406 protein-coding genes, 15 tRNA genes, 1 other RNA gene, 6 pseudogenes, 2 riboswitches and 1 other annotated feature (1 of these 431 running past the window's edge) are annotated in these 451,267 nt (G+C 66.3%); of the genes and pseudogenes, 174 read left to right on the top strand and 254 right to left on the bottom strand.

Translation table 11 applies throughout. The features are described from left to right. The 5 genes from QFZ42_RS11545 to arsB form a co-directional block, all read left to right on the top strand. On the top strand, positions 1-164 hold the 3' end of the coding sequence (locus QFZ42_RS11545) for a hypothetical protein (protein WP_307701082.1). Its footprint begins 256 nt before the window's first position; the window shows 164 of its 420 coding nt (coding positions 257-420); its start codon lies beyond the left edge, outside the window; it ends in the stop codon at positions 162-164. A 150-nt stretch (positions 165-314) separates the two neighbouring features. Continuing rightward, positions 315-641, top strand: a complete 327-nt coding sequence (locus QFZ42_RS11540; protein ID WP_307701081.1) for an ArsR/SmtB family transcription factor — start codon at positions 315-317, stop codon at positions 639-641. Between the two features lie 12 nt (positions 642-653). After that, on the top strand, positions 654-1,121 hold the full coding sequence (locus QFZ42_RS11535) for an ArsI/CadI family heavy metal resistance metalloenzyme (protein WP_307701080.1): 468 nt from the start codon (positions 654-656) through the stop codon (positions 1,119-1,121). Positions 1,122-1,213: 92 nt separating this feature from the next. Further along, complete coding sequence (locus tag QFZ42_RS11530) at positions 1,214-1,711, top strand: arsenate reductase ArsC (RefSeq protein ID WP_307701079.1); 498 nt, start codon at positions 1,214-1,216, stop codon at positions 1,709-1,711. 9 nt (positions 1,712-1,720) lie between these two features. Further along, positions 1,721-2,779, top strand: coding sequence for an ACR3 family arsenite efflux transporter (gene arsB / locus QFZ42_RS11525; protein ID WP_307701078.1), 1,059 nt, complete (start codon positions 1,721-1,723; stop codon positions 2,777-2,779). A gap of 251 nt (positions 2,780-3,030) precedes the next feature. Here arsB and QFZ42_RS11520 read toward each other — a convergent pair whose 3' ends face one another. The 10 genes from QFZ42_RS11520 to QFZ42_RS11475 all read right to left on the bottom strand — a co-directional run bounded on the left by QFZ42_RS11520 (position 3,031) and on the right by QFZ42_RS11475 (position 15,878). Next, positions 3,031-4,764, bottom strand: coding sequence for a bifunctional protein-serine/threonine kinase/phosphatase (locus tag QFZ42_RS11520; RefSeq protein ID WP_307701077.1), 1,734 nt, complete (start codon positions 4,762-4,764; stop codon positions 3,031-3,033). 25 nt (positions 4,765-4,789) lie between these two features. Then, entirely contained in the window at positions 4,790-5,602 is an 813-nt protein-coding gene (locus QFZ42_RS11515) for a formate/nitrite transporter family protein (protein WP_307701076.1), read from the bottom strand. Positions 5,603-5,664: 62 nt separating this feature from the next. Next, on the bottom strand, positions 5,665-6,444 hold the full coding sequence (gene cobA / locus QFZ42_RS11510) for a uroporphyrinogen-III C-methyltransferase (RefSeq protein WP_307704216.1): 780 nt from the start codon (positions 6,442-6,444) through the stop codon (positions 5,665-5,667). Positions 6,445-6,508: 64 nt separating this feature from the next. Next, complete coding sequence (nirD, locus tag QFZ42_RS11505) at positions 6,509-6,925, bottom strand: nitrite reductase small subunit NirD (RefSeq protein ID WP_307701075.1); 417 nt, start codon at positions 6,923-6,925, stop codon at positions 6,509-6,511. An 18-nt stretch (positions 6,926-6,943) separates the two neighbouring features. Further along, on the bottom strand, positions 6,944-9,412 hold the full coding sequence (gene nirB / locus QFZ42_RS11500; RefSeq protein ID WP_307701074.1) for a nitrite reductase large subunit NirB: 2,469 nt from the start codon (positions 9,410-9,412) through the stop codon (positions 6,944-6,946). Positions 9,413-9,771: 359 nt separating this feature from the next. Further along, positions 9,772-11,100, bottom strand: a complete 1,329-nt coding sequence (locus QFZ42_RS11495; protein WP_307701073.1) for a four-carbon acid sugar kinase family protein — start codon at positions 11,098-11,100, stop codon at positions 9,772-9,774. After that, the gene (locus tag QFZ42_RS11490) at positions 11,097-12,365 is read right to left on the bottom strand and encodes a ribulose-bisphosphate carboxylase large subunit family protein (protein ID WP_307704215.1); all 1,269 of its coding nucleotides are present in this window, start codon (positions 12,363-12,365) and stop codon (positions 11,097-11,099) included. Before QFZ42_RS11490 ends, QFZ42_RS11495 begins: the two co-directional genes overlap by 4 nt. A 2-nt stretch (positions 12,366-12,367) precedes the next feature. After that, entirely contained in the window at positions 12,368-12,907 is a 540-nt protein-coding gene (locus QFZ42_RS11485) for a VOC family protein (RefSeq protein ID WP_101490957.1), read from the bottom strand. A gap of 37 nt (positions 12,908-12,944) precedes the next feature. Next, positions 12,945-14,852: a TRAP transporter large permease gene (locus tag QFZ42_RS11480; RefSeq protein ID WP_307701072.1), complete on the bottom strand. Its 1,908-nt coding sequence runs from the start codon at positions 14,850-14,852 to the stop codon at positions 12,945-12,947. Between the two features lie 6 nt (positions 14,853-14,858). Then, complete coding sequence (locus QFZ42_RS11475; protein ID WP_307701071.1) at positions 14,859-15,878, bottom strand: TRAP transporter substrate-binding protein; 1,020 nt, start codon at positions 15,876-15,878, stop codon at positions 14,859-14,861. Positions 15,879-16,001: 123 nt separating this feature from the next. Between QFZ42_RS11475 and QFZ42_RS11470 the strand changes: the two genes are divergently transcribed. Next, positions 16,002-17,075, top strand: coding sequence for a LacI family DNA-binding transcriptional regulator (locus QFZ42_RS11470; protein WP_307701070.1), 1,074 nt, complete (start codon positions 16,002-16,004; stop codon positions 17,073-17,075). Positions 17,076-17,105: 30 nt separating this feature from the next. Here QFZ42_RS11470 and QFZ42_RS11465 read toward each other — a convergent pair whose 3' ends face one another. The 15 genes from QFZ42_RS11465 to QFZ42_RS11395 form a co-directional block, all read right to left on the bottom strand. Then, positions 17,106-17,912, bottom strand: a complete 807-nt coding sequence (locus tag QFZ42_RS11465) for an enoyl-CoA hydratase/isomerase family protein (RefSeq protein WP_307701069.1) — start codon at positions 17,910-17,912, stop codon at positions 17,106-17,108. A 28-nt stretch (positions 17,913-17,940) separates the two neighbouring features. Next, the gene (locus QFZ42_RS11460; RefSeq protein ID WP_307701068.1) at positions 17,941-18,777 is read right to left on the bottom strand and encodes an SDR family oxidoreductase; all 837 of its coding nucleotides are present in this window, start codon (positions 18,775-18,777) and stop codon (positions 17,941-17,943) included. Between the two features lie 35 nt (positions 18,778-18,812). Then, positions 18,813-19,268 (bottom strand): PaaI family thioesterase, encoded by a 456-nt coding sequence (locus QFZ42_RS11455; RefSeq protein WP_307701067.1) that lies wholly within the window; start codon positions 19,266-19,268, stop codon positions 18,813-18,815. A 1-nt stretch (position 19,269) separates the two neighbouring features. Further along, positions 19,270-20,823 (bottom strand): class I adenylate-forming enzyme family protein, encoded by a 1,554-nt coding sequence (locus tag QFZ42_RS11450; RefSeq protein WP_307701066.1) that lies wholly within the window; start codon positions 20,821-20,823, stop codon positions 19,270-19,272. A gap of 22 nt (positions 20,824-20,845) precedes the next feature. Continuing rightward, complete coding sequence (locus tag QFZ42_RS11445) at positions 20,846-21,310, bottom strand: PaaI family thioesterase (protein WP_307701065.1); 465 nt, start codon at positions 21,308-21,310, stop codon at positions 20,846-20,848. Positions 21,311-21,321: 11 nt separating this feature from the next. Continuing rightward, positions 21,322-22,329, bottom strand: coding sequence for a tripartite tricarboxylate transporter substrate binding protein (locus QFZ42_RS11440; RefSeq protein ID WP_307701064.1), 1,008 nt, complete (start codon positions 22,327-22,329; stop codon positions 21,322-21,324). Positions 22,330-22,346: 17 nt separating this feature from the next. Beyond that, positions 22,347-24,035 carry a long-chain-fatty-acid--CoA ligase gene (locus tag QFZ42_RS11435; protein WP_307701063.1) on the bottom strand — a complete coding sequence of 563 codons (1,689 nt, stop codon included), beginning with the start codon at positions 24,033-24,035 and terminating at the stop codon, positions 22,347-22,349. 37 nt (positions 24,036-24,072) lie between these two features. Continuing rightward, positions 24,073-25,233, bottom strand: a complete 1,161-nt coding sequence (locus QFZ42_RS11430) for an acyl-CoA dehydrogenase family protein (RefSeq protein ID WP_307701062.1) — start codon at positions 25,231-25,233, stop codon at positions 24,073-24,075. 16 nt (positions 25,234-25,249) lie between these two features. Further along, entirely contained in the window at positions 25,250-26,083 is an 834-nt protein-coding gene (locus QFZ42_RS11425; RefSeq protein ID WP_307701061.1) for an SDR family NAD(P)-dependent oxidoreductase, read from the bottom strand. A gap of 31 nt (positions 26,084-26,114) precedes the next feature. Then, positions 26,115-26,549, bottom strand: coding sequence for a MaoC family dehydratase (locus QFZ42_RS11420; protein WP_307701060.1), 435 nt, complete (start codon positions 26,547-26,549; stop codon positions 26,115-26,117). Positions 26,550-26,569: 20 nt separating this feature from the next. Further along, complete coding sequence (locus QFZ42_RS11415; protein WP_307701059.1) at positions 26,570-27,013, bottom strand: MaoC family dehydratase N-terminal domain-containing protein; 444 nt, start codon at positions 27,011-27,013, stop codon at positions 26,570-26,572. A gap of 11 nt (positions 27,014-27,024) precedes the next feature. After that, the gene (locus QFZ42_RS11410; RefSeq protein WP_307701058.1) at positions 27,025-28,209 is read right to left on the bottom strand and encodes a lipid-transfer protein; all 1,185 of its coding nucleotides are present in this window, start codon (positions 28,207-28,209) and stop codon (positions 27,025-27,027) included. A 45-nt stretch (positions 28,210-28,254) separates the two neighbouring features. Beyond that, a complete protein-coding gene (locus tag QFZ42_RS11405) occupies positions 28,255-29,241 on the bottom strand; it encodes a tripartite tricarboxylate transporter substrate binding protein (protein WP_307701057.1) in 987 nt (328 codons plus the stop codon). A 191-nt stretch (positions 29,242-29,432) separates the two neighbouring features. Continuing rightward, positions 29,433-30,470, bottom strand: a complete 1,038-nt coding sequence (locus QFZ42_RS11400) for an AraC family transcriptional regulator (protein WP_307701056.1) — start codon at positions 30,468-30,470, stop codon at positions 29,433-29,435. Between the two features lie 84 nt (positions 30,471-30,554). Next, a complete protein-coding gene (locus tag QFZ42_RS11395) occupies positions 30,555-31,724 on the bottom strand; it encodes a CaiB/BaiF CoA transferase family protein (RefSeq protein ID WP_307701055.1) in 1,170 nt (389 codons plus the stop codon). 233 nt (positions 31,725-31,957) lie between these two features. Here QFZ42_RS11395 and QFZ42_RS11390 point away from each other — a divergent pair, with 233 nt between their 5' ends. Next, entirely contained in the window at positions 31,958-32,371 is a 414-nt protein-coding gene (locus QFZ42_RS11390) for a Zn-ribbon domain-containing OB-fold protein (protein ID WP_307701054.1), read from the top strand. Further along, the gene (locus QFZ42_RS11385) at positions 32,368-33,543 is read left to right on the top strand and encodes a thiolase (protein ID WP_307701053.1); all 1,176 of its coding nucleotides are present in this window, start codon (positions 32,368-32,370) and stop codon (positions 33,541-33,543) included. Before QFZ42_RS11390 ends, QFZ42_RS11385 begins: the two co-directional genes overlap by 4 nt. Positions 33,544-33,562: 19 nt before the next feature. Here QFZ42_RS11385 and QFZ42_RS11380 read toward each other — a convergent pair whose 3' ends face one another. The 5 genes and pseudogenes from QFZ42_RS11380 to QFZ42_RS11360 all read right to left on the bottom strand — a co-directional run bounded on the left by QFZ42_RS11380 (position 33,563) and on the right by QFZ42_RS11360 (position 37,815). Beyond that, on the bottom strand, positions 33,563-33,802 hold the full coding sequence (locus tag QFZ42_RS11380; RefSeq protein WP_307701052.1) for a hypothetical protein: 240 nt from the start codon (positions 33,800-33,802) through the stop codon (positions 33,563-33,565). A 146-nt stretch (positions 33,803-33,948) separates the two neighbouring features. Beyond that, a pseudogene (locus QFZ42_RS11375) lies at positions 33,949-35,116 on the bottom strand (mandelate racemase/muconate lactonizing enzyme family protein). A gap of 32 nt (positions 35,117-35,148) precedes the next feature. Next, positions 35,149-35,850 (bottom strand): SDR family NAD(P)-dependent oxidoreductase, encoded by a 702-nt coding sequence (locus QFZ42_RS11370; protein WP_307701051.1) that lies wholly within the window; start codon positions 35,848-35,850, stop codon positions 35,149-35,151. Next, on the bottom strand, positions 35,840-36,811 hold the full coding sequence (locus QFZ42_RS11365; RefSeq protein WP_307701050.1) for a Bug family tripartite tricarboxylate transporter substrate binding protein: 972 nt from the start codon (positions 36,809-36,811) through the stop codon (positions 35,840-35,842). Before QFZ42_RS11365 ends, QFZ42_RS11370 begins: the two co-directional genes overlap by 11 nt. A gap of 65 nt (positions 36,812-36,876) precedes the next feature. Next, a complete protein-coding gene (locus QFZ42_RS11360; RefSeq protein WP_307701049.1) occupies positions 36,877-37,815 on the bottom strand; it encodes a dihydrodipicolinate synthase family protein in 939 nt (312 codons plus the stop codon). A 112-nt stretch (positions 37,816-37,927) separates the two neighbouring features. On the opposite strand from QFZ42_RS11360, the gene QFZ42_RS11355 reads away from it, so the two are divergent. From QFZ42_RS11355 to QFZ42_RS11345, 3 genes are all read left to right on the top strand, one after another. After that, positions 37,928-38,866 (top strand): LysR family transcriptional regulator, encoded by a 939-nt coding sequence (locus QFZ42_RS11355; protein ID WP_307701048.1) that lies wholly within the window; start codon positions 37,928-37,930, stop codon positions 38,864-38,866. A gap of 257 nt (positions 38,867-39,123) precedes the next feature. After that, positions 39,124-39,276 carry a hypothetical protein gene (locus tag QFZ42_RS11350; protein ID WP_307701047.1) on the top strand — a complete coding sequence of 51 codons (153 nt, stop codon included), beginning with the start codon at positions 39,124-39,126 and terminating at the stop codon, positions 39,274-39,276. Positions 39,277-39,289: 13 nt separating this feature from the next. After that, entirely contained in the window at positions 39,290-39,808 is a 519-nt protein-coding gene (locus QFZ42_RS11345) for an allene oxide cyclase barrel-like domain-containing protein (RefSeq protein WP_307701046.1), read from the top strand. Between the two features lie 40 nt (positions 39,809-39,848). Here QFZ42_RS11345 and QFZ42_RS11340 read toward each other — a convergent pair whose 3' ends face one another. Further along, the gene (locus QFZ42_RS11340) at positions 39,849-41,693 is read right to left on the bottom strand and encodes a pectate lyase (protein WP_307701045.1); all 1,845 of its coding nucleotides are present in this window, start codon (positions 41,691-41,693) and stop codon (positions 39,849-39,851) included. A 359-nt stretch (positions 41,694-42,052) separates the two neighbouring features. Here QFZ42_RS11340 and fusA point away from each other — a divergent pair, with 359 nt between their 5' ends. Beyond that, positions 42,053-44,113 carry an elongation factor G gene (gene fusA / locus QFZ42_RS11335; RefSeq protein WP_307701044.1) on the top strand — a complete coding sequence of 687 codons (2,061 nt, stop codon included), beginning with the start codon at positions 42,053-42,055 and terminating at the stop codon, positions 44,111-44,113. Positions 44,114-44,204: 91 nt separating this feature from the next. On the opposite strand, the gene QFZ42_RS11330 is transcribed toward fusA, so the two are convergent. Together QFZ42_RS11330 and QFZ42_RS11325 are read right to left on the bottom strand one after the other, a co-directional pair. Next, complete coding sequence (locus QFZ42_RS11330) at positions 44,205-44,705, bottom strand: glutaredoxin family protein (protein WP_307701043.1); 501 nt, start codon at positions 44,703-44,705, stop codon at positions 44,205-44,207. Between the two features lie 114 nt (positions 44,706-44,819). Then, on the bottom strand, positions 44,820-45,533 hold the full coding sequence (locus QFZ42_RS11325; protein WP_307701042.1) for a FadR/GntR family transcriptional regulator: 714 nt from the start codon (positions 45,531-45,533) through the stop codon (positions 44,820-44,822). 208 nt (positions 45,534-45,741) lie between these two features. Between QFZ42_RS11325 and QFZ42_RS11320 the strand changes: the two genes are divergently transcribed. The 9 genes from QFZ42_RS11320 (at position 45,742) to QFZ42_RS11280 (ending at position 55,390) form a co-directional block, all read left to right on the top strand. Further along, on the top strand, positions 45,742-46,806 hold the full coding sequence (locus QFZ42_RS11320) for a porin (RefSeq protein WP_307701041.1): 1,065 nt from the start codon (positions 45,742-45,744) through the stop codon (positions 46,804-46,806). A gap of 97 nt (positions 46,807-46,903) precedes the next feature. Next, complete coding sequence (locus QFZ42_RS11315; protein WP_307704214.1) at positions 46,904-47,779, top strand: amidohydrolase family protein; 876 nt, start codon at positions 46,904-46,906, stop codon at positions 47,777-47,779. 6 nt (positions 47,780-47,785) lie between these two features. Continuing rightward, positions 47,786-49,297, top strand: a complete 1,512-nt coding sequence (locus QFZ42_RS11310) for a sugar ABC transporter ATP-binding protein (RefSeq protein ID WP_307701040.1) — start codon at positions 47,786-47,788, stop codon at positions 49,295-49,297. A 17-nt stretch (positions 49,298-49,314) separates the two neighbouring features. Further along, on the top strand, positions 49,315-50,349 hold the full coding sequence (locus QFZ42_RS11305) for an ABC transporter permease (RefSeq protein WP_307701039.1): 1,035 nt from the start codon (positions 49,315-49,317) through the stop codon (positions 50,347-50,349). 34 nt (positions 50,350-50,383) lie between these two features. After that, positions 50,384-51,337: an ABC transporter substrate-binding protein gene (locus QFZ42_RS11300; protein WP_307701038.1), complete on the top strand. Its 954-nt coding sequence runs from the start codon at positions 50,384-50,386 to the stop codon at positions 51,335-51,337. Between the two features lie 24 nt (positions 51,338-51,361). Further along, complete coding sequence (locus QFZ42_RS11295) at positions 51,362-52,642, top strand: L-fuconate dehydratase (protein ID WP_307701037.1); 1,281 nt, start codon at positions 51,362-51,364, stop codon at positions 52,640-52,642. A 36-nt stretch (positions 52,643-52,678) separates the two neighbouring features. After that, entirely contained in the window at positions 52,679-53,455 is a 777-nt protein-coding gene (locus QFZ42_RS11290) for an SDR family oxidoreductase (protein WP_307701036.1), read from the top strand. Between the two features lie 46 nt (positions 53,456-53,501). Then, positions 53,502-53,831, top strand: a complete 330-nt coding sequence (locus QFZ42_RS11285; protein ID WP_307701035.1) for an L-rhamnose mutarotase — start codon at positions 53,502-53,504, stop codon at positions 53,829-53,831. A 308-nt stretch (positions 53,832-54,139) separates the two neighbouring features. Continuing rightward, complete coding sequence (locus tag QFZ42_RS11280; protein WP_307701034.1) at positions 54,140-55,390, top strand: hypothetical protein; 1,251 nt, start codon at positions 54,140-54,142, stop codon at positions 55,388-55,390. Positions 55,391-55,398: 8 nt separating this feature from the next. Here the strand turns inward: QFZ42_RS11280 and QFZ42_RS11275 are convergent, their stop codons facing one another. Next, positions 55,399-56,637, bottom strand: coding sequence for an SMP-30/gluconolactonase/LRE family protein (locus QFZ42_RS11275; protein ID WP_373423328.1), 1,239 nt, complete (start codon positions 56,635-56,637; stop codon positions 55,399-55,401). Positions 56,638-56,816: 179 nt separating this feature from the next. On the opposite strand from QFZ42_RS11275, the gene QFZ42_RS11270 reads away from it, so the two are divergent. Beyond that, positions 56,817-57,494: a glutathione S-transferase family protein gene (locus QFZ42_RS11270; protein WP_307701033.1), complete on the top strand. Its 678-nt coding sequence runs from the start codon at positions 56,817-56,819 to the stop codon at positions 57,492-57,494. Positions 57,495-57,572: 78 nt separating this feature from the next. Here the strand turns inward: QFZ42_RS11270 and QFZ42_RS11265 are convergent, their stop codons facing one another. Both QFZ42_RS11265 and QFZ42_RS11260 read right to left on the bottom strand, forming a co-directional pair. Then, positions 57,573-58,553 carry a tripartite tricarboxylate transporter substrate-binding protein gene (locus QFZ42_RS11265; RefSeq protein ID WP_307701032.1) on the bottom strand — a complete coding sequence of 327 codons (981 nt, stop codon included), beginning with the start codon at positions 58,551-58,553 and terminating at the stop codon, positions 57,573-57,575. 36 nt (positions 58,554-58,589) lie between these two features. Then, complete coding sequence (locus QFZ42_RS11260) at positions 58,590-59,756, bottom strand: mandelate racemase/muconate lactonizing enzyme family protein (protein WP_307701031.1); 1,167 nt, start codon at positions 59,754-59,756, stop codon at positions 58,590-58,592. 103 nt (positions 59,757-59,859) lie between these two features. Between QFZ42_RS11260 and QFZ42_RS11255 the strand changes: the two genes are divergently transcribed. Then, a complete protein-coding gene (locus QFZ42_RS11255; RefSeq protein WP_307701030.1) occupies positions 59,860-60,759 on the top strand; it encodes a LysR substrate-binding domain-containing protein in 900 nt (299 codons plus the stop codon). Continuing rightward, positions 60,756-63,152 carry a DNA polymerase II gene (locus tag QFZ42_RS11250; RefSeq protein WP_307701029.1) on the top strand — a complete coding sequence of 799 codons (2,397 nt, stop codon included), beginning with the start codon at positions 60,756-60,758 and terminating at the stop codon, positions 63,150-63,152. The genes QFZ42_RS11255 and QFZ42_RS11250 overlap by 4 nt, the downstream gene beginning before the upstream one ends. A gap of 64 nt (positions 63,153-63,216) precedes the next feature. Here QFZ42_RS11250 and QFZ42_RS11245 read toward each other — a convergent pair whose 3' ends face one another. Continuing rightward, positions 63,217-64,116 (bottom strand): LysR family transcriptional regulator, encoded by a 900-nt coding sequence (locus QFZ42_RS11245; protein ID WP_307701028.1) that lies wholly within the window; start codon positions 64,114-64,116, stop codon positions 63,217-63,219. A gap of 114 nt (positions 64,117-64,230) precedes the next feature. Here QFZ42_RS11245 and QFZ42_RS11240 point away from each other — a divergent pair, with 114 nt between their 5' ends. After that, positions 64,231-65,109 carry an aldo/keto reductase family oxidoreductase gene (locus QFZ42_RS11240; RefSeq protein ID WP_307701027.1) on the top strand — a complete coding sequence of 293 codons (879 nt, stop codon included), beginning with the start codon at positions 64,231-64,233 and terminating at the stop codon, positions 65,107-65,109. Positions 65,110-65,135: 26 nt separating this feature from the next. Here the strand turns inward: QFZ42_RS11240 and QFZ42_RS11235 are convergent, their stop codons facing one another. Genes QFZ42_RS11235 through QFZ42_RS11210 form a run of 6 tightly spaced genes read right to left on the bottom strand, consistent with a single transcriptional unit; the run spans position 65,136 to position 71,498 of the window. Next, entirely contained in the window at positions 65,136-66,143 is a 1,008-nt protein-coding gene (locus QFZ42_RS11235; RefSeq protein ID WP_307701026.1) for a Gfo/Idh/MocA family protein, read from the bottom strand. Further along, positions 66,140-67,258: an ABC transporter ATP-binding protein gene (locus tag QFZ42_RS11230; RefSeq protein WP_307701025.1), complete on the bottom strand. Its 1,119-nt coding sequence runs from the start codon at positions 67,256-67,258 to the stop codon at positions 66,140-66,142. The genes QFZ42_RS11235 and QFZ42_RS11230 overlap by 4 nt, the downstream gene beginning before the upstream one ends. 45 nt (positions 67,259-67,303) lie before the next feature. Then, complete coding sequence (locus QFZ42_RS11225; protein ID WP_307701024.1) at positions 67,304-68,194, bottom strand: carbohydrate ABC transporter permease; 891 nt, start codon at positions 68,192-68,194, stop codon at positions 67,304-67,306. Positions 68,195-68,198: 4 nt separating this feature from the next. Beyond that, positions 68,199-69,161 (bottom strand): carbohydrate ABC transporter permease, encoded by a 963-nt coding sequence (locus tag QFZ42_RS11220; protein ID WP_307701023.1) that lies wholly within the window; start codon positions 69,159-69,161, stop codon positions 68,199-68,201. 24 nt (positions 69,162-69,185) lie between these two features. Next, positions 69,186-70,517 (bottom strand): ABC transporter substrate-binding protein, encoded by a 1,332-nt coding sequence (locus QFZ42_RS11215; RefSeq protein ID WP_307701022.1) that lies wholly within the window; start codon positions 70,515-70,517, stop codon positions 69,186-69,188. A gap of 60 nt (positions 70,518-70,577) precedes the next feature. Further along, positions 70,578-71,498, bottom strand: coding sequence for a dihydrodipicolinate synthase family protein (locus QFZ42_RS11210; RefSeq protein ID WP_307701021.1), 921 nt, complete (start codon positions 71,496-71,498; stop codon positions 70,578-70,580). Positions 71,499-71,669: 171 nt separating this feature from the next. Between QFZ42_RS11210 and QFZ42_RS11205 the strand changes: the two genes are divergently transcribed. Continuing rightward, complete coding sequence (locus tag QFZ42_RS11205) at positions 71,670-72,548, top strand: LysR family transcriptional regulator (RefSeq protein WP_307701020.1); 879 nt, start codon at positions 71,670-71,672, stop codon at positions 72,546-72,548. On the opposite strand, the gene QFZ42_RS11200 is transcribed toward QFZ42_RS11205, so the two are convergent. The 17 genes from QFZ42_RS11200 to QFZ42_RS11120 form a co-directional block, all read right to left on the bottom strand. Further along, positions 72,536-73,408 (bottom strand): amidohydrolase family protein, encoded by an 873-nt coding sequence (locus tag QFZ42_RS11200; RefSeq protein ID WP_307701019.1) that lies wholly within the window; start codon positions 73,406-73,408, stop codon positions 72,536-72,538. The genes QFZ42_RS11205 and QFZ42_RS11200 overlap by 13 nt on opposite strands. A 1-nt stretch (position 73,409) precedes the next feature. Continuing rightward, positions 73,410-75,164, bottom strand: coding sequence for an IlvD/Edd family dehydratase (locus tag QFZ42_RS11195; protein WP_307701018.1), 1,755 nt, complete (start codon positions 75,162-75,164; stop codon positions 73,410-73,412). Between the two features lie 40 nt (positions 75,165-75,204). Further along, positions 75,205-76,203, bottom strand: a complete 999-nt coding sequence (locus QFZ42_RS11190; protein WP_307701017.1) for a Bug family tripartite tricarboxylate transporter substrate binding protein — start codon at positions 76,201-76,203, stop codon at positions 75,205-75,207. A gap of 181 nt (positions 76,204-76,384) precedes the next feature. After that, positions 76,385-76,948, bottom strand: coding sequence for an HNH endonuclease (locus tag QFZ42_RS11185; protein WP_307701016.1), 564 nt, complete (start codon positions 76,946-76,948; stop codon positions 76,385-76,387). A gap of 47 nt (positions 76,949-76,995) precedes the next feature. After that, a tRNA-His gene (locus QFZ42_RS11180) sits at positions 76,996-77,069 on the bottom strand. Between the two features lie 8 nt (positions 77,070-77,077). Further along, a tRNA-Ile gene (locus QFZ42_RS11175) sits at positions 77,078-77,152 on the bottom strand. Positions 77,153-77,161: 9 nt separating this feature from the next. Next, a tRNA-Asn gene (locus QFZ42_RS11170) sits at positions 77,162-77,238 on the bottom strand. 78 nt (positions 77,239-77,316) lie between these two features. Then, a tRNA-Arg gene (locus QFZ42_RS11165) sits at positions 77,317-77,392 on the bottom strand. A 21-nt stretch (positions 77,393-77,413) separates the two neighbouring features. Beyond that, positions 77,414-77,491 (bottom strand) — tRNA-Arg (locus QFZ42_RS11160). Between the two features lie 13 nt (positions 77,492-77,504). After that, a tRNA-Asp gene (locus QFZ42_RS11155) sits at positions 77,505-77,580 on the bottom strand. Between the two features lie 166 nt (positions 77,581-77,746). Then, positions 77,747-77,822, bottom strand: a tRNA-Pro gene (locus QFZ42_RS11150). A gap of 77 nt (positions 77,823-77,899) precedes the next feature. Continuing rightward, positions 77,900-79,131 (bottom strand): IS3 family transposase gene (locus QFZ42_RS11145; RefSeq protein ID WP_307701015.1). Its coding sequence is split into 2 segments (ribosomal slippage): positions 77,900-78,843 and positions 78,843-79,131, totalling 1,233 coding nucleotides; the frame shifts between segments, so codons are not numbered across the junction. Next, positions 78,737-78,853: a sequence feature (AL1L pseudoknot), on the bottom strand. Its footprint overlaps the gene before it by 117 nt. Positions 79,132-79,212: 81 nt before the next feature. After that, positions 79,213-79,289 (bottom strand) — tRNA-Glu (locus QFZ42_RS11140). 13 nt (positions 79,290-79,302) lie between these two features. Then, positions 79,303-79,379: transfer RNA gene (locus tag QFZ42_RS11135), tRNA-Thr, on the bottom strand. 31 nt (positions 79,380-79,410) lie between these two features. Beyond that, a tRNA-Trp gene (locus QFZ42_RS11130) sits at positions 79,411-79,486 on the bottom strand. Positions 79,487-79,491: 5 nt separating this feature from the next. Then, positions 79,492-79,576 (bottom strand) — tRNA-Leu (locus QFZ42_RS11125). A gap of 156 nt (positions 79,577-79,732) precedes the next feature. Further along, positions 79,733-79,810: transfer RNA gene (locus QFZ42_RS11120), tRNA-Gly, on the bottom strand. 640 nt (positions 79,811-80,450) lie between these two features. Here QFZ42_RS11120 and QFZ42_RS11115 point away from each other — a divergent pair. Next, positions 80,451-80,822, top strand: a complete 372-nt coding sequence (locus QFZ42_RS11115) for a hypothetical protein (RefSeq protein WP_307701014.1) — start codon at positions 80,451-80,453, stop codon at positions 80,820-80,822. 147 nt (positions 80,823-80,969) lie between these two features. Next, positions 80,970-81,263, top strand: a complete 294-nt coding sequence (locus QFZ42_RS11110; protein WP_307701013.1) for a hypothetical protein — start codon at positions 80,970-80,972, stop codon at positions 81,261-81,263. 28 nt (positions 81,264-81,291) lie between these two features. Here QFZ42_RS11110 and QFZ42_RS11105 read toward each other — a convergent pair whose 3' ends face one another. The 6 genes from QFZ42_RS11105 to QFZ42_RS11080 all read right to left on the bottom strand — a co-directional run bounded on the left by QFZ42_RS11105 (position 81,292) and on the right by QFZ42_RS11080 (position 86,845). Next, the gene (locus tag QFZ42_RS11105) at positions 81,292-81,720 is read right to left on the bottom strand and encodes a cupin domain-containing protein (RefSeq protein WP_307701012.1); all 429 of its coding nucleotides are present in this window, start codon (positions 81,718-81,720) and stop codon (positions 81,292-81,294) included. 87 nt (positions 81,721-81,807) lie between these two features. After that, positions 81,808-82,827 carry a Gfo/Idh/MocA family protein gene (locus tag QFZ42_RS11100; protein WP_307701011.1) on the bottom strand — a complete coding sequence of 340 codons (1,020 nt, stop codon included), beginning with the start codon at positions 82,825-82,827 and terminating at the stop codon, positions 81,808-81,810. 140 nt (positions 82,828-82,967) lie between these two features. After that, the gene (locus QFZ42_RS11095) at positions 82,968-83,762 is read right to left on the bottom strand and encodes a shikimate dehydrogenase family protein (protein ID WP_307701010.1); all 795 of its coding nucleotides are present in this window, start codon (positions 83,760-83,762) and stop codon (positions 82,968-82,970) included. Beyond that, positions 83,759-85,081, bottom strand: a complete 1,323-nt coding sequence (locus QFZ42_RS11090; protein ID WP_307701009.1) for an extracellular solute-binding protein — start codon at positions 85,079-85,081, stop codon at positions 83,759-83,761. Before QFZ42_RS11090 ends, QFZ42_RS11095 begins: the two co-directional genes overlap by 4 nt. Before the next feature lie 49 nt (positions 85,082-85,130). Further along, positions 85,131-85,940 carry a carbohydrate ABC transporter permease gene (locus QFZ42_RS11085; RefSeq protein ID WP_307701008.1) on the bottom strand — a complete coding sequence of 270 codons (810 nt, stop codon included), beginning with the start codon at positions 85,938-85,940 and terminating at the stop codon, positions 85,131-85,133. Between the two features lie 29 nt (positions 85,941-85,969). Then, positions 85,970-86,845 carry a carbohydrate ABC transporter permease gene (locus tag QFZ42_RS11080; RefSeq protein WP_307701007.1) on the bottom strand — a complete coding sequence of 292 codons (876 nt, stop codon included), beginning with the start codon at positions 86,843-86,845 and terminating at the stop codon, positions 85,970-85,972. A 168-nt stretch (positions 86,846-87,013) separates the two neighbouring features. Between QFZ42_RS11080 and QFZ42_RS11075 the strand changes: the two genes are divergently transcribed. The 6 genes from QFZ42_RS11075 (at position 87,014) to QFZ42_RS11050 (ending at position 91,757) form a co-directional block, all read left to right on the top strand. Continuing rightward, on the top strand, positions 87,014-87,835 hold the full coding sequence (locus QFZ42_RS11075) for an IclR family transcriptional regulator (RefSeq protein WP_307701006.1): 822 nt from the start codon (positions 87,014-87,016) through the stop codon (positions 87,833-87,835). Between the two features lie 188 nt (positions 87,836-88,023). Then, a complete protein-coding gene (locus QFZ42_RS11070) occupies positions 88,024-88,701 on the top strand; it encodes a hypothetical protein (protein WP_307701005.1) in 678 nt (225 codons plus the stop codon). Between the two features lie 95 nt (positions 88,702-88,796). After that, the gene (locus QFZ42_RS11065) at positions 88,797-89,858 is read left to right on the top strand and encodes an ABC transporter ATP-binding protein (RefSeq protein ID WP_307701004.1); all 1,062 of its coding nucleotides are present in this window, start codon (positions 88,797-88,799) and stop codon (positions 89,856-89,858) included. 40 nt (positions 89,859-89,898) lie between these two features. Further along, the gene (locus QFZ42_RS11060) at positions 89,899-90,039 is read left to right on the top strand and encodes a hypothetical protein (RefSeq protein WP_307701003.1); all 141 of its coding nucleotides are present in this window, start codon (positions 89,899-89,901) and stop codon (positions 90,037-90,039) included. Between the two features lie 5 nt (positions 90,040-90,044). After that, a complete protein-coding gene (locus tag QFZ42_RS11055) occupies positions 90,045-90,815 on the top strand; it encodes a hydratase (protein ID WP_307701002.1) in 771 nt (256 codons plus the stop codon). A 51-nt stretch (positions 90,816-90,866) separates the two neighbouring features. Then, positions 90,867-91,757: a fumarylacetoacetate hydrolase family protein gene (locus tag QFZ42_RS11050; protein WP_307701001.1), complete on the top strand. Its 891-nt coding sequence runs from the start codon at positions 90,867-90,869 to the stop codon at positions 91,755-91,757. Positions 91,758-91,892: 135 nt separating this feature from the next. Here QFZ42_RS11050 and QFZ42_RS11045 read toward each other — a convergent pair whose 3' ends face one another. Both QFZ42_RS11045 and QFZ42_RS11040 read right to left on the bottom strand, forming a co-directional pair. After that, the gene (locus QFZ42_RS11045; protein ID WP_307701000.1) at positions 91,893-92,819 is read right to left on the bottom strand and encodes an alpha/beta fold hydrolase; all 927 of its coding nucleotides are present in this window, start codon (positions 92,817-92,819) and stop codon (positions 91,893-91,895) included. 56 nt (positions 92,820-92,875) lie between these two features. Next, positions 92,876-93,676, bottom strand: a complete 801-nt coding sequence (locus QFZ42_RS11040) for an SDR family NAD(P)-dependent oxidoreductase (protein ID WP_307700999.1) — start codon at positions 93,674-93,676, stop codon at positions 92,876-92,878. A gap of 110 nt (positions 93,677-93,786) precedes the next feature. On the opposite strand from QFZ42_RS11040, the gene QFZ42_RS11035 reads away from it, so the two are divergent. Both QFZ42_RS11035 and QFZ42_RS11030 read left to right on the top strand, forming a co-directional pair. Next, positions 93,787-94,734 carry a GlxA family transcriptional regulator gene (locus QFZ42_RS11035; protein WP_307700998.1) on the top strand — a complete coding sequence of 316 codons (948 nt, stop codon included), beginning with the start codon at positions 93,787-93,789 and terminating at the stop codon, positions 94,732-94,734. Between the two features lie 391 nt (positions 94,735-95,125). Further along, the gene (locus QFZ42_RS11030; RefSeq protein ID WP_307700997.1) at positions 95,126-96,502 is read left to right on the top strand and encodes an Ig-like domain-containing protein; all 1,377 of its coding nucleotides are present in this window, start codon (positions 95,126-95,128) and stop codon (positions 96,500-96,502) included. Positions 96,503-96,797: 295 nt separating this feature from the next. Here the strand turns inward: QFZ42_RS11030 and QFZ42_RS11025 are convergent, their stop codons facing one another. From QFZ42_RS11025 to mltG, 11 genes and pseudogenes are all read right to left on the bottom strand, one after another. Beyond that, on the bottom strand, positions 96,798-97,691 hold the full coding sequence (locus tag QFZ42_RS11025; protein ID WP_307700996.1) for an OmpA family protein: 894 nt from the start codon (positions 97,689-97,691) through the stop codon (positions 96,798-96,800). Positions 97,692-97,726: 35 nt separating this feature from the next. Further along, positions 97,727-98,254: pseudogene (locus QFZ42_RS28350) on the bottom strand (YadA-like family protein); the annotation flags it as partial. Between the two features lie 243 nt (positions 98,255-98,497). Then, positions 98,498-101,029, bottom strand: a pseudogene (locus QFZ42_RS28345) (beta strand repeat-containing protein); the annotation flags it as partial. Then, positions 101,030-102,349, bottom strand: a pseudogene (locus QFZ42_RS28340) (ESPR-type extended signal peptide-containing protein); the annotation flags it as partial. It lies immediately after the preceding pseudogene. 666 nt (positions 102,350-103,015) lie between these two features. Continuing rightward, a complete protein-coding gene (locus QFZ42_RS11015; RefSeq protein ID WP_307700994.1) occupies positions 103,016-103,501 on the bottom strand; it encodes a DUF2726 domain-containing protein in 486 nt (161 codons plus the stop codon). A gap of 121 nt (positions 103,502-103,622) precedes the next feature. After that, a complete protein-coding gene (locus QFZ42_RS11010; protein WP_307700993.1) occupies positions 103,623-104,300 on the bottom strand; it encodes an ankyrin repeat domain-containing protein in 678 nt (225 codons plus the stop codon). Continuing rightward, positions 104,297-105,106 (bottom strand): TatD family hydrolase, encoded by an 810-nt coding sequence (locus QFZ42_RS11005; RefSeq protein ID WP_307700992.1) that lies wholly within the window; start codon positions 105,104-105,106, stop codon positions 104,297-104,299. The genes QFZ42_RS11010 and QFZ42_RS11005 overlap by 4 nt, the downstream gene beginning before the upstream one ends. 146 nt (positions 105,107-105,252) lie before the next feature. Further along, positions 105,253-105,630, bottom strand: coding sequence for a PilZ domain-containing protein (locus QFZ42_RS11000; RefSeq protein WP_307700991.1), 378 nt, complete (start codon positions 105,628-105,630; stop codon positions 105,253-105,255). Next, positions 105,627-106,649 (bottom strand): DNA polymerase III subunit delta', encoded by a 1,023-nt coding sequence (locus QFZ42_RS10995; protein WP_307700990.1) that lies wholly within the window; start codon positions 106,647-106,649, stop codon positions 105,627-105,629. Before QFZ42_RS10995 ends, QFZ42_RS11000 begins: the two co-directional genes overlap by 4 nt. Continuing rightward, on the bottom strand, positions 106,646-107,314 hold the full coding sequence (gene tmk, locus QFZ42_RS10990; RefSeq protein WP_307700989.1) for a dTMP kinase: 669 nt from the start codon (positions 107,312-107,314) through the stop codon (positions 106,646-106,648). The genes QFZ42_RS10995 and tmk overlap by 4 nt, the downstream gene beginning before the upstream one ends. Beyond that, complete coding sequence (gene mltG, locus QFZ42_RS10985) at positions 107,311-108,339, bottom strand: endolytic transglycosylase MltG (protein ID WP_307700988.1); 1,029 nt, start codon at positions 108,337-108,339, stop codon at positions 107,311-107,313. The genes tmk and mltG overlap by 4 nt, the downstream gene beginning before the upstream one ends. Before the next feature lie 153 nt (positions 108,340-108,492). Between mltG and ygfZ the strand changes: the two genes are divergently transcribed. Next, complete coding sequence (gene ygfZ / locus QFZ42_RS10980; protein WP_307700987.1) at positions 108,493-109,419, top strand: CAF17-like 4Fe-4S cluster assembly/insertion protein YgfZ; 927 nt, start codon at positions 108,493-108,495, stop codon at positions 109,417-109,419. A gap of 152 nt (positions 109,420-109,571) precedes the next feature. Next, positions 109,572-110,528, top strand: coding sequence for a hypothetical protein (locus QFZ42_RS10975; protein ID WP_307700986.1), 957 nt, complete (start codon positions 109,572-109,574; stop codon positions 110,526-110,528). A gap of 1 nt (position 110,529) precedes the next feature. Here QFZ42_RS10975 and QFZ42_RS10970 read toward each other — a convergent pair whose 3' ends face one another. Then, a complete protein-coding gene (locus QFZ42_RS10970; protein ID WP_307700985.1) occupies positions 110,530-111,411 on the bottom strand; it encodes a YbgC/FadM family acyl-CoA thioesterase in 882 nt (293 codons plus the stop codon). After that, on the bottom strand, positions 111,408-112,382 hold the full coding sequence (locus QFZ42_RS10965) for an alpha/beta hydrolase (RefSeq protein ID WP_307700984.1): 975 nt from the start codon (positions 112,380-112,382) through the stop codon (positions 111,408-111,410). The genes QFZ42_RS10970 and QFZ42_RS10965 overlap by 4 nt, the downstream gene beginning before the upstream one ends. Positions 112,383-112,451: 69 nt before the next feature. On the opposite strand from QFZ42_RS10965, the gene QFZ42_RS10960 reads away from it, so the two are divergent. From QFZ42_RS10960 to QFZ42_RS10930, 7 genes are all read left to right on the top strand, one after another. Then, positions 112,452-113,588 (top strand): iron-containing alcohol dehydrogenase, encoded by a 1,137-nt coding sequence (locus QFZ42_RS10960; RefSeq protein WP_307700983.1) that lies wholly within the window; start codon positions 112,452-112,454, stop codon positions 113,586-113,588. Between the two features lie 437 nt (positions 113,589-114,025). After that, positions 114,026-116,368, top strand: coding sequence for a type VI secretion system Vgr family protein (locus QFZ42_RS10955; protein WP_307700982.1), 2,343 nt, complete (start codon positions 114,026-114,028; stop codon positions 116,366-116,368). A 12-nt stretch (positions 116,369-116,380) separates the two neighbouring features. Beyond that, positions 116,381-116,818 carry a hypothetical protein gene (locus QFZ42_RS10950; protein WP_307700981.1) on the top strand — a complete coding sequence of 146 codons (438 nt, stop codon included), beginning with the start codon at positions 116,381-116,383 and terminating at the stop codon, positions 116,816-116,818. Positions 116,819-116,845: 27 nt separating this feature from the next. Then, the gene (locus QFZ42_RS10945) at positions 116,846-119,482 is read left to right on the top strand and encodes a DUF2169 family type VI secretion system accessory protein (protein WP_307700980.1); all 2,637 of its coding nucleotides are present in this window, start codon (positions 116,846-116,848) and stop codon (positions 119,480-119,482) included. Positions 119,483-119,547: 65 nt separating this feature from the next. Further along, on the top strand, positions 119,548-120,615 hold the full coding sequence (locus QFZ42_RS10940; protein WP_307700979.1) for a pentapeptide repeat-containing protein: 1,068 nt from the start codon (positions 119,548-119,550) through the stop codon (positions 120,613-120,615). Beyond that, a complete protein-coding gene (locus tag QFZ42_RS10935) occupies positions 120,612-121,367 on the top strand; it encodes a DUF3540 domain-containing protein (protein ID WP_307700978.1) in 756 nt (251 codons plus the stop codon). Before QFZ42_RS10940 ends, QFZ42_RS10935 begins: the two co-directional genes overlap by 4 nt. A 17-nt stretch (positions 121,368-121,384) precedes the next feature. Next, positions 121,385-121,771 (top strand): DUF4150 domain-containing protein, encoded by a 387-nt coding sequence (locus QFZ42_RS10930; protein WP_307700977.1) that lies wholly within the window; start codon positions 121,385-121,387, stop codon positions 121,769-121,771. Between the two features lie 12 nt (positions 121,772-121,783). Here QFZ42_RS10930 and QFZ42_RS10925 read toward each other — a convergent pair whose 3' ends face one another. From QFZ42_RS10925 to QFZ42_RS10915, 3 genes are all read right to left on the bottom strand, one after another. Next, positions 121,784-122,767, bottom strand: coding sequence for a tripartite tricarboxylate transporter substrate binding protein (locus QFZ42_RS10925; RefSeq protein ID WP_307700976.1), 984 nt, complete (start codon positions 122,765-122,767; stop codon positions 121,784-121,786). Positions 122,768-122,855: 88 nt separating this feature from the next. Next, a complete protein-coding gene (locus QFZ42_RS10920) occupies positions 122,856-123,929 on the bottom strand; it encodes a patatin-like phospholipase family protein (RefSeq protein WP_307700975.1) in 1,074 nt (357 codons plus the stop codon). A 37-nt stretch (positions 123,930-123,966) separates the two neighbouring features. Further along, entirely contained in the window at positions 123,967-126,342 is a 2,376-nt protein-coding gene (locus QFZ42_RS10915; protein WP_307700974.1) for a Tex family protein, read from the bottom strand. 214 nt (positions 126,343-126,556) lie between these two features. Here QFZ42_RS10915 and QFZ42_RS10910 point away from each other — a divergent pair, with 214 nt between their 5' ends. From QFZ42_RS10910 to QFZ42_RS10890, 5 genes are all read left to right on the top strand, one after another. Further along, complete coding sequence (locus QFZ42_RS10910; RefSeq protein WP_373423386.1) at positions 126,557-127,024, top strand: hypothetical protein; 468 nt, start codon at positions 126,557-126,559, stop codon at positions 127,022-127,024. 55 nt (positions 127,025-127,079) lie between these two features. Then, positions 127,080-127,442, top strand: coding sequence for a GIY-YIG nuclease family protein (locus QFZ42_RS10905; protein WP_307700972.1), 363 nt, complete (start codon positions 127,080-127,082; stop codon positions 127,440-127,442). Further along, a complete protein-coding gene (locus QFZ42_RS10900) occupies positions 127,439-127,885 on the top strand; it encodes a MarR family winged helix-turn-helix transcriptional regulator (protein ID WP_307700971.1) in 447 nt (148 codons plus the stop codon). Before QFZ42_RS10905 ends, QFZ42_RS10900 begins: the two co-directional genes overlap by 4 nt. Before the next feature lie 61 nt (positions 127,886-127,946). Continuing rightward, positions 127,947-128,522, top strand: a complete 576-nt coding sequence (locus tag QFZ42_RS10895) for a DUF2239 family protein (RefSeq protein ID WP_307700970.1) — start codon at positions 127,947-127,949, stop codon at positions 128,520-128,522. Further along, on the top strand, positions 128,519-129,934 hold the full coding sequence (locus QFZ42_RS10890; protein ID WP_307700969.1) for an MATE family efflux transporter: 1,416 nt from the start codon (positions 128,519-128,521) through the stop codon (positions 129,932-129,934). The genes QFZ42_RS10895 and QFZ42_RS10890 overlap by 4 nt, the downstream gene beginning before the upstream one ends. 18 nt (positions 129,935-129,952) lie before the next feature. Here the strand turns inward: QFZ42_RS10890 and QFZ42_RS10885 are convergent, their stop codons facing one another. The 3 genes from QFZ42_RS10885 to QFZ42_RS10875 form a co-directional block, all read right to left on the bottom strand. Further along, the gene (locus QFZ42_RS10885) at positions 129,953-130,429 is read right to left on the bottom strand and encodes a VOC family protein (protein ID WP_307700968.1); all 477 of its coding nucleotides are present in this window, start codon (positions 130,427-130,429) and stop codon (positions 129,953-129,955) included. A 65-nt stretch (positions 130,430-130,494) separates the two neighbouring features. After that, positions 130,495-131,865 carry a sensor histidine kinase gene (locus QFZ42_RS10880; protein ID WP_307700967.1) on the bottom strand — a complete coding sequence of 457 codons (1,371 nt, stop codon included), beginning with the start codon at positions 131,863-131,865 and terminating at the stop codon, positions 130,495-130,497. Continuing rightward, the gene (locus tag QFZ42_RS10875; protein WP_307700966.1) at positions 131,865-132,521 is read right to left on the bottom strand and encodes a response regulator; all 657 of its coding nucleotides are present in this window, start codon (positions 132,519-132,521) and stop codon (positions 131,865-131,867) included. Before QFZ42_RS10875 ends, QFZ42_RS10880 begins: the two co-directional genes overlap by 1 nt. Positions 132,522-132,627: 106 nt before the next feature. On the opposite strand from QFZ42_RS10875, the gene QFZ42_RS10870 reads away from it, so the two are divergent. Beyond that, positions 132,628-134,694, top strand: coding sequence for a S9 family peptidase (locus tag QFZ42_RS10870; RefSeq protein WP_307700965.1), 2,067 nt, complete (start codon positions 132,628-132,630; stop codon positions 134,692-134,694). Between the two features lie 29 nt (positions 134,695-134,723). Here QFZ42_RS10870 and QFZ42_RS10865 read toward each other — a convergent pair whose 3' ends face one another. The 7 genes from QFZ42_RS10865 to QFZ42_RS10835 all read right to left on the bottom strand — a co-directional run bounded on the left by QFZ42_RS10865 (position 134,724) and on the right by QFZ42_RS10835 (position 142,734). Next, positions 134,724-136,325, bottom strand: coding sequence for an MFS transporter (locus tag QFZ42_RS10865; RefSeq protein WP_307700964.1), 1,602 nt, complete (start codon positions 136,323-136,325; stop codon positions 134,724-134,726). A gap of 90 nt (positions 136,326-136,415) precedes the next feature. Beyond that, positions 136,416-137,060, bottom strand: coding sequence for a PqiC family protein (locus tag QFZ42_RS10860; protein WP_307700963.1), 645 nt, complete (start codon positions 137,058-137,060; stop codon positions 136,416-136,418). Further along, positions 137,057-138,700: a PqiB family protein gene (locus tag QFZ42_RS10855; RefSeq protein WP_307700962.1), complete on the bottom strand. Its 1,644-nt coding sequence runs from the start codon at positions 138,698-138,700 to the stop codon at positions 137,057-137,059. Before QFZ42_RS10855 ends, QFZ42_RS10860 begins: the two co-directional genes overlap by 4 nt. Continuing rightward, positions 138,697-139,410 (bottom strand): paraquat-inducible protein A, encoded by a 714-nt coding sequence (locus QFZ42_RS10850; protein ID WP_307700961.1) that lies wholly within the window; start codon positions 139,408-139,410, stop codon positions 138,697-138,699. Before QFZ42_RS10850 ends, QFZ42_RS10855 begins: the two co-directional genes overlap by 4 nt. After that, positions 139,407-140,039, bottom strand: a complete 633-nt coding sequence (locus QFZ42_RS10845; RefSeq protein ID WP_307700960.1) for a paraquat-inducible protein A — start codon at positions 140,037-140,039, stop codon at positions 139,407-139,409. The genes QFZ42_RS10850 and QFZ42_RS10845 overlap by 4 nt, the downstream gene beginning before the upstream one ends. Before the next feature lie 20 nt (positions 140,040-140,059). Beyond that, a complete protein-coding gene (locus QFZ42_RS10840; protein ID WP_373423385.1) occupies positions 140,060-141,415 on the bottom strand; it encodes an MFS transporter in 1,356 nt (451 codons plus the stop codon). 95 nt (positions 141,416-141,510) lie between these two features. Then, complete coding sequence (locus tag QFZ42_RS10835; RefSeq protein ID WP_307700958.1) at positions 141,511-142,734, bottom strand: multidrug effflux MFS transporter; 1,224 nt, start codon at positions 142,732-142,734, stop codon at positions 141,511-141,513. A 212-nt stretch (positions 142,735-142,946) separates the two neighbouring features. Here QFZ42_RS10835 and QFZ42_RS10830 point away from each other — a divergent pair, with 212 nt between their 5' ends. From QFZ42_RS10830 to QFZ42_RS10820, 3 genes are read left to right on the top strand one after another with little or no spacing between them, the layout of a single operon-like run. Continuing rightward, positions 142,947-144,812, top strand: a complete 1,866-nt coding sequence (locus QFZ42_RS10830) for a M48 family metallopeptidase (RefSeq protein ID WP_307700957.1) — start codon at positions 142,947-142,949, stop codon at positions 144,810-144,812. Between the two features lie 15 nt (positions 144,813-144,827). Further along, positions 144,828-145,247, top strand: a complete 420-nt coding sequence (locus tag QFZ42_RS10825) for a nucleotidyltransferase family protein (RefSeq protein ID WP_307700956.1) — start codon at positions 144,828-144,830, stop codon at positions 145,245-145,247. Continuing rightward, a complete protein-coding gene (locus QFZ42_RS10820; RefSeq protein ID WP_307700955.1) occupies positions 145,238-145,414 on the top strand; it encodes a nucleotidyltransferase family protein in 177 nt (58 codons plus the stop codon). Before QFZ42_RS10825 ends, QFZ42_RS10820 begins: the two co-directional genes overlap by 10 nt. A gap of 69 nt (positions 145,415-145,483) precedes the next feature. Here QFZ42_RS10820 and QFZ42_RS10815 read toward each other — a convergent pair whose 3' ends face one another. Genes QFZ42_RS10815 through QFZ42_RS10800 form a run of 4 tightly spaced genes read right to left on the bottom strand, consistent with a single transcriptional unit; the run spans position 145,484 to position 148,209 of the window. Next, positions 145,484-145,891, bottom strand: a complete 408-nt coding sequence (locus QFZ42_RS10815) for a VOC family protein (RefSeq protein WP_307700954.1) — start codon at positions 145,889-145,891, stop codon at positions 145,484-145,486. Then, positions 145,888-146,379, bottom strand: coding sequence for a helix-turn-helix domain-containing protein (locus tag QFZ42_RS10810; protein ID WP_307700953.1), 492 nt, complete (start codon positions 146,377-146,379; stop codon positions 145,888-145,890). The genes QFZ42_RS10815 and QFZ42_RS10810 overlap by 4 nt, the downstream gene beginning before the upstream one ends. 49 nt (positions 146,380-146,428) lie before the next feature. Continuing rightward, entirely contained in the window at positions 146,429-147,043 is a 615-nt protein-coding gene (locus QFZ42_RS10805) for a pyridoxamine 5'-phosphate oxidase family protein (RefSeq protein ID WP_307700952.1), read from the bottom strand. Beyond that, positions 147,040-148,209: an MFS transporter gene (locus tag QFZ42_RS10800; protein WP_307700951.1), complete on the bottom strand. Its 1,170-nt coding sequence runs from the start codon at positions 148,207-148,209 to the stop codon at positions 147,040-147,042. Before QFZ42_RS10800 ends, QFZ42_RS10805 begins: the two co-directional genes overlap by 4 nt. Before the next feature lie 78 nt (positions 148,210-148,287). On the opposite strand from QFZ42_RS10800, the gene QFZ42_RS10795 reads away from it, so the two are divergent. Further along, positions 148,288-149,172, top strand: a complete 885-nt coding sequence (locus QFZ42_RS10795; RefSeq protein WP_307700950.1) for a LysR substrate-binding domain-containing protein — start codon at positions 148,288-148,290, stop codon at positions 149,170-149,172. Here the strand turns inward: QFZ42_RS10795 and QFZ42_RS10790 are convergent. The 3 genes from QFZ42_RS10790 to QFZ42_RS10780 are packed head-to-tail and all read right to left on the bottom strand — an operon-like array spanning position 149,169 to position 153,546. Next, positions 149,169-149,738 carry a methylated-DNA--[protein]-cysteine S-methyltransferase gene (locus tag QFZ42_RS10790; protein ID WP_307700949.1) on the bottom strand — a complete coding sequence of 190 codons (570 nt, stop codon included), beginning with the start codon at positions 149,736-149,738 and terminating at the stop codon, positions 149,169-149,171. The two genes, QFZ42_RS10795 and QFZ42_RS10790, sit on opposite strands and share 4 nt — an antisense overlap. A gap of 4 nt (positions 149,739-149,742) precedes the next feature. Continuing rightward, positions 149,743-152,838: an FAD-binding and (Fe-S)-binding domain-containing protein gene (locus QFZ42_RS10785; RefSeq protein WP_307700948.1), complete on the bottom strand. Its 3,096-nt coding sequence runs from the start codon at positions 152,836-152,838 to the stop codon at positions 149,743-149,745. A 9-nt stretch (positions 152,839-152,847) separates the two neighbouring features. Then, positions 152,848-153,546, bottom strand: coding sequence for a GntR family transcriptional regulator (locus tag QFZ42_RS10780; protein ID WP_307700947.1), 699 nt, complete (start codon positions 153,544-153,546; stop codon positions 152,848-152,850). Positions 153,547-153,667: 121 nt separating this feature from the next. Here QFZ42_RS10780 and QFZ42_RS10775 point away from each other — a divergent pair, with 121 nt between their 5' ends. The 3 genes from QFZ42_RS10775 to QFZ42_RS10765 all read left to right on the top strand — a co-directional run bounded on the left by QFZ42_RS10775 (position 153,668) and on the right by QFZ42_RS10765 (position 156,869). Further along, positions 153,668-154,912, top strand: a complete 1,245-nt coding sequence (locus QFZ42_RS10775; protein ID WP_307700946.1) for a pyridoxal-phosphate-dependent aminotransferase family protein — start codon at positions 153,668-153,670, stop codon at positions 154,910-154,912. A gap of 115 nt (positions 154,913-155,027) precedes the next feature. Beyond that, positions 155,028-156,005, top strand: coding sequence for a Bug family tripartite tricarboxylate transporter substrate binding protein (locus QFZ42_RS10770; protein WP_307704212.1), 978 nt, complete (start codon positions 155,028-155,030; stop codon positions 156,003-156,005). 93 nt (positions 156,006-156,098) lie between these two features. Further along, entirely contained in the window at positions 156,099-156,869 is a 771-nt protein-coding gene (locus QFZ42_RS10765) for a fumarylacetoacetate hydrolase family protein (protein ID WP_307700945.1), read from the top strand. Here the strand turns inward: QFZ42_RS10765 and QFZ42_RS10760 are convergent. Next, positions 156,818-157,780, bottom strand: coding sequence for a LysR substrate-binding domain-containing protein (locus tag QFZ42_RS10760; RefSeq protein WP_307700944.1), 963 nt, complete (start codon positions 157,778-157,780; stop codon positions 156,818-156,820). The genes QFZ42_RS10765 and QFZ42_RS10760 overlap by 52 nt on opposite strands. Positions 157,781-157,880: 100 nt before the next feature. On the opposite strand from QFZ42_RS10760, the gene QFZ42_RS10755 reads away from it, so the two are divergent. Then, positions 157,881-159,077, top strand: coding sequence for an MFS transporter (locus QFZ42_RS10755; protein ID WP_307700943.1), 1,197 nt, complete (start codon positions 157,881-157,883; stop codon positions 159,075-159,077). Positions 159,078-159,118: 41 nt separating this feature from the next. Next, positions 159,119-160,156 (top strand): aldo/keto reductase, encoded by a 1,038-nt coding sequence (locus QFZ42_RS10750; RefSeq protein ID WP_307700942.1) that lies wholly within the window; start codon positions 159,119-159,121, stop codon positions 160,154-160,156. Here QFZ42_RS10750 and QFZ42_RS10745 read toward each other — a convergent pair. Further along, positions 160,153-161,121: a helix-turn-helix transcriptional regulator gene (locus QFZ42_RS10745; protein WP_307700941.1), complete on the bottom strand. Its 969-nt coding sequence runs from the start codon at positions 161,119-161,121 to the stop codon at positions 160,153-160,155. The two genes, QFZ42_RS10750 and QFZ42_RS10745, sit on opposite strands and share 4 nt — an antisense overlap. 285 nt (positions 161,122-161,406) lie before the next feature. On the opposite strand from QFZ42_RS10745, the gene QFZ42_RS10740 reads away from it, so the two are divergent. Beyond that, entirely contained in the window at positions 161,407-162,294 is an 888-nt protein-coding gene (locus QFZ42_RS10740; protein ID WP_307704211.1) for a helix-turn-helix domain-containing protein, read from the top strand. A 4-nt stretch (positions 162,295-162,298) separates the two neighbouring features. On the opposite strand, the gene QFZ42_RS10735 is transcribed toward QFZ42_RS10740, so the two are convergent. The 15 genes from QFZ42_RS10735 to sctV form a co-directional block, all read right to left on the bottom strand. Then, positions 162,299-163,288, bottom strand: coding sequence for a helix-turn-helix transcriptional regulator (locus QFZ42_RS10735; RefSeq protein ID WP_307700940.1), 990 nt, complete (start codon positions 163,286-163,288; stop codon positions 162,299-162,301). Positions 163,289-163,410: 122 nt separating this feature from the next. Beyond that, positions 163,411-177,090: a glutamate cyclase domain-containing protein gene (locus QFZ42_RS10730; protein ID WP_307700939.1), complete on the bottom strand. Its 13,680-nt coding sequence runs from the start codon at positions 177,088-177,090 to the stop codon at positions 163,411-163,413. Between the two features lie 34 nt (positions 177,091-177,124). Next, the gene (locus QFZ42_RS10725) at positions 177,125-178,156 is read right to left on the bottom strand and encodes an EscU/YscU/HrcU family type III secretion system export apparatus switch protein (RefSeq protein WP_307700938.1); all 1,032 of its coding nucleotides are present in this window, start codon (positions 178,154-178,156) and stop codon (positions 177,125-177,127) included. A 10-nt stretch (positions 178,157-178,166) separates the two neighbouring features. Then, positions 178,167-178,946, bottom strand: a complete 780-nt coding sequence (sctT, locus tag QFZ42_RS10720) for a type III secretion system export apparatus subunit SctT (protein ID WP_307700937.1) — start codon at positions 178,944-178,946, stop codon at positions 178,167-178,169. Between the two features lie 13 nt (positions 178,947-178,959). Continuing rightward, positions 178,960-179,445 carry a serine kinase gene (locus tag QFZ42_RS10715; protein WP_307700936.1) on the bottom strand — a complete coding sequence of 162 codons (486 nt, stop codon included), beginning with the start codon at positions 179,443-179,445 and terminating at the stop codon, positions 178,960-178,962. Beyond that, positions 179,442-180,788, bottom strand: coding sequence for a FliI/YscN family ATPase (locus tag QFZ42_RS10710; RefSeq protein WP_307700935.1), 1,347 nt, complete (start codon positions 180,786-180,788; stop codon positions 179,442-179,444). Before QFZ42_RS10710 ends, QFZ42_RS10715 begins: the two co-directional genes overlap by 4 nt. Positions 180,789-180,802: 14 nt before the next feature. Then, a complete protein-coding gene (sctL, locus tag QFZ42_RS10705; RefSeq protein ID WP_307700934.1) occupies positions 180,803-181,441 on the bottom strand; it encodes a type III secretion system stator protein SctL in 639 nt (212 codons plus the stop codon). After that, entirely contained in the window at positions 181,423-182,169 is a 747-nt protein-coding gene (locus tag QFZ42_RS10700; protein WP_307700933.1) for a type III secretion system protein, read from the bottom strand. Before QFZ42_RS10700 ends, sctL begins: the two co-directional genes overlap by 19 nt. A 13-nt stretch (positions 182,170-182,182) precedes the next feature. Beyond that, complete coding sequence (gene sctJ / locus QFZ42_RS10695) at positions 182,183-182,959, bottom strand: type III secretion system inner membrane ring lipoprotein SctJ (RefSeq protein ID WP_307700932.1); 777 nt, start codon at positions 182,957-182,959, stop codon at positions 182,183-182,185. Beyond that, positions 182,956-183,384 carry a hypothetical protein gene (locus QFZ42_RS10690; protein WP_307700931.1) on the bottom strand — a complete coding sequence of 143 codons (429 nt, stop codon included), beginning with the start codon at positions 183,382-183,384 and terminating at the stop codon, positions 182,956-182,958. The genes sctJ and QFZ42_RS10690 overlap by 4 nt, the downstream gene beginning before the upstream one ends. A 67-nt stretch (positions 183,385-183,451) precedes the next feature. Continuing rightward, positions 183,452-183,655, bottom strand: coding sequence for a hypothetical protein (locus QFZ42_RS10685; RefSeq protein WP_007834711.1), 204 nt, complete (start codon positions 183,653-183,655; stop codon positions 183,452-183,454). Positions 183,656-183,807: 152 nt separating this feature from the next. Then, a complete protein-coding gene (locus QFZ42_RS10680; protein ID WP_307700930.1) occupies positions 183,808-184,986 on the bottom strand; it encodes an FHA domain-containing protein in 1,179 nt (392 codons plus the stop codon). A gap of 2 nt (positions 184,987-184,988) precedes the next feature. Then, positions 184,989-186,755, bottom strand: a complete 1,767-nt coding sequence (gene sctC / locus QFZ42_RS10675; RefSeq protein WP_307700929.1) for a type III secretion system outer membrane ring subunit SctC — start codon at positions 186,753-186,755, stop codon at positions 184,989-184,991. 8 nt (positions 186,756-186,763) lie between these two features. Next, positions 186,764-187,030: a type III secretion system export apparatus subunit SctS gene (gene sctS, locus QFZ42_RS10670; RefSeq protein WP_307700928.1), complete on the bottom strand. Its 267-nt coding sequence runs from the start codon at positions 187,028-187,030 to the stop codon at positions 186,764-186,766. Positions 187,031-187,075: 45 nt separating this feature from the next. Continuing rightward, positions 187,076-189,148 (bottom strand): type III secretion system export apparatus subunit SctV, encoded by a 2,073-nt coding sequence (sctV, locus tag QFZ42_RS10665; protein WP_373423384.1) that lies wholly within the window; start codon positions 189,146-189,148, stop codon positions 187,076-187,078. Positions 189,149-189,448: 300 nt separating this feature from the next. On the opposite strand from sctV, the gene sctQ reads away from it, so the two are divergent. Both sctQ and sctR read left to right on the top strand, forming a co-directional pair. After that, positions 189,449-190,579, top strand: a complete 1,131-nt coding sequence (gene sctQ, locus QFZ42_RS10660; protein WP_307700926.1) for a type III secretion system cytoplasmic ring protein SctQ — start codon at positions 189,449-189,451, stop codon at positions 190,577-190,579. Positions 190,580-190,588: 9 nt separating this feature from the next. Then, a complete protein-coding gene (sctR, locus tag QFZ42_RS10655; protein WP_307700925.1) occupies positions 190,589-191,248 on the top strand; it encodes a type III secretion system export apparatus subunit SctR in 660 nt (219 codons plus the stop codon). Here the strand turns inward: sctR and QFZ42_RS10650 are convergent. Then, complete coding sequence (locus tag QFZ42_RS10650; RefSeq protein WP_373423327.1) at positions 191,175-191,909, bottom strand: FMN-dependent NADH-azoreductase; 735 nt, start codon at positions 191,907-191,909, stop codon at positions 191,175-191,177. The genes sctR and QFZ42_RS10650 overlap by 74 nt on opposite strands. A gap of 109 nt (positions 191,910-192,018) precedes the next feature. On the opposite strand from QFZ42_RS10650, the gene QFZ42_RS10645 reads away from it, so the two are divergent. Further along, on the top strand, positions 192,019-192,945 hold the full coding sequence (locus QFZ42_RS10645) for a LysR substrate-binding domain-containing protein (RefSeq protein ID WP_307700923.1): 927 nt from the start codon (positions 192,019-192,021) through the stop codon (positions 192,943-192,945). On the opposite strand, the gene QFZ42_RS10640 is transcribed toward QFZ42_RS10645, so the two are convergent. The 18 genes from QFZ42_RS10640 to QFZ42_RS10555 all read right to left on the bottom strand — a co-directional run bounded on the left by QFZ42_RS10640 (position 192,946) and on the right by QFZ42_RS10555 (position 214,511). After that, on the bottom strand, positions 192,946-193,851 hold the full coding sequence (locus QFZ42_RS10640) for an SDR family oxidoreductase (RefSeq protein ID WP_307700922.1): 906 nt from the start codon (positions 193,849-193,851) through the stop codon (positions 192,946-192,948). 103 nt (positions 193,852-193,954) lie between these two features. Further along, positions 193,955-194,893 (bottom strand): glutathione S-transferase family protein, encoded by a 939-nt coding sequence (locus QFZ42_RS10635; RefSeq protein WP_307700921.1) that lies wholly within the window; start codon positions 194,891-194,893, stop codon positions 193,955-193,957. Positions 194,894-194,937: 44 nt separating this feature from the next. After that, positions 194,938-196,590: an isovaleryl-CoA dehydrogenase gene (locus tag QFZ42_RS10630; RefSeq protein WP_307700920.1), complete on the bottom strand. Its 1,653-nt coding sequence runs from the start codon at positions 196,588-196,590 to the stop codon at positions 194,938-194,940. 98 nt (positions 196,591-196,688) lie between these two features. Continuing rightward, positions 196,689-197,705, bottom strand: a complete 1,017-nt coding sequence (locus QFZ42_RS10625) for an NADP-dependent oxidoreductase (RefSeq protein ID WP_307700919.1) — start codon at positions 197,703-197,705, stop codon at positions 196,689-196,691. 22 nt (positions 197,706-197,727) lie between these two features. Next, a complete protein-coding gene (locus QFZ42_RS10620) occupies positions 197,728-198,189 on the bottom strand; it encodes a PaaI family thioesterase (RefSeq protein WP_307700918.1) in 462 nt (153 codons plus the stop codon). Positions 198,190-198,201: 12 nt separating this feature from the next. Continuing rightward, positions 198,202-198,996: an SDR family oxidoreductase gene (locus QFZ42_RS10615; protein ID WP_307700917.1), complete on the bottom strand. Its 795-nt coding sequence runs from the start codon at positions 198,994-198,996 to the stop codon at positions 198,202-198,204. 40 nt (positions 198,997-199,036) lie between these two features. Beyond that, positions 199,037-199,276: a hypothetical protein gene (locus QFZ42_RS10610; protein ID WP_307700916.1), complete on the bottom strand. Its 240-nt coding sequence runs from the start codon at positions 199,274-199,276 to the stop codon at positions 199,037-199,039. A 2-nt stretch (positions 199,277-199,278) separates the two neighbouring features. Continuing rightward, the gene (locus QFZ42_RS10605; RefSeq protein ID WP_307700915.1) at positions 199,279-201,132 is read right to left on the bottom strand and encodes an acyl-CoA dehydrogenase; all 1,854 of its coding nucleotides are present in this window, start codon (positions 201,130-201,132) and stop codon (positions 199,279-199,281) included. Between the two features lie 139 nt (positions 201,133-201,271). Continuing rightward, positions 201,272-202,447, bottom strand: coding sequence for an acetyl-CoA C-acyltransferase (locus QFZ42_RS10600; RefSeq protein ID WP_307700914.1), 1,176 nt, complete (start codon positions 202,445-202,447; stop codon positions 201,272-201,274). Between the two features lie 43 nt (positions 202,448-202,490). Continuing rightward, positions 202,491-203,966 (bottom strand): M20 family peptidase, encoded by a 1,476-nt coding sequence (locus QFZ42_RS10595; protein WP_307700913.1) that lies wholly within the window; start codon positions 203,964-203,966, stop codon positions 202,491-202,493. Positions 203,967-203,986: 20 nt separating this feature from the next. Next, positions 203,987-206,089, bottom strand: a complete 2,103-nt coding sequence (locus tag QFZ42_RS10590; RefSeq protein ID WP_307700912.1) for a 3-hydroxyacyl-CoA dehydrogenase NAD-binding domain-containing protein — start codon at positions 206,087-206,089, stop codon at positions 203,987-203,989. A 148-nt stretch (positions 206,090-206,237) separates the two neighbouring features. Continuing rightward, entirely contained in the window at positions 206,238-206,933 is a 696-nt protein-coding gene (locus QFZ42_RS10585) for an ABC transporter ATP-binding protein (protein ID WP_307700911.1), read from the bottom strand. Positions 206,934-206,937: 4 nt separating this feature from the next. Next, positions 206,938-207,714 (bottom strand): ABC transporter ATP-binding protein, encoded by a 777-nt coding sequence (locus tag QFZ42_RS10580; protein WP_307700910.1) that lies wholly within the window; start codon positions 207,712-207,714, stop codon positions 206,938-206,940. After that, entirely contained in the window at positions 207,714-209,030 is a 1,317-nt protein-coding gene (locus tag QFZ42_RS10575) for a branched-chain amino acid ABC transporter permease (RefSeq protein WP_307700909.1), read from the bottom strand. The genes QFZ42_RS10580 and QFZ42_RS10575 overlap by 1 nt, the downstream gene beginning before the upstream one ends. A gap of 4 nt (positions 209,031-209,034) precedes the next feature. Further along, on the bottom strand, positions 209,035-209,988 hold the full coding sequence (locus tag QFZ42_RS10570; RefSeq protein ID WP_307700908.1) for a branched-chain amino acid ABC transporter permease: 954 nt from the start codon (positions 209,986-209,988) through the stop codon (positions 209,035-209,037). Between the two features lie 79 nt (positions 209,989-210,067). Continuing rightward, positions 210,068-211,306: a branched-chain amino acid ABC transporter substrate-binding protein gene (locus tag QFZ42_RS10565; protein WP_307700907.1), complete on the bottom strand. Its 1,239-nt coding sequence runs from the start codon at positions 211,304-211,306 to the stop codon at positions 210,068-210,070. A gap of 201 nt (positions 211,307-211,507) precedes the next feature. Continuing rightward, positions 211,508-212,737 (bottom strand): branched-chain amino acid ABC transporter substrate-binding protein, encoded by a 1,230-nt coding sequence (locus tag QFZ42_RS10560; protein WP_307700906.1) that lies wholly within the window; start codon positions 212,735-212,737, stop codon positions 211,508-211,510. Between the two features lie 130 nt (positions 212,738-212,867). Next, positions 212,868-214,511, bottom strand: coding sequence for a 3-(methylthio)propionyl-CoA ligase (locus QFZ42_RS10555; protein WP_307700905.1), 1,644 nt, complete (start codon positions 214,509-214,511; stop codon positions 212,868-212,870). Positions 214,512-214,664: 153 nt separating this feature from the next. On the opposite strand from QFZ42_RS10555, the gene QFZ42_RS10550 reads away from it, so the two are divergent. The 5 genes from QFZ42_RS10550 to QFZ42_RS10530 all read left to right on the top strand — a co-directional run bounded on the left by QFZ42_RS10550 (position 214,665) and on the right by QFZ42_RS10530 (position 218,350). Next, the gene (locus tag QFZ42_RS10550) at positions 214,665-216,155 is read left to right on the top strand and encodes a protein adenylyltransferase SelO (RefSeq protein ID WP_307700904.1); all 1,491 of its coding nucleotides are present in this window, start codon (positions 214,665-214,667) and stop codon (positions 216,153-216,155) included. Continuing rightward, the gene (gene msrB / locus QFZ42_RS10545) at positions 216,152-216,562 is read left to right on the top strand and encodes a peptide-methionine (R)-S-oxide reductase MsrB (RefSeq protein WP_307700903.1); all 411 of its coding nucleotides are present in this window, start codon (positions 216,152-216,154) and stop codon (positions 216,560-216,562) included. Before QFZ42_RS10550 ends, msrB begins: the two co-directional genes overlap by 4 nt. A gap of 24 nt (positions 216,563-216,586) precedes the next feature. Beyond that, positions 216,587-217,129, top strand: a complete 543-nt coding sequence (locus tag QFZ42_RS10540; protein WP_307700902.1) for a septation protein A — start codon at positions 216,587-216,589, stop codon at positions 217,127-217,129. After that, entirely contained in the window at positions 217,129-217,410 is a 282-nt protein-coding gene (locus QFZ42_RS10535; RefSeq protein ID WP_307700901.1) for a BolA family protein, read from the top strand. The genes QFZ42_RS10540 and QFZ42_RS10535 overlap by 1 nt, the downstream gene beginning before the upstream one ends. A gap of 154 nt (positions 217,411-217,564) precedes the next feature. Then, positions 217,565-218,350, top strand: a complete 786-nt coding sequence (locus QFZ42_RS10530) for a peptidylprolyl isomerase (protein ID WP_307700900.1) — start codon at positions 217,565-217,567, stop codon at positions 218,348-218,350. Positions 218,351-218,433: 83 nt separating this feature from the next. Here QFZ42_RS10530 and purL read toward each other — a convergent pair whose 3' ends face one another. After that, the gene (gene purL, locus QFZ42_RS10525) at positions 218,434-222,468 is read right to left on the bottom strand and encodes a phosphoribosylformylglycinamidine synthase (RefSeq protein ID WP_307700899.1); all 4,035 of its coding nucleotides are present in this window, start codon (positions 222,466-222,468) and stop codon (positions 218,434-218,436) included. A 197-nt stretch (positions 222,469-222,665) separates the two neighbouring features. On the opposite strand from purL, the gene map reads away from it, so the two are divergent. The 3 genes from map to pgm all read left to right on the top strand — a co-directional run bounded on the left by map (position 222,666) and on the right by pgm (position 227,871). Then, positions 222,666-223,490 carry a type I methionyl aminopeptidase gene (gene map, locus QFZ42_RS10520; RefSeq protein ID WP_307700898.1) on the top strand — a complete coding sequence of 275 codons (825 nt, stop codon included), beginning with the start codon at positions 222,666-222,668 and terminating at the stop codon, positions 223,488-223,490. A 34-nt stretch (positions 223,491-223,524) separates the two neighbouring features. Further along, positions 223,525-226,131: a [protein-PII] uridylyltransferase gene (locus tag QFZ42_RS10515; protein WP_307700897.1), complete on the top strand. Its 2,607-nt coding sequence runs from the start codon at positions 223,525-223,527 to the stop codon at positions 226,129-226,131. An 84-nt stretch (positions 226,132-226,215) separates the two neighbouring features. Further along, positions 226,216-227,871, top strand: coding sequence for a phosphoglucomutase (alpha-D-glucose-1,6-bisphosphate-dependent) (pgm, locus tag QFZ42_RS10510; protein ID WP_307700896.1), 1,656 nt, complete (start codon positions 226,216-226,218; stop codon positions 227,869-227,871). A 22-nt stretch (positions 227,872-227,893) separates the two neighbouring features. On the opposite strand, the gene QFZ42_RS10505 is transcribed toward pgm, so the two are convergent. Genes QFZ42_RS10505 through QFZ42_RS10495 form a run of 3 tightly spaced genes read right to left on the bottom strand, consistent with a single transcriptional unit; the run spans position 227,894 to position 230,978 of the window. Continuing rightward, positions 227,894-228,952 (bottom strand): amino acid ABC transporter permease, encoded by a 1,059-nt coding sequence (locus QFZ42_RS10505; protein ID WP_307700895.1) that lies wholly within the window; start codon positions 228,950-228,952, stop codon positions 227,894-227,896. Next, positions 228,949-229,947, bottom strand: a complete 999-nt coding sequence (locus QFZ42_RS10500) for an amino acid ABC transporter permease (protein ID WP_307700894.1) — start codon at positions 229,945-229,947, stop codon at positions 228,949-228,951. The genes QFZ42_RS10505 and QFZ42_RS10500 overlap by 4 nt, the downstream gene beginning before the upstream one ends. Further along, positions 229,944-230,978, bottom strand: a complete 1,035-nt coding sequence (locus QFZ42_RS10495) for an amino acid ABC transporter substrate-binding protein (protein WP_307700893.1) — start codon at positions 230,976-230,978, stop codon at positions 229,944-229,946. The genes QFZ42_RS10500 and QFZ42_RS10495 overlap by 4 nt, the downstream gene beginning before the upstream one ends. A 173-nt stretch (positions 230,979-231,151) precedes the next feature. Here QFZ42_RS10495 and QFZ42_RS10490 point away from each other — a divergent pair, with 173 nt between their 5' ends. Beyond that, positions 231,152-231,547 (top strand): DoxX family protein, encoded by a 396-nt coding sequence (locus QFZ42_RS10490; RefSeq protein ID WP_307700892.1) that lies wholly within the window; start codon positions 231,152-231,154, stop codon positions 231,545-231,547. 41 nt (positions 231,548-231,588) lie between these two features. Here QFZ42_RS10490 and def read toward each other — a convergent pair whose 3' ends face one another. The 5 genes from def to smc all read right to left on the bottom strand — a co-directional run bounded on the left by def (position 231,589) and on the right by smc (position 239,495). Beyond that, positions 231,589-232,128 (bottom strand): peptide deformylase, encoded by a 540-nt coding sequence (def, locus tag QFZ42_RS10485; RefSeq protein WP_307700891.1) that lies wholly within the window; start codon positions 232,126-232,128, stop codon positions 231,589-231,591. A 65-nt stretch (positions 232,129-232,193) separates the two neighbouring features. Then, on the bottom strand, positions 232,194-232,646 hold the full coding sequence (locus QFZ42_RS10480; protein ID WP_307700890.1) for a hypothetical protein: 453 nt from the start codon (positions 232,644-232,646) through the stop codon (positions 232,194-232,196). Positions 232,647-232,747: 101 nt separating this feature from the next. Beyond that, positions 232,748-234,838, bottom strand: coding sequence for an NAD-dependent DNA ligase LigA (ligA, locus tag QFZ42_RS10475; RefSeq protein WP_307700889.1), 2,091 nt, complete (start codon positions 234,836-234,838; stop codon positions 232,748-232,750). 22 nt (positions 234,839-234,860) lie between these two features. Continuing rightward, complete coding sequence (locus tag QFZ42_RS10470; protein WP_307700888.1) at positions 234,861-235,967, bottom strand: cell division protein ZipA C-terminal FtsZ-binding domain-containing protein; 1,107 nt, start codon at positions 235,965-235,967, stop codon at positions 234,861-234,863. Positions 235,968-235,979: 12 nt separating this feature from the next. After that, positions 235,980-239,495 carry a chromosome segregation protein SMC gene (gene smc / locus QFZ42_RS10465; protein ID WP_307700887.1) on the bottom strand — a complete coding sequence of 1,172 codons (3,516 nt, stop codon included), beginning with the start codon at positions 239,493-239,495 and terminating at the stop codon, positions 235,980-235,982. 113 nt (positions 239,496-239,608) lie between these two features. Here smc and QFZ42_RS10460 point away from each other — a divergent pair, with 113 nt between their 5' ends. The 4 genes from QFZ42_RS10460 to QFZ42_RS10445 all read left to right on the top strand — a co-directional run bounded on the left by QFZ42_RS10460 (position 239,609) and on the right by QFZ42_RS10445 (position 242,802). Beyond that, the gene (locus QFZ42_RS10460) at positions 239,609-240,367 is read left to right on the top strand and encodes a hypothetical protein (protein ID WP_307700886.1); all 759 of its coding nucleotides are present in this window, start codon (positions 239,609-239,611) and stop codon (positions 240,365-240,367) included. A gap of 59 nt (positions 240,368-240,426) precedes the next feature. Continuing rightward, positions 240,427-240,744 (top strand): helix-turn-helix domain-containing protein, encoded by a 318-nt coding sequence (locus QFZ42_RS10455; RefSeq protein ID WP_307700885.1) that lies wholly within the window; start codon positions 240,427-240,429, stop codon positions 240,742-240,744. Beyond that, positions 240,741-242,039 (top strand): type II toxin-antitoxin system HipA family toxin, encoded by a 1,299-nt coding sequence (locus tag QFZ42_RS10450; RefSeq protein ID WP_307700884.1) that lies wholly within the window; start codon positions 240,741-240,743, stop codon positions 242,037-242,039. The genes QFZ42_RS10455 and QFZ42_RS10450 overlap by 4 nt, the downstream gene beginning before the upstream one ends. A gap of 70 nt (positions 242,040-242,109) precedes the next feature. Further along, complete coding sequence (locus tag QFZ42_RS10445) at positions 242,110-242,802, top strand: mobilization protein (RefSeq protein WP_307700883.1); 693 nt, start codon at positions 242,110-242,112, stop codon at positions 242,800-242,802. Positions 242,803-242,811: 9 nt separating this feature from the next. Here QFZ42_RS10445 and QFZ42_RS10440 read toward each other — a convergent pair whose 3' ends face one another. From QFZ42_RS10440 to QFZ42_RS10405, 8 genes are all read right to left on the bottom strand, one after another. Continuing rightward, positions 242,812-243,318: a disulfide bond formation protein B gene (locus QFZ42_RS10440; RefSeq protein WP_307700882.1), complete on the bottom strand. Its 507-nt coding sequence runs from the start codon at positions 243,316-243,318 to the stop codon at positions 242,812-242,814. Next, positions 243,315-244,412, bottom strand: coding sequence for a sulfate/molybdate ABC transporter ATP-binding protein (locus QFZ42_RS10435; protein ID WP_126746404.1), 1,098 nt, complete (start codon positions 244,410-244,412; stop codon positions 243,315-243,317). Before QFZ42_RS10435 ends, QFZ42_RS10440 begins: the two co-directional genes overlap by 4 nt. A 90-nt stretch (positions 244,413-244,502) precedes the next feature. Next, positions 244,503-245,396, bottom strand: a complete 894-nt coding sequence (gene cysW, locus QFZ42_RS10430) for a sulfate ABC transporter permease subunit CysW (RefSeq protein ID WP_307700881.1) — start codon at positions 245,394-245,396, stop codon at positions 244,503-244,505. A 1-nt stretch (position 245,397) separates the two neighbouring features. After that, positions 245,398-246,285 (bottom strand): sulfate ABC transporter permease subunit CysT, encoded by an 888-nt coding sequence (cysT, locus tag QFZ42_RS10425; protein WP_307700880.1) that lies wholly within the window; start codon positions 246,283-246,285, stop codon positions 245,398-245,400. Next, positions 246,286-247,311: a sulfate ABC transporter substrate-binding protein gene (locus tag QFZ42_RS10420; RefSeq protein WP_307700879.1), complete on the bottom strand. Its 1,026-nt coding sequence runs from the start codon at positions 247,309-247,311 to the stop codon at positions 246,286-246,288. It abuts the gene before it with no gap. After that, the gene (locus QFZ42_RS10415) at positions 247,308-247,883 is read right to left on the bottom strand and encodes an RBBP9/YdeN family alpha/beta hydrolase (RefSeq protein WP_307700878.1); all 576 of its coding nucleotides are present in this window, start codon (positions 247,881-247,883) and stop codon (positions 247,308-247,310) included. Before QFZ42_RS10415 ends, QFZ42_RS10420 begins: the two co-directional genes overlap by 4 nt. A 24-nt stretch (positions 247,884-247,907) precedes the next feature. Next, a complete protein-coding gene (locus QFZ42_RS10410; RefSeq protein ID WP_258506056.1) occupies positions 247,908-248,549 on the bottom strand; it encodes a peroxiredoxin in 642 nt (213 codons plus the stop codon). Between the two features lie 124 nt (positions 248,550-248,673). Beyond that, positions 248,674-249,588, bottom strand: a complete 915-nt coding sequence (locus QFZ42_RS10405; protein ID WP_307700877.1) for a LysR family transcriptional regulator — start codon at positions 249,586-249,588, stop codon at positions 248,674-248,676. Positions 249,589-249,719: 131 nt separating this feature from the next. Between QFZ42_RS10405 and QFZ42_RS10400 the strand changes: the two genes are divergently transcribed. After that, positions 249,720-250,367 (top strand): FMN-dependent NADH-azoreductase, encoded by a 648-nt coding sequence (locus QFZ42_RS10400; RefSeq protein ID WP_307700876.1) that lies wholly within the window; start codon positions 249,720-249,722, stop codon positions 250,365-250,367. Between the two features lie 101 nt (positions 250,368-250,468). On the opposite strand, the gene QFZ42_RS10395 is transcribed toward QFZ42_RS10400, so the two are convergent. Further along, complete coding sequence (locus tag QFZ42_RS10395; protein ID WP_307700875.1) at positions 250,469-251,026, bottom strand: NADPH-dependent FMN reductase; 558 nt, start codon at positions 251,024-251,026, stop codon at positions 250,469-250,471. 183 nt (positions 251,027-251,209) lie between these two features. Here QFZ42_RS10395 and panE point away from each other — a divergent pair, with 183 nt between their 5' ends. After that, entirely contained in the window at positions 251,210-252,142 is a 933-nt protein-coding gene (gene panE, locus QFZ42_RS10390; protein ID WP_307700874.1) for a 2-dehydropantoate 2-reductase, read from the top strand. Positions 252,143-252,151: 9 nt separating this feature from the next. Beyond that, entirely contained in the window at positions 252,152-252,847 is a 696-nt protein-coding gene (locus QFZ42_RS10385; protein WP_307700873.1) for an Asp/Glu/hydantoin racemase, read from the top strand. On the opposite strand, the gene QFZ42_RS10380 is transcribed toward QFZ42_RS10385, so the two are convergent. The 18 genes from QFZ42_RS10380 to QFZ42_RS10295 all read right to left on the bottom strand — a co-directional run bounded on the left by QFZ42_RS10380 (position 252,834) and on the right by QFZ42_RS10295 (position 268,324). Continuing rightward, positions 252,834-254,201: an NAD(P)/FAD-dependent oxidoreductase gene (locus QFZ42_RS10380; RefSeq protein WP_307700872.1), complete on the bottom strand. Its 1,368-nt coding sequence runs from the start codon at positions 254,199-254,201 to the stop codon at positions 252,834-252,836. The genes QFZ42_RS10385 and QFZ42_RS10380 overlap by 14 nt on opposite strands. A gap of 86 nt (positions 254,202-254,287) precedes the next feature. Then, positions 254,288-256,264: a family 2A encapsulin nanocompartment cargo protein cysteine desulfurase gene (locus QFZ42_RS10375; RefSeq protein WP_373423383.1), complete on the bottom strand. Its 1,977-nt coding sequence runs from the start codon at positions 256,262-256,264 to the stop codon at positions 254,288-254,290. Between the two features lie 63 nt (positions 256,265-256,327). Continuing rightward, the gene (locus QFZ42_RS10370; RefSeq protein ID WP_013541112.1) at positions 256,328-257,260 is read right to left on the bottom strand and encodes a family 2A encapsulin nanocompartment shell protein; all 933 of its coding nucleotides are present in this window, start codon (positions 257,258-257,260) and stop codon (positions 256,328-256,330) included. A 63-nt stretch (positions 257,261-257,323) separates the two neighbouring features. Further along, complete coding sequence (locus QFZ42_RS10365; protein WP_307700870.1) at positions 257,324-257,593, bottom strand: helix-turn-helix domain-containing protein; 270 nt, start codon at positions 257,591-257,593, stop codon at positions 257,324-257,326. Beyond that, entirely contained in the window at positions 257,590-258,504 is a 915-nt protein-coding gene (gene epsC / locus QFZ42_RS10360) for a serine O-acetyltransferase EpsC (protein WP_307700869.1), read from the bottom strand. Before epsC ends, QFZ42_RS10365 begins: the two co-directional genes overlap by 4 nt. Before the next feature lie 41 nt (positions 258,505-258,545). Continuing rightward, complete coding sequence (locus tag QFZ42_RS10355) at positions 258,546-259,025, bottom strand: rhodanese-like domain-containing protein (RefSeq protein ID WP_307700868.1); 480 nt, start codon at positions 259,023-259,025, stop codon at positions 258,546-258,548. Between the two features lie 191 nt (positions 259,026-259,216). Next, positions 259,217-259,432 (bottom strand): TOBE domain-containing protein, encoded by a 216-nt coding sequence (locus QFZ42_RS10350; RefSeq protein ID WP_007829250.1) that lies wholly within the window; start codon positions 259,430-259,432, stop codon positions 259,217-259,219. Positions 259,433-259,497: 65 nt separating this feature from the next. Then, positions 259,498-260,094 carry a malonic semialdehyde reductase gene (locus tag QFZ42_RS10345; protein ID WP_307700867.1) on the bottom strand — a complete coding sequence of 199 codons (597 nt, stop codon included), beginning with the start codon at positions 260,092-260,094 and terminating at the stop codon, positions 259,498-259,500. 20 nt (positions 260,095-260,114) lie between these two features. After that, a complete protein-coding gene (locus tag QFZ42_RS10340) occupies positions 260,115-261,401 on the bottom strand; it encodes an O-acetylhomoserine aminocarboxypropyltransferase/cysteine synthase family protein (protein WP_307700866.1) in 1,287 nt (428 codons plus the stop codon). 34 nt (positions 261,402-261,435) lie between these two features. Beyond that, a complete protein-coding gene (locus tag QFZ42_RS10335) occupies positions 261,436-262,266 on the bottom strand; it encodes an ATP-binding cassette domain-containing protein (RefSeq protein WP_307700865.1) in 831 nt (276 codons plus the stop codon). Further along, entirely contained in the window at positions 262,263-263,237 is a 975-nt protein-coding gene (locus QFZ42_RS10330; RefSeq protein ID WP_307700864.1) for an aliphatic sulfonate ABC transporter substrate-binding protein, read from the bottom strand. Before QFZ42_RS10330 ends, QFZ42_RS10335 begins: the two co-directional genes overlap by 4 nt. Before the next feature lie 11 nt (positions 263,238-263,248). Continuing rightward, complete coding sequence (gene ssuC, locus QFZ42_RS10325) at positions 263,249-264,100, bottom strand: aliphatic sulfonate ABC transporter permease SsuC (protein WP_307700863.1); 852 nt, start codon at positions 264,098-264,100, stop codon at positions 263,249-263,251. Between the two features lie 8 nt (positions 264,101-264,108). Next, positions 264,109-265,278 (bottom strand): FMNH2-dependent alkanesulfonate monooxygenase, encoded by a 1,170-nt coding sequence (gene ssuD / locus QFZ42_RS10320; RefSeq protein ID WP_307700862.1) that lies wholly within the window; start codon positions 265,276-265,278, stop codon positions 264,109-264,111. 29 nt (positions 265,279-265,307) lie between these two features. Next, positions 265,308-265,466 (bottom strand): hypothetical protein, encoded by a 159-nt coding sequence (locus QFZ42_RS10315; RefSeq protein ID WP_307700861.1) that lies wholly within the window; start codon positions 265,464-265,466, stop codon positions 265,308-265,310. Then, positions 265,463-266,419, bottom strand: coding sequence for a sulfonate ABC transporter substrate-binding protein (locus QFZ42_RS10310; RefSeq protein WP_307700860.1), 957 nt, complete (start codon positions 266,417-266,419; stop codon positions 265,463-265,465). The genes QFZ42_RS10315 and QFZ42_RS10310 overlap by 4 nt, the downstream gene beginning before the upstream one ends. A gap of 37 nt (positions 266,420-266,456) precedes the next feature. Next, positions 266,457-266,591 carry a hypothetical protein gene (locus QFZ42_RS10305; protein ID WP_307700859.1) on the bottom strand — a complete coding sequence of 45 codons (135 nt, stop codon included), beginning with the start codon at positions 266,589-266,591 and terminating at the stop codon, positions 266,457-266,459. Between the two features lie 103 nt (positions 266,592-266,694). Continuing rightward, on the bottom strand, positions 266,695-267,279 hold the full coding sequence (ssuE, locus tag QFZ42_RS10300) for an NADPH-dependent FMN reductase (protein ID WP_307700858.1): 585 nt from the start codon (positions 267,277-267,279) through the stop codon (positions 266,695-266,697). 19 nt (positions 267,280-267,298) lie between these two features. Further along, a complete protein-coding gene (locus QFZ42_RS10295; RefSeq protein WP_307700857.1) occupies positions 267,299-268,324 on the bottom strand; it encodes a sulfate ABC transporter substrate-binding protein in 1,026 nt (341 codons plus the stop codon). Positions 268,325-268,461: 137 nt separating this feature from the next. Between QFZ42_RS10295 and QFZ42_RS10290 the strand changes: the two genes are divergently transcribed. After that, positions 268,462-268,737 (top strand): oxidative damage protection protein, encoded by a 276-nt coding sequence (locus QFZ42_RS10290; protein ID WP_187110284.1) that lies wholly within the window; start codon positions 268,462-268,464, stop codon positions 268,735-268,737. A gap of 15 nt (positions 268,738-268,752) precedes the next feature. Next, positions 268,753-270,600 (top strand): FAD-dependent 5-carboxymethylaminomethyl-2-thiouridine(34) oxidoreductase MnmC, encoded by a 1,848-nt coding sequence (gene mnmC, locus QFZ42_RS10285; protein ID WP_307700856.1) that lies wholly within the window; start codon positions 268,753-268,755, stop codon positions 270,598-270,600. Here the strand turns inward: mnmC and QFZ42_RS10280 are convergent. Further along, positions 270,597-270,932 carry an antibiotic biosynthesis monooxygenase family protein gene (locus tag QFZ42_RS10280; RefSeq protein WP_307700855.1) on the bottom strand — a complete coding sequence of 112 codons (336 nt, stop codon included), beginning with the start codon at positions 270,930-270,932 and terminating at the stop codon, positions 270,597-270,599. The two genes, mnmC and QFZ42_RS10280, sit on opposite strands and share 4 nt — an antisense overlap. Before the next feature lie 112 nt (positions 270,933-271,044). On the opposite strand from QFZ42_RS10280, the gene QFZ42_RS10275 reads away from it, so the two are divergent. The 4 genes from QFZ42_RS10275 (at position 271,045) to msrA (ending at position 274,992) form a co-directional block, all read left to right on the top strand. Next, positions 271,045-271,944 carry a transglutaminase family protein gene (locus tag QFZ42_RS10275; RefSeq protein WP_373423326.1) on the top strand — a complete coding sequence of 300 codons (900 nt, stop codon included), beginning with the start codon at positions 271,045-271,047 and terminating at the stop codon, positions 271,942-271,944. A gap of 197 nt (positions 271,945-272,141) precedes the next feature. Further along, positions 272,142-273,659 (top strand): alpha/beta hydrolase family protein, encoded by a 1,518-nt coding sequence (locus QFZ42_RS10270; protein ID WP_307700854.1) that lies wholly within the window; start codon positions 272,142-272,144, stop codon positions 273,657-273,659. A gap of 112 nt (positions 273,660-273,771) precedes the next feature. Beyond that, entirely contained in the window at positions 273,772-274,260 is a 489-nt protein-coding gene (locus QFZ42_RS10265; RefSeq protein WP_307700853.1) for a YcxB family protein, read from the top strand. 30 nt (positions 274,261-274,290) lie between these two features. Beyond that, positions 274,291-274,992 (top strand): peptide-methionine (S)-S-oxide reductase MsrA, encoded by a 702-nt coding sequence (gene msrA / locus QFZ42_RS10260; RefSeq protein WP_307700852.1) that lies wholly within the window; start codon positions 274,291-274,293, stop codon positions 274,990-274,992. Between the two features lie 51 nt (positions 274,993-275,043). Here the strand turns inward: msrA and QFZ42_RS10255 are convergent, their stop codons facing one another. Then, positions 275,044-276,075 carry a class I fructose-bisphosphate aldolase gene (locus QFZ42_RS10255; RefSeq protein WP_307700851.1) on the bottom strand — a complete coding sequence of 344 codons (1,032 nt, stop codon included), beginning with the start codon at positions 276,073-276,075 and terminating at the stop codon, positions 275,044-275,046. A gap of 52 nt (positions 276,076-276,127) precedes the next feature. Continuing rightward, positions 276,128-277,300, bottom strand: coding sequence for an NAD(P)/FAD-dependent oxidoreductase (locus tag QFZ42_RS10250; protein ID WP_307700850.1), 1,173 nt, complete (start codon positions 277,298-277,300; stop codon positions 276,128-276,130). Positions 277,301-277,385: 85 nt separating this feature from the next. Here QFZ42_RS10250 and QFZ42_RS10245 point away from each other — a divergent pair, with 85 nt between their 5' ends. The 18 genes from QFZ42_RS10245 to QFZ42_RS10160 all read left to right on the top strand — a co-directional run bounded on the left by QFZ42_RS10245 (position 277,386) and on the right by QFZ42_RS10160 (position 296,779). Then, on the top strand, positions 277,386-278,279 hold the full coding sequence (locus tag QFZ42_RS10245; RefSeq protein ID WP_307700849.1) for a LysR substrate-binding domain-containing protein: 894 nt from the start codon (positions 277,386-277,388) through the stop codon (positions 278,277-278,279). 49 nt (positions 278,280-278,328) lie between these two features. Continuing rightward, the gene (locus QFZ42_RS10240) at positions 278,329-278,781 is read left to right on the top strand and encodes a GNAT family N-acetyltransferase (protein ID WP_307700848.1); all 453 of its coding nucleotides are present in this window, start codon (positions 278,329-278,331) and stop codon (positions 278,779-278,781) included. A gap of 151 nt (positions 278,782-278,932) precedes the next feature. After that, positions 278,933-279,898 carry a MurR/RpiR family transcriptional regulator gene (locus tag QFZ42_RS10235; protein ID WP_307700847.1) on the top strand — a complete coding sequence of 322 codons (966 nt, stop codon included), beginning with the start codon at positions 278,933-278,935 and terminating at the stop codon, positions 279,896-279,898. Next, the gene (locus tag QFZ42_RS10230; protein ID WP_307700846.1) at positions 279,895-280,854 is read left to right on the top strand and encodes an isoaspartyl peptidase/L-asparaginase family protein; all 960 of its coding nucleotides are present in this window, start codon (positions 279,895-279,897) and stop codon (positions 280,852-280,854) included. Before QFZ42_RS10235 ends, QFZ42_RS10230 begins: the two co-directional genes overlap by 4 nt. A 33-nt stretch (positions 280,855-280,887) precedes the next feature. Then, positions 280,888-282,765 carry a dipeptide ABC transporter ATP-binding protein gene (locus QFZ42_RS10225; RefSeq protein WP_307700845.1) on the top strand — a complete coding sequence of 626 codons (1,878 nt, stop codon included), beginning with the start codon at positions 280,888-280,890 and terminating at the stop codon, positions 282,763-282,765. 83 nt (positions 282,766-282,848) lie between these two features. After that, positions 282,849-284,399 carry a glutathione ABC transporter substrate-binding protein GsiB gene (gsiB, locus tag QFZ42_RS10220; protein ID WP_307700844.1) on the top strand — a complete coding sequence of 517 codons (1,551 nt, stop codon included), beginning with the start codon at positions 282,849-282,851 and terminating at the stop codon, positions 284,397-284,399. 135 nt (positions 284,400-284,534) lie between these two features. Continuing rightward, positions 284,535-285,455, top strand: coding sequence for a glutathione ABC transporter permease GsiC (gene gsiC / locus QFZ42_RS10215; RefSeq protein ID WP_307700843.1), 921 nt, complete (start codon positions 284,535-284,537; stop codon positions 285,453-285,455). Between the two features lie 10 nt (positions 285,456-285,465). After that, complete coding sequence (gsiD, locus tag QFZ42_RS10210; protein ID WP_307700842.1) at positions 285,466-286,386, top strand: glutathione ABC transporter permease GsiD; 921 nt, start codon at positions 285,466-285,468, stop codon at positions 286,384-286,386. 13 nt (positions 286,387-286,399) lie between these two features. Continuing rightward, positions 286,400-287,482 (top strand): DmpA family aminopeptidase, encoded by a 1,083-nt coding sequence (locus tag QFZ42_RS10205; protein WP_307700841.1) that lies wholly within the window; start codon positions 286,400-286,402, stop codon positions 287,480-287,482. Beyond that, a complete protein-coding gene (locus QFZ42_RS10200) occupies positions 287,479-288,297 on the top strand; it encodes a M55 family metallopeptidase (RefSeq protein ID WP_307700840.1) in 819 nt (272 codons plus the stop codon). The genes QFZ42_RS10205 and QFZ42_RS10200 overlap by 4 nt, the downstream gene beginning before the upstream one ends. A gap of 279 nt (positions 288,298-288,576) precedes the next feature. Further along, positions 288,577-290,355, top strand: coding sequence for a nitrite/sulfite reductase (locus QFZ42_RS10195; protein ID WP_307700839.1), 1,779 nt, complete (start codon positions 288,577-288,579; stop codon positions 290,353-290,355). Continuing rightward, positions 290,352-290,750 carry a DUF934 domain-containing protein gene (locus tag QFZ42_RS10190; RefSeq protein ID WP_307700838.1) on the top strand — a complete coding sequence of 133 codons (399 nt, stop codon included), beginning with the start codon at positions 290,352-290,354 and terminating at the stop codon, positions 290,748-290,750. Before QFZ42_RS10195 ends, QFZ42_RS10190 begins: the two co-directional genes overlap by 4 nt. A 21-nt stretch (positions 290,751-290,771) precedes the next feature. Beyond that, positions 290,772-291,404, top strand: a complete 633-nt coding sequence (locus QFZ42_RS10185; RefSeq protein WP_307700837.1) for a phosphoadenosine phosphosulfate reductase family protein — start codon at positions 290,772-290,774, stop codon at positions 291,402-291,404. Positions 291,405-291,447: 43 nt separating this feature from the next. After that, positions 291,448-292,401: a sulfate adenylyltransferase subunit CysD gene (gene cysD / locus QFZ42_RS10180; RefSeq protein WP_307700836.1), complete on the top strand. Its 954-nt coding sequence runs from the start codon at positions 291,448-291,450 to the stop codon at positions 292,399-292,401. Continuing rightward, positions 292,401-293,738, top strand: coding sequence for a sulfate adenylyltransferase subunit 1 (locus tag QFZ42_RS10175; RefSeq protein ID WP_307700835.1), 1,338 nt, complete (start codon positions 292,401-292,403; stop codon positions 293,736-293,738). The genes cysD and QFZ42_RS10175 overlap by 1 nt, the downstream gene beginning before the upstream one ends. 44 nt (positions 293,739-293,782) lie before the next feature. Beyond that, positions 293,783-294,112 carry a ferredoxin FdxA gene (fdxA, locus tag QFZ42_RS10170; RefSeq protein ID WP_307700834.1) on the top strand — a complete coding sequence of 110 codons (330 nt, stop codon included), beginning with the start codon at positions 293,783-293,785 and terminating at the stop codon, positions 294,110-294,112. Further along, a complete protein-coding gene (locus QFZ42_RS10165; RefSeq protein ID WP_307700833.1) occupies positions 294,109-295,146 on the top strand; it encodes an NAD(P)/FAD-dependent oxidoreductase in 1,038 nt (345 codons plus the stop codon). The genes fdxA and QFZ42_RS10165 overlap by 4 nt, the downstream gene beginning before the upstream one ends. Before the next feature lie 99 nt (positions 295,147-295,245). Further along, a riboswitch (TPP riboswitch) is annotated at positions 295,246-295,353 on the top strand. Between the two features lie 76 nt (positions 295,354-295,429). Next, the gene (locus QFZ42_RS10160; protein WP_307700832.1) at positions 295,430-296,779 is read left to right on the top strand and encodes a purine-cytosine permease family protein; all 1,350 of its coding nucleotides are present in this window, start codon (positions 295,430-295,432) and stop codon (positions 296,777-296,779) included. Here QFZ42_RS10160 and thiD read toward each other — a convergent pair. Next, positions 296,733-297,590, bottom strand: coding sequence for a bifunctional hydroxymethylpyrimidine kinase/phosphomethylpyrimidine kinase (thiD, locus tag QFZ42_RS10155; protein ID WP_307700831.1), 858 nt, complete (start codon positions 297,588-297,590; stop codon positions 296,733-296,735). The two genes, QFZ42_RS10160 and thiD, sit on opposite strands and share 47 nt — an antisense overlap. A gap of 140 nt (positions 297,591-297,730) precedes the next feature. On the opposite strand from thiD, the gene QFZ42_RS10150 reads away from it, so the two are divergent. The 7 genes and pseudogenes from QFZ42_RS10150 (at position 297,731) to QFZ42_RS10115 (ending at position 303,534) form a co-directional block, all read left to right on the top strand. Further along, positions 297,731-298,822, top strand: coding sequence for an FAD-dependent oxidoreductase (locus QFZ42_RS10150; protein ID WP_307700830.1), 1,092 nt, complete (start codon positions 297,731-297,733; stop codon positions 298,820-298,822). Beyond that, positions 298,819-299,022 (top strand): sulfur carrier protein ThiS, encoded by a 204-nt coding sequence (gene thiS / locus QFZ42_RS10145; RefSeq protein WP_145743690.1) that lies wholly within the window; start codon positions 298,819-298,821, stop codon positions 299,020-299,022. Before QFZ42_RS10150 ends, thiS begins: the two co-directional genes overlap by 4 nt. 35 nt (positions 299,023-299,057) lie before the next feature. Then, a complete protein-coding gene (locus QFZ42_RS10140; protein WP_373423325.1) occupies positions 299,058-299,879 on the top strand; it encodes a thiazole synthase in 822 nt (273 codons plus the stop codon). Next, positions 299,876-300,808, top strand: a complete 933-nt coding sequence (thiE, locus tag QFZ42_RS10135; protein WP_307700829.1) for a thiamine phosphate synthase — start codon at positions 299,876-299,878, stop codon at positions 300,806-300,808. The genes QFZ42_RS10140 and thiE overlap by 4 nt, the downstream gene beginning before the upstream one ends. Positions 300,809-300,818: 10 nt before the next feature. Continuing rightward, positions 300,819-302,982, top strand: a pseudogene (locus QFZ42_RS10130) (TonB-dependent siderophore receptor). 90 nt (positions 302,983-303,072) lie between these two features. Then, a tRNA-Asn gene (locus QFZ42_RS10120) sits at positions 303,073-303,148 on the top strand. A gap of 188 nt (positions 303,149-303,336) precedes the next feature. Beyond that, positions 303,337-303,534, top strand: coding sequence for a hypothetical protein (locus QFZ42_RS10115; protein WP_307700828.1), 198 nt, complete (start codon positions 303,337-303,339; stop codon positions 303,532-303,534). Positions 303,535-303,606: 72 nt separating this feature from the next. Here QFZ42_RS10115 and QFZ42_RS10110 read toward each other — a convergent pair whose 3' ends face one another. Further along, a complete protein-coding gene (locus QFZ42_RS10110; protein WP_307700827.1) occupies positions 303,607-303,816 on the bottom strand; it encodes a hypothetical protein in 210 nt (69 codons plus the stop codon). A gap of 510 nt (positions 303,817-304,326) precedes the next feature. Between QFZ42_RS10110 and QFZ42_RS10105 the strand changes: the two genes are divergently transcribed. After that, the gene (locus tag QFZ42_RS10105) at positions 304,327-304,542 is read left to right on the top strand and encodes a hypothetical protein (protein WP_307700826.1); all 216 of its coding nucleotides are present in this window, start codon (positions 304,327-304,329) and stop codon (positions 304,540-304,542) included. Between the two features lie 15 nt (positions 304,543-304,557). On the opposite strand, the gene QFZ42_RS10100 is transcribed toward QFZ42_RS10105, so the two are convergent. Further along, entirely contained in the window at positions 304,558-304,962 is a 405-nt protein-coding gene (locus tag QFZ42_RS10100) for a GFA family protein (protein WP_307700825.1), read from the bottom strand. An 87-nt stretch (positions 304,963-305,049) separates the two neighbouring features. Here QFZ42_RS10100 and QFZ42_RS10095 point away from each other — a divergent pair, with 87 nt between their 5' ends. After that, positions 305,050-306,006, top strand: a complete 957-nt coding sequence (locus tag QFZ42_RS10095) for a helix-turn-helix transcriptional regulator (RefSeq protein ID WP_307700824.1) — start codon at positions 305,050-305,052, stop codon at positions 306,004-306,006. A 25-nt stretch (positions 306,007-306,031) separates the two neighbouring features. Here QFZ42_RS10095 and QFZ42_RS10090 read toward each other — a convergent pair whose 3' ends face one another. The 5 genes from QFZ42_RS10090 to QFZ42_RS10070 all read right to left on the bottom strand — a co-directional run bounded on the left by QFZ42_RS10090 (position 306,032) and on the right by QFZ42_RS10070 (position 310,884). After that, positions 306,032-306,334 carry a hypothetical protein gene (locus QFZ42_RS10090; protein WP_307700823.1) on the bottom strand — a complete coding sequence of 101 codons (303 nt, stop codon included), beginning with the start codon at positions 306,332-306,334 and terminating at the stop codon, positions 306,032-306,034. A gap of 28 nt (positions 306,335-306,362) precedes the next feature. Beyond that, entirely contained in the window at positions 306,363-307,838 is a 1,476-nt protein-coding gene (locus tag QFZ42_RS10085) for a DegQ family serine endoprotease (RefSeq protein ID WP_307700822.1), read from the bottom strand. Positions 307,839-308,045: 207 nt separating this feature from the next. Next, positions 308,046-309,392 carry an ATP-binding protein gene (locus QFZ42_RS10080; protein ID WP_307700821.1) on the bottom strand — a complete coding sequence of 449 codons (1,347 nt, stop codon included), beginning with the start codon at positions 309,390-309,392 and terminating at the stop codon, positions 308,046-308,048. Next, positions 309,389-310,048 carry a response regulator gene (locus QFZ42_RS10075; protein ID WP_307700820.1) on the bottom strand — a complete coding sequence of 220 codons (660 nt, stop codon included), beginning with the start codon at positions 310,046-310,048 and terminating at the stop codon, positions 309,389-309,391. Before QFZ42_RS10075 ends, QFZ42_RS10080 begins: the two co-directional genes overlap by 4 nt. Before the next feature lie 65 nt (positions 310,049-310,113). Beyond that, positions 310,114-310,884 carry an IclR family transcriptional regulator domain-containing protein gene (locus QFZ42_RS10070; RefSeq protein WP_307700819.1) on the bottom strand — a complete coding sequence of 257 codons (771 nt, stop codon included), beginning with the start codon at positions 310,882-310,884 and terminating at the stop codon, positions 310,114-310,116. A 130-nt stretch (positions 310,885-311,014) separates the two neighbouring features. Here QFZ42_RS10070 and pobA point away from each other — a divergent pair, with 130 nt between their 5' ends. Beyond that, the gene (pobA, locus tag QFZ42_RS10065; RefSeq protein ID WP_307700818.1) at positions 311,015-312,196 is read left to right on the top strand and encodes a 4-hydroxybenzoate 3-monooxygenase; all 1,182 of its coding nucleotides are present in this window, start codon (positions 311,015-311,017) and stop codon (positions 312,194-312,196) included. On the opposite strand, the gene QFZ42_RS10060 is transcribed toward pobA, so the two are convergent. The 3 genes from QFZ42_RS10060 to QFZ42_RS10050 are packed head-to-tail and all read right to left on the bottom strand — an operon-like array spanning position 312,193 to position 315,867. Beyond that, positions 312,193-312,612 carry an SRPBCC family protein gene (locus QFZ42_RS10060; RefSeq protein ID WP_307700817.1) on the bottom strand — a complete coding sequence of 140 codons (420 nt, stop codon included), beginning with the start codon at positions 312,610-312,612 and terminating at the stop codon, positions 312,193-312,195. The genes pobA and QFZ42_RS10060 overlap by 4 nt on opposite strands. Positions 312,613-312,626: 14 nt before the next feature. After that, positions 312,627-313,499, bottom strand: coding sequence for a helix-turn-helix domain-containing protein (locus tag QFZ42_RS10055; protein WP_307700816.1), 873 nt, complete (start codon positions 313,497-313,499; stop codon positions 312,627-312,629). Between the two features lie 37 nt (positions 313,500-313,536). After that, the gene (locus QFZ42_RS10050) at positions 313,537-315,867 is read right to left on the bottom strand and encodes a xanthine dehydrogenase family protein molybdopterin-binding subunit (RefSeq protein ID WP_307700815.1); all 2,331 of its coding nucleotides are present in this window, start codon (positions 315,865-315,867) and stop codon (positions 313,537-313,539) included. A gap of 225 nt (positions 315,868-316,092) precedes the next feature. Between QFZ42_RS10050 and aat the strand changes: the two genes are divergently transcribed. From aat to QFZ42_RS10035, 3 genes are read left to right on the top strand one after another with little or no spacing between them, the layout of a single operon-like run. Next, positions 316,093-316,848 (top strand): leucyl/phenylalanyl-tRNA--protein transferase, encoded by a 756-nt coding sequence (gene aat / locus QFZ42_RS10045; RefSeq protein WP_307700814.1) that lies wholly within the window; start codon positions 316,093-316,095, stop codon positions 316,846-316,848. After that, positions 316,845-317,594: an arginyltransferase gene (locus QFZ42_RS10040; protein WP_307700813.1), complete on the top strand. Its 750-nt coding sequence runs from the start codon at positions 316,845-316,847 to the stop codon at positions 317,592-317,594. Before aat ends, QFZ42_RS10040 begins: the two co-directional genes overlap by 4 nt. A gap of 30 nt (positions 317,595-317,624) precedes the next feature. After that, positions 317,625-318,461: an IclR family transcriptional regulator gene (locus QFZ42_RS10035; protein WP_307700812.1), complete on the top strand. Its 837-nt coding sequence runs from the start codon at positions 317,625-317,627 to the stop codon at positions 318,459-318,461. Between the two features lie 49 nt (positions 318,462-318,510). On the opposite strand, the gene QFZ42_RS10030 is transcribed toward QFZ42_RS10035, so the two are convergent. From QFZ42_RS10030 to QFZ42_RS10000, 7 genes are all read right to left on the bottom strand, one after another. Further along, positions 318,511-319,695 carry a serine hydrolase gene (locus tag QFZ42_RS10030; RefSeq protein ID WP_307700811.1) on the bottom strand — a complete coding sequence of 395 codons (1,185 nt, stop codon included), beginning with the start codon at positions 319,693-319,695 and terminating at the stop codon, positions 318,511-318,513. Between the two features lie 115 nt (positions 319,696-319,810). Beyond that, complete coding sequence (locus QFZ42_RS10025) at positions 319,811-321,349, bottom strand: 2-isopropylmalate synthase (protein WP_307700810.1); 1,539 nt, start codon at positions 321,347-321,349, stop codon at positions 319,811-319,813. A 124-nt stretch (positions 321,350-321,473) separates the two neighbouring features. Further along, positions 321,474-323,177: a 2-isopropylmalate synthase gene (leuA, locus tag QFZ42_RS10020; RefSeq protein WP_307700809.1), complete on the bottom strand. Its 1,704-nt coding sequence runs from the start codon at positions 323,175-323,177 to the stop codon at positions 321,474-321,476. A 183-nt stretch (positions 323,178-323,360) separates the two neighbouring features. Next, positions 323,361-324,185 (bottom strand): CDP-diacylglycerol--serine O-phosphatidyltransferase, encoded by an 825-nt coding sequence (gene pssA / locus QFZ42_RS10015; RefSeq protein WP_307700808.1) that lies wholly within the window; start codon positions 324,183-324,185, stop codon positions 323,361-323,363. 180 nt (positions 324,186-324,365) lie between these two features. Beyond that, positions 324,366-325,382 carry a ketol-acid reductoisomerase gene (ilvC, locus tag QFZ42_RS10010; protein WP_307700807.1) on the bottom strand — a complete coding sequence of 339 codons (1,017 nt, stop codon included), beginning with the start codon at positions 325,380-325,382 and terminating at the stop codon, positions 324,366-324,368. Positions 325,383-325,571: 189 nt separating this feature from the next. Then, on the bottom strand, positions 325,572-326,063 hold the full coding sequence (gene ilvN / locus QFZ42_RS10005; RefSeq protein WP_215247057.1) for an acetolactate synthase small subunit: 492 nt from the start codon (positions 326,061-326,063) through the stop codon (positions 325,572-325,574). A 132-nt stretch (positions 326,064-326,195) separates the two neighbouring features. Next, positions 326,196-327,980: an acetolactate synthase 3 catalytic subunit gene (locus QFZ42_RS10000; RefSeq protein WP_307700806.1), complete on the bottom strand. Its 1,785-nt coding sequence runs from the start codon at positions 327,978-327,980 to the stop codon at positions 326,196-326,198. Positions 327,981-328,263: 283 nt separating this feature from the next. Between QFZ42_RS10000 and QFZ42_RS09995 the strand changes: the two genes are divergently transcribed. From QFZ42_RS09995 to QFZ42_RS09970, 6 genes are read left to right on the top strand one after another with little or no spacing between them, the layout of a single operon-like run. Further along, the gene (locus tag QFZ42_RS09995; protein ID WP_307700805.1) at positions 328,264-328,830 is read left to right on the top strand and encodes an RNA polymerase sigma factor; all 567 of its coding nucleotides are present in this window, start codon (positions 328,264-328,266) and stop codon (positions 328,828-328,830) included. Continuing rightward, a complete protein-coding gene (locus QFZ42_RS09990; RefSeq protein ID WP_307700804.1) occupies positions 328,827-329,249 on the top strand; it encodes a DUF3619 family protein in 423 nt (140 codons plus the stop codon). Before QFZ42_RS09995 ends, QFZ42_RS09990 begins: the two co-directional genes overlap by 4 nt. Positions 329,250-329,309: 60 nt before the next feature. Next, entirely contained in the window at positions 329,310-330,104 is a 795-nt protein-coding gene (locus QFZ42_RS09985; RefSeq protein ID WP_307700803.1) for a DUF3106 domain-containing protein, read from the top strand. Positions 330,105-330,115: 11 nt separating this feature from the next. Continuing rightward, positions 330,116-330,682, top strand: coding sequence for an RDD family protein (locus QFZ42_RS09980; RefSeq protein ID WP_307700802.1), 567 nt, complete (start codon positions 330,116-330,118; stop codon positions 330,680-330,682). After that, the gene (locus tag QFZ42_RS09975) at positions 330,679-331,086 is read left to right on the top strand and encodes a diacylglycerol kinase (RefSeq protein WP_307700801.1); all 408 of its coding nucleotides are present in this window, start codon (positions 330,679-330,681) and stop codon (positions 331,084-331,086) included. The genes QFZ42_RS09980 and QFZ42_RS09975 overlap by 4 nt, the downstream gene beginning before the upstream one ends. Before the next feature lie 31 nt (positions 331,087-331,117). After that, entirely contained in the window at positions 331,118-331,708 is a 591-nt protein-coding gene (locus QFZ42_RS09970; RefSeq protein WP_307700800.1) for an LOG family protein, read from the top strand. 26 nt (positions 331,709-331,734) lie between these two features. Here QFZ42_RS09970 and QFZ42_RS09965 read toward each other — a convergent pair whose 3' ends face one another. After that, a complete protein-coding gene (locus QFZ42_RS09965) occupies positions 331,735-332,073 on the bottom strand; it encodes a P-II family nitrogen regulator (RefSeq protein WP_307700799.1) in 339 nt (112 codons plus the stop codon). Beyond that, positions 332,070-333,773, bottom strand: a complete 1,704-nt coding sequence (locus QFZ42_RS09960; RefSeq protein ID WP_307700798.1) for an NAD+ synthase — start codon at positions 333,771-333,773, stop codon at positions 332,070-332,072. The genes QFZ42_RS09965 and QFZ42_RS09960 overlap by 4 nt, the downstream gene beginning before the upstream one ends. A 19-nt stretch (positions 333,774-333,792) precedes the next feature. Between QFZ42_RS09960 and QFZ42_RS09955 the strand changes: the two genes are divergently transcribed. After that, positions 333,793-334,974, top strand: coding sequence for a GNAT family N-acetyltransferase (locus QFZ42_RS09955; protein WP_307700797.1), 1,182 nt, complete (start codon positions 333,793-333,795; stop codon positions 334,972-334,974). A gap of 81 nt (positions 334,975-335,055) precedes the next feature. After that, positions 335,056-335,808: a hypothetical protein gene (locus QFZ42_RS09950; protein WP_307700796.1), complete on the top strand. Its 753-nt coding sequence runs from the start codon at positions 335,056-335,058 to the stop codon at positions 335,806-335,808. Positions 335,809-335,857: 49 nt separating this feature from the next. On the opposite strand, the gene ppa is transcribed toward QFZ42_RS09950, so the two are convergent. Next, positions 335,858-336,385, bottom strand: coding sequence for an inorganic diphosphatase (gene ppa / locus QFZ42_RS09945; RefSeq protein WP_042576736.1), 528 nt, complete (start codon positions 336,383-336,385; stop codon positions 335,858-335,860). 254 nt (positions 336,386-336,639) lie between these two features. On the opposite strand from ppa, the gene QFZ42_RS09940 reads away from it, so the two are divergent. Together QFZ42_RS09940 and QFZ42_RS09935 are read left to right on the top strand one after the other, a co-directional pair. Continuing rightward, on the top strand, positions 336,640-338,850 hold the full coding sequence (locus QFZ42_RS09940; RefSeq protein ID WP_307700795.1) for a sodium-translocating pyrophosphatase: 2,211 nt from the start codon (positions 336,640-336,642) through the stop codon (positions 338,848-338,850). A gap of 13 nt (positions 338,851-338,863) precedes the next feature. Next, positions 338,864-339,232, top strand: coding sequence for a nuclear transport factor 2 family protein (locus QFZ42_RS09935; protein WP_307700794.1), 369 nt, complete (start codon positions 338,864-338,866; stop codon positions 339,230-339,232). A gap of 92 nt (positions 339,233-339,324) precedes the next feature. Here the strand turns inward: QFZ42_RS09935 and QFZ42_RS09930 are convergent, their stop codons facing one another. The 8 genes from QFZ42_RS09930 to QFZ42_RS09895 all read right to left on the bottom strand — a co-directional run bounded on the left by QFZ42_RS09930 (position 339,325) and on the right by QFZ42_RS09895 (position 346,900). After that, on the bottom strand, positions 339,325-339,906 hold the full coding sequence (locus QFZ42_RS09930) for a hypothetical protein (protein WP_307700793.1): 582 nt from the start codon (positions 339,904-339,906) through the stop codon (positions 339,325-339,327). A 220-nt stretch (positions 339,907-340,126) separates the two neighbouring features. Beyond that, positions 340,127-340,357 carry a hypothetical protein gene (locus QFZ42_RS09925; RefSeq protein WP_055800144.1) on the bottom strand — a complete coding sequence of 77 codons (231 nt, stop codon included), beginning with the start codon at positions 340,355-340,357 and terminating at the stop codon, positions 340,127-340,129. Beyond that, positions 340,344-340,703 (bottom strand): hypothetical protein, encoded by a 360-nt coding sequence (locus QFZ42_RS09920; protein ID WP_307700792.1) that lies wholly within the window; start codon positions 340,701-340,703, stop codon positions 340,344-340,346. The genes QFZ42_RS09925 and QFZ42_RS09920 overlap by 14 nt, the downstream gene beginning before the upstream one ends. Before the next feature lie 27 nt (positions 340,704-340,730). Further along, on the bottom strand, positions 340,731-341,654 hold the full coding sequence (locus QFZ42_RS09915) for a DUF6999 family protein (RefSeq protein ID WP_307700791.1): 924 nt from the start codon (positions 341,652-341,654) through the stop codon (positions 340,731-340,733). Next, entirely contained in the window at positions 341,638-343,581 is a 1,944-nt protein-coding gene (locus QFZ42_RS09910) for a beta-ketoacyl-ACP synthase III (RefSeq protein ID WP_307700790.1), read from the bottom strand. Before QFZ42_RS09910 ends, QFZ42_RS09915 begins: the two co-directional genes overlap by 17 nt. A gap of 3 nt (positions 343,582-343,584) precedes the next feature. Continuing rightward, the gene (locus QFZ42_RS09905) at positions 343,585-344,544 is read right to left on the bottom strand and encodes a fatty acid desaturase (protein ID WP_307700789.1); all 960 of its coding nucleotides are present in this window, start codon (positions 344,542-344,544) and stop codon (positions 343,585-343,587) included. Next, positions 344,528-345,316 (bottom strand): sterol desaturase family protein, encoded by a 789-nt coding sequence (locus QFZ42_RS09900; protein ID WP_307700788.1) that lies wholly within the window; start codon positions 345,314-345,316, stop codon positions 344,528-344,530. The genes QFZ42_RS09905 and QFZ42_RS09900 overlap by 17 nt, the downstream gene beginning before the upstream one ends. 9 nt (positions 345,317-345,325) lie before the next feature. Beyond that, a complete protein-coding gene (locus tag QFZ42_RS09895; protein WP_307700787.1) occupies positions 345,326-346,900 on the bottom strand; it encodes a phospholipase D family protein in 1,575 nt (524 codons plus the stop codon). Positions 346,901-347,050: 150 nt separating this feature from the next. Between QFZ42_RS09895 and QFZ42_RS09890 the strand changes: the two genes are divergently transcribed. From QFZ42_RS09890 to moeA, 6 genes are all read left to right on the top strand, one after another. Beyond that, the gene (locus tag QFZ42_RS09890; protein ID WP_307700786.1) at positions 347,051-347,605 is read left to right on the top strand and encodes a peroxiredoxin; all 555 of its coding nucleotides are present in this window, start codon (positions 347,051-347,053) and stop codon (positions 347,603-347,605) included. A gap of 48 nt (positions 347,606-347,653) precedes the next feature. Continuing rightward, positions 347,654-349,087, top strand: a complete 1,434-nt coding sequence (locus QFZ42_RS09885) for an aldehyde dehydrogenase family protein (RefSeq protein ID WP_307700785.1) — start codon at positions 347,654-347,656, stop codon at positions 349,085-349,087. A 62-nt stretch (positions 349,088-349,149) separates the two neighbouring features. Then, positions 349,150-349,911 carry an SDR family oxidoreductase gene (locus tag QFZ42_RS09880; protein ID WP_281150632.1) on the top strand — a complete coding sequence of 254 codons (762 nt, stop codon included), beginning with the start codon at positions 349,150-349,152 and terminating at the stop codon, positions 349,909-349,911. A gap of 88 nt (positions 349,912-349,999) precedes the next feature. Further along, a complete protein-coding gene (gene moaA / locus QFZ42_RS09875) occupies positions 350,000-351,151 on the top strand; it encodes a GTP 3',8-cyclase MoaA (protein WP_307700784.1) in 1,152 nt (383 codons plus the stop codon). Beyond that, entirely contained in the window at positions 351,148-351,795 is a 648-nt protein-coding gene (mobA, locus tag QFZ42_RS09870; protein WP_307700783.1) for a molybdenum cofactor guanylyltransferase MobA, read from the top strand. Before moaA ends, mobA begins: the two co-directional genes overlap by 4 nt. Beyond that, a complete protein-coding gene (gene moeA / locus QFZ42_RS09865; protein WP_307700782.1) occupies positions 351,792-353,114 on the top strand; it encodes a molybdopterin molybdotransferase MoeA in 1,323 nt (440 codons plus the stop codon). Before mobA ends, moeA begins: the two co-directional genes overlap by 4 nt. Before the next feature lie 30 nt (positions 353,115-353,144). On the opposite strand, the gene rnhA is transcribed toward moeA, so the two are convergent. Together rnhA and QFZ42_RS09855 are read right to left on the bottom strand one after the other, a co-directional pair. Next, positions 353,145-353,594, bottom strand: a complete 450-nt coding sequence (gene rnhA / locus QFZ42_RS09860; protein WP_307700781.1) for a ribonuclease HI — start codon at positions 353,592-353,594, stop codon at positions 353,145-353,147. Between the two features lie 44 nt (positions 353,595-353,638). Then, on the bottom strand, positions 353,639-354,409 hold the full coding sequence (locus tag QFZ42_RS09855; protein ID WP_307700780.1) for a class I SAM-dependent methyltransferase: 771 nt from the start codon (positions 354,407-354,409) through the stop codon (positions 353,639-353,641). On the opposite strand from QFZ42_RS09855, the gene gloB reads away from it, so the two are divergent. Beyond that, entirely contained in the window at positions 354,408-355,187 is a 780-nt protein-coding gene (gene gloB, locus QFZ42_RS09850) for a hydroxyacylglutathione hydrolase (RefSeq protein ID WP_307700779.1), read from the top strand. The two genes, QFZ42_RS09855 and gloB, sit on opposite strands and share 2 nt — an antisense overlap. Further along, positions 355,184-356,800 carry a transglycosylase SLT domain-containing protein gene (locus QFZ42_RS09845; protein WP_307700778.1) on the top strand — a complete coding sequence of 539 codons (1,617 nt, stop codon included), beginning with the start codon at positions 355,184-355,186 and terminating at the stop codon, positions 356,798-356,800. Before gloB ends, QFZ42_RS09845 begins: the two co-directional genes overlap by 4 nt. A 69-nt stretch (positions 356,801-356,869) precedes the next feature. Here the strand turns inward: QFZ42_RS09845 and QFZ42_RS09840 are convergent, their stop codons facing one another. From QFZ42_RS09840 to dnaX, 7 genes are all read right to left on the bottom strand, one after another. Further along, complete coding sequence (locus tag QFZ42_RS09840; RefSeq protein WP_307700777.1) at positions 356,870-357,703, bottom strand: ABC transporter permease; 834 nt, start codon at positions 357,701-357,703, stop codon at positions 356,870-356,872. 1 nt (position 357,704) lies between these two features. Beyond that, the gene (locus tag QFZ42_RS09835; protein WP_307700776.1) at positions 357,705-358,520 is read right to left on the bottom strand and encodes an ABC transporter ATP-binding protein; all 816 of its coding nucleotides are present in this window, start codon (positions 358,518-358,520) and stop codon (positions 357,705-357,707) included. A gap of 75 nt (positions 358,521-358,595) precedes the next feature. Then, the gene (locus QFZ42_RS09830; RefSeq protein ID WP_307700775.1) at positions 358,596-359,630 is read right to left on the bottom strand and encodes an ABC transporter substrate-binding protein; all 1,035 of its coding nucleotides are present in this window, start codon (positions 359,628-359,630) and stop codon (positions 358,596-358,598) included. Positions 359,631-359,780: 150 nt separating this feature from the next. Continuing rightward, positions 359,781-360,173 (bottom strand): MAPEG family protein, encoded by a 393-nt coding sequence (locus tag QFZ42_RS09825; protein WP_307700774.1) that lies wholly within the window; start codon positions 360,171-360,173, stop codon positions 359,781-359,783. 60 nt (positions 360,174-360,233) lie between these two features. Next, the gene (gene recR / locus QFZ42_RS09820; protein ID WP_307700773.1) at positions 360,234-360,824 is read right to left on the bottom strand and encodes a recombination mediator RecR; all 591 of its coding nucleotides are present in this window, start codon (positions 360,822-360,824) and stop codon (positions 360,234-360,236) included. A 7-nt stretch (positions 360,825-360,831) separates the two neighbouring features. Further along, positions 360,832-361,164: a YbaB/EbfC family nucleoid-associated protein gene (locus tag QFZ42_RS09815; RefSeq protein ID WP_012747441.1), complete on the bottom strand. Its 333-nt coding sequence runs from the start codon at positions 361,162-361,164 to the stop codon at positions 360,832-360,834. Between the two features lie 50 nt (positions 361,165-361,214). Continuing rightward, positions 361,215-363,080 carry a DNA polymerase III subunit gamma/tau gene (gene dnaX, locus QFZ42_RS09810; protein WP_307700772.1) on the bottom strand — a complete coding sequence of 622 codons (1,866 nt, stop codon included), beginning with the start codon at positions 363,078-363,080 and terminating at the stop codon, positions 361,215-361,217. 123 nt (positions 363,081-363,203) lie between these two features. Between dnaX and ffs the strand changes: the two genes are divergently transcribed. Continuing rightward, an RNA gene (gene ffs / locus QFZ42_RS09805) (signal recognition particle sRNA small type) lies at positions 363,204-363,300 on the top strand. Between the two features lie 71 nt (positions 363,301-363,371). Here the strand turns inward: ffs and QFZ42_RS09800 are convergent. The 6 genes from QFZ42_RS09800 to QFZ42_RS09775 all read right to left on the bottom strand — a co-directional run bounded on the left by QFZ42_RS09800 (position 363,372) and on the right by QFZ42_RS09775 (position 373,561). Next, positions 363,372-363,989 (bottom strand): SCO family protein, encoded by a 618-nt coding sequence (locus QFZ42_RS09800; RefSeq protein ID WP_307700771.1) that lies wholly within the window; start codon positions 363,987-363,989, stop codon positions 363,372-363,374. Then, on the bottom strand, positions 363,986-364,432 hold the full coding sequence (locus tag QFZ42_RS09795) for a hypothetical protein (RefSeq protein WP_307700770.1): 447 nt from the start codon (positions 364,430-364,432) through the stop codon (positions 363,986-363,988). Before QFZ42_RS09795 ends, QFZ42_RS09800 begins: the two co-directional genes overlap by 4 nt. Positions 364,433-364,465: 33 nt before the next feature. After that, complete coding sequence (locus QFZ42_RS09790; protein ID WP_307700769.1) at positions 364,466-366,379, bottom strand: galactose oxidase-like domain-containing protein; 1,914 nt, start codon at positions 366,377-366,379, stop codon at positions 364,466-364,468. Positions 366,380-366,459: 80 nt separating this feature from the next. Continuing rightward, on the bottom strand, positions 366,460-367,704 hold the full coding sequence (locus QFZ42_RS09785; protein WP_307700768.1) for a TIGR03862 family flavoprotein: 1,245 nt from the start codon (positions 367,702-367,704) through the stop codon (positions 366,460-366,462). Next, the gene (locus QFZ42_RS09780; protein WP_307700767.1) at positions 367,701-370,964 is read right to left on the bottom strand and encodes a UvrD-helicase domain-containing protein; all 3,264 of its coding nucleotides are present in this window, start codon (positions 370,962-370,964) and stop codon (positions 367,701-367,703) included. The genes QFZ42_RS09785 and QFZ42_RS09780 overlap by 4 nt, the downstream gene beginning before the upstream one ends. Beyond that, on the bottom strand, positions 370,961-373,561 hold the full coding sequence (locus QFZ42_RS09775) for a PD-(D/E)XK nuclease family protein (protein WP_307700766.1): 2,601 nt from the start codon (positions 373,559-373,561) through the stop codon (positions 370,961-370,963). The genes QFZ42_RS09780 and QFZ42_RS09775 overlap by 4 nt, the downstream gene beginning before the upstream one ends. Before the next feature lie 157 nt (positions 373,562-373,718). Here QFZ42_RS09775 and trxA point away from each other — a divergent pair, with 157 nt between their 5' ends. Beyond that, positions 373,719-374,051, top strand: coding sequence for a thioredoxin TrxA (gene trxA, locus QFZ42_RS09770; RefSeq protein WP_012747433.1), 333 nt, complete (start codon positions 373,719-373,721; stop codon positions 374,049-374,051). Positions 374,052-374,231: 180 nt separating this feature from the next. Beyond that, complete coding sequence (gene rho / locus QFZ42_RS09765) at positions 374,232-375,497, top strand: transcription termination factor Rho (protein ID WP_021007063.1); 1,266 nt, start codon at positions 374,232-374,234, stop codon at positions 375,495-375,497. 54 nt (positions 375,498-375,551) lie between these two features. On the opposite strand, the gene QFZ42_RS09760 is transcribed toward rho, so the two are convergent. Further along, positions 375,552-376,619 (bottom strand): oxidoreductase, encoded by a 1,068-nt coding sequence (locus QFZ42_RS09760; protein ID WP_307700765.1) that lies wholly within the window; start codon positions 376,617-376,619, stop codon positions 375,552-375,554. 182 nt (positions 376,620-376,801) lie between these two features. Between QFZ42_RS09760 and QFZ42_RS09755 the strand changes: the two genes are divergently transcribed. The 3 genes from QFZ42_RS09755 to QFZ42_RS09745 all read left to right on the top strand — a co-directional run bounded on the left by QFZ42_RS09755 (position 376,802) and on the right by QFZ42_RS09745 (position 380,239). Next, the gene (locus QFZ42_RS09755) at positions 376,802-377,071 is read left to right on the top strand and encodes a type B 50S ribosomal protein L31 (protein WP_007836661.1); all 270 of its coding nucleotides are present in this window, start codon (positions 376,802-376,804) and stop codon (positions 377,069-377,071) included. Positions 377,072-377,152: 81 nt separating this feature from the next. Continuing rightward, positions 377,153-378,892 (top strand): hypothetical protein, encoded by a 1,740-nt coding sequence (locus QFZ42_RS09750; protein ID WP_307700764.1) that lies wholly within the window; start codon positions 377,153-377,155, stop codon positions 378,890-378,892. Between the two features lie 3 nt (positions 378,893-378,895). Beyond that, positions 378,896-380,239 (top strand): MATE family efflux transporter, encoded by a 1,344-nt coding sequence (locus tag QFZ42_RS09745; protein WP_307700763.1) that lies wholly within the window; start codon positions 378,896-378,898, stop codon positions 380,237-380,239. Here QFZ42_RS09745 and phoR read toward each other — a convergent pair. The 7 genes from phoR to pstS are packed head-to-tail and all read right to left on the bottom strand — an operon-like array spanning position 380,228 to position 386,887. Then, positions 380,228-381,565 (bottom strand): phosphate regulon sensor histidine kinase PhoR, encoded by a 1,338-nt coding sequence (gene phoR, locus QFZ42_RS09740; protein ID WP_307700762.1) that lies wholly within the window; start codon positions 381,563-381,565, stop codon positions 380,228-380,230. The genes QFZ42_RS09745 and phoR overlap by 12 nt on opposite strands. 44 nt (positions 381,566-381,609) lie before the next feature. Next, positions 381,610-382,302: a phosphate regulon transcriptional regulator PhoB gene (gene phoB, locus QFZ42_RS09735; RefSeq protein WP_307700761.1), complete on the bottom strand. Its 693-nt coding sequence runs from the start codon at positions 382,300-382,302 to the stop codon at positions 381,610-381,612. 28 nt (positions 382,303-382,330) lie between these two features. Then, positions 382,331-383,032 carry a phosphate signaling complex protein PhoU gene (gene phoU / locus QFZ42_RS09730; protein WP_307700760.1) on the bottom strand — a complete coding sequence of 234 codons (702 nt, stop codon included), beginning with the start codon at positions 383,030-383,032 and terminating at the stop codon, positions 382,331-382,333. Between the two features lie 16 nt (positions 383,033-383,048). Continuing rightward, positions 383,049-383,828 (bottom strand): phosphate ABC transporter ATP-binding protein PstB, encoded by a 780-nt coding sequence (gene pstB, locus QFZ42_RS09725; RefSeq protein ID WP_013540926.1) that lies wholly within the window; start codon positions 383,826-383,828, stop codon positions 383,049-383,051. A 20-nt stretch (positions 383,829-383,848) separates the two neighbouring features. After that, positions 383,849-384,739, bottom strand: a complete 891-nt coding sequence (pstA, locus tag QFZ42_RS09720; RefSeq protein WP_307700759.1) for a phosphate ABC transporter permease PstA — start codon at positions 384,737-384,739, stop codon at positions 383,849-383,851. Continuing rightward, positions 384,736-385,818, bottom strand: a complete 1,083-nt coding sequence (gene pstC / locus QFZ42_RS09715; protein WP_307700758.1) for a phosphate ABC transporter permease subunit PstC — start codon at positions 385,816-385,818, stop codon at positions 384,736-384,738. Before pstC ends, pstA begins: the two co-directional genes overlap by 4 nt. A 31-nt stretch (positions 385,819-385,849) precedes the next feature. Continuing rightward, positions 385,850-386,887, bottom strand: a complete 1,038-nt coding sequence (gene pstS / locus QFZ42_RS09710) for a phosphate ABC transporter substrate-binding protein PstS (RefSeq protein WP_307700757.1) — start codon at positions 386,885-386,887, stop codon at positions 385,850-385,852. 265 nt (positions 386,888-387,152) lie between these two features. Between pstS and QFZ42_RS09705 the strand changes: the two genes are divergently transcribed. Continuing rightward, the gene (locus tag QFZ42_RS09705; RefSeq protein ID WP_307700756.1) at positions 387,153-388,673 is read left to right on the top strand and encodes a Ppx/GppA phosphatase family protein; all 1,521 of its coding nucleotides are present in this window, start codon (positions 387,153-387,155) and stop codon (positions 388,671-388,673) included. Positions 388,674-388,682: 9 nt separating this feature from the next. On the opposite strand, the gene QFZ42_RS09700 is transcribed toward QFZ42_RS09705, so the two are convergent. The 4 genes from QFZ42_RS09700 to QFZ42_RS09685 form a co-directional block, all read right to left on the bottom strand. Beyond that, positions 388,683-389,471, bottom strand: a complete 789-nt coding sequence (locus tag QFZ42_RS09700; RefSeq protein ID WP_307700755.1) for a hypothetical protein — start codon at positions 389,469-389,471, stop codon at positions 388,683-388,685. 230 nt (positions 389,472-389,701) lie between these two features. Further along, a complete protein-coding gene (locus QFZ42_RS09695) occupies positions 389,702-390,163 on the bottom strand; it encodes a SixA phosphatase family protein (RefSeq protein ID WP_307700754.1) in 462 nt (153 codons plus the stop codon). A 22-nt stretch (positions 390,164-390,185) separates the two neighbouring features. After that, a complete protein-coding gene (gene ppk1, locus QFZ42_RS09690; protein ID WP_307700753.1) occupies positions 390,186-392,324 on the bottom strand; it encodes a polyphosphate kinase 1 in 2,139 nt (712 codons plus the stop codon). 176 nt (positions 392,325-392,500) lie between these two features. Then, positions 392,501-393,373, bottom strand: coding sequence for a GNAT family N-acetyltransferase (locus QFZ42_RS09685; RefSeq protein ID WP_307700752.1), 873 nt, complete (start codon positions 393,371-393,373; stop codon positions 392,501-392,503). Positions 393,374-393,544: 171 nt separating this feature from the next. Between QFZ42_RS09685 and QFZ42_RS09680 the strand changes: the two genes are divergently transcribed. The 3 genes from QFZ42_RS09680 to QFZ42_RS09670 all read left to right on the top strand — a co-directional run bounded on the left by QFZ42_RS09680 (position 393,545) and on the right by QFZ42_RS09670 (position 396,157). Then, a complete protein-coding gene (locus QFZ42_RS09680) occupies positions 393,545-395,224 on the top strand; it encodes an FAD-dependent oxidoreductase (protein WP_307700751.1) in 1,680 nt (559 codons plus the stop codon). A gap of 117 nt (positions 395,225-395,341) precedes the next feature. Then, complete coding sequence (locus QFZ42_RS09675; protein WP_307700750.1) at positions 395,342-396,046, top strand: glutathione binding-like protein; 705 nt, start codon at positions 395,342-395,344, stop codon at positions 396,044-396,046. A 34-nt stretch (positions 396,047-396,080) separates the two neighbouring features. After that, positions 396,081-396,157: transfer RNA gene (locus QFZ42_RS09670), tRNA-Pro, on the top strand. A gap of 176 nt (positions 396,158-396,333) precedes the next feature. On the opposite strand, the gene QFZ42_RS09665 is transcribed toward QFZ42_RS09670, so the two are convergent. The 5 genes from QFZ42_RS09665 to QFZ42_RS09645 form a co-directional block, all read right to left on the bottom strand. Continuing rightward, entirely contained in the window at positions 396,334-397,038 is a 705-nt protein-coding gene (locus QFZ42_RS09665) for an SDR family oxidoreductase (RefSeq protein ID WP_307704207.1), read from the bottom strand. Positions 397,039-397,078: 40 nt separating this feature from the next. Beyond that, a complete protein-coding gene (locus tag QFZ42_RS09660) occupies positions 397,079-398,080 on the bottom strand; it encodes an NADP-dependent oxidoreductase (RefSeq protein ID WP_307700749.1) in 1,002 nt (333 codons plus the stop codon). Between the two features lie 106 nt (positions 398,081-398,186). Beyond that, positions 398,187-398,792: a TetR/AcrR family transcriptional regulator gene (locus QFZ42_RS09655; protein ID WP_307700748.1), complete on the bottom strand. Its 606-nt coding sequence runs from the start codon at positions 398,790-398,792 to the stop codon at positions 398,187-398,189. Positions 398,793-398,925: 133 nt separating this feature from the next. Further along, positions 398,926-399,078: a hypothetical protein gene (locus QFZ42_RS09650; RefSeq protein WP_307700747.1), complete on the bottom strand. Its 153-nt coding sequence runs from the start codon at positions 399,076-399,078 to the stop codon at positions 398,926-398,928. A gap of 213 nt (positions 399,079-399,291) precedes the next feature. Continuing rightward, complete coding sequence (locus QFZ42_RS09645; protein ID WP_307700746.1) at positions 399,292-399,693, bottom strand: hypothetical protein; 402 nt, start codon at positions 399,691-399,693, stop codon at positions 399,292-399,294. A 283-nt stretch (positions 399,694-399,976) separates the two neighbouring features. Here QFZ42_RS09645 and QFZ42_RS09640 point away from each other — a divergent pair, with 283 nt between their 5' ends. Continuing rightward, a complete protein-coding gene (locus tag QFZ42_RS09640) occupies positions 399,977-402,772 on the top strand; it encodes an autotransporter outer membrane beta-barrel domain-containing protein (RefSeq protein WP_307700745.1) in 2,796 nt (931 codons plus the stop codon). Positions 402,773-402,876: 104 nt separating this feature from the next. Here the strand turns inward: QFZ42_RS09640 and QFZ42_RS09635 are convergent, their stop codons facing one another. The 4 genes from QFZ42_RS09635 to QFZ42_RS09620 form a co-directional block, all read right to left on the bottom strand. After that, positions 402,877-403,152 carry a hypothetical protein gene (locus tag QFZ42_RS09635; RefSeq protein ID WP_307700744.1) on the bottom strand — a complete coding sequence of 92 codons (276 nt, stop codon included), beginning with the start codon at positions 403,150-403,152 and terminating at the stop codon, positions 402,877-402,879. A 202-nt stretch (positions 403,153-403,354) separates the two neighbouring features. Next, complete coding sequence (locus tag QFZ42_RS09630) at positions 403,355-404,311, bottom strand: Bug family tripartite tricarboxylate transporter substrate binding protein (protein ID WP_307700743.1); 957 nt, start codon at positions 404,309-404,311, stop codon at positions 403,355-403,357. An 87-nt stretch (positions 404,312-404,398) separates the two neighbouring features. Further along, the gene (locus tag QFZ42_RS09625; RefSeq protein ID WP_307700742.1) at positions 404,399-406,069 is read right to left on the bottom strand and encodes an FAD-dependent oxidoreductase; all 1,671 of its coding nucleotides are present in this window, start codon (positions 406,067-406,069) and stop codon (positions 404,399-404,401) included. A 28-nt stretch (positions 406,070-406,097) separates the two neighbouring features. After that, positions 406,098-407,057 carry an MBL fold metallo-hydrolase gene (locus QFZ42_RS09620; RefSeq protein WP_307700741.1) on the bottom strand — a complete coding sequence of 320 codons (960 nt, stop codon included), beginning with the start codon at positions 407,055-407,057 and terminating at the stop codon, positions 406,098-406,100. 225 nt (positions 407,058-407,282) lie between these two features. Between QFZ42_RS09620 and QFZ42_RS09615 the strand changes: the two genes are divergently transcribed. The 3 genes from QFZ42_RS09615 to QFZ42_RS09605 all read left to right on the top strand — a co-directional run bounded on the left by QFZ42_RS09615 (position 407,283) and on the right by QFZ42_RS09605 (position 409,718). After that, positions 407,283-408,083: an IclR family transcriptional regulator gene (locus QFZ42_RS09615; RefSeq protein WP_307700740.1), complete on the top strand. Its 801-nt coding sequence runs from the start codon at positions 407,283-407,285 to the stop codon at positions 408,081-408,083. A 138-nt stretch (positions 408,084-408,221) separates the two neighbouring features. Further along, positions 408,222-408,298, top strand: a tRNA-Arg gene (locus tag QFZ42_RS09610). Between the two features lie 181 nt (positions 408,299-408,479). Further along, entirely contained in the window at positions 408,480-409,718 is a 1,239-nt protein-coding gene (locus tag QFZ42_RS09605; RefSeq protein WP_307704206.1) for a tyrosine-type recombinase/integrase, read from the top strand. A gap of 137 nt (positions 409,719-409,855) precedes the next feature. Here the strand turns inward: QFZ42_RS09605 and QFZ42_RS09600 are convergent, their stop codons facing one another. Then, entirely contained in the window at positions 409,856-410,050 is a 195-nt protein-coding gene (locus tag QFZ42_RS09600; RefSeq protein ID WP_307704205.1) for a helix-turn-helix transcriptional regulator, read from the bottom strand. A gap of 1,116 nt (positions 410,051-411,166) precedes the next feature. On the opposite strand from QFZ42_RS09600, the gene pabB reads away from it, so the two are divergent. The 3 genes from pabB (at position 411,167) to QFZ42_RS09585 (ending at position 414,950) form a co-directional block, all read left to right on the top strand. Further along, positions 411,167-413,350: an aminodeoxychorismate synthase component I gene (pabB, locus tag QFZ42_RS09595; RefSeq protein ID WP_307700739.1), complete on the top strand. Its 2,184-nt coding sequence runs from the start codon at positions 411,167-411,169 to the stop codon at positions 413,348-413,350. Beyond that, complete coding sequence (locus QFZ42_RS09590) at positions 413,343-414,206, top strand: DMT family transporter (RefSeq protein ID WP_307700738.1); 864 nt, start codon at positions 413,343-413,345, stop codon at positions 414,204-414,206. Before pabB ends, QFZ42_RS09590 begins: the two co-directional genes overlap by 8 nt. A 147-nt stretch (positions 414,207-414,353) precedes the next feature. Then, a complete protein-coding gene (locus QFZ42_RS09585) occupies positions 414,354-414,950 on the top strand; it encodes an acyl-homoserine-lactone synthase (RefSeq protein ID WP_307700737.1) in 597 nt (198 codons plus the stop codon). Positions 414,951-414,992: 42 nt separating this feature from the next. Here the strand turns inward: QFZ42_RS09585 and QFZ42_RS09580 are convergent, their stop codons facing one another. Next, positions 414,993-415,703, bottom strand: a complete 711-nt coding sequence (locus QFZ42_RS09580) for an autoinducer binding domain-containing protein (RefSeq protein ID WP_307700736.1) — start codon at positions 415,701-415,703, stop codon at positions 414,993-414,995. A gap of 320 nt (positions 415,704-416,023) precedes the next feature. On the opposite strand from QFZ42_RS09580, the gene QFZ42_RS09575 reads away from it, so the two are divergent. Further along, entirely contained in the window at positions 416,024-417,004 is a 981-nt protein-coding gene (locus QFZ42_RS09575; protein ID WP_307700735.1) for a helix-turn-helix domain-containing protein, read from the top strand. A gap of 108 nt (positions 417,005-417,112) precedes the next feature. On the opposite strand, the gene QFZ42_RS09570 is transcribed toward QFZ42_RS09575, so the two are convergent. Continuing rightward, entirely contained in the window at positions 417,113-418,012 is a 900-nt protein-coding gene (locus tag QFZ42_RS09570) for a ParB/RepB/Spo0J family partition protein (RefSeq protein WP_307700734.1), read from the bottom strand. Beyond that, entirely contained in the window at positions 418,009-418,797 is a 789-nt protein-coding gene (locus tag QFZ42_RS09565; protein WP_307700733.1) for a ParA family protein, read from the bottom strand. Before QFZ42_RS09565 ends, QFZ42_RS09570 begins: the two co-directional genes overlap by 4 nt. A 322-nt stretch (positions 418,798-419,119) precedes the next feature. Between QFZ42_RS09565 and QFZ42_RS09560 the strand changes: the two genes are divergently transcribed. The 13 genes from QFZ42_RS09560 to QFZ42_RS09500 all read left to right on the top strand — a co-directional run bounded on the left by QFZ42_RS09560 (position 419,120) and on the right by QFZ42_RS09500 (position 432,984). Next, positions 419,120-419,602 (top strand): hypothetical protein, encoded by a 483-nt coding sequence (locus tag QFZ42_RS09560; RefSeq protein ID WP_307700732.1) that lies wholly within the window; start codon positions 419,120-419,122, stop codon positions 419,600-419,602. Next, entirely contained in the window at positions 419,599-419,931 is a 333-nt protein-coding gene (locus QFZ42_RS09555) for a TrbC/VirB2 family protein (protein WP_307700731.1), read from the top strand. The genes QFZ42_RS09560 and QFZ42_RS09555 overlap by 4 nt, the downstream gene beginning before the upstream one ends. A 13-nt stretch (positions 419,932-419,944) precedes the next feature. After that, entirely contained in the window at positions 419,945-420,313 is a 369-nt protein-coding gene (locus QFZ42_RS09550; protein WP_307700730.1) for a type IV secretion system protein VirB3, read from the top strand. 12 nt (positions 420,314-420,325) lie between these two features. After that, complete coding sequence (locus QFZ42_RS09545) at positions 420,326-422,833, top strand: VirB4 family type IV secretion/conjugal transfer ATPase (protein WP_307700729.1); 2,508 nt, start codon at positions 420,326-420,328, stop codon at positions 422,831-422,833. Continuing rightward, the gene (locus tag QFZ42_RS09540; protein ID WP_307700728.1) at positions 422,826-423,557 is read left to right on the top strand and encodes a type IV secretion system protein; all 732 of its coding nucleotides are present in this window, start codon (positions 422,826-422,828) and stop codon (positions 423,555-423,557) included. Before QFZ42_RS09545 ends, QFZ42_RS09540 begins: the two co-directional genes overlap by 8 nt. A 235-nt stretch (positions 423,558-423,792) precedes the next feature. Then, positions 423,793-424,842: a type IV secretion system protein gene (locus tag QFZ42_RS09535; protein ID WP_307700727.1), complete on the top strand. Its 1,050-nt coding sequence runs from the start codon at positions 423,793-423,795 to the stop codon at positions 424,840-424,842. Positions 424,843-424,995: 153 nt separating this feature from the next. Continuing rightward, positions 424,996-425,718, top strand: a complete 723-nt coding sequence (locus QFZ42_RS09530; RefSeq protein ID WP_307700726.1) for a virB8 family protein — start codon at positions 424,996-424,998, stop codon at positions 425,716-425,718. Further along, on the top strand, positions 425,715-426,557 hold the full coding sequence (locus tag QFZ42_RS09525; protein WP_307700725.1) for a TrbG/VirB9 family P-type conjugative transfer protein: 843 nt from the start codon (positions 425,715-425,717) through the stop codon (positions 426,555-426,557). The genes QFZ42_RS09530 and QFZ42_RS09525 overlap by 4 nt, the downstream gene beginning before the upstream one ends. Beyond that, complete coding sequence (virB10, locus tag QFZ42_RS09520; RefSeq protein WP_307700724.1) at positions 426,554-427,885, top strand: type IV secretion system protein VirB10; 1,332 nt, start codon at positions 426,554-426,556, stop codon at positions 427,883-427,885. Before QFZ42_RS09525 ends, virB10 begins: the two co-directional genes overlap by 4 nt. Then, positions 427,854-429,002, top strand: a complete 1,149-nt coding sequence (virB11, locus tag QFZ42_RS09515; protein WP_307700723.1) for a P-type DNA transfer ATPase VirB11 — start codon at positions 427,854-427,856, stop codon at positions 429,000-429,002. Before virB10 ends, virB11 begins: the two co-directional genes overlap by 32 nt. Next, complete coding sequence (locus QFZ42_RS09510; protein ID WP_307700722.1) at positions 428,995-430,923, top strand: type IV secretory system conjugative DNA transfer family protein; 1,929 nt, start codon at positions 428,995-428,997, stop codon at positions 430,921-430,923. Before virB11 ends, QFZ42_RS09510 begins: the two co-directional genes overlap by 8 nt. A gap of 62 nt (positions 430,924-430,985) precedes the next feature. Continuing rightward, complete coding sequence (locus tag QFZ42_RS09505; RefSeq protein ID WP_307700721.1) at positions 430,986-432,200, top strand: LPD7 domain-containing protein; 1,215 nt, start codon at positions 430,986-430,988, stop codon at positions 432,198-432,200. Between the two features lie 91 nt (positions 432,201-432,291). Then, a complete protein-coding gene (locus QFZ42_RS09500) occupies positions 432,292-432,984 on the top strand; it encodes a TraX family protein (protein WP_307700720.1) in 693 nt (230 codons plus the stop codon). A gap of 168 nt (positions 432,985-433,152) precedes the next feature. Here QFZ42_RS09500 and QFZ42_RS09495 read toward each other — a convergent pair whose 3' ends face one another. Next, complete coding sequence (locus QFZ42_RS09495; RefSeq protein ID WP_307704333.1) at positions 433,153-433,332, bottom strand: hypothetical protein; 180 nt, start codon at positions 433,330-433,332, stop codon at positions 433,153-433,155. A gap of 388 nt (positions 433,333-433,720) precedes the next feature. Here QFZ42_RS09495 and QFZ42_RS09490 point away from each other — a divergent pair, with 388 nt between their 5' ends. The 5 genes and pseudogenes from QFZ42_RS09490 (at position 433,721) to QFZ42_RS09475 (ending at position 439,992) form a co-directional block, all read left to right on the top strand. Continuing rightward, the gene (locus tag QFZ42_RS09490; protein ID WP_307700719.1) at positions 433,721-434,071 is read left to right on the top strand and encodes a hypothetical protein; all 351 of its coding nucleotides are present in this window, start codon (positions 433,721-433,723) and stop codon (positions 434,069-434,071) included. Between the two features lie 171 nt (positions 434,072-434,242). Beyond that, positions 434,243-434,929, top strand: coding sequence for a hypothetical protein (locus QFZ42_RS09485; RefSeq protein ID WP_307700718.1), 687 nt, complete (start codon positions 434,243-434,245; stop codon positions 434,927-434,929). Between the two features lie 931 nt (positions 434,930-435,860). Continuing rightward, a pseudogene (locus QFZ42_RS28315) lies at positions 435,861-435,980 on the top strand (ESPR domain-containing protein); the annotation flags it as partial. Between the two features lie 18 nt (positions 435,981-435,998). Beyond that, positions 435,999-439,112 (top strand): YadA-like family protein, encoded by a 3,114-nt coding sequence (locus QFZ42_RS09480; RefSeq protein WP_307700717.1) that lies wholly within the window; start codon positions 435,999-436,001, stop codon positions 439,110-439,112. Between the two features lie 31 nt (positions 439,113-439,143). Continuing rightward, the gene (locus QFZ42_RS09475) at positions 439,144-439,992 is read left to right on the top strand and encodes an OmpA family protein (protein ID WP_307700716.1); all 849 of its coding nucleotides are present in this window, start codon (positions 439,144-439,146) and stop codon (positions 439,990-439,992) included. A 60-nt stretch (positions 439,993-440,052) separates the two neighbouring features. Here the strand turns inward: QFZ42_RS09475 and QFZ42_RS09470 are convergent, their stop codons facing one another. After that, positions 440,053-440,238 carry a hypothetical protein gene (locus QFZ42_RS09470; protein ID WP_307700715.1) on the bottom strand — a complete coding sequence of 62 codons (186 nt, stop codon included), beginning with the start codon at positions 440,236-440,238 and terminating at the stop codon, positions 440,053-440,055. A gap of 1,096 nt (positions 440,239-441,334) precedes the next feature. Between QFZ42_RS09470 and QFZ42_RS09465 the strand changes: the two genes are divergently transcribed. Next, positions 441,335-441,733, top strand: coding sequence for a hypothetical protein (locus QFZ42_RS09465; RefSeq protein ID WP_307700714.1), 399 nt, complete (start codon positions 441,335-441,337; stop codon positions 441,731-441,733). A gap of 227 nt (positions 441,734-441,960) precedes the next feature. Here QFZ42_RS09465 and QFZ42_RS09460 read toward each other — a convergent pair whose 3' ends face one another. Both QFZ42_RS09460 and QFZ42_RS09455 read right to left on the bottom strand, forming a co-directional pair. Continuing rightward, positions 441,961-442,575: a Crp/Fnr family transcriptional regulator gene (locus QFZ42_RS09460; protein ID WP_307700713.1), complete on the bottom strand. Its 615-nt coding sequence runs from the start codon at positions 442,573-442,575 to the stop codon at positions 441,961-441,963. Between the two features lie 235 nt (positions 442,576-442,810). Then, positions 442,811-443,551 (bottom strand): Crp/Fnr family transcriptional regulator, encoded by a 741-nt coding sequence (locus QFZ42_RS09455; RefSeq protein WP_307700712.1) that lies wholly within the window; start codon positions 443,549-443,551, stop codon positions 442,811-442,813. Between the two features lie 179 nt (positions 443,552-443,730). On the opposite strand from QFZ42_RS09455, the gene QFZ42_RS09450 reads away from it, so the two are divergent. Further along, positions 443,731-443,922, top strand: coding sequence for a hypothetical protein (locus tag QFZ42_RS09450; protein WP_307700711.1), 192 nt, complete (start codon positions 443,731-443,733; stop codon positions 443,920-443,922). Positions 443,923-444,005: 83 nt separating this feature from the next. Continuing rightward, a protein-coding gene (locus QFZ42_RS09445; RefSeq protein ID WP_307704204.1) for an IS3 family transposase occupies positions 444,006-445,249 on the top strand; the annotation gives its coding sequence in 2 pieces (ribosomal slippage) (positions 444,006-444,303 and positions 444,303-445,249; 1,245 coding nt in all). Positions 445,250-445,828: 579 nt separating this feature from the next. Here the strand turns inward: QFZ42_RS09445 and QFZ42_RS09440 are convergent. The 5 genes from QFZ42_RS09440 to QFZ42_RS09420 form a co-directional block, all read right to left on the bottom strand. Continuing rightward, complete coding sequence (locus tag QFZ42_RS09440) at positions 445,829-446,455, bottom strand: Csu type fimbrial protein (RefSeq protein WP_307704203.1); 627 nt, start codon at positions 446,453-446,455, stop codon at positions 445,829-445,831. A gap of 105 nt (positions 446,456-446,560) precedes the next feature. Further along, positions 446,561-446,652: riboswitch (cyclic di-GMP riboswitch) on the bottom strand. 396 nt (positions 446,653-447,048) lie between these two features. Beyond that, positions 447,049-447,507, bottom strand: coding sequence for a Csu type fimbrial protein (locus tag QFZ42_RS09435; protein ID WP_307700710.1), 459 nt, complete (start codon positions 447,505-447,507; stop codon positions 447,049-447,051). Further along, positions 447,504-449,864, bottom strand: coding sequence for a fimbria/pilus outer membrane usher protein (locus QFZ42_RS09430; RefSeq protein ID WP_307700709.1), 2,361 nt, complete (start codon positions 449,862-449,864; stop codon positions 447,504-447,506). The genes QFZ42_RS09435 and QFZ42_RS09430 overlap by 4 nt, the downstream gene beginning before the upstream one ends. Then, positions 449,848-450,570, bottom strand: coding sequence for a fimbrial biogenesis chaperone (locus tag QFZ42_RS09425; protein ID WP_307700708.1), 723 nt, complete (start codon positions 450,568-450,570; stop codon positions 449,848-449,850). Before QFZ42_RS09425 ends, QFZ42_RS09430 begins: the two co-directional genes overlap by 17 nt. After that, positions 450,570-450,698 (bottom strand): hypothetical protein, encoded by a 129-nt coding sequence (locus QFZ42_RS09420; protein WP_307700707.1) that lies wholly within the window; start codon positions 450,696-450,698, stop codon positions 450,570-450,572. Before QFZ42_RS09420 ends, QFZ42_RS09425 begins: the two co-directional genes overlap by 1 nt. Between the last annotated feature and the right edge of the window lie 569 nt (positions 450,699-451,267).

The raw sequence follows: 451,267 nt of genomic DNA, 5'->3' as shown, positions 1-451,267 counted from the left end.
TGCGCCGATGGATCATCATCCCGCGAATGGACGTCCTGCGTCACACGATCCCGGCCATCGACGCGTCGATCTTCCAGTTCCGCCGGCTTCACATCGCCGGGATGATGCTCAACGTGGCACAGCTGGGTGCTGTGGCCTGGGCCTTGACGCAGTTGGCCCTATGACTCGCACAGCAGGTGGCGTTGCGCGAGGTCGCGACGCCAGTCGCCTGACAAACGAGAACCGCCACTTGGGGCCGTTGAACGAAGTCTCCAGCGGCAACAAGACCAGCTGCCGCTCTTGCATTTCTTCGATTATTCGAATATTGTCGAATCATGGAAGAAAACGACGTTGTCCGATCCCTTGCTGCGCTGGCGCAGCCCGTCCGACTGCAGGTCTTTCGCTGCCTGGTCGTCGCCGGGCCTGGTGGATTGACGCCCGGCGCCCTCGTCGACGCAATCGGCGTGCCCGCCACCAGCCTGTCGTTCCACCTGAAGGAGCTGACGCATGCGGGCCTGGTCTCGCAGGAGCGGCAGGGGCGCAATCTGATTTACCGCGCCGCCTTCGACCAAATGAACGCACTGCTCGGCTACCTCACTGAAAACTGCTGCCAGGGCGAGGCCTGCCTCACCGCCAATGGCGCCAAGGTTTGTTCACCCTGAAGGAGATCACCCATGAAGCGCTTTCACGTTCACCTGCATGTTGACGACCTCTCCAAGAGCGTCGATTTCTATTCCAAGCTCTTCGACGCGGAGCCCGCTCGGCTCGAGCCCGACTATGCGAAATGGATGCTGGAAGATCCCCGCGTCAACTTTGCAATTTCCACCGTCAGCCGAGGCAAAGGGGTTGATCACCTCGGCTTCCAGGCCGAGAGCGAGGAAGAGCTGGCCGACCTGAAGCGCCGCGCCAGCGCGGCTGACAGCACTCTATTTGACGAGGGGGACACGGTCTGCTGCTACGCCAAGAGCGAGAAGCACTGGGTCACTGATCCGCAAGGCCTGGCTTGGGAGCACTACAGAACAATGGATGCATCCAGGATCTTCGGCCAGCGACGCGACCAGGTCAGCCAGCAGGTTCAAGGCCTGGCCACGAAAGCTGCCGAACAGCTGGGCCTCTCGAAGAACGCTTGCTGCGCCCGCTGAGCTCGCCAGCCAGCTTCCGCATCTTCCCTGCCAATGTCCAAGCTGGAGCGTATGGCCATCCAGCACAAAGCTCGCGAGATCGAAAAGCCCAAGTGACGACGAACATCCTCATTCTCTGCACCCACAACTCGGCGCGCAGCGTGCTCTCCGAGGGCATGTTGAACCACTGGGCGAAAAAGCTCGGCAAGGACGTCAGGGCCTTCAGCGCCGGCAGCAGCCCGAGCGGACGCATCAACCCCTTCGCGATCGAAGCGCTGCACGCGGCCGGCGTCGACATCTCCAGCTACCGCAGCAAGAGCTGGGACGAGTTCGCAGTGGCAGACGCGCCTCCAATGCGGGCCGTCATCACGGTGTGCGACAGCGCCGCTCAGGAGGTCTGCCCCTACTGGCCGGGTACCCCAGTCAAAGTGCACTGGGGATACCCGGATCCTTCCAATGCACCCGGCGGTGAAGAGGCAAAGCGGCAGGCCTTCGAGTTGACGCGCCAGGCCCTTGCCTACCGCATGCTCCAGCTGGTCCAGCTCGACGGCTTGGAAGAGATGAGCAACGACGCGCTGCAGGCTCATCTGCAGCGCATTTCCTCGAACTGAAAAAACTCCATGAGCGCCGTGATCGACAGCAAGCCTGCACGCGTGGCTTCCATGAGCGTCTTCGAGCGCTATCTGACCGTCTGGGTGTTCCTGTGCATCGGGATCGGCATCGCGCTCGGGCAGCTGCTGCCCGGCGTGTTTCAGGCGGTCGGCCGGCTCGAGGTCGCCCGGGTCAACATTCCCGTCGGCGTGCTCATCTGGGTGATGATCATCCCGATGCTGTTGCGGGTCGACTTCGCAGCTCTCGCGAACGTCAAGAACCATTGGCGTGGGATCGGCGTCACGCTCTTCATCAACTGGGCCGTGAAGCCTTTCTCGATGGCGCTCCTGGCGTGGCTCTTCGTGCGCCAGGTCTTTGCAGGTTACCTGCCTGCCGAGCAGCTGGACAGCTACGTCGCCGGGCTCATCCTGCTGGCGGCCGCGCCATGCACCGCCATGGTCTTTGTCTGGAGCCGGCTGACCGGCGGCGACCCTGTGTTCACGCTGTCCCAGGTGGCCCTGAACGACACCATCATGGTGTTTGCCTTCGCGCCGATCGTGGCCTTGCTGCTTGGCATGTCCGCGATCACCGTGCCCTGGGACACGCTCATCACCTCGGTGGTGCTCTACATCGTCCTGCCGGTGATCTTCGCGCAGCTCTGGCGCCGGCAGCTGCTGAGGGCGGGTCCTGCCGCCTTCGAGCGCGTGATGCACCGCATCGGCCCGTGGTCGATCGCAGCGCTGCTGTTGACGCTCGTGCTGCTCTTTGCATTCCAGGGAAAAGCCGTCATCGATCAGCCGCTTGTCATCGCCATGCTGGGCGTGCCGATCCTGATTCAGGTGGTCTTCAACTCGGGCTTGGCCTACTGGCTCAACCGCAAGGTGGGCGAGAAGCACAGCATTGCGTGCCCCTCTGCGCTGATCGGCGCTTCCAACTTCTTCGAGCTGGCCGTGGCTGCCGCCATCAGTCTCTTCGGCTTCCACTCGGGCGCCGCGCTGGCGACCGTCGTGGGCGTGCTCATCGAAGTCCCGGTCATGTTGGCGGTTGTGAAGGTGGTGAATGCATCGCGCGGTTGGTATGAATCCTGAGCTTCCAAACGTCGACCAGACCACTTTTCCAGGTTCCCGCTGCTGACAAACTTCTGCCGGCGCAGACGCACCGGAGAGCCATCCGAAGGTCCAGGACCTGCCTGGCGAAGGCGTTTCTTGGATTCGACGAGCAGGGCGGCATGAAGCCTTCGCCGTTCTACGACCGTTCACGGTGAAAACGTTTCAAGGAAATTGGACCGGAAGGCCCGTTTGTCCAAAGGGACGCGGGCTCAATCCTTCTGAATCGACACTCAGCCTCGCCGGCTGAGCAAGCCAAGCAGCACAAGCACCGCGATGCCCAGCAGCAAGGTCGTGCACTTCCAGAAAATCACCGGGTTCTTCTCGACCAGCGGTGTGCCGCGGCTGTTCAAAAAATCCGGGTGGGGCTGCCTCAGGTCTTGCACGAACTCCGACAGCACCTCGTAGCGCTTGAGCGGGTTAGGGTGCAACGCCTTCCTCAGCACTTCGTCGATCCACGCCGGAATGGTGGTTTGCGTGTCCAGCGCGGACCTGTACTGCAGGTTCCGCTGGTCGGCCCGCGTCCTGATGCGTGCCGCCTGCGCGCCGTAGGGCAGGCGTCCGGTCAGCATCTGGTAGACGATGACGGCCAGCGAGAACAGGTCGGACCTTGCCGAGCCGCCTTCGCCCACGAAGTATTCGGGCGCCGTGTACTGCACCGTGCCCAGTATCTGCTCCCGCCCTGCCAGCGTGCTGTCGTCCAGGCCGGCCACCCAGGCCGAGCCGAAGTCGATGATGCGCACCGTGCCCGTGCGGTCGATCATGATGTTTTCGGGCCGCAAGTCCTGGTGCAGCATTTCCAGGCGATGGAAAGCCTGCAGGCCTTTCGCAAGCTGCTCGACGATGCCGCGCACCGATTCGAGGCTCGGCCGCGGGTTGTCGACCATCCACTGCGACAGCGTTTGCCCCTCGACGAATTCCATCGCCACGTAGAGATGGTTGCGCTTGCGATGGGTGGCGTGCGGCTTGAGCACGTGCGCACTGTCGATGCGCCGCGCCACCCATTCTTCGAGCAGAAAGCGGTCCAGGTGGGCTTCGTCGTTCTGCAGATCGACCGAAGGGGTCTTGAGCACCACGCGTTGGCCTGTGTCGTCGTCGGTCGCCAGGTAGATGTGGCTGCGGTGGCTGTGGTGCAGGTCGCGCACGATGGTGTAGCCGTCGAAGCGCATGCGCGCCTCGAGAATCGGCGGCAGCTGCAGCGCGGCGCGCTGTGCTTGCAGTTCGTTGATGTCGCCCTCGGGCAGCGCATCGATCCGGACGATCTGCACCGTCAGGTTGTCGGGGCTGCCGCGGCCGTAGGCTTCCTCGGCAATGCTGCGAGCCGCGGCGTCGAGGTCGCGGGGGTTTGCATCCAGCGCCGCCTTTATCGCGGCAGCGTCGACATGCTCATGAACGCCATCCGAGGTCAGCAGGAAGACATCGCCGGGCTCGATGGGAATGGCGCGGTAGTCGATCTCCACATGCGGACCGATGCCCAGCGCGCGGCCAAGGTAGCTTTGTCCGCCGCCCACCGAAACCCGGTGGTCTTCGGTCAGCTGCTCGAGTGCGCCTGCATGCCAGCGGTAGACGCGGGTGTCGCCCACATGAAAGACATGCGCGGTGGTCGACCTGACGACCAGCGCGCTGAAGGTGCAGACGTAGCCGCGGTCCTTGTCGAATCGGCCGCCGCCGTTTTGCGTTTGCGCATGCAGCCAGGCGTTGGCGGCCGTGAGCACCCGCTGTGCCGAGCGGCTCACGCTCCATGCGTCCGAGGTGCAGTAGTAGTCGGTCAGAAAGCTCCGGACCGCCGACTCGCTGGCCACATGGCTGACGTCGCTGCTGCTGATGCCGTCGGCAATGGCAATTGCCACGCCCTTGGCACTGCGGACCTGCCCCTCCGGCAGGGCGGCGCCGTGGAAATCCTGGTTGGTTTCCTTGCGCCCCTTGTCGGAGTGCTGGCCGATCGAGACCGCGAGTGCGGAGCGCATCGTCACGCGGCGCAAAAAGGCTTGTTTAGCGGGGGACGCGCTTGGGTGCCGTTTTCACGTGCGTCGCGTACAGCGTCAGGCCGGTGAACGACAGGCCGCCGATGAGGTTGCCCAGCACCGTGGGGATCTCGTTCCAGATGATGTAGTCCATGATCGAAAAGTTGCCGCCCATGAGCAGCGCCGACGGAAACAGGAACATGTTGACCACCGAGTGCTCGAACACCATGAAGAAGAACACCATGATCGGCATCCACATGGCAATCACCTTGCCGGAGACCGAGGTCGAGATCATCGCACCCACCACGCCCGTAGACACCATCCAGTTGCACAGCATGCCGCGCACGAAGAGCGTCAGCATGCCCGCCGCGCCGTGGTTGGAATAGCCCAGCGTGCGCGCCTCGCCGATGGTGGCGATCACCTGGCCGACCTTGTCGGGCGGGCTCGTGAAGCCGAAGGTGAAGACGATGGCCATGAGCACGGCCACGGTGAACGCACCGAGAAAGTTGCCGACGAACACCAGGCCCCAGTTGCGCAGCACGCCGCCGATGGTGACGCCGGGGCGCTTGTCGATGAGCGCGAGCGGCGTCAGCACGAACACACCGGTCAGCAGGTCGAAGCCGAGCAGGTAAAGAATGCAGAAGCCGACCGGGAACAGGATCGCGCCGATGATCGAATAGCCGGTCTGCACGTTGATGGTCACCGCGAACACGGCCGCCAGCGCCAGGATCGCACCCGCCATGAAGGCGCGGATGAGCGTGTCTCGGGTGGACATGAAGATCTTGGATTCACCGGCGTCGACCATCTTGGTGACGAATTCGGAAGGCTGCAAATAGGCCATGCGTTGCTTTGGTTCGATGAAAAAATAGAGGAAGAAAAAAGAGGCGAGGGGAGGCCGAGGCCTCAGGCGGCCTTCTCGAGCGCAAGAGGTGCGGAACACGCCGCGGCGGCCAGTCCTTGCAGGACATCGCCCACCACGATGATCGAAGGGCTGCACAGGCCGTTGCCGGCAATGGTCTGCTCCAGCGTCGCGAGTGTTCCCACCGCGTGCCGCTGGGTCGGCAGGCTGGCGCTCTGGACCACGACGATCGGCGTCGAAGGCGGCAGGCCGCTCAGCAACTCTTCCTGGATGCGGCCCGCGCCCGACACGCCCATGTAGATGACCAGCGTGAGCCGCGCGGCATGCGCCGTGGCGGCCAGCGCGTGCCAGTCGGTGCCCGGCGCACCAGGCTTTGCATGCCCCGTGATAAAGACGACGCCCTGTGCATGGTCGCGGTGCGTCAGCGGCACGCCGAGCGAGGTCAAACCGGCAAGGCCGGACGTGATGCCGTTCACCACCTCGACATGGATGCCGGCCTGCGCCAGGTGCTCGACCTCTTCGCCGCCGCGGCCGAAGATGAAAGGGTCGCCGCCCTTGAGCCGCACGACGTGCTCGCCTTCGCGCACGGCCATGATCATCAGCCGCTCGATGAAGCTCTGCGGCGTGCTCTTGCAGCCGCCGCGCTTGCCGACGTGGATCACGCGTGCACCGGGCTGTGCCATGGCGACGATCTCATCGCTGACCAGGTCGTCGACGAGCAGCACCGTGGCCGACTGGATGGCCTTGAGCGCCTTGATCGTGAGCAGTTCGGGATCGCCCGGGCCGGCACCGACCAGCGTGCAGCGGCCGTGCGCGGGCGGCATGCCCGGGTTGCGGTCGTCGCTGCGCGACGAGGACCTGAGAGTGAGGCTCATGGTGTTCGTTGTGTCAGACGGCAGAGTCTTCGGTCTCGAGACGGGCGCGGTTGGCCGGCCCCGCGACCGGGCGATCGAGCTCCACCGCATGCGTGGCGAGCTCTTTCGAATTCAGGTGCACCACGCCTTCAGCCACCTTCACCGCGAACTTCGGCGTGCAGCCTTCATCGGGCGACTTGGCGCATCCATCGTCCAGGCCGATGGCCCAGTTGTGCAGCGGGCATGCCACGCTGGTACCGAACACGATGCCCTGGCTCAAGGGGCCGCCCTTGTGCGGGCAACGGTCCAGCAGCGCGAAGACCTGGTCCTCGGCATTGCGGAACACCGCCACATCCACGCCCACCGGGCGCGCCACGCGGCGGGCGCCCAGCACCGGAATGTCCTCGACGCGGCAGATCACTTTCCACTCGTTGGTGTTGCTGTTGTTCATTGCTTTGTTCCTTCTCGTTCAGGCCGCTTGCGTTGCCTCGTCCACCACGGCAACCGGCGTGAACTGCCGCACATCCACAGACGCCTGGCTCGACTCGAACCAGGGATCGGGCTCCCCATCCAGCGCGAACTGCAGCCGCTCCCACAATGCCTTGCGCCCGGCCTCGTCCTCCAGGATCTTCTTCTTCACATAGTCCAGCCCCACCCGACCGATGTAGTGCACCGTGCGCTCCAGGTACCAGCCTTCCTCGCGGTACAGCTGCAGGAAGGCACCCGAGTACTCCATCACCTCGGCGGCCGTCTTCACCTTCACCAGGAACTGCGCCACCTCGGTCTTGATGCCGCCGTTGCCGCCCACGTACAGCTCCCAGCCCGAGTCCACCCCGATCACCCCCACGTCCTTGATCCCCGCCTCGGCGCAGTTGCGCGGGCAGCCGGATACAGCCAGCTTGACCTTGTGCGGCGAATACATCGCCCACAGCGCCCGCTCCAGGTCCTTGCCCATCTGGGTGCTGTCTTGCGTGCCGAAGCGGCACCACTCGCTGCCCACGCAGGTCTTCACCGTGCGCAGGCTCTTGGCATACGCAAAGCCCGAGGGCATGCCGATGTCCTTCCAGACCCCTTCCAGGTCTTCCTTCTTGACCCCCAGCAGGTCGATGCGCTGGCCGCCCGTCACCTTGACCGTCGGGATCTTGTACTTGTCGGCCGCATCCGCGATGCGCCGCAGCTCGTCCGGCGTGGTGTGGCCGCCCCACATGCGCGGAATGACCGAGTAGGTGCCGTCCTTCTGGATGTTGGCGTGGCTGCGCTCGTTGATGAAGCGGCTCTGCGGATCGTCCTTGGCCTCCTTGGGCCAGGTCGAGATCAGGTAGTAGTTGATCGCCGGGCGGCAGGTCGCGCAGCCGTTGGGCGTGCGCCAGCCCAGGCCGCGGTACACCGCGTCGTGGCTGAGCCAGTGTTCCTTCTTGATGGCTTCGCGCACATCCTGGTGGCTCGCATCGGTGCAGCCGCACACCGCCTTCTTCTTGGGCGTGGCCGAATAGTCGCCGCCGGCGGTGAACATCAGGATCTGCTCCACCAGGCCGGTGCACGAGCCGCAGCTGGCGCTGGCCTTGGTGTGCTTCTTGACCTCGTCCAGCGTGAACAGGCCCTTGTCCTTGATCGCCTTGCAGATGGTGCCCTTGGTCACGCCGTTGCAGCCGCACACCTCGGCCTCGTCGGGCATGCTGGCGGCCTTGTTGTGGCCCTCGTGGCCGGTGTCGCCGATGTTGGATTCGCCGAACATCAGCTTGTCGCGGATGTCGTGCACGCTGCGCCCGTCGCGCAGGAGCTTGAAGTACCAGCTGCCGTCCACCGTGTCGCCGTAGAGGCACGCGCCCACCAGCTTGTCGTCCTTGATGACCAGTTTCTTGTAGACCCCGCCGAAGGGGTCGCTCATGACGATCTCCTCGGTGCCTTCGCCGCCCATGAACTCGCCGGCCGAGAACAGGTCGATGCCCGTGACCTTGAGCTTGGTGGAGGTGAGCGAGCCCAGGTAGCGGCCGATGCCGAACTGGGCCAGGTGGTTGGCCGCGACCTTGGCCTGCTCGAAGAGAGGGGCGACCAGGCCGTAGGCGATGCCGCGGTGGGCGGCGCATTCGCCCACCGAGTAGATGCGCGCATCGGTCACGGTCTGCATGGTGTCGTTGACCACGATGCCGCGGTTGCAGTGCAGGCGCATCTTCTCGGCCAGCTCCACGTTGGGGCGGATGCCGACGGCCATGACGACCAGGTCGGCGGCCACTTCGGTGCCGTCCTTGAAGCGGATGGCCTTGACCCGGCCATCATCGCCACCGACGAGCTCCTGGGTCTGGGCGCCGATGAGGAACTTCAGGCCCCGGTCTTCCAGGGACTTCTGCAACAGCTTGCCGGCCACGTCGTCCAGCTGGCGCTCCATGAGCCAGGGCATGACGTGCACCACGGTGACGCTCATGCCGCGCAGCATCAGGCCGTTGGCCGCCTCCAGGCCCAAGAGGCCGCCGCCGATGACCACCGCGTGCTTGTGGGTCTTGGCGGTCTCGATCATGTAGTCGGTGTCGGCGATGTCGCGGTAGGCGATGACGCCCTTGAGGTCCTTGCCGGGCACCGGGAGCATGAAGGGGTTGGAGCCGGTGCACATCAGGAGGCGGTCGTAGGCGGCCTCGGTGACGGCGCCTTGCGCATCCACGGCGCGCACGATGCGCTTGACGCGGTCGACCTCGACGACTTTCTTGCCGGCGTGCAGGGTGATGTGGTTGTCGGTGTACCACTCCCAGCTGTTGAGCACGATCTCGTCCACGGTCTGCTCGCCGGCGAGCACGGGCGACAGGAGGATGCGGTTGTAGTTGGGGTGCGGCTCGGCACCGAAGACGGTGATGTCGTACAGGTCCGGGGCGAGCTTCAGGAGCTCTTCCAGCGTGCGTACGCCGGCCATGCCGTTGCCGACCATCACGAGCTTGAGTTTCTTCATGGGGTGGGGCCTTTCAAATGCAAATGCCGCAACGCAGCCTGGCGGGCTGCATTGACGGACGGGGTTGGGGGGAGGGTTGCCCGCAGAGTGCGGGCTGAAGGTGCTGGCGCTTCCTGCGCCGGGTATTCGCAAGACCGCGAAAACCACACCAAAGCGGTGCTTCGTTACACCGTGATCTCCTGGTCATGCAAAGACCGTGCCTGCGCACGCGATCGCGGTTTTGCCGTGAGACGCACCTGACGCGGCCGCCAAAGCGGGCGCTCCAGCGCAGCCCGCGCTCGGAACTGGTGCGGCGGCGCACAAGGCCGGACACGCACGCCAGGCGAGCGAGCCGGCCCCCGCTGGCTGCGTGAAGGGCTCTAGGCGATGCCGTGCACCAGGCGCTCGAACACGTCGGCCGAGCCCATCTGGCCGCCCTTCAACATGATCTCCATGCCGTCGAGCGCGGGGTGGTCGCTGTGCACTTGGCACAGCGAGGCGCCGGCCCCCATGTCCGCCACATAGGACAGCCCCCACGCATCGAGCGCCTGCACGCCGTGGCTCGAGGTGTCGCCGCCGGCGATGCCGACGCGTTGCAGCGGCACCATCGCCAGCACCCTGGCGAGCAGGTCGCCACCGGCGCGCGCGAGCGCCTGCGCATCGAATCCGGCGACGGGCGGCATCTGCGCCTCTGCGGGCCGCGTGCAGGCCAGCACGTTGCGGCCGCGGGAGAGCTCGTTCACGATGTCCCGGGCGTGGCGCGCCAGCGTGGCGGCATCCCGCTGCGCGAGCATCGGTGCGTCGAGCCACACGGTGTCGAAAGACTGCGCCGCCGCCACCTGCCGCGCCGTCACAGGCGAGAGGCTTCCGGCCAGCACCAGCACGGGGCCGCGTGCGGGGGCCACCCGCGGCCGCTCTGCCGGTGCATCGGCATGCTTTGGTCCGAGCGCCGTGGCCAGTGCGTCGACCACGCTGCTCGGCCCCACCGCAAGCAGCGTGGCACGGCTGGCCTGTGCCCACAGCACCTCGCCGATGGTTGCGAGCTGCGCTGCGTCGGCCACGTCGAACAGCACGGCGCCGGTGCCGGAAAAGGGCTGCTGCAACGTGCGCTGCAGCGCCTCGCCGAGCGCATCCGTGCCCTGCGACGCGGCGGTGAACGGTATGGAGCGCACATCGGCCAGCCCCTGCCTGGCGAGGTGAAGCCGCAGGTCCGCCTCATCCATCGGCGTGACGGGGTGACGGCTCATCGTCGGATGCCGGTCGATGCGGAACACCTCGCCGCCGGCGCCCGCCGCGGCGAACAGGTGGCCGAACAGGCAATGCCGGCCGAGGTTGGGCTGGCCGCCGACGATGGCCGTCCACGGTTGCTCGACGGCGGTGCGCAGCGCGCGCACGGCGGCGCCGATGGAGCCGATGTGCGGTGCGCTGTCGAAGGTCGAGCAGGTCTTGTAGTGCAGCACGCGCGCGCCGAGCGAACGGAACAGCGCGGCGACGGGGCCCAGTTCGGCCTGCATCGCCTCGGGGGTCATCGCACGCGCCGCGCCCGCGATGCCCAGCACGTGGAGCGGGCCGGCGTGTTCGAGCCGCGCGGCATCGGGCGTCTCCAGGAACAGCAGGGCACGCAGGCCCGCGCGCGCCGCGGTGCCGAGCGTGTCGGTGGCGCCGGTGAAATCGTCGCCGTAATAGACGACGGTCGGAGCGGAGGTCATGGCCTGCCGAAGAAGGCGAGGGCGCGTGCGAGTTCGGGTGCGTGTTTCGCCGCATCCGCCAGCGCGGTGCCCGCTCGGGCAGCCGACCAGGCCTGACGGATGCTGGTCACGCCGGCTTCCGCGCCGTCCGGGTGCGCAAGGATGCCGCCGCCGGCCATGAAGAGCAGGTCGTCGCTGCCGATGGCCGCCCAGGTGGCGGGCACCGTGCCCGCCCATTGGCCGGACGAGAAGGCGGGCATCACGCGGTCGTCCGCCGCATCGGTGAGCGGCGTGAAGCAGTCGCGGGTCGATTCGATGACTTCGCTGTCGGGCTGCGAGAACTTGCCTTGCAGGCCGTGCACGTGCATGTGGTCCACGCCCGCGAGGCGCCAGAGCGTCTGGTAGGCCTGGAACGAAATACCGAGCAGCGGGTGCCGCGACAGTGCACCGTAGCCGTTGCGGTGCCCGTGCAGCGCCAGGCCCGTGTGGCGCCGCAGCGTCTGGATGCCCGAGTGGCCGCACCAGTTGAGGCTCGCCATGACGCACGAGCCGCCTTCGCGCTCGACGAGATCGGCATGCCGCTTCATCGCATCGGTTTCGTCGGTGATGTTGAAGGCCACCATCACGTGCTTGCCGGTGCGTTCCTGGTGCGCGCGCACGGCGGCCATCACGGCCGGGACGCGCTCGGCGAGCGGCGCATGCGCGGGGTCGGCACAGACCTCGTCGTCCTTGATGAAATCGACGCCCGCGGCGCAGAGCCGTGCGACCAGCGCCGCCGTCTCCACGGCCGACAGCCCCACGTTCGGCTTGATGATCGTACCGACCAGCGCACCGCTCGCCACGCCCGTGGCGCGCCGCGTGCCGGCGATGCCGACACGCGGCATCTCGAACCGCGCGCGGTAGGCGGCCGGCACCTGCAGCGATTCGAGCCGCAGGCCCGTCACTTCGCCGAGGTCGTACAGGTTGCCCGACACCGTGGCCGCGAGCGTCGGCAGGTTGGCACCGATGTTCGCCACGGGAAACGAGATGTCGACATGCGCACGCCGCCACGGGCCGCGCGTGCCCTTGCGTTCGAGCAGTGCGTTCGGCAGGCTCGGCGAAGAGGCCGGTTCCAGCTCGGTGATCGCCTCGACCGTCGCGCGCGCGCGTTCGCGCAGCGCATCGGTTTCGCCCTCCACGCGTGTGAAGGTGCCGCACGATTGCTCGCCGGCCATCACCTCGGCCACGGCGGCCGGGTCCACCGGCGTCTCGATCAGGTAGCGCGCGCGGATGCGTTCAGGCGCCATCGTCACAGCTTGCTCAGGTCGGGAAAGGGCCGCACCGGCTCGCTGCCGTCCCAGCCCTCGGAGGCGCTGCGGATCAGGTCGAACATCTTGCCCTTCGGCCCTGCCACTTCGGAAAGCTCGATGACGGTGCCCGGGTGGTACTCGGTGTCGAAGTAGATGAAGCGCCCGCGCTCGCCAACTTCGCCGCTCATCACCGGCTTGAAACCCTGTGCGGTGAGGCGCGCCAGGTCGGCGTCGTAGTCGGCCGTCCAGTAGGCGACGTGCTGCAGGCCGGTGCGGCCGGCCTGAAGGAAGTCGCGGTACATCGATGGCACGTCGTTGCGCGTCTGGATCAGTTCGACCTGCACGTAGCCCGAATTGGCGAGCGCCACCGAGTTGTGCGGCTCGTGCGCCTCGCCGTTGTAGCGGTAGTTCTTGATGGGCACCTTGGGGTTGTAGAACCATGGGCCCACGCCCAGCGTGGTGCTCCAGTAGTCCATGGCGGCTTCGATGTCGTGCACGACATAGCCCAGCTGGCGGATCTCGCCGAGGAATCGACTCATTGCGGTTGGCTCCGGTGATGTGAGTGTGTTGTTGTGATCAGAATTTCAGGAAGCCGGTCGAGAACCACGGGAAGGCGGCCACGATCACCAGGCCCACCAGCATTGCCGCGATGTAGCCCCAGATGTGCTTGATGCCTTCGTCGGGGTTGACCTTGCTCACCGCGCATGCGCCGTAGTAGCCGACGCCGAAGGGCGGTGCGAAGAGGCCGATGCCCATCGAGAAGATCACAACCATCGCGTAGTGCACCTCGTGCACGCCCGCGGCCTTGGCAATGGGAAACAGCAAGGGGCCGAACAGCACGATGGCCGGAATGCCCTCGAGCACGCTGCCCAGCACGATGAAGGCGACGATGGATACGGCCAGGAAGCCGTAGGCGCCGCCCGGCAGCGCGCCCATGACGCGGGCCAGGTCCTGCGAGAAGCCCGACTGCGTGAGGCCCCAGGCCATGGCTGTGGCGCAGCCGACAATGAAGATGATCGCGCCCGAGAGCGAGGCCGTGTCGACCAGCATCGGCTTGAGCCGCTTCCAGTCGAACTGCCGGTACACGAAGAGCCCGACCAGCGCCGAGTACACGATGCCGATGGTCGATACCTCGGTGGCCGTGGCCACGCCTTCGACCACGGCGGCGCGGATCACGAAGGGCAGCAGCACCGCGGGCAGCGCGACCATCAGCAGCTTGCCGATTTCGCGCTTGCTGTAGCGCTGCACGCCGCCCAGGTCTTCGCGGCGGTAGCGCCACCACACGACCACGCACAGCGCCGCGCCCAGCACCACGGCCGGCAGCAGCCCGCCCGTGAACAGCGCGGCAATCGAAATGCCCGTGACCGAGCCGATGGTGATCAGCACGATCGATGGCGGAATCGTTTCGGTCTGGGCACCGGTGGCCGAGAGCAGCGCCACCAGGTCGCCGGGCTTGGCGCCGCGCTTGACCATCTCGGGGAACAGCACGGGCGCAATGGCCGCCATGTCGGCGATCTTGGAGCCCGAAATGCCAGACACCAGGTACATCGCGCCGATCAGCACATACGAGAGGCCGCCGCGCACATGGCCCAGCAGGCTCGCGAGGAACTGGATCATGGCGCGTGCCATGCCCGTCATCTCGATCAGCGCGCCCAGGAAAATGAAGAGCGGCACCGCGAGCAGGATCAGGTGCGACATGCCTTCGTCGAGCCGCCCCACCATTACCAGCAGCGGCGTGCGCGTGGTGAGCGCCAGGTAGCCGAAGGTGGCGAGCGCGAACGAGAACGCGATGGGCACGCCCGAAAGCACCGTGGCCGCCACCACGACCACGAAGAAGACAACCAGGTTGAACTTGCCGAGCGTTGCGAACAGTGGCGCGGCGAGCCAGAAGGCGGCCACCAGCGCGGCCATGCCGAGCACCGCGACTGCTATCTGCCTTCCTGTGCACACGCGCATCAGCCGCAGCAGCGCCATCACCAGCATGATGCCGATGCCGGCCGGAATGGCCGCGGCGCGCCAGGCGTTGCTGATTTCCAGCGCGGGCGTGACGATGAACGACTCTTCGTGCGCGTAGTCGATCGAGGGCCAGACGATGAGCACCAGGAACGTGATCGAAGCCGCGATGGCGAATGCGTCGAGCATGGCGCGCGTCGAGGGCGCCACCTTCTGCAGCAGCGCCGTCATGCGCATGTGCTCGCCACGCCGCAGCGCCACCACGGCCCCGAGCATCGAGAGCCACAGGAACAGGATCGACGCGAGTTCGTCCGACCACACCAGCGGCGCGTGGAACACGTAGCGCGACACCACGCCCGCGAACAGCACGCAGATCTCGGCCAGCACCAGCAGCGCGGCCACGGCCTCGACGGCGCCGCCGAGCACGCGGTCGGCGCGCGCGGCCATGCCGCTCAGCGCATTGGCCGAAGGGCCGGCGCCCACGTCCTCGTCCAGGAGGGTCGCCGCCTCGAAAGTGGATTCATGCACCATGGCCGCTCAGGCCAGCTTGCCGACGGTGCCTTCGAGCAGCGCCCACGCCTGGGGGCCGAAGCGGCCTTTCCATTCGCCGTAGAAACCCGACTCGCGCAGCTTGGCGCGGAAGCTGTCGGCGGTCGGGCGGTTGATGGTGAGGCCCTTGGCCTGCAGGTCGCCGACCACCGATTCGTTGAGCTTTTTGATGTCTTCGCGCTGCTGCATGCCGGCGTCGTTGATGGCGCGCGCCACGATGGTCTTGAGGTCGTCGGGCAGCGCCTCCCAGGCGCGGCCGTTGGCAATGAACCAGTAGCCGTCCCAGATGTGGTTGGTGAGCGAGCAGAACTTCTGCACCTCGAACAGCTTGGCCACCTGGATGATCGGCAGCGGGTTTTCCTGCGCATCGACGATCTTCGTCTGCAGGGCCGAGTAGACCTCGCTGAACTGCAGGCTCGCGGGCGCGGCGCCCAGGCCCTTGAACATGGAGATCGACAGTGGGCTCACGGGCACGCGGATCTTCAGGCCGTCCATGTCCTTGGCATTCGAGACGGCGGCCTTGCTGCTCGTGGTCTGGCGAAAGCCGTTGTCCCACATCTTCTCGAAGGCATAGAGGCGCGACTTGGCGATGGCGCCGCGCACGTGGGCGCCGAGCTTGCCGTCCATGGCGCCCCACACCTGGGCGTAGTCGTTGAAGGCGAAGCCCACCGCGTTGATGGCGGCCACCGGCACCAGCGTGGCAATGACGAGTGCAGACGGCGTGAAGAACTCGATGCCGCCCGAACGCACCTGCGCGAGCATGTCGGTGTCGCCACCGAGCTGGTTGTTCGGAAAGATCTTGATCTCGACCCGGCCGTTGGTTTCCTTGGCGATGCGGTCGGCAGCCTCTTGCGCGCGCACGTTCAGCGGATGGCTGAGCGGCAGGTTGTTGCCGTACTTGTACGAGAACTCCGCGGCGCGCGCGATGCGCGGCACGGCCGACACGATGCCGGCGGCGGGAAGGGCGGAAAGGGTGCGCAAAGCACTGCGGCGGGTCAGCGATGTCATGTTTTGTCTCCTGGATCTTCGGAATGCGGTTGATGCAATCTGATGCACCATTCAATTCGAGCCACAGCGAAGATAAAAGGATGCATCATCCAGGTCAAACTCGACCCTGATGGTTTTTGATGTATGCGGGATAACCCTTCACCTCCGTTGCCGACCTCGATGCCGACCGATGCGCGCCGCGCGCGCGTGGTCGACATCGCGCGTGCGGCTCAGGTGTCGACCGCGACTGTCGACCGCGTGCTCAACCGCCGCCCCGGCGTGCGCGACGCCACGGTGCAGCGCGTGCTCAAGGCCGCGGGCGAGCTCGACTACCTGCCGGGCCCCGAGCTCTACGCGGCGCTCACGCCGCCGCCGCTTCGGCTGGTGTTCCTGCTGCCCGCCGGCACCAACCGTTTCATCCGCATGCTGGGCGACATGGTGGGCTATTCGCAGGAGCACTGGGCGCCGTTCAACGTGCAGTGCCGCACGGTGTTCATCGAGAGCTTCAATCCGCAGGAGCTGGCGGACGCGCTGCGGCGCCACGGCCAGCGCTGCGACGGCATCGCGATGATGGCGCTGGAGCACCCCGCGGTGCGCGAGGCGGTCGCGGCGCTGGCCGCGCGCGGGCTGCCGGTGGTCACGCTGATCTCTGATCTGTCGAACTCGGAGCGGGCCGCGTTCGTGGGGCTGGACAACCGCGCGGCCGGGCGCACCGCGGGCTACCTCATCGGCCGCTTCATCGGTGCGCGCGCCGCCAAGGTCGCGCTCATCGCGGGCAGCCTGAGCTACAAGGCCCACGAAGAGCGCGAAGCCGGCTTCCTGCACGTGATCGACGAGATGTTTCCGCGGCTCGAGGTGGTGGGCCTGCGCGAAGGGCAGGACGACGCCGGCAAGAACTACCGCCAGACCCGCGCGCTGCTGGAGCAGTATCCCGACATGGGCGGCATCTACAACATCGGCGGTGCATCCGACGGCGTGGCGCGGGCGCTGAAAGAGGCCGGACGCGAGCAGAAGGTGGTCTTCATCGGGCACGGGCTCACGCCCGACACGCGCACGCTGCTGATCGACGGCAGCATGGACGCGGTGATTACGCAAAGCCCGCACACGACGCTGATGAACTGCGTGCGCATCTTCGCCAATTTGCGCGACGGGCGCGAAGCGCTCGGGGGTGTGGAAGCCACCCGCAGCCAGGTGATTTTTCGCGAGAACCTGCCGTAGCCGCGGGTTCGTTGCGAGGGCGCCGGCCGTTCAGCCGCCCGGCCACTGGAAGCGCGGCGCACGCTTGGCGAGGAAATCCGCCACGGCATCGCGATGGCCGGCGGTTCCCATGGCCAGCGCCTGCGCATTGGCCTCCAGTTCGAGCCGGGTGTCGAGGTCGTCCGCGGCAGCCAGGGTGCGCTTGATAAGGCTCACCGCCGAGGGCGAGGCGCCGGCGAAGCTGTCGGCCAGTGCGCGTGCGCGGGGAAGCAGCTGCTCGGGCGCCTGCAGCTCCATGGCCAGACCGAGGCGCAGTGCCTCTTCGCCGTCGACCTCTCGCGCCGAGAGCATCAGTTCCTTGGCGCGCTGCGCGCCGACGATGCGGGGCAAGGTATAGAAGGTGCCGCAATCGGGCACGAGCCCGATCTTGACGAAGGACACGCAGAGGCGCGCGCGCGGCGTGGCGATCACGAAGTCGGCCGCCATGGCCAGCCCGAATCCTGCGCCGAAGGCGGCGCCGTCGACCGCGGCGATCACCGGGCGGTCAAGCGTGATCAGGTCGCGCAGCCAGCCATGCAGGTCGTGCAGGCGTTCTCGCCAGCCCTGGTTGTCCAGGCCCGCGCTCGCGATGCTGCGCAGGTCGCCGCCGGAGCAGAAGTGCCCGCCGGCGCCGGTGATGACCAGGGCGCGCACACCGCGGTCGTGCCGCACGCGCCGCACCGCGTCGGCCACTTCTTCGCGCATGGCCGGACCGAGCGCGTTGCGGGTCGCGGGGTCGTCGAGCGTCAGTACCGCCGTCGTGCCATCGGTTTCGAAGCGGATGCGCTCGTAGGTTCGGGAAGCTTCGGATGTGGTCATTGATGTTTTTGAAAGAGCGTAGGCGGAGTCAGGGGGCCGGCTTCAGCGCTGAGCCCAGATCGCGCCCGCCGGCCAGCGAACTGCCGCCGTCCACCGGAATGACGGCCCCCGTGACGAAGCTCGACCACGGCGAACTCAGCATCAGCGCCATCAGCGCGACGTCTTCGGTGCGGCCGAAGCGCCCCAGGGGAATGGACGCCGCCATGGCCGCGAGCGCTTCCGGGCTGGGCGCCAGCCGGCGCACGCCTTCGGTGTCGCCGATCGGGCCCGGGACGATCGAGTTGACGCGCACGCCATCGGCGCCCCATTCCATGGCCAGCACGCGCGTGAGCATGTCGACACCGGCCTTGGCGGCGCACACATGCGCCTGGTAGGGCGTGGGGTTGGCGGCCTGCGGTGCCGAGATGTTGATGACCGATGCGCCCGGCCGCCGCAAGAATTCATGCGCCGAGCGCAGCACATTGAAGGTGCCCACCAGGTCGATGTCGATGACTGTGCGAAAGCCCTTGCTCGACATGCCGAGTGCCGGCGCCACGAAGTTGCCGGCGGCCCCCGACACCAGCACGTCGATGGGGCCGAAGGCTTCGTGCGCCGCGGCCAGCGCGGCGCCGATGCTGTCCGCATCGCGCACGTCGGCGCTCCAGCCCTCGGCCCGTCCGCCGTGGCTGCGCAGGCGCTCGACGGCGGCGGCGACGCGTTCGGGCGAGCGGCTGGCGATGCCGACGCGGGCGCCGCGCCGGGCGAAAGCCTCGGCGATCGACAGATTGATGCCGCTGCTTCCGCCGGCGACGAAAACCGTGCGGCCCTGGAAGTCGAAGGCCACCTCGGGCGACGGGGCGAGAGAAGCTTCTGCGTGTTCGGTCATGGGCGATGTATGAATGAAGAAAGGCGCCGCCGCGCTCAGGATTCCGACGGCGGAAGTGGCAGGTAGCGAAACGACCCGAGCGCGTTGGCCACCAGCTCGCCGCTGGCGTCACGCGCCTCGGCGGAGCACGAAACGACGCCGTCGTGGGTCTCCAGCGCCAAGCCGTCTGCCACGATGCAGCCGAGGCCGGGCCGCAGGAAGCTGGTATTCAGGTTCAGCGTGACAGCCGTCTTGGTGAAGTCGACCAGCGAAACCGCCGCGCTCGCCATCACCACGTCGAGCATGGTGAGGATCACGCCGCCGTGCACGGCGCCGATCACGTTCTGCAGTTCGGGCCGCGCATCGATCAGGAGCCGTGCCCGGCCGCCTTCCGAATAGGCACGCTGCACGCCCATCATCCGCGTGAACGGTACGCGGGCGTAGGCGCCGCGGCGGGCTTCCGCCGCGCTGTGCTCCGCGGTGGTCATCTCAGCGGCCATCACGTCGGGCATCTCATCGGCCATACGCGGCGCGCAGAGCGGTCTTGAGCACCTTGCCGGCGGCGCTCATCGGCAGGTTGTCGGCAAAGGCGATGCTGCGCGGGCACTTGTAGCCGGCCAGTTCGCGGCGGCACCAGACCGTGAGCTCGGCGACGAGTTCGGCCGCGACGGCATCGCTTGCCGAACCATTCACCGCATCGGCCGCCGGATGCCCCGCGCGCACCACGACCACCGCATGCACCGCTTCGCCCCATCGTGCATCCGGCACGCCGATCACCGCGGCGTCGGACACCGCCGGATGGCTGCGCAGCGCCGCCTCGACCTCGCCGGAATAGACGTTTTCGCCGCCCGAAATGATCATGTCCTTGAGCCGGTCGGCAATGAAGATGTAGCCGTCTTCGTCCATGCGCGCGGCGTCGCCGGTGCGAAACCAGCCGTCCCGGAATGCTTGCCGGGTGACCTCCGGCAGGTTCCAGTAGCCGCGCGTGACCATGGGGCCGCGCACCACGATTTCTCCGACCGCTCCACGCGGCAGGTCGGCGCCCGATTCGTCGACGATGCGGATCTCGGCGCCGAGGCCGGCTCGGCCCACCGAGCGCCACCGGTCCGCAAGGCGTGCCGCGCCGCGGTGATTCTCTGGCGGATTGATGCAGACGGCGCCTGCGGTTTCGGTCAGGCCGTAGGCCTGGAAGAACTCGGCCTCGGGCCAGGCCTGAAGGGCGCGGTCCAGCAGGTCGGGCGGCATGGGCGCGGCGCCGAATGCGATGCGGTTCAGCGACTGCGCGCGCGCCGGGTCGAAGCCTGACCAGTCGAGCACGCTCTGCAGCATGCTCGGCACCATCACGGTGTCGGTGATGCCGTGGCGCTCGATGGCCGCGAGCACCGGCTCCGGCCTGAAGTTCGGCATCGTGAGGCAGGTGCCGCCGACGATCGACTGGCCCACCAGCCGGCCGAGCCCGGCCACGTGGAACAGCGGCGCCACCAGCAAAGACACGCTGTCGGGCGAGTTCGGCAGTTCGGCGGCGCGCGTCATCGAGGCCGTCCAAAAATTGGCGTGCGAGAGCATCACGCCCTTCGAGCGGCCCGTGGTGCCGCCGGTGTAGAGCAGGGTGCACAGCGCGTCGCCGCCGGTGCGGCTGTCGGGCAACACGGCGCAACCCGCCGCCTCGCCGGCCAGCCTGCTGAACGACAGCACCGGTGCCAGGTCGCCCAACGCTGCACCGGCCTCGCTCATCGCATCGTCGGTCACCAGCAGGAGGGCGCCCGCGTCGGCCAGCGCATGGCGGAACTCGGGCACGCTCCATCGCGTGTTCAGCGGGCACGCCACCGCGCCGAGCCACCAGCAGGCCCACAGCCCCACGATGAGCCGGTCGCTGTTGGGCGCCAGCAGCGCCACGCGGTCACCGGGCCGTATGCCCCGTGCCTGCAGCGCGGCCGCATGGCGCGCCACCGCGTCCAGGAGTTCGGCGAAGTCGAGCGATCGTTCAGAGTCTTCCGCGACATGGCGCAATGCCGTCTTGTTCGGATGGCGCTGCACCGCGCGGTGCAGGCCCTGTGTCAGGTACATGTGAGTCTCCGGCTCCGTGGATTCAGTTGCGGCAAGACGCATCGACGGCGGCTTTTGCATCGGCCGGCGCGCGGTAGCGGAAGGTGCCCATCGCCTTGGCCACCACGGTTCCGCCGCCGTCGATCAGCTCGGCTTCGCAAAAACACACCGAGCGCCCACCGCCCGTCGCGCGGCCGGTGGCCACGAGGCGGCCTGCCGCGGGGCGCATGAAGCCGATGTGCATGTCGATGGTCACCACTTCGCGGCTGTAGCCGATGCGGCTGAGCGCGGCATGCGCCATGGCGCTGTCGAGCAGCGTCATGACGACGCCGCCATGGCCGCCGCCGTGGTTGTTGCACAGCTCGGGCCGCAGGTCGAGCGAGACCACCGCCTTGCCGTCGGCGGCAAAGTCGCGGCTGGCGGCGAGCAGTTCGAGAAAGGGCACGTGGCGATCGGGTCCCGCGACGGGGCGCGCCATCGATTCGGCTTCGGTGAGGGTTTCGTTCATCTGCACGAGATTCATTCGGGCTTGAAGCCGACCTCGTCGAGCATCTGCTTCTCGCGTGTGTACTGGGCCAGCGCGTAGGCGCGGAATGCGGTGCCGTCCATCGGCCAAGCGGCAAGGTCGAAATCGCTCAGGAGGCGCTGGTAGGTCGCGTCTTCCATGCCCTTGCGCAGCGCCGTCTGCAAGCGCGCGGAAATCTTCGGATCGAGATTCTTCGGGGCCACCAGTCCGAACGGCGACTGGATCACGAGGTTGTAACCCTGTTCCCTGACCGTCGGCACGTCGGGCCAGCGCTTCAGGCGCTCTTCGGTGAACGTGGCCAGCACGCGCACCTTGCCGCCTGTTGCCATCGCGCCGAAACCCGGGTCGCCCGACACGTCGAGGTGGCGGCCGATGAGGGCGGTGAGCTGCTCGTTGCCGCCCTTGAACGGAATGAAGTTGAACTTGACGCCTGCCGCGCGCGCCAGCCGCTCGGCATAGATGCGGTTGATGCTGGTGCTGCCGACGTTGCCCCAGCTGATCTCGCCCGGGCGCTTCCTGGCATCGGCCAGCAGGTCCGCGAGGTTTTTCCATGGCGCATCGGCCGCCACCGCAATGCCGGTGGCCAGGCCGGCCATGCCGATCACGTAGCTGAAGTCGGTCCGCGGGTCCCACGGCACCTTGATCATGTGCGGCTGGCGGATGACGGTGTTGTGCATCACGGCCAGCGTGTAGCCGTCGGCGTCACCCATGGTCGTGAGGCTGGCCGTGCCCGTGACGCCGCCCGCTCCCGCCCTGTGCGTCAGCACGAAGGGCTGGCCGATTTCCTGCGAGGCCGCGTCGAGCATGGCGCGCACCACCGCGTCGAGCATGCCGCCCGCCGGAAACGGGAGGATGACGGTGATGGGCTTGGACGGAAACTCGGCCGCCAGCGCCGTGCCGTGCCGACCGAGCGCCGCCATGCCGATTACGGCGAGCGCACCGGCACCGAGGGCCCGGCGTGTCAGCGCCGGATGGGCGGAAGGAAAAGATGAGGTCTGCATGCTTGTCTCCTTGATCGTCAGTGCACGGCGCGTTCGACTTCGGCCATGGCTTCTTCCTGCAGCAGCCGCCACCGCACCTTGCCGGTTTCCGATTTGGGCAGCGCACTGCGGAACACCACGCTGCGCGGCACCTTGTAGGCCGAAAGCCGCTCGCGGCACCACGCGGCAATGCCTTCCACATCGACCTGCGCGCCCGGCCTGCACACCACCAGCGCGCGTACGGACTCACCCTGGCGGGCGTCCGGCACGGCCACCACGCAGGCCTCGTGCACGGCCGGGTGCTGGTGAAGAAGGTCTTCCACCTCGGCCGGCCACACCTTGAAGCCGCTGACATTGATCATGCGTTTGAGCCGGTCGCGCATGAAGAAGAAGCCGTCGGCATCGCGGCACGCAAGGTCGCCGGTGCGAAAGAAGCGCTTGCCGTCCCGCTCGAAGAAGGCGGCCGCGTCGGCTTCGGGGTTGTTCCAGTAGCCGAGCATGAGCTGCTCGCCATGCGTGACGAGTTCGCCGACTTCGCCGTCGGGCAGCGGCGCCAGCGTGACCGGGTCGACGATGCGTGAATCGACGCCGAAAGCCGGCAGGCCGAGCGACAGCGTCTTGCCGTTGCCCGGCGGGTTGCCGTGCAGGAACGAGGCCGTCTCGGTGAGCCCATAGCCTTCCACATACGAAATACCGAAGCGCTCCCGCAGCAGAGCGGCAACCGCCTGCGGCATCGGGGCGCCGCCGCCGTTGAGCATGCTGAGGCTGCGCAGGTCGCGCTGCACGGTTTCGGGGTGCGCGAAGAAGTCGTTCAGCATCGCGGGCGGCGCGGCCCAGGTGGTGACACGGTAGCGCTCGATGGCGCGGCCCGCGGCCACCACATCCCAGCGCGGCAGCATCACGACGGTGGCGCCTTGCGAAATCGGCATCAGCATGGCGTTCTGCAGCCCGAGCATGTGAAAGAGCGGCGCCACCGCGAGCACCACCGCCTCGGCATGCAGGCCGCGCCACAGGGCGGCGCCGTACGTCGAAGCCAGCACGGTGCGGTGCGTGTGCATGCAGCCCTTGGGATGGCCCGTGGTGCCCGAGGTGTAGGGCAGCAGGCACAGGTCGGTGGGCTGCGTGTCCACGTCATGCGGCGGCGGCGCGTCGGCCAACGCCGCCTGCCACGCCACCGCGCGGGGCAGGTCGAGCGGCATGCGCGCCGCTGTCACGCTGTCGGGCACCGGCTGCGTGGGCGGGTGCCCCAATGCATCGGAGTAGGTGTGCACGACGGCATGTGCGAGCCGCCCGTCTTGCAGCGCAGGTGCCACCGCCGCGAGCAGTTCCTGCGCCACGCAAGCCACGCGGGCGCCGCTGTCGGCCAGGTAGTGCGACACCTCGGCCGCGGTGCTCATGGCATTGATCGGAACCACCACGCCGCCCGCGCGCACGATGGCATGAAACGCGACCACGAACTGCGGGCAGTTCTGGCTCAGCAGCAGCACGCGGTCGCCGCGGTTCACGCCGTGCTGCTGCAGGTGGCCGGCCAGCCGCACGGCCTGGCCGTGCAACGCGGCATAGGTGACGGCGTTCTCGCAGAAGAAGATAGCGGGCTTGTCGGGAAAGCGCAGCGCCGCCGATTCGAGCTGCTGCCACAGCGTGATGCGCGGCACGTGAATGCGTGCGGGCAGCCCGCGCGGCCAGTGCGATGGCGGGGTCTCGGCGAGGGCGGAGCGGTCGGTCATGGGCGGCGGAACCGGTTCTTGCTGGATGGGATCGAGGTCAGGGTTCGATCGCGCGAGCGATGATTTCCTTCATCACCTCGGTCGAACCGCCGTAGATGCGGCCGACGCGTGCGTCGGCCCAGATGCGCGCAATCGGGTATTCGCTCATGTAGCCGTAGCCCCCGTGGATCTGCACGCACTCGTCGGCCACGCGGCACAGTGCGTCGGTGCTCCACCACTTGGCCATGGCAGCGGTGGCGGCGTCCAGCTCGCCGCGCAGCAGGCGGGCCATGCAGTCGTCGACGAAGCTACGTGCAATGGTCGCCTGCGTCTGGCATTCAGCGAGGCGGAAGCGCGTGTTCTGCAGGCTCATCAGGGTGTCGCCGAAGATCTGGCGTTGCGCGGCGTAGGCCACGGTGTCGTCCACCGCGCGCTGCATCGTGGCGGCGGCGCCCACTGCAATGAGCAACCGCTCGCGCGGCAGCTGCTGCATGAGCTGCACGAAGCCGCGGCCTTCGGTGTCGCCGAGCAGGTTCCAAGCCGGCACGCGCACCTCGTCGAAGAACAGTTCGACCGTGTCCTGGCCGCGCTGTCCCACCTTCTCGAGCAGCTTGCCGCGCCGGAAGCCCGGCAGGTCGACGGTTTCCACCATCAGCAGCGAAATGCCCTTGGCGCCCTGTGCAGGGTCGGTCTTCACCGCGACGCACACCAGGTCGGCATGCAGGCCGTTGGTGATGAAGGTCTTGGCACCGTCCAGAACGTAGTGGTTGCCGTCCAGCCGCGCCGAGGTCTTGATGCGCTGAAGGTCGGTGCCCGCCCCGGGTTCGGTCATGGCAATGGCGCCGACCATGTCCCCGCTGGCCATCTTCGGCAGCCAGCGCAGCTTTTGCTCTTCAGAGCCGTAGCCCAGCAGGTAATGCGCGAGGATGCCGCTGTGCACGTTGAGGCTGAAGCTGTTGACCAGCGCGCGGCCTTGCTCTTCGCAGATCACCGCCTCATGCAGCACGCCGCCGCCACCGCCGCCGTAGGCTTCCGGAATGCCCGGGCACAGCAGGCCGAGCTCGCCCGCGCGGCGCCAGATGGCGCGATCGGGGTGGTGCTGGCGCGCCCATTCTTCCTGGCGCGGCACGCACTCCGTTTCGAAGAAGCGGCGTGCGGTGTCGGCCAGCATGGACAGCTCGGCGTCCATCCAGGGGCGTGCAGCGGTGGGCAAGGGCATTGCTCGCGGCTCCGGCTCAGGGACGGCCGCCGCCGCAGACCAGCACCTGTCCGCTGACGTAGTCCGACTCGGGAATGCAGAACAGGTAGACGGCGCCCGCCGCTTCTTCGGCCGTGCCGCCACGGCCCAGCGGTATCAGCGATTCGGCGTTCTTGAGTATCTGCGGGTTCACGCCGACCTTGATCTGGCGGCCGTCGATGTCGATGCTGGCATCGGCGTTGGCGTCCGCCTCGGTCAACCGCGTCCTGATGAGGCCGAAGGCCACGCTGTTCACGTTGACCTTGTAGCGGCCCCATTCCTTTGCAAGCGCCTTGGTCAGCCCATTGATGCCCGACTTGGCCGCCGCGTAGTTGGCTTGGCCCGCGTTGCCGTAGACGCCCGAGGTCGAGGAGATGTTCACCACCTTGCGCAGCACCGGCGTGCCGGCCTCGGCCTCGCGCTTGGACGCTTCGCGGATGAAGCCGGCCGCGGCCCGCAGGATGCGAAAGGGCGCGGTCAGGTGCACGGCGAGGATGTCTTCCCATTGCTCGTCGCTCATCTTCTGGATCACGTTGTCCCAGGTGTAGCCGGCGTTGTTGACGATGATGTCCAGCCCGCCATAGGTTTCGATCGCGGTGCCGACGAAGCGCGCGCCGAAGTCGGGCTGCGTCACGCTTCCGATGCAGGCCACGGCCTGGCCGCCGGCCTCGCGGATGGCCGCCACGGTTTCGGCGGCCGGTGCCTCGTCGAGGTCGTTGACCACCACGCGCGCGCCTTCGCTCGCAAGCTTGAGTGCGATGCTGCGGCCGATGCCGCGCCCCGAGCCCGACACCAGGGCCACCTTGTCGTGCAACTTGTTCAGCTTGTTCATGGATTGGAATGCGTTGGGGAAGATGAAGAGATCAAGGCAGGGCCACCACGGCATCGCCCGTGAGCTTGACCTGGCCGTTCTGATCGATGGTGGAGAGCTCGAGCCGCATGCGGCGCTCGCCGCCCACTTCGAATTTCTCGGCCACGCGGCCTTCGCAACGCACCCGGTCGCCCACGTGCGTGATGGCCGCAAAGCGCACGCCGTAGCTGCGCAGCGCCGAGGGCGGCGCCCAGTTCGTCAGCAGCCGGCCGAGCCAGGCCATCGACAGCATGCCGTGGGCGAACACGTCGGCCTGCCCGGCGCTGCGTGCGAAGTCGATGTCGACGTGAATCGGGTTGTGGTCGCCCGATGCGCCGCAGTACAGCGCGAGCATCAGGCGCGAAACGGGTTCGAGTTCGAGCGCGGGCAGCGTATCGCCGACCTGCAGGTCGGCGAAGCGGAGAATGTGCGAAGTTGTCGAGGTCATGGTGGTGCGTTCAGAACCGTTCAGGCATTGCGCAGCACGGTCACGGCGCGCAGTTCGGCTACGCGCGCATCGCGCTGGTTGCGTACCTGCGTGCGGCGCACCACGAACTCCAGCGCGCCGCCTTTCTTGTCGTAGATGTCCTCGATGCGTTGCTCGAAGCGCAGCGTGTCGCCGGCGTGCGCCGGGGCGTGATACGTGAACTGCTGCTCGCCGTGCAGCAGCCTGCGGTAGTCCATGCCCAGCAGGTTGCGGATGGCGGCGGGGTCGGGCGCATCCATCTCCAGGCAGAACAGGAATGTGGGCGGCACGAGCAACCCGGGCAGGCCGGCTGCGCGAGCCGCTTCTTCATCCACGTACAGCGGATCGGTCTGGCCCGTGGCCTTGGCGAAGAAGCGCAGCCGGCCGGCCTCCACGCGCACATCGAAGGCGGGGAGGGCGTGGCCGATGAAGCGGCGGTCGATCATCCCGCTGCCCCTCAAGCGCGCTGGTAGAGCGTGACCACGCAGGCGCCGCCCAGCCCAAGGTTGTGCTGCAGCGCGAGGCGCGCGCCCTCCACCTGCCGCTGTTCGGCCTGGCCGCGCAGCTGCCAGGTGAGTTCGGCACATTGGGCCAACCCGGTCGCACCGAGGGGATGGCCCTTGGAAAGCAGCCCGCCGGACGGATTGGTGACCACGCGGCCGCCATAAGTGTTGTCGCCTTCGAGAATGAATTTTTCCGCCGTGCCTTCGGGCGTGAGGCCGAGCCCTTCGTAGGTGATGAGCTCATTGGCGGTGAAGCAGTCGTGCAGCTCCACCACGTCGATGTCTTCGGGGCCGATGCCGGCCGCCTCGTACACCTGCCGGGCGGCGGCCACCGTCATGTCGTAGCCGACCACCTTGCGCATGTCGTGGGCGTCGAAGGTGCTGGGCCTGTCGGTCGTCATGGCTTGCGCGGCAATCGAAACCGTGGTGTCGATGCCGTGGCGCCGCGCGAAGTCTTCCGAGCACACCACGGCCGCGGCGGCGCCGCAGGTGGGCGGGCAGCACTGCAGCCGCGTCATCGGCTCGAACACCGTCGGCGCGGCCATCACCTCGTCGAGCGTGACGGTGTCGCGGAACACGGCCATCGGGTTGCGCGCCGCATGCTGGCGCGCCTTGACCGAGATGCGGCCGAAGGTGTCGGCGCGGATGCCGTATTCCTTCATGTAGTCGCGCCCGGCGCCGCCGAAGAATTGCGCAGCGCGCGGTGCGGCGGGGTCGAAGCCCTGCAGGGCGGTCATTTCTTCGGCGAAGCGCGCCATCGGCGAGGGGCGGTCGTCGTACGCGCCCTTCAGCGCGCCCGGCACCATCTGCTCGAAGCCCAGCGCCAGCGCGCATTCGACCATGCCGCTCTCGACGGCCTGCCGCGCGAGGAAGAGCGCGCTCGATCCGCTGGAGCAGTTGTTGTTGAGGTTGAACACCGGCACGCCGGTGAGGCCGACACGGTAGATGGCGGCCTGGCCGGCGGTCGAGTCGCCATACACATAGCTCACGCAGGCCTGCTGCACTTCGGCATAGGGCACGCGTGCATCGTCGAGCGCAAGGCGCGCGGCACGCTCGCCCATCACGAGGTAAGGGTCGCTCTTGCCGGGTTTGCTGAAGGGAATCATGCCGACGCCGGCAACGATGACTTTGCGTTTCATGGTCTTTCCTGGGTCACGGAATGGAAGAAGAAAAGGCGACGCGGCCTACTGCAGCTTGATGCCGAGCTGTTCGATGAAGATCTTTTCGCGCGCCGTCTGCTCGGCGGCGTATTGCTGGTACGCCGCGCTCGACATGTAGAGGTCGGGCTGGTCGTAGAGCTCCAGCGCACGCTGGTACGCCGGGTCTTTCATCGCGCGGTGGAATGCGTCGTGCAGCGTCTTCACCAGCGCCGGGTCCATGCCCTTGGGACCGACGATGCCGACCGGCGAATTGACGGTGATGTCGTGGCCCATTTCCTTCAGCGTGGGCACCTGCGGCCAGCGCTTCAGGCGCTTGTCGCCCAGGGTGGCGAGCACGCGGGCCTTGCCGCTCTCGACCAGCGCGCCCCAACCGGGGTCGGAGATGACGTCGATATGCCCGCCGAGCAGCGCGCTGGTTTCCTCGGCCATGCCCTTGAACGGAATGAAGTTGAACTTCAGGCCCGTGGCGCGCGACAGGCGTTCCATTGCAATGTGGCCGCCGCTGCCCACGCCGGTCGAGCTGTAGCTGATCTGTCCCGGACGGCGCTTGGCGTCGTCGAGCAGGTCTTGCAGCGTCTTCCAAGGTGCGTCGTCGCGCACGACAAAGCCGTTGGTGAAGCCCGTGAGATTGATGATGTAGGTGAAGTCGGTCACCGGGTCGTAGCTCACCTTCTGCAGATGCAGCAGGCGAAACAGCGTGGCCGGAGCGACGGAGATGGTGTAGCCGTCGGGTGCCGCGTTGCGCGCCATGGCCGCCGGCGCCAGCGTGCCGGCCAGGCCCGCCTGGTTGACCACCACAACCGTCTGGCCGATTTCCTTGCCCAGCGCCAATGCAATGGCACGCATCTGCGCATCGCTGGCACCCCCCGCGGGAAAGGGCAGGATCAGCGTCACGGGCTTGTGCGGATAGGCGGGCGGCTGGGCCAGGACCGCCGGCGCGGCGGCAAGGCACGCGGCCGATGCGGCAAGTGCGCCAAGGGCCTGGCGGCGGGAAAGAGCGCGATACGTCATCTCTGTCTCCTGTCTTTTTCGGCCGCTGTGTCGCTGCCTGTGGGCGATCGCCGGCGGTGGCCGGTGTCATGTCGAACCTTGCGAATTTCGCAGGACCGATGACGAAAGTTTAGGGAGACGGTGCCGTGCGGCCCATGGCCGAACCGATGATTCGGATTGGCACGATCGATCAGCCTGCCGCTGCGGCGGGCTCAGTGCTCGCGCAGCCGCGTGGTTCGGTATTCGCCCGGGGCCACGCCGGTCCAGTGCTTGAAGGCGCGGTGAAAAGTGCTGGCTTCGGAGAAGCCGAGCCGCTGCGCGATTTCGACCAGGTTCAGCTCGGGCCGCGCCAGGTACTCGATGGCGGCATCGCGCCGCAGGTCGTCCTTGATGGCACGGTAGCCTTGGCCTTCTTCGGCCAGGCGGCGGCGCAATGTCTGCGGCGTGACGGCCAGCTGTTTGCCGACCGCTTCGAGAGAAGGCAGTTCATCGGCCAACTGACGACGCAAGATTCGGCGGATGCGCTCGGTCATGCTGGTCTGGTCGCGGTACTTCACCAGCAGGCTCGCCGGTGCCTGACGCAAAAATTCTTCGAGGCTTTGCTCGTTCTGCACCACCGGCAGTTCGAGCCAGCGCGCCTCGAAGCACCAGCCGGTGCAGCCCGTGCCAAAACGCACCGGTGCCTGGAACAACGCGGGCGCATCGCTGGCGCGCTCGTCCTGGTGCGGGTAGTCCACCTGCAGCAGCGGTACGCGCCGCGCGACGAGCCACGACACCAGTCCATAGGCAAGAAAAGAGAACGCCCGCTGGGCGTACGCCACCGAAGCCGTGAGCGGCACGCGCGGCACCAGCGCGAACGTGGCCTCGCCTTGCTGCACATGCAGGCGCGGCACGAAATCGCTGAGCAGCAAACGGTAGTGGCGCAGTCCCAGCGTCAGGGCCTCTCCGAGCGTGCGGCAGCGGATCAGGAGGCGCGTGGCCTGCGCAAAGCTCCCGGTCGGTACCGGCTGGCTGCACAGGCCCCACAGCTCATCGCGCAACCGGTGGCGAAGCGCAAAGATGAGGGCCGCGAACTGGTCCTGTGTGACCCGCGAAAGCGGCGCATCGAGCAGCGCCGCCGAGATGCCCGCACGCTGCAGCAGCGCATCCACATCGGCGCCCCGCGCACGCGCGCCGATCAGGATCTGATCGACGTGCTGGATGCCGATGGTGTGACGCGTGCTGTGTGTCGGTGTCTGCCTGGGGGCCATGAACGTTCCGGATGCGGCAGCGCCCCGTTCGGCGCACGCATGGCGGGATTCTAGGAGCAGCTGCACCGGGCGGCGTCGTGCTGCTCAGCCCACCACGCCGCGCCGGCGCAGGTCGGCGCGCGTGGCTTCGTCGTGCCCCAGCGCGGTGAGCACCTCGTCGGTGTCCTGGCCCGGCGAGGGCGCCGGCCGCTCGATCGAAAACTCGAAGCCGGTCATCCTCACGGGGCAGGCCAGCTGCGGCGCGCCGCCTTCGGCGGCCGGCGGATGCACCATGCCGCGCGCGATGAAGTTCTCGTGCACCAGCGCCTCTTCGAGCCGCAGCACGGGCGTGACGCAGCACTGCCGGCCATGGAACACGTCGGCCCAGTACGCGAGCGGCCGTGCCTCGATAAGAGCCGCCACGTCGGCGCGAACCCGCTCGGCGGTGGCGCGGTCGGGCGGCATGTGCATCGGCTTCAGGTCGGGCCGGCCGAGCACGTCGCAGAAGCGCTCCCAAAACTTGTATTCGAGCGCGCCGACCGAAAGGTGCCGCCCGTCCTGCGTGCGGTACATGGCATAGCAGGGCAGCGCGCCGCTGAGCTTGTCGAGGCCCGCGCGGCGCGTGGCGCCCTGCGTGGCCAGCGTGACCAGCGGCACCAGCGCATGCGCCAGCACGCCGTCGGCCATGGAGATGTCCACATGGCGGCCGGTGCCGGTGCGCGCCGCATCGAACAAGGCGGCAAGAATGCCCATCACTGCGTTCATCGAGCCGCCGAGCAAATCGGCGATGGGCAGGTTGGAGAGGGCGGGGCCCGCGTCGTCGCGGCCGATCTGGTCGCTGACGCCGCTGAGCGCGCAGTAGTTCAGGTCGTGCCCCGGCTCGTCGCGGTAAGGCCCGGTCTGCCCAAAGCCGGTAATGCTGCAATAGACCAGGCGCGGGTTCACCGCGGAAAGGGCGGCATAGCCCACGCCCAGCCGGTCCATCACGCCCGGCCTGAAGCCTTCGACCAGCACGTCGGCGGTTTCGGCCAGGCGGTGCAGCAGCGCCACGCCGTCGGCTTGCTTCAGGTCGAGCCGCATGCCTTTCTTGTTGCGCTGGACCATGGCGCGCAGGGCCGGCGCGGCGTAGTCGCCAAGGCCCGTGTCCTCGATCTTGAGCACCTCGGCGCCAAGGTCGGCCAGGTGCAGCGTGCAGACCGGCCCAGGCAGCAAGCGGGTCAGGTCGAGTACGCGAATGCCGGCCAGCGGCGGGCGCGATGCGCCGGTTGTCTCCATCGAATTTTTCCTGGGTGAATTTGGAACGGGCGCGTTGCAGTCTAAAAATGGGCGCCTCGCGCGCCCATGGCACAAAGCCTGAAAGCCGTTGGCAGAAAGAATCATTTGCGCAGACCGTCTGGTCGGTTCGGCCACGCCGAGGGGGCCCTTCGGCAATCGCGAATGGCGCGGACGGGGCATAGCCGGCATGCTCGACGCAACCCGTGCCGGACTCCGGCGATTTCAATGACTCAATGACGAATTCATCGACGACATCACAAGCTACCGCCACCGGCGTGCTGGCGCGCCACCAGGCCGAGCTGGACGCGGGCCGCTTTCTCATCCAGCGCTGCGGCGCCTGCCAGCGCGCGGTGTACTTTCCGCGGGCGCTGTGCCCGCATTGCGGCGCGGGGGAACCCGCGATGGTGGCGCCCGCCGGCACCGGCGCCGTGTATGCCGTCACCACGGTGCGCCGCAAGCCCGAGGCCGGCGGCGACTACAACGTGTGCATCGTCGAGCTCGACGAAGGCGTGCGCCTGATGAGCCGGGTCGAAGGCATGCCGTTGGCCGACGTGCGCATCGGCCTGCGGGTGCGGGCGCGCGTGGTGGTGCCGCCGGGCGGCAGCGGCATGGTGGTTTTCGGCGCCGCCACGGGAGACGCCGCATGACCACGCTGAAGCAACTGCGCGGCAGCGCCGCCATCGCGGGCGTGGCCACCTACGGCTGCGGCGAGGCCCCCGGCCACACCGACATGGAACTGCTGGCCGAAGCCGCGCGCCGCGCCGTCGCCGACGCCGGACTGGCCATGAAGGACATCGACGGACTCTGCACCGCCAGCGCAAGCGCAACGATGTGGGCCATGCCGGTCATCGAGTACCTCGGCCTCCGCCCGAGCTACATCGACAGCACGATGCTCGGCGGCTCCAGCTTCATCGCGCACCTGCTGCCGGCCATGCAGGCCCTGGCCAGCGGCCAGTGCAATGCGGTGCTCGTCTGCTACGGAAGCGCGCAGCGCACGGCCACCTTCGGGCGCAAGGAAGTGGTGGCCAGCCGGCGCTTCCTCGACCCGCAGCCCTACGAAACGCCGTATGAACCGATGCAGCCGCTCTCGGCCTACGCGCTGGCCGCATCGCGCCACATGCATGAGTTCGGCACCACGCGGCGCGACCTGGCCGAGGTGGCGGTGGCCGCGCGCGCCTGGGCGCGGCTCAACCCCGAGGCATTCATGCGCGGCCCGCTGTCGATCGACGACGTGCTTGGTGCGCGCATGGTCTGCGACCCGCTGAGCGTGCGCGACAGTTGCCTCGTGACCGACGGCGCGGGCGCCTTCGTGCTGGTGCGTGCCGACCACGCGCGGGACTTGCCGCGCGAACCGGTGCATGTGCTGGGCACCGGCACGGCCGTGTGGAACCGGCAGATTTCGTCGATGCATGACCTGACGATGACGGCAGCCCGCGACAGCGGCCGGGCGGCGTTCGGCATGGCGGGCCTCGCGCCGCGCGACATCGACGTGGTGCAGCTCTACGACGCGTTCACGATCAACGTGCTGCTGTTTCTTGAAGACCTGGGCTTCTGCGCCAAGGGCGAGGGGGGGGCCTTCGTGCGCGACGGCGCCATCGCGCCCGGTGGCCGGCTGCCGGTCAACACCAACGGCGGCGGGCTCTCTTGCGTTCATCCGGGCATGTATGGAATCTTCGCGTTGATCGAGGCGGTGCGGCAGCTTCGCGGAGAAGGCGGCGAGCGGCAGGTGGCCGGCGCTGTCACGGCGCTGGCGCACGGCAACGGCGGCACGCTGTCGAGCCAGGCCACGGCCGTGCTTGGACTGGCGCAGGCGCTGTGAAGCGGTGCTCGACGGTACGCTAACCGTACTCCGCTGCGAGTTCAGTTCGCCCCGCCGGCGTGATCTGCCTGACCACCGCGGACTCGTAGTCTTCGAACGAGCTGCAGAGATCGAGAGGCGGAGAGATTTCCGCCTCGATGCAGCCGATCGCCTTCAGAACCGCAATGGCCTGGATCACCTCCCGGTCCCGGATGTGGACCGGGAAGCTGGCGTGCTCGAGTTCGAGCAGGTATTCGATGGGTCTGGGTGTTGCTGGCACTGTAAAGAAATACTAGCCCAACAACTTCGGCTTGTGCTCAGGGTGGCACCCCAGTCACCGTGCGGAACACGCTACAAGAGGTGTCGGAAAATTCGCACCACTTTCGACTCCATGACGTTCGGCATGGGTGCATTGGTATTAGCAGTTCAGCTTGCGAGCGCGCGCATCTCGGCGATGAGATCGGCCTTGCCTTCGAAGCCGATGCCCGGCAGGGGCGGCAAGGTGACGTACCCGTTCTGCACCTTCACGCCATCGGGAAAGCCACCATACGGCTGGAACAGGTCGGGGTAGCTCTCGTTCCCGCCGAGGCCCAGGCCTGCTGCAATGGCCAATGACATCTGGTGGCCGCCATGCGGAATGCAGCGCGAGGGCGACCAGCCGTTGGCCTTCAGCATGTCGAGCGTGCGCAGGTACTCGACCAGGCCGTAGCTCAGCGCGCAATCGAACTGCAGCCAGTCGCGGTCGGGCCGCATGCCGCCGTGGCGGATCAGGTTGCGCGCATCCTGCATCGAGAACAGGTTCTCGCCCGTGGCCATGGGGCCGGCGTACACCTCGCCGAGCCTGGCTTGCAGTTCGTAGTCGAGCGGGTCGCCGGCTTCCTCGTACCAGAAGAGCGGGTACTGCGAGAGCGCGCGGCCGTAGTCGACGGCGGTCTTCAGGTCGAAGCGGCCGTTGGCATCCACGGCCAGCTGCTGGCCGGGGCCAAGAATCTTGAGCACCGACTCGATGCGTTCGCAGTCTTCGGCCAGCGTGGCGCCGCCGATCTTCATCTTGACCACCGAGTAGCCGCGTTCCAGATAGCTGGTCATCTCGCGCTGCAGGCCTTCGACGCCCTTGCCGGGATAGTAGTAGCCGCCCGCGGCGTAGACGAACACGCGCGGGTCGGGCGTGCCGCTGCCATAGCGCTCGGCCAGCAGCTGGTACAGCGGCTTGCCGGCAATCTTGGCGACGGCATCCCACACGGCCATGTCGATGGTGCCCACGGCCACACGAGCGCTCGCCGTGGCCGCCGGGCTTCTCGTTGATCATCATGCGGGCCCAGATCTTGTGCGGATCGAGGTTGTCGCCGGTCTCGTCGACGAGCGATGCCGGCTCGGCTTCGAGCAGGCGCGGCAGGAAGCGCTCGCGGATCAGGCCGCCCTGGCCGTAGCGGCCGTTGGAATTGAAGCCGTAGCCCACCACCGGCTTGCCGTCGCGGATCACGTCGGTGACCACCGCCACGAGGCTCAGGGTCATCTTCGAGAAGTCGATGTAGGCGTTGCGGATGTCCGACTTGATGGGCCGCGTGGACTCGAGGATGTTGACGATTTTCATGTCTGTTGCGTGATGGGAGAGGGAGGAGAAATTCAGCGGTGCAGCGACGCACCGCCGCAGATGGCGATGTCCTGGCCGGTGATGGCCGCGGCCGGAGCCGAGAGAAGAAAGGCGACCAGCGCGGCGATTTCCTCGGGCTGGATCAGCCGGCCGATCGGCGGCAGGCGCGGCGCGCTGCCGGCGCGTGCGGGGTCTTGCAGCATCGAGGTCTGCGTTGCGCCGGGTGACACCACGTTGACGGTCACACCCTGCGCCGCGACCTCCGCCGCCCAGCTGCGCGCGAGCGCGATCAGCGCCGCCTTGGTGGCGGCGTACTGGCCGCGGCCGGGCATGCCTTGCGCGACACGGCTGCCGACGAACACCACGCGGCCGCTTCCGCGAGCGGCCATCGCGGGCACGAGAGCGTCGGCCAGCCGCGTGGCGGCGTCGACATGCAGGCGCCACATCAGCTCGCCGCCGGCATGGTCGAGCTGGCCCAGCGGGCCGACGCGCAGCACGCCGGCCGCATGCACCAGCGCATCGACATCCTGCAAGGCCGTGGTGGCGCGCGCGATGTCTTCGGCTTTCGACAGGTCCACCGTCGCATGGGCGAAGGCGGCATGTGTCAGTGTGGGGGCTGCCAAGTCAAGTCCGCTCACGCGCCAGCCCTGGTCCAGCAGATGCGACGCAATGGCGCGGCCGATGCCGCTGCTGCTGCCCGTGACCACCGCATGCGGCGCAGCCTTATTCGACACGGATGTTGCCCTCGGTGATGATCTTCTTCGAGCGCTCCATGTCGGCCTGCTGGAACTTGGCGAAGTCGTCGACACTGCCCGGCGTGAGCAGCAGCCCCTGCGCGTTGAGCGTCTCGCGCATGTCGGTGCCGAGCGCCTTGTTCACTTCGGCATTGAGCCGCTGTGTGATCGCCGGCGGCAGCTTGGCCGGACCCCACAGGCCGTACCAGCTGTAGAACTCGTAGCCCGGAATACTTTCGCCCACCGTGGGCACGTTCGGCAGGCTGGTGGCGCGGGCCGCCGAAGTGACGGCCACCACGCGCAGCATGCCGCTCTTGTGGTACTGCAGCGAACCGAGGATCGGGTCGATGAAGCCGTCGATCTGGCCGCCGATCAGGTCCTGGAAGGCCGGCGCCGTGCCCTTGTACGGCACGATGAGGTAGTCGAGCCCGCCCGCGCGCTTGAGCAGCTCGGTCGACAGGTGGCCGGCCGACCCGATCGAGCCGACGGCAAACGTCATCTTGCCCGGATGGGCCTTGGCGTACGAGATGAGCGACTTGACGTCGGTGATCGGCAGGTTCTTGTTGATGGCCACCGACAGCGGTGCCTTGGCGACCAGCGCCACCGGCGTGAAGTCGCGCACGACCTCGTAGGGCACGGATTTCATCGTCATCGGCGCCGTGGTGAAGGTCGAGGCATTGAACAGCAGCGTGTAGCCGTCGGCCGGCGCCTTCGACACCACGTCGGCGCCGATCACGCCATTGCCGCCGGGGCGGTTCTCGACGATGAAGGGCTGTCCCATCTGGTCGCCGAGCTTCTGCGCGAGCAGGCGGCCGACGGTGTCGAGCGTGCCGCCGGGCGGAAACGGAATCACCATGCGCACCGGGCGGGTGGGCCATGCTGGGGTCTGCGCGAAGCCGGAGGATGCCGCGGCAAGCGCGAGGGCCGCGAAGGTCGCGCGCAGGAAATGGTTGCGTTGCATGTCTCTTGTCTCCTTCTGGTTTTCTGGGGAAGGGCGCGGCGGTGCCGGCCCCGGGGGGCGTGCGTTCAGCGCTTGGACAAGCCGGCCTGCTCGACGGCGGCGCGCAGCGCATCCATTTCGCGCGCATTGGGCGCCTCGGTCGGCGGGCGCACGGTGGCGTTGCCGAGCACGCCGGCCAGGTACATGCCGCCCTTCATGCGCGCATGCGCTTCGCCGGTCGGCTCGCCGCCGCCGTACACGGCGTCTTTCAGCGGCGTGATGAGCGCCTGCACCGCCATGGCCTTCTTCAGGTCGCCGGCCTTCACCGCGTTCCACAGGTCGATGATCAGTTGCGGAATGAAGGTGGCGAAGCCGACCAGCGCGCCGTCCACGCCTTGCACCATCGAGGCCAGCAGGTACTCGTCATGGCAGGTGAGGATGGCCTTGGAGGCATCGGCCTCGCGAATCGCCTGGATGTCGCGGGCGTACTTGTTCATGTCGCGCTGGCCGACCTTGAAGGCCTGCAGGTAGGGCAGGCGGGCCAACTCGGCCAGCAGTTGCGACGAGTAGGAGGCGCGTGTCCAGGCCGGATACACGTGGCAGACCAGGTCCAGTTCCGGGGCGGCGCGGTGAATGGCCTCGAAGTACTGCAGCGCATGGCCCGGCGTGAAGCCGAAGCGCAGCCAGTGGTGGGGCGGCATCACGTCGAGCGCCACGGCGCCGGCGGCCTGCGCTGCGCGTGCATGCTCGGCGGCTTCGGCCAGGCCTTCGCACACGATGGACGAAATCACCGGCGTGCGGCCGCGCAGCTCGTCGGCGACGATGCGGGTCACCTCGGCGCGTTCGGCGGGGGTGAGCGAGAACACCTCGCCGGTGTGGCCGTTGGTCATGATCGCGACGACGCCCTCATGCCCCGCAAGCCACGAGGCCAGCTTGCGCAGCGCCGGCTCGTCGATGCGGTGGTCGGCCGTGAAAGGACAGGAAATGGCGGGAATGATCCCGCGATAATTCGCGATGGAAGGCATGCTGTGTCTCCGTTGTGGTTCAAGGTGCAGGAATGGGTGCATCTTTGGCCAGCGGGGCATGCGCCGTCCAATACTCGAATCGCATACAACTATTCAACCGATTGCGCAGCACATGGGCCCCGGCAACCGCCCCCTCGACCTCGAATGGCTGGAAGACTTCATTGCCCTGGCCGAGACCGGCAATTTCTCGCGCGCGGCGCAGGTGCGCTCCATCGCCCAGCCGGCGTTCAGCCGGCACATTCGCGCGCTGGAAGAGTGGGTGGGTGTGGACCTGTTCGACCGCAGTGCGCATCCCGCGGCACTGACCGCGGCGGGCAAGCGCTTTGAGCCGCTGCTGAAGGAGCTGCTGGCCGGCCTGGAAGCCGCCCGCATCAAGGCGCGCGCGGCACACGACGTGGCCGCGGCAAGCCTGAGATTTGCCGCCACGCATGTGCTGTCGCTGACCTTCTTTCCGCGCTGGCTGGGCAGCGTGGAAAGCCGGCTGAGCCTCGGGCCGATCCAGACGATTTCAGACAGTTCGCAAGCCTGCGAAGACCTGATGCTGCAGCGCCGCGTGCAGTTCGTGCTGTGCCACGGCCATGCCGGCGCACCAGGGCGGCTCGACGAAGGGCAGTACCCGGTTCTGCGGCTGAGCGAAGACGTGCTGGTTCCGGTGTCGGCACCCGATGCCCAGGGCGTGCCGCTGCATGCGCTTGGCACCGCGCAAGCGCCTTCGGTGCTGGCGTACAGCGACGCCTCGGGCCTGGGGCGGATCATGCGGGCGATCCAGGACAGCGAGTTCGGCAAGGACTTCACGTCGTCGCTGTCGGTGGTTTTCACGGCCCACCACGCCGCGCTGCTCAGAACCATGGCGCTCGAAGGACGCGGGCTCGCGTGGCTGCCCATGAGCCTGGTCGCCGACGACCTGCGCAGCGGCGCGCTGACGGATGCGGGCAAAGGCGCCTGGCGGGTACCGGTGGACATCCGGTTGTACCGCCAGGCTGCAAGCATGGCCCCCGTGGCCGAGGCGCTGTGGCAGCTCGTGAGCGGCGGGGCACTCGCCAGCACGTGATTTGCCGGATCGGAAGCCCAGAGCTTACGGGTCTGCAAACTTAAAAAGGAATCTGCTCAGCGCGGATCGGCAACGGCTGTTAAGAAGTTTTCGTCGGCTTTGCTCGAGACATCGACTTATGTCACGGATGCCAAGGGAACACACAGCGTCTCTTCAGGTGCAATGGCGTCACCCATGGAGGACGTCATGAAAATTTCCGCTTGCAGCCACCGGCAATGGCAGTTCCCAGATAGCGCCCGCCGCCGCGGTTCGAGAACATGCGCGCCGCGCTCTATCAGATCCGCGCCAGCCGGCAGAGCGCCTCGGTCTTGAGTGCGTTCGATGTGCTGCGCATGCACACGCTGGGCAGTGCGGAAGTGCTGGGTGTCGGCACGCAGCGTGCGATGCGGCCGCTGCCTGACATTTTCTGAAGGGAGTTGAGTCATGAAAAAACAAGCGATCACGGGAATCGGCGCACTGCTTGCCATAGGGGCATTGCAGGGATGCGGAGGAGGGGGAGGGGAAGGCGGGGGCAGCTTCTTCTCTGCGGCAGCGGCGTCGAGCATGCCGGCGGCGCCACCGCATCGGCAAGAACTGCAGATGACCACGATGGCCGATGGCACCCGGGGCAACAAGGGCGGCGTCGATCTGGGGGCCTCGGGGCCATCCCAGGGCGACATGTTCGTGTTCGATCAGCCCTTGATGGACAAGGACCGCAAGGACATCGGCACCAACAGCGGCTATTGCATCGCCACCCGCGCGGGAGCCTATGGCCAGTGCCAATGGACCCTGACGATGGACGACGGAGCTGTGGTCGTGGCCGGCCAGGAGGCCGAGAAGGGACCGTCTGTCCTGGCGGTGATCGGCGCTACCGGCAGATACGGCGGTTTCACGGGTGAAATGACATCCGTACCCAACGGAGATGGAACGTTCACGCAGGAACTCAAACTGCATCGGCCCTAGCGTCAAATTTTCCGCCGCCGCGCGCATCGCCGGGGCGCGCTCAGGCCACCGGCGAAATGAACGAGATCAACCGTCCCATGCGGGCGATGAAGTTCGACGTGATGATGAACTGCGGTTTTTCGCGCTTCACATACGGCTCGATCTCCGGCGGCGCATCGGCCGGATAGGGCGAGGTGTCGTAGATGTCGCCCACGTGGCGGCTGCGGTAGGCCGTGCCGGTGTACGGCGTCGTCGGCCCGTTGCCGCGGTACGGGTTCACGATCTCGGGCACGGGCGCGGTCCAGTAGTTGCCGTCCACCAGCGCGGCCACGATCGTCTGCACTTCCGATTCGGGCACCACCGGCGTCTTCAGCACCGCGCCTTCGAACAGGTCCGGGAAATCCACCTCGCGCACGGCGGCAAAGTACTTCGGCAAAGCCCGCGCGGTGGTGGCCCGCAGCGGCGACTTGGCGACCATGGCATCGATCTGCGGCTGCGTCATCGCATTGAGTTCGTCCAGGCGCTTTTGCAGCGCGGCGGCATTCACCGAGCGGCCCGACGAATAGTGGCTGATCGTGTTGGTGATGTCCTTGTCGAAGAAGTACGCGCCGTTGTGGATGTTGGAGCCGTAGCGGTGGATGTAGAGCGGCTCGTTCGTATCGAGCTCGATGAACGTGGCCACGTTGCGGCCGGCGAGCAGCGGATTGAGGGTCGCGACATCGGCGGGCAACTGGATCGAGGGCGACTTCAGCCAGTCGATCGCCTTTTGCAGCTGCGACAGGTACTTCTTGTCGCCGGTCAGCGTGAAGTAGCCGAACAGCTGCTGGATGTTGGTCTGCGTGGTGTGCGTGGCGAGCGAACGCGGCTCGTAAGAGCGCGCACCGGCCGGAGCGCCCGCCGGGCGGCCGTTCGTTTCGCGCGACAGGTGCTGAAGGCTCCAGCCCGACTGCAGCGGCAGCGCCCCAGAGGTCCACTGCATGCGCTGCATGCAATCCATCGCCCGCGTGATGTTGGCCACCAGGTCGGTGCGGCCCAGCGCCATCACGCACATGGTCAGGAACTTGATGTTCTCGCCCATGACGTCGTCGTTGAAGGTCACGTGCAGCGTGTAGTCGCTGTCTTCCATGCCCGCGCGCGCGCCTGCCGGCAACTGCTGCGGATTGGGCAGAGGCATCGAAGTGATGGCGTTCGGGTTGTGCGGAAAGCGCTGCGGCCAACCTCCGTCGGCGATGCCGAACTGAGCGCCGAACTGCGCATCGGTGATGAACTGGATGGCCTTGTCGGTCGCGGCCTGGTAGACCGGGTCCTTCTTTTCGAGGTACATGCGCAGCATCAGCTGCGAGGCCACGGCGGTGGTGGCGTCGTCGAAGGTCGCGTTGCCGTAGTAGTGCTGGAACTCCTCGAGGCGCCAGCCGTTCATGCCCACCGTCTCGTACCAGTGCTGCAGCGACGCTTCGCCGGCGAAGTCGTAGATGTAGTTCCATCCACCGGAGCTGTGCTGGGCCGCCGCGACGGCCTTGGCGGTGCGGTCGGCCGCCTGGTAGAAGCGTTCGTCACCGGTTGCGTGATAGGCGTCCAGGTAGATATGGCCGATGGACGAGGTGCCCGGCGGCTGCAGCCACAGCATGGTGCGCTTGGCCTCCATTTCTCCGAATGTCTGCATGAGGTCGGGCGAGTACGACCACACATAGCCGCCCTTGTAGGAGACCACTTCGTCCATGTAGCTTGCCGCGCGCTTGAGCGCTGCGGAAGCGGTGGCCTGCGGAGTCGGGGCGGGAGGGGGAGCGGGAGGGGGCGGCGGCGGCGCGGGGATCGGAGGAAAGTTCGGCCCGTCGTTTCCGCCGCCGCCACAGGCGGCCAGCGCGACGGGAGACAGGACCGAAATTGCAAACTGTCTGCGTTTCATGGCGTTTCCCTTTGTTGATTGAATGTCCGGGGCAATCGGGCCGCGTCGTCAGATGTCGTACAACATCAGTTGTCGTACGACGCAGCGGGCGGATTATTCGGGCAGTCTTCGGGCTACGTCAATCAAAGAATGCAAAGAAAATCGCCTCAAAGTATCGGCAGTAATGCCATAGTTGTAGGACAACGTATGAGTCTGTAACGCGCGCGATGAATTTGTCGCCGAAGGCGCAGCGAGCCCGGGCCTGCGGCGGCGGAGTTGCGTCGGCACGATCAATCCCGTACGCTGGCCCCGCGTCCACGCGCAACACCCGAGCCCTCGGAGGCGTCGGCCGGTCCTCCGGACGCCAAGGAGTGCATGCCATGCCAAGCCGATCGAGCGGCCCTACGGCCGAAGTGGAAGCAGTGCGAACGCTGGCGCTCGTCGGCGCCGCGGCCGCCGGCAAGAGTTCCCTCGCCGAGGCCTTGCTGTACAAGGCGGGCGCCATCGCCGCGTGCGGCAGCATCGAGCGAGGCAGCACCGTCAGCGACCACGACCCGCTGGAGCGCCGCATGCTGCACTCGCTCAACGCATCGGTGATGCACCTCACGCATGCCGGCACGCGCATCCACTTCATCGACACGCCCGGCGGCCCCGACTTCCTGGGCCAGAGCCTGCCGGCGCTGGAGGCGGTCGAGACGGCGGCGGTGGTCATCAATGCCGCCACCGGCATCGAGCCGATGACGGTGCGCATGATGGAGTACGCGGCCTCGCGCCGCCTCGCCCGCATGATCATCGTCAACAAGATCGACTCGCAGGGCGTCTCGCTGGCGGGCCTGCTGGCCGACATCCAGGCGACCTTCGGCCGCGAATGCCTGCCGCTGAACCTGCCCGACGGCGTCGGCAGACAGGTGGTGGACTGCTTCTTCAACCGCTTCGGACGGTCCGACTTCGGCCCCGTCGAAGCGGCGCATCGCGCGCTGGTGGAGCAGGTGGTCGAAGTCGATGCGGCCTTCGTCGAGCGCTACCTCGAGGAGGGCGACGTGGACCCGGCCGAGCTGCACGCGCCGCTCGAGCAGGCGCTGCGCGAAGGCCACCTGATCCCGGTGTGCTTCGTCTCTTCGCGCAGCGGCGCCGGCGTGGCCGAGCTGCTGGACGTGATCGTCAAGCTGCTGCCCGACCCGACCGAGGCCAACCCGCCGGACTTCATCGTCGGCGAGGGCGCCGAGGCCAAGCCCATGCAAGCCAGGCCCGACCCGTCGCTGCACGTGCTGGGGCACGTGTTCAAGGTCACGGTCGATCCGTATGTCGGCAAGATGGGCATCTTCCGCGTGCACCAGGGCACGATCACGCGCGACAGCCAGCTCTACATCGGCGACGGGCGCAAGCCGTTCAAGGTGGGGCACCTGTTCATGCTCCAGGGCAAGGACCATGTGGAGGTGTCGCATGCGGTGCCGGGAGACATCGTGGCGGTGGCCAAGGTCGAGGAGATCCATTTCGATGCCGTGCTGCACGACGCGGCCGAAGACAGCCACGTGCATCTCGCACCGCTCGCGTTTCCCGTGCCGGTGCACGGCCTGGCCGTGGAGCCCAAGCGCCATGGCGACGAGCAACGCGCCTGGGAAATCCTCGGCAAGCTCGTGGCCGAGGATCCGTGCCTGCGCATAGAGCATGTGGCCGCAACCAACGAGACGGTCCTCTACGGGCTCGGCGAGCTACACCTGCGCATCGTGCTCGAACGCTTGCGCGAGGTGTACCGCTTCGAGGTCCTGACGCGGCCGCCGCGCATTGCGTACCGAGAGACCGTGACCGCAACGGCCGAGGGCCACCACCGCCACAAGAAGCAGACCGGCGGCGCCGGCCAGTTCGGCGAGGTCTTCCTGCGCATCGAGCCGCTGGCGCGCGGTGCCGGCTTTCAATTCGCCGACGAGGTCAGGGGCGGCGCGATTCCGGGCCAGTTCATCCCCGCGGTGGAGAAGGGCGTGCGCGAGGTGCTGGCGAGCGGGGCGATCGCCGGCTACCCCGTGGTCGATGTGCGCGTCGTGGTGCACGACGGCAAGCACCACAGCGTCGACAGCAAGGACGTCGCCTTCGCGACGGCCGGCCGCAAGGCCTTCATGGCCGCGGTGCGCGAAGCCCGGCCGGTCGTGCTCGAGCCGATTGTCCGGATCGAGATCGCCGTGCCCGAGCATTCGGTCGGCGATGTCACGAGCGACCTGTCGGCGCGGCGCGGCCTGGTCACCGGTACCTCGGCCCTGGGCGGTGGCACCGTGGCCGTCGGCGGGCAGGTGCCCATGGCCGAACTGGCCAACTACCAGTCGCGGCTCAATGCAATGACCAGCGGCCAGGGCCGCTACACCACCGCGCTGTCGCACTACGAAGCCGTGCCGCCGGGGGTTCAGCAGACGCTGACGGGGCAGTACCGGGTGCGCGAAGAGGAGTAAAAAAGAAACCCGGATCAGGTCCTGATTTCAGGACGCACGCTGTCAGCCGGGGCTGAGCGGGCGCATGAAACGACGCGCGGCTTGTCGCGTGCTATTTGCGGGCCTGCAAGAACACGTCATAGGCGGCAGCGCTGAAGCCTGTAATGCCTCGGCCATTCACGAAAAGCTGTGGCACGCCGCTATTGCCTCCGAGTTGCGCGTAGGCCGACTTGCCTTCCGCGGTATCGATGTCCACCTCGCGGTAGCCGATGCTCTTGGCGGCCAGATAGGCTTTCGCCTGTCTGCAATAGCCGCACCACTTGGCGGAGAAAAGCACCGTGTCACGAGGCGGTGGAGCGGATGCTCCGGCGTTCGAAGACTTGCGCAGCTGTTCGATGTACGCAAGGGTTTCACTCGACAAGGAACTGGCCGGCAGGTTCTTGAACGTCAATGTCTTGGAGTCGCGCGCCTGTGGTTGTGGCGTGTCGCTATAGATCGTTCTTCCATCGGGGCCGGTGGACTTGTAGAGCGTTGTCGTCGTCGCGGTGGGCCCATCGGCGGCAGACACTGCGCTTGCACAAAGGAGCACGACTGCTACGGGCTTGAAGCGCATCCGGACCGCCTGAAGTTTGATGGGCCTGAAGAATAGCATCGGCCTTCAGACCTGCCGGCCAGCGCCGTGTTCACGGCCGAACGCGTGGCCGAGATCCGCAAGGCACTGGCCCGATCAGTCGGCCGCAGGCGACGCAGGTTCCTCCGTCCACCGTGCATGCGACGCGCTCAGGTGATGCAGCATGGCGGCCACGGCGGCCTGCGGATCCCGCGCCTCCAGCGCCCGGTAGATCGCCTCGTGCTCGGCGAACGCGGCCTTCCATGCATGCGGACTCTCGGCGCGCTCGCTCATGCGCGACGAGATCGGACTGTGCCGCCCGTCGAACAGTTCGCCGACCAGCCGCACGAGAACCGAGTTGCCCGTCATCTCGGCAATGGCGATGTGAAAACGCCGGTCGTTGTCGATCTGCGTGCGGCCGTTGAGGCCGTCGCGGCGCATGCTTTCCAGCGATGCCTTCACGCGCTCCAGATGCTGCGGCGTGACGCGGGCCGAGGCCAGCGTGACCACCGAGCCTTCGAGCATGGCGCGCGCCTGGATCATCTCCGATGGACTTTCGCCGACCGCGGGGGTTGCGTGCTCCGGCGCGTCCTGCGAGGCGCAGACATAGACGCCCGAACCCATCCTGATCTCGATGCGCCCGTCGATCTCGAGGGCGATCAGCGCCTCGCGCAATGAAGGTCGCGAGACACCCAGCTGCAAGGCCAGCTCCCGCTCAGGGGGCAAGCGCGCCCCGGCGGGCAGGTTGCCGTCCCGGATGAAAGCCCGGATCTGGTCCGCGATCTGTTGGTAGAGCCGGCGGGTGTCGGTGGGCTTAGGGGGAGGAAGCATGGAAATCGGTGCAGGGGCGGGCGGTGAATTGGTCATGCCAGTTTGACAGCCTCTGCGGCTGATTTCTCTTAAAACCTTCCACTTACGGGGGAGGAAAACCCTCAAAGGGTTTGCTCTGGTCAGGCCAATTTAACATTCTGGCAAAGTGGCCAAGCCAAATTGGTAAGGCCAGATGGTCCAGAGTCATAGAACAACAGGAGACAAGACGATGAATTTCCGATCCCTCGCCATGGCGGGCGCTGCTTGCGGTTGCCTCGGCTTCGGCGCAGCGAGTGTCCAGGCCCAGAGCAGCGTGACCCTCTACGGCCGCGCCGTTGCCGGGGCCGACTACCAGAACAACATCGCCAACGATTCGGGCCAGGGCGGGGGACGCCTGTGGCGCCATGCCGGCAATCAATGGGGCACCAGCATGCTGGGCGTGAAAGGCACCGAGGACCTGGGCGGTGGCATGGTCGCCCTGTTCGTGCTCGAGGGCGGCTTCGACCTGCCCGCGGCCAAGCCCAACGGCGCCGACCTGCTGCTCAACCGGCGTTCCTATGTCGGCCTGCAGGACTACTGGGGCAAGCTGGTGCTGGGCAAGAACCTGTCGATCGCCAACGATGTCTGGTATCTCGACCCCACGGGCCAGCAGTTCATCGGCACCGCCACGCTGGTGCGCGGGCGCAACTGGCAGGGCAACGACAACGGCGTCGAGTACACGACACCGACCTGGGGCGGCTTCAGCGCCACCGTGCAGACAGGCCTGGGCGAGCAGGCCGATGGCTTCACGAAGCTGCGCAAGGACGGCGTCTCGCTGTCGTACATCGCGCCCTCGTTCGAAGTGCGGGCCATCTACGACGTGGCGCGCGACAAGAACGGCAGGTATTCGGATCTGTTCAATACCTCGAAGGAGCTCACGCTCGGCGGCACCGCGAGCTTGTTCGACGATCTCAAGATGTTCGTCGGCTACCAGCGGCTGTCGGCGCCCGATGCACCGCTCACCGCGCCGAGCAAGGCCAACCACTACTGGGTCGGCGCCAACTACAAGCTCACGCCCTGGCTGACGCTGATCGGCTCGGTGTTCCGCGTCGCGCAGAACCGAAACGCCGGCAGCGCCAACCTGTACATGCTGGGCGCCAACTATGCGTTGTCGAAACGCACGCTGCTCTATGCATCGGTGGGCAAGGTCTACAACAGCGCGACGGCCAATTTCTCGGTGGAAGCCACCAACAACAATCCGCCCGCGGGCGGCCGGCAATCGGGAACGTACTTCGGCATCAGCCATTCGTTCTGACACCGATCGGGTTCGTGATGGTTGACGCTGGTGCCACGATCTGAATGAATAGGCCCCCGCCATGGACCGAAACCCGGGCGGCGACGATTTGAAACGCATGACGACACGCATCGACTCGCATCAGCATTTCTGGCGGCCCGCCCGCGGCGACTACACGTGGCTGCGCGCCGACGTGCCCGCCCTGGCGCCGCTGGTGCGCGACTTTCTTCCCGCGGATCTCGCGCCGCTCCTGCACGCGCATGGCGTGGAGCAGACCGTGCTGGTGCAGGCGGCCGACTCGGAAGCCGAAACGGACTTCATGCTCGAGCTGGCCGCCGCGCACGACGTGGTCGGCGGTGTGGTCGGCTGGGTCGACCTGGGCAGCCCCGATGCCATGGCTTCGCTCGAGCGCATGGCGCGGCATCCGAAGTTCAAGGGCGTGCGGCCGATGCTCCAAGACCTGCCCGACGACGACTGGATCGCGCGCGTGCCGCGCCCCGACGCCATCCAGGCGCTCGTTCGCCTGGGCTTGCGCTTCGATGCGCTGGTGAAGCCGCGGCATTTGCCTTCGCTGATGCGCTTTTTGAAGGACTGGCCGCAGCTGCCGGTGGTGATCGACCACGCCGCCAAGCCGCCGGTGGGCGCGTACGGCGGCGAGGCCTTCGCGGCCTGGCGCAAGGACATGGCCGGGCTCGCCGCGCTGCCTCAGGTGTGCTGCAAATTCTCCGGCCTCTGGGGCGAAGCGCCGCCATCGACCCACGGCGATGCCGATGCGGCGGTGCGCGCCGTGCGCCCGGTGTGGGAGCACCTGCTCGAAAGCTTCGGAGCCGACCGCCTCATGTGGGGCAGCGACTGGCCGGTGCTCACGCTGGCGGGCGACTACGCGGGCTGGATCGAGGTCAGCGAGGCCTGCATCGGCGGCTTGTCGGCCGGCGAGCAGTCGCACATCTGGCGCGGCACCGCGCAGCGCTTCTACGCCATCTCGACGGACTGAATACGCATGCAACCCATCGTCACCATCCGCGACCTCTGCAAGTCCTTCGCCGGCGTGCGCGCGCTCGACAAGGCGCAGTTCGATCTGCTGCCCGGCGAGGTGCACGCGCTGATGGGCGAAAACGGCGCCGGCAAGTCCACGCTCATGAAGGTGCTGGCCGGCGTCTACAGCAAGGACTCCGGCGAAGTGACGTTCGATGGCCAGTCTGTCGATATTGCAAGCCCGCGCGCCGCGCAGGCGCTGGGCATCGGGATCATTCATCAGGAGCTGAACCTGATGAACCACCTGAGCGCCGCGCAGAACATCTTCATCGGCCGCGAGCCGCGCGGACGCTTCGGCGTCTTCATCGACGAAGACGCCATGCGCGCCGAAACGGAGCGCATCTTCGAGCGCATGAACCTGCGGATCGACCCGCACACCCCGGTCGGCGAACTTACCGTGGCGAAGCAGCAGATGGTCGAGATCGCGAAGGCGCTCTCGTTCGACTCGCGCGTGCTCATCATGGACGAGCCCACCGCCGCGCTCAACAACGAAGAGGTGGCCGACCTGTTCCGCATCATCGGCCAGCTCAGGTCGCAGGGCGTGGCCATCGTCTACATCTCGCACAAGATGGACGAGCTCAAGCGCATTGCCGACCGCGTGACGGTGATGCGGGACGGCCAGTACATCGCCACCGTCTCGATGGCCGAGACGCCGATGGACTCGCTCATCGCCATGATGGTGGGGCGCCAGCTCATCGAGGTGGAGAACGATTTTCCCGACACGTCGGGCAACGAGATCGTGCTCGAGGCGCGCGGCATCACGCGCGGCGCGATGGTGCGCAATGCGAGCTTCGTGCTGCGCAAGGGCGAGATCCTGGGCTTCGCGGGGCTCATGGGCGCGGGCCGCACCGAGCTCGCACGGGCGGTGTTCGGCGCCGACCCGATCGACGCGGGCGAGGTCTTCGTGCGCGGCAAGAAAGTGTCGATCCGGTCGCCCGAGGATGCGGTGGCGCACGGCATCGGCTATCTCTCCGAAGACCGCAAGCACTTCGGCCTGGCCACGGGCATGGACGTGGAAACCAACATCGCGCTGCCGAGCATGAAGCAGTTCGTCTCGATGGGCGTCTTCATCGACCAGGCCGCCATCGGGGCGGCGGGCGAGCGCTACGTGAAACAGCTCAACATCAAGACGCCTTCGGTGCGCCAGCAGGTGCGGCTGCTCTCGGGCGGCAACCAGCAGAAGATCGTGATTGCCAAGTGGCTGCTGCGCGACTGCAGCGTGCTCTTCTTCGACGAACCCACGCGCGGCATCGACGTGGGCGCCAAGGCCGAAATCTACCGCCTGCTGAATGCACTGGCCGAGCAGGGCAAGGCCATCGTGATCATCTCGTCGGAGCTGCCCGAGATATTGCGCGTGAGCCACCGCGTGCTGGTGATGTGCGAAGGCCGCATCACCGGCGAACTGGCGGGGCGCGAAGCCTCGCAGGAAAAGATCATGCAGCTCGCCACCCGGCGTGAAGCTGCCGCCACCGCATGACGACTGGAGACAACACTTTGACGACCCCCACCGCCACCACCGCCGCCGGCACTGCTGTACCCGGCTTCTCACTGAAGGCGCGGCTCTTTCGCCCCGCCACGCGGCAGAAGCTCTTGGCCTTTGCCAGCCTCATCGTGCTGATGGTGTTCTTCAGCTTCGCGTCGCCGCAGTTCCTGCAGACCGACAACCTCGTGAGCATCCTGCAGTCGACCGCGGTGAACGGCGTGCTGGCCATTGCCTGCACCTTCGTCATCATCACCGCGGGCATCGATCTGTCGGTGGGCACGCTGATGACCTTCTGCGCCGTCATGGCCGGCGTGGTGCTCACCTACATGGGCATGCCGCTTGCACTCGGCATTGCAGCCGCCATCTTCTTCGGCGCGCTGGCCGGGTTCGTCTCGGGCGTGCTGATCGCCAAGCTCAAGATCCCGCCCTTCATCGCGACGCTGGGCATGATGATGCTGCTCAAGGGCCTGTCGCTCGTGATCTCGGGCACCAAGCCGATCTACTTCAACGACACGCCGGACTTTTCGGCGATCTCGCAGGACTCGCTGATCGGCTACTTCATTCCGGCGCTGCCGATTCCGAACGCGGTGCTGATCCTGTTCCTGGTGGCGGTGGCCGCGAGCATCGTGCTCAACAAGACCATCCTGGGGCGCTACACCTTCGCGCTCGGCAGCAACGAAGAGGCGGTGCGCCTCTCGGGCGTGAACACCGATTTCTGGAAGGTCGTGGTCTACACGGTGAGCGGCGGCATCTGCGGCATTGCGGGCCTCCTGATCGCCTCGCGCCTGAACTCCGCGCAGCCCGCGCTCGGGCAAGGCTACGAGCTCGATGCGATTGCGGCGGTGGTCATCGGCGGCACCTCGCTCAGCGGCGGCACCGGCACCATCGTCGGCACGATCATCGGCGCCTTCATCATGAGCGTGCTGACCAACGGCCTGCGCATTCTCTCGGTCGCGCAGGAATGGCAGACGGTGGTCACGGGCGTGATCATCATCCTGGCCGTGTACGCCGACATCCTGCGCCGCCGCAGCGGCAGCACGCAGTGACCCACTCCATTTCTACAACCACAGGAGACTTTGCATGATTCAAAGAAGAGCAGTCACGTACACCTTGGGCGCGGCCCTCATCGGCCTGTCAGGGCTGGCGCAGGCGCAACAGGCGCAGGAGATCTACATTCCGCTCGTGTCCAAGGGCTTCCAGCACCAGTTCTGGCAAGCCGTGAAGTCGGGCGCCGAGCAGGCCGCGAAGGACCTGAAGGTGAAGGTCACTTTCGAAGGCCCGGAGACCGAAGCGATGGTCGACAAGCAGATCGACATGCTCTCCGCCGCGCTCGCGAAGAAGCCGCAGGCCGTCGGCTTTGCCGCGCTCGACAGCCAGGCCGCCATTCCGCTGCTGAAGAAGGCGCAGGCCGCGAAGATCCCCGTGGTGGCGTTCGACTCGGGCGTGGACAGCGACATTCCCGTGACCACCACCACGACCGACAACAAGGCCGCCGCCGCCATGGCCGCCGACAAGATGGCCGAGCTGATCGGCAAGTCGGGCGAGGTCGCGCTGGTGGTGCACGACCAGACCAGCCGCACCGGCGTGGACCGGCGCGACGGCTTCGTCAACCGCATCAAGTCGACCTACCCGAACATCAAGATCGTGAGCGTTCAGTACGGCGGCGGCGACCAGCTGAAGTCGACCGAGATCACCAAGTCCATATTGCAGGCCTCGCCGAACATCAAGGGCATCTTCGGCGCCAACGAGGGCTCCGCCATTGGCGTGGTCAATGGCGTGAAGGAGATGAAGCGCAACGGCAAGGTCGTGATCATCGGCTACGACTCCGGCAAGCAGCAGAAGAACGCGATCATGGACGGCAGCATGGCCGGCGCCATCACGCAGAACCCGGTGGGCATGGGCTACAAGACCGTGGAAATGGCGGTGAAAGCGATCAAGGGCGAGAAGCTGCCCAAGGTGGTCGATACCGGGTTCTTCTGGTACGACAAGACCAACATCGCCGATCCGAAGATCGCCGCCGTTCTGTACGACTGATCCTTTTCCGCGAAGGCTCCGTTCATGACCATCGTCCGATCCATGCGCGTACTGGACGTGCGCTTTCCGACTTCGCAGCAGCTCGACGGCTCCGACGCGATGAACCCCGACCCGGATTACTCCGCGGCGTATGTCGTGTTGGAGACGGACCAGCCCGGGCTCGAAGGCCACGGCCTGACCTTCACCATCGGCCGCGGCAACGAGATCTGCTGCGCGGCCATCGAGGCGATGCGTCACCTGGTCGTCGGGCTCGACCTGCAGTGGGTGGCCGAGGACATGGGCCGCTTCTGGCGGCACATCACCTCCGACAGCCAGTTGCGCTGGATCGGCCCCGACAAGGGCGCGATTCACCTCGCGACCGGCGCGGTGGTCAATGCGATGTGGGACCTGTGGGCCAAGTCCGAAGGCAAGCCGGTGTGGCAGCTGGTGGCGGACATGAGCCCCGAGGAACTGGTGCGCTGCATCGACTTTCGCTACATCACCGACTGCATCACGCGCGATGAGGCGCTGGCGTTGCTGCGTGATGCGGCGGCCGGCAAGGCCGAGCGCGTGACCACGCTACAGGCCGAGGGCTACCCGTGCTACACCACGTCGGCCGGATGGCTCGGCTACTCCGACGAGAAGCTGCGGCATCTGGCGCAGGAGGCGGTCGACGCGGGCTTCAACCACGTCAAGCTGAAAGTGGGGCGCGACCTGCAGGACGACATCCGCCGCCTGAGAGTGGCGCGCGAAGTGCTCGGGCCCGACCGGCACCTGATGATCGATGCCAACCAGGTGTGGGAGGTCGACCAGGCCATCGACTGGGTGCGGCAGCTCGCGTTCGCCAAGCCCTGGTTCATCGAGGAGCCGACGAGTCCCGATGACGTGGAAGGCCATCGCAAGATCCGCGAAGGCATCGCGCCGGTGGTGAGGGTGGCCACGGGCGAGATGTGCCAGAACCGCATCATGTTCAAGCAGTTCATCATGCGCGGGGCCATCGACGTGGTGCAGATCGATGCGTGCCGGCTCGGCGGCGTGAACGAGATTCTCGCGGTGATGCTGATGGCCGCGAAGTACAAGCTGCCCGTGTGCCCGCATGCGGGTGGCGTGGGGCTGTGCGAGTACGTGCAGCATCTTTCGATGATCGACTACCTGTGCATTGCCGGAACGCGCGAGGGTAGGGTGGTCGAGTACGTGGACCACCTGCATGAGCACTTCGTCGAGCCTTGCGTGATTCGCAACGCCGCGTACATGCCGCCGACAGGCGCGGGATTCTCGATCACCATGAAGCCAGAGTCGCTCGAGCGCTACCGTTTTCGCGGATGAATGGAAGAAGGAAGAAAAGAAAGGCATCGCACATCCATGGACCTGCATCTGAAAGACAAGGTGGTGATCGTCACCGGCGGCGGCAGCGGTATCGGCGCGGCCATTTCGCTCACGCTCGCGCGCGAAGGGGCGGTGCCGGTGATCTGCGGCAAGAACCCGCTCGAGGCGCCGTTCGAAGAAGAGCTGCGCGCACTGCAACCACGCGCGCGGTTCATCCAGTTCGAGTTGATGGAAGAAGCGGCTTGCGCCAAGGCCGTCGAAACCACCGCGGCCGAATTCGGCCGCATCGACGGGCTGGTCAACAACGCGGGCGTGAACGACAGCGTAGGTCTCGAAGCGGGCCGCGAGGCTTTTGTCGCTTCGCTGGAGCGCAACCTCGTGCACTGCTACGTGATGGCGCATTTCAGCCTGCCGCACCTGAAGGCCAGCAAAGGCGCCATCGTCAACATCTCGTCGAAGACCGCGATGACGGGGCAGGGCAACACCAGCGGCTATACGGCGGCCAAGGGCGGGCAGCTGTCGCTGACGCGCGAGTGGGCCGCATCGCTGCTGGAGGACGGCGTGCGCGTCAATGCCGTGATTCCCGCCGAGGTGATGACGCCGCTGTACCAGCGCTGGATATCGGCCTTCGACGAACCCGACCGCAAGCTCGCCACGATCACCGACAAGATACCCCTCGGCCGGCGCATGACCACGCCGCAGGAAATTGCGAACACCGTGGTGTTCCTGCTGTCGGAGCAGGCGTCGCACACGACGGGGCAGTGGGTGTTCGTGGATGGCGGGTACACGCATCTGGACCGGGCGCTGACCTGATCGCATCCGGCTTTTTCTTTCATCGACGACCCGGATCGAACGACCCATGCGCCACTGCCTTGCCCTTGACCTCAAAGACGACCCGGCGCTGATCGCCGAGTACGAGGCCTATCACCGCGACATCTGGCCAGAGGTGCGCGCGCATCTGCGTGCGCACGGCGTGACCGGAATGGAGATCTACCGGCTCGGCACGCGCATGGTCATGCTGATGGAAACGGATGATGCAAGCTACGACGCCGAAGCGATGGCGGCTGCGACGCGGAACGATCCGAAGATCCGGGCGTGGGAAGAGCTGATGTGGAGGTTTCAGGCGCCTACGCCCTGGACGCCTGAAGGGGAAAAGTGGGTGGGGATGGATCGGATCTTCAAGCTATAGGCGATTGCGGAGTTCGGTTCCGGCGATCTCCGACCCTTCTTGCGCGCAGCCGCAAATACCAGCTGCCGCGGCCGCCCCGGTGTTCCAATTTTGTCGGTCTTGGCTTGAAAGGCGAGCCACAACTGTCGAACGCCGGGTCCGAAGCGACGCTGCGTGTCACTTTTTGGAACGAAACTGGCGTTTCCAGCCCTGGCCGGAACGTGGGCATGGATCGTGCGCTTTGTGCCGCGGCTACGTGGCCGATTTCTTCCAATCAGAAAAGCGCTCTTTGCATGATCATTTTTTCTCGACGGTGCGTTTCTGCACTGATGTTTTCGGTGCTCCTGTTCGGCTGCGGTGGCGGCGGCGGTGGTAGTCAAGGCGGCTCGGCCGGCCTGATCGGCTTTGCGGGCAACAGCAGCGGCCAAGGCGGCAGTGGCCAGAGTGGAGGCACCGCCAGCGGAGGCACTGCAACAGGTGGAGGCACTGCAGGTGGCGGCACCACGGGTGGCGACCCTTCGCCCATCCCGTCGACCACCGCATTGGTCACCCGGCTCGGCAAGCCCGCTCGCGTGCTGCTCGGACTCGGCGCAGGCAATCCTCTCGATCAGATGAAAAGCCAGGACATTCACCCCGACATCGTGGATACCTACCTCGTGGGCGTTGGCGCGGGCGCCTGGCCCACCTGGAACAGCCCCGACGGGGCGTACATCACCTACACCGCGCAGGCCATCCAGGCTTACGGCGCGGTTCCGATGTTCACGCTCTACCAGATGGCGACGACCGGCGAGGGCAACATGAGTGCCGTCAACGACACGGCCTTCATGACGGGCTACTGGGCGCAGGTGCGGCTGATGTACCAGCGCATGGCAGCCCTCGGAACGCCCGTCCTGGTCAACCTGGAGCCGGACTTCTGGGGCTTCGTTGCGGCGCAGGCGCCGAATCGCGATGCGGCGCAAATAGCGGCGATCGTGAGCAGCCAGCCCGAATGTTCGGCGTTGCCGAACACCGCCGCAGGTCTCGGCCAATGCCTGGTGCAGATGGGCAGGCAGATCGCGCCCAAGGCGCTGCTGGGGTTCCCGCCCGCGTTCTGGAGCGGTACGCCTGCCGAAATCGCCGCGCAGATGCGGGCGGTCGGGGCGCATCAGGCGGACTTCATCGTTGCCCAGACCACCGACCGCGACGCGGGCTGCAGGGAAGTCCCGTCGCCTCCGGCGGAATGCACAGGGCGAACAGGTCCGTTCTATTGGGATGAAAGCAACCAGACCAGCCCGAACTTCCATGAGTCCCAAAGCCAGATCTCGGCCTATCGCGCGGCGCTCGGCAATGGACTGCCGATTTTGTGGTGGCAGACCCCGATGGGCGTGCCGTCCACCACGCCTGGCGGCACCGATCTGCACTACCGCGACAACCATGTCGACTACATGCTGCGCAACGCGCAGGAGTATGGCGACACGCACACGTTCGCGATCGTCTTCAGTACCGGGGGACAGTTTCAGACGTCGATCACCACCGATGGCGGCCAATTCGCCCGCCTGTCGAGTCAGTACCTCGCGCGCGGCGGCGCCACTTTGAAGTAGCCGTTCTTCTAGCCGGGCGCCGCGCCCTGGGTCGCCGTGTAGACGGCATACAGAGACTGGCTGGCCGCCATGAACAGGCGGTTGCGCTTGGGGCCGCCGAAGCAGATGTTGCCACAGACCTCCGGCAGCCGGATGCGTCCGATGAGCCGGCCTTGCGGCGTCCATACCGTGACGCCGCTGTAGCCGACGCTGCGGCCCGCATTGCTGGAGCACCACAGGTTGCCGTCGACGTCGGCGCGCACGCCGTCGGGCCCGCATTTCACGCCGTCGACCATGAAGCTGCTGAAGAGCTTGCCGTTGCTGAGCTTGTTGTCCGCGCCCACATCGAACACATACATGTCGCCCTTGCCGCCGGCGATGGTGTCGCCCGGCCCCTGGCCGGTGCTGACGACATAGAGCTTCTTGAAATCGGGCGAGAAGCACAGGCCGTTCGGGTCGGGCACCAGGTCTTCGCCGGCGACCTGCGTGAGCGTTCCGCTCTTGTCCAGGCGGTAGACCGCGGTCGGCAGTTCGCGCTTGAACGAGCCGATCTCGGGCGGCTGCCCGAGCCTCGGATTCAGCCGCCCCGACTTGTTCGCGGGCCCGCCCGGGGCATCGACCGCGCCTTCGTAGAGCTGGGCGCCGTAGGGCGGATCGGTGAACCAGTAGCTGCCATCGGGATGCGGGACGATGTCGTTGGGCGAGTTGAGTTGCTTGCCGTTGAAGCTGGAGGCGAGGATGGTCACCGATCCGTCGAGCTCGTAGCGCACCACGCGCCGCGTCAGATGCTCGCAGGACAGCTGCCTTCCCTGGTAGTCGAAGGAGTTGCCGTTGCTGTTGTTGGAAGGCGAGCGGAACACGCTGACGTGGCCGTCGTCCTCGCTCCAGCGCATCTGTCGATTGTTCGGGATGTCGCTCCACACCAGGAAGCGGCCGACCGAATTCCACGCCGGCCCTTCGGACCACAGCGCGCCGGTCCACAACCGCTGGATCGGCGCGTTGGGCTGGCGCAGGCCGTCGAAAGCCGGATCGACGGTGAGCACGTCGGGATCGGTGAAGTAGGTGGTCGGAGCCCCGCCTGGACCGAAGTCGCGCGGCGGCTGGGTGATGGTGCTCGGCGGCGCAACCGGTTTGCCGGAGGCCGCTTGCGCGTGCGTCCATCGCGGAAAGACGATGGAGGCGCCTACCGCGGCTCCCACGCCGCCAAGAAGCTTGCGGCGTAGTACCGAAGCATCATCCAGGTTCGAACCGATTTTTTCTTGGGCCATGACTCACTCCATGAAAACGATGGAAGAAGCGTGGAGAACGCGAGATCGCAAAACCGGTCGCATGCTACGCGCTTGTCGGACGCGGCACCAGAGTGTGCGGTGGAGCTCGGCGTTGCAGCAACCCGCTAGCATTGCGCTGAACACCCGACTCCTCACGCGGCGAGCCAAGCCGCCAGAACATGATCACCCTTCACCACTGCGTCAGCGCACGCTCGTTCCGGCCTCTCTGGATGCTCGAAGAAATCGGGCTTTCCTACGAGCTCCAGATGTTGCCGTTTCCACCGCGCGTGCTGTCCCGGTCGTACCTGGAACTCAACCCGCTCGGCACGGTGCCGATGCTGTCCGACGGCGCCATGCGAATGACCGAATCGGCCGCGATCTGCCAGTACCTGGCCGCGCGATTCTCGGCCGGCCAGCTGGATGTCGGTTGCAACGAGCCGGACTTCGGGCCGTACCTCAACTACCTTCATTTCGGCGAGGCCACCTTGACCTTTCCGCAGACGCTCGTGTTGCGGTACGCGCATTTCGAGTTGGGGGAGCGAAAGCAGCCGCAGGTGGCCGACGACTACGCCAAGTGGTTCCTTGCGCGGCTGCGAACGCTGGAGCCGCTGCTCGCCGGGCGCGACCACCTTTGCGCGGGCCGCTTCACCGCGGCGGACGTGTCCGTCGGCTATGCGTTGCTGCTGGCCGAGCACCTGGGCTTGGCAGAGCGCTTCACACCCTCGGTGGCGGCCTACTGGGCGCGTCTGCAGGCACGACCCGGCTTCAAGGCCGCGATGGCCGCGCAATCACGCGCCGCCGAGGCGCAGGGGGTCTCGTCGACCCCGGCACCCGACATCAGGGCCGATCGTCCTTGATGAGCAACCCCAAGGGGTCCGCCACTGCTGCCGGAGCGTAGAGGGCGCGTGCTCTGTCGGCTCGCTGCCTCCTTCACGTCAGTCGGCGTATTCGCCCGCGTCCTGGATCACCTTCGACCAGCGGGCCTTTTCAGCGATCAGGAATTTCTTGTGGCCTGCGGGATCGAGTCTGTCGTCGGCGACGACTGTGAGACCCAGCGCCTCCTCGCGCTTGATCAGTTCGGCATCCTTAAGCGCCGTCCGCAATGCGGCGTTGAGTTTGGCGAGCACCTCGGGCGGCGTGCCGCGGGGCGCATACAGGCCATGCCAGACCTGGACGTTGAAGTCCTTCAGCCCCGACTCGGACAAGGTCGCGGTGTCCTTGAGCGCCGGAAGCGGGAGCCGCTGCAAACTGGTGATGCCGTAGACCTTGACCTTCTTGCCTTCGATCTGCGGCACGGCGTTGGTGGCTTGCTCGCACATCAAGTCGACTTGCCCGCCGATGAGGTCCGTCATCGCCGGTGCAGTGCCCTTGTAAGGCACCGGCGTCATGTTGGTCTTCAACGCGCTCTGGAACATCAACCCGCACAGGTGTGATGCGGAGCCGAGTCCCGCGTTGGCCAGGTTCACCTTGCCGCCATTGGACGCGATCCACTGGCGCAGCTCCGCGAAGCTGTTGGCCGCCAGGGTGGGCTTGCCGATCAGAACGGACGGCGCTTCGTTGATCAGGCCCAGAGGTTCGAAGTCTTCCGGCACCTTGTAGCCGAGCTTGCGGTAGAGCGCCGGCGCGGTCGCCATGCCGATGTGGTGCACCAGCAGCGTGTAGCCATCCGGCGTGGCGCGGGCCACCTTCGCCGAGCCAATCGTGCCGCCTGCGCCAGCTGCGTTTTCGATGATGACGGTCTGCCCAAGAGGCTTGCGCAGCGCCTCGGCGAGATCGCGTGCAATCTTGTCGCTGGGACCGCCCGCGGCGAACGGGACGACCAGCGTGACCGGCTTTTCGGGGAAGTCCGCGCAAGCCAGGGTGGCGGAGCCGGCGAGGGCGAGGCCGGCGACGCAGCGCCAAACGGTGTTGTTCATTTCTTTGTCTCCTTCTTGGATTGGTGCGTACGGGAGTCAGGCCGAGAGCGCCTGCATCTCGCGATACAGGTCCGCCTTGCCTTCAAAGCCGATGCCGGGCAGGTCGGGCAGGGTGACGAAGCTGTTCTCGACCTTCACGCCATCGGGGAAGCCGCCGAAAGGCTGGAACAGGTCCGGATAGGACTCGTTGCCGCCCAGGCCCAGGCCCGCCGCGATGTTCAGCGACATCTGGTGGCCGCCGTGCGGGATGCAGCGGCTCGCCGACCATCCATGTTCCTTGAGCATGTCCAGGGTGCGCAGGTACTCGACCAGGCCGTAGCTGAGCGCACAGTCGAACTGCAGCCAGTCGCGGTCCGGGCGCATGCCGCCGTAGCGGATCAGGTTGCGCGCGTCCTGCATCGAGAACAGGTCCTCGCCCGTGGCCATCGGGTTCTTGTAGAAGTTGCGCAGGGCGGCTTGCAGTTCGAAGTCCAGCGGGTCGCCCGGCTCTTCGTACCAGAAGAGGTCGTATTGCGAAAGCGCCTTGGCGTAGGCGATGGCCGTCTCCAGGTCGAAGCGCCCGTTCGCGTCGACGCAGAGCTTCTGGCCGTCCTGCAGGACTTCCATGATCGAGTCGATCCGGCGCAGATCCTCGTCGAGCGAGGCGCCGCCGATCTTCTTCTTGACCACGGTGTAGCCGCGGTCGATGTAGCTGCGCATCTCGTCCTGCAGCTTCTTGTGGTCCTGCCCGGGGTAGTAGTAGCCGCCGGCCGCGTAGACAAAAATCTTGCGGTTCGGCGTGCCGTTGCCATAGCGGTCGGCAAGCAGTTGAAACAGGGGCTTGCCCTCGATCTTTGCCACCGCGTCCCACACCGCCATATCGATGGTGCCGATGGCCACCGAGCGCTCGCCGTGGCCTCCGGGCTTCTCGTTGGTGAACATCGTGTTCCAGATCTTGTGCGCATCGAGGTTGTCGCCGGTGGCGTCCACCAGCGAGGCCGGTTCGGCTTCCAGGATGCGGGGGATGAAACGCTCGCGCATCAGCTTGCCCTGGCCATAGCGGCCGTTCGAGTTGAAGCCATAGCCAACCACCGGCTTGCCGCCCTGAACCACGTCAGTGATCACGGCGACCAGGCTCAGGGTCATCTTGCTAAAGTCGATATAGGCGTTGCGGATGGGCGAGCTGATGGGGATGGTCTTCTCGCGGATTTCTACGATCTTCACGGTGCTCTCCAGGCGGTTTTGGATGGGAGGCTGAATGGTCGGCCACGCCGGCTGTTTCGGCCAATGTTCAATTTCTCAACTTCTATGTGCTGGACGAACCGCAATGAATCTGATCTGGCTGGATGACTTTCTGGCGCTCGCGGCGACGGGGAATTTCTCGCGTGCGGCAGACGATCGGCACAGCTCGCAGCCCGCCTTCAGCCGTCGCATTCGCGCGCTGGAAGAGTGGATCGGGGCTGACCTGTTCGACCGCAGTTCGCAGCCCGCAACGCTGACCGAGGTGGGTGAGTGGTTCGCGGGCGTGGCGCAGGAATTGAACGCCAGGGTGGCGCGGGTGCCCGGCGACGCCAGGAAGATCGCCGAGGCAAGCTCGGTCACTTTGCGCATCGCGTCCACGCACGCTCTCTCTTTCACCTTCCTGCCGCGGTGGTTGCGAAGCCTCGAATCGCACACGACGCTCGGCCCGGTGCAGCTGATGTCCGATGTGCTCGAGCGTTGCGAAGCACTGATGCTGCAGAGCAAGGTCCAGTTCGTGCTGAGTCACGCGCACAGCAAGGCACAAGGCGCGCTGGACGTGGAGCCGTACGGCTCGGTTCGGATTGGCGAGGATGTGCTGGTCGCCGTGTCGGCGCCAAAAGAAGGAGGCGGCGCGCGCCACCCACTGCGGATCGGCGGCGGTTCGGTTCCCGTGCTCCAGTACACAGAGCAATCGGGATTGGGGCGCATCATGCGCGCCGTTCTGGGGCGCAGGCTGGAATCACTGCCGGTTCAAGTCGTCTTCACCGCGCACCTCGCCTCGGTTCTGCGGACGATGGCGCTCGATGGCAGGGGCATCGCGTGGCTGCCGCGGACACTTGTAGAGGACGACATGAGCGAGGGGCGCCTGGTCGCTGCAGCGGGCAGCGAGTGGGCCGTCCCGCTGGAAATCAGGCTCTACCGCGACAGCGAGCTTTTGGGGAGGGCCGCCAATGCGTTCTGGGATACGGCGGTCGGCGGCTCGTGACGTCCACAGAACTCAAGGGCTTCATCCTCACGCGCCACTGGCGGGATGCACCTGCCGGCACGGAGATCGAGTACTGGCTGGCAACCGACGCGGGGCCGAGGAAGGTGGTGCTGACCTCCCGCAGCAGCGTCGCATTCGTCGCCACCCGGCACCGGGCCGCGGTTGAAGCCCATCTCGCGGCCATGCCGGGCGTGCAGCTGCGTGAGCTTGCGCTCAAGACTTTCCAACAGGAAGCGGTCCTCGGCGTCTATGCGAAGCACTTCCGCCAACTCGGTCGGTTGGCGCGCACCCTCCAGGCGGAGGGCATTCCCTTGCTCGAGGCCGACGTGCGCCCGCATGACCGCTACCTGATGGAGCGCTTCATCACCGCCGGCGTGCGGGTGGAAGGAGGGCGGGCAGAGGACGCCACCATCGTCGACTGCAAACTCAAGCCCGCGCCCGAATACCGGCCCGTGCTGAAGGTCGTCTCGCTCGACATCGAGACGAGCCAGAACGAGGCGCTCTATTCGATTGCGCTGGACGGCACGCCGGAGCGTGTCGTCTTCATGCTCGGCGAGCCGCCACCAGAGCCGCTATCGGACGCGCCATCCGGATCGGATGAGCCCATGGCCTTCTCGCTCATCTATTGCGCGTCCCGCAAGGTGATGCTCGAGAAGCTCAACGACTGGTTCGAGCGGAACGACCCCGACGTTCTCATCGGCTGGAACGTCATCCAGTTCGACCTGCGTGTGCTTCAGAAAACAGCCAACGACTGTGGCGTGCAGCTCCTTCTGGGACGGGAGCGCCGCCCCATCGAATGGCGAACCCATCCGGGCAAGCAGGGCTACCTGTTTGCACCCACACCGGGCCGGGTCGTCATCGACGGCATCGACGCACTCAAGGCCGCGGTGTGGAGCTTCCCGTCGTTCAGCCTCGAGACCGTCTCGCAAGCGCTGCTCGGTGAAGGCAAGGCCATCGGCGACGAGTACGACAAGATGGCAGAGATCGAGCGGCGCTACCAGCAAGACAAGCCTGCGCTCGCGCTCTACAACATCCGGGACTGCGAGCTGGTCCTGCGGATCTTCGACAAGGCCAAGCTGCTGCAGTTCGTGATGGAGCGGGCCCAGGCCACCGGCCTTCAGGCCGACCACTTCGGCGGCTCCATCGCCGCGTTCAGCCACCATTACTTGCCGCGGATGCACCGCCTGGGCTACGTGGCGCCGAATGTGGGCGAGATTCCGAGCAAGGCCTATCCCGGCGGGTACGTGATGGACTCGAAACCGGGGTTCTATGACTCCGTCGTGGTGCTGGACTACAAGAGCCTCTACCCGTCGATCATCCGGACCTTCCTGGTCGACCCGGTGGGCCTCGTCGAGGGATCGAACGCCGGCGACCCGGCCATGAGCGTCAAGGGACCCGAGGGGACAGTCTTTTCGCGCGACAAGCACTGCCTGCCCGAGATCGTGACCACGCTCTGGCGCGCCCGGGACGAGGCCAAGAAAGCGAAGAACGAGCCGCTGTCGCAAGCGCTGAAGCTGCTCATGAACTCCTTCGCCGGCGTGCTGGGTGCGGCCGAGTGCCGATTCTTCAACCCCGCGCTGGTGTCCGCCGTGACCCTGCGCGGGCACGAGATGATGAAGCTCACGCGAGAGTTCGTGGAGAAGCGGGGCTACGAGGCCATCTATGGCGATACCGACTCCATCTTCATCTGGCTCAAGCGCACTCATACCAACGACGAGGCGCATGCCGTCGCGGCAACTCTGGCAGCCGACATCAACGACTGGTGGACGCGCATGCTCAGCGAGGAGCAGGGCCTGGAGAGCTTTCTCGAAATCGAGGTCGACACGCACTACAGGAAATTCTTCATGCCCACCATCCGCGGCTCGGAGGTCGGCAGCAAGAAGCGCTACGCGGGTCTCAGCGCCGATGCCTCGGGCAAGGAGGAGATGGTGTACCGCGGACTGGAGATGGCGCGCAGCGACTGGACTCCGTTGGCGCGCCAGTTTCAGCAGGGTCTGCTGTCACGGATCTTTCAGGGCGAGCCCTACAAGGAGTTCGTGACCGACTATGCGAAGTCGACGCTGGCCGGTGCCAAGGACGACCTGCTCATCTATAGAAAGCGCCTGCGCCATCGGCTCGACGCCTACCTGGTCAACGTGCCGCCGCAGGTCCGCGCCGCTCGCATTGCCGACGAGCACAACAGCCGGGTCGGCCGCCCCATGCAGTATCAGAAAGGCGGCTGGATCCAATACGTCATGACGCAGAACGGGCCGGAGCCGCTGGAAACCCGCCATTCGCGCATCGACTACGAACACTACCTCACCAGGCAACTCCAGCCGATTGCCGACGCCATTCTTCAGCCTATCGGAGAAAGCTTCATGGCTTTGACGACTGCGCAGCGGGGGCTTTTCTAGTCGAGGTCGAGCACCGCCAACGGCACCGAAGACGCGAGGCGCTGATGCGGCGGATGTGCCGCAGCTAGGACGCCCTTTGGATGAAATCCACAAAAGCCCGTAACGGCGCCGGCAGCAGCCGGCGGCCGGGGTAGTAGAGGAAGGGCCCGGAGAAACGCGGCCACCAGGGCTCGAGGACGGGTTCGAGCGCACCGCTGTCGAGGTGCGGCCGCAGCCAGTCTTCGAACAGGTAGACCACGCCGGCACCGGCCAGCGCCGCATCGACCGAGAGATCTGCCGCTGCACCGATTCGCACGGTCAGTTGGCCGGTCACTTCGATGCGCAAGATTTCGCCGTCGCGCTCGAACTCCCACGGAGGCATCGACCCGCTGGCAAAACGTCCGCGCAAGCAGTTGTGGCCCAGCAGATCGCGCGGATGTTCGGGCCGGCCATGCCGATCGAGGTAGGAGGGAGCTGCCGCTACGGCAAAGCGTTGCAAGCGCGGGCCGATCGGCACGGCCACCATGTCCTGCTCGAGCCGCTCGTCGTAGCGAATGCCGGCATCGCAACCGGCGGCCAGCACATCGACGAAGCCGTCCTCCGCAATCACTTCAAGGGAGATATCGGGGTAGGCCGCAAGAAAGCGCGGCACGATCGATGGCAGCACGAGCCGCGCGGCGCTGATCGGCACGTTCAGCTTGAGCGTGCCGGCCGGCCGGTCGCGAAAGCCGTTCACCACGTCGAGCGCCGCTTCGACTTCGGTGAGCGCGGGCCTCAGCCGCTCGAGCAGGCGTTCTCCTGCTTCCGTCGGCCGCACGCTGCGCGTCGTGCGGTGGAGCAACCGTACGCCGAGTTGAGCTTCGAGCCGGCGCACCGCCTCGCTCAAGCCCGACGCGCTGCCGCCGCTCAGGCGCGCGCCGTCGCGAAAGCCCTTGGCGCCTGCCACGGCGACGAAGGCGTTGAGATCCCCGAGATCGACATTCATTGTTCTGAATCCTGCACAGCCCGTGCAGATTATGGCGGCTTATCAAACAGGGGCGAGCTGCCTAGACTGGGCTTCACTACCCCGTTCATCTCTTCAGATCCCAGGAAAAACACCATGTCCACCACGCAGACCCTCAGCACCTTCACCCTCGGCGACCGCGCGGTCCGTCGGCTCGGCTACGGCGCCATGCAGCTCGCCGGCCCCGGCGTGTTCGGCCCGCCGAAAGATCGCGAGGCCGCGCTGGCCGTGCTGCGCGAAGCGGTGGCCAGCGGTGTCGATCACATCGACACGAGCGACTTCTACGGCCCGCACATCACCAACCAGATCATCCGCGAGGCTCTCGCCCCCTACGGGAAGGACCTTGTCATCGTCACCAAGATCGGGGCGCGGCGCTCCGAAACGGGCGGCTGGCTGCCGGCGTTCTCGCCCGAGGAACTGACACAGGCGGTGCACGACAACTTGCGCAACCTCGGGCTCGACGTGCTGGAGGTGGTGAACCTGCGCATCATGTTCGACGTGCACGGTCCGGCCGAAGGGTCGATCGAGGCGCAGCTCGCGGCACTGGCCGAGCTGCAGCACCGGGGCCTCGTACGCCACATCGGCCTGAGCAACGTGACGCCCGCCCAGGTCGCAGAGGGGCGCCGCATCTGCCGCATTGCCTGCGTGCAGAACCAGTACAACCTCGTACACCGCAACGACGATGCGCTGATCGACGACCTGGCGCATGGCGGCATCCCGTACGTTCCTTTTTTCCCGCTCGGTGGCTTCACCCCGCTGCAGTCCTCAGCGCTTTCCGACGTGGCGCAACGCCTGGACGCCACGCCGATGCAGGTGGCGCTGGCCTGGCTGCTGCGACGCTCGCCCAACATCCTGCTGATTCCCGGCACCTCATCGGTCGGGCATCTGCGCGAAAACCTGGCCGCAGGGAAGCTGGAGTTGCCGGCGGATGCGGTCGAGGCGCTGGATCGCGTGGCTGCTCCGGTTATCGGGTGATGGCTTTCTTGAGCAATCGCACCTGGTCATCGGTGGCTCGCGATTCCTCCCTGCTGGTACACGGCTTCGACCAGCGCGAGCGTGCGCAGGTTGTCGGCGGGTTCGGTTTCGAAGGGGCGAGCGTCGCGCAGGCTCTGGACGAAATGCGCGATCGTCGCGGCGTAGGAGGCGAGATAGCAGGCGGGCAGGTCGTAGCGCTTCTCGGCAGGGCGTGCGCCGATGCAGCGCAGCGTGTCTTCCTCGAGCTCGATCGTCCCTTCGGTCCCGACCAGCGTCAGCCGGTCGGGCGGGGCCGGCAGGCGGCCGTGCACCGATAGATTCGCCATCAATGCCACCGGGGCACGGGTGGCGGTCTCGAAGGACAGGAAGGCGCGGTCTTCGCCGCGCATCGACGGGCTCCCGCGCCCGAGTCGCGCATGGACCAGCGTCAGCTCGCCCAGCAGGAAGCGCAGCGTGTCGATGTGGTGGATCAGGATCTCCATCACGAGCGCCCGGTCGAGGCCGGCGATGAAGGGCTGGCGCTCGAGCGCGGGCAGCCGGCCGGTCTCGTCGGGCAGCAGCCCCGAGGTCCACAGCGTCATGTGCGCCTGGACCACTTCGCCGATGCGGCCCTCCGCGAGCCATCCCGCGAGGTCGCGGTAGCACGCGCGAAAGCGCCAGTTCTCGTGGACCATGAGCCGGCACCGGGGCGCCACTTCGTCGGCCAGCGCGCGGGCCTCGGCGAGCGTCGGCGCCAGCGGCTTCTGGCACAGCACGGCCAGGCCGCGCCGGGCCGCGGCGCGCACGATCGCCGCATGGAATTCGCGTGGCGCCGCGACGTCGACGGCATCGAGCGCCATCGCATCGAACATTTCCTCCGCACTCGCGAACACGCGGGGGATGCCGAATTCGCGCGCGCGCGCCTGGGCGTTCGCGGTGTTCGGGTCGGCGATGGCCACGACCGTGGCCTGTTCCGCGAGGGCCCGCCAGCCCGCGAGATGGTGCGCGGTGACCCAGCCCGCCCCGATGAGGCCCACGCGCAACGGTGCCGTCATGCCACGCCCACGTCGGCCGCGGGGATCGCCTTTTCCGTGCCGGCATCGAAGAGGTAGAGCGCGCCGCTCGGAATGCTGAGCCCGACGCGGTCGCCGATGCGGCCCTGGACGTCGCGGTGCAGGCGCGCCATGACATCGCCGGCATTGCCGTCGAGCGAGACCATGAGCAGTGTCTCGGCACCGAGGGGCTCGACGGCCGAGACCGTGCCGCACAGCGTGCCACGGTCTTCGCGCGGCTCGTGCAGCTGCAGTTCCTCGGGCCGCACGCCGACCAGCAGTTCACCGGCCGCCGGCAGCGCGGCCCGCGCCCAGCGCGCGAGCGACAGTTCGCCGCCCGCGAGCGCCGCCACCGGCGAGGGCTGGCCCTGGGCGATGCGGGCCCGCAGGATGTTCATCGGCGGGTTGCCGAGGAAGCGGGCGACGAACGCATCGGCCGGCGCGCGGTAGACGTCCAGCGGGCGGCCGACCTGCGCGACCTTGCCCTTGTTCATGACGCAGATCCGCTGGCCCATGGTCATGGCCTCGACCTGGTCGTGCGTCACGTAGATCATGGTCGCGCCGAGCCGCTGGTGCAGCCGCACCAGTTCGTTGCGGGTGTTCACGCGCAGCGCGGCGTCGAGGTTCGAGAGCGGCTCGTCGAACAGGAAGACCTTGGGTTCGCGCACGATCGCGCGGCCCAGCGCGACGCGCTGCCGCTGGCCGCCCGACAGCGCCGCGGGCTTGCGCGCCAGCAGTTCGTTCAGGCCCAGGATGTCGGCCGCCGATTTGACGCGCGCTGCAATCTGCCGGCCGTCGATCTTGCGCCGGCGCAGGCCGAACGACAGGTTGTCGGCGACAGTCATGTGCGGGTAGAGCGCATAGGACTGGAACACCATGGCGATGTCGCGGTCCTTCGCGGGCACCTCGTTGACTTGGCGGGCGTCGATGACCAGCGAACCGTCGCTGATCGCCTCCAGCCCCGCGATCATGCGCAGCGTGGTCGACTTTCCGCAGCCCGAGGGGCCGAGCAGGACCATGAACTCGCCGTCCTGCACGGACAGCGACACGTCGTCGACGGCGGGCTGCGCGGTGCCCTTGTAGCGCTTGAAGATGTTTTCGAGATGGACGGCTGCCACGGTGGTTTCCGGTCGTTGGGATTGAAGAGGCGGCGAGCCTGGGGCTCACTTGACGGCACCCGCCGTCATGCCCTGGATGAGCTTCTCGGAGAAGAAGGCGTACAGCACCACGACCGGGATGACCGCGATCATCATGCCGGTGGCGATCATTCCGATGTCCTGGAAGTAGTCGCCCATGTAGGCGCGGATGCCGATCGGGAGCGTGCGCGCGCCCTGGTCGCTCAGCAGCACCACCGCGAAGAGGAACTCGTTCCACAGCTGGATGAAGTTCAGGATGATGGTGGTCGCGATCGCCGGCATGCCCACCGGCAGCACGATGCGCCAGAAGATCTCGAAGTCGGAATACCCGTCCATCTTGGCGGCATCGAACAGGTCCTGCGGAATGCGCGCGAAGAAGCCTTCGAGCAGGTACACCGTCAGCGGCAGCTGCAGGCTCACGTAGACGATCATCAGGCCAAGCCGGGAGTTGTAGAGGTCGTACTCCACGAGCACCTGGAACAGCGAGATCAGGATGATCTGCGGCGGGAAGACGATCGAGCTGAACAGGATGAAATAGACCAGCCGGTTGCCGCGGAAGTTGTAGCGCGCCAGGCAGTGCGCCGCCGCCGCGCCCAGCAGCGTGACGATGGCCACCGCCGAGACGACCACGATCGTGCTGTTCCAGAAGTACTGCGCGAAGTTCGAGTCCACCCATGCGATGCGGAACTTCTCCCAATGGAAGGTTTCGGGCCATGCGAAGTGGTTGGCGCTGATCTCGGCGGTGGTGCGCACCGACATCGTGCCGATCCACAGGAAGGGCAGCGCGGCGTAGAGCGTGTAGAGCACCACGGCAGCCATGAGCCCGCCGTTGCGCAGCATGCGCGAAAGCGTGGTCGAGAGCGAGTCGCGATGATCGGCCGCGAAGGGCGGTTTGAGGGCAGGGGAGGCGGAGGTCATGGGATCAGTACTCCATGCGCTCGCGGCGACGGAACAGGACGTTGAAGAAGACGACGAAGCCGACCACCACGAAGAACCAGACGACCGCAATTGCCGACGGATAGCCGAGGTCGAAGGTGTTCCAGTTGAAGGCCCGCTTGTAGACGTAGGTCGACACGGTCTCGGTCGACCACACCGGGCCGCCCTCGGTCATGATCCAGACCAGGTCGAAGACCTTCATCTTCCCGATGAAGGCGAGGATGTAGAGGTTGAGCAAGGTGGGCCAGAGCATGGGCACGATGACGTCGGTGAGCTTGTGCCACCAGCCGCAGTTGTCGAGCTCGGCGGCCTCGAGCACCTCGGAGGGCAGCGAATGCAGCGCGGCGAGGCAGACGACCATGTTGAAGCCCGCCCACTTCCAGGCGTGGGTCACGATCAGCGAGCCGAGCGCGAAGCGCGGGTCGCCGAGCCAGGCCTGAGACCAGGCCTGCAGCCCGACTGCGCGCAGCAAGCCATTGACGACGCCCCAGTCGTAGTTGTAGATCCAGACCCACATGATTCCCACCACCACATAGGACAGCAGTACCGGGGTGAACCAGGCGACGCGCAGGAAGCGCGAGAACGGCACGCCGGCGTACAGGCACAGCGCGAGCAGCAGGCCGGCCACCACGTCGAGGACGGGTCCGATGACCGACCAGATGGCGGTGTTGCGCACGGCCGCCCAGAACGTCTTGTCCTTGAACACCTCGGCATAGTGAGTCCAGCCGACGAACTCCGACGAAGCCAGGTCGGCCACGTTGAAGAAGCTGTTGTAGAAGGTGCGCAGCACCGGGTACGCCGTCAGCGCCGCGTACACGAGCAGTGCAGGCGCGAGGAACAGCATCACGGTGGGCAGGGACGCGCGCCGGGAGTCGGCCTCCGGCGCTGACAACCAGGACGCGAGCGTGCGGCGCAGGGCCGCGGCGGCGCCGGAAGAAGGATCACTCATGTCGATTGCTCCGGGCCGGCCGAATCAGCCCGCGGCCTTGCAGGCCGCGTCCATCTGCGCCGCGGCGTCGTTCACGCTGACCAGGCCGCCGGGGAACGCCCGGTTGAGCACCTGAGCGAAGGTGTCGCCGCACTTGCCGCTCATGTAGTGCAGCGGCGTGCCGATGAAGTACCTGGCGCCGGCTCCGCGTTCCTGCAGTTCCTTGAAGTAGGGCGCGTAGATGCTGGTGATGCGGGAAGGGTCCGTGCGGACTCCCGTCTGCAGCAGCACGCTCTCCATCCACTTGTTGCCGTTCTCCACGGTGGCGAGCGAGGAGAGCATCTTGCCCGCGCATTCCTTGTTCTTGCTTCGCGCGTACATCACGTAGCTGCCGCCGACGGCCAGCGTCTTGCACTCGGGACACTTGCTGCCGTCCATGGCCGGGTACTTCATCAGGCCGAGTGCGAAGTCCTTGGGCTGCCCGCCCTTCTCCGGCGCCACGAAGGCGCGCCCGGTGTACCAGCTCGCAATCGGGAACATCAGCGCGCCGGGGTTGGTGTGGAAGTAGTAGTGCGACTCGCCCAGCTTCATGGTCGCCATGCTGCGGGGGAACATGCCGGCGTCGACAAGCTGCTTGACCCATGTCATGGCCTCGATCACGCGCGGGTCCTGGAACGGCAGCTTGCCGGTCAGGAGCTTCTCGTAGTCTTCGGTGCCCAGCTTGCGCAGCAGGATCTCCTGCAGGAAATACGCGCCCGGATAGGGCCGGTCGCCCACGCCGGTGGCGGTCGGCGTGATGCCGGCCGCGACCGAGCGCTTGACCATCTCGGTGAACTGGGCCTGCGTCATCTGCATGCCCGCCGGCGGCGTCACGCCGATCTTCTTCATCAGGTCGCGGTTGTAGTAGAGCTCGACCGAGTAGGCCTCCTGCGGCATCGCGTAGACCTTGCCGTTCCAGGTCCACGCGCGCTTGGCCCAGTCCTCGAGGTTGGCCAGGTCGATGTACTTGTCGAGCGGTTCGAGGTAGCCGCTCTTGGCGAAGGCAATCTCGTCGGGCTCGAGCCAGAAGATGTCCGGTGCCTGGCCGGTGCGCACCGAGGTCTTCACGGAGGTGTAGAGGTCGGCCTTCTGGACGAACTGCAGGTTGACCTTGCACTGGGGCGTGGCCGCTTCGAACTGCTTCACGCGCTCTTCGATGAAGCTGCGTTTGGAAGCCTCGTCGGGCCAGTGGCTCCACATCGTGAGCGTCTGCGGCTGCGCCATGGCGGGCGTCCCGGGGAGGGCCAGCAAGGCCGCGGCGAGGGCGATTGCCGCCGCTGCGCTTCGGCGGGCGGCGGCGCGGCCGGATCCGGCGGGGGAACGAGGGAAGGGCGTCATGGGGTGTGTCTCCTGTGGATGAACCGGATCGGCAGGTGCGGTCTTCGCCGCTCAGTGGCATCAGGCGCGCGGATAACCCGGCATGCTGAAATCGATGGCCCGCAACCGCGCGTCGAGGCTTTCGCGCAGGGCCGCGTCCAGCGGCACGAGCGGCGGCCGCACGGTGCGCCATGGCGCATCGGTGGCGTACGTGGCCACCGCGTGCTTCATCGCGGGGATCATGGCGCCGCCCTGGAACACCTGGCGCACCGCATCGGCGCTGGCCTGCAGCTCGCCGGCCTGATCGCCGCGCCATCCTTCGAAGAGGCGATGGATGCCCGCGGGATTCATGTTCACCGTCGCGCTGATGCAGCCGGCGGCGCCCAGGGGCAGCGCCTTTGAGAGCAGGGATTCGCTGGCGGGAAACACGTCGAAGCCGTCGGCGGCGAAGTGGTCGAGCATGGCCTGGGTGTTCGCCCAGTCCCCCGAAGAGTCCTTGGCGCCGGCGATGACGGTGGGGTAGCGCTTGCGGAGCCGCTCGATCAGGCCCAGGGTGATCGGCACCTGGGTGAACTGGGGGATGTGGTACAGGTAGATCGGCGCGCAGCCCGGTCCGACCTGTTCGATGATTTCCGCGTAATACGCGAACACGCCGTCGTCGGAGACGCCCTTGAAGAAGAACGGCGGCAGCACCAGCAGGCCGGCCACGCCGAGCTGCGACGCATGCCGCGAAAGCTCGACCGCGTCGGGGAGGGCGCAGGCGCCGGTCCCGGGCATCATCCGCGCGGCGGGAATGCCCGCTTCCAGCAGCGCTTCGGTCAGCGACTTCCGCTCGGCCACGGAGATCGACGCGGCCTCCGAATTGGTGCCGAAGAGGGCCAGGCCCGCGTGGTTGTCGATGAGCCACCTGCAATGCGCGATGAGCCGTCCGACGTCGGGCGCCAGCTTGGCGTCGAAGGGTGTCAGGACCGGCGCAAGGACGCCGCGGAGTCTGGTGGTCATGCTGTTGTGTCTGCTCAGGGGTGGATCGATCGGTCGGCGGATACGGCAGGGGCTGTGGTTGCCGCGGGGCTGAGTTTGAAAGCACGACCCTTTCGGAAAAAGCGGCGGCGGCACCGTCAGACCCAAATATTTTTTGGTTCCCGCGCGGAAAGCGCCGCTACATTCGTCCGCATGGACACCCGCTACCTTCAGAGCTTCGTCGCCGTGGTCGAACTGGGCTCGATGGCCGAGGCAGCGCGCCACCTGGACCTGACGCCCGCAGCGATCGCCGCGCGCGTCAAGGCGCTGGAGGAGGACATGGGGCTGACGCTGGTGCAGCGCGCGGGCCGCTCGGTCCGCCCGACCGCCGCCGGCCTCCAGATGCTCGAGCGCGCGCGCACCGTGCTGCGGGAAATCCGCGACCTCCGGGCCGCCGCGGGCGACGGCGCCGCGCTCGGCGAGCTGAAGCTCGGCGTGTTCGGCTCGGCGCTCACGGGCGTGCTGCCGCCGCTGCTCAAGCGCCTCTACGAGCGCTACCCCGAACTGTCGGTGTTCGTCGCCCCCGGCAACTCGGTCGAGCTCTGCCGCCAGGTGACCCTCGGCGCGCTGGACGCCGCGATCGTGGTCGAACCCCAGTTCGCGGTCGGCAAGGGCTGCGCATGGCAGGCACTGCTGGAGGAAGGGCTCGTGGTGGTGGCGCCGGCGGGCCTGGCCGACCGATCCGCACACCAGTTGCTGGAGACGGAACCGTTCATCCGCTACGACCGCTCCGTGCTCGGCGGCCAGCTCGCCGACCGCTACCTGCGCGACCACGGCCTGGTGGTGCGGCAAAGGCTGGAAATCGACAATCTGATGGCGATTGCGGCGCTGGTCGGACAAGGCCTTGGGGTGGCGCTGCTGCCCGACTGGTCGCCCATGTGGCACGTCGGCTACGGCATCGTCCCCGTGCCGCTGCCGTCCCGTGCGCCGGTGCGGCGCGTCGGCGTGGTGTGGGCGACGCACGGACCGCGCGCGACCCTGTCGCAGGCGCTGCTGAACGAAGCGCAGGCGATGTACGGTCAGGAGAACTGATACAGCCTGGCCGGGTTGTCGACCAGGACCTGCGTGCGCGCGGCCTCGCCCGGCACCGCTGCGGCGAAGGCATCCAGCAGATCCGCATCGTCCGGAATCCTGTCGGGCTGCTCCGTCGGATGCGGCCAGTCGCTGCCCCAGAGCACCTGCTGCGACGCCTCGCGCGCGTAGGCGGCCGCCACCTGCACGGCATCGGCGTAGCCCGGCGCGCCGAGCAACGATTCGTTGTAGAACCCGGACAGCTTGACGTAGGCCTTGCCCTGCTGGAGCAGGCTGCGAACCATCAGAAAGGCCGGATGCTGCGTCGCGTTCGGTTGAGGCACACGCGCCAGGTGGTCGAAGACGACCGGCACCGGAAGGTCGGCCCAGATCGCACGGGCCTCGAGGAGCAAGGCCGCGGGCGCGTTGACCTGCACATGCCATCCAAGGGGCGCTATCCGCGCTGCGAGCGGCTTGACCATGGCCAGCGTGGTCGTACCCGGTGGCGCGAGATTGAACCGGATTCCGCGGACACCTGCGCTGTGCAGTTCGCGCAGCCGGGCGTCCGTGACTGCGGTGTCGACGACGGCGATGCCGCGCGCTTTCCCGCCGAAGTGGCCGATCGACTCGAGCAGCAGCCGATTGTCGGTGCCGTAGCTCGAAGGCTGCACGATCACATTGCGCGTGGTGCCGATCCGCTTCTGCAAGGCCTTGTAGTCGGCAATCGATGCATCGCCGGGCCGCAGCGCCGCTTCCGCGGCAAACGGGTAGCGCGCATCGTAGATGTGGTGATGGCAATCGCAGGCATCGGCTGGAACGCGCGTGTTCGGCTGATCCATGCCTGCGGACCACTTCACCGCCTGGGCAGGCCGGCGGTCCATGCTAGCGCGGCACCTTGCCGGTCATCGTGGCGGCCCGCAGAAAATCGAAATCCACGCCTTGGTCGGCCTGCGTCACGCTCTGCAGGAACAGCTTGCAGTAGCCGCGCTCGGCCGTCGGTACCACGACCGGAGACGCCTGCGCGCGTCGGGCGAGCTCTTCGGCAGACACCAGCAATGCGATCTCCCGGCGCTCGACGCTCAGCCGGATTCGGTCGCCATTGTGAACATGGGCCAGGGGACCGCCGACCGCCGATTCGGGGGTGACATGGAGCACGATGGTGCCGAAGGCGGTGCCGCTCATGCGGCCGTCGGAGATGCGCACGATGTCCTTGACGCCGGCGCGGGCCAGCTTGCGCGGAATCGGGATGTAGCCGGCTTCGGGCATGCCCGGCGCGCCCTTGGGGCCGATGTTCTTGAGCACGAGCACGTCGTCGGCCGTGACGTCGAGTGCGTCGCTGTCGATGCGCGCGACGAGGTCCTCGATGCCCTCGAAGACGACGGCCCGGCCCTCGTGCTCCATGAGCTGCGGGTCGGCCGCCGACTGCTTGATGATGGCGCCGCCCGGCGCGAGGTTGCCCCGCAGCACGGCGATGCCCCCTTGCGGGTAGACCGGGTTGCCGCGCGAGCGCACCACCTCCTGGGGAAAGCCGGGGCCGGTCCGCTCCATCTCTTCGCCGAGCGTGCGGCCGGTGACGGTCATCGCCTCGAGCCGCAGCAGCGGCTTGAGCTCGCGCAGCAGGGTGGCCATGCCGCCCGCATGGTGGAAGTCCTCCATGTACCACCGGCCCGACGGTTTCAGGTCGAGCAGCACCGGCGTTTCCCGGCCCATGCGGTCGAGCGCCGCGAGGTCGATCTCCAGCCCCATGCGCCCGGCGATCGCCGCGAGATGCACGATGCCGTTGGTCGAACCCCCGATCGCCAGCAGCACGCGCATCGCGTTCTCGAAGGCCGCGGGCGTCAGGATCTTGTCGATCGTCAGGCCGGAGCGCGCCATGCGGACCGCCTCGGCCCCGGTCTGCTCGGCGATGCGAATGCGGTCGGCGGTCACGGCGGGCGGCGATGCGCCGCCGGGCACCGTCATGCCCAACGCCTCGGCGATGCACGCCATGGTGCTGGCCGTGCCCATCACCGAGCAGGTGCCCACGCTCGCGACCAGCTGGTCGTTCGCGTCGGCGATCTCCTGCGCATCGATCTCGGCTGCGCGGTACTTGCCCCAATAGCGCCGGCAGTCGGTGCAGGCGCCCACGCGTTCGCCGCGGTGGCTGCCGGTGAGCATCGAACCGGTGACGAGCTGGATCGATGGAATGCCGGCCGAAGCCGCTCCCATCAGCTGGGCCGGCACGGTCTTGTCGCAGCCACCGATGAGGACCACGGCGTCCATGGGCTGGGCGCGCACCATCTCCTCGGTGTCCATCGACATGAGGTTGCGCAGGTACATGCTGGTCGGTGCGGCAAAGCTCTCATGGATCGAGATCGTCGGAAAGTCCATCGGCAGGCCGCCGGCCAGCATCACGCCGCGCTTGACGGCCTCGATGAGCTGCGGCGCGTTGCCGTGGCACGGGTTGTAGGAACTCCCGGTGTTGGCGATGCCGATCACGGGCCGGTCGAGCGCCGCGTCGGTAAAGCCTGCGCCCTTGATGAAGGCCTTGCGCAGGAAGAGCGAGAAACCCTGGTCGCCGTAGCTGGTGAGGCCCTTTCGCATGCCGGCGCCGTCGGCGGCGGGATCGGGCTCGAAAGGAGATTTCTCGTCGGTCATGCGCGCGTTTCCTTGGTTTCGTGCTTCGGGACGGCGGGCGTCATTCGTCCGCCTTGATGTGGGCCGTGGTGATCAGTTTCTCCCAGCGGGCGATCTCCAGCGCAATGCGCTGGGCCGTCTGCGCCGGCGTCATGGGCTCTGCCGCATAGACGCCCTGCTTCAGCAGCATGTCCTGGACCTCGGGCGCCCGCACCAGCCGGCGCAGGGCTTCGTTCAGCCGGCCCACGATGGCCTCCGGCGTGCCGGCAGGCGCGAGCACGCCGAAGGTCGATGCGATGTCGAGCGCCGGCATGCCGGCCTCGGCCGCGGACGGTACTTGTGGCAGCATCGAGATGCGCTGTGGCATGGTCACGGCGAGCGCGCGCAGCTTGCCCGAGACGATGAACGGCAGCGCCGCGGGAACCGTCTCGACCATCATGTTCACCTGCCCGCCGACCAGGTCCGTCATGGCGGGACCGCTGCCCTTGTAGGCGATGTGCGTCATCCGGATGTTCGCCTCGCTGCGGATGATCTCGGCGGCCAGGCGCTGCGGGGCGCCGGCGCCCGACGATGCGTAGTTCAGCTTTTCGGGGTGGACCTTTCCGTAGGCGACCAGTTCCCCGAGATTCTTCACGGGAAGCCCGGGGTTCACGACCACCACCAGCGGCACCGAGCCCACCAGCATGACGGGCGCGAAGTCCTGGGTAAGGCTGTAGCGGAGCTTTCCCTTCTCGAGCGTGGCCATGGTGGCATGCGAGGTGAGCGCGCCCATCAGCAGGGTGTAGCCGTCCGGCACCGCCCGGGCCGCGACTTCGGCGCCGATGTTGCCGCCGGCACCGCCCCGGTTGTCGACGACCACCTGCTGTCCCAGCTCGTCGCCCAGCTTGAGCGCGACGATCCGGCCGATCACGTCGGTCGCGCCGCCGGGCGGGTAGGGCACGATCAGCCGGATCGCCTTGTCGGGGTACGCCGCCAGCGCGAGCGTGGTGCCCAACGACAGGAGGGCCGACACGCCGGCCTGGCAGAGGCGGCGGCGCAGGGGCGGATGCGCAGGGAACATGGGCGGTCTCCAGGGAGGGGCGAGGGCGGGGCGGCCGGACGCGCGTTTCGAATGCGCTAGTGTTGCCACGCCCTTCGGTGCGTTGAAGCGCCGCGCGCACCGACAGACCATAAAAACTTTTGGGTCCGCGCGCCCTCCAACGGAAAAAGGGGCGCTCCTTGTGGGAGCGCCCCTTCGTCTGTCAGTTGAGCCTGGAGCCTTTCGGGAGCCGGCTCGCCAGCCATTCGTGCACGTCGGCTCGCACGTTCCGTCCCTCCAGAAGGAAATCCTCCCATCGGCTCGGAACATACGGAAGGTAGACCAGCTTCATGCCGGCTTCTTCCGGGGTCCGGTCCGCTTTGTCGGCGTTGCACGCGCGGCACGCGGCCACCAGGTTCATCCAGTCCCAGGGACCGCCGCGGCTTTCGGGCAGGATGTGCTCGCAGGTGAGATCCTGCTCGCGAAACCGCTGGGCGCAGTAGGCGCAGATGAAGCGATCGCGCACAAAGAGCTTGCGCCGGCCGAAGGCCGGGGTGTGATCGAACAGGTTGACTTTCGCGCAGCCCTTGAGCGCGATGATGGGCGAAATCACAAGCCGCGAATCCACGCCGCGCGCCACGTTGAAGCCGCCGCGCATGGTGGCCAGCGGGCCTTCTCCGTCTTCCCAGACGACGGCGCCCGTGGCGTAGTGCGATGCCGCCTGCTCGAGCGAAATCCATGCCTGAGGCGTGCCCTGGACATCGAGCTGAAGTACTTGGGGTTTCATGATGACGGCCTCCTTTCATGGCCGAGCGCTGAAGTCCTTGAAGCGAGTGGGGTGCACGAACGGGATCGAACCGTCGTCAGCTGGACCACAACCAGCGGCTCTGCCATTGAGCTACGCGCACCGTTGAACTGGTAGCCGCAGATGGGAACGATCCATCGACCCCCGCCTTATCAAGACGGTGCTCTGCCACTGAGCTATGCGGCTGGAAGATGTTGGCTCCTCGACCTGGGCTCGAACCAGGGACATCCGCATTAACAGTGCGGTGCTTCTACCAACTGAGCTACCGAGGAAAAGAATGAATACCGCGCGGATATCGGCAGTCGCGGCGAAATGTTCGAGTCGCGCAGGGCGCCGCATCGGCGAAAAGATGGCGCCCCGCGGGCCACTCGAAGGCCCACCTGCCGCTTAGAAGGCGGCCGCTCTGTCCAGTTGAGCTAGCAGGGCAGGTCTCGCACTCCAGGTGTATGGTCCCGCGCACACGATTCGAACGTGCAACCCCCGGCTTCGTAGGCCAGTGCTCTGATCCAGTTGAGCTAACGCGGGAAGGAAAAGGTTGTGGCGATCCGTAAGGGAGTTGAACCCTTGGCTTCCTCCTGGACAGGGAGGCACTCTGGCCGCTGAGTTAACGGATCACTGATGGTGGTGGAGAAGAACGGCTTCGAACCGTTGACCGTCTGCTTGCCTTGGACCTCTCGGCCAATGCTCCAATGCTGTCCGGTTACGAGTTCCGGCGACGCCCAATTCTTGCGTCCGGTTTCCACGAGAGAACGATCTGCATCGCCCTGTCTCGCTCTTGTGTGGTCGGGGCGGCAGAAATCGAATCTGCGACCTGATGCTCCCAAAGCAACCGCGCTGCCAACTGCGCTACGCCCCGTATTGGGTATGTTCCTGGCAGGCCGTGCACGATTCGAATGAATCGCCCCGGCTTTCGTGGAGGCCGGTTGGTTTAAGTCATACCGCCGCCGTGGCGGCCTGACTGGCGAGTTGCCGATAGTAGTTTGCCTCAGCCTCTGCAGGCGGGATGTAGCCGATCGGTTCGAGCAGACGATGGTGGTTGAACCAGGACACCCATTCGAGCGTCGCGAACTCCACCGCCTCCTTGGTCTTCCACGGTGCTCGGCGATGGATCAACTCGGCCTTGTAGAGGCCGTTGATCGTCTCGGCCAAGGCGTTGTCATAGGAGTCGCCCTTGCTGCCTACTGACGGCTCGATGCCAGCCTCGCCCAGTCGTTCGGTGTACCGGATGCTGACGTATTGCGAGCCGCGATCCGAGTGGCAGATCAAGCTGCCGTCACGCTCGGGTTGACGGTCGTACAGCGCCTGCTCCAACGCATCGAGCACGAAGTCCGTGCGCATCGAGCTGCTGACCCGCCAGCCCACAATGCGCCGGGCGAACACGTCGATCACGAAGGCCACGTAGAGCCAGCCCTGCCAGGTCGACACGTACGTGAAGTCCGAGACCCACAGCTGGTTCGGACGCTGCGCGCGGAACTGCCGGTTGACCCGGTCCAGCGGGCATGGCGCCCTGGCATCGCTGATCGTGGTCTTCACCACCTTGCCGCGCATCACGCCGCGCAGCCCCAGGCGCCGCATCAGCCGCTCGACCGTGCAGCGCGCCACCGCAGTGCCCTCGCGTGCCAGTTGCCTCCAGACCTTGTCGGCCCCATAGACCTGCATGTTGGCCTGCCAGACGCGTTGTATCGCCGGAATGAGGACATCGTCGCGGCGTGCTCGGGCGCAGCGCTTGTGCGGCTCGCGCAGCAGTGCTGCGTGTCGCCGGTAGCCCGACGGGGCAACCTGCAAGACCTTGCAGATCGGCTCGACCCCGAAGGTGGCGCGATGCTTGTCGATGAAATCCCTCAGGACTTCAGCCGGCGGTCGAGCTCCGCCTGGGCGAAAAACGCGCTCGCCAGCTTCAGGATCTCGTTGGCCCTGCGCAGCTCCTTGACCTCGCGCTCGAGTTCCTTCAACCGCTGCGCCTCGCTGGTCGTGACGCCTTCGCGCACGCCGTTGTCGACCTCGTCACGCTTGACCCATTCGTTCAGCGTCTGCGGCACGCAGCCGATCTTCGGTGCAATCGATTCGATCGCGGCCCACAACGACGGGTACTCCCCACGGTGCTCTTGCACCATCCTCACCGCGCGTTCACGCACCTCGGGTGAGAACTTGTTCGACTTCTTCATGGCTCAATCCTCTCAGAGTGTTGAGCCTCCACGAAATCCGGGGCGATTCACGAACGTGCGATTGCCTGAGTCAAAGAATGATGGAGTCGTATGCGGGATTCGAACCCGCGTCTACAAGGATGAAAACCTTGTGTCCTGAGCCACTAGACGAATACGACGTGAATCTGCGAATGGAGCCCGCAGTCCGGATCGAACGGACGACCTCTCGCTTACAAGGCGAGCGCTGCTACCAGCTGAGCTATGCGGGCAAGCTGTGCAGCTTGCTTGCTTGCTATGACGTGGCGGGCATCGCAGGCCTCGAACCTGCAACCTCCGGTTTTGGAGACCGGCGTTCTGCCAATTGAACTAGACACCCAATATTGGTCCCCCAAGCAAGCCTCGAACTTGCATGACTTTCGTCGCCGGATTCTGAATCCGGTGCGTCTACCTATTCCGCCATCGGGGGGTGTTTTCCATTTCGGTTGTGTCTTCGCGCGATTCGAGCGCTTGCGCGCCCACGTCGACATCGCTGCACATGGCTGGGTCCAGACCGTGCACATCCCTCCAGGCCGCCGACGCGGTTGGCCTCTGGAGGTGCTGCAAAGGCACACCCGAAATGGAATGGAGCAGCACGGAGGGCTTCGATCCCTCGGCCTCAACGTTGGCGACGTTGCGCTCTACCTGGCTGAGCTACGGCTGCATTTTTTTGCGAATCGTTGGCTCCACCAGTGAGGAGCGCGACCCGCGGCAAATTTTTAAGGATCACCCACCGGCGCCACTCGGCGGGTGAGTTCACGGCAGCGCGATCACTGCCGTGGCGTCCGGCACCAGGTGCCATTCGCGGTTGTGTGCGAATCGAGATCCGCCAGGTGAAAAACAAAAAGGCCCGGAATCCATTTCGGAATCCGGGCCTCTGGTGAGAGAGCTTGGAAGGTGCGCGCTTACGCGCTACCTCCACCCGGGTGCGGCTGATCCTCGTACTGCTGTCCAAGCCACAAGCTGGCCGGGATCGCGGGGAGGGAGTTCAGCTGCAAATGCATCTTGGATGTCGTCAGTCTGCGAGCACCGCAAAACGAGACGCGCACGAACGCCCGGCCCGATGCGGGTCGAATATTCAGTGAGCTCAGGTTTGCTTTCACGGGGGTTCCAGTCGGTGGCGAGTTCTCGATGAATCGAAGTTGGTTGCGGAAGAAACGGGACGAAGCAATTTCGTCGATGGATGTAATGTAAACTCGGTTTACTGCGCCGCGCAACCTTTTTTTTGGGCGTTGTGTTTTTTTCTCGCTACACGTCGGCTCCCGTCCATCGCGGCGCCGACATTCAGCTCTGTCGCTTCAAGCATGTCCCTTCCTGCCATTCGCCGCAACAATGTCCTGATCCTTTTCGGAGACTTCGTGGCGGAGCATGCCGCCAACGGCGCAGAGCCGTTGGGCCTCGCGGCCAAGTTCGCAGAGAAGCTGCAGATCTCGGCAAGCATGTGGAGCCAGATCAAGAAGGATCGCGTCATCTCGGACAAGCTGGCCCGGCAGATCGAAAGTCGTTGCGGAAGGGAGCCACTCTGGCTCGACGCGCCTCGAAGCGCTGAGCCGCTGCCGGACCCTGGGGAGGAGCGCTTTATCGAGCTGGCTCGCCAAGCCTATAGAGCTCAGAACGCGCGCGGCAAGCGCGCTCTGAGAACCATCTTGCTGGAGCACGGGGCGCCGCAGAAGTAACGCGTCCCTCCGATCACGACGCCGCCTCGACCCGTTGGTTTGGGCGCAACTCCTACAGCGGCAGCCCCGATTGGCCCACAGAGCGCCACTGCGCCGCAGCGAGCATTGATCTTTGGCATCTTTGCCCGAACGACGAAAGGAGTAGGCATGCCCAAGCGAGCACAAGATCCTGGCGATGAGGCGGGGCGTCTCGACCCGATCGGCCCTCACGGCCCCAATCCGCCGTCGCGCGGCCGCGTGAGCGGTGGTGACGCCGGCGCGGAAGCGGAAGTCAATTTTGACGACGACGAGATCTACTCTGGCACCGGCAACAACGCCCGGCGTGGCGGGACTTCAAAAAGCACGGGCGCCGACAGTGGCGAACTCGGCCCGCCATCGGAGCAGTTGTCGGACAGCAATCAACCGCGCGAGAAGACCCCGAGCGCGACCCGCCGGGGCTGAAGCCGAGGCGGAATCCAACAGCGGCTGCTCAGGGAGGACATTCGACCGTCACATAGTCCGCGGGCGTGTTGATCTCTATCAGCTCGAGGTTGTCGGACTGGCGAATGACGTTGTGCGCCACGCCGGCGGGCTGGCTGAGGCAGGAGCCGGCAACGACGGTCACCGGTTCGGGCATGCCGTCAAATCGGAATTCGACCCAGCCTTTCAGCACGTACACGAAGTGCGCCGTCATGTCGTGCCAATGCCAACCAGTCTCCTTGCCGAACGGCTGGACAGCGCGGATGTGCTTGGCGCTGATGCGGCCCCCCGAGGCCTCGGCCATTCCGAGATCCCGATACTCGACATTCGAGCGAGGACCATCCCGATGAAAGCGGGTGTCCTCGAGGGGCGTGAGAACAAACTTGGATTTCGCCTGGTCAAGCGGCAGTGGACCCTGGTATCGCGCAGTCTTGCTCATTGGATTTCCTTTCAGCTGATTGGCCAGCGAGTGCTGTCAAGATGCACGGCGCTGGCGCAGGTGGCGATGGATGGGCGGTTGGTCGGATCACGCAACAATCGGCGCAAGCGTCTGGAGCGCGCCGCCTTGCCGAGCCGAAGCGTAGGCCGCGTCCATGACCTGCATCATTGCCTCGGCGTCGCGCAATGACGCGATCGGCTTCGCACCCGTGCGACATTCGGCAAGGACCCGCTTGACGAACAAGGGGTAGTAGGCGTCGGTGTCCAGTTCGAGACGCAGACTCCGGGTGCCGGCGGCGAGATTGGTTCGGTCTCGGATCTCGATCCGGTCGGGGCCCGATTTCGCGTACATGCGATCGGATGCAAGGGTGAACGAGAACTCGCGCTGCTCGTCAGGGGTACTGGGGAAGCTGTAGCCGGTCTCCACGAGACCGATCACGCCATCTTCGGTTTGCATCGTCAGCAACGAATAGTCTTCAACCTCACGCCGGTGCGTCCTGGCGTTCATGGTCGCCGAGACGCGTGTGACTTCCTTGCCGGTCAGCAATCTGAAGAGGTCGATGAAGTGCGTCGCGACATTGATCGTGGAACCGCCGCCGGAAAACGCGGGGTCGAGCGCCCAGCCTGCGCCTGCAGCTTCGTAGCGGCCGGGCGGACCGACGATGAACCGGAAGGACATGTAGTTGAAGTCCGACGGGACACGGCCCTCGGCACCGTTGACTGCGTTGAGCAGGTCGCTCATGCGAAAGATGAGCGGGACCGCGCAATAAAGATCGGCTTCCTCGGTCAGTTTCCGCAGCCGGCTCACCTGCGACATGTTGACGCCGCAGGGCTTCTCCAGCGCAAATGGAATTCGCCGCGCAATCACCGCTTCGGCGAGCGTCGGCATTTCGGAATGCCGACCGAACACAAACGCGAAATCGACTTCCTCGCGCTCTAGCAGTTCATAGGCCGACGAATACAGCGTACAGCCGAATCGCGCGGCAATCGACTCTCCCTTGACGTGCTCCGCATCCGAGACGGCGACCACCTCGATCCCGGGCGCCTCGAGCGCATCAAGATAGAGCGGGACATGCCAATGGCTGGCTTCCAGCAATGCAACTTTCATGCGTATTCTCCCCTCGTGCAGCCAGCCGCACCGAATGCTGCGGCAACCCTGGAAACCCTATTCATGACATCTTCCTTTCATTCAGATGGCCACAACTGCGTGGTTTCGGACCCGTCCGGTAGTGACTTCCCGTCAGGTCGCTAGTCGAATCCAAGAAAGCGCAGGGCATGCAGAGCCTGCCCTTCATGCATCGGGCGTCCGCCTTGCGTACGGCAACCGCGCGCGTGGGCGGCGCGGCAAAGCGGCGTCGGCTCGGGCGCATTGATGATGTCTACGACGACGCTGCCGAGCGCGAGCCGTTCGGGGTCCACGGGCATGGCGTCTGTCGCGTTCATGCCCAGCGGCGTGGCATTGATGACGATCTCGAATCCGTGTGGATCGGGTGGGCCGGAATGTGTGGTGCAACCGGTCGCGGCGGCGACGGATCTGGCGAGGTCGTCCGCACGATGCCCGTCGACATCGGAGATGGTCAATGTCCGGGCGCCTGCGGCTGCGACCGCGAACGCGATCGCTCTTCCGGCACCGCCGGCGCCGACCAGAAGAACGGACTTGTTCGCCGGGTGGTTGCCCTCCCACTGCATGCCAAGCACGCAACCGAGGCCATCGAATATGGCACCGACCCAGCGCCCATCCTTGTCGCAACGGATGACGTTGAGTGCGCCGACCTGGCGAGCCGTCGGATGCAGTTCGTCGACAAAGGCCAGCATCCGTTGCTTGTGAGGCATCGTGACCAGCACGCCGGAGAGATTGGCCAACGCCCGTGCGCCGGTGACGAATGCGGGCAGGTCATCACCCTTGACCACGAACGGGATGCACACTGCGTCTGCGCGCTTGTCGACAAAGAGCCGGTTCAATAATTCGGGCGACTTGGCTGTCGTCAGCGGATCGCCCACCAGCCCGTAGAGCCGGGTCGATCCTGTGACATGCGGCATCATGCTTTGGCCAGGGCTTCGGTATAGCGGGTGCGCACCTCGAGCGCCACGGCTGCAGGCGCCAAGTCCTTCAGGATCATGCGCTGGAAGGCTTCGCCGCAGATCTGGTTGAATGTCGACTGGATGACGGAGTAGTTCACCATGCGGCCGCGTTTTTCCACCAGCGCCTTCCAGCCCAGTTGGTCCTCGGCTTCCGGCGTCTTGAAGTAGGGGTCCTTGTAGGCACTGGCGCGCGCCACCACTTCGCCGCCCCGCGCGGCGATCGCCTGGGCGGCCGGGCTGGCCATGAACTTGACGAACTCCCATGCACCGCCCTGGCGCGGCGAATGGCGGTTGATGCACATCTGGAAACCGTACACCGCGTGCTTGTCGTCAGGCTCCACCGAAGGGGCCGGTGCCCAAGCCAGGTCGTCGGCCACGGCGGCCTTCAGGCCACGGTAGCGGTACAGCCCGAAGGTGGCGGAGGCCACCGTGCCCGCCCGCATCCCATCCTGGAGTTCGTTGTACGCGAACTGCAGGCTCACGGGTGTCGCCGCTTTCTTCTGGAACAGGTCCTTGACGATGGTGGCGGCCAGCAGCAGCCGCTTCTCGCTGAAGCCGATCTCGCGGCCGTTGGGCGCGAAGAACGGGTCGCTGTTGCCAGCAACGATGGAGCTCACGATGAACTCCATGAACGCCTGCGCGCCGCCGATCCCGCCACTCAGGCCGATAGGGACGCCGTAGGCCATCTGGTTCTGCCTGGTCAGCAGCGGGCCGAGCGCGCTCACTTCCCCGTACGTGCGCGGCGGTGTCGCAATCTTCGCCTCGTCGAACTTGCTCTTGCGGTAGACGAAGATCGGAATGCGATAGTCCTGCTGCAGGCCCCAGATCTTGCCGTTGACGCGCGTCTGGTCCATGCCGATCAGCCAGTCCGTGGTGTCTACCTTGTCGCGCGCGATCAGCTCGTCGATGGCCAGCACGGAGCCTGTGGACACGAACTCGGGCATCTGGAAGTTGTTCACGCGGATGACGTCGGGGCTGTCCGACTTGGCGCGCGCCGCGCGCACGCCGTTTTGCCCGGCGGGGTCCACCACCACGCGCACCTTCACGCGCGGCTGACTGGCCTCGAAGGCCGCGATCATCTGCGTCTGCGCCGCCGCACGCGGGTCTTTGGCGTTGGCCGGGTCGAGAAAGGTGTCGTAGGCGATGGTCTCGGTGGTCTGCGCGAAGGCCCGGCCCGCGGGTGCGCCCAGCACGGCGGCCATGCCACCCAGGAAGATGCGCCGGCTCGTACGGGGCGCGGGTTTGTCTTCGTTCATGCCTGCTGGTTTCTGCTCGTTCATGTGGGTCTCCTGGTTTGAGTGCGCATGTTGGAAGTGCGCGCGGGGTGGACTAGCCTTTGACGGCGCCGGCGGTCAGGCCGCTGATGAACCATCGCTGCGCCAGCACGAAGATGGCGACGATGGGAAGGGAGGACACCACGGCGTAGGCCATGACGTAGGACCAGGTGATGCCGATGCTGTCGAACACCTGGTTGACCAGGGCCACCTGCAGCGTGCGGTGCGCGACCTCGGGCGCGAACGCGGCCACGGTGATGTAGTCGTTCCAGGTCGTGACCATGCCGATGACCGCGCTTGCGGCGATACCGGGCCGCACCAGCGGCAGGATGACCTTGGTGAAGGTTTGCCAGTGATTGGCGCCGTCCACCTGGGTGGCCTCGTCCAGTTCGCGCGGCACGGCGTCCACGAAGTTCTGCATGAACCACACCGTCTGCGGCACCAGGCGCGCGGCCTGCACCACGATGATGACCGCGGCGTTGTTCAACAGGCCCAGCGCGTCCAGCAGGAAGTAGGTCGGCACCAGCAGCGCAACGCCGGGGATCATGGACGTGGACAGGATCAGCAGCATCACGGTGCGCTTGCCGCGGAATTCGAAGCGTGAAGCCGCGTAGCCGGCGGGCGCGGACAGCACTACCGCCAGCGCGACCGCGCCGACCGCGTACAGCACCGAGTTGAACAGGTCGGAGCCGAAGGTCTCGTTGCGGAACACCGCCTTGTACGCCGAGAGGCTGGGCTCGGTAGGGAAGAAGGTGGGCGGGTAGGCCATGACGCTGGCCTCGCTCTTGAGGGAGGTGAGCACCGCCCAGGACAGCGGGATCAGCACGACCAGTACCAAGGCCGTCAGCACGGCCCAGGACAGCATTTTTTCGGAACGGCGGATATGCATGATGTTCAGCCCGAGACGCGGCCGGTGAGCCGCGTGTAAAGGTAGCCAAGGAAGAGATTGACAGCGAGCACCACGACGGAGATGACCGACGAAGGCGACAGGTCCACCGAGCGGAAAGCGCTGGAGAACACTTCGAAGCTCCAGGTGGCGGTCGAGCCCAGCGGCCCGCCGCCGGTGAGCACCAGGATCAGCGTGATGAGCGTGAGATAGAGGATGCCCAGCGCCAGCGCGGTACTGCCCAGCGTGGGCGCGATGTGCGGCCACACGGCATGGCGCAGGCGCGCGCGCAGGCCGCCCCCGTCGATGTCGATCGCCTCGTACAGCTCCGCCGGGATGCTTTGCAGCGAGGCGCTCATCATCACCATCACGTAGGGGAAGGACCACCACGCGGTGACCAGGATGACGAGCACGAGCGCCAGCGAAGGGTCGCCCAGCATCAGGCCGGGCTCCATGCCCAGGGACCGCATCAGATAGCTCATGGGCCCGTACGAGGGATTGAGCAGCCACAGCCAGAAGCAGCCCACCACACCCATGGAGAGCGTCCAGGGCAGCAACAGCAGGGTGCGCACATATGCAGCGCCGCGCGCAATGTTCTGCAGCGCAAGGGCGCTGGCCAGACCCAGAGGCAGCACCACGGCCAGCGCGCCGAACACGTACAGCAGGGAGTTCAGGCTGAGTTCGAGGAAGGCGGGAGAGGTGATCACCGAGACATAGTTCGCCAGGCCCACGCCTTCCACCACTTCATAGAGACGCGTGCGGTGGACGCTCAGCCACAGCACCACGCCTGTGGGGTAGAGCGTGACGGCGAGCAGCACGGCGACGGCTGGCGCAAACCAGGCGAAAAGCGCCCAGAAGCCCGACGGCCGAGGGTCGGCCTGCATCACTGTCACTGTAGCCGGGTGAGGAATGGCATTCATAAAAGGCGACCTCATCTAGAACATCGTTCCACTGTATTTGCTTATTTGGCGCCTGTAACGAGGAAAACCCTTGGTTCGAGGCCCGAATAGCGTGATAAATTGGAACCACGTTCTAGCTTTAGGAGATTTTCCGTGGCCACTGGCGACATGATCGAGCGCGTTCTGGACATCCTCACGCTGCTGGCCGATCACCCCCAAGGCTTGCCGATCAGCGATATCTCGCGGCGGCTGGATCTGCCCAAGAGCGCCGTGCACCGGTTGCTCTCCGTCCTGGTAGGGCGCGGGCTGGCAGTGCAGGACGAGTACAGCCAGCGCTACCGCATGACCGTGAAGCTGGCCGCCATCGGCTTTCGCTTCCTCGCGGCCTCGGGCATCACGGAGATTTGCCAGCCCTCCCTGGACCGGCTCGCCGCGCGTACCGGCGAACTGGTGCGCCTGGCGTTGGTGGAAGACGATGCGCTGATCTGGATCGCCAAGGCCCAAGGTGCGCTGTCCGGCCTGCGTTACGACCCCGACATGGGCCAGCCCGTGGTGCTGCACGCCACGTCGACCGGCAAGGCCTGGCTCGCAACGCTGGACGACGCACAGGCGGTGGCACTGGTGAAGGCGCGCGGCTTCGTCGTGCCTTCCCGGTTCGGCAGGCCCATCGTGCGCGACGAGGCGAGCCTGCTGGCCGAACTTGCGCTGACGCGCGAACGCGGCTACGGCACGTCCATCGAGGAAGGGGAGCCTGGCACGTGCGCGGTGGGCTGCGCCATCGTGGATCCGCAAAGCCGCCGCGCGATCGGCACCGTCAGCGTGGCCGGTCCCGTGGCGCGACTTCCGCCGGAGCGCATCGCCGCCATCGCGCCCGACGTGCAAGCCACCGCGGCGGAGATCGCCGACCTGTGGCCCAGCCGCAAGGTGATGGAAGCCATGATGGGGATGACGCCGCTGAAAGTCTCCAATGGCTGAAGGCCTTCCCCGTCGGAAGCTCGCCGGAGCCGAGGTGCCATGCGCGCGCCCCGCTCCAGGCGTCGTTCTCGTTCACAGGAGTCCATCGCGCGCGGCCGGCCGAGCGGCTGCGCTGTGTTTCCGAAGGGTCGGCCAAGTCGCGCTCAACCTGCGCGCGGCCGTGCCCACCACATTCAAGGAGCAAAACCATGCTGGCAGGTGAAGGTGCAGTGGCTATCTGGAACGACATCGCCGAGGTCGGGCGCGCAGAGTTTTACGCTTGGCATCTGCACGAGCACATGCCCGAACGCGTCGGCATTCCCGGCTTCGTGCGGGGCCGTCGCTATCGCGCTGCCGATGCAGCGACGCAGCCGGAGTTCTTCACCCTGTATGAAACCGCGAGCTTTCAGGTCATCCAGGGCAGCGACTATCTGTCGCGCTTGAACGAGCCTACGGAGTGGACGCGTGCGACCACCGCCCATTTCCAGACGACCACGCGATCACTCACGCGCGTGGTGGCCAGCCACGGTGTGGGCTCGGGTGGCGCGATGCTGACCGTGCGCTTCGACATCGCGGACGGCACGGTGCGCGAGGCGGTGCCGCGTCTCAGCTCGGCGCTGGAAGCCGCTGCGCGGCTGCCGCGCATCAGCGGTGCGCACCTGCTGGGCTCGGACATCGGCACGTCGGGCCAGCGCACCGCCGAAAGCAAGGACCGCAAGGACCTGCAGGCCCCGGCCCGCTGGGTGCTGTTGCTGGAGGCCTGTGATCCCGGCGCCTTTGACGCGGCCCTTGCGCTGTTGCAACAGGCCGCCGAACTGCGTGACGCTGCCGTGGGCCGCTATCTGCATGAATACACGCGGTTGAAAACCGCATGGCAAGCGGGATGAGCGATCACGAGCTCCTTCGACCCGGAGTGCGCTCGGCGGCACGCGGCCGGCTGTGCGCGACACCGGTTTCACTTTTTGAATGAGGAGACACCAAGATGGCAACAGTTGAGATCCAGGACGTAGCCAAGTCCTTTGGCAGCACGCAGATCATCCGCGGCGTGAGCATCGACATCCTCGACGGCGAATTCGTCGTGCTGGTCGGCCCGTCGGGCTGCGGCAAGTCCACGCTGTTGCGCATGGTCGCGGGCCTGGAAGGCATTGATGGCGGCGAGATCCGCATCGGCGGGCGCCGCGTGAACGGCCTGCTGCCGAAGGATCGCGACATTGCCATGGTGTTCCAGAACTATGCGCTGTACCCGCATCTCACGGTGGCGGACAACCTCGCGTTCTCGCTGAAGCTGCGCCATGCGCCGCAGAAGGAGATCGAAGAGCGCGTGGCCCGGGCCGCCAAGATCCTGGGGCTGGAGCCACTGCTCGCACGGCTGCCCAAGCAGCTCTCCGGCGGGCAGCGCCAGCGCGTCGCGATGGGCCGAGCCATCGTGCGCGACCCGCAGGTCTTCCTGTTCGACGAGCCGCTGTCCAACCTGGACGCCAAGCTGCGTGTGGCCATGCGTGCAGAGATTCGCGAGCTTCACCAGCGCCTGAAGGCCACCACCGTCTATGTCACGCACGACCAGATCGAGGCCATGACGATGGCAGACAAGATCGTGGCCATGCACGATGGCATCGTGGAACAGGTAGGCACGCCGCTCGACTTGTTCGACCGGCCGCGGAACGTCTTCGTCGCGGCCTTCATCGGCTCGCCGTCGATGAACCTGCTGCCGGTCAAGGCGAACGGGGAGGGGGTTGTGGACAACGCGGGCAATCACTGGACCGTGCCCGGCGTGCCGGCCGCAAGCGGACAGGCCCTCACGCTGGGCGTGCGGCCTGAGCACCTGCGGCTGGACGCCAAGGGCGTGGAGGCGCGCGTGCTGGTGGTGGAGTCCACCGGCTCGGAGACGCACCTCATCGTCGATGCGGGCGGTACCAAGCTCACCTGCGTGCTGCGCGAACGTGTGGGTGTGCGCCCCGGCGACCAGGTGCGCCTGGGTGCGGACAGCGCGTATGTTCATCTTTTCCGCGCCGATTCCGGCGAACGGCTCGAGCCGTTGCACTGATCCAGACAGGCAATTTCAGTCGACACAAGGAAACAGGCAAATGAACGGGATCGAGACCGAGGGCCTCAAAAGCACGACCGGCGCCTCTTCGACTGGCGACGAGATCAACGAGATCTTTTTCAGCCAAGGCGTGCTGCGCCGCTCCGACAACGCGGCAGCGCCCGTGGGGCCGGCCGCATGACCCGCATGGAGCCGAGCGCCATCGAGGCCGCCGCACGCTACCTGCACGCACTTCAGACGTCGGGTCGCTCCGGTGCAAGGTTGAAAGCCGGCTTGCGCCCGGCCACTCCGGAAGACGGATGGCGCATCCAGCGGCGAATCAGCGAACTGCGCGGCAGCCCCGCCATCGGCTGGAAATGCGGATTGCCTCCGGGCGATCGGTGGGTCGCCGCCGCGCTGCATGATGCAAGGCCATCGGGTGGTGTGGCTGCCGCGCGTGCCGGACCGACAGGCGCAGCACGCATCGAACCCGAACTGGCATTCGAGTTCAAACAAAGCCTGCCGCCGCGGGCCACCCCCTACACCCGCGCCGATGTCAACGCCGCCATCGGCAGCGTGCGGCTGGCGGTCGAGGTGCTCGGTTGTCGCTATGACGATGCGGCAGACGCCAGCGGCCCTGAACTGATGGCCGACAGCCTGTGGCACCAAAGCGTGGTGTTGGGGCCAACCGTCAACGTGGACTTTGCGCAGGAGCCATTTCCTGGTCCCTTCGAGATTGCACTCTCGGTACAGGGCCAGGACGACATCGCATTGGCAGCCAGCCACCCCAGTGGCGACCCGCGCTTGCCTCTTTATTGGCTTGCCGAGTTTCTGCGCAGCCAGGGCACGGGTCTGGAGGCGGGGCAGGCCGTCATCACCGGCTCGTTTGCGGGGGCGATTGACCTGCCGTTCAAGCGTCCGGCCGTGCTTCGCTATGGCAACTTCGGCGAGCTTGCGCTGACGCTCGAGCAGCTTTGACGACGCGGCCTCGAACCTCGATACATACTTCAAAAGCCAAAAGGATTTCCCATGCGTCTCGTTCGATACGGCCCCCCTGGCTCTGAAAAACCCGGCCTCGTTGATGCACAGGGCACCTTGCGCGACTTGTCTTCCGTCGTGAGCGACATTCACGGGCCAACACTTTCACCCGAGAGCCTTGCAAGGCTGCGCGCCCTCGATACCTCCAGCTTGCCCGCCGTGCCCGCCGATACACGGCTCGGCCCCTGCGTGGGCCAGGTTCCGAATGTGGTTTGCATCGGCCTCAACTATTCCGACCATGCGGCCGAGACCAACACGCCGATTCCCACGCAGCCGATCGTCTTCAACAAGCACACCAGCGCGCTGGCTGGTCCCAACGACCCGGTCGTCGTCGCGCCCGGCTCGGGCAAGCTTGATTGGGAGGTCGAACTCGCTATCGTGATCGGTCGTCCGGCCTGGCATGTCAGCGAAGCAGAAGCGTTGCAATATGTGGCCGGCTACTGCCTTTGCAACGATGTGTCAGAGCGTGCCTGGCAGATCGAAATGGAAGGCCAGTGGACCAAAGGCAAAAGCTACCTTGGCTATGCGCCGATAGGCCCCTGGTTGCTGACGGCTGACGAAGTGCCGGACCCGCAGAACATCGACCTCTGGCTCGACGTGAACGGAACCCGCCGGCAGACCGGCAACACCCGCACGCAGATTTTCGGCGTTGCAACCATCGTCTCTTATCTCAGCCGCTTTATGGCGCTTCGGCCCGGCGACGTGATTCCAACCGGTACACCGCCGGGTGTCGGCCTCGGCCAGAAACCGCCTGTGTTCCTGAAGGAGGGTGATGTGATGACCTTGGGCAGTGACCTGCTCGGCACGCAGCGCCAGCAAACCATTGCCTACAGCGACGCCATGGGCGCCGCCTGGCGCGCTGGTCAATTGCCTGCGCTTTAAGGCGACAGCAAAAGGCGACAGCAAAAGGCGAGTTCTACGGGCGCATGTCGATGTCCATGTCGATGAACTGCCCGAGGCCGAGTGTCGAGCAAGTTGCGCCTCGGGCCGGGGAGGGGGATTTCGCGTCGAGCGGCATCAGGCTGCGGCCTTCGGAACGCCCTCGAGTCGCATCGCGTCGTTCAACACCTTGGCGGGCACGTCCGGCCGCTCGAGAACAATGAAGTGACCGGCGCCAGGCACCTGAACAAACTCGGCCGCGGGCAGGAGTTGCTTGTTGGCTTGTCGGTCGGAAGGTCGTGACCAATCCTTCTCTCCGTAGATGAGATGAACCGGTGCGCTAACCTCGGGGTAGCGGGCGCGTGCCGCGATGAGGCTGGGCAGGTTGCCGTACACCGCGCGGGCGACGACCGGATAGCCGGGGCGGCGTCCGACCTTCAACAGTTCATCGAGGTAGTCCTCTCGCAGGGCGGCCGTGTCGCCGAGGCCCCCACGGAGCACGGCGCGCACGATCGGCTTTGGTTGGACGCCCGCGATGGTCTGGCCGATACCCGGCGCCAGCGCGCCGGTCACGACGAACCGGGCCAGCAGGCTGGACCGCGAAATGCCGCCCGCGTAGTCATAGGCATTGATCGCCACGACACGCCGCACTCTCTCGGACAGATCGGCCGCGGTGGCGAGGGCGAGCGTCGCGCCCATCGACTCGCCGAGCAGCGTGACGTCGCGCAGGTCGAGTCGAGTGATGAGGCTCTTGACCGCCTCGCGCATGGCCGGCTCCTCATAGGACGCGCCCGGCACGATCTGCGAGTAGCCCATGCCTGGGAGATCGAGCGCATACACCGTGTACCGCTCCCGGACCAGCGGGATGAGGTGACGGAAGTGCTCGGCCTGGGTGCGCACGGTGTGCAGCAGCACCAATGGTGGCCCCATTCCGCCCGAGAGATAGCGCAATCGCCCCGGGCTTCCCCCGTTTGATCCGGGCAGATCCAGAAAGTGTTCCCCGGTTCCGGGAATCCTGATGGCGGAGGAAAGTGGATCGTTGCTGGTCAGCGGCACGGTGGGCACGGTGGGATTTCCTTGATTCAGGGGAGCGGGGCGCGGTTCGAATGCGATACGGCCACTCAGCGCAAGGGCTGATAGCGCGATGCCGCTTCGTTGCTGGAGAGGTGGGGCGCCATCGCCTTGCGCGCGCCTTCGTAGGCGTCCCAGAGGGCCACGTCGTGCAGCGAAGGAAGCGTCACCGGCTCGCCGCGCTCGAAACCCTGCAAGGCGGCATCCACCAGGTCTTCGGCCCGCATCACGATCTGCGCCGGCAGGTGCTCCACGGGAAGGCCGCCGCGTGCCCAGAATTCGGTGGCCGTCGCACCCGGCAGCACGGCTTGCACCCGCACGCCCTTGCCGGCCAGCTCGTGCTGCAGCGATTGACTGAAAGCCAGCACGAAAGCCTTGCTGCCGCCATACACGCCATTCAAGGTTTCCGGCGAAACGGCCACGATGGAGGCGATGTTGATCAACGCACCTCTGCCGCGTGCCACGAAGCCTGGCACCGCCGCGTACGTCAGGCGGGTGAGCGCCGTCACGTTGAGGTCGATCATGCGCACCATCTGATCCACGTCGCTCTCCAGCAGCGAGGTGTGTGTGCCGATGCCGGCGTTGTTGACCAGCAGGGTGATGCTCGCATCGTGCTTGAGCTTGTTTTCCACGCTGCGCAGCGCCATGGGATTGTTCAGGTCGGCCGGAAAGACCTCCACCGCGCGGCCGTGGCGGCTAGTGATGTCGTCGGCCAACGGATTCAAACGCTCGCGGTTGCGGGCGACCAGGATCAGGTCGTAGCCGCGGCTCGCCAGGCGGTCGGCGTAGAGGGCGCCGATGCCGGAGGAGGCTCCGGTGATGAGGGCGGTGCCCAGGTTCGTCTGCGTCATGGTGGTGCTCCGTTGAAGGGGGTTGCGATTGAGCGTATGTTGTGCCTTCTGGCGTTTGGCGTAAATGACGCTTATAGTCATGTTTTAGGTCATCGACTCCGAAAACACACATGCACAGAATCGGCTACGTCCTGCCGGCCGGCTTCCAGGTGATGGCGCTGGCCACTCAGGCGGTCTTCGAGTTCGCCAACGTCGTGGCGGGCGAGCCCTTCTACGAGGTGACTTGCCACTCGATGCCCGGCGGCAGCGTGAAGGCTTCGCTGGGCATGGCCCTGCAGACGAGGCCCTTCACCGCACGCAGCACGGCCGACACCTGGATGGTGGTGGGCGTGCTCGACCCGTCGGCCACCCCCTCGTCACCCGAGCTGCTGCATGCGTTGCGAAAGTGCAGCGCTCGTGCGCGTCGGACCGTGGGGCTGTGTACCGGAGCTTTCGTTTTGGCCGACGCCGGTTTGCTGGCAGGGCGACGCGCCACGACGCACTGGGCTTATGCGGACGTACTGCAACGGCGGCATCCCGACGTCCAGGTCGAGCCGGACCGCATCTTCATCGCCGATGACCCCATCTGGACCTCGGCCGGCATGACGGCGGAACTGGACCTGGCGCTCGGCCTCGTCGAAAAGGACCTCGGTGACGACGTCGCGCGATCGGTGGCACACAGGCTGGTCATGCATCAGCGCCGGTCGGGCGGCCAGTCGCAGCATTCGGAGATCCTGAACCTCACGCCGCGCTCGGACCGCATTGCGCGGGCGCTGGAGCATGCTCGCGGCCACCTGGCGCAGTCGCTGGGCGTGGAAGAACTCGCTGCGGCCGCGAACCTCAGCCCGCGCCAGTTCAGCCGTGTCTTTACCGCTGAGACCGGGCAGTCGCCGGCCAAGGCGGTAGAGCGTCTGCGCGTGGAGGCGGCCCGCTTGATGATCGAGCGAAGCAGCCACCCGCTGGAGGTGGTTGCACGCGAAACGGGCTTCCGCGACCGGCGCCATCTTCGCGAGGCGTTCATGCGGGGTTTCAACAAGCCGCCTCAGTCACTCAGGCGCGACGCCCGCCTGGGGTCCTGAAGCGTCGTGTCGAGAGGAGGGTGACAGTAGTCTTGCTATGCGTCGATCGTCGACATCGGCACGGAGCGAGGAGGGCGCCCAGCGCCTGCACCCCCTCAACACCTTCGCCTTGTCTCGCTACCGTCCTACAGCGACCCAGCCGGTAGGGGCCGCACTATCTACTCAGCAGTAATGAAGCCAAACCAAAGTAGGCTTCTTCTTGAACCCCACTCGCCGCCTGCTCCGGCGACATCTATTGGCACCCGCACGACATGACTCTTGATGGCGATACCAGCGCCATCGGGTATGTCGCAGCCTATTGAAAGCCTCGCCTCGCCGATTGGCGAGACCGTTTTCTACCCATCAACTTGCTCCGGGCCCACATCGCCGCCCGTAGAGCCAGGAGTCCGCCTTGACATCGACCACTTCCCTTTTTCGACGCACCGTCTCGACAGCTCATCTGCGCAGCCCAGTTGCGGCAGTGATGATGCTGTTGCCCGCCACTTTCGTGATGACCGCATTGCCCGCCAGCGCGCTCGCGCAGCCCGCTGCCGTTGAAATCCGATCACTCGACGTGAGAACCGATGGCGACCTCGGGCCGGGTTCACGCCTGAGCTTCAGGGCGGTCGCGACCCCGCGCGGAAAGGTCGCGGTGCGCATCCGGGGCATCAGGGAAAGAATCGCGCTGCGCGAAGTCTCGCCCGGCGTCTATGTCGGCCGCTACACCATCAAGCGCGGCGACGTGGTGCAGGACGATCGCGACGTTCGCGTCCTGCTCAGTCAGGGCAATCGCACGGCTGCAGCCGACTACGCCCTGGCTGAACTCATGGCCGGGCCGCGCGTCGCCAATGTTCCACCGCCAGCAGCGGTTCCGCCATCGGGGCCGTTGCGCATCGAGCGCTTCGGCGTAACGCCGATCGAACGCATCGAACCGGGCGCGGAATTGCGCTTCGCGCTCGACGGCCCGCCCGGTGGCTCGGTGACGATCGATTTGCCGGGGGTCTCCAATGATGTGGTGCTGCGAGAGATTCGTCCCGGGCACTATGAAGGCGGCTACACGCTGCGGCGAGCAGACAACTTGAATTCGTCCCTGCCCATCGTGGCGACGCTTCGGGTCGGTGACCGAGTGGTCACCGCCAACTTGGCCGTGTCGCAGGTTCAGCCGCAGGTGGTCGACAATCGGCCGCCCCAAGTCGTGAACATCAGTCCGCGCGAGGGCGACGCCGTCCCGAGCGGCCCCCCCGTCCAGATTTCCGCGAACTTCGAGGATCGCGGCGGCAGTGGAGTGGACCCCGCCAGCGTGCGGGTCCTGATCTCCGGCCGCAACGTCACGCCCGAGGCCCAGGTTACGCCGAATTCGTTCAACTACCGAGCCAACCTCCCGCCGGGCCGCTACACCGTAGACGTCACTGCGCGCGACCGGGCAGGCAACCCGGTGCGGCGGGACTGGAGTTTTGACGTGGGGGCGGTAGCGCCCGTGAACGTTCCGCTGCAGATCCTGAACCACGGCAACAACGGCGCGGTGGAAGGCGGGACCACCGTCGTGCAGGGCCGAACGGCCTCGTTCGCAACGGTGGAAGTCAAGGTCGATGCCAGCACACAGGCGCCAGGCGGCTTCAGCGTTTCGCAGCACGTCTACTCGCAAACGCTGCAGGCCGACGCGAACGGAAACTTCTCGTTCAGCTTCTCGCCGAGGTTCCCGATTCCCGGCACACGCTATGAGGTGTCTCTTGTATCCACCAAGGCCGGGGTGGCGAGCGACTCCCGACTGACCCTTTACCAGCGCTAGGCAAAGGAACATACGAGCGCGCAGCGCGCAACATGGGGCGAGGCGGCCGACCGGCGCTACCAGTGTTCAGGAACAGATGACAGGCCGGGATGCAGAATCGCAGCGGACCGGCTGAGGCGCCGAGCAAGTGGCCGGCTGGCCTCAAAACCCTGAAGCGCAGGGCCATCGACTTGATCGGCCTTGAGCCATCGGCACAAGTCATTTAACATAATGCACATTGTATTATTTCCAGGGTCTGCATTCCACCCGTCCCAAACGAACGGGCTCGCCGTTTAGGCAAGGCCCGTTCCTGAGTTCATCGCTCCGCGAACACCTCGATCTCCACCCGGCGGTTCGGCGCAAGGCAGTCGATCAGTGCTGCACGGCTGGTCTGCGTGCATTGAACCTTCGGCTCCGATTCACCCTTGCCTTGTACCTGCACGGTCTGCGCCGATATTCCGGACTGCACAAGGTAGTCGCGCACGGTATTGGCGCGCGCCAGCGACAGCGCCTGGTTGTAGGTGGCGGTGCCAAGCCGGTCGGTATGGCCCGTGACCCTGATCGCGTTCACCGACTTCGTGCTGCTCTTGATGTCGCTGGCCAGAGCGTCGAGCTTGCGCCGGCCTTCGGGCAGCAAGTCGGCCAGCGAACGGCCGTCGAAGCGAAACAGGCCATCGGCGCCCAGTGTCGTCCGTGCAGGAACAACCGCCGGCTGAACGGCTGCCACGGGCTTCGCCCCCACGGGCGGCGGCTTGAGCAGATCCGCGCAGCCCGGTCCCTTCCAGTACATGCCGTTGGTCAGCACGTCCGCATTGAAGCGGACCATGTATTGGCAGGTGATGTACTCCGGGCCGGTGCCGGTGCGAAAGTGGAAGATGTAGTTCCACTCGCGCACGCCGCCGAGGCCTTCACGAAAGTGCGGATGGCCCAGCAGGTTGCGCACCTGGTCCTTGCCCAGGCCGGTGCGCATGGCGCGCAATGCCTCCAGGCTCGGGAAAGCGCCCTGCTCCCATTTGGCCGAATTCAGCGCGGGAAAGTCTTCGTCCTTTGGCGGTGCGGGGTTCTCCGATGCGGCCCTGGCGTGCATCTCCGGCGTGATGGTGTGGCTCGGGCTGGCGCAGCCGCCGGCCACCAGTGCCGCGAGGCAAAGCGCGGCGAGCGGCACGGCGCGACCCGTGAAAGAGGTCTTGGCTTGAAAGAGCTTGTTCATGATGTTGGAGTTCGTCCAGTTCGTCTGTATGGCGATCAGTTGAAGACCCATTCCGCGCCCACGGTGGCGCCCACCCCGGCACGGCTGGTGGCCACGCCGCCGGTGAGGCTCCAGGCGTTGTTTTCGGAGGTGCGCCGGAAACTGATGCCCACCGCGCTCTGGCCCTTGAAGGAACCCGCGCCGATCCGCATGACCGTCTTGCCCGGAACGTAGACCCCGGGCATCTGCAGCGCCATGGCCGCGGCCACACCGGCATAGGCGTTCTTCTCGACCCCATCGATGCGGTTGTTGACCGCATCGATACGGTTGTTCAGGCCGCCGCTGACCGTGTTGAGCTGGTTGACGTTGACGGCGTCGGTGCCCGCCACGCCCGGTGCCACGTTGTGCACCGCCACCGGGCCGGTCGCATTGCCGCCGCCCATGGTCACGCTGTTGTAGTTGACCGTGCCATCGGGGTTCGAGTCGTACTTGACCGTCGACTGGTCGATCACCGCGACCACGCCCTGCACCCCGCGCAGCTGCGAAACGTTGACCGCGTCGCTGTCCGCCGTGCCCGCGGCCACGCCGGTGATCTGCCGGAACTGGCCGCTGGCGGCATTGCCCACCGATACGGCCGCCAGCGTGCTGGTGGTCGCGCCGATGGCGATGCGCTGCGCATCCGTGGCCGTGGGCGGCACGTAGCCGGCGACCCCCGCGGAGGTGGAAGCCACCGAGCCCGAGCCCAGGGCCACGCCCCCGGCCTGCGTCACGTTGCTGCCCGCGCCGAGTGCGACACCCTGGACGGCCGCGGCCGAAGAGCCAGTGCCCACCGCAATGGAATCGGCCAGGTGCGAGGTTGCGCCCTGCCCGATCGCCACGCCGCCCGGCGCGCTTTGCTGCACCACGGCGCCGTTGCCGATGCCCACGCCGTTGTTGCCGTTGACCACCGTCTGCGGGCCCACGGCCACCGATTCGGCGCCGATGGCCAGCGAATCCGCCGCTGTGGAGTTGGCGTGGAAATACTGTGTCGGCGTGACCGCAAAAGACTGCAGCGCACCGGACAGCTGCCGTACCGTGACCGCGTCCTGCAACTGCGTACCGTCGGCCACGTTGGTGATCTGGCGGTAGGTGGTCGCGCTGCCGACAGAAAGGGCCCCAAGCAGCGTGCGGTCGGTCGTGTTGTATTCGATCAGGCTGCTGCCGGCGGGAATGCTGCCGGTGGTGGGCGCGATCACGCGGTCGGTGACCGAGCCTGCGCCGAGAGCAATCGATCCGTCGATGGTGGCGCTGGCATTCTTGCCCGATGCGATGGCATCGGCCCCTGTGGCTCCGAGGTTGTCTTCGTTGGTGCCGCCGGTGGAGTTGACGCTGTAGTACTTCGTCTTGTTCGCGGTGACCGTGGTGCTGAGATTCTCGATCGACTGGTTGGTCGCGAACAGCTGCGAGCCGTTGATCGCGTCCGTAGAGCCTCCGGAGATCCTGCCGGCCGCCACGTTGGTGATCGTGCGCTCGGCGCCCACCGCCCCCACGCTGACCGTGCTCACCGGCGTGGTGCCGGCAAAGTTGTACGTCGTGCCGTTGATCACGGTGCTGGCCGTGCCGACCGCCGTGTCCGTCACAGAGCCGGAGCCCAGCGCCACGTCGCTGGTGTTCTTGGCCACGGCATTCGGTCCGATGGCGACGGAGTTCGTCCCCACGGCCTGCGAATCGGGCAGAACCGAGTTGGCGTGGAAGTACTTGATGCCCGCGCCGTTGTTGATATTGCCGACCGTGTTGTTCAGGTTGCTGATCTCGGTCGTGTTCAGCGTCACCTGCTGATTGGTGGCGAACAGTTGCGAGCCGTTGATCGCATCGGTGGAGCTACCGGAAATCCTGCCGGCCGCCACGTTGGTGATGGTGCGTTCAGCCCCCACCGCGCCCACGCTCACAGTGTTGGTCGGCGTGGCGCCGGCAAACACGTAGGGGTTGCCTCCGATCACGGTGCCGCCCGTCTGGACTGTTGCGGTGGTTACCGAACCCGAGCCCAGCGCCACGTCGCCAGCATTGTTGGCCACTGCGTTTGGACCGATGGCGACGGAATCCGTTCCCAGGGCTTGCGAATCGGGCAGGCTCGAAGTGGCGTGGAAGTACTTGATGCCCGCGCCGTTATTGATGCCGCCGACCACGTTGTTGAGGTTGGTGATCTGGTTCGAGTTCACCGTCACCTGCTGGTTCGTGCCGAACAGCTGTGAGCCGTTGATGGCATCGGTCGAGTCGATCGCGATACGACCAGCCGCCACATTGGTGATAGTTCGCTCTGCACCAGGGGCGCCGACGCTGACCGTGCTTGCGGGCGCGATGCCTTTGAAGTTGTAAGTCGTGCCGCCGATCACAGCGTTGGGCGTACCGACCGCCGCGGCGGTCACCGAGCCCGAGCCCAGCGCCACGTCGCCCGCGCTCGTGCTCGCTGTCGCGCCGTCGCCGATCGCCACGCTGCCCGCCTTGCCGATTGCGCCCGCGACGGAGCCGTTGCCCAGCGCCACACTGCCCTGCCCGATCGCTTTGTTGTTATTGCCGATCGCCACCGCGCCGTTGGCCTGGTTGGCGGCGGTCGCTGTCGTTGTTCCATCGCTATTGGCAATGTTGTCCGCGCCGCCTACGAACGCGCCGGTGCCGCTCGCGTAGCTCGGGTCGCCGATCGCCACGGCGCCGTTACCGTAGGCCGTGTTGCCGGCCCCGATGGAAACCGCCTTGCCACCTGTGGCCCGCGCACCAGTGCCGATTGCCACGGCATCGCCAGAGTCCGCGACCGCGGTATTGCCCATGGCGATCGCGTTGGTCGCGCTCGCTTTCGCGTTCCGGCCGATCGACGTCGTCGCGTTGGCCGCGACGCCAATACCTGCGTTGGTGCCGATGGCGACATTGTCGTTGCCGCTGACCAGGTTGCCTGCCGAAGCCTTCAAGGTGCCGTCGTAGGCGACCGAGCCATCGCCGGTTCCGAAGGCGACGTTGCGCGTTCCCGTGACGCCCGAACCCGCGCCCCGCATCACGCTTGCAGTGCCTCCCCCCACGGCGGTGTTCAGCGCGCCGCTGACCAGCGTTCCGGCAGCAATGCCCATTGCGACCGAACCCGTATTGGCGATCGTCGAGCCCGCGCCGGCACCCTGGCCGACCGCAACTGTGCTGGTTCCGATGGCGAGCGCTTGTGCACCGAGCGCAAGCGAGCTATCCCCTTGCGCCTGAGCGGCGTTCCCGACGGCTGTGGCTGCCGCGTTGGTCGCCGTTGCCAGATGTCCCAACGCGACAGCATCCGACGCGGACGCGCTCGCCTCACGTCCCAATGCTGTACTGCGGTCTCCGCTTGCGACGGACTTCCAGCCGCCAGCAAATGCAGTAATGCCACTGGCCGTGGAACTGACACCAAGCGCCGTGGAATTCCCTCCCGAGGCATTGGCGAAGGTGCCCAACGCGCTGTCGCCAGCTCCGGTGGCAGTGGCGGAAGCTCCCAGCGCGACCGTATTGACGTTGCTTGAGACCGTGCCGGTACCTACCGCCACTGCTGATATCGCGGTCGCATTCGCGTTCAAGCCGATCGACGTCGTCCCCGCGGCCGCGACGCCGATGCCTGCGTTGGTGCCGATGGCGATATTGTCGTTGCCGCTGACCAGGCTGCCTGCCGCAGCCTGCAAGGTGCCATCGTAGGTTTTCGAGCCATCGCCCGCGCCGAAGGCGATGTTGCGCGTTCCCGTGACGCCCGAACCCGCGCCTCGCATCTTGCTCGGGATGCCACCGCCCATGGCTGTGTTCTGCGCGCCGGAGACAAATTGTCCCGAGGCAACGCCCATTGCGACCGAACCCGTATTGGCGCTCGTCGAGCCCGAACCGGCCCCGTTGCCGACTGCAACTGTGTTGTCCCCGATCGCCCCGGCTTGGAAGCCAACCGCAAGGGCATACTTCCCACTAGAAGTTACGTCTGTTCCGATTCCAATGGAGCTCTCGACCAGCGCGCCGGTCCCTGCAGCGGTGCGAGCGCCGAGATAAATCGAGTTGACTCCGGCGGCAATGGCTCCGGCGCCAAGAGACACGCCATTGAATCCCGAACTCGTGGCACCGCTGCCCACTGCGACCACGCCCTCCGCTGTGCCAACGGCTTGCACTCCCAAGGCAATGCCGTATTTTCCAGTTACCCGCGACTGCAGGCCGATGCCGACGGACGATAAGCCGCTGGAGGTTACGTCTGTGCCGATGGCAATGGTGCCGTCGGCCAATGCGCCCGTCCCGGCAGCGCTGCGCGCACCCAGGTAAAGGGAATTGGTCCCGGAGGCAATGGCTTGGTAGCCGAGAGTCGTGGCATTCAGCCCTGTACTTTGGGCGTTATAGCCTATGGCAGTGGCGCCGCCGGCAGTCGCTTGGGCCTGAAAACCCGCGCACGTCGCGCTGCCGCTGTAGTCGTTGAACGGCGCTGGAGTGCAGTTCGCCTGCGCCTGCGCCAACGAGGCCCATCCCATCCCCCCCATCGCTATCAGCGCAGTCATGATCCCCGCCCGCAGGCGACCCGGCGGACGAGATGCCCGCGCGCCGGATGCGCTCGCGGCCGTCACGCAGCTTCCGCTTCGCTTGCCGCGGGCGCAAGTGATCTCCGACGCCGCAACCCAGGCGCCTAGGGATTCGTTCCAAAGCGAGCGGTAAGTTGTATTCATGTGCTCCATCCGTCTGTTTTAAGAGGTAGTGAATAGTTGTAAATCTATTCATGCGACTGCAATCTTTGAAATTGTTCGCAAACAAATCTTAAGAGCGAGAGAGGGAGCTGCAACTCGATATGTCGCATTTTGGAGTCATTGTGTCGAATTGATTTAAATTCTCAATTGATACTTTGCATCCAATAGTAATACAAAGATACCAAAATGGTCGTCTTCCTACCACATTCGAAAATTCGCGCCATCATGGTTTTTAATCCTAATAATTGGCTCGATAGCAGTGGTGCGCGGTGCCGGATGCTCGCCATGAATGCACTATTCACGGGCGAGTGCACTAAATGAGAGCGCGGCGCCGTCCCTCGTGTGCACGAATTGCGGGATTCGATGACCGACCGGCGCCAGGCAGCACGGGTTTTGGCGGGAACGGTTAAGTCGAATTGATGAAGGCAGCGATTGGCTGCCGATTTCATCGCAGGCCGCACGGGCGCGCAAAAAAACACCAGTTAGGAGAATTCAATTGGCTGTGCAATTAGTGCACAAATCCGAGTCGAGTTACTACCGGTTACGCCGAGCGGTGCGGATTCTCAATTGGAGATATGGCAGGCAGTGCCTGCCGCAACTGGCCTGATGCCAATTGCGAAAAGCCGGGCGGCCGGCGTCGGGTGGCCGTCAGGAGCCCATCGGGCTTACCGAAGCCAACGTCGGGTCGAAATCGGCCTCCACGCGCCCCACATCGGGAAGCCGGGGATAGCGCAGCACGCGGTAGCCGGCCTCCACAAGCAGCGCATCCCGGTCCAGGTCGCGTTGCGACTTGCCCTTGTTGCTCTTGTCGCCGCCGAACGTGACCACGGCCACGACCTTGAACGAGCGGTCGCACACGACGAAGTCGGCGATCTTCCGGCTGAACGAGCTTCGCGCCGCGCGCGTGCGGGCCGTGAGCAATGCGCCGAAACTGACTTGTGGCAGCACGACGAGATCCGGCAGCGTTTGCACCAGGCGGTTGTACATCGCTTGCTCGCGCGCGGTAAGCGGCGGCCGTGCCTTGGGCTTGTCGACAAAGCCGCTCTTGCTTTGTGTCGACCTTTTTCTGGCCACTGCCGCGAAAACCAGCAATCCGATGGCCAACAAAAAGACCATGAATAGGAATGTATTCATCTCTGCTTCTCCTTCTGCGCAGAGTCTCGCATGACTGCGCAGGCGCCCTTTTCAGGGCTTATCCGGCCTGCGCCGCGCGGCTGCTTTCGCCCCTATGGTGCGGGGCGGCCCGCCGCTGGTTTCACCATTTGCCGTCCTTGGGCAGGGGCTTGGGGCCAGCCTTCACATTGGCAGCCGCAGCAATCAGCTGCGCGGCTTCCGACCGGTTCGCCTTGGTGGCGAAGTCCACGGCGGTCATGCCGAGCTGGTTCTTCATCGTGGTGTCGGCGCCTTCGGCCAGCAGGAGCTTCACGGCCTCGTTGGAGCCGTACATCGCGGCCATCATGAGCGGCGTGGTGCCGTTGGGCGATTGCGCATCGATGAAGGCGTAGTTGTCGAGCAGCACCTTCATGATGCTCAGCTGGCCGCTGCTGGCGGCGTAGTGCAGCGGCGTCCAGCCGGTCTTGTTGACGGCGGCGTCGCGCTTGAGCAATTGGGTGACCACGTCTTGCTGGCCCTTGATGGCCGCCAGCATCAGCGGGGTTTCGTCCTTGGCGTTGGCAATGTCGACATCGGTTTGCGGCGACTCGAGCAGCACCTGGACGACCTTGGGCGACGGCTCGCGCAGCGCGATGATCAGGCCCGTCTGGCCATGTTCATCGCGCGTGTTGGGGTCGAAGCCGCGTTGCAGCAGGGTGCGCACACCGCTGGCGTTGTCTCCGCGAACGGCCCGGAAAAAGTCTTCGAAGGAGCCCGCATGAGCAGCAAAAGTTGCTGCTGCGACAGCCAGATACAAGAACTTTTTGATGTATTTCTTCATGTTGTTTTGACTCCCTTGAACAGCGTTTCGAAGTTGTCGCTGGTGGCCTCTGCCACTGCTTCGACGGGCAGCTTGCGCAGTTCGGCGATCTGCTTGGCGACATAGGGCACGTACGACGGATTGTTGGTCTTGCCGCGGTACGGCACGGGGGCCAGGTAGGGGCTGTCGGTTTCGATCAGCATCCGGTCGAGCGGCACGAAGGCCGCCACGTCGCGCAGGTCTTGCGCCTTCTTGAAGGTCAGGATGCCCGAAAACGAAATGTAGAAGCCCAGGTCGAGCGCCGCGCGCGCGACTTCGGCGGTTTCGGTAAAGCAATGGAACACGCCGCCCGCGGCATTACCGGCGCCGTCTTCGCCCTCCTCCTTGAGGATGGCCAGCGTGTCGGCCGAGGCTTCGCGGGTGTGAATGACGAGCGGCAGGCGGGTTTGCTGTGCGGCGCGAATGTGCACGCGAAAGCGGTCGCGCTGCCATTCCATGTCGGAAATGCTGCGCCCGCCCTTGCGTTCTTCCATCTGGTAATAGTCGAGGCCGGTTTCACCGATGGCCACCACGCGGGGCAGCGCGGCACGGCGCACCAGGTCGTCCACCGTGGGCTCGGCGATGTCCTCGTTGTCGGGGTGCACGCCCACGCTGGCCCAGAAGTTGTCGTAGCGGGCGGCCAGCGCCTGCACGTCGTCGAACTCTTCGAGCTTGGTGCAGATGCACAAGGCCCGGTCGACCTGCGCCTCGGCCATGGCGGCGCGGATTTGCGGCATCTGGTCCGCGAACTCGGGAAATGTCAGGTGGCAGTGGGAATCGGTAAACATGGCGTATCAGGGGAGCGGCGGCGGTTGGCCCCATTCCAGAAATACCGCGGAACCGGCTCTGCCGGGCCGCTGGTATTGCCCCCGGTAGGGGGTGGGCGTAGCGACACGAAGTGCGCGCAGCCTGGGGGCGAGCCTAGCCTTCGAGCCTAGATAGTTTGTGTCGGGCGGTCGGAAGCCATCGAGCCGCCGAGCGCCGCTTCGATGCGTGCCTTGAGCTGACGCGATTTTTCGTCGGACGGGAAACGGATGCCCACGCCCGGCGCGCGGTTGCCCGCGGCGCGCTGCGGCGTGATCCAGGCGACCTTGCCGGCCACCGGGTAGCGCTGCGGGTCTTCGGGCAGCGTGAGCAGCACGTAGACGTCGTCGCCCAGCCGGTATTCGCGCGCGGTCGGAATGAAGATGCCGCCTTCGGCAAACAGCGGAATGTAGGCGGCATAGAGCGCGCCCTTTTCCTTGATGGCGAGCTGGATGACGCTCGGCCGTTGAGGTGCGGCGGCGGGGGCTGGGGCGGCGGGTTGGTTCATGGTCGGCGAGGAGCAGAGTTTAGGGTGGTTCGCGCTTCGCTCACAAGCGCTTCCAGCATGAGGCCCGCATTGAAGGGGTGTTCGGCGGTTCTGGCGGCGCTGGCCAGCGACTTCGACCAGCGCGCCAGCGCCAGGTGAGAAGGCACGGCGGCCGGCAGATCGGCGGCATCGAAAAACCGTGGCGCGGCGCCGCTGCCGACGGCCATCAGGTCGTGGCAAAGCTTTTGGAGCGTTCCGATGGCCTGCGAAGGCGCCTGGTCCGCCAGCGCCGCGACATCGCCGCGCAACACGGCCTTGGGCAGCAGCGCCCAGGCCTTGGGCGACTGGCCGGAGCGCGCGAGCCGCAGGGCATCGCTGGGCCGGCCGCCGGCCGCGCGCAGCAAGGCGGTGGCGTCGGCGGCGGGCACATCGTGTGCGCCGAGCCAGGCTTCGGCTTCGGCTGTTGCGGGCCACGGCAGGGTGAAGCCGAGGCAGCGGCTGCGAATGGTCGGCAGCAATTGCCACGCCGCTTCGCTGGCCAGCACAAAGCGGACGTCGCCGACCGGCTCTTCGAGCGTCTTGAGCAGCGCGTTGGCGGTGATGGTGTTCATGCGCTCGGCCGGGTACACCAGCACCACCTTGCCGCGGCCGCGGGCGCTGGTGCGCTGGGCAAAGCCGACCGCGTCGCGCATGGCCTCGACGCGGATCTCACGGCTCGGTTTGCGCTTCTTGTCGTCGATGTCGGCTTGGGCCTTCTCGTCGAGCGGCCAGCCCAGTTCCAGCATGGCGACCTCGGGCATCAGCACGCACAGGTCGGCATGGGTTCGAACGTCGATGGCGTGGCAGCTCGGGCAATGGCCGCAGGCGGCGCCGCCCTCTTCCGCCTTCGGCTGTTCGCACAGCCAGGCGGCGGCCAGTGCCAATGCGAGTTCGTATTGGCCCAGGCCCGAAGGGCCCTGCAGCAGCCAGGCATGGCCGCGCTGGCGCAACAGTTCGCCGAGCGGCCGGTGCAGCCAGGGCGAAAGCGCCGGGGTGCTCATGGCAAAGCTCCGCTCGAAGCGGCCAACGCGCCGCGTGCGACGAGCGCCGTTTGGACCTGCTGCCAGACCTGGTCGCGGGTCTGGCTGGCGTCGATGCGCACGAAGCGCTGCGCATCGGCGGCCGCGCGTGCCGCGTAGCCCGCCGCAACGCGCCGGAAGAATTCGACCGGCTGGGATTCGAACTTGTCGGGTACGCGGGCGCCGGCCAGCCGCTGGGCGGCCACCTCGGGCGCAAGGTCGAACCACAGGGTGATGTGGGGCTGCAACAGTCGGATCGCATCGGCGGAATCCGCCCTGCCCTGCACCCATCGCTCCAGCGTCGACAGCACCTGCGCATCGAAGCCGCGGCCCGTGCCCTGATAGGCAAAGGTGGCGTCGGTGAAACGGTCGCACAGCACCACGTCGCCGCGTGCCAGCGCCGGCTCGATCACCCGCGCGACGTGGTCCCGCCGGGCCGCGAACACCAAAAGCGATTCGGTCAGCGGATCCATCGGCTGTTCGAGGATGAGGCCGCGCAGGGTTTCGGCCAGCGGCGTGCCGCCGGGCTCGCGCGTGCGCACCACCGCGCGGCCCTGCGCCTTGAAGAGCGCTTCCATCGCATCGAGGTGGCTGGACTTGCCGGCACCATCGATGCCCTCGAGCGTCAGAAACAAGCCTTCACTCATTGCGCGACTTTCGGTTTGGGTTCGCCGTTGCCGCCGCCGCGCTGGTAGCGGTTGACCGCGCGGTTATGGTCGTCGAGCGAACTGCTGAATTGGCTGGTGCCGTCGCCGCGCGAAACGAAGTACAGCGACTTGCTCTGCGCCGGCTGCACCGCCGCCAGCAGCGCCGCCTTGCCGGGCATGGCAATGGGCGTGGGCGGCAGGCCGCCGCGCGTGTAGGTGTTCCAGGGCGTGTCGGCTTGCAGGTCTTTCTTGCGCAGGTTGCCGTCGAAGGTGGTGCCCATGCCGTAGATCACGGTGGGGTCGGTTTGCAGCGGCATGCCGGTGCGCAGCCGGTTGACGAACACGGCGGCAATCTCGGCGCGGTCCTTGGCTTTTCCTGTCTCTTTTTCGACAATGCTGGCCAAAATAAGCGCCTCATCGGCCGTTTTGATCGGCAGGTCGGCCGCTCGGGCCGCCCACGCGGCTTCGAGCTTCTTGTCCATGGCCCGCATGGCGCGCTGCAGCAGCGCGGTGTCGGTCGAGCCCTTCGAATAGGTGTACGTGTCAGGGAAAAAGCGCCCCTCGGGGTGCACGCCGGGCCTGCCCAGCTTGGCCATCAGGGCGTCGTCGGGCATGCCGATGGTTTCGGGCTTGAGCTGCTCGGCCTTGGCGAGCGCGGCCCGCATCTGGCGGAAGTTCCAGCCTTCGACCAGCACCAGGCTACGGGTGGCCTCTTCGCCGCGCACCAGCACGTTGAGCAGCATCTTGGGTGTGATGCCGCGCTCCAGCTCGTAGCTGCCGGCGCGAATCTGCCGGTCTTGTCCGGAAATGCGGAACCAGAAATAGAGCAGTTGCGGCTGCACATCGGCGCCGGCATCGGCCACCGCCTGGGCCACGCCGCGCGGCGTGGTGCCGGGTTCCACCGAAAGATCGAGGCTGGGCGCGGGCAGCTTGAGCGGCTGGTGCACCCACCAGAGTCCGGCGGCGCCGAGGCCGAGCGCACCCAGGGCGGCGAGCAGGAAAAGCGTAAGGAAGAAGCGGCGCACGGGTCCGATGGAAATGGCGGAGAAAAAGAAAACGAATCGAGGTGAATCGAGCGAACCGGAGTATTTGGGGGCGAAAGCCCGGTGTCCCTGCGGGAACTACGGCGAGATTCCCTGCAGACCGGACGGAACGGCTTCGACCATGATAATTCAGCGATGACTACTGTCGTTCTCAATGGTGTTACCGCCCTCTCCCATCTTGGCGTGATTCGCGCCGAAGGACCGGATGCCGCCAGCTTCCTGCACGGCCAGCTGACCCAGGATTTCTCGTTGCTCGGTGCCACCGAGGCCCGCCTGGCCGCGCTTTGCACGGCCAAGGGCCGCGTGATCGCGAGCTTTATCGGCATTCGGCCGCAGCCCGACCTGGTGCTGCTGGTCTGCAGCCGCGACATCCTGGCCGCCACGCTCAAGCGCCTGTCGATGTATGTGCTGCGCGCCAAGGCCAAGCTCACCGACGCCACGGAGCAGTTCGCGCTGTACGGCCTCGCCGGTACCGCGTTGGCCGCCAATGGGCTCGACGCCGCGGCGCTGCCCGGCCAGCGCACGGCCATCGGCGAAGACATCAGCTCGGTGTCGCTCTACCCGGCGGACGGCGTGCCGCGCGCCCTGTGGATTGCGCCCGCCGGCAGCCCGGTGCCTGTGGGACCGTCGCTCGACGCGGAGCTCTGGCAGTGGAGCGAGATTCGAAGCGGCGTCGTGACGGTGACCACGCCGGTGGTCGAGGCCTTCGTGCCGCAGATGATCAACTATGAATCCGTGGGTGGCGTGAACTTCAAGAAGGGTTGCTACCCGGGCCAGGAAGTCGTGGCGCGCAGCCAGTTTCGCGGCACCCTGAAGCGCCGCACCTACCTGGTGAAGGCCGGTGCGCCGGTGAGCGCGGGCCAGGAAGTGTTCGCCGCCGCCGACGCCGAGCAGCCAGTTGGCACGGTGGCGCAGGCCGCGCCAGCGCCGGGCGGCGGCTGGGCCGCGCTGATCTCGATCCAGATCTCGGCGCTCGAAACCGGCGGGCTGCATGCCGGCAGCGCCGACGGGCCGGCGCTCACGGTGGAGCCGCTGCCGTATCCGTTGCTCGAAGACATCTAGCCTTTTCCTCCGAATCCCCCAGCGTCCGAAGATCCGGACGCTTGGCGCCACCCCGAAAGAGGCGGCGCCATTTTTTTTGCGCGCGTTTAACCCTGCCTCCGGTGCTGCCCCGTAGAAGCCGTACCGATTCACTCCTGGCAAGGAAAACCCCCATGAAGCGCAGACTCATCTTTTCGACCGTCCTCGCATTGACCGCCCTCTCGGCCTGCGCTGAAAGCCCGATACGGCCGCCTTCTCCGCCCTCGCCGCCTTCGACATACAACCGCATCGGCTCGCTCATGCAGGTCAGCGTGGTCGACCGCACCACCGGCCGCGAACTGCCCCTCTACCGCCACCGCGGCGAATATTGGGTGGCGGGCCGGCCCGGCGCGCGCTACGCGATTCGCGCGCGCAATGCGATGGGCGAACGCGTCATGGCCGTGATGTCGGTGGACGGCGTCAACGTGGTCACCGGCGAAACCGCGGGCGTGCTGCAGAACGGCTACGTGTTCTCGGGCGGCGAGCGCAGCGACATCACGGGGTGGCGCAAGAGCGATTCGCAGATCGCGGCCTTCGAATTCACCTCCATGGCCAATTCTTACGCGAGCCGCACCGGCCGGCCCGACGACGTGGGCGTGATCGGTGTCGCGATGTTCCGCGAACGGGCGGCCATGCCACCGCCTCCGCCGCCCATCACGTTTCCGCATCGCGACGACAGCAGCAGCAACAAGAGCAGCCGCGAGATGGAGCGCCGCAGCGAGGCGCCATCGGCCGTCGCGGAGGCCGCACCGGCTGCACCCGCTGCACAGGGCCGCGCCGCCGACAGTGCCTTGGGCGCCGAGTCCGCCGCATCGGCCAAGGGCGGGCTGGCCCGGCAATCACCACCGAGTCCGAGCTTGGGGACCGGCCACGGTCGGCGAGAGACATCGCACATCGGCCACACGACCTTCGAGCGCGCGCAATCCACGCCCGACGAACTGGTTCGCATCCGCTACGACAGCCGCGAGAACCTCATTGCCGCCGGCGTGATTCCCGTGCCGCCTTCGCCGCGCTGGCCGCGCCCGGAAGGCCCGTCCGCCTTCCCTGGCTCGGAGATGGGCTACGTGCCCGATCCGCCCGTCCGCTATTGAGCTACTGATTCAGCGCGCGCCGCATCTCGATGTGCGGGATGCCGGCTTCCTCGAAAGGCTCGCCGTGCACCGTGTAGCCCAGCCGCGCGTAGAAGCGCTCCGCGCTGCGCTGCGCATGCAGGCCGATCTCGCGATCGCCGCGCGCCCGGGCCGTCGCCTCGAGCGCCTGCATCACCGCAGCGCCGTGCCCGCCGCTGCGCAATGCGCGGTGCACGGCCATGCGGCCGAGCATGGCCGTGCCGTCCACCGCATTCAGCAGCCGGCCGGTCGCAATCGCCTGGCCGAGCCGGTTGCGGACCACCGCATGCAACACCACCGCATCGTGCGCGTCCCATTCCAGTTCCTTGGGAATGTTCTGCTCCTCGATGAAGACGGCTCGGCGCAAGGCGCTGGCGCCTTCGCCCAGGGTTTTCCAGTCACCGGTTTCCACGGTGCGCATCGGCTCGCCGGCCTCGAAGCCTGTGAGAATTTCGCGCAGCACGGGTGGCACCGGCTTCGAGGTCTGCGTGGCCGGGTCGGCAAACACATAGACGAGTTCGCAGCCCACCAGGTACTGGTCCTGCCGGAACAGCGCGCCTTGAAAGACCATGGACGAATTGCCGATGCGCGCGCACTTCATGGCCACATCGATCACGTCGTCCATCCGCGCCGAGGCGCGAAAGTCCACCGTCGCCTTGCGCACGTACAGATCGCCGCCCAGCGAATGCATGGCCTCCTCGTAGGGCAGCGCGAGCGCGCGCCAGTAGTCGGCGATGGCGGTGTCGAAATACATCAGGTAGTGCGCGTTGAACACGATCTTCTGCATGTCGACTTCGGCCCAGCGCACGCGCAGGCGGTGGAAAAAACGGAAGTCTTTTCTCTGGGGAACGGTTTCGTCGGTCATGGTTTCAGTGCTTCTTTGAGTGCGCGCGCCGCGTCGTCCTGCGCCTGCAGCGCCTCGGGAATGGCGCGGCCCATTTTCAGGAATTCGTGGATCACGCCGCGGTAGATTTCGAGATCGACCGCCACGCCCGCCGCGCGCAGCTTGTCGGCGTAGGCAATGCCTTCGTCCACCACCGGGTCGCATTCGGCCAGCCCGATCCAGGCCGGCGCGACGCCCTCGACATCGTCCGCCAGCAAGGGTGCAAAGCGCCAGTCGTCGCGGTCGGCCGGCGTGCGCACGTACTGGCCGAAGAAATAATCGATCAGCGCCTTGGTCAGGAGCGGGCCGTTGGCGAAGCGCTGGTGCGAGGCCGTGTCCTGGTGCGCCGCGGTGCCGGGATAGATCAGCATCTGCAATGCGAGCGGCAGGCCCGCGTCGCGCGCGAGGATGGCGCACACCGCGGCGAGCGTGCCGCCTGCGCTGTCGCCGCCCACCGCGAGACGGCTGGTGTCGAGGCCGAGGCGCGCACCTTCGTTTGCAATGAAGGCGAACGCATCCCACGCATCGTCAGAGGCGGTCGGAAACTTGTGCGCGGGCGCCAGCCGGTAATCGACCGACACCACCGCGCAACCGCTCTTCAGGCTCAGCACCCGGCACAGCGTGTCGTGCGTGCGGATGTTGCCGACCGTGAAGCCGCCGCCATGAAAATACACCAGCACTGGCAGCTTCGCCAATGACGGGGCATAGAGCCGCGCCGGCATCTCGAAGCCGTCGCGCGCGGCAATGCTGAAGTCTTCGATGCGCGCGAGGTCGGGCTTCGGCACTTCGAGCACGCCGGCTCCTTTTTCGTAGGACGCCTTGGCCTCCTCGGGCGTGAGCTGGTCGAGCGAGGGATGGCCGGCCCGCGCCATCCGCTCGACCACGCTGGCCATCTTCGCGGTGAGCGGAGGCTGCCATGTGCCGGGCGCGACAGCGGCAAGGGTTTTGTTCATGTGCAAGACTGTTCCTGCTTGTTAGATTTGGGTGGTCTGCAATCGTACTGCCCCAGGCAAACCCACCTCATGGCCCTCATCCAATACCTCACCCAGATCCAGTTCGAGTTCGGCGCCATCCAGCTGCTGTCCAGCGAATGCGCACGCATCGGCATCACCCGCCCGCTGATCGTCACCGATGCGGGCGTGCGCGCGGCGGGCGTACTGCAGAAGGCGCTCGATGCCGTCGCCGATCTCGAGGTGGCGGTGTTCGACCAGACGCCTTCCAACCCCACCGAAGCCGCCGTGCGCTCGGCTGTCGAGCTGTACCGCAGCGCACGCTGCGACGGACTCATTGCCGTGGGCGGCGGTTCCGCCATCGACTGCGCCAAGGGCGTGGCCATTGCGGCCACGCATGAAGGCCCGCTCAAGACCTACGCCACGATCGAAGGCGGCTCGCCGAAGATCACCGACCGCGTGGTGCCGATCATTGCCGTACCCACCACCAGCGGCACCGGGAGCGAGGTGGCGCGCGGCGCGATCGTCATCGTCGACGACCACCGCAAGCTCGGCTTCCACAGCTGGTTTCTCATGCCCAAGGCCGCGATCTGCGACCCCGAACTCACGCTCGGCCTGCCGCCGCGCCTCACGGCCGCCACCGGCATGGACGCGATCGCGCATTGCATGGAAACCTTCATGTCGGCCGCCTTCAACCCGCCGGCCGACGGCATCGCGCTCGACGGCCTGGAGCGCGCTTGGCTGCATATCGAGCGAGCCACCAAGGACGGCAGCGACCGCGAGGCGCGCCTGAACCTCATGAGCGCCTCGATGCAGGGCGCGATGGCCTTCCAGAAGGGCCTGGGCTGCGTGCACTCGCTGAGCCACAGCCTCGGCGGCGTCGATCCACGACTGCACCACGGCACCCTTAACGCCCTCTTCCTGCCGGCAGTGATCCACTTCAACGCCGGCGCGGAGTCTGTGCAGAAGGAGCAGCGGCTGCAGCGCATGGCGCAGGCCATGCACCTCGACTCGGCCGGCGATCTCGGCGAAGCGATCCGCGACATGAATGCGCGCCTCGGCATGCCCAAGGGCCTGGCCGAGGTGGGCGTAACGCCCGACCTGTTCGAGAAGATCATCGACGGCGCCATGGCCGACCATTGCCACAAGACCAATCCGCGGCTGGCTTCGCGGGACGACTACAAGGCGATGCTCGAAGCGTCGATGTAGGAGCTGCCTGTTTGTTTGGGGCGCTGCTGTTCAGGGCGGCGCTCCCGCCGACGGGGTACCTTGCTCCGCGAATGTCCTCCGGCCTGCGGCCTCCCCCTTGATTTCGCTGCGCAAGGCACCCCATCGACGGGAGCGTTGTTCAGAGCAGTTATTGAACAGCCAGCACAAGCGCAGCGCCCGGTGTGCACAGGGCATCGGGTGCTCCTCGCAGCGAAATCAAGGAGGAGGCGAAGCCGGGGGACATTCGCGGAGGGGAGTACCCGGTGGCCTGTGCACGCGCCCTGAACCAGAGCGCCCACATCAAGAGCGCTCCTGAACAACAGCTCCCGGAAACAACAGCGCACAACCTGCACGTCATGCATATGACATAAGGAATTTCTAGACTGCCACCCGAAGGCTTCGCATCCGCAGAAGCCCCAAGGGTCAGGGAATTTCGAATGACGCGCACCGTCCAGGTTCACACGGTACTGAACGCCGAGCAGCTCAAGTTCCGCGCGATGCGGGGCCGGGAAGCACTGTCGCAGTTGTTCGAGTTCGAGGTCGACATGGTCAGCCCGAGCTTCAACCTCGACCTGAAGAAGCTGCTCGGCACCTCCTTGACGCTCGAATTGACGGACGGCAGCGCGCCTCGCTTTCTCAACGGCACCGTGGTGCGCTTCGAACTCGTGGGCCGGGCCAACGAAACCGGCCGCCACTATGTGTACCGTGCGCTGGTGCAGCCCTGGCTTTGGTACCTCACGCGCACCACCGACTGCCGCATTTTCCAGAACAAGAGCGTGCCCGAGGTGCTCGACGACGTGCTGGGCAAGTATGGCTTCGAGTTCGAGAAGCGCCTCACGGGCAGCTATCGCCCCTGGGAATATTGCGTGCAATACCAGGAGAGCGACTTTGCTTTCGTGAGCCGCCTCATGGAACACGAAGGCATCGCCTATCACTTCGAGCACACCCATGGTTCGCATCTGCTGGTGCTGGCCGACGACACCGGCGGCTACGGCGAGCTGCCGGGCTACGCCGCCATTCCGTACCGCCCGCGCGATCGCGTGCTTCATGCGATGGAGCCCTGCATCGACCAGTGGCGCGTGGCCGAGCAGATCACTTCGGGCCGCGTGATGCTCGACGACTTCGACTTCAAGAAATCGCGCGCCTCGCTGCAGAGCGTGCGCCAGGACCCCAAGGGCCACGACCATTCCACGTACGAGGTGTATGAATGGCTGGGCGGCTACAGCGAGCACCAGCAGGGCGACACCTACGCGAAGATTCGCCTGCAAGAGCTGCAGTGCGCGCACGAGCTCGCGGCGGGCCACACCAACGTCGTCGGCATGGCGCCGGGCTACCTGTTCGAGATGACGTATTGCCCGCGCGAGTCGGACAACCGCGAATACCTGGTCACCGAAACCCGCTACGACCTGCAGGAGTCCGAATACGCCACGGGCGGCAGCATGGAATCGGTCTGCCGGTTCGACTTCACGGTGCTGCCTTCGAACGTGCCCTACCGCCCTGCGCGCAAGACGCCCAAGCCGCGCACCAACGGCCCGCAAACCGCCACCGTCGTCGGGCCCGAGGAAATCTGGACAGACCGCTTCGGCCGTGTGAAGCTGCAGTTCCGCTGGGACCGCTACGGCCAGTCGGATGAAAACAGCTCGTGCTGGGTGCGCGTGTCGAGCAACTGGGCCGGCGCCAACTACGGCACCATGCACATGCCGCGCGTGGGCCAGGAAGTGATTGTCGATTTCATCGGTGGCGAGCCCGACCGCCCCATCATCACCGGCCGCGTCTACAACAATGACCAGATGCCGCCGTGGGAGTTGCCCGCAAACGCCACGGCCAGCGGCATCCTCACGCGATCGAGCAGCGGCGGCGCGGCCAACCAGGCCAACATGCTGCGCTTCGAAGACCGCAGCGGCGCCGAGCAGATCCTGCTGCACGCCGAGCGCAACCTCGATGTGGAGGTGGAAGCCGACGAAACGCACACCACCGACGGCACGCGCACCACGGTCATCGGCGGGCATGAATCGTCGACCTACAAAAACGGCGAAACGCGCGACATCACCGCGGGCGCGAAAGAAACCATTACCGGAGGCGATACCCGGGATGTGGCCGGCGGCTTCAGCGAAACAGTGACGGGTGGCGTCAGGCAGACCATTTCGGGCGGCAAGAAGCGCACGCTCAGCGGCGGGCTGAACGACACCATCAGCGGCGGCGTCAACCTGGCGATCACGGGCGGCTTTCACGGCACCATCGATGGGCAGGAGATCCGCTTCGTGAGCGGCGGGCGCAACGACACCATCGACACCATCAACAACGTGAAGGTGAACGGCCCGTCGAACACGGTGGTAACCGGGCCCACGGTGCATACCTCGCCCGACGTGACCTTCAACACCACCAACCATATCCACAACACGACGCAGCACGTCATCAACACGAACGTCTACGCCACCACATCGAACGTCTACAGCAACCTGGCGGTCAACTACACGAACAACTCGCAGACCTACACCAACAACTACGCCAAGAGCAGCGACTGGCGCCTGACGCGCTCGGGTGGCGCGGGTTTCCGCTTCGGTGCCGTGGGCATGTCGCTGGACTTCTGGGGTGTTCGCCAGCAGTTCTACGGCATCAACTCCCAGTATGCGGTGCTCAAAGTCGATCTGCTGACCTACAAGATTGCCAACAAGGGCATCGACATCACCAACGAAGCGGTGCAGGTCGGCAAGGCGGCGATGCGCTTTTTCGTGGACGGCATGGCGGCCTATGCGCAGGCCATGCATCTTGTCATGTGACACCGCCGAGCCATGCCTGAGTGGGAGACGCTTCTCTGGATTTTGTTCGGCATCGTGATGACTGCGGTCGTCATCGGGGGCGTGGGTGCCGTGGGCTACATGCGCAAGGAGAACCGGCACTACTCCGCCGAGGAGAAGCTCTGGCCTGTGCTGGCGCAGGCCGGGCAGTCCGCCGACGGCGTGGTCCGCAATGTGCGGATGCACCCCAACAACATGACGCGCGGTGGCTCCGATGGGCAAACCGTCCGGGCCCTGGTGCTCGACATCGACTACACAGACAGTGCCGGCGTGGCCCGTGCCGCATCGATTCCCACCTTCGTCGAAGACGCGCTGGTGCCGCATTTCCTCGAGCCGCACAAGGCCGTCCACCTGCGCTATGACGCGAGTAATCCGGCATTGGTGGCCATTGACCGCGAGCGCACGCCGCTGGAGCTGCCCCGTGCGCGCTGAGCGCCGGGGCCCGCGGATGCCGCGCCCATGAAAACCGTCAAACCGCTTCGGTTGAGCGTGACGACCCGTCCGTTCCTGCGCCAGGGCGATCAGCGCCTTGCCGTGACCACGCTGTGCATGGTGCCGATGAGCGGCAAGCCCGTGCTCACGCCGGAGGCCGAGTTCTGGAAGACGCTGTCCGAAGAGCTGGGTCCGACGACGGCCATCGACCTGGGCATTCCGAAGGTGCGTGCCGAAATACTCGCCACCGGCTTCGCACACACCGCGCACCAGGACCAAAAGACAATCTGCGCCGCGAGGCTGCAGGTTGCAGGACTATCGAAGGACCTGACCGTGTTCGGCGACCGCTTCTGGGTGGACGGCCGCCCCACTCCGCCGCAGCCGTTCGAGGCAATGCGCATCGACTGGACGCGTGCCTATGGCGGCCCCGACTTTGCGGACAACCCGCTGGGCCGCGGCCATGGGCTGGAGGTGGTCGATGGCCTCGAAGTGCAGCGCCTGCCCAACATCGAAGATCCGGCACATCGCCTGCGCCATCCGCGCGACCAGCCCGAGCCTGCCGGCTTCGGCCCCATCGACATTGCTTCGCCGCGGCGCATGCGCCTCATGGGCAGGCAGTACGACGCCAACTGGCGCGCCCATCTCTTTCCGGGCTTTGCCAGTGACATGGACTGGCAGCTCTTCAACGCCGCCCCGCCCGACCAGCGCTTTCTTCAGATGGAGATTCCGCCCGGCGCTCCCTACGCCATCTGGAACATGCACCCTCTGGTGCCGCTTCAGCAGGGCCGCGTACCCGACTGGCGCGCCCTTGCCGTTGTTGCGCGGCATCGCTTGCCCGGGCACGTCGAGGAAGTCGCCCAGCGCTTGACGACGGCCTGGTTCTTTCCGCATCTGGACCGCGTCGCGTTCGTCTTCCATGGCGAAACGCGCATCGACGAGGACGATGCATCGGATGTTTCCCATGTGATGCCCGCGATCGAGATGTGCGACGCACCGCGCGGCCTGGCGCACTACGCCGCCGTGCTGCAGCAGCGATGCGATCCGGAAAAAGGCGCGCTCTACATGTTTCGCGACAACGAGCTCGTACCCGAAGAAGCCATCGGTCCGCAGCCCGATGGGGCCGACAACCCGGAATCGGCATTGGTGCGCAACATGCGCGAGCGCGGCGCGCAGGGCTGCGAAGAGTTGAAGCAGATGGCGATTGCGGCGGGGCACAAGGCACGCCATTTCAACGACCGCCGGCTTCCCGCCCCGTTTACCCGAATGCCGACGCTGCGCGAACTGCCCGAGTTCGTGGAGCAAGCCGAGCGCTATGCCAGCGCGCAGCGCGAGCACGGAGCCGTCGAACGCGAGCGGCTCCAGCGCGAAGCCGATGCCAACGCCAGCGAGTCGAGAAAAGTTGGCTTCGATACCGGCAAGCTGGTGCGCGAGCACGACCGCACGCAGTTGAAAGGCCCGCCAAGCGTCAAAGGCGCGGCCATGGTGCGCGGGTTCGAAGGCATCTCCTCGGCGACCGGTTCCGCGCCGCTGCCCGCAAGCCAGATCGACGCCATGCGCAAGCTGGCGGAGAACGGCGAACGCGGATTGCTGGCGTTGTATCGCAGCTCCGCGCAGCACCAGGCGCCCGTCGACCCCCTGCCCGCCGATCGCATGGCGGCGTTGGGCATGCAGATCGCCTCGGTTCTTGCGGGCAACCGCGACTTCACCGACATGGACCTGACCGGCGCCGACCTGTCGGGCCTCGATCTGCGTGGCGCGTGCTTTCGGCGTGCGCTGCTCGAAGGAGCCGACCTGGCCCGCGCCAGGTGCGACGACGCCGACTTCAGCGACGCGGTGCTGGTGCGGGCCCGGCTCTCCGGCGCCGGCTTTGCCCGCGCTGTCTTCCGCAACGCCAACCTCGCAGGAATCGATTGCAGCCAGGCCGATTTCTCGCATGCGATCTTCGAAGGAACGACGTTGGAAAAGTTGAAGTTCGAGCAGTGCGATTTCTCCTCGGCCCGCATGCATCACCTGCACATCATCGAATCGCAGCTGTTGCGCTGCACCTTCGACGGAATGGATGCAGCCTACATCGGCTTCCTTTCGGACACGGCCATCCTGGACTGCAGCTTTCGGAACGCACGCCTGGAAAAAGCCGGATTCATGGCCTGCCGGCTCGCCGGACTGGACTTTTCAGGCGCTGAACTCGAAGCCTGCATGTGGACCCACACCAACGGCGATGACCGCATCGGGTTCCAGCGCGCCCTGCTGCGCACCTCCTGCTTTGTCGGCCGCAGCAGCCTGCGCAGTGCAAACTTCGAGGAAGCCACGCTGGTGCAATGCAGCTTTCGGGAGATACCCATGGAGGGCGCACGCCTCGCCCGCGCCACGCTCGACACCTGCGACTTTTCTTCCTGCAACCTGACTGGCGCCGACCTTGGCGCGGTACAGGCACCCGAGAGCCTTTTCATCCGCAGCAAGCTGACGCGCGCTTCCCTGCGCACGGCCAATCTCATGACCGCCAACTTCAACAAGGCCCGCCTGCTCTCGGCCGACCTTCGCGAGACCAACCTGTTTCGCGCCGACATGTCCCAGATTCAGATCGACACCGTCACCGAGACGCACGGCGCCTACCTCGAGCAGACCAAGACCGTGCCGGCTCCGCAGGCCACACGCGCCGAATGAGCCCGCAGGAGCTGGTGTCCAAGGTTCGCAACGGAGTGCAATTGCAGGGAGAAGACTTCACAGGCATGCCACTGAACGACCTGGACCTGTCGGGCGGGCTGTTCAGCGAATGCAGCTTTAGGCAGGCCGGGCTCGAGCGCGTGCGCTTGAACGATTCGGTGTTCGAGCGCTGCCGCTTCGACGGCGCGGCGCTGGCCGGCATTCACCTGGAGGGCGCGTCTCTCCTGCGCTGCAGCCTGCAAGACATGCAGGCGCCCGCCAGCCGATGGATTGGCACCGTCGTGGCCGATTCGGACCTGCGCGGCACGCACGCGGAAGGCGCCGAACTGAAGGAAGCCGCCTTCCAGGATTGCGAGTTCCAGGGCGTCAGCTTCGAGCGGGCCACAGTCACCAAGACGATCTTCAACCAGAGCCGGCTGGGCAACGCCGACTTTGCCGGCGCCGAGCTCGCGACCGCCGTGTTCTTTCGATCAGACCTGCGCGAGGCCGGATTCCGCGGCGCCAGCTTCCACAACGCCATCTTCTCTGAGGCCGACCTCCGGGGACAGTCGTTTGCCGGCCAGTCGTTCGTGCATTGCCAGTTCGTGGACGCGCGCATGTCGAACTGCGTGTTCGACGAGGCAAAGCTCGTGCAATGCAATTTCAAGGGTGCCGCCCTCGACGGCGCGCGCATGCACCGCGTGCATGCACCGCAATCGCTGTTTCCGCAAGCCAGCATGCGCAACGCGGACTGCCGCGCGGGCGTGTTCGACCAGTCGCTGTGGATCGATGCGTTGCTGTGCGGCGCCGATTTTTCGGATGCCAGCCTCGAGCAGTGCGTGTTCCATCGCGCGCGGTGCGAGCGCGCCTCGTTTGCGGGAAGCCGCCTCACGTACGCCGACTTCTCGTATGCGGACTTGCGCAACGCCGGCTTCGAGAAAGCCCGATGCCATCGCACCCAGCTGCACCGCGCCCACCAGGAAGGGTCCCGATGGAGTGACCGCATCGGCGTGCTCGATGCCGACCCCGAGCTGTTCGAAGCCGAGCGGGCCGCCTGGCAACGCTCTCCGCGCGCGGTTCGGCTCGACCGTGATGCACGGGGCCTCATGCGGCTTGGCGACTATCCACAACCCGACGCAGAGGACACCGCATGACGATGGCGGCCCACCCTTCTTCCAGCGCTGCGCCTGCGGCACCGCTAGCTTCCCGGCCCACGAGCGAGCTGGAACCGTTGCTGCGAAAGAACGCGCCGGCGCAGCGCCAACCGGCACCCGCGGTGGCCGGCATATCGATGGCCACCGTCGTCGCATGCGACCCCGACAGCGACTTCTGCGACCTGCAGCTTGCCGACGGCCAGCCCCCCTTGCGCTGCCGACGCGCTGCCAGTTGCCTGCTGGTTCCCGCACCCGGCGATACGGTCATGGTTGCGGGCCCGAGCGACGGCGCGCTCTATGTGATTGCCGTGGTGGCCCAGGCCGACAAGCGACAGGCAACGCTCTCGGTCGATGGCGATCTGCGCTTGCAGTCGAAGCGCGGGGCCATAGCGATCCGCAGCGCGGGCACGCTCGACCTCCACTCGGATACCGCCATGGCCACGAGCGCGCCGGAATGGAAGCTCACGGCGGAGCGCGGCCAGTGCAATGTCTCGGAACTCGATTACCGCGGCGCGGAGCTGCGCTTCAGCGTGCTCGTCACGCGGTTTCTGGGGCGCGCTTGCGAAGTCGTGCTCGACCGGTTTCACCTGCTCACGCGCTCGAGCTTCCGCGTTGTCGAGGAGGCCGAGCACGTGCGTGCCGGGCACATCGACATCCAGGCCTCGCAGACGCTGCGGCTTCATGCGAAGAACACGCTCGTCACCAGCAAGGAACTGGTCAAGGTCGATGCCGAGCAGATCCACATGGGTTGATTGAAGGAGCCTTACGCATGTTTGCCAACGCACAGATGATGGGCATGGACCTCGCGTTTCCCGATGTCTGCAAGACACCGCCCGCGATTCCCGTTCCGTATCCCAACTTCGCGCTCGGGCCCACGGCCATTCCCAATGCCTGGAACATCCTCTACGGCGGCACGCCGGCCCACAACCTTGCAACCACCACGCCCATCACCAACGGCGACAACGCGGGCGTGCTGATGGGCGTGGTGTCTCAGACGGTGATGGGGCCTTCGCGCCACATCACCGGGGCATTCACGGTGCTGCTGAAGGGCTCGCCCTGCACGCGCATGACCAGCCTGTCGGTCCAGAACCGCAACAACATTGTCGGCATGCGCATCGTGCCCAGCCAGTTCAAGGTGCTGGTGCTCGCGGCCTGAGGCTTCCTGTTCTTACTCCGCCTTGACGCCCGCCGTGCGGATCACCTTGCCCCACTTGGTGGTCTCGGCCTTGATGAAGGCGTCGAATTCCTCCGGCGTGCTGCCGGCCGGGAAGGTGCCCATGGCGTCGAGCCGGGCGCGCGTTTCGTCGCTCTTGATGATGCGCGCGACCTCTTCCGACATGCGCTTGACGATGTCCCGCGGCGTGCCCGCCGGCGCCAGCATGCCGGCCCAGGTGCTGCCGGTGAAACCCGCGAAGCCCTGCTCGATGAAGGTCGGCACCTCGGGCACGGCGGGCAGCCGCTTGTCGCCCGCCACACCGATCAGCCGCACCTTGCCGGCCTTGGCCTGGTTGATGAGGCCGGTCGGCGCATCGAAGAACAGCTGGATCTGGCCGCCCATCAGGTCCGTCAGCGCGGGCACCGCGCCGCGGTACGGAATGTGGATCATGTAGGTCTGCGTGAGCGACTTCCACAGCTCGGTCGTCAGGTGCGCGGCCGAGCCGTTGCCCGACGAGCCGAAGCTCACCTTGCCGGGGTTGGCGCGCGCATAGTCGATGAGTTCGCGCGCGGTCTTGAACGGCGCATCGATGTTCACCGCGGCCAGCAGCGGCGACACGCCCATCAGCGAAACACCCGTCAGGTCTTTCTGCGGGTCGTAGGGCAGCTTGGGATACAGCGTGGTGTTGGCCGCATAGGCCGCGATGACGACGCCGAAGGTGCTGCCGTCCGGCGCGGCCTTGGCAATGGCATCGACACCGATCAGGCTGTTGGCGCCGGGCTTGTTGTCGACCACCACGGGCTGGCCGAGCCGCGCTTGCAAGCCGACCTGCACCAGCCGCGCCATCTGGTCGGTGAACCCGCCCGGCGTGTACGGCACGACGATGCGGATCGGCTTGTTCGGCCAGGCACCTTGCGCCAACGTGGGCATCGGGATCGTCGCGGCCGCAGCGGCGGCAAGGGTGAACCGGCGGCGTGAAATTCGGGCCTGCTGCATGGGTGGCGGCTTTCTCTGAAAGAGTGAGCCGGCCATTCTCGAAGGCCTGCGTGCGCACCCCGTCAGGGTTTGCCCGGCGGCGTCGTGTTCAGAGCGGCAGGATGTCGCGCGTGCGACCTGTCCCGAGCCACGCCTCGAACTCGTCCGACAGCCGCTCTGCCTCGCGCGTGGCCCTGCTCCACGCGCTGATGCGGGCCTGCGCGTCGTTCGCGAAATGGATGAAGTCCTTGCGGTCGGGCAGCTTGCCATTGGGCAGCGACCGCACCCAGTCGGCATCGGGCGCGAGCACCACCATGCGGTCGAGAAAGCCGGTGGACTTGTGGCGCCAGCGCAGGCCCTTGTCGAGCCAGCCCGGCACCACCGCGCGCTGGAAATGCGGGTACAGCACGATGCCCTCGTCGGCCGGCTGGTAGTCGAGGTGCAGGTGATAGTCCGTAATGCCGCCGTCCCAGTAAGCGCCGCGCGGCGCGCCCGGAATGTCGTGCACCGCGGCGAGCAGGAACGGAATCGAGCACGAGGCCTGCAGCACCAGGTTGAAGTTCTCTTCGCTCAGCGCGTGCTGGCGTGTTCGAAAGTCTTTCGTGCCGAAAGGCAAGGCCGCGCCTGGCGTGGAGAAAACGCAGCGCTCCAGCCACGCGCCCAGGCTCTTGCGGTGCAGGCTGTTGGTGGCAAAGGCACCCAGGTAGCCGAAAGGCGTGCGCGCCCTGCCTTCGCGCCCGAGGATGTGGCGGCCGCGCGAGGTCACCACATGAAGGCGGTAGCGCGAGTGGCTCAGCACCTCGCCGATGCGCCCGCCATAGAAGTCGAGCAGGCTTTCGGCAAAGCGTTCGCTGAGCTGGCGCGGGCTGAGCCGCTTCTGGCCCGGTGGCACTTCGAACTGCTGGCGCACGTAGTCGTGCTCGAAGCGCTCGAAGGCCTTTTGTGGATCGGCCAGGCAGGCCGTTGCAAGCCGCCATGCACCGATCGACGCGCCCACCAGGTGAACCGGCTGGCTGGCCTGCGTGAGCCAGCGGCCGAAGATGAAACGGTCGAGCGGCCCGAGGATCAGCCCCTTGGGGCCGCCCGCCGCGCCGGGAACGGTGCGCACGTCCTGCGGACGCAGGCCGTGTTCTTCGATGTGCTCGCGGGCCGCGGGACCGGCGTAGATGCGCAGTGCTTTCATGAGGCCGGTTGCATCAGCAGGAACGGTGCGGCACGGCTTACTTGCGCAGCCCCTGCAGCTTGGCGAACGCGCTGGCCATCTGCCCTGCGGGCTGCGGCGAGTTGTCGCGGCGCGGCTGCTGTTGCTGGCCGCGTCCCGCGCCCTCGAAACGGTTGTCGCGCGGTCCGTCGCGGCGCGCGGGCGCTGCATCCAGCTTCATCGACAGGCCGATGCGCTTGCGCGCCACGTCCACTTCCATCACCTTGACCTTGACGATGTCGCCGGTCTTCACCACTTCGCGCGCGTCGTTCACGAACTTGTGGCTCAGCTGGCTCACATGCACCAAGCCGTCCTGGTGCACGCCCAGGTCGATGAAGGCGCCGAACTGCGCCACGTTGCTGACCGTGCCTTCGAGGATCATGCCCTCGACCAGGTCCTTGATGTCGTCCACGCCGTCGTTGAAGCGCGCCACCTTGAAGTCGGGGCGCGGGTCGCGGCCGGGTTTTTCGAGTTCGCCCAGGATGTCCTTCACCGTGATGACGCCGAACTTTTCGTTCGCGAACAGCTCGGGCTTCAGGGTCTTGAGCATCTCGGCGCGGCCCATCAGCTCGGCAATCGGCTTGCCGGTCTTGACGATGATCTGCTCCACCAGCGGATAGGTTTCGGGGTGCACGCCGGTGATGTCGAGCGGGTCGGCGCCATCGCGGATGCGCAAGAAGCCCGCGCTCTGCTCGAAGGCCTTGGGGCCGAAGCCGGTCACGTCGAGCAGCTGCTTACGGGTGGAAAACGCACCGTTCGATTCGCGCCAGCGCACCACGGCCTTGGCCACGCTGGCCGAGAGGCCGGACACGCGCGACAGCAAAGGCACGCTCGCGGTGTTCAGGTCCACGCCCACCGAGTTCACGCAGTCTTCGACCACGGCCTGCAGCGTGCGCGCGAGTTCGCTCTGGTTCACGTCGTGCTGGTACTGGCCCACGCCGATGCTCTTGGGATCGATCTTCACGAGCTCGGCCAGCGGGTCCTGCAGGCGGCGCGCAATGGAGGCGGCACCGCGCAGGCTCACGTCCACGTCGGGCATTTCCTGCGAGGCGAATTCGCTGGCCGAATACACCGAAGCGCCGGCTTCGCTGACCACGACCTTGTCGACCTTCATCTCGGGCGCGCCGGCCTGTGCAGCCATCTTCTCGAGCAGCTTGATGAGGTCGGCGGCGAGCTTGTCGGTCTCGCGGCTCGCGGTGCCGTTGCCGATGGCGATCAGGTTCACGCCGTGCTTGGCGCAGAGCTTGCCGAGCGTGTGCAGCGAGCCTTCCCAGTCCTTGCGCGGCTCGTGCGGGAACACGGTGGCGGTTTCGACCAGCTTGCCGGTCGCATCGACCACGGCCACCTTCACGCCGGTGCGAATGCCGGGGTCCAGGCCCATCACGACGCGCGGGCCGGCCGGTGCGGCCAAGAGCAGGTCGCGCAGGTTGTCGGCAAACACCTTGATCGCGACCTTCTCGGCTTCTTCGCGCAGGCGTGTGAACAGGTCGCGCTCGGTGGAAAGCGCCAGCTTCACGCGCCAGGTCCAGGCCACGCACTTGCGCAGCAGGTCGTCGGCCGGGCGGCCCGCGTGGCTCCAGCCCAGGTGCAGCGCGATCTTGCCTTCCGCGATGCTGGGCTTGCCCGGCTCGGGCTCGACGGGCAGCACCAGCTTGGCGTCGAGGATGTCGAGCGCGCGGCCGCGGAACACGGCCAGCGCGCGGTGCGAGGGCACGCGGCCGATGGGTTCGTCGTAGTCGAAGTAGTCGCGGAACTTGGCAACGTCGGCGTTGTTCTCGTCCTTGCCGGCCATCAGCGTGGACTTGAGCAGGCCTTCGGCCCACAGCCATTCGCGCAGGCGCTGCACGAGCGCGGCATCTTCGGCCCAGCGCTCGGAAAGAATATCGCGCACGCCGTCGAGCACGGCCGCCGCGGTGGAGAAATCGGGGCCCGGCTTGCCGTCGTCCAGCGTGGTGGCCGGCTGCAGGAAAGCCTTGGCTTCCACGGCCGGGTCGAGCGTCGGGTCGGCCAGCAGCTTGTCGGCCAGCGGCTCGATGCCGAATTCGCGCGCAATCTGGCCCTTGGTGCGGCGCTTCTGCTTGAACGGCAGGTACAGGTCTTCGAGCTCCTGCTTGGTCGGCGCGAATTCGATCGCAGCGCGAAGCTGGGGAGTGAGCTTGCCCTGCTCGTCGATGCTCTTGAGCACCGCGACGCGGCGGTCTTCGAGCTCGCGCAGGTACGAGAGACGCGCTTCGAGCTCGCGCAGCTGGATGTCGTCGAGGCCGTCGGTCACTTCCTTGCGGTAACGCGCAATGAACGGAACCGTGGCGCCGCCATCGAGCAGTTCGATGGCCGCCTTCACCTGGTGCTCGCCTACCTTGATCTCGGCGGCGAGCTGGCGAATGATTTTCTGCATTTCTGAATGACGTCCCTGTCACGCACGGCCGGCAAGGCCGACGGTGCTTGGCGAATAAAGCGTCGAAGTTTGCCATAGGGCTGGAGGCGGCCACCCCGGGGCAACCTGCACAATCGATGCGGTGCAAACCCCTCTTCCTCCGCCTCCCTCCTCCCCACCCCCTTCGCCCGGCCGCCCTCCCGCCTCGGGACTGCGAAGACTGCTGCGCGGGCTGATGGCCGTGCTGCTGGTGCCGGTGCTGCTGTTCGAGGAATGGGGTTGGGTGCCGTTGGCCGCCCTGGCCGCCCGGCTGGCCCGCCTGCCGCTCTGGGCCCGTGCGGAGAACTGGCTGCGCAGTCTGCCGCCGTGGGGCGGGCTGCTGGCATTTTTTCTGCCGGTGGTTCTGCTGCTGCCGGTGAAGGTGCTCGCGCTCTTTCTCTTCGGCCGCGGCCATGCCGCAAGCGGGGTGACGGTGTTGATCGTCGCCAAGCTGATCGGCACCGCCTTCGTCGCGCGCATCTTCCAGCTGGTCGAGCCGGCGCTCATGCGTATTCCGCTGTTCGCCCGCTGGTATCCGCGCTGGAAAGCCTGGAAGGACCACGTGCTGACGCTGGTTCGCGAGAGCCGCCCATGGCGCGTGGTGCGCGCCTTCAACCGGCGCATGCACCGCCTCTGGCGCCGGCTGCGGGGCGAGGTGTCTTGAGTATTTTTACCCGGGTATATTGCGCATTCTATTTTGCCCGGGTAATATTCGACACATGAACCTGCCGCAAGAGACGAGGCGCGCCCTCGTCAGGAAATACAAGGAAACCGTGCTCCCCGCGGGCGTCTTCGCCATACGCAACACGCTGAGCGGCCGCATCTATGTGGCCGGAAGTCTCGATGTCGGAGGCGCGATGAACCGGGCGCGCTTCGAACTCGGCCTGCGCTCGCACCGCAACAAGGCCCTGGTGCGCGACTGGGCCGCGCACGGCGCCGAGCACTTCAGCTTCGAGGTGATCGACCGGGTCAAGGAACGCGACGACCCAGCCTTCGACCGCGCCGACGAGCTGGAGAAACTCCTCGCGCTTTGGCGCGAGGAACTCCAGTGCGATGGCGACAAGGGCTACAACACGCCATGACAACCGTCGATGCGCTGGGCTTGTGCCTCAACGTCAGCCGCGCCCACGCCAGCCTGAACCTGAAGCTGAACGAAGATCTGGGCGCCTTCCACGGCCTGGCCTACGAAGACTTCACGCTGCTCTATCTGCTCCTCTGCGCCGAAAGCGGCCGCATGGTGATGGCCGACCTTTCGCGCGCCCTGGGGTTGCCGATGTCGGCGCTGATTCGCAAAATGGTCCTGCTCGAAAAAACAGGACTGGCCGAACGCACGGCCGGCTCGAACGAAGACGACCGCCGCCATGCGACCATCCGCCCCGGCGGCAAGAAATTGATGCGGGCTGCGGTCACGACGGTTGAAGTCCTCTGCGCCGATGCGGTGAAATCGCTGGCACCGCAAAGCCTGCCGCAACTCAACGCCGCGCTCCTTGCGCTTTGCCACCACGACACCTCGCCGAGCGCCTGAGCCGGTCAACGGGTAGATTCCGCAGCTCGTTTCGACGGACCAGAAAAACAACGAATCCGACATGCCATCCGATACGCCACCCATCTCCCTGATTGTTTTCGCCGGCTCCAAGCGCATCGCGCAGGGAAGCACGGCCGACGTGCTCGCGCAGCTGCAGGAACGCAAGGACGACACGCCCTACCTCGTGTTCGACGAACAGACGGGCGAGCCGCTCGACTTCGACGTGCACAACCGGGCCGGCGTCCCGACGCCGACCGCCAGCACCGAGGCCCACGGCGAAACCCCGCGCGGCGTGGGCCGTCCGAAATTGGGTGTCGTGGCGCGCGAAGTCACGCTGCTTCCGCGCCACTGGGACTGGCTCAACCGCCAACCGGGCGGCGCGTCGGTCGCGCTGCGGCGTCTGGTGCAGGAGGCGAGCCGCGTCAACGCCGACCGCGACGCGGTGCGCGCATCGCGTGAAGCCGCCTACCGGTTCATGACCGCCATCGCGGGCGACCTGCCCGGCTTCGAGGAGGCCACGCGCGCGTTGTTCGCGGGCGAGCGCGAGCGCTTCGAGGCACTGATCGGCGCCTGGCCCGCGGACCTGCGCACCCATCTTCAAAAACTGTCCGCCGCCGGCTGGAGCACCACTGCATGAGAGCGACCCCCGAGAACGCAAGCACCGGCCGAAGCGGCCTTGAAGGCGCGCCGGTCGCGCCCGTGGGTGCGCCGCGCGCGCTGTGGAAGACCTTTCTGTTCTTTCTTGCGCCGATGCTGCTCAGCAACATCCTGCAGTCGCTGTCCGGCACCATCAACAACATCTACATCGGGCAGATGATCGGCGTCGGCGCCCTGGCTGCCGTCTCGAGCTTCTTTCCGGTGATGTTCTTCTTCATCGCCTTCGTCATCGGCCTGGGTGCCGGGGCCTCGGTGCTCATCGGCCAGGCCTGGGGTGCGCGCGACGCCGCGAAGGTCAAGGCCGTGGCGGGCACCACGCTGTCGGTCGGCATGCTGCTCGGGCTCGCGGTGGCCGTGTTCGGCGGCGCCTTCACCACGCCCCTGCTCGCATCGCTCGGCACACCGCCCGACGTACTGGCCGACTCCACGCGCTACGCCCGCATCATGCTGATCGCGATGCCGGGGCTGTTCGTGTTCCTGCTGTCCACCGCCATGCTGCGCGGCGTCGGCGACACGGTCACGCCGCTGCTCACGCTGATCATCTCCACGGTGACCGGCCTCATCGTCACGCCCGCGCTCATCCGCGGCTGGGGCGGCCTGCCGCAGCTCGGCGTTGCGAGCGGCGCCTGGGCCACGGTGGTGGCGTTCGTTGTCGCGACGCTGTGGCTGGCTTGGCGCCTTCATCGCCGCGGCAGCCCGCTGGCGCCCGACAGGGAATTCATTCGCCACATGCGCATCGACCCCCAGCTGCTGAAAGCCGTGCTCAAGGTCGGCGTGCCCACCGGCGTGCAGATGATCGTCGTGGCGCTGGCCGAAATCGCCCTGCTCTCGCTGGTGAACGGCTATGGCTCCAGCGCCACCGCGGCCTACGGCGCGGTGAACCAGGTGGTGGCCTACGTGCAGTTTCCGGCCATCTCGATCGCGATCACGGCGTCGATCCTCGGCGCGCAGGCCATCGGCGCGGGCCGTGCCGACCGGCTGGGCGCCATTGCCAAGACCGCGCTGCTGATGAACCTCGTGCTCACGGGCGGGCTGGTGCTGCTGGGCTATTTGTTCTCGCGCCATCTCATGGGCTTTTTCATCACCAGCGCGCCGGTCATCGAAATTGCACAGACGCTGCTGCACGTCATGCTGTGGAGCATGGTCATTTTCGGCATGGCCTCGGCCATCTCGGGGATCATGCGGGCCAGCGGCTCGGTGCTGGTGCCCACGGCCATCACCATCCTCTGCCTGATCGGCGTCGAGGTGCCGGTGGCCTGGTTCATGAGCCACCGCATCGGGCTCAACGGCATCTGGTATGCCTACCCCGTGACCTTCGGCGCCATGCTGCTGCTGCAGACCGCCTACTACCGGCTGGTGTGGCGCAAGAAGGCCATCCGCCGGCTGGTGTAGCCCGCGCGGCGCGGCGAATCACTCGCCGTCGAAGGCCTTCTTCACCTCGGCGAGGTCGAGCTTGATCATCTTCATCATCGCCTGCATCGCGCGGGCGGCCTTGGCCGGGTCCTTGTCCTGGAACATGCGCAGGATGGCCATGGGCGCGACCTGCCACGACACGCCGTAGCGGTCGGTGAGCCAACCGCACTGCACCGGCTGGCCGCCGCCTTCGAGCAGCCTGTCCCAGTAGTGGTCGACCTCGGCCTGCGTATCGCACTTCACGAGCATCGAGATGGCCGGGGTGAACTTGTACTGCGGCCCGCCGTTGAGCACCATGAACTCCTGCCCCTGGAGCTCGAAAGTCGCGGTGAGCAGCGAACCCTTCAGGCTGGGGTTTTCGTCGCCCCAGAGCTGCTTGTCGGTCATGCACGAGTTCGGGAAGATGGCGGTGTAGAACTTCAGCGCGTCTTCGCCGTTGCCGTCGAACCAGAGGCAGGGAACGATCTTCTGCATGGGAATCTCCTGAGTCTTTGATAATGAACCTTGAGGTTCAGTATCGAGGCGGCGCGAGGTGCTTGTCAACCCCTCGGGCCCACCGGCAGTACGACGCGGAAGCCCACGCCCTTCTTCGCCAGGCCTTCGGTCACTTCCACCCTGCCTTCCATGCGGGCGGCCGCCTGGCGGACGATGGCGAGGCCCAGGCCCGAGCCGCTCGCCTCGTGACCGGCTCCGCGATAGAAACGCTCGAACACCCGTTCACGCTCGGCCTGCAGAATCCCGGGGCCATCGTCGGCCACGGTGAGCACCAGGGTTTTGTTTTCTTCGCGCAGCATCACGGCCACTTGCGCGCCCTGCTGCACATAGCGAATCGCATTGTTGAGCAGGTTCTCCAGAATCGACTGGAACGCCGGCACGTCGATGGGCGCGGTCAGGCCGTCCGGCGCCTCGAACGTCAGCTCGATGCCGCGTGCCATGGCCCCGGGCGCCGCCTGCGCGAGGATCTCGCGGGCTAGTTGCGCAACGTCCACGCGCTTCGCCGCCGCGGGCAGGCCATCGTCGAGCAACGCGAGATCGAGCAACTGCTGCGTCAGGTGCGAGGCCCGCGCAATCGCCTGCTCCAGGTGGGCCTGGGCGCGGCCCCGGCTCTCGCTGCTGTCCGCGCCGGCCAGCGCATGCGCCTGTGCCGCAATCACCGCCATCGGCGTTCGCAGTTCGTGGGCGGCGTCATGCACGAAGGCGCGCTCGCGCTCCACCTTGTCGCGCAGCTGCTGCAGCATGCGCTCGAGCGCGGAGGTCAGCGGCCTGAGTTCCGCATAGGGCGGATCGACGCCAAGCGGCGAAAGGTCGGACGCCTTCCGGTGGCCGATGCCGTCGGCCAGGCGGCGCAACGGCCGCAAGCCGTGCTTCACCGCGAACCACACCGGCAGCAGAACGATGGGGAACGCAAGCAGCAGGTACGGCAACATGTTGCGCGTGTTGTTGGAGAGCACCTTGGCGAACGTGCGCTCCGGCTCCGCCATGCGCAGCGACCAGCGCGGGGTTTCGTCCTGGTAAACCCAATAAGGCTCGCCGTCGACACGCTGCGTCGTCACCTGGCGCACCGGTCCCGCAAGAACATCACCTCGCAGTTCCGGCGACGAATGAATCAGCTTGCCCTCGCGGCTCCACAGCTGGAACCGGAGGGTTCCCGCCGCGTTGCCGCTGATCCGCATGGTCTTGTAGATCGTTTCGGCCGAGGCGACGACGGCACGCGCGCGCGCTTCGTCGTCGAGCTGCCCGATTGCTTGCGCCAACGACCTGCCAAGCTTGCTCAGCCCCTGGTCGACGGCCAGCGACTGCCGGAAACTGACGTACATGTAGGCCTGCAACGCCAGCAGCACGAAGACGAAGGCCAGCAGCACCGCGAGAAAAACGCGCTGCACGAGCGTCGCCCGCCACAGTGTCCTCATCACGCTGCGAGCATGTAGCCCACCCCGCGCACGGTGTGCACCATGGTGCCGCCGATCTTGCGCCGCAGGTTGGACACATGCACCTCCACCGCGGCGAAATCCACCGGCTCGCCCAGCGGCTCCAGCTTTTGCGCGAGCACGCCCTTGGCGACCACGGCCCCCGGTTCACGCGCCAGCTCGAGCAAAAGCCGGAACTCGCGCGGCGACAGTTCCAGCGGCTTGCCATTCAGCGACGCCGCATGCCGGCGCGGCTCGATTGCCAAGGGCCCCAACGTCCAGACCTCGCCAGCCTGCCGCGCCGAGCGGCGCAGCACGGCGCGAATGCGCGAGATCAGCTCGGCGGTGGCAAAGGGCTTGATGACGAAGTCGTCCGCGCCGCCGTCGAGCCCGGCCAGCCGGTCTTCCACCGCGGAACGGGCGGTGATCACGATCACGGGCAGGCTGCTTCCTTCGCGCCGCCAGCGCGCGAGCAGTTCGAGGCCGTTGCCATCGGGCAGCGACAGGTCGAGCAGCACGCAATCGAAGGCCGTGCCTTCCAGTGTGCGCGGCGCATCGGCGGCCCGCCGGCGCCATTCACTGCTCAAGCCGTCGACCTTCAGCGCGGCCTGCAAGGCGCGGCCAAGGTCGAGGTCGTCTTCGATCAGCAGGATGTGCACCCGGCCATTGTGCGCGAGCGAACCTTTGGCAAAGCCAAAGGTTGCGGCCCGCAGAATCCAGGCGCGGACAAGCCGCACACCAGAACATTCAAGAGGGAAAGAAAGAATGAAAACCATCGGAACTCCAGGACGCTGGCCCGCCACTATGGCTGCGCTGTGCGGCACCCTGGCGCTGCTTGCCGGCTGCGCCACCGGCCCGACGCACCCCGCGCTCGTTGCCGCGCGGCAGGACAACACGCTCCCGCCTCTCGTGCCGATGCGGCGCTTCGTGGCGAACATCGACGCGGTCAATGGCCACGTGCTCTCGCCGGATGGCCAGCAGCTCGTCTGGGTGCAGGCGGTCGGCACCGATGTCGGCCTTGGCGTGCGCAAGACAGCCGATGCCGCCGAGGTCAACAGCGCCAGCACCCGCACCTTCGCGACCGGCACGCTCGCGCGGCCCTTCGTGTCCGGGCCCACCTACCTGTGGCTGCCCGACAGCCGCCACCTCGCTTACCTGAAGGATTTCACGGGCGACGAGAACACGCAGATCTTCGTGCTCGACACCGAAGCGCCGGGCGCCAAGCCCTGGGCCGTCACGCCATGGCCCGGCGTGCGCTCGGCCATGCTGGGATGGGGCGCGCCCGGCAGCGCCACCTTCTTCTTCGCGAACAACCAGCGGGACCGCTCCAGCATGGACCTGTTCGAAGGCGATGCCCGCACGCGTACCGTGCGCGAAATTGCGCGCAGCGAGCCCGACAGCCGCGTGCTCGCCTGGTTCATCGATACCCGGCGTGAACTCGCGGGCCGCATGCGCCAGCTCGGCAGCGTCGACGGCTCCGACTCGCAGCTGGAGCTGCGCCAACCCGACGGCAGCTGGCGCGCCTTCAAGACGGTGAAGGCCTTCAACTCCTTCTGGCCCCAGCGCATCGACCGCGAGGCGGGGCGGCTCTGGGCATTGACCAATGCGGAGCGCGACAAGGTCGTGCTGGTCGAGGCCGATCTGGCCACCGGCGCGGAGAAGCTGGTGGCGGAAGATGCGGCCGTCGACCTCGACTACGGCGTGTTCCCGCCGCAGCAGGGGGCGCCGCTGGCCTACGTCTCCGAACCTGGCCGCCCTCGCATCGCCTACCTCGACACCGCGCTGGGCGGCGAAGTGGCCGGCGCCGTGAAAGTGGCCAGGGAACGCGGCTGGCTGAATGCCGAGCCCGTCATCACGCGGCCCGCGAGCATGACCACCGACCAGCGCCGCATGGTGCTGCGCTCGACCACCGAAAACGAAAGCGTGGAGCTGCTGCTCGACCGCAACAGCGGCCAGGTTGCGCGGCTCACCCCGCCGCGTGAGCCGACCGCCGACCTCTTTTCGCCGATGGAACCCTATTCCTTCAAGGCGTCCGATGGCTTGGTGGTCCATGGTTACCTCGTGCGGCCGCGCGGGGTGCAAGGGCCGGCGCCGCTGGTGGTCAACATTCATGGCGGCCCCTGGGTTCGAGACTCATGGCAGTCCGCCAGCTTCACGCCAACGCAGATGCTGGCGAACCGGGGCTACGCGGTGCTCCAGGTGAACTACCGAGGCTCCGGCGGCTACGGACGTGCCTTCATGATGGCCGGCGCACGAGAGACCAGCGGACGGCTGCAGCGCGACATCGCAGAGGCCGTGCAATGGGCCATCGACCAGGGCGTGGCCGACCCGAAACGCATGGCCGTGCTCGGCGGCAGCTTCGGCGGTTTCTCGGTGCTCGCCCAGCTCATTCAGAAGCCGCACGACTACCGCTGCGGCGTCGACCTGGTGGGCGTTGCCAACTGGCCCCGCGTGATCGAGAACTGGCCGCCCTTCTGGCGCAACCGCCATTACTTCGCAGCATTCTTCGGCGACGTGAACAAGCCGGAAGAACGCGCGCGCATGCTGCAGGATTCGCCCATCTCGCAGATCGACCGCATCACCGCGCCGCTGCTCGTGATTCATGGCGCCAACGACGTGCGCGTGCTGCGGGAGGACTCGGACGAGGTCGTGGCCACGCTCCAGAAGCTCGGCCGGCCCGTCGAGTACATGAGCTTTCCCGACGAAGGCCACAGCGTGCGCAAGTGGCGCAACCGGCTCGCGCAATGGCGAAAGATCGAAGACACCCTGGCGGTGTGTCTCGGCGGGCGCAGCAACGGGTTCGACTTCTACGAGCTGATGCCCCGGTCATAGCCGCCGGACGATGGGCCGGCACGGCTTTGTCAGCCGTCGCTCTTGCGCTCCTTCGCGGGCCCGCCGCCAATCATGAGCCAGGCGCTCAACGCGCTGAGCACGGCCAACCCGGCGCTCAGCAGCATCACCCATCGAAAGCCGGCCACGAAAGATTCGGCCACGGCGCGCTTGACGGCCGAAGCCGTTGCGGCATCGACGCCCGGCGGCAGCGCGGCGCCGGCCAGCTTGCTGCGCTCGCCTTCGAGAAACGCCGACACTTCCGCCGAAGCTCCCATGCCGCGCAGGCTCTCGGCCAACGCGCCATCGAAGGCCCACGCCATGACCACGCCGAACACCGCAATCGCCAGCACGGCGGCCGCGCGCGACACCGCATTGTTGACGCCCGACGCCACGCCGGCCTGCTCCGGCCCGACCGCGTTCATCACGGTGGTGGTGAGCGGCGCCACGGTCACGGTCATGCCGAAGCCCAGCACCACCACGGCGGGAAAGAAGCCGCGCCAGTAGCTCGCTTCCACGCCGGGCACCGCGAACAAGGCAAAGCCCACGGCGGCCATCGCGGGACCGATCACCAGCGGCAGCCGCGGGCCGAAGCGGTCGACCAGTTGGCCGGCCCAGCCCGAGAGCGCGAACATGATGAAGATGAACGGCAGCAGCGCCGCGCCCGCCACGGTGGCCGAGTAGCCCTGCACCTGGATCAGGTTGAGCGGGAAGAAATACAGCCCGCCGCCGAGCGCCGCATACAGCAGCAAGGTCAGCAGGTTGGCGCCGCTGAAGTTGCCGATGCGCAGCAGCGCCAGCGGCAGCATCGGCGTGCGCGCCTTGCGCTCCACGGCAATGAAGCCTGCGCTGGCCGCGATGCCGATGGCCATGGCGGCCAGAACCGCGGGCGAATTCCAGTGCTGCGTCGGTGCCTCGATGAAGGCGTAGACGATGCCGCCAAGGCCGGCGGTTGCCAGCAGCGCGCCGAAGAAGTCGAGCCCGCCGCTGGCCGACGAGCCGCGGCTTTCAGGCACGTGCCGCCACACGATCCACAACACCAGCAGCGCCATCGGCACGTTGATGAGAAAGGCCCAGGCCCATGAGAAATGATCGACCAGAAAACCGCCGAGCACCGGCCCCGCGGCCGCCGTGATGCCGCTGAAGCCCGACCAGATGCCGATGGCCTTGCCGCGCTCTTTCTCGGGAAACGACGCGCTGATGAGCGCCAGGCTGCCGGGCACCAGCAACGCGGCGCCGACGCCCTGCACCGCGCGTGCGGCAATCAGCTGCTGCACGTTGCCGGCAAGCCCGCAGGCCACCGAAGCGACGGCGAAGATGCCGACGCCGATCGCAAAGATGCGGCGCCGCCCGAAATGGTCGCCGAGCGCGCCGCCCACCAGCAGCAGCGCCGCCAGCAGCAAGGCATAGGACTCGACCACCCACTGCGCCTGGAACGCGGTGGCCCGCAGATCGGACTGAATGGCCGGCAGCGCGACGTTGACGACCGTGCCGTCGATGAAGGCCATGCTCGAGCCGACGATGGCGGCGGCCAGCACCCACGGTTTGGAGGCTTCGGGACAGGCGCCCTCTTGCGTCTTGGCGCCATGCAGGATCAGCGTGTTGTCGCAGGGTGCCTTGCCGATCTGTGCCATGGTGGTCTCCGATTATTCGATTCGGGTCTTGCTCCTTCCCCCTCCGGGGAAGGTTGGGATGGGGGCAGCCGCCAACTGAGGGAGAAAGAATCAGAGCGTGCACGCGGTCGCCGCGGGGTTCGCCCGCGCCGCGCTCACGCTGCGCGCAATCGCCGCGGCCGCGGCCGCGGTCACGCGCTGCGCGCCTTGCGCCACCGCGTCGATACCGCCCCCAACCGCTTCGCCAACATTCAGTTGGCACACCACCGTGCGGGCTTCATCGGAGCGACGCAGCGTCCAGTTGAAGCCCGCGTCCACGCGGCCGCCATCGACAGCGTCGAACTGGCGCACCTGCACTGCGATGCGCCACACGGGCTGCGATGTTTGCCGACCGCCCTTGGTGACGTCGAGCGCGCCGAGCCGCGCCGCGATGCCGCTGGCCAGCGCATCCTGCAATTCGTTTTCGAACGACGCGGCCCAGCGGTGCTGTTCGAGCACGTCGACCTGCACGCTGCCGGTTTGCCGGCCCACCACCATCTGCGGCCGCGCGAGCCGTTCGGGCACGGCCACCGGCGCGAGCTCGATGTGGAGCGGCGCGGCGGTGCCGAGGGTCGATGGCGCGGCGTCCGCGGCTGCCACCGGGCTTGCCAGCGTGTAGTAGTTGTCGGGCTTGCTCGCGCAGCCTGCAAGCACCATCAGCCCGGCGGCCACTGCGGCGGCAGCGAGCGGGAACGCTTGTTGTTGTTTCTTCTTCATTTCTTGTCGTCCGGTTTGCCGCGCAGCAGCGACTCGGGGTGCCGCTCGAGGTAGTCGGTCAGCACGCGCACCGAGCCCGCGGCGCGGGTCAGTTCGCGCAGCGTCTGGCGCATGTCCTGCTGCAGCGGCGAATCGTCGGCCAGCGTGCGCTCGGCGTTGTTGACCGTCTTGCGCACGTCCTTCATGGCGGCCGCGAGCTCGGGCGTCACGTCGGTGTTGATGCGGGTCACCGCCTGCTCGGTGCTGGCGAGCGTCTTGTTGAGCGCGGTGAGCGTGGTGCGCAGGTCTGCCGCAATCTGCTCGTAGGGCACCTTGTTGAGCTTGCTTGCAATTTCCTGCACCTGCGACTGGATCTCGTCGAGGCTGTTGGCCACGGTAGGCAGCTCGATCGGGTTTTTCGCCACGTCGATCTTGACGGGCGGCGCCTTCGGGAAGAAGTCGAGCGCCACGTACACCTGCCCCGTCAGCAGGTTGCCGCTGCGCAGCTGGGCGCGCAAGCCTTTCTCGGTCAGGAAGCGCAAGCGCTCCTGCTGCGTGGCGCGCGATTCGACGCCGGTTTCGCCGGCGCGGCGGCGCAGCCGGTCGGGGTAGACCTGCACCAGCACGGGCATGCGGAACTCGCGCTCGGCGCGGTCGAACTCCACGCCGATGGACTTGACCTCGCCGATCACCACGCCGCGGAAGTCGACCGGCGCGCCCGGCGTGAGGCCGCGCAGCGACTGGTTGAAATACATCAGCAGCGTTTGCGGCGGGCCGTCGGGTTCCTTCATGGCCGTGGTTTCGTCTTCGGCCAGCGTGAACGCCGTGTTCTCCTTGGCCAGAGGCCCCATGGCATCGTCCGGTGCCTTGAAGGCGATGCCGCCGAGCAGGATGGTGGCGAGCGACTGCGTGCGCAGCGTGAACCCGCTGGCGCTCAGTTGGGCGTCGATGCCGCTGGCCTGCCAGAACCGCGTGTTGACGCCCACGAACTTGTCGTACGGCGCGTTGACGAAAATGCGCATCGTCACGCCGCGGCCGTCGCCGTCCAGTTCGTAGGCCGCCACCTGTCCCACCTTGATGCGCCGGAAGTACACCGGCGAGCCCACGTCGAGCGAGCCGACGTCGGTGGCGCGCAGCAAAAACTGCTGGCCCGAGGCATCGCGCGTGACGATGGGCGGCACCTCCAGCCCCTTGAACTCGCTCGCGGTTTCCGTCGACACGCCCGCATCGGCGCCGATGTAGGCACCCGACAGCAAGGTGCCCAGGCCTGAGATGCCCGAGGTGTCGAGCCGCGGCCGCACCACCCAGAAGCGCGAGTCTTCGGCGGTGAAGCTCTTGGCCTCGTTGCTGAGCTGCACCGTCACCCGCACGTGCGACCGGTCGCGCGCCAGCCGCAGGCTCTGCACGGTACCGATCTGCACGTCCTTGTACTTGACGGCCGTCTTGTTGGCCTCCAGGCCCTCGGCGGTATTGAAGGTCAGCACGATCTCGGGCCCGCGCTCCATCAGGATCTTGACCACCAGCATCACGCCGACCAGCGCGGCGACGATGGGAATCAGCCAGATCAGCGAAGGCAGCCATTCGCGCCGGCGCACCACGCGCGGCGGAGGCAAGCCCGGCGGGGCCTGGTTGTCGTTCGGTTTGAGGTCTTCATCACTCATGCTGGCTTTTCTTCCCTGTTGTCACGTGCCGGTTCGTTGCGTTCCCGTTCGGCTTCCTGCTGCTGCCTGCTGTCCCATGTGAGCCTGGGGTCGAAGCTCAGCGAGGCCAGCATGGTCAGCACCACCACCGAGCCGAACGCCGCAATGCCCACGCCCGCGTTGATGACCGCAAAGCCCTGGATCTGAACCAGCCCGGTGAGGAGCGACACCACGAACACGTCGAGCATCGACCAGCGGCCGATGATCTCGACGATGTGATAGAGCCTCGCCCGCTCGGGCCGTCGCCAGCCGCTGCCGCGCTGCGCCAGCAGGGCGAGCAGGATCAGCACCGTGAGCTTGAAGAGCGGCACCAGAAAGCTGGCAATGAAGATGATGGCCGCGAGCCCATAGGCGCCCGACACCCAGAAATAGATCACGCCACTCAGGATGGTGTCGTATTGCGCCCCGAACAGCGTGCGCGTGATCATCACCGGCAGCAGGTTGGCCGGTATGTACATGATGCAGGCCGCAATCAGGAAGGCCCAGGTGCGGTTCAGGCTGTAGGGCTTGCGCGTGTACAGGTGCGTGCCGCAGCGGCCGCAGGGTTCGCCCTCGGCGGCATCGCGCCAGACGGCATCGCAATGCGGGCAGGCCAGCAGCCCGAGCGAGGCGGCTGTCGCGGCCGGGGTCTCGTCTTCGTCGTCTTCGAGGTGGCGGAAGGGGCCGTTCACGCCGGCTCCTGCTCGGGCTCGCCGGGCGGGCGAAAGGTCATTTCCCAGAAGGCGTTGGGATTGAACGAGAGCACGGCGGTGAGCATGACCGTGAGCGCCATGAAGGCCCAGAGCGCCGGCCCGGCCACCACGGTGGCCATGCTCGATAGCTTGACGATCGCCACCAGCACGCCGAGCAGGAACACCTCGACCATTCCCCAGGGCCGCAGCATCTGCATCGCGCGCACCAGAATGGCAAAGCCGGGCGGCCTGTGCTCGCGCCTGAGCGGCACCAGCAGATAGGCCAGGATGCACAGCTGCAGCAAAGGAAAAAGAAGCGTCGTCGCCAGCACCAGCAACGCCACCGGCGACATGCCTTCGGTGCTCAGCACCAGCACGGCGCCGGCCAGCGTGGTCTGGCTGCGCAGGCCCTTGATCTCGATCTCGACGATCGGAAACAGGTTGGCAATGGCGAACATGATCAGCGACGCCACCGTGAGCGGCAGGATGCGGCGCTGCTGGTCGCCCGGGTGGCGGTACAGCTCGGTGCCGCAACGGGCGCAGCGCGATACCTCTCGCGGCTTCAGGGGCGCGCGGCTGAAGACCGCATCGCAGCCCGGGCACACCACGGTTTCAGGTACTTCCGTCATAGGGCCGTACCCTAACCTATTCAGCCGTGGTGCCCTGTCGTCTTCAGCCGCAGGCTGCTGAAGACCGCCGCGACGCCGGCGCAACAGGCGGCCAGCACCAGCGCCACCACCGGCCCGTGGCCGCCGTGCGGGCTCCAGACGCTGAACACGCCCGCCAACACCACGGCGCCGAGCGTCTGGCCTGTGAGCCGCGCCGTCCCGAGCATGCCGCTGGCTGCGCCGCTGCGGTGGGCCGGCGGCGCGGTCACGATGGTGTGGTTGTTCGGCGACTGGAACAGCCCGAAGCCCAGGCCGCACAGCGCCATGCGCCAGGCAATGTCGGCATTGGCCGGATGCTCCGGCAGCAAAGCCAGCAGGGCCAACCCGATGGCGAGCAGGCCCAGCCCGATGCCGCCCAAGAGCCCGTCGGGGTAGCGCCCGATGAGCCGGCCCGCGATGGGCGCCATGACCACGATGGCCAACGGCCAGGCGGTGATGAGCAAGCCCGCTTCGATGTGGCTGCGGCCGTACACGTCGAGCAGCAGGAACGGCAGCCCGATGTAGGCCAGCATCTGGGCGCAGAACGCAGCCACCGATGTGCCCATGGAGAGCGCGAACACCGGAATGCGCAGCAGGTCGATCGGAAAGAGCGGCACCGCCAGCTTGCGCTGCCGCCGGATGTAGACGAAGCCCACCGCCAGCCCGGCCAGCAGGATGAGCCAGGCGGTCGATTGCGAACCACCACCGGCCGCACTCCCCTCGCGCACGCCCAGGCGGTCGACGCCCAGGAACACCAGCGAGAACATCAGCACGTTCAGCGCCACGTCGATGGGCGAAAAGCGCAACCCCGCCGCCGGCGCCACGCGGTTGAACGGCAGCGCCTTCATGCCCAGCGTGAAGACGAGCAGCCCGAGCGGCACGTTGATGGCGAACAGCCACGGCCACGATGCCACCGACAGGATGGCCGCGGCCACCGAAGGCCCCGCCACCGACGACGTGGCCACCACCATCGAGTTGATGGCCATGCCGCGGCCCAGCAACGCCGAGGGAAAGGTCAGCCGCACCAGCGCCGCATTCACGCTCATGATGCCGGCCGCGCCCAGGCCCTGGAACGCGCGCGCGGCGATCAGGGTGGCCAGCGAATCGGCAAAAGTGGCGCCGATGGAAGACACGGTGAACACCGCCATGCCCACCAGGTAGACGCGCCGGTAGCCGACCAGGTCGCCGAGCGATGCGAGCGGCAGCAGCATGACCAGCGTGGCGATCTGGTAGGCGTTGACCACCCAGATGGCGTGCGACGGACTGGCCTGCAGTTCGCGCGCGATGCCCGGCAGCGCGAGGTTGACGATGGTGCCGTCGAGCACGGCCACCATGATGCCGAGAATGATCACCAGCATCGCGCGCTGGCGCGCGGGCTGGTCCAGGCCGTCGATGGGCTGCGCGGGGTTGATGTCTTCGGACGCTCGGGCTTCGGCGCCTGCGCGTGTCGTGTTCAAGCCTCTTGCGCCTCTTGTGCCCTGCGGGTGGGTGCCGACCGCACGTGGCCCAGCGTGAGCCAGGTCAGCACCAGCGCGATCAGCGCGCCGCCGGCCATGCCGGTCACCATCGGCAGCGGGCGCCCGTCGCTGAACAGGCCCACCACGCCCATGGCCAGCGCGCCGGTCAGCATCTGCAGCGTGCCGAGCAATGCCGAGGCCGTGCCGGCAATGGCGCCGTGCATCTCCAGCGCCAGCACGCCGGTGGTCGGAATCACCAGGCCCATGAAACCCGAGGCGATGAAGTACAGCACGATCAGCACCCAGAGGCTGTCGCCGCCCGTGGCGAAGTACGCGAACATGGCCAGCATGGCCGCGCTCGAGGCCGCCACGCCGAACTTGACGAGGCCCACCAGCCCGAAGCGCTCGCCGAGCGAGCCCGTGAGCTGCGAGGCGCCGATGAAAGCCGCCGCGTTCACGCCGAAGGCCACGCTGTACAGCGTCGGCGACAGGCCGTAGTGGTCGATCATCACGAACGACGAATTCGCCAGGTAAGTGAAAAAGCCCGCCAGTGCGAAGCTGCCGATGAACACCAGCCCGAGATAGTGCCAGTCGCGCAGCAGCAGCCAGTACGCCGACAAGGCGCTGCCGAGGCTGCTTTCCACGCGCTCGGACGGAGGCCGCGTTTCCTGCAGCTGCGTGACCATCATCGCGAGGCCGGCCACGGCGGCGATGGTCACGGCCCAGAACACGCCGCGCCAGCCCGCCACCGCAATCACGGCGCTGCCCGCCAGCGGCGCGAGGATCGGCGACACGCTGAACACCAGCATCAGCAGCGACATGAGCCGCGCCGCATCGGTGCCGGTGTGCAGGTCGCGCACCACCGCGCGCGGAATCGCCATGCCGGCGGCCGCGCCCAGGCCTTGCACGAAGCGCAGCACGATCAGCGTCTGGATGTCGGTGGCCAGCGCGCAGCCCACGCTCGCGAGCGCGAACAGCGCCAGCCCGGCATAGAGCGGCGGCTTGCGCCCGACCATGTCCGAGATCGGTCCGTACAGCAGCTGGCCCGCGCCCAGCGAGAGAAAGAACGCCGTGAGGCTCATCTGCACCGCGCCGATGTCGGCCCGCAGCGTCTGGCCGATGGCCGGCAGCGCCGGCAGGTACATGTCGATGGCGAACGGGCCGATGGCGGAGAGCAGGCCCAGCAACAGGGCCATCTTGAAGAAGGGAGAAGAACGCATTCGACCGATTGTCGCCAAGCGCGGGCAACGATGCAGGCGTGGGGTCGGCATCGCGCCGTTGCTAATTCTGGACAAAGAGTACGAACTTGGTATTCACGTCCTTTGCATGCGCGCTGTCCGATATTCGCAAGACAGCAAACCGCAGCTACGCTATCGGCTTCCCGGAATTTTTACAACGATTCACAACAACAGTCTCCTGGAGGGAGTTACCCATGGCCGTCGCGCGCACGATCCACAAAGACCTTTTTCGCGTGTTTTTACTGACCCTGGTGTCGCTTTTCGCCATTCCGGCGGCGACGCTGGTTTTTACCGAATACGCGCTGCGTTCGCAGGACACCGAATTCCTGCAGGCAATCGAAGCCCGCATCGCATCCGACACCCGGCTGTCCGCGAGCGACAAGGCACAGACCGCCGAGTTCTATCGCAGCCACCCGCTGTCCAAGGCCTGCGATGCCACCGCACCCGAGGACAAGGACTTTCACGATCAGGTGTGCAGTCCTTATTCGATGCAATGGCAGTTCCATTGGGCCGACCGCGCAGCCCTCTGGACGCTGGCGCTCGGTGCAGCGCTGCTGGCAGCCGCCCTGGTGCTGGGCGCCCTCGCCTTCGCCAACCGCGGCTTGCGCTATGCCAGCTTCGTCGCGGGCTGGCGGCTCATGACGGTGTCGAGCGCGGTCGAGGTCGTGCTGCAGAGCGCGATGCTGGTGTGGCTGTCGTTCTGGCTCACTGCGTACTTCATGGAGCGCTATTACGTCAAGCTGATCGCCATCGCGGGCATTGCAGCGGCGGTGGCCGTGTTCTATGCGATCTACACGCTCTTCAAGAAGCTGCCTTCGGGCAACGAGATCGAGGGTGAAGTGGTGGCCGAGGCCGATGCGCCTCGCCTGTGGGACCGCATCCGCGAACTGGCCACGCGCGTGAAGACCGCGCCGCCCGACCAGATCGTGGCCGGCATCGACACCAACTTCTTCGTGACCGAGGCGCCCTGCGAAGTTCGCGGCCGCGCGCTGCACGGCCGCACGCTGTTCGTGAGCATTCCGCTGCTGCGCGTGCTCGACCAGACCGAAGCCGACGCGGTGCTCGCGCACGAGCTGGCCCACCTGGGCGGTGGCGACACCCGCAGCAGCGCCGCGCTCGGCCCCAAGCTGCTGCAGTTCGATCAGTACACCTGGGACATGCGCAGCGGCGGGCTGACCATCGTGGCGCACTTTCTGCTGCGCCTGTACCGCATGATCTTCTCGTTCGCCCTGGCGCGCGACAGCCGCGAACGCGAATTCATGGCCGACCGTGTTTCCGCCGGCCTCACGGCACCGAACGCCATCGTGCAATCGCTCATCAAGATTTCGGCCTACGCGAGCTATCGCAACGACGTCGAACGAAAGCTGTTCGAGCAGAACCGCCAGCATGACGGCGCGCTCGGCATTGCGGGCTTCGTGGCCGCCGGCCTGCCGCCGTATGCCGGCTCGGATGCGTTCATCGAGACGATGAAGACCGCCGACGTGCCGCATCCCTACGACACCCACCCGCCGCTCCTGGAACGCATGCGCAACGTCGGGCATCACGTGCCCGAAAGCGCTTACGGCGCCATTGTCTCGACCGCGCCGGAGGCCTCGTGGGCCGACGAGATCGAGACTGCGGCCGACATCGAGGCGCGGCTCTGGAGCGACTACGAGCAGCGCTTCGTCCAGAACCACGAACTGAGCCTTGCCTACCGCTACGAACCGGCCACGGAAGAAGAACGCGTCGTGGTGCTGCGCCACTTTCCGCCGGTCGAATTTGCGCTGAAGAACAACGAACGCGTGCAGGTGAGCCATGAGGGGCTGCACCAGAGCGTCGAGGGCGGCTCGACGATCGGATGGGACGAGGTCAAGGACCTGACCTTCCAGGACAACACCTTCGGCGACGTGCTGATCGTCACGCACCACGACAAGGGCATGCTGGGCGCGCGCACCACCAAGGTGAAGGTGGGCGGCCTCGGCAAGCAGAAGGAGAACTTCAAGGGTGTGGTCGGGCGCTACTGGCAGCGGCACCAGATCATGAGGGCGCAGCAGCAAGAGCCGCAAGAACAGGCGTCATAGCCGCGCCCGGCCAAAATGAATTCGAGCGCCGAGACGCAACTGGCTCAGAGGCTGGTTGCCATCGTCCACGCATCCGACGCGTTGATGGAGGCGCTGCGAACCGTCCGCTCGCTCGGACTCCCCTCCTGGTGCATCGGCGCCGGCGCCGTCCGGTCATTGGTATGGGATGTCCTGCATGGCTTCGACCAGCGTTCGCCGGTGGAAGACATGGACGTCGTCTACTTCGACGCGAAGGCGGCGCCAACGCAGGATGCCGAGCTCGAGGGCCGGCTTCATGCGGCCATGCCCCACCTTCGCTGGGAGGTCACGAACCAGGCGGGCGTGCATCGCTGGTTCGCCGCCGCGCTGGGCCAGGTGGTGCCGCCTCTCGCATCGCTCTCGAAGAAGGTGTCGCGACATGGCCGGAATTTGCGACCTGCGTCGGCGTGTACCTGAACGAGAACGGTTCGGTGGGCGTCGTCGCACCGCATGGACTCGGCGACCTGTTCGAATTGCGTGTTCGGCACAACCCGCTCCGGGCCACCGCCGCGACCTACCTGCAGCGCGTCGAGTCGAAGCGATTCGGCGAGCGGTGGCCGCGGCTTTCGATCGGCATGGCCTGAACGCAGGGTCGGCTGCGAACGGCCGGTCCGGGACCGCCGTTTTCTCCTTCCCGGTTCAGGGCGGCTTTCTCAGCCGCGCGCCTGGATCATCTTCCATCCGTTCCCCGACGGGTCGCGAAAGCCGGCATCCACGGTGCCGTAGCGATCCACCGGCTCCTGCGTGAACTCCACTCCCAGGCCCAGCATCCGGTCGAAGGCAGCGCGGCAGTTGTCCACCGTCAGCACGAGCGGGGGCATGGCACCCTTGGCCACCAACTCGCGCACCGTCTGTGCCGTCGCGGCATCGAGCACCGGCGGCCCGGGCCTGAACAGGCCGAGCTGGAACAACGGCTGTTCGGGGTGCTGCACCGTGAGCCATCGATAGTCGCCGTTTCCCACGTCGGTGTGCACGCGGAAACCGAGCTTCTCCACATAAAACGCAAGCGCCTCGTCTTGATCGCGCACGTACAAACCGACGACTTCAATCCCTGGCTTCATGGACTCTCCTGTTGTTGAGGCTCGTTTGTACCGTCCGCCGTTCGGCGCCGCTTCTCCGAAACTGCGGTCGTGAGGTCGGGCCGCTGCGCTGCACTGGCGATGCACAGCGGCACGCGGCCGAGCTCGTGCGCGGTCGCCCTTCCGCGCGAGCGGATCGCGCTGGGGCTGTCGCCGGTGACGTCGCGGAACGTGCGCCCGAAGGTGCCCAGGCTCGCCCAGCCCGTGTCGAAGGCGATGTCGGTGATGGGCCGATCGGTTTCGCGCAGCAGCGCCATCGCCCGCTCGATGCGCCGCGTGAGCAGGTACCGGTGCGGCGGGATGCCGAAAGCCTGCTTGAACGATCGCGCAAAGTGAGCCTCCGAGACGCCGCTCACCTGCGCCAGCCGGCCCACGGGCCACTCCTCGTGCGATGCGGCGTCCATCCGGTCTTTTGCGCGCAGCAGCCGACGCAGCAGCGCCGGGTCCTGGCTTGCGGGAGGCTCGCTCATGCCGCTGTCGGCTGCACGTTGAAAAGTGGTTTCCTTTGCTTCCGACATCTCAGTACAGCGTCGCCCGCTGCCTCGCCGGCAGTTCCCGGTCATACGCCGCGCCATCGAAGGCCGCATCGGTGAGCGCGGAAAGAATGGCCCCGGCCGTCGGCACTTCGGGCTTGGCATTCGCCGCCCGCGGGGTCCAGAGCTTCGATCGCTGGATCGCGCGGGCGCACTGGAAGTACACCGACTCGACCCGGATCTCGATCACGCACTGCGGCGGCTTGCCCTCGACCGCGAAGCGTGCCATGAGGTCCGGGGCGACCGTGATGCGCGCCCTTCCGTTCACGCGCAATGTCTCGCCCACCCCAGGTATCAGGAACAGCAGCGCCACGCGCGGATCGGCCACGATGTTGCGCAAGCTGTCGATGCGGTTGTTGCCGCGCCGTTCGGGCAGCAGCAGCGTCTTCTCGTCCTGCACCGCGACGAAACCCGGCGGGTCGCCGCGCGGCGATGCGTCGAGGCCGCCCGGTCCCGTGGTGGCGAGCACCGCAAGCGGCGACGCGGCAATCAGCGCTTGGTAGCTCGGGTGCAGGTACGGCACTTCCTTCTTGAGCGAAGCTTCGCCGGGCTGGCCGAACAGCGCTTCGAGCTGCTCGACGGTGTCGATGGCATGGGTCACGGGGTCGCTCCTTGTTTTTTGTCTACCGGGGCTGACGGGTTTTTACCGCACGCCAGCGCCGCCGCGGCCAGCAGCAGCGCGCAACTGCCGTAGAGCCACGACGATGCCACAACCGGCAACAGGAGCCCGGCCAGCAGCGGCCCGATGCCAGCGCCGATGTCGCGCCACACCGCACGCGCGGCCAGCGCATGCATGCGCTCCGGCCCCGGCGTGCGGCGCGCCACGATGGGCGGCAGCAAGGGCAGCTGCAAGGCGCGCAGCACCACGATCGATGCCGCGCAGCTCCATAGCCAGCCAAGGCCGAAGCCGGCCAGTGCAATCGCCGTCACGAGCGACAGGCTCACCAGCAGCCGCTCGGCACCGAAGCGCTCCGCCATGCGGCCGCCGACCGGGCTCAGCAGAATTTCCGCCAGGTAGCGCAGCGCCATCAGCGAACCGGCCATGACCACCGCGCCGCCCGGCATCAGGTCCTTGCCCAGATAGGACAGGCCGACGATGAAGAGCCCGTCGAGCGTCAGCCCTTCCATGAACGACCAGGCATCGAGGCTGTTGGGCCACTTGAAGCGCCGTGCCCGTTGTGGTCCGGTGCCATGCGGCACAGAAGGCAGCCGCCTCGCAGCAAGCACCGCCAACAGCGAGAACACGGCAAGAATGCCGAAGATGATGCGCGGGCCGGCCCACTGCGCCAGCAGCGCACCCAGCGGCAGCGCCAGCACCGGCCCCATCGCGATGAGCGCGCGCGAACGCCCGCTGCGGCGCGCCGCACCCAACTGCTCGGCGGTGGCCAGCGATTGCGTCGACAGATTGAGCGCGGCAAAACACAGGCCCCACACGAGCCGCAATGGAAGCAGCGCCCAGAAACCCGACAGCGTGGCGTAGCCGAGTCCGCAGAACGCAGCCGCGACGACCGCGATGCTGCATGTGAGCCGGTCGCCGTTGCGCGCATAGAAGCGCGCCACCGCGCCGTAGCCTGCAATGCGCACGAGCCGATTGGCCGCAAGCAGCATGCCGGCTTCCGCCAGCGTCACGCCGAACTGCCCGGCATACATCGGCAGCAGCAGGTAGAGCACCACGTCGGCGGGCAGCGAAAGCCCGAGCGCGATGGCCGCGTGGCGCGAGTTCAGGTCGATGGCAGTGGGAGCGGGAGCGGGGGTGGTGCGAAACATCGAGCGCGCATGGTGCGCCTTGGGGTGGCATGCCGACAAACGACATTAACGCCCGCCATGCGTGAGAAAATTGCACGCATGCCGCTTCGCGAACCGCCTCTCAATGCCGTGCGCGCTTTCGTCGCCGCGGCCCGCCACCAGAGTTTCACGCGGGCGGCCATCGAGCTTCATGTGACGCACAGTGCGGTGAGCCGGCAGATCAAGAGCCTGGAGGAATGCCTGGGCGTTGCGCTGTTCGAACGCCGCGTCCGCCAGGTCGCGTTGACCGCGGAAGGACAGCAGTTCTTTGCCGAGGCAGGCCCGGCCATCGCGCAGATCCATGCGGCGGCGCGCGCGCTGCAGGCGCAGGGGCCGGCCCGTGCCGTCAGGATCAACGTGCGGCCCTCCTTCGCAGTGCGGTGGCTCATTCCGCGCCTGCCTTCGTTCGTCGAGCGCTACCCCGAGATCGAACCGCAGGTGGTCACGAGCACGGTCATGCCCGAGCAGGCCGCGGGCAGCTTCGACATCGCGGTGCGACGCGGGCTCGAGGGCTGGCCGCCCTCCATCGAGGTGCGCCCGTTCCTCGAAGACGAGGTGCTGGTGGTCGGTGCGCCGGCGCTGTTCAAGGCGCATCCGCTCGCGGACTTGCGCGCGCTGGCCTCGCACGTGCAGCTGTCGGCCCGCACGCGCAAGGAAGACTGGGACGACTGGAAGAAGCACGTCGGCGCACCGCGTACCAAACCGGCGGGCCGGCTCCAGTTCGACCACCTGCACTTCGTGCTGCAGGCCGCGGTCGACGGGCTGGGCATCGCGCTGGCACCGACCTCTCTCGTGGCGCACGACCTGGCCTCGGGCCGGCTGCAGTCGCCGCTCCCCGCACTGCGCATGACGCTGAACCGCTACTACTACGGCCTGGCGCCCGATGCCGCACCCGAAGCGGTGTACGTCGCGCAATGGTTCGAGGAGATGATGGGCCCGCGCTAGAACAGCGAAGCCATCCCGTTCGGCCGCGCGCCTTCGATATCGAGCATGCGCAGTTTCGTCAGCGCGCCGCCGCCCGCCGAAAAGCCGCCGGGCTTGTTGCCCGCGGCCAGCACGCGGTGGCACGGCACCACCGGCGCGAACGGGTTGTGGCCCATGGCCTGGCCCACCGCGCGCGACAGGCCCTTGTCGCCCAACTCGGCCGCAATCTCGCCATAGGTGCGCGTCTGGCCTGGCGGAATGCGCCGTGCAATCGCATAGATGCGTTGATGGAATTCCGACACCTGGCTCATGTCGAGAACGATGTGCCTCAGGTCGTCGGCCGCGCCTTGCAGCAAGGCCTGGATGGCCGCGACAGCCTGCTGTGCGCTCCCGGTCGGTTCCGATTCGGGCAGCTCGGGGAAGCGGCGCCGCATGCGTGCGCGGGTGGCGGCTTCGCCGTTGTCTTCAGGCAGTTGCACACCCACGAGCCCGCGCGGCCCCCAGGCCAGCGCGCAAATGCCGATGGCGGTGTCGAACAGCGCGAAGCCGGGCTCGATGATGTCGCTGCCGATGGATGCTGCGTTCATCGCGTCATTTTGTGCCACTCCGCTCACCCGGCTCGGCCGCCCGGGTGGGCGGCAGCAGATGCCGCTCCAGCAACACGGCCACGTGCACGGCCTCGCGCTGCGCGCCGTCTCCGATCTGGTGGCGGCAGCTGGTGCCGTCGGCCACCACGATGGCGTTCGGAACCGCGCGAATCGCCGGCAGCAGGCTGGCCTCGGCCATCTGCATCGACACATCGATGTGGCGCGCCTCGTAGCCGAAGCTGCCCGCCATGCCGCAGCATGAGCTTTCGATCAGTTCGGGCTCGGCGCCGGGAATGAGCCGCAGCACGTCGAGCACCGGGCTGACCGCGCCGAAGGCCTTCTGGTGGCAATGGCCGTGCAGCAAGATCGGCGCCGTGGCGGGCGTGAGGGCAAGCTCGAAGCGGCCCGCCCTCAGCTCGCGCGCGATGAACTCTTCGAACAGCAGGGCCTGCTTGGCCACGGTTTCGGCCTTCTTGCCGAAACCCATCACCAGGGTTTCGTCGCGCAGCGTGAGCAGGCAGGAAGGCTCGAGCCCGACGACGGGAATGCCCGCCTCCGCAAAGGGCCGCAGCGCATCGATCAGCGCCTCGGCGCGGCGCTTGGCCTCGGCCACCATGCCGCTGGCCAGGAAGGTGCGACCGCAGCAATGGTGCCCGCCGCTCTTCTCGACCGTGTGCAGCGTGTAGCCCGCGGCCTTGAGCACGCGCGCCGCCGCCAGCGCATTCTCGCTTTCGAAGGTGCCGTTGAAGGTGTCGACGAAAAGCACCGCGGCCTTGCCGCCGCTCGCCCGCACCGACAACACCGCCTCGCGGCTGGCGAACATGCCATGCATGTCGGCCTTGGCGCGCCAGAACGTGTCGGAGCGCCATTCGGGCAGCGACCGGCGAGCGGAAAAGCCCAGCAGCTTTTCGCCGAGCCAGGCCGCGCCGGGCAAGGTGTTGCGAAGATTCATGAGCCACGGCACGCGGCTCGCCTTGTGCGCGTAGTCGGGCATGTAGGCCACCAGCCTGTCCTTGAGCGTATGGCCGTGGCGCTTCTTGTAGTGGTCGAGAAACTCGATCTTCATCTTCGCCATGTCGACACCGGTCGGGCAGTCGCGCTTGCAGCCCTTGCAGCCGACGCACAGGTCCATGGTCTCGTGCATCTGTTCGCTGGTGAACGCATCGGGGCCGAGCTGGCCCGAGAGCGCGAGCCGCAGCGTGTTGGCGCGTCCGCGCGTCAGGTGCTGCTCGTCGCGCGTCACGCGGTAGCTCGGGCACATGGTGCCGGCGTCGAACTTTCTGCAGTGGCCGTTGTTGTTGCACATCTCCACGGCCTTGGCGAGGCCGCCGGTGCTGTCGCCGCCGGTACCGGGCGCGGTGGTCTTCTCGGTCACCGGGTCGGCATTGACGTTCCAGGCCGACCAGTCGAGCACCGGCTTGAGTTCGATGCGCCGGTACGGCTTGGGCGCCGTGGGCGGCGCAAAGCGGAACAGCGCACCGTCGTCCATGCGCGGCGTGTCGACGATCTTGCCGGGGTTGAAGAGGTTGGCCGGATCGAGCTTCTGCTTGATGGCGCGAAAGGCCTCGTTGACGGCTGGTCCGAACTGCCATTCGATCCACTCGCCGCGGCACAGGCCGTCGCCGTGCTCGCCGCTGAACGCGCCCTTGTACTTGCGCACCAGCGCCGCGGCTTCTTCGGCAATGGCGCGCATCTTGGCGCCGCCGTCGGCGCGCATGTCGAGAATCGGCCGCACGTGCAGCGTGCCGACCGAGGCATGCGCGTACCAGGTGCCGCGGCTGCCGTACCTGGCAAACACTTCGGTGAGCGCATCGGTGTATTCGGCCAGGTGCTCGAGCGGCACGGCGCAGTCTTCGATGAAGCTCACCGGCTTGCCGTCGCCCTTCAGGCTCATCATGATGTTGAGGCCGGCCTTGCGCACTTCCCACAGGTTTTTTTGGCGCGCCTCGTCGGGCATTTCGACCACGCTGCCGGGCAGGCCGAGGTCGCCCATCAGCTCGACCAGTTGCCTGAGTTGCGGCAGCAGCGCGGCCTTCTCGGTGCCGGCAAACTCGACCAGCAAAATGGCCGCCGGCTTGCCGATGAGCGCCGTTTCCACGGTCGGCTTGAAGGCCGGATTGGCAAGGCTGAGCTCGATCATCGTGCGGTCGACCAGCTCCACCGCCGTGGGGCCCAGCTTCACGATGTGCTGCGCCGCGTCCATGGCCGCATGAAAGGTCGGGAAGTTCACGATGCCCAGCACCTTGGCGCTGGGCAATGGCGCCAACTTGAGCTTCAGGCTCCTGGTGTAGGCCAGCGTGCCTTCGGCACCGATCAAGAGGTGCGCGAGGTTCACGCTGCCGTCCGCGGTGTAAGGCTTCTCGCTCTGGTTGTCGAAGATGTCGAGGTTGTAGCCGGCCACGCGGCGCAGCACCTTGGGCCAGTGGGCATGGATCTGCTCGCGGTGTTCCCGTGCCAGCCCGTGCACGAACTGCGCAATGCCGGCCGCGCGCGCGCCCAGCGTGGCCTCGGGCCCGAATTCCACCAGCTCGCCGTTCGAGAGCCAGGCGGTCGCCCCCAGCACGTTGTGCACCATGTTGCCGTACGCGATGGAGCGCGAGCCGCAGGAGTTGTTGCCCGCCATGCCGCCCAGCGTGGCCTGCGCGCTGGTCGACACATCGACCGGATACCAGAGCCTGTGGGCCCGGAGCTGCGCGTTCAGATGGTCCAGCACCAGGCCGGGTTCGACGGTGGCGGTGCCCTCTTCCACGTTCACGTCGAGCACGCGGCGGAAGTGCTTGCTGTTGTCGATGACCAGCGCGGCGCCGGTGGTCTGTCCGCACTGGCTGGTGCCGCCGCCGCGCGCGAGCACCGGCACCTTCAGGTCTCGAGCGATGTCGATGGCGGTGGCAATGTCGCGCTCGTTGGTCGGCACGAAAGCGCCGACCGGCGTGATCTGGTAGATCGACGCGTCGGTGGCGTAGCGCCCGCGCGAGCCGCTGTCGAACAGCACCTCGCCCTCGGTCTCGGCACGCAGCCGGCGTTCGAGCAGTTCGCAGGTGTCGTTGGGTGGAAGAACCGTTCCGGCGGGCTGGATCTGGCTGGCGGGATCGATGCGCATGATGTGGGCTCAGCTCGCCTTGTTGTGGGCCTGGGGATAGATTTCGCCGGCGCGCATCAGCTCCAGCACCGTGTCTCGCTTGCGCATCAAATGCGCGACAAGCACCTTGCGCATGGCGGCGGCGTCGCGCGCAGCCAGCGCATCGATCATCTGCTCGTGCTCTTCGACCGCGTGCTTCCACTTGACCTCGTTCTGGTTGGTTCTGAAGCGCAGCGACTGCACGCGGGCGTTGATCGAGCGATAGGTACTGGCAAGCACCGGGTTGCCCGCGGCCTCGTTGATGGCCGTGTGAATGCGTGCGTTGAGCCGGTAGTAGCCCGAGAGATCGCGCCGCGCGAAGCAGGCCATCATCTCGTAGTGCAGCGCGCGCAACTCGGCCAGTTCTTCGTCGGTGATGCGCTTGGCCGCCAGCTCGCCCGACATGCCTTCGAGCATCGCCAGCACCTCGAAGGTGTTGAGCACGTCGGCCTCGGTGAGCTTCACCGCCACGGCGCCGCGATTGGGCAACAGGTCGACCAGCCCTTCGGCCCCGAGCAGCTTGATGGCTTCGCGCAGCGGCGTGCGCGACACGCGCAGCTGAAGGCACAACTCGCGTTCGTTGAGCTTGGCGCCCGGGGCAATGTGCCCTTCGACCAGCATCGTGCGCAGGCGCGCGGCCACCTGGTCGTGCAGCGCGAGGCGTGAGATTTCGATGATGTCTGCGGTCATGTCTGTTGTCCTTCAATGCATTTTGAATGCAAAAAACCACCGCCGCAATTCTGAGAATTAGGCGTAAACCCTCATGCTCAAATCAATTTTGAATGCAAAACTGAAAGCGAAAGGACAGTCCATGCTGCAACTCGACATCCATCCCACGGGGCGCCACTTCCTCCAGATTCCGGGCCCGAGCCCGGTGCCCGACCGCATCCTGCGGGCCATGAGCCTGCCCACCATCGACCACCGCGGACCCGAGTTCGGCACGCTGGGGCTCAAGGTGCTCGGCGGCATCAAGCAGATCTTCAAGACGAAGCACCCGGTCGCCATCTATCCCGCTTCCGGCACCGGCGCATGGGAGGCCGCGCTCGCCAACACGCTGAGCCCGGGCGACCACGTGCTGATGTACGAGACCGGCCACTTCGCGTCGCTGTGGCAGAAGATGGCCACGCGGCTGGGGCTTTCCACCGAGTTCCTCGCCTGGACCGGCAAGGACGAGCAACTGCCCGCCGCGCCGGGCTGGCGCCGCGGCGTGCAGGCCGACCTGATCGAAGCGCGCCTCCGCAAAGACACCGAAAAGAAGATCAAGGCCGTGTGCGTAGTGCACAACGAGACCTCCACCGGCGTCACCTCCGACATCGCCTCGGTGCGCAAGGCCATCGATGCGGCGGGCCACCCCGCGCTGCTGATGGTCGACAGCATCTCGGGTTTGGCGAGCGCCGATTTCCGGCACGACGAATGGGGTGTGGACGTCACCATCAGCGGCTCGCAAAAGGGCCTGATGCTGCCGCCGGGCATCAGCTTCAACGCACTCTCGCCGCGCGCGCTCGAAGCCTCCAAGAGCGCAAAGCTGCCGCGCGCATTCTGGGCCTGGGACGAAATCGTGGAGATGAACAAGGACGGCTACTGGCCTTACACGCCCAACACCAACCTGCTTTACGGCCTCTCGGAATCGCTCGACATGCTGCTCGGCGAAGGGCTGGACAACGTCTTCGCGCGCCACCAGCGCTGGGCGGCGGGCGTCCGCGCCGCGGTCAATGCCTGGGGCCTGCCGATCCAGTGCGCCGACCCGGCCGTGTATTCGCCCGTGCTCACCGGCGTGATCACGCCCGAAGGCGTCGACGCCGATGCGCTGCGCCGCCTCATCCACCAGCGCTTCGATCTTTCGCTGGGCACCGGCCTCGGCAAGCTCAAGGGCCGCATGTTCCGCATGGGCCACCTGGGCGACAGCAACGACCTGACGCTGGTCGCCATGGTGGCGGGCGTCGAGATGGGCATGAAGCTTTCCGGCATCAAGCTGGCGGGCAGCGGCGTGCAGGCGACCATGGACCATTTCGCGAGCCACGCCGCGGCGCCTGCCAGTCTGCAGAAGGCGGCGTAGCAGCAAGCAACACACGGGCCGCAGCGCACCGCTTAAGCAGGGCAGCGATCCACCACCTTGCCAGGCTTTCGGGCCCGGCACGCATCGGACCCACCACGCACTGGAGACAAAGATGATGCAGAGACGTTCGCTGATTCAAGCCGCGGGTGCCGCGGCCGCCACGCTGGGCGTGCCCCGCCTCTTCGCGCAGGAGTGGCCTTCGGGGCCGGTGCGCATCGTGGTGGGTTTTCCCCCAGGCGGCGGCACCGATGCGCTCGCGCGGGTGGTGGCCCAGAAGCTCACGGTGATGTGGAACCAGCAGGTCATCGTCGAGAACAAGGGCGGCGTGGCGGGCGTGCTGGCGGCCGAATACGTGTCGCAGCAGCCCAGCGACGGCAGCACACTGCTCATGGCGCACATCAACAGCCACGCGCTCGCGCCCAGCCTGCAGCCCAAGCTGCGCTACAGCGTGGAGCGCGACTTCGTGCCGATCGTGCTCGTGGGCGTCACGCCCAACCTGCTGATCGCCAGCCCGGCGCAAAAGGCGCTCACGACAAAAGACATCGTGGCCGCATGCAAGGCGGCGCCCGGCACGGTGAGCTTCGGCTCCGCGGGCGCGGGTTCGGCACAGCACCTGGCGCTGGAGATGTTCAAGCTGCAGGCCGGCGTCGACGCGCTGCATGTCCCGTACAAGGGCAGCGGCCCGTTGCTGGCCGACCTGATGGGCGGCCAGATCCAGTACAGCTTCGAGACGATGACCGCGGCCACGCCGCACGTGAAGAGCGGCCGCGTACTGGCCGTGGCGCAAACGCGCGCCAAGCGCGCCAAGGGCCATCCGAACGTGCCGACCATGCAGGAACAGGGCTTCGCGGGTTTCGAGGCCACCACCTGGTACGGCCTTGCGGGGCCGGGCAAACTGCCGCAGGGCATTGCCGACAAGGTCAACCGCGACGTCAACGCGGCGCTCGCGATGCCCGACGTCCAGGAGAAGCTCGACACCTATGGCGCCGAGGATGGCGGCGGCTCGCAGGACAAGTTCAAGCAGTTCATTTCCACCGAGATCGCCAAGTGGGCGAAGGTGGTGAAGGACGGCAAGGTGCATGTGGACACTTGAGTGCGGTGCGGCTGTTCAGGGCGCGCTCCCGCCGACGGGGTATCCGGTGGCCTGTGCACGCGCCCCGAAAACGGCAACTGAGAAAATCTCCAAATGAACCCGCAAACGACAGCCCTCGCCGACGCCCTGATCGCCGCGCGCCGCAGCAACTGCACCCTCGACGCCGCGCCCTGGACCGATGCGCTGCAAGACGCAACCCAGGCCTATGAAGTGCAGGACGCCGTGGCTTCCGCACTCGGCTGGTTCGAAACCGGCGCGGTGCCGGGCTGCTGGAAATCCGGCGGCGGCTCGCGAAGCGCCACGCTCACGCATGCGCCGCTGCCTCCGGCCGGCGTGCGCCAGAGTCCAGCCGACTTCAATGACCTCGCGTTCCACGCAGCCGGCATCGAGGCCGAAATCGCACTGCGGCTCGGCCAGGACGTGACACCCGCCATGGCCGCGAAGCTCGACCACGGCAACGCGGCTTCGCTCATCGATGCCATGGCCGTTTCGGTCGAGATCGTCGACTCGCGTTGGCAGGACCTGGCCGCCACGCCCGCATTGCTTCGCCTTGCCGATTCGCAAGTGCACGGCGCCTTGGTGCTCGGCGAATGGCAACCGTATGCGGCTGTCGACTGGGCTTCGCAGCGCTGCGAGACAAAAATCGGCGATGCGGAAGCCGTGGTGCGCGAAGGCACGCATCCGCTGGCCGACCCGGCGTGGCTGCTGCCGACCTGGCTGCGCCACGTCACGCGGCACGGGCAGACTGCGCCGGCCGGCACGGTCGTTACCACCGGCTCGTGGGTCGGCGTGCTGCCCTGCCGCCGCGGCGATCAGGTGACCGCGGAATTCCCCGGCATCGGCGCGGTTCGCTTGATCGTGTAGCGCCCTCCCCCCACGCCCGAGTACGCCACCAGAAAGTCGAGCACCGCGCGCACGCGCGCCGGCAAGGTGCCGGCCTTGCCGATGTACACCGCGTGAATCGGCTCCACCTCGCCTGGGTTGAATTCCTCGAGCAACGGCACGAGCCGGCCCGCATCGACGTCGTGCTGGATGTGGTACAGCGACAGCCTCGCCACGCCCGCGCCGGCAATGGCCAGCTGGCGCAAGGTTTCGCCGTCACCGGCGCGCACCGGCCCGGCCACGGGCAACGAGATCATCCGCCCATCCACGCGCAACGGCCAGTCGGGCGTATTGCGCCGGTAGCTCCAGCCCAGGCGGTTGTGGGCTTCCAGCTCCTGCGGCGTGCGCGGCGTGCCGTACTTCGCAAGGTAATCGGGCGAGGCCACGATGGCCTGGCTGGTTTCGCCCAAACGGCGCGCGACCAGGTCGGACGGCGGCAGCTGGCCCCAGCGGATTGCGATGTCGGCGCGCTCGTCCATCAGGTCGACGATGCGATCGGTCAGCGCAATGTCGAGCGTGATCTGCGGATGCAGCTCGAGCAGGCGCGGCACCAGCGGCACCAGCTTGTGGTGCCCGAAGGACACGCTCGCGTTGATGCTCACACGCCCGCGCGGCGCGGCACCCGCTGCGGCGCAGCGCTCGGCCTCGTCCATGTCGGCCAGCACGCGCGTGCTGCGCTCGTAGAAATGCAGGCCCTCGGGCGTGAGCTGCAGCTTGCGCGTGGAGCGGTGCACCAGCTGGATGCCCAGCCGAAGCTCGAGCCGTGCAACGAGCTTGCTCACCGCCGAAGGCGTCATGTCGAGCAGGCGCGCCGCGGCCGAGAAACCGCCGGACTCGACCACCTGCACGAAGGCTTCCATTTCGCCGGAGCGGTTGACGTCGATGCGCGGCATGATGGCTCCTTGTATCCGTTTATTGTGACTTCAACTCACAAGTCTATGTCCAAGCGGCATTCTAGTCATCGATGGAGATAACCCGCACAGTAGAGGCATCATGCCAATTGCTCTACTCGCCCTTACCGCCGGTGCCTTCGGAATAGGCACCACCGAATTCGTCATCATGGGCCTGCTGATGCAGGTCTCGGCGGATCTCCATGTCTCCATCACCGCGGCCGGACTGTTGATTTCGGGCTATGCGCTCGGCGTCGCAGTCGGCGCGCCATTGCTCACCATTGCCACCCGCAAGCTGCCGCGCAAGACCGTGCTGCTCGCGCTGATGGCGATCTTCACGCTCGGCAACCTGGCTTGTGCACTCGCGCCCAACTACGAGCTGCTGATGGCCGCGCGCGTGGTCACCTCGCTGGCGCACGGCACCTTCTTCGGCGTGGGCTCCGTGGTGGCGACCGGGCTCGTGGCGCCGGAACGCCGCGCCTCGGCCATTGCCATCATGTTCACCGGCCTCACGGCCGCCACGCTGCTGGGCGTGCCAACCGGTGCCTGGCTCGGGCTGCAGTACGGCTGGCGCGCCACCTTCTGGGCCGTGACGCTGATTGGCGTGCTGGCCTTCGCCGTGCTCGCGCTGTTCGTGCCCCGCGTCAAGGGCGAAGCCAAGCCGGCGCCGCTGCGCGACGAACTCGCGGTGCTCGCGCGGCCGCAGGTGCTCCTGGGTCTGGCGATGACGGTGCTCGGCTTTGCGGGCGTCTTCGTGGTGTTCACTTATATCCAGCCCTTGCTGACGCAAGTCACCGGGCTGCCCGAATCGGCCGTGTCGCCGATCCTGCTGGTGTTCGGCGGCGGCCTTGCCGTGGGCAACATCCTGGGCGGCAAGCTGGCCGACAAGTCGACCATGCCCGCCGTGCTCGGCACGCTGGTGGCATTGGCCGCGGTGCTCGGCGCCATGCAGTTCACCATCGGAACGCCGTTCACGGCCGTGGTGTTCGTCGGCCTGCTCGGCATCGCTTCGTTCGCGACGGTGGCGCCGATGCAGCTGCGCGTGCTCGAGAAGGCTTCGGGCGCCGGCCAGAACCTGGCTTCGAGCCTCAACATCGCAGCCTTCAACCTGGGCAATGCGCTTGGCGCATGGGCAGGCGGCGCGGTCATCGACCATGGCCCGGGCCTGCGCGCACTCGGCTGGGTGGCGGCGTTGCTCACGCTGGCGGGGCTGGCGATTGCGCTCTGGAGCCGTTCGATCGATCGGCGTGAAAACAGCAATGGCGCTCCGGCAGATTGCGCATCATCCGCGCAAGCCTGAACCCGCACTCAACGACAACAACAAAGCAAGGACACATCATCATGGAACAACGCTTTCTCGGCCGCTCCGGCTTCAAGGTCCCCGCACTCGGCTTCGGCGCCGGCACCTTCGGCGGACAGGGCCCGCTCTTCAGCGCCTGGGGCAACACCGATGTCGAAGGCGCGCGCAGCATCGTCGATCTGGCGCTCGATGCCGGCGTGACGCTGTTCGACACGGCCGACGTCTATTCGAACGGCGCCTCGGAATCGATTCTTGGCGCTGCCCTCAAGGGCCGCCGCGACAAGGCCATCATCTCGACCAAGCTCTCGCTGCGTGCCGGCGAGGGGCCGAACGATGTCGGCGCGTCGCGCCACCACCTGATCGCCGCGACCGATGCCGCGCTCAAGCGCCTGGGCACCGACTACATCGACATTCTTCAGCTGCACGCCTTCGATGCGATGACGCCGGTCGAGGTGGTGCTCGACACGCTCGACGACCTGGTGCGCGCGGGCAAGGTGCGGCTGATCGGTGCATCGAACTTCTCAGGCTGGCAACTGATGAAGTCGCTTTCGGCCTCCGAGCGGCTCGGCCTGCAGCGCTTCGTGGCCAACCAGACGTATTACTCGCTGATCGGCCGCAACTACGAATTCGAACTGATGCCGCTGGGCATCGACCAGGGCCTCGGCGCCATCGTGTGGAGCCCGCTCGGTTGGGGCCGCCTCACCGGAAAGGTGCGCCGCGGCCAGCCGCTGCCCGCCGGAAGCCGGCTGCACGAAACCGCCGGCTTCGCGCCACCGGTGGACGACGAGCGCCTGTACCGCGTGGTCGATGCCATGGACCAGGTCGCCGAGGAAACCGGCAAGACGCTGCCGCAGATTGCGCTCAACTGGCTGCTGCAGCGGCCCACCGTGTCGAGCGTGCTCATCGGTGCGCGCAACGAAGAGCAGCTGAAACAGAACCTCGGCGCGCTAGGGTGGCAACTCAGCGCCGACCAGATCAAGCGGCTCGACGCGGCCAGCGCGGTAACACCGCCCTACCCTTACTACCCGTACTGGAACGGCCAGTTCGCCGAACGCAGTCCGGTGGCGGTACTCGCCTAGAGATCGCCCAGATCGCTGAGCACGCCGAAATCGCTGTCGCCCTGCTGCACCGCGTTCACCAGCTGCACGCGGTTGCGCGCGGCAAAGCGGCGGCGCAGCTGGCGCATGTGGTAGTCCACGGTGTGGGCCGACAGGTCGAGACGGTTGGCTATCTCCTTGTCGCTGCGCCCCTGCAGCAGGTGCTGAAGAATGTACTGCTGCGTCGGCGAGATCTCGATGCGCGCCGCCGCGCCCGCTTCGCTCGGCATGCGCGAATGGCGCAGCACGTACTCGTGCAAGCTCAGGCCCAGCGTCAGGGCCTGGCCGACAACCTCGTCGGTGATCCAGCGGCGGCCCGGCTCGCTCGACTGCAGGCTGATCACGGTGTGCTGGTTGACCTGCGCCGGCAATGCCAGGCGAAACATCAATCCGCTGCGAATGCCGCTCGCGCGCAGATCGTCGACAAAGCGCTGCCGCCGTCCGGCGACGTCCTCGGTTGCGGATGTGGCCGCGGCCAGAGGCGCAGCCTCGATCTGCTCGACATCCCACACCAGCGGCAAACTGGAAGCCGGCACGCCCGGCTGCCGCAAGTCCATTTCGTAGAGGCGATGCGAAAAGTAGCGCTGCGTCCACTCGGGGTTTGCATGCGCGGTGAAGAAGCTCAACGGCCACCAGCGCCCGCGCAGGAAAGTGATCGTGCCGTAGCCGAGCCAATCGAAGCCGAGCGCATTCAGCATGGCCTCGATGAGATCGCGGCGCTCCTTGGTGCCGGAAGCATTCAACAGATCGCCGACGACGCCCGGCACGCCTTCCGCATGCCGGTCCGCGGATGGGGGCAGATAGAGCTGCTCTTCCGAGTAAAGCTGCGGAAACGGAGCGTCGAGCGGTGGCTCGGCCGCCTCGGCCGGCTGCATTGCCGGGTCGAAACCGCGCGCGTCCGGCAACGATGCCGCCGCATCACGTGGCAACAAATTGAAAGGAATCATGAGGGGCCTGATGGAGATGCCGCATGCACCGGTCGGCGTTGCGGGCTTGCAGCCAAACTACCAAAGGGCGATGGCGCCGCCTTGTAGATTCTTAGCGTCGGACGCATCGGCAGCGGCGAAGGCACGCCATCGCATCCTGCATCCGCGTGCAATTGAATACCTTTGCATGAACTGCGCACCCAGTCCACTCCGTCACGCATGATGGACACTTGCAGGAGTGCCGCCCACACTGGCATGCGGCTTGCTGCCTTCAACAAGAACGACATTCGAGGGACCCCGCCTTTGATGGAACTCCAGGCTTCCCGCTACTGGCGAGATGCTGACCTCACAGGTCTTCAACTGACCGCCAACACCTTGCTGCATCGCGAGATTCGGCCGCACAGGCACGTCGGATTCACGCTCTCGGTGTCCGACACCGAACTGCACGTGCGCACCGGCAACCGCGTGACGGTCGTCCCCCCCGGCACGCTGCTGCGCATCGCGCCGCAGGTCTGGCACGCGGTGCAGGCGCGCAGCGCGCCATGGCACGAAGACGCGATGTACTGCAGCTCGGCCGTCGCGCGCTGCATCAGCGCCGCCCACGAAAGCACGCAGTTGGCGCGCGCGGAAGACGATGTCGGCGTCTCGGTCTTCCTCGATGCTTCGGCGGCCGCCGAATTCATCGAGTGCCACCGCCTGCTGCGGGAGTCCACCGGCACTGGCACGGGCATCGGCAACGAAGAAGACAGCGCGGTGGGCCGCGCCTTGCTGCGCCAACGCCTGGCCCGATGGATTCCGTTGTGCGCACCGCCCGCGCGCGCCGTGGGCAGCAGCGACGACCGCATGAACAGGCTGTATGAGCTGATCGTGTCCGGCTTTCATCAGCGCATGACGCTCGACAGCCTGGCCGATGCGGCGGGCCTGCATCCGGTGCACGTGCAGCGCCGCTTCAAGGGCGCGATGGGATTCACGCCGCATGAAATGCTGGTGGGGCACCGCATCGAGTACGCGCGCGACCTCATCGCGGGTGGCGCCCGCGTCACCTATGCGGCGCATGCCGCCGGCTTCACCGACCAGAGCCATTTGCACAAGACCTTTCTCGGCACCTATGCGGTGCTGCCTGGCGACTACCGCAGGCTCTCGGCGCTCGACGCCCTGCAGCCGGCCTCGGCGCGGAACGGCATCGTCGGTTGAGCCCTCAGGGCTGCCAGTCCGCCGCGGCGCTCACCAGCTGCACCCTGTTGCGCGCGCCGAAGCGGCGCCTGAGCTGGCGCATGTGATAGTCCACCGCATGGCTCGACAGGCCCAGCGCGTAGGCGATCTCCTTGTCGCTGAGCCCGCGCAGCAAGGATTCGAGAATCGATTGCTGCGTGGCCGACATCGGCGTCCTGGCAGGCAACAGACCGTCCAAGTCGAGCGCGGCGCCGGGCTTCTGGACATGGCGCGATACATGCTCATGCACGCTGAGGCCGAGCACCAGCGCGCGGCCCACCGCACCGTCGAGAATCCATCGCCGGCCAGGCGTGCCCGACAACAGGCTGATGAAGGTGAACTCGTGCGTCTGACCCGGCGACGCGAGGCGGAAGAAGATGCCGCTGCGAATGCCGGCGGCCTCCAGGCCGTCGAGCAGCATCCGTTGCCGCGCGGCAATGCCGACGGCCTCGGCTTCGGCCTGCATCGGCTGCCGGCATTGCGATTGCGCGAGCGATTCCAGGTCCCACACCAGCGGCAGGCCCGAGACCGGCGCATCCTTGAAGCGCGTGTCGACCTGGTGCCAACGCTGCGAGAAGTAGCGCCGCGCCCAGGCTTCATGCGCATGGCTCGTGAGGAAGCTCACGGGCCGCAGAACGCCCTGCCGTGTTTCCATCGTCGCGTAGCCCAGCCATTCGAAGCCGATCGAGCGCAACTGCGCCTTCACGAGCGCCTGGCGCGCCGCGGGCTCGCGCGCCTCGCGCAGCGCCGCGACGAGCCCGGTCGCATGCCGCTGCGAATCGGCGGTGGCCGGCGGTGCCGGCTTGTCGTCGGGATAGAAGAGAGGGAGTGCCCCGGCCGGATCGTCGCCGCCGCCGGGCGGCACCATGGGCGCCGCCCCCCTGCGCGCTGCCACCGCCGGAGCAGCACCGCGGCGCCGCGCGAACAGTAACGGCGGGATCGCGGCGGAGCCGATCAGGGTCGCAAATGCGTTCATTGCAACCAGTCTAGGAGCGGCCGCACTGCCGCACCAATGGCAATTGCGGTATGCGCCATAACGCAAATGCATGGCCGGCTCGGCGCTACAACTTTCGGCTCACAGCGGCGCAGCTGCGCGGATCAGATGTGCAAATTCCAGGTCTCGCGCGCGTAGTTCTCCAGGCCCTCGATGCTCTGCGGCAGCACGGTCGATTCCGAAGCCACGCTGCCGCCGCGCACCGGAATGTGCCGCACCACGATCTGTCCGGCCTCGGCGGCGTTCGGATCGCTCGCGGGGAAGCTGCCGTCGTTGTCGTTCATCCTGTCGTCGGTCAGGCCGTGCATCACGCGCACCCATTCGTCGGCCGGAATGCCGTGCGGCCCATCCTTGGCGAGACGGTCGCGCAGCAGTGCCATGCCCTCGTCCACCGTCTTGCCCTGCGACTTCATCAAGGCATTCCACGCCACCATCGGCGACACGCCTTCGTGCGTGCAGTCGAGCATGGCCCTGGCCTGCGCATCGCTGAAGCCGCGGTCGACCAGCGCGTTGCGCAGCGCCGGATCGCGCTGTGCTTCGCGGGCATCGACTTGGTCGTAGTGATGGGCGATGTTGTAGAACTGCTTGATGCCGGTGAACACCGCCACGCCCAGGCCGCCGATGGTGGCAACCTCGCCCGGGATCGCGAGCAGCGCGCCCAGCTCGACCGCGCCCGCCCGCGTGAGGGCCATGCCGGTCACGTTGACCAGCCCGACGCCGCCGTCCACGACACCGCCGACCCCCATGCCGATGTTGGTGTAGGTCACCCAGGTCGGCACCGTCTTCGCCTGCCCCACGGCCAGCGAGAGGTCGGCCACGCCCACGCCCGCCGTGCCGAGGCCGAACACGTACTTCCAGGCCATCTTGCCCTCGACGTCGGCCGCCGCGCCGTCGATCACGCGATTGCCGGCCAGCGAGCGCTCGGCCATCAGCGTGGTGTAGGGCTTGGCCATGAAGAAGGCCTGCGTCGGCACATAGATGCGGTGGTACCACTGCGCGTAGTCCTGCACGCCGTTGGCCAGGGGCCGCAGGTTGGTGAGTTCGGTGCTCACGTTGTGTGTCACGAAGCCGGCATTGGCGACCCAGCGCAGCGCCTGCCCGAAGGCGGTGTTGGCGTTGGTGGCGTTGTTGATGGTCTTCGCGCCGACCCCCAGCAACTTACCCAGCTTGCCGTCGAGTTCGCCGCCCAGGCGCGCGTACTCGTTGATGCGCGCCGCATCGGACAAGCCCGGGTCCACTTTCCCGATCAAGCCCACGTACTCGTCGACCAGCGCGGTGCCCTGGCGCACCTCGTTCGCGTTCAGGCCCAGCACGTTCGCCATCTTCTCGGTCTTGAGCTTGAAAGCTTTCCAGCGCTCGGCATATTTCACGGGCTCGGCCATCATGCCGTTGAACTGCGCGTCGGCCACCATCGACCACACCATGCGCGTGGTGCCCGACACGTGGCGCGTGACGAACATGACCGGGTTGATCAGGTACTCGGTCATGGTGCGCGGATCGGCCACGCCCTGCCTGGCGCGGCTCAACAGCGTCTGCCGCAGCTGCGGGCTCTGGCTGATCGCGAGCTTGACGTCGTCGCTGTCGTACACGTTCTTGAGCGTGCCTTCAAGGCCCTGCTCCGCCTCGCTGGGCTTGGCCCCCACGCGGAGGCCGTGCAGGCTTTCGTGCGTCTGCTCGAGCGTGCGGCCCCATTCGCCGACCACGCGCGTGGCATCGTCCACCCTGGCGGCCGCGTCGGGGTTCACGCGCCGGTACTGCGCCATCGCGTTGGCCACGCCCTGCGGCGTGCCGTCGGAGAAGTTCGCCACGTAGAAGGCCATGGAAGCGCCGGTGGCGTTGTAGCCGGCGGTACCGCGCAGGTTGCCGATGGCTTCGCCCAGGTGCTGCTTCTGCGCCTGCACGCCCTTGTCGATGCCCCCGAGCACGCTGTCGCGCAGATCTCCGCGGCCTTGCCGCTCGAGCGCATTTGCGAGCTCGACCGGCAGCTTCGCGCCGCCCTGCACGACCGCGCCCTCCACCGCGCGCGGAAGGCTGGCGGCGAACTCGGGCCGGGCGGCGAAACGGTCCTTCAGCAGCTCGGTGGCAAAGCGCTCCGACCATGCCGAGGTCGGCGAACGCGCATCGGCGGCATCGGCCACGATGGCGAGCCCTTCGACGAACTTTTCGAACTGCGCCATGCTGGCGAGGTCGTCGCTCGCACGCGGCAGGTTCCGGTGCATCAGGTCGAGCGCGCCCTGAGCCACCGGTTCGCCGACTTCGGGTGGCGCGTCGCGGTACTGCGCGAGATAGTCCCCCACGTCATGCATCTGCATGTCGTCGAGTTGCCCCATCGCGCGCGTGCGCTCGGCGTCGAACAGCGGTCGCAGGCCGGCGGCGGCCTTGTCGCGCTCGGCCGCGTCGCGGCTGGCATCGAGCCGCTGCCGTGCCTCTTTCGCGGCGCCGGCCACGTCGCCCTCGGCCAGGCGTTCCTTCACCACGCCTTCCGAATACAGCCGGCCCAGCATGGAGGCGTTGTTCTCGACCAACGACTGGTAGGCACGGCCATCGGGCCCGATCTCGATCAGCGTCGCGGTCGCGAATGCGGCCGGGTCCTGGCGCGCCAGCTCGCGGCTCTTGTCCGTGGCCAGCGCGGGATGCTCCGCCACGAGTTGCGCATAGTCCATCTGCGCCTCGACGTCCGCCGTGGTCCCTTTGAGCAGGCCCGAATCCCGCAGCGCATCGCGCACCGCAATGTCGCTGCGTGCGTCGAACTTGCCGAGCGCGACGAGTTGCGCCCGCTGCCGGTTCGCCGAGGCGACGGGATTCGCGCCGCGCTGCGCATCGCTGCGGATGGCCTTGAGCATCTCCGCCGAGAAAGCACCCCAGTGGCCGTCGGCCTTGGCCTGCAGCGCGCGCACGTCGGCAGGGTCGGCCCCGGGTTGCCTGGCCAGTGCATCGGCCTCGTGCTGCTGGTGCAGCGCCAGGCCGAGCGTCACTTCGGCCGGTACCGAGAAGGCTTCGGGCGCGGCCCGGAAGCCGGGCTCGCCATGGCTGTGGGGCGCGGTCGCGGAAATCGGATTGCGCGGCAGCCCGACCACGCCGCTCGGCACGTCATGGCCGGTGTCGATCGGGCTGATGGCATTGGCCGTGGTGATGCCCACCGCGGCCACCAGGCCCAGCGTGATCTGCCGCTTGATCACCTTGCTGACGCTCCAGCCCGTGGGCAGCGTGGCCTTCTTCTCGACGCTCGGCAGCGTGAAGCTGCTGTCGCCGCGCGTCACACCGCGCAGGCCGTTGGCGGCATCGATTCGCGTGGGCGACTGGTTCGACACGATGAACCAGTCGTCGGTCGACTGCGGCAGCGCCTCGCGCGGCGGCCGCACCTTGCTGGAACGGATCAGCAGGTTCGGGTCCTGCCGCTGCTCGGTCGTGGGCTTCTCCGTCTGGCGCGTGATCTCTCCCGTCTCGCGGTTCTTGACGCGGTAGACGGTTTCCTTGGCCTCCTTCGGTTCCAGGCCGAACTTGGCACCCATCTCGCGGCGCGGCATCAGCCCGCCGACGCCCTTGCCGGGCGTGCTGTTGCCGTACCAGCGCACCGTATCCGTACCCTTGGCCGCTCGGCCCTGGCCGGCGATCTGCTGCAGCGGAAGGTCTACCGCGGCGGCCTGGTCGCCATACAGGTCGGGCTGGCCCTTCACGCGGTAAACGTAGATGTTGTCGTTGCCGAAGCCCCCGCTCGTGAGCCTGGCATGCACTTCGGGCCATTCGTCGCCGCGGAAAGCGGCGCTCTGCGGCTCGGCCGGGCCGGGACCCCCGGGCTTCGGCCCCGCGCCCTTCGGCGGCGCCGCGCCGCCTTCGGGATCCGGGCCGCCGTCGGCCTTGACCTGCAGCGCCGCCTGCCGATAGAGCTCGGTCACGCCCACGTGCACCGTCGGCTCGTAGCCGGCGGCATGGTCGATGCCGGTGCGCGACTGGCTGTCCACGCCGCCTTCGCGCGTGATGGCGCGCATCACGCGCCGCACCTCGTCGGCCGTGGGCAGCAGGTCGCTGCGGTTGTGGTGCACCTCGAGCGCGGCCAGGGTCGCGTCCGCACCCCAGCTGCCGACGCCCGCTGTCACCAGCTGGTCCACCGTGACTTCGGAAGCAATGCGCTGGCCGTCCGGTGCGCGGCGCACGCGCTTGTCGACGTTGCCGCCGCCGACCTCGTTGCCCACGTCGAGGATTGCGAGCTGCTTGATCTTCGCAGCGCCGCTGCGGCCCTCGTTGATCGTTCGCGCCGCATAGAAGAATTCATCGAGCGCGGCCACGTGGTCGGTCACGCGCTCGCCCGTGGAGCTCCAGTACTGGCCCTTGGCATCGCGCCCGGGCGCCTCCACGCTGATGATCGCGTCGGGGTTGAGACGCTGCAGCATCCGCAGGGCTTCGCCTTCGGCGTGCGGGCCGATCTTCAGGCCGAAGGCCCGCACCTCGATGTCGCCCCGCCCGAGCACCGCGAGCGCGGCCTTCAGCGGCTTGACGTTGGCGGGAATGGTGATGCAGACCGTGTCCTTGCCGAGCTTGGCCAGCCCGGCGGCCAGCACCGCCGCACCCTTGGTGCTGTCCGACTCGGGCGCCACGCGGCCGGCGGCGGTGCGGATCGGAAAGCCCGCCACCACCGCGACCTTGCCGGCGTCGCCGAGCATCTTTGCCGCGGCATAGGCGCCGCCCGGCACGTGGATCGGAAACCCGCGGCCCGACGGATCGAAGGCCTGCAGCGCATCGATGGGATCGCCGGCCTCGTCCTGGTCGAGCAGGCGCTGGGCCTCCCCGACGTCGACGTCTGCGCCAAGCTTCTTCAGCGGCACCAGCGTGACGTCGTCGCGCTGGAGTGCGATGCGCAGCGTCTGCAGCACCTCGCTCTGCTGCACGGTGGCCTTGCCTGGATCGGTGCCGGTGCGGATGGCCTCGGCCTTGTCGGCCACCGCCGTGGTGATGCCGATGGCCCGGCTTGGGCCCGTGCCGGTGCCCGGCGGCAGATGCTCGGCCACTTCGATGGCCCGCATGGCTTGGTGGGCCATCGGATTGATCATCTTCACATCCGAGCGGCCGCGGTCCTGCAGCGACTTGGTGAAGAACGGCTCGAGCTCGGGATAGTGCGTGCAGCACCACGAGACGGTCGTGACATCGGACTTCGCAGCCAGGATCTTGTCGGCATAGTGGTCGGCCGCGCCCTGCATGCGCGCCCGCATGTCGGCGTTCATCGGATCGGCCATGTACTGGTTCACGATCGATGCCACGTCGAAGCCGTCGTCGGTGCCGCCGACCGGCAGCACATCCTTGTCGCGGTAGACGCCAATCAGGTCCGTGCCGGGCAGCGGCAGCGTCGCGCTCGCCTCGGTGGAGAACGCGACCACGCGTTCCCCCCGGTCCACGAGGCCCTTGTGGAAGGAGCGCGTGCTGTCGATCAGGTCGATGACCGGCGCGTTGATGCCGCGTGCGTACTCGCCCTTGCCCGAGGTGCACGCGGTGTTGCACGCCATCACGATCAGGTCTACGCCGAGCTTGTCGAGCGTCTCGAGGCCAGCGCGCGTGTGGTCGGCAATTTCGGTCTTGGTCTTGGGGCCGTAGGTGCCCGCCCCGTGGTCGCCCACCATCACCAGGTCGACGCGCGCGCCCGTGGTCTCTTCGACCACGCGCTTGATCTCGGCCGCGGCAATGATGCCGCCCGAGCCCGAATCGAACACGCCCAGCCGTAGCCGCACGCCGCGCAGGTCGATGGCCGGCGCCATGTGGATCTTCTCGGCGCGTATGCGCAGCATCGCGGCCACCGCGGCCTCGACGTCGGGCGACATGCCGCCCACGCCCGAGGTTCGCCCCCGCGAATCGGTCGAAAACGGCACGCGGCTGCGCGTCTCGCTGTCCACGCCGCCGGCCTTCATCATGTCCATGACCATGCTGCGGATGGCGCGCTCGTCCGGCACGGCACTCAAGGCGCCGGCGCGCCGCAGCACCTCGGTGCCGAAGGCATAGCCGACCCAGTTGGTGCGCCCGCCCGTCATCGCCACGTCGGCCGTGACGATCGAGGCGATGGGAGTGCCGTTCGGCGCGGGCTGCACGCGCGTGTGCACGTCGGGATGGCCGCCGCCCACCTCGTTGCCAAGGTCGAAGCCGGCCACGGTGGTGATGCGGTCGTTGCGCGTTGCATCGATGAAGAGCTGGTCGCGCGCGGCGGTGTGGTAGCCGATCGCCTGGCCATGGCTGTTGTGGTATTCGCCCTTCTCGGTGCGGCCGGGCACGTCGAAGCCCATCAGCAGGTCGGGCTGGTGGCGCCTGAGCAGGCTGGCGGAGCGCCACTCGGCGAGCCTGCCGCGCGCGTTGAAGCTCACGATCTCGTAGTGCTCGCCCTTGCGCTCGCCAAGCGCCTCGAGCGCGGCCTCGAGCACCTTGCGCTGCCGGCGGCCCGCGGCCACGTAGGTGACCTGCGCATCCACGCCATGCATCTGGCCCGAGTACAGGCGCGCCGCCTTGCCGGCCACTGCCGCACCGCCGGGGCCGCTGGTCTCGGCGCGGCCGTTCTCGATCGTGTAGCCCGCCGCGATCATCACGCGCGGCGCACGGCCCTCGGCCACTGCGCGGTCGATGGCCGCGGTCGCTGCATCGGCGCCCTCCTCGATGCCGCCCTGGCGGAAGATGCCTTCGGCCGGACGGCCGACAGGCATGGTGAGCGTTGCGTTGTAGACGTGCGGCTTGCCTTCCGGGGCTGCCGCCGTGAGGTCCCAGCGGTCGAACTGCGGGTTGGCAATGCCGACGGGGAAGACGCTCTTGTCGTTGCCGACGTAGAAAGCGCCGAGGATGTTGTGCGAGCGCGCCTTGCCGACGCGGGTCATCTCGCCGATGCCGCCTTCGGGCGCGACGCGATAGACCCATGCGCCGCCGCTGCGCTTGGAAACCGCTTGCTGCACCTTCTCGATGGTGTCGAAGACCTCCTTGCGCTTGGCGCGCACGTCGTCCCCGCTGAAGATGCCCTTGCTCGGGGGGCGGGTCGACACCACGAAGCACTCCTGCGACTCGGGGGTCGGGTTCTTCATGAGCGCCTGCGTCACGGCCTTGTCGGCGTCGGACAGGATCATGCCGGGCGGCAGCTTGCCAGGCTGGCCGGCCTCGCGCTGCTGCGCGATCGTGTCCTCGAGATGCAGCGCGGCGGCCATCCAGTCGCCATCGGTGCCGAAGGCCGATGGCTTGAGCGGCATTCCGTCGTCGCCGGCGCTCGCGGCGCGCTGCACGGGGCGGCTGTTCAGCACCACCGGGCCCTGTGCATCCGGGGGCGCCGCGCCCTCGGCGGGGCGCATGGGTATTGGGCCGCCGCGCTGCACGGCGTTGTACAGGTCGCTGGCCCACTGCTGGTGCGCCGGTGACGACAAGTCCTCGGCGCCGGCATAGAAGGCGTCGAACTTGCGGCCAAGAACCTCCTGCAGTTCCTGGTGTGCGGCATTGGAGAAGCGCGCGCGTTCCATGAGGGCTTCGAGCCCAGGGGTCATGCGCAGCATCGCATCGAGCGTCACGGCGGTGTATGCGCCGTGGTCGGCGCTGTCGACGCCCGGTCTCTGGTAGCGGGAGAGTTGGCCGGTGTAGCTGTCGTCAACGGACCTCGGCCCATAGGTTGCTTCGTCGAACTGCTGCGCCATCCGCTCGGCATCGCCCTCCTCGATCGCCCGGCCCGAGTAGCGGCCGGACTCGGGATCGAAACGCAGCAGGCCGCTCACCGGCTCGATGTCGAAGGTCGGCCTCAACGTGTCGCCGTCCTGCGCGTCGCGCAGCACGAAGACCTCGCGCTTTCCCTCGTGGCCATGTCCGCTCTCGTGCGCGACCCGACGCTGCACCGGCCGCGCACCCGCCTCGCGCTCCAGGGCCGGATTGCGCGCGACGATCGCCACGCCCTCGCTCTGGAAGTAGCGCCCCTCCATGCCCGGCATCTCCTCCGGGTTCAGCACGCGCAGGTCGACCGGCTTCATGCCCGCCTGCTCGCGCCAGGCCTGCACAGCGTCGAGGCCGAGGCCCTGCTCGCGGCTCGGCAGGCGCAACAATTCGGCGCGCGAGCGGTGCGCCCGTTCGAGCGCCTGCGCCACTCGCGGATCATTGGCCGAAATCTGCGTGACGCGCTTCGACCTGTCCATGTAGTAGACGGTGGCGTCGTCCGGCACATGCAGGAAGTTGTCGCGCGCGGCGCTGCCCGGCAGGATGAGCCCCGACGCCGCGCGGGTGGCGGCTTGCACGACCGGATAGCTCACCCGCAGCGCCACGGTCTCGGCGATGTCGCTGTGCGGATTCGGGCTCACGTCGCGCAGCGTCGCGGGGCCTTCGCCGGTCTTGTCGATGTGGACCGTGGCCAGCACCGCCTCCGGCGGCACCCGGCCGTCCGCGCCGAGCTTGGGCTCGTAGACAAGGGCGATGTTGTCGTGCCCGCGATCGCCGTTGCCGGCCTGCGCGGCATTCATCGCCTCCTTGAGCGTGGTGTAGCGCGCGGGCGGCAGCGCGGCCAGCGCCTCGGGGCTGTCCGCGCTGGCATACGCGGCCTTGCGCTGCGCGGGCGTTTCGCCGTCCACCGCCCGCGGCAGGCCGCTGTCGGTGGCATTGAGCGCCAAGCCGGTGTTCTCGTCGTAAGGCGTGGCGTGCAGGTAGAACGCGGTGTCGCGCAGCGTGCCTCCCGATTGCAGGATGGCCCTGAGCGTGCCGCTCCAGCTGACCGTGTGCAGGCTGCTGCCGGGTGGGGGCAGCGCGTAGTCGGAAGCGTCGTTGTTGTTGTTCGGTCCGTCGACGCCGTTGTTGCTGCCATCCAGGGCATCGGCCGTGTTGGACGGGTCCTGCCCCTCGGGTTCGGTCGGCACCGTGCGCGAGAGCAGCGGCACCACGCCGTCGGTCTGGATTTCGCCGCCTTCCTTGATGGCATGCACGATGAAGCCCGGCTGGCCGGCTTCGGCATCGGGGTTGCGTTCGATGCGGATCTGCTCGAAGCCCGCGCTGCGCAGCCGCTCGTGGATCGCCGCCGCCTGGTCGGGATCGATGTCCGGGGCTTCGCCGTTGCGGGGCAACGGACCTCCCGGATCATCGGCGGCGACGTGCAGCTCGACCCGCCCGCCCGGCGCCATTGCCTCCGACAACTGCGCGGGCACCAGGCTGTCTTCGTTCGCCAGGTGCGGCATCGCGAGGCCGGGCAGCACGAGCTCGTCGTGCAGCGTGCGGGAGGGGGCCGCGTTCTGCGCGGCCTGTGCCTGGCTACGTGCGCGTGCGGCCATGGCCGGGTGCAGCGCCACGTTGTTGAGCGTGCCCGGAATCACCTGCAGCGAGGCCGCGATGAACTCGCCGCGGTTCATGTGGCGGCCCTCGTTCGCGAGCGCGATCAGGTCACCGGTACCCAAGCCCGCCACGCCATCGTTCACGAACTGCGCACCGAGCCCGAAGTAGGCCAGCTGCTGCTTGGCGGGAATGCCGCCGGCCTGCGCCTGGGCCTGCGCGGCCGGCGAAACCGCCTTCCACAGCGGAATGGCGCCCGACACGCCGCCCGTGAGCGGCGCTGTGACCAGGCCCGCCGCCGAACTGACGAAGGTGGCGCCGATGCGCTTGTTGCCCTCTTCCGTGCCGAGCTTGCCGTCGAGGCCGACGCGTCCGGTTTCCACCAGGACGCGGCCGGTGCCGTCGAAGGCCTGCGAGGTCACGCCCGCGCGCGCGCCGACCACCGCGCGGCCCGCGATGTTCAGCGTGCCTTTGCTGCCGACCATCGTGCCGTTGGCCAGCAGCTTGGCGCTGACCGAAGCGCTGGTCTTGATGCCTGCACCCACGCCGGTGGCGGTGACGGCATTGGTGGCCGCGTCGACAAGCTCGTCCTTGAACGTGAACTTGACGTCGTCCCAGCTCGCGTTGCCGGTCAGCGCCTTGGCTTCGAGCGTCCACAGCGACGTGTGGCCATCGGCATAGATGTCGCGCCCCTGCGCGGCGGCGACGATGTCGCCCGTGGTGTCCCACAGCGCACTCACCGCCATCGCCGTGCCGAAGCCCACGGCCACGTTGCCGCCCGAGGCAATGGTGGCTGCAATGCCCGCAGCCGCCGTGACGGTCATGCGCACCGCATCGTCGACCACGCTCCAGGTGCCGTCGCTGTCGCGCACCCGGTCGGCCATCTTGTCGGACTGGACGTCGTAGGCGTCCATGAACTCGTTCTCGCGGCGCGCGTACTCCGAGGCCGAGATCCTTCCCGCGCGGAGGTCGTCGCGCAGGTCGCGCAGCCCATCCCGCTGCTTCTCCGTGTAGTTCTTGGCGTCTTCGGCGGAGTCGCCGGCCATGCTGCCCCAGACGTCACGCACCCAGGTGTGCCCTTCGATGCCCTTCTCGATGCCCTCGAGGTCCTTCTCGAGGCGGTCGTCGTCCTTGTCCCCGATCTTCAGCCACTGGTCTGTGAGCGAATAGCGCAGGTTGATCGCCGCCTGGAGCTCCTTGCCCTGGTCGGACGCGGACAGGAGCTTGTGGATTTGCCCGCTGCGATATTCGGCCGCGCGCAGGCTGCGCTGATCCTGGTCGGTGCCCAGCGCGTCCAGCTCTTTCTGGATCTCGGGATTGCGTTTGCCCCACTCGGCGATGTAGTCGTCCACCGAACGCGTCTTGTCGCGCAGGGGCCGCTCCGAAATGTCCTTGATCTGGCCGTTGAGCTTGGTGGTGGCTTCCTGGTTGTCCTCGGTGTATTTGTCCTCGGCTTTCTTGAGTGCCTCGGGATCGGCGCGGTCGGCGGCGGACACCGTCTTCAGGTACTCCGAATGTTTCTTGTTCTCTCCGATCTTCAGGTCGCTGATCTTGCCGTCCGCCACGTTCTTGATGAGTTCATCGAGCTTCTCCTGGCCCTTGAACTTCTCCGGCAAGACCGTCGGGTTGGCTTTCGTCCACGCGTCCTTCTTTTGCTGCAGCCGGTCGACCTCGCCCTGCGTCAGGTGGGTATTGGCCGCGCCGCTCGCGATGGAAGCCTGGTCGTAGCGGATGCCGGAGTCGAGCGCCGCATCGCTGGCCTTGTTGCGGTTCAGCCAGGCATCGCGCGCGGGCCGCCCCGCATCGGTGAGGTATTTCTCACCATGGTCGTCCATCATCTCCTGCTGCAGGACGAAATCCTTCCAGGCCGCCTTGTTCTCTTCCTCGTCGTTGCGGTACATCGGGCCTGGGGGACTTGCGCCCTGGGCCTCGCGCTTCTGGATTTCCTTCTCGTCGAGGCCACTCCAGCGCCAGGTGCGCTTCCATTTCTGGAATTCCGCCTCCAGGTCGGCGTCGGCCTGCACCTTGGCATCCTGCGTCTTCACCTGGTCGAACCCGGCCTCGGCCAGGTCCACGTCCTTGTTGGCGACGTCGACGATCCGGTCGACGTGGTCCAGCAATTCGAGGCGGTCGCTCAGCGCCTTGGCGGCTTCTGCCTGGTCCTTGCTGCCGGGCCGCGCATACGCGAGGTTCTGGTAGGCCACGCGCGCCTGCTCGTCGATCGTCACCCGCTGCTGCTTGGTGAGGGCCGAGGTGGCCTTGGCGTTGGCGATGGTGGCCTCGCCGCGCGCATCGGTCTGCTGCGACACCAGCTGCTTGCGCCGGTCGACCAGGTCGTCCACCGGTTCGCCCATGCGCCTGTAGAGGCGAATCGTCTTGTCGAGATTGCCGATCTGCTCGCCGTAGCTGTCGGCGTACTTGGCCTTGTCCTCGGCCTGGTGCTGCAGGTAGCCGAGGCCGCCGCTGGCCTCGACGCGCTCGGACTTGCCGGTTTCCGGGTTCTTCTGCGTGACCGTGTACTTGGTCTTGTCGTCGATGTCCTCGCGGCTGCCGCCGCCATGGTTCCAGTCGTTCCTCTCGACCACCAGCCGGTTGGTGGCGGGATCGTAGATCGTGCGGGTCTCGATGTAGCTGTTGTCGGCGCTGGCCTTGCTTACATCGACGGTACCTTCGGGCAGAGCCGCGAGCACTTCGTCTTCCGTCATGCCCATCGCCTTGGCGGTTTCGGCCACGGACTTCTTGTCGTCGAAGATCGACTTGCGCGCCGCCTCGCCGGGGCCGTTCTTGGCGTCGGGTTCGCCCATCAGCACCGTGCGGCGGCCGCTCGCGCTCGTGGCCACCACCTGCAGCGTGCCATCGCTCGCGGTGGTCTTCTCGAGCATCGAGCCGTCCTTGTTGAAAGTCTTCACCGTGGTCGGCACGCCGGCCACCACCAGTTCCTGGCCCGGCTTGAGCGCCTTGCCGTAGTCGACGTCGGGATTCAGCGCCAGCAGCTGCTCGGGCGTCAGGTCCGCGGCCTTGGCCACTTCGAGATAGCCTTCGTAGTCGTCCACCGCACGCGTGACCTGCCCCCCGGTCAGCGAGGTCGTGGTGTCGGTGCGCAGGCCTTTCTTGTCCACCACACTGACCGTGCGGGTGCCGGCGCGGCTGTCGATGGTGGTGGTGGTCGTGTCGCCGGTCTTAGCGTCTTTCGTGGTCTGGCTGTAGCGCCCGTTGCCGTCCTCCTTCGCGTCGACGGCCTCCTGGCCGCACGGTGCCTTCGGGTCCGGGAGATTGCCCTTGACCGCCAGGGTGTCATGCTTCGCGTCACGGCTGTAGGTGAGCGAGGCATCGCCGCGCTCGATGGTGGTGGCCTGCACGCCGTCCTTCGGCGCGGCCGTGGTGATCTGGACGCCCGCCGCGTTGGCCTCCGACAGCACCTGGTCGACGCGCATCTTGCGGTCGCTCGCGATCTGCTCCACGCTCTTGCCGTCCGCGATGCCAGTGAGCGTTTTCTTCACCTCTGGCGTGACGACCGGCTCGGGCGTCTTGAGAAAGGTGGTGAATGGCGAGGTCGCGTTCGTGCCGGTGCCGGACGACACGGTCGACGGCGGCAAGAGCAGGCTGCTGCTGGTGGTTCCCGCGGTGCCGGAGGTCAGCGTCGGGGTGAACACCAGGCCGTTGTTGGCGGCCGGGTTGGTGGTGGTCTTCGGCGAGACTTGAAGCAGCTGGGTGAGCGGCGTTTGCAGCGGATCGTCGGTGGCCTTGGCGGGCGGCCCCGCCGTGGTGGCGGGGGCCGGCGGACTGCCCCAGAACTCGGTGTTGGCCTCTTCACCGACGGCGCTGCCGAACTTCTTCGTCGCGGCATCGGCCTCGCCGCGCAGCTTCTGCGCCTTGTCTTCGGCCTTGGTGAGCGCCGTGCGCTCCTTCTCGGTGATGGTGGCCGACGGACGGCCCGGCGTCGGCGTCAGCTCGACCACCTTGGCCTCGGCGTCCTGCGCCTTGCTCTCCTTCTCTTGCGAGTCGAGATAGAGCTTCGAGAAGTCGCTGGTCTTCTGCGCGTCGTTGCGGTCGGCCTTCGCGTCCTGCACCTTCTTGTCGGTGGCCGCGGAGGCCTTGGCGTCGGGGGCTTTCGTTTCTTCCCGCTTCTGCTTGACTTCGGCCTTGAGCAGCGCGGCGTTCTTGTCTTTCAGGTCGGCGTCGGCGGTTGCATTCTTGGCGCGCGCATCTTCCAGCTTGGCGTCCTGCTGCGCCTTCTTGGCCTTGTTGGCGTCGGCCAGTTGCTTGGTCTTCTCTGCCTGGGCCTCCATGGCCTCGGCATGCTTCCTGGCTTCGCGGGCCTTGCGCTGCGCCTCGATGGCGCGCTTGCGGGCTTCTTCGGCTTGGCGCTGCATTTCGCGCAGCTTCTCGAGCAGCGCCTCCAGCTGGCGTTGCAGTTCCCGCGCGCGCGCCGCGGCGTCCGACTCGGCCGAACTCGCAGGCTGCTTTGCCGTGTTCACGGGGTTGGGTACGTTCACCGGCACGCGAGCGCTGCCGCCTCCATCCGCAATCAACATGGTTCATTCCTTTCGGTCGTCGGTTTCTCAAGATTCATTCGCTGCCCTGCGCCCAGCGCAGAAGCTTGGCGACGGGCGCATAGAGCGCGCGGGGAATCGGCTGGTCCTCGGGCACGTCCTCGTAGATGCGCTCGGCCAGCGCGGGCTCGAATTCGGTCGGAATCAATCCTTCGCTGGCAAAGCGCCGGATCTGCGCGGCCACCTCGCCCTCGCCGCGCGCGATCACGCGCGGCAGGTCGGTTTCGCCGAGGTATTGCAGGGCGACCGCAATGCGCGGCGAATGGATCACGGCCGACGCCGCGCGCACCCGGTCGTTGAGGCTCGCGTACACCGCCTCGAAGTGGGCCGAACGCCGGCGCGAGCGGTTGATCGGGTCGCCTTCCATCTCCTTGTATTCCTGGCGGATCTCTTCGATGGACATGCGCTGCTGCTTCATGAACTCGTGGCGTTCGTGCACGTAGTCGACTGCGGCCATCACCGCGTAGATCACCACCGCCCAGCCGAAGGCAACCAGCACCATATGCGCCGCGGCCGTCATGATTCCCTCGGGCCGCGCATAGCCCAGCTTGAGCGCGGTATCGACAAAGCCGCGCACCACCACGAACATCAGCAAGGCCAGCAGCGCAGTCTTGGTGCACATCTTCAGCAGGTTGATAAGGCTGCGCGTCGAGAAGATGCGCGTCAGCCCCTCGGCCGGGTTCATGCGGTTGACGTCGGGCTTCAGCCGCTCCCAGGCCGCCACGCCACCCACCTGGAACAGCGAACCCACGATCCCGGCCGCGGCCGCAATGGCCATGACCGGCAGCGTTCCCCACACCAGGGTTTCGCCCGTGTGCAGCAGCAGTTCGACAAACCGGTCGTCGGGCGCCGTGAGCAAGGTGGTGCTGGTGGCATGCAGCCACAGCTCGCGCAGCAGGCTGTAGATGAGCTGGCCGCCGAGCCACAGCGACAGCACGACCACGACGAACACCACCGTGGAAGCCACGTCGGTGCTGAACACCACCTCGCCGCGCTTGCGCGCATCGCGCAGCCGCTTGGCGGTGGGGGCCTGGTCTTTCTCTGCCATGCCTTGCCCGCTACAGCGTGGACCTCAGGAAATCGAGAACCCCGTTCTCGGGCCGCAAGAACTCCTGCAGCGACTCGTACACGAAGAACAGGAACAGCAGCATCATCAAGTGGGCCAGCAGGCTCTTGAGCGGCTGCGCGAAAACGAACACGTTGAGCTGCGGCGCCACCCGGCCCACCAGGCCCACGCCCAATTCCACCAGCAGCAGCACCACGATGACCGGCGACGCGAGCTTCACGATCCAGAGAAACAGCGTGTCCCCCTGGCGGATGGCGAACTGTTCGAGCACCAGACCGAGGTTGGGAAAGAACGACCCCACCGGCCAGATGCGGTAGGAGTCGACGATCACGCCGAGCATCGCGAGCAGGCCGCCCGCCGAGACGAACAAGGTGATGACCATCCAGCCCAGGAACTCGCTGGTCGCGCCGTTCTCGTGGCCAGCCACCGGATCGAAGAACGAGGCGTTGCTGGAGCCGGTCTGGAAGTCGATCAGGTCGCCCACGCTCTGGATGGCCCAGATGAAAATGCCGAAGCCCAGGCCCAGCATCACGCCGATCAGCGCCTCCTTGCCGGCAATGAACACCCAGGTGGCCATCGATGCGGCCGGCACCTCGCCCGCCACCGGCGACATGAAGATGGCGAGCATCAGCAAAATGCCGTTGCGCACCGTGCCGGTGATCATGCCGCCCGAGAGAAAGGGCACGACCGCGAAGATCGCGAACAGCCGCGGCAGCGTGAGCACCACCGCCGAGAAAAACTGCTCCATGTGGCCGAGTTCGAAGCTTTCCATGATGGCTCCGTGCCTAGGCGGGCCGGCGCATGGCCCAGGCCTGCGCGGTGCTCTCTTCGTTGGCGTCTGCCAGCCGCAGCTCCTGCAGGTGCACGCGCTCGGCGCGCGCGCGCTGCTGCATCTGTTGGGCCTTTTCGAGCTCGCCGTAGGCGGCGCGCAACTGGCGGCGGCTTTCTTCCAGCACCTGTTCGCGCTCGGTATGCGCCCGCGCGGCTTGCGCGGTGGCTTGGCCGGCCTCGGCGATCTGCGCATCGAGCGCGCCGCTCCAGGCGCCTGCATTGCGGAACTCCGCCATGCTGACCTGGCCGCCCGACAGCGCGCCGCGGGTCGCCTCCCAATGCCGCAGCTTGTTCTGCACTTGTTGCTGCTGCGCGGCCTCGGCCTGCCGCAATTGCACCTGGCTCTCGTCGGCCGCCGCGCGGTCGCGCGCGACCACGCCCATTGCGGCGGTTTTCTGCCGCTCGCGCACGTCGGAAAGAAGCTTCCAGTCGACGCTCATCTTCGGTGCTCCGTGCGGGGTGCGTGGCGCGCGTGATGCAGCAGTGCCGCCACCGATTGCTCGAACGGCTGGCTGCTCCGGGGCGGCTGCGAGAGAAAGTCGAGCATCGCGGGCCGCGCGTGGATCGCCTCGTCGGCCAGCGCATCGCTGCCCGGGCGGTACTCGCCGATCTGCACCAGCAGCTCCATCTCCTGGTACTTGGCCAACAGGCTGCGGAAGTGCGCCGCGGCCGCCCCGTGTTCGCGCGAGGTCACCAGCGGCATCACGCGGCTGATGCTGGCCAGCACGTCGATGGCCGGGTAGCGGTTGGCCGCCGCGATCTTGCGGGACAGCACGATGTGGCCGTCGAGAATGGAACGCACCTCTTCGGCGATGGGGTCGTTCTCTTCGTCGCCCTCGGTCAGCACCGAATACACCGCGGTGATGGAGCCGGTCTTGCCCTGCCCCGCGCGTTCCAGCAGCTGGGGCAGCATCGAGAAGATCGACGGCGGATAGCTGCGCCGCGTCGGCGGCTCGCCGCTCGCCAGGCCGATCTCGCGCTGCGCGCGCGCGAAGCGGGTGAGCGAATCGACCAGCAGCAGCACCTTCTTGCCCTGGTCGCGAAAATGCTCCGCGATGGTGGTCGCCACGTAGGCCGACTTGATGCGCTCCATCGGCGGCCGGTCGGAGGTCGAGACCACCATCACGGTCTTGGCCAAGCCCTCCGGCCCGAGGTTGTGTTCGAGGAACTCCTTCACCTCGCGCCCTCGCTCGCCGATCAGCGCAATCACGTTGACCTCGGCCGTCGAGCCGCGCGCCAGCATGCCCAGCAAGGTGCTTTTGCCGACCCCGGGCGGCGCGAACACGCCGATGCGCTGGCCCTCGCCCACCGTCAGGAGTGCATCCACGGCGCGGATGCCCGTGGCGATCGGCGCATCGATCATGCGGCGCGCGAGCGGGCTCACCGGCTCGCGGTGCACCGGCACCCGCGTGTGCGTGGCGAGCGGACCGAGTTCGTCGATAGGCTGGCCGAGCGCATCGAGCACGCGGCCCAGCAATTGCACCCCCACGGGGCACACATGCCCGCGTCCGGTCGGCACCACCTCGGTCAGCGCGGAAATGCCGGTGATCGAGCCCAGTGGCGTGAGGATGGCCGTGTTGCCGCGGAAACCCACCACTTCGGCAAGCAGCGGCGGCTCGCCGGGCGTGACGAGTTCGCACAACTCGCCCACGTGGGCCTGGATGCCCGTAGCGTCGATCAGCATGCCGACCGCCTTGCTGACGCGGCCGCGCATGGCCACGGGCGTGACATGCGCGAAGGCCGCCTCGAGCTCGGCCACGATGCCGAGCGCGGCGTCGGACATCCCGCCCTGCGGGTTCACACGCCTCTCCCGGAAGGCGCCAGCATGCCGCCCTGTTCGACCGCACGGCGAAAGGCCTCGAGCTGCGCGTCCACACCGATCTCGAGCACGCCGGTCGAGGTTTGCACCATGCAGGCGCCGGCCGGCAGGTCGGGATCGGGCGTGATGGTCATGGCCATGTTCCAGTTGGCATCGCTGCGCAGCCGGTGCAGGGTCTCGCGCATGTGGGCCTCCTGCGCCGGCGCCACGCGCACCGTGATGAACGACTCCGCGCGCAGCAGCGCCTCGACGCGAACGAGCGCCGAACGGAACAGCACCGCGGGATCGGCGTCTGCCAGGAACTGGCCCACCGCCTTGACGACGATCTGCGCCATCGACGTGCGCAGCGCATGCAGCTGCCGTTCGAGGGCGATGCTCTCCGAGACGAGCTGCGTCGCATATTCGGCCCTGGCCCGCGCCAGCCCTTCCTCGTAGCCCTTGCGGCGGCTCGCCTCGGCGCCGTCCTCGGCGTGCTGCGTGATGCGCACGGCCTCGCGGCGCGCGGTGTCCACCACGGCCGATGCGTCGAGCAGCGCCGCATATTCGTTTTCCTTCAACACCTTGCGCTCGCTCAGGAGCTGCAGGTTGTCGGTGGTGATCAGAAAAGCCAGTCCCATTGCGGCAGTCTTTCGGGAACGATGCAGGAGAGCATCAGTTCATTGAGTTGCAAGGCCTGGCGTGGCTCGAAGGCCGGCACGCTCAAGGCGGAGATGCGGCGGGGCAGCTTGTGCTTCAGGCGGCCCTGCACAAGCGCTCCCTCGGACGAGGCTGTGCCCAGCAGCAGGCGGTAGCCGCGGTCGAGCACCACGCGGCCCGTACTCATGGGACGCTGCTGCACCACGGTGCTGTCCATGCGCAGTTCGGTGAGCTGCGGCACGCGGTCGAGCACGAAGTCGACGGCGTCGCGATCGAAGCGGCGCGCCTGGCGGCGGATCTGCAGGCCCGCACCGCCGCGCAGCTTGAAGAGCGGCAGGTGTGCGCAGAAGCCGAGGTAGGCCGCCAGGCGGCGCAGGGAGGCGGCATCGAGCAATGCCAGCCGCTTGAGCCGGGAGTCGAAGTTGTAGTCGGCCGCTGTATGCGGCTGTGCAGGCGGCTGTGCAAGCGACGGTGCAGGCGGCTGCGAATGGCCCGGCACCTGTTCGCGCCGCAGCATGTCGGCCAGCACGGCGCGGCCCGCGGACCCCATGCGTGCCACCGAGCGATGCCGCGCCGGCCAGTTGGCCGGAAGCCAGCTCGGATGCAGGTCGGCTTCGGGGTGCAGGTTGAAGCGCATCACCAGGCGCAGCAGGTCCATCGGGCCGGGCATGGCCGCAGGCGCAACGGGAGCGGTGTTCGGCATCTGCATGAATGCTGCGTGGTCAGCGCTTGAACACCTGGCGGCGCATCCAGGTGCGCCAGTCCTGGCCCTGCCGGCGCAGCAGCGTGGGCAGCACCATGAGGCAGATAGCAGCGAGCAGCAGCAGGCCGAGCAGCACCATGGCGGTCTGTGTCGAGAAAAGGCCGAGCACCATCGGCTCGCCGGCCGCGTTGCCCGCGGGTGCGGCGCCGGTCGCGCGGCGCGCCTCGAAGAGCGACAGCGACACCTGGTCGTGCGTGAGCCCTTCGATGCTGTGGGCGACCATGTCCTTCACTGCCGGCGCCAGCAGGCGCAGGTCGACATCGGGCCGGTGCTTGATGAACACCGCCGCGGACGAAGGCCGGATCTTCTCGCTCAGCGGATCGTTGGCCGGAATGACCACGTGAACGCGCGCGGACACCACGCCGTCGACGTTGCGCAAGGTCTGCGAAAGCTCCTGCGAGATGGCGTAGATGTAGCGCATGCGTTCCTCCGAAGGCGTGGACACCAGGCCCTGCTTCTGGAACACCTCGCCCATGCTGACGTAGCGCTCGGCCGGCAAGCCCTGCACCCGCAGCACGTCCAGTGCCTGGCTCAGGCGGTCTTCCTCCACCTCGACCTGCCAGTTGCTGCCTTCCAGCTTGCTCTTGGCCGCGCCGATGCCTTCGGCCGACAGCGCGGCGAGGATCTCGTTGGCCTCCTGCTCCTTGAGGTTGGAATAGAGCGCGACCTTGCAACCGGCCAGCGCCAGCAGCAGCACGAGCGCGGCAAGCCAGCGCGGGCGTAGCGGCGTCTTCATTGCTGGTTCTTCAGCAGGCTGCCGAACAGGCTGGTCGCGGCGCTGGCCAGCCCGGTGGAAATATGCATTCGCGCGAACATCATGTTGGCTTCCATGGCGTGATCGGTCATCACGAACATGGTCTTGATGGGGTCCGCGAAATCGATGGACTCGAGCATGCTCTTGCGCATGTCCTCGATGGAGCGCACGTTGCCCGAGAGCTGTGCGGCGAGCGACTTGGCCGCGTCGCCGATCGCGCTGGGCGCGCTCGTTCCGCCCTGCGCCTGCACGCCCTGCATCATGTTGGCGAACATGCGCGTCTCGCCCGGCTCGAAACGCGACGGGCTCACGGCCTGCTGCGCCGGTCCGGTGTTGGCGGACGCAGTGGATGCGGCGACTTCCGGCGGCGGCGCGCTGAGCGCGGCGGAGGCAATGGGATCGGTCATGGTTCACTCTCCTCGGAAAGAAAAAAGGGCCGCGCGAAAGCCCGTCGGCTTCGCGCGGGCCTCCCCGTCAGTTCTGCTTGGCGGACTGGCGGATGTCGTTGCCAGTGGACTTCGCCACTTCGGTGCCGGCGGCGTTGGCGCCGTTCACCGTCTGCGCCGTGGCGGCGGCCCCCGAGATGGTGGCGCCCGCAGCCATGCTGACGCTCATCAGGCGAGCCTGGTCGGCCGCGGCTTGTTGCATTTGCTGGATCGAGGTGTCGACTGCGCTCATAGGAAACTCCTGTCAAAGGGTTGAGGTTTTTTTACTTGCGGAGAAAGCTCCGTGCCCCGCGGGGACGAAGCCATTCCATGCGGCGAAGCCGGCAGCGCCGACGCATGAAATCGGGGAACGCGAACAGGGAGCGGCATGGCCATGCATGTCGGCTACCTCGCGGGTTTCTTGTTGGGCACACCGCCGCTCAGGACCAGCCCGTCGGCGTCGATGCGCTTGAGCTCGGCGCCGGAACGCAGCACCGAGCCTTCGTAGTAGCGGTTGCCGTTCGAGAGCTGGATGTGGCGCAGGCCTTCGCCGTCTTCGGTGATGCTCACCATGCGGGCCGGCAGCACGCTCTGCCAGCTGTCCCACTGGGCGCGCATGTCGTCGTCCTTGTTCTCGGTCTTGGGCTTTTCGCGGTACTGCACCTTGTCCGAAACCAGCACCGAGGGATGCAGGTCTTCGCTGAGGCGGCGGATCTTCTGCCGCACGGCCGCGTCTTCCACCGTGCCGGTCAGCGCCAACCGGCCCTGCCCCGTGTAGGTCACGGCCACGCCGGGGTCGTCGACATAGCGGCGCGCCTGCTCCACCATGTCCTCGGCCGAGTGCACGTTGACGCTGACCTTGCTGCCGAAGCGCGCCATGGCCTCTTCCAGCGTCTTGCGGCGCTGCTTCGATTCCACATAGCCCTTGACGCCGAACTGCCCGCCCGGCGCCGCGATGACCTCGACCTCGGGAAATGGCACCAGCGCCTTTTCCACCTCTGCCAGGTTGACGCTGCCGCCGCTCATCGCGCCGCCGCGGCCGCCGCCGAGCGACATGGCCGCAAGGCCGAGCACGGCCAGCAATGCCACCACGCCGCCGACCCACAGGCCCAGGCGCTGCGCCCCCGACGCCGGTTGCCGCGCCATCGCTTCGCCTTCGGGCAGTGCGCCATGCACCGGTGCGAACATCCGGTCTTCCTGCGCGCTCGCCGGATAGGTGCGGTCGAGCTGAAAATCGATCTGGCCGACGCTCACGATGTCGCCCGCCACCACGCTCTTGCGCGGCTGCTGTATCTCCTCGCCGTTGAGGCGCGCCGAGGCGGTTCCCAGGCGCTGCATCGACACCACCAGCTCGCCGACAGTGAACGCCAGGTGGCGCGGCAGCACGTCGCCGCCCGGCAGCATCACCTCGCATTCGCCGCCCGAGCCCAGCACGTTGATGCCGGGCTTGAGCACGATGGTGCGGCCTTTCACCGCGCCGCTCAGGAAGCGCAGGCACCAGCCGGCAGCCTGCGCGTGCAGGCCCTGCGGCGCCGGCGGCTCGGCGTGGGCGTGGTCGTCGAACGGAACTTCTTCGCGATCCATGCTCAACCTCCGGGCTCGGGCAGAGGCAGCATCGGCACCGAGGCCGTGGAGCCGGGCGTCACGAGGCGCGGCGTGAGCAGGTAGAAGCGCTCCATGTTGGCCTGCTTCTTGTCGGTGTACCTGAAGAGGCCGCCCACGCCGGGAATGTCCTTCAGCAACGGAACGCCGGTGACCGCATTGCTCTTCTCTTCCGACGAATAGCCGGCAATCAGCAGGCTCGCGCCCTCGTCGACCAGCGCCTGCGTGTTGACCGTGCGGCGGCGCACGATCGGAATCTTGTCGACGGATTGCGGGCTCAGGTCGCCGTCGACGATGTCGATCGACATCATCACGCCGCGCCCGGTCTTCTCGTCGATGATGAGCGGCGTCACGCGCACGGCGGTGCCGGCCGTGATGCTGAAAAGGCCGGCGTCCTGGAAGCCGTCCACGCGCACGTAGAACTCGCTCAGGTTCTCGAGCACCGCCTCGGTGTTGTCCAGCGTCATCACCTTCGGGCGGGCCACGAAGTTGGCGCTGCCGTTGGTGGCCAGCGCCGTCACGCGGGCCAGCAGGTAGTTGCGCGCGCTGTTGCCGATGGCGGCGGTGAACATGCCGCCCAGCGGCGTCAGCGGATTGCCCGTGGAGTCGAAGCTTCCGATCTGGCCGGCCTCGCTGCCGGTGCCGCCCCAGGTCAGCGGCCCGCGGTCGCCGCGGCCGGTCTGGAAGTCGGCATGCCGGCCGTGCAGGCGCCAGTCGATGCCCAGGCTGCTCAGCGTGTCGGAGCTGATGTCCATGATGGTCACTTCGATTTCCACCAGCCGGGGGCGCGTGTCCATCGATTCGATCAGCCGCGCGTACTGTGCCATCTTGTCGGGCATGTCGCGCACCAGCACCGCGTTCATGCGCGTGTCGGCCTGGAACTGCGGCAGCTCGTTGCCGGTGATGCCCGACAGGCCGCCGAGCGTGGCGCTGTCGCCGCCCTGGCCCGCGCCTGCAATATCGATCTTGGGCGCGTTGATGGTTTCGCCGCTGCGCAGCTTGATCTGCCGGTTCGGCCCCACCGAAAGCGGCCCACTGGTTCCGCGTCCGCCCGCACCGCCGCTGGAAGACTGGTTGCCGGCGCGGCCGTACAGGCTGCGCAGCACGTTGGCCACACCCGGAATCACCGTCTCCTTGCCCGAGCGGTTGATGCGGAAGTCGGAGGCCCAGGCGTACTTGAGCGGGAACAGCCGGATTTCGGCGCCTTCGGCCATCGCGGTTTTCTGGTCCGCAAGCTTCACTGCCTGGCGCACCATTTCCACGTATCGGCGCGGGCCGGTCACGTAGACGCTCGCGTCGCGCTCGCTGATGCTGAGCGGATAGCGCTCGTCGGAAATGTGCAGCCGCACCAGCGTTTCGGCGATGCGGCCGGCGTTCTCCGCGGCGATCGGCAGCACCTCGCTCTTCGCGTCGGCGGCCAGGTCCACGAACAGAAAGGCGCCGTCGAAATACCAGGTGAGCCCGTTGACCGAGCACACGCTGTTCAGGATGTTCTTGGCCGACCCGTCGAACTTGCCGCTGATGACGCCGTTGACCTTGGGATCGATCACCGCCGTGATGCCTTGCGAAGACGCCAGCTCGCGCAGGAAGTCGGCGAGCGGCTTCTCGTTGGCCACGATCTGGAAGGGCTTGTTCTGCCAGCGGAACTCCGCCGCCATGCCGTGCTGCACGAGCAGCAGCATGAGCACGGCGCCGCAAAGCTGCATGACGGCCCGGTGCCGGGCGAGAAGAAGGCGCGCAACGATCGTCATCGCGGCATTCATGACAGCGAAGTGAGCGACAGGAACGCCCGCTCCGCGAAGCGCATCACGTCGCGGCCCAGCCAGCCGGCCGTGACGATGATCGCCACCATCACCGCGATGAGCCGCACCGACTGGCCGATGCTCTGGTCCTGCACCTGCGTTACCGCCTGCAGCACCGCCACCACGAGCGATGACAGCGTGGCCACCACCACCACCGGCAGCGAAATCCAGAGCACGAGCAGCAGGCCCTCGCGCGTGATGTCCAGAATGTTCTGCGGTGTCATGGTCGGCTTGGGCTCCCTCGGAAAACAGGTCGTTGTTGTCGTTCATCAATGCGCTTGGGGGTTGGTGATCCAGCCCACGGGTTGCAGGGCCACGTCGTCGTCGATCTCCTGATAGGACAGCACGGCCATGTGCGGCGCCACCGGTTCGATCAGGTTCTTGATGTAGCGGCGCACGTCCGACGACGCGATGGCCACCACCCGGTTGGCCGTGGAACCGAGAATCCTGCGCAACTGCTCGCGAATGTCCTGCGTGACCGCCGGGCTCAGCAGCAGCAGGTTGCCGCGCGGCGAACGCTCGATGGCGTTCTGCACGCGGTCGAGCAGGCTCGACTCGAACAGGATCGCCTCGAGCTGCCGGTTCGCGCCGACGTAGCGGCTCGTGATGTAGCGCCCCAGATGGATGCGCACCAGCTCGGTCAGCGCAATGCCGTCCTGCTCCTTGGCGGCCCACATGGTCAGGCTCTCGAAAATGGCGTGAAGGTTGCGAATCGGAATGCCTTCCTGCAGCAGCCGGCGCAGCACCTCGGCAATACGCTGGGCCGAGGTCACGCGCAGCACCTCGGCCGCAAGCTCGGGCGCATCGCGCTGCACCGAGTGCAAGAGCCGCTGCACCTCCTGCAGGCCGATCAGGTCCTTCACGTGGCGACGCACGGTGTGGTCGACGTGCAGGCCCACGACTTCTGCGCCGGTCCACGCCGTCATGCCGGGCTCGGGGCCTGGAACCCAGACGACGCGCGCGAAGGGATCGAAGGGCTCGGCAACTTCCGCGCCGGGCGGCATGGCCACCGCCTGCGCCGGGTCGAGCAGCAGCCACCCGGGCTTGAGCCTGCCGTGCGCCACCGCCACGTCGTGCACCAGCACCTGGTATTCGTTGTCGGCCATGCCGTCCGCGTAGTTCAGCTGCAGCCGCGGAAAGATCGGACCGAGATCCGATTCGACCGAGTTCTTGACCAGCGACAGGTGCTGGTCCAGCACGAAGCGGTCGACCGAAGCGCGCAGGCCCGAAGACAGCCGCACCGCCAGCGGCGCGGCAATGGCGTGGTCGGTGTCGGTTTCCTCGGACGCGACGCCGTCGCCATGGGAGATCCAGCCCGGCGTGTTGCGCTGCCGGCGCAGCATGCGCATGGCCAGGCCCAGGCCGATCAGGAGCGCGGCCAGCAGGCCGAACACCCACTTCGGAAAACCGGGCACCACGAGAAAGCTGGCCACCGCGAGACCGGCAATGATGAGCGCGCGCGGGTGCGCCATCATCTGCTCGCCGATCTGCTGCGCGAGCTGCGAATCGCGGCGGTCGCCGGTGCTCACGCGCGTGATGACGATGCCCGCCGCAATCGACACCAGCAGCGACGGAATCTGCGACACCATGCCGTCGCCCACCGTCAGGATGGCGTAGCGTTGCAGCGCACCGCCCAGCGTCATGTCATGCATCAACGTGCCGATGGCGATGCCGGCAAGAATGTTGACCAGCGCAATCACGATGCTGGCGATGGCATCGCCCTTCACGAACTTCATCGCGCCGTCCATGGCGCCGTGCAGCTGGCATTCCTGCTCCAGCAACTGGCGCCGCTTCTGCGCCTTGGCGGAAGAAAGGACACCGGCGCGCACGTCGGCGTCGATGCTCATCTGCTTGCCCGGCATCGCATCGAGCGCAAAGCGCGCCGCAACCTCGGCCACGCGCTCGGAGCCTTTGGCGATGACGATGAACTGCACGATGGCGATGATCAGGAACACCACGCCGCCCACCACCACGTTGTTGCCGACGATCAGCTTGCCGAAGGTGTCGATGATGTGGCCGGCGTCGGCGTGAAGCAGGATCAGCTTGGTGGATGCGATGTTGAGCGCAAGGCGGAACAACGTGGTGAACAGGAGCAGCGACGGAAAGGTCGACAGCGACAACGCCGAGGGCACATACATCGCGACGATCAGCAGCACCAGGCTGATGGCCAGGTTGCTCGCAATCAGCAGGTCGAGCAGCGGCGTGGGCAGCGGCAGCACGAACAGCGCCACCACCACCACCAGCAGGCCGGCGAGCAGAAGATCGTTGTAGCGGCCGGCATTGCCCAGCAGGTCGCGGAAGCTGCCGCGGTACTGTTGAAGAGATCGCGAGGGACTCGCCATGACGTCCTTGCTCAAGTGAAATCTTGGAGTTGTTGTTGGACGCGCATCGCCTTGCGCTGCACGTCGGACGTGAAGGAGCTCACGTCGCGTTGGACTCTAAGCGGCGCCCTCCGATCACGGCAACCACGAGTTCTCGTAAGTACGAAGGACTTGTGGCGCGCGCGGCACTACGCGTTTGCGTACTACCTGCGCCCTGCCCCTTTCGCTAAGCTGCGTCGACCCCGAACCCGAAGGTCTTTGCGTTGCTTGAAAGTATGTAGACAGTGACAAGACGTAGCAGTTGTTCGAACGAAAGCATGCATGCCGCCCCGGTCCGCTGAAGCGGTGACCGAGCTCGGAGAGGCTCGCACGTTGCCTCGCGCCGATGCAGCGAATGTGCGTGCGCTCAATCGCCTGTATGCGGCGGCGCCGTTCCAAGGCGTGGCGGCGAAGGGCGCGAGCTACCGGATCGGGTGGCATCACGACGAGGCCTTGGCCCACACATCGCGCGAGAGCTACAGCTTCAGGCTCGGCGCGCACACCGGCCATCTCGCGATGGATGCACCGAGCATGCAGGCCCTGCTCGGCGAACGCCGCATCGACCTGCTGCCGCGCGACCTGCGCTACATCCTGCTGGCCGATGCGCTCCACCCGCTGATCGATGCGCTCGAAAAAACGCTGCGCCTGCACTTCGAATGGCAACCCTCCGATGCCGACGCGCACCGGTTCCGCGACCGGCATGGTGCCCGTGAATCGAGCGAGCCGCAGCCGCTGCTGCATTGCGACCCCGAGCGCGCCGCCTTCTTCGTTGCCACGCCGAACGACGGCGGCGCGATGCTGCGCGGCTGCGTGCAGTTCGACGACGCCGCCACGTTCGACGCCCTCGTGCCCGCGGCCACCGGCCCTCGCCATGCCGCGCGGAGCAGCGAATCCTTTCATGCGTTGCGGCTGCCGGTGAGCTTCCGGCTCGGCAGCACGCCGATCCGGCTTCGCGAGATCGGCAGCATCCGCCCCGGCGACATCGTCGGCATCGAGCAATGGAGTTCTTCGGGTGCCGGGATCGTCGTCACCGCGGAGTTGGGAGGCGCCGCCGGGCTGCATCTCTCGGCCGTTGCCGAAGGCTCGCGCATCACCGTTCAGCAATCGAGAGACAGTGCCATGAAGCCAGACACGCCCGCCGACTCCGCGACCGCCGCGGACAATGTCAACCTGCCGCTCGACCGGCTCGATGCGCTGGAGGTGACGCTGCGCTTCGAGGTGGGCGAACTCTCGCTGTCGCTCGGCGAACTGAAGAGTATTCGCGCCGGCCATGTGTTCGACCTGGGCGAGCCGCTCAATCGCTGCCCGGTTCGCATCCTTGCGCACGGCAACGTGCTGGGCAAGGGCTACCTGGTGGCCGTGGGCGACCGCCTGGGCGTACGGGTGTCGGAGTTCGCTCCCGGCGAAGTCTGAGCGGTTCCCATGCAAGGCGGAATACCGGAGCCTCTCACACTTGTCGCGGTGATGGTCGCGTTCGGCTTCGCGACTTTCGCGGCGCTGATGGTCACGAGCTACACCAAGCTGGTCATCGTGTTCGGCCTTCTGCGCACGGCGCTGGGCCTGCAGCAGACGCCGCCGAACATGGTGCTGAACGGCATTGCGGTCATCCTGACGGTCTACATCATGGCGCCGGTCGGCATGGACATCGGCGACACGCTGCGCAACCGCAACTTCGGCAACAAGGGCGAGAGCATGGGCGACATCATGGCGGTGATCGATGCCGCCAAGGTGCCGGTGAAAGAGTTTCTGCAGAAGCACACGCACGAACGCGAGCGGCAGTTCTTCCTGAAGTCGGCCTCCAACATCTGGCCCAAGGCCCGCGCCGAGCAATTGAGGGACGACGACTTCATGGTGCTGGTGCCGAGCTTCACGCTCAGCGAGCTCACGCGCGCCTTCCAGATCGGCTTCATCATCTATCTGGTGTTCGTGGTGGTGGACTTGATCGTCGCCACGGTGCTGCTGGCACTCGGCATGTCGATGATCGCGCCCACCACCATCTCGCTGCCGTTCAAGCTGTTGCTGTTCGTGATGCTGGATGGGTGGACGCGATTGGTGCACGGACTGGTGCTGTCGTACCGCTGAGGTCGTCGACGAGCCGATCGACCGCGGCTTCGGCCTTTTGCATCGACTGCGCGAGCTGCTCGCCGCCGAACTCGTCGCATTCCACCGCCGCCTCGAACACGTCGGTGATGCCGATGTAGCCGAACACCGAGCGAACGCTGCGCTCCGCGTGGTTCAGGTGCGCAATGCGCCCGCCGGGGTCGTAGCCGTGGTCGCCGCGTGCGCCGAGCAGCACCATGCGCTTGCCCGCATCCGCGAGCATCGGCCAGTACGGCACAGCGCCGCGTGCACGGTCGAAGCCGAAGGTACGCCCCACGCGCACGATGTTGTCGATGTAGGCCTTGAACTGCGCGGGCACGCTGAAGTTGTACATCGGCAAGCCCACCACGATCAGGTCGGCGGCAACGAGCTGGTCGACGAGCCGATCGCTCTCGGCCAATGCCTCGGCCATCCAGGGCTCACGCTCGGCGGGCGGGGTGAAGGCGGCGTGGATCCAGCGTCCGTCGACGTGCGCCGGCGGATGCTGGCCGACGTCGAGGTAGTCGATGCGGTCGTCGGGCCGGGTCTTGCGCCAGCGCTCGACGAAGCGCGCGGAGAGCCGGCGCGTGTGCGAGCCGTGGGCGTCGGTGTCGGAGCGTCCTGGGCGGGCACTGCTGTCGATATGAAGGAGGTTCAGGTTCATGGTCTTCATGGGTGAGTTGATCTGTTCTGTATTGCGCTGCCACAATGGCCTGGCACGTCTCGAATCTAGAGATGCAACCCGCTGACGACAAACGATCATTTCTCCACCGATGAACGAATCTGGCTCATCCGTAAGGCGACCGCGCCGCCTGCCGCCCCTGCTTTCGCTGCGCGCGTTCGAAGCGGCTGCCGCGCATCTGAGCTTTCAGCGCGCCGCGATCGAGCTGTCGGTCACGCCCTCGGCCATCAGCCACCAGGTGCGTGCGCTCGAGGACACGCTGGGCCGGCCGCTGTTTCGGCGGCTCACGCGGCAGCTGGCGCTGACGCCGGCAGGCCAGCGGCTCTTCGACGATCTGCGCGCGGGCTTCGATGCGCTCGAGGCGGGCATCGAGAGGCTGCGCCAACCGCCAGCCTCGCACGCTGTCACGCTCACCACCAACACCGCTTTCGCGGCCCGTTGGGTGCTGCCGCGCATGGCCGGCTTCCGCAAGGCGTGCCCTGGCATCGAACTGCGGCTGCATGCCAGCGACACACTGGTCGACCTCGCGCGCGGCGACGCCGACATTGCCGTGCGCTCCGGCAGCGGCAACTGGCCCGGCCTCGCAGTGAGCGAATTGGTGCCCGAGCAATACGCACCGCTGTGCAGCCCGATGCTGGGACTGAAGCGCGTGAGCGACCTGCCGAAGCACCAATTGATCCATGCCGACTGGCAGCCGGGCGCGCTCGCGCCCGCAACGTGGCCGCGATGGTTCCGCGAAGCCGGCCTGGCTGTGCCCAGGGGTCGATCGATGAAGGCCGCGGGCCTGTCGTTCTCCGACGAAACCCACGCCATCCTCGCCGCGCTCGCGGGCCACGGCGTGGCGTTGCTCAGCCTCACGCTCGCGGCCGAAGAACTGCGCAGCGGCGCGCTGGTGCAGCCCTTCGGGCCCGCGCTCGATACCGGGAGCTACTTTCTTGCGACGGCGAGCGGGCGGGAGCACGAACCCGCGATTCGCACCGTGTGGAAGTGGATTGCCTCGCAGGCCAAGGCCGGCTGATCAAGCCGCCCGCAACTGCTCCCGCAGTTTCAGCCCGATCTCAGGCCGCTCGAGAAACGGATCGGCAGGATTCGTGCCCAGCACGATGTTCTCCATGCGGGCCCTTACATTGCCCAGCGCCTTCGGGTGGCTGAACACGTAGAACTGGTTGTCCGTGATTGCGTCGAACACCTTCACCGCCACTTCGGTTGCCGTGATCTTGCCGCTGCTCACGGCCTTGTTGCTCATGGCCTGGCCGATGAGCTGGCTCTTTGTGAGTTCGGTTTCCTTGGGTGCGTTCGGCCGGTTGCGCTCGCTGCTCGTGATGCCGGTCGGCACGAAGTACGGGCACAGCAGGCTCGCGCCGATCTGGTCGGTCACGAGGTTCAGGTCCTGGTAGAGCGTTTCGGTCAGGCTCACCACCGCCGCCTTGGCGGCGTTGTAGATGCCCATGTTGGGCGGCGTGAGCAGGCCGGCCATGCTGGCCGTGTTCGTGATGTGGCCGCGGTAGCCCGGGTCCTTGGCGGCCGCTTCGAGCATCATCGGCGTGAACAGGCGAACGCCGTGAATCACGCCCCACAGGTCGACGCCGAGCACCCATTCCCAGTCGGCCACGGTGTTTTCCCACACCAGGCCGCCCGCTCCCACACCGGCGTTGTTGAACACGAAATGCGGCGCGCCGAAGCGCTCCTTCACCGCAAGGGCCAGCGCTTCCATCTGCGCGGCATCGGACACATCGACCTTGCGGGCCAGCACCTGCACGCCGGCGGCTTCCATCTCGGCCCGGGCCTTGTCGAGCGCGTCCTGCTGCACATCGACCAGCACGAGGTTCATGCCCCGCGCGGCCCCGATGCGTGCGCACTCGAGCCCGAAGCCCGAACCCGCGCCGGTGAGTACGGCCGTCTTGCCCTTGAAGTCCTGAATCATTTGCCGGTGTCCTTCTTGCGTTGAATGTCTCTGACCTTGGAGGCGCTATTGAAATACGGAAAGCGCTCCGGCGCAGTCACGAAGGTGCCCCGCTCAACGGTCTTCAGGCTTCCGCTTTCTTCAGCACGTAGCCGATGCGCGGGAAATGCACGTGCACCGTGCCCACGCGCTCGTGGCTGCGCTCCAGCGTGTAGTGCGTGCGCGTGGCGGCCACCAGCGTGCCGGGGGTTTCCTCGAGGCCGAAGCTCTCGGCGCGGACCGTCACGGCGCTGCCGAGCGGAATGCCGTGGTCGTCCTGGAAGGTGCTGTCGGTCAGCAGCGTGTGCGGCGTTGCGGCCTTTGCAGCGGCAATGGCTTCGTCCGAGCTCGACTTCTCGAGCACGCCATGGCCGATGGCGGCCATGCGGTCCATCCAGTCGAGCACCGCCGGTGTGAGGTCGAGGATGCCCCGCACCGAGTCGATGCGGCGCGTGTACCAGAGCGGGTGGTACACCGAGAAATCGGCAATGGACGGCACTTCGCCCAGCAGGTAGGGCTTGTCGTCGAGCATGTCGGACAGCCGGCGCAGGTACGACTTGTAGGCGCTGGTGGCGTCGGCCGAGCGCAGCCGCGCCATGTTGCCCGCGCTCATCTTCGCGCGGTCTTCGCCGAAGGCCTTGGCCACTTCGGGCGGCGCCTTGGCGAACAGCTCGGCCGCGCCGCGGGGCTGCATGCTCCAGGCCATGGCGGCCCAGAACAGCGTGGTGTCGGCCCACTGCGCGAGGATGCGCGACATGCCTTTTTCGGGCTCGGGGTACAGCGTGGGTTCGAACTGGAGGTGCTCGAGCACGTCGGCGATGAGCGCGCTGTCGCAATACATGTCGGCGCCGATCTGCAGGAACGGCGTCTTGCGGTAGCCGCCGGTGAGCACTTCCACATCGGGCTTGGGCATGATGGCCGGGATGAGAACGGACTTCCACGGCAGCTTCTTGGCGCCGAGGATGAGCCGCACTTTCTCCGAGAACGGCGAGGTGTTGTAGTGGTGAAGAATGAGTTCGGCCATCGGGGTCCTTGTGGTCTTTTTCTTTGAAGGTTCGGGAAATGTGCTCAACGAGGGCTGGCGCGCTCGATGATCGAATCGAAATCGGTGCCCGCGCCCAGCGTGCCGAAGGCGCTGCCCCAATCACCGCCAAGGCGCGATGTGCAAAACGCGCCCACCACAGCCGGCGGGGCGGTTTGTGCGAGCAACGCAGCTTGCACCGCCAGGGCCACGTCCTGTGCCAGACGGCGCGCCTCGGTTTCGGAGGCCATGGCCTCGATGCGCGCCGGCAGTGCGTCGGCCAGGCGGTCGAGCGCGGCGTGCTGGCCGCGCGCCGGCGCCAGCTCCTTGGCGAGCGCGGCCACGGCATCGCCCTTGCGCAGCCCGCGCAAGAGATCGAGCGCCATGATGTTGCCCGCGCCTTCCCAGATCGAGTTGAGCGGCATCTCACGGTAGATGCGCGCCATCGTGCCTTCGCCACCCTCTTCCACATAGCCGTTGCCGCCCAAGCACTCCATGGCTTCCTGCGCGAAATGGCTGCCGCGCTTGCAGATCCAGAACTTGGCGACCGGCGTGAGCAGGCGCGCCATCAGGCGCTCGTGTTCGTCGCCCGGGTGGTCGAAGGCGCGGGCCAGGCGAATCGCCAGCGCGGTCGCGGCTTCGCTTTCGAGCGCCAGGTCGGCCAGCACGTTCTTCATGAGCGGCTGTTCGACCAGCGGCTTGCCGAAGGCGTTGCGCTGCGTGGTGTGATGGATGGCCAGGCTCAGCGCCTGGCGCATCAGCGCGCTGGTGCCTAGCGCGCAGTCGAGCCGCGTCATCGTGCCCATCTCGAGGATCTGCGGAATGCCGCGGCCTTCTTCGCCCACGCGCCACGCGCTGGCGCCATGGAACTCGACCTCGGAGCTCGCATTGGCCTTGTTGCCGAGCTTGTCCTTCAGGCGCTGGATGTGAATGGCATTGCGTGCTCCCTCGCCCATCCAATCCGGCAGCACGCGCGGCAGGAAGAAGCAACTCAGCCCTGCGGGCGCCTGCGCCAGCACCAGGAAGGCATCGCACATCGGCGCCGAGAAGAACCACTTGTGGCCGGTGATCGCATAGCGCTCGCCCCATGCGTCGCTGCCTTCGCGCACGGCGCGGGTGGTGTTGGCCCGCACGTCCGAGCCACCCTGCTTCTCGGTCATGCCCATGCCCATGGTGACGCCGGGCTTGTCCTTGAAGGATTTGAGTGCGGGGTCATACCAGAGGCTGCCGAGCTTTGGGCCCCAGTCGGCATACACGGCCTCATTGCCGCGCAGCGCGGGTGTGGCGGCATAGGTCATGGAGATCGGGCAAAGGACCGACGACTCCAGCTCGGTGAAGAGCATGAAGCCGGCGGCGCGCTGCACGTGCGGGGATGCCGATGTGCCGGTCCAGGGCGTGCCATGCAGGCCCGCGCCGACCGCTGCCTTCATCAGCACGTGGTAGCTCGGATGGAACTCCACCTCGTCGATGCGCCGCCCGAAGCGGTCGTGCGTGTGCAGTTCGGGCGTGTGCGTGTTGGCGAGCCGCGCATGCGTCTGCATCTCGGCGGAGCCGACGGTGCCGCCCAGTTCGTTCAACTGCGCCAGCTGAAGCGATGGCGCGTTGAACTTCAACGCATCGCGCAGGGGCCGGTTGGTTTCGAACAGGTTGTAGCCCACCAGCGGTTCGGGCTGGTTGAACACCTCGTGCGTCGAATTCATTCGAATACCTCCGTGCTTCGCAGTGCGGTGCACGCTTGCTTGGGGCGGCCGGCGCGGCGCGCACGACCGGCCTTTTTTGCCGTGCGTTCAGTTCATCATCAGATCAGTTTGACGAGTTGCTTGCCAAAATTCCTGCCCTTGAGCAAACCCAGGAAGGCCTCAGGGGCAGACTCGATGCCTTGTGCAATCGACTCGCGCGGCTTGAGCTTGCCGGTGGCCACCAGCGTACCGAGCTCGGTCAAGGCCTCGGGCCACACGTCCATGTGCTCGCTGACGATGAAACCTTCGATCTTCATGCGGTTGATGAGAATGAGCGCCGGGTTCGCAAGCGGCAGCGGCTGGCCGTCGTAGCCCGCGATCATTCCGCACAGCGCAACGCGCGAGAAGGCATTCACGCGCAGCAGCACGGCGTCGAAAATGTAGCCGCCCACGTTCTCGAAGTAGCCGTCGATGCCGTTCGGGCAGGCTTCCTTGAGGGCGGCGCTCATGCTCTTCACGTCGGGATGCTGGCGGTAGTCGATGCAGGCGTCGAAGCCGAGCTCTTCGGTCACGTACTTGCACTTGTCCGGGCCGCCCGCGATGCCGACGACGCGGCAGCCGCGCGCCTTGGCCAGCGCGCCGAATGCGCTGCCCACCGCGCCACTGGCGGCCGTGACGACCATCGTCTCGCCGGCCTTCGGGGCAATGATCTTCACGAGGCCATACCAGGCGGTGACGCCCGGCATGCCAACCGCGCCCAGGTAGTGCGACAGCGGCACGTGCGTGGTGTCGACCTTCTTCAGCGCGCCGGGCTGCGAGGCGTCGACCACGCTGTATTCCTGCCAGCCGCCGAAGCCCACCACCTTGTCGCCGACAGCGAACTTGGGGTGCTTGCTTTCCACCACTTCGCCCGCGGCGCCGCCCTGCATCACTTGGCCCAGCGGTTGCGGCTGGGCATAGCTTTTGGAATCGTTCATGCGGCCGCGCATGTAGGGGTCGAGGCTCATGTAGTGGTGGCGTACCAGCACCTGGTTGTCGGCCAGCGCGGGCGTCTCGGCGGTCACGAGCTTGAAGTTGCTGGCAACGGCTTCGCCGTCGGGGCGGTTGTCGAGGTGGATCTGTTTGTTGGTGGGCATGAAAGTCTCCGGAGAAAGGCCGTTAATCGGTAGAAGGCGGACGCATCGCGTTGGCGCTGGCGGGGCCCGTGGGCAGGCGGCGCTTCACGTACTTGAAGGTGCCGGTGGCATGCGCGCACACGCGCTCCTGCTCGTCGTAGATCTTGGCTTCGGTAAAAGCCAGCGTCGCGGTGCGGTGGATGAGCGTGCCGCGCGCATGCAGCGGGCCGACCGAGGGCTGCATGAAGCTGGTCTTCATCTCGATGGTGACCACGCCGGTCTCAGGCGCCACGCTGCGCGCAGCTGCCGCCATGGTGATGTCGAGCAGCGTCATGCAGGCGCCGCCGTGCGTCACGTCGAAGGTGTTCAGGTGCTCGGGCTTGGCGGTGTAGAGGATTTCCGACTCGCCGCCCTCGAACTTCGTGAGCTCGAAACCCAGGTGGCGCGCGAACGGAATCTGGCTCGTGTACGAGCGGATGTTGATGTCGTTGGATTCTTCAGCCATTGCGTACCAAGGTTAGGCGCCAAGCACGACGCTGACACCGCCATCCACCGCCAGCCACTGACCCGTGATGTGCTTGCCGGCATCGCTTGCGTACAGCAGGGTCAGGCCCTTCAGGTCTTCCTCGTCGCCGAGGCGGCCGAGCGGTGCGTGGGAGGCCATCTTTTCCTCGCCCAGCGACTTGATCAGGCCGGCGGCCATCTTCGTCATGAAGAAGCCCGGGCAGATCGCGTTCACGTTGATGCTGTACTTGCCCCATTCGGCAGCCAGCGTGCGCGTGAAGCCGATCACCGCGGTCTTCGAGGTGTTGTAGGCCAGCGTCTGCATCTCGGGCGGGTTGCCGTTCAGGCCCGCAATCGAGGCGATGTTGATGATGCGGCCCGTTTTCTTCGGGATCATGTAGCCGTTGGCGATGTGCTGCGACAGGATGAAGTAGCCGCGCACGTTGAGGTTCATCACCTTGTCCCAGGCCTCCACCGGATGGCTCTCGGCCGGAGCGCCCCAGCTGGCGCCGGCGTTGTTCACGAGGATGTCGACCGCGCCCAAGCGCTGCAGCGTTTCGTCGGCCAGGCGGCGGGTGTCTTCTTCCTTCGAGCAGTCGGCGGCGATCCAGCGCGCGTCGATGCCGGCGGACTGCAGTTCGGCCGCGGCCTGCTCCAGGTCTTCGGCCTTGCGCGAACTCAGCATGATCTTCGCGCCGGCTTCACCGAGCGCATGGGCCATCTGCAGGCCCAGGCCGCGCGAGCCGCCGGTGATGAGGGCGGTCTTGCCGGTCAGGTCGAACAGCTGCTTGGTGGTGCGAGGGGTCATGGGTGTCTCCGGCTTTCAGAATATTCAGATCGGGCGATTGCTATTTGTCGCCCAGGCGCGAGCGCACATAGATGAGCACGACGCCCACAAGGGCGATCACCGCGCCGGGCACGGCCATCGACCAGCCGAACGCCGGCTCGGCGCGGCCCGTGGCAATGCCCAGGATCACGAGGAACAAGCCGCCATAGATCAGGATCCAGATCCACTTCTCGAGCCGCGCATGCGGCTTCGGCGGCTTGACGGGGGTGGGCGGGGTGTTGTTGGGGGCGGCGTTGGCCATTGTCAGAAAGCGTCCTCGGGCAAAGCGATACAGGTCGGATCACGGCTCTCGACCACGTTGAGCCAGGCACCGATTTTCGGTAGCTCGTAGTGGAAGAAGTAGTCCGTGGCGCCTATCTTGCCAGCTGTTACCGCCCTTGCCTTTTCCGCGTCGATTTCCAATGCGCGCCGCGCCACGTCCAGCCAGATCCAGGCCAGCACGGCGTGGCCGAAGGCCTGCATGTAGGGCACGGCGTTGGCGAGCGCATCGGCCGGGTCGCCGGTGGACCAGGCCGCCTCGGTCGCGCTGCCGATGCGCTGCAAGGCGACCTTCAGTGTCCTGGCATGCGCGGCCAGCGCCGGCACCTCGGTCGCGCGGCCGATGGTGTCGGTGATGCGTCCGGCCAGCAGCTGCAACCCCCGGCCTTTCTCCATCAGCACCTTGCGGCCCAGCAGGTCGGCCGCCTGGATGCCGTGCGTGCCCTCGTGGATCATGTTCAGGCGGTTGTCGCGCCAGTACTGCTCCACCGGAAAATCGCGCGTGTAGCCGTAGCCGCCGTGCACCTGAATGGCCAGCGAATTGGCTTCGAGGCACCATTCGCTGGGCCAGCTCTTGGCGAGGGGCGTGAGCACCTCGAGCAGCAGGCGGGCGTCGTCCGCGGCCTGCGCGCCGCCGGTCTTCTGCTCGTCGACCAGGCGGGCGCAGTACAGCTCCAGCGCCAGCGCACCTTCGCAGTACGCCTTCTGCGCGAGCAGCATGCGGCGCACGTCCGCGTGCTCGATGATGCGCACCTGCGGGCTGGCCGAGTCTTTCGCGACTGCCGTGCCGGGCTGCTCCGCCTTCTTCACGAGCCGGCCCTGCGGCCGGGTCTTCGCGTAGTCGAGCGAGGCGTAGTAGCCGGCCATGCCCAGCATGGTGGCGGCCGTGCCGACGCCGATGCGCGCCTCGTTCATCATGTGGAACATGCAGTGCAGGCCCTTGCCCGGCTCGCCCACGAGGTAGCCCACGGCACCCGCCTTGCCATCGACGGGGTACTTGCCTTCGCCGAAATTCAGCAGCGTGTTGGTGGTGCCGCGCCAGCCGAGCTTGTGATTGAGGCCCGCGAGGGCGACGTCGTTGCGCTCGCCGGTCAGCTCGCCTTTTGTGTTCACCATGCGCTTGGGCACGATGAACAGCGAGATACCGCGCGTGCCGGGCACCAGCTTTCCGTTGGCATCCGGAATCTTGGCAAGCACGATGTGCACGATGTTCTCGGTCAGCTCGTGGTCGCCGGCCGAGATCCACATCTTGTTGCCCGTGAGTCGATAGCGCGGCCCGAGCGGGTCGTTTTGAGAGTCGGCGCCGTCGGGCACCGCGCGCGTGGCCACGTCGCTCAGCGAAGAGCCCGCCTGCGGCTCCGAGAGGCACATGGTGCCCGCCCAGCGGCCGGAAAATTCGTTCTTCGCGAACACCTCTTTCTGCATCTCGGTGCCGTGCACCATCAGCAGGTTGGCGTTGCCGCTGGTCAACATGTTGGAGCCGATGCTCACCGACGCCATGGCGAAGAAGCTGTTGGCCGCGGCATGCAGCGTGTAGGGCAGCTGCATGCCGCCGATGTCGTAGTCCTGCGCCGCGCTCATCATTCCGGATTCGACAAACGCCTTGTGCGCGTCGTGCGTCGCCTGCGGCAACACGACCTTCTCGCCATCGAAATGAGGCTCCTGCGTGTCGACGATGCGATTGGCCGGTGCGTACTTTTCGCGTGCGATGCGCTCGCAGGTATCGAGCACCGCGTCGAAGGTTTCGCGCGAATGGTCGGCAAAGCGCTCGCGCTGGCTCAGCGATTCCGCGTCGAGCCAGTCGTAGAGCAGGAAGTCGAGGGTGGGACGCAGGCTCATGATCGATCTCGGTGTGAATGGATGCGCGGGTTCTGCGCCAGGAACACCGCAGAGGCGGCTCAGCCGGCCCGCCGGTGTCGCCCCGGGAAAGGGGCTGGCGAAGGCGGCGACGCGCTATGCGCCGCCGGCCGGGGAAGAGTCAAAGAACTTCAAAGACGCCCGCGGCACCCATGCCGCCGCCGATGCACATCGTGACCAGCACCTTCTTCGCGCCGCGGCGCTTGCCTTCGATGAGTGCGTGGCCGGTCAGCCGCTGGCCGCTCACGCCGTAAGGGTGGCCGACAGCGATGGCGCCGCCGTCCACGTTCAGGCGGTCGCCCGGAATGCCGAGCTTGTCGCGGCAGTAGATCACCTGCACCGCGAAGGCTTCGTTCAGCTCCCACAGGTCGATGTCGTTGACCGTGAGGCCCAGGCGCTTGAGCACCTTCGGAATTGCGAAGACCGGGCCGATGCCCATTTCGTCGGGCTCGCAGCCGGCCACGGCAAAGCCGAGGAAACGGCCGAGCGGCTTCAGGCCCTTTTGCTGCGCGTACTTCTCGTCGACCACCACGCAGGCGCCGCCGCCGTCGGAGAACTGGCTGGCGTTGCCGGCAGAGATCAGGCCACCGGGCATGGCCGAACGGATGCCGCTGATGCCTTCCTTGGTGGTGCCGGCGCGGATGCCTTCGTCATGCTCGACGGTGACTTCCTTGGTGCGCAGGCCCAACACGGGGTCGGCCACGCCGGCCAGTACGGTGATCGGTGCGATCTCTTCCTTGAAACGGCCGGCCTCGAGTGCGGCGGTGGCCTTCTGCTGGCTCGCGGCGCCGTACTCGTCCATGGCGTCGCGGCCGATGTTGTAGCGCTTGGCGACCTGCTCGGCCGTCTGCAGCATGTTCCAGTAGATCTCGGGCTTGTGCTTCACGAGCCAGGGGTCGGCCAGCATGTGCTTGTTGGCTTCGTTCTGCACGCACGAGATGCTCTCGACGCCGCCGGCCACGTACACGTCGCCTTCGCCCGCAATGATGCGTTGCGCGGCGGTGGCAATGGTCTGCAGGCCCGAGGAGCAGAAGCGGTTGATCGTCATGCCCGAGGTGGTGACCGGGCAGCCGGCGCGCAGCGCGATCTGGCGCGCGATGTTGGAGCCCGTGGCGCCTTCGGGCGTGGCGCAACCCATGATCACGTCATCGACTTCGGCGGCTTCGATGCCGGCGCGCGAGATGGCGTGCTGCACCGCGTGGCCGCCGAGCGTGGCGCCGTGCGTCATGTTGAAGGCACCCTTCCAGCTCTTCGCGAGCGGCGTGCGGGCGGTGGAAACAATGACGGCGCTGGTCATGATGAGGTCCTTTGAAGATGGAAGGGAAAGAGGGTTGTGGTCGTCATTGCGCCGGCGCAGCGTGGGTGTTGCGCAGGAGCTGGTGATAGAAGCCGATCATCTCGCCGTAGTTGGCGATGGCGATGCGCTCGTTGTTGCCGTGGAAGCGCGCCAGGTCTTCGCTCTTCATGCGGAACGGCGAGAAGCGGTAGACGGCGTCGCTCACCAGGCTGAAGTGGCGCGAGTCGGTGGCGGCGGTCATCAGGCCGGGGGCGACCAGCACGTCTGGAAACGACTGGCGCACCGCCTGCTGGATCGCGCGGTAGCCGGTGCTGTCGGTCGGCGACACGGGCGAAGGCTCGGAGTTGCCGGGATAGCGCTTGATCTTGATGTCGTCGTTGGCCAGCGTCTTGCGCAGATGTGCCTCCACGCTGTCGATGCTGTCGCCCGGCAATATGCGGAAGTTGACAGCCGCCTCGGCGCGGCCGGGCAGCACGTTGTCCTTGTTGCCGGCGCGCACGATGGTCAATGCGGTGGTCGTGCGCAGCATCGCGTTGCTGCTCGGGCTTTTTTCGAGCTGGCCGCGCACCAGCGGCTCGGTGAGCCACAGGTTGGAGAGCATCACGCGGTTGACGCCGCCCATCTCGGGTGCCAGCGCGCCGAACATCTGGGCGGCCACGCCCTGGATGCCGCCGGGCATCGGGTTGGCTTCGAGCCGTGCGAGCGCCGCGCTCATGCTGCCGATGGCGCTGCGCTGCGGTGGCATCGACGAGTGGCCGGGAGCGGTGTCGAGCGAAAGAAAAAAGGTGCCGTAGCCTTTCTCGGCCAGGCCGATGAGCGCAGCGGGCTTCGACAGGCCGGGCAGCACGCCGTCGAGGATCAAGAGGCCTTCGTCGAGCACCCACTCGAGCCGCACATTGCGCGACTTGAGCAGTTCGGCAATGGGCAGTGCGCCGCGCAGGCCGCTCACTTCTTCGTCGTCGCCCATCACCAGGTAGACGGTCTGCTTCGGCTGAAAGCCGCTGCCGAGCAGCAGCTCGATGGCTTCCATCTGCGCGAACAGGTTGCTCTTGTTGTCGAGCGTGCCGCGGCCCCAGACGAAGCCGTCCTTGATCTCGCCGCTGAAGGGCTCGACCGTCCAGGCCTTCTCGGTGCCGGGCGCGATGGGCACCATGTCCTGGTGCGCCATCAGCGCGATGGGCTTGGCCTGCGGGTCGGCGCCGGTCCATGTGTAGAGCAGCGCCCTGCTGCCCACGACTTCCTTCTTCAGGGTGGCGTGGACCTTCGGAAACTGCTGTTCGAGGTAGGTATGCAGCTTGTCGAACTCGGCCAGGTTCGCGGCCGGATCGTCGAGGCTGGACACCGTGCGGATCGGAATCGCACCCGAGAGCCGCTTGGCGGCGGCCTGCAGGTCGATCTCGAGCTTGGGTGCGGGCGCCACCGCCAGTTGCTGCGATGGCGTGGTCCAGGTCTTGACCGCCACGGCCGCCACCAGCGCGAGGAGCGCCAGCAGCAGCCCGAGAAAGATGCGTTTCAACATGGGCGGTCAGGGTTCCCGGATCAGCTGAAGGACTTGCCTTCGGCCACGAGCTTCTGGATCAGCGGGGCCGGCTGCCAGAACTCGGCGTCGTCGCGCGGATTCTTCGCAAAGCGCTTCATCGTCTCGGCCACGTTGTACAGGCCGACCTGCGATGCGTAGTGCATCGGACCGCCGCGCCAGATGGGGAAGCCATAGCCGGTGAGGTACACCATGTCGATGTCGCCGGACTTCGAGGCAATGCCGTCTTCCAGGATGTGCGCGCCTTCGTTGACCAATGCGTACACCAGGCGCTGAACGATTTCCTCGTCGGAGATCTTGCGCGGCGTGATGCCGAGTTCCTTGCGGTGGTCCTCGATCATCTTGTTGACGAGGTCCGACGGAATCGCATCGCGCTTGCCGGCCTGGTAGTCGTACCACCCTGCCCCGGTCTTCTGGCCGAAGCGGCCCAGTTCGCAAAGCTTGTCGGCCGTGCGGCTGTACTTCATGTCGGCGCGTTCGGTGGCGCGGCGCTTGCGAATGGCCCAGCCGATGTCGTTACCGGCCAGGTCGCCCATGCGGAACGGGCCCATGGCAAAGCCGAACTTCTCGACGGCCTTGTCGACCTGCTGCGGCGTGGCGCCTTCGTCGAGCAGGAAGCCCGCCTGGCGCGAGTACTGCTCGATCATGCGGTTGCCGATGAAGCCGTCGCACACGCCCGAGACCACGGCCGTCTTCTTGATCTTCTTGCCAATGTCCATGACGGTGGCCAGAACGTCTTTCGCGGTGGCCTTGCCGCGCACTACTTCGAGCAGCTTCATCACGTTGGCCGGGCTGAAGAAGTGCATGCCGACCACGTCCTGCGGACGGTCGGTGAACGCGGCAATCTTGTCGACGTCGAGCGTCGAGGTGTTCGAAGCCAGGATCGCGCCCTTCTTGGCCACGCGGTCGAGCTCCTTGAACACCTTCTCTTTCACGCCGAATTCCTCGAACACGGCTTCGATGATCAGGTCGGCGTCCTTCAGGTCGTCGTAGCTGAGCGTGGTGCTCAGGAGCGCCATGCGCTGCTCGTACTTGTCCTGCTTGAGCTTGCCCTTCTTGACCTGGGCTTCGTAGTTCTTCTTGATGGTGGCAATGCCGCGATCGATCGCTTCCTGCTTCATCTCGAGAATCTTGACGGGGATGCCCGCATTCAGGAAGTTCATCGAAATGCCGCCGCCCATGGTGCCGGCGCCGATCACGCCGACCGACTTGACCTCTCGCTTGGGCGTGTCTTCGGCCACGTCGGGAATCTTGGAAGCCGCGCGCTCGGCCATGAACAGGTGGCGCAGCGCCAGCGATTCGGGCGTGAACATGAGCGCGGTGAACAAGCGGCGCTCTTCGGCCATGCCCTCGTCGAACTTGAGCTTGGTGGCCGCCTGCACCGCATCGACGCATTTGAGCGGCGCCGGATAGTTCTTCGACATGCCGCCGACCATGTTCTTGGCGAACTGGAAGTAGGCATCGCCCTGCGGATGCCTGCACGGCAGGTTGCGCACCAGCGGCAACTCGCCTCCCTTGCCCGCGACGGATTTCGCGAAGGCCACAGCCTCCTCGAACACCGATTCGGCCGAGGCCGCGAGCCGGTCGAACAACTTTTGGCCCGGCAGCGAAGCGAGCAGCTCGCTCTTGACCGGCTCGCCGCTCACGATCATGTTGAGCGCGGTTTCCACGCCCAGCACGCGCGGCAGGCGCTGCGTGCCGCCGGCGCCCGGCAGGAGGCCGAGCTTGACTTCAGGCAGTGCGACGCTGGTGCCGGGAGCCGCCACACGGTAGTGGCAGCCGAGCGCCAGTTCGAGGCCGCCGCCCATGCACACGGAGTGAATGGCTGCGACGATGGGCTTGGGAGAGGCTTCGAGCGAGAGGATTACGCTCAGCAGGTTGGGCTCTTGCAGCGCCTTGGGCGTGCCGAATTCCTTGATGTCCGCACCGCCCGAGAACGCCTTGCCGGCGCCCGTGATGACGATGGCCTTGACGGCGTCGTCGGCATTGGCCTTCGACAGCCCATCGGTAATGCCGATGCGGGTCGAAAAACCGAGACCGTTGACCGGCGGGTTGGTCAGTGTGATCACGGCGACATCGCCGAGCACTTTGTATTCAGCCGTCATGCTGCGTTCCTTGGTGGGTGAAGAAAAAGAAGAAAAAGCACGAGTGTTCTTTTTCGAGGATTCTAGGCTTTTGTCGCGACGCAACAATGGCACGCAGTCGCTGCCGAGACAAGAGGGATCCGGGGCGCGGCCCCGAATCCCGGAAGTATCAAACTTCCAACCACTCTTTGCGGGTGGTGGCATCGGCCCTGAGGCTGTCCGGTGTGCCGTCGAACACGATGCTGCCGTGACCCATCACCAGCGCGCGGTCGGAGATCTGCATTGCAATGGTCAGCTTCTGCTCGATCAGCAGCACCGAGATGCCCTTGTCCTTGAGCGTCTTCAGGTATTGACCCACCAGTTCGACGATTTTCGGCGCCAGGCCTTCGGTGGGCTCGTCGATGATGATCAGGTCGGGGTCGCCCATGAGCGTGCGGCATAGCGTGAGCATCTGCTGCTCGCCGCCCGAGAGCACGCCGGCTTCAGTGTGCTGGCGCTCCTTCAGGCGCGGGAACATGCCGTACATGTCGTCGAAGGACCAGCGGCTGCCCTTGCCCGAACCCTTCTGCCCCAAGAGCAGGTTCTGGTGCACCGTGAGCTTGGGGAAGATGTCGCGGTTCTCGGGCACGTAGCCGATGCCCAGGTGGGCGATTTCGTAGGCCTTCCTGCGCAGGATGTCCTGGTCTTTCCAGCGTAGCGTGCCTTCGGCATGCACCAGGCCCATGATGGCCTTGGCGGTGGTCGAGCGGCCCGAGCCGTTGCGGCCCAGCAGCGCGACGATTTCGCCGGCGCCGACGCTGAACGAAACGCCATGCAGCACATGGCTCTTGCCGTAGTAGGCGTGAATGTCGTGAAGCTTCAGCATGGTGTCAGTGTCCCTGGCTCTGTGCGTCGGCGACGGAGGAGCCCAGATAAGCTTCCTGCACCCGCGCATTGGCGCGAACGGCGGCCGGTGTGTCGAAGGCGATGACCTCGCCGTACACCACCACCGCGATCTTGTCGGCCAGCCCGAAGACCACGCCCATGTCGTGCTCCACCGTGAGCAGCGTCTTGCCGACCGTCACGTGCTTGATGAGCGAGATGAAATGCGCCGTCTCGGTCTTGCTCATGCCGGCCGTGGGCTCGTCGAGCAAGATCACGCCGGCTCCACCCGCGATGGTCACGCCGATTTCGAGCGCGCGCTGCTCCGCATAGGTGAGGTTCACCGCGTGCACATCGCGCTTGCGTTCCAGCCCGATCTGCTTGATGAGTTCTTCGGTGCGCGCATTGGCATCGTCGAGGTTCGAGAGAAAGCGCAGGAAGGTGTAGCGGTAGCCCAGGCTCCACAACACGCCGCAGCGCAGGTTCTCGAACACGCTGAGCTTCGGAAAGATGTTGGTGATCTGGAAGCTGCGCGACAGGCCCAGCCGGTTGATCTCGTAGGGCTTCTTGCCGTCGATGCGCTGGCCGCTCAGCAGCACCTCGCCGCTGGTGGGCGTGAGGCGTCCGCTGATCAGGTTGAACAGCGTCGACTTGCCCGCCCCGTTCGGGCCGATGATGGCCACGCGCTCGCCGGCGTTCACCGCCAGGTCCACGCCGCGGATGATCTCGGTCTTGCCGAAATTCTTGCGCAGCGCCTTCAGTTCCAGTGCGTATTGCGCGCTCATTACGCCGCCTCCCGACGTTTGATTTCTGCTTCGATTTCTTCTTGCGCCTGGCCCCAGACACGCACGAAGCGGCGTCGCGCCACTTCCAGCGCGGCCAGTCCCACGGCCAGGATCGCGGCGGCGCCGATCCAGCTCGCCGTGCCCGAGGTGTCGAGCGTCACGCCGAAGAAGTTCAGGTTGGGCCCGAGCGCCGAGTTCAGCTGGATGTGATAGATCATCTCGATGAGGGCGGCGGCACCGATGATGACCGGCACCAGCGCCACCGCGAGTGCGATGTACAGCAGCCAGAAGCGGTCGAACTTGCCGAACTTGGCGACGCGCAGGTTCATCATGATCAGGCTCGCGATGCCGCCGGGCGCAAACATCACCATGAACACGAACACCAGGCCGAAGTAGAGCTGCCAGGCCTTGGAAAGCTCCGACAGCAGGATCGACGCGAACACCAGCAGCACCGCGCCGATGATCGGCCCGAAGAAGAACACCGCCCCACCCAGGAAGGTGAACAGCAGGTAGCCGCCCGATCGGATGGCGCTCAGGCTGTCGGCCGCGTTCACGATCTCGAAGTTGATCGACGCCAGGCCGCCGCCGATGCCGGCGAAGAAGCCCGCGATGATGAACGCGAAGTAGCGCACGCGCTGCGTGTTGTAGCCGATGAACTCCACGCGCTCCGGGTTGTCGCGCACCGCATTCAGGATGCGGCCGAGCGGCGTGCCGGTGAAGGCGTACATGAGCGCGGTGCAGATGAAGCAATACACGGCGATCAGGTAATACACCTGGATCTGGGAGCCGAAGTTGAAGCCGAAGAAGGTCGGGCCGTACACGCGGTCGGTGGTGATGCCGCCCTCGCCGCCGAAGAAGCTCGGGAACATCAGCGCCATGGAGGCCACGAGCTCGCCGATGCCCATGGTGATCATCGCGAAGGTGGTGCCCGATTTCTTCGTGGTGACGAAGCCCAGCAGGATGGCGAAGAACATGCCGGCCAGACCGCCTACCAGTGGAATGAGCACCAGCGGAATCTGCACGCCGCCCTTGCTGCCCATGTTCATCGCATGAATGGCCAGGAAGGAGCCGAGCCCGACATACACGGCGTGGCCGAAGCTCAGCATGCCGCCCTGCCCCAGCAGGATGTTGTAGCTCAGGCAGATGATGATCAGGTAGCCCATCTGCGAGAGCATGGTGAGCGCCAGGCTGCTCTTGAACAGCAGCGGCGAGACGATCAGCGCGATGGCGAACAGCGTCCAGATCAGGAAGCGCCCGATGTTCCAGGGCTTGAAGCGGTAGTACCGGGTCGGGCTTGTCATGGTGGTCGTGGTCATGGCGTCAGTCCTCCCGGGTACCCAGAAGACCCTTGGGCCGGAAAATGAGGATCAGCACCAGGAACAGGTACGGCAGGATCGGCGCAACCTGCGAGATCGTGAGCTTGAGCAGTTCGTAGCCGAAGGTCTGGTCGGTGACGGTAAAGCCCAGCATCTGCAGGCCGCCGGCAAACGATTGGTCCATGGCCACCGCAAAAGTCTGGATGATGCCGATCAGCAGCGACGCCAGGAATGCGCCGGCCAGCGAGCCCATGCCGCCGACCACGACCACCACGAAGATGATCGAGCCGACCGAAGCCGCCATGGCGGGCTCGGTGACGTAGGTGTTGCCGCCCACCACGCCCGCCAGGCCCGCGAGCGCGGCGCCGCCGCCGAACACCAGCATGAAGACGCGCGGCACGTTGTGGCCCAGCGCCTCGACCATATCGGGGTGCTTGAGCGCCGCCTGGATCACCAGGCCGATGCGCGTGCGCGTGAGCAGCAGCCACACCGAGATGAGCATCAGCACCGCCACCAGCATGATGAACGAGCGCGACTTCGGAAACTGCGTGCCGTAGAGCGAGAACAGCGGCCCCTGGAGCTGGGTCGGCAAGCCGTAGGGCACCGTCGACCGGCCCCAGGCCAGCTGCACCAGTTCCAGAATCAGGTATGAAAGGCCGAAGGTCACCAGCAGTTCGGGCACGTGGCCGAACTTGTGCACCCGGCGCAAGCTGTAGCGCTCGAAGGCGGCACCCAGCAGGCCCACCAGCAGCGGCGCGATGAAGAGCGCGGGCCAGAAGCCGATGATGTTCGACAGCGTGTAGGCGATGTAGGCGCCGAGCATGTAGAAGCTGGCGTGCGCGAAATTGAGCACGCCCATCATGCTGAAGATCAGCGTAAGGCCAGAGCTCAGCATGAACAGCAGCAGCCCATAGCTGACGCCGTTGAGCAGCGAGATGACGAAGAATTCGACGTTCATCGGTCTTTCGGGTACGTGGAAAAGAAAAAGGCCCGAGTGGTGAAGTCGGGCCTCGACCGGTCAGCGCGCGATCAGGCGATCACGAGTTGTTGGGCCGCTTCATCTGGCACGACGTGGGCGTGCTCGCAACGTAGGCTTCGTAGAACTTGACGGGCGCCAGCGTGTAGCCGGTGTTCTCCGGGCTGTACGGGTTCTTGGCGTCGGCCTTCTGCCAGCGCGTGATCCACAGGCCTTGCTGCAGCTGGTGGTCGGACTTGCGCATCTCGACGTCGCCGTTGAAGCTCTTGAACTTCATGCCTTCCAGCGCGGCCGCCACCTTGACGGGCTCGGTCGACTTGGTGCGCACGAAGGCCTCGCTGAGCATGGCGTACACCGTGTAGATGTCGGTGGTGTACATGTCGTCGTTGAAGCGCTTCTTGTACTCGCCCATCAGCGGCTGGACCGGGCCCGGCGCGTTGTAGTGGCTGTAGCCCACCTGGTACACCTTGCCGTCCGAGGCCGCGCCCATGGCGGTGGGCGTGCCGGTCGTCACCGCGTAGTAGGTGTAGAACTTGACATTCAGGCCCGAGTCGTTGGCCGACTTGATGAGCAGCGCAAGGTCGGAGCCCCAGTTGCCGGTAATGACCGAATCGGCGCCCGAAGCCTTGATCTTGGCGATGTAGGGCGAGAAGTCGCGCACCTGGGCCAGCGGGTGCAGGTCGTCGCCGACGATCTCGACGTCGGGCCGCTTGTCCTTGAGGTTCTGCTTGGCGAACTTGGAGACCTGCTGGCCGTGCGAGTAGTTCTGGTTGATCAGGTAGACCTTCTTGATGTCGGTCTGCTCTTTCATGAAGGCGGTCAGCGCTTCCATCTTCATGGAAGTGTCGGCGTCGAGGCGGAAGTGCCAGTAGCTGCACTTGCTGTTGGTGAGGTCGGGATCGACGGCCGCATAGTTGACGTAGAGCACTTCCTTGCCCGGATTGCGGGCGTTGTGCTTTTCGAGCGCGTCGATGATGGCGAGCGCGGGACCGGAACCGTTGCCCTGCACCACGTAGCGAGCGCCCTGGTCCATGGCCGAGCGCAGCGCGCTGGTGGTTTCCTGCGGGCTGAGCTTGTTGTCGATGGCAATGACCTCGAACTTCACGCCGGCCGCGTTCTTCTTGTTGAACTCTTCGGCCAGGAACTGGAAGGTCTTGAGCTGGTTGGTGCCGACGGCCGCCATCAGCCCCGACAGCGGGTCGAGCCAGGCGATCTTCACGGTCTCACCCTTCTGGGCCAGAGCGCCGGTGGCGGCTGCGGCAAGGATGGCTGCGGTAGCGATTTTCAGAGTGAACTTCACGATCTATTTCTCCTGGTCAAACCGAATCAAAAAGCCTCGCACGAGCGTACAAGCGTTCGCAGCCCCTCCCCTCAGGGAATGCCCGGAGGGGGCGGCCGCAAAGGCCCGTTTCTATCGCGCAGGCGACAGCGCATTTCTCCTATTCCTACCCATGGGTAGACAGCTTCTACCCACGGGTAGGAAATGCGTTCACAAGGGCGCCTAGGGGCGCTTCATCTGGCAGGTCGTCGGCGTGCTGGCCACATACGACTCGTAGTACTTCACTGGAACGTTGGTGTAGCCGGTGTTCTCGGCGTCATAGGGGAACTTGGCGCTGGCTTTCTCCCAGCGCGAGATGTAGAGGCCCTGCTGCAGCTGGTGGTCGGCCTTGCGCATCTCTACCTCGCCGTTGAAGCTCTTGATCTTCATGCCTTCGAGCGCCGCCGCCACCTTGACCGGATCGGTCGACTTGGCCTGCACGAAGGCGGCGTCGAGCAGCGCGAACGTGTGATAGATCGACGATTGCGTCAGGTCGTCGTTCATCTTCTTCTTGTAGCCGGCAAGCAGTTTCTGGATCTCGCCACCCATGTTGTAGTGGCCATACGCCACCGTGTAGATCTTGCCGACGGAGGTGGCGCCCATGGCCGTCGGAGTGCCGGTGCCGAACGAGTAGTAGGTGAGGAACTTGACGTCCAGGCCCGAATCGTTCGCCGCCTTGATGAGCAGCGACAGGTCGGAGCCCCAGTTGCCGGTAATGACGGTGTCCGCGCCCGAGGCCTTGATCTTGGCGATATAGGGCGAGAAGTCGCGCACCTGCGCGAGCGGGTGCAGGTCGTCGCCCACGATCTGGATGTCGGGGCGCTTGATCTTCAGGTCTTCCTTGGCGAACTTCGACACCTGAACGCCGTGCGCATAGTTCTGGCCAAGGATGTACACCTTCTTGATGTCGGGCTGGTCCTTCATCCAGGTGGTCAGCGCTTCCATCTTCATGGAGGTGTCGGCGTCGAGGCGAAAGTGCCAGTAGCTGCACTTGCTGTTGGTGAGGTCGGGGTCGACGGCCGCGTAGTTCAGGTAGAGCAGTTCCTTGCCGGGATTGCGCGCGTTGTTCTTCTCGACGGCGTCGATGATCGCCAGCGCCGGGCCCGAGCCGTTGCCCTGGGTGATGTAGCGCGCGCCCTGGTCTTGCGCCGAGCGAAGTGCGGCGGTGGTCTCCTGCGGGCTGAGCTTGTTGTCGATCGCGATGATCTCGAACTTCACACCCGATGCATTCTTCTTGTTGAACTCTTCAGCCAGGAACTGCGTGGTCTTGAGCTGGTTCGTGCCCACCGCGGCCATCAGGCCCGACAGCGGATCGAGCCAGGCGATCTTGACGGTCTCGCCCTTCTGGGCGAAGGCAGCGGTCGCGCTCGCCAACATGGCACAGGCAGCGACCGACTTGAGGACAAATTGCATGAAGAGTCTCCTGAATGAAAGGCGAAAGAGGCGGGATGCAGCGTACAAGCGCCCCTTTCTTCCCCGCACAGGGAATGCCCGCAAGGAAGGCCGCGAAGGCGGCCTTCCTATCGCGTGCGCGACAGCGCGATCAGGGCGTCGGCAGCTTGTAGTCCTTCAACAGCTCGCGCAGCTTGGTCTTGAGGATCTTTCCGGTCGCCCCGATCGGGATGGCCTCGACGAACACCACGTCGTCGGGAATCTGCCACTTGGCTGTCTTGCCTTCGTAGAACTTGAGAAGCTCCTCGCACGTGACTTCCGCATTGGGCTTCTTCACCACGGCGATGACCGGGCGCTCGTCCCACTTGGGGTGCGCCACGCCAATGCAGGCCGCCATGGCGACGCAGGGGTGCGCCACCGCGATGTTCTCGATTTCGATCGAACTGATCCACTCGCCGCCGGACTTGATCACGTCCTTGCTGCGGTCGGTGATCTGCAGGTAGCCGTCGGGGTCGATGGTGGCGACGTCGCCGGTGGGAAACCAGCCGCGGCCCTGCTCGTCGGCGATGAGCGGATCGCCGCCCTCGCCCTTGAAGTATTCCTTCACGACCCATGGACCCTTGACCAGCAGATCGCCGTAGGCCTTGCCGTCCCAGGGCAGTTCCTTGCCGTTGCCGTCGACGATCTTCATGTCCACGCCGCAGATCGCGCGCCCCTGCTTGAGGCGGATGGCAAGCTGCGCGTCGGCCGGCATGGCCAGGTGCTTGTTCTTGAGCGTGCACAGCGTGCCGAGCGGACTCATCTCGGTCATGCCCCAGGCATGCAGCACCTCGACCTTGTAGATATCCTGGAACGCGCGGATCATGGCCGGCGGGCAGGCCGAACCGCCGATCACCGTGCGGTCGAGCCTGGAAAACTTCAGGTCGTTGGCCTGCATGTGGCCCAGCATCATCTGCCACACGGTGGGCACGCCGGCCGCGAAGGTCACTCCTTCGGTCTCGATGAGTTCGAACACCGACTTGCCGTCGAGCGCCGGGCCGGGGAACACCAGCTTGGCGCCCACCAGCGCGGCCGAATACGGAATGCCCCAGGCGTTGACGTGGAACATCGGCACCACGGGCAGCACCGCGTCGCGCGCCGAGATGCGCATCACGTCGGGCAAGGCCGCGGCGTACGCGTGCAGCAGCGTGGAACGGTGGCTGTAGAGCGCGGCCTTGGGGTTGCCGGTGGTGCCGCTCGTGTAGCACATGCTCGAGGCGGAGTTCTCGTCGAAGGTCGGCCAGTCGTACTCGGTGGGCTGCCCGCCCATCCAGGCCTCGTAGCTCACGAGATCCGGAATGCCGCTGTCGGCCGGCAGTTTGTCTGCGTCGCAAAGCGCCACCCATTTCCTGATGGTGGCGCACTTGGCATGCACCGCCTGCACCAGCGGCAGAAAGCTCAGGTCGAAGCACAGGATCTGGTCTTCGGCGTGGTTGGCGATCCATGCGATCTGATCGGGGTGCAGGCGCGGGTTGATGGTGTGGAGCACCCGGCCCGTGCCGCTGACGCCGTAGTACAGATCCAGGTGACGGTAGCCGTTCCAGGCCAGGGTGGCGACGCGATCGCTGAAGAGCAGCTGTTCGCCGTCCAACGCATTGGCCACCTGCCGGGAACGGGATGCGATCTGGCTCCAGGTGCTTCGGTGGATATCGCCCTCGACACGGCGCGAAACGATCTCGGCGTCGCCATGGTGGCGCTCGGCGAACTCGATCAGCGACGAGATCAAGAGCGGTTGGTCTTGCATCAAACCCAGCATCTACAGGCTCCTCTTTTTGTGAATGGCTGCTAAAAACTTTGCGGACAACGGATTCACGCAATCTTCGGCCATTCGCACAACGACACAAACCCGCACTGACCGCTCGATGGCCCCTTGGAAAAGGGGTTTCGCGCTCTGCCGGACAATCCGGGCATGAGCTTGCTTGCAGAAGATTCGGCCGTGGTGGACCTCGGCCTGCGGTGGACGCCGGGGTTTTCCACCCTCGGGCCCGAGTTTTTTACCGAACTCCGGCCGACCCCTCTTCCCGACCCTTATTGGGTGGGCCACAGCGACACCGTGGCGCGCGAACTCGGCTTGCCCGAAGGCTGGCGAAGCGAAGGCGCGCTCCAGGCGCTGACCGGCAACCTGCCCGTGGCGGGCGCGCGGCCGCTGGCCAGCGTGTACAGCGGCCACCAGTTCGGCGTGTGGGCCGGCCAGCTCGGCGATGGCCGGGCCATATTGCTCGGCGAAACCGCAGGTGAAGGCCAAGGCGGGCTCGAAGTCCAGCTCAAGGGTGCCGGCCGCACGCCCTATTCGCGCATGGGCGACGGCCGTGCCGTGCTGCGCTCCAGCATCCGCGAGTTCCTGTGCAGCGAAGCGATGCACGGCCTGGGCATTCCGACCACCCGCGCACTCTGCGTGACGGGCTCCGATGCGCGCGTGCGGCGCGAAGAACTCGAAACCGCCGCCGTCGTGACCCGCGTGGCGCCCAGCTTCATCCGTTTCGGCCATTTCGAGCACTTTGCCGCCAACCAGCACGAAGACGCATTGCGCAAGCTGGCCGACTACGTCATCGACCGCTACTACCCGGCTTGCCGCACCACCGGGCGCTTCAACGGCAACGCGTATGCGGCGTTCCTCGAGGCCGTGAGCGAACGCACGGCCGCCCTGCTCGCGCAGTGGCAGGCCGTGGGCTTCTGCCATGGCGTGATGAACACCGACAACATGAGCATCCTCGGGCTCACGATCGACTACGGGCCGTTCCAGTTCCTGGACGCCTTCGATCCGCGGCACATCTGCAACCACAGCGACACCAGCGGGCGCTACGCCTTCAACCAGCAGCCCAACGTGGCCTACTGGAACCTGTTCTGCCTGGCGCAGGCGCTGCTGCCGCTGATCGGCGACCAGGAAATCGCGGTGGCCGCGCTGGAGTCTTACAAGACGGTGTTTCCGCGCGAATTCGAGGGCCGCATGCGGGCCAAGCTCGGACTGCTCGATTCGGCCGACGGCGACCGCGCGCTCATCGAGGGCGTGCTCAAGCTGCTGGCCGCGGAAAAGGTCGACTACACGATCTTCTGGCGCCGCCTTTCGCAGCACGTGGCGGACGGCAACGCCGAGCCGGTGCGCGACCTGTTCCTGGACCGCGCGGGCTTCGATGCATGGCTGCTATTATTTTCGGAGCGGCACGCGCAAACCCCTCGGCAGGAAGCTGCCGATTCGATGCTCGGATCCAACCCCAAGTTCGTGTTGCGGAACCACCTGGGGCAGCAAGCCATCGAAGCGGCTGCGCAGAAGGACTTCTCGGGTGTGGCAACCTTGCTGACCCTGCTCGAGACCCCATTTGAAGAACATCCCGGTGCCGACGCCTATGCCGGCTTCCCGCCCGACTGGGCCTCCACGATCGAAATCAGCTGCTCATCATGACCACTCCCGTACAGAAAACCGATGCCGAATGGAAAGCCCTGCTCGCTGAAAAAGGCGCCGAACCTGCCGCCTTCGAGGTGACGCGGCATGCAGCCACCGAGCGCCCTTTCACCGGAAAGTACGAGGCGCACTGGGAGGACGGCACCTACCATTGCATCTGCTGCGGCGCCAAGCTGTTCGAGGCCTCCACCAAGTTCGACGCGGGCTGCGGCTGGCCCAGCTTCTCGGAAGAAGCCGTGCCGGGCGCCATCAGGAACATCGTCGACCGTTCGCACGGCATGGTGCGTACCGAAAACGTCTGCGCCAATTGCGGCGCGCACCTGGGGCACGTGTTCCCCGACGGCCCCACCGAAACCGGTCTGCGCTATTGCATGAACTCGGCCTCGCTCGACTTCCAGAAGAAATAACCACCAACCGGCTCCCTACAGCGCATGAAACTGCTTCTCGATTTTTTCCCGATCCTGCTGTTCTTCGGCGCCTACAAGCTGGGCGACATCTACACCGCAACGGCCGTGCTCATGGGCGCCACCGTGGTGCAGATGGGCATCACGTATGCGCTGGAGCGCAAGCTGCAGGCCATGCAAAAGGCCACGCTGGTGCTGATCCTGCTGTTCGGCACGCTCACGCTGGTGCTGCATGACGACCGCTTCATCAAATGGAAGCCGACGGTTCTCTACGGTGCCATGGCCATTGCGCTGGCGGTGGCGCTCTGGGCGCTGAAGAAGAACTTTCTCAAGATGCTGCTCGGCTCGCAACTCCAACTGCCTGACCGCATCTGGGGCCGCCTCAATGTGGCGTGGATCGGCTATTGCCTGTTCATGGCGCTCATCAACGGCTACGTGGCGGCGTACTTCACCACCGAGGCCTGGGTCAACTTCAAGCTGTGGGGCTATGTGTTCCCGATCGTCTTCCTGGTGGCGCAGGGCCTGTACATCTCGCCGCACCTCAAGAGCGACGACAAGCCCGCTGCATGATGAGCACCGCGACCGCACACCCCCCGCCCACGGCGCGCGCCCTCGAGGAGACGCTGCGCCAGACGCTGCAGCCCACCACCCTCGAGGTGATCGACGAGAGCAGCGCCCACGCGGGCCATGCAGGCGCCAATGCGGAGGGCTACGGCACCCATTTCCGGGTTCGCATTGCTTCCCCGCTCTTCGACGGGAAGCCCCGCGTGGCGCGCCATCGGCTTGTGTATGATGCCCTCCAGGTTTTTATCGCCCAGGGTCTGCACGCCATTGCCATCGAGGTGCTCTGAGTCGTTCGATCGGTGAACCGACCGATCAAATGCCACGCCGCTTTCGCCGCGGCGGCGCCGCCCCTCCCGATTTCTCTTCGTTCTTTCGCCTTTTCCGCTTTTTCCCACGCGCTTTTCCTACACGCGCATTTCCCTTCAGCCTGATATTCATTCCATGAAAAAACAACTCTTGCAGGCCGTTGCGGCCGCAGCGCTGCTCGGTGCGATTCCCCTGGCGGCCGTGGCACAGAACGCGGCCATCGTCAACGGCAAGCCCGTGCCCAAGGCGCGCATGGACGTGCTGGCCCAGCAGCTGACCGCGGCCGGCCGCCCGGTCACACCGGAAATGCAGGGCCAGCTGCGCGAAGAAATCGTTGCGCGCGAAGTGTTCATGCAGGAAGCGCAGAAGCAGGGCCTCGACGCCACCGACGACTACAGGAACCAGCTCGAACTCGCCCGTCAGGCCATCCTGATTCGCGCGCTGTTCGAGAACTACCGCAAGACCAGCCCGGTCTCGGACGCGGACGTGAAGGCCGAATACGACAAGTTCGTGGCGGCCAACGGCGGCAAGGAATACAAGGCCCGCCACATCCTGGTCGAGACCGAAGACCAGGCCAAGAAGATCATGGCCGACCTGAAGAAGGGCGCCAAGTTCGAAGACATCGCCAAGAAGCAGAGCAAGGACCCGGGTTCGGGCGCCAACGGCGGCGACCTCGACTGGGCCAACCCCGCGAGCTTCGTGCCCGAGTTCTCGGAAGCGATGATCAAGCTCAAGAAGGGCGAAACGACCCCTGCGCCGATCAAGACGCAGTTCGGCTATCACATCATCCGCGTCGACGACATCCGCCAGGCGCAACTGCCGAAGCTGGAAGAAGTGCAGCCGCAGATCACGCAGCAGCTGCAGCAGCAGCGCCTGCAGAAGTACCAGGAAGAACTGCGCGCGAAGGCAAAGGTCGAGTAAGCCCCAGGCTTTCTTCTCTCCACAAAAAAACGGCCCGCGGGCCGTTTTTTTATGGGGCTGCCGCAACAGCCTTCAGGCGATGATCAACCCACCCAGCGGCGGGCGTTGCGCCAGATCTGCATCCATGGGCTCAGCTCGCTCTTGTCGCCCGGCGTCCAGCTCATCTGGATGTTGCGGAACACGCGCTCGGGGTGCGGCATCACGGCGGTGAAGCGGCCGTCGGGCGTGGTCACCGAGGTCAGGCCGCCGGCACTGCCGTTCGGATTGAACGGGTACTGCTCAGTGGCCCTGCCGTGGTTGTCGACGAAGCGCATTGCCGCGATGGCCTTGGCCGCGTCGCCGCGGTGCTTGAAGTTGGCATACCCCTCCCCGTGCGCCACCGCGATCGGCAGGCGGCTGCCGGCCATGCCCGCAAAGAAGAGGCTTGGCGATTCGAGCACTTCGACCATCGACAGGCGCGCCTCGAAACGTTCGCTCTGGTTGGTGGTGAAACGCGGCCAGGCCTCGGCACCCGGAACGATGTCGGCCAGTTCGGCGAACATCTGGCAGCCGTTGCATACGCCCAGGCCGAAGGTGTCCTGGCGGCCGAAGAAGGCCTTGAACTGCTCGGCGAGCTTCGGGTTGAAGGTGATGCTGCGCGCCCAGCCGATGCCGGCGCCCAGTGTGTCGCCGTAGCTGAAGCCGCCGCAGGCGACCACGCCCTTGAAGTTGGCGAGGTCCGCCCTGCCCGTCTGCAGGTCGGTCATATGGACGTCGTAGGCCTCGAAGCCGGCTTCGGTAAAAGCGTAGGCCATCTCGACGTGCGAGTTGACGCCTTGTTCGCGCAGGATGGCGACCTTGGGGCGGTTCTGAAGGATGGCGGGGGCGTTGAGGCTGCGGCCCTCACCCCTGCCCTCTCCCGGAGGGAGAGGGAGAAATACGTGCATGCCGGGGTCTGAAGGTTCACCGGCCGCAGCGTGCTCGGCATCGGCGCAGGCCGGGTTGTCGCGCTCGCGGGCGATCTTCCAGCTGACCGAGTCCCACACCTGGTGCAGGTCGTGCAAGCTTGCGCTGAACACCGACTTGGCATCGCGCCAGACTTCGAGTTTGCCCTTGCCGGCATCCATGGTCGAGCTTGCGGGCCGCGTCTTGCCGACGAAATGGCTGTGTGCGCTGAGGCCGTGGGCGCGCAGCACCTGCATCACCTCGTTGCGCTCGGCCGTGCGCACCTGCAGCACCATGCCGAGCTCTTCGTTGAACAGCGCCTTGAGCGTGAGCTCCTCGCGCCGCGCGCTGACCTGCTGCGCCCAATTCTTGGCGTCGCCCGTTTCCATGCGGCTGTCGGAGATGCCGTCGCCTTCGGTGACCAGCATATCGACATTGAGCGCCACGCCGACATGGCCAGCAAAGGCCATTTCGCAGGCGGTGGCGAACAGGCCGCCGTCACTGCGGTCGTGCATCGCGAGGATCTTGCCGTCGGCGCGCAGCGCGTTCACGGCATGGACCAGCGCCACGAGCTGCGCCGGGTCGTCGAGGTCGGGCACCGTATCACCGCTCTGGTTGAGCGTCTGCGCCAGGATGCTGCCGGCCATGCGGTGCTGGCTGTGGCCCAGGTCGACGAGCACGAGCGTGGTGTCGGGTTCTTCTGCATCGAGCTGCGGCGTGAGCGTGCCGCGCACATCGGCGAGCGAAGCGAAAGCAGTGACGATCAGGCTGACGGGCGACGTGACCTTCTTGGCTTCGCCACCGTCTTTCCACTGGGTGCGCATCGACAGCGAATCCTTCCCGACCGGGATCGACACGCCCAGCGCCGGGCACAGCTCCAGGCCCACGGCCTTCACGGTTTCGTACAGCGCAGCGTCTTCGCCGGGCTCGCCGCAAGCGGCCATCCAGTTGGCCGAGAGCTTCACGCGCGAGAGTTCGATCGGTGCGGCCAGCAGATTGGTGATGGCCTCGGCCACGGCCATGCGGCCCGAGGCCGGTGCGTCGAGCGCGGCAAGCGGCGTGCGCTCGCCCATGCTCATGGCTTCACCGGCGAAGCCCTTGTAGTCGGCCAGCGTGACAGCGCAATCGGCCACCGGCACCTGCCACGGGCCGACCATCTGGTCGCGGTGGCTCAGGCCGCCCACGGTGCGGTCGCCGATGGTGATCAGGAAGCGCTTGGACGCCACGGTCGGGTGCGCGAGCACCTCGATGGCGGCCTTCTGCAAATCGACGCCGGTAAGGTCGAGCGGCTTGAAGCTGCGCGCGACGGTCTTCACGTCGCGGTGCATCTTGGGCGGCTTGCCGAGCAGCACGTCCATCGGCATGTCGACCGGCTGCACGGCCGCGCCTTCGTCGGCCACCAGCAGCTGGCGCTCTTCGGTCGCCACGCCCACCACCGAGAACGGGCAGCGCTCGCGCTCGCAGAAGGCCTTGAACTGTTCGAGCGATTCCGGCGCGATCGCCAGCACATAGCGCTCCTGGCTTTCGTTGCACCAGATTTCCTTCGGCGCCATGCCCGACTCTTCGAGCGGCACGGCGCGCAGGTCGAAGCGCGCGCCACGGCCGGCGTCGTTGGTCAGTTCGGGGAAGGCATTGCTCAGCCCGCCCGCGCCCACGTCGTGGATCGCGAGGATCGGGTTGGCCGCGCCCTGCTGCCAGCAGTGGTTGATGACCTCCTGCGCCCGGCGTTCGATCTCGGGGTTGCCGCGCTGCACCGAGTCGAAGTCGAGTTCGGCCGCGTTCGCACCGGTCGCCATCGAACTCGCGGCGCTGCCGCCCATGCCGATGCGCATGCCGGGGCCGCCGAGCTGAATCAGCAGCGAGCCGGCCGGGAAAAGGATTTTCTTGGTCTGGGTGGCGTCGATGCTGCCGAGGCCGCCCGCGATCATGATGGGCTTGTGGTAGCCGCGCTGCACGGTGTCGAGGTCGCTCGATACGGTTTGCTCGTATTCGCGGAAATAGCCCAGCAGGTTGGGCCGGCCGAATTCGTTGTTGAACGCAGCGCCGCCCAGCGGGCCCTCGGTCATGATCTGCAGCGGGCTCGCGATGTGCTCGGGCTTGCCGTAGTGGCCCTCTTCCGGCCAGAGCTTGGAGACGGTGAAGCCCGTCAGGCCCGCCTTGGGCTTGGAGCCGCGGCCGGTGGCGCCTTCGTCGCGGATCTCGCCGCCCGCGCCGGTCGAGGCGCCGGGGAACGGCGAAATGGCGGTCGGGTGGTTGTGCGTCTCCACCTTCATCAGCACGTGGCTCAGGGCGCTATCTTTTTGATAGCTCTGCGAATCCGAGGCCGCGACGAAGCGCTCGATGGTCGCGCCTTCCATCACCGAGGCGTTGTCCGCGTAGGCGATGACCGTGTGCTGCGGGTTCTGCTTCTCAGTGTGGCGAATCATCGAGAACAGGCTTTGGGGCTGCGCCTTGCCGTCGATGGTGAACTGGGCGTTGAAGATCTTGTGGCGGCAGTGCTCGCTGTTGGCCTGCGCGAACATCATGAGTTCGACGTCGCTGGGGTTGCGGCCCAGGCGGGTGAAGGCCTCGACCAGGTAGTCGATCTCGTCCTCGGCCAGCGCCAGGCCGAAGCCGGTGTTGGCGGCCACCAGCGCCTCGCGGCCGCCGGCCTGCACGTCGACCTGCGCCATCGCCTGGGCCGGCAGTTCGCTGAACAGGCTGGCCGCCTGCTCGACGGTGGCCAGCACCGATTCGGTCATGCGGTCGTGCAGCGGGCCGGCCACGGCGGCGAGCGTGTCACCTTCGAGCACGGGCGCCTTGCCGATCAGCGGGGCCTTGAGCTTCAGGTGGTATTGCGTGACGCGCTCGACCCGGCGCAGCGCCAAGCCGCAGTTGTGGGCGATGTCGGTCGCCTTGGAAGCCCAGGGCGACACGGTGCCCAGGCGGGGTGTGACGACCACCGAGGCGCCCCCCTTGGCCAGTGCCTCGAAGGGCTCGCCATAGGTCAGCAAGGCGGCAAAACGCTCGTGGTCGGCCGGGCTCAGGGCTGCGTCGGTGACCACCAGGTGCACGAAACGCGCGGCGATGCCCTCGATGCGCGGCTCGATGGCCTGCAGCTTGGGCAGCAGCTGCCGCGCGCGGAAGTCGCTGAGCGCGCTGCCGCCCTCGAAAAAGGTTACGACGGGAAGGGCTTGAGATGCAGGCTGCGTCACGGTCGATGGGCCTCGGGGGCCGCGTTGGAAATCAAGAAATCGAGGGCGGATGGTCGCTGACTGGGGCCATCCGCGTTAACCCGGAATTTTAGGCCAATGCAGGGCCGCCCCGAGTTCGCCATTCCACAAGGAGGCGGCAGGGACACGAAGTGCGCCGCACCGGGGCAGGTTCATCTGCTGGATGGGATAATTCCGGGATGAGCATTACCTACAAAGACGCGGCAGGCATCGAAGCCATGCGCGTCGCCTGCCGTCTGGCCTCCGAGGTGCTGGACTACCTCACGCCCTTCATCAAGCCGGGCATCACCACGAACGACGTCGACCGGCTGGCCGCCGAGTACATGGTCAAGCAGGGCACCACCTCGGCCACCGTGGGCTACATGGGCGCCAGCAGCGTGCCCTTTCCGAAGTCGCTCTGCACCTCGGTGAACCACGTGGTCTGCCACGGCATTCCCAATGACAAGCCCTTGAAAAAGGGCGACATCATGAACGTCGACGTGACCGTCGTCAAAGACGGCTGGTTCGGCGACAACAGCCGCATGTACATCATCGGCGATGCCTCCATTGCGGCCAAGCGCCTGTGCAGCGTCACCTTCGAAGCCATGTGGCACGGCATTCTGCAGGTGCGCCCGGGGGCCCACCTGGGCGACATCGGCCATGCCATCCAGAAATTCGCCGAGGGCCAGGGCTATTCGATCGTGCGCGAGTTTTGCGGCCATGGCGTGGGCCAGCGCTTTCACGAAGAACCGCAGGTGCTGCACTACGGCCGCCCGGGCACGCTGGAAGAACTCAAGCCCGGCATGATCTTCACCATCGAGCCGATGATCAACGCCGGCAAGCGCGAGGTGAAGGAAGACTTCAAGGGCGGCCAGTACGACGGCTGGACCATCGTCACCCGCGACCATTCGCTCTCGGCGCAATGGGAGCACACGGTGCTGGTCACCGAAACGGGCTACGAAGTGCTCACGCTGTCGGAAGGCAGCCCGCCCCTGCCCTCGTTCGTCACCTCCACGAAAACGTGAGCCGCGCGAGCGGCGCACGGCCCCGGACAAAGCCGTGATCGAACCCGCCAAGATCGATGTCGCCACGCTGCGCGAAGCCTATCGCGCAAAGAAGCTCGCGCTGTTCGACACCCTGCGGCTTGCACGCGCGCCCACGCGCAGCGTGCACACGGTGCTGCGCCAGCTGTCGGCGCTGGCCGACCAGACGCTGTGCGCGCTGTGGCGCGAAGCCGATTTCGGCGATTCGCTCGCGCTGGCGGCCGTGGGCGGCTTCGGCCGCGGCGAGCTGTTTCCGTATTCCGACGTCGACGTGCTGTTGCTGCTGCCGCCCGAAGGCCACGCCAGCGAAATCGACCCGGCTCGCATCGAGGCCTTCATCGGCCACTGCTGGGACGCGGGCCTTGAAATCGGCTCCAGCGTGCGCACGGTCGAGGAGTGCCTGGCCGAAGCCGAGAAGGACGTGACCGTCCAGACATCGCTGCTCGAATCGCGGTTGATCACCGGCAACAAGAAGCTCTTCGTGGCTTTTCGCCGCCGCTTTGCCCGGGCCATCGATCCGCAGGCTTTCTTCATGGCCAAGTCGCAGGAAATGCGGCACCGCCACCAGAAGTACGACAACACCCCCTACGCGCTCGAACCCAATTGCAAGGAGTCGCCGGGCGGCCTGCGCGACCTGCAGACCATTCTCTGGATGACCAAGGCGGCCGGATTCGGCAGCCGCTGGGACGACCTTGCCAAGAACGGCCTGGCCACTTCTTTCGAGGCGCAGCAGATCAAGCGCAACGAGGCCCTGCTCTCGCTGATCCGCGCGCGGCTGCACGTGATTGCCAACCGGCGCGAAGACCGCCTGGTGTTCGACCTGCAGACCGCCGTGGCCGCGAGCTTCGGCTACGAGAGCGAGTCCCAGCGCAAGTCGAGCGAGGCGCTGATGCGGCGCTACTACTGGGCGGCCAAGGCGGTGTCCCAGTTGAATCAGATCTTGCTGCTCAACATCGCGGAGCGCCTGCAGCCGATGGACGAGCAACACACGCCCGTCAACGAGCGCTTCTACGAGCGCGCGGGGCTGATCGAGATTGCGAGCGACGACCTCTACGAGCGCGAGCCGCACGCCATTCTCGAGACCTTCCTGCTCTACCAGAAGACCATCGGCGTGAAGGGCCTGTCGGCGCGCACGCTGCGCGCGCTCTACAACGCGCGCCACGTGATGGACAGCAAGTTCCGCAACGATCCGGTCAATCACGAGACCTTCATGCGCATCCTGCTGCAGCCCTACGGCATCACGCATGCCTTCCGGCTGATGAACCAGACCTCGGTGCTGGGGCGCTACCTGCGGGTGTTCCGCAGCATCGTGGGCCAGATGCAGCACGATCTGTTCCACGTGTACACGGTGGACCAGCACATCTTGATGGTGCTGCGCAACGTGCGGCGCTTCTTCATCGCCGAGCATGCGCATGAATACCCGTTCTGCTCGCAGCTTGCGGCCGGCTGGGACAAGCCCTGGATTCTCTACGTGGCGGCGCTGTTCCACGACATTGCCAAAGGCCGCGGCGGCGACCACTCCACGCTCGGCGCACGCGACGTGCAGCGCTTCTGCAAGCAGCACGGCATCGCGCGCGAAGACTCCAAGCTGATCGAATTCCTCGTGGCCGAACACCTGGTGATGAGCCAGGTGGCGCAAAAGCAAGACCTGAGCGATCCCGAGGTGATCGGCGCCTTCGCCAAGCGCGTGGGCAACGAGCGCTACCTCACCGCCCTTTATCTGCTGACCATCGCCGACATCCGCGGCACCTCGCCGCGCGTCTGGAATGCCTGGAAGGGCAAGCTGCTCGAAGACCTGTACCGCTACACCCTGCGCGCGCTCGGTGGCCGCATGCCCGACCCGGACGCCGAGGTCGAATCGCGCAAGCGCGAGGCACTGGTGCAGCTCGCGTTGCACGCGCAGCGCTTCGAAGCGCACAAGGCGCTGTGGGACACGCTCGATGTCGGCTACTTCATGCGCCACGACGCGGCCGAGATCGCGTGGCATGCCAAGCAGCTCTCGCGCTTCGTGCCGCCATCCAACGTACCCGTCGACCCCAAGGCGCCGCCCATCGTGCGGGCGCGTCTTTCGCCGGTGGGCGAAGGGCTGCAGGTGGTGGTCTACACGCCGGACCAGCCCGACCTGTTCGCGCGCATCTGCGGCTATTTCGACCAGTCGTCGTTCAGCATCCTTGACGCAAAAGTACACACCACGAGCAACGGCTACGGGCTCGACACCTTCCAGGTTGTAACTACTTTCCTGCCCGACCACTACCGCGATCTCATCAGCATGGTCGAGTCCGGCCTTGGACAAACGCTGACCGAAGCCGGCCCTCTGCCTCCACCCAGCGTGGGACGGGTGTCGCGCCGCGTGCGCAGCTTCCCGATCAAGCCGCGCATCAGCCTGTTGCCCGACGACAAGGCGCAGCGCTGGCTGCTCAACATCTCGGCCAGCGACCGTGCGGGGCTGCTGTATTCGGTAGCACGCGTGCTCGCACGGCATCACCTGAATCTGCAACTCGCCAAGGTCACGACCCTGGGCGAGCGCGTGGAAGACACGTTCCTGATCAGCGGCCCTGAGCTGCAAGGGCAGAAGACGCAGCTGGCCATCGAGACCGAACTGATGGACGCTCTGGCCTCCTGAGGCGCTTTCCGCTTGTTTCGTTCGCAGGCGCATCCTGCGGCATGATGTTGCCGACTTGATTCAACTCGATCGGCAACACTCGACATGAGCCAAAAGACCCATCCTCTCGCGGGCCAGCCCGCACCGCTGGACCTCCTCGTCAACGTCCCGCGCCTCATCTCGGCCTACTACACGGGCCGGCCCGATCCGTCGGTGCCCGCCCAGCGCGTGGCCTTCGGAACATCGGGGCACCGCGGCTCCTCGTTCGACGACGCGTTCAACGAATGGCATGTGCTGGCCATCAGCCAAGCGATTGCCGACTACCGCAAGCAAAAAGGCATCGACGGTCCGCTCTTCCTGGGCATCGATACGCATGCGCTCTCCACGCCCGCATTCAACAGCGCGGTCGAAGTGCTGGCCGCCAACGGCGTCGAGCTGATGCTGTCGAAGGACGACGAGTACACGCCGACGCCTGCCGTCTCGCATGCCATCCTGGTCTACAACCGCGGCCGCACCACGGGGCTGGCCGACGGCATCGTGATCACGCCTTCGCACAATCCGCCCGAAAGCGGCGGCTTCAAGTACAACCCGCCCAACGGCGGCCCGGCGGGCACCGACATCACCTCCGCGGTCGAGGCTGCGGCCAACAAGATGCTGGCAAACGGGCTCGAAGGCGTGAAGCGCATGCCGCTCGCGCAGGCGCTGCGCGCTTCGACCACGCACCGGCACGACTACCTCAACACCTACATCGAAGATCTGGCCCAAGTCCTCGACATGGATGCCATCCGCGGCGTGGAGATCGACCTCGGTGTCGACCCGTTGGGTGGCGCCGGCGTGCACTACTGGCCAGCCATCGCCGAGCGGTACAAGCTCAAGCGCCTCACCGTGCTGAACCAGGAGGTCGACCCGACCTTCCGCTTCATGTCTCTCGACTGGGACGGCCGCATCCGCATGGACCCGTCGTCGCCCGACGCGATGCACCAGCTGATCGCGCTGAGAGACCGCTTCGGCATCGCCTTTGCCTGCGACACCGACCACGACCGCCATGGCGTGGTCGCACGCAGTTCGGGCCTGATGCAGCCGAACAGCTACCTCGCGGTGATGATCGACTACCTCTACACGCACCGGCCGCAATGGCCGGCGCAGGCGGCCGTGGGCAAGACAGTGGTGAGCAGCCAGATGATCGACCGCGTCACGGCCCAGCTCAGCCGCAAGCTGTACGAGGTGCCGGTGGGCTTCAAGTGGTTTGTCGATGGCCTCGTCGACGGATCGCTCGGCTTCGGCGGCGAAGAAAGCGCAGGCGCGGCCTTCCTGCGGCTGGACGGCTCGGCATGGACCACGGACAAGGACGGCATGGTGCCCGCGCTGCTCTCGGCCGAGATCGCCGCACGCACCGGGCGCGACCCGGGCGAGCGCTATGCGGAATTGACGCAGGCGCTGGGACTGCCGGTGTCCGACCGCGTGGATGCGGCAGCAACAGTCGAGCAGAAGAAGAAGCTGTCGAACCTGTCGCCGCAGCAGGTCAGCTCGACCGAACTGGCGGGCGACAAGATCGAGGCCGTGCTGAGCCATGCACCGGGAAACGGCGCAGCCATCGGCGGTGTGAAGGTCGTCACCACCAACGGCTGGTTCGCCGCACGGCCCTCGGGCACCGAGAACATCTACAAGATCTACGGCGAGAGCTTCAAGGGTGCGGAGCACCTGGGGCGCATCCTCGAAGAGGCGCAGCAGCTGGTGGACAAGGCGCTGACGGCGAGCTGATCGAAACCGGGGGGCGGCCGATTCAGCGTGCACCCTCTCCCAGCCGCCGCTCCAGCCACACGCTGTAGCGCGAGAGCCCGAAGCACAGCACCCAGTACACCGCCGCGATGAAGAGGTAGCCCTCGAGATAGAACGGCCGCCAGGTCGGATCGCCGCCTAGCGCCAGGCCCAGAGCGCCCGTCAACTCGAACAGCCCGACCACCGTGACCAGCGAAGTGTCCTTGAGCGTACCGACCACGCTGTTGGTCAGCGCCGGCACCACGAGCCGCAACGCCTGCGGCAGCACGATGTCGCGCTGCACGGGCCAGCGCCCGAAGCCCAGCGCCATCGCCACCTCGGTCTGCCCGCGCGGAACGGCCTGCAGGCCGCCGCGGATGATCTCGGCCAGGTACGCCGCAACGAACAACGCGAGTCCCGCGAGCACGCGCACCAGCACGTCGGGTTGCCAGCCCGCCGGCCACAGCAGCGGCAGCAGGAAAGAGGCCATGAACAGCACCGAGATCAGCGGCACGCCGCGCACCAGTTCGATGTAGCTTGCGCTGAGCGTGCGGACCACCGGCCAGCCCGAGCGGCGGCCGAGTGCGAGCAGCAGCGCGAGCGGAAACGCCAGCGCCAGGCCCACCACCGCCAAGCCGATGGTGAGCGGCAAGCCGCCCCAGCGGCTGGTCGGCACATGGCTGAGCCCGGCGACGCCGCCGCGCATCAGCAGCACGAACAACAGCAGCGCCGCGATCCAGAGCGGCACCAGCCACCAGCGCCAGCTGCGCGGCCAGGCGCTCAGCACCGTGACGGCAGACAGCACGACCACCGCAATGGCCGGACGCCATTGCTCTTCATAGGGGAAGCGGCCGAACAGCATCGGCCGCCACTTCTCGGCCACCACGCCCCAGCAGGCGCCGTGCTGCACCGCGCGGCAGGCTTCGGCATCGGGCCGGAACACCGCATGCAGCACGCCCCAGTCGACAACATGGAAACCGCCCCACGCGAGCAGCACGAGCAACAGTACCGTGGCAAGCACCCGCAGCGGCGAACCCCAGAGTTCGCTGCGCCACGCAATGGGCCCTTGGGCGACGTTTCTCATCGCCACCCCCGGAGCGCAACGCGCGCGTTGTAGCGGTTCATGCCGAAGGAGATCAAGAGCGACAGCAGCAGGTACACCGCCATGATGATCGCGATGCATTCGAAGGCGCGGCCGTTCGAGCCGATGGTGGTGTTGGCCACCGACACCAGTTCCGGGTAGCCCACGGCCACCGCGAGCGATGAATTCTTGACGAGGCTCAGCAACTGGTTGGTGAGCGAAGGCACGATCACCCGCAGCGCCTGCGGCAGGATCACGATGCGCAATTGCTGTACCGAGGTCAACCCCAGCGCCTGCCCGGCCAGCACCTGCCCCTGTGACACCGAGAGGATGCCGGCCCGCACGATCTCGGCGACGAACGCCGCCGAATAGAAAGACAGGCCCGCGACGATGGTCACGTACTCGGGGCTCAGCGCCGCGCCGCCGCTCACGCCGAAGTCGCCCTTCTCGGGCCATTCGAAGTGCGTGGGCCACCAGCCGCCCTCAACCGAAACCGGCCAGGGCACGCTCAGCCCGCCCTTGCTGAGCCACACGCCCGGCAGCAGCCGCACGGGTTCGGTCGGATCGGGCAGCAGGTTGGCAATGGCAAAGGCCAGCATCAACAACTGCACGAGCAGCGGCACGTTACGCAGCAATTCGACATACGCCGTGCAGATGCCGCGCAGCAGCACATGCGGCGCGAGCCGGCCAATGCCGATCAGGGTGCCGAGCACGACCGAGAAGATGGCGGCGGGCACCGAGGCGCGCACCGTGTTGACCAAGCCCGCGAGGAAGGCGCGCCAGAACGGCTGGCTGGCGTCGAAATCGATCCAGCCTTCGCTGATGGAGAAGCCCGCGGGCTCGGTCAGAAAGTCGAAGCCCGACCGAACGCCGCGTGAGCGCAGGACTTCGAGCGCATGGTTCACCACCCAGGCGGCGCCGGCCAGAACGGCCAGCACCAGCAGCGCCTGGACGACCCAGGCCAGCCAGGCGCCGCGGCGCGAGGCTTCCCGGCTCATCGAACCGGTGGTGCGTAGATCAGGCCGCCCTTGTTCCAGAGGTTGTTCGAGCCGCGCGGCAGCTTGAGCACCGATTTCGGCCCGACGTTGCGCTCGAACATCTCGCCGTAGTTGCCCACGGCCTTGATGGCGCGGAACGACCACTCCTTGTCGAGGCCCAGCAGCTTGCCCAGGTCTTCGCCGGTGCCGACCAGGCGCTGTTGCGCCGGGTCCTTGCTGTTGGCCTTGAGCTCGTCAGCGTTGGCTTGGGTGACACCGAACTCCTCGGCCTCGATGAGCGCATTGGGCACCCACTTGGCAATGGCAAACCATTCGTCGTCGCCGCGGCGCACCAGCGGTGCGAGCGGCTCCTTGGAGATCAACTCGGGCAGGATGACGTAGTCGTCTGGGTTGGGTGCTTCCTTGTTGCGCAGGCCCGCAAGCGCCGAAGCGTCGGTGGTGAAAGCCTGGCACCGGCCCGAGAAGAAGGCCTTGAACGAGGCTTCGAAGCTTTCGAACACCACCGTCTTGACCGGAATGTTCTGCGCACGGAAGTAGTCGGACACGTTCTTTTCGTTGGTGGTGCCCGACTGCGTGCAGATGGTCGCGTTCTTGAGCTGCTTGGCGCTCGTCACCTTGAGCTTCTTCGGCACCAGGAAACCTTGGCCGTCGTAGTAGGTGATGGTGGTGAAGTTGAAGCCCAGCGAGGCGTCGCGCGTCAGCGTCCAGGTGGTGTTGCGCGCGAGGATGTCGATTTCGCCGGCCTGCAGGGCCGAGAAACGCTGCTGCGAATTGAGCGGCACGAAGTCGACTTTTTTCGCGTCGCCCAGCACGGCGGCCGCAATGGCGCGGCAGGTGTCGACGTCCAGGCCCGACCAGTTGCCCTGCGTATCGGGTGCGGAAAAGCCGGCCACGCCGTTCGTCACGCCGCATTTCACGGTGCCGCGCTGCTTGACGGCATCCAGCGTTTTGCCGGCGATGGCCGGAGCGGCGGCCGCAAAAGCGACAACGGATGCGGCAACGGCCAGCGCGGGGCGGAATCGGTTCTTCATTGGTGTGTTCTCCTCAACAACAAGCAAAAGGCAGTGTACGGGGCGGCGCGCCACTCTGCCAAAGAACGGACGGTGGAATGCATATGCCTGATCGGCCCAGGTCCGGGCTTTTCTTGTCCACGGCACATTCACTAACATATGGCCCTTCAATCACTTTCACCAGGAATCTGTTCATGACCAAATCCGATGACACCGGCAAGCTCGTTCTGCGCGTTGCGCTCGGCATCCTCATCCTTTTGCACGGCATCGCGAAGGTCGGCAAGGGGGTCGATGGCATCGGCGGCATGTTGGCATCCCATGGCTTGCCGGCCGCCATGGCATACCTGGTCTACGTCGGCGAGATCCTCGCTCCCGTGCTGCTGATCGTCGGGCTGCTCACGCGTCCGGCCGCGCTGATCGTTGCGCTCAACATGGTGGTGGCGATCTGGCTCGTGCACCAGAAAGATCTGGGCGGGCTCAATGGCCAAGGCGGCTGGGCGCTGGAACTGCAGGGCATGTTCCTGTTCTCGGCGATTGCAATCGCGCTCTTCGGCGGCGGCCGCTTCGGCCTCGGCGGCAAATACAACTGAAGAAAGCATGCGGCCGGTGACGAACCGGCCGTTCTTACTTTTCAGTCGTCGTCGTTGGCATCGAGCCCTGGAAACAGGACGTCGGTGTAGCCGAAGCGTGAGAAATCGCGCACCCGCATCGGGTAAAGCTTGCCCAGCAGGTGATCGACTTCGTGCTGCACCACGCGCGCATGAAAGCCGCTCGCCGTGCGGTCGATCGGGTCGCCGTACGGGTCGAAGCCGGTATAGCGGATGCTAGAGAAGCGCGGCACCACGCCGCGCAGTCCCGGCACCGACAGGCACCCTTCCCAACCCTCTTCTTCCTCGTCGCCGATCGGGGTGATGACGGGATTCAGCAGCACGGTGCGCGGCACGGGCGGCGCGTCGGGGTAGCGGGGGTTGACGGCATCGGTGCCGAAGATGACGAGCTGCTGGTCGACGCCGATCTGCGGCGCGGCCAGACCGGCCCCGTTGACCGCAAGCATCGTCTCGAACATGTCGCGCACCAGCAGGTGCAGTTCGTCGGTGTCAAAGGCGGCCACCGGCTGCGCGATGCGCAGCAACCGGGGGTCGCCCATTTTCAGGATTTCGCGAATGGCCATGGCGGGATTATCGCGACAGCCGAGTGGTGCTGTTCGCCTCCGGCCCACACCGCGATCACCAGCGATCAGGGAGGCGTTTGCGAGGGTGACTTGGAGTCGGGCGACGTGTAGAGCCGTTGGCGAGCGGTCGGTGGCGGCGTGCGGTACTGCGGCAAGGGCGACACGCCCGTGTTCCCGGTCGGCGGCACGATCGCGCCGCCACCTGATGGCCGCCCACCGCCCCAGCCCGGACGCACGGGCGCCACCGGGTAACCGGGGCGCACCGCCGGATAACCCGGCCGCCCGTAGTAGGGCCGGTCACCGTAATAAGGCCGACCACCGTAGTAGGGACGGCGCCCTTCGTAGTAGCCGCCGCCCTCGATGTAGACGGGCGCTGGCTGAACGACCACCGGGTTGTCGTAATACGGCTGAGAGTAGCCCCCGCTGTAGTAGGGGTCGCCAGGAACAGCCACGCAGCCGCCGAGCAGCGCGAAGCCGCCGATGGCGACGCAGGTACCGAGAACACGAATTTTCTGCATAAGGGACTCCTTGTCAGCCTTCTGTCTTCAACGTCAGCTTGTAGTCCCTGTTGACTGCGCTGGTGTGAAGTGGCGTAACTGGCGGTAAGAACGCTGCGTTTTCACTCTTCAGCCGGCACTCCGCTGGCGAGTATCTCCAGCATACCCGCCTCGTCGATCACGCTCACGCCGATCTCGCGCGCCTTCTCGAGCTTGCTGCCGGCTTCCTCGCCCGCAACCAGGTAGCTCGTCTTCTTGCTGACCGAGCCGGCCACCTTGGCGCCAGCTGCTTCCAGTTTGTCCTTTGCTTCGTCCCTGCTCAGCGTAGGAAGGGTGCCGGTGATCACGAAGGTCAGCCCCGCCAGAGGCTTGGGCGCCCGAGCGGCGGGCTCGCCCTCCTCCCAGGTCAGCCCGCAGGCTCGCAACTGCTCGACCACTTCGCGGTTGTGCGGCTGGTCGAAGAAGGTGCGCAGGCTTTGCGCGACCACGGGGCCGACGTCGTTGACCTCGAGCAGTTGCTCTTCGGTCGCATCCATGATCGCGTCGAGCTTGCCGAAGTGCTTGGCCAGGTCTTTTGCGGTGCTTTCGCCCACATGCCGGATGCCAAGCCCGAACAGGAAGCGCGGCAGCGTGGTTTTCTTCGACGCTTCGAGCGCATCGACGAGGTTCTTGGCCGACTTCTCGGCCATGCGGTCCAGGCCCGCCAAGGTGGTGAAGCCGAGCTTGTAGAGGTCGGGCAAGGTGCGGATCAGATTCGCATCGACCAATTGCTCGACCAGCTTGTCGCCCAGGCCGTCGACTTCGACCGCGCGCCGCGCTGCAAAGTGCAGGATGGCTTCCTTGCGCTGCGCCGCGCAGAACAGCCCGCCGGTGCAGCGGTAGTCCACCTCGTCTTCTTCGCGCAGCGCTTCCGATCCGCAGACGGGACACTGGCGTGGCATGGTGAACAGCGGCCCGCGCTCGGTGTCGGGCTTGGCCAGGCTCTCGGGCACCACGCCGACCACTTCGGGAATCACGTCGCCGGCGCGGCGCACGATGACCTTGTCGCCCACGCGCACATCCTTGCGGCGGGCTTCGTCTTCGTTGTGCAGCGTGGCGTTGGTCACGGTGACGCCGCCGACAAACACCGGCGCAAGCTTGGCCACCGGCGTGAGCTTGCCGGTGCGGCCCACCTGCACCTCGATGCCGAGCACCTCGGTGAATTGCTCCTGCGCAGGGTACTTGTGCGCCACCGCCCAGCGCGGCTCGCGCGAAACGAAACCGAGCTGCCGCTGCAACTCGATGCTGTCGACCTTGTAGACCACGCCGTCGATGTCGTAGGGCAAGGCGTCGCGCTGGCGACCGATGTTCTCGTGGAAAGCGATCAACTCGATCGCGCCCTTTGCGCGCGCAGTTTGCGTGGCAACCGGAAATCCCCACGCGTGGAACTGCTGCAGCCAATCGAACTGGGTCGGAAAGTCGGGTCCGCCTTCGCTCGCCGGCGTGACCTCGCCGAGGCCGTAGGCAAAAAAGCTCAGCGGGCGCGCCGCGGCAATCGCCGGGTCGAGTTGGCGCACCGCGCCGGCCGCTGCATTGCGCGGGTTGACGAACACCTTCTCGTTCTTCTGGCCGGCCGCGATCTTCTCGCGCTGGCGCTCGTTGAGTGCGTCGAAGTCTGCCCGCTTCATGTAGACCTCGCCGCGCACTTCGACCACGGGCGGCGCCTTGCCTTTGAGCCGCAGCGGAATATCGCGCACCGTGCGGATGTTCTGCGTGACCTCTTCCCCCACCTCACCGTCGCCGCGCGTGGCGGCCTGCACCAGCACGCCGTTCTCGTAGCGCAGATTCATGGCCAAGCCGTCGAACTTGAGCTCGCAGACGTACTCGACTTGCGGCCCGTCTTCGGCCAGGCCGAGCTCCTTGCGCACGCGCGCGTCGAAGGCGCTGGCGCCGCCGGGCGTGATGTCGGTCTCGGTGCGGATCGACAGCATCGGCACCTTGTGGCGCACCTTGACGAAGCCGTCGAGCACTTTGCCGCCCACGCGCTGCGTGGGTGAATCGGGCGTGCGGAGATCGGGGAACTCGGCCTCTATGGCCTGCAGCCGCTGAAACAGCTTGTCGTACTCGGCGTCAGGCAGCTCCGGCGCGTCGAGCACGTAATAGAGATGGGAGTGCTTGTGGAGCAGTTCGCTCAGTGCGGCGGCTTCGCGTGCCGCTTCGTCGCGCGTTGTCATGGTGTCTCCCGAAGAAATCGGACTAGCTGAAGAGGCGACGCGCCAGCGGCGAACCGGCGGCCAGGTCGCGCGATTCGAGCGTGTCGTAGAGCTGCTCGAGGTCGGCGCCGATCACATCCATGGTTTCTTCGCGCAGCAGCTGTCCGTCGCTGTCGGTCACCACGCCGTCCATCTCGCGCGCCAGCGTGGCGGCGGCTTCGCGCATGCGGCTGAACGGCTGCTCGGCGCGATCGACCTGCGGCACGTCCAGGCTCAGGCTGAGTTCACGGATGGCCGATTGCGCGGGATCGTCGGCCAGCGCCGCCTGGGTGTCGAACGAGAGCCCGAGGATCGGCGGCAGTCCCGCTTCGCTGGTCGGCAGCACCATGCGGCCCGGAATGATGCCGGCCACGAAGCCCAGCCGGGCCGCGTTCTGCTGCACGTAGCCGGGGCTCCAGGCCGCGTGCAGCGCGCGCAGCACAAAGCCCAGCTGGGCATCGTGCGCGCTGGCGAACTGGTCGAGTTCGCGGGCGCGCGCCACTTCGTCGAGCATCTCGGGAAATTCGAGCGCGCCGTTGACGGCATCCGCAAAAGCCTGCGCCTTCACGACGAACTCGGAATACTCGATCTCGTTGAGCGCGCCGGTGCGGTTGGCCAGTTGCACGCCCACCTGGAACGCGCTGTAGCGCTGGCCCGGCACAGGCGGCTCCCACTGGCCGGTGTGCTCGTTCAAGCCTTCGATGGCCACGGGCTTGCTGCCCGCGCGGCGGGTCGACGGCATGGCCGCAATCGCCGCGTCGCCCGAGGCCAGCCCGTCCAGCGAGACCGGTGCAATCACGTCGATGAGCGGATCGAGCCCGCCGCGCCGTTCGGCGGTCGGCAATGGACTGGCGCCGGGCGCCGGCAGATCGGGATCGAACAGGGGCTCGTGGCGTTCATGGCCCGGCGCCGTCTGATGCGGGTCGACGTGCAGCATCGGCTCCGCACCGTCGGCCAAGGAAGACGGCGAACGGTCGGCATTCGAAAAATCGCCGCCGGCCGCATCGGGCTGCCGCGGCGCATTGCGGCGCGAGGTGACGGTGTTGTAGGCCACGACGGCCGCGAGAACGAGGCCGCCGAGGATGGCCAGGGCGAGAGTGAGATTGCTCATGCGCTGCTCGGCTTACGCAGCTTCGACCATGGAGGCGGCCGCTTCCATGTCGACCGCGACGATGCGCGAGACGCCCTGCTCCTGCATGGTGACGCCGATCAGCTGTTCGGCCATTTCCATGGCGATCTTGTTGTGGCTGATGAAGAGGAACTGGGTTTCGCGGCTCATGGCGGTCACGAGTTTGGCATAGCGTTCGGTGTTGGCGTCGTCCAGCGGCGCGTCGACCTCGTCGAGCAGACAGAAAGGCGCAGGGTTGAGCTGGAAGATCGCGAACACCAGCGCGATGGCGGTGAGCGCCTTCTCGCCGCCCGAAAGCAGGTGAATGGTCTGGTTCTTCTTGCCGGGCGGTTGCGCCAGCACCTGCACGCCCGCGTCGAGGATTTCGTCGCCCGTCATCACGAGCCGCGCATTGCCGCCACCGAAGAGCTCGGGGAACATGCGGCTGAAGTGCTCGTTGACGATCTTGAACGTGCCGCCAAGAAGTTCGCGCGTTTCGCCGTCGATCTTGCGGATGGCATCTTCGAGCGTGCCGATGGCCTCGTTCAGGTCGGCCGACTGCGCATCGAGAAAAGTCTTGCGCTCGCTGGCGATGGCGAGTTCGTCGAGCGCGGCCAGATTGACGGCGCCCAGTGCGACCACTTCGCGGTTCAGGCGGTCGATTTCGCTTTGCAGGCCCGTGAGGCGCACCTTGTCGGTTTCGATCGACTGGGCAATGGCCTCGAGGTCGGCACCGGCATCGTCGAGCAGCTGCTGGTACTGCTCGACGCCCAAGCGTGCGGCCTGTTCCTTGAGCTGGAATTCGGTGATGCGCTGGCGCAGCGGATCGAGCTCGCGCTCGAGCTGCAAGCGGCGCTCGTCGCTGGCGCGCAGCTTCAGCGTGAGGTCGTCGTATTGGCTGCGCGCCGCGCCCAGGGCGGTTTCGCGTTCGAGCTTGAGTGCCAATGCATCCTGCAGCCCGGCTTGGGCTGCGGCATCGGACAAGCGGCCAAGCTCGGTTCTGGCGCGCTCGTCTTCGTCGGTCAACGCCACCACCTGCTGCGACGCGGTTTCGATGGCCCGGTTCAACTCGCCGCGACGGGCTTCGAGCGTGCGCTGCGAGAACGTGGCTTCCTGCGCCTGCCGCTCGAGGCTGCGGTGCTGCTCGCGGCTGGCGGTCAATGCACGGCCGGCCTCGATCACGCGTTCGTCGAGCTGCGCGTGGCGCTCCTGGCTGTCGGCAAGCTGCATGTCGAGCTCTTCGAAGCGGCCTTCGGCGGCCATGCGCTTTTCCTGCAGTTCCTCGAGCTGCGCATCGACCTCGGCCAGGTCGCCGGCCAATTGCTCGCTGCGCGCGCGGGTCTGCTCGGCCAACTGCGTCATGCGCAGCGTTTCGACCTGCAATTCATGCGCGCGGGATTGCGTCTCCGCCGCTTCGCGGCGTGCCGCCACAAGGCGCTGCGCGGCGTCGGCGTAGGCCGCCTCGGCACGGACCAGCGCGGTGCGCGCTTCTTCGCTGATGAGCGTCTGGGCGCGCAATTGGCGCTCGAGGTTTTCCATTTCCTGCTGGCGCGCCAACAGGCCGGCCTGCTCGGAATCGGGGGCGTAGAAATTCACGCTGTGCGAGAACACGGCATGGCCGCTCTGCACGTAGATGACTTCGCCCGGCTTCAGTGTTGCGCGCTGCGCAAGGGCTTCTTCGAAACTCTGGGCCGTGTAGCAGCCGTGGAGCCAATCGGTCAGCAGGGCTTGCAAGCCCGCATCGTTCAGGCGCAGCAGGCTCGACAGGCGGGGCAGCGTGCCGGTGTCTTGCGAAACCCCGGCCGCAGGCGGGCTGTAGAACGCCAGCTTGGCAGGCGGCGCGTCGTTGCCGAAGGCGCGCACCATGTCGAGCCGGCTGACTTCGAGCGCCCCCAGGCGCTCGCGCAGCGCCGATTCGAGCGCGTTTTCCCAGCCCTGCTCGATATGAATGCGGCTCCACAGGCCCTGCATGCCTTCGAGGCCGTGCTTGGCGAGCCAGGGCGCGAGCTTGCCGTCGGTCTTGACCTTTTCCTGCAAGGCGCGCAGCGCTTCGAGCCGCGCCGAAAGCTCGGCGTGCCGGGCGCTCTCGGTATTGACGGCCTGCTGCTTTGTCCGGCGGTCGTCGTCGAGCTGCGGCACCGATTCCTGCAGTTCGTGCAGGCGGGCGTCGGCTTCGCTGGCGGCGTCCTGAGCGGCCGCATGCTCTTCCTGCATCGACTGCAGTCGCGCTTCGTCGGGTGCGGCCAGCGCGTTCTGATCGGCACGCAGGCGTTCGCCGCGCTGCGTGAGCTGCCGGCTCTGGTCTTCGATGTTGCGCTGGTCGGCGGCCAGCACCTGGATCTGCTGCTGAATCTGCACCACGGCGGCCCGCTGCGCATTGGCTTCGTCCTGGGCGCGCTGCTGCGCTTCTTCCAGTTCGGGCATGCGCGCGTCGTGCTCTTCGAGTTGCGCGGCCAGCATGACGGCCTGCTCTTCGGCATCGACGCCCTGGCCGGCCAGGGTTTCGATTTCTGCCTCGGCTTCTTCGCGGCGGCGGCCCCATTGGCCCATCTGCTCGCGCAATTGAACGAGCCGCTGCTCCACGCGCTGGCGTCCTTCGACCACGAAACGGATCTCGCCTTCGAGCCGGCCGACCTCGGCGCTGGCTTCGTAGAGCTTGCCCTGGGCCTGGTTGACCTGGTCGCCGGCCGCGTAGTGGGCTTGCCGCACGGTTTCGAGTTCGGCTTCGATGTGGCGCAGGTCGGCCGTGCGCGACTCGAGGTCGTTGATCGCCTTTTCGGAGTCGGTCTTGATCTTGGCCTGGTCGGCGTCGCTTTCGCTGCGCTTCAGGAACCACAGCTGGTGCTGCTTCTTCGTCGCGTCGCCCTGCAGCGTGTTGTAGCGCGCGGCCACCTCGGCCTGCTTCTCGAGCTTTTCGAGGTTCGCGTTCAGTTCGCGAAGAATGTCTTCGACGCGCGTGAGGTTCTCCCGCGTGTCGCCCAAGCGGTTCTCGGTTTCGCGCCGGCGCTCCTTGTACTTCGAGACGCCCGCCGCCTCTTCGAGGAACAAGCGCAGTTCCTCGGGCTTGGATTCGATGATCCGGCTGATCGTGCCCTGCCCGATGATGGCGTAGGCGCGCGGTCCGAGGCCCGTGCCCAGGAACACGTCCTGCACGTCGCGGCGGCGCACCGGCTGGTTGTTGATGTAGTAGCTGCTGGTGCCGTCGCGCGTGAGCACGCGCCGCACGGCAATTTCGCCGAACTGGTTCCACTGGCCGCCCGCGCGGTGGTCGGCGTTGTCGAACACCAGTTCCACGCTCGAACGGCTGGCCTGCTTGCGCGTGGTCGTGCCGTTGAAGATCACGTCCTGCATCGACTCGCCGCGCAGCTCCGACGCGCGCGATTCGCCCAGCACCCAGCGCACCGCATCCATGATGTTCGACTTGCCACAACCGTTGGGCCCGACAACGCCGACCAGTTGGCCGGGCAGCAGGAAGTTGGTCGGTTCGGCGAACGACTTGAAGCCTGAAAGCTTGATGGAATTGAGACGCACGACTTGTCGGCCTGCCTTGGCATAGCGCCAAGGTATTGATTTGTAAGGAAAATTGCACGGGCCTGCCGCTTGAAGCAGGCCGCCGCCCCAGCCGTGGATGATAACGTCAGGGCATGAGCGAATCCCTGGTTTTACCCTTCACCGCGCGCCGCGGTTACCTGCTGGCCGGAGCGGCTTCCCTGCTGGGCCTCGGCGGTTGCGCGGCCGTGCGTTCCACCGAACGCGCCGAACCTTATGCCAACCAGGAATGGCTGCAATCCAGCGCCAACCGCATTGCCAACCTTTCCCTGCGCGACAACCTGCAATCGATCCGGCGCGTGCAAACCACGCTGTACCGGCGCAACCCGCGCGAATGGCGCAAATCCGCGGCAAGCATCGACGCGGCCATCCAGCGCACCTGGGATGCGGTGCTGACCGGCCCCGCCTTGCCCGAGTTGCGCGGCGCCACCGGCATTGATGCAATCCGCCTGGCGTTCGACGCCAGCCCCCAGGGCTACCAAGGCGACCGGGTTGCCGCGCTGGTTGTCGGCTGGGCTTCGATGCTCAAGCAGGCCAACGGCGACACCTGGGACCAGACGATGCTCGACGGCGTCAACGCCGAGAACAGCTACCGGGCGGCGCGCAACTTTGAAATATCGCTCTGGCTGATCTCGTCGAAGACCGGTCCGGACGGCCAGCCCCTGTTGCTGGCGACCGAAATCAGCGAGCGCGGCCGCAACCTCGTGGCCGACCGCGAGTTGTCGAAGGTGGTGGCCCGGCTCGACCTGCTGGCAGCCCAGGCCGACGAAAAATACCGGCGCGCTGCGCTCGATTTCGGGCAGAACTGGGTCATGGGCGTGGTCATGCCCTTCTTCACCCTGATACCCAGATAGGCAATGGTCGCTTCGAGGAAATAAATTTCCCAAATAGCGCTTTGCGGTAATATGTTTCCGTGACCAAACAGGAACTCATCACCGCCCTCACGGCCCGGCGCGATGCTGCCGGCCTTTCCAATGCGGAAATTGCACAGCGCTCCGGCCTGACCGAGCGTTCGGTGCGCAATGCGCTGAGCCTGAAGGGCAACCCGCAGCTTTCGTCGCTGCTGGCGCTGGTCGATGCCATCGGCCTCGAACTGCAGCTTGCGCCCAAGGGCTTTGGCGAAAGCGCGGCCACCGATCCTGATTACCGCCCCGTTGCCACCCGCGTGGGCCATGCGGTCGCGCAAGCACCCTCCCCGCCGCCGTACACCAGCAAGCGCCGCTCGCCATGAACGTCAAGATCCTCGAGATCTCGCTGGGCACGCGCCGTTTCGGCAAGCTCTTTCAGTTCGCGGACCTGTGCCGGTTCGTGGCGGAGCCCGAACTGGTCGCCGCGCCGCCCGCGGAGGTGCTGTCGCTTTCCATGGTGGCGAGCGATCCCGCCGCGCAGGCGGCCCTGTGGAGCGACGTGAAGAACCCGCTTTTCAACGCCCAGGGCGGCCAGCTGCCGCGCTTCTTCCAGAACCTTTTGCCTGAAGGCGTCTTGCGAAGCCACATCGCCCAATTGCGCGGCTGCCGTGAGAACGATCATTTCGAACTCCTCGCGGCCTGCGGCGGCGACCTGCCCGGCGCGGTGAGCGCCCGGCCGGTCTCGGTCGACCGCGGAACGCTGCAGCGGCTCATCACCCAGGATCAGGACGCGCTCGAGATGTCGGTGGTCGAACTGCCCATGCCGCAGGGCATTTCGGTGTCGGGTGTGCAGCCCAAGCTCGGCCTGCGCCGCCAGGGCGGCCGCTACGTGGCCCGCACGCGTGCCGGAGCAAGCACGCGCGTGATCGCCAAGCTGCCCATGGCCGGTCGTCCTCACATGCCGCAACTCGAAATGCTCTCGCTTCGCCTGGCCGGCGCGGCCGGCGTCGAGGTCTGCCACGCCGAGCTGGCACCGCTCTCCGCCATTGCGGCCGAGCACAGCTATGCATTGCCCGACGAGCCCGAATTTCTGGCCGTGACGCGCTTCGACCGCGAAGGCGCGCGCCGCATTCATTTCGAAGATTTCGCACAGGTGCTCGCGGTCGACCCGATGCACAAATACAGCGCCAGCTACCTCGACATGGCGCTGGCCATGCGCGCCTTCCCTTCGCTGGGCGAAGAGGCCGTGCTCGAACTCGTGCGGCGCCTCGCGGTGAACGACCTGCTCGGCAACCCCGATGCGCACCTGAAGAATTTCGGTGTGCTCTATCTCGACGGCATTGCGCCAAGGCTGGCACCAGCCTACGACATCGTCGCGTATGCCGCGATTCATGGCGTCGAAGGCCACGCGCTCCCTCTTCTGCCGGCAACCGCTGGCAGCGCCGCGGCCAAACGCACAGCCTTGTTCACGCCCGCCAACGTGCGCGCCTTCTGCTTCTCGACCGGCGTGCACGAACCGCTGGTGCGGCGCGTCATCGCAGAGACCGTGCGGCTCGCGCGCAGCCAATGGCCGGCCATGATCGACGCATCGACGCTGCCCGCGCCGTGGAAAAAGCGGCTGCAGCAGCGCTTGCAGGCACATCCCTTGCTGCAAGGCATGGCCAGGCGCGGCAAATGAGAATAAGAAAACGCACCCCTAGAATGATTCAGCCCTTCACCCCTCAACCCTTTCGAGGCAGCAGCAACTCATGAGCTCCATCAATTTCATCGGCGGCGAAAAAGGCGGTGTCGGCAAGTCGGTCACGGCGCGCGTGCTGGCGCAATACTTCATCGACCACAGCCGGCCTTTCACAGGCTTCGACACCGACCGCTCGCACAGCTCGTTCACCCGCTTCTACGAAGGCTTTGCATCGCCCATCGTGGTCGACAGCTTCGAGGGGCTCGACACCGTGGTGAACGGTTTCGAAACCAACCCGCAGCAAAGCGTCATCGTCGACCTCGCGGCCCAGACGCTGGCGCCGCTGTCGCGCTGGATCAAGGAATCCGATCTGTTCGACGTGTTCGTCGAACTGGGCGTGGCCGTCAACTTCTGGCATGTGCTGGACGACGGCAAAGACTCCACCGACCTGCTCGGCACGCTGATCGACACCTTCGGCAACCGGCCCAACTACATCGTGGTGCAGAACTACGGCCGTGGCAGCGACTTCGGCATGCTGCTCGCATCGCAGTCGCTCTCGAAGGCAACCGCGAACGGCGCCCGCGTGATCACGCTGCCGCGCCTGCACGAGGCGAGCATGCGCAAGATCGATGCGCAGAACACCAGCTTCTGGAAGGCCGTGAACGACCGCGAAGGGCCGCACGCGCTCGGCATCCTGGAGCGCCAGCGCGTGAAGTCCTGGCTGGCTACGGCCTACGCGGCCTTCGACACCCTGCCGCTGTAACCTTCAGGCTCAGCGCACTGCCGCGCGCTTGCGGAAGATCAACACCAGCAGCAGGATCGTGAGAACGGCAAATGCAACGAACGCCCAGTTCGCCAGCGTCAGGCCGAACAACGACCAATCGACCTTCGAGCAATCGCCGCCGCCGCGGAAGATCATCGGCAGCGCCCGCTTGAGCGGGAAGGTCTCGATCATTCCGTACAGGTCACGCCCGCACGACACGACCTCGGGCGGATACCACTGCAGCCAGCTCTGCGCCGCGGCCGTGTAGCCGCCGCCGATGGCCGACACCAGCGCCAGCACCCCGCCGGCCACCTGCAGGCCGCGGCTGCGGAACATGGCGGCCAGCCCGGTGAAGAGCGCCACCAGCACCAAGGCATACCGCTGCACGATGCACATGGGACAAGGCTCGAGCCCGACCACGTGCTGCAGATAGAGCCCGAAGGCCAGCATGAGAACGCAAGCCAGGCAGATCAGCCCATACGCGCGGCGCGGCGCGCCGAAGTACCAATCGATCAAGGGGAAACCCAATCTTCTTCTACGAACACCCGGGCCTTGCGCGGCGTGGCGACCACTGTGTCGCCCTCGTTCAAGCCCAGTTCACGGAACTGTTGCGCAGGGATTTGCGCTTCGATGATGGTTCCGGAGCCCGGATTATCTGGATTCGTTTCGGTGGGCTCAAGTTCCAGCCGCGCAATCGGGCCGACCACGATGGCACGCGACAAGGTCGCCACGATGCCGGTCGCGCCGGCGGTGTAGCGCTCCACGGTGAGATCGTGCGGTCGCACGTAGGCCATGGCCTTGGCGTCGCGCGCGCCGCTGTGTTCGGGCGAGTCGAGGCGCATGCCGTCCAGCTGCACCGCGCCGTTGTCGGCCCGGCCGTGGAACAGGTTCACGTCGCCCAGGAAGCCGTAGACGAAAGGACTGGCGGGCTGGTCCCAGACCTCTTGCGGCGAACCGACCTGCTCGATGCGGCCCTTGTTGATGACCACCACGCGGTCGGCCACTTCGAGCGCCTCTTCCTGGTCGTGCGTGACGAAGATCGAGGTGACGTGCAGCTCGTCGTGCAGCCGGCGCAGCCAGCGGCGCAGCTCCTTGCGCACCTTGGCGTCGAGCGCACCGAAGGGTTCGTCGAGCAGCAGCACCTTGGGCTCCACCGCCAGCGCACGCGCCAACGCGATGCGCTGCCGCTGGCCGCCCGAGAGCTGCGAGGGGTAGCGGTCGGCCAGCCAGTCGAGCTGCACGAGCTTGAGCAAGTCGGTCACCTTCTGCTTGATCTGCGCGTCGCTCGGACGCTCCTTGCGCGGCTTCACGCGCAGGCCGAACGCCACGTTCTCGAACACCGTCATGTGGCGGAACAGCGCGTAGTGCTGGAACACGAAGCCCACCTGGCGTTCGCGCACATGCACGTCGGTCGTGTCTTCGCCCGAGAACAGGATGCTGCCGGTGTCGGCCGTTTCCAGGCCCGCGATGATGCGCAGCAGCGTAGTCTTGCCGCAGCCCGACGGCCCGAGCAGCGCGACGAGTTCGCCCGACTCGACGTCGAGGTTCACGTTGTTCAACGCCCGGAAGTCGCCGAACTGCTTGCTGATGTTGCGGATTTCGATGCTCATGGAATCTCTTCCTCTGCCTTCTTCTGATGACTCCCTCTCCCCTTGGGGGAGAGGGTCGGGGTGAGGGTTCTCCCCTCACCACGGGACTTTTCAAGCGTGCGTGGGACGCTCCGGCGGCAGCTCCGCAATGGCCTTCATCTCACGCTCGTGGCGCCACTCGATGACCGACTTGATCACCAGCGTGACCAGCGCCAGGATGGCGAGCAGCGAGGCCACGGCGAACGCAGCCACCGACTGGTACTCGTTGTAAAGCACCTCCACATGCAGCGGCATGGTGTTGGTCTGGCCGCGGATGTGGCCCGACACCACCGACACCGCGCCGAACTCGCCCATGGCGCGTGCGTTGCAAAGAATCACGCCGTACAAGAGGCCCCACTTGATGTTGGGCAGCGTCACGCGCCAGAAGGTCTGCCAACCGGTCGCGCCGAGCACGATGGCGGCCTGTTCTTCGTCGGTGCCCTGCGCCTGCATCAGCGGCACCAGTTCCCGCGCAATGAACGGAAAGGTGACAAAGATCGTCGCCAGCACGATGCCGGGCACGGCGAAGATGATCTTGATGTCGTGCTCGGCAAGCCACGGGCCGAACCAGCCCTGTGCGCCGAACACCAGCACGTAGATCAGGCCCGCCACCACCGGCGACACCGCGAACGGCAAGTCGACCAGCGTGGTCAGAAACGCCTTGCCGCGGAATTCGAACTTGGCGATGGCCCAGGCCGCGGCCACGCCGAACACCAGGTTCAGCGGCACCGCGATGGCGGCCGTGATCAGCGTGAGGCGAATCGCGCTCCAGGCGTCGGGTTCCTTCAGCGCTTCGAGATAGGCGCCGACACCTTTGCGCAAGGCCTCGGTCGCCACGGCCGCCAGGGGCAGCACCAGAAACAGGAACATGAACGCGAGCGCAACGCCGATCAGCGTCCAGCGCACCCAGGCCGACTCGGTGGTGCCGGCCTGCGCGCGGCGAATAATTTTGGAAGGGGCACTCATGTCAGGCTCCCGCGCGGCGGCGCTGCCAGGCTTGCAGGCCGTTGATGACCAGCAGCAGGACGAATGAGATGACCAGCATCACCAGCGCGACCGCCGTGGCGCCCGCAAAGTCGTACTGCTCCAGCTTGCCGATGATGATGAGCGGCGTGATCTCCGAAATCATCGGCATGTTGCCCGCAATGAAGATCACCGAGCCGTACTCGCCGATGGCGCGTGCGAAGGCCATCGCAAAGCCGGTCAGCAGCGCGGGCGCAATCGACGGAAAGATCACTTTCGTGAAGGTCTGCAGCCGCGTCGCACCGAGCGAGGTGGCGGCTTCTTCAAGCTCTTTCTCGGCATCTTCGAGCACCGGCTGCACCGTGCGCACCACGAACGGCAGCCCGATGAAGATCAGCGCAATCACGATGCCCGCCGGCGTGAACGCCAGCTTGATGCCGTGCGGCTCGAGCAGCTGCCCGATCCAGCCGTTGCCCGCAAGCAGCGCGGTCAGCGAAATGCCGGCCACCGCCGTGGGCAGCGCAAACGGCAAATCGACCAACGCGTCGACGATGCGCTTGCCCGGAAATTTGTAGCGCACCAGCACCCAGGCCACGAGCAGGCCGAACACGGCATTCACCAACGCCGCGATCAGCGAGGCGCCGAAGGTCAGCCGGTAGGAGGCCATCACGCGCGGTGCGGTCACGGCCACCCAGAACTGCTCCCAGCTCAGCGTGAAGGTCTTGAAGACCAGCGCCGACAGCGGGATCAGAACGATCAGGCAGAGATAGAAGATCGAAAAGCCGAGCGTGATGTGAAAGCCCGGCAGCACCCGCCTTGCGCCCCCTGCCCGGTTCACATGCGAAAGCGGCGCTCCCGCGGACGGGAGCGCCGAAGAAACAGCGCCGCTCATTTACTTTGCGCCGGGCGTGTAGAGCTTGTCGAACTGGCCGCCGTCGTTGAAGTGCACCTTCTGTGCATCGCCGAGGCTGCCGAACAGTTCCTGCACGGTGAAGAGCTGCAGCGGCTTGAACGTGGCGGCGTACTTCTTGAGCACGGCTTGCGAACGCGGGCGCAATGCATGTTTGGCCGCAATTTCCTGCGCTTCTTCGGAATAGAGCCAGTCGAGGTACGCCTTGGCGAGCTCGCCCGTGCCCTTCTTCTTGGTCGTGCGATCGACCAGCGCTACCGGGTTCTCGGCCACGATGCTGATCGATGGATAGACCGAGTCGACCTTGCCCGAGCCGAACTCGCGGTCGATCGACACCACTTCGGATTCGAAGGTGATCAGCGCATCGCCGATGTTGCGCTGCAGGAAGGCGGTGGTCGCATCGCGGCCGCCGCGTGCCAGCACCGGCACGTTCTTGAACAGCTTGCCGACAAACTCGGCCGCCTGGGCGTCGGTGCCGCCCTTCTTCTTCACGTAGCCCCAGGCCGCAAGGTAGGCATAGCGCCCGTTGCCGCCGGTCTTGGGGTTGACGATGACGACCTGCACGCCGGGCTTGACCAGGTCTTCCCAGTCCTTGATGCCCTTGGGGTTGCCGTTGCGCACCAGGAACAGCATGGTCGAGGTGGTCGGCGATGCGTTCTCGGGGAATTGCTTGTTCCAGTCCTTCGCGACCACGCCGGTGCTGGCAAGAAAGTCGATATCGGTCGAGGTGTTCATGGTCACCACGTCGGCATCGAGGCCGTCGGCCACCGCGCGCGCCTGGGCGCTGGAGCCGCCATGCGACTGGTCGATCTTCACGTCCTTGCCGGTGGTCTTCTTGTAGTGGGCCACGAACGCCGCGTTGTAGTCCTTGTAGAACTCGCGCGCCACGTCGTACGAGGCGTTCAGCAGCGTGGTGCCGGACGAACCTTGGGCGAAGGCACTGCTGCCTGCAAATGCGGACGACGCCAACGCGAGCACGGCGACGAAGGTCTTGAGTCTGGAAATCATGTAGTTGCCAAGGTTTCTGAAAATTCACGGCCCGCCGGCCAGGCGGTGGGCTCGTCGGTCAACGACTGGAGCAAGGCCAGGCCGAGCGGCCAGTCCCCATGCCCCGAATCGATATTGATATGCCCCGCATTCTGCATGCGGACAAACTCACTGCCCCAGGCGCGGGAATATGCGCCGGCCAGACGAATCGGGCAATACGGGTCGTTGCTGCTCGCCACCACGATGCTGCGGTACGGCAGCGCCGCATACGGCACGGGCGCGAAGTCGGACAGCACGGCCCGGCGCTCGGGGTCGGCCGGTGCCACCAGGAGCGCGCCGCGGATGCGCGCCACCGCCTCCGCCGGCAGGTGCGCCGTGGCAATGCAGCCCAGGCTGTGCGCCGCAATCACGACCGGACCGTCGCTCTCGAGCACCAGCTTGGCCAGCGTGGCGACCCAGGCTTCGCGTTTGGGCGAAGCCCAGTCGTCCTGCACCACCCGCGCCGCACCCGGAATGCGCTCTTCCCAGAGGCTCTGCCAATGGCCGGGACCGGAGTCGCGCCAGCCGGGCACGATCACCACACGGGTCTGCACGATGAAAATCGCCTTGCCGCGTGCTTACTTGTTGGGCTGCGGCGTGATGCGCAGATAAGGCTTCACGGCCTTGAAGCCCTTGGGAAAGCGCTCCGCGAGTTCGGCCGGGTCCTGGATGCTCGGGATGATGACCACGTCGTCGCCGTCCTTCCAGTTCACGGGCGTGGCCACCTTGTGGCTGTCGGTGAGCTGCAGCGAGTCGATCACGCGCAGGATCTCGTCGAAGTTGCGGCCGGTCGATGCGGGGTAAGTGATGGTCGCGCGAATCACCTTCTTCGGATCGATGATGAACACGCTGCGCACCGTGGCCGTGGCCGAGGCGTTCGGGTGAATCAGGTCGTACAGGTCGGCCACCTTGCGATCGTGGTCCGCAACGATCGGGAAGTTCACGGTGGTGTTCTGCGTCTCGTTGATGTCGCCGATCCATTCCTTGTGCTTGGTGGCGGGGTCGACGCTCAGCGCAATCGGCTTCACGCCGCGCTTGGCGAATTCGCCCGAGAGCGCCGCGGTCTTGCCGAGTTCGGTGGTGCACACGGGCGTGAAATCGGCCGGGTGCGAGAAGAACACCACCCATGAATCGCCCGCCCATTGATAGAAGTCGAGGGGGCCTTCGCTGGAGTCCTGGGTGAAATTGGGGGCTGTGTCGCCGAGTCGCAGGGTTGCCATGGTCGCTCCTTGAATGGATGGGACCTGGGATTGTGCGAAGGGCTGCTTCAACGTCAAACGAATATCTACTTGTTTGGTTATGGCGTTTTTCGCATAAGGAGCAACAAGCCCAGCTATTTGGAGCCTAGAACATGCCGGATCCGCTTTCGTGCAGGTGCTCGGCCAGGAAATCGATCAGCCGGCGGACGGCCGGCACCAGCGCCCGCCGGGCCGGAAAAACCATGTGCGCGATGACCGGCCCCGGCCCCCAGTCCGGCAGCACCCTCACGAGCCGGCCGGCGTCCACGTCGTCACGGCACATGTAGCCGGGCAAGAAGGTCGCGCCCGCGCCCTCCAGCACGGCCAACCGCAGGGTCGTGAGATCGTCGGCCACGTAGCGCGGCGCATGAACGTGCACATGGATTTCGCCTTTGGGGCCTTCGAGCCGCCACTCGCTGCGCCCCTCGGCGTTGGCCGACATCGCCGCAGTCTGGAGGCGCGCGAGGTCGGCTGGCGTGTTCACCGGCCCTTGGCGCTCGAGCAAGTCCGGCTTGACCACCAGCACCGCGCGGCTCGTTCCCAGAACCTTGGCCACGAGCGTCGTGCTGTCCTCGATGGCCGGGCGTACACGCAGCGCGATGTCGATGCCCTCCTCGATCAGATCGACCGGCCTGTTCATCACCCGCAAGTCGATCCGAACGGCCGGGTAAAGCGCCATGAACCGGGTCAGCAATTGTCCCAGTCCACTGTGCGCGATAGTGATCGGGCAGCTCAGCCGCACGGTGCCGCTGGGCTCGGTCTGCACCTGCGCCACCGCTTCGGCCGCTGCCTGCGCCGCATCGCGCATGGCGGCCGAATGCCGGAGATAGATTTCGCCTGCAGGGGTGAGCGAAAGCCGCCGCGTGCTGCGCTGCATCAGCTGGACGCCGAGCCGCTCCTCGAGTTCAGCCACGCGGCGCGACAGCCGCGATTTGGGAATGCCGAGCGCGCGGCTTGCTGCGGCAAAGCCACCGCGCTCGGCCACTTCAGCGAAGAAAACCATGTCGTTGAGGTCCTGCATGGCGCTCATTGTCCCGTAAACAGAACAATGTAGGCAGATTTTGCCTACTTATCAATAACTAGCACCAAAAATAGAATTCCCCCATCGCCGGCCACTTTTGAGCGCCGACCTCCACACGAAAGTGAATGACCATGAAGCTGCTCCACATCGACTCCAGCATCCTGAGTGCCTACTCCACCTCCCGCGTCCTTACGGCCGAGATCGTGGCTGCATGGAAAGCCGCGCATCCCGATACCACCGTCGAGTACCTCGACCTCGCTGCCAATGCCCCGGCGCACTTCAGCGCCGACGCCCTCGGCGTCAAAACCGGCATCCAGGCCCAGCCGACCGAAGCCCAGCTGCGCGAGAACGAACTTTCGGAAAAGCTCGTGAGCCAGTTCCTCGCCGCCGACGTCATCGTGGTCGGCGCACCGCTGTACAACTTCTCGATTCCGACCCAGCTCAAGGCCTGGATCGACCGCCTGTCCCAACCCGGCCGCACGTTCAAGTACACCGAAAAGGGCCCCACCGGCCTCGCCGCCGGCAAGACCGTGATCGTGGCGTCCAGCCGCGGCGGCATCTACTCGACCACCGAAGGCGGCCAGGCCACGGAACACCAGGAGAGCTACCTGAGGGTGATCTTCGGTTTCTTCGGCATCACCGATGTGCGCTTCGTGCGCGCCGAAGGCCTGGCCATGGGCGATGCCTCCAAGGCCGCCGCGCTGACAGCCGCACGTGCCGACATCCTCGCGGCGACGGCCGAAGCGGCCAACCAGAAGAACCTGGCCCAGACCGCCTGAGCCGCTGCTTTACAAAGGAAAGCCGCCCCTCGCCCAGGGCGGCTTTTTTCATGGGTACAGTTCGCCGCGAGTGCTGCCCGGCCCGACATCCCGGGCGCGCGTCAGGCCGCCGCGTGGCTCTTGATCCACGCCACGTACTTGTCCATCCAGCCTTGCAGGAATTTCTTCGTGCCCTCGTTGCCGATGTGGCCCCTGTCGTCGAACAGGTCGTCCTTGAACTGCAGGAATATCTCGGGCGCTCCCAGCGTCGGCACGTCGAGGTAGGCCAGCACGTTGCGCAGATGCTGCTGCGCCAACGCAGTTCCGGTGGCGCCCACTGAAATGCCCACCACACTCGCAGGCTTGCCCGCCCAGGCGCTCTGGCCGTAGGGACGCGAAGCGTGGTCGATCGCGTTCTTCAGCACGCCCGGAAACGAACGGTTGTATTCGGGCGTGACGAACAGCAACCCCTGGGCCGCGGCAATCTCGGTCTTGAGCCGCTTCACCGAAGGGGCCTGGTTGCCGTCGTCGTCCTGGTTGTACAAAGGCAGATCGTCGATGCGCAAATGCTCGAACGTGAAATTCGAAGGGGCAAGATGCGCCAGCGCCAGGGCCAGCTTCTGGTTGAACGAATCCTTGCGAAGGCTGCCGACGATCACGGCAATTCGGGTCTGGCTCATGGATGAAGCTCCTTGAAAAATAGATGAATCGGGGAATGGAGTGGCGAAAACAATTATGCGAAGCACCCAAGACCTTTTCCAGAAAAGCTCATCCGTCCCGCTGCGCCTTTTCGGCGCGCTAAGCAGCCTTGCGCAATCGCGTGCATCATCGCCAGAGTCCTTTCGACTCAGGAGCGATTCACGATGCGATTTCTGATGGTGGGCGCCGGCGCGCTCGGCGGTTATTTCGGCGGCCGGTTGCTGGAGGCGGGGCGCGACGTGACCTTTCTGCTGCGCCCGCGGCGCGCGGCGCAAATCGCAAAAACCGGGCTGGTGGTTCAGAGCCCGTTCGGCAACCTGCACCTGCCCTCGCCGCCCCATGTGTTGGCCGAAGACATCAATTCGCCCTTCGACGTGATCGTGGTCGGCAGCAAGGCCTACGACCTCGACTCGACCATGGATTCGTTCGCGCCCGCGGTCGGCCCGAGCACCGTCATTCTTCCGCTGCTCAACGGCATGAGCCACATCGACCGCCTGGTCGAACGCTTCGGCGGCGAGCGCGTGCTGGGCGGCCTTTGCATGATCTCCGCCACGCTGGACGACGAAGGCCGCGTGCTGCACCTCAACGACATGCACGGCCTGAGCTACGGCGAGCGCGCGGGCGGACGCTCGGCCCGCGTCGACGCCATTGCGGCCCAGTTCGCGGGCGCCGGATTCGACGCGACCGCCAGCGAGACCATCTCGCAGGACATGTGGGAGAAGTGGGTCTTCATCGCTTCGGCGGCGGGCCTCACGAGCCTGATGCGCGCTTCCATCGGCGACATCGTGAGCGCGGGCGGCCAGGATGTGGCGCTTGCGATCTTCGACGAGTGCTGCGCCATCGCCGCTCACAACGGATTCGCACCGCGGCCGGCGGCCATCGAACGCGGCCGCAAGATCATGACCGCGCCGGGCTCGCCGATGACCGCATCCATGCACAAGGACATCGTGCGCGGCGCGCCGGTGGAGGCCGACCACATCGTCGGCGACCTGCTGAGCCGCGCGCCCGCTGGCCATTCGCCGGTGCCTTCGGTGCTGCGCACGGCCTACGTGCACCTGAAGGCCTACGAGGCGCAACGCGCCCGCGAAACCGCCTGAGGTTTTTCAATGACCGACGCCATCGCCTTCCTCCACACGGCGCAGGTTCATGTGCCGACCTTCGAGCGCCTCACCCGCGAGATCGCGCCTGAACTGGAGGTGCGCCATCTGGTGATGGAAGAGCTGCTGCACGAGGCCCGCGCCACCGGCATCGACAACCCGCAGTTGGCCACACGCGTGCACGAGGCCATGCGCGAGGCCGCATCCGGCGGTGCCGCCGTGGTTGCCTGCACCTGCTCGACCATCGGCGACATCGCGGAAAAAACCGCAACGGGCGGCGCCTTCACGGCCCAGCGCATCGACCGTGCCATGGCCGACCGTGCGGTGCGCGCCGGTCCGCGGGTACTGATTGCCGCGGCGCTCGAAAGCACGCTGGAGCCGACGACCGCACTGGTTCTTTCAGCCGCCGCGCAGGCCGGCGTCGGTGTCAAGCCGAGCGTGCTCCTGGTCGAAGGGGCCTGGGCGCACTTCGAAGCCGGCGACACCACGCGCTACATCGAGACACTGGCCGATGCGATTCGCACCGCCGCCGTCGCCGCGGATGTCGTGGTTCTGGCGCAGGCCTCGATGGCGCCGGTCGCGGACGAGCTCGCAGACCTCGGCATCGAGGTGCTCGGCAGCCCTGCCCCGGGTGTTGCGCATGCCGTGGCAACGCTGCGCGCCTCGCGCACGGCGTGGGCCGCGCAGGCCGCTAGTCCGATTTGAGAATCGTCTCGCCCTTCAACGCACCCATGTCGCGGGTGTTCACGCGGTGCTGCTTCCATCCTTCCCATGTGCGGCGCATGTGGGTGACCGAAATGAAGTAGTAGAGAAACTTGAACATGCCGAGCGCCCGCCACATCGGCGTGCCTCGATAGATATCGCCGGCCAACAGCGACATCAGTGCCTCCTTCACGCGGAACGGATTGCCCGGGTGCATGAACATGTCGCGGATCGTCGGGTTGGTCACGCGGTAGATGAACCACGAATACTCGCGCGGGCCCTTGCGCATCATGGCCTCGAAGGCCTCGCGTACCGGCGCCAGCTCGGCCGGCTTGTCGAGGGCCGTCGCCACCAGCTGGGCACCGTCGAAGGCGCTGTGCATCGCCAGATAGACGCCCGACGAGAACATCGGATCGATGAAGGTGAAGGCGTCGCCGAGCATCAGGTAGCGGTCGCCCGTCGCGTGCGTGCTCGAATACGAGAAGTTGCCCGTGGCGTGCACGGCGTCATCGACCAGCGTGGCGTTCTTCAGCCGCTCCACCAGCACCGGGCAGAGCGCGATGGTGTCGTAGAAGAAATCTTTCAGCGGCTTGTCGCGCGTCTTCAGGTAGTAAGGCCAGCAGACGGCGCCGACGCTGGTGGTGCCGTCGGCCAGCGGAATGAACCAGAACCAGCCGTGCGGAAACCAGCAGATGCTGATGTTGCCTTCCTTCTTGCCTTCGAGGCGTTCGGCATTGGTGAAGTGGCCGAACAGCGCGGTGCTGTTGTGGTCGGGGTTCTTTTCCTTGCAGCGGAATTTGTTGGCCAGCAGCGTGTCGCGGCCGGTGGCGTCGACCACGAAGCGGGCGCGCCAGCTGCGCTTGGCGCCGTCGTCCATCTCGGCCTGCACCGTGGCGCCGTCAGCATCGAAAGCCACGTCGCGCACCTTGCAGCCTTCGATGGCCTGCGCACCGCGCGCGGCGGCGTTGCGGAACAGAAGCTCGTCGAGTTCCGAGCGGCGCACCTGCCAGGCGGAGTCGAGCGACTTGTCCCAGCCCTCGGCAAAGTCCACATAGCTGCGGTATTCATGGTCCGGCGAAACGAACTCGATGCCGAACTTGGGCATGCCGATTTTCTCGACCTGGTCGCGCACGCCGAGCTTGTCGAAAAGCTCGACGTTCGCCGGCAGCAGCGATTCGCCGATGTGAAAGCGCGGGTGGTGCGCCTTTTCGAGCAGCACCACCTTGCGGCCCTGCTGCGCCAGCAGCGCCGAAATCGTGGAACCCGCTGGGCCGCCGCCGACCACGAGGACGTCGCAGGATTCGTCGGCAGCCCGGGGCATGGGAGAAACGGATGAAGTAGCTTGAGGCAAGGACATGCGGAGGCAAGCAACATTGTTGATGACGGCGAAGCATAGCGCGGCCGGCGCCCCGGCACGAGCCGCGCCTGCTCACCACCACCGCATCAACCGGCGCGGCGCTGCCCCGACAAGCGCCGCACCACGGCCACCAACCGATCGATTTCATCGAAGGTGTTGTAGAACGCGAGCGAAGGCCGCACCGTCGTCTCCACACCGAAGCGCCGCAAGATGGGCTGCGCGCAGTGGTGGCCGGTACGCACCGCAATGCCTTCGTCGTTCAGCGCATGCCCCACCTCCTCGGTGGTGTAGCCGTCGAGCACGAAAGACATCACGCTGGCCTTGTCGGCCGCCGTGCCGATCAGCCGCACGCCCCGGATCGCACCGAGCTGCGCCATGCCGTACACCAGGAGGTCGTGCTCGTAGCGCGCGATGTTCTCGATGCCGATCTTGTTGACGTAGTCGATCGCGGCGCCCAGGCCCACCGCATCAGCGATGTTGCCGGTGCCGGCCTCGAACTTGTTCGGGATCGGCTGGAACACGGTCTTCTCGAAGGTCACATCGGCAATCATGTTGCCGCCACCCTGCCAGGGCGGCATGTCTTCGAGCACTTCGCGCTTGCCCCAGACCACGCCGATGCCGGTCGGGCCGAACACCTTGTGGCCGGAGAACACGAAGAAGTCGGCGCCGAGGTCCTGCACGTCGACCCGCATGTGCGAGACCGACTGCGCACCGTCGACCAGCGCCTTGGCGCCGGCGCGGTGCGCGAGTTCGACGATCTCCTTCACCGGCACCACGGTGCCCAGTGCATTCGAGACCTGCGTGACGGCGACGATCTTCGTGCGGTCGTTCAGCAGCTTGCGGTATTCGTCGAGCAGCACCTGCCCCGAGTCGTCCACCGGAATCACGCGAAGCTTCGCGCCCTTGGCGGCGGCGAGCTGCTGCCACGGCACGATATTGGCGTGGTGCTCGAGGTTGGAGACGATGATCTCGTCGCCCTCGCCCACGTGCTGCCCGCCCCAGCTCTTGGCCACGAGATTGATGGCCTCCGTGGTGCCGCGCACGAAGATCACTTCTTCGACTTCGGGTGCGTTGATGAACTTTCGAACGCGCTCCCGCGCGCCTTCGTAGGCGTCGGTGGCGCGAGCGGCCAATTCATGCGCCGCGCGGTGGATGTTCGAGTTTTCGTGCGCGTAGAAGTACGCAATGCGGTCGATGACCGATTGCGGCTTGTGCGTGGTGGCGGCGTTGTCGAACCACACGAGCTGCTTGCCGTTGACGCGCTCCTGCAGGATCGGGAAGTCGCGGCGCACGGCATTGACATCGAACGGCGGATGCTGGCCGCTGCCGGCCAACGGCACGGCATCGGGGCCACGCGGATCCGGCTTGGCCGGCGTGACGAAGCCGCTGGGCAAGCGCACTGCATCGACGAAGTAGAACTGCGGCTTCTCACTCCCTTGCACCTGGGATCGGCTCCCTCGCCCCTCTGGGGAGAGGGTTGGGGTGAGGGGTGACCCCGCGCCCTGGCTCGGCCGCAGACCCTCACCCCAGCCCTCTCCCGCAAGCGGGAGAGGGGGCAAGACCTGCGGAGGCGCGGAGATGGCAGAGGCTACACCGGCCGTCGGGTGCCCGTAGCTGTTGTTCAGGAAGTAGAACGGCGATGCTGCCGTTTGCGGCGCAGAGGGTGCAAGAGGCGCCCCGACCTGCTGCGGCACCCCCATCACTGCGCCGCCCGAACGCGGCTCGAAGGCCGGCGCCACCGACAGCACGTTGTCCGGCACGCCGTTGCCCGCCACCGCATGCGGCAGCAAGGCCGGCGCGCGGTTCGCGAGCGAAGGCAGCTGGGTCGGCGAAGCCGGCAGCACATTGGCGCCCGGAATCTGCCCCTGCGGGATCGGCGTTCCCGGCACGCTCGGTCCGAAGCCCGCGGGGCTCACCAGCGGCGAGCCCGGCGGCGCGATGTTGGCGGGGAACTGCGCGCCCGGCACCAGCCCGCTCGCCACGCCGGGCAACGAGGTCGGCGGCGTGCCCGGTGAATAGGCAGGTGCCGTACCCGGCAGGGCGGAGAACATGGCGCTCGCCATGCGCGCGAGGATGGCCGGGTCGAACGGCGCCTCGCCCGGAGTCGTGGGTGTACTCACCGCGGCTTACTTGTAGGTGTCGGGATAGTCGTGGTACTTGCCGATCTCGACGTCGTCGAGCACGGCCAGCGCGTCGGTGGTCAGCACCGCCAGCGAGCAATACAGCGAGATCAGGTACGACGCGATCGCATGGTTGTTGATGCCCATGAAGCGCACCGACAGCCCCGGGCTCTGCTCGCCCGAGAGACCCGGCTGGAACAGGCCCACCACGCCCTGGCGCTTGTCGCCCACGCGCAGCAGCAGGATCTTGCTCTTGCCGTCGGCCACCGGCACCTTGTTCGACGGAATCAGCGGAATGCCGCGCCAGGTGATGAACTGCGAACCGAACAGGCTCACGGTCGGCGGCGGTGTGCCGCGCCGCGTGGCTTCTCGGCCAAAGGCGGCAATGGCGAGCGGGTGCGTGAGGAAGAACGCGGGCTCCTTCCACACCTTGGTGAGCAGCTCGTCGAGGTCGTCGGGCGTGGGCGCGCCGGTCAGCGGAAAGATGCGCTGCTCGTCGGTCACCTGGGCCAAGAGGCCGTAGTCGGGATTGTTGATGAGCTCGCTCTCCTGGTTCTCCTTGATCGTTTCGATCGTGAGACGCAGCTGCTCCTTGATCTGATCGTGCGGGCTGCTGTACAGGTCGGAGATGCGGGTGTGCACGTCGAGCACGGTGCTCACGGCGTTGAGGTAATGCTCGCGCGGGTTTTCTTCGTAGTCGACGAAGGTTCGCGGCAGCTGGTTTTCTTCTTCGCGCGACGTGCAGGTGACCTTGATCGACTCGGGGTTCTTGACCTTGTTGACGCGGTAGATGCCCGCCTCCACCGGCACCCATTGCAAGAGGTGCGTCAGCCAGCGCGGGCTGATGGTCTCGAGCTGGGGAACTGTCTTGGTGGCATTGGCCAGCTGGCGTGCGGCGTTGTCGCCAAGGGCGGTGGTACCACCGACTGTTGCGCTCATGTATGAAGACTCCGTGGAGGGTAAGAAATTGGTCGCCAGTGTCCAGCGGCCAAGGGTTTTCCCTCAACAGGCTATAGCCGCCAAGTTGATCCGGCGTGCGAGGCGCGATTGTTCGAGTTGCTCGCAGCGCGCGAGCAGGTTGACGATGTTGATCTCCAGTGCGGTCGCAAGCTTTTGCGCGGTGACGATCGACGGGATCACGCGGCCGCGTTCGACCTCGCCCACATACGAGCGGTTGAGGTCCGAGCGCTCGGCCAGTTGTTCCTGCGACCAGCCTTGCGCCTCGCGCAGCTGGCGCACGGTCAGGCCGAAGTCTTCGACAAAGGCCTTCATGGCGCGCTCGCTTTCGGTGCATTCTGCAAACTGGCCTGCGTTACGCTGGCGCCCGGCTTCACGTCGTCGGTGATCCACACGTTGCCGCCGATGACCGCGCCCTTGCCCAGCGTCACGCGGCCGAGGATGGTCGCACCGGCGTAGATCACCACGTCGTCTTCCACCACCGGATGCCGCGGCAGGCCCTTCTGCAGGTTGCCCTCGGTATCGGTCGGAAAACGTTTGGCGCCGAGTGTCACGGCCTGGTACAGGCGCACGCGCTTGCCGATGACCGCCGTTTCGCCGATCACGACGCCCGTGCCGTGATCGATGAAGAAACCCGCGTCGATCTGCGCGCCGGGATGAATATCGATGCCGGTCTGCCCATGTGCGAGCTCGGCAACGATGCGCGCCAGCAGCGGCAAGCCAAGCTTGTAGAGCTGGTGCGCCAGGCGGTGATGAATCATCGCGAGCACGCCCGGGTAGCACAGCAGCACTTCGTCCACGCTGCGCGCGGCGGGGTCGCCCTGGTACGCCGCGAGCACATCGCTGTCGAGCAGGCGGCGCAGCCCGGGCAGTGCGTTCGCGAACTGGCGCACGGCCTCGGTGGCGGTATCGTCGATCTCGCTCGCGGAGCGCGGCTGATGACGGGCATTGAAATTGAGCTCCAGCCGGGCCTGCACCAGCAGCGACTGCAGGGCCGCGTCCAGCGTATGGCCGACGTAGAAGTCTTCGCTCTCGTGGCGCAGGTCCGGCGGGCCGAGCCGCATCGGAAAGAGCGCCCCTTTGAGCGACTCCACAACCTGCGCCAGCGCGTCGCGCGACGGAAACTCGCGTGCGCCGGGCTCGCGCGATCGCCGCTGCGAATCGCGCCATTCGTCGCGCACGGCATGCAGCGCGCGCACGATATCGCTCACCTCGAAATGGGCCATTTGTATGTTCTCCGGTGAACGTCTTGTCGGGTGCGCGCCGGTCAGTCCTGCACCCACGGCAGCCCGTGAAAGCGCCAGCCGTCGGCACCGCCGCGGTGCTGGCGTTCGTCGATTTCGCCCTCGAAGCCTTCGAGCACGTTGAAGACATTCGTGAAGCCGGCCTTGGCTGCCGCTTCGGCCGCGAGCGCCGACCGCTTGCCGCTTCGGCACAGCAGCAGCACCACCGCCTCCTTGCCGCCGTCCTTGGCAAGCTTGGCTTCGAGTTCGCGCACGAAGCGCGGATTGCGGCTGAGTGCCGTGCCCGTGGCCCACGCCACGTGCAGGCTTTCGGGCACATGGCCGACGAACTTGCGTTCCTCGCCGGAGCGCACATCGACCAGCACGGCCTGGCCCTTCTGCACCAGTTCCCAGGCCACGGGCGGCGTCACGCCGCCGGCGTAGGGCCAGTGGGCTTCGGCCGCCTTGGCGCGCGCCTGTTCCAGTGCTTCGGGCAAAACGAGTTCTTCGACTTCGGCTGACATGCGGTGCGGCTCCTGTGATGCGTTCGAATTTGCCTTGGTGGCGATAGCCAACACTGTAGGAGCCTCGCGCCCAAGGTCCAACAACTGAAAAGTCGATTCCTAACAACCACGCGTTCTATAGAACGATGGCAGGGCGCGCAAAAAAACCCGACGCCAAACAGCGCCGGGTTGTTCGCAAGCCCGAGGGTCCGTCAGAGCTTGGCGATCGAAACTTCCGTCGATTTGACGAGTGCGACCACGTCGGAGCCCACCTTGAGCTGCAGTTCGTCGACCGAGCGCGTGGTGATGACCGAGGTCACGATGCCCCAGGCGGTTTCGACATCGACTTCGGAGACGACGTCGCCGCGGATGATCTCGCGGACCTTGCCCTTGAACTGATTGCGCACGTTGATGGCTTGAATGGACATGATGGTTTCTCTTTCGGGTTGAAGTAAGGATGGATGAACTGATGGGTGAATGGGTCGGCCGGACTTCAGACGATCTCGGCCACGTCGTCGAACGCCAGCCGGGGTCCGCGCTCGAAGGTGCCGGCATGGTCGGCCACGCCGAGGTTGACGAGAAAGTTCGCGCGATAGCGGCCATCGGGGAAGAAGGCTTTGTCGACCAGGTCCGCGTTGAAGCCCGATTGCGGCCCCACGTCGAGCCCGAGCGAGCGCGCCGCGAGGATCAGGTAGGCGCCTTGCAGGCTGCTGTTGCGAAAGGCCGTGGCCTGTGCGGCTTCGGCGCTCTTCTCGAAGAAGGGCTTGGCGTCGTAGGCTGGGAACTGCGTGGGCAGGTGCTCGTAGAAACGCGTGTCGTGCGCCACGATCACCGTCACGCCGGCTTGCAGGGTCTGCGTCGTGTTGCCTGAGGAAACGGCGGGCTTGAGCTTCGCCTTGGCCTCTTCGCTGCGCACGAACACATAGCGCGCGGGCTGCGCGTTGTAGGCGGTCGGGCCCCACTTCACGAGATCGTAGAGCTTGCGGATCAGTTCGTCGGTCACGGGCACCGGCTTGAAGGCGTGCACGGTGCGCGCCTTGCGGAACAGCTGGTCGAGCGCCGCTTCGGGAATGGCGTTGAGTGTTGTCATGGTCTTGTTCGTGAAAACGTTCAGGACGCGGCGGCCAGGGCCACGTCGAGGTCCGCGATCAGGTCGTCGATGTGCTCGATGCCGACCGACAGGCGCACGGTGTCTTCCGTCACGCCGGCCTTGGCGAGTTCTTCGGGCGACAGCTGCCGGTGCGTGGTCGAGGCCGGATGCGTGGCCAGCGAGCGCACGTCGCCGATGTTGACGAGGCGCGTGAAGAGCTTCAGCGCATCGAGGAACTTCGCCCCGCCCTCGCGTCCGCTGCCGATGCCGAAAGTCAGCACCCCGCTCGATTTGCCGCCGAAGTATTTCTGCGCCAGCGCATGGTCGGGATGGTCTTCGAGCGCTGCGTAGTTGACCCAGTTCACCGCCTTGTGCGTCTTCAAATGCTGCGCCACCGCGAGCGCGTTGCTGCTGATGCGGTCCATGCGCAGCGCCAGCGTCTCGATGCCCTGCAGGATCAGGAAGGCATTGAACGGCGAGATGGCTGCGCCCGTGTTGCGCAGCGGCACCACGCGCGCACGGCCGATGTAGGCGGCCGCGCCCAGCGCCTCGGTGTAGACCACGCCGTGGTAGCTCACGTCGGGCTCGTTCAGGCGTCTGAAGCGCTGCTTGTGCTCGGCCCAGGGGAACTTGCCCGAATCGACAATGGCGCCCCCGATGCTGGTGCCGTGTCCGCCCAGGTACTTGGTGAGCGAATGCACCACGATGTCGGCGCCATGCTCGATGGGCCGGCTCAGGTATGGCGAGGGCACGGTGTTGTCGACGATGAGCGGAACGCCGTGGCGGTGCGCAATTTCGGCGATGGCCGCGATGTCGGTCACATTGCCGGCCGGGTTGCCGAGCGATTCGACGAAAACCGCCTTGGTCTTCTCATCGAACAGCTTCTCGAAGCTGGCCGGGTCGCGGTGGTCCGCAAAGCGCGTGGTGATGCCGAACTGCGGCAGCGTGTGCGCGAACAGGTTGTAGGTGCCGCCATACAGCGCGGTGCTGCTGACGATGTTGTCGCCGGCTTCGGCAATGGTCTGGATGGCGTAGGTCACGGCCGCCTGCCCCGATGCCAGCGCGAGCGCCGCAATGCCGCCTTCGAGCGCGGCCACCCGCTGCTCGAGCACGTCCTGCGTCGGGTTGTTGATGCGGGTGTAGATGTTGCCCGGCACCTTCAGGTCGAACAGGTCGGCGCCGTGCTGCGCGCTGTCGAAGGCATACGCCACCGTTTGATAGATGGGCGGCGCCACGGCGCGCGTGGTCGGCTCGGGCGAATAGCCGGCGTGCACCGAGAGGGTTTCGAATTTCCAGTTCTGCGACATGCAACTGCCTTTCTGTTTTTGTGGATGAACGGAATCAGATGGCCCAGCGCAGGGTGTGCGCGGAGGGCTGCAGCCAGCTTGCGTCGGTGTCGGCGGCTTCTGTTTCCCCGGCCTTCTGCAGCACGCGGTCGAGAATGCGTTTCTCGATGGCCGCAAACGCCGGGTCGCCCTGCGAGCGCGGCCTTGCGAGCGCGATGTTCTCGTCGAGCGCGATGCGGCCGTCTTCGATCAGGATCACGCGGTCGGCGAGCGCCACGGCTTCCTGCACGTCGTGCGTCACCAGCAGCGCCGTGAAGCGGTGGCGCTGCCAGAGGTTTTCGATCAGCCGGTGCATCTCGATGCGCGTGAGTGCGTCGAGCGCGCCCAGCGGCTCGTCGAGCAGCAGCAGCCGGGGGTGATGCACGAGGGCCCGCGCGAGCGACACCCGCTGGCGCTGCCCGCCCGAGAGGCGAGCCGGCCATTCGTTTTCGCGGTCGGCCAGGCCCACCTGCGCGAGCACTTCCTTGCCGCGCGCCTTGGCCTCGCTCGGCAAACCCAGCGTCACGTTGTCGAGCACGCGGCGCCAGGGCAGCAAACGCGCTTCCTGAAACATGATGCGGGTGTCGTCGTGCAGGCCGTCGATGGCCTTGCCGTCGGTATAGAGCCCGCCCGACGTGGCTTCTTCGAGCCCCGCAATGAGCCGCAGCAGCGTGCTCTTGCCGCAACCGCTGCGCCCCACAATGGCGATGAACTGGCCGGGCTCGATGGTGAGCTGCGTGTTGCGCAGCACCTCGCGTTCGCCGTAGCGCTTGTGCAGCCCGCGCGCCTCGAGGCGCACGCCGCCTGCGATGGCCAGCGGCTGGATGTCTTTCAGAACGGCACTCATGATTTCAGGCCCGGTTGAAACAGCGCCACGTCGAGCGCGTTGATTTTTCTTGGCAGCAGCTTTTCTGCAAAAAATGCATCGGCGATGCGCTGCTGTTCGGTGAGTGCTTCGGCCAGCACCGGACGCACCGCGTAGCTGCGCCGTGCGTTGGCCTGTTCGATCGTCGCGGCGTCCAGCCCCCACACGGGCGACAGCAGCGCCGCCGCTTCCTTGGGGTTCTGCTTGACCCACTTGCCGGTCTTCTCGAGTTCGGCATACACCACGCGCAGCACGTCCGCCCGCGCCTTCGCGAACTTGGTGCTGGCGAGGTAGTAGCGCTGGTACGAGGCAATGCCGGTGCCATCGGCCAGCACGCGCACCTTGGCCTGGCGCTGGGCCGCGGCAAGGAACGGATCCCACACCGCCCAGGCGTCGATGGCACCGCGCTCGAAGGCGGCGCGGCCGTCGGCCGGCGTCAGGTAGGCGGGATCGATGTCCTTGAAGGACAAGCCGGCTTTTTCCAGCGCCGCGATCAGCAGGTAGTGCGCGCCGGCCGCCTTGGCGAAGCCGACCTTCTTTCCCTTGAGGTCGGCCACGGACTTGAGCGGCGAGTCTTCGCGCACAAGAATGGCCTGCGCGGCGGGAGAAGGCGCTTCCTGCGCAACGAAGGTCAGGTCGGCGCCGGCCGCTTGCGCAAACACCGGCACGGTGTCCGCCACGTCGGCGCTGATGTCCAGGTTGTCGAGGTTCAGCGCCTCGAGCAGCGGTAGGCCGCTGGTGAACTCGTGCCAGCTCAGCGTGGCATTGAGCGGCGCAAGCTGCTTCTCGAGCGTGCCCTGCACCTTGAGCAGGGCGATCAGCGTCGACGATTTCTGGTAGCCGAGCCGCACCGTGGTGGGCCGTGCGGCGCCCTGGGCCAGCACGGCGCCGGCACCGATCGCGCCGATCGCTGCAATGGCCGCTCGACGGGAAATGTTGGCATGCGTGGTCATCTGCCCTGCCCTCACTTCGCGGCCTTTTTCTGGTAGCCCGGGTGCCAGCGCAGCCACCATTGCTCCAGGCCGCGCGCGAACAGGTCGGCCAGCTTGCCGAGCAGCGCATACAAGAGGATGCCCACCAGGACGATGTCGGTCTGCAGGAACTCGCGGGCGTTCATCGTGAGATAGCCGATGCCGGCCTGCGCCGAGATGGTTTCGGCCACGATCAGGATCACCCACATCAGGCCGAGCGAAAAGCGCAGGCCCACGAGAATGGACGACAGCGCGCCCGGCAGGATGACCTCGCGGTACAGCTGCCAGCGCGAGAGGCCATAGGTGCGCCCCATCTCGATCAGCTGCGGATCGACGTTGCGAATGCCGTGAAAGGTGTTGAGGTAGATCGGAAAGAACACCGACACCGAGATCAGGAACAGCTTGGCCGACTCGTCGATGCCGAACCACAGGATGACGAGCGGAATGAGCGCCAGCGCGGGAATGTTGCGCACCATCTGGATGGTCGAATCGAGCAGCGTCTCGAAGAACTTCACCGAACCCGTCAAGAGGCCCAGCACCAGCCCTGTTCCGCCGCCGATGGCCAGCCCCGCGAGCGCACGGCCCGCGCTCACCTTGACGTGCGTCCAGAGTTCGCCCGACACCGCGAGCGACCAGGCCGCCTTGACCACGTCCACCGGCGCCGGCAGCACCCGCGTGGAGAGCCAGCCCAGCGACGAAGCGATCTGCCACAGGACGATCAGCCCCACCGGCACGAGCCACGGCACCAGCCGCCCCGCCACGTTGGCGCCGAAGGCTTTGAGCGCGCCGAGCGTGCTTCCTTGCGAAGAGGAGACCGCCGGCAATTCCTGCACTTGTTCCGTCATGGGGGTCCTTAGCTTTGAGAAGCGAAGCGCGAAGGCGCATCGAGATTGGCCACGACTTCGCCGAAGGGCCCGCTCAGCGAGCCGCCGGCAAGCCGCGTCTGCGCCTTGCGCGAGAGCAGCGGAAACACCAGTTCCGCGAAGCGATAGGCCTCTTCGAGATGCGGGTAGCCCGAGAGAATGAATTTGTCGAGGCCGAGCGCCGCGTATTCCTCGATGCGCGCCGCCACGGTCTTCGGGTCTCCCACCAGCGCCGTGCCCGCGCCGCCGCGCACCAGGCCCACGCCGGCCCACAGGTTGGGCGAGATTTCCAGGTCGGCACGCGAGCGCTTGGCGCCGCCCGCATGCAGCGCGGCCATGCGGCGCTGGCCTTCGGAGTCCATGCGCGCGAACGCGGCCTGGGCGCGGATCACCGTCTCGTCGTCGACGCGGCTGATCAATTCGTCGGCTGCCTTCCAGGCGGCTTCTTCCGTCTCGCGCACGATCACATGCAGCCGAATGCCGAACTCGACCTTGCGGCCTTTGCGCGCGGCGCGGTTGCGCACATCGGCAATCTTTCGGGCCACCTCGGCGGGCGGTTCGCCCCAGGTGAGATAGGCATCGACCTGCTCGGCCGCGAGCTCGTGCGCGGCGGCCGACGAACCGCCGAACCACACCGGCGGATGAGGGTTCTGCACCGGCGGAAACAGGAGCTTCGCGCCCTTCACGCTCAGGTGCTCGCCTTCATAGTCGAAGGCCTGGCCGTCATGGCTGCGCGCAAGAATCTCGCGCCAGATGCGAATGAACTCGGCCGACTGCTCGTAGCGCGCCGCATGGTCGAGGTAGACACCGTCGCCTTCGAGCTCGGCCTGGTCGCCGCCCGTGACCAGGTTCACCAGCAGGCGGCCGCCCGAAAGACGATCGAAGGTCGCCGCCATGCGCGCCGCCAGGCTCGGCTGGTGCAGCCCCGGCCGCACCGCCACCAGGAACTTGAGCTTCTTCGTCGCGCCGATCAGGCTCGATGCGATCACCCAGGGGTCTTCGCACGAACGGCCGGTGGGAATCAGCACGCCTTCGTAGCCGAGGTTGTCGGCGGCGCCGGCAATCTGCTGCAGGTAGGCCAGATCGACCTGGCGCGCGCCTTCGGTTGTGCCGAGATATCGGCTGTCGCCGTGGGTGGGGAGAAACCAGAAAATCTGCATGTCGTCTTTCCGTCGGGTAAGGCCTGGCGTCAGATGGCAAAGAAAAAGCCGCGCACGCGGGGCAGCGCGAAGCAGAGGCGCGGCGATACGGCACGAGCGCGGCGGACCCGCGGCCCGGGAATGCCCCAGGCGCGCGTGGTCGTGGCCACCACGCAAGCGGCACGGTTGCGCACGGCTTCCTCGATCACGCGATCCCCGCCGGAGCGGCCTCGAGCACGTTGATCTTTCGGGGAATCAGCTTCAGGTCGAAGAAGGTGTCGGCAATCTTCTGCTGCTCGGCAAGAATCGCCTTGGTGATGGGGCCGGTGCCGTAGACCGCGCGCGCCACCGTCAAGTCGGCCACCGGCTTGGGCAGGCCCCAGAGAGCAGCCAACTCGGCGGCAAGATCGCTCTTGTTGGCGGTGCCCCAGGCGTCGATCTTGCCGATCTCCTCGGTCACGATGGTCAGCACGTCGGCGTTCTTCGCCGCATAGTCGAGCGACGAGAAGTAGTACGAGCGGTTGCCCACCACGCCGGTTGCGTCGGCCAGCACGCGGGCCTCGAGCGATTTTTCGGCGGCGGCGAGGAACGGATCCCAGATCACCCATGCGTCGACCGAGCCCTTCTCGAAGGCGGCGCGCGCATCGGCCGGCGCCAGGTAGACGAGGTTCAGGTCGCTGTACGCAAGGCCGTGCTTCTCAGCCAGCTTTACGATGAAGTAGTGAACATTCGAGCCCTTGTTGAGCGCGATCTTCTTTCCCTTCAGGTCGGCCACGGTCCTGATGCCCGAGCCCTTGGGCACCAGCACCGCTTCCGATTGCGGGCGCTGCAGCGTGGCCGCCACGTAGGCCAGCGGCGCGCCCGCGGCCTGCGCGAAGATCGGCGGCGCTTCGCCCACGTCGCCGAAGTCGATGGAGCCGACATTCAGCGCTTCGAGCTGAACCGGGCCGGCGGCGAACTCGGTCCACTTGAGCGACACGCCGAGCGGCGCCAGGCGCTTCTCGAGCGTGCCTCGGCCCTTGAGGATGTTGAGCGTGCCCTTCTGGTTGCCGATGCGGAGCTGGCGGGCCGGCGCCTGCGCCAGTGCGGCGAACGAAGGCAGCGCCACCGCAGCGGCGGCGCCCTGCAGCAGGCGGCGGCGCGGAATGGAGATGGAAGTCATGAGGTGGTTCTTTCGTGTGCGGAGGAGCAGACCCGGCTCAGGCCGAGATGAAGCCGACGATGAGCGCTATGGCTGTGACCACGAGCGTGCTGATGGCGAGGTCTCGCAGCGCATGCCAGATGGAACGAGGCGGCGTGTCGAGCGCGGAGTCTTCGGTGGCAACGGGGTTCACGTGTGGGTTCCTTTGGGCAAAGCTGTCCCCTCGCCGCGTACGGGCGACCAAAAAACGGGAACGGAATTGGGGCTGGCTGGAGGCGGGCTCGACAGGGAACCCGTCAGACGCTACATCGCACGCGAGAAAACGGCACCGGTTCGAAGCCGTGGGTTGCGGGCAGCTTCAGCCCTTCGGTCGCAAGCACCTCGACCGCCTCGTTGAGCCGTTCGGCCAGGTCGGCATGCACCTGGTAGGCGTTTTCGGGCGTCAGCGTGATCTGCGAATCGGTCGCGTAGACGCCCGGAAGAATGTGCCGCGCCGACAGCGCATGCAGCACCGGCCGCAATGCGTAGTCGAGCGCAAGCATGTGGTGCGGGCTGCCGCCGGTGGCCAGCGGCAGCACCGTCTTGCCCTTGAGCGCGTTCTGCGCGAGCAAGTCCAGAAAGACCTTGAGCACGCCGCTGTAGGCCGCCTTGTAGACCGGTGTGGCCACCACGACCACGCGCGCATGCGCCACCTGCGCAATGGCGCGCACGATGGCCGGATGGTTCCAGTCGGCCAGAAGCAGCGCCTCGGCCGGCAGATCGCGGATGGCGAGCCGCTCGATGTGCGCATGGCGGCCGGCCAGCCGCTCGCCCACGGCCTCGAGCAAGGCGGTGGAACGCGACGGTGCCGAGGGGCTGCCAGCAATCAGGAGAACGGACACAAGAGCTTTCTTCGTTGTCTTACTTGTAGATCTGGTCGAAGGAGCCGCCGTCGGCGAAGTGCGCCTTGTCCGCCCTGCCCCAGCCGCCGAATGCTTCGTCGATGGTCACCAGCGTGAGCTTGGGAAACTGCTTGTCGTACTTGGCCTTGGCCTTCTCCGAGGTCGGGCGGTAGAAATTGCGGCCGGCAATGTCCTGGCCCTCATCCGAATACAGGTACTTGAGGTATTCCTCGGCCACGGCACGGGTGCCCTTCTTGTCGACCACCTTGTCGACCACCGCCACCGTGGGCTCGGCCAGGATGGAAATCGATGGCACCACGATCTCGAACTTCTCGGCGCCGAATTCCTTCAGCGCCAGGAAGGCCTCGTTCTCCCAGGCCAGCAGCACGTCGCCCACGCCGCGCTGAACGAAGGTGATGGTCGAGCCGCGCGCGCCGGTGTCGAGCACCGGCACGTTCTTGAACAGGCTGCCGATGAATTCCTTGGCCTTGGCGTCGCTGCCGTACTTGCGCTTGGCGAATTCCCACGCGGCCAGGTAGTTCCAGCGCGCGCCACCGGAGGTCTTGGGGTTGGGCGTGATCACCTGGACGCCTGGCTTGACCAGGTCGTTCCAGTCCTTCAGGCCCTTGGGGTTGCCCTTCTTCACCAGGAACACGATGGTCGAGGTGTACGGCGCCGAGTTCTGCGGCAGGCGCTTCTGCCAGCCTTCCTTGACGACCCCGCCGTGCGTGACCAGTGCGTCGATGTCTCCGCCCAGGGCCAGCGTGGCCACGTCGGCGTCGATGCCGTCGATGATCGAGCGCGCCTGCTTGCCCGAGCCGCCATGCGACTGCTTGATGGTCACGTCCTGGCCGGTCTTGGCCTTCCAGTATTTGGCGAAGGCGCGGTTGTAGTCGACATACAGCTCGCGCGTCGGGTCGTACGACACATTGAGCAGCGTCACGGGGCCCGCACCCTGTGCGAACGACGGCAACGCCGTCAGGGCCATGGCACCGGCCACGCCGGCACCCAGGGAAAGCTTGATAAAGTCGCGGCGATGGCTCATGGTGTCTTGCTCAAAAAGGCATATCAATGAAGCTACGTATTCTGAATACGACATATAGAAACTGGAACGACCGAGTTGTCAGTTCTAAATAGCAAAATCAACTAAGCAACCGCTTTCCCCACCAGAGGCAATCAAAAATGGCACGCATGGTTCAGTGCATCAAGCTCGGCAAAGAGGCCGAAGGGCTCGACTTCCCGCCCTATCCCGGGGACTTGGGCAAGCGCCTGTGGGAGAACGTCAGCAAGGAAGCCTGGGCCGCCTGGCTCAAGCAGCAGACGATGCTGGTCAACGAAAACCGGCTGAATCTGGCCGATCTGCGCGCCCGCCAGTACCTTGCCCGCCAGATGGAAAAGCACTTCTTCGGCGAAGGCGCCGATGTGGCCCAGGGATACGTTCCTCCGCCCGCGCCCTGAACACCACGGCCGGCCGTGACCGCTGAGCCGGTGGCATGGCGCGCGGACGGCGTGCCGTACAGCGAGCGCTTCGGCGACAGCTATCACACCGAAACCGGCGCGCTGGCGCAATCGCGCCACGTGTTTCTGGGCGGCTGCGGCCTGCCCGGGGCTTGGTCGGGACGGCCGCAATGGCTGATTCTCGAAACCGGGTTCGGCCTGGGCCTCAATTTTCTGACAACCTGGCAGGCGTGGCGCGCGGACGCGAGCCGGCCGCGCATGCTGCACTTCGTCTCGATCGAGGCGCACCCGGTCGGGCCTGAAGACCTGCTGCGCGCCGCACGGGCCTACCCCGAACTGATGCCGCTGGCCGAGGAACTGGCCGCGCAGTGGCACGGGCTGCTGCCCGGCTTTCACCGGCTGGCCTTCGACGCTGGCCGCGTGCTGCTCACGCTGTGCGTCGGCGATGTGCAGCCGATGCTGCGCGCGCAGCGCTTCGAGGCCGACAGCATCTTTCTCGACGGCTTCAGCCCCGAACAGAACCCCGCCATGTGGTCGCCCGACACGCTGAAGGCCGTGTCGCGCTTCGCCCGCCAGGGCACTGGCCTCGCCACCCGGACCGATGCCCGGGCAGTGGACGACACGCTTTCGCAGAATGGCTTCCAGCTCGAGCGGCGCCAAGGGCTGCCACCCCAACGCGACGGCCTGAGCGGCGTGTTCGCGCCCGCCTGGACGGTGCGCCGCCGCGCCCCCGCGCTCGAGCGCATCGAGACGCCCGGCCATTGCGCGGTCATCGGTGCTGGCCTTGCCGGTGCGGCCGTCGCCGCCAGCCTTGCGCGGCGCGGATGGCAAGTGACGGTGCTCGATGCCGCCGAGCGACCCGCCGCCGGCGCTTCCGGGCTGCCGGTCGGCGTGCTGGCGCCGCATGTCTCACCCGACGACGCCCTGCTCTCGCGGCTTACGCGCGCGGGCATTCGCGCTACCTGGCTGGAGCTGGAGCGCCTGCTGAAAGAAGGCCGCGACTGGTGCGCCTCCGGCGTGCTGGAGCGCCGGCCTGAACGCGACACGCGCGTGCCCACCGGATGGAGCGAAAGCGGCCCCAATGAATCGTGGCCCGCAAGCACTGCGCAACTAGCGGAAGCCGGCTTGCCCCTCGACGCGCCCGCGCTCTGGCATGCGCGGGCGGGCTGGGTCCGTCCGTCGAGGCTGATCGAGGCTTGGCTGCGCGAGCCGGGCATCGAGTTTCGCGGCAACGCGCAGGTCGCACGCCTGTCACGCGGCGCGGCGGGCTGGCAGCTCTGGGATGCTGCCGACCGGTTGCTTACCGAAGCCGATCGCGTGGTCGTAGCCGCGGGCTATGAATCGGGACGCTTCGCACCCGCGCTTCCGCTGCAGCCGGTGCGCGGGCAAGTCGCTTGGGGCCGCATGGCGGACGACCTTGCATTGCCCACCACGCCGCTCAACGGCGACGGCCACCTGATCGCGCATGTGCCCGAGGGCGAAGGCGCCCTGCTCTGGCTTTCTGGTGCCACCTTCGACCGCGACAGCACCGATCTGGCGCCTCAGGCCGCTGATGCCGAAGCAAACCGCGAGCGACTGGAACGCCTGCACCCGGCGGCCGCGGCCACACTGTCATCGGCTTTCGAGAGCGGCGAGGCCAAGACCTGGGTGGGCATCCGTTGCGCCTCGGGCGATCGCCGCCCGCTGGTCGGCCCGCTGGACGATGCCGGCCTCTGGGCCTGCACCGCGCTGGGTTCGCGCGGCCTCACGTTTGCGGCCCTGTGCGCCGAGCTGCTGGCTGCGCAATGGCACGGCGAGCCGCTGCCGCTGCCCACCAACCTGGCGAAGGCCCTTGGCACCCAGAGGGTCGGGCCGCCGATCTAGGTGCCGGTGCTGCCGGCCGGCGCCAGCATGTGGTCGATCTTGCTGTCGCCGTAGATGCGCACCACCTCGGCGATGACAACCTTGTAGCCGTCGAGCCAGTTCGCCTGCGCCGCCTTGGCTTGCTGGTGCACGGGGTGCTGAATGAGCGCCTGCAGCGCATCGAGCGAGTCCCAGTAATAGACGTTCGACACCAGCCCGTTGCTCGCGTTCTCCCAGGTTTCTTCGCCCAGGTAGCCGGGCAGCGACTTCGCGGCCGCCGCAATGGTCTGGTCGAGGCGATGGAATTCGTCGTCGAACTGCTTCTTGGCAAAGATGAAGGTGGCGGAGTACATGTGGCGTCGATGCGGGTGACGAGGGCCGAACGGGCGCCGATTCTGCGGCATAGGGCCGGGCAAGCCGACGGAAAGCCACCGCTCGCCCCGCCGACACGTGAGAATGCACCGCATGGCCATTCAGTACGACATCACGCACACCACCGTCTACCGCTACAAGAAACCGGTGACCTTCGGGCTGCACCGCGTCATGTTCCGGCCCCGCGACAGCCATGACCTGCGGGTGCTGGCCACCGACTTGCAGGTGAGCCCGCAGTCGTTCACCCGGCTGATCCAGGACCCGCATTCGAACTCGGTCGCGCTGGTGCAACCGATGGGCGAGGCCATGGAGCTGCGCATCGTGTGCTCCTTCACCATCGAGCATGTGCCGGCGCAGCAAGACCAGCTCGCGCTCGACCCGGCCGCCGAGTTCCTGCCCTTTGCCTATTCGGTGCAGGAACGCCTCGACCTCGAGCACTACCTGCGCCCGCACCACGACGACGACGCGAACGGAACGCTGATCCGCTGGGCGCACCAGTTCCTGCACACCGACAAGCCCAACAGCACGCGCGAAGTGCTCACGCGCATGAACGCGCATATCGGCCAGAGCCTCGAATACAAGGCGCGCGACGAGGAAGGCACGCAAACGCCGCTCCAGACGCTGGCGCTCGGCAGCGGCAGCTGCCGCGACTACGCGCTGCTGATGATGGAAGCCACGCGCCGCCTGGGCATTGCCACCCGTTTCGTCTCGGGCTACATCTACGACGCGGCGCTTGACCGTGCAGCCCAGTCGCCCGGCGAATCGATGACCGGCGCCGGCACCACGCACGCCTGGCTTCAGGCCTACCTGCCGGGCGTCGGCTGGCTCGCGTTCGACCCGACCAACAACCTCATGGGCAGCGGCCAGTTGATCCGCGTCGGCGTCACGCGCGACCCCGCGCAGGCCGCGCCGATCTCCGGCAGCTGGTATGGCGACGCCGAGGCCTATGACGGGCTGGAGGCCACGGTGGTGGTCACGCGCCGCAAGGAGTGACGCCTCCACGCGCTGGCGTGGCGCGGGTGTCGCGCACGAGATAGCAGCTACGGGAAAGCCCGGGCCGACGTGGCCGGCAACGCCCCTACGCTGCCCGCCGGTCCAGCGAAATAGCACGGTCGTTCTCTGCGGTCGGGTGAGGTTGCGCTGCGCCAGGCTTCTTCTTCCCAACACCACAAGAACGGAGAGAGACATCCATGCATTCCGCGCGCCTGACATTTCTTGCCCTTGCAGCCAGCCTTGCCGTCGCATCCTGCGGCGGTGGTGGCGGTGGCGGCGGCTTCGCGTTCACACCGCTGCCACCCGCCCCGGCACCCGCGCCGCCGGCACCGCCCCCTCCTCCTCCCCCCGCGCCCCCACCGCCTGAAGAGACGCGCCTGCAGGACAGCCGCAATTCATTCGCGCCCGCCGACCCGGCGGCCACCACCTTCGCGGCGCTCGCCGCCGATGCAAGCGACACCGTCGACAACGCCACCACGAGCCGCTGGGCCGGCATGCTCGAAGGCGCTCAATACCGCGTCGAAGTGCCGGCCAACTGGAACGGCAAGCTCGTGATGTACGCGCATGGCTATGCCGGCGACGTCAACCTGCTGGTGGTAAACAACCCGTCGATCCGCCGCTACCTCATACAGAACGGCTACGCCTGGGCCGCGTCGAGCTACAGCAAGAATTTCTACGACGTGCGCGCGGGTGTGGAAGACACCAACGCCCTGGCCCTGCAGTTCAACGCCATCGCCAAGGCCAACGGCCGCGAGCTCGCTGCGCCTTCGAAGACCTACATCACCGGCCATTCGATGGGCGGCCACATCACGGCGGCGGCCATCGAGGACGAAGCGTACGCCACGGCCAACCACAAGATGAAGTACCACGGCGCGGTGCCCATGTGCGGCGTGGTCGGCGACACCGAGCTGTTCGACTACTTCTCGGGCGCGCAGATTGCCGCCCAGGCGCTGGCCGGGCTGCCGAAGTACCCGATCGTCAACTGGCTGGACATCAGGACGCAGGTGACGGGCACGCTGTACACCGCGTTCCCGGGCACGCCCACGGCCACGGGCCTGAAGTTCGGCTCCGTGGTGAAGAACCTCACGGGCGGCGAGCGGCCGATGTTCGACCTGGGCTTCACGCAGGGCGGCACCTTCGCGGCGGTATGGGGTGTGTTCGGCAGCGACGGCACAGTCAACGGCATTCTGAACCGGAGCACGATCGATACGAACCGCTTCACCTACACCATCGACGGCGACGTGCCGGGGACCACGGCGCTGAATGCCTCGGTGCTCAAGCTCACCGCCGCGGCCGACGCCAACCGCCTGCGCACCGACGGCCTGCGCTGGATTCCGAAGGCAAACGGCGAGTTCAAGATTCCGGTGGTCACGCTGCACACGCTGGGCGACCTCTACGTGCCCTTCAGCATGGAGCAGATCTACAACCGGCGCGTGGCGGCCAAGGGCAACAGCGACTGGCTGGTACAGCGCGCGGTCCGCGGCATTTCGCACTGCGACTTCACGATCGCCGAGCAGGTCGAAGCCTTCGACGCGATGGTCAAGTGGGAGCGCGACGGCGTGAAGCCGGCGGGTGACGATGTGGTCACCGCGGCCACGGTGGCGGACCCGGCCTATGGCTGCACGTTCACGCGCCCGCTCGGCACGGTGGACGAAAGCGGCACCAGCCAGGCAACCCGGCCGGGCGCAGCCGCCGCACGCCCCTGCCCGCCCTGATGAACATGGGCTGCGCGTGATCAGCGCTGGGCCATGGGCTTTTTTCTCCGAGTGGGGCTTTGCGCCCCTCTTGTAGCATCGCCCCACCCACAGGCGAACCACGGCGCTAAACATGACCGCGACATTCAGGATTTCCGAAGACGACTACGTCGATGCCATGAAGCTTTACGCGCGGTTGCCGCGTTTGGCGCGATGGATCCTGATTGCCGTGGCCGTGCTGCTCGTGCTGGCCGCGGTATTCGGCACGCGGCAGATCCAGGCGAGTACGCTCGGCGGGCTGATCGGCGGCACGGGCGTTCTGCTGGCCATCCGCTTCGTGGTCATGCCGATGACGGCACGCCGGCATTACCGGAAGTACAAGGCGATCCGGGAAGAGTTTTCAGCGGAACTGCTGGACGATGCACTGCGCCTCCACGCCCGCCACGGCGAGAGCAGGATCGTCTGGGAGAACGTGCTCAAGTGGCGCCAGGACGATCGCTTCGTGCTGCTCTATCTGATGCCGCGCCTCTTCCATGCGCTGCCCAAGTCGGTGGCCGCGCAAGGCTTCGACGTGTCGGCGCTCATCGAACGGCTGAACCAGCACGTCGGCCCCGAACACTGAACCGCTTCAGGCGCCTTCAAGGACAAACCCATGAGATTCCTCGTACTCACCGCCCGCATCCTGGCGGCCGCAGCGCTGGCGTGGCATGCGGTGCCTTCGTTCGCCGAGCCGGCCCGACGCGTACCGGCGCCCACGGCCGATCTGATGGTCTCGCCCACCGTCAAATACGAAACCGCCGTGTTCGCCGGTGGCTGCTTCTGGGGCGTGCAAGGCGTGTTCCAGCGTGTCAAGGGCGTGAACAACGCCGTATCGGGCTATGCCGGCGGCGAAGCGAAGACGGCGCGCTACGACGACGTGGGCTCGGGCCGCACCGGCCATGCCGAATCGGTGCGCATCACGTATGACCCGCAGCAGATCAGCTACGGCAAGCTGCTGCAAATCCTTTTCTCCGTGGCGCACGACCCCACCCAGTTGAACCGGCAAGGTCCCGACACCGGCACGCAATATCGCTCCACCGTGTTTGCCGAGAACGCCGAACAGGCGCACGTTGCCAGGGCCTACATCGCGCAGCTGAACCAGGCCCGGACCTTCGGCAAACCGCTGGCCACCACCGTCGAAATGTCGAAGCCGTTCTATGCGGCCGAGGCCTATCACCAGGACTTTCTCACGCGCCATCCGAACCACGAGTACATCGTTTTCAACGACCTGCCGAAGATCGAAGACCTGAAGAAACTCTTTCCGGAGAGCTACCGGCAGGTGCCCGTACTGGTGAATGCACCGAAAGGCAGCTGAGGGCCATCCGGCCTGCCGGCATCCTGATTCGCGCGCACCCTGTCCTGAATCTCAGCCGGACTGCGGCGCATCCACCAGCGCGTCATAGTCACCGCGACGGGCAGCCTGGTTGCAGCGGGCTCGATGCACCAGGGCCTTCTGCGCCGCAGCGACATTGCCGGCATCACCCTTCCAAGCGTCGAGCGCCGGCTGCTGAACGGCGCGCGAGTAGGAAAACGCCAACGCCCACGGCAACCGGGACTTGAACCGCGCATTCATGGCGTTCAACCGGGCCGATGCGAGCTGCGCCGACTGTCCACCCGACAGAAATGCGATGCCCGGCACGGCCGCGGGCACGGTACGCAGCAGGCAGGTCACCGTGGCGTCGGCCACCTCGTCCACGCTCTCCTGATTCGGGCAGGCCTGGCCGGGCAGGACCATGTTGGGTTTCAAGAGCATGCCTTCCAGCAGCACGCCTTGCAAACGCAATTGGACGAAGACCGCATGCAGCGTTTCTTCCGTGATTACCGCGCAGCGTGCGAGGGAATGGTCTCCCTCCATCAGCACTTCGGGTTCGACGATCGGAACCAGTCCCACCTCCTGGCACAAGGCCGCATAGCGAGCCAGCGCATGGGCGTTCACCTCGATGCACGCATGGCTGGGCAGGCCCTCGCCCGGCGTGATGACCCCGCGCCATTTGGCGAAGCGCGCGCCCATGCCGGCGTATTCGGCCAGCCGTTCGCGCAGGCCGTCCAGGCCCTCGGTCACTGTCTCGCCGGGATGGCCCGCCAGCGGCTTTGCGCCGGTGTCGACCTTGATGCCCGGAATGATGCCCGCCGCTTCGAGCGCCGACACGAACGACGCGCCTGCGCTCGTGCGCTGCCGGATGGTCTCGTCGAAAAGAATCGCGCCGCTGATGCATGCGCCGAGGTCCGGCGCGGTGACGATCAGCTCGCGCCAGCTGCGGCGCGCCTCTTCGGTCTGGGGAATGTTCAGCTTTGCAAAGCGCTTGTGGCAGGTGGCGTTGCTCTCGTCCATGGCAAGCAAGCCCTTGTCGCCGGCAACCAGCGCCCGTGCGGTATCGATCAATGCCTGTGCAGTCATGATGCTGTGGCCCTCGCTTGCGGATGATCGTACGCCTGTACCCGGCCTCCGGCTAGATCACGTTCTTCTCGACCAACGGCCGGTTTTCGAGAATGCGCGTGAACGAAACGGGCGACAGGTCGAGGCTGCGGTATTCACCGTAGCGGACGAGTTCCGCCACGCCGCGCCCCGCCGCGGGGCATTGCTGCAGCCCGTGCCCCGAAAAGCCGTTGGCGAAATAAAGGTTGTCGCAGTCCGGATGCAGCCCGAGGATCGCGTTGTGGTCGAACACGTTCATCTCGTAGTAGCCGGCCCAGGCGCTTGTCATGCGAATGGCCTCGAACACCGGCACGCGCGCAGCCAGCGCAGGCCAGATGAAGTCGTCGAAAACGCGGTAGTCGACCTCGAGCGGGGCATCGTCGCGGTCCCTGTCCTGCGGCGGTGCAAAGCCGCAGATGAAACGGCGGCCCTCGGGGCGCAGCCAGATGCCCGATGTGTCGATGATCAGCGGGCAGCCCGGCAAGGTCTCGGGGCACGAAAAGCTGAACACCATGCGGCGACGCCCGCGCACCGGCAGATCGATGCCGGCCCAGCCGGCCACCTTGGCGGCCCAGGCGCCGGCGGCGTTGATCACCACGTCGGCCTCGAGCGGGTCGCCGATGTCCAGCTCCACGCCCGTGAGAGCGCGGCCGCTGCGCCGTAGCCCGGTTGCCTTCGCCTGCACATAGCGGGCGCCCTGCGAAATGGCCTTCTTGCGAAACGCCTGCAGCAGGCTGTAGCCGTCGTACCAGCCCTCGCCCGAAAGGCCCAGCGACCCCAGTGCGATGCCTTCGGCCGAGATCCACGGAAAGCGGGCCTTCAGCTGTTCGGGCGTCAGCAATACCACGTCGACACGATGCGCCTTCTGCGTCGCATGGTTCTCCCGCAGCACGTCCACGCCGTCCGGCGAAGCCAGGTACAGATAGCCGGGCTCCACCAGCCCGATGTCGGGCACGTTGTCGCCCACGCGCAGGGTTTCGCCGAGGTGGCGAAAAAAGTCGATGCCATAGAGCGACATCTCGATGTTGATGGCGGTGGAGAACTGCTGCCGGATGGAGCTTGCCGACAAGGCCGACGACGCTTGCGTGTACGAGAAATCGCGCTCGACCACGGTCACGTCGAACGGCTCCTCCGACGGGTCCTGGTTCAGAAAATAGGCAATGGCGGAACCGATGGCCCCGCCGCCGATGATCACCACACGACGCATGAAATCCCTTTCTTGCTGTTCGCCCACAGGTCCATTCTTACAAGCGCCGGGAAAAACCGCGAGACCCGCACGCAGAATAGCAACGATGAGAAAAGACATTCCCAACCTGGGCGCGCTGCAGGCCTTCGAGGCCTCGGCGCGCCTGGGGAGCTTCACCCGCGCGGCGGCCGAACTGGCCCTGACGCAAAGCGCCGTCGGGCGCCAGGTGGCGACGCTGGAGCAGCGGCTGGGCGTACCGCTGTTTTCGCGCGTGCGCCGACGGCTCACGCTCACCGACACCGGCCGCGAATACGCCGCGCGCATCCGCCGGCACCTGGACCAGATCCGCCGCGACACGCTCGAAATCAGCGCTGGCCACGACATGGGTTTTGTGCTCGAAGTGGCGGTGGTGCCCACCTTTGCGACTCAATGGCTGATTCCGCGGCTGCCCGACTTCAGCCGGCAGCACCCGAACATCACGGTCAATCTGTCGGTGCGCACGCAGCCCTTCTCGTTCCAGGAAAACGCGTACGACGCCGCCATCTATTTCGGCGACCAGTTCTGGCCCGGCACGCAGGGTGGGTTGATCTTTTCCGAAGGCGAGATGGTGCCTGTCTGCAGCCCGGCGTTTCGCGATGCCAACGGGCCCTGGGACGAATCGGCCTTCGAGCGCTGCCGCCACGTGCACCTGAGCACGCGCGCGCATGCCTGGCGCGACTGGTATGCGCACCAAGGCTGGGACTACACGGTGCACGCCTCGCGCGGCCCGCGCTACGAGCTCTTCACCATGGTGACCGCCGCAGCCGCAGCCGGCATGGGCGTCGGCCTGGCGCCGCGCCTCCTGATCGAGCGCGAACTGAGAACCGGCGAACTCGTGGTGCCGATCGACCGGCACCTGAACGTGAGCCAGGGGTACTACTTCGCCTACCCCGAAGGAGCCCCGGCCTCGGGGGCGCTGGAGCACTTCAAGGGCTGGGTGCTCGGCCTCACGCCCGGCTGACAAGGCCCCGGCCGGGGCTCATAAGATTCGCCGCACCCAAAGAAACCCCATGAACATTGCTCTCGAACACCCCGACCAGCCCGAGGTCGTCCAGCTCATAGAGGCGCTCGACGCCTACCAGAAGCCGCTTTATCCGCCCGAGTGCCACTACGGCATCGACATTGCCGCGCTCTCGGCGGCGCATGTGCTGTTTGCGGTTGCGCGCGACGAGCACGGAGCGGCCGTGGGCTGCGGCGCCATGGTGCTGGAGCCCGCATACGGCGAGCTCAAGCGGATGTTCGTGCGGCCGGAAAACCGCGGACAAGGCGTAGCCGCAAAGGTGCTGGCCTTTCTGGAAAGCGAGGCGGTCGGCAAGGGATGCACCCGATTCGCGCTCGAGACCGGCATCAGCCAGCCGGAAGCGCTGGCTTTCTACGCCAGCGCGGGCTACGTGAAGCGAGGACCGTTCGGGAGCTACCCGGACGACCCGTTCAGCGTGTTCATGGAAAAAAACGCAGCCTAGCCTCCGGCCGGCAATCTCCGCCCTCTCACTTCGGCCTCGCGGGCCCGAAATTTGCTCATTCGATCAAAAATGACAGAAAATTTTCTTTTTTGTCTTATATTTGAAAACTGATTTACATAAAGCACCCCCTTTGGAGTGCGCGGCCCCACGAATGAGCACCAACGTCGACACCACTGGCACCACCGTGGCCCAGCGCATCGCGCAGGCGCTGCCGCGGCTGACGCGCTCGCACCGCCAGGTGGCCGATTTCGTGCTCGAGCACCCGCTGCAGGTGGCCACGCTGCCCATCGACGAGCTCGCGGCCGCGGTGGGCGTGTCTGTCGCCACCGCCAACCGCTTTGCCCGTGCGCTGGACTTCGACGGCTACGCCACCTTCCGCGCCGAGCTCGTGCGCGGCTTCGAGTCCCTGGTGGCGCCGGTGGAGCGGCTGCGCGGCAACCTGGAGCATCCGACGACCGTGGCCGAGGTGTTCGCCACTGCGCTCGACGAAAGCCGCCGCAACATCGAAGCCACGCGCCAGTCGCTGGACTACGCCGCGTGCGAGGCTGCGGTGCAGCGCATCCTGAAAGCGCGCTCGATCTACATCGGGGGCTTCGGCGCCAGCGCATGGCTCGCGGGACTGCTGCAGCACGGGCTCGACGGCAGCTGCAACGACGTGCGCATGCTCTCCAGCGTCAGCGGCGTCACGCATGCGGCGCGCACGCTCACGCATGCGGGCCCGCAAGACCTGTTCATCGGCCTGACCTTCCCGCGCTACCTCACGGACACGGTGGCGCTGGCGCAGATCGCCAAGGGCCAGGACTGCGCCGTGCTGGCGCTGACCGACCGCCCGAGTTCGCCGCTGGCGCCGCTGGCCGACGTGGTGCTCTATTGCCAGACCGAAACCAGCTACCGGCCGAACTGCGAAACCAGCGTGCTGGCATTGATCGAGGCGCTGACCAGCGCGGTTGCGCTGCGTGCACCCCGCGCGGTGCAGTCCGCGAGCCGCATCCTGCAGGCCGTGCGGCCCTGGCTGCACGGCGCGCAAGGCCTGCCGCGGGCGGACTTCTCCTCCGCGCAATCCGCCAGCGCCGCACCGGCCGGCGCCCGCAAGAAAAAGAAGAAAGCTTCCCCATGAAGAACAAAAGCATTCCCGTCATCGCCATTCATGGCGGCGCCGGCACCATCAGCGCCGCCACGACCAGCGCGGCGCAGGCGCAGGCCTATCACGACGCGCTGCAGAACATCGTGCACGCCGCGCAGGCAGCGCTGCTCCAGGGCGCATCCGCGCTCGACGCCACCTGCCTGGCCGTCGAAATGCTCGAAGAGTGCCCGCTCTTCAATGCAGGCCACGGCGCGGTTTTCACGCACGAAGAAACCCACGAGCTCGATGCCGCCGTGATGGACGGCGCCACGCTGGCCGCCGGCGCCATTGCCGGTGTGTGCCACGTCCGCCGCCCGGTGCGCGCGGCGCGTGCCGTGCTCGAAGACGGCGCGCATGTGCTGCTGGCTGGCGCGGGCGCCGAAGCCTTCGCACGCGACCACGGACTCGAAATGGTCGAGCCATTTTTCTTCTCGACCGAAGCACGCCGCCAGCAGCTCTACCGCGTGCGCGACACCGGCCGCGTGGTCACCGATCACGAAGGCGCGGCGATGACGCCGCCGCTCGACGAAGACAAGAAGTTCGGCACCGTCGGTGCCGTGGCGCTGGACATGCACGGCCACGTCGCCGCAGCCACCTCCACGGGCGGCATGACCAACAAGCGCGTCGGCCGCATCGGCGATTCGCCGCTGATCGGCGCCGGAACCTACGCCGACGACCGCACTGCCGCCGTCTCGTGCACCGGCAGCGGCGAAATGTTCATCCGCGTCGCAGCCGCCTACGACATCTGCGCGCGCATGGCCTACGGCGGCGCGACGCTCGAGGCCGCCACGCATGCGGTGGTGCACCAGTCGCTGCCCGCCATCGGCGGCACCGGCGGGCTGATCGCCGTCGACCGCCACGGCAACCTGAGCCTCGCCTTCAACACCGAAGGCATGTACCGCGGCCATGCGCGCGGTGACGAAGCGCCCATCACGGCCATCTTCGCCTGACACGCGCGCGCCACTATTTCTTTCCGCATTCCAATGTCCTCCCCTGCCCTCGCCCTGCCAGACGGCCGCGTTCTCGCCGTCGACGACCTCACCGTGCGCTTCTCGACCTCCGAGCGCACCGTCGATGCCGTCAAGAACCTCTCGTTCCACGTCGATCACGGCGAAACGCTCGCGGTGGTGGGCGAATCGGGCTCGGGCAAGTCGGTGACCTCGCTCGCACTGATGCGGCTGGTGGAGCATGGCGGCGGCCGCGTCCTCGGCGGCCGCATGGCGTTCCGCCGCCGCAACGGCGAAGTGCTCGACCTGGCCCAGGCGCGCGACGGCACGATGCGCAACATCCGCGGCGCGGACATCGCGATGATCTTCCAGGAACCGATGACTTCGCTGAACCCGGTGTTCACCGCCGGCGAACAGATCGCCGAGGCCATCCGCATCCACCAGGGCAAGAGCAATGCGGCCGCGCGCGCCGAGGCACTGCGCATGCTGGAGCTGGTGCGCATTCCCGAAGCGCGCAACGTGCTCGACCGCTTTCCGCACCAGCTGTCGGGCGGCATGCGCCAGCGCGTGATGATCGCGATGGCGCTGTCGTGCAAGCCGCAGCTGCTGATTGCCGATGAGCCGACCACGGCGCTCGACGTGACCATTCAAGCGCAGATCCTCCAGCTCATCCGCGGGCTGCAGAAGGAGATGCACATGGGCGTGCTCTTCATCACGCACGACATGGGCGTGGTGGCCGAAATTGCCGACCGCGTGCTCGTGATGTACCGCGGCGACAAGGTGGAGGCTGGCAGCTCCGACACGGTTTTTGCCTCTCCACAGCACCCCTACACCAAAGCGCTGCTGTCGGCGGTGCCCAAGCTCGGCGCGATGCAGGGCACCGACCTGCCCGCCAAGTTCGAATTGCTGCGCACCGAAGGCAGCCCCGATACCGTGCCATGCACGAACACAACGCCGCAAAGCACCGTACGCGAAGAGGCCGGCCCGATCCTGCGCGTGCGCGATCTCGTCACGCGCTTCGACGTGCGCAGCGGCCTCTTCGGCCGCGTGAAGCGCCGCGTGCATGCGGTCGAAAAGATCAGCTTCGACCTGTACCCGGGCGAAACGCTCGCGCTGGTCGGCGAATCGGGCTGCGGCAAGTCGACCACCGGCCGCTCGCTGCTGCGCCTGGTCGAAAGCCAGAGCGGCGCCATCGAGTTCGGCGGCCAGAACATCCGAGAGCTGCCGACGCGCGAACTGCAGGCGCTGCGCCGCAATATCCAATTCATCTTCCAGGACCCGTTCGCCTCGCTCGATCCGCGCGTGACGGTGGGCTTCTCGATCATGGAGCCGCTGCTCATCCACGGCATCGCCAAGGGCGCCGAGGCGCAGCAGCGCGTCGACTGGCTGCTGCAGAAGGTCGGCCTGCCGCCCGAGGTGGCGCAGCGCTATCCGCACGAGTTCTCGGGCGGCCAGCGCCAGCGCATCGCGATTGCGCGCGCGCTCGCGCTCAACCCCAAGGTGGTGGTGGCGGACGAATCGGTGTCGGCGCTGGATGTATCCATCCAGGCGCAGATCGTCAACCTGATGCTCGACCTGCAGCGTGAGCTGGGCGTGGCGTTTCTTTTCATCTCGCACGACATGGCCGTGGTGGAGCGCATCAGCCACCGCGTGGCCGTGATGTACCTCGGGCAGATCGTCGAGATCGGCCCGCGCCGCGCGGTGTTCGAAGCACCGCAGCACGCCTACACCCGCAAGCTGATGGCCGCGGTGCCGGTGGCCGACCCCTCGCGCCGCCACAAGCCGCGCGCGCTGCTCGAAGGCGAGATCCCGAGCCCGATCCGCGCCGTGGGCGACGAGCCCGACGTGCCGCCGCTGGTGCAGGTTGCGCCCGGCCACTTCGTGGCACGGCACGCCGTCGGCGGGGCTTTCTGATTTTTCACGCCCTCGGCGCTTTCTGATTTTTCTACCCGCAGGCCCTCCTGCTTTTTTCCTCGAACCGACTGGAGTTTCTTTCCATGAAGCAATCTTCTTCTTCCCTGCGATGGGCATCGGCACTGCTGGGCCTGGCCGCGCTCGCGATGACCGGCACGGCAATGGCCGCGAAAGACGCGGTGCTGTCGATCGGCTATCAACCCGAAACGCTCGATCCGTACAACACCAATACCACCATCACCACGGCCGTGACCAAGACCTTCTACGAGGGTCTCTTCCAGTTCGACAAGGACCTAAAGGTGCAGAACGTGCTGGCCGAAGGCTACGAGGTGTCGAAGGACGGCCTGGTCTACACCATCAAGCTGCGCACCGGCGTCAAGTTCCACGACGGCACCGACTTCAACGCCGAAGCCGTGAAGTTCACGCTCGACCGCGTGCTGAACCAGGACAACAAGCTGCTGCGCTACAACCAGTTCAACCGCGTGGGCAAGGTCGAGGCGCTGAACCCCACCACCGTGCGCATCACGCTGAAAGAGCCGTTCGGCCCCTTCATCAACTCGCTGGCCCATGCCTCGGCCGCGATGATTTCGCCCACCGCGCTGAAGAAGTGGGGCAACAAGGACATCGCCTTCCACCCCGTGGGCACCGGCCCGTTCGAATTCGTCGAGTGGAAGCAGACCGAAGCGGTCAAGGCCAAGAAGTTCGACGGCTACTGGAAGAAGGGCTACCCCAAGGTGGACACGGTGCAGTGGAAGCCGGTGCTCGAGAACAACACCCGTGCCGCAATGCTGCAGACCGGCGAAGCCGATTTCGCGTTCCCGATTCCCTACGAGCAGGCCGAGCTGCTGAAGAAGAGCGACAAGCTCGAAGTGGTGGCCATTCCTTCGATCATCACGCGCTTCCTGGCATTCAACATGCTGCAGAAGCCGTACGACAACCCGAAGGTGCGCGAAGCCATCGGCTACGCCATCAACAAGGAAGCACTCGCCAAGGTCGCGTTCGGCGGCTATGCCTTCCCCGCCCAGGGCGTGGTGCCGCAAGGCGTGAAGTACGCCGAGAAGATGGCGCCGATTCCGTACGACGTGAAGAAGGCCAAGGAACTCCTCAAGGAAGCCGGCTATCCCGATGGCTTCGAGTCGGTGCTGTGGAGCGCCTACAACAACACGACCAGCCAGAAGACCATTCAGTTCGTGCAGCAGCAGCTCGCGCAAGTCGGCATCAAGCTGCAGGTGCAGGCGCTCGAAGTGGGCCAGCGCACCGAGATGGTCGATGCATGGCCGGACCCCAAGACCGCCAAGGTGCGCATGTACTACACGGGCTGGTCGTCGTCGACGGGCGAAGCCGACTGGGGCCTGCGCCCGCTGTTCGCCTCTGAAGCCTGGGCGCCCAAGCTGAACAACATGTCGTTCTACAAGAGCGAGGTGGTCGACAACGCGCTGGCCAAGGCGCTGATCACTGTGGACGACAAGGAAAAGGCCGCGCTCTACAAGACCGCCCAGGAGGAAATCCGCAAGGACCTGCCGCGCGTGCCCCTGGTGACCGAGCAGAACCTGTCGGCGCACTCCAAGCGCCTGTCGGGTGTGTACGTGATGCCTGACGGCAACATCAACATCGACGCCATCTCGATCAACTGACCCACCCCCGAAGCGGCTCACTGCGTGTAGCCGCCTCCCCCTCGAGGGGGCGACACCTGCGGCCCGGCAAAGCCGGTTCTGCGGTGTCTCCCGACTGGCTCCTATGCCGCAATGAGGGCTGATTGCCTGTATGCCATGCTGAATTACTTTCTCAAACGACTGCTGGGCCTGATCCCGACGCTGCTCATCGTGGCGGTGCTGGTGTTCCTGTTCGTCCACATGCTGCCCGGCGATCCGGCGCGCTTGGCCGCCGGCCAGGAGGCCGACGAGCAGACCGTGGCCATGGTCCGCAAGGAGCTGGGCCTCGACAAACCGCTGCCGCAGCAGTTCGTGAGCTTCTTCACCCACATGCTGCAGGGCGACTTCGGCACCTCGATCCGCACGCGGCGTCCGGTGGCGACGGAGATCGGCGAGCGCTTTTTCCCGACGGTGATGCTCACCATCACCAGCATGGTGTGGGCGGTGATCTTCGGCATGGGCATCGGCATCGTCTCCGCGGTGTTCCGCAACCAATGGCCCGACCGGCTCGGCATGACGCTGGCCGTATCGGGCATCTCTTTTCCTGCATTTGCGCTCGGCATGCTGCTGATGCAGATCTTCTCGGTTCAGCTCGGCTGGCTGCCCACGGTAGGCGCCGCGACCTGGAAGCACTACATCCTGCCCTCGATCACGCTGGGCGCGGCAGTGGCCGCGGTGATGGCGCGCTTCACTCGCGCATCGTTCGTCGAAGTAATCCAGGAAGATTTTGTTCGCACCGCGCGTGCCAAGGGTGTGCGCGAGCGCACGGTCATCATCAAGCACTGCCTGCGCAACGCGCTGATTCCGGTCGTCACGATGATGGGCCTGCAGTTCGGCTTTCTGCTGGGCGGCTCGATCCTGGTCGAGGCGGTGTTCAACTGGCCCGGCCTCGGGCGCCTCCTGGTCGACGCGGTGCAGATGCGCGACTACCCCGTCATCCAGACGCTGGTGCTGCTGTTCTCGCTCGAGTTCATCCTGATCAACCTCGTGGTCGATGTGCTGTACGGCTACATCAACCCGACCATCCGCTACAAGTGAGGCAGCAGCCATGACGCAAGCTACCGGCGTGTCTGCCGAAACCATCATTCCGCCCATCGTGGCGGTGCAAACCGCGGGCAAGGTCCGCACGCCCTGGGGCGAATGCTGGCGGCGCTTCAAGAAGCAGCCCGTGGGCATCGTCGCCGCGGTGTTCGTCGGGCTGCTGGTGTTCGTCGCAGTGTTCGCGCCGTGGATCGTTCCCTTCGACGCGGAGAATTTCTTCGACTACGACATGCTGAACACCGGGCCGTCGGCCGCGCATTGGTTCGGCGTCGATCCGCTGGGCCGCGACATCTTCAGCCGCATCCTGATGGGAGCGCGCATTTCACTGATGGCCGGCTTCCTCTCGGTGCTGGTGGGCGGCTTCGTCGGCACGGCGTTCGGCCTGCTCGCGGGCTACTACGAAGGCTGGTGGGACCGCATCGTGATGCGCATTTCCGACGTGCTGTTCGCCTTCCCCGGCATTCTTCTCGCGCTCGGCGTGGTCGCGATTCTCGGCAGCAGCATGACGAACGTGGTGGTGGCCGTGTCGGTGTTCAGCGTGCCCGCCTTCGCACGCCTGGTGCGCGGCAACACGCTGGTGCTCAAGCAACAGACCTACATCGAGGCCGAGCGCAGCATCGGCGCCTCGGACTGGACCATCATCGTGCGGCACATCCTGCCGGGCACCATCTCGTCGATCGTGGTGTACTTCTCGATGCGCGTGGGCACCTCGATCATCACGGCGGCCAGCCTGTCGTTCCTGGGCATGGGCGCGCAACCGCCGACGCCCGAATGGGGCGCGATGCTCAGCGAAGCACGCGCCGACATGGTGACCTCGCCGCACGTGGCGCTGTTCCCGAGCCTGGCCATCTTCTTCACGGTGCTGGCGTTCAACCTACTGGGCGACGCGCTGCGCGATGCGCTCGATCCGAAGATCGACCGGCAGTAAATTCGTTCTTCTCATGGCATCCACCACCCTGCCCTATATCGGCCATCTGCTCCAGGGCGCGCGCAACGCCATCACCGATGTCGAAGGCGTCACGGTGGGCCACCAGACACTGGACGACGGTGCCTTGCAGACCGGCGTGACGGTGATCCGTCCGCATGCCGGTGATCCGTTCCGCGACAAGGTGCCGGCCGCGGCCGTGGTGCTGAACGGCTTCGGCAAGAGCGTGGGGCTGGTGCAGCTCGCGGAGCTCGGCGTGCTGGAAACGCCGATTGCACTGACCAACACCTTCTCGGTCGGCACGGTGGCCACGGCGCAGATCCGCCATTGCGTGGCCGCCAACCCCGAGAGCGGCCGTTCGCTGCCGACGGTCAATCCGCTGGTCTTCGAATGCAACGACGGGTTCCTGAACGACATCCAGCGGATGGCCGTGACGGAGGCGGACTATCTTCGCGCGCTCGACAGCGCCGGCGCCGAGTTCGCACAGGGCTCTGTCGGCGCGGGGCGTGGCATGTCGAGCTTCCAGCTCAAGGGGGGCATCGGAAGCGCCTCGCGCCGTGTCTCGGCGTCCGACGGCAAGCTGCACACCGTGGGCACACTGGTGCTGGCGAACTACGGGCGCCGGCCGCAACTGGTGCTGGCCGGCCACGCCGTCGGCGAGCAGTTGTCGGCCCAGCGCCCGGCCGAATGCAAGGAGCCGGAAAAAGGCTCGATCATCATCGTCGTCGCCACCGATGCCCCGCTCGATGCACGCCAGCTGCGCCGTCTGGCGCTTCGCGCGGGCGCGGGGCTGGCCCGCACCGGCTCGGTCTTCGGCCACGGCAGCGGGGACATCGTGCTGGCCTTCTCCACGGCCTACACCGTGCCCGAGCGCGTCGACCGACCGATGCCCGCGATTGCGATGCTCCACGACGGGCTGCTCGACGGGCTCTTCCAGGCTTCGGCCGACAGCACCGAGCAGGCGATTATTCATGCGCTCTGGCGCGCAACGGCCGTGACGGGCCGCGACGGCAACCACCGGGCGGCGCTCAGCGAACTGCTGCCACCCTCTTCCCTTTCTTCTTTCGCGCCTCCCACGCCCTTGCAGGCCCTCCCATGAAAGTCCTGATCTCCACCGACATCGAAGGCGTCGCCGGCGTCTACCACCACGAGCAGGCGCGGCCGGGAAACCCCGAGTACGAACGCGCCCGCCTGCTGATGACGCAGGAAGCCAATGCCGCAATCGCCGGCGCCTTCGATGCCGGTGCCACCGAGGTGCTGGTCAACGATTCGCACGGCGGCTTTCGCAACATGCCGCCCGACGTGCTCGATGCGCGCGCCCGCGTGGTGCAGGGCAAGCCGCGCTACCTGAGCATGGTGGCCGGCGTGGAAGAAGGCGTGGACGCCGTCTGCATGGTGGGCTACCACTCGCGCGCCCAAGGGCGCGGCATCCTCGCCCACACCATCAACAGCTTCGCCTTTGCCGGCATCTGGCTGGGCGACCGGGAGCTGGGCGAGGCCGGGCTCTACGGCGCATTGGCGGGCGAGTACGGCGCGCCGGTGGTCATGGGCAGCGGGGACGATGTCTTCATCGCCGAAAACCGGTCGCTCTTTCCGCATGCGACCTTTGTCGAGACGAAAAAGGCGACGGGCTTCAACAGCGGCGTGTCGCTTTCGCCGGAGCAGTCGCGGCTGGCGATCCGGGCCGGCGTGGCCGAGGCGCTGGCTGGCCGGACCAAGGCAAGTCCGCTGGTCTTCAAGGGCCCGCAGGTGGTCACGCTGCGCACCCAGTCGCCGATGATGGCCGACCTGTTCTGCCAGTGGCCGTCGTTCGAACGCATCGACGGTGTGACCTTGCGTTTCACCGCGGATACGGTGGAAGCCGCGGTGCGCATGCTGAACTGCTGCTCGGCCATGTCGTCGATGCTGCGCTGAAGGTACGGCTCCCTCTCCCAAAGGGAGAGGGAACAAACTCACGGCCGCCTCGGACTCTCCGCGGGTTTATCTTTGCTGGCTGAGAGCACTCGCGCCCTTATCCAGAATAAGCATCCAACCGCCCGGAAACCCGCATGGGCATTGGAGAATAAGCTTATCCGCATAAAGCGCGAACCAAAAAATAGTTTGCTTCCATAAGGCCGGCTTTCAGAATCTCGGCTTCTTGCTGGGGCGCCCCGTTGTACGTGCGGCACCGCACTTCTTCAAGACACACGCACGATGTACCAATACACAGAATTCGATCGCCAGTTCGTTCACCAACGGGCCGCCCAGTTCAGAGACCAGCTCGAGCGCTGGCAAAAGGGCCGCCTCCATGAAGACGAGTTCCGTCCTTTGCGCCTGCAAAACGGCTGGTACGTGCAGCGCTACGCACCGATGCTGCGCGTGGCCGTGCCCTACGGCGAGCTTTCGAGCCGCCAGCTGCGCGTGCTGGCCCGCATCGCACGCGAGTACGACGAGCCCGAGGCCGAGGTCTACAAGAAGGCGCTGGAAACCCAGGGCCTGCTCGGCACCAAGAAACTGCCCACGCACTACGCCCACTTCTCGACGCGCCAGAACGTCCAGTACAACTGGATTCCGCTTTCCAAGTCGGCCGATGTGATGGACCTGCTGGCTTCGGTCGACATGCACGGCATCCAGACCAGCGGCAATTGCATCCGCAACATCACGAGCGACGAGCGTGCCGGCATTGCCGTCGACGAAATCGCTGATCCGCGCCCGTTCGCGGAAATCATGCGCCAGTGGAGCACGCTGCACCCCGAGTTCGCGTTCCTGCCGCGCAAGTTCAAGATTGCCATCACCGGCGCCACCGAAGATCGCGCCGCCACCGGCTGGCATGACGTGGGCCTGCATGTCGTGAAGAACGAGGCCGGCGACATCGGCTTTCGCGTGCAGGTGGGCGGCGGCATGGGCCGCACGCCCATCATCGGCACCGTGCTGCGCGAATTCCTGCCGTGGCACCAGATCATGAATTACCTCGAAGCGGTGATTCGTGTCTACAACCGCTACGGCCGCCGCGACAACATCTACAAGGCGCGCATCAAGATTCTGGTGAAGGCCGAAGGCCAGCGCTACATCGACGACGTGGAAGCCGAGTACAAGCAGATCGTCGAGCACGACGGCGCACCGCACACCATCACGCAGGAAGAGTACGACCGCGTGGCCGCCTCCTTCGTGCCGCCGACGCTCGCCACCCGTGTGCTGCAAAGCGCTGAAAAAACCGATGCCGAGCTGCGCGCCCACGCTGCCGACGACGTGCAGTTTGCCCGCTGGCTGGCCCGCAACGTGGCGCCGCACAAGAACCCCGCACTGCGCGCCGTCACGCTCTCGTTCAAGCGCCTGAAGCAGGCACCGGGCGATGCCTCGGCCGACCAGCTCGACACCCTCGCCGTGCTGGCCGACCGCTTCTCGGCCGGCGAAGCCCGCGTGACGCACGACCAGAACATCGTGCTGCCCTGGGTGCATGCCGAAGACCTGCATGCGCTGTGGCTTGCCGCCCGCGCGGCCGGCTTTGCCAGCGCGAACGTGCACCTCTTGACCGACATGATCGCCTGCCCGGGCGGCGACTTCTGCTCACTGGCCAATGCGCGCTCCATTCCCATTGCCGAAGCCATCACCGAGCGCTACCAGGACCTCGACGAGCTCGACGACCTGGGCGAAATCGATCTGCACATCAGCGGTTGCATCAACTCCTGCGGCCACCACCACAGCGGCCACATCGGCATCCTGGGCGTCGACAAGGACGGCAAGGAGTGGTACCAGGTGTCGCTGGGCGGCTCCGACGGCTCCGCGCTCAGCGGCACGCCGCAGGCCGGCAAGGCGGTCGGCCCCTCGTTCTCGGCGGCCGAAGTGCCGGGCGTGATCGAGGCCGTGCTCACCACCTACCGCGACACCCGCGAAGGCGGCGAGACCTTCATCGACACGCTGCGCCGCGTGGGCCACGACCCGTTCAAGGCCGCGGCCAACGGTGCGCGTTTCAAGGTGGAGGAAGCAGCATGAACAGGACCCTCAACATCCTGGCCGCCGACGAACACATCGACGACGGCGATCCGAAGGTTCTGCAGTTGCCGAACGATGCCGATCCGCAGGCCATCGAGGTGTGCCTGGAAGACATCGAGCGCATCGACCTGAGCTTTCCGAAGTTCACCGATGGGCGCGCCTATAGCCAGGCGTTTCTGCTGCGCCGCCGCCTCGGCTTCAAGGGCGACATCCGCGCCACGGGCGATGTGCTGATCGACCAGCTGGTGCAGATGGAGCGCACCGGCTTCTCCAGCGCCGTGCTCAAGGAAGGCGTGGACGCCACCGACGCACAACGCCAGTTCGACCGTTTTGCCGCCTTCTACCAGGGCGACGCGGTAAAGACAGCGCCGCACTTCGCGGCTGCCGGCAGCTGAAGCCGCACAGGAACCTTCGACATGAGCATCGCCACGGACATCGACTTCGCACGCATCAACACCGAACTCGGCCGCAACGCCGAGGGCCTGGTGGACTGGGCGATCGGCCTGGGCCAGCCCGCAATCGTCACCACCAACTTCCGCCCTTTCGAGGCCGTGATCCTGCACATGGTCACGCGTGCAAAGCGGGATGTTCCCGTGGTGTGGATGGACAACGGCTACAACACCGAGGCCACCTACCGCTTTGCCGACGAGGTGACGAAGCAGCTGGGCCTCGACTTGCACATCTACCTGCCGCGCCGCTCGCGTGCGCATCGCGAAGCGGTAGAGGGCCCAACCCCGGCGCTCGACGATCCGCGCCACGCCGCCTTTACCGAAGAGGTGAAGCTGGAGCCCTTTGCCCGCGCGCTGCGCGAAACGGCGCCCAAGGTGTGGTTCACCGCGCTGCGCGCCACCGACACGGCCGTGCGCGCGCAGATGGACCCGGTCAGCGTCAATCCGGACGGCCTGATCAAGGTCGCGCCGCTGCTGCACTGGTCGTCCAAGGATTTGTACGAGTACTGCGAAGCGCACGGCCTGCCCAACAACTTCGACTACGTGGACCCGACCAAGGGCGAAGACAACCGCGAGTGCGGATTGCATCTCGAGCACTGAGCGCCCACGCCACACCGACTCTTCGCATCCAGAGCCCCATCCGATGAACGCCCGTACCGAAAACGAACTGCTGCTGCCGCCCATGCACTCTCCCGCGCGCCTGTCCAACACGCACCTCGATGCGCTCGAAGAGGAAACCGTCTTCATCCTGCGCGAAGTGGCCGCCGCCTTCGAGCGGCCCACCCTGCTGTTCTCGGGCGGCAAGGATTCGCTGGTGCTGCTGAAATGCGCCGAAAAGGCTTTCGGCGCAGGCCGCATTCCTTATCCGCTGCTGATGATCGACACCGGCCACAACTTCCCTGAAGTAACGGCCTACCGCGACCAGCGCGCACAGGAACTCGGCGCCAAGCTCATCGTGCGCAGCGTCGAAGACTCGATGGCGCGCGGCACCGTGCGCCTGGCGCACCCCGGCGAATCGCGCAATGCGCACCAGTCGGTCACGCTGCTCGAAGCGATTGAAGAGTTCCGCTTCGATGCGTTGATCGGTGGCGCCCGCCGCGACGAGGAAAAAGCGCGCGCCAAGGAGCGCATCTTTTCGCACCGCGATTCCTTCGGCCAATGGCAGCCCAAGGACCAGCGCCCTGAACTCTGGACGCTGTTCAACACGCGCCTTGCACCGGGCGAGCACTTCCGCGTGTTCCCGATCTCGAACTGGACCGAGCTCGACGTGTGGCAATACATCGAGCGCGAGCACGTCGGCCTGCCCTCGATCTACTACACGCACAAGCGCGAAGTGGTCGAACGCCGCGGCCTCTTGGTGCCCGTGACCGAACTGACCCCGCCGCGCGACGGCGAAACGGTGCAGGTGCGCAACGTGCGCTTTCGCACCGTGGGCGACATCACGACCACCTGCCCGGTCGAAAGCCTCGCGGCCGATGCCGGGGACGTGGTGCTGGAGACGCTGTCGGTCGACGTGAGCGAACGCGGTGCGACGCGCATGGACGACATGACCTCCGAAGCTTCGATGGAAAAACGCAAGAAAGACGGTTACTTCTGATGAGCGCGACGACAGCAACCCTCGATAGCACCGCCCTGCACGGCGACACCGGCACCGCCCTGCGCTTCATCACCTGCGGCTCGGTCGACGACGGCAAGAGCACGCTGATCGGCCGCCTGCTGGTCGACAGCAAGACCGTGCTGCAAGACCAGCTCGCCGGCGTGCAGCGCGGCGGCGAAACCGACTTGGCCCTCTTGACCGACGGCCTCTCGGCTGAGCGCGAACAGGGCATCACGATCGACGTGGCCTACCGCTACTTCTCGACCGCCAAGCGCAAGTTCATCATCGGCGACGCGCCGGGCCATGAGCAGTACACCCGCAACATGGTCACGGCCGCCTCGGCCGCCGATGCCGCCGTGGTGCTGGTCGACGCCACCAAGCTGGCCTGGGCCGCCGAAGTGGAAGACGGCACCGTGGTCAAGCGCGAACTGCTGCCGCAAACGCGCCGCCACACGCTGCTGAGCCATCTGCTGCGCGTGCAGTCGATCGTGTTCGCGGTCAACAAGCTCGACGCCATCGACGATGCCGGCCTGGCCTTCGAACGCATCTCGACCGCCCTGACCACCTTCGCCGAGGCGGCCGGCGTGCAGGTGGCCGGCATCGTTCCCATCTCGGCCCTCAAGGGCTGGAACGTGGCCACGCGCCATGCCGACTGGGTGGGCTACGAAGGCCCGAGCCTGCTCGAACTGCTCGAGGACCTGCCGGTCACCGTGCAGGACGAGGCCGTGCCTTTCGCGTTTCCGGTGCAGTGGGTCGAAAAGTTCTCTTCCTCGGCCGACACCTCGCAAGGCCGCCGCGTGTTCTGGGGCCGCGTGGCCTCGGGCCACGTGGAACCCGGCCAGCGCGTGACCGTGCTGCCCAGCAACCAGACCGCCACGGTCGCCCAGGTGCTGAGCCATACGCGTCAGCCGAAGACCGTGCACGCGGGCCACAGCGCCGGCATCGTGCTCGACCGCGAAGTCGACGTGTCGCGCGGCGACTGGCTGCTGGCGCCCGACGCCTTCGAGCCGGTGCGCGAAATCACCGCCACCGTGGCCTGGCTCGACGACGAGCCACTGGTCGCGGGACGCGTGTACTGGGCGCTGCAGGGGCATCGCTGGGTCAAGGCCAAGGTGGCGCGCATCGTCGATCGCGTGAACATCACGACGCTCGAATCCGAACCCGCCACGCAGCTGGAAGCCAATTCCATCGGCGACGTGGTGCTGGCGTTGCAGCAGCCCTTGGCGGTTCTGCCCTTCACGCAATCGCGCGCCTTGGGCTCGCTGGTGCTGGTCGATACGGCCTCCCACAAGACCGCCGCGGCGGTGCTCGTGCAGCCTGCCGCCGCAAAGGCCTAAAATCTCGGGTTTTCCCGACCACACACATTGACGTTAGAAGACAAATGACCCACGTCGTCTCTGAAGCCTGCATCCGCTGCAAATACACCGACTGCGTGGACGTGTGCCCCGTGGATTGCTTCCGCGAAGGTCCGAACATGCTGGTGATCGACCCGGACGAGTGCATCGATTGCGCGGTCTGCATCCCCGAATGCCCGGTCAATGCGATCTACGCCGAGGAAGACCTCCCGGCCAACCAGATCGCCTTCATCAAGCTCAATGCCGAACTCGCGCTGGCCGACGGCTGGAAGAGCATCACCAAGCGCAAGCCTGCGCTGCCCGATGCCGACGACTGGAAAGACAAGACCGACAAGGTCGGCGAACTGGTCCGTTGAACCCCGAAGGCGCAGCCCCCATCGAAACCGACGCGCTCATCATCGGCGCCGGTCCGGTCGGGCTGTTCCAGGCCTTTCAGCTCGGCCTGCTCGAGATCTCCTGCCACATCGTCGATGCGCTGCCCGCCGCGGGCGGCCAGTGCATGGCGCTCTACGGCGACAAGCCGATCTACGACATTCCCGGCACCCCGGTCACCAGCGGGCGCGGCCTCGCGCAATCGCTGCTGGAGCAGGTGGCGCCGTTCAAGCCGCAGTTTCATTTCGGCGAACAGGTCGCCACGCTCGAACGGCAGGCCGATGAGCGCCTGCTGCTGACGACTTCGGCGGGCACGGCTTTCCTGGCCAAGACGGTGTTCATCGCGGCCGGCGTCGGCGCCTTCGTGCCCAAGCACATTGCCGTCGAAGGCATTGCGCGATTCGAGGGCAGCTCGCTTTTCTATCACCCCGATTCGCTGGACCGCTTTGCGGGGCAGACGGTGGTGGTGAATGGCGGAGACGACGTTGCGCTGGAAACCGCCATTGCGCTCACGGGCATCGCCAAGCAGGTCACGCTGGTGCATCGGCGCGATGGTTTCCAGGCCGATGAGGCGAACATTGCCTCGATGCGCGCCCTCGTGACCGCGGGCAAGCTGGCCTTCAAGGTCGGCCAGCCCACCGCCTTCGACGGCAAGCAACTGCAGATCACCACGCCCGAGGCAACGACCGTCGACTTGCCGCTCGATGCGCTGGTCGCCTGCCTCGGCATCTCGCCCCGCCTCGGCCCCATTGCCGACTGGGGCCTGGAGCTCGAACGCAAGCAGGTGCCCGTCGACACCGAAAAATACGAAACGCGAGAGCGCGGCGTGTTCGCGGTGGGCGACATCAACACTTACCCGGGCAAGAAGAAGCTCATCGTCTGCGGCTTCCACGAGGCCACTCTGGCCGCCTGGGGCGCCGCTGCCCTGGTGTTCCCGGGCAAGGCGATTCCGCTGCAGTACACGACCACCAGCACCCGGCTGCATGAACTGCTGGGCGTGGCCGGCGCTCGCCGCTAAAGATCGCCGAAGCCGTCGGCGGGCCGATTGCCCCCCACCGTCTGGATGCTGCGCGCCGAGGCTCGTACAATAGTTTCCGCTTTGCGCCACGGCGCGGAGCACCACCGCTAGGGGTGTCGAACCGGAATCAGTTCCGGGGCTGACTGAGAGAGTCCCTTTGAACCTGACTGAGGTAATCCTCGCGCAGGGAAGCTGGTCCGGCGGCCTGTCGCGTTGTCTCGCGCGATGGCTCCACCGCCGGAGCCTCGCCCACCTGCCAAACCTTTTGCACTGGAGCAACTGGATGGCACACGACGATGAACTTTCTTCCGCCAACGAGGCGCTGGCGCCGTTGCCCGCGTCGCAGCGCGTGTTCGGCTGGCACGACCACGCCTCGCTCTGGTTCAGCCTGGGCGTCGGGCTGCTGGTGATGCAGATCGGCGCCTACCTGGTGCCGGCGGTGGGCACGCGCGACGCGGCCATCGCGATCGTGCTGGGCTCGCTGCTCGGCGCGGGTCTGCTGGCCTGGACCGCGCGGCTGGGCTGCGAAACCGGCCTGGCGAGCGCCGGGCTGATGCACGCCACCTACGGCAGCGCCTTCGCGCGGCTGCCGGTGCTGCTCAACATCGTGCAGCTGGTGGGCTGGACCACCTTCGAGCTCGTGATCATGCGCGAGGGCACGCAGGCGATCGGCCAGCAGGCATTCGGTTTGACGCTCACCGGGCCGCTCGGCGGCGCCCTCACCACGCTGCTCTGGGGCGCGGTGCTGTTGGTGCTGCTGGCAGGCTCCATGGTCAAGCTGGTGCGGCGCTTCGTCAGCCGCTTCGGCCTGCCGCTGGTGGTGCTGTCGCTGCTCTGGCTCAGCTGGCAATTCGCGACGCGGCTGCAGGCCAAGGGGCTGGATGCCTTCTGGGCGCGGCCGGGCGACGGCAGCATGGGCATGTTCGGCGCGCTCGACCTCGTGATTGCCATGCCGGTGTCGTGGCTGCCGCTGGTGGCCGACTACGCGCGCCACGGCAAGCGCAGCGCCTCGGGCAAGGGCGGGCTCGGCAGCGCGTTCAGCGGCACCTGGATCGGCTATGCGCTCGCCAACATCTGGTGCTACGCCCTCGGCGTGATGGTGGTCAGCGTGGCCGAGCCGGGCACGGGCCTGGTCACCGCACTGCTGCTCGCGCAAGGCGGGCTGGTAGCGCTGGGGCTGATCCTGATCGACGAACTCGACAACGCGTATGGCGATGTCTATTCGGGCTCGGTGTCCACCCACAGCCTGCTGCCGCGCTGGAGCGTGAAGCGCTGGGGCCTGCTGCTGGCCGTGCTGTGCATTGCGCTCGCGCTGGTGCTGCCGATGCACACGCTCGAACCTTTCCTGCTGCTGCTGAGTTCGGTGTTCGTGCCGTTGTATGGCGTGATCCTCGGTCGCCTCGGCAGCGGCCAGGCTGCGACGGCCGCCAGTGCGCGCCAGATCGATTGGGGCGCGGCGCTGATCTGGATCGCAGGCATTGCGGCTTATCACGCGCTTGCCAAATGGGCACCGCAGTTCGGCTCGGCGCTGCCCACACTGGCAGCCACCTTCTTGCTGGCCTGGATCAGCCGGCCCAAGGCTACGTCTACAACGGCAAGCGATGCGCCGGCACTGGCGCAAAGCCGTGGTTGAGCGGACCGTGTCCCGCACCGACCTTCACATCCGCACCGGCGGCCATGGCGCCGACGACATAGGCGCGCGCACGCTCGACGGCCTCGGGCAACCCGAAGCCCAGCGCCAGATGCGCCGCAATGGCGGAAGACAGCGTGCAGCCGGTGCCGTGCAGGTTGCGGCTCGCGATGCGCCGCGAGGCCAAGCGCTTGCGGGCGCCGTCGGACTGCAGCAGCACGTCGACCACGTCGTCGCCGGGCAGGTGGCCGCCCTTGAGCAGCACGGCCTGCGCGCCGAGCGCCAGCAGTTCGCCAGCCGCAGCGTCGAGTGCATCGACACCCTCGATGGCATGCCCGATCAGCAAGGCGGCCTCGTCGAGATTGGGCGTGACCACCACGGCGCGCGGGAACAGTTCGCGCACCAGCACCTGCACGGTTTCCGAAGCAATCAGCCGGTCGCCGCTGGTGGCAACCATCACCGGGTCGAGCACCACGTTCGGCAGCCGGTAGTGGTCGATGGCCCAGGCCACCACCTCGACGATCTCGGGAGCGTGCAGCATGCCGAGCTTGACCGCATCGACGCCGATGTCTTCGACCACCGCCTGGATCTGTGCCTTGAGGAAAGCCGGCGGCACGCCGTGGATGCCCGAGACGCCGAGCGTGTTCTGCGCGGTGAGCGCGGTGATGGCCGTCATGCCGTAGCAGCCGAGCGCCGCGAAGGTCTTCAGGTCGGCCTGGATACCGGCACCGCCGCCGCTGTCGGAGCCGGCGATCGAGAGCACGCGTGCGTAGCGCAGGGGCGCCTGCGGTGCGGTGGAAGGTGCGTGGGTCATGCTGAAAATTATCGGCGACTGGCCCGGTCTTTCTCCCTCCCCTTCCGGGGGAGGGTTGGGGTGGGGGCACGCGGCGTGCCCAAGGGGCGCTCTGGCTTCCCCCATCCCAGCCTTCCCCCAGAGGGGGAAGGAGCAACACCATGAGCGTGCCATTCCAATCGGCCGCCATCCTCGGCGCAGGCCTCATGGGCCGGCTGCTCGCGGTCACGCTGGCGCGGGCCGGTTGCAAGGTCGATCTGTTCGAAGCGGGCGGCCCGCAGGCCGAAGGCGCCGCCGCGCGCGTGGCCGCAGCCATGCTCGCGCCGTTGGCGGAATCGGCCGTGGCGCCGGTGTCCGTCGTGCGCATGGGCCAGTACGCGCTGTCGCGCTGGCCTGAGCTGCTGGCACCGTTGGCACAGCCTGTTTTCTTCCAGCGCGAAGGCACGCTGGTGCTGTGGCACCGTCAAGACGCCGCCGAGGCCGCACGGCTCGCGCGCGTGCTGGCCCGCACCGGCGCCGACGTGCCGGAGCTCGCGCCGATGCAGTCGCTCGACGGCGCCGGCATTGCCGCACTCGAGCCTTCGCTGGGCCAGCGCTTCGCACAGGGCTTGTTCCTGCCGGGCGAGGGCCAGCTCGACAATCGCGCGCTGCTTTCCGCCCTGCTCGCCACGCTGCAAGCCAGCCCCGGCGTGACGCTGCACTGGCAGTCGCCGCGCGCACCGGGCGACTTTTCCCCGAGCGCGCCGGGCCAGCCCGACTGGGTGATCGACTGCCGCGGCGTCGGCGCCCGGCCGCAGTGGAACGGACTGCGCGGCGTGCGCGGCGAAGTCATTCGCGTGCATGCGCCCGAGGTGGCGTTGCAACGGCCGACGCGGCTGGTGCATCCGCGCTATCCGCTCTACATCGCACCCAAGCCCGGCGGCGTGTTCGTGATCGGCGCGACCGAGATCGAGTCGGACGACATGTCGCCCGCCAGCGTGCGCTCCACGCTGGAGCTGCTGAGCGCGGCCTACGCGGTGCACAGCGGTTTTGCCGAGGCCCGCATTCTGGAAATTGCAACCCAGTGCCGCCCCACCCTGCCAGACAACCTGCCGGCGATCCGCCGGCCGCAGCCGCGCGTGCTGCAGGTCAACGGCCTGTACCGCCACGGTTTCATGATCGCGCCGGCCGTGCTCGACGCAGCCATGGAGCTGCTCGTGCACGGGCATTCCGCGCTCGCACAGAACCTGGGCCTGCAAACCTCCGACGCATGACGATGAACGTCCTGATCAACGACAAGCCCTACACGCTGCCGGACGGCGCCACCGTGATCGACGCGCTGGCCGCACTCGATGCCGTGCCGCCGTTCGCGGTGGCCGTGAACCGCGAGTTCGTGCCGCGCTCGGCCCACGCAGCGCGCGCACTGCAACCCGAAGACCGCATCGAAGTGATCCGCCCCGTAACCGGCGGCTGAACAAGCAACCCACAGAGATGGAGACAACACACACCATGACGACCGCATCTTCAATTCCGGACAACGATCCGCTGGTTCTCTACGGCCAGACCTTTCACAGCCGCCTGCTGCTGGGCACCGCGCGGTACCCTTCGCCGGACCTGCTCGAAGCCGCGGTGAAGCGCGCCAGGCCCGCGATGCTGACGGCCTCGCTGCGCCGCCAGTCCGCGAGCCCGGGTGCAAGCGACAGCGGCAACGGTTTCTGGGAACTGCTGCGCCGGCTCGCGGTGCCGGTGCTGCCCAACACTGCTGGCTGCCACAGCGTGCAGGAAGTGATCGCCACCGCGCAGATGGCGCGCGAGCTCTTCGACACCCCGTGGATCAAGCTCGAGCTCATCGGCGACGATTACACGCTGCAGCCCGACACGCTGAACCTCGTCGACGCCGCATCGCAGCTGATTCGCGACGGCTTCCAGGTGCTGCCCTATTGCACCGAAGACCTCGTGCTGTGCCAACGGCTGGTCGATGTGGGCTGCCAAGCCGTGATGCCTTGGGCGGCCCCCATCGGCACCGGCCGCGGGCCGGTCAATCCCTACGCATTGCAGTTGCTGCGCGAGCGCCTCCGCGTTCCGATGCTGGTCGACGCGGGCCTGGGCCTGCCTTCGCATGCCTGCCAGGTGATGGAGTGGGGCTACGACGGCGTGCTGCTCAACACCGCGGTGGCGCTGGCGCAAGACCCGGTGTCGATGGCCGGCGCCTTTGCGGACGCCGTGCAGGCCGGCCGCGCCGCCCACCGTGCCGGGGCCATGGCCGCGCAAGACTCCGCACAGCCGAGCACGCCGGTGCTCGGCACGCCCTTCTGGCACCACACCGCATGATCACCTCGACAGATTCCCGCACTGTGGCCCACGCCATCGTTGCGGCTCAAGGACTGCGCTTCGGCGCCATCACGGCCGCGGCCGTTGCGGCGGGCCGTTTTTCCTCGGACGACCCGGTGTATCGCGGCGCGAAGCAGGCCTGCGCGGCGCTCGGCTTCATCGACATCGACGCCGAATGCCTTGCGCTCGCATGGCAGGCGCAGACAGTGCGCACCGGGGCGTTCGACGCGAGCCAATGGCCCGAAACGCCCGTGGATTTCGGCATGCGCGTGTTTCCACCCGCGGCACGTGACGATGCCTTCGCGCCCTGCCCCGAACGGCTCGGCCTCTATGCGGTTTTGCCCGATGCGCAATGGGTCGGCCGCATGGCGCGCGCCGGGGTTCCCACGGTGCAGCTTCGTTTCAAGTCGGACGACGCGGCCACCATCGAACGCGAAGTGCATGCGGCGGTCGATGCCGTGCGCGGTACGGGCGCGCTGCTCTTCATCAACGACCACTGGCAGACAGCCATTGCCGCCGGTGCCTACGGCGTGCACCTCGGCCAGGAAGACCTCGACGCGCTCGAATCCGCACAGGTGCGGCAGATCCGCGATGCGGGGCTGCGGCTCGGCGTCAGCACTCATGGCTATGCCGAGATGGTGCGTGCCGATGCGGTGAGCCCGAGCTACATCGCCATGGGTGCGGTGTATCCGACCACGCTCAAGAAGATGGCCACCGCGCCACAGGGCGTGGAACGACTCGCGGCCTATGCGCGCCTGTTGCGCGGCTATCCGCAAGTGGGCATCGGCGGCATCGATGCGGTGCGCCTGCCCCAGGTGCTCGCCACCGGCGTCGGCTCGGTCGCGGTGGTGCGCGCGCTGGTCACGGCAGAAGACCCCGAGGCTACGGCCGCGCAATGGATGGCGGCGATGAGCGCTGCTTCCGCATGAACAGAACAAGATGACAACAGAGCAATTCCTTTCTTCTGCGTGGCCACTGTCGCCCGTTTCGCGCGCAATGGCGGCCGCCTTCCTTCTGGCCGCCTCTGCAGCCCATGCGCAGCAGCCAACCGAATTGCCGGCCATCACGGTGAACGAAAGCAATGCGGCGCCGCAGGCCGAGGTGAGCGGCTTCGGCGACGTGCCGCTGCGCGAACTGCCGCTCTCGGCCACGGTGGTCGACAGCGCGCAGCTTCGCACCAGCGGTGCGCGCCGCCTCGCGGACCTGACGCAGTTCGATTCCTCGGTGACCGATGCCTACAACTCGGCCGGCTATTGGGACTACCTGACGGTGCGCGGCTTTGTGCTGGACAACCGCTTCAACTACCGGCGTGAAGGCTTGCCGATCAGCGCCGAGACCTCGATCCCGCTCGACAACAAGGAACGCGTCGAAATCCTGCGCGGGACCAGTGGCATCCAGGCCGGCACCAGTGCGCCCGGCGGCTTGGTCAACTACGTGGTCAAGCGGCCGACCGAGCAAGACCTGCGCACGCTGCGCCTCGAAACCACCAGCCGCGGCAGCGTGCTCGGCGCGCTCGACCTGGGCGGCCGCTTCGGCGCGAACCGCGAGTTCGGCTATCGGCTCAACGTGGCGAACGAAAACCTCAAGCCGCTCACGCACAACCTCGACGGCAACCGCAACATGTTCTCGCTCGCGGGCGACTGGCGCATCACGCGCGACTCGGTGCTCGAATTTGAAATCGAACGCAGCCACAAGACGCAGCCGAGCCAGAACGGCTTCAGCCTGCTGGGCAACACGCTGCCCGCGCCGGTCGATCCGAAAATCAACCTGAACAACCAGCCGTGGTCGCAGCCCTCGGAGTTCAACGCGTTGACCGGCAGCGTGCGCTTCAGCCAGGCGCTGAATGCCGACTGGCGCTGGAGCGCACAGATCGGGCAGCAACGGCTCAAGAGCGATGACCGCCTGGCCTACGCGTTCGGCTGCGGTGCCGAGGGCAACTACGACCGCTATTGTTCCGATGGCACTTTCGACTTCTACGACTTCCGCAGCGAGAACGAGCGCCGCACGCAAACCGCCGGCAGCGTGAACCTCAAGGGCAATGTGATGACCGGCAGCGTGCGGCACGAGCTCGGCTTCGGCCTGCTCGCGAGCCGCGTGCGCAATCGCTTCCAGGATCAGGCCTACAACTACGTCGGCGCCGGGAACATCTGGGCCACGGCCATCGTGCCGCCGGACCCGACGCTGACCGACGCCAACACCAACCGAAACGAGCGCTCGACCGAGCTTTCGGTGCAAGACGCCATCCGCTGGAACAGCCGCTTCACCACCTGGCTCGGCGTGCGCCACACGCGGCTGGACCGCGACGGCATCCGCACCGACGGCTCGCGGCCCACCGGCTACAAAGACGGCATCACCACGCCATGGATTGCCGCCAGCTACGCCATTCAGCCCGGGCTGCTTGCGTACGGAAGCTGGGGCAAGGGCGTGGAGTCGCAAGTCGTGCCGAACAAGAGTTCGCAATACACCAATGCCGGCGAGGCGCTGCCGGCGTTGACCTCACGCCAGTGGGAGCTTGGACTCAAGGGCGGCAACGATGTCTTCAATTGGCAGCTTGCGTGGTTCGACATCAAGCGTCCGATGACGAACCTCGATGCCTGCAGCCGGCTCGGCACCACACCCTGCGATGGCCGCTACGACGGCAGCGCCGTGCACCGCGGGCTCGAAGCCGGCGCGCAATGGAATACGGGCCCGTGGCGCCTCGGCGGCAGCGTCACGCTGATGGATGCCAAGCGCCGCGGCAGCACCGCCGAGCCCGCCATCAATGGCCAGTGGCCCACCAACGTGCCCAAGCAAGTGCTGCGCGCACAGGCCGCCTACCGTGTCGCATCGCTGCCCGGCCTCGAAGTGCTGGGACAGCTCTCGCATGAAGGCCGGCGCAACGTGCTGCCCGACGGCTCGATCACCCTGCCCCTCATGGACGCGAGTCGATGCGGTGCTGCGCTACGACACGAAACTGCGCGGCGTTCAGACGAGCTGGAGCCTCGCCATCGACAACCTGTTCGACCGCCGCTACTGGAAGGAATCGCCTTACCAGTTCGGCCACGTCTATCTCTTTCCCGGAGCGCCGCGCACGCTGCGTCTCGGGTTGAGCGTGTCGCTTTGAAAGGCGCTTCAAAAAATCTGCAGAAATTTATTGCGGCCGTGTTCGCGCGTTCAAAAGGCCAAAAAAACCACGCTATAATCTGAGGCTTGTTCCTCGATAGCTCAGTTGGTAGAGCGCCGGACTGTTAATCCGTAGGTCCCTGGTTCGAGCCCAGGTCGAGGAGCCACTACATGCCGCAAGGCCTCTGAATGCCCCGCTACTTCAAAGGTAGCGGGGCATTGTCTTTTGGGGCCCCGCAGCGGCAAGCGCAAACAGCGCGCAATCGCTGCGCGGCGTTACAAAAAGACGGGGCTCCGTCTGACATGTTTGGTTTTGAAACACCCCAATCTCCGGTGTTCTCGATAGGAGGTTGAGATGGTAGATCGTGAAAAGAAAAGCGGCCCCGGTTCGCAACCGGCCAGGGGCGTCTTGTGGGTGATCGTCGCAATGGCGGCCGTCATCTGCACCCTTGCGCTCCTGCACCTTGCGGTACAGCGCGAGCGCGCGGCGGCGGCAGCAGGCCAGGTCGATTTTCAGTTGCTGTCGGGCGTCTCTGTCGGCGCCTCGAAGTAGACGCTCAGCAGCAGCAGCAGCAGCGGGCGGCTCACCTTTCGGAAGTCGCCTTGGTCGCCGAATTTGCCCCGGTCAGGTTCTCCCGGTCTGGGACGAGTGGCTCATCCCCTCCTTCGAATTCGTCTGATCGCCAACAGCTTCTTCGTCCTCCGATCCGGCGGTCGCCTTGACCGTGTCGATGTCCCTGTTGCGGTGTCCCTTCGGCGGGATCACGGTCGACGGGTCCTCGGATGCGAGCTTCGGATCTTCGGAAGGCTGAAAAGGTTTGCGCGTGCGCGGCATGGTGGTACCTCCGGTGTTTCGAACACCGTAGGCCAGCCCGCCTGCCGGTGCCTGTAGGAGCGAGCCGCGGAAGGCCTATCGACCGAGCGCTACGGCGCGGCTCTTGAATCGGAGGTCGCGCGCCCACATCATTGATGCCATTCAGAAAAACTGGAGGAAAGATGATGTCGAGGTCTTCGGATGCACGCGCCATCGCAAAGCTCGCTTGGGAGGCAGCGTGGGAACGTCTTGGCAATGCACTGCAGCCGCCGCCGGGTTATCCCGAGCCGACGCCGGAACAATTGCGCGAGTGCTTTCGCGTGGCGCAAGAACAACTCGATAGCCTGGGCGAAGCCCATGGGATCGCAGCGCCGCACGCGTCATGGACCAGCGCCGCCAACCCCATGATCCCGGACTGCTCGCCTAGAACAAAGCAAGATGCAGCGAAAAGAGGGTATATCCCAGAGCGTGAGTCAGGCGCCGAACAGTAACGCCGCGTACATTACCGCCAATGTACTATCGGCTGGGTCCATGCGCTTGAATTCCTTAATCTTGGTTGCGCTGCTTCTGATTGCAAGCGGCTTGTTCTGGTGGTGGACCTTCGGGGGAGGCCTTTTCGCCGTGATCTTCGTGGTCGTCATTGGCTTGGGCGCCGTCCTCTTCCTGGCCCTTCGCGGGGACAGGAGCATCAAGGACGAACTCGATGCGCAAGCCCCCGATAAAGACGCCGGCAAGAAAGAAACCTGAGCCGCTTTCGGCTGTTCAGAGATACCTCGTCTCTGCCGGCGCTTCGAACCAGTTGTTGTTGCGCCCGTCCATGTAGCGGACCGGTGCATTGACCAGTTCCTCTATCGCGGCGTCGTCCAGGCAGGCCACGTTCACGCTGACGTAAGCCCCCCCGATCTCCGGCACGTTGCCGCGGCCGAACGGCCGGATGCCGCAGTGCCTGCAGAACAGATGCTCGGTGCTGTGCGTATTGAACTGGTAGACCGAGAGGTCCTGCTCGCCCGAAAGAAGCCGGAAAGCGTCGGGCTTGACGATGGCGCCCCAGGCCCTGGCCTTGGTGCAGATCGAACAGTTGCACTTGCCGGTGCCTTCGCTCAGGTCGACGTCCGCCTGAAAGCGAACCTTGCCGCAATGGCAGCTTCCGTTGTATGTCTTCTTCATGGGTCGTGTTCCGCAGGGTTGGAGGAGAACCAAGGCTAAGCCCCATTGCGGACAGATCCTGTCCTCGATCGAAGGCATCATCGGCCCATGCTGTCTGCCACCGCACGCCTGATACGGCTCCTGTCGTTGTTCCAGGCCCAGCGTTCATGGACCGGCGCCGAGTTGGCCGCCCGGCTTGAAATTACCGAGCGCACGTTGCGCCGCGACGTCGATCGGTTGCGCAGCCTCGGCTACACGGTCGACTCGACGTCCGGCGTGGCCGGCGGATACCGCCTTGGCGCCGGCGCATCGCTGCCGCCGCTGCTGCTCGAAGACGAAGAAGCCATCGCGGTGGCGCTGGGTCTGGGCAATCCGGCTGGCGGCGCGATGAGCGATATAGAGAACGCTTCGATGCGTGCATTGGCCAAGCTCGAGCAACTGATGCCGCCACGCCTGCGGCGGCGCCTGGACAGCGTGCGCGCGTCGGTGGTGCCGGTCATGCGCACCAGGTCGGGCGTTCGGCTGAAGGCCGTGTCGCTCTTCGCCGAGGCCTGCACCGAACGGCAGGAGTTGCGCTTCGACTACCGCGACCATCACGACAACGCCAGCGCACGCACAGTGGAGCCGCATCGCGTGGTGCAGACGGGGCAACGCTGGTACCTGCTGGCGTGGGACACGGCGCGCCAGGACTGGCGCACTTTCCGCCTCGACCGCATCGTCGACCCCACGCCGACGGGCGCCCGGTTCACGGCGCGGCGCCTGCCCCATGGGGATATCGAGGCCTACATGCAGCATGCGCTCGCGGTGTCGCCCTTTCTGCACCATGCACGCGTGGTGGTACACGCGCCGATCGGGGCGCTCGAGGCGCACATGGGGTGGGTCGGCGGCGTGCCCCAAGCGCTGGGCCGCGGCCGCACGCGCATCGAGACCGGCGCCAATTCGCTCGACGCATTGGCCGTATGGCTGGCCTGCCTGGGTCACGATTTCGAGATCGAGTCGCCCAAGGAACTGGGCGGGCATCTTGCACTCGTGGCGGCGCGGCTCGACAAGGCCGCTCGGCGGTAGCTGCGGTTTCAACGCCAGCGCCGAGTCAGCACAGGGCAAACGCCAGTATGACGGCCCCCAGCGCCAGCAACGCCAACCCGGCGATGAAAACCATCTCGCCCCAGGCCTCCAGGCGAACCCCCGAGCGGCGTGACCGCATCGACATGAAAGACAGCAGCGCACTGGCCAGGAAGACCAGTGCGTCGATGGCCAGCATGCGGTCGACCAGCAGCCGCATGTCGTCGCGCGGTCCCAGGTGGCGAATCGACATCACGGTCATGCACACGCCGATCATGGTGGCCGACGTGGGCAGGATGTGCGCCGAAAGGCCGCCGGTCGATGAACCCACGTTTCGCCCTGAAGGCCGAGGGCGGGTCTCAGCCGATGCGGACCGGCACGAAGATCTTGTCTTCACCGCGCTGGATCAGGAGCGCCACCGACTTGTCGGCCTTCGCCACCACTTCCTTCACTTGCTCCAGGCTCTTGGCGGGCGTGCCGTTGATGGCCAGCAGCACGTCGCCGGCCTGCACCCCGGCAATGGCGGACGGCCCCGCTACGTCTTCGATCAGCAGTCCGTTCTCGATCGCGGCTTCGCGTTTTTCCTGCGGCTGCAAGGGCCGCAGTGCGAGGCCGAGCTTGCCTTGGCCCGCCGCACTGTCGTTCTTCGCGACCTGCGCGGGCTTGTCGCTCGCGTCGCCCAGTTTGGCGGAAAGCTCCTGGCGTTCGCCCTGGCGCCACACTTCGAGGGTGACTTTTTTACCCGGCGTCTGCTGTCCGATGACCGCGGGCAGGTCGCCCGACGAGACAATGGGCTGGCTGTCGACCTTGCGGATCACGTCGCCCGCCTTCAGGCCGGCCTTGTCGCCGGGGCCGCCCTTCTCGATGTTGGAGACCAGCGCGCCCTCGGGCTTGTCGAGCTTGAACGAGTCCGCAAAGGCCTGGTTCACTTCCTGCACCGCGACGCCGAGGCGCGCATGCGTGGCCTTGCCGGTCGCGACGATCTGGTCCTTCACCTGCACGGCCACATCGATCGGAATGGCGAACGACACGCCCTGGTAGCCGCCGCTGCGGCTGTAGATTTGCGAGTTGATTCCGACCACTTCGCCGCGCGTGTTGAGCAGCGGCCCGCCCGAGTTGCCGGGGTTCACCGCCACGTCGGTCTGGATGAACGGCACGTAGCTGTCGTCGGGCAGCGAGCGGCCCTTGGCGCTCACGACACCGGCGGTGACCGTGCTCTCGAAGCCGAACGGAGAGCCGATGGCCAGCACCCATTCGCCGACCTTCAGCTCCTTGGTGTTGCCGAGCGCGAGCGTGGGCAGGTTCTTGGCCTCGATCTTGAGCACCGCGATGTCGGTCTTGGCGTCGGCGCCCAGCACCTTCGCGCGGTATTCGCGCCGGTCGGTCAGCTTGACGGTGACCTCCTTGGCATCCTTCACGACGTGCGCGTTGGTCATGATGAGGCCGTCCGGGCTCACGATGAAGCCCGAGCCCTGCGCCCGCACCGGCACGTCGCGCTGCTGGCCGCGCGGGCCCATCTGGCCCTGGAAGCGGCGGAAGAACTGGAACATCGGATCGTCCGGATCGATGCCCTGCATCTCGGCCGCGGCTTCGGCGTCCGAGGCCTTGGCGGTGCCGGTCACGCTGATGTTGACCACCGCGGGGCCGTCGCGGGTGGTGATGGTGGAGAAGTCGGGCAGCGTCACCATGGCCGCGGGCGCCATACTCGTGGCGTTGGTGGTCGGGCCGTTCACTGCGCGGGCACTGGTATAGGCGCCGGCACCGACGGCACCGACCACCCCGGCGGTCGCCAGGGCAATGACCAGGGCAGGAGGAGAAATCAGGCGGGTGTTCATTTCTGGCTTTCCTTTCAATGCGTCTGCACGCAAACACGATGAAGGGAATGTCGGTGCGCTGGCTTAAGCGCGGCTTAAACAGTCGGGCGGATCTGGATCTACTCCCTCTCCCCCTGGGAGATTTTCTCCCTCTCCCTCTGGGAGAGGGTTGGGGTGAGGGCATCGGCCTTCACCCAACCGCCGCGCCTCATCGGCGGCACAGCGCCCTCACCCCAGCCCTTTCCCGGAGGGAGAGGGAGCGAATACCACTCGGACTCTCAGCCCGCCCAGGCTGGGCGACGTTTCGAGCGCCACCGTGGCGCCGTGCAGGTCCGCAATCGACTTGACGATGGCCAGGCCGAGCCCGCTGCCCGGCGCCTGCGGCTCGCCCGAGCGGTAGAAGCGATCGAGCACCCGCTCGCGTTCTTCCTCGGGCAGGCCGGGCCCGCTGTCGTCCACGGTCAACGCCACCGCCTCGCCGAGCTTGGCAATGCCGACGTCGACGCGCCCTTCTTCCGGCGTGTACTTGACGGCGTTGTCGATCAGGTTGCGCAGCAGCATGCGCAGCGCCTCGGGCTGGCCATGCACCACGGCGGCGTCGGCGTGCGAAACACCGATATCGATGCGCCGCGCCTGCGCCGCCGCGATGGCGTCCGAAATGGCCAGGCGCGCGACTTCGGCAAGGTCGACCGCCTCGGGCTTCGCGCCCGCGGCCATGCTGGCCTCGTGCCGGGCCAACGCCAGCATCTGCTCGACAAGCCGCGTGGCGCGGTCGATGCCTGCGACCAGCCGGCTCACGGCCACCTCGCGGGCCGCGGCATCGGGTGCGCGCTGCAGGCCCTGCACCTGGAGTTTCAACGCAGCGAGCGGCGAACGCAGCTCGTGCGCCGCGTCGGCGACGAAATGCTTTTGCGCATCGAAGGCGCGGCGCACCCGGTCGAACAGGAGGTTGAGCTCCTGCACCAGCGGACGCACCTCGTCGGGCAGGCCTTCTTCGCTGACGGCGGAAAGATCGTCGGCCTGCCGCGATGCCACCTGCTTGCGCACGCGCGACACGGGCGCGAGCGAAAGGCTCACCACCCACCAGACGACCAGCATGAGGAGCGGCGCCATCAACGCCACGGGCGCGACGGTGCGCAGGGCCAGCGCGCCGGCCATGTTGCGCCTGGCCGCCATGTCCTGCGCCACCTGGATCACCAGCCCGCTCGTCTGCATCGAGAACACGCGGTAGGTGGTGCCGCGCGCGCGCACATCGGCAAAGCCCAGCACCGCCAGTTGCGGCAGCGCTGCCTGTTCGGCGGATTCGAAGATGCGCACGCCGTCGGCCGTCCACACCTGCACCACGAACTCGAAGTTCTGCTCGCCGCTGCCGATGCCGCCGACGGCCGCGCTCGGCGGCAGGCCGGCGCGCAGCGACAGCGCCATCTGCTGCATGTGATAGTCGAAGATGTCGTCGGCTTCCCTGAGCACCGTGCGATAGGCCACCACCGCCTGCGCGCCGGCGGCGAGCACGATGGCCGCGAGCAGAAACCACAGCAGGCGCGCGCGCAGCGAGCCGGTCAGCGCGCGCATCATGCCTTCGGCACCATGTAGCCGACGCCGCGCACGTTTCTGATCAATTCGGCACCGAGTTTCTTGCGCAGGCCATGCACGTAGACCTCGACGGCGTTGCTGCTGATTTCGTCCTTCCAGCTGTAGAGTTTTTCCTCGAGCTGCGCGCGCGACAACACCATGCCGGGCCGCGCGATCAACGGCTCGAGCACGGCCCATTCGCGGGCCGAGAGCACCACCGGCTGGCCCGCCACGGAGACTTCACGCGTCGCGGGGTTGATGCTCACGCCCATGTGCTCGTACACCGGCTCGGCACGCCCCGCCGCGCGGCGCAGCAAGGCACGGATGCGCGCCAGCAGTTCGTCCAGGTCGTAGGGCTTCAGCACGTAGTCGTCGGCGCCCGCGTCGAGCCCTTCGATGCGCTGTTGCACCGAGTCGCGCGCGGTGGCAATCAAGACCGGCGTGCGCTGCTTGCGGGCGCGCAGGCTGCGCAGCACTTCGAGCCCGTCGCGGCGCGGCACGCCAAGGTCGAGCAGCACCAGGTCGTATTGCTGCGTGCGCAGTGCCGATTCGGCCGCTTCGCCGTCTTTGACCCAGTCGACAGCGTATTGCTCGGCCCGCAGCAGGTCGAGCACGGCTTCGCCGATCATCACGTCGTCTTCGAGCAGCAGGAGTCGCATGGTTGTTGGGGTCCGTTTCGGAATTCGAGGTCGCCGCGCCGCGGAAGTTCAGCCCGGGCGTCAGTTCACAGGAGCGACCTGACTTCGCGCGCCGCCTCGAAGAGCAGCGGCAGCATCTCGCGCTGGAGTGCTTCTTCCTGATAGCGCGTGCCGGACAGCACCACGTTGAGCGCAGCCACCGTGTGGCCCTGCATGTCGCGCAGCGGCACCGCGAGCGCCTGCACGCCGAGTTCGTGCTCTTCGCTGGCAAAGCAGTAGTCGTCCCTGCGCACGCGGGAAATCAGCTGGCGCAGGGCTCGCGCCTGCGTGGTGGTGTGCGGCGTGAGCCGCGGCAAGTGACGCCCCTTGAGCCATTGCGTGAGCTGGGCCGGCGCCATCGCCGCCAGCAGCACACGCCCGGTCGACGTGGCGTGGGCCGGTAGCCGGGCGCCGAGGTGCAGGCCGTAGGCCAGCACGCGCGTGGGCATGCCGTAGCTGCCGCTGCGCGCGATGATGACCGCCTCTTCGCCGTCGAGCACCACGGCCGAGAACGACTCTCCCGTTTGCGCGGCAAGGCGATTCAGCGTGGGCTGCAATGCGCGCGGCAAGCGGGACGATGCCAGGTAGCTGCCCGAAAAACGCAGCACCTTGGGCGCCATCCAGAAATAACTGCCGTCTGTCTCCAGGTAGCCCAGGTGGGCCAGCGTCAGCAGGTGCCGGCGGGCGGCGGCGCGCGTGAGGCCAGCGCGCTCGGCCGCCAAGGTGGCGTTGAGGCGCTGGCGCTCGGTGTCGAAGCTTTCGAGCACGGCCATTCCCTTGGCAATGCCCTCGATGAAGTCAGCTTTGGCGATGGTCATCCGGTCAATGTACGAAGTGTTGCGCGATGATCGCGCAGCCGTTCGCATGATCGCACAGAGCCTCGCGGAGCGCCGCCCCGGCGTGCCGCGCACGCCCTACGCTCCGGGAAACCTCATCGGAGACACGAACATGCGCACACAGGTCGCGATCATCGGCGCGGGCCCGGCCGGCCTGCTTCTCGGACAGCTGCTTTTCAAGGCGGGCATCGACAACATCATCGTCGAGCGCCAGAGCGGCGACTACGTGCTGGGGCGCATCCGCGCGGGCGTGCTCGAGCAGGTGACCATGGATCTCCTGGCGCGCGCCGGGGTCGATGCGCGCGCCAAGGCCGAAGGGCTGCCGCACGAAGGCATCGAGCTGCTATTCAAGGGGGCGCGGCATCGCATCGACATGCACGGCCTGACGGGCGGAAAGCAGGTCACGGTCTATGGCCAGACCGAGGTGACGCGCGACCTGATGGAAGCGCGTTCGGCCGAAGGCCTTGCCACCATCTACAGCGCCGCCAACGTCAGCCTGCACGATTTCGATTCGCAGCGCCCGCGCGTGCGCTACGAGAAGGACGGCCAGACGCACGAGATCGAATGCGACTTCATCGCCGGCTGCGACGGCTACCACGGCGTGAGCCGCGCCAGCGTGCCGGCCGACGCCATCCAGACCTATGAGAAGGTCTACCCCTTCGGCTGGCTGGGGGTGCTGGCCGATGTGCCGCCGGTGTCGCACGAACTGATCTATGCCAACACCGAGCGCGGCTTTGCGCTGTGCAGCATGCGCAGCGCCACGCGCAGCCGCTATTACGTGCAGGTACCGACCGAAGAGCGGGTGGAGAACTGGTGCGACGAAGCCTTCTGGAACGAGCTGCGAGCGCGGCTCGATCCCGAGGCCCGCGAGCGGCTGGTGACCGGGCCTTCGCTCGAGAAAAGCATCGCGCCGCTTCGCAGCTTCGTTGCCGAACCGATGCGCTTCGGTTCGCTGTTCCTGGCCGGCGATGCCGCGCACATCGTGCCGCCGACCGGTGCCAAGGGCCTCAACCTGGCGACCGCCGACGTGGGGTATCTCTCGCGCGCGCTCGAAATCTTCTACGGCGAGAAAACCTCCTCTGCGCTCGACCGGTATTCAGACCTCTGCCTGCGCCGCGTATGGAAGGCGGAACGCTTCTCGTGGTGGTTCACCTCGCTGATGCACCGCTTCCCCGAGACCGGCGCCTTCGGCCAGAAGATCCAGGAAGCCGAGCTCGACTACCTCGTGCATTCGCATGCCGCCTCCACCGCGCTGGCGGAAAACTACGTGGGCTTGCCGCTCGAAGATTTCTAGTCGGCCGAGGGCGCCGGGCTTTTCTTTTCGAGCGTCTTCTTCATCGCCAGGCCGCCCTGCGCCATCATCGGCTCGATGTAGGCGCCGAGTTCGTTGGGCAGCACGTCGGTAATCCAGACGAAGCGGGAGCGCCCTTCGCCGTGCGCGAACACCTGCGCCGATGCGTGGTGGTGGCTGGCCTGGCCACCGGTGATGGTGTAGGCCAGGCGCCGGTTCGGCTCGTCGATGCCCACGAGCAGCTCGCGCGCCACCAGGCCATTGGAAAAACTGACGACGCGGGCGCCCTTCCCGTCCAGTTTGCAGTCGGTCAGGAAGCCAGGCGCAAGGCGCGTGTGCACGGCGCCGAAATCGCGCAGCGCATCCCAGACCTGGGCTGCGCCGGCTTCGACGATGAATTCCTTGTAGATCGTGGCCATGGTGTCCGTTCGCCTCAGCGATGTGTCAGGCGGCCATCATTGAACAAGGCTGCCAAGCGGTCTTGGAAAATCTTGCGATCGCCTTTGGCCGCCTGGCGAAAGCGGCGCGGCGACACGCCCGCCGCACGGTGGAACGTCCGAACGAAGTTGCTCAAGTCGGCAAAACCCACATCGAAGGCCACGTCGGTCACGGGCCGCTCGTCGTCCGCCAGAAGGCGTGCCGCATGGCGCAGCCGCGAACGGACCAGGTACTGGTGCGGCGTGACGCCGAGCACCTGCGAGAACAGGCGCAGGAAATGGAAGGCGCTCAGCCCGGCTTCGGAAGCGGCGCTCTCCAGGCCGATGTCGCGGTGCGAGTGCGCATCGATCCACATGGCCGCATCGACCGCGCGGCGCCTGTCGCGCGGCGCCGCCGCCTGCGGCATCGGCTTGCTGCGGCCGCTCGCCACGTCGACGAAACGGCTGGCGAACCACATGCCCAATTCGTCCAGGCCGACGTCGGTCTGGCCCTCGATTGCCACCTGGGCGAGTTCGCCGAGCACCATGAGTTCGGGCAGCGGCGGAAGTCCCGCGGTGCGCCAGGTCCTCTGGTCGCCGCCGATCAGATCGACAAAGCCGGGCGACAGGTGGAATGCCAGGCATTCGTCGCCGCACACGTGGTGGTCGTGGGTGCAAACGTATTCGTCACCCGGAGACCCCACCAGCACGGAACCGGCCACCAGCTCATAGGCATTGCCGCGCGTACGGTAGCCGAAGCTGCCCTTTCGCACATACGAAACCGAGTAGTCCGTGTGCATCTCGGTGAACGGCCGCGTGCCGGGTTCCGCGTCGCAGCGGTAGCTCGAAATGCGGATGGCGTCGGTCTGCAGTTCGGTCGTGACGAGCATGGTGCGTGCGCCTTTCGAACATCCGGCCTGGCGATGCTCAATCGATGGTGTGCATGGCTTGCCACACGCGCGCCGGGCTCAAGGGCATGTGCAGGCGCGGCGCGCTGGCCGCGAAGCCGTTGCGCGCGAAGGCGTCGGCCACCGCGTTCACGATGGTCGGCGTGGCACCGATGGTGCCCAGTTCGCCCACGCCTTTCACGCCGAGCGGATTGTTGATGCACGGCGTCGACTCGTCCATTTCCATGTGGAACATGGTCTGCACGATGTCGGCACGCGGTGCGGCGTAGTCCATCAGACTGCCGGTGACGGGTTGGCCGGTTTCGTGGTCGTACACCACCTGCTCGTACAGCGCCTGGCCGATGCCCTGCACCGCGCCGCCTTCGAGCTGGCCGCGCACGATCATCGGATTGATCACACGGCCCACATCGTTGACCGAGCTGTAGGCCACCACGCTGATTTCGCCGGTGGGCGGATCGATTTCGATCTCGCAGATGTGGCAGCCGTTGGGCCAGGTCGGGCCGGCCACGGTGCTGGTGGAGTCGACGAAGATTTCGCGCTCGGGCTGCTTGCCCGCGAGGGCGAACAGGTCGAGCTCGAGATCGGTGCCAGCCACGTTGAACACGCCGCGGCTGTAGATGATGTCGTCGACAGAGGCTTCCAACTCCTGCGCCGCGAGCTCGCGTGCCTTGTCGATGGTGCGCTCGGCGCCGATGCGAACGGCCGAGCCGCCGGTGAACAGCGAGCGCGAACCGGCGCTGCCGAAGCCGTCGCCGCGGTCGGTGTCGCCGAGCACGACGCGTACCTTCTCGATGGGCACGCCGAATGCATCGACCGCCAGTTGCGCCAGCGAGGTGGCAATACCCTGCCCCATGGCGTTGACGGCGGAAAACACCTCGATCACGCCGTCGGCCTGCACCGAGACCGTGACCCGCTCTTCGAACACATTGCCGCCGGTCCATTCGAGAAACGTGGCAATGCCCAGGCCGCGGTGCTTGCCATTCTTCGCCGACTCGGCCGCGCGCGCATCGAAACCCTGCCAGTCGGCCAGCGCCAGCGCCTGGTCCATCACCGACTCGAACTTGCCGGTGTCATAGGTCTGCGCCATGGGGTTCTTGTAAGGCATCTGCTCGGGGCGGATGAAGTTGCGGCGGCGCAGCGCGACGCGGTCGATGCCGGTCTGGCGCGCGGCTTCGTCCATCAACCGCTCGATGGTGAAGATCGCCTCGGGCCGGCCCGCGCCGCGGTAGGCGCCCGTGGGTGCGGTATTGGTGAGCACCGCCTTGAAATGGAAGTCGATGGTCTGAATGTCGTAGACGCTGGTCTGCACCCAGGGGCCGATCAGGAGCTGGATCGCAACGCCGGCGCCGGTGGCGTAGGCGCCCACGTTGGCCAGTGTCTTGATGCGCAGCGCAAGGATCTTGCCGTCGGCGTCGAGCGCGAGTTCAGCCCTGGCCTCGATGTCGCGGCCGTGCGTGCTCGAAAGAAACTCTTCGCTGCGCTCGGCCACCCACTTCACCGGGCGCTTGACCTGCAGCGCGGCAAAGGCGACGGCAATGTCTTCGGGATAGGCGCCGGTCTTCATGCCGAAGCCACCGCCGACATCGCCCACCACCACGCGCACTTTTTCCTTGGCGAGGCCAATGGCCGCGCAGACCGAATCGCGCACGCCCGAGGGCATCTGCGTGCTCATGCGAATCGTGAGGCGGTCGGATTCGCCGTCATACGCCGCAAGCACCGAGCGCGGCTCTATGGTGAGGGCGACGACGCGCTGGTTGATCACGTCGAGAGCGACCACATGGCTGGCCTTGGCAAAGGCGGCGGTCGCGGCGTCGCTGCTGCCGTGCTTCATTTCGGCGGCAATGTTGCCGGTGGCCTCCTCGCACAGCTGCGGCGCATCGTCGGCGGTGGCGCTCGCGAGGTCGACCACCATCGGGAGTTCGTCGTAGTCGACCACCACGGCCTCGGCGGCGTCGCGCGCCTGCTGGACTGTTTCGGCCACCACCGCAGCCACCGCCTCGCCGACGAAGCGCGCTCGTTGGTGCGCCATGGCGAGGCGCGGCGGGCTGGCGCAGTCACCGCCATCGGCGCGCTTGAATCCGGCCGCGCCAGGTATCGGCTGAACGCCTGCCCCGACCAGTTGGGCGCCGGTGAGCACGCGCAGCACCCCGGGCATGGCGGCCGCGGCGGCGGTGTCGATCGACACGATGCGCGCATGCGGATAAGGAGACCGGAGAAAGACGAGATGCGCCTGGCCCGGCAGCGTGACGTCGTCGGTGTAGCGGCCTGCACCGGCCAGCAGGCTCTCGTCTTCGAGGCGGCGAACCGCCTGGCCGCTGCCGAAACGCGTGGGGTTGGATTCAGTGGTCAACGTGGTCCTCTTGGGCTGGCCGCCCGCAAGGCAATGCCGGCCTGGCGGGTCCGCTATGGGTCTGTGGGGTGGGAAGCAGCACTATATGGGCTCCGGATATTCCTGTGCGCTTTGTTCGGAACACCTTGCGGGCCCGCAGGCTGCAATCGTTTGCGATCCGCTGGAGAGCGGCCATTTTCCCTCACGCGGATGAAGCGCGCCGCGAAGCCGTGTATACCTACGGCCATGCAACAACTGCCCTGGCTCGAACCCGGCGACGCACTGCCCGACCCTGCCTCCGCCTGGGGCGAGACCGACCCCGTACCCGGCCTGCTCGCAGCCGGCGGGGCGCTCGATGTCGATACGCTGATGCAGGCTTATGGCCGCTGTGTGTTTCCGTGGTTCAGCGAAGACCAGCCGATCCTCTGGTGGAGTCCCGACCCCCGCATGGTGCTGCAGGTGGCCGACTTCAAGCTTCACCGATCGCTGCGCAAGACCCTGGCCCGGTTCGCGCAGACACCGGGCTGCGAAGTGCGCATCGACCACGACTTCGCTGCGGTCATCAAGGCGTGCTCGCAATCGCCGCGCGTCGGCCAGTCGGGCACATGGATCGTGCCGGACATGGTCGACGCCTACCTGGCACTGCATCGGGCCGGCCACGCGCACAGCGTGGAAACCTGGATCGACGGCAAGCTGGCGGGCGGGCTGTATTGCGTGGCGCTCGGGCGCGCGGTGTTCGGCGAATCGATGTTCACCCGCCGTCCCGACGCTTCGAAAATCGCGCTGGCGGCGCTGGTGAGCCTGTGCCGCCGCTTCCAGGTGAAGATGATCGACTGCCAGCAAAACACCTCCCATCTGGCGAGCCTGGGCGCGCGCGAAATGTCGCGCGCCCGCTTCGTGGCGCACGTGGCCAAAGCCCGCGAACAAGAGGGGCCACGCTGGCATTTCGAGCCCGTATACTGGACGGAACTCCTTTCCACGCGACCTGTTCCATCGACGTGACGCACCTCAAGGATCTCCCGCTTCACACGCTGCAGTTCTACGCGACGGCGCCCTACCCGTGCAGCTACCTGCCCGATCGCCAGGCCCGGTCGCAGGTGGCCACGCCCAGCCACCTGATCCACAACGACGCCTACTCGGACCTCGTGCTGAGCGGCTTCCGGCGCAGCGGAATGTTCACCTACAGGCCCTACTGCGACGGCTGCCGCGCCTGCATTCCATTGCGCGTGCTGGTCAACGGTTTTCAGCCCAGCCGCAGCCAGCGCCGCGCCGTGAAGCAGCACAAGAACCTGCACGCGCGCGTGCTCAAGCTGTGTTTCGTGCCCGAGCACTACCAGCTTTATCTTCGCTACCAGAACGGTCGCCATGCCGGCGGTGGCATGGACCACGACAGCATCGACCAGTACACGCAGTTCCTGCTGCAGAGCCGGGTCAACTCCAGGCTCGTCGAGTTCCGCGAGACCCTGCCCGACGGCAGCGCGGGCCCATTGAAGATGGTGTCGATACTCGACGTGCTGAGCGACGGCATTTCGGCCGTCTATACCTTCTACGAGCCGGAGAGCAGCGCGGGGTACGGCACCTACAGCGTGCTGTGGCAGATCGAGCAAGCCCGCAAGCTGGGCCTGCCGCACGTCTATCTCGGCTATTGGATCGAAGGCAGTTCCAAGATGAACTACAAGGCCCGTTTCACTCCCCACGAAGTTCTGATCGAGGGGCGCTGGCAGGCGCCAAGTGATTTCACAAGGTAAAATGGCGCCCGGTCCACACCGCATCGCGCCATGAGAAAAACCCAATCCGACGTTCCTGCCGTTCCAGTCATCCAGGTGATCGAGCGCATGTTCGCGCTGATCGACGTGCTCGCCTCCCGCGAGGAGGCGATCTCGCTGAAGGAAATCAGCGAGAAAACGGGCCTGCACCCCTCCACCACGCACCGGATCCTCAATGACCTCGCGGTCGGGCGCTTCGTTGACCGCCCCGAGGCCGGGAGCTACCGGCTCGGCATGCGGCTGCTGGAGCTCGGCAACCTCGTCAAGGGCAGGCTCAACGTGCGCGACGCCGCGCTGGGGCCGATGCGCGAGCTGCACAAGCTCACTCAGCAACCGGTCAACCTCAGCATGCGGCAAGGCGACGAAATCGTTTATATCGAGCGCTCGTACAGCGAGCGTTCGGGCATGCAGGTGGTGCGCGCCATCGGCGGCCGGGCCGCATTGCACCTGACCTCGACCGGCAAGCTCTTCCTTGCCGCCGACGATCCGCAGCGCGTGCGCAGCTATGCCACCCGAACCGGCTTGGCCGGCCATACGCGTAACAGCATCACCCAGCTGCCTGCGCTGGAGCGCGAGTTGTCGAAGGCACGCCAATACGGCATTGCGCGCGACAACGAAGAGCTGGAGTTGGGTGTGCGCTGCATGGCCGCCGGCATTTACGACGACCAGGGCAAGCTGGTGGCGGGACTGTCGATCTCCGCGCCCGCGGATCGGCTGGACGAAGGATGGCTACCCAAGCTGCAGGCCACGGCCAATGAAATCTCGGGGGCACTCGGCTACAAGGATGGCGCGGCGGCGCCAGCGGGGGCTGCGACGGGGAGCGGCAGCCCCTCTTCAGCCGCCGCCTGAATCGACCCCTGCCGAGCTTCTCAAGCCCTTTTCAGGGCCGTTCCACCGCTCAACCGGCGACCTGATAGGACGCAGCGCGCGACGACGACGCGGCCGGCGAGCCCGTCGAGGCGTGCGTGGCCTCGACCCAGCGGCGAACGCGTTCGGCATCGGCGATGCGGCTGAACTTGCCGGCCGAGTCCAGGAACACCATGATGAGCTTGCGTCCGGCCACCTTGGCCTGCATCACGAGGCATTGGCCGGCTTCGGAGATGTAGCCCGTCTTCTGCACGCCAATTTCCCAATCGGGGCTCTTCACGAGGCGGTTGGTGGTGTTGAATTGCAGCACGCGGTTGCCGACCTCGACCTGGTACTCAGGCGATGTCGACAGCGAGCGCACCGTGGCGTCGGAATAGGCGGCATTGACGAGCAGCGCGAGGTCCTGCGCGCTCGACTGGTTGCGGCTCGACAGGCCGGTAGGCTCCACGTAGCGCGTGTCCTTCATGCCGAGCATCTTCGCCTTGGCGTTCATGATGCTCACGAAGGTGGCAAGGCCACCCGGATAGGTGCGGCCCAGCGCATGTGCCGCGCGGTTTTCGCTCGACATGAGGGCGAGGTGCAGCAGTTCACCGCGCGACAGCGTGGTGCCGACCGTCAGGCGCGACCGGCTGCCCTTTTCGGTGTCGACGTCGTCCTGGGTGATGGTGATCAGTTCGTCGTTGGGAAGGCGGGCTTCGCTGATCAGCAAGCCGGTCATCAGCTTGGTGAGCGATGCAATCGGGAGCACCGCGTGGTCGTTTTTGCTGAACAGCACCTCGTGCGTGTCCTGGTCGATCACGAGCGCAACGCTCGACTTCAGGTCGAGCACGTCGTCGGTTCCGTGCAAGCCGGCCAGCTGGCCGAAGGACTGGCGCGCGGGCGTTTCGACCCGAACCACCGAGCGGCGCTGCACGGCAACCACCGTCTTGCCGTTTTTCTGGCGGATGCTGGCCACCACGTTGCGGCCACCACGAACGACCTTTTCGCTTCGTTCGGCTTTGCCGCCACGCGGCGCCTTTGCAGAACGTTTGACTTCCACCGGTACCGGACCTCCGGCCTTCTTGGCTTGGGAGGTTTTGGCGGCAGCTGCTTTTTCCTTCTTCGCGGCCTGTGCGCCGGACAGCAAAAACGCCGTGGCGCAGAGCGCGACGGCGACGAATTTGACTGCGGGCAAGAACCGCTGGCTGGAAACTCGGCGGGGGCGGGTTTCAGGCATTTATAAATCTCCAGCGGCGAAAATGAGAACCGCAGTGTATCGAAATCAAAAAAGGCACGCAATATCAGTTACTTGCGTCCTTTTCTTCAATCGAATCCAAGGAACACTCGTAAACCTAACCTTGTGCCGCCACTCTCTCAGCTTGGCTCTGTAACTTGTTGAGCGCACTCAAATAAGCCTTGGCCGATGCGACCACGATGTCGGGGTCCGCACCTACTCCATTCACCACCCGCCCTGCATTTTGTAACCGAACTGTAACTTCTCCTTGGCTTTCTGTCGAGCCACTGATGGCATTGACCGAGTAAAGCACCATCTCCGCACCGCTCTTGACAAGCGATTCGATGGCTTTCAGAGAAGCATCAACCGGGCCATTGCCATCGGACTCGCCGGTGACTTCCTTGCCCTGAACGGTAAAAACGACCTTTGCCTGGGGGCGTTCGCCGGTTTCGCTGTGCTGGGAAAGCGAGACAAAAGCGAACTGTTCATCAACGTGCGCCAGTTCCTCGGCGCTGACGAGCGCAAGGATGTCCTCGTCGAAAATTTCGGACTTGCGGTCGGCCAGCTCCTTGAAGCGCAGAAAGGCGGCATTGATGTCGGCCTCGCTGGCCATCGTCGCGCCGAGGTCCTGCAGGCGCTGCTTGAACGCATTGCGCCCGCTGAGCTTGCCCAGCACGATCTTGTTGGCGGCCCAGCCCACGTCCTCGGCACGCATGATTTCGTAAGTGTCACGCGCCTTGAGCACGCCGTCCTGGTGAATGCCCGAGGCATGCGCAAAGGCATTGGCGCCCACCACGGCCTTGTTGGGCTGCACCACGAAACCGGTGGTCTGGCTCACCATGCGGCTTGCGGCCACGATGTGCCGGGTGTCGATGTTGAGCTCGAGCCCGAAGTAGTCCTTGCGGGTCTTCACGGCCATGACGACTTCTTCGAGCGAACAGTTGCCCGCGCGCTCGCCCAGCCCGTTGATGGTGCACTCGACCTGGCGTGCGCCGCCGATCTTCACACCGGCCAGCGAGTTGGCCACGGCCATGCCGAGGTCGTTGTGGCAATGCACCGACCAGATCGCCTTGTCGCTGTTGGGCACGCGCTCGCGCAACATCTTGATGAAGTTGCCGTAGAGCTCGGGGATGGCGTAGCCGACGGTGTCGGGCACGTTGATGGTGGTGGCGCCCTCGTTGATCACGGTCTCGAGCACGCGGCAGAGAAAGTCGGGGTCGCTGCGATAGCCGTCCTCGGGACTGAACTCCACGTCGGCCACAAGGTTGCGCGCAAAGCGCACGGCGAGCTTTGCCTGCTCGTGCACTTCGTCGGGCGACATGCGCAGCTTCTTTTCCATGTGAAGCGGCGAAGTTGCAATGAACGTGTGGATGCGCCCGCGTGCCGCGCCCTTGAGCGCCTCGGCCGCACGCGAGATGTCGCGGTCGTTCGCGCGCGACAGGCCGCATATCGTCGAATCCTTGATCGCACCGGCAATGGCCTTGACGGCTTCGAAGTCGCCGTTGGAGCTGGCCGGAAAGCCGGCCTCGATGACGTCGACCTTGAGCCGTTCGAGCTGCTTGGCGATGCGCAGCTTCTCATCGCGGGTCATCGAAGCGCCGGGCGATTGCTCGCCGTCGCGCAAGGTGGTGTCGAAAATAATGAGTTGGTCGGTCATCGTGGATTTCCTTGGGTTTTATTCAGCCGTCGATCAGGCCGACGCGGGGCCGCTCCCAAGGCGGCCTGCGGCCCCCTTGGGGGGCAGCGACGACACGCAGTGCGAGAGCGTGGGGGTCATGTCTTCAGGCGAGTTCAACCACCGATTGTGCGCTGTGCGCGCCCCGGCCACGCGCGCGCTGCACGCCCGAGACAATGGCCTTGAGCGATGCCGAGACCACGTTCGCGTCGATGCCCACGCCGAACAGCGTCTGGGCTTCGTCCACGCGCAGTTCGAGGTACGCAACCGACTTGGCATCGGCACCGGCGCCGATCGCGTGCTGGTGGTAGTCCATCACGCGCACGGTATGGCCGGTGGCCTTGCTCAGCGCTTGCGTGAAAGCGTCGATCGGCCCGTTGCCTCGGCCTTCGATGGCGCGAATTTCGCCGTCCCATGGCAGGTCGCCGCGCAGCACGACGGAGGCGTTGGCGCCCTCGCCTTCTTCCTCGATGACGCGGTGCTGCAACGAATGCGCGGCTTCGAGGCCGTATTCACGCACGAACAGCTCCCAGAGATCGGCGGCGGTGAGTTCCTTGCCGGCAACGTCCATCACGCGCTGCACGGTTTGCATGAACTCCATCTGCAGGCGGCGCGGCATCTCGAGGCCGTATTCGCTTTCGAGCAGGTAGGCCATGCCGCCCTTGCCGGACTGGCTGTTGACGCGGATCACGGCCTCGTAGCTGCGGCCCACGTCCTTCGGATCGATGGGCAGGTACGGCATGTCCCAGATCTCGCCTTCCTTGCGCGCGGCAAAGGCCTTCTTGATCGCGTCCTGGTGCGAGCCCGAGAACGAGGTGTAGACGAGGTCGCCGACATACGGATGGCGCGGGTGCACGGGGATCTGGTTGCAATGCTCGACGGTTGCGCGGATCTCGTCGATGTTCGAGAAATCGAGCTCGGGCGAAACACCCTGCGTGTAGAGGTTGAGAGCGACGTTCACGAGGTCGAGGTTGCCGGTGCGCTCGCCGTTGCCGAAGAGACAGCCTTCGATGCGCTCGGCGCCCGCCATCAACGCCAGCTCGCCGGCGGCGGTGCCGGTGCCGCGGTCGTTGTGCGGGTGCACGCACAGCACGATGGAATCGCGCCGCGCAAGGTTGCGGTGCATCCATTCGATCATGTCGGCAAAGATGTTCGGCGTGGAATGCTCGACTGTCGTGGGCAGGTTGACGATGCACTTGTGGTCGGGCGTCGGCGCCCAGACTTCGGTCACCGCGTCGACCACGCGCTTGGAGAACACGACATCGGTGCCCGAGAACATTTCGGGCGAGTACTGGAAGGTCCACTGCGTGGCCGGCTGCTTCGCGGCGAAGTCGTTGAACATGCGCGCATGGCTGCTGGCGAGCTCGACGATCTGGTCTTCGTCCATGCCGAGCACCACGCGGCGCATCACCGGAGCCACCGCGTTGTAGAGGTGAACGATGGCGCGCGGCGCACCTTGCAGCGACTCGAAGGTGCGCGCAATGAGGTGGTCGCGCGCCTGCGTCAGCACCTGGATCGTCACGTCGTCGGGAATGCGGTCTTCCTCGATCAGCTTGCGCACGAAGTCGAATTCGATTTGCGAGGCGGAGGGAAAGCCGACTTCGATTTCCTTGAAGCCGATGGCCACGAGCGTCTCGAACATGCGCATCTTGCGCGCGATGTCCATGGGCTCGACCAGCGCCTGGTTGCCATCACGCAGGTCGGTCGACAGCCAGATCGGGGCCTTGGTCAGCACGGCATCGGGCCAGGTGCGGTCCTTGAGGCCGATCGGGGCGAATGCGCGGTATTTGGCTTGAGGTTGCTTGAGCATGTCGATTCTCTGGATGGTTGGTAATCAACCAGCAACCCCAAAAACAAACGGCCCGTTGCTGGTGCGAACGGGCCGTGGTGAGGGATTTGCGCGTGCGCTACCGTCTCCGCCCGTGAGGGAGGACTAGTAGGGCCAGCAGCGAAATCTTGGTCATGAGGGTTTCGAATGTAGCACAAGCCGCGGTCAGCTATGCAAGCCCCGCTCGTCCGGCTCTTCGGTCGAGGTGCTGATCACACTCGCCTGCTGGCCCTTGGCCTTGCGCCACGCGTAGACCACATAGCCGCTCAGGCCGTAGGCCACGAACAGGCCGAACAGGACGGTGGGCGGATGAATGTTGATGACCGCGATGCCGAGCGCAATCAGCACGATCACCACGAAGGGCACGCTCTTCTTCATCTGCACGTCCTTGAAGCTGTAGAACGGCGCATTGGTGACCATCGAAAGCCCGGCATAGAGCGTGAACGCGAAGGTGATCCACGTGATCTGCGTCCACGAGAGGTACAGCACCTCGCCGCCCCGCTTGCCCCATTCGGTCATGAGCCAGATGAAGCCGGCCACCAGCGCGGCCGCAGCCGGCGACGGAAGGCCTTGGAACCAGCGCTTGTCGACCACACCGGTGTTGACGTTGAAGCGCGCGAGCCGCAGCGCCGCACAGGCGCAATACACGAAGGCGGCAATCCAGCCCCAGCGGCCCAGGCCCTTGAGCGACCATTCGTACGCGATGAGCGCGGGCGCAGCGCCGAAAGACACCATGTCGGACAGCGAATCCATCTGCTCGCCGAACGCGCTCTGCGTGTTGGTCATGCGGGCCACTCGGCCGTCGAGGCTGTCGAGAATCATGGCGGCGAACACGCCGAGCGCCGCGAGATCGAAGCGCCCGTTCATGGCCATCACGACCGAATAGAAGCCGCCGAACAGCGCGGCAAGCGTGAACAGGTTCGGCAGGATGTAGATGCCCTTACGGCGCTTGCGCGGCGGCACCTCGTCGGGAACCGTGTCGTCATGCATTGAGTTTGCCTCCGTCCCTCGTGGACACTGCGCGAGCGGCTATCCGCTGGATAACCTCTTGATCTGTGAATCGCATGGGTTCGCAGTGTAGTTCAGGGGCCTGGTTCGGCCCCTCATGAAAAAGGCCACCCAGCGGGTGGCCCTTGGAAATGGGCGCCGCGGCACCCACTCGCTTGCGGATCAGTTGCGGGTCTGATCGACCAGCTTGTTCTTCTTGATCCACGGCATCATCGCGCGCAGCTTTTCACCGACGACTTCGATCTGATGCTCGGCATTCAGGCGGCGGCGGCTGATCAGCGTGGGCTGGTCGGCAGCGGCTTCGAGCACGAAGCTCTTGGCGTATTCGCCGGTCTGGATGTCCTTCAGCACTTGCTTCATGACCTTCTTGGTCTCGTCGGTCACGATGCGCGGGCCCGTGACGTACTCGCCGTATTCGGCGTTGTTCGAGATCGAGTAGTTCATGTTGGCGATGCCGCCTTCATAGATCAGGTCGACGATCAGCTTGAGCTCGTGCAGGCATTCGAAGTACGCCATTTCGGGCGCGTAGCCGGCTTCCACCAGCGTTTCGAAACCGGCCTTGATCAGTTCGACCGTGCCGCCGCACAGAACCGCTTGTTCGCCGAACAGGTCGGTTTCGGTTTCTTCGCGGAAGTTGGTCTCGATGATGCCGGCCTTGCCGCCGCCGTTGGCGGTGGCATAGCTCAGCGCGAGGTCGCGCGCCTTGCCGGTCTTGTCCTGGTGCACGGCCACGAGGTGGGGCACACCGCCACCTTGCGTGTAGGTGCTGCGCACGGTGTGGCCCGGTGCCTTGGGGGCAACCATCCACACATCGAGATCGGCGCGCGGCTGCACGAAACCGTAGTGCACGTTGAAGCCGTGCGCGAAGACCAGCGAAGCGCCTTCCTTGATGTGCGGGGCCACGTCGTTCTTGTAGACGTTGGCGATCTGCTCGTCGGGCAGCAGGATCATGACGACGTCGGCGGCCTTCACCGCGTCGGCCACTTCGGCGACCTGCAGACCGGCCTTGCCGACCTTGTCCCACGAAGCACCACCCTTGCGCAGGCCGACCACGACCTTGACGCCGCTGTCGTTCAGGTTCTGCGCGTGCGCGTGACCCTGCGACCCGTAACCGATGATTGCGACCGTCTTGCCCTTGATGAGGCTGAGGTCAGCGTCCTTGTCGTAGTAAACCTTCATTTGCGTCTCTCCTAAAAAGTCTCGAGTGCCCCGTCGCAGGGCACGATTAACGTCACAGGCCGGAGGGATTCCGAGCCTTCATTCTTGCTGGTCGATGGGCACGAGGTTGTCGCGGATGCAGAACAGCTGCAAGTCTTGCACGACCACGCCTCGTGTTGATTGGATGGATACGGAGGGCGTTTTCACCTCCTATACGCGCAGGATGCGCTCGCCGCGGCCGATGCCGCTGGCACCCGTGCGAACGGTTTCGAGGATGGCGCTGCGGTCGATCGCTTCCAGGAAAGCGTCGTTCTTGCCGTGGTCGCCGGTGAGTTCGATGGTGTAGCTCTTGTCCGTGACGTCGATGATGCGGCCGCGAAAAATCTCGGCCATGCGCATCATTTCCTCGCGCTCCTTGCCCACGGCGCGCACCTTCACCATCATGAGTTCGCGCTCGGTATAGGCGCCTTCGGTCAGGTCGACGACCTTGACCACTTCGATCAGGCGATTCAGGTGCTTGGTGATCTGCTCGATCACCTCGTCGGAGCCGGCGGTGACGATGGTCATGCGCGAGAGGCTCGCGTCTTCGGTCGGCGCGACCGTCAGCGATTCGATGTTGTAGCCGCGGGCCGAGAAGAGGCCCACCACGCGGGAAAGAGCACCCGGCTCGTTTTCCAGCAGCACTGCAATGATGTGTTTCATGTTTGCGCGACTCCTCTTTTCGCCGCCCTCCCCCGTGCACGGTAATGCGCGGGCTTGGCGGGCAATAGATTCGTCAAAGAATTGGACGATAACCCGGTCCTTCGGACACGGGAACTTTTGGCTTCGCTCTGGCTAGAGATCTTCGGAACCCAGCAGCATTTCGGTAATGCCCATGCCGGCCTTGACCATCGGGAACACGTTCTCGGTCGGATCGGTGCGGAAATCCATGAACACTGTGCGGTCCTTGAGCTTGCGTGCTTCGCGCAGCGCGGGCTCCACGTCTTGTGGACGCTCGATCAGCATGCCGACGTGGCCGTAGGCCTCGGCGAGCTTCACGAAATTGGGGAGCGCATCCATGTAGCTGTGGCTGTAGCGGCCGGAGTATTCGATCTCCTGCCACTGGCGCACCATGCCGAGGTAGCGGTTGTTGAGCGAGCAGATCTTGATCGGCGTGTTGTACTGCAGGCAGGTGGAGAGCTCCTGGATGCACATCTGCACAGAGCCTTCGCCCGTGATGCAGAACACTTCCGAATCGGGCTTGGCGAGCTTGATGCCCATGGCGTACGGAATGCCCACGCCCATGGTGCCCAGGCCGCCCGAATTGATCCAGCGGCGCGGCTCGTCGAAGCGGTAGTACTGGGCGGCCCACATCTGGTGCTGGCCGACGTCCGACGTGATGTACGTGTCGGCGTCCTTGGTCATGTTCCAGAGGGTTTCAACCACGTACTGCGGCTTGATGACGTCCTTGTTGTCGCGGTCGTACTTGAGGCAGTCGCGCGAGCGCCAGGCCTCGATGGTCTTCCACCAGTCGGAGAGTGCGCCGGCGTCTGGCTTGGTGCTGCTTTCGCGGATCATCGAGATCAGTTCGGTGAGCACGTCCTTCACGTCGCCGACGATCGGAATGTCGACCTTCACGCGCTTGGAGATGCTCGACGGGTCGATGTCGATATGGATGATCTTGCGTTCGTTCTGCGCGAAGTGCTTCGGGTTGCCGATCACGCGGTCGTCGAAGCGCGCGCCCACGGCCAGCAGCACGTCGCAGTTCTGCATGGCGTTGTTGGCTTCGATGGTGCCGTGCATGCCCAGCATGCCCAGGAACTTGCGGTCGCTCGCCGGATAGGCGCCCAGGCCCATCAGCGTGTTGGTGACCGGGTAGCCGAGCATGTCGACCAGCGTGCGCAGTTCATTGGTGGCGTTGCCCAGCAGCACGCCGCCGCCCGTATAGATGTACGGGCGCCTGGCGGTCAGCAGCAGCTGCAGCGCCTTGCGGATCTGCCCGCCGTGGCCCTTGCGCACCGGGTTGTACGAGCGCATCTCGACCTTGTCGGGATAGCCGGCGTACGGGGTCTTCTTGAAAGAGACGTCCTTGGGCACGTCCACCACCACCGGACCCGGACGGCCGCTGCGTGCGATGTGGAAGGCCTTTTTGATCGTCATCGCCAGATCCTTGGGATCCTTGACGAGGAAGTTGTGCTTCACGATCGGGCGCGTGATGCCGACGGTGTCGCATTCCTGGAAGGCGTCGAGGCCGATCGCGGCGGTGGGTACCTGGCCCGAGATGATCACCATCGGGATCGAGTCCATGTACGCCGTGGCAATACCGGTCACCGCATTCGTCAGGCCCGGGCCCGACGTCACCAGCGCCACGCCAACTTCGCCCGTGGCGCGCGCATAGCCATCGGCCGCGTGGACGGCGGCCTGCTCGTGGCGTACCAGCACGTGCTGGATGGTGTCTTGCTTGTAGAACGCGTCGTAGATGTACAGAACCGCGCCGCCTGGGTAACCCCAGATGTACTGGACGCCTTCGGCCTGCAGTGCCTTGACCAGCACTTCAGCGCCCATGAGTTCTTGCGTTTGATTGCCGGCGCCTGAGGACGCGGCTGCCGCGGAAGCGAGTTCCGCCTTCGAGATTTCCATGATCAACCTTTGGAGTTTTTTCGGGAACGAAAAACCTTGGGTGCCCCTTGCCAGCCCTTGTGGGGCCGCGCCAGGACTTGAGGCCATAGCCATGAGCGGACTGATTTTCCGCCGGACCTTGACCCGTTTGCCTTTTGACTTGCAACTCGGATTATGACACCGATGGGGCGGCTGCCCCGTAAAAACCGTGCCCAAAAGCCAGGGAGGCATAATCCCCAACGAAAAACATCAGCGCTTCACAGACATCCGTTCCCCATGCGGTGCCTGCGGCGCCCCCTCTCGCTTGGCCACTGAACAAGAACTTTCCGACTTTCTGAAGAGCGTCGAACGACGCGCTTTCAAACGCTCGGTCTACCACGTGCGGGACGAGGAAGCGGCACTCGACATCGTGCAGGACAGCATGATGAAGCTGGCTCAGCATTACGGCGACAAGCCGACGGCTGAACTGCCGATGCTGTTCCAACGCATTCTGTCGAATTGCACCCTCGACTGGTTCCGCCGGCAGAAAACCCGACGCGCCCTGTTTTCGAACCTGGGCGACTTCGAAGCCGCCGGCGACGACGGAGATTTCGATCTTCTGGAGAACTTCGTCTCTCCAACCGACTCCAGAGAAACGGAGAGCGCCGAAGACACGACCCGCCGCGCCCAGGTGTTCCACGAGATCGAAGAACAGATCGCAGCTTTGCCGGGCCGTCAACGCGAGGCTTTCCTGATGCGTTACTGGGAAGAAATGGATGTGGCGGAGACGGCCGCTGCAATGGGCTGCTCCGAAGGCAGCGTCAAAACCCATTGTTCGCGAGCCGTGCACGCCTTGAGCAAGGCGCTAAAGGCCAAGGGAATTTCGCTATGAGCACTAAGGTTCCAACCTCTTCTTTCGCTGCCGAAGATCAATTCGGCCAGCGTGTGGCTGCGCGGCTGTCCGCCGGCAACCAGGAGCTGCCGCATGACATCGGCGAGCGGCTGCGCGTGGCGCGGGCGCAAGCTGTTGCGATGCGCAAGCAGGCCCCCCAGTTGCGTACGGCATCGGCCGTCATGCAGTCCGGCAACGTGGCCGCGATGGGTGGCGGCTGGTGGACCCGCATCGGTTCGGTGGTGCCTCTGATCGCGCTGGTTGCCGGCCTGATCACCATCAGCGTCATGCAGGACGAAGACCGCGCGAGCGAACTTGCGGAGGTCGATTCCGCCCTGCTGACCGGCGACCTGCCTCCAGCGGCCTACACCGACCCCGGGTTCGCCCAGTTTCTCAAATCGGACGGCGCGTCCGACTGAGTCTCGCCGAACGAACGAATGCGACCCCTTTCCGTTTCCAGCACCGCCACGCCCCGCCCGATGCGCCCGCAAACGTCGGGCGCACTCATTTGGGCGGGTGCACTCGCCGCGGCGGTTTTCGGACTGACGCAGGCGGGAGCCCACGCTCAATCGCGCTCCGAGCCGCTCAGGTCTGCTGCCGATACCGCGCAAGCTGCACCGGCCTCCGTCTCGCCCTCTTCCTCTTCCGCCTCGAAGGCGGTGTCGGCCACCAAGCCGTACTGGAGCGAGCTCACCGCCGAGCAGCAACAGGCGCTGCAGCCGCTCGCGGCACATTGGCACACGCTGAACACAGGGCACAAGCGCAAATGGCTCGCACTGTCGCGCAATTACGCGAACATGTCGGCCGATGACCAGACCACCCTGCACAGCCGCATGATCGAATGGGCCGCGCTGAGCAACCAGCAGCGGGCCCAGGCGCGCCTCAACTTCGCCGAAGTGAAGCGCGTGCCTGCGGATGAGCGCAAGGCCAAATGGGAGCAGTACCAGGCACTGAGCGAAGAAGAAAAACGCCGGCTTGCGGAGCGCGCCCCCGCTAAACCGCGCGGCGCCGCCGTTCCGGTGCGCCCGGTTCCCGCTCAAAAACTGGTCACGGTTCCGGCCGTGACTCCGGCCGGGCAACACACGCCGCGCATTCTTCTCGCGCCGCCTGCCTCGGCGGCAGCACCGGCCGCGGCACCCGCGGCCATCATGGTGGCGTCGCCCCCCGAACGGATTCCGGGCAGCGTGTCCGGCCCTTCGCCCGCTTCCGGTGGGTCTTCTCCCACGGTTCCGCCCGAAGCGCAGGTGCCGACGCCTTCGCCCACGCCCCCCTGAACAAGATTTCGATGGCTTCACCGTCCCCCGAAGTTTCGGAATCGAATTCCCCTTCCTCCCCCGCAGACTCTTCGACCAGCGCTCCTCTTTCAATAGTCCCCGGCCTGTGGCGGCGAATGGCCTGTTGGCTCTATGAAGGCATGCTGCTGTTTGCCGTGGTGTTCGTTGCGGGCTGGCTGTTCAGCACGCTCGGCCAGATGCGGGACGCCATGGATTCCCGCCGCCACCTGCTCCAGGCGTTCTTGTTCGTGGTGTTCGGCGTCTATTTCGTGTGGTTCTGGGCCCGAGGACAGACGCTGGCCATGAAAACCTGGAACATCCGCATCGTCGACCTGCACGGCCGACCCATCAGCCAACGCCGCGCCCTCGTACGCTACCTGCTGAGCTGGGTCTGGTTTCTGCCGCCTTTGGCCGCCATTGCTCCTTTCAAGCTGTCGGGCGGAGAATCGACGGTGCTGATCTTCGGATGGGTCGCCGTCTGGGTCTTGCTGGCGCGCTTCCACCCCGAGCGCCAGTTCTGGCACGACGCCTGGGCCGGTACGCGGCTCATCACTTCCAAGCCAATGAGCCGCCGATGAGTGCCTTGCCCAAGCTTCCCGATCCCGCCGTGAACCCGCAAAAGGCCCGCAAGGGCTTCGAGCGCGTGTGGCATGCCACCCTCATTTCCCTGCACGGCCTACGCGCGGGCTGGAGCGAGCCCGCCTTCCGCCAGGAAGCTGTCATGGCCATCGTCATGATCCCAGCCGCGTTCTGGCTTGGCCGCAGCTGGGTCGAAGTGGCGCTGCTCGCCGGCAGCGCCGTTCTGGTGATGATCGTCGAACTGCTCAACACCGCGGTCGAAGCCGCCATCGACCGCATCGGCCCCGAATGGCACGATCTTTCCAAGCGCGCCAAGGACATGGGCAGCGCCGCCGTGCTGCTGTCACTCGCCCTGTGCGGCGGCATCTGGCTGGCGGCGTTGTGGCAGCGCTTCGCGTCATGAAGACGCCCGCCGCACGAGGCATGATGGCGGCATGAATCCTGAATTTTCGATCTGTGTGTATTGCGGCTCGCGCCCCGGCGAGCGGGTTGAGTTTTCCAAGGCCGCGCAAGCCGTCGGGCAGTGGATCGGCGAACATCGCGGCCAGCTGGTCTACGGCGGCGGACGCACCGGGCTGATGGGCACCGTGGCCGAGGCCACCCGCAACGCCGGCGGCCGGGTCGTCGGCATCATCCCCAAGGCATTGGTCGACCGGGAACTGGCCAATCCGCTTTGCGACGAACTCCACGTGGTCGACACCATGCACGAGCGCAAGGCCATGATGGGCGAGCGCGCCGACGCCTTCATCGCCCTTCCGGGCGGCATCGGCACCTTCGAGGAACTGTTCGAGATCTGGACCTGGCGCCAGCTCGGCTACCACGACAAACCGACCGGCATTCTGAACACGGCCGGCTACTACGACGGCCTGCTGGGCTTTCTGGCGCACAGCGTGCGGGAGGGTTTCATGGGCGAATGGCAGATGGAACTCATCCGTACGGGCTCCAATCCCACCGAGTTGCTCACGGCATTGCGTGCCGAAGTGCCCCTGCACCCCCGCGGCGACCGCCTGGCTGAAAACCTCTAGGCTCGGCCAGGCCGGGAGTGCGCCGTTTAGACGGCGTTTTCGTTCTCTTCGCCGGTGCGGATGCGCACGATGCGCTCGACTTCCGTGACGAAGATCTTTCCGTCGCCGATCTTGCCGGTACGCGCCGAACTGACGATGGCCTCGATGCAGCGCTCCACATCGCCTTCGTTGACGACCACTTCGACCTTCATCTTCGGCAGGAAGTCGACGACGTATTCGGCACCACGATAGAGCTCCGTGTGCCCTTTCTGGCGGCCGAAACCCTTGACTTCGGTCACGGTCAGGCCGGTAACACCCACTTCGGCCAAGGCCTCGCGCACGTCCTCGAGCTTGAAGGGTTTGACGATGGCGGTGATCTGCTTCATGGTTTTTGCGCTCCGGCGGTTTCGTTGAATTTGCTGGTGATAGGGTAACGCCAATCTTTGCCGAAGCTGCGATGGGTGACCCGAATGCCCACCGGCGCCTGGCGCCGTTTGTATTCATTGATCTTGATGAGCCGTGCAACCCGCTCGACCACCGCGCGTTCGTACCCCGCCGCGATGATCTCGTCGATGCCCTCGTCGTCCTGCATGTAGCGTGCCAGGATGCCGTCGAGGATGTCGTAAGGCGGCAGGCTGTCCTGGTCGGTCTGGTCGGGCCGCAATTCGGCGCTCGGTGGGCGCGTGATGATCCGGTCGGGAATCGGCGAGGCGCCCGTTCCATACGGGTCGTGGGCATTGCGCCAGCGGGCCAGCGCAAACACGGTGGTCTTCAGCAGGTCCTTGATGACCGCGAACCCGCCCGCCATGTCGCCATACAGCGTGCAGTACCCCGTGGCCATTTCGCTCTTGTTGCCTGTGGTGAGCACGATCGAGCCGAACTTGTTCGACAGCGCCATCAGGAGCGTGCCGCGGATGCGGGCCTGGATGTTCTCTTCTGCCGTGTCCTCGGGCAGCCCTTTGAACTCCTCGGCCAGCGCACCCTTGAACGATTCGAAGGTGTGCTTGATCGAGATTTCGTCATAGCGCACACCCAGGCGAGTGGCCATCTCGCGCGCGTCGATCCAGCTGATGTCAGCGGTGTAAGGCGAAGGCATCATGACCGCGCGCACCTTGTCCTTGCCGAGTGCGTCGACCGCAATCGCCAGCACCAAGGCAGAGTCGATGCCGCCCGAGAGCCCCAGGATGGCTCCCGGAAAACCGTTCTTTCCGATGTAGTCCCGCACGCCCAATACCAGTGCGTCCCACAACTGGGCTTCGGCGTCGCGCGGCGGTGCAATGGATTGCGTTGCGGCGACGAAGCCGATACCTGTGCCGCCCTGCGGCGGCCGCTCCAGTTGCATGAAAACCAGGCTCTCCTTGAAACTCTCGGCCTGCATGGCCAGGGCGCCGTCGGGCTGCAGTGCGAAGGACGCACCGTCGAAGACCACTTCGTCCTGTCCGCCGACCAGATGCGCGTAGACCAGCGGCAGGCCCACGGCGAGCGCGCGGTCGGCCATGCGCGCCACGCGCTCGCCTTCCTTGCCGACGTGGTACGGCGAGGCGTTGATGACGGCCAGCACCTCGGCGCCGGCCGCGCGGGCCAGTTCGGCCGGCTCGTCGAACCAGGTGTCTTCGCAGATCAGCACACCCACCGAGACACCGCCGGCTTCGAACACGCAGGTGCCCTGCCCCGGCGTGAAGTAGCGGCGCTCGTCGAACACCTGGTAGTTCGGCAGTTCGCGCTTGGCGTAAGTTTCGAGGATGCGGCCTTCCTTGATCACGCTCGCGGCGTTGTAGCGCATCTGCACCGCCACCGAGCGGCTGCGCAGGCTCCCGCCCGTCGGATGCCCCACCACCACGACCATGTCTTTGAGACCGGCCAGCGCGGCGGCAATGCCTTTCACGGCATCATCGCAGGCTTCGGTAAACGCGGGACGCAGGAAAAGATCCTCCGCCGCATAGCCGGCAATCGAGAGTTCGGGCGTCAAGAGAAGACGCGCACCCTTTGCATAGGCTTCATGCGCGGCATCGACGATTTTTTTCGCGTTGCCGGCGAGGTCGCCCACCACAAAATTGAGTTGCGCGATGGCGAGCTTGAGCGTCATACAAAAGGAAGAAAAAGGCTTGAACGATTATGTCATTCGGGTGCTGGCGTCGCTGTCGGACCTGAGCCCGAAAGCATGGAACGCGCTGCTCTCCGCCGAGGCCGAGCCGTCGCCTTTCATGCGCTACGAGTACCTTTCGGCGCTGCACGACAGCGGCAGCGCCTCGCCCGAGAGCGGGTGGACGCCGCAGTTCCTCACGCTGTGGCGCGGCGACGAGTTGCGGGCCGCCTGCCCGGTCTACATCAAGACCCACTCCTATGGCGAATACGTCTTCGACTGGGCGTGGGCCAATGCCTACGAGCAGCACGGGCTCGCCTACTATCCGAAGGCGGTGGTGGCGGTGCCGTTCACGCCGGTGCCGGGCGCACGTCTGCTGGCCCGCGATGCGCACAGCCGCACGCTGCTGGTGCAGGCATTGGTAGCGTGGTGCAAGACGCAAGAACTTTCGTCATTGCATTTGCTGTTCGGCGCCGATGCCGACATTGCCGCCTGCACCGAAGCGGGCCTCATGCTGCGCAACACAGTGCAGTTTCACTGGACGAATGCAGCCCCGGCCGGGCTTGAGGGTGCCGAGCCTTATTCGGACTTCGAATCCTTCCTTGCCAGCCTTTCCCACGACAAGCGCAAGAAGATTCGCCAGGAGCGCCGCAAGGTGGCCGATGCCGGCGTCACCTTTCGCTGGTCGCGCGGCACCGATATCGCGCCATCGGATTGGGATTTTTTCTACCGCTGCTACGCACGCACCTATCGCGAACACGGCAATCCGCCCTATCTTTCGCACGACTTCTTCCAGCGCATGGCCGACACCATGCCCGAAGCCTGGCTGCTTTTCGTCGCCGAGCGCGAGGGCAAGCCCATTGCCACGAGCCTGATCGCGCTGTCCACGCATGACGACGGCGCGCTGGTTGCCTATGGCCGCTACTGGGGCGCCATCGAACGCGTCGACTGCCTGCACTTCGAAGCCTGCTACTACCAGCCGCTGGCCTGGTGCATTGCGCAAGGCGCCAGGCGCTTCGAGGGCGGCGCGCAGGGCGAGCACAAGATGGCGCGCGCGCTGATGCCGGTCAAGACCACCAGCGCCCACTGGCTGGCGCATCCCGCGTTCGCCGACGCGGTCGAGCGATTTCTCGAGCGCGAGGGCGAAGGCATCGAGAACTACATGGACCACCTGGGCGAACGCAGCCCGTTCAAGGCCGAGTGAGAAGGAGTGGATCGCGGCCGGTTTGCCGCAATCCGGGGGCTGCTATAAACGCGCCCAACATCCAACAACAGAAAGAAACCGATGCCATTCGTCGGACTGGGGCTGCACATTCTCATTGCGCTGTTTTTCGCGGTGCATGCCATGCGCCATGGCAAGCAGATGTACTGGCTGATCATCCTGTTCAGCTTTCCGCTCCTCGGCAGCGTCGTGTACTTTCTGGTCGAGTACCTGCCCGCCTCGCGCATGCAGCGCACCGCAGGCAAGGTGGCCACGGCCGCCATCGGTTTTCTCGATCCCGAGCGCGAGTACCGCGCGGCCACCGAGGCTTACGAGCTCGCACCCACGGCCCAGAACAAGCTTCGCCTCGCCAAGGCGGCCCTGGACAAGGGCCAGGCTGCGGACGCGGTCGGGCACTACCGGGACGCGTTGAAAGGTCCGCTCGCATCCGATCCGGAACTGCAATTCGGCTTGGCGAGCGCCTTGCTCGCCGCCGGCGGTGCGGCCTCGGGCCGCGAAGCGCTGCAAGCGCTCGAGGCCCTGCGCGCCACGCGCGGCGACTACCGAAGGGACGAGGTTGCGGTGCTCACCGCGCGTGCACTCGCCGCCGACGGGCGCCAGGCGGAAGCACGCGAGGCTTTCGAGGCTGCGCTGAGCCAGTACAACACGGTCGAGGCCCGGGCCCGCTACATCGCCTGGCTGGCGGGGCAAGGCGATGCCGCCGCCGTGCAGCGCCAATGGAGCGAACTCCAGCAGGCCGCGCGCCACTGGAACTCGCACGCGCGCTCCGTCAATCGCGAGTGGATGCGGCTGGCCGGCGACGCAGCACAGAGCTGACGCCCGCTGCCCGGTCCCGCCCATCGGGCAGTTCAGGCAGAAAGACTTTTTACTTCTTGTAGGCGGCAATGCCGTCGACAACTTCCTTCTTGGCCGCGTCGATGCCTTCCCAACCGAGCACCTTGACCCACTTGCCGGCTTCCAGGTCCTTGTAGTGCTCGAAGAAGTGGCTGATGGCCTTCAGGCGCATCGGATTCACGTCGTCGACCGACTTCCAGTGGCTGTAGATCGGCAGCACCTTGTCGGTGGGCACGGCCAGGACCTTGCCGTCCACGCCGGCTTCGTCTTCCATCATCAGGATGCCGAGCGGCCGGCACGGCACCACGACGCCGGGCAGCAGCGGATACGGCGCAATCACCAGCACGTCGACCGGGTCGCCGTCGCCCGACAGCGTCTGCGGCACGTAGCCGTAGTTGGCCGGGTAGTACATCGCGGTCGTCATGAAGCGGTCGACGAAGATCGCGCCCGATTCCTTGTCGACTTCGTACTTGATCGGGTCGGCGTTCATCGGGATTTCGATCACGACGTTGAAGGCGTCGGGAACGTTCTTGCCGGGGGAGACTTTGTCGAAGGACATGACGTTTTACGAGTAGTTGAAAAGTATGAGGAGAGATCGGGACAAACCCGGAGTTTACTTTCCGTGTCACGGACCGGTCGCACACGTTCCTGTTTTTGCCTGTAAATTGCACCCGTTGGCCAATCGGCTCCGCACCTTGGTGCGCGAGCTTCGAGGAAGCAACGCGACGGAAAACCTGGGTCCCGTACGCGTTGCGCGCAGGACCCATGCTGTCCGTCTCCACAAGTCACAACGAACGAATGGAGAAGCAAAGCATGATCGGCAACACCCCCCTGATACTCGCCATCGTCTGCGGCCTCGTGGCCGTGGGCTACGGTTTCTGGGCCCGAAGTTGGATTCTCGCCAAGGACCCCGGCAACGCCCGAATGCAGGAGATCGCGGCGGCCATCCAGGCCGGCGCCTCGGCCTACCTCGCCAAGCAGTACACCACCATCGCGGTGGTCGGCGTGGTCCTGGCCATTCTCATCGGCATCTTTCTCGACGTGACCACGGCCGTCGGCTTCGTGGTGGGCGCGGTGCTTTCGGGTGCCTGCGGCTTCATCGGCATGAACGTGTCGGTACGAGCCAACGTGCGCACTGCGCAGGCGGCCACCCAAGGCATCGGCCCGGCGCTCGATGTCGCGTTTCGCGGCGGCGCCATCACCGGCATGCTGGTCGTGGGTCTGGGCCTGCTGGGCGTCTCGGTCTTCTACTGGTTCCTGGCGGGCAATGGCAACCTCACGCCGGACCGCAGCCTTTCGGCCATCCTAAACCCGCTGATCGGCTTCGCCTTCGGCTCCTCGCTGATCTCCATCTTCGCGCGGCTCGGCGGCGGCATCTTCACCAAGGGCGCGGACGTGGGCGCCGACCTGGTGGGCAAGGTCGAGGCCGGCATTCCGGAAGACGACCCCCGCAACCCGGCCGTGATTGCGGACAACGTGGGCGACAACGTCGGTGACTGCGCCGGCATGGCGGCCGACCTGTTCGAAACCTACGCCGTCACGCTCATCGCCACCATGGTGCTGGGCGCGCTGATGGTCACGGCGGCACCCGTCAACGCGGTGCTTTATCCGCTGGCCCTGGGCGGTGTGTCGATCATTGCCTCGATCATCGGCTGCTTCTTCGTCAAGGCCTCGCCGGGCATGGTGAACGTGATGCCGGCGCTCTACAAGGGCCTGGCGGTGGCGGGCATCCTGTCGCTGATCGCATTCTGGTTCGTCACGGCCTGGCTGATTCCCGACAACGCCATTGCCGCGAGCGGCAGCCAGCTGAAGCTGTTCGGCGCCTGCTTCGTGGGCTTGGCGCTGACGGCCGCGCTGGTGTGGGTCACCGAGTACTACACCGGCACGCAATACAAGCCGGTGCAGCACATCGCGCAGGCCTCGACCACGGGCCACGGCACCAACATCATCGCGGGCCTTGGCGTGTCGATGCGTTCGACGGCCTGGCCGGTGATCTTCGTCTGCATCGCCATCATGGCTTCGTACTCGCTCGCCGGCCTGTTCGGCATTGCCGTGGCCGCAACGGCCATGCTCAGCATGGCGGGCATCGTGGTGGCGCTCGACGCCTACGGCCCCATTACCGACAACGCCGGTGGCATTGCCGAGATGAGCGAGTTGCCCGACAGTGTGCGCGCCATCACCGATCCGCTCGACGCCGTCGGCAACACCACCAAGGCCGTGACCAAGGGCTACGCCATCGGCTCGGCCGGCCTCGCCTCGCTGGTGCTTTTTGCCGACTACACCCACAAGCTGGAGAGCTTCGGGCTGAACATCAGCTTCAACCTGAGCGACCCGATGGTGATCGTCGGCCTCTTCATCGGCGGCCTGATCCCCTACCTGTTCGGTGCCATGGCGATGGAAGCCGTGGGCCGTGCAGCCGGTGCGGTGGTCGAGGAAGTGCGCAGGCAGTTCCGCGAGATCCCCGGCATCATGGAAGGCACCGGCAAGCCCGAGTACGGCAAGGCCGTGAGCATGCTGACCGGCGCGGCCATCAAGGAAATGATGATTCCGTCGCTGCTGCCCGTGGTGGTGCCGATCCTGGTCGGCCTCGTGCTCGGACCGAAGGCACTGGGCGGCCTGCTGATGGGCACCATCGTCACGGGCCTGTTCGTCGCCATCTCGATGTGCACGGGCGGCGGCGCGTGGGACAACGCCAAGAAGTACATCGAGGACGGCCACCACGGCGGCAAGGGCTCCGAAGCGCACAAGGCCGCCGTCACCGGCGACACCGTGGGCGACCCCTACAAGGACACGGCCGGCCCGGCGGTGAACCCGCTGATCAAGATCATCAACATCGTGGCGCTGCTGATCGTGCCGCTGGTGGTCAAGTTCCATGCCGGCGATGCGGCTGCGGCTGTGCCGCACAAGGTCGAGGCCCCGGCGGCCGTGACTGCGCCGGCTGCTCCTTCGGCCCCTGCTGCCTCTGTTGCCCCGGCCGCCCCCGCTACGCCGCCGGCAGCGGTCGCCTCAGGCGCTGTGAAATGAAAGTCAAGACCTGATGCCCTCCGCGGAAAGACTCGAAGCCTTCATTGCCGCCGTGGAAAGCGGCGCGCATGCCAAGGCCATCGAAAACTACTACACCGAAGACGCGACCATGCGGGAGAACCAGGCCGAGCCCCGGCGCGGCCGGGGCACGCTGGTTGCCCACGAGCAGGCGGTGCTCGAGCGTACGGCCTCCGTCGTTTCGACCTGCGTGCGCCCCGTGCTCGTGAACGGCGACCACGTGGTGATCCGCTGGGTCTTCGATTTCCGCTTCAAGGGCGGCAAGACCATGCGCATGGAAGAGCTCGCCTGGCAGCGCTGGGAGGGCGACCGCATCGCCGAGGAAGAGTTTTTCTACGACCCGGCGCAAGCCAAACCGGCCTGATGGCCTGCCGACGGGCCCGGTAGGCGCCCGGTGGAGCTTCGCACGAGCGCCCTCGCCCTTCGCCGCCCGAAGCTCCGGGCTGCCGCCCCTCTTCAGTAGAAGCTGGCCCGGTGGGTGGGGGGGTTGCCGGCCACCCGCTGCTCGGGGCGCATCCCCAGGTCATGCAGGGTATCGAAGTCCGAGGGAGCGTCTGGAACGCGCATCACGGCCTCGAGTTCGTTCAACGAGGCAACCCACAGGCCTGCAGCCGACTCGGTCGGCTCGTCGTTGGCGAAAGTACCGTCGCGGATATAGAGGGTCTCGTTGTCGGGGCGTTCGGCGTGCAATTCGATCAGCCGCGCAATCGAAAAATTGTAGGTGACCAGTTTCTCGCGCGTGTTGCGGTCCTTGCCGCCGCAATTGAACGAGCCTTCTGCGGCGATCACGATGCAGGAGCCCTCCACGCCGTCGTCGACGTGGCTTCCGGTGCGCCAGATGGCATTCGGAAGCCGCACGCGCACCTTGTCGATCACCAGGTCCCGCTGCTTGTTGAGGCTGCCAAGCGGCGGAACCAGCGACCGCAGCTGCCGCAGCCGCTCGGCAAAGATGTTGTCCATGAAGAATTCGACATGGTGCGTCGCGCTGCCCGAAGAGCGCTTGACCACCTGCATGACCACATGACGCGACTTATTCATTGCAGGTCCTTCCGCACATCGCCCAGCGTTGGGCGCCTTGCCTATACAAAATCATTTGTCGTCGACTACAAATTAGAACTTTTTATTGAATGCAATGAGTTGCATCAATTGTGTCCAACTGTATATCGATTGCGGCAAATGTGGAAGGAAATTTGCAATGCGAATGCTCGGGCATGTCGCAAAAGCGTCGTCCGGCCCTGCTGGCCAGACGAGGCGGAATTCACTCGAGGGACTCGTCCAGCGCCTTGCACGACGGCGCGCAAACGGTTTGCGACTTGCCAAGCACCTGCCGGGTACGCAACTGCGACCGTACACGATGCTTTCCGCACATGAAGCACGACATGGTCGCCCCGCTGAACGACGCCGAGGCGCGAAACGGGGACCCTGGTGTTTTCGACTTGTAACGCAAGCCATCGGCCACGACGGCAGTCTTTACCTCAGCTTTGGCCATCGGCTTTGTCCTTTTTCGGTTCGGTATTTCGCATGGCGCGTGCAATGACGTCTCTGGCGCGGACTTCGGCTGCAAGCGCCGCGTCCAGCGCCGAGCGGCACAGGCCGGCGTGTTGATAGTTCAGATTTTCGTACACCTCGGCCGCGGCCGGGTAGGCATCGAGCAAATGGCCCAGGTCGGCGCCCGGTTCAATGTCGCTGAATTCGTGCACGAGATGCTCGACCACGGAGCGGTATTGTTCCGCACCGACGGGAACGGTGCTGTGCTCGAGCCGTTCCAGCAGTTGAGCCAGTACGTGGGTCGCCGCCAGATCGGCCTTGGGAGACGGATTTTGGGTCGTGTTCATGGGTTGGATGTGGGGACAGCATACGCTTTATGCAAGTGCCTCCTCCCGCGCGGGGGTTGCATCGGGGGTCGCGTCAGGTGTCACCTCATGCGCGGCTTGCATGCGCCGGAGCAGGCTGTGCAGCATTTCCGTCGACAGCCCGTGAATGACCAGCCGGTGCCCCGCCCGCAAGGTCGAAAGCGGAACCAGCGGATGCTTGTTGTTCACCAGAATCAGGTGCTCGGGAGCTCCCAGCACGGTGGCGGCGTAGATGCCGATGGTTTCGTCGAGTTGCAAGGAGTTGGCCGCCCGCCAAAAGTCGTTATCGGTCAACATCAGCTGATAAAGAGGCGTAAAAAGTTCGATCGCACTTTGCAGGTCAAGGAAGTTGAGCTTGCCTTGCGGCATGTCCGAAAGCCGCAAACCGGGGTCCCTGATCATCGAAAAATCGACTTTCGGTGCCTTGCCCAGCACCAGCCCCTGGTCTCGCAGCGCCTGATTCAGGCGGATCACGAAATTGAACAGGTTCAGGTCGTGCTTCAGGAAGGTCTCGTCCTTGAGCGCATCGATATCGGCCGGCTCCAGCGGCGAGGTCCTCACCGGCGCGGGCGAATTGCGGCCGATGAAGCTCAGCACCTGGGAGCCCAGATGAAAGTGCCGCAGGATCAGCCAGTTGGCCTCCGGCGACACGAAGCGCTTCAGCCCCCAGGCGAGCAGGCGGTGCAGCAGCTTCGAATGCGACCAGTTGCGCGGCACGAACACCTTGACCACCTGAATGAGGATGATCGTGAGCCGCGCCACCGGCCGCAGGAACGGCAGCAGGTACTGGCGCGAGCCCGAGCTCGAGTCGGTCAGCCATGCCGCCTTGACTTCGTCGGGCAGCGGCGTGCTTTGGTCGAGGTAGAGCGCGAGCCAGGGGCTGGGGTCGCGCTCGTCGTGGCTCTGCGCGAGAAAATCAGGCAATCCGCTCATGTGACATACGCTCCGTGATGTGCTGAAACTGCATCAGGTACAGCGCGGCCGTATGGCGCGCCGTGTCGATGATCTGCCGGGCTGCCCGGCTCTGCCCTTTACCGTCCTTACCCGCCTCCACGGCCATCACCATCTCGACCGCGGCGAGCCAGCGGTTCAGGTGGTTTTCGTCGTTGTGGCCGTGGTACTCGAGAAAGCGGAACGCGTCGGGCGGCAGCTTCAGGCCGGCCTTGATCAGCGGCAGCAGTGCCGGCACGATGCGCTGGCCCGTGCCTTCGATGATGTAGATCGCACCCAGCAAGCCGATGGGGTCTGGCGTGGCGGCCAGGCCGTGCAGGTAGGCGTTGAGCGCCTCCCCGCCTGGGTTGCGGCGCAGGTCGCCGATTGCGGCCACCGTGCCGCCGGCCTTCTTGTAGTCGCTGAAGAGAATGTTGAAGTCGTCCTGCTCCTCGCCCGCGTGCACGTCGATCAGCGCCGCCAATGTCTTGTACGGCCCGGTCAGCGAAGCGGCGCCTTCGCGCATCCAGCGGCTGCCTTCGCGCACCTGCGGAACCCACTGTTCCATCCAGTTGAGGTAGTCGGGCAGCGCGAAGCGGCGTTCGCGGATCTGGCGGATCAGCGGCGTGCGCCAGACGTTCGAGCGGTAGTCGTGCCAGATGCCGGCCAGTTCGGTCAGCAGTGCGCCCAGGCCTTCGGACGCCGCGGCCGGATCGTGCGGCGGCGCAATTGCAATCTCGTCGTCGGGCGCCGTTTCGGGCGCGATGCGCGGCCCGGCCACCGTTTGGACGGGCGCATCGGCGGCTTCGACTTCCAGCAGCATGTAGGCGGCCATGAAGCGCCCCGATTCCGGCACGTAGCAGAAGATCTGCTCACCGGGCTTGAGCGCCTTGGTGTGCAGGAACTCCGACAGCATGACCAGGATCGACGCCGCACCGGTGTTGCCGCGCCAGGCCAGGTTGCTCCACCACCGCTCGCGCGGAATCGCGAGGTCGGCCTTGGTCATCAGGTCTTCGACCACCGGAATGAATTTTTCCGACGAGTAGTGGCACAGGAAGTGGTCGACCCGCTTCGGATCGACCCATCCATCGCGCACCAGCGTCGCGTATTCGTGGATGCCGATGTCGAACAGGTGCGGCAGCAGGCGGATGTCCTGCCGCAGCGACAAGGCGCCGGCCGCTTCCGCCTCGGCCCAGGAGCCGAAATCGAGATGGCCGCGTGCGCGGTCTTCGGTCAGGCCCAGCTGCATGCACACCGGGTAGTCGCCCGAGAACGCGCGCTGGTGCACCCATTTGAGCCTCAGGCGCAGCCCCGGGTTGCCGGCCAGCCCGGGCGTGCCGTCGGACAGCAGCAGCGCGCCCGCGCCGTCGGAAAGCATCCAGCGCAGAAAGTGCGAGTCGAAGTCGGTTTCGTAGCCGCGCGCCGCGAAGCGCGAGCGCTTGAAAAGCCGCGACGGCATTTCGCTCGCCACGGCAAGCGCGCTGCGGTGCGCGCCCAACTCGATGCCTTGCGCGGCCGACTGGATCGCCGATACGCCCGCGGCGCAGATGCCGTGCACAGACAACGTTTCCATCGGCGCCGCAGCCAGTTCGCCCTGGATCATGTTGGCAAAGCCCGGCATCAGCGTGTCGCCGCCCGATGAGCCGCTGGCCAGCAGCGAGACGCGCGACAGCTCTGCCCCGCCGCGCTGCAGGCAATCGCGGATTGCGCCGGCCGCCAACTGCGCGTTGGTTTCACGGGTCACGCCCTCCTCGTCGATCGCGTAGTGCCGCGTGAGGATGCCGTTCTCCGCCAGGATGCGCCGCTTGATGCGCTCCGACATGCGGTTGAGCGGCGCGATGTAGGCATCCATGCGCTCGTTGGGGATGGGCTCGCCGGGCATGTAGTAGCCGGCGCTCTCGATGTAGACGCGTTGAAATGGAACAGGCATGGTTCAGTGGGTTGGAGATTCGGGCGGCACACAAGGCATAAGTGACATCAGCGAACGGCTGCGAAAGCGCGGCCACAGCGCTCCGAGCACGAACACGCGAACCATGTAGGGCAGCAGCCCGCCCTCGTTGAGTGCGGGATCGACCTGCGCGCGGTATTGCGTGCGGTGCAATTGCGTGAGTTCGGACCAATGGGCATGCGGGTTCTCGTGATGTGCGGTGTGCAGGCCGATGTTGAACAGCAAAGGGTTCACCAGCCCTTCGAAATTGCGCGCGTAGTTCAGGCGGGTACCCGCGGTATCGCGCCGCGCCTCCACATCCGGCGCTTGCCTGCGTCCGTCGGCATGCGCGTGTTGCAGGTAGTTGGTTGCGAGCAGCCAGTGCAGCCCGTGCAGTTGCGGCACGATGACGAACAGCAGCGCCTTGCGCCAGTCGATCAGCAGCAGCGCGCTCCAGCTGCCGAGCCACAGCGCGTACTGCGCCATGCAATAGCGCCAAGGCCCAGGCCGGTGCCTGCGAAGCCGCCCGAGCCAACCGAAGAACACCGGCACGAGCACCCATATGGCCTGGAACGGATGCAGCAGGTAGCCCCGCAGATGGTTGGTGTCGCCGCCGAAGCGGTAGGTGCGCGCCACATCCCGGGGCCCATGCCGGTGGCGGTGGTGATTGGCCACGTGCGCGGGCCAGAAGACGAAGGTCGGGTGTCCCTGCAGCAGCGTGATCCAGAAATCGGTGACCCGGTTCATGCGCCGGCCGCGCCACATGCGCAGGTGCACGTGGTTGTGGTGGATCACGCCCACGCCGAGCGTGAGAAACAGCATCGGCGCATAGAGCCGCACGTCGAACCCATGCATCCACTGCCAGGCCGCCAGCGCCGGAAGCGCGGCCAGATAGGCGAGGCTCTGCCAATCGCGCCAATGGCGCAGCCGTGTCGGCAGGCGCGGCGCGTCAGGCCGGCGTGCCATGCTGCTGCTGTCGCTGCTGCTTTTCGCGGAAGGCCTGGAATTGCGGCTCGGCCGCGTCTGCCGCTATGCGCGTGCCGAACAACCGGTCCATGAAAGTGAACTGGAAGCCGTAGTTGCCGCTGTGGCAGGCATGGTGCAAATGGTGCCGACGGCTGGCGGCAAACCAGTGGCTGTACGAAGCGCCGGGAAAGAAGTCGTAGTTCGAATGGCCGACGCTGTTGAAGAAAATGCTGAACAGCGGCACCGCCGCGAGCGACCAGAAACTGAAGTCGTGCAGCAGCATCGGCAGCAAGATCACGTTGCCGAGCATCGCTGCTTCGATCGGGTGAAAGCTGTAGGTGGCCCAGGGCGTGGTCACGACAGAGCGGTGATGCGGCCCGTGAAAGCGCCGCAACCATCGCGTGTGCAGCGCGCGATGGTTGAGCCAGAAGTGCACGTCGTTCCAGACCGCGAGCGCCACGATTTCGACCGCGATCTGGCGCCAGCCGGCATCCGCGTCGAGCCGCGCCCACCCCAGCTGAAGCAAACCCCAAGGGAACACCATACCGAGCCCGAACACGAGCACCGAAACGCCCGATTGCGTCAGTTCACGGCGCAGTTGCCCCGGCTGCAGCGGACGCGGATCGAGCACCCGGCCGATCCCGAGTGCCGGCAGCACGCGCCGGGTCAGAAGCCAATTGAGAGCGCCGAACCCCAGGTAGATGGAACCGAAAAACGCCAGCCCCCACAACATCACCTGGAGGGCGGACAAAGATGTAAAAGTTTGCGCCATCCCCCGAGGCTACAGCAGCATTTCGGGAATGAGAGGCGCAATGATCATGTTGTGAAGCCGCTGGAAGAAGCTCGACTCCGGCTCCGAAGTCAGGATGACTTCCTTTTCTCCATCGTTCGTGAGCCACTGCAGCGTGCCCGTGTCCTTGGCGAGCCGCAGCCGGTACGAGTTCTGCAGCTTGCTGATGTTGATGACCCGCAGCATCTCGCGCGCCAGCTGCGGGCTGTCGACCACCAGTCCCATCTCGGTGTTCTGGCTCGCCGAGCGCGGGTCGAGGTTCATCGAGCCGATGAAGATGCGCGTCTTGTCGATGGCCGCGGTCTTGGAATGCAGCCGCCCCAGCGATTTGCCGAACATGCCGAAGCGCTCACCCGCGGTGGTGCGCTGCGGGCTCAGTTCGTACAGGTCGGCGCCGCCTTTCAGCAGCCGTTCGCGGTAGCGCGCATAACCGGTGTGCACCAGCGGCTCGTCGTTGGCGGCCAGCGAATTGGTGAGCAGCGTGAGCTTGACCTTGCGTTTTGCCAAGTCTTCGAACGCGGCCATGCCGCGCTCGCCGGGCACCAGGTAGGGCGAGGTCAGGTCGACCTCGACCTTGGCCTCCATCAGCAGCGTCCAGACCTGCATCGTCACGCTGGTGGCAATGGCCTCGTCCTCCGTCATGGTGGTCGGCTTGGTGGGCGGATCGGCAATGGCGCGGGCCTCGCCCCACAAAAGCCCCATGCGGCCGCCGTCGAGCTCTTCCGCGATCGGGCCGTAGCCCAGGATGTCGGAAGGCGGGAGCACGATCTTCGGCGGCGCCGCCGCCATGCCGATCCAGGCATCGAAGTCTGCGGTGGTGGGCATGCGGCCGCCCTCCCCGCGCACGATGTCGGCAATGGGCCAGACCTGTTCGCTGTTCCAGTAGGCATCGAAGATCGATTCCAGCTGCGGCAGCACCTTGCCCACCACCAGCGCGTCCATGTCGATGAAGTTCTGCGCCTCGCTCAACACGAAATACTCATCGGCGATATTTCGCCCGCCCACCACGGCCATCACCCCGTCGGCAATGAAGAGCTTGTTGTGCATGCGGTGGTTGAGCCGCCCGATTTCGTGGGGCGACGCCGCGAAGCGCGACAGAAAACCGTTGCGCCCGCAACAGAACGGGTTGAACAGCCGCACCTCGACATTGGGCGTTTGCGCAAGCGCCAGCAGCAGTTGCTGGCTCCGCGCGGTGTAGAGATCGTCCACCAGCAACCGCACCTGCACCCCGCGCGCCGCTGCCTCGCGCAGCGAGCGCATCAGCAGCCGGCCCGTGGCATCGTTCTCGAATTGGTAGTACTGCACCACCAGCGACCGCTGGGCGCGCTGCGCGAGCTGCACGCGCGCGTCCAGCGAATACACGCCGAGCGGCATCAGCCGAAAGCCCGAATGCTCGCCGGGCGGCGTCGAGGCCGCTGCGATCTTCGCGAGCTTGGTGGAGGGGTCGACCGCATCTGCAGTCACCGCCGCCCGCTCGCGCGCCGCCGGCAGCGAGCCGCAGGCTCCCAGCGACGCGATCATCGCGCCCACAAGGCAAATTCGAAGAAGTCGAGACCAGGCATTCATGATGATGGATCGGTGTTCTTTTCTGGTTTTCTTTGGTTTTTCTTGGCTGCTGCCATGGATACGCCGGCCGGCGCCTGCCGGTTTCATTCCAGCCCTCCTGAAATGCCCGCCCATCCTAGAATTCGCTTCACATCTGCTCGGAGTTACACCATGGCACGACCGATCCTCTCACGCATTGCACTGGTGTCGGTCGCAGCCGCCATCGCGCTCCCCGCCTGGGCCGCCCTGGACATCGGCGACCCGGCCCCTCAATTCACCGCCAATGCCGCGCTGGGCGGCAAGACCTTCCGCTATTCGCTGGCCGACGCCCTGGCCAAGGGTCCGGTGGTGTTGTACTTCTTTCCGGCGGCCGACTCCAGCGACTGTTCCATCGAAGCCCATGCCTTCGCCGAAGCCGTCGACCAGTTCGCGGCGCTGGGCGCCACCGTCATTGGCGTGTCGGCCGACGACATCGACACCCTGTCGAAGTTTTCGGTCAAGTCGTGCCAGAGCCGCTTTCCCGTCGCCTCGGACGAATCGAAGACCGTGATCAACGGTTTCGACGCCCTGATGCAGACGCGGCCGGACTTCGCCAACCGCCTCTCCTATGTGATTGCGCCAAACGGCAAGGTCGCCTACTACTACCAGAACCTGAACCCGGACAAGCACGTGGAGCGGATGCTCAATGCGGTGCGGGCGCTGCCGCGGCCAGCGTCGCCCCGATAGGGAGGAAGCGCCGGCGGGTTTGGCCGGCTTCGCGCAAAATCCTGCCCCATGCAACTCAACTTCATTGCCAACGCCGACGTTCCGTCCTCCTCCGGCCGCACCCTGCAGGTGCTCGACCCGTCCGACGGACAGCCCTTCGACGAAATCCAGCGCAGCAACGCCGCCGACATCGACTCCGCCGTGCGGGCGGCGCGCGATTGCTTCGAAGGCGTCTGGCACAAGGTGAGCGCGGCCGACCGCGGCCGCCTGCTCTACAAGCTCTCGCAGAAGATTGCCGAGCATGTCGACGAACTCGCGCTCATCGAGCAGCGCGACTGCGGCAAGCCCGTGAAGCAGGCCCGTGCCGACGCGGTGGCGCTGGTGCGCTATTTCGAGTTCTATGCCGGCGCCTGCGACAAGCTGCACGGCGAGACCATTCCCTACCAGGACGGCTACAGCGTCTTCACCTGGCGCGAGCCGCACGGCGTCACGGGCCACGTCATTCCGTGGAACTACCCGATGCAGATCTTCGGGCGCAGCGTGGGCGGCGCGCTGGCGGCCGGCAATGTGTGCGTGGTGAAACCGGCCGAAGACGCCTGCCTCTCGCTGATTCGCGTGGCACAACTCGCGGCCGAGGTCGGCTTTCCGGCCGGTGCGCTCAATATCGTCACGGGCTACGGCCATGAGGTGGGCGACGCGCTTGCGCGGCACGAAGGCATCGACCACATCAGCTTTACCGGCAGCCCGAAGATCGGCACGCTCATTCAGCAAGTCGCGGCCGAGCGGCACTGCCCGGTCACGCTCGAGCTCGGCGGCAAGAGCCCGCAGATCATCTTTGCCGACGCCGACCTCGACGCGGCCATTCCGGTGATCATCAACGCCATCGTGCAGAACGCCGGCCAGACCTGCTCGGCCGGCTCGCGCGTGCTGATCCAGCGCGGCATCTACGAGCCGCTGCTCGAACGCCTCGGCCACGCCTTCGAGGCGCTGCGCGTCGGCCCCGCGGCCATGGACCTCGACGTCGGCCCGCTGATCCGCCAGACCCAGCAGCAGCGCGTGTGGGACTTCTTGAGCGACGCCCAAGTGGCGGGCATCCCGATGGTGGCCCACGGTGTCGTGGTCGATGAAGCGCCCGAAACCGGCTTCTACCAGGCCCCCACCCTGCTGCGCGATGTGCCGGCCGGCCATCGCCTTGCGCAGGAAGAAGTGTTCGGCCCGGTGCTTGCCGCCATGCAGTTCGCCGACGAAGACGAAGCGGTGGCGCTCGCCAACGCCACGCAGTTCGGCCTGGTTGCCGGTGTGTGGACAGCCGACGGCTCGCGCCAGTTCCGCATGGCCAAGCGGGTGCGCAGCGGCCAGGTGTTCATCAACAACTACGGCGCCGGCGGCGGCGTGGAACTGCCGTTCGGCGGCGTCAAGTCGTCGGGCTACGGGCGCGAAAAGGGCTTTGAAGCGCTCTACGGCTTCACCACGCTCAAGACCGTCGCCATCAAGCACGGTTGACGGCAGCCCCGGCCACTACAGCCCGATACACTGGCCCGCTGAACTTTTCGAGGAGACACCCCGTGCGCGTCAAGGACAAATCCATCATCGTGACCGGTGCCGGCGGCGGCATCGGCGAAGGCATCGCCAAGCGGCTCGCGGCCGAGGGTGCCCAGGTGCTCGTGAACGACATCAATCCGGCAGCCGGCCAGCAAGTCGTGGAAGCGATCCTGCGCGACGGCGGCAGGGCCTCCTTCTTTGCCGCGGACGTGACGCAGTCGGCCCAGGTCAAGGCGCTGGTCGAAGCCGCGGTGGAGCGCCACGGCAAGCTCGACGCCATGGTCAACAACGCCGGCTGGACGCACCGCAACCGCCCTGCCCTCGAAGTCGGCGAAGACGAGTTCGACAAGTGCTACGCGGTCAACGTGAAGAGCATCTACCTCGCCACCGTGCACGCAGTGCCGGCGTTTCGCGCCAACGGCGGCGGCTCGTTCATCAACATCGCGTCCACCGCCGGCGTGCGTCCGCGCCCGGGGCTCACCTGGTACAACGGCTCCAAGGGCGCCGTCATCACCACCAGCAAGTCGCTGGCCGCCGAACTCGGCCCCGACAACATCCGCGTCAACTGCATCAACCCAGTGTTCAACCCCGACACCGGCCTGGCCGCCGAATTCGCAGGCGGCCCGCTCACCGAAGAGCGCAAGGCCAAGTTCCGCGCCACCATTCCACTGGGCCGCTTTTCGACCGCGCTCGACGTGGCCAACGCCGCGCTGTACCTCGCAAGCGACGAAGCCGCGTTCATCAGCGGCGTGTGCATCGAAGTGGACGGCGCGCGCTGCGTCTGACCGCTGACCACCAGGGCGATGCGCAGCTCTCGGGAGTAGCCTTTTCCGGGCCGGTGCATGCGCGATGGAGTAAATTGGCTGCTGCCCCATGAACAGCAAAAGCACCACCGTCATTCCGCTCACCGAAATCGGGCGCGCACGCCCGCCCGTTTCGGTGCCGGAGATCGCCGTGCCCGCCACGGGGCAGTTGATCGACCGCCTCGGCCGTCCGCTGACCGACCTGCGCATCAGCGTGACCGACCGCTGCAACTTCCGCTGCAGCTACTGCATGCCGAAGGACGTGTTCGACAAGGACTACCAATACCTGCCGCACAGCGCGCTGCTGAGCTTCGAGGAAATGACGCGGCTCGCGCGCCTGTTCGCGGCCCACGGCGTGCGCAAGATCCGCCTGACCGGCGGCGAGCCACTGCTGCGCAAGAACATCGAGCGGCTGATCGAGCAACTGTCCGAACTGCGCACCCCCGGCGGCGAACCGCTCGCGCTCACGCTCACCACCAACGGTTCGCTGCTCCAGCGCAAGGCGGCGGCGCTGGCCGCCGCCGGCCTCCAGCGCGTGACCGTGAGCCTCGACAGCCTGGACGACGCAGTGTTCCGCCACATGAACGATGTCGATTTTCCGGTGGCCGACGTGCTGGCCGGCATCGATGCGGCCCTGGCGGCCGGCCTCGGGCCGATCAAGGTCAACATGGTGGTCAAGCGCGGCACCAACGAACAGGAAATCCTGCCGATGGCGCGCTACTTTCGCGACAACCACGGCGGCAAGGTGGTGCTGCGCTTCATCGAATACATGGACGTGGGCGCCACCAACGGCTGGCGCATGGACGAGGTGCTGCCTTCGGCGGAGGTCATCGCGCGCATCGGCGCCGAGTTTCCGCTGGTGCCGCTCGAGCCCAGCGCGCCCGGCGAAACCGCCCAGCGCTGGGCCTATGCCGACGGCGGCGGCGAAGTCGGCGTGATCAGCAGCGTGACGCAGGCTTTCTGCCACGACTGCAGCCGCGCGCGCCTGTCGACCGAAGGCAAGCTCTACCTCTGCCTTTTTGCCAGCGCGGGCCACGACCTGCGGCCCCTGCTGCGCGGCACGGCCACGGATGAAGACATCGGCTCCGCCATCGGCCATATCTGGCAAGGCCGCGCCGACCGCTATTCCGAACTGCGCGCGCTTCGCGGCCCTGAAAGCGCCGAGGACGACGCCAACAACAAGGCGCCACGACGCGTCGAGATGAGCTATATCGGCGGATGAGCCCCACACAAGAATCCATTTCCCCCAGCGAGATCACCGGTCTGCTGCTGGCCGGCGGCCGCGGCTCGCGCATGGGCGGCGTCGACAAGGGCCTGCAGAACTTCAACGGCTCGCCGCTCGCGATGCACGCCGTGCTGCGCCTGGGCATGCAGGTCGGCGAGGTGATGATCAACGCCAACCGCAACCTCGCCGCCTATGAGTCCTTCGGCGTGCCGGTCTGGCCCGACAGCCTGGCCGACTATGCGGGTCCGCTCGCGGGCTTTCTGACCGGCCTCGAACGCTGCGAAACGCCCTATCTCCTCACCGTGCCATGCGACACGCCGCTGTTTCCGCTCGATCTCGCAAGCCGGATGGCCGAAGCGCTCGTCGCCGACAACGCTGAAATCGCCATGGTCAGCGCACCCGAAACAGCCGCCGAACCCGGCGCGGCGCCGGTGCTGCGCCCGCAGCCGGTGTTCTGCCTGCTGCACACCGCGCTGCTCGAAAGCCTGGTGAAATTCACCCAGTCCGGCGGCCGCAAGATCGACGCCTGGACCGCACAGCACCGTACGGTGCTCGTGCCTTTCGACCGGCCCGGCGACCCGCCCGACGCTTTTTTCAACGCCAACACGCTGGCCGAACTGCACGCCCTTGAAAACCGATGAGCCGCATCGCCGACATTGCCGCCGCCCTTGCGGGCTATGACCCCCAAGCGCTGAGCGTCGACGGCGTCCAGGCTTTTCTGACGCAGCTCGTGCGGCCGGCCGTCGTTTCGGAGCGCGAAGAGGTCGCTGTGCGCGAAGCACTGGGCCGCGTGCTGGCCGAAGACATCATCTCGCCCGTGAGCGTGCCGCCGCACGACAACTCCGCAATGGACGGCTTCGCGTTCGACGGCAGCGTCCTGCGGGACGATGCGCCCATCGACGCATCCATCGCGCTGCGCATGGTCGGCACGGCATTGGCCGGCACGGCCTGGCGCGGCGCACTGGCGGCAGGCGACGCGGTTCGCATCATGACCGGCGCGGTGATGCCCGATGGGCTCGACACCGTCATTCCGCAGGAGTTCTGCAAGGTCGACGGCGATCGCGTGAGCTTTCCCGCCAAGGTGCTTCGGCGCGGCGACAACCGCCGCTTTGCCGGCGAAGACCTGATGCAGGGCCAGCCGGCCTTGCGTCGCGGCGAGCGCCTGTCGCCCGCTGCGCTTGGCATGGTCGCAAGCCTGGGGCTGCCCTCGGTGCGCGCGCTGCGGCGACTGCGCGTGGCCTACTTTTCGACCGGCGACGAGATCCTGAGCCTCGGCGAACCGCCGCGTGAAGGCGCCGTGTACGACAGCAACCGCTACACGGTGTTCGGCCTTCTCACCCGGCTGGGTTGCGAGGTGATCGATCTCGGGCTGGTGCGCGATGACCCGGCCACGCTCGCCGCAACGCTGCAGCGTGCCGCGAGCGAGGTGGACGCCATCATCACCAGCGGCGGCGTGAGCGTCGGCGCCGCGGACCACACACGCGCCGTGATGCAGCAGCTCGGCGACATGGCCTTCTGGCGGGTGGCCATGCGTCCGGGCCGGCCGTTGGCGGTCGGGCTGATTCCGCGCAATGGGACTTCTTCATCGCAGCCCGGCGCCGCGGTGTTGTTCGGCCTGCCCGGCAACCCGGTGGCCGTGATGGTGACTTTTCTTGCCTTCGTGCGACCTGCGTTGCTGCGCATGATGGGCTGCCACGACATCGCGGCCGCGCCGCCGCCTTTGCTGCGCGCGCGCAGCGTGAGTGCCATCCGCAAGAAGCCCGGTCGCACCGAGTACCAGCGTGGTTTCGTCAAGGCCGTGTCGGGCGCGCTGCCCGAGGTTCGCATTGCCGGCAACCAGGGCTCGGGCGTACTGAGTTCGATGGTCGAGGCCAACGGGCTCGTGGTGCTGCACCACGATCAGGGCAATGTGGCCGCAGGCGACGAAGTCGACGTGATGATGTTCGACGGCGTTATTTAGCTCGCCGCCGGTCTTCGCGCACTTCAGGGCTCAGATCCGGCCCAGGGCCTTGTCCACGCCCTTGTTGGCGAGCATGTCCGCGCGCTCGTTGCCGGGGTCGCCCGAGTGGCCTTTGACCCAGCGCCATTCGATGGTGTGGCCGCCTTCCGCCACCAGCTTGTCGAGTTTTTGCCAGAGTTCGACGTTCTTCACCGGCTGCTTGGTCGAGGTGCGCCAGCCTTTGGCTTTCCAGCCACGGATCCACTCGGTGATGCCCATGCGCACGTACTGGCTGTCGAGATAGAGAATGACTTTGCAGGGCCGCTTGAGGGCGGCAAGGCCTTCGATCACGGCGGTGAGTTCCATGCGGTTGTTGGTGGTGTTGAGTTCACCGCCGAACAGTTCCTTTTCGGTGGGGCCCGACTTGAGCCACGCACCCCAGCCGCCGGGGCCCGGGTTGCCCTTGCACGCACCATCGGTGTAGATCACGACTTCGTTCAAAACTTTCTTTTCCTTCTTCTTTCAACAATCGATCATTCATGCACTCAATCGGTGTGGTCGGCCTTGTGCACCTTGCCTACAAGGGGAACGGGAGCGGTCGCGCGCGCCGCGGCGCGGCGCCATTCCGCTCCCAGAAGGCGCATGCCCCGCACCCGTTTGATGGCCACCAGGAAATACACCGCGCCGAAGATGGGCCACCAGCGCTCGCCGGCGGTGTCCATCCAGCGGCAACGCTCGAGCCACGCCTCGCTGCGCACCGCGGGCCGGTAAACGCCAAAACGGCCCGATTCCACCTCGAAGCTCAAAAGCCGCAGCCAATCCCGAATGCGCCAGTAGCCGATGAACTCGCCGCCTTCGGGCAGAAAGAGGTCGCCGAAACCAAGCTTGCGGTACAAGTGGGCGCGGCGCTGCCGCATGCCCCAGAGGCTGGCCGGGTTGAGCCCGCAGATCACCACACGGCCTTCGGGCACCAGCACCCGCTCCACTTCGCGCAAGGTGGCGTGGGGATCCGGGCTCAGTTCCAGCGCGTGCGGCAGCACCACCAGGTCGAGGCTGTTGGCCGCAAAAGGCAGCGCCGCAAAATCGGTGAGAAGCGCGGCCCTGCCGGGCTGCTGCAACGGATCGCTCAGCGCCAGCCAGCGGTGCGGCATGCGGTTGGTGCGCAGCCCATCGACCTCGGCGGCGCCGAGTTGCAAGGCGTGGTAGCCGAACACATCCGCCACCGCCTGGTCGAACTGGGCCTGCTCCCACGCCAGCAGGTAGCGGCCGGGAGGGGTCCCGAACCAATCCTGCAAACCTATAATTTGACCGCTCATGACCCTCGTTCCGCTGCCCGCCTTCGCTGACAACTACATCTGGATGCTGCAGGACGGCTCCAACGCGATCGTGGTGGACCCGGGCGACGCTCAACCGGTATTCGACGCGTTGACGCGCGACAAGCTGCAGCTCGCCGCGATTCTAGTCACGCACCATCACCCCGATCACACAGGCGGCGTGGCCGCGCTCCATGCGGCAACAGGCGCGCCGGTCTTCGGCCCCGCGCGCGAGCGCATTCCCGAACCCTTCACGCCGCTGTTGCACGGCGACACCGCCGAGGTGCTCGGGCTGCGCTTCCAGGTCGTCGACGTGCCGGGCCACACGGCCGGCCACATCGCCTACTTTCTTCCGGCAAGCCGAGGCGAGGCGCCGCTGCTTTTCTGCGGCGATACGCTGTTCTCCGGCGGATGCGGCCGCCTGTTCGAAGGCACGCCGGCGCAAATGCTCGCCTCTCTCGATGCGTTGGCGGCGCTGCCGGGCGACGCCCGCGTGTGTTGTGCGCACGAATACACACTTGCTAACCTGCGTTTCGCCCAGGCGGTGGAACCCGGCAATGCCGATCTGACTCAGTACACCGCGCATTGCGAAAACCTGCGTGCCCAGGGGCAGCCCACGCTGCCTTCGCAACTGGCGACCGAACGCCGAATCAACCCCTTTCTTCGCAGCCGCGAAGCCACTGTCCTTAGAGCGGTGCGCGCGCACGCCGGGCTTTCCGCAGACGCGGGCGAAGCCGATGTGTTCGCCGCGCTGCGCCAATGGAAAAACGACTTCCGATGAAATTTATCGCTGCTGCCTGCCTTGCAGGCTCACTGTTGCTCGCGGGCTGCGCGGGCACCACCACCTCGTCTTCCTCCGGCACCTCCGCACAATCGGCCGCCACTACCGGCAGCACCGGTTCCAAGGTGGCCGGCAGTGCGGCCCCGGTCTACCCGGGCGGCCCGCTCACTCCCATTACCAGCAGCGAGACCCGTTCGCAGAGCGTCGTCACCCTCGCGCCACCGGCCGATATGTGGGACCGCATCCGCCGCGGCTTCAAGATGCCGAACCTCGAGAGCGACCTGGTGCGCGACCGCGAGCAGTGGTATGCCAGCCGGCCCGACTACATCCAGCGCATGACCGAGCGCTCGAACAAGTACATGTTCCACATCGTCGAGGAACTCGAGCGGCGCAACATGCCGACCGAACTCGCGCTGCTGCCCTACATCGAGAGCGCGTTCAACCCGCAGGCCATCTCGAGCGCGCGCGCCGCGGGCATGTGGCAGTTCATGCCGGCCACGGGCACCGACTTCGACCTGAAGCAGAACGTCTTCCGCGACGACAGGCGCGACGTGCTGGCGTCCACCCGCGCCGCGCTGGACTACCTGCAAAAGCTCTATGGCATGTTCGGCGACTGGCAGCTCGCCCTGGCTGCCTACAACTGGGGCGAAGGCAGCGTGAGCCGCGCCATTGCCAAGAACCAGCGGCTGGGCCTGCCCACCAGCTACAGCGACCTCTCCATGCCGGCCGAAACGCGGCTCTATGTGCCCAAGCTGCAGGCGGTAAAAAACATCGTGGCGAATCCGCAGGCGTTCAATGCCGAACTGCCGCTGATCGCCAATCACCCCTACTTCCAGACTGTCACGCTCACGCGCGACCTCGACGTCGAGCTGGCCGCCAAGCTGGCCGACGTGCGCATCGAGGACTTCCGTGCCCTCAATCCCGCGGCGCACAAACCGGTGCTGATTGCGGCGGGTACGCCGCAAATTCTGCTGCCCTGGGACAACGCCGCCGTGTTCCAACGCAACTTCGACGCCTACTCGCAAGGCCAGTACGCCAGCTGGACCGCATGGGTCGTGCCCAACACCATGACGGTGGCCGACGCCGCCCAGCGCTCGGGCATGAGCGAGGCCGATCTGCGTGCCCTCAACAACGTGCCGCCGCGCATGCTCATCAAGGCCGGCTCCACGCTCATCGTGCCGCGCGGCGCCCGCGTCAAGGAAGACGTCACGGCCCTCGTGGCCGACAGCGGCCACCTGAGCTTTCAGCCCGAGATCGTCAACCGCCGCACCACCGTGAAGGCGGGCCGCAACGACAGCGTGGCCAGCATCGCGCGCCGCTACAAGCTCCAGCCCGCCAACGTGGCCGAATGGAACGACGTCAAGCCCAACCATGCATTCAAGCGCGGCTACAGCGTCGTCGTGTACCTGCCGGTTCGGGCCGCCGCCCAGACTCACGTCGGCTCCGGTGCGGCGCCGGCGCGTGGCCGTGCCGCTGTTGCGGCCACGCGCGGCGGCCCGGTGAAGGCGGTTGCCGCACGCGGCGTCACGGTCGTGAAGTCGCCGGCCGGCAAGCAGGCGCAGATCGTGCGCGAGAAGCGCGGCGGCACGCCGTCGAAGAAAAAGAAGCACTGAGGGCGACAGCGTCGGAGCCCGCGAGCACTGCGACTGCACCGAGCCTGCGCGCGGCGCAGCGGCCGCGCGCTAGAGTTTCTCGGTCTCCCCGCTGCGCGGTTGCCACTTCATCAGGCGCTTCTCGATCAGGCCGACCAGCCCGTCGAGCAGCAGCGCGAAGCCCGTCAAGACGACGATGCCGGCAAAGACGGTGTTGACGTCGAAGGTGCCTTCGGCCTGAAGGATCAGGTAGCCCACGCCGCGCGCCGAGCCCAGGTACTCGCCGACCACCGCGCCGACAAAGGCCAGCCCCACCGACGTGTGCAGGCTCGAGAACACCCAACTCGTCGCGCTCGGCAGGTACACCGTGCGAAGCAGTTGCCGCTGGTTGGCGCCGAGCATCTTCGCGTTGGCCAGCACCACCGGGCTCACTTCGCGCACGCCTTGGTAGACGTTGAAGAACACGATGAAGAACACCAGTGTGACCGCCAGCGCCACCTTGCTCCAGATGCCCAGGCCGAACCACAGCGCGAAGATCGGCGCGAGGATCACGCGCGGCATCGAATTGGCGGCCTTGATGTAGGGGTCGAGAATCAGGCTCGCGGTCGGCGCCAGCGCCAGCCAGAGCCCGCAGGCCAGACCGAGCACGGTGCCGATGCCGAAGGCCAGCACCGTTTCGAGCAGTGTGGTGCCCAGGTGCCGGTAGATGTCGGCATTGCCCTTCAGCCCGTCAGGGAACAGCAGGTTCGGCGGCACCTCGAACGGCAGAAACCAGCTCCAGATGCGCCCCGCCACCTGGATCGGTTCGCCGAGGAAGAAGGCGATCTGCTGGTTGCGCGATGCCACATGCCAGCTCACCAGGATGATCGCCAGCAGCACCAGCTGCCAGAAGCGCGCATTGCGTTCGTTGAGACTGAAGTTCATCTCAGGCCGCCTTCTTCAGTTGCTGCGCGTAGCCCTTGAGCACTTCGTCGCGCAGCACTTCCCATATCTGCGTGTGCAGCTCGACAAAGCGCGGCTGCGTGCGCACCTCGGCCACGTCGCGCGGGCGCGCGAGATCGATGGCGAATTCGCCGATCGGATGCGTGGCCGGCCCCGCCGACAGCACCACCACGCGGTCGCTCATCGCAATGGCTTCGTCGAGATCGTGCGTGATGAAGAGCACGGCTTTTTTCTTCGCGCTCCAGAGATCGAGCACCTCGTTCTCCATCAGCTGACGCGTCTGGACGTCGAGCGCGCTGAAGGGTTCGTCCATCAGGATGATGTCGGGGTCGAGCACCAGTGTTTGCGCCAGTGCCACGCGCTTGCGCATGCCGCCCGAGAGCTGGTGTGGATAGCGGTCGCCGAAACCCGAAAGGCCCACGCGAGAGAGCCATGCCTCGGCCTGCGAGCGCGCCTCCGCGTCGGACACGCCGCGGTATTGCAGCCCCACCATCACGTTGCCAATGGCGCTGCGCCACGGCATCAGCGCCTCGGTCTGGAACATGTAGCCCGCGCGCGCGTTCACGCCCGCGAGCGTCTGACCAAACACCTTGACGGTACCCGACGAAGGCTCGAGCAAGCCGGCCCCGACGTTCAGCAACGTCGACTTGCCGCATCCCGTGGGCCCTACCACCGAGACGAACTCCCCGGCTCGGACGCGCAGCGTGGTGTCCGCCACCGCGGTGTAGCGCTGGCCCGGATCGTCCTTCGAATGGAAAGTGCAGCTGATGGAGAGAAGTTCGAGTGCGTAGTCGGACATGTCTGGCAGGAATTCTGGCATCGGCCGCCACAAGAAAAAACCCGGCCGAGGCCGGGTCGCGGGGACGTTCGGAGGTCAGGCTTTGAACCTGTCCTTCGCGCGCCGAGCAAAATCGTTGGTGTAGGTTTTGGCGAGGTCGATCTTGTCGGCCTTCACTGCCGTGTCGAAACTCGAGATGGCGGTGAGCGCCGTCTTGGGGCCGTCGGACGGCACGAGGCCGTCGGTGGCAATCGATTCGCGCACCTTGTCGAACGACGCAAGGTACAGCGCGCGGTCGCCGAGCAGATAGGTTTCCGGCACCGTCTTGATGATGTCGCCGGGCCCTGCCGTCTGCAGCCACTTGAGGCCGCGGACGATGGCATTGGCCAGCGCCTGGCAAGTGTTGGGATTCTTCTGGACAAAGTCCATCGGCGCGTAAAGGCAGGCGGCGGGCATCGGGCCGCCGAACACCTGCTGCGTGCCCTTGAGCGTGCGCGTGTCGCTGATGATCTTCACGTCGCCCTTCTGCTCGAGCATGGTCATCACCGGATCGGTGTTGCTGATTGCATCGATCTGGCCCGAGCGCAGCGCAGTGAGCGCACCGGCCGCAACGCCCACGCCGATATAGCTCACGTCGCTGGCCTTCAAGCCACCGCGCGAGAGCACGAGGTTGGCCACCATGTTGGTCGACGAGCCCGGTGCCGAGACGCCGATCTTCTTGCCCTTCAAATCGGTAATGCCGGAGTAGCCCGCCATGTTCTTGGTCGACACGCCCACCGCGATTTGCGGTGCGCGGCCCTGCAGCACGAAGGCCTGGAAGAACTGGTTCTTGGCTTGCAGGTTGATGGTGTGTTCGTAGGCACCCGAGCAGACATCGGCCGAGCCGCCCACCACGGCCTGCAGCGCGCGTGCGCCGCCGGCGAAATCGGAGATTTCCACTTCGAGACCTTCGGCCTTGAAGTAACCGAGCTGTTCTGAAATGGTCAACGGCAGGTAATAGAAAGCCGCTTTGCCGCCGACTGCAATGGAGATCTTGGTCTTTTCGAGCTTGGCTTGCGCAAAGACACGCGGGAGTGCAATGGCCGCGGCAGCAACTGCGGAGGCTGTAACAAGGGTTCTGCGACGTAGCATGAAGCGGGTCCTGCGGGCTCTTTGATTCTTGTGAACTGAATCGAGCTTAGGGGTGCGCCCCTGTTGCCTGCATCGGGGTCATCCCGTGCGGGTTTTCACGTAAGTACGAAGGCCTCTCCGAGGCCTCTTTCAAACGCTGTATCGGCGGGCCTATCGCGCGATAAAAAGAATCGCGACGTTGACCAGGAACCCGAGCGACCAGACCGCGCTGCGTGCGCCGCCAATGCCCTTGATGTAGAGCGCGATGTAGATCACGCGCAATACGACGTAGGCCGCCGCCAGCATGTCGAGCCTTGCCTGCGCCAAGCCCAGTTGATGCGCGATGATCACCGCGCCGATGAAGAACGGCAGCCCTTCGAAGCTGTTGGCCTGCGCGCTGTTGGCGCGGGCACGCCAGCCGCTCTGTTTGGCGGCCCAATCGCGCGGTTGCACGTTGTCGCGCGGACCGAAGCTGCCGATCTTGGCGATCCAGGCCGCGAGGTACGGCAGGCCGCACGCGATGAACACGCACCAGTAGGCGACGGTGAGCAATGAAAAAGTCATGTCGGGGTTGTCTCCGTTCGGCTGCGGCTGCAACGGCCGCTGCGCGCGATGGCCAGCGGACTACCGGCGGTCGACCAGTGCATGCGCGATGGTGCCGAGGTCCACGTATTCGAGCTCGCTGCCGGCCGGCACGCCGCGCGCAAGGCGCGTTACGTTGAGGCCGCGCTGTTTCAGCGCTTCGCCGATCACGTGCGCGGTGGCTTCGCCTTCGGCCGTGAAGTTGGTGGCCAGGATCACTTCGCTCACCGTGCCGTCGAGCGCGCGGTCGAAGAGCTTCTGCAGGCCGATGTCCTTGGGCCCGATACCGTCCAGCGGACTGAGCTTGCCCATCAGCACGAAGTAGTAGCCGCGGAAGGCTCCCGTGCGCTCGAGCGCCGCCTGGTCGGCGGGTGTCTCGACCACGCAAAGCTTGGTCGCGTCGCGGCGCGCATCGAGGCACACATGGCAGACGGGTGCTTCGGTGAACGTGTTGCAGCGCTCGCAATGCCGCACGTTGCCGGCCGCCTGCTGCAACGCGCGCGAAAGCAGCTGCGCACCCTCGCGGTCGTGCTGCAGCAAATGAAACGCCATGCGCGAGGCCGACTTGACGCCGACACCGGGCAGGCGGCGCAGCGCATCGACCAACGCGTCGAGCGAACTGGCGTCGGCCATCAACGGCTCAGAACGGCAGCTTCATGCCGGGCGGGAGGCCCGGCATGCCGGCCGTGAGCTTGCCCATCTTCTGCTCGCTGGTTTCCTCGGCCTTGCGCACCGCGGCGTTGAAGGCTGCGGCCACGAGGTCTTCGAGCATGTCCTTGTCGTCGGCCAACAGGCTCGGGTCGATGGTGATGCGCTTCACGTCGTGCTTGCAGGTCATCACGACCTTGACCAGGCCGGCGCCCGATTCACCTTCGACCTCGATGGTGGCCAGCTCTTCCTGGGCCTTCTTGAGGTTGTCCTGCATTGCCTGCGCCTGCTTCATGAGGCCGGCCAGTTGTCCTTTGTTGAACATCGTTGGTCCTGATTGGTTGGTGAAAAATGGGGAAGGATAAGAGATGGCGCTCAGGCGGGTTTGAGCGTTCCAGGCACGATCTTCGCATCGAAATCACGCATCAGCATCTGCACCTCGGGGTCGCTGCGAATGGCTTCTTCGGCCACGCGCTGGCGTTCGTCGGCGGCCTGCTTGTTGCGCCGTGCGGGGCTGTCGACCACGCCGCCGATTTCAATGGCGAGCTTCACACCGTGGCCCAGCGCGGCCAGGGCATCGGTGAGCTTCTCGCGGGCAGAAGGCTGGTTGAGCAGCTCCCGCTCCACGCGAAGTATCCACTGGTCGACATCGCGCGCCACCAGCTGCGACTGCAGCGCGAGTTCGCGCGCCAGGGCGTTGATGCTCTCGGCCGCGATCATCTGCGTGACCGTGGCGTGCCAGAAATCACCGTCCTCGCTGGGCGGAATGGGCGGCGCAGGGGCGCGCTGCTCGTCGGGGCGCGGCACGTCCCGCTGGCCCGGCGGCGGCTGGACGCGCATCGGAACTGCAAGCACCTTGGCGCCCTCTTCCTCCCACGGCGGCCCCTCTGACGGCGCGGATGGCCTGGGTTCGCTCCGCCGCACGGGCTCGCTGACCACGGCAAGACGCTGGCCCGCGGGCGCCGGAGGGGCCTGCCGGGGCACCGGCGCGGCAACTGGAGCCGGCGCTTCGGCAACCGGCGCAACCCGGGGCGGCGGTGCGGCCGCGGGGGCCGAAACCGCCCCCGGGGCTTCATTCAGAGTTTTTTTTTCCGGGGAGGCCGAAGAAGCCGATGAAGACGTTGCCGTACTGGAAGGCTTGAAGGCCAGCAGCCGCAACAGCACCATCGTCAGCGCCGCATACTCGTCGGGCGCCAGACCCAGCTCACCGCGCCCGTGCAGGCACAGGCTGTAGAGCAACTGGGTTTCGTCCGCCGGCATCAGCGACGCGAGACGCGCCGTGTCGGCCGCATCGGGATCGGTCGCCGAATCGGCCGATTCCGCCCGCGAAGGCACCGCCTGCAGCACGGCCATGGCCTGCAGCACGGCCGTCATTTCTTCCAGCGTGGACGCGGCGGACATGCCGTCGCGGCGCAGCGCCTCGGAGGTGTCGACCACCGTCTTGCCGTCGCCCTGCGCCAGCGCCTCGATGAGCTTGAATACATGGCCGCGGTCCACGCTGCCGAGCATCTGGCGCACGCCGGTCTCGAGCAGTTCGCCGTTGCCGAATGCGATGGCCTGGTCGGTGAGCGACAGCGCATCGCGCATCGAACCGCGCGCGGCGCGTGCGAGCAGACGCAGCGCCTGCGGCTCGGCCGGCACCTCTTCGGTCTGCAGCACACCCGTCAGGTGTTCGAGGATCGTCTCGGGCGCCATCGGCCGCAAGTTGAACTGCAGGCAGCGCGACAGCACCGTGACCGGCACCTTCTGCGGATCGGTGGTCGCCAGAACGAACTTGAGGTATTCCGGCGGCTCTTCGAGCGTCTTCAGCATCGCGTTGAACGCGGTGTTGGTGAGCATGTGCACTTCGTCGATCATGAAGACCTTGAAGCGCCCCTGCACCGGCTTGTACACCGCCTGTTCGAGCAGCGACTGCACCTCGTCCACGCCGCGGTTCGAGGCCGCGTCCAGCTCGGTGTAGTCGACGAAACGGCCCGAATCGATGTCCTTGCAGGCCTGGCACACCCCGCACGGTGTGGCCGTGATGCCGCCCTGCCCGTCCGGGCCCTGGCAGTTGAGCGACTTGGCCAGAATGCGCGAAACCGTGGTCTTGCCCACACCCCGCGTACCGGTAAAAAGATAGGCGTGATGCAGGCGCTGCGTGGTCAACGCGTTCTCGAGCGCCTGCACCACGTGCCCCTGGCCAACCATCTCACCGAAGGTTTTCGGACGGAACTTGCGAGCGAGCACGAGATAAGACATTGCGGGCATTCTAAAAGGCGCGGCTGTGGTCCTCCGCCCCATCCCGCAAATCAAAAAAGACCTGTCTTTTCGAGGGACGCCGGAGCCCCGGCTTTGCCCGGCCGCCGGGTTACAATGCAAGCTGACGGGCCTCCCTGCATGGTGAAGTGGCCAACCGGGTCAGGTGGGGAACCAAGCAGCCCTAACTGCGTAGTCAGTGCCAGGGGTAAGGCTCGTCAACCTAACATCGAAAAGACGAGGCATGGCAAGCAAGCCTCCTCACGGGGCTGGTTCCGCAGCCTCTGCATCCAACTAACCAATCTGTCGTAGTCCGGCCATGACCTCTTCGGTCGGCGGCAACTCGCTGGTTCGCCAGACCAGCCGGGCGTGACGATCGAACAGATAAACCTGGCCGGTATGGCGGTCACCCGCTGCCGCGCCTCCCGTGAACAGCGAGAGCATCGACTCAAGTGCCTCGGGGGTTGGCGCCGCCGCGCTCCACGTTGGCCTTGCGCCGAAGCGCCGCAACCAGGCGCTCAGTGCAACAGGGTCGTCGGACAGCGGATCGATGCTCAGCGACAGCAGGCGCACCGCCGTGTTGCGCTCCGACAGCAATGCCGCCTGCAGCGTCGAGAACAAGGCCCCCTGGATCGGGCAGACCGTACTGCATCCGGTAAACATCAATTGAACGGCAGTTGGGGCGCCTCGCAGCTGCGCCGCGAGCATCCGTGTGGCGCCGTCGTGGCGCCGCAGCGGCAGGGCCGGGGCCGACACCGCCGGCAGCACCGGGCCGATGCTGGTGTTTGCGCGGGCCGAAGGCACGCCCAGCCACGCCAGTGCACCGGCGGCAAGCAGGCGCCGGCGCCCGCGGGATGCCACCCGCGAGGGTATGAAGAGGCGCCGCGCGTTCATTGGGTTCATTGAGTTCATTGAGAAAGGGCTTGCGTCAGGTAGTCCCACAACGCCGCGCACTGGCCTTCGTCGGCATCGAAGCGCGGCATGGCTCGGGGCAGCAGGACATGGGCCGGGTCGATGCCGGTGCGCAGGGTGCGGCAGAAGGATGCGCGCTCGTACCCGACAGGCGGGCCGCCGCGGCGCGGGAGAACTTCGCGCAATTGACGCCGGTCGAGCGGCGGCGCGAAACCGGAGACAGCGGCAGCGGACTTGCCGGGGCCCGCGTGGCACTGGATGCAGCGCGTCGCAGCGCCCGGCAGCGGCGCGCTGTGGCCGGACAACGTGCCGGCGAGCGGCTCGGTGCCATCGAACAGGCGCGCGCCGCGCGCCACCGAGAAAGGCACGGCGGCTTCAGGCTTTCCGGACCACGCCGGTCCAACGGCCAGTGCGGTTCCGAGCGCCAGCGCCAGCATCATCATTGAAAGCCTCGGCTTCGCGAAGCGCGCCGGCCGCTACCGGATGTTGATGGTGCGCGCCACGCTCGGCACGCCGCTGCTGTCGAGTGCAAACAGCATGTAGTTGCCCGGCAGCACCGTCCCGCGATCGGCCGGAATGCCCAACTGGTAGTTGCCTGCCGTGCCCGTGAATGACAGCGGGATGCGGCGCTGATCGGTGTTGACCGAGTGAGTGGCCGATGCCATGCGCACCAGCGCAAAGCGGGCCGCCGCGCGGTCGGTCGCGACGGCGATCTGGCTCCCCCATGTGGCGCTGGCCGGCGCGGCCGTGATGGCCGGGCGGGGCGCCGGCGAACCGTCGCTCGCCAGCAGGTACGGTGGCGTGTAGATCTCCGCATCCGGGTGGTCGCCCGCACAGTCGCACAGCCCGCCGCCGCCCGACAGCACGCGTCCGTCCGGCAGCAGCAGGGCCACGCTGTGATAGTTGCGCGGTTTCTGCATCGGCGGCACCGTGATGAAACTCTCCAGCTCCGGGCTCCACAGCTCGGCCGCCAGCACACTGTAGGAGTCGGAAAACGGAACGGGCTGCGTCTGCCCGCCTATCACGAACACCTCGCCGTTGGGCAGCACCACGCTGTTGACAAAGGTTCGGCCATAGGCCATCGGCGAAAGCTTGCGCACCGTGGGCGGCGTCGGCGCGCCCGCGCTGATGTCGATGATGTAGGCGGTCTTGAAGGCGTTGCCGCTGTCGTGGTTGGGCGCGCCGCCGAGCTTGAGGATCTTGCCGATGTCGTACATCACGGCGCTGGCGGTCATGGCATAGGGATCGTCGCTGCGCAGCCCGGCCTGCAGGATGGCGCCGCTGCCGCGCGTGTCGATCCAATGCATTGCGGCCGCAGGCCCGGCGTGGAATACCCAGCCGTTGGCGGCGCCGAACAGCCACATGTGGTTGTCGCCCCGGTAGACCCCGGCCGCGTCCGGGCCGGCCAGCGGCGGGTTCGAGACATTACTCGCATCGGGCATGTAGGCCGGTACGCCGGACAGCGTGCGCCAGGTCTTGGTGTCGGCCGACCACACCTCGCCGTACTTGCCGCCCTGCCCGCCGTTCCACGACCCGCCGACCGTGAACACGGAGCCGTCGGACATCGTCGTGCTCGCCTGGTAGGCACGTGCAATGCCGAGTTGCGCGCCCGTCACCCAGCCGCCCAGCGCCGGGTCGTAGATCGAGGTCTTCGTCGCATCGCTGCCGCCGCTGACCAGCACGCTGCCATCGGCCAGCATGCTCAGGCCGGGGCAGAACATCTGGTGGCCGGTGGCCGTGACGACCAGTGTGCTGGCGCTTCGCGTGACGGGGTCGAACACCGAGGTGTAGGTGTACGCCTCGCTGCTGCTCGTGCTGAAGCTGGTGGGCGAGCGGGCTGCCCACAGCAGCAGCTTGCCGTCGGGGAGGTTGGCGGCCGATGCGGGCACGAGTGGCAGCACGATCGGATCGGACCAGGGCTTCACCGCTGCGGTCGATTGCGCCGCGGTGTACCCGGCTGCCGTAAACAGGTACTCGTTGGCCGGCAGCCACTTCCCCTTGAATCGGGAGCGCAGCCGGACCACGAGCCCCGCGCCGTCTATGGGAAGGTTCGTTACCGTCAGCGTTGTCGCACTTGTCGAGGCGTCCACCACAGGCGTCGCCGAAGAGGCCGACAGGATCGTCAAGCCGTACTGGTTGGCACCCGTGTTGTTCCAGATGAAGGTCGCGCTGCGGCTGGCGAACTTGGTGCCGGGGGACGGACTGGTGAGGGTCGCCGGCTGTCCGTCTGTTGGCGCCGGCTTGTTTGCCGATGCGGACGTGCCCGCCAGCGTCGGATTTGCGCCCTGCGCGCGGGCGCCGCCTCCTGCGTCACCGCCGGACCAAACCAGGAACACCAGGGATGCATAAGCAAGCCCGCGCGCGGCGCGCGGCGATGGAACGCTGGTCATCGCTGCCCCTTTATTTTTGTCTGATCGCAGCTTATTCCTTGCGCGCGCAACAATCAATACAAAAGTATTCAATCATGCCCTCAAAGGCCCAACTGCTTGATCGCTCCGCGCGCCGCGGCAGCCCCGCTGGCCATGGATGCCGTCAGCAGGTAGCCGCCGGTCGGCGCCTCCCAGTCGAGCATTTCTCCCGCCACGAACACGCCCGGCACCGCACCGGCCATGAGCCCTTCGTCGAGCGCTTCGAAGCGCACGCCGCCCGCGGTGCTGATGGCTTCGTCGATGGGCCGGGTTGCCACCAGCCGCAGCGGCACGGCCTTGATGGTCGCTGCCAGCTGCGCGGGGTCTTGCATCGCCTCGCGGCCCAGCACCTCGTGCAGCACGCCGGCCTTGATGCCCTCCAGGCTCAGCCGGCTCTTCAGATGGCTGCTGAGCGAGCGGGCGCCGCGCGGATGCTTCACTGCGGCCAGCACCTGTTCGGCGCTGCGGTCAGGCAACAGATCGAGCAGCAGCGTCGCGCTGCCGTGCACGGCGATCTCGTCGCGCAGCAAGGCCGAGGCCGCATAGATCAGGCTGCCCTCGATGCCGGTGGCCGTTGCAACGAACTCGCCCTTGCGTGCAAAGCGCCGCCCCTGGCTGTCGGTGAACGAAATTGCGACCGACTTGAAGGGCTGGCCCGCGAAACGGCTCGCGAAATGCTCGCTCCACCCTGCCCCGTCGAAGCCGCAGTTGGCGGGTTGCAGAGGCGCGATGTCGATACCCCGCGCCTGCAGCCATGGCGCCCATGCGCCGTCGGAGCCGAGCCGCGCCCAGCTCGCGCCACCCAGCGCGAGCACCACGGCATCGGCCTTCGCCGCGATCTCGCCGGCCGGCGTCGCGAACCGCAGCGAAGCCGGATCGATGGGCGCGTCTCCGTCGCCCAGCCAGCGATGGCGCATGTGGAACTGCACGCCGGCCGCGCGCAGCCGGTGCAGCCACGCACGCAGCAGCGGCGCGGCCTTCATGTCCGTTGGAAACACGCGGCCCGAGGTGCCCACGAAAGTCTCGATGCCGAGGCCGGCCGCCCACCCGCGCACCTGCTCCGGGCCGAACCGCGCGAGCAAGGGTTCGAGCTGCGCACGGCGGTCACCGAAGCGGCTCATGAAGATGTCGAAGGGCTCGGAATGCGTGAGGTTCAGTCCGCCGCGGCCGGCCAGCAGGAACTTGCGGCCCACCGAGGGCATGGCGTCGTACACGTGCACCTGCACGCCGGACTGGCTCAGGACTTCGGCTGCCATGAGGCCGGCGGGTCCGCCGCCGATCACGGCGACGGTATGGGAAAGGGTCATTCGAGATTTACCAGTTCGCCCTGCCCGGTGAGGAACGCGACGCGGACCGTGGCACCGAGGTAGGCATGTTGCACGGCCGCGCGGTAGCGCTGCATCTGTGCGATGAGTGCCGCGTCGCGCTCTGGGCGCGCGGCAGATTTGTAGTCGAGGATCCACCAGTCACCGGTGCCGCGCTCGCGCACCAGGCGGTCGATGCGCAGCGTTTCGCCTTCATGGACCAGCGTCACTTCGTTGCCGTGCCAGTCGATCATGCGCTCGTCCCACGCCCACGCGCCGGCACCCGCGCGAATGCGCTCGGCCAACACGGCGGCGCCGCGTGCCTGCTGCGCGTCGAGCATGAACTCGCGGGCCGCGGCGCGCACGTGTGCCGGCGGCAGCGCCTCGCCCGGCACGGCCCATTCGAGCAGGCGGTGCATTGCCTGGCCGAACGCGGCAGCGCGCGCATCGACGGTGGTGTTGTCAGCGGTTTTCTTGACGGCCACAGGTTGCTTGGCCGCGGGCGTCAGGACCGGCATCTTCTTCATCGAAAAACTGCCGGCCACGGATTCCGCCGTTGACACGATCAATGGCTCGTCGGCTTCCACGGGTTCGCACATCGATTCGAGCCGCGACCACCAGCTGCCCTCGTTGGCGCGGGCCGGCTGTACCGACGACAGCACAAGGCGCTCGCGCGCCCGCGTGGTTGCGACGTAGAGGCCGTTCAGTTCTTCGCGGTGGCGCGCCCGCTGCTCTTCCTCGAGCAATGCAGTGGCGCAGCCCGGCGGCGTTTTCTCGCTGGCCATGAACACGAAGCGCGTGGGCGCACTGTCGCTGCCCTTCCATTCGACCAGCACGCCCATGGTCTGGGCGCGCGGCGACGGTGCATCGCAGTCGAGCATGAGCACGGTGTCGGCCTCGAGGCCCTTGGCGCCGTGCACGGTCAGGAGCTGCACCGCATCGGGCACCGCGACGGACGGCGCGCGCACGCCACCTGCGCGCAATGCACGTACCAGCGCATAAGGCGTGGCAAAGCGGGCGCCTTCGATCTCGAGCGACGCCGCCAACAATCCGCGCAAATTGGCCAGCGCGCTCTGGCGCATGGCGGAAGGCACGGCGGCGCCGAACCTGGCCAGCACATCGCCATCGTGAAAGATCGCGTCGAGCGCATCGTGCGGCGGCCATGCGGCGAGCCAGCGCTGCCATTGCTTGAGCTTGACGCCGGCTTCGGCCAGTTCCGCGGGCAGGCCCTCGCCCTTCTGAATCAACGCGAACCAGCTCGACGAAGGCTGCTCGCGCTGGCGCAGCGCCAACCGCACCAGCGCATCGTCGCCGATGCCGAACAGCGGCGACTTGAGTGCACGCGCCAGCGAAAGATCGTGCGCGGGCGACACCAGCGCATCGATCAGCGCCACTACGTCCTGCACCTCGGGTGCGTCGTGCAGCTCGTTCTTTTCAGGCTGCTGCACGGGAATGTGGCGCTGGCGCAGCGCGTCCTGCATCGCGGCCAGCCGGTTGCGGCGGCGCGCCAGCACCATGATCTGCCGCGGCGGCGTGCCGTCGGCAATGCGCTGCGCGACCCAGCGCGCGGCCTGCTCGCATTCTTTTTGCAGCAATTGTTCTTCGGGCAGCACGCGCGGCGTGACGAGGCTGTCGCGCCAATGCAGCATGCCGTCGTCGGCCGGAGCCGCTTCGGCGGTACCTAGCGCGTCGCGGTCGATGGGCGGCAGCTTGAGCAGTTCACCCTCGTCGTTGCGCTCGGTGGTGTGGGCGCGGTAGCCGTCGAACTCCCCGGCCTCCTGCGCAGCCAGCATCGCCTGGTTGACCAGGCCGACCACCGCGCGCGCATTGCGGTGGGTGTGATCGCAGTTGAGCAGCTCGCCGCCCAGGCCTTCGCGCACGAACTTCTTCGCGGCGATGAACACCTGCGGCTCGGCGCGGCGAAAGCGGTAGATGCTCTGCTTCGGGTCGCCCACGATGAAGACGCGCGGTGCCTTGCCCCCCGCACCGGTGTAGGCGCTGAGCCAGCCGTAGAGCGCCTGCCACTGCAGCGGATTGGTGTCCTGGAATTCGTCGATCAGCAGATGGGCGATGCGCGCATCGAGCCGCTCCTGCACCCAGCCCGACAGCGCCGACTGGCCCAGCAGCAATTGCGCAGCCTGTTCGACGTCGTTCATGTCGACCCAGCCATGGGCGCGCTTCACTTCGGCAAAGGCGGAGATGAGGATGCGCGTGAGCCGCGTCATGCGCTGCTGGTAGAGCCAGGCGGCGTGCTGGGCCTGCGCGACGCACAGTGTCTGGAGCTCGGCTTCGGCTTCCTGCGCGGCGGGGTATTTCTGCAGGTTCTTGGTGAGCCGGTCTTCGGAGGCGACAAAGAAATTCTTGCGCAGGTGCGCCAGTGCGGCCGTGCGCGATGCCGCTGCCGGCTCGCCGGTGCCGAACACGTCGATGATCGCCTCGGCAGCCTTCTGCGGCGTCTTGTTGGCTTCGCGGCCGAGCGCGGCGGCACGGTCGAGCCAGCGGCGCCTGACCTGCTCTCCCTGCAAGGCATCGGTCGGCTCGTCCAGGCCTTGGAGCGAGGGATGCATGGCGCTGAAGTGCTGCACCGCCGACACCGGATCGGACAGCGAGAACTCGACCCGGCGCGTGAGCGCTTCTCCGAGAGCCTTGGCGGTCTGCGACCGGCCGTACGTGGCGACGACAGCGTAGTAGTCGGCCAGTGCCTCCTTGTCGGCGGTCACCGCCTCGAAGAACGGACGCCAGGTACGCACGCGCGCCTCGGCATCGTCTTCGAGCAGTTCATAGTTGGCGGGCAGGCCGAGCTCGCGCAGTACCGCGAGCGGCGCGTTGCGCAACAGGCCCGCAAACCAGGCGTGAAAGGTACGGAACTGCACCGGCCGGCCGCCTTCGAGCAAACGCCTGTAGAGGCCCTGCAAGCGCGGTACGGCGGCCAGTGCGGCAGAAGGCTCGACGCCTCGCATCACGAGTTCGCGCACCAGTTCGTCGGGGCCGCGCTCGGCGAACTGCTCGAGCCATTGGTCCAGACGCTCGCGCATCTCGCCGGCGGCTTTCTTGGTGAAGGTAATCGCCAGAATTTCGTGCGGCTCGCAGGCCGATTCGCCTTCTTCGAGCAGCGCGCGCAAGATGCGCGACACCAGCATCCAGGTCTTGCCCGCGCCGGCGCAGGCCTCGACGGCAACGGAGCGCCGCGGGTCGCAGGCCACGGTGTAGAAGGCCTCGCGCGCGACGTGCCGGCCGTTGTGTTCGTAGGCGGCGCCGTTCATTGGGCAGACCCTCCGGCCAGAGCCTCAGTGGGCGAAAGCGGGGGCTGCTCGACCTCCCAGAAGTCCTTGCGGCAAAGCCCGCGCGCCGCGCAGTAGTCGCAGATCGCGCCCTCTCCCAATGGAGGCAGCGCCGCGCCCTGGGCGATGCGGGTGAAGTCATCGAGGATGCCCGCGACCAGTGCGTCGCGCGCCTCCACCACCACGGGCTGCTCGACCGTCTGCGTTCCGGACGACTTCTCGCCGACATTGACATAGGCCGCGCGCAAGGTGTCGTCGGCCACCAGCGCGGCATAGAAGGCCAGCTGCGTGTCCTCGGTCGGATCCTTCACGCGCTCCTTGGTGACCGCGGCCGATTCCGTCTTGTAGTCGATCACGAAGGCCTGGCCGTCGGGCATGCGGTCGATGCGGTCCAGCCGGCCGACCAGTTGCAGATTGCCCAGCGGCTGCTCTTTCCAGGGCTCCGATTCGACGAAGACGGCGCCGCTCGCCTCGTGGCCGGCAAGCCATTGAAGGTAGCCGTCGCACACGGCCGGCCAAGCTGCCGCGAACGGCAGGAACTCGCTGTCCGACAAGCCGAACTCGCGCGTCGCGCGTTCGGCCGCCGCGGTGATGTACGCCACGCGTTCGGCCGCTTCGCTGGTCGGTCGCGCCGTCAGTGCCTCATGGAAATGGCCCAGCACGGCGTGCAGCCAGTTGCCGAAGTCGCGCTTGTCGACCTCGGCATCGAGCTCGTCGGCGCTGCGCAGCCCGAGTTGCCGCAGCGCGAAGAAGCGGTAGGGACAGCGGCGCAGGTCTTCGTAGACGCTGGTCGAAATGTTCCGCAGCGGAAGCAGCGCCCCGGAGGGAGTTGGGTACAGCGTCGGCTGCACCGCGACTTCGCGCAGGGTGCGCGGGTCCGCAGTCATTTGCAACGCATGGTCGAGCTGCAGCGCCTGCACCAGCGGGCTCGGCCGGACCGGCTCGCCACTGGCATCGGATTGGCGCCACAGCAATTCGCAGCTGGGATTGCACAAGGCCGCGGCCCAGGCCGAGCGCTGCGCGGCCTCGAGCGTTTCACGCGCCGGCAGGCCCAGTTCGGCGCGCTGGGCCGCGCTCCAGTTGCCGGGCGGCTCGGGCGACGCGGGCAGGCGCCGATCGTCGCAACCGGGAATGACCACCGCGCCGAATGCGCGGCCCAGCAGCTGGTGCAGCGGCAACACCACGACCTGCGGCACGTCACTGCCGGCGGGCGGCACGAAGCTGGCGTCTTCGAGCACGTCGCGGACCCAGGCCGTGAACTCGGCCAGCGTGTGGCGCCCGCCCGGGAAGTCGTCGTCGTCGCCATGGGCATCGGCATCGAGCCACAACGCGGCGATCACCTTGCCGCCGGCCATGTCGGCTGCGAGTGGCGCCCATTGCTCGCAGGCCTCCAGCAGCTCGCGCAGCGCCCGCAGCCAGTCGACCAGCGGCCTCGAGCGGGCCATGGCCATGCGCCGACCTTCGACGCCTTCGGTGAACGGCAGCAGCGCGATGTCCTGCGGTTTCTCGCTGCGCGCGGCCTGCCCGCACCAGGCCGACCATTCGCGCACGCCTTCGCGCCGCAGCCGGGCTTCGAGCGCCTGCACGGCAAGCGCATCGCCGTCGGCCCCGCTCTTGAGCCATCCGAGCACCTGGTCGCTGCCGGCGTCGTGGGCGCAGGCACGCAGCGCGCCCATCACGGTGGCGGCGGCGCGCGTGGTGGAAAGCTTCCAGCCGGTTTCGTCGTGCGCCGTGACGCCCTGCGCCTGGAGCTGCGCACCGATGCGCCGCGTGAGCGCGCGGTCGGTCGCGACCAACGCGACCGGCGCACGGCCCTCGGCCAGGTGCTGCAGCACGCAGGCAGCGGCAAGCTCGGCTTCGTCTTCGGGGTCGGCGGCGACATGCGCGCTTGCCGCGGCGGCCGGCGGGGTCGTGGGCACCAGCGAGAGATGAATGGCGCGCTCGCGCCACAGCGTGCAGAGCGTCTGCGTGAGCGGATCGGTCTGGAAGCCTTCGAGCACGATGAGCGCGTCGACCTGCGTGCGCACGTTGTCGCGCAGCAGCACATCGGTGGCATAACCCGAGTTGGCGGCCCAGGCCACCGCAACGCGTATCAGCGCGCTTTCGATGCGAAACCATTCCGACTCGCTGCCGGCTTCGGCCACATGGGCAGCCCGCTGCGCCCATTCGGTGCCGCGCACCTCAGGCAGCGCCGCGGCCGCGAGCGGGGCCAGCTGGTAGGCCAGTTCGACCACGCGCCCGGCCAGCGCAAAGCGCTCGGCGGCAAAGCCAGCCTGCGACAGCAGCGCCTGGGCCGTGACGAGATCGCGCGCCATGTCGAATGCGATGTCGTAGCCTGTGGGCAGGAAGCCGCCCGCGCTGCGCGCCCAGTTGCGCGTGGTTTCGAAGCGCGGCACGAAGCCCGGCGTGCCGCAGCGTGCCCACATGCCGCGCGCCACGCCCATCAACTGCGCATAGGGCACCAGCACCACGGTGCGCGCCGCGTGAAGCTGGCGCTCTGCAATGGCGCCGGCAATGCGCGCCACCACGCCGGCGGCGGGGTCGCACCACAGGGCCTGGACGGGGTGGCCTTCGTTCATGTTCTATAGGGGGTTCGGGAGCGTGGAAGCGCGACGCGCAAAGGGATTTTGCTATCGGCGCCATAGCGTTCCCGCATGGCACCCCACCCCTTGGTTTCTGTCACAATGACCAGCACTTTAGCTGCACCGAAACTCTCCGCGCACAAGGACACATCACATGGCCAGCGACCTGATCAAACACATCTCTGATTCTTCCTTCGAAGCCGACGTGCTCAAGTCCAGCCAGCCGGTGCTGGTCGACTACTGGGCCGAATGGTGCGGTCCCTGCAAGATGATTGCGCCCATTCTGGACGAAGTGTCGACCGCCTACGAAGGCAAACTGCAAATCGCCAAGCTCAACGTCGACGAAAACCGCGACATTCCGGCCAAGTTCGGCATTCGCGGCATCCCCACGCTCATGCTGTTCAAGGACGGCCAGCTGGCCGCCACCAAGGTCGGCGCCATGAGCAAGGCGCAACTCACGGCGTTCATCGACCAGCAGCTCGCCTGAGTCATTTCAACCGGCTGACGCGCAATGCGTTGGCCGCGCGATTTTTTGCTGTCATAATCTCCCACAGTTCACCGGCCCTTTCAGGCAACCGGTTCGAGTTCCCCGGTTAGTGAAGCAGTTCTCGCTTCACGTTTAACCTCCCCCCGTTTTCCGATCGATTACCCCGCGAGGGGTCATTCCATGCACTTAAACGAACTCAAGGCACTCCACGTGTCTGAAGTCCTCAAGCAGGCTGAAGCGCTTGAGATCGAAAACGTCGGCCGCATGCGCAAGCAGGAGCTGATGTTCGCGATCATCAAGAAGCGCGCCAAGGCCGGCGAACAGGTCTTCGCCGACGGCGTGCTCGAAATCCTGCCCGACGGCTTCGGCTTTCTGCGCAGCCCCGACACCAGCTTCACGGCCAGCACGGACGACATCTACATCTCGCCGAGCCAGGTGCGCCGCTTCAACCTGCACACCGGCGACATGATCGAAGGCGAAGTGCGCACGCCCAAGGACGGCGAGCGCTACTTCGCGCTGACCAAGCTCGACAAGGTCAACGACGGTCCGCCCGAGCAGAACAAGCACAAGGTGATGTTCGAGAACCTGACGCCTCTGTTCCCCAAGGAACAGATGAAGCTGGAACGCGACGGCGTCAAGAGCGACGAGAACATCACGGGCCGCATCATCGACATCATCGCCCCCATCGGCAAGGGCCAGCGCGCCCTGCTGGTGGCGCCGCCCAAGAGCGGCAAGACGGTGATGATGCAGCACATCGCCCACGCCATCAGCGCCAACTACCCCGAAGTGCACATGATGGTGCTGCTGGTGGACGAGCGGCCTGAAGAAGTGACCGAAATGCAGCGCACCGTGAAGGGCGAGGTCATTGCCTCGACCTTCGACGAGCCCGCCGCGCGCCACGTGCACGTGGCCGAAATGGTGATCGAGCGCGCCAAGCGCCTGGTCGAACTCAAGAAGGATGTGGTGATCCTGCTCGACTCGATCACCCGCCTCGCCCGCGCCTACAACAACGTCGTGCCCTCGTCGGGCAAGGTGCTGACCGGCGGCGTCGACTCCAATGCGCTGCAGCGCCCCAAGCGCTTCCTGGGCGCCGCGCGCAATGTGGAAGAAGGCGGTTCGCTGACCATCATCGGCACCGCGCTGATCGACACCGGCAGCCGCATGGACGAAGTGATCTTCGAAGAGTTCAAGGGTACCGGCAACTCCGAAATCCACCTGGACCGCCGCCTGTACGAAAAGCGCGTGTTCCCGTCGATCCAGCTCAACCGCAGCGGCACGCGCCGCGAAGAGTTGCTGCTGGCTCCCGAAATCCTTCAGAAGACCCGCATTCTTCGCCAGCTCATGTACAACATGGACGAGATCGAGTCGATGGAGCTGATGCTCAAGAACATGAAGGCGACCAAGACCAATGTCGAATTTTTCGACATGATGCGTCGCGGCGGCTGAGCACCACGCTCAACCGCAAAAGCGCGTCGGCCCCCACGGGCCGACGCGCTTTTTTCATGGGCGTTCGATCCGGACGGCGCGCCCCTCCACGGCACTCTGGCGGCCGATGTCGAGCAGTTCCATCAGCGCGACCGCCTGCTCTGGCGGCACCGGGTTCGGGCCGTGGCCGAGGATCGCGTCGCGGACCGCGGCGTAGTAGTCGACGTAGTTGCCGGCCCGCGTCGGCACGGAGCGGTATTGCGGCACGCCGTCGCTGCCGTGCACCGTGAGCTCGCCGTCGAGCGGATCGGCGCCCCACCCTGCGGCTGGCGGCCGCTGCCCGGCGCGCAAGGCATCTTCCTGCGGGTCGACACCGTGCTTGACGTAGCTGCCGCGCGTGCCGTGCACGATGTAGCGCGGCGCGGGCTGGGCCGCGAGTGTCGTGGCGTGCAGCACCACGCGCAGCGGCGCATGGGGGCCGCTTTCGTAGCGCAGCACGGCGTGAAAATAGTCTTCGACCAGCGCGCCGTCGCGCAAGACTGCCGTGTCGAGCTGGAGCGTGTCGGGCCGGCCGAACAGCTGCACCGCCTGGTCGACCAGATGAGCGCCCAGGTCCACCCACAGGCCCGAACCCGGCACCGGCTGTTCACGCCAGCGCTCGCGCACTTCGGGCCGGAAACGGTCGAAATGCGACTCCAGGTACACCGGCCGGCCCAAATCGCCGCTCGCCAGCACGTCTTTCAACGTCAGGTAGTCGGCATCGAAACGCCGGTTCTGATAGACCGCCAGGACGCGATTGTGGCGCCTGGCCAACAATTCGAGCTCCTTGGCTTCGGCGACATCGAGGGTGAAAGGCTTGTCCACCACCACGTGTTTCCCGGCCTCGAGCGCCGCCTTGGCGACCGGATGGTGCTGGGCATTGGGCGTCGCCACCACGACGAGGTCGATGTCCGCGCGGGCCACGAGTGCGGCCACATCGGGCACCACGGCCACGCCAGGCCAGTCCGCATGAACCTTGTGCGGCTGCGAACTTGCCACAGCCGCCAGTTCGAGCCCCGGAACAGCCGAAAGCACGGGCGCATGGAAGGTCTGGCCGGCAAAACCGTAGCCGACGAGGCCGGCGCGCAGGGGTTTAGAGGTCATGGGAGGGTGGGTTTGCTCGGAAAAGGGGCAGTATGCGATAATCATGGGCTCCGCGAAAAGTGCGGCTGGGCAGCGTCGCCCGGCTTCCCAGGTCTCCCCTGGGGCAGCGCGTCAGACTCCTGGCACGCTGGTGGCTCTCGCATCGACCGCGCATTGATTCCAACAGCGCAAAAGGAAAGATCATGGCAAAAGAAGGCATTCACCCGAATTACCGCGAAATCCTGTTCGTCGACATGTCGAACGGTTTCAAGTTCGTGACCCGTTCGTGCGCGAACACCAAGGAAATGGGCAAGACCGACGACGGCCGCGAACTGCCCCTGTTCAAGCTCGACACCACGAGCGAATCGCACCCGTTCTACACCGGCACGCAAAAGTCGGTCGACAACATGGGCGGTCGCGTCGAGAAGTTCCGCAACCGCTTCGGCAAGACGACCGGCGCTGCTTCCAAGTAAAGCACGCGCTTTCGCATCGAGGGCAGCCCGGTTTACCGCGCTGCCCTTTTTCTTTCCCAAAACCGCCGTTCGCTCATCTTTGTGAATCAACCCACTCCCGCGATCGTTGCCCAGAGCGCCGTGCGCCGGTTGCCGCGCATTGCACTGCTGTTGTTATGCGCCGCCTACCTGCTGCCGGGCCTCGTGGGCCGCGGCCCGTGGAAAAGCGCGGACATCACATCGTTCGGCTACATGGCCGAGCTGGCGCGCACCACCGAAGGCATTGCGCGCTGGTTCGACCCCATGCTCCTGGGCCTGCGCCCCGAAACGCCGGCGCTCATTCCGTACTGGATCGGTGCCTGGGCCATCAAGATCGCGCCTTCGTGGCTGCACCCCGACCTGGCCGTGCGCATCGTCTTCGCGCTGATGCTCTGGGGCACGTTCACCGCCACCTGGTACGCCGTTTACTACCTCGCCCGCACTGCGCGGGCGCAGCCGGTGGCCTTTGCCTTCGGCGGCGAGGCCCGGCCGACCGACTACGCCCGCGCAATCGCCGACGGCGGCCTGCTCGCGTTGATCGCCTGCCTGGGCCTGGCCCAACTCGGCCATGAAACCACGCCGGCACTCGCGCAGCTGTATTTCGCGTCGCACCTGTTCTATGGCGTGGCCGCGCTGCCGTATCGCCGGGCCGGCCCGGTCATCGCGCTGATGGTCGGCACCATCGGCATGACGCTGAGCGGCGGTCCCACGGTGGGCCTGGCGCTGGCGATCGGCAGTGCGCTCTTCATGGCCTACGAGCGGCGCACCGCCCGCCTCAATGCCGACACGGCGACGGATGAAAGCCCGGGCTACACCCGAGGCGCGCTCGCGACGATGAGCGCAGTCGCGCTCGTGGCCGCGGCGCTGGCCATCGGGCTGGGTTTGCTCGAATGGAAAATCCAGCTGCCGGGCCGCCATCCGAGCAGCACCTCCGTGCTGGGCGATGTGCGCAGCCAGGCCAAGCTGCTGGTGTGGTTCACCTGGCCGGTGTGGCCGCTCGCGGTCTGGACGCTCTGGCGCTGGCGCCGCCAGCTCACCGCGCGCCACGTGGCTTTGCCGTTCTGGTTTGCGCTGGTGCCGCTGGCCGCCACCTGGACCACCGACTATTCCGACCGTTCGCTGCTGCTGACCTTGCCGGCCTTCGCCACGCTCGCGGCCTTCGCGCTGCCGACCTTCCGGCGCAGCGCGGCGGCGCTGATCGACTGGTTCAACGTGCTGTTCTTCAGCGGCCTGGCCGTGCTGGGCTGGATCTACTGGATCGCCATGCAAACCGGCGTGCCGCCCAAGCCCGCCGCCAGCGTCGCGCGGCTGGTGCCCGGCTTCGTGCCCGAGTTCTCGCCCATTGTGTTCGTTCTGGCGCTGGCCGCCACCATCGCCTGGTGCTGGCTGGTGCGCTGGCGCACCGGGCGCCACCGGGCCGCGCTCTGGAAAACGCTGGTGCTCCCGGCCGGCGGCACCGCGCTGTGCTGGATGCTGCTGATGACGCTTTGGCTGCCTTCCATCGACTACGCGCGCAGCTACGTGCCGCAAGTTCGCGCAGTGGCCGAGCGCGTGGGGCAGCCGAGCTGCGTCGCCGAACTGGCACTCAGCCGCGCGCATATCGCAGCCCTGCAGCATCACGGCCATTTCAACCTGCAGCCGCTGCTGCTCGGCACCAATTGCCCCTGGCTGCTCGTGAGCCCCGAGACGATCGAACGGCTGCACACCATCATTCCCCTGGAGCAATGGCGTTTCAGCGGCACCCTGCGCCGGCCCAGCAGCGCGACCGACGACCTGCTGCTCTATCAAAAGATCGCACCGTAGCAAGTGACTGGCGAACGAGGTCTGATCGCGCGGCACGCCGGCACGGTGCTGGTCGGCCAACTGGCCGTGATGGCATTCGGCGTGACCGACACCATCGTGGCCGGCCGCTACGCCGAGAGCGCGCTGGCTGCGCTGTCGGTGGGCGCGGCCATCTTCATCAGCGTGTTTGTCTCGCTGATGGGCGTGCTGCAGGCACTGCTGCCGGTGTGGGCCGAGCTGCACGGCGCCGACCGCCGAAGCGAAGTGGGCCGCTCGGTGCGGCAGTCGCTTTATCTCAGCGGCATCGCCATCGCCGTCGGCATGGTCGTGCTGCTGTTCCCCGGCGCCGCATTGCGATGGACGCAGGTGCCGCCCGAGATGCGCGCCGGCGTCGAAGCGTACCTGGCGGTGCTCGCCTTTGCGCTGCCGCCCGCCCTGCTCTTCCGCTTGTTCAGCACGCTCAATCAGAGCCTCGGCAAGCCGCAGGTCGTGACATGGCTGCAACTGGGCTCGCTGTTCCTGAAGCTGCCGCTGTCGATCTGGTTCACCTTCGGCGGCGCCGGTTTGCCGGCCATGGGCCTGGTGGGCTGCGCCTGGGCCACGCTGTGCGTGAACTGGGCCATGCTGGCGTGCGCCGCATGGCTTTTGCGCAGCAGTTCCTTCTACAAGGACTACCGGCTCTGGGAACGCATCGAAGCACCCGACTGGCGGCAGATCCGCCAGTTCGCGAGCCTGGGCGTTCCCGGCGGTCTCGCAGTGCTGGTGGAAGTGACCTCGTTCACCCTGATGGCGCTGTTCATCGCGCGGCTCGGCACGGCCGCGGCCGCCGCGCACCAGATTGCCTCCAACCTGCTCGCGGTGGCCTACATGGTGCCGCTTTCGCTGTCCATTGCCACCAGCGCGCGCGTGAGCTTCTGGCTCGGCGCCGGCCATGCCGCAAGGGCCCGCCGCGCCTGCCGCATGGGCTTCGAGCTCACGGCTCTGTGCGCCCTGTTCTTCGCGGGCGCGATGGTGGCGCTGCGCTTCAAGCTGGCCCACGTGTACTCCGACAACCCGGCCGTGGTGACAGTCGCCGCGGCGTTGCTGCTGGTGGTGGCGGTCTATCACTTTGCCGATGCCCTGCAGACGCTGTGCGTGTTCGTGTTGCGCTGCTATCGCGTCACGCTGGCACCGCTCGTCATCTACTGCACCCTGCTCTGGGGTGCCGGGCTCGGCGGGAGTTATCTGCTGGCCTATCGCGGCCTGGGGCCCTGGCCCGCAATGCAGTCGCCGCTGGCGTTCTGGCTCATGGGCGCGGGCGCCCTGGCGGTCACGGCCTTGCTGTTCGGCGCGCTGCTGCGCTGGACGATGCAGCGGTCACTTCGCTAGCAGCCGCGCTTCCCGCACCCGGTTCACCGGAAACACCAGCGCAAAGCGGGAGCCCTTCCCTACCGTGCTCTCGATGCGCAGTTCGGCCCCGTGCCGCTGCGCGATGTGCTTCACGATCGCCAGGCCCAGCCCGGTGCCGCCGGTCTCCCGGGAGCGGCTGCGGTCGATGCGGTAGAAGCGCTCGGTCAGGCGGGGAATGTGCTCGGCGGCAATGCCCGGGCCGGTATCGCGCACCGCGTATTCACCGCGCCCGTCGGGCAGCAGGCGCCAGGTCACCGCCACCTCGCCGCCGCCGGGCGTGTAGCGGATGGCGTTGGTCAGCAGGTTCGACATGGCGCTTTGCAACTCGGTCGGCGCACCCGAGATTTCGGATTCGGCCTCGATGGTGAAGGACAGGCGATGGCCCTGCGGCGCAAGCCGGCCCGACAGTCCGCGCCCCTCGTCTTCGCACTGCGCAAGCAGCGCCCGAATGCGGATCCACTGGTTGCCCGAAGGCGGCGCGCTGCCTTCGAGACGCGAGAGCGTCAGCAGGTCGTTCACCAGCGTTTCCATGCGGTGCGACTGCTGGCTCATCAGCGACAGGTAGCGCGCGCGCTCTTCCGCGTCGAGCGGCAGGTTCTGCAGGGTTTCGACAAAGCCGGCTAGCACCGTGAGCGGCGTGCGGATCTCATGCGACACGTTGGCGACGAAATCGCGCCGCATGGCTTCTGCCTGCTCCACCGCGGTGATGTCGCGCGTGAGCAGCATGCGGCGGTTGCCGGCATAAGGATGCACTTGCACCGAGAGCCGCACCGGATGGCTGCGCTGCTGCGCTTGGCCGGGCCCGGAGGCGTCGATGACGACGTCGCGGCTGTAGTTCCACGAAGCCAGGTAGGCCACGAAAGCCGGATCGCGCACCAGGTTCGCGAGGTGCTGCAAGAGGTCGCGTTCGCTGTTGATTCCGAATTGGCTCGCCGCCGTCTGGTTGCACCATTCGATGCGGCCCTGCTCGTCGAGCAGGATCACGCCGTTGGGAGACGCCTGGATGGCGGCCAGGAATTCCTGGAGACGGTCTTCGGCCTGCCGGGTCTGCTGCTCGCGATCGCGCAGCAGCTTGCGGATGCGTTCCGAGAGTTCGCCCCACATGCCGGCTCCGCGTGTCGGCAGGCCCGCCGCATTGTTGCGCAGCACCTGCAGCAGGCGCTGGGCCCGCCACGCGTCCAGTGCGAGCCAGAGTACCGCGCCCAACCAGGCGCCGAGCCATCCGAACTTCCAACCAAAAACGGCTGCGGCGCCCGCTCCCATCACGAGCGACGCTATGAGAAAAGTAGCGATACGGACAGGCATGGCGGGCGATTATCCGCGCCCGCGGCCGATGGACACGGCGCGGTTCAAACCGTGACTTGGACCGTCAGGCGATAGCCGGCACCACGCACGGTTTCGACCATGGGCGCCGCAGCGCCCAGCGATTCGCGCAGGCGCTTGACGTGGACGTCGACCGTGCGCTCCTCGATGTAGACGTGGTCGCCCCACACCTTGTCGAGCAACTGCGCGCGGCTGTGCACGCGCTCGGCGTGCTGCATCAGGTAGGCCAGCAGCTTGAACTCGGTCGGTCCCACCTTGAGCGCATTGCCCTGCCAGGTGACGCGGTGCGTGGCGGTGTCGAGCGCAAGCTCGCCGATCTCCACGCGCTCGGCCACCACCTCAGGCGCGCGGCGGCGCAGCACGGCGCGGATGCGCGCGAGCATTTCCTGCGTGGAGAACGGCTTGGTGATGTAGTCGTCGGCACCCGCGTCGAGGCCGGCCACCTTGTCGGGCTCGTCGCCGCGCGCGGTCAGCATCAGGATCGGGACCGCCTTGGTGCGTGCGTCCTTGCGCCATTGGCGCGCGAGCTGCAGGCCGCTCTGGCCGGGCAGCATCCAGTCGAGCAGGATCAGGTCCGGCAGGAAGGCGTCGATTTCGCGTTGCGCCGCCGCGCCGTCTTCCGACCAGATCGGCTCGAAGCCGTTGTGGCGCAGGTTGACGGCGATCAGCTCGGCGATCGACGACTCGTCTTCGACGATCAGGACTCTGGGTTTCTTCATGCTTTCTTCGGGGATCTTGCCGTGGTTCTTACTTCAGCGCCGACTCGATTTCCTGCATCGAAGTGTGCCGCACATCGGCGCCCTTGACGATGTAGATGATGAATTCGGCGATGTTCTTGGCGTGGTCGCCGATGCGCTCGATGGCCTTGGCCAGGAACAGCAGGTCGAGGCTGGCCGAGATCGTGCGCGGGTCTTCCATCATGTAGGTGACCAGCTTGCGCACGAAGCCGTCGAACTCCTTGTCGATCAGGTCGTCGTCCTTGAGGATCGACAGCGCGGCGGCCGTGTCCAGGCGCGCGAACGCGTCGAGCGCGGTACGCAAGAGGCCCGAAGCCAGGTCGGCGGCAATGCGCAGCTCGTTCGAAGGCAGCGCGCGGGCCGAGCCGCTCTCGATGATCGACTTGACCATGCGCGCAATCTTGTTGGCCTCGTCGCCCACGCGCTCGAGGTTGGCCGTGGTCTTGGAAATGGCGATCAGCAAACGCAGGTCGCGCGCCGTCGGCTGGCGCCGCGCAATGATCGACGACAGCTCGCGGTCGATCTCGATTTCCATCGCATTGACGCGGTGCTCGGTTTCCATCACGCGGTCGGCCGCATCGGGGTCGAACTGCAGCAGCGCATACACCGCCTGGTGAATCTGCGCCTCGACCATGCCGCCGAGCTCCATCACGCGCGACGAAACGCCGTTGAGTTCGCTGTCGAACTGGCTGGAGAGATGTTTTTCAGTCATGTGTGCCTCCTTGGCATCAGCCGAAACGGCCGGTGATGTAGTCCTCGGTCTCCTTGCGCTGCGGCTTGAAGAACATCTGTTCCGTCGCGCCGAACTCGATCAGGTCGCCCAGGTACATGTACGCGGTGTAGTCGCTGCAGCGTGCCGCCTGCTGCATGTTGTGCGTGACGATGACCACGGTGTACTCGTTCTTCAGTTCGGCAATCAACTCTTCGATCTTCGCGGTCGAGATCGGGTCGAGCGCCGAGCAGGGCTCGTCGAGCAGCAGCACCTCGGGCTTGATGGCAATGCCGCGCGCAATGCACAGGCGCTGCTGCTGCCCGCCGGAAAGGCCCGAGCCGCTTTGCTGCAGCTTGTCGCGCACCTCGGTCCAGAGCGCGGCCTTCTTCAGGGCCCACTCGACGCGGTCGTCCATTTCGCTCGCGCTCAGGTTCTCGAACAGCTTCACGCCGAAGGCGATGTTGTCGTAGATCGACATCGGGAACGGCGTGGGCTTCTGGAACACCATGCCGATCTTTGCGCGAATCAGCGCCACGTCCTGCTTGGACGTGAGCAGGTTCTCGCCGTCGAGCGCAATGGTGCCCTCGGCGCGCTGCTCGGGGTAGAGCTCGAACATGCGGTTGAAGGTGCGCAGCAGGGTCGACTTGCCGCAGCCCGACGGGCCGATGAAGGCCGTGACCTTGTTCTCGGGGATCTCGAGATTGATGCCCTTGAGCGCGTGGAACTTGCCGTAGTAGAAGTTCAGGTCCTTGACCGAGATCTTCGAGCGCGACGGTTGTGCGACGGTGTTTGGCATGGTTGCTACTTCTTCTTGAATCAGAGTTTGTTGCGCGTCAGCACGCGCGCCAGGATGTTGAGGGCGAGCACGGCCACGGTGATCAGGAACACGCCGGCCCAGGCCAGCTGTTGCCAGTTTTCGTACGGGCTCATCGCGAACTTGAAGATCGTTACCGGCAAGCTGGCCATCGGCTGGCTCACGTCGGCGGTCCAGAACTGGTTGTTCAACGCGGTGAAGAGCAGCGGCGCGGTTTCGCCGGCGATGCGCGCCACAGCCAGCAGCACACCCGTGACCACGCCCGCACGCGCGGCGCGCAGCGTGATGCTCAGGATGACCTTCCACTTCGGCGCGCCCAGTGCGTAGGCTGCTTCACGGAGGCCCGGCGGCACCAGCTGCAACATGTTCTCGGTAGTGCGGATCACCACCGGAATCACGATCAGCGCCAGCGACAGCGCGCCCGCCAGGCCGGAGAAGGTCTTGAAATAGGCCACCACCACGGCATACACGAAGAGGCCGATCACGATCGACGGCGCCGACAGCAGGATGTCGTTCACGAAGCGCGTGACCGATGCAAGCCAGCCCTTCGGGTTGTATTCGGCGAGGTAGATGCCGGCCATGATGCCGATCGGCGTGCCCACGAAAGTGGCCAGCGCCACCATCACGAACGAGCCGAAGATCGCGTTGGCAATGCCGCCCGCTTCGTTCGGCGGCGGCGTCATTTCGGTGAAGGTGGCGAGCGCCAGGCCGCCCAGGCCCAGGCGCAGCGTTTCCCAAAGGATCCAGACGAGCCAGAACACGCCGAACACCATTGCGGCGAGCGACAGCGTGAGCGCGATCTTGTTGACCCGGTTGCGCGAGGCAAACTTGGCCTGGCGCGTTTCGGCGAGAGCCTTGGCGTTCAGCAGGTTTTGAGCCGTGCTCGTATTCATGACTTGGTCCCTTCGCTCTTCTTCATCTGGGCAAGCAGCACCTTGGAGAGCGTCAACACCACAAAGGTAATGAAGAACAGCACCAGGCCCAGGTACATCAGCGCGGCCTGGTGCAGGCCCGCGCCGGCTTCGGCAAATTCGTTGGCCAGCGCCGAGGTAATGCTGTTGGCCGCCTCGAACACCGACAGCGAGTTGAGCTGGTTCATGTTGCCGATCACGAAGGTGACCGCCATCGTTTCACCGAGCGCCCGGCCGAGGCCGAGCATGATGCCGCCGATCACGCCGGCCTTGGTGTAGGGCAGCACGACCTTCGAGACCACTTCCCACGTCGTGGACCCCAGCCCGTAGGCCGACTCCTTGAGCAGCGGCGGCGTCACTTCGAACACGTCGCGCATCACCGAGGCGATGAACGGAATGATCATGATCGCGAGGATGATGCCGGCCGAGAGAATGCCGATGCCCACGGGCGGGCCCGACACCAGCGCGCCGAGGTACGGCACGCCGGCGAGCAGCTTCTGCAGCGGCTGCTGCACCCAGGTGGAAAGAATCGGACCGAACACCAGCAAACCCCACATGCCGTACACGATCGACGGCACGGCGGCGAGCAATTCGATGGCCGTGCCCAGCGGGCGCTTGAGCCAGCTGGGCGAGAGCTCGGTCAGGAACAGCGCGATGCCGAAGCTCACCGGCACCGCGATCACCAGCGCGATGGCCGACGTGGCCAGCGTGCCGTAGATCATGACCAGGCCGCCGTACTCGTTCTGCACCGGATCCCACACGCTGCTGGTGAGAAAGCCGAGGCCGTACTTCGAAATGGCGGGCCATGCGCCGGCAATCAGCGACAGCAGAATGCCGATCAGCATCGCGAGCGTCAGCAGCGCAGCGCCCTTGGCGGCCCAACCGAACAGCCGGTCGGCCATGGGACCGGAACGCGGCGCCTTGGCCGGCGGTGGGGACGCAGCGGTGCGGCCGCGTTCGGCCGCAAGGTCGTACGTGGCGGCAGAAGCAGGAAAAGTGGATGACACGGGTCGCTCCGGCAAAGACGAAAGCGGCGCGTCCTCGAGCGAAGTGCTGCTCATGGTCGCGCCGTTCTGGAGTGGGTGGGTGGATTTACTTGAACGCGACAGGCTTGCCCGACGCGTCCTTCACTTCACCCCACGCCTTGGCGATGGTGGCCTTCACGGCATCGGGCATCGGCACGTAGTCGAGATCGTCGGCCGTCTTGTCGCCGCCCTTGTAGGCCCAGTCGAAGAACTTGAGCACGGTGGTCGCGTTGGCGGGCTTGTCCTGCACCTTGTGCAGCAGGATGAAGGTGGCGCCGGTGATGGGCCATGCATCCTTGCCGGCCTGGTTGGTCAGCACCTGGTAGAAGCTCTTGTTCCAGTCGGCGCCGGCGGCCGCGGCCTTGAAGGCCGTGTCTTCCGGCGAGACAAAGTTGCCGGCGGCGTTCTGCAACTGGGCGTAGTTCATCTTGTTCTGCTTGACGTAGGCGTACTCGACATAGCCGATCGAATTGGGCAGGCGGTTCACGAAGGCAGCGACGCCTTCATTGCCCTTGCCGCCCGCGCCGGTCGGCCAGTTCACGGCCGTGCCCTCGCCCACCTTGGTCTTCCACTCGGCGTTGACCTTGCTCAGGTAGTTGGTGAACAGAAAGCTGGTGCCCGAGCCATCGGCGCGGCGGACCGGCGCAATGGCGGCGTCCGGCAGGGCCAGCGAACCGTTCAGCGCCTTGATGGCCGGGTCGTTCCACTTGGTGATCTTGCCCAGGTAGATGTCGCCCAGCACCTGGCCGTTGAGCTTCAGCTCGCCTGGCTTGATGCCGGGAATGTTCACCACGGGAATCACGCCGCCGATGACGGTGGGGAACTGGATCAGGCCCTTGGCCTGGAGTTCGTCGTCCTTCAGGGGCGCGTCGGAAGCGCCGAAATCGACCGTCTTGGCTTCGATCTGCTTCAGGCCGGCACCCGAGCCGACCGACTGGTAGTTGATCTTGACGCCGGTGGCCTTGTTGAAATCGGAAGCCCACTTGGCATACAGCGGTGCCGGGAAGCTGGCGCCGGCGCCGGTCACGTCTTGTGCAAAAGCGGGAACTTGGGCGAAGACCGCGGCCACGAGGCCGGCGGCTGCAAATTTGAAAGTCGTTTTCATCAAGGCTTCCTTTAGAAGTAAGAAGTAGTCCCTTTCGGGCTTGGAACGGACTCTAGAAAGCTTGTGTGACATCGGTGTGACACCCCCTCGTCGAGGGAAAATGCCGCTGCGGCTCCGCGGCTTGTGTGACGCTGTCACACAACCGTCATTTGCCGCGCCTAGCCTTCCGAACCTCGCTACCGGCGATTCGGGAGGCGGCGCACCTGTCCACGGCCTGTCACGGCGCTACGATCAGATCCACCGCCCCTCTTCTCACTACAACTACATGCAAAACGGCACCCGCCTCGCCGCCGTCGATCTCGGTTCGAACAGCTTCCGGCTCGAAATCGGACAGGTCGACCACGGCCAGATTCACCGTACCGAATACCTCAAGGAAACCGTGCGCCAGGGCAACGGCCTGGACAGCGCCCGGAACCTCACGCCCGAGGCCATGCAGCGCGGCTGGGACGCGCTCGCCCGGTTTGGCGAACGGCTGGCCGGCTTCAAGCGCTCGCAGGTGCGCGCCGTCGCCACCCAGACGCTGCGTGAAGCCCGCAACCGCGAAGAATTCCTGCTGCGCGCGCGCACCATCCTGGGTTTCGGCATCGACGTGATCCCGGGGCGCGAGGAAGCCCGCCTCATCTACCAGGGCGTGGCGCACATGCTGCCGCACACCGACGCCTCCGACCGCGAGCGCCGGCTGGTGGTGGACATCGGCGGGCGCTCCACCGAAATGATCATCGGCCGCGCGCTCGACGCCGAGCTGATGGAGTCTTACCGCGTCGGCAGCGTCGCGTGGTCGATGAAGCACTTTGCAGAAGGCCTCTTCACCCCGGCCGCATTCCGTGCCGCCGAGGTGGCGGCCAAGGCGGTGCTGGACGATGCCTTGTCGAGCTACACCCGCGACCAGTGGGACGTGGCGTACGGCGCCTCCGGCACCATCGGCGCGGTGGGCGACGTGCTGGCCGCGGCCGGCGGCGAACCCGGGCTGATCACCCGCGACGGACTCGACTGGCTGGTCGAGCGCCTGCTCAAGGCCGGGAGCGCCGACAAGCTGCGCATCGACGGCATGCGCGAAGACCGCAAGGCCGTCATCGGCGGCGGCGTGAGCGTGCTGCGGGCGGTGTTCGACCTGCTCGGCATCGAAGAAATGAAAGTCGCCCAGGGTGCGCTTCGCCACGGGGTGCTCTACGAATTGCTCGAACGCGACGAGGGCGTGGCCGATTTGCGCACCGCCACCGTGGCGCGGCTGGCCAGCCGTTTCTCGGTCGATGCGGCCCAAGCCCGGCGCGTGGGCGAAACCGCCGCGGCATTGTTCGTGCAGCTCACGCCCGCGGCACGTGGCGGCAGCTCGGGCAGTCGCGCCGGGCGGGCGCTGCGCAAGCTCGGCTGGGCGGCGCAGTTGCATGAAATCGGCACGCTGGTTTCGCACAGCGACTATCACAAGCACGGCGCCTACATTCTGGACAACACCGACGCGCCCGGCTTTGCCGTGAACGAGCTGCACGCGCTCGGCCAACTGGTTCTGGGGCAGCGCGGCAAGCTACGCAAGCTCGAGGCCGCGCTCGACGACGAAACCTTCGTGATGCAGCTGCTCTCGCTGCGTCTCGCGGTCATCTTGTGCCACGCGCGCCGCGATCCCGATCCGCAGGCGCTGCATCTCGCGGCGCTGGGTGCCAGGGCTTTCACGATTGCCTGTGCGCCCGACTGGGCCGATGCCTATCCCCAGTCCGCGCACCTGCTGCGCGAAGAAGTGCTGGCCTGGCAGAAGACCAGCAACTGGCGGGTGGAACTCAGCGGCTGCTGAGCCGCCGATTCACTTCGGAGCGAAACCGGCCGTCTGCGCGGTTTTTGCGTGGGCGAGTCGGGGCGGCGATTCGTCCCCGCCGAACATGCCCGCATAGGCCGGTTGGAGAATTCGCGAAAGCCCCTGCCGCAGGCCATCCTCGGCCTTGGCCGTGTCCTGCAGCAGACCGTCGTACGCCAGGAAGGTCGGCTCCTCCAGGTCGGAGGTGTGGGTCGTCTGATAGAGAACGGCCTGTTGTTCGTCCTTGAGCGACTGCTCGATCGCCACGAAGGGCTTGAAGCTCGATGTCATGTCTGGCGCCGAATAGATCGTGGTGACCCGAACGACCAACGTGCTGTAGCCGGGGGTGGACTGGAATCCAGCGGCCTGCAGCTGTGCCAGTTCGCCGTCCACACGCGGAGCCGGCGTCAGCTTCACTTCGCGGCCCCCTGTGCGCAGTCGCGCTGCCAGTTGCTCCGCGAATTGACGGTTGAGTGAGGCCGCACCGCTGTTCTTCACGGCGGCCGTGAACTCCCTGGTGCGCCGTTCCAGGCGGCTGGCCTTCGTCACCCTCGTGCCGACCTCGACGCCGATGGCCACCAGCGTGCCTACAGGCCCGAAAACCCCGGCCCATCCGATGATCGCGGACCCGCCGCCATCCATGACCGTCAGCTGATCGTGCTCGTTGTAGACGAGTTCAATCTTCGTGACCGAACGGGTGGCGTCGCGCCGAACCTCTGGCGCGGGTTCGGGCATGGTGTTCGTGGCGCATCCGGCCAGGAGGGCTGCAGCAGCCAGCAGGGAAACGAGCGCTTTCATTGAGCATCCGCGGTGGAAGACGGCTGCAACAGCCTTCGCCACCCGGCGCCCGGAAATCCGCGGCACACAAGGCGCTTGCTGTGCAATCGCCTTGTGGTTGTAAGTTATCGATGCTATTTGTGACCAAATGCATCTGGCACAGCCATTGTGCCTACATAACCCCGCTTGCGCCCCTCGAATACGTCAATTAGTTTACAAACTTGGGCGAATTTTCAGCCTGAATCGCGCTTTCAGAGAAGTTCGGGCGACTGCACCGTAACCACCACGGTCTGCACGTCGCCATCGCGTTCGCGCGTTCGAATCCACCAGAGCGATCCCTTGCGCACGGGGCAGCTGTCATGTTTCAGCCCGAGAAGAAGTGAAATGGCCTGCCCCACCGAAGGCTGGTGGCCGATCATCAACACCACCGACTTGCCGTTGGGCCAGCCCGCCGCGCCCAGCATCGCCTCGGCCGTGGTGTCGGGCGCGAGCTCGGAGCGCAGCTTGTATTTGCGGCCGAGCGCGAGCGCGGTCTGCTCGCAGCGCCGCGCGGGGCTGCAGATGATGCGGGTGCCGTCGGGCAGTTGCCGGTCGAGCCAACCGGCCATGCGCTTGGCCTGCTTCTCGCCGCGCGAGGTGAGCGAGCGCTGCAGGTCGTCGCAACCCTCGGTCCAGTCCTCGGCTTCGGCATGGCGCCAGAAGATCAAGTCCATGCTCGTCGTCTTTCGATGATCGTCAGTTGCTGGATACATCGAAGCCATGTCCTCGCGATGCATATCGGTTCATGAGTGCCGTCTGCGCGCCGTGCGCCTCGACCGCGCGCGACGCACCCGCCTCGCCCGGATGGGTGTCGCGGTCGACGCGCGTATAGATGCCGTCGCCTCCCAGGTCCCAGGCATCGCGGCCGTCATGCAGATAGGCCACCAGGCATTCGTCGATCAGGCGCTGGCGAAGGTTGGGGTCGGTCACCGGCCAGGCCAGCTCGACGCGCCGCAGCATGTTGCGGTTCATCCAGTCGGCGCTCGAGAGGTAGAGCGACTCATCCTCGCCGCTGCGGAAGTAGAAGACCCGCGAATGCTCGAGAAAACGCCCGATGACGGAGCGCACGCGAATGTTGTCGGTCAGCCCCGGCACCTGCGCCGGCAGGGTGCACGCACCGCGCACGATGAGGTCGATCTTCACGCCCTTCTGCCCTGCGCGCATCAGAGCGGCGACCAGTTGCTCGTCGGTCAGCGCATTCATCTTCGCGACGATCCGCGTGGGCTCGCCGGCCGCGGCGGCGAGACCCAAGACGTCGATCTGCGCAATGAGGTTCTTGTGCAGGTCGAACGGCGCCAGCCACATGCGGTTGAGCTTGGGCAGGCGGCTCTGGCTTGCCAGGTGGACGAACACCGCTTCCATGTCGGCCGTGAGCAGCGGATCGGCCGTCAGGTGGCTGATGTCCGTGTAGAGCTTGGCGGTGCGCGGGTTGTAGTTGCCGGTGGAAAGATGGCCATAGCGGCGCATCTGCTTGCCCTCGCGGCGCGTCACCAGCAGCATCTTGGCGTGGGTCTTCAGGCCCACCACGCCGTACACCACCTGCGCGCCGATCGACTCGAGCATTTCCGCCCAGTTGATGTTGGCCTCTTCGTCGAAGCGGGCCTTGAGCTCCACCACCACCGTCACTTCCTTGCCGCGGCGCACGGCTTCGCGCAGCAGGTCCATCAACTCCGAATCGGCGCCGGTGCGATAGATGGTCTGCTTGATGGCCAGCACCTGCGGGTCGAGCACGGCTTCGCGCAGAAAGGCGAGCACGCCGTCGAAGCTTTCGAAGGGCTGGTGGATCAGCACGTCGCCGCGCTGCAGCCGCTCGAAGAACGACTGCGCGGGAGACAGCGTGATGGGATAAGACGCGGGGTACGGCGGAAAGCGCAGCTGCGGCTCGTCCAGCAAATCGATCAGCTGGGTCAGCCGGGCCAGGTTGACCGGCCCGTGCACCCGGTACAGCGCCTGAGGCGGCAGGTTGAACTGCGCCAGCAGAAAGCTCGCGAGCGACTCGGCGCAACTGGCCGACACCTCGAGCCGCACGGCCTGCCCGTAGTGGCGGTGCTGCAGCCCCTGGCGCAAGGCGGTGCGCAGGTTCTTGACGTCTTCCTCGTCGACCGCAAGATCGGAATGCCGCGTGACTCGGAACTGCGAAAAGTCGCCCACTTCGCGGCCCGGGAACATGCTCGACAAATGCGCGCGCACTACGCTCGACAGCGCCACGAACAGCGTCTTGCCGTCCGACACCTTGGCCGGCATGCGAATGACGCGCGGCAGCACGCGCGGCACCTTGACGATCTGGATCGGGTTTTCGCGCCCGAACGCGTCCTTGCCGCCGAGCCGCACGATGAAGTTGAGCGACTTGTTGGCTACCTGCGGAAACGGATGTGCCGGATCGAGCCCCACCGGAATCAGCAAGGGGCGCACTTCGCGCTCGAAATACTCGCTGACCCATTTGCGCTGCGCCGCATTGCGCTCGCCGTGCGAAATGATGTGGATGCCGTGTTTGGCAAAGGTCGGCATCAACTCGTCGTTGTACAGCGCGTACTGGCGGCCCACCAGCGTGTGGGCAGCCTCGGAAAGGCGCACGAACGATTCGATGGTGTAGGTGCCCTTCTGGTCGCTGGCGCTATTCGCAATCAGGTGCGGCGCTGCACGAACTTCGAAGAATTCGTCAAGGTTCGACGAGACGATGCACAGGTAGCGAAGGCGCTCGATGAGCGGCACTTCGGGCCGGTGGGCCCAATCGAGCACGCGCTCGTTGAAAGACAGGATGCTGTGATCGCGATCGAGCAGCGGGAGCGCCGATGCCGCGACCGCCAGCGTCCGGTCAACGGGAGCAGATTGCATGGGCACTGATTCTGGGGCAAGGGGCACGGGAGCACACGTAGGCGGAAATATGACAGTTTCGTCCTTGTTTATGACGTTTCCGTGACGCTCCCGTGACGCCGGCTGGCCAACGTCCGGCTCTCCCGAACCGGGCAAGGAAACGGATGGCACGGCACCGGACCGGGCAACCGCTGGTTTCATGCGCCCAGAAAGTGCTTGCGGTAGCGCGCCGGCAAGTCGTCGATGCGCATCAGCATCGGGAGGTCCGCGGTGTTGAAGTCCGGGTCCCATGCCGGTGCGCCCAGCACCTTCGCGCCCAGGCGCAGGTAACCCTTGATGAGCGCCGGCGGCTCGACGTCGAGTGCGCTGTCGAGCCGCTCGACCGGCAGCGGCAGCCGCGGCTGCACCTGATACTGGATCGGCGCCATGTGGCTGGCCGACAGTTGCCGCCAAATGCTGGCTGCGGCATCACCGCTGGTCACGCCGTTGTGCGACATGGGAATGCTCGCGCAGCCGATCATGGTGTCGAGCTTGTTGCGGTGCATGAAGCCGGCCAGCGCGCCCCACAAGGCTAGGATCACCCCGCCCTGCCGATGCGCCGGATGCACGCAGCTGCGGCCCAGTTCGACCATGCGCTCGCGCAAATCGCGCAGCCGGGTCAGGTCGAATTCGGTGTCGCTGTAGGTGCTGCCCACGCGCCGGGCCTGGGCTGGCGTGAGCACGCGGTAGGTGCCGATCACCTGCTGCGTGAGTTCGTCGCGCACCAGCAGGTGCTCGCAGAAGTCGTCGAACAGGTCGATGTCGTGGCCTACCAGCGGCGTGCTCACGCGTGCGCCCATTTCGCCGACGAACACGGCATGGCGCAGGCGCTGCGCGGCGCGCACCTCGTCCAGGTGGCGCGCCCAGCTCACGGTAATGCCCTGCTTGGCATCGACGACCGGTGGCACGAGAACCGCAGCCGGCGCCTCGGGCAGAGACGTGCGCGCACTTGCCAGGGCAGGAGCGGGCCACAGGGCGGCGCGCAGGCCGATCTGCGACAGCGGAAACGTCGGGTTGGGCAGTTCTTTCATGGGGACCCTTTCTGCCGACGGAGTCTCTGCACCTGCGGTGAAAGCCGCATGTCAGCGGCATTGCATTTGCATGACGGTGTTACCGCGCGCTCGGGGCTTCGCGTTCGGGCGCTGCATCCGGCGCCGCCAGGTTGTCTAATGCGGTGGATCCGCGACATGGAGTTTTTTTAAATGGCCACCGACGCAAGCAGCAATTTCGACAACCGCCTTCACCAGACCTTTCCCGTTCTCAGCGATACCGAGATCGCGCGCATCGCGCGGTTCGGAACGGTGCAGCGCTTTGCGCGCGGGGAGCGGCTGTTTACCGCCGGAGAAACAGGCCCCGGCATGTTCGTCCTGCTCAAGGGCGTGGTCGCCATCACGCAGCGCGACGGCCTCGGCCACGTGGTGCCGATCGTGCGCCAGGGGCCGGGCGAGTTCCTTGCCGAGGTGGGCCAGCTGAGCGGCCGCCCTGCCCTGGTCGACGGCCATGCCGACGAAGAAGTCGAAGCGCTGGTCGTGCCGCCCGCGCAACTGCGCGCACTGCTCGTGGCCGAAGCGGACCTTGGCGAACGCATCACCCGCGCGCTGATCCTGCGCCGCGTGGCGCTGATCGAATCCGGCGCCAGCGGGCCGGTGCTGATCGGCAAGCCCCAGTCGCCCGACATGGCAAGGCTCGAAAACTTTCTGCGCCGCAACGGCCACCCCTATCACCTGGTCGATGCGGCGGAAGACCCGGATGCCGCGGCGCTGCTGGAGCAGTACGGCACCTGCAAGCTGCTTGCGGTGTGCCCCGACGGCTCGGTGCTGGTCAACCCGGCCGAGGATGCCCTGGCGCGCTGCCTCGGCATGCTGGACACCGCCGAGCGCGACGAGCTGTTCGACGTGGCCGTGGTCGGCGCCGGTCCGGCCGGCCTGGCCACGGCCGTGTATGCGGCCTCCGAAGGCCTGCGCGTGATCGTGCTCGACTGCCGCGCCTTCGGTGGCCAGGCCGGCGCCAGCGCGCGCATCGAGAACTACCTGGGCTTTCCCACCGGCATCTCGGGGCAGGCGCTCGCAGGCCGGGCGTTCGTGCAGGCCCAGAAATTCGGCGTCGAGATGCTGATTCCCGTGAAGGTCACCTCACTGGACTGCACGCGCGACAACGCGGCGGGCAGCCTGCGCATCGCCCTGGCCGACGGCCGCACCATCAACGCACGCACGGTGGTCATTGCCAGCGGGGCGCGCTACCGGCGGCCCGACGTGCCGCGGCTGTCCGAGTTCGAAGGCCGCGGCATCTGGTACTGGGCGTCGGCCATCGAAGCGAAGCTTTGCTCGCAGCAAGAGGTCGCGCTGGTCGGCGGCGGCAACTCGGCGGGCCAGGCCGCGGTGTTCCTGTCGCGCCATGCGGCCAAGGTCAATGTGCTGGTGCGAGGTCCTTCGCTCGCGGCCAGCATGTCGCGCTACCTGATCGACCGCATCGAGGCCACGCCCAACATCGAACTGCATCCCCACACCCAGTTGGTGAAGCTGAACGGCGGCTCCGACGAAGGCCTGACCGGCGCCACATGGCGCTGCGAGGCGACGGGCAACGAGCACGACTGCGCGGCTCGCAATATCTTCCTGTTCGTTGGGGCCGAACCCGAAACCAGCTGGCTCGAGGGCTGCGCCGTTTCGGTCGACAAGCATGGCTTCGTGCTGACAGGCGACGCGGCGAGCAGCGGATTTCCGGCACGGCCCGCCACGGCCCTCGAATCCAGCGTGCACGGCGTCTTTGCGGTGGGCGATGTGCGGTCGGGCTCGGTCAAGCGCGTGGGCGGCGCCATCGGCGAAGGCGCCGCGGTGGTCGCGTTGATTCACCAGCACCTGTCGTCCAGCTCGGCCGTCGCCTGACCGGCCCTTCGGCACGGCAGGGCCGGTGGCGCAATTCCCGGCCCGGCGCGCATTTGAACGGCCGCGTATATGCTGCCTTCCTCGAATCACAACCACCCGCACATCGGAGCCCGCGACATGCCCGCATCGCCCATCGAGGTCTATTCCTGGCCCACGCCCAACGGCCACAAGATTCACATCATGCTGGAGGAGTGCGGCCTGCCTTACAACGCGCGGCCGATCAACATCGGCAAGGGCGACCAGTTCGCCCCCGACTTCCTGCAGATCAGCCCGAACAACAAGATTCCCGCGATCACCGACCCGGACGGTCCGGACGGCCAACCGATCTCGCTCTTCGAGTCGGGCGCCATCCTCGTCTACCTGGCGGGCAAGACCGGCCAGCTGCTGCCCACGAGCGACCGCGAACGCTACGACGTGCTGCAGTGGCTCATGTTCCAGATGGGCGGTGTCGGCCCCATGCTCGGGCAGGCGCATCACTTCCGCATGTATGCGCCCGAAAAGATCGGCTATGCCATCGATCGCTACAGCAACGAGGCCAAGCGCCTCTACGGCGTGATCGACAAGCAGCTGTCGAAGAACAAGTTCATTGCGGGCAAGACCTATTCGATTGCCGACATCGCCATCTTCCCGTGGCTGCGCAGCTGGGAAAACCAGGGCATCATCCTCACCGACTACCCGCACCTGAAAGCCTGGTTCGACGCCATTGCCGCAAGGCCCGCCGTACAGCGTGGCGTGAAAGTGCTGGCCGATCTGCGCCAGCCGATCACCGGCGACAAGGAGCGCGAGATTCTTTTCGGCAAGACCCAGTACGAGAAACGCTGAGAGCTCCATATTCGGGCTAGAATAGAAGGCTTGTCGGGGTGTAGCGCAGCCTGGTAGCGCATCTGGTTTGGGACCAGAGGGTCGAAGGTTCGAATCCTTTCGCCCCGACCAAAAAATGTGAACGGTGACAGTGGCTTCTGCCCCTGTCACCGTTTTGCTTTGCGGGGCAGGTTTCTATCGGACTGGCTCCGGCGGTACTGCCCGCCATGGCCGGCAGGCCGAATGCCCTTTTTGCGCGAACTCCGGTGAGTACGGCGGCACCAGAAGCCAAACCCGAGGGCTCCGGCTCAGCGCAGTTGCGGCAGGTAGCTCGGCCGCGCTGCCGTCATCCCCTGCTTCACTTGCAGCGTGAGATCGTCGGCCAGCACCTCGTCGAGGCCCGCTTCGAGTCCGTCGAGAGCGCGCCGCACGATCTCCTCGGGGCTGGACTTCGGCACCTCGAACCCGCGCGTCAGGTCGGTGTCGACATAGGCCATGTGCAAGCCAAGCACCTGTGTCTTCTGCGCCGCCAGTTCATTGCGCAAGGCATTGGTGAGCGACCAGGCTGCGGACTTGCTCGCCGAGTAGGCGGCCAGTTCGCCACCGTTCACCCACGAGGCGACCGAGAGCACATTGAGCAACGCGCCGCCGCCGCTGGCCTTGAGCGCCGGCGCAAAGGCCTTGCTCATGCGCAGCACGGCGAAGAAGTTGGTCTCGAAGATGCGTCGTGCGACTTCTTCGCTGTCCGCGGCAAGAAAGCCTCCGGGTTGCGCGATGCCGGCGTTGTTGATCACAAGCGTCACGTCCGACGCCAGCTCCGTGGCGGCGGCCACGTCTTCGGGCTTGTTGACGTCGAGCCGCAAGGGCGTCACACCGGCTTGCGTGACGGTGGCCGGGTCGCGCGCAGCCGCATAGACCTTGCGGGCGCCTCGGGCGAGCAGCTCGCGCGCAAAAGCCAGGCCGATGCCGCGGTTGGCCCCCGTGACGAGGGCGACAGCGTTTTCAATCTTTATGAGAGGCTCCAAAAAAGTGGATGGTGGTTGAGCGTGAGATTCACTTGACCTGGATGACGACCTTGCCCTTGGCACGGCCCGCTTCGACATAGGCCAGGGCCTCGTTGGTCGAGTCGAACGGAAAGACCCGGTCGATCACCGGTCGGATGGCCCCGGCCTCGATGAGCCGGGTGATCTCCCGCAACTGGCTGCCGTTCGCCGTCATGAAGAGGAACGAGTAGTCGATACTCCGGCCCCGCGCCTTCCGGCGCACGCCCGAGCTCAGCAGCCGCATGACGAGTGTCACGAAACCCGAAGCGCCGATGTCGCTGCCGAATGCAGGGTCGGGCGGACCCGAGATGGAGATGAGCTTTCCGCCGCGCTTGAGCACGCGAAGCGACTTCTCGAGCGTCTTGCCGTCCTGGCTGTTCAGGACCACGTCGTAGTCGCGCAGCACCTCTTCGAAGTCCTGCGTCTTGTAGTCGATGACGACGTCGGCGCCCAGGCTCTTCACCCACTCGGCGTTGGCCGTGCTCGTCGTCGTGGCGACGGTGGCGCCCAGGTGCCTGGCCAGCTGGATGGCAAAGGTGCCGACGCCGCCGGAGCCGGCCTGGATGAAGACCTTCTGCCCCTTCTTCAGCTTTGCCTTCTCGACCAATGCCTGCCATGCCGTCAGGCCCACCAGCGGAATGGAAGCGGCCTCGGCCATCGTGAGGCCCTTGGGCTTGGGCGCCAGCGATGCCTCCTTGACCGCGACGAACTCGGCAAAAGTGCCGATGCGGAAATCGTCCGGCCGCGCATACACCTCGTCGCCCGGCCTGAAGTGCTGCACGCGCCGGCCCACCTGCACCACGACGCCGGCCACGTCGTGGCCCAGCACCAGCGGCAACTGATAAGGCAGGATGAGCTTGAACTCGCCGCCCCTGATCTTGGCGTCCAGCAGGTTCACGCCCGCGGCATGGACCTCGACCAGGACCTCGTCATCGCGCAGCTCGGGTGTCGGCATATCCGTCGATCGCAATGCGCGCTTTTTTCCATAGCGCTCGAGCACGAATGCTTTCATGAGGCTTCCTTGTTCCCGGCGTGCCGGGTGTTGTCGATCGATCTATTTTGCATGATGTTCGTCATATTAAAAGGCAAAGAAAAGGGCAGCAGGTCCATTGGCGGATTCAGCTGCCCACGGGGCTCAGGTGATTGAGCGCTGCCTGGCGAAGGCCGTCGGACAGCGCAGGCTCATCGACTGCGCGCGCCAGCAGCAAGGCGCCCACCATCGTGGAGAGGGTCACCAGCGCCCGCTCGTGGGCACCTGGTTGCCCCCAGTCCGGCAGCTGGCGGGCCAGCAAGTCGATCATTTCCTTGATGTGCCGGGTGGTCACCCGGCGCACTTCGGGTACCTGGCGCGAGGTTTCGCAGCCGAGTGCTGCCAGAGGGCATCCCACGTCGGCGCGTTCGACGTGTTCCTTCGACAAATAGGCGCCCAGCATGGAGGCAAGCACCTGGTCGGCAGGCGTGCGGGCCACGACTTCGGCCGCGGCGGCAGCGGCTTCCGCGCACGCCCTCCCCGCCGCTTCGGCCAGCATGGCCTCGCGCGACGCGAAGTGGGCATAGAAGGCGCCATGCGTCAGGCCGGCTTCTTTCATGATGTCTGCGACGCCCGTCCCCTCATAGCCCGTGCGACGGATTGCGCGGGCCGCCACGGACACGATGCGTTCGTGCGTGGCTTCCTTGGCCGCTGCTCTGGGGGTGGTTTTCGCGATTCGCATGATGCCTACCATATCATTTTCCGCGGATGCGTGCGTAGGGTCGCGTCCGCCTGTCTCCACCAACCCACACCCGCGCAAAAAATCTCCTTGGATGAGCCCTTAAGGCTTACGTGACTAGTTGTAAAAATTTCTCACAACCTGATGATCAGCTGACCAATTCAGGGAGACCTTCCCAGATGAAATCGCCCGCAGGCAACACACGGCTCACGCGCCACAGGTCCAGCAAGAACGCCCACTCGGTGGCTGCGCCAGGCAGGTCCGCCGCGAACAGCGCTTCCGGGTTTACGGTTTCAGCCATCGCACTCGCCGTCGCATTTCTCGCCGGCACCCCCCAGTTGGCGCGCGCGGCTAACGAGTGCGGTGCCGAAGGTGGCGGTGCCGATTCGATCACCTGCCTGGGGACCAGCTATCCCACCGGCCTTCAATACACAGGCAGCGACGGCCTGACGCTCAATCTGAACAATCCGGCCATGGTGATCCAGGGGACCATAGGCGGTGCGGCCGTGTTTCTTCAGGGTGCAGCAGTCAACGCGAGGGAACTCGCAATCAATGTCAACAGCGTGACCTCGATCACCGGCGTCGGCCGCGGTGCGATCACGATCAACAACCCGCGCAACGGGCCCGGGAACATCACGATTGGCGGTGGCTCGATCAGCTCCAATGCGCTCACTACAGTGCTCGCGACCAATACATTCGGCAGCGGCAGCGTGAATATCACGATGGCCGGGGGACAAGTCGCCAATACGTCGAACGGTTTTGGGGCCGTCGGACTTTCAGCATCGATCGGCGGGAGTGCAACCGGAGACGCCAGCGTGACGGTGTCGGGCGGTTCCATCCAAACAAGCGGCGCCAGTTCGATTGGTGTTCGCGCACAGGTGAGCATTTTCCCCTCCTCGTCGGCCGCGAGCGTCACAATGACAGGCGGCTCGGTCGACTCTGGCGGGCATGGTCTGCAAGCCATCAACGCCGGTAACGGCGCAGCAACCACGACCATGACTGGCGGAACGGTTCTGGCTCGCAACGGCAATGCACTATCTGCTGTTCTCGCTGCTGGCTTATCCCCGGCCGATGCCACGGTCGTGATGCAGGGCGGCTCGGCAACTGCGCAGGGGGCCAACGGTATCGGGCTCGCTAGCCAGGCTAATGGCACCGGCCGAGCCATCGTCCAGATGAGTGGCGGCACTGTTGATGCCCTCATGAACAATGCCGATGGTATTCGTGCGTTTAGCAACGGAACCTACGCCGTTGATGTGACCGGTGGAACGGTCACGGGAGGCACCGGCTTCGGCGCTGGTATCCGCACTGGCGCGGCCGCAGGCGGCACGCTGAACATCGGCGGCGGCGCCACGATCAACGCCGGCGGATCCGGTATCGCCATCCGGGACGGCGACATTGACCGCGACGGCACGGACGAGACCGGCGGCAATGCCACTATCACCACGGCTGGGACCATCAACGGCTCCGTGCTGCTCGGCGGCGGCACCGACAGCGTGACCGTCACCGGCGGCGCAATCAACGGCAGCATCACCGGCGACGGCGCCGACGCGCTGAACTTCAACCTCGGCGCGAACAGCTTCACGCACGGCGCAGCCTATGCCATCAGCGGCATGAACAGCGTCACCTTGAACTCGGGCACTGCGCAGCTCGACAGCACGATCAGCGGCAACGCGGCACTCGCCGTGAACGCCGGCACCCTGGTGCTCACCGGCGCCAACAGCTACACGGGCGGCACCACGATCAGTGGAGGCGCCTTGCAGCTTGGCAACGGCGGCACCTCGGGCTCGATCGCCGGCGACGTCACCAACAACGGAACGCTGATCTTCAATCGATCGGATGTCGCGACCTTCGGCGGCCTGGTCTCCGGCGCCGGTGCGGTCACGAACGCGGGCACGGGCACGACGGTGCTCACGGCGGCGAACGGCTATACCGGCGCAACAACGATCGCCTCCGGCACGCTCGCGCTTGCAGGCGCCGGCAACATCGCAAGCTCCAGCCAGGTGGTCGCCAATGGCACCTTCGATATTTCTGGCGTGAGCGCGGCCGGCACCAGTGTGCAGCGCCTGTCGGGCAGCGGCGCCGTCGCGCTCGGCGACAAGGCCCTTACGCTGACCGCGGCCGCCGACACCTTCAGCGGCGCCATCGCAGGCACGGGCAGCCTCGTGCTCGCGGCCGGCACGCAGGTGCTGACGGGCACCAACACCTATACGGGTGGAACGACCATCGGCAGTGCGGGCACCCTTCAGCTCGGCAGTGGCGGCACTTCGGGCTCGATCGCCGGCAATGTGGCGAACGACGGCACGCTGGTCTTCAATCGCTCGAACCGGCTCGATCTCGCCGGCAATATCTCCGGCAGCGGCGCCCTCCGGCAGGTCGGCGCCGGCATGACCAACCTCACGGGCAACGGCGCGGCGTTCACCGGCTCGACTTCGGTCGAAGGCGGCACGCTCGCCGTCAACGGCGCGCTCGGCGGCACGGTGAACGTGCTGGCGGCCGGGCGACTGCAAGGCGCCGGCTCGGTCGGCAGCACGAGCGTCGCCGGCACCGTCTCGCCGGGCAATTCCATCGGCACGCTCAGCGTCAACGGCAACTTCACGCAGCTGTCGGGCTCGACCTACCAAGCCGAGGTCGATCCGGCCTCCACCGCGTCCGACCTCTTGCGTGTGAGCGGCAGCGCCAACCTCGCGAGCGGCTCGCGTCTCAATGTCGTTCGCACGGGCAACGGCAGCTTCGGCCCGGGCACCCGGTACACGGTGCTGAGCGCCGACGGTGGCATCGTCGGCACCTACACCCTGACGGGCGATACCCAGAGCGCCTTCGTGCGCGTGACCGACAGCTACGACGCGAACCATGTCTATTTGCTGGCCGAGAAAACCCGCAGCTTCGTCGAACCCGCCACCACGCCCAATCAGGCCGCGGTCGGCGTGGCGCTGGAAAGCCTGCCCGGAACCAACGGCCTGGCCACGGCCGTGGCGTGGCTGCCCAACGACTTTGCGGCGCGCGATGCCTTGAACCAGCTGTCGGCAGACATCCACGCCTCCTCCAAAACGGCGCTGCTGGAAGACGGCCGCTTCGTGCGCGAGGCTGCGACCGACCGCCTGCGCAGTGCGGCGTGCGCGCCCGGCAGTGCGGCGCAGACACCGCAGCAGGCCGGTACGGCCTGCACGCCCGAGGACGGCCAGGCGCGTTCAAGCTGGGGCCAGGTGTTCGGCTCCTGGGGCAGCATCGACACCGACGGCAACGCGGCCAAGCTCAAGCGCGACATCGGCGGGTTCTTCGTCGGCGCGGACACCGGCGTGGGCTCGGGTTGGCGCGTGGGCGCACTGGGCGGCTACAGCCGTGCCAGCGCGGACACCAGCGCGCGCAACAGCAGCGCCAAGACCGACAGCTACCACGTGGGCGTCTATGGCGGCACGCAATGGGGCGCCACGGCCCTGCGCCTGGGCGCGAGCCGCAGCTGGAACAAGACGGAGACCGGCCGCTCCGCCACCTTTGCGGGCTTTACCGACAGCCTGGCCGGCAAGTACGACAGCACGACGCGCCAGCTGTTCGGCGAGCTCGGCCACCGCCTCGAGATGGGCCGCGCGGCCCTCGAACCCTTCGTCGGCCTTGCCCACGTGACGCTGAAGAGCGACGCCTTCATGGAGCGCGGCGGGCTTGCCGCGCTGTACGGCTATGGCGGCAGCACCGATGCGACCCTCTCGACCTTGGGTGTGCGTGCAAGCATGCAGGCCAGCGACAGCATCAAACTGCGCGGCATGCTGGGCTGGCGCCATGCGTTCGGCGATGCGGCACCCACGAGCACCCATGCCTTCGGCGGCAGCCTGCCGTTCACCATCACCGGCGTGCCGCTGGCCAAGAACGTCGCGGTGCTCGAAGCCGGGGCCGAGACGCAGCTGCGCCCGAACCTGGCGCTGAGTGCCTCGTATTCGGGTCAGTTCGGCGACGGGCTCAAGGACCATGGCTTCAAGGTCAACCTGAACTGGACGTTCTGATCGGTTGTCAACCCTTCACGCACGCCCGAACTGATCTCCTCGAAATTGAACTGCCTCCAGAATTTCGTCCAACTTCCGGGGGGCAGTTCAGATCCAGGGGCGGTTCACATCAACCGCAATCCGCGGCCAAATTGCAATGCGGTTCGCCTGAGCGCAGGCATATCGCTCATCTTCGCCAGCTCGGCAACGCCGGCCGCAGTGATGCGAACGACCGTCGCCAAACGCGACGAAGCGTAGGGCGTGTTCGGCTCGAGCGTAGCGATCTCGGCCTCGATCAAACCGGTAGACAGAAGTACTGAGACGTGCCGGATTTCCTCCGGGCAGGAAACTCGAACCGGAAGCTGCACATGCTGCAGCCTCATCAAGAACAAAAGCGGCATTCACTTCTCCCCATTGCCGGCATTTACGCTGCCAAAGAGGCCGGCTCGTCTTCGGGACTTGAATGTATCGTTAAGTATTCGCAAGCCCAACTGGCCAGTGGACATAGAACTAAACGCCGCAAGGGCTGCCAGCGCAAGGGCGAGCGCACAACGTCCACCGTGCGTCCATCGCGCGTCTGCCGCGAAATGATTCCGTCCCGGATCAATCGACCTTGATGTTGTTCGCCTTGATGAGGCGGCCCCAACGCTCGCGCTCGTCCTTGACATACCTGGCCATGTCGTTCGGTGTGCCCGGCAGCCCTTCGACGCCCAGGGCGAGAAAGCGTGCTTGCACCGCAGTCGAATTCAACGCGTCGACCAACGCCTTGTTGAGCTTCGCCACCGTTTCGGGAGGCGTGCCACTCGGCACGGCGAGTCCCTGCCACGCATAGGCTTCGAAGTCGCTCAGTCCTTGCTCGGCAAGGGTCGGCACATCGGGCAGCGTGGCAATGCGCTTCGAGCTCGCGACGCCGATCGCCTTGACCTTGCCGGCCAACACGAACTGATTGCCGCTGGCGGTGTCGACCATCATGAAAGGAACCTGGCCGCCCAGGATGTCCAGCATTGCGGGTGCCGCACCGCGGTACGCCACGTGCGCCATCGTGACACCGGTTTTTTCGCGCAGCAGTTCAGCCGCCAGATGGTGCGGACTGCCGGCACCCGCCGAAGCGTAGTTCACACCGCCGGGTTGCGCCTTGGCCCAGGCGACGAACTCCTTGAAATTCTTCACCGGCACTTGGGGCCCGACCACCAGCACGAGCGGGAAGCGCGCCAGCATGCCGACCGGCGTGAGATCTTTCTCGGCGTTGTAGCTGAGCTTGGAGAACAGGAAGGGGTTGGCTGCAAGGGTGGCGAAGTCGGCCGTCAGCATGACATTGCCGTAGTCCTTCGAGCGGGCGACATAGTCCGCGGCGATGTTGGTCGCCGCGCCAGGCTTGTTGTTGATCACGATGGGCCGGGCCAGGCTCTTGGACATCGTTTCGGCCGCGGCACGCGCGACGGAGTCGGAGCCGCCGCCCGCGGCGTAGCCGACCACCCATTCGATGGGCTTGCTGTCCTGCGCGACGGCGAGATGAGTGGTTGCCGCCAGGGCCAGGCCGGTGAGGAAAAGGCGAATCATGGTTGTGTCTCCGTGGGTTGTTGTGACTGGAATTTCAGCGGCGCGTTGCGGTAGCGAACGCCTCGTACAGCAGGGGCAACGATCTCTTCAGGCGGCGCAAAGCGCGCGATGCAGCGCCGCACGCACGATGCCTGCGTCGGCACTGCGCCAGCGTCCGCATACGTGCTGGTCGGGGCGCAGCAGGTAGACCGTGCCTGCTCTCGCGTCATAGCGCCGGGTTGCCAGCGCATGGGCTTCGTCGATGGGGATGCGCACCGTCGCAACGGGCACTCCAGCCGCTGCACCCGCTTCAGCCGCAGCGCGTGCCGCGAGGTCCGCCATCTCGCCTTCGCCAAACACCAGCGCGGTGAACGCACCGCTGGCTGCTTCCTGCAGCAGCCAGCCCGCCTTGCCATCGGCGCGGATCACCGGCGCGTCCGCGGCCACGGCGCCCGGCACCATGCCCCCTTCGAACAGGTCGCTGTCCGGCGTGTTCAAGGCCGACGTGCGCAGCGTGGCCGGCAGGGACAGCCGGCCGCTGTTGACCAGGGTGCGCGCAAAGGCGTGGAACTTTGCAAGCTCCAGCACTGCGTCCCGGAACAGCCTGCTGATCTCGCTCTTGGGCGTGATGAAATCGGTGGCGCGCGTCGAGTTGAGGATGTTTTCGTCGGCCGCGTATTCGCGTTCGTGGCCATAGCTGTCGAGCAGTGCGTCGGGCGCCTGATGCTGCAGAACCGCGGCAAGCTTCCACGCCAGGTTCTCCGCGTCCTGCACGCCCGAGTTGGCGCCGCGCGCGCCGAACGGCGAAACACCATGCGCCGAATCCCCGGCGAAGAACACGCGGCCCTGCCGGAACCGGTCCATCCGCAGGCAGGAGAAGGTGTAGACGCTGGCCCATTCGAGATCGAACTGTGCGTCTTCGCCCAGCAGCGCCTTGACGCGGGGAATGATCTTCTCGGGCTTCTTTTCTTCTTCGGGATCGGCATCCCAGCCGAGCTGGAAGTCGATGCGCCAGACGTTGTCGGGCTGCATGTGCAGCAGCACGCTCTGGTTGCGATGAAATTCGGGATCGAACCAGAACCAGCGTTCGGCCTGCCGGTCGAGCTTCATCTTCACGTCGGCGATCAGGAAGCGGTCCTTGAACTGGCGTCCCTTGCTTTCGAGGCCCAACAGGCCGCGCATGCTCGAGCGGCTTCCATCGCAGGCCGCGACATGGTCGGCCTCGAGCCGGTACGAACCATCGGGCGTCTCGATCGTCAACTCGACATGGTCCGCGTGCTGCACCACGCCCGTGAGCTTGTTCTTCCAGCGCAGGTCGATCAGCGGCAACTCGGACGCGCGCTCGGCCAGGAAACCTTCCACGTAGTACTGCTGCAGATTGATGAAGGCGGGACGCGCATGCCCCGTCTCCGGCAACAGGTCGAAGCTGTAGATCTCCTCGTTCTTGAAGAACACACGGCCGACGTTCCAGGACACGCCCTTCTCGACCATGCGGTCGCCGCATCCGAGGCGATCGAAAATCTCAAGCGTGCGCTTCGCAAAACAGATGGCGCGGGAGCCGGTGGACAGCGTGTTGTCGTTGTCCAGAAGAACCACGGGAATCTTGCGCTGCGCCAGATCGATGGCCAGCGCCAAACCCACGGGGCCTGCGCCAACGACCACCACCGGACGGCGCACCGGCGCCGGCGCATCCTGGTCGGGATGGCGGGCATAGTCGAACACCAGCTTCTGGTAGTCGACCGCTTCCCCCTTGCGAACCGCAAGTTCGTTCAGTTGCATGGTCTTGTCTCCTGCGGCGTGGGGCAGTTCAGCCCTCCAGCGTCTTCCACATCTCGATGTCGCGCTCGGCTGTCCAGATGCGCGGGTCCGGGTACTGGGTGACTTCGTCGTAGCAGCGCGTCACATCGAACGGCATGCAGTGGTCGAAGATGACCCAGTGGCCGTACTTGGGCTTGAGGGCGGCGAAGGTGTCCTGGTAGACCGCGTGGAGGTCCTTGCCGGCGGCCACGCCGGCTTCGACCGAGGCGCGTACGTCGGCAATGAAACCGCCGGTGGCCTGGAGGCCTTCTGCGACCTGTGCTTCGCCCAGCAGTGCGGGGCCGCGGCCCGGAACCAGCGCGGCAGGCTTCAGCGCTGCGATGTTCTCGAGCGTCTGCGGCCAATCCTTGAAATAGGCATCGCCCGCATACGGCGTGGCATCGAACTCGACCAGGTCGCCGCTGAGCAGCACGCGATCTTGCGGCAGCCAGACCACCGTGTCGCCCTTGGTATGGCCGCGGCCGAGCTGCAGCAGTTGCACCTCGAGCTTGCCCAGCCAGAGCGTCATCTTGCCGGTGAAGGTCATGGTGGGCCACGTCAGCCCCGGTGGCACCGTCTCGACGTTCTGAAACAGGCGCGGGAAGCGGCCGATCTCACTCGCCTTGTCCTGTTCTCCGCGTTCGACGATCAGGTCGCGGGTGTCCTGGCTCGAAATGATCTGCTGCGGATTGAAGCCGCTCGCGCCCAGCACACGCACCGCGTGATAGTGGGTCAGAACCACGTACTTGATCGGCTTGTCGGTCACCTCGCGAATGCGCCTGACCACGTCTTGCGCCATGGCCGGCGTGGCCTGGGTGTCGGCGACGAGCACCGCGTCGTCGCCCACGATGATGCCGGTGTTCGGGTCGCCCTCTGCCGTGTACGCCCAAGCGTGTTCCGAGAGCTTTGTGAAGCTGATCTTCTTCTCTTCGAGGTCGGCCTGAGAGGCGAATTTCTTGACGGTGTTCATGTGGGGGCTCCGAAATCAATATTTGTCTAAAACAAACGCGTTTGCAGTATGCGACGTAGATTTGTTTATGGCAAACTGATTTGCGTAAGAAGAATCTGGTGTTTTCCCTAGGTTTGCGACCCGGTGACCGCTGCTCGGCAGCCAATCGGTAGGCAAACTAGACGCGCAAACTTGAAGGACCCTATGCGAGAGACGCGAGAGACCGAACCCGAAGGAGGAGCAGCAGTGAAGGAAGACAAGGCGCAGCGCGCCGTTCAGGCAATCGAGGTTGGCGGGCGCCTGTTGCTCGCCCTGGCTGGCAGCCAGAGCCCCTTGACGCTCAGAGATCTCTCCAGTCGCTCCGGGCTGCCGGCCTCGCGTGCGCACCCGTACCTGGTGAGTTTTGGCAAGCTCGGGCTGATTGAGCAGGAGTCCGAAACAGGCCGGTACGCGCTGGGGCCCGCGGCATTGCAACTAGGGCTGACATGCCTGCATCAACTGGACCCCGTCCGCGTTGCCCTGCCCGTCGCCGAGCGGCTTGCCGCATCGACGGGGCATGCGGTAGCGGTTGCCATCTGGGGCAACTTCGGACCCACCATCATTCGAATGATCGATGCCCGCGAACCGCTTCACGTGTCGATGCGCGCCGGAACCGTGATGTCCATCCTCGGCACGGCCACCGGCCGCGCTTTCGCGGGCGTCATGTCCGGCGATCGCATCGAGAAAGCCATGGCGTCAGCGCTGGGAGACCCGGAAAATCAGAAGGTCCCGCTGCTGAAGCTGAAGGCCAAGGAACTGCGAGACGCGGCCGAAGAGCTTCGCGAGCATGGCGTCACGCGCGCCGAGGGGAAACCGATCCCCGGCGTGAACGCTTTCAGTGCCCCCGCCCTCGATCACGAAGGAAACGCCGCCGTCGTCATCACGGCGCTCGGGCATCAGGATGGTTTTTCGGCGGACTGGAATTCCAGCGCTGCGCAAGCCGTTCGCGATGCCGCAGCGGAAATCTCAAGCCGGCTCGGCTCGCCCTCGGCCCGCGTTCGCTCGTAGACAAAGCGTTGAAGCGCCTCGTCGCCGCCCTCCTCGCCTGCGGCGGGCAAATGGCGTCGGGACTGAGGCGATAATCCGAAGGTCAGCATTTATGTGCGCGACCCGCCGCCGAGCCTTTGCTTCTGTCCGGCTCGCAATCTGCCCGTAGCTCAGTTGGATAGAGCACCTGCCTTCTAAGCAGGTTGTCGGGGGTTCGATCCCCTCCGGGCAGGCCAATTTCCAGTCCCGAACCGCTCCAAGTCATCCTGAAACCCGCTCTCCTTCGAGGAGAAGCGGGTTTTTCTTTGCTCCACGACAGATCGGGGCATAGCATGTCTTGTCGGTATTTTGTCGGTACTTTTGCAGGTATCTGCCCTGCTGCCGAAACCAGGTACCGACAGGAAGGAGAAAAACCCAATGCTGACAGACACTTTCGTGAGGCAAGTGAAGCACAAGGGCACCGAGATCGGCGAGCGCTACGCGGACGGTGGCGGCATGTACCTGCGCGTCAAAGCCGCAAGCAAGTACTGGCGCATGGACTATCGGTTCAACGGCAAGGCGAAGACGCTGGCCTTGGGCGTCTACCCTGCGGTATCGCTCGCGAAGGCCCGGCAGCGACGCGACAAGGCTCGCGAGCTGCTTGCAGACAACGTCGATCCCGGCCTGGCGAAGCGCGCAGAGAAACTGTCCCGGGCGGTGGAAGCAGCCAATACCTTCGAGGCCTTGGCGCGGGAATTCCATGCGACCAAGGCCAGCAGTTGGAGCGCGTCCTATTCGGAGCGCTGGCTGCGCATCATGGACAAGGACCTGTTCCCCTACATCGGCAAGCTGCCCATCGCCTCGATCCAAGCCAAGGACCTTCTGCACGCGCTCAAGCGCATCGAGGGCCGGGGCGTGATCGAGACAGCCCACACCCTGCGCCAGTGCGCCGGACAGGTGTTCCGCTACGGTGTGCAGACAGGCCGGTGCGCGAGCAATCCGGCCCCGGACCTGCACGGCGCGCTCCGGCCTGTGCTCACAAAGAGCATGGCCGCCGTTCTGGAGCCCCAGAAAGTGGGCGAATTGATGCGCGCCATCTACGGCTACAGCGGGCAGCCGATCACCCGTGCCGCCCTCCTCCTGTCCGCCCTGCTCTTTCAGCGCCCGGGCAACATCCGTGCGATGGAATGGGCCTGGATCGACTTCGAAAAAGCGATGCTGACCATCCCGGCGCAGGACATGAAGCGCAGGCTCCATGAAAAGCTCAACGGCCGGCCCCACTTTGTGCCGCTGGCGAAGCAGGCGCTGCAGACACTGGAGGAAATTGAGCCATTGACCGGACATGGCCGATACGTATTCCCCAGCATCCGCACGGGAGAACGCCCCATGAGCGAAAACACCGTGAACGCCGCATTGCGAAGGCTGGGGTACACCAACGACGAGATGACCGCCCACGGTTTTCGTGCAATGGCCCGCACGGTCATGGCGGAGCAATTGCACGGCATTTCGCCCGACGTCATCGAGGCACAGCTTGCCCATGGCAAGAGCGGGCCGCTGGGCACGGCCTACGACCGCGCGGAGTTCATGGACAAGCGCAAGCACATGATGCAGCGCTGGGCGGACTACCTGGGCCAACTTGCCGCAAGCGCGCAAATCCTGGCACTCAAGGCGGCCTAGTTGCGCCTCGGCAAGGCGTTCATTTCTTACGAACGACGTCGAGGCTTCCGGAGCGATACACCGATGCCTTGATGCAGGCAATTTGGGCGACAGCCCCCCTGACGCGCAACGCGCGGCACCGGATCGCGTCCGTACAGTCAACTCACTCGACGCGTGTGCGTGAGCGAGGCATCCCCGTAACCCTCCGGATCATCGATCCAGCGCTGAATCGCCGCACGCGGCCAACCACAAGCGCGGCCGCCCAGGTGCACGGGAGGGGGAAACTTTCCTCCAGCAATTCTTCGGTACACGGTGGTGCGACTCAGTGCGGTGATGCGTACCACATCGGCCATGCGAAAGAACGCGGGAGCACCGACAGTCTGTGGACCAAGTTCGCGATGATTGACACGGTGTTCGAGATGCATGACAGATCCTTCATGGGTGCAGTGCTTTCAAGTTGCGGTTGTGCGTTTCAACGGAGCATTTCCTCGCTTGAAGAGCCCGGAGAGAAGTAGAACTGGTGCCCAAGCCAGAGCGACAGCGCCACACTGCGCCTGGCTCGACAATCGCTGTCCAACCCAGCGGCAGCCTCTCTCTCAAGCATCGTCTTCCGCATGGATTTTCTTCTAGCGTGCGACGAGGTGCCACCTTAGACAACTATGAGTTGTGAGAGGCCTCTGAAAACTCACGGGATGGCCGGCCTGATGGCGCGCGGCGTCTCACTTCCAAAAACTCCTCATCGCTGCATCAGACCTGTGCTGGCCCGGAACCCAGCTTGGCTGTGCGTCCCGACGCGGGCATGGAAGGACCGTCCCTGCGCCCTCCACACGCGCCGGCGTGCAGTGACAGAAGCCATCCCAGCACAAGTCCAAGTCCACAGGACGCGTCTTCGAGGAAGCCGGAGTGGACTCGTGCGAAGGCGGCTCGTTCCGCCTGCGACGCACTTTCTCGCTCAGGCAACGGCCCATGGAACATCACCGGCGCGAGTGACTCGAGGTCGCGGGAAGAGCGCGCCTTTCGCCGGCGTGTTTCATCTCGTTCGAGCAGGCATCGCTCGGCATGACCTCGATTGACACCGCCGTGTGGTGGGCAGATCGAGGCGCAACTTTTCTCCTCGCACCGGTCGCAGTCGTCACCGCGCATTGGCGAGGTGCCCGTGTACTGGCTGCGGCCTTGTCGATCGAATCCGTCTTGGCCGCAGACCGACGGCGAGCGCCGGAACAGACAGCAGTATTGGGTTCGCGCACCGGCCATGAGATGAGAAGCGTTGCGCAGTGAGACCGCATGGGCAACGCTCCTTCCACCGCGATCGGTTCAGGGCAAAAGATGAGTGAACCCTGATCTACCAGGGACCTGCAGCGTCCCCTTCGGCAAGCTGCCCACGCCGAGCAACTAGCACATTGCGCAGTTGCGACGCGGACACGGATCTTCAACGATGCACAGCTCCGCTTACCGCCAAGGAGCATCCCATGCGCACGCTGCTGATCGACAACTACGACTCGTTCACCTACAACCTTTACCAGTACCTGGCGGCCTGCAACGGCGAACCGCCGATCGTGCTGCGCAACAACGAGATGCACTGGGACGAGGTCGAGCGCATGCACTTCGACAACATCGTGATCTCGCCGGGGCCCGGGCGTCCGCAGCGACGCGCCGACCTCGGCATCTCGGCCGATGCGCTGCAGCGTTCCCGCAAACCCGTGCTCGGCGTCTGCCTCGGCCACCAGGCCATCGCCCACCACTGCGGCGCCCGGGTCGATCTGGCGGTGCGGCCGATGCACGGACGCCTCGATCGTGTGTCGCACGCGCAGCGCGATCTTTTCGCCGGCATTCCGGACCGCTTCGAGGCGGTGCGCTACCACTCCCTCGCGGTCACGCAGTTGCCCTCATCCCTGGAGCCGCTCGCCTGGACGTCCGACGGCACACTGATGGGATTGCGCCACGTCTCGCTGCCTTGGTGGGGAGTGCAGTTCCATCCGGAGTCGATCTGCACCGAATTCGGCGCCCGGCTGCTGCGCAACTTCAGGGACTTGACGCTGGAATGGCTCGCGCAGGCGCCGCGACGCGAGGCACGGGATCGCTTCGGACCCGCATTGCACCTTGAAGGTCCGCAGGCGTTGTCGCTGCACGCGGAGTGCATCGACACCGCGGCCGATGCCGAGGCCGTGTTCATGAGCACGTTCGCTCAGAGCGATTGCGCTTTCTGGCTGGACAGCAGCCTCGCCGAAGCCGGGCGGGCGCGCTTCTCCTTCATGGGCGATGCGAGCGGTCCGCGCTCCCAGGTACTGTACTACCGCACCGCGCCCCGCGAACTGATGGTGCGCCGGGGCGACGTCGTCCAGGTGCGCGACGAGAGCATCTTCGACTACCTGCGCGACCATCTCCCGGGCCAGTCGCCGGCGGGCCCGAAACTTCCCTTCGACTTCGCCTGCGGCTTTGTGGGCTACTTCGGCTACGAGCTCAAGCGCGAGCTCGACGGTGCACGCGCCCACGACGCGGACACCCCGGACGCGGTGTGGATCCTCGCAGACCGCTTTCTTGCCTTCGACCATCTCGAGCAGCAGGTCTGGATCGTCTGCCTCGATGAGGACGCACCATGCAATGAGAATCGCCGCTGGATGCAGGCCATGCACGCGCGACTGGAAGAAGCACAGGTGGCGCGGCCGGAGGAAGGCACAGACGCGGCCCGCGAGCTGCATTCATTGGCTTGGCGGGTGGACCTAGCGACCTACCGCGAACTCATCCTGCGCTGCCAGCACGAGATCCTGCAGGGGGAGACCTACGAGGTCTGCCTCACGAACCAGCTGGTCGGCGAAGGACGCATCCGACCGCTGGAGGTTTATCGGGTCCTGCGCAGGCACAATCCGGCGCCTTATGCGGCCTACCTGCGCATCGGGGGCTATGCCGTGCTGTGCGCCTCGCCCGAACTCTTCCTGCGCATCTCCGGCGACCGGGAGGTGGAATCGAAGCCCATCAAGGGGACCGCGGCGCGCGGCGCGACGCCGGCGGAAGACGAAGTGATCGCGGACGCCATGGTCGCCGACGAGAAGACCCGCGCGGAGAACCTGATGATCGTCGACCTGCTGCGCAACGACCTCAACCGGGTCTGCGAAGTCGACAGCGTTCACGTGCCGAGCCTGTTCGCGGTCGAAACCTATGCCACCGTGCACCAATTGGTCAGCACCATCCGCGGGAGGCTGCGAGCGGACCTGGGGACCATCGATTGTGTGCGCTCCGCCTTCCCCGGCGGCTCCATGACCGGCGCCCCCAAGGTGCGCACGATGAGGATCCTGGACGAACTCGAAGATGCCGCGCGCGGCATCTACTCCGGCAGCATCGGCTATCTGTCGCTCGACGGCGCGGCCCAGCTCAACATCGTGATCCGCACGCTGGTATCGGCCAACGGCCGGATCTCCATCGGTGCTGGCGGTGCCATCGTCGCGATGTCCGACCCCGATGCCGAAGTCGAGGAGATCGTGCTGAAAGCACAGGCGCTGTGGGATGTTCTCAGGCGCTGCGGTGCACCGCTCGCCACGCGGCCAGGGACGGGCGTGGATGCAAGTGTCGCAAGCGCATCGGTGCTCCCGGAGCCGCCACGCGACCCTATGGCTCCGCACACCACTCCGACGCCGCCACCGTCCGCCCATGGCTAGCGCGCAGGCCAATCGCCGGGGGATCCTGCTCATGCTGGTGGCCATGGGCTGCTACGTCCTCAACGATGTCTTCGTGAAGCTGGTCGCGCAAAGCCTGCCGCCCGGGCAGGTTCTTGCCGTGCGCGGTGCGTTCGCGACCATCTTCGTCCTGGCCATCGCGCGGGGCACGCGCGGTAGCTGGCGAATGGCACTGCGCCCGCTCGTGGGGGTGCGCTGCGGACTCGAGGTCACGACGGCCCTCACCTCCGTGGTCGCCCTGTCGCTGGCGCCGCTTGCCACTGTGAGCACGCTCATGATGACCGCACCACTGATGATCGCCGCCACGGCGATGGCGCTGCGGTGGGAGCCCTGGCGTGGTGGGCGTCTGTTGGCTGCTGCCGCGGGATTTGGTGGCGTCCTGCTGGTCATCCAGCCGGCTGCGCGGCCGGATGTCCCCGCGGCCGGTCTTGCCTGTGCGCTGTTATGTGCCGCCTCGTTGGCGGCCCGCGACCTGGTGACGCGACGCATCCCCGCCACGATCCCTTCGTCGACCATCGCGGTCGCGACCACGCTGGCCGTGTGCCTGGCGGGCCTGCTGCTGGGTCTCGTGGAACGCTGGACGACGCTCACGCGGTACGAGCTCAGCATGCTCGCGGCGGCTGCGGGTTGCGCGGCGCTGGGCAACTACGCGCTCATCGTCGCCTGCCGCGGCGTCGATCTCTCGGTCGTCACACCTTTCCGCTACAGCCTGATCGTCTGGGCCCTGCTGCTGGGATACGCGATCTGGGGCGACATGCCTCGGCCCCAGGCCGCCGTCGGCGTGCTGCTGATCGTCGCGGCCGGCGTCTTCACTGTCTGGACCGCGCGGCGTCCGTAGGTAAGAAGTCCCCACTGTCCCCGTGCCATGGTGTCGCAGGCGGTCGATGAAGCGCTCGTCGCGGCGTTCGCCGCCCTATCAACTCTGACAGTGTCCCCGCGTCTGTCATCACGCTGTAATGCGGGCCTCATTCAACGAGGTGACCTCATGGAGATCATTGCGGGAACGATCGACTCTTTCACGGCAGACGTGCTGTTCGACATGGCACGCTACCGGCACGAGATTTTCGTCGAGAAGCTGGGCTGGAAGCTCGATACGCGCGGCCGGCTGGAGCTGGACGAATTTGACCGGAAGGACACCATCTATCTGATCGCGCGCAATACGGACGGGGAGATTGTCGGCACGAGCCGCCTCTTGCCCACGCACCGGCCCTATCTGCTCGCCAGTGTCTTTCCTCAACTGCTCGGCGACACGCCCGCGCCGTGCTCGCCTGACGTCTGGGAACTGTCGCGATTCGCCGCTGCCGATTGGATGCGGCTCAGCGCGGGCGAGAGTCCACACGGCTGGTCGCTCGCGCTCGACATGCTGAGCGTCGCGATGCGGACTGTTGCCAAGCAGGGAGGACGGCGGCTCATCAGCGCCTCGCCACTGGGCATCGAGCGCATCCTGCGCCGCGCGGGCCTGTCCGTGCACCGCGCGGCGCCGCCGGTGCTGATCGAGGGCCAGCATCTCTTTGCCTGTTTCATCGACGTGGACACGAACTGGCATCCGCGCCAACACCGGCACGCCGACGCGGTCGGTTGAGTCCCCTGCAGCCGGGCTGGCGCGCCCCCTGCGGCCCTCCAATCAGTTCAGGAGCCCGAGCCGTGAAGCGAACGCCGCGGCCGAACTCTTGGTGGGCGCACCCAATCTGGCCATGGCGTTCTGCAGATGAAATTCGACCGTGGGTTTCGAGATGCCAAGAATGGATGCGATCGCATCGCTCGTCTTGCCATCACCCGTCCAGCGCAGCACCTCGACCTGTCGTCCGCTCAGCGGCTCGATCCTCTCGAGCGGGCTGCCTCCCAGAAGGCGGCAGAACGCGCGGTGGGCGGTATGCACCAGCCACTGCAGCAAGGGGTCCTTGGCGAGCATCTCCGCGGCCGTCAGTGGTTCGCCCGACCTGGCAAGCGTCAGCATGCCGACCCGCGCATCGGGCTCGAAGACCGATTGCGCCCAGCCAAAGCGCAGGCCGAACGAGCGCGCCTCGTCCCACATCTGTGGGGCGTTCCGGAAGACTTCGTTGTTCCAGACCACGGGCGTGCCGCTGTGCACGCCGTGAGCGACCGTGGGATCGATCTGGAGGTATCCGGCATCGATGTAACGGCGGTTCCACCGCTCGTCGTACGTGCTGAACATCAAGGTCTTCTGTCGGGTGAAGGGCACGAGCGTGCGCAGCCCGTAGGCGCAGTGCTCGAAGCCGAGGTGCCTGGTTGCCACGCTGATCTGCGCGAGCACCTCCGAAGGCTCGCTGGCCTGGCTCAACCGACCAAGAACATCCTGAGTCCAATCGTTCATAGGTGCGCTTCCTGTGTCGTCGGCAACCCCGCCCTTTTCGCGAGTACCGTCGAGGCTCCCGGTGTGGAGTCCGCCAGGAAGAGAAGACCAGCGGCTTCAGCCTTTGAACCGACCCGCGCCGGGCCGGCCTGCTGCTCGCCCCCGGCGGCCACTCAGCATGTGATGGAGGCAAGGGTGCGACAGTCTAGGAGCGCATGGCCGAGCCCGGAGGCAAAATTCACCACCATTTCTGCCAATCTCGCGAGCTCCCCTTCGTGCACTGGCGCGGTGCGGCGCAGCGTCGTGAGATTCCGGATTGATCCTCCCTACGGTGGCTCCTCATGATGCACAAGGTCTGGTTCCTGCTACTTCCCGGATTCCTTCTTCTCGACATCATCCGCATGCTCGCGGTCTTCAAGGCCGCCAATGCCGCCTTGCGCAGGGCGCGCGGCAAGCTCGCCGGCTACGACGTTCGATTGGCCTCGGCGACGGGCGGCCAGGCCCTGAGTTCAAGTGGTGTGGCACTCTCGACGCGTGCATTGCCGCACCGGCTCGTCGGTCGGGCGAGCACGCTCTTCATCAGTGGCGAGCCCGATCCGGGCTCGGCTGGACCGGCGGGCGGGCGGCGTTTGCGCGAATGGCTCTCCTGGAACCGGAGGCAGCTGAGCCGCTGCGCCGTCCTGGGTGCCCGAGCTTTGCTGCCGCGTACGCCAGACGTCCACGCCGTGCGGCGACAAGGCCGCGCCGCACCGCCGGCGCCGCGCCGTGGGCAGGGCGCAGACCTGTCCGCGGCTTGCACCAAAGCGCATGGCTGGCGGGTCATCGAACCGGGCCAGGGGGAAGACCTGGCGCTGTCGTGGATCACGGAGGACCGAGGTGCTGCATTTGCGGACATGCTCGCCACGCGCCTTGCCGGACCACGCCGCCGTCGCTACGGCATGCCACGCCGTCGCCGGATGTCAACCGAGCCGCCCGCGATCGATGCGCGCATCGGCACGCTGCATCAGTGGATCGCGGCGCATCTGCAGGAGAACCTCAGCGTCGCCCGATTGGCGCAGGAGGTCCACATGTCCGCACGCTCCTTCGCACGCTTCTACGAACGCGCGACGGGTCTGTCGCCCGGGCGTGGCGTACAGCAGATGCGCCTCGACGCCGCCCGCCGCCTGCTCGAGACAAGCCCACTTCCCCTCAAGACCATCGCTGGGCAATGCGGCTACGGGTCCCAGGAGGTGATGCGCAGAGCCTTCGTTCGCGACCTGCAGATGACGCCGCGCGAATACCGGCGGCGGCTCGCCACGATGAAAAGTGCAGGCGCGGCCTAGCAGGCGTAGGCCTTTCCCGGCGCAACAGCGACTGCCCGTCGCCGGACCGCCCGCCACGACGCGCGCACGTCAGGCGCCAAAACTCGTCAACCGACGGCCGCCGCACCCCTAATCTTCTGTGGCCCAGCACACCAGCCGCAAGTCCGCCAGCGGCAGCAAGGCACGCGTGCCGTCGCCGAAGCGGACCTCTCCGACGTCGCCGTCCTTCGCCTTGACGCGCAGCGATCCGCGCCGTCCGCCGTGCTCCACCACAAGCACCGTGCGGCCGGCGCTGATGACCTTGGCAAGGCCGCTCCCGGGCGCCGCTGGCATCGAGCCGCGGAGGGACTGGGACGGCGGCGGGCGATGTCTTGCCTGCGCACGTCCGATCGGCTCGCCCCGCGCCAGCAGTTCCTCAAGTTCATGCGGGCGATCTTTCGCGATGGCCACCAGCTCGTAGAGCAATCGCACGTCCCCGCCGACCCGCCCGTCCTCCACCGCCTGCCGCAATTGCGGCGGTGCGTCGCTGAGCCGAGCGGCCTCGGTGATGAAGGAACGCGGTTTGCCCAGGCGGCGCGCGATCTCGGCGCGCGAATGGCCCTCCTTTTCCCGGTCGGCGATGAAGGAAGTCAGATCAAATGGCGACATGTCCTCGCGGTGCAGGTTCTCCGCGGCCTGGGCGAACGGGTCGACCCGCTCGTCCACGAATGCCGGGACTGTGGCGAGCCCTGCCTGGCGCGCGGCGCGCACCCTGCGTTCGCCGCGGTTGACGATGTATCGGTCCGCATGTTCGGGATGGCGTCGCAACGATACCGGCTCCAGCACGCCATGCTCTTGGATCGATGCGGCAAGTTCCTCGATGCGTTCGCTACGGATGCGACGGCGGGGCTGGCGAGGGTCGAAGTCGATGCGGTCGAGCGCCACCTGCATCGGTGTGCCCAGGCCCGCAGAGGCCGCTTCGCCCGTGAGCAGATCAGCCGCCCTGAACTGCGACAGCGCACTCAGGTCCAGCCCGTCGGGCGCATTCATGGCTGCTCGTCCGCAGGCACCGGCATGCTCGAGGCGTCGATGCGTTGCTGCAGCAACTCGAACACCTGCATCACCTCGAGGCTCGCCTCGCGGGCCGCGCTCTTGGGCAATCGCCACACCGGCACGCCCGCGGCCAGCGCCTCGGGAATGGCCGAGCGGGTCGAGATCCGTGCCGGTATCACGAACTCCCGGAAGTTCAAGGCCAGATCCTGCATCGCGGCCTTCTGCCGCAACGAATGCGGATTGAACCGGTTCAAAACGATGGCCGCCAGCCGCAGTTGCGGGTTGTAGCGCTGTCTGACGCCAAAGATGGTTCTGAGCATGTCGGCGACGCCATCGATGCTGTACTCCTCCAGCTCGATCGGGCAGGCCACGGCATGACCGGCGATCAGCGCCGCGCTCATGCGCAAGCCCAGTGCTGGCGGCGTATCGATCACGACTGCGTCGAATTCCTGCGCCAGGCGAATCACGTTCCTGCGAAATGTGGGAATCACGACTTCCGCCCTCGCGAGTTCGACGTCGGCCAGCTTCTTGCTGCCCGGTACCAGGGCAATGGTCTGCGCGCGGGCCGGGACGATCGCGCCCATGTCCCCACCGAAAAGTTCCACCGCCTCGACGATCGCCGAGGACCTGCGCAGCGATTTCGAGCTGTTCGCCTGCGCGTCGAGATCGATCAGACACACCGACTGGCGTCGCATCTCGGCCAGCCAGCATGCGTACAGCACCGCCAGGGTCGACTTGCCGACGCCACCTTTCTGGTTGCCGAAGATGACCACGTTGCCCATGACTTGCTCCTCAGGCCTCGACGCGAACCATGCGGGTCCTCTACACCACATGGCACGCTGCGCGGCTGCCGCCGAAACCTGCGACAGGGCCATCCCGGCGCAGGGCGGCCCTGCCTCGTTGGTCCGTGATGGATCGCCGTGCCGCGTCGCTCGCGAATATCGCCGCCCCACGCTTTGCGATGCCACTGTCAAAAACAATAGTCGACACACGCATGCGCGGAGGTGGACATTGCGCCACATGCAAGCACCCGATGTTCAACGCAGGCACGCGACCGACAAAGGCCGATATGCGGCCTGGCCTCCCGTGCTTGTTGTCGCTGGCTTGACGACGCACGCCTGCGCCCTGTGGGCACAGGCAGAGCCCGGCACATCCCAAGTCGTCGGTCCCCAGCAGCAGGCGGCGCGCGACCACGACCGCATCGCGATCCTTCGCGAAGAGCTCGGGAAGTCGCAAGCGCAATTGGAGGATCTCGCGCGCCGTAGGGCTGAGCGGCTCGCCGCGTCCGATATGCAGGCAGCGACCGAAGCCGAGGCGCAGCGCGTTCGCACGCTCGGCGATATCGCGGCCATCCAGCGAGAGATCGCGTCCACCTCGCGTACCTCCGCCCAGACCGCGGCGGTCAAGCCCATGGCCGCTCAGGCCACCAAGGGCCCTGCCCCCGCCGGCAAGCGCGCGGCGCCGACGCCCTGGTGGGACGTCTACGGCGGCAGCCGGCGCATTGACCCGTCGGCTTCGGTTTCTCTCACGCCCCCGTCCGGGCAAGTGCCCGCGGGATCTTCCTCGGCCACTGGAGTCACGCCATGACCGCATGCTCGATCCACCACATCCGGCCCCCAGCGCGATTTGGCGTCCGAACCCGATGGATCGGATGCCTGCTCATCGCCGTGCTCGCGGCCGCACCTGCCGACATCGTCTGGGCCGGAAGCCCGTTCGCGACAGGCGCCAACGCGACCCAGCAGCAACTCGTTGCCATCCTGACGCCGCTGGCGGCGGTCGCCGTGATGGTCTCCGGCGCCATGGCTTGGTTCGGCCGCCTGAGCTGGTGGTGGATGGTCGCCGTCGTGATCGGCACCGTGCTGGTCTTCGGCGGCCCCCAGATCGTCTCCTGGATCCGGGGTCTGTTCGGGGTGTAAGGGAGAGCGAACCGTGAGTCGCAACCAGGGCATCGCTGCGGATCCTCTGTTCGTCGGCATGACACGGCCGTCGATGGTCTGGGGCGTCACCTACTCGGCCATGATGTTCAACATCGTCGTCACGACCGAGTCATTCATCGTGACCAAGAGCCTCGCGTGGCTGCTGGCCTTCGTGCCGATCCACGGGGTCCTCTACCTGGTCTGCCTGTACGAGCCGCGCTTCTTCGACCTGCTGCAGCTGTGGGGCCGCACGCGCCTGCCCGCCATGCTCGGCGGCAACCTGCGGTTCTGGCGTGCGAACTCGTACAGCCCCCTGGCGCTGGACATGCCCAACTGGCGGGGGCGCCGCCGCATGCGGACTTGGCCCGTGGCGGTGGTCTGACAGGGCATCGCCATGAAGCTGCTGTCACGCTCCGAGCACACGCTGCGCCGCGAAGCCGGCGCCGCAACCATGATCCCGCTGTCGTCGCATGTGGACGAGCATGTGGCCCGGACGCGCGCGGGCGACTATGTGCAGACGCTGCGCTTGGCCGGCACGAGCTTCGAAAGCGCGGACGACGATGACATCAACGGCTGGCACGAGCGCCTCAATGTCCTGCTGCGCAACATCGCCTCGCCCAACCTTGCCCTGTGGACCCACGTGGTCCGGCGTCGCGAGACAGCCTATCCGGCCGGGCGGACGGTTCCCGGGTTCGCCGAGGAGATCGAGCAGCGGTACCGCCGCAAGATGGCCGGCGAGCGGCTGATGGTCAACGAGCTGTACCTGTCGGTCGTCTTCCGGCCGCAGCCGACCCGCATAGGCAACGCCGCATTGCGGCTCTTCAGGCGCGCGGACCCGGAGGGTGCGCAGGCGGAACTGCGCGATGCCCTCGATGCCTGCGGCAAGCTGCGCCAGGAGCTGCTCGCGGCTCTGGAGCGCTACGACCCCGAAGCACTGGGCATCTATCGGCCGCACGAAGAGGATGTGCTGTTCTCCTCCCTGATGGAATTCCACGGCCTGCTGGTCAACGGGGAATGGCAGCGCATGCCGCTGCCTCGCTCACCCCTCAACGAGGTCCTGGCCACCACCCGGCCTTTCTTCGGCAACGAAGCCATGGAATACCGCACGGGCACCCAGACGCGGATCGGGGCATTCCTCGGCATCAAGGAGTACCCCACGCCGACAGCGCCGGGCATGTTCAGCGCGCTGCTGACCGCCCCCTTCCCCTTCGTGTTCACGCAAAGCTTCACCTTCCTGGCCAAGGGCACGGCGACCGACATGATGAGCCGCCAGCATCACCGGATGGCAGCCGCCGGCGACCTGGCCGTCTCGCAGGCCGAGGAGCTCAAGGACGCGCTGGACGACCTGATGAGCAACCGCTTCGTGATGGGCGACCACCACTTCAGCCTGCATGTGCTGGCCGACACCTACGACGGCGTCGGCGAGGCCGAAGGCCGGCCCCGCCTCAAGCAGCTCAACGACAACGTGGCCCGCGCCCGCTACCTGCTGGGCGACACGGGAATGGTCGTGGCGCGCGAGGACCTCGCGCTGGAGGCGGCGTTCTGGGCGCAGCTGCCGGGAAACTTCGGCTACCGCAGCCGCAAGGCGCCCGTGACCAGCCGCAACTTCGCCGCGATGTCGCCCTTCCACAATTTCCCGACCGGCCGGGCGACGGGCAACTACTGGGGCGATGCGCTGGCCATGTTCATGACCCGTGCCGGCTCGCCCTATTACTTCTCGCTGCATGCGTGCGACCCGCGCAGCCCAGACGGCGGCAGTCGCCGCGACGTCGGACACATTACCGGAGTCGGGCCGGTCGGTACCGGCAAGACCACGCTGCTGGGCTTCTGCATGGTGGCGATCTGCAATCGCCTCGATGCCACGCAGGTCATCTTCGATAAGGACGAAGGACTGCACATCCTCGTGCGAGCGCTGGGCGGCCAGTACCTCCCGCTCAAGAACGGCGTGCCGACCGGCTGCAATCCGCTGCAGCTCGACGATGCGGTCACCGACAACGTCGAGTTCATGCGGCACTGGCTCAGGCGCCTCGTCATGCGAACGCCGACCGATACCTTGAGCGTCCGTCAGGAGGACGACCTCGACCAGGCGTTGCATGGCACCCTGAAGCTCGAACGCTCGTTCAGGCGCCTGTCCCGTCTGGTGGCCTTCCTCGACATCACGGACCCCGAGGGGATGCACGCGCGCCTTCGCAGATGGTGCGCCTCGGAGCGCGGCGACTATGCCTGGGTCTTCGACAACGATCGCGACGACGTGGCTCCGCTGCTGGCCCGGCACGCCTTGGTCGGCTTCGACGTGACCGACTTCCTCGACAACGAAGCCGTGCGTGCGCCGCTGACCATGTACCTCTTTCATCTGGTCAACCGGATGGTGGATGGCCGCCCGCTGGTGTGCTGGATGGACGAATTCGCCAAGCTCCTGAGCGACCCGGCCTTCGCGAAGTTCGCCAAGAACGGCCTGGAGACCTGGCGCAAGAAGAACGCGAACATCGCCACCTTCACCCAGAGCACCAGCCATGTGCTCGATTCCAGCATTGCGCGTGCGATCGTGGAACAGACGCCCACGAAGATCCTGTTCCCCAATCCGGAGGCGGACTACGACGAGTACACCCAGGGCTTCAACCTGACTGACAGGGAGTTCGCGCTCATCAAGCAGGAACTCGAGCCTGGCTCTCGGCAATTTCTCATCAAGCAGAACCATGTCAGCGTGGTCGCACAGCTCGATCTCCACGGCTTCGATGACGCCTTGCACGTCATCTCTGGGCGCACGAGCAATGTCCGCCTCATGCGCGAGTGCATCGCGACCTTCGGACCGGATCCCGACAAATGGCTTGCGCCCTTCCGCAAGGCGTTGGCCGACCGCCCTCCCCGTTCGCTCTTACACCAGGAGAACTCCCATGCGTAAGTTCCTTGTTGCCCTCCTCCTCGTGGCGGCTTCGCTCGCACCGCTGCATGCGAAAGCCGGCATCCCGGTGATCGACGTCACGGCCGTCGCCAACCTGATTCAGCAGGTCATGTACTGGCAGCAGCAGATCTCCGGGATGCAGAAGCAATACGACCAACTGAAGGAATCGAAGGACCAGCTGACCCAGACCCACAACGCGATGACGGGAAGTCGCGGCATGGAGCAGTTGCTGCCCACCTCGGAACTCGCGCGCAACTACCTGCCGCCCAGCTATGGCGAGCTGATGAACACGCTCAACGGCACGTCGGCCGGCTATGCGGGGCTAGCCAGCCGGGTGCAATCGATCATGCATGCCAACAGCATCCTCTCAGGAACCCAGATGGAGGCGCTCAGTCCGGAGTTGCGGCTGATCGTCGAGCAAGGGCGGCAGTCGGCAGCACTGCTCAACGGGATGACTCAAAGCGCATACCAGAACACCAGCCAGCGTTTCTCGGCGCTGCAACTGCTGATCAGTCGCATCGCTTCCGCACAGGACCCCAAGGCGATCCAGGACCTGCAGGCAAGGATCCAGGCCGAGCAGAACATGCTGACCAATGAGCAGACAAAACTGCAGAGTCTCTATCAGATTGCAAGAGCCGAGGAAGCGGCCCAGCAGCAGCGCACTCGGGAGCAAGTCATCTCAGGCCATGGCGGATTCAACACTCGGTTTGTTCCCAATTCGTGAATCGTCATGTCCAAATCAGCGATCGTCATCGTTGTGATTGCAGTACTTGCCGTGGGAGGCGTTTATCGCTTCCTGAGGCAGGTCTCGACTCCAGCCGCGTCCCCCGCTAGCGGAGCGTCCGAAACAACCGAGCCGGCAGTATCAAGGGCCGAGCATGGGGACTTCCAGAATCGATTTCAGCCGACGATGCCGCCTCCTAGTGGCTCCGGGAAATAAAAGTTCGACGAGGCGAGCAATGTTCTTTCAGCAATTCTGGACGTGGCTCAACGAGCAATTGACCGAATACCTCGCGGCCAAAACGGCGACTGTGGCCGGTGTCATTGAGCCTGCAGTGGTAACGCTCGCCACGATCTACGTAATGCTTTGGGGATTCCTCAGCCTGACCGGAAGAGTTCAAGAACCGATATGGGAGGGGGTCAAGCGCATCTTCTTCATCGCGATCGTACTGGGCGTAGGTCTGAGACTTTGGCTTTACAACGGAGTCATCGTGGACACTTTCTTCAACGCACCGGTCCAACTTGCGGCAGAGATCACAGGTGCATCGAGCCCTGTGTCCGTGATTGATGCGATATGGGACAAAGGCGGGACCGTTGCTTCAAATCTTTGGAACAAAGGCGGTGTATTGAACGGCGACTTTGGCTTCTATTTGGCTGGAGCCATCGTCTACTTCATCATCGGAGGCTTGGCCGTCTACGCGCTCTTTCTGCTTGTTTTGTCCAGGCTCGCGTTGGCATTGATCCTCGCCTTGGGGCCCGTTTTCATCTGTCTGCTTTTCTTCGAAGCCACACGTCGATTTTTTGAGGCGTGGATTGCCCAGTTGGCCAACTATGCACTGGTCGCCGTCCTAACCTCTTTGGTGGCGAGCCTCATGCTCCAGATCGTTTCTTCTTACGCCGCGCAGACGGCCGCACGCGGCGCAGCCATCGTGACTGTGGATGCACTGAACATGGTGCTGTGTGCTTCGCTGGTGCTGCTGGTCATGCGCCAGATCATGTCTATCGCGGCTGGGCTTGCGAGCGGCATCGCACTCAGTTCATTCGGCCTCGCGAGCGGACTGGCGCGGTGGGCAATGGGCGGGGCCAAGCGCACCAGCTACGAATTCGGTCGCGGCGTGCTGGACGGATTGCGGCGGGAACCGCGTAGCCGCTGGGATTCGTTCCGCCGCTTGGCAGGCAATCGTCTTGGTGCCGGCGTGGCTTCTATGGCTAGTGTCGGCGCTGCGCGTCACGGCGGCACCGTGCTTCCAAGAGAGCAGGTCATGCCGGGCCTGTCGCGCAATCGCTAGCGGAGGGCGGGCAGATGAAGCCTTCGACAATCCTTTCTTTGTTGGCCCTTCTGCTGGCTGCATGCGGCACTCGCCCGCCTACGCCGCCGGATTGCGAAGGTTCGCTCACACCGATCAACATCCCGAACGGCGTTTCTGAATCAGGAGCAATCCATGCGCCGAAACGCCGCCCTTGAAAACTACCTGAGCGAGGCCCAGAGCTGGGAACTTGACCGCGCGCGCCGCGCGGAGCGATCAAACAAGATCGCCTGGACCGTCGCCGCAGCGGCGACACTGGTCGCGATGCTCTCGGTCGCTGCCGTCAGCGGACTCACGCCGCTGAAGCAGCCCGTTCCTGTTCTCATCCGTGTCGACAGCAGCAGCGGGATCGTCGACGTCGTTCCCACCTACGAGGGCACGACCGACATCGAGCAGGTGGTGACTCGCAACCTGCTGCAAAACTACGTGATCGCGCGCGAGCGTTACTTCTACGGCACCGCGGAGGCGGACTACGAACTGGTCGCCGCTCAGAACTCGCCTCGGTTGAACCAGGAGTGGGCCGCTTCGTGGGCTGCCGACAACCCGGCCTCACCTCTGAACGCCTACAAGGATGGCACGTCCATCCGCTCGCAGGTGCGATCGGTCACCTTCCTCAAGCTGGAGAGCGGGAAGGACAAGCTGGCACAGGTCCGCTTCGCCCGCTCGACGCGCGCAGGCGGCACCGGCGAGGAGCAGACCAGCCACTGGGTCGCCACGATCGAGTTCGCCTATGTCCCGCCATCGACGGACAACAAGATGCGATCGCTCAATCCACTGGGCTTTCGCGTCGTCGAATATCGCCGCGAGCCCGAAGTCGCCCCGGCCAGCGCTGCACCCAGCAGGCAGGAGGCGCGATGACGCCCCCGCGCATGCACCGCAGGTCTGCCTTCGCGATCGGATTGGCGGCAAGTCTTGCGTTTGCCGCGCCGCACGGCCGAACCGCGACCATGCCGCCGGCGGGCAAGGTCGATGCCCGGGTGCGTATGGTTGCCTACAACCCCGAGGATGTCGTGACTTTGCAGGGCTACGTCGGCTACCAAATCCATCTGCAGTTTGCCGAAGGCGAGGAGTTCGTGAACCTCGGCGCTGGCGACAACGGTGCCTTCGATGTCGGCGCCGAGCGCAACCACTTCTTCATCAAGCCCAAGGAAGCGCGCGCCTCGACCAACTTCACCCTCCTCACGAACCGGCGGGCCTACCACTTCGACTTCCTCGTGTCTTCCGTCGCGCCCGCGGGCGCTGCGACCAAGCGCATGGTGTATTCGATTCGTTTCACCTACCCGGAGGACGAGGCCCGTGCCGCGGCGGCGGATCAGGAGCGACGCCGGACCGAGGTGCGCCTGAACGAGGAGGCCTCCGATCGCCCTCGCAACGCCGACTACTGGTTCTGCGGCAGCGATTCGCTCAAGCCCGTGAGTGCCCACGACGACGGCTTGCAAACGCGACTTCGCTTCCAGGCGCAGTCCGACTTTCCGGCCATGTTCGTGCGCAACGATGACGGATCCGAGTCGCTGCTGAACTTCAGCATCGAAGCGGATGAGGTGGTGATCCACCGGGTGGCGCGTCGCTTCGTACTGCGGCGTGGTGGCCTGGTCGGCTGCGTGGTCAACCGGTCGTTCGTCGGCGGCGGCGTGCGCACCCCGCCCCACACGAGCGCAGAAGATGTGCGGCGCACCACGACGGGAGAACAGCCGTGACCTGGATCGGCCAGCCTCGCCGCGGCACCCGAATGGATCCGCCGACGCATTCCGATGCATCCGAGATCGACCCCGGCACCGGGGAGATCCTGTCCGGACAGACCGAGCCGGCCACCGGAAGCGCCGCATCCCGCATCGCCGACGAGCGCGCCACGATCCGAGGCGAACGCGCCATGCCGTCGGTCAACCGCGAGCGCTCTGTCCAGTCGCGCATCAGCGGGTTCCTGGCGCTGGCTGTGATCATTCTCCTCGGCGGCGGCTTCCTGTTCTGGTACTACAACACGCAGTACACCAAGACCCGCGAGGCCGAAGAGGCCGCGAGAAAGGCGGCCTCGGCACGCGCCGGCGGCGAGATGAAGGTGCCACCGCTCGGCCGCATCGATCCCCCGAAAACACCGCCGGAGGCGCCGCCCATCGTCAGTACTCCCCCCGCCCCGTCGACCGCGGCCGTCAACGCGGGCACCCCGCAGAAGACGCCCGAGCAGATCGCGCTGGAACGGCAGTTGGGCACCCCGGTGCTTCGGCGCACGCAGTCCGCCCAGCCCTCGGGCATTTCAGCACAGCACGCGTTCGCAGATCCGGCAGCCCTGCCCGCCGGCGGCGTGCCAGGCATGTCCCAGCTGTTCGGCGCGCTGCAGCCGCCTGGCGCCGGCTCGGCCGCATCCGGCGGCGGTCAACTTGCCGCGAGCCTCCGGCCGACGCCGACCCCGGCGGTCCTCGCCCAGATCCTGCCCACACGGCGCATGCTTCTGCCCAAAGGCGCATTCATCGACTGCACGCTGGAGACCGCCATCGACTCCACCTACGAGGGCATGACCACCTGCATCGGCGCCAGCGACATCTACGGGGCTGACGGCAAGGTCGTGCTGCTGGAGCGCGGCACCAAGTACGTGGGCGAGCAGCGCGGAACGCCGCGGCAGGGACAGGGCCGCGTCTTCATCGTGTGGAACGAAGCGCGCACCCCGACCGGCGTCGTGGTCCAGCTTGCCTCCCCCGGAACCGACGAACTGGGGCGCAGCGGGTTGCCCGGTTTCGTCGACACCCACTTCTGGGATCGCTTCGGTGCCGCGGTCCTGATCTCGGTGATCGACGGCACGATGCAGGCGATCGCCGCCCAGCAGCAAAGCGGCACCCGGGTCGGCAGCGGCGGCGGCCTGGTGCTCGGTCCGCAGGGCAGCCGCGACGTCATGACGGAGGTGCTGCGCAGCACCGTGTCGATTCCGCCGACTGTCATCAAGAACCAGGGCGAGCGAATCCAGATCCTGGTCGCACGCGATGTGGATTTCAGGAGCGTCTATGCGCTTCGAAGCGACCCAACCAATCCCTGAGCGCAACCCCTGCGCCGCCACCGGCGAACTGCCATTGGCGACCGGCTCCGTGATCGCCGCGGCACTCGCGGAGCCGCCCTCGTCCCTTGTCCTTTTCCTTGGTCCGCTCGGTCGTCTTTTGGACGATCCCGAGGTCACCGAGATCTGCATCAACGAGCCCGGCGTGGCTTTCGTGGAACGGCAGTCGGGCTGGCTGCGCGAGGAGTTGCCGTTCGCGAGCTTCGACTGGTGCATGGCCATCGCCAAGCTCGTGGCCAACTTCACGCACCAGCGCATCTCGGCCAACGAGCCGCTCCTGTCCGCCACCCTCCCGGGCGGCGAACGAATCCAGATCGTGCTGCCGCCGGCGACGCTGGAGCGGACCGTCTCGATCACGATACGGCGTCCGTCCCACACGCTCTGGAGCCTCGAAGAGCTGGCGGATCTGCGCGTCTTCGAGCCGACATGCAGCGTCCCCGCCTGCCCGCTGCGGCCAACCGATCTGGACAACCTGGCACCGGAGGACCGGGAACTGGCGGGGCTTCTCGCATGTCGCGAGTTCGTGCCGTTCCTGCGCCGTGCTGTGCAGTGGCGCAAGAACATCCTGTTGTCCGGTGCCACCGGCTCCGGCAAGACCACGGTCGGCAAGGCGCTGATCCTCGAGGTGCCACCCGAGGACCGTCTGATCACGATCGAGGACGTGAAGGAACTGTCGCTGCGCAACCAGCCCAACCATGTGCGGCTTTTCTACTCGCAAGGCGCCCAGGGGCAAGCCGAGGTCACGCCCGGCCAGCTGCTCGCCGGTGCCAAGCGGCAGCGCCCCGACCGGGTGTTCGTGTCCGAGTTGCGGACCGGCGAAGAGGTCTACGACTACCTGGTGTCTGTGAACACCGGCCACCCCGGCTCGATCACCAGCGTGCATGCGGACAGCGCGGCGATGGCCTTCGTGGCGCTGGCGCAGTTGATGAAGCGCAGTCAGGCGGGCCAGGGCATGAGCACGCGCGACGGCGTGGAATTGGCGCAGATGAGCGTGGACATCGTCGTGCAGTGCGCGCGCGAGCGCAGGGAGGGCCGGCTGCGGCGCATCGTGCGGGAGATCTGGTATGACCCTGGCACCAAGAACCGACGGCTTGCCTAGCCTTTTCAGGATTGCGGTCGCATTGCTGGTGGCCGTGATCGTCGGCGTCTACGTCGCAGGCCACGCGTTCCTGATGGCGATGAAACTGCCGCCGCAGCAAGTCACGCTGCTCACGCTCCACGCCTACTGGCAGGCCTACGGCGATCGGCCGGAGGTGCGCCGCGTCCTCGTGGCATCGCTGGCGGGATCCCAGGGCCTGGTGCTGGGCTTGGTGGGCGTCGCCATGCTGCCGCGTCGCCGGCCGCTGCACGGCGAGGCCCGGTTCGCGAGCCGGCGCGAGATCGCGCGGGCCGGGCTGCTGCAGGAGCACGGCATCATCCTCGGGCGCCTGGGCAACCGCTATCTCGTGCTGCCCGGCCAGCAAGGTGTCGAGCTCGAAGCCCCGCCGCGCAGCGGCAAGGGCGTCGGCGTGGTCATCCCCAATCTGCTGAACTGGCCCGGCTCTACCATCGTCAGCGACATCAAGGGCGAGAACTTCGCACGCACGGCGGGCTTTCGCGCGGCCCATGGGCAGGAGGTGCACCTGTTCGATCCTCTTTCCGAGCGCGAGTGCTCGGCACGCTGGAATCCGCTGGGCTACGTGTCCGAGCAGCCCTACCGCTGCATCGACGACCTGCAGCGCATTGGCACGATGCTCTTTCCCGATCCGCAGGCCGGCGACCCCTTCTGGAGCTCTTCGGCCCGGTCGCTGTTCCTGGGCATTGCCCTGTACCTCTTCGAGACCCCGGGCGCCACACGCACCCTCGGCGAGGTGCTGCGCCAGGGCATGGCCAGCGACGCAGAAGGCTTCCAGAAGCACTGGAAGCGCGTGATCGATGCCTGCGAGCGCGCGGGCTATCCGCTGTCGCAGGAAGCGGTGCAGAGCCTCTATGACGTGATCGATCTGGCGCCCACCACGGCCTCGAGCATCCGCAAGACCTTCACCAGCCGCCTGGACCTGTGGCTCAACCCGATGATCGATGCGGCCACCTCGGCCAACGACTTCGACCTGCGGGACCTGCGCAAGCGTCCGATCTCGATCTATGTGCAGATCAATCCCGACAATATCGCCCGGCTGCAGCCGCTGCTGAACCTGTTCTTCCAGCAGGCGATCGGGCTTCAGACGCGCGAGCTTCCCGAGAGCAACCCGCAGCTTCGCCACCAATTGCTGCTGATGCTCGACGAGTTCGCGGCGCTCGGGCGCATCCCGGTCATCGCCGATTCCACGGCCTTCCTGCCGGGCTACAACGTGCGCACCGTCGTCATCGTGCAGGCCCACTCGCAGCTGGTCGAGAAGTACGGCATCGAGGGCGCCAAGTCGATCCGCAAGATGCTGGCCGCACGCATCGTGTTCCCGCCCAAGGAGTACGAGGACGCCGAAGCCATCTCGCGCGAGCTGGGAACCTACACCGTCCGGCAGAAGAACGTCAGTCGCCCGATGTGGGGTGGCGCAGGCAAGGCGCCGACGGTGAGCATCAGCGAGCAGCCGCGGCGCTTGCTGCTGCCCCAGGAGGTCAAGGAGCTCGGGACGGACCGGATGCTTCTCTTCCACGAAGGCCTTCGGCCGGTGCTGGCGCACCGTGTCCTCTACTTTCGCGACAGGTTCTTCGCGCCGCGCGAACGGCCGCCGCCGCCGGTGCCCAAGCTCGATGTGGGCAGGCGCGGTGACATCCTCGCGCCTGTTCGGCCGGCCGTGACCGATGACGAGCAAGACGCCGCTGGCATGAGTTCCGGATTCACCACTGGCGCCACGCCCAAAGGCGGTGGGCCGGCACCAGCGAACCCAATGGCCGCGACCGCGGGCGGCGACGCGGTCGCCGACGACCTGCAGCTGGACGATTTCTCATTCGACTTCGATGACGTGGAGATTCCCACCGAGAAGCTCAGCGAGGAGGACCTGAAGCGCCATGCCGACGAGTTCATGGCGCACATCCTGGACTGACGCCCTCCGCTCAAGTCTGAAACCAGGGCACCCCGAACAGCACGCATGCGAAAGGAGCCGCGATGTCCACAGACCAACCTTCCGGAAGCCCGCAGCCGTCCGGCAGCGCGAGCGCTGCCTCGCAGGACGAGGCCGGCGCCGTCCAGGGCGCAGCGCCTCAGGCGGGACGCGGCCGTCCCCGCGTGCCCGATGCCATCGAACGCCGTTACCTGCGCGTCGACAACCGGTACTTCTTTCCGGACCGCACCCTCGCCTTCATCGACGACGGCGCCCGCATCCGCGTGCGGACCGAGAACCGCGAGGTGCTGCACGGCGTGGTGGCAATCGCCGAGGCGCGGGGCTGGCGGGCCCTCACCGTCAAAGGCACCGAGAGCTTCCGGCAGGGCATGTGGCGCGAAGCCGCGTTGCGCGGCATCGAGGTCCGAGGGTACAAGCCGACCGAGGCCGAGATTCTCCAGATGCAGCGTGCCTTGAAGCAATCGCCACCATCGCGTGAAATGGGCGCCGCTCAGACGCCGGCAACCCGGACAGCACCGGAGGAACGCGGGGCAGCGATGGCGCGCGATGGTTCACGCGGCCGCGGCGGGGCCCACGATGCCGCGCCAGATCCGACGGAGATGCCGCAAGACCATCGATCGCCGCGCACGGCCCCCGGGTCGACCGTTCAAGGGATGCTGGTTGCAGCGGCCGCCGCACCCTACCAATTCGATCCGGCGCAGCGCATGTCCTTCTACGTGAGGGTCCGCACCGAGACTGGCGATCGCACGGTTTGGGGTTCGGACCTCGAACGCGCCCTCGCGGAATCCGCTTCGCAACCTCGCCTCGGAGAACAGGTGGTCCTCACAAGGCACGGCGCGCGTCCGGTGAAAGTCCTGGTGGCGCAGCGCAATGCGCAGGGCGAGCTAACTGGAGAGAAAAGAATCGTCACGCAGCGTGCCGTATGGCGCATCGAGACACCGGACTACCTTCGCGCCATGGACGAGCGCGCGATGCGCATACGAAGCTGCGAAACGGTGTCCCCCGAGATCCGTCGTCAGCATCCACAACTGGCCGCCGCGGCTGCCGGCCTGGCGTTGGCCGAGCAGTACGCGACGCGCGTGTCCAGAGATCGGGACTCCCAGCAGCGGCTGGTGCAACTGATCCGCGAACGCATCGCCGACGCGCTGGCACAAGGCCATTCGATCCATCTCCCGGATCGCCGCCCGCATCCCGCACCCGTGTATGTGCGCCGGCGCGCGGCCAGAGACCGAGGAGCGCTCGGCCATGAGCGCGTCTAGGCGGCGCGGGACCACACCATCGAACGACGGCCGGCAAGTGAAGGCGCGAAGAAGTTCCGAAAAAACCACCCACGTGTGCGAGGGCTTGTCGATGCCCTCCCTGGCGAAGCCCGCAGCGCCCGCGACGGCCTGGTCGATCTCGGACGGCTCCCTGGAGGCGCTCAAATGGGTCGGCTTGGTGCTCATGACCGGCGATCACGTCAACAAGTACCTGCTGCAGGACGCGAGCCCCACGCTCTATGCACTGGGGCGCATGGTGATGCCGCTCTTTGGCTTCGTCCTCATGGCCAACCTGGCGCGGCCCGGCGCGTTGCGAGCCGGGATGCATCTGCGCGTCATGAGACGGCTGGCGATCTTCGCGCTGCTGGCGACACCCGCTTTCGTTCGCCTTGTCGGCTGGTGGCCGTTGAACATACTCGTGACGCTCTGGTTGGCAACCTTGATCGTTTGGCTCCTCGAATGCGACGGCGGGGTGGCGCGTGTCGCGGCATTGATCGCCATTCTCATAGGAGGTGCGCTGGTGGAGTTCTGGTGGCCCGCACTGCTCTGCTGCCTCGCCGCCTGGGGGTTCGCGCGCCGTCCCGATGGGGTCAGGATGCTCTTGTGGGCCCTGGCGACAGCCTCGCTCGCCATCGTCAACGGCAACCTTTCCGCGCTGGCCGCCCTGCCCTTGATCTTGGGCGCCCGGCATGTCGACATTCCGTTGCGCCGCTGTCGATGGGTCTTCTACGCCTACTACCCTGCGCATCTGTCACTGATTGCCATGGTGCTGAGCCCCGCATGACTGGAAAGAACCAGTGGCAGCCTTCACAAGCGACTGCAGAGCTTTCGAGCGATGTTGCATGTCAGCTCGGCAAGGCAAGCGCGCTTCCGCCGCCATGATCGAACTGTGCAACCTGAGCGAGCGACGCCCATGCAGGCCCGATCCGTCCCACGCAACTCGCTCTCGGCGTCAACGCACTAGAGGCTTGTCGGTATTCCGGTTGAGGATGCCTCGGCCGCCAACTTGCCCTCCGAAGGCGGCGGCCGTCTGCGCCATTACCGTTCTCGCGTCGACAAGGTCCATGCGACTGACGTAGTCGCGCTTGAACTTGTTCACGAAGCTCTCGGGCATGCCGTTCGCGACGGCCACCTTGCCCTCATGGGGCCGGCTGGATTGGCGCCGTTTCGGCGCCTTCCTTCGGACGCGCGATCGGACGCACTCGGTAGTCGGCGACTGCGCACGCACCGGCGATCCACGCCTCCATTTCGCTGAGGTGCGCCGTCTGATCGGCCACGAATGGCCGAAAGCTCAGCGGCCCGTTCGGACCGTCCACCGCACCCAAGACCGGGAAGCGGAGCTCGCCAGGTCCCGACTCGCTCACCATGACAGCCATCTGACCCATCTTGAACTCCCTGTGTTTGAGGAGTCGTTGTACGCGGGCGTGGCGGCGAGGATGTCAACATTCGCCAGTCTTCTGGAAATTCTTCTCCTTGTGATCACCTTTCGCGCTGCACCATAGCCGCTACGATTTCTGTCCATGACCAAAGAGATTGCCCACCTCCCCGCGGCGAGCTGCACACAGCTGCTTGAGGCCCTGCGCTCATTGGGATGGAGGTTCGAGCATCCCATCAGCGCCAAGATCACGGGCTGGAGCAATCAAGGCGAGGAGATCGGCCTGATATCGCCAGAAGAAGCCTTCGCTTTTCTTGCAGCGGCGGTTGGACATGGTGTCCAGCTTTGGGCGGCACCGGAAAAAGAACTATTTCTCAGCTGCGGAAAGACGCTGCAGATCTACTTCGATGGATTTGCTCCAGAGGAAAGCGCAACGCTGCAAACTGCGCTGCGAGCCCGAGGATTGAAGTTGGACGCGGCCTGCGACAGCAGCTAGAACATGGATGCCTTGAGCGCCGCAAAAACACCGCAGACGGTGGGCCGGGTACGAGTGCCCATAACGGGTTTCCGCATGCGAGCGGATTGCAGGTCTGCATCGGGCTCTTGCACCGACTTTGCTTGAGGCTACAGTCGCCAAGACGAACATTCATCCCCATTTCTTGAAAATATGCTGCGCAGCGAACCCCTCCAGCGATGGTGGCCGACCACCCAATCATTGGACTTGGTGCGAGGAACGGCGCCCCAAGTGGCGGCAGCGGTAGAGGCGGAAGTAACCCGCTTCGTTCGCGGTGAGACGTTGACGAAGGCTTGGTTCCACTACGCCGATTTGGACGCGGCGTTTGGAGCGGCCACAGAATTTGCGAACGTGCCGACCCACCTCCTGGTTCTGCCCACGCACTCTGATTGGACCGTCCTCTGGAACAACAGCTTTCTCTGCAGCGGCTACGACTCGCTTTGCTTTTGCGTCACCGCCAATCACGGTCTGACCACCATCCACTGGGACGCCCACGATTCAACGACGACGACTCAGCCTGGTGCAGCGTTCACACATCGAAGCTTGGTAAAGGCGACTGTGGTCGAGCGGTCGGTGTATGCAGCGCAGGAAGACGGGAAGTGGCTTTTCGGTGAAGTGGGCTCGCCTTTGCCCCAGGAAGACGCCGGCTCTTACCTAGCCCGGAGCAAACGCGACCGTCTTAACGAATCGCTGATGGCGAGCCTTCTCGAAAGGTTCGGAGCCGCGCCATGGAACGAGGGGTTCTACGCGCTGTCAGAGCAGCCGTGCTTCGTCCTGCAACGATTGGGGGCGCCGACAACAATCATTCGGCGGCCACGGTCCGCAGTCGTCGAGGCCTAGAGCAACTGGCCGCATTGGGAGGACCACGAGCGTCTCTTTGGTTAAGGCTTGTCCAACACCCGCCCTCAAGCCCCGATCGGGCTTGACGCCTTCGTGTCGCACGGGCATGTGTCGAACAACCCTAGCTCCGGCAGACTTCCCTGGCCCGCAGGGACCGACAACCCTGCGCGGCTGAGCACGGCATGTGCCATGCCGTGCAGCCGCAACAGGCTGTCCCGAAGTCCGCCCCGCCCTTTCGCACGCGCGCCGCGCTCAGCAGTGCTGTCGTGTAGTAGCTACTCTGCGTACGCGTCGGCGCCGCCCGGTCTCAGCCGGCGATAGGCCGTGACGATGGTGGCGTCTAGATTGCTCATGTGCCTGCTCCTCTCTGGCCGGCGTGCTGCGCCTCGGCCGCCGCTCGTGCGCGCTTGCACGCCTCCCGAAACTGCGACTCCTTGACCCAGGCTCCGGCGGCCGTTTTCGGCCGAGCTGAGCAGGTGACGGCCAATTCCGCACGCCCATGTTCTTCCACATAAGCAACTCTTCTTAACGTCCTAAGCCCTTTTAGCTAAAGCTGGCCGTATCTCCCTCGTCTTCATTTGAGTTTTTAGTAACTTTTAATTACCTATTGACGAGGGGTAAAAATTAGAAAATTCCGATCAATAAAAATAATGAAATCGTGAAGAAAGTCACATTCGGATTTTCATTGACTCCAATTCACAACACGAATATTTTCATTGGTTAACAATCTTTTAAGATCGCCTTGGAGAGACGCCATCTCCACCACAAATAGGCAAATAGTTTTACGGATGTTTCAAAGGGTTTTTATGAATAGATGAAGGCCAAATGGATACGAATTGCGTAATCGATGGAATAGCTATTGGCATCAACTGCTCGTTTTCAATTCGCCCAATGCGGCGCAGTCCCCGTAATGATTAATTGAGGAGAAGTAATGAATAAGTCATACCGCAGCATCTGGAATGAAGCACTCGGCGCCTGGGTTGCAGCGTCCGAGATCACGTCGGGGCGGGGCAAGAAGGCCTCGTCGTGCGTACTCGCGGGCGGCCCGGCAGCTGAGGGCGCGCGCGCAGTGGAAAAGTCGACGCTTCTTGCAAGGCTCTCTTTGGCGGCGGTCGCAAGCAGCTGCCGCAGGGATGCCATCGCTTTGGCGGCAGGAATGGCGCTGTTTTCCGGCGCCCATGCCGGACCCCAGGGCGCCGACAGCGGCGTGAACACTGGCGTTGGTGGCGCGATCACCTTCTCTTCGAACATGGCCGGCTTCAATCCGGCCAGAGCGTGGGCGGGGTCGATTGCCATCGGCGCGGGCGCCTTTGCCGACTCTCTGAACGATGTCACCGCGGCCGATGCCGCCGCCAACGGCGGCATTGCCATCGGCAACGGCGCAACCACTGGAACGAACACCGGCAATCGCCAGATTGCACTTGGCGCCAGAGCCACCGCCTTTGGCGTGGACACGCTGGCCTTCGGCACAGAAGCCAACGTTGCCACAGGCGTGACCAATGGCTTGGCTTTCGGTACCGGAGCCAATGTGAGCGGCAACAACAGCATCGCGATCGGGGCCGGGGCCAATGCCACCAACCTCCAAGCCGTTTCCATCGGTTATCAGGCAAACGCGAGCGGGCTGGAAAGCACCGCCCTCGGCTATCTAAGCGTTTCGAAGGGGGTGAACTCAACCGCCTTGGGCAACCAAGTCACAGCAGAGGCCGACGGCAGCATTGCGATTGGTGGCAACTTGTTTCTCGCCGTTGATGCAGCTTCGACAAACGCGGTTGTCATAGGTTCGAATTCGAAAGCGCGGAACGCGGTCTCCGGCGTGGCCATCGGCAACACGGCACTCGCCAGCGCGCAAGACACGCTGGCTTTCGGCAGCGGCGCCAAAGCGACCGGAACCAACGCTATTGCCGTCGGTACGGGCGCGAGCGCCAACGGCCTGCAGTCCATCAGCGTGGGTACGGGCAACATCGTCAACGGCAACAACTCGGGCGCTTTCGGCGATCCGAACACGGTGAACGGCACCGGCTCCTACGCCTTCGGCAACAACAACACCGTCACTGCCAACAACGCCTTTGTAATGGGCAACAACGTGACGGTGCCAACGGGGCTGGACGGCGCGGTGGTGCTGGGCAACGGCTCCGCGGTGGCTGCATCGAATCCGACGGCCAGCACCACGATCCGTGGCGCGATTTACAACTTCGCGGGCGGTACACCGGCTGCGGGGGATGTTGTGAGCGTGGGCGCAGCGGGCGCCGAACGGCAGATCACAAATGTGGCAGCGGGCCGCATCAGCAGCACCAGCACCGATGCGATCAACGGCAGTCAGCTGTATCAGACCAACGCTGCGATCGAGAATCTCGGCGTCACTGTGGAGGCGAACAAGGTCAAGTACTTCAGCGTTGCCTCCACCGGCGGCACCAACGAGATCAACGACGGCGCGAAAGCTGCCAACGCAATTGCGGTAGGCAAGAACACCACGGCCTCCGGCGAGAGCAGTTTCGCCGCGGGCTTCGGCGCCAACGCCACCGGCGTGAATACGGTTGCCGTGGGCACCAACAGTTCGTCTACCGCTCAGCACACGATCGCGATCGGCGTGGGAAGCAACGCCTCCGTTCGCCTTGGCATCGCCATCGGCGGCGCGTCGAACTCCTCAGGCAACGGCGCAATCTCAATCGGCGACGCCTCGGACGCAGTGGGCGACTACAACGTCGCAGTGGGCATGATTTCCCAAGCAACCGGCAAGTCGTTTGCCACCGCGGTGGGCTACGACTCCAAGGCAACCGAAACTGGTTCCACCGCGGTGGGCGTCAGCACCGTCGCCTCGGGCTTTCGTTCGACGGCGCTGGGGCGCCGCGCCCAAGCAACCGGCGAGTACGCGCTGGCGGCCGGCAGCCTGGCACAGGCGACCGGTGCCAGCAGCCTGGCACTGGGTGCCGATACCCAGGCGATGGTGGACGGCTCGGTGGCGCTTGGTAACGGCGCCATTTCCGACCGGGCCGTCGCACCCGCGACCGGCAGCATTCCGGCAGGCAGTTCACTGATCAACTACAACACGACAGACCGAACCCTGCTGGGCGCATTGTCGCTGGGCAGCGGCACCACGTATCGCCAGATCACCAACGTCGCTGACGGAACCCAGTCGCAGGACGCGGTCACGGTGCGGCAACTGTCAGGTGCGCTGCAGTCGTTCGCGGTCACGCCGACGCAGTACTTCCACGCCAACTCGACGGCGGCGGATTCGCTGGCGATCGGAGCGGAGTCGGTGGCAGTCGGCCCGCAGACCGTAGTCAATGGCAACAACGGCGTGGGTATCGGCAACGGCGCCGTGGTGCAGCAGAGCGCGCCCGGCGGCGTTGCGATTGGGCAGGGTGCGACTTCGCACCTGGCGGATTCCATCGCGTTGGGCACGCAGTCATCGGCGGCCGCGGTTCAGGGTATCGCGCTCGGCGCCGGCAGCAACGTGACGCAAGCCGGCGGCGTGGCCTTGGGCGCGGGGTCGGTGGCTGCTACCGGTCCGGGTGTGGCCGGCTATGTGCCGCCGACCGCTACGGATTCGCAGCGCACCGCCATTGGCGCGACCACCAGCACGCTGGCGGCGGTGTCGGTAGGCGATGCGGCCAACGGGCAGTTCCGCCAGATCACCGGCGTGGCCGCCGGCTCGGCTGACAGCGACGCGGTCAATGTATCGCAGCTGCGCGGGGTGCAAGGCACCGTGGCGGTCATCGACCAATCGACAGTCAAGTACGACACCAACCCCGACGGCTCAATCAACTACAACAGCGTGAGCATGGGTGGCAGCAATGCGACTGGCCCGGTCACGGTCCACAACGTGGCGCCCGGCGTGGCCGGTACCGACGCGGTCAACGTGAACCAGCTGAACGCCGGCATCGCCGGGGCCAACGCATACACCGATGCGCGCGTGAACTCCCTGGGCGGCGAGATCCGCAGCATTGCCAAAGACGCCAGCGCAGGCGCCGCCGGTGCGATGGCGATGGCCAACATGCCGCAGGCCTACATCCCGGGCAAGAGCATGGTATCCGCGGGCGTTGCGGGTTTCGACGGCCAGGCTGCGCTTGCACTCGGTGTCTCCAAGTTGTCGGACAACGGCCGCTGGGTCGTGAAGTTCAGCGGCTCGGCCAACTCGCGCGGAAAGATCGGTGTGGCGGCCGGTGCGGGCTTCCATTGGTAAGCCGACGACATCAAAGAGGAACAACATCATCATGAAAACCCAATTCCATCGCTTCTCGGCCGCCGCACTGGGAGCCGCCGCCATTCTGGTTCTGCAGGGCTGTGGCTCGTATGTGAGCAAGGGCATCACCGACGATGGCAAGGCCACGGAAGTGGTCTTCCCCAACGCGGACGGCGACGCCTGGCTCAAGGAAGGCACGTTCCCCAACCTGGACAACCTGCGCGCGGTAGCGCCGGGCATGAGCAAAGACCAGCTCTACGACCTGCTCGGCCGACCGCACTTTCGCGAGGGCTTGGCGAACCCGCGCGAGTGGGACTACATCTTTCATTTTCGCAAGGCCGGCGGCGGTGTGACCACCTGTCAGTACAAGGCGATCTTCGACAAGAACTACAAGGCGCAGACCTTCCATTGGCTGCCCGCCGGTTGCGGCGACGTGCTCGCGGCCCGGCCAGTGCCGGTGGCCGAACGGTTGCCCGCTGCGGCACCACCTGCCGCGCCGCGCAAGATCACGCTCGGCGCCGACGGCCTCTTCCGCTTCGACGGCAGCTCCCTGGCCGATCTGTTGCCCGAGGGCCGGCGCAAACTGGATGCCTTGGTAGGCGACATCAAGAGCAGTGTCAAGTCGGTGGATGCCGTCAGGATCACGGGCCACACAGATCGCCTCGGCAGCAATGCCTACAACAACGCGCTCTCGCTGGCGCGTGCGAACACGGTGCGTGACTATCTGGTGCAAGCCGGCATAGCAGCGCAGAACGTGCAAGTGCAAGGCAAAGGCGAGTCCGAGCCGAAGGTGCAATGCGCGCAGACAGCGCGAGCGGCGCTCATCGATTGCCTGGCGCCGAATCGGCGCGTCGAGATCGAGGTATTCGGAGGAAGCTGAACCTGGGGGGCGGGCCTCATGCAACTGGCCCGCCCTCTCGTCCATACTTAGAACTGGCGATCAGTCATAGCCGCACTTAAAGCCATTGCTATTCACTATTCGCCAAGCGATGACGGCCGCCAGATAGCAGAACCCGGTTTCGATGCGGATGTACGTGAAGTCCGCCACGGCCGGAGAAAGCCATGCTTGGTTCTGCTCGTTCCCAGGCCACGCATCCATCATGAAAGGCACGTTGGCGCTGGCCAAGTAGCCGTTGCCACTACAAGCCCACGGTGCGAAGAACGCCGATCATGGGATGGAGTTGGCGAGCATGTCGACCTCGGCTGCCATTGGCGAGCGCTTCAGAGCCGTCATGAAGGCACGTGGGGGCAAAGATCCGCATCTCCGCCAAGCGCTGCGTGATTTCGTCTAGTTCCGTCTCGTTCGTACGCTCAGGGTCGGCATTGATGATGGTGAACTCTATGCGAGCGGCCCAGGCAGAACTCCAATCCCGCTGTGCGTGACCGGATCGAGCCGCAACTTAGCACGGCAAGAAGCCTTCCACTGAAGCCCCCCGCGCGGCTGAGCTTCCATCCCCTCAAATAAACAGCGCGTAAAGGAACATATGAGCGCAGCATACGCAGGACGAGCAAGCGCCAGAAGTCGCTTCTCATCACTCCGCTAAGGGAACAAATGACGAACCGGAATACTGAAGTTGGACAGGCGATCCAATCACTGGAAATCATCGCCCAAGACGTAGCGACGAGCTTCCACGAGCTTGTCAATTTGACGGATCCCGCTGCCCCCGCGAGGCCCTTGGACTCGGTCGGCGTTTTGGTACTGGACAGTGACCTTCGCAATGCGTTCGGATTGGTTGCAAGAATCAACCGCCTCTCCAACCATCTGAGATGGCTGCAGGCGACGGTGGACCGCGCGACACGCCGCGCCGGCCGTCGTCTCGCCAAAAACCGAAAGTCCGTCGCACCGGATCCCGGCGCAACCCTTCATTAGGCGCCTCATTCAGGCGTGAAAGAGAAGGAGGACAGCGGCAAAGGCAGCAATGCCACCGCTTGGAACCACACGATTCACAACCAAGGCGACCACAGGCGATTTTGGGACTGAGAGTCCTCGTCGCTCGACAAACCTCCGCTCCATTCGCTTCAGCAGGCCTTGGGGGGGTCGCCCTTTGCGCCGCGAGGGGCTCCTTGCGCCGCCACATTGTTCAAGCCGCATTGAGCGGACTAGGCGCTCTCGCCAGGTGCCGCCTTTCAAGCCCGCTATGTGAGTCTCCGCACAGACACGACCGGTGATCGGGGCTAGAAGCGAAAGACCAGCTTGGCGCTGCGCTCCCTCCTGGGCCCACATGATCTACTCCGCTCTCACTGGCTTTCCTCATCATCTCGGGTCCCTGCCGCTGTCGACGGAGCTGCCACCCATCCGCGGTCGTGACGAAATCGAAGATTGGTCCGACCTGCTGAAAGCTCTCACGGCCCGGCTGCGCTCGGCGGTAGGCGCCGAGGCTGCCGACGCGCCGGCCGAAAGCAGCTCCCGCTTGCAGCAAGTGGTGCTGGAGTGCGCGGGCGACCTCGACATTCTGTACATGGCACTTCGCGCGCGAGACGCGCCGCGCCACCGGCCTGGCCCAGGCGTGGGACAGGTGATCGCGGACTTCGGTGAATCGCTGGGGTACGCGCCAATCGTGGTTAAAGGCAAGCCGTGGTGGGGCAAGCGCCCGGCTGTCTTCTCCAAGATCTTCGGCTGAAGACGCAGCCCGGGCCAGCGACCGGCTGCTTGCCCACCGCGTCCCTGTCATGAGGCAGGAGGACGACATGCCAAAAGATTGCCGGCGGGTGCTGAATGCTTCCAAACGGCGCCCTCGTAGACGCTGGATCAGCTCCGCGGCGCTGCTGACGAGTGAATCTCCGAGCGCCCGTGAGTTGCGCGGGTGCAACTCGCGCAGGCCAAGAGAGTTTCTCCAGCCGGCGCATGTCAGCAGATCAGTTCGGCATAGCTGCGTCGGTTGGCGCGATAGCAGTCGCAGGCGGCGTTTTCCAGCCCCAGGCGATCCGTGATGGTGATGACACCGCGGCGGTAGTCGATCAGGTGGCGCGCATGCAGCGCCGTGGCAGCATTGGTGATGCCGACCCGGCGCACGCCCAGCATGCGGCCCAGCACTTCGTGCGTGAGTGCCAAGTGCGCCGAATGCGCGCAGTCTTGCGTGGTGAGCAGCCAGCGCGCGAGGCGCTCTTCGATCTGGTGGAACTGGTGGCACAGGCCCAAGCGGCCGAACTCGGTCAGCAGCGCGCAGACATAGCGATGGAGCACGCGCTTCAGATGAGCGCTCTCCAACAGTTCTTGCTCGAGCGCCTGCGCGGTGAGCCGCCATGCCAATCCAGAGCCTTGGACCAGCGTGCGCAGCGGCGAACGCTGCACGCCCAGCGACAGCTCATACCCCAGCGCGCCTTCGTTGCCAACCATGCCGGTCTGCAGGCCGTCGTGGCCATCGGCCGTGGACACCAGCGACACAAAGGCGCTGGTGGGAAAGTGGATGTGCAGGATTGCGTCGCCTGGTTCGTACAGCACTTGGGGTGCTGTCAACTCCACGGTGTCACAGCGCGTCAGGAGGCGTTCACGGTCAGCGGGCGGCAGCGCTTCAACCAATCGATTGAGTGCGGGAGCGGTCGAGTCTGAAGTCACGCAACCGCCTGTTGAAAAGAGGAAAAAGCCAGAGTCGTACGCGGGGATGCCACACCTGCGCATGCATTGTTGCCGACCGATCCAGAGCGATATGTGCGCCTGCGCACCCAGCACAAATTGCAGGTGCGAGGACGGCGCCAGTTCAGGGAGGCGGCCGGTGCGGCAGCAGCCGGTCCGTCTCGCGCTTGACGACTTGGTAGCACTCGCACACCTGGCGTTCGAGTCCCGGCCGATCGAGTACGGTGATATGCCCGCGTGCGTACTTGATCAGGTTCAGACGCTGCAGTTTGCCCGCGGCCTCGGTCACCCCCTCGCGCCGCACGCCGAGCATGTTGGCGATGAGTTCCTGCGTCATCACCAATTCGCTGCCTGGGAGGCGATCCAGGCTCAGCAGCAGCCAGCGGCACAGTTGCTGTTCCAGTGAATGATGGCGATTGCAAACGGCGGTTTGCGACATCTGCGTGATCAGCGACTGCGTGTAGCGCAGCAAAAGCTGCAGCAACGGCCCGCCTTGCTGGGTCAGGCTCTTGATGTGGGTCGCGCTCAGTCGAAAGGCATGACCTGCGCTTTGCACGACCGCGCGATTGGGCGTGCTGCCCCCTCCCATCAGGAGCGACACGCCAACCATGCCTTCGAAGCCAACGACTGCGATCTCGGCAGATTGCCCATTCTCCAGCACGTAGAGCAACGAAACGATGCATTCGGTCGGGAAATACACGTGTTCTTGGACGACGCCCGACTCATAGAGCACTTCCCCGAGACGCAGCGGCACCTGTTCGAGATACGGCTCCATGCGGACCATCACCTCGGGAGGAATGGCAGCCAGAAGACCGTTGCGTGCGGCAGCCGCTTGCAACGAAGACGAACGCGGAGGCAAGACCATGGCGGGAAGCGGCTTCCAAAGTTCTCATGATTCTGCGACCAGTGACATGGCGTCTGTACGGTGGCGCACAAAGCGAGTCAACTTTTATTTTTGACGCTAGGTGCGCTGGCGAACAGTGGTGTCTCAATTTTGTGACTAGCGTGGGCACCATCACCTTCGCCTTAGAGAGAAAGACTCGGATGGCCAAACTCGTCATGCTCACAGCGACCGTAACCCTACGCTTACCCTCTGATATCGAATCGGCCGAGGAATTGGCGGCGCTGCGCTTTGCCGGCATTCCCATGGATGGGGACGGCTATGCAGAGTCTGGCTACCTGTTTGTCAGGCTGACAAAGAGCCAGCACAACATCTTGAGCTGGCCCCTTGAATGACAGGACACGGTCTATCGCTTATCTTTAAAGATAGGAGTAGGACTGTGAGTACGACTAGGAATACGGATACCGTCGAAGTGATCATGAGGGACCAGCGCCGCAGGCGCTGGTCCCTTGCAGAGAAGGCCGCACTGGTTCGTCGAAGCTACGAACCTGGCATGAGCGTGTCGCTCGTCGCACGTCAGGAAGGCGTTGCCGCCAGCCTGCTGTTCCAGTGGCGCAAGCTGGAGCGGCAAGGGGCGCTGACGGCTGTATCGGCGGGCGAGGCTGTGGTGCCGGCTTCGGAACTGGCAGCCGCTCGTGCCGAGATCGCCAAGCTACAGCGCGTGCTTGGCAAGAAGACGCTGGAGAACGAGATCCTCAAGGAAGTTGTGGAGTACGCCGCCGAAAAAAAGTGGATTGCGCGCTCGCCCTTGCTGGACGGGGACGGCCAGTGAAGGCCGTCTGCCAAGTCCTTGGATTGGCGCGCTCGAACATTCATCGCTTGCAAGCTCGCCCCGAGTCCTGGATCGACGCCCGGACACGACGCACGGCGCCTGCAAGCGCCGTGGCCTTGCTCGACGAGATCAAGGCCCAGATCACCGAGTTGCCGACCTATGGCTACCGGCGTGCCTGCGCGTTGGTGAACCGGCATCGAGCCACCATCGGTGCGCCGCGAGTGAACGCCAAGCGCGTCTACCGCGTGATGTCGGGCCATGCGTTGCTGTTGCCGAAGGCGCCGAGGCGGCGCCAGTCCAGCCGGCCCCATGAGGGCAAGGTGGCCGTCGCGCACAGCGACATGCGCTGGTGCTCGGACGGCTTCGAGATCAAGTGCGACTCGGGGCAGACCGTGACCGCGACCTTCACCAAGGACTGCTGCGACCGCGAGATCCTGGCCTTCCGGGCATGGGAGGGCAAAGGGCTGCCGGGCGAGCCGGTGCGTGAGATGCTCATCGAGGCCGTGGAGAAGCGCTTCGGCGACATCGAGGGCGTCCCCGAGACTCACGCCTTGGAGTTCCTCTCGGACAACGGAGGCGCGTACATCGCGGCCGAGACCCGGCAGATCGCTCGACAACTGGGCTTGAAGCCGGTCAACACGCCCGTGTGCAGCCCGCAGAGCAACGGCATGGCTGAGAGCTTCGTGAACACGTTCAAGCGCGATTACGTCAGCCGCATGGACCTTGTCGACGCGAGAACGGTGATGGCGCAGATGGCCGCAGCCTTCGAGCACTTCAATGAGGTGCATCCGCACTCGGCATTGAAGATGAAATCACCCAGGGAGTTCAGGCAGCATCGCGCTGACCACCAGCGCCTTGCTCAGATCGAGCAGACGCTACATTGCGAATAGCCCGTGTCCTGAAATACGGGGGCAAGATCAATCTTTCGATGGTTTGCCGAAGGGCTGGACCGGCAGCCTCCTCGATCTGGCGCTTTCAACCCATGAGGTCATTCACGCACTGAGCCGTGTACGACAGGCCGCGCATCCTTTCACGCTGGGTCCAGGACGTTCACCTTGGCGGAGCATTCGTTCCTCTGCAGCTTCCCTCCTGAGGGGCGGCCCCTCCTGGCTGCTCTCTCTGTGTGCCCTCGTGACTTATCGGCGGGGCTCGGACTCGCCGGGGACATCACCCACGTGGCTTATCACTTGACCTTGCTGCAGGCGGCGTTGGACCGGGCGGCGCGTCGACGGCGCAGCAGCAAAGCGTCGATCGTGCGCGCTGACCGTACTCCGTCTCCGCTTCTTTGACACGAATAGAGCGCCTCGTCCGCGGTCTTTCGCAGTTCCAACGACGTGCGCGATGGTCGACCGCTCGACTTGCCGTGAAGGTCAGGCGCGCCGGACGGACAAAGAAGAAAGTAGCCGACGCTGCTACCTTACGAGGAAAGCGCGAGAAGCAACCCACCTAACTGCGGGGCCGCAGTGACGTCAGAAGGTTACCGTCGCGACTACCGTGTCAAGGTAGGCCCCGGCAGGCGCGAACTGCCCTGCTTCAATCTGCCCGTAAACCGGCATCACAACGGCAATGCCTGTGCCAGTGGTGACCACACCGTCGGTACTTGCAGCACCGACGCCAGGTCCACCGGCCCACACGACTGTCCGGGCAACGTCGCTAAAGAGGTTGTACCGCAGCAACGCCGCCCCTCCGTTGGCCGCCATCTGGCGCAGCGGTGTTCCAGGGGCTGACCCGGTGAATGGCATCAAACCTTCATTCATTTTCACCCGGGCAGTTGCTCCAGCCGTGCAGGTCAAGGTGATCGAACCTGCCCCGTCCTTCGCCGTCCTTGCGACAGCATCGTATGTGCCGAAAGCCATCGGTGAAGCGTTGATGGTACAGGCGTCTGCCACGTTTGCCGATACCGCCATACTGCTACTCTGGGGGCTGGGCTGTGCATAGACACCGGCGCCGGCCAGCACCAAAGCCGAAGCGATGGCTACTTGCAACACGCCACCGTTCGAGACAGAGAATTTCGACTTCATCGTGAACCTTAAGTTGCAGACCGCGCCGTAGCGATTGATCGCCGCGGCATCGGATTTGATCGCGCAAAATTGCACGACCAATACACACAGCACAAACGGTTTGTGCGAGCAACGCACGACTCAAGGGACTGAGAGAAGACGCCAATGAAGAAGGCCGCTGCTCGATTCGGAGCAACTTCGAGTGGCAGCCCCGCTGTCGTAGAACAACCCCTTGTTCTTTAGACCGGAAGCTTTGCATCCCCGCTTTTCAGACGAGTTTGCTGTTTTCAGAGAATCCATGCCTTTTCGTCGGCGCTGGGTGAGAAGTGATCATGTTCTTCTTACGCGAGATTACGCAAGGTCTAACTGGTGGAAAGCGGGCTTTTCGCACGTTTCGACCACACCTCCAAACGCACGTACATACACGGGGCTAGCAAGAGGCGAATCCACCTCGGGTTCTGCACAGTTATGAATGACAAAGAACTCATTATTCTTGAATGGCTAACTCCAAGATTGCACGCGCAGGTGTCGCCATCTCGCCGCTGAGCGCGATGTGACGACACGTTTACCCGCGGTCAGTAGCAGACGAGGGGTTGCTGTCGCGCTCCGATAGGCGGCCGTAGAGCGATTCCAAGCCGGACCGGGTTCGCAACAGAGATGTCAGTCACCCGGTACATCGAGCGGCGCAGTTAGTACTCGACCGTGACGATCAACGTATCTGCGTAGCTGCCGGCGCGCACATTCTGACGCGCGGGGATGCGACCGTAGAGCGGTACCGTTGCCGCAATGTTCGAGGTCGCTGAACCAACGACGCGCGCACTCCCCCCGGTGCCGTCTCCCCATACGATCGCGCGGTTGGGCTCGGTGAAGACGTTGTAGCTCAGGCGGTACGTCCCTGACGCCATCGCGCGATCGAAGCTGCCGCTCACGCCTGCAACGATGGAGATGGTGTAGCTCGTCACCTCATCGCAAGTGATCCGAACGCTGCCGTTGCTGTCGTTGGGCGCTGTGGAAAGCGGCGCATAGGCGCCGAACGCGAGCCCGGTCGTCGACACCGTGCACTGCGCGGCGCTGCTTGGTCCCGAGCCAACGCACAGGCCTAGACAAACCCCGAGGGCGCACAGTCCCCGGCGTGCCGCGCGTTTCATCGCCGGACCCGGTGGCAAACGAATGTGCCGAGGTGCGGCAGCGGATCGGACGTTTCTGGGAAGACCGCCTCAATCGTGCAGCGCTGCTGTCGCCAGCTCAATTCCATCGTGTTTTCCTTCAGAAGATTCGTCAGGTAGATCTCGCCGTGCAGCCCCGCCGGGAACTCCTGCTCGGTCCCGGACACCCGGGCGATCGCGCCTGCGGGCAGCGGGCCGCCATCGTCGAGCAATACCGTCACCAGCCCGCCGCGTGAGCGGCGGACCGGAAATTCCGTTAGGACACCACTGCGATACGCCGGCACGACGTCGAGTGTCAGGGCGTCAACCGTGGCGTCGAGCGGAAGATCCGCCTGCTCGATACCGATCGTGTTGGCCTGATAGGCAAGCAGTCTCGGCACCATCGCTGCACCACTGGAATTCGTGCGCCCTATCAGCTGATTGGCTGCATAAACGCGCACGTCCGCAAAGCCGGGAACCTTCACCACCGAGAAGCTTTCGCTGACGGTGCGGCTTGCAAACGCATCGGTGCCAATCATGGCAAAGCCGCCCGCCACCCCGGCCCGGTAGGCGGCGTTGCCCCCAAAGGTTGAGGCGCCAACCTCGTAGGTTCCGTAGTCGCTTTGCATCAGGACACTGCCCTCACTGCGTGCGCCGTCGCCACTGCCCCTTGTCATGAGGCGGTAGCCAACGCCGGAGCCCGCCGGAAGGTTGCGCTGCACCTGGGCGTACGCATCCCGGTTGTTGCTTCGGGTATTCGTACTCGCGCCGGCGCTCATGCTGGTGGCCTCACCCAGCGCACGGCTGAATGTCAGCGCCACCCGGGTCTGGTGCCCACGCACATCACGCTGCAGTGCGAGCGCGAGTTGACCGACGCGCCCGATAGAAATGTTCCAACTCGCGCTGACAAGTTGTGCCCCGGGCCGTTCGCGAAAATCCTGCTGGATGTAGTTCAGTGCGAACGCACCGCCATTCGGCGTCGCATAGCTGACATAGGTTTGTGCAAGCTTCTTCGGAGTTCTCGGATCCGCCGGCAGGCCCAGTGCGGTGTAGTTGTCGCTGGTCGCCGTGACACTGGCGCCGAAACTTAGCCGTCGAGCCTGGCGCTGAAACCCTACCGAAGCCAGGCCGCCCACACCCTCGCGGCTTCGGCCTGTCGCGACGGAGGCCGTGAACACGCCTGCCGCTGGCCACAGCCAGGCAGCGCCAACGCCGACCGCCTGCCGGTCCCGGGTCACCTCGCCATGCAACTCTCCCGTCAGGGTGTCGCTCAGGCCCCGCCGTTCGGTGGCGACCGCCACGAGGCGGCCGTAATCGGCGCTCGCGCTACCGTAGTTTGAGCGAATCGCACCAACCTCATAGGAAAAGTCGCGAAGCCCCGGCCGAAGCAGTTGCGCGCTGGCATAGAACGGCGTTACCAGGGTTTGTTGGCGTCCCAGCAGGTCACGCACTACAACGCGCGCCTCGCCCATGCCTGTCAGGGCCGGCAGCTGTGGGATGCTGAACGGTCCCGCCAGGACATCGCGTCGCATGCGCAGCGAATCGTTGACATAGATGTCCACCGTCGAGGGCAGTGCCGCTTCACCGGCGAGGCCGGGCATCGGGAAGGTGATGAAGCCCGGCTGCGTCGAGAAGTTGGTGGCGTATTGAAGACCGCCGATGCGAACAGGGCGGCCCCAGCTGCCTGCGCTGCTGATCGTGTCACCTACACGCCAGGTTGCTGCATCGCCAGGGCGATCGAGCGTCCAGGTCGTGCTCAGACGCGTGAAGTCGGTCCGCGTCGTTCTGTTGATCTCACCGTCCATGCCACTGCGTACGACGGCGCTGGTCGCCAGCGAACCCCAAGGACTGAAGGCGACCGCTTCGAAAAGGCCTCCGGAGGTCGTCCGGTGGTTGGCCGACTGTGCAGACAGGTCGTAGTTGAAGAATCCGCCAATCGGCGGCGGCGGCTGTGCCGCTCGCCTGTCGTCCAGCGACATCATGGTCGGAAGGAAGTTGCCTGCCACCGTGTCGATCGCGAGTGTCTGGGTGGCTGGGTCGATGCTCCAGCGCACGCCGGAGATCGCGTCGAGAGACAGAAAGCTTTCGCCTTCGTGGATGACCGGGTTCCCCTGGGGCAGGGCAAAGCGCCAGCGCACCAGGTCGGAGGTCCGTGCCATGACGCGTCCGTCTGGCTCCTGCAACAGCAGCGTGACCGGCTTCATCTCGCCGTTGACACGCACGGCGAGAAAGGTCTCCGTAAGTGTTGGAGCGCCGACGGCAGGTGCACCGGCCAGCGCCGGATGCGCCAGCAGGGAAGCGATCAGCGCGAAAGAGCACGAAAACCGCCGCTGGCTGCGGATGCTACGGCACAACGACATCGGCGCTGACTTCTCCGCGCTCAGTGCTTGCAGAGAGGCGCAGCGTGCTACCCGGCGCCGGCATGGCGCTTCCTTGGATCAGCCACTGACGCTCTTGGCCAGCGTGCACATCGTCTGCGATGGTCTGTCCTGAAACTGCGGCGCCATCGTTCCTCGACAGTGAGACGGACTGGATGCGTGCGTGCAGCGCACCGTGGTTGCGAGCGGCGATGGCGAGCTTGCTGTCGGGTCTTCTCACAAGCTGCCACTGCAGGGCTTGCGCGCTCGGGGTCGCCGGCGTTACGAACACCGGCACGCCAAGCCGCAAGGCGACGCGAGTGCCCACGAAGTCCGGCGGCGGCGGCGGCGGGACTTCGACGAGGTAGAGGCGGTAGCTGAGTTCCGCCCGCGGATCGGATGCGCGGCGCAGTCCCAGCCGCACGATCTGCGTGCCGTGGGGCGGCAGCGTGAAGATGGGGGGTGTGGCGATGAGATCGCGCGTGGGCTCGTAGAGGTCAACACCGTCCCTTTGCGTCCAGCTGGTCGGCTCCAGTTGGATCACCGCCGCCTCAGCACCGCTGTTGCGGATGGCCAGCGCGACGATGGGCGCACCCGCCGTCAGCGTTAAGCGGACCGGATCCACCGAGAAGGATCCGGCCACCGCCGTGCCAATCGCAAAGTACAGGACCGCGAGCGAAGCACCCCAACGTAGGGCGCGTGCCGACATCACAATGTCTCCGTCGAGACCGCTGCATCAGCATAGGTGCCGGCACAAACGTTCTGACCCGCGGCGATCCGTCCGTTGATCAATGCGAAGGCGAGCTTTAAGGCGCTGAGTTCGAGATTGTTTTTCATAAGCTCTCAGAAATACCGAGCTTGGCTTGATTCGGAACCAAGACTGATCCCAAATGAATTAGCTGCGATCAGCTCGCATATTCCAAGCATTGCCCAATCAAAATATCCGTCGGTGATGAAAAGGCCAAAGCAGGCCATGCACCTTTCGGGTGGAAATCGATCGTCCAGCCATTTTGTTCCTCTGATGACGGAGGATCGAGCTAAATTCGAGAAGTGTGATGATTTCCTGGCATCCTTGCGGCGGCAGAGCGAACACGTTTTTCTGCTTACGCTGTATTTACTATCTAAATAGTATTACAGGACAGAATAAGGACATTGATTCGCGCCACCCGTTTGCCGCGCAGGTCGCCCTGAAATGCGCCACGCATCCTTGGCCCGTGCCCATGACGCAGCCTGACGATCTCGATGCTGCTGGCCGACGACAACGAGCGCTACCTGATCTCCCGCTGCTCAACCGCGCGTGATGCTCGAGGTCCGGGCGGGTTCTTTTTCGAAGGCACCGAGATCAACCAATACTGACGGGCGCTCAAGAACATCAAGGTGGACAGCCAACCGCACCGCGGATTCTG

The organism is Variovorax paradoxus, from assembly GCF_030815855.1.
In the GTDB taxonomy this organism is placed as follows: domain Bacteria; phylum Pseudomonadota; class Gammaproteobacteria; order Burkholderiales; family Burkholderiaceae_C; genus Variovorax; species Variovorax paradoxus_M.
The sequence above is the reverse complement of the archived record's forward strand: the minus strand, read 5'-3'. Positions and strand labels throughout refer to the sequence as shown.

Coding starts and splice junctions, on each gene's coding strand:
- QFZ42_RS11540 (WP_307701081.1), top strand. CDS start 315: ATGGAAGAAAACGACGTTGTCCGATCCCTTGCTGCGCTGGCGCAGCCC.
- QFZ42_RS11535 (WP_307701080.1), top strand. CDS start 654: ATGAAGCGCTTTCACGTTCACCTGCATGTTGACGACCTCTCCAAGAGC.
- arsB (WP_307701078.1), top strand. CDS start 1,721: ATGAGCGCCGTGATCGACAGCAAGCCTGCACGCGTGGCTTCCATGAGC.
- QFZ42_RS11520 (WP_307701077.1), bottom strand. CDS start 4,764: ATGCGCTCCGCACTCGCGGTCTCGATCGGCCAGCACTCCGACAAGGGG.
- QFZ42_RS11515 (WP_307701076.1), bottom strand. CDS start 5,602: ATGGCCTATTTGCAGCCTTCCGAATTCGTCACCAAGATGGTCGACGCC.
- cobA (WP_307704216.1), bottom strand. CDS start 6,444: ATGCCGCCCGCGCACGGCCGCTGCACGCTGGTCGGTGCCGGCCCGGGC.
- nirD (WP_307701075.1), bottom strand. CDS start 6,925: ATGAACAACAGCAACACCAACGAGTGGAAAGTGATCTGCCGCGTCGAG.
- nirB (WP_307701074.1), bottom strand. CDS start 9,412: ATGAAGAAACTCAAGCTCGTGATGGTCGGCAACGGCATGGCCGGCGTA.
- QFZ42_RS11495 (WP_307701073.1), bottom strand. CDS start 11,100: ATGACCTCCGCTCCGACCGTCGTCTATTACGGCGACGATTTCACCGGC.
- QFZ42_RS11490 (WP_307704215.1), bottom strand. CDS start 12,365: ATGGCGCCTGAACGCATCCGCGCGCGCTACCTGATCGAGACGCCGGTG.
- QFZ42_RS11485 (WP_101490957.1), bottom strand. CDS start 12,907: ATGAGTCGATTCCTCGGCGAGATCCGCCAGCTGGGCTATGTCGTGCAC.
- QFZ42_RS11480 (WP_307701072.1), bottom strand. CDS start 14,852: ATGGTGCATGAATCCACTTTCGAGGCGGCGACCCTCCTGGACGAGGAC.
- QFZ42_RS11475 (WP_307701071.1), bottom strand. CDS start 15,878: ATGACATCGCTGACCCGCCGCAGTGCTTTGCGCACCCTTTCCGCCCTT.
- QFZ42_RS11470 (WP_307701070.1), top strand. CDS start 16,002: ATGCGGGATAACCCTTCACCTCCGTTGCCGACCTCGATGCCGACCGAT.
- QFZ42_RS11465 (WP_307701069.1), bottom strand. CDS start 17,912: ATGACCACATCCGAAGCTTCCCGAACCTACGAGCGCATCCGCTTCGAA.
- QFZ42_RS11460 (WP_307701068.1), bottom strand. CDS start 18,777: ATGACCGAACACGCAGAAGCTTCTCTCGCCCCGTCGCCCGAGGTGGCC.
- QFZ42_RS11455 (WP_307701067.1), bottom strand. CDS start 19,268: ATGCCCGACGTGATGGCCGCTGAGATGACCACCGCGGAGCACAGCGCG.
- QFZ42_RS11450 (WP_307701066.1), bottom strand. CDS start 20,823: ATGTACCTGACACAGGGCCTGCACCGCGCGGTGCAGCGCCATCCGAAC.
- QFZ42_RS11445 (WP_307701065.1), bottom strand. CDS start 21,310: ATGAACGAAACCCTCACCGAAGCCGAATCGATGGCGCGCCCCGTCGCG.
- QFZ42_RS11440 (WP_307701064.1), bottom strand. CDS start 22,329: ATGCAGACCTCATCTTTTCCTTCCGCCCATCCGGCGCTGACACGCCGG.
- QFZ42_RS11435 (WP_307701063.1), bottom strand. CDS start 24,035: ATGACCGACCGCTCCGCCCTCGCCGAGACCCCGCCATCGCACTGGCCG.
- QFZ42_RS11430 (WP_307701062.1), bottom strand. CDS start 25,233: ATGCCCTTGCCCACCGCTGCACGCCCCTGGATGGACGCCGAGCTGTCC.
- QFZ42_RS11425 (WP_307701061.1), bottom strand. CDS start 26,083: ATGAACAAGCTGAACAAGTTGCACGACAAGGTGGCCCTGGTGTCGGGC.
- QFZ42_RS11420 (WP_307701060.1), bottom strand. CDS start 26,549: ATGACCTCGACAACTTCGCACATTCTCCGCTTCGCCGACCTGCAGGTC.
- QFZ42_RS11415 (WP_307701059.1), bottom strand. CDS start 27,013: ATGATCGACCGCCGCTTCATCGGCCACGCCCTCCCCGCCTTCGATGTG.
- QFZ42_RS11410 (WP_307701058.1), bottom strand. CDS start 28,209: ATGAAACGCAAAGTCATCGTTGCCGGCGTCGGCATGATTCCCTTCAGC.
- QFZ42_RS11405 (WP_307701057.1), bottom strand. CDS start 29,241: ATGACGTATCGCGCTCTTTCCCGCCGCCAGGCCCTTGGCGCACTTGCC.
- QFZ42_RS11400 (WP_307701056.1), bottom strand. CDS start 30,470: ATGGCCCCCAGGCAGACACCGACACACAGCACGCGTCACACCATCGGC.
- QFZ42_RS11395 (WP_307701055.1), bottom strand. CDS start 31,724: ATGGAGACAACCGGCGCATCGCGCCCGCCGCTGGCCGGCATTCGCGTA.
- QFZ42_RS11390 (WP_307701054.1), top strand. CDS start 31,958: ATGACGAATTCATCGACGACATCACAAGCTACCGCCACCGGCGTGCTG.
- QFZ42_RS11385 (WP_307701053.1), top strand. CDS start 32,368: ATGACCACGCTGAAGCAACTGCGCGGCAGCGCCGCCATCGCGGGCGTG.
- QFZ42_RS11365 (WP_307701050.1), bottom strand. CDS start 36,811: ATGCAACGCAACCATTTCCTGCGCGCGACCTTCGCGGCCCTCGCGCTT.
- QFZ42_RS11360 (WP_307701049.1), bottom strand. CDS start 37,815: ATGCCTTCCATCGCGAATTATCGCGGGATCATTCCCGCCATTTCCTGT.
- QFZ42_RS11355 (WP_307701048.1), top strand. CDS start 37,928: ATGGGCCCCGGCAACCGCCCCCTCGACCTCGAATGGCTGGAAGACTTC.
- QFZ42_RS11350 (WP_307701047.1), top strand. CDS start 39,124: ATGCGCGCCGCGCTCTATCAGATCCGCGCCAGCCGGCAGAGCGCCTCG.
- QFZ42_RS11345 (WP_307701046.1), top strand. CDS start 39,290: ATGAAAAAACAAGCGATCACGGGAATCGGCGCACTGCTTGCCATAGGG.
- QFZ42_RS11340 (WP_307701045.1), bottom strand. CDS start 41,693: ATGAAACGCAGACAGTTTGCAATTTCGGTCCTGTCTCCCGTCGCGCTG.
- fusA (WP_307701044.1), top strand. CDS start 42,053: ATGCCAAGCCGATCGAGCGGCCCTACGGCCGAAGTGGAAGCAGTGCGA.
- QFZ42_RS11330 (WP_307701043.1), bottom strand. CDS start 44,705: ATGCGCTTCAAGCCCGTAGCAGTCGTGCTCCTTTGTGCAAGCGCAGTG.
- QFZ42_RS11325 (WP_307701042.1), bottom strand. CDS start 45,533: ATGCTTCCTCCCCCTAAGCCCACCGACACCCGCCGGCTCTACCAACAG.
- QFZ42_RS11320 (WP_307701041.1), top strand. CDS start 45,742: ATGAATTTCCGATCCCTCGCCATGGCGGGCGCTGCTTGCGGTTGCCTC.
- QFZ42_RS11315 (WP_307704214.1), top strand. CDS start 46,904: ATGACGACACGCATCGACTCGCATCAGCATTTCTGGCGGCCCGCCCGC.
- QFZ42_RS11310 (WP_307701040.1), top strand. CDS start 47,786: ATGCAACCCATCGTCACCATCCGCGACCTCTGCAAGTCCTTCGCCGGC.
- QFZ42_RS11300 (WP_307701038.1), top strand. CDS start 50,384: ATGATTCAAAGAAGAGCAGTCACGTACACCTTGGGCGCGGCCCTCATC.
- QFZ42_RS11295 (WP_307701037.1), top strand. CDS start 51,362: ATGACCATCGTCCGATCCATGCGCGTACTGGACGTGCGCTTTCCGACT.
- QFZ42_RS11290 (WP_307701036.1), top strand. CDS start 52,679: ATGGACCTGCATCTGAAAGACAAGGTGGTGATCGTCACCGGCGGCGGC.
- QFZ42_RS11285 (WP_307701035.1), top strand. CDS start 53,502: ATGCGCCACTGCCTTGCCCTTGACCTCAAAGACGACCCGGCGCTGATC.
- QFZ42_RS11280 (WP_307701034.1), top strand. CDS start 54,140: ATGTTTTCGGTGCTCCTGTTCGGCTGCGGTGGCGGCGGCGGTGGTAGT.
- QFZ42_RS11275 (WP_373423328.1), bottom strand. CDS start 56,637: ATGGCCCAAGAAAAAATCGGTTCGAACCTGGATGATGCTTCGGTACTA.
- QFZ42_RS11270 (WP_307701033.1), top strand. CDS start 56,817: ATGATCACCCTTCACCACTGCGTCAGCGCACGCTCGTTCCGGCCTCTC.
- QFZ42_RS11265 (WP_307701032.1), bottom strand. CDS start 58,553: ATGAACAACACCGTTTGGCGCTGCGTCGCCGGCCTCGCCCTCGCCGGC.
- QFZ42_RS11255 (WP_307701030.1), top strand. CDS start 59,860: ATGAATCTGATCTGGCTGGATGACTTTCTGGCGCTCGCGGCGACGGGG.
- QFZ42_RS11245 (WP_307701028.1), bottom strand. CDS start 64,116: ATGAATGTCGATCTCGGGGATCTCAACGCCTTCGTCGCCGTGGCAGGC.
- QFZ42_RS11240 (WP_307701027.1), top strand. CDS start 64,231: ATGTCCACCACGCAGACCCTCAGCACCTTCACCCTCGGCGACCGCGCG.
- QFZ42_RS11235 (WP_307701026.1), bottom strand. CDS start 66,143: ATGACGGCACCGTTGCGCGTGGGCCTCATCGGGGCGGGCTGGGTCACC.
- QFZ42_RS11225 (WP_307701024.1), bottom strand. CDS start 68,194: ATGACCTCCGCCTCCCCTGCCCTCAAACCGCCCTTCGCGGCCGATCAT.
- QFZ42_RS11220 (WP_307701023.1), bottom strand. CDS start 69,161: ATGAGTGATCCTTCTTCCGGCGCCGCCGCGGCCCTGCGCCGCACGCTC.
- QFZ42_RS11215 (WP_307701022.1), bottom strand. CDS start 70,517: ATGACGCCCTTCCCTCGTTCCCCCGCCGGATCCGGCCGCGCCGCCGCC.
- QFZ42_RS11210 (WP_307701021.1), bottom strand. CDS start 71,498: ATGACCACCAGACTCCGCGGCGTCCTTGCGCCGGTCCTGACACCCTTC.
- QFZ42_RS11205 (WP_307701020.1), top strand. CDS start 71,670: ATGGACACCCGCTACCTTCAGAGCTTCGTCGCCGTGGTCGAACTGGGC.
- QFZ42_RS11200 (WP_307701019.1), bottom strand. CDS start 73,408: ATGGACCGCCGGCCTGCCCAGGCGGTGAAGTGGTCCGCAGGCATGGAT.
- QFZ42_RS11195 (WP_307701018.1), bottom strand. CDS start 75,164: ATGACCGACGAGAAATCTCCTTTCGAGCCCGATCCCGCCGCCGACGGC.
- QFZ42_RS11190 (WP_307701017.1), bottom strand. CDS start 76,203: ATGTTCCCTGCGCATCCGCCCCTGCGCCGCCGCCTCTGCCAGGCCGGC.
- QFZ42_RS11185 (WP_307701016.1), bottom strand. CDS start 76,948: ATGAAACCCCAAGTACTTCAGCTCGATGTCCAGGGCACGCCTCAGGCA.
- QFZ42_RS11115 (WP_307701014.1), top strand. CDS start 80,451: ATGTCCCTTCCTGCCATTCGCCGCAACAATGTCCTGATCCTTTTCGGA.
- QFZ42_RS11110 (WP_307701013.1), top strand. CDS start 80,970: ATGCCCAAGCGAGCACAAGATCCTGGCGATGAGGCGGGGCGTCTCGAC.
- QFZ42_RS11105 (WP_307701012.1), bottom strand. CDS start 81,720: ATGAGCAAGACTGCGCGATACCAGGGTCCACTGCCGCTTGACCAGGCG.
- QFZ42_RS11100 (WP_307701011.1), bottom strand. CDS start 82,827: ATGAAAGTTGCATTGCTGGAAGCCAGCCATTGGCATGTCCCGCTCTAT.
- QFZ42_RS11095 (WP_307701010.1), bottom strand. CDS start 83,762: ATGATGCCGCATGTCACAGGATCGACCCGGCTCTACGGGCTGGTGGGC.
- QFZ42_RS11090 (WP_307701009.1), bottom strand. CDS start 85,081: ATGAACGAGCAGAAACCAGCAGGCATGAACGAAGACAAACCCGCGCCC.
- QFZ42_RS11085 (WP_307701008.1), bottom strand. CDS start 85,940: ATGCTGTCCTGGGCCGTGCTGACGGCCTTGGTACTGGTCGTGCTGATC.
- QFZ42_RS11080 (WP_307701007.1), bottom strand. CDS start 86,845: ATGCAGGCCGACCCTCGGCCGTCGGGCTTCTGGGCGCTTTTCGCCTGG.
- QFZ42_RS11070 (WP_307701005.1), top strand. CDS start 88,024: ATGCTGGCAGGTGAAGGTGCAGTGGCTATCTGGAACGACATCGCCGAG.
- QFZ42_RS11065 (WP_307701004.1), top strand. CDS start 88,797: ATGGCAACAGTTGAGATCCAGGACGTAGCCAAGTCCTTTGGCAGCACG.
- QFZ42_RS11060 (WP_307701003.1), top strand. CDS start 89,899: ATGAACGGGATCGAGACCGAGGGCCTCAAAAGCACGACCGGCGCCTCT.
- QFZ42_RS11055 (WP_307701002.1), top strand. CDS start 90,045: ATGGAGCCGAGCGCCATCGAGGCCGCCGCACGCTACCTGCACGCACTT.
- QFZ42_RS11050 (WP_307701001.1), top strand. CDS start 90,867: ATGCGTCTCGTTCGATACGGCCCCCCTGGCTCTGAAAAACCCGGCCTC.
- QFZ42_RS11040 (WP_307700999.1), bottom strand. CDS start 93,676: ATGACGCAGACGAACCTGGGCACCGCCCTCATCACCGGAGCCTCCTCC.
- QFZ42_RS11035 (WP_307700998.1), top strand. CDS start 93,787: ATGCACAGAATCGGCTACGTCCTGCCGGCCGGCTTCCAGGTGATGGCG.
- QFZ42_RS11025 (WP_307700996.1), bottom strand. CDS start 97,691: ATGAACAAGCTCTTTCAAGCCAAGACCTCTTTCACGGGTCGCGCCGTG.
- QFZ42_RS11015 (WP_307700994.1), bottom strand. CDS start 103,501: ATGAATACATTCCTATTCATGGTCTTTTTGTTGGCCATCGGATTGCTG.
- QFZ42_RS11010 (WP_307700993.1), bottom strand. CDS start 104,300: ATGAAGAAATACATCAAAAAGTTCTTGTATCTGGCTGTCGCAGCAGCA.
- QFZ42_RS11005 (WP_307700992.1), bottom strand. CDS start 105,106: ATGTTTACCGATTCCCACTGCCACCTGACATTTCCCGAGTTCGCGGAC.
- QFZ42_RS11000 (WP_307700991.1), bottom strand. CDS start 105,630: ATGAACCAACCCGCCGCCCCAGCCCCCGCCGCCGCACCTCAACGGCCG.
- QFZ42_RS10995 (WP_307700990.1), bottom strand. CDS start 106,649: ATGAGCACCCCGGCGCTTTCGCCCTGGCTGCACCGGCCGCTCGGCGAA.
- tmk (WP_307700989.1), bottom strand. CDS start 107,314: ATGAGTGAAGGCTTGTTTCTGACGCTCGAGGGCATCGATGGTGCCGGC.
- ygfZ (WP_307700987.1), top strand. CDS start 108,493: ATGACTACTGTCGTTCTCAATGGTGTTACCGCCCTCTCCCATCTTGGC.
- QFZ42_RS10975 (WP_307700986.1), top strand. CDS start 109,572: ATGAAGCGCAGACTCATCTTTTCGACCGTCCTCGCATTGACCGCCCTC.
- QFZ42_RS10970 (WP_307700985.1), bottom strand. CDS start 111,411: ATGACCGACGAAACCGTTCCCCAGAGAAAAGACTTCCGTTTTTTCCAC.
- QFZ42_RS10965 (WP_307700984.1), bottom strand. CDS start 112,382: ATGAACAAAACCCTTGCCGCTGTCGCGCCCGGCACATGGCAGCCTCCG.
- QFZ42_RS10960 (WP_307700983.1), top strand. CDS start 112,452: ATGGCCCTCATCCAATACCTCACCCAGATCCAGTTCGAGTTCGGCGCC.
- QFZ42_RS10955 (WP_307700982.1), top strand. CDS start 114,026: ATGACGCGCACCGTCCAGGTTCACACGGTACTGAACGCCGAGCAGCTC.
- QFZ42_RS10950 (WP_307700981.1), top strand. CDS start 116,381: ATGCCTGAGTGGGAGACGCTTCTCTGGATTTTGTTCGGCATCGTGATG.
- QFZ42_RS10945 (WP_307700980.1), top strand. CDS start 116,846: ATGAAAACCGTCAAACCGCTTCGGTTGAGCGTGACGACCCGTCCGTTC.
- QFZ42_RS10940 (WP_307700979.1), top strand. CDS start 119,548: ATGCCACTGAACGACCTGGACCTGTCGGGCGGGCTGTTCAGCGAATGC.
- QFZ42_RS10935 (WP_307700978.1), top strand. CDS start 120,612: ATGACGATGGCGGCCCACCCTTCTTCCAGCGCTGCGCCTGCGGCACCG.
- QFZ42_RS10930 (WP_307700977.1), top strand. CDS start 121,385: ATGTTTGCCAACGCACAGATGATGGGCATGGACCTCGCGTTTCCCGAT.
- QFZ42_RS10925 (WP_307700976.1), bottom strand. CDS start 122,767: ATGCAGCAGGCCCGAATTTCACGCCGCCGGTTCACCCTTGCCGCCGCT.
- QFZ42_RS10920 (WP_307700975.1), bottom strand. CDS start 123,929: ATGAAAGCACTGCGCATCTACGCCGGTCCCGCGGCCCGCGAGCACATC.
- QFZ42_RS10915 (WP_307700974.1), bottom strand. CDS start 126,342: ATGCAGAAAATCATTCGCCAGCTCGCCGCCGAGATCAAGGTAGGCGAG.
- QFZ42_RS10910 (WP_373423386.1), top strand. CDS start 126,557: ATGGCCGTGCTGCTGGTGCCGGTGCTGCTGTTCGAGGAATGGGGTTGG.
- QFZ42_RS10905 (WP_307700972.1), top strand. CDS start 127,080: ATGAACCTGCCGCAAGAGACGAGGCGCGCCCTCGTCAGGAAATACAAG.
- QFZ42_RS10900 (WP_307700971.1), top strand. CDS start 127,439: ATGACAACCGTCGATGCGCTGGGCTTGTGCCTCAACGTCAGCCGCGCC.
- QFZ42_RS10895 (WP_307700970.1), top strand. CDS start 127,947: ATGCCATCCGATACGCCACCCATCTCCCTGATTGTTTTCGCCGGCTCC.
- QFZ42_RS10890 (WP_307700969.1), top strand. CDS start 128,519: ATGAGAGCGACCCCCGAGAACGCAAGCACCGGCCGAAGCGGCCTTGAA.
- QFZ42_RS10885 (WP_307700968.1), bottom strand. CDS start 130,429: ATGCAGAAGATCGTTCCCTGCCTCTGGTTCGACGGCAACGGCGAAGAC.
- QFZ42_RS10880 (WP_307700967.1), bottom strand. CDS start 131,865: ATGAGGACACTGTGGCGGGCGACGCTCGTGCAGCGCGTTTTTCTCGCG.
- QFZ42_RS10870 (WP_307700965.1), top strand. CDS start 132,628: ATGAAAACCATCGGAACTCCAGGACGCTGGCCCGCCACTATGGCTGCG.
- QFZ42_RS10865 (WP_307700964.1), bottom strand. CDS start 136,325: ATGGCACAGATCGGCAAGGCACCCTGCGACAACACGCTGATCCTGCAT.
- QFZ42_RS10860 (WP_307700963.1), bottom strand. CDS start 137,060: ATGAAGAAGAAACAACAACAAGCGTTCCCGCTCGCTGCCGCCGCAGTG.
- QFZ42_RS10855 (WP_307700962.1), bottom strand. CDS start 138,700: ATGAGTGATGAAGACCTCAAACCGAACGACAACCAGGCCCCGCCGGGC.
- QFZ42_RS10845 (WP_307700960.1), bottom strand. CDS start 140,039: ATGACGGAAGTACCTGAAACCGTGGTGTGCCCGGGCTGCGATGCGGTC.
- QFZ42_RS10840 (WP_373423385.1), bottom strand. CDS start 141,415: ATGCTGGTGATCATTCTCGGCATCATGGTGGCCGTGCTCGACGGCACC.
- QFZ42_RS10835 (WP_307700958.1), bottom strand. CDS start 142,734: ATGCGTTCTTCTCCCTTCTTCAAGATGGCCCTGTTGCTGGGCCTGCTC.
- QFZ42_RS10830 (WP_307700957.1), top strand. CDS start 142,947: ATGGCCGTCGCGCGCACGATCCACAAAGACCTTTTTCGCGTGTTTTTA.
- QFZ42_RS10825 (WP_307700956.1), top strand. CDS start 144,828: ATGAATTCGAGCGCCGAGACGCAACTGGCTCAGAGGCTGGTTGCCATC.
- QFZ42_RS10815 (WP_307700954.1), bottom strand. CDS start 145,891: ATGAAGCCAGGGATTGAAGTCGTCGGTTTGTACGTGCGCGATCAAGAC.
- QFZ42_RS10810 (WP_307700953.1), bottom strand. CDS start 146,379: ATGAGCGAGCCTCCCGCAAGCCAGGACCCGGCGCTGCTGCGTCGGCTG.
- QFZ42_RS10800 (WP_307700951.1), bottom strand. CDS start 148,209: ATGTTTCGCACCACCCCCGCTCCCGCTCCCACTGCCATCGACCTGAAC.
- QFZ42_RS10795 (WP_307700950.1), top strand. CDS start 148,288: ATGCCGCTTCGCGAACCGCCTCTCAATGCCGTGCGCGCTTTCGTCGCC.
- QFZ42_RS10790 (WP_307700949.1), bottom strand. CDS start 149,738: ATGAACGCAGCATCCATCGGCAGCGACATCATCGAGCCCGGCTTCGCG.
- QFZ42_RS10785 (WP_307700948.1), bottom strand. CDS start 152,838: ATGCGCATCGATCCCGCCAGCCAGATCCAGCCCGCCGGAACGGTTCTT.
- QFZ42_RS10780 (WP_307700947.1), bottom strand. CDS start 153,546: ATGACCGCAGACATCATCGAAATCTCACGCCTCGCGCTGCACGACCAG.
- QFZ42_RS10775 (WP_307700946.1), top strand. CDS start 153,668: ATGCTGCAACTCGACATCCATCCCACGGGGCGCCACTTCCTCCAGATT.
- QFZ42_RS10770 (WP_307704212.1), top strand. CDS start 155,028: ATGCAGAGACGTTCGCTGATTCAAGCCGCGGGTGCCGCGGCCGCCACG.
- QFZ42_RS10765 (WP_307700945.1), top strand. CDS start 156,099: ATGAACCCGCAAACGACAGCCCTCGCCGACGCCCTGATCGCCGCGCGC.
- QFZ42_RS10760 (WP_307700944.1), bottom strand. CDS start 157,780: ATGCCGCGCATCGACGTCAACCGCTCCGGCGAAATGGAAGCCTTCGTG.
- QFZ42_RS10755 (WP_307700943.1), top strand. CDS start 157,881: ATGCCAATTGCTCTACTCGCCCTTACCGCCGGTGCCTTCGGAATAGGC.
- QFZ42_RS10750 (WP_307700942.1), top strand. CDS start 159,119: ATGGAACAACGCTTTCTCGGCCGCTCCGGCTTCAAGGTCCCCGCACTC.
- QFZ42_RS10745 (WP_307700941.1), bottom strand. CDS start 161,121: ATGATTCCTTTCAATTTGTTGCCACGTGATGCGGCGGCATCGTTGCCG.
- QFZ42_RS10740 (WP_307704211.1), top strand. CDS start 161,407: ATGGAACTCCAGGCTTCCCGCTACTGGCGAGATGCTGACCTCACAGGT.
- QFZ42_RS10735 (WP_307700940.1), bottom strand. CDS start 163,288: ATGAACGCATTTGCGACCCTGATCGGCTCCGCCGCGATCCCGCCGTTA.
- QFZ42_RS10730 (WP_307700939.1), bottom strand. CDS start 177,090: ATGTTGATTGCGGATGGAGGCGGCAGCGCTCGCGTGCCGGTGAACGTA.
- QFZ42_RS10725 (WP_307700938.1), bottom strand. CDS start 178,156: ATGGCAGAGAAAGACCAGGCCCCCACCGCCAAGCGGCTGCGCGATGCG.
- sctT (WP_307700937.1), bottom strand. CDS start 178,946: ATGGAAAGCTTCGAACTCGGCCACATGGAGCAGTTTTTCTCGGCGGTG.
- QFZ42_RS10715 (WP_307700936.1), bottom strand. CDS start 179,445: ATGAGCGTCGACTGGAAGCTTCTTTCCGACGTGCGCGAGCGGCAGAAA.
- QFZ42_RS10710 (WP_307700935.1), bottom strand. CDS start 180,788: ATGTCCGACGCCGCGCTCGGCATCGTGGCCGAGCTCGAGGCGGCCTTC.
- sctL (WP_307700934.1), bottom strand. CDS start 181,441: ATGGGACTGGCTTTTCTGATCACCACCGACAACCTGCAGCTCCTGAGC.
- QFZ42_RS10700 (WP_307700933.1), bottom strand. CDS start 182,169: ATGCAGATGCCGAACACCGCTCCCGTTGCGCCTGCGGCCATGCCCGGC.
- sctJ (WP_307700932.1), bottom strand. CDS start 182,959: ATGAAGACGCCGCTACGCCCGCGCTGGCTTGCCGCGCTCGTGCTGCTG.
- QFZ42_RS10690 (WP_307700931.1), bottom strand. CDS start 183,384: ATGACCGATCCCATTGCCTCCGCCGCGCTCAGCGCGCCGCCGCCGGAA.
- QFZ42_RS10685 (WP_007834711.1), bottom strand. CDS start 183,655: ATGAGCGCAGTCGACACCTCGATCCAGCAAATGCAACAAGCCGCGGCC.
- QFZ42_RS10680 (WP_307700930.1), bottom strand. CDS start 184,986: ATGGATCGCGAAGAAGTTCCGTTCGACGACCACGCCCACGCCGAGCCG.
- sctC (WP_307700929.1), bottom strand. CDS start 186,755: ATGACGATCGTTGCGCGCCTTCTTCTCGCCCGGCACCGGGCCGTCATG.
- sctS (WP_307700928.1), bottom strand. CDS start 187,030: ATGACACCGCAGAACATTCTGGACATCACGCGCGAGGGCCTGCTGCTC.
- sctV (WP_373423384.1), bottom strand. CDS start 189,148: ATGGCGAGTCCCTCGCGATCTCTTCAACAGTACCGCGGCAGCTTCCGC.
- sctQ (WP_307700926.1), top strand. CDS start 189,449: ATGCCGCCCCGGTCCGCTGAAGCGGTGACCGAGCTCGGAGAGGCTCGC.
- sctR (WP_307700925.1), top strand. CDS start 190,589: ATGCAAGGCGGAATACCGGAGCCTCTCACACTTGTCGCGGTGATGGTC.
- QFZ42_RS10650 (WP_373423327.1), bottom strand. CDS start 191,909: ATGAACCTGAACCTCCTTCATATCGACAGCAGTGCCCGCCCAGGACGC.
- QFZ42_RS10645 (WP_307700923.1), top strand. CDS start 192,019: ATGAACGAATCTGGCTCATCCGTAAGGCGACCGCGCCGCCTGCCGCCC.
- QFZ42_RS10640 (WP_307700922.1), bottom strand. CDS start 193,851: ATGATTCAGGACTTCAAGGGCAAGACGGCCGTACTCACCGGCGCGGGT.
- QFZ42_RS10635 (WP_307700921.1), bottom strand. CDS start 194,893: ATGGCCGAACTCATTCTTCACCACTACAACACCTCGCCGTTCTCGGAG.
- QFZ42_RS10630 (WP_307700920.1), bottom strand. CDS start 196,590: ATGAATTCGACGCACGAGGTGTTCAACCAGCCCGAACCGCTGGTGGGC.
- QFZ42_RS10625 (WP_307700919.1), bottom strand. CDS start 197,705: ATGCCCACCAACAAACAGATCCACCTCGACAACCGCCCCGACGGCGAA.
- QFZ42_RS10620 (WP_307700918.1), bottom strand. CDS start 198,189: ATGGCTGAAGAATCCAACGACATCAACATCCGCTCGTACACGAGCCAG.
- QFZ42_RS10615 (WP_307700917.1), bottom strand. CDS start 198,996: ATGACCCCTCGCACCACCAAGCAGCTGTTCGACCTGACCGGCAAGACC.
- QFZ42_RS10610 (WP_307700916.1), bottom strand. CDS start 199,276: ATGGCCAACGCCGCCCCCAACAACACCCCGCCCACCCCCGTCAAGCCG.
- QFZ42_RS10605 (WP_307700915.1), bottom strand. CDS start 201,132: ATGAGCCTGCGTCCCACCCTCGACTTCCTGCTCTACGACTGGCTCGAC.
- QFZ42_RS10600 (WP_307700914.1), bottom strand. CDS start 202,447: ATGACCAGCGCCGTCATTGTTTCCACCGCCCGCACGCCGCTCGCGAAG.
- QFZ42_RS10595 (WP_307700913.1), bottom strand. CDS start 203,966: ATGTTGAAACGCATCTTTCTCGGGCTGCTGCTGGCGCTCCTCGCGCTG.
- QFZ42_RS10590 (WP_307700912.1), bottom strand. CDS start 206,089: ATGACGGCTGAATACAAAGTGCTCGGCGATGTCGCCGTGATCACACTG.
- QFZ42_RS10585 (WP_307700911.1), bottom strand. CDS start 206,933: ATGCTGAAGCTTCACGACATTCACGCCTACTACGGCAAGAGCCATGTG.
- QFZ42_RS10580 (WP_307700910.1), bottom strand. CDS start 207,714: ATGAGCGCGCAATACGCACTGGAACTGAAGGCGCTGCGCAAGAATTTC.
- QFZ42_RS10575 (WP_307700909.1), bottom strand. CDS start 209,030: ATGACCACGACCACCATGACAAGCCCGACCCGGTACTACCGCTTCAAG.
- QFZ42_RS10570 (WP_307700908.1), bottom strand. CDS start 209,988: ATGAACGTCGAATTCTTCGTCATCTCGCTGCTCAACGGCGTCAGCTAT.
- QFZ42_RS10560 (WP_307700906.1), bottom strand. CDS start 212,737: ATGCAATTTGTCCTCAAGTCGGTCGCTGCCTGTGCCATGTTGGCGAGC.
- QFZ42_RS10555 (WP_307700905.1), bottom strand. CDS start 214,511: ATGCTGGGTTTGATGCAAGACCAACCGCTCTTGATCTCGTCGCTGATC.
- QFZ42_RS10550 (WP_307700904.1), top strand. CDS start 214,665: ATGAGCTTGCTTGCAGAAGATTCGGCCGTGGTGGACCTCGGCCTGCGG.
- msrB (WP_307700903.1), top strand. CDS start 216,152: ATGACCACTCCCGTACAGAAAACCGATGCCGAATGGAAAGCCCTGCTC.
- QFZ42_RS10540 (WP_307700902.1), top strand. CDS start 216,587: ATGAAACTGCTTCTCGATTTTTTCCCGATCCTGCTGTTCTTCGGCGCC.
- QFZ42_RS10535 (WP_307700901.1), top strand. CDS start 217,129: ATGAGCACCGCGACCGCACACCCCCCGCCCACGGCGCGCGCCCTCGAG.
- QFZ42_RS10530 (WP_307700900.1), top strand. CDS start 217,565: ATGAAAAAACAACTCTTGCAGGCCGTTGCGGCCGCAGCGCTGCTCGGT.
- map (WP_307700898.1), top strand. CDS start 222,666: ATGAGCATTACCTACAAAGACGCGGCAGGCATCGAAGCCATGCGCGTC.
- pgm (WP_307700896.1), top strand. CDS start 226,216: ATGAGCCAAAAGACCCATCCTCTCGCGGGCCAGCCCGCACCGCTGGAC.
- QFZ42_RS10505 (WP_307700895.1), bottom strand. CDS start 228,952: ATGAGAAACGTCGCCCAAGGGCCCATTGCGTGGCGCAGCGAACTCTGG.
- QFZ42_RS10500 (WP_307700894.1), bottom strand. CDS start 229,947: ATGAGCCGGGAAGCCTCGCGCCGCGGCGCCTGGCTGGCCTGGGTCGTC.
- QFZ42_RS10495 (WP_307700893.1), bottom strand. CDS start 230,978: ATGAAGAACCGATTCCGCCCCGCGCTGGCCGTTGCCGCATCCGTTGTC.
- QFZ42_RS10490 (WP_307700892.1), top strand. CDS start 231,152: ATGACCAAATCCGATGACACCGGCAAGCTCGTTCTGCGCGTTGCGCTC.
- def (WP_307700891.1), bottom strand. CDS start 232,128: ATGGCCATTCGCGAAATCCTGAAAATGGGCGACCCCCGGTTGCTGCGC.
- QFZ42_RS10480 (WP_307700890.1), bottom strand. CDS start 232,646: ATGCAGAAAATTCGTGTTCTCGGTACCTGCGTCGCCATCGGCGGCTTC.
- ligA (WP_307700889.1), bottom strand. CDS start 234,838: ATGACAACGCGCGACGAAGCGGCACGCGAAGCCGCCGCACTGAGCGAA.
- QFZ42_RS10470 (WP_307700888.1), bottom strand. CDS start 235,967: ATGAGCAATCTCACTCTCGCCCTGGCCATCCTCGGCGGCCTCGTTCTC.
- QFZ42_RS10460 (WP_307700886.1), top strand. CDS start 239,609: ATGAGCGAATCCCTGGTTTTACCCTTCACCGCGCGCCGCGGTTACCTG.
- QFZ42_RS10450 (WP_307700884.1), top strand. CDS start 240,741: ATGAACGTCAAGATCCTCGAGATCTCGCTGGGCACGCGCCGTTTCGGC.
- QFZ42_RS10445 (WP_307700883.1), top strand. CDS start 242,110: ATGAGCTCCATCAATTTCATCGGCGGCGAAAAAGGCGGTGTCGGCAAG.
- QFZ42_RS10435 (WP_126746404.1), bottom strand. CDS start 244,412: ATGAGCATCGAAATCCGCAACATCAGCAAGCAGTTCGGCGACTTCCGG.
- cysW (WP_307700881.1), bottom strand. CDS start 245,396: ATGAGTGCCCCTTCCAAAATTATTCGCCGCGCGCAGGCCGGCACCACC.
- cysT (WP_307700880.1), bottom strand. CDS start 246,285: ATGAGCGGCGCTGTTTCTTCGGCGCTCCCGTCCGCGGGAGCGCCGCTT.
- QFZ42_RS10420 (WP_307700879.1), bottom strand. CDS start 247,311: ATGATTTCCAGACTCAAGACCTTCGTCGCCGTGCTCGCGTTGGCGTCG.
- QFZ42_RS10410 (WP_258506056.1), bottom strand. CDS start 248,549: ATGGCAACCCTGCGACTCGGCGACACAGCCCCCAATTTCACCCAGGAC.
- QFZ42_RS10405 (WP_307700877.1), bottom strand. CDS start 249,588: ATGCAGGACCTCAACGACATGGTTTTCTTCGCTGAAGTGGCCGAGCGC.
- QFZ42_RS10400 (WP_307700876.1), top strand. CDS start 249,720: ATGAAGCTGCTCCACATCGACTCCAGCATCCTGAGTGCCTACTCCACC.
- QFZ42_RS10395 (WP_307700875.1), bottom strand. CDS start 251,026: ATGAGCCAGACCCGAATTGCCGTGATCGTCGGCAGCCTTCGCAAGGAT.
- panE (WP_307700874.1), top strand. CDS start 251,210: ATGCGATTTCTGATGGTGGGCGCCGGCGCGCTCGGCGGTTATTTCGGC.
- QFZ42_RS10385 (WP_307700873.1), top strand. CDS start 252,152: ATGACCGACGCCATCGCCTTCCTCCACACGGCGCAGGTTCATGTGCCG.
- QFZ42_RS10380 (WP_307700872.1), bottom strand. CDS start 254,201: ATGTCCTTGCCTCAAGCTACTTCATCCGTTTCTCCCATGCCCCGGGCT.
- QFZ42_RS10375 (WP_373423383.1), bottom strand. CDS start 256,264: ATGGCGAGCGCCATGTTCTCCGCCCTGCCGGGTACGGCACCTGCCTAT.
- QFZ42_RS10370 (WP_013541112.1), bottom strand. CDS start 257,260: ATGAGCGCAACAGTCGGTGGTACCACCGCCCTTGGCGACAACGCCGCA.
- QFZ42_RS10365 (WP_307700870.1), bottom strand. CDS start 257,593: ATGAAGGCCTTTGTCGAAGACTTCGGCCTGACCGTGCGCCAGCTGCGC.
- epsC (WP_307700869.1), bottom strand. CDS start 258,504: ATGGCCCATTTCGAGGTGAGCGATATCGTGCGCGCGCTGCATGCCGTG.
- QFZ42_RS10355 (WP_307700868.1), bottom strand. CDS start 259,025: ATGTCAGCCGAAGTCGAAGAACTCGTTTTGCCCGAAGCACTGGAACAG.
- QFZ42_RS10350 (WP_007829250.1), bottom strand. CDS start 259,432: ATGTCCATTCAAGCCATCAACGTGCGCAATCAGTTCAAGGGCAAGGTC.
- QFZ42_RS10345 (WP_307700867.1), bottom strand. CDS start 260,094: ATGACAACACTCAACGCCATTCCCGAAGCGGCGCTCGACCAGCTGTTC.
- QFZ42_RS10340 (WP_307700866.1), bottom strand. CDS start 261,401: ATGTCGCAGAACTGGAAATTCGAAACCCTCTCGGTGCACGCCGGCTAT.
- QFZ42_RS10335 (WP_307700865.1), bottom strand. CDS start 262,266: ATGAGTGCCGTTCTGAAAGACATCCAGCCGCTGGCCATCGCAGGCGGC.
- QFZ42_RS10330 (WP_307700864.1), bottom strand. CDS start 263,237: ATGACCACGCATGCCAACATTTCCCGTCGAGCGGCCATTGCAGCGATC.
- ssuC (WP_307700863.1), bottom strand. CDS start 264,100: ATGACGGAACAAGTGCAGGAATTGCCGGCGGTCTCCTCTTCGCAAGGA.
- ssuD (WP_307700862.1), bottom strand. CDS start 265,278: ATGCAGATTTTCTGGTTTCTCCCCACCCACGGCGACAGCCGATATCTC.
- QFZ42_RS10310 (WP_307700860.1), bottom strand. CDS start 266,419: ATGACTTCCATCTCCATTCCGCGCCGCCGCCTGCTGCAGGGCGCCGCC.
- QFZ42_RS10295 (WP_307700857.1), bottom strand. CDS start 268,324: ATGAGCCATCGCCGCGACTTTATCAAGCTTTCCCTGGGTGCCGGCGTG.
- QFZ42_RS10290 (WP_187110284.1), top strand. CDS start 268,462: ATGGCACGCATGGTTCAGTGCATCAAGCTCGGCAAAGAGGCCGAAGGG.
- QFZ42_RS10280 (WP_307700855.1), bottom strand. CDS start 270,932: ATGTACTCCGCCACCTTCATCTTTGCCAAGAAGCAGTTCGACGACGAA.
- QFZ42_RS10275 (WP_373423326.1), top strand. CDS start 271,045: ATGGCCATTCAGTACGACATCACGCACACCACCGTCTACCGCTACAAG.
- QFZ42_RS10270 (WP_307700854.1), top strand. CDS start 272,142: ATGCATTCCGCGCGCCTGACATTTCTTGCCCTTGCAGCCAGCCTTGCC.
- QFZ42_RS10265 (WP_307700853.1), top strand. CDS start 273,772: ATGACCGCGACATTCAGGATTTCCGAAGACGACTACGTCGATGCCATG.
- msrA (WP_307700852.1), top strand. CDS start 274,291: ATGAGATTCCTCGTACTCACCGCCCGCATCCTGGCGGCCGCAGCGCTG.
- QFZ42_RS10255 (WP_307700851.1), bottom strand. CDS start 276,075: ATGACTGCACAGGCATTGATCGATACCGCACGGGCGCTGGTTGCCGGC.
- QFZ42_RS10250 (WP_307700850.1), bottom strand. CDS start 277,300: ATGCGTCGTGTGGTGATCATCGGCGGCGGGGCCATCGGTTCCGCCATT.
- QFZ42_RS10245 (WP_307700849.1), top strand. CDS start 277,386: ATGAGAAAAGACATTCCCAACCTGGGCGCGCTGCAGGCCTTCGAGGCC.
- QFZ42_RS10240 (WP_307700848.1), top strand. CDS start 278,329: ATGAACATTGCTCTCGAACACCCCGACCAGCCCGAGGTCGTCCAGCTC.
- QFZ42_RS10235 (WP_307700847.1), top strand. CDS start 278,933: ATGAGCACCAACGTCGACACCACTGGCACCACCGTGGCCCAGCGCATC.
- QFZ42_RS10230 (WP_307700846.1), top strand. CDS start 279,895: ATGAAGAACAAAAGCATTCCCGTCATCGCCATTCATGGCGGCGCCGGC.
- QFZ42_RS10225 (WP_307700845.1), top strand. CDS start 280,888: ATGTCCTCCCCTGCCCTCGCCCTGCCAGACGGCCGCGTTCTCGCCGTC.
- gsiB (WP_307700844.1), top strand. CDS start 282,849: ATGAAGCAATCTTCTTCTTCCCTGCGATGGGCATCGGCACTGCTGGGC.
- gsiC (WP_307700843.1), top strand. CDS start 284,535: ATGCTGAATTACTTTCTCAAACGACTGCTGGGCCTGATCCCGACGCTG.
- gsiD (WP_307700842.1), top strand. CDS start 285,466: ATGACGCAAGCTACCGGCGTGTCTGCCGAAACCATCATTCCGCCCATC.
- QFZ42_RS10205 (WP_307700841.1), top strand. CDS start 286,400: ATGGCATCCACCACCCTGCCCTATATCGGCCATCTGCTCCAGGGCGCG.
- QFZ42_RS10200 (WP_307700840.1), top strand. CDS start 287,479: ATGAAAGTCCTGATCTCCACCGACATCGAAGGCGTCGCCGGCGTCTAC.
- QFZ42_RS10195 (WP_307700839.1), top strand. CDS start 288,577: ATGTACCAATACACAGAATTCGATCGCCAGTTCGTTCACCAACGGGCC.
- QFZ42_RS10190 (WP_307700838.1), top strand. CDS start 290,352: ATGAACAGGACCCTCAACATCCTGGCCGCCGACGAACACATCGACGAC.
- QFZ42_RS10185 (WP_307700837.1), top strand. CDS start 290,772: ATGAGCATCGCCACGGACATCGACTTCGCACGCATCAACACCGAACTC.
- cysD (WP_307700836.1), top strand. CDS start 291,448: ATGAACGCCCGTACCGAAAACGAACTGCTGCTGCCGCCCATGCACTCT.
- QFZ42_RS10175 (WP_307700835.1), top strand. CDS start 292,401: ATGAGCGCGACGACAGCAACCCTCGATAGCACCGCCCTGCACGGCGAC.
- fdxA (WP_307700834.1), top strand. CDS start 293,783: ATGACCCACGTCGTCTCTGAAGCCTGCATCCGCTGCAAATACACCGAC.
- QFZ42_RS10160 (WP_307700832.1), top strand. CDS start 295,430: ATGGCACACGACGATGAACTTTCTTCCGCCAACGAGGCGCTGGCGCCG.
- thiD (WP_307700831.1), bottom strand. CDS start 297,590: ATGACCCACGCACCTTCCACCGCACCGCAGGCGCCCCTGCGCTACGCA.
- QFZ42_RS10150 (WP_307700830.1), top strand. CDS start 297,731: ATGAGCGTGCCATTCCAATCGGCCGCCATCCTCGGCGCAGGCCTCATG.
- thiS (WP_145743690.1), top strand. CDS start 298,819: ATGACGATGAACGTCCTGATCAACGACAAGCCCTACACGCTGCCGGAC.
- QFZ42_RS10140 (WP_373423325.1), top strand. CDS start 299,058: ATGACGACCGCATCTTCAATTCCGGACAACGATCCGCTGGTTCTCTAC.
- thiE (WP_307700829.1), top strand. CDS start 299,876: ATGATCACCTCGACAGATTCCCGCACTGTGGCCCACGCCATCGTTGCG.
- QFZ42_RS10115 (WP_307700828.1), top strand. CDS start 303,337: ATGGTAGATCGTGAAAAGAAAAGCGGCCCCGGTTCGCAACCGGCCAGG.
- QFZ42_RS10110 (WP_307700827.1), bottom strand. CDS start 303,816: ATGCCGCGCACGCGCAAACCTTTTCAGCCTTCCGAAGATCCGAAGCTC.
- QFZ42_RS10105 (WP_307700826.1), top strand. CDS start 304,327: ATGCGCTTGAATTCCTTAATCTTGGTTGCGCTGCTTCTGATTGCAAGC.
- QFZ42_RS10100 (WP_307700825.1), bottom strand. CDS start 304,962: ATGAAGAAGACATACAACGGAAGCTGCCATTGCGGCAAGGTTCGCTTT.
- QFZ42_RS10095 (WP_307700824.1), top strand. CDS start 305,050: ATGCTGTCTGCCACCGCACGCCTGATACGGCTCCTGTCGTTGTTCCAG.
- QFZ42_RS10085 (WP_307700822.1), bottom strand. CDS start 307,838: ATGAACACCCGCCTGATTTCTCCTCCTGCCCTGGTCATTGCCCTGGCG.
- QFZ42_RS10080 (WP_307700821.1), bottom strand. CDS start 309,392: ATGATGCGCGCGCTGACCGGCTCGCTGCGCGCGCGCCTGCTGTGGTTT.
- QFZ42_RS10075 (WP_307700820.1), bottom strand. CDS start 310,048: ATGCGACTCCTGCTGCTCGAAGACGACGTGATGATCGGCGAAGCCGTG.
- QFZ42_RS10070 (WP_307700819.1), bottom strand. CDS start 310,884: ATGACCATCGCCAAAGCTGACTTCATCGAGGGCATTGCCAAGGGAATG.
- pobA (WP_307700818.1), top strand. CDS start 311,015: ATGCGCACACAGGTCGCGATCATCGGCGCGGGCCCGGCCGGCCTGCTT.
- QFZ42_RS10060 (WP_307700817.1), bottom strand. CDS start 312,612: ATGGCCACGATCTACAAGGAATTCATCGTCGAAGCCGGCGCAGCCCAG.
- QFZ42_RS10055 (WP_307700816.1), bottom strand. CDS start 313,499: ATGCTCGTCACGACCGAACTGCAGACCGACGCCATCCGCATTTCGAGC.
- aat (WP_307700814.1), top strand. CDS start 316,093: ATGCAACAACTGCCCTGGCTCGAACCCGGCGACGCACTGCCCGACCCT.
- QFZ42_RS10035 (WP_307700812.1), top strand. CDS start 317,625: ATGAGAAAAACCCAATCCGACGTTCCTGCCGTTCCAGTCATCCAGGTG.
- QFZ42_RS10030 (WP_307700811.1), bottom strand. CDS start 319,695: ATGCCTGAAACCCGCCCCCGCCGAGTTTCCAGCCAGCGGTTCTTGCCC.
- QFZ42_RS10025 (WP_307700810.1), bottom strand. CDS start 321,349: ATGACCGACCAACTCATTATTTTCGACACCACCTTGCGCGACGGCGAG.
- leuA (WP_307700809.1), bottom strand. CDS start 323,177: ATGCTCAAGCAACCTCAAGCCAAATACCGCGCATTCGCCCCGATCGGC.
- pssA (WP_307700808.1), bottom strand. CDS start 324,185: ATGCATGACGACACGGTTCCCGACGAGGTGCCGCCGCGCAAGCGCCGT.
- ilvC (WP_307700807.1), bottom strand. CDS start 325,382: ATGAAGGTTTACTACGACAAGGACGCTGACCTCAGCCTCATCAAGGGC.
- ilvN (WP_215247057.1), bottom strand. CDS start 326,063: ATGAAACACATCATTGCAGTGCTGCTGGAAAACGAGCCGGGTGCTCTT.
- QFZ42_RS10000 (WP_307700806.1), bottom strand. CDS start 327,980: ATGGAAATCTCGAAGGCGGAACTCGCTTCCGCGGCAGCCGCGTCCTCA.
- QFZ42_RS09990 (WP_307700804.1), top strand. CDS start 328,827: ATGAGCACTAAGGTTCCAACCTCTTCTTTCGCTGCCGAAGATCAATTC.
- QFZ42_RS09985 (WP_307700803.1), top strand. CDS start 329,310: ATGCGCCCGCAAACGTCGGGCGCACTCATTTGGGCGGGTGCACTCGCC.
- QFZ42_RS09980 (WP_307700802.1), top strand. CDS start 330,116: ATGGCTTCACCGTCCCCCGAAGTTTCGGAATCGAATTCCCCTTCCTCC.
- QFZ42_RS09975 (WP_307700801.1), top strand. CDS start 330,679: ATGAGTGCCTTGCCCAAGCTTCCCGATCCCGCCGTGAACCCGCAAAAG.
- QFZ42_RS09970 (WP_307700800.1), top strand. CDS start 331,118: ATGAATCCTGAATTTTCGATCTGTGTGTATTGCGGCTCGCGCCCCGGC.
- QFZ42_RS09965 (WP_307700799.1), bottom strand. CDS start 332,073: ATGAAGCAGATCACCGCCATCGTCAAACCCTTCAAGCTCGAGGACGTG.
- QFZ42_RS09960 (WP_307700798.1), bottom strand. CDS start 333,773: ATGACGCTCAAGCTCGCCATCGCGCAACTCAATTTTGTGGTGGGCGAC.
- QFZ42_RS09950 (WP_307700796.1), top strand. CDS start 335,056: ATGCCATTCGTCGGACTGGGGCTGCACATTCTCATTGCGCTGTTTTTC.
- ppa (WP_042576736.1), bottom strand. CDS start 336,385: ATGTCCTTCGACAAAGTCTCCCCCGGCAAGAACGTTCCCGACGCCTTC.
- QFZ42_RS09940 (WP_307700795.1), top strand. CDS start 336,640: ATGATCGGCAACACCCCCCTGATACTCGCCATCGTCTGCGGCCTCGTG.
- QFZ42_RS09935 (WP_307700794.1), top strand. CDS start 338,864: ATGCCCTCCGCGGAAAGACTCGAAGCCTTCATTGCCGCCGTGGAAAGC.
- QFZ42_RS09930 (WP_307700793.1), bottom strand. CDS start 339,906: ATGAATAAGTCGCGTCATGTGGTCATGCAGGTGGTCAAGCGCTCTTCG.
- QFZ42_RS09925 (WP_055800144.1), bottom strand. CDS start 340,357: ATGGCCAAAGCTGAGGTAAAGACTGCCGTCGTGGCCGATGGCTTGCGT.
- QFZ42_RS09920 (WP_307700792.1), bottom strand. CDS start 340,703: ATGAACACGACCCAAAATCCGTCTCCCAAGGCCGATCTGGCGGCGACC.
- QFZ42_RS09915 (WP_307700791.1), bottom strand. CDS start 341,654: ATGAGCGGATTGCCTGATTTTCTCGCGCAGAGCCACGACGAGCGCGAC.
- QFZ42_RS09910 (WP_307700790.1), bottom strand. CDS start 343,581: ATGCCTGTTCCATTTCAACGCGTCTACATCGAGAGCGCCGGCTACTAC.
- QFZ42_RS09905 (WP_307700789.1), bottom strand. CDS start 344,544: ATGGCACGCCGGCCTGACGCGCCGCGCCTGCCGACACGGCTGCGCCAT.
- QFZ42_RS09900 (WP_307700788.1), bottom strand. CDS start 345,316: ATGGCGCAAACTTTTACATCTTTGTCCGCCCTCCAGGTGATGTTGTGG.
- QFZ42_RS09895 (WP_307700787.1), bottom strand. CDS start 346,900: ATGAATGCCTGGTCTCGACTTCTTCGAATTTGCCTTGTGGGCGCGATG.
- QFZ42_RS09890 (WP_307700786.1), top strand. CDS start 347,051: ATGGCACGACCGATCCTCTCACGCATTGCACTGGTGTCGGTCGCAGCC.
- QFZ42_RS09885 (WP_307700785.1), top strand. CDS start 347,654: ATGCAACTCAACTTCATTGCCAACGCCGACGTTCCGTCCTCCTCCGGC.
- moaA (WP_307700784.1), top strand. CDS start 350,000: ATGAACAGCAAAAGCACCACCGTCATTCCGCTCACCGAAATCGGGCGC.
- mobA (WP_307700783.1), top strand. CDS start 351,148: ATGAGCCCCACACAAGAATCCATTTCCCCCAGCGAGATCACCGGTCTG.
- moeA (WP_307700782.1), top strand. CDS start 351,792: ATGAGCCGCATCGCCGACATTGCCGCCGCCCTTGCGGGCTATGACCCC.
- gloB (WP_307700779.1), top strand. CDS start 354,408: ATGACCCTCGTTCCGCTGCCCGCCTTCGCTGACAACTACATCTGGATG.
- QFZ42_RS09855 (WP_307700780.1), bottom strand. CDS start 354,409: ATGAGCGGTCAAATTATAGGTTTGCAGGATTGGTTCGGGACCCCTCCC.
- QFZ42_RS09845 (WP_307700778.1), top strand. CDS start 355,184: ATGAAATTTATCGCTGCTGCCTGCCTTGCAGGCTCACTGTTGCTCGCG.
- QFZ42_RS09840 (WP_307700777.1), bottom strand. CDS start 357,703: ATGAACTTCAGTCTCAACGAACGCAATGCGCGCTTCTGGCAGCTGGTG.
- QFZ42_RS09835 (WP_307700776.1), bottom strand. CDS start 358,520: ATGTCCGACTACGCACTCGAACTTCTCTCCATCAGCTGCACTTTCCAT.
- QFZ42_RS09830 (WP_307700775.1), bottom strand. CDS start 359,630: ATGCTACGTCGCAGAACCCTTGTTACAGCCTCCGCAGTTGCTGCCGCG.
- QFZ42_RS09825 (WP_307700774.1), bottom strand. CDS start 360,173: ATGACTTTTTCATTGCTCACCGTCGCCTACTGGTGCGTGTTCATCGCG.
- recR (WP_307700773.1), bottom strand. CDS start 360,824: ATGGCCGACGCCAGTTCGCTCGACGCGTTGGTCGATGCGCTGCGCCGC.
- QFZ42_RS09815 (WP_012747441.1), bottom strand. CDS start 361,164: ATGTTCAACAAAGGACAACTGGCCGGCCTCATGAAGCAGGCGCAGGCA.
- dnaX (WP_307700772.1), bottom strand. CDS start 363,080: ATGTCTTATCTCGTGCTCGCTCGCAAGTTCCGTCCGAAAACCTTCGGT.
- QFZ42_RS09800 (WP_307700771.1), bottom strand. CDS start 363,989: ATGAACTCAATGAACCCAATGAACGCGCGGCGCCTCTTCATACCCTCG.
- QFZ42_RS09795 (WP_307700770.1), bottom strand. CDS start 364,432: ATGATGATGCTGGCGCTGGCGCTCGGAACCGCACTGGCCGTTGGACCG.
- QFZ42_RS09790 (WP_307700769.1), bottom strand. CDS start 366,379: ATGACCAGCGTTCCATCGCCGCGCGCCGCGCGCGGGCTTGCTTATGCA.
- QFZ42_RS09785 (WP_307700768.1), bottom strand. CDS start 367,704: ATGACCCTTTCCCATACCGTCGCCGTGATCGGCGGCGGACCCGCCGGC.
- QFZ42_RS09780 (WP_307700767.1), bottom strand. CDS start 370,964: ATGAACGGCGCCGCCTACGAACACAACGGCCGGCACGTCGCGCGCGAG.
- QFZ42_RS09775 (WP_307700766.1), bottom strand. CDS start 373,561: ATGAACGAAGGCCACCCCGTCCAGGCCCTGTGGTGCGACCCCGCCGCC.
- trxA (WP_012747433.1), top strand. CDS start 373,719: ATGGCCAGCGACCTGATCAAACACATCTCTGATTCTTCCTTCGAAGCC.
- rho (WP_021007063.1), top strand. CDS start 374,232: ATGCACTTAAACGAACTCAAGGCACTCCACGTGTCTGAAGTCCTCAAG.
- QFZ42_RS09760 (WP_307700765.1), bottom strand. CDS start 376,619: ATGACCTCTAAACCCCTGCGCGCCGGCCTCGTCGGCTACGGTTTTGCC.
- QFZ42_RS09755 (WP_007836661.1), top strand. CDS start 376,802: ATGGCAAAAGAAGGCATTCACCCGAATTACCGCGAAATCCTGTTCGTC.
- phoR (WP_307700762.1), bottom strand. CDS start 381,565: ATGCCTGTCCGTATCGCTACTTTTCTCATAGCGTCGCTCGTGATGGGA.
- phoB (WP_307700761.1), bottom strand. CDS start 382,302: ATGAAGAAACCCAGAGTCCTGATCGTCGAAGACGAGTCGTCGATCGCC.
- phoU (WP_307700760.1), bottom strand. CDS start 383,032: ATGACTGAAAAACATCTCTCCAGCCAGTTCGACAGCGAACTCAACGGC.
- pstB (WP_013540926.1), bottom strand. CDS start 383,828: ATGCCAAACACCGTCGCACAACCGTCGCGCTCGAAGATCTCGGTCAAG.
- pstA (WP_307700759.1), bottom strand. CDS start 384,739: ATGAATACGAGCACGGCTCAAAACCTGCTGAACGCCAAGGCTCTCGCC.
- pstC (WP_307700758.1), bottom strand. CDS start 385,818: ATGAGCAGCACTTCGCTCGAGGACGCGCCGCTTTCGTCTTTGCCGGAG.
- pstS (WP_307700757.1), bottom strand. CDS start 386,887: ATGAAAACGACTTTCAAATTTGCAGCCGCCGGCCTCGTGGCCGCGGTC.
- QFZ42_RS09705 (WP_307700756.1), top strand. CDS start 387,153: ATGCAAAACGGCACCCGCCTCGCCGCCGTCGATCTCGGTTCGAACAGC.
- QFZ42_RS09700 (WP_307700755.1), bottom strand. CDS start 389,471: ATGAAAGCGCTCGTTTCCCTGCTGGCTGCTGCAGCCCTCCTGGCCGGA.
- QFZ42_RS09695 (WP_307700754.1), bottom strand. CDS start 390,163: ATGGACTTGATCTTCTGGCGCCATGCCGAAGCCGAGGACTGGACCGAG.
- ppk1 (WP_307700753.1), bottom strand. CDS start 392,324: ATGCAATCTGCTCCCGTTGACCGGACGCTGGCGGTCGCGGCATCGGCG.
- QFZ42_RS09685 (WP_307700752.1), bottom strand. CDS start 393,373: ATGAAAGAACTGCCCAACCCGACGTTTCCGCTGTCGCAGATCGGCCTG.
- QFZ42_RS09680 (WP_307700751.1), top strand. CDS start 393,545: ATGGCCACCGACGCAAGCAGCAATTTCGACAACCGCCTTCACCAGACC.
- QFZ42_RS09675 (WP_307700750.1), top strand. CDS start 395,342: ATGCCCGCATCGCCCATCGAGGTCTATTCCTGGCCCACGCCCAACGGC.
- QFZ42_RS09660 (WP_307700749.1), bottom strand. CDS start 398,080: ATGAAAGCATTCGTGCTCGAGCGCTATGGAAAAAAGCGCGCATTGCGA.
- QFZ42_RS09655 (WP_307700748.1), bottom strand. CDS start 398,792: ATGGTAGGCATCATGCGAATCGCGAAAACCACCCCCAGAGCAGCGGCC.
- QFZ42_RS09650 (WP_307700747.1), bottom strand. CDS start 399,078: ATGGCTGAAACCGTAAACCCGGAAGCGCTGTTCGCGGCGGACCTGCCT.
- QFZ42_RS09640 (WP_307700745.1), top strand. CDS start 399,977: ATGAACAATGCCGATGGTATTCGTGCGTTTAGCAACGGAACCTACGCC.
- QFZ42_RS09635 (WP_307700744.1), bottom strand. CDS start 403,152: ATGCCGCTTTTGTTCTTGATGAGGCTGCAGCATGTGCAGCTTCCGGTT.
- QFZ42_RS09630 (WP_307700743.1), bottom strand. CDS start 404,311: ATGATTCGCCTTTTCCTCACCGGCCTGGCCCTGGCGGCAACCACTCAT.
- QFZ42_RS09625 (WP_307700742.1), bottom strand. CDS start 406,069: ATGCAACTGAACGAACTTGCGGTTCGCAAGGGGGAAGCGGTCGACTAC.
- QFZ42_RS09620 (WP_307700741.1), bottom strand. CDS start 407,057: ATGAACACCGTCAAGAAATTCGCCTCTCAGGCCGACCTCGAAGAGAAG.
- QFZ42_RS09605 (WP_307704206.1), top strand. CDS start 408,480: ATGCTGACAGACACTTTCGTGAGGCAAGTGAAGCACAAGGGCACCGAG.
- QFZ42_RS09600 (WP_307704205.1), bottom strand. CDS start 410,050: ATGGCCGATGTGGTACGCATCACCGCACTGAGTCGCACCACCGTGTAC.
- pabB (WP_307700739.1), top strand. CDS start 411,167: ATGCGCACGCTGCTGATCGACAACTACGACTCGTTCACCTACAACCTT.
- QFZ42_RS09590 (WP_307700738.1), top strand. CDS start 413,343: ATGGCTAGCGCGCAGGCCAATCGCCGGGGGATCCTGCTCATGCTGGTG.
- QFZ42_RS09585 (WP_307700737.1), top strand. CDS start 414,354: ATGGAGATCATTGCGGGAACGATCGACTCTTTCACGGCAGACGTGCTG.
- QFZ42_RS09580 (WP_307700736.1), bottom strand. CDS start 415,703: ATGAACGATTGGACTCAGGATGTTCTTGGTCGGTTGAGCCAGGCCAGC.
- QFZ42_RS09575 (WP_307700735.1), top strand. CDS start 416,024: ATGATGCACAAGGTCTGGTTCCTGCTACTTCCCGGATTCCTTCTTCTC.
- QFZ42_RS09570 (WP_307700734.1), bottom strand. CDS start 418,012: ATGAATGCGCCCGACGGGCTGGACCTGAGTGCGCTGTCGCAGTTCAGG.
- QFZ42_RS09565 (WP_307700733.1), bottom strand. CDS start 418,797: ATGGGCAACGTGGTCATCTTCGGCAACCAGAAAGGTGGCGTCGGCAAG.
- QFZ42_RS09555 (WP_307700731.1), top strand. CDS start 419,599: ATGACCGCATGCTCGATCCACCACATCCGGCCCCCAGCGCGATTTGGC.
- QFZ42_RS09545 (WP_307700729.1), top strand. CDS start 420,326: ATGAAGCTGCTGTCACGCTCCGAGCACACGCTGCGCCGCGAAGCCGGC.
- QFZ42_RS09540 (WP_307700728.1), top strand. CDS start 422,826: ATGCGTAAGTTCCTTGTTGCCCTCCTCCTCGTGGCGGCTTCGCTCGCA.
- QFZ42_RS09535 (WP_307700727.1), top strand. CDS start 423,793: ATGTTCTTTCAGCAATTCTGGACGTGGCTCAACGAGCAATTGACCGAA.
- QFZ42_RS09530 (WP_307700726.1), top strand. CDS start 424,996: ATGCGCCGAAACGCCGCCCTTGAAAACTACCTGAGCGAGGCCCAGAGC.
- QFZ42_RS09525 (WP_307700725.1), top strand. CDS start 425,715: ATGACGCCCCCGCGCATGCACCGCAGGTCTGCCTTCGCGATCGGATTG.
- virB11 (WP_307700723.1), top strand. CDS start 427,854: ATGCGCTTCGAAGCGACCCAACCAATCCCTGAGCGCAACCCCTGCGCC.
- QFZ42_RS09505 (WP_307700721.1), top strand. CDS start 430,986: ATGTCCACAGACCAACCTTCCGGAAGCCCGCAGCCGTCCGGCAGCGCG.
- QFZ42_RS09500 (WP_307700720.1), top strand. CDS start 432,292: ATGCCCTCCCTGGCGAAGCCCGCAGCGCCCGCGACGGCCTGGTCGATC.
- QFZ42_RS09490 (WP_307700719.1), top strand. CDS start 433,721: ATGACCAAAGAGATTGCCCACCTCCCCGCGGCGAGCTGCACACAGCTG.
- QFZ42_RS09485 (WP_307700718.1), top strand. CDS start 434,243: ATGCTGCGCAGCGAACCCCTCCAGCGATGGTGGCCGACCACCCAATCA.
- QFZ42_RS09475 (WP_307700716.1), top strand. CDS start 439,144: ATGAAAACCCAATTCCATCGCTTCTCGGCCGCCGCACTGGGAGCCGCC.
- QFZ42_RS09465 (WP_307700714.1), top strand. CDS start 441,335: ATGATCTACTCCGCTCTCACTGGCTTTCCTCATCATCTCGGGTCCCTG.
- QFZ42_RS09455 (WP_307700712.1), bottom strand. CDS start 443,551: ATGGTCTTGCCTCCGCGTTCGTCTTCGTTGCAAGCGGCTGCCGCACGC.
- QFZ42_RS09450 (WP_307700711.1), top strand. CDS start 443,731: ATGGCCAAACTCGTCATGCTCACAGCGACCGTAACCCTACGCTTACCC.
- QFZ42_RS09435 (WP_307700710.1), bottom strand. CDS start 447,507: ATGAAACGCGCGGCACGCCGGGGACTGTGCGCCCTCGGGGTTTGTCTA.
- QFZ42_RS09430 (WP_307700709.1), bottom strand. CDS start 449,864: ATGTCGTTGTGCCGTAGCATCCGCAGCCAGCGGCGGTTTTCGTGCTCT.
- QFZ42_RS09425 (WP_307700708.1), bottom strand. CDS start 450,570: ATGTCGGCACGCGCCCTACGTTGGGGTGCTTCGCTCGCGGTCCTGTAC.
- QFZ42_RS09420 (WP_307700707.1), bottom strand. CDS start 450,698: ATGAAAAACAATCTCGAACTCAGCGCCTTAAAGCTCGCCTTCGCATTG.